415 protein-coding genes, 1 tRNA gene, 5 pseudogenes and 2 riboswitches (1 of these 423 cut by a window edge) are annotated in these 455578 nt (G+C 68.4%); of the genes and pseudogenes, 214 read left to right on the top strand and 207 right to left on the bottom strand.

Going from position 1 to position 455578, the window contains the following annotated elements; genetic code table 11:
- Both ACWCPQ_RS05985 and ACWCPQ_RS05980 read left to right on the top strand, forming a co-directional pair.
- Window positions 1-1325, top strand: the 3' portion of a protein-coding gene (locus ACWCPQ_RS05985; protein WP_449895299.1) for a pyruvate, phosphate dikinase. The gene continues 175 nt to the left of window position 1, outside the view; only the last 1325 of its 1500 coding nucleotides appear in the window; its start codon lies off the left edge, out of view; its stop codon occupies window positions 1323-1325.
- The gene (locus ACWCPQ_RS05980) at window positions 1322-2932 is read left to right on the top strand and encodes a PEP-utilizing enzyme (RefSeq protein WP_449895296.1); all 1611 of its coding nucleotides are present in this window, start codon (window positions 1322-1324) and stop codon (window positions 2930-2932) included. The genes ACWCPQ_RS05985 and ACWCPQ_RS05980 overlap by 4 nt, the downstream gene beginning before the upstream one ends.
- 68 nt (window positions 2933-3000) lie before the next feature.
- Here the strand turns inward: ACWCPQ_RS05980 and ACWCPQ_RS05975 are convergent, their stop codons facing one another.
- Window positions 3001-3633 carry a TetR/AcrR family transcriptional regulator gene (locus tag ACWCPQ_RS05975; protein WP_449895294.1) on the bottom strand — a complete coding sequence of 211 codons (633 nt, stop codon included), beginning with the start codon at window positions 3631-3633 and terminating at the stop codon, window positions 3001-3003.
- Between the two features lie 338 nt (window positions 3634-3971).
- Here ACWCPQ_RS05975 and ACWCPQ_RS05970 point away from each other — a divergent pair, with 338 nt between their 5' ends.
- A complete protein-coding gene (locus tag ACWCPQ_RS05970; protein WP_449895292.1) occupies window positions 3972-5138 on the top strand; it encodes a cytochrome P450 in 1167 nt (388 codons plus the stop codon).
- A 154-nt stretch (window positions 5139-5292) separates the two neighbouring features.
- On the opposite strand, the gene ACWCPQ_RS05965 is transcribed toward ACWCPQ_RS05970, so the two are convergent.
- The gene (locus tag ACWCPQ_RS05965; protein WP_449895289.1) at window positions 5293-5595 is read right to left on the bottom strand and encodes a hypothetical protein; all 303 of its coding nucleotides are present in this window, start codon (window positions 5593-5595) and stop codon (window positions 5293-5295) included.
- Window positions 5596-6074: 479 nt separating this feature from the next.
- Complete coding sequence (locus ACWCPQ_RS05960) at window positions 6075-6815, bottom strand: IclR family transcriptional regulator (RefSeq protein WP_449895286.1); 741 nt, start codon at window positions 6813-6815, stop codon at window positions 6075-6077.
- A gap of 170 nt (window positions 6816-6985) precedes the next feature.
- On the opposite strand from ACWCPQ_RS05960, the gene ACWCPQ_RS05955 reads away from it, so the two are divergent.
- From ACWCPQ_RS05955 to ACWCPQ_RS05940, 4 genes are all read left to right on the top strand, one after another.
- Window positions 6986-7801 carry an SDR family NAD(P)-dependent oxidoreductase gene (locus ACWCPQ_RS05955; protein ID WP_449895284.1) on the top strand — a complete coding sequence of 272 codons (816 nt, stop codon included), beginning with the start codon at window positions 6986-6988 and terminating at the stop codon, window positions 7799-7801.
- 25 nt (window positions 7802-7826) lie between these two features.
- Window positions 7827-8741, top strand: a complete 915-nt coding sequence (locus ACWCPQ_RS05950) for an NAD-dependent epimerase/dehydratase family protein (protein ID WP_449895282.1) — start codon at window positions 7827-7829, stop codon at window positions 8739-8741.
- 84 nt (window positions 8742-8825) lie between these two features.
- Window positions 8826-9089 (top strand): hypothetical protein, encoded by a 264-nt coding sequence (locus tag ACWCPQ_RS05945; protein ID WP_449895280.1) that lies wholly within the window; start codon window positions 8826-8828, stop codon window positions 9087-9089.
- A 121-nt stretch (window positions 9090-9210) separates the two neighbouring features.
- Window positions 9211-9762 (top strand): dihydrofolate reductase family protein, encoded by a 552-nt coding sequence (locus tag ACWCPQ_RS05940; protein ID WP_449895279.1) that lies wholly within the window; start codon window positions 9211-9213, stop codon window positions 9760-9762.
- 270 nt (window positions 9763-10032) lie between these two features.
- Here the strand turns inward: ACWCPQ_RS05940 and ACWCPQ_RS05935 are convergent, their stop codons facing one another.
- Entirely contained in the window at window positions 10033-10461 is a 429-nt protein-coding gene (locus ACWCPQ_RS05935) for an organic hydroperoxide resistance protein (protein ID WP_449895277.1), read from the bottom strand.
- A gap of 172 nt (window positions 10462-10633) precedes the next feature.
- On the bottom strand, window positions 10634-11221 hold the full coding sequence (locus ACWCPQ_RS05930; protein WP_449895275.1) for a hypothetical protein: 588 nt from the start codon (window positions 11219-11221) through the stop codon (window positions 10634-10636).
- 161 nt (window positions 11222-11382) lie between these two features.
- Here ACWCPQ_RS05930 and ACWCPQ_RS05925 point away from each other — a divergent pair, with 161 nt between their 5' ends.
- Window positions 11383-11961: a TetR/AcrR family transcriptional regulator gene (locus ACWCPQ_RS05925; RefSeq protein WP_449895273.1), complete on the top strand. Its 579-nt coding sequence runs from the start codon at window positions 11383-11385 to the stop codon at window positions 11959-11961.
- A 141-nt stretch (window positions 11962-12102) separates the two neighbouring features.
- Here ACWCPQ_RS05925 and ACWCPQ_RS05920 read toward each other — a convergent pair whose 3' ends face one another.
- Window positions 12103-12621, bottom strand: coding sequence for a hypothetical protein (locus ACWCPQ_RS05920; protein ID WP_449895270.1), 519 nt, complete (start codon window positions 12619-12621; stop codon window positions 12103-12105).
- Window positions 12622-12977: 356 nt separating this feature from the next.
- On the opposite strand from ACWCPQ_RS05920, the gene ACWCPQ_RS05915 reads away from it, so the two are divergent.
- Complete coding sequence (locus tag ACWCPQ_RS05915) at window positions 12978-14954, top strand: neutral/alkaline ceramidase (RefSeq protein WP_449895268.1); 1977 nt, start codon at window positions 12978-12980, stop codon at window positions 14952-14954.
- 106 nt (window positions 14955-15060) lie between these two features.
- On the opposite strand, the gene ACWCPQ_RS05910 is transcribed toward ACWCPQ_RS05915, so the two are convergent.
- From ACWCPQ_RS05910 to ACWCPQ_RS05900, 3 genes are all read right to left on the bottom strand, one after another.
- Entirely contained in the window at window positions 15061-16479 is a 1419-nt protein-coding gene (locus ACWCPQ_RS05910) for a lipase family protein (protein WP_449895265.1), read from the bottom strand.
- A gap of 212 nt (window positions 16480-16691) precedes the next feature.
- Window positions 16692-18227: an ATP-dependent DNA ligase gene (locus tag ACWCPQ_RS05905; RefSeq protein ID WP_449895263.1), complete on the bottom strand. Its 1536-nt coding sequence runs from the start codon at window positions 18225-18227 to the stop codon at window positions 16692-16694.
- Window positions 18228-18311: 84 nt separating this feature from the next.
- Entirely contained in the window at window positions 18312-19451 is a 1140-nt protein-coding gene (locus ACWCPQ_RS05900; RefSeq protein WP_449895261.1) for an XdhC family protein, read from the bottom strand.
- A gap of 218 nt (window positions 19452-19669) precedes the next feature.
- On the opposite strand from ACWCPQ_RS05900, the gene ACWCPQ_RS05895 reads away from it, so the two are divergent.
- From ACWCPQ_RS05895 to ACWCPQ_RS05780, 24 genes are all read left to right on the top strand, one after another.
- Window positions 19670-20212, top strand: a complete 543-nt coding sequence (locus ACWCPQ_RS05895; RefSeq protein ID WP_449895259.1) for a MarR family winged helix-turn-helix transcriptional regulator — start codon at window positions 19670-19672, stop codon at window positions 20210-20212.
- 306 nt (window positions 20213-20518) lie between these two features.
- On the top strand, window positions 20519-21490 hold the full coding sequence (locus tag ACWCPQ_RS05890) for an ABC transporter substrate-binding protein (protein ID WP_449895256.1): 972 nt from the start codon (window positions 20519-20521) through the stop codon (window positions 21488-21490).
- On the top strand, window positions 21490-22284 hold the full coding sequence (locus ACWCPQ_RS05885; protein WP_449895253.1) for an ABC transporter permease: 795 nt from the start codon (window positions 21490-21492) through the stop codon (window positions 22282-22284). The genes ACWCPQ_RS05890 and ACWCPQ_RS05885 overlap by 1 nt, the downstream gene beginning before the upstream one ends.
- A complete protein-coding gene (locus ACWCPQ_RS05880; RefSeq protein WP_449895251.1) occupies window positions 22284-23183 on the top strand; it encodes an ABC transporter permease in 900 nt (299 codons plus the stop codon). The genes ACWCPQ_RS05885 and ACWCPQ_RS05880 overlap by 1 nt, the downstream gene beginning before the upstream one ends.
- Window positions 23176-23997 carry an ABC transporter ATP-binding protein gene (locus ACWCPQ_RS05875; RefSeq protein ID WP_449895249.1) on the top strand — a complete coding sequence of 274 codons (822 nt, stop codon included), beginning with the start codon at window positions 23176-23178 and terminating at the stop codon, window positions 23995-23997. Before ACWCPQ_RS05880 ends, ACWCPQ_RS05875 begins: the two co-directional genes overlap by 8 nt.
- Window positions 23997-24869: an FAD binding domain-containing protein gene (locus tag ACWCPQ_RS05870; protein ID WP_449895246.1), complete on the top strand. Its 873-nt coding sequence runs from the start codon at window positions 23997-23999 to the stop codon at window positions 24867-24869. Before ACWCPQ_RS05875 ends, ACWCPQ_RS05870 begins: the two co-directional genes overlap by 1 nt.
- Window positions 24862-25410 carry a (2Fe-2S)-binding protein gene (locus ACWCPQ_RS05865; protein WP_449895244.1) on the top strand — a complete coding sequence of 183 codons (549 nt, stop codon included), beginning with the start codon at window positions 24862-24864 and terminating at the stop codon, window positions 25408-25410. Before ACWCPQ_RS05870 ends, ACWCPQ_RS05865 begins: the two co-directional genes overlap by 8 nt.
- Window positions 25407-27821, top strand: a complete 2415-nt coding sequence (locus ACWCPQ_RS05860) for a xanthine dehydrogenase family protein molybdopterin-binding subunit (RefSeq protein ID WP_449895241.1) — start codon at window positions 25407-25409, stop codon at window positions 27819-27821. Before ACWCPQ_RS05865 ends, ACWCPQ_RS05860 begins: the two co-directional genes overlap by 4 nt.
- Window positions 27818-28726 (top strand): aspartate dehydrogenase domain-containing protein, encoded by a 909-nt coding sequence (locus ACWCPQ_RS05855; protein ID WP_449895238.1) that lies wholly within the window; start codon window positions 27818-27820, stop codon window positions 28724-28726. Before ACWCPQ_RS05860 ends, ACWCPQ_RS05855 begins: the two co-directional genes overlap by 4 nt.
- 179 nt (window positions 28727-28905) lie before the next feature.
- Window positions 28906-30504, top strand: a complete 1599-nt coding sequence (locus tag ACWCPQ_RS05850; RefSeq protein ID WP_449895235.1) for an aldehyde dehydrogenase — start codon at window positions 28906-28908, stop codon at window positions 30502-30504.
- Window positions 30505-30516: 12 nt separating this feature from the next.
- The gene (locus tag ACWCPQ_RS05845; protein WP_449895233.1) at window positions 30517-30858 is read left to right on the top strand and encodes a RidA family protein; all 342 of its coding nucleotides are present in this window, start codon (window positions 30517-30519) and stop codon (window positions 30856-30858) included.
- 44 nt (window positions 30859-30902) lie between these two features.
- On the top strand, window positions 30903-31421 hold the full coding sequence (locus ACWCPQ_RS05840) for a cupin domain-containing protein (protein WP_357047409.1): 519 nt from the start codon (window positions 30903-30905) through the stop codon (window positions 31419-31421).
- 32 nt (window positions 31422-31453) lie between these two features.
- Complete coding sequence (locus ACWCPQ_RS05835; RefSeq protein ID WP_449895230.1) at window positions 31454-32407, top strand: PDR/VanB family oxidoreductase; 954 nt, start codon at window positions 31454-31456, stop codon at window positions 32405-32407.
- A gap of 28 nt (window positions 32408-32435) precedes the next feature.
- Complete coding sequence (locus ACWCPQ_RS05830) at window positions 32436-33398, top strand: VOC family protein (protein WP_449895227.1); 963 nt, start codon at window positions 32436-32438, stop codon at window positions 33396-33398.
- An 18-nt stretch (window positions 33399-33416) separates the two neighbouring features.
- Window positions 33417-34238 (top strand): alpha/beta fold hydrolase, encoded by an 822-nt coding sequence (locus tag ACWCPQ_RS05825; RefSeq protein ID WP_449895225.1) that lies wholly within the window; start codon window positions 33417-33419, stop codon window positions 34236-34238.
- Entirely contained in the window at window positions 34235-34975 is a 741-nt protein-coding gene (locus ACWCPQ_RS05820; protein ID WP_449895223.1) for a 3-oxoacyl-ACP reductase family protein, read from the top strand. Before ACWCPQ_RS05825 ends, ACWCPQ_RS05820 begins: the two co-directional genes overlap by 4 nt.
- A 50-nt stretch (window positions 34976-35025) precedes the next feature.
- Window positions 35026-35814: an SDR family oxidoreductase gene (locus ACWCPQ_RS05815; protein ID WP_449895221.1), complete on the top strand. Its 789-nt coding sequence runs from the start codon at window positions 35026-35028 to the stop codon at window positions 35812-35814.
- 55 nt (window positions 35815-35869) lie between these two features.
- Window positions 35870-37546 carry a thiamine pyrophosphate-binding protein gene (locus tag ACWCPQ_RS05810; protein WP_449895218.1) on the top strand — a complete coding sequence of 559 codons (1677 nt, stop codon included), beginning with the start codon at window positions 35870-35872 and terminating at the stop codon, window positions 37544-37546.
- Window positions 37547-37550: 4 nt separating this feature from the next.
- A complete protein-coding gene (locus ACWCPQ_RS05805) occupies window positions 37551-38141 on the top strand; it encodes an alpha/beta fold hydrolase (protein WP_449895217.1) in 591 nt (196 codons plus the stop codon).
- The gene (locus tag ACWCPQ_RS05800; protein ID WP_449895215.1) at window positions 38134-38361 is read left to right on the top strand and encodes a recombinase-like helix-turn-helix domain-containing protein; all 228 of its coding nucleotides are present in this window, start codon (window positions 38134-38136) and stop codon (window positions 38359-38361) included. Before ACWCPQ_RS05805 ends, ACWCPQ_RS05800 begins: the two co-directional genes overlap by 8 nt.
- 1 nt (window position 38362) lies before the next feature.
- Complete coding sequence (locus ACWCPQ_RS05795) at window positions 38363-39448, top strand: Rieske 2Fe-2S domain-containing protein (RefSeq protein ID WP_449895212.1); 1086 nt, start codon at window positions 38363-38365, stop codon at window positions 39446-39448.
- A complete protein-coding gene (locus ACWCPQ_RS05790) occupies window positions 39445-39786 on the top strand; it encodes a hypothetical protein (protein WP_449895209.1) in 342 nt (113 codons plus the stop codon). The genes ACWCPQ_RS05795 and ACWCPQ_RS05790 overlap by 4 nt, the downstream gene beginning before the upstream one ends.
- Window positions 39783-40181: a RidA family protein gene (locus ACWCPQ_RS05785; protein ID WP_449895206.1), complete on the top strand. Its 399-nt coding sequence runs from the start codon at window positions 39783-39785 to the stop codon at window positions 40179-40181. Before ACWCPQ_RS05790 ends, ACWCPQ_RS05785 begins: the two co-directional genes overlap by 4 nt.
- A 52-nt stretch (window positions 40182-40233) precedes the next feature.
- A complete protein-coding gene (locus tag ACWCPQ_RS05780) occupies window positions 40234-41409 on the top strand; it encodes an FAD-dependent monooxygenase (protein WP_449895204.1) in 1176 nt (391 codons plus the stop codon).
- On the opposite strand, the gene ACWCPQ_RS05775 is transcribed toward ACWCPQ_RS05780, so the two are convergent.
- From ACWCPQ_RS05775 to ACWCPQ_RS05740, 8 genes are all read right to left on the bottom strand, one after another.
- The gene (locus ACWCPQ_RS05775; RefSeq protein ID WP_449895202.1) at window positions 41403-41717 is read right to left on the bottom strand and encodes a hypothetical protein; all 315 of its coding nucleotides are present in this window, start codon (window positions 41715-41717) and stop codon (window positions 41403-41405) included. The genes ACWCPQ_RS05780 and ACWCPQ_RS05775 overlap by 7 nt on opposite strands.
- Before the next feature lie 257 nt (window positions 41718-41974).
- On the bottom strand, window positions 41975-43381 hold the full coding sequence (locus ACWCPQ_RS05770; protein WP_449895200.1) for an amidohydrolase family protein: 1407 nt from the start codon (window positions 43379-43381) through the stop codon (window positions 41975-41977).
- Window positions 43369-44184, bottom strand: a complete 816-nt coding sequence (locus ACWCPQ_RS05765) for an energy-coupling factor transporter transmembrane component T family protein (RefSeq protein ID WP_449895197.1) — start codon at window positions 44182-44184, stop codon at window positions 43369-43371. The genes ACWCPQ_RS05770 and ACWCPQ_RS05765 overlap by 13 nt, the downstream gene beginning before the upstream one ends.
- Window positions 44184-44744 carry an ECF transporter S component gene (locus tag ACWCPQ_RS05760; protein WP_449895195.1) on the bottom strand — a complete coding sequence of 187 codons (561 nt, stop codon included), beginning with the start codon at window positions 44742-44744 and terminating at the stop codon, window positions 44184-44186. Before ACWCPQ_RS05760 ends, ACWCPQ_RS05765 begins: the two co-directional genes overlap by 1 nt.
- The gene (locus ACWCPQ_RS05755; RefSeq protein WP_449895193.1) at window positions 44741-46438 is read right to left on the bottom strand and encodes an ABC transporter ATP-binding protein; all 1698 of its coding nucleotides are present in this window, start codon (window positions 46436-46438) and stop codon (window positions 44741-44743) included. The genes ACWCPQ_RS05760 and ACWCPQ_RS05755 overlap by 4 nt, the downstream gene beginning before the upstream one ends.
- Entirely contained in the window at window positions 46435-47652 is a 1218-nt protein-coding gene (locus tag ACWCPQ_RS05750; RefSeq protein ID WP_449895191.1) for an adenosylhomocysteinase, read from the bottom strand. The genes ACWCPQ_RS05755 and ACWCPQ_RS05750 overlap by 4 nt, the downstream gene beginning before the upstream one ends.
- Window positions 47649-48464: a hypothetical protein gene (locus ACWCPQ_RS05745; protein ID WP_449895188.1), complete on the bottom strand. Its 816-nt coding sequence runs from the start codon at window positions 48462-48464 to the stop codon at window positions 47649-47651. The genes ACWCPQ_RS05750 and ACWCPQ_RS05745 overlap by 4 nt, the downstream gene beginning before the upstream one ends.
- A gap of 76 nt (window positions 48465-48540) precedes the next feature.
- Complete coding sequence (locus ACWCPQ_RS05740) at window positions 48541-49464, bottom strand: hypothetical protein (protein WP_449895185.1); 924 nt, start codon at window positions 49462-49464, stop codon at window positions 48541-48543.
- Between the two features lie 881 nt (window positions 49465-50345).
- Between ACWCPQ_RS05740 and ACWCPQ_RS05735 the strand changes: the two genes are divergently transcribed.
- From ACWCPQ_RS05735 to ACWCPQ_RS05715, 5 genes are read left to right on the top strand one after another with little or no spacing between them, the layout of a single operon-like run.
- On the top strand, window positions 50346-51581 hold the full coding sequence (locus ACWCPQ_RS05735) for an ABC transporter substrate-binding protein (RefSeq protein ID WP_449895183.1): 1236 nt from the start codon (window positions 50346-50348) through the stop codon (window positions 51579-51581).
- Entirely contained in the window at window positions 51578-52375 is a 798-nt protein-coding gene (locus tag ACWCPQ_RS05730; RefSeq protein ID WP_449895181.1) for an ABC transporter ATP-binding protein, read from the top strand. The genes ACWCPQ_RS05735 and ACWCPQ_RS05730 overlap by 4 nt, the downstream gene beginning before the upstream one ends.
- Window positions 52372-53079, top strand: a complete 708-nt coding sequence (locus tag ACWCPQ_RS05725) for an ABC transporter ATP-binding protein (protein ID WP_449895178.1) — start codon at window positions 52372-52374, stop codon at window positions 53077-53079. Before ACWCPQ_RS05730 ends, ACWCPQ_RS05725 begins: the two co-directional genes overlap by 4 nt.
- 17 nt (window positions 53080-53096) lie before the next feature.
- Window positions 53097-53981: a branched-chain amino acid ABC transporter permease gene (locus ACWCPQ_RS05720; RefSeq protein ID WP_449895176.1), complete on the top strand. Its 885-nt coding sequence runs from the start codon at window positions 53097-53099 to the stop codon at window positions 53979-53981.
- Window positions 53978-55012 carry a branched-chain amino acid ABC transporter permease gene (locus ACWCPQ_RS05715; protein WP_449895173.1) on the top strand — a complete coding sequence of 345 codons (1035 nt, stop codon included), beginning with the start codon at window positions 53978-53980 and terminating at the stop codon, window positions 55010-55012. The genes ACWCPQ_RS05720 and ACWCPQ_RS05715 overlap by 4 nt, the downstream gene beginning before the upstream one ends.
- Window positions 55013-55082: 70 nt before the next feature.
- On the opposite strand, the gene ACWCPQ_RS05710 is transcribed toward ACWCPQ_RS05715, so the two are convergent.
- The 4 genes from ACWCPQ_RS05710 to ACWCPQ_RS05695 all read right to left on the bottom strand — a co-directional run bounded on the left by ACWCPQ_RS05710 (window position 55083) and on the right by ACWCPQ_RS05695 (window position 60877).
- Complete coding sequence (locus tag ACWCPQ_RS05710; RefSeq protein ID WP_449895171.1) at window positions 55083-55904, bottom strand: alpha/beta hydrolase; 822 nt, start codon at window positions 55902-55904, stop codon at window positions 55083-55085.
- Window positions 55901-58531 (bottom strand): PEP/pyruvate-binding domain-containing protein, encoded by a 2631-nt coding sequence (locus ACWCPQ_RS05705; protein ID WP_449895170.1) that lies wholly within the window; start codon window positions 58529-58531, stop codon window positions 55901-55903. Before ACWCPQ_RS05705 ends, ACWCPQ_RS05710 begins: the two co-directional genes overlap by 4 nt.
- Window positions 58532-58559: 28 nt before the next feature.
- Window positions 58560-59234 (bottom strand): TetR/AcrR family transcriptional regulator, encoded by a 675-nt coding sequence (locus tag ACWCPQ_RS05700; protein ID WP_449895168.1) that lies wholly within the window; start codon window positions 59232-59234, stop codon window positions 58560-58562.
- 161 nt (window positions 59235-59395) lie between these two features.
- A complete protein-coding gene (locus tag ACWCPQ_RS05695; protein ID WP_449895166.1) occupies window positions 59396-60877 on the bottom strand; it encodes a cryptochrome/photolyase family protein in 1482 nt (493 codons plus the stop codon).
- A gap of 402 nt (window positions 60878-61279) precedes the next feature.
- Here ACWCPQ_RS05695 and ACWCPQ_RS05690 point away from each other — a divergent pair, with 402 nt between their 5' ends.
- The gene (locus ACWCPQ_RS05690; protein WP_449895163.1) at window positions 61280-62266 is read left to right on the top strand and encodes a zeta toxin family protein; all 987 of its coding nucleotides are present in this window, start codon (window positions 61280-61282) and stop codon (window positions 62264-62266) included.
- A 47-nt stretch (window positions 62267-62313) separates the two neighbouring features.
- Window positions 62314-63111: a zeta toxin family protein gene (locus tag ACWCPQ_RS05685; protein WP_449895161.1), complete on the top strand. Its 798-nt coding sequence runs from the start codon at window positions 62314-62316 to the stop codon at window positions 63109-63111.
- A gap of 66 nt (window positions 63112-63177) precedes the next feature.
- On the opposite strand, the gene ACWCPQ_RS05680 is transcribed toward ACWCPQ_RS05685, so the two are convergent.
- Window positions 63178-63744 carry a YceI family protein gene (locus tag ACWCPQ_RS05680; protein WP_449895159.1) on the bottom strand — a complete coding sequence of 189 codons (567 nt, stop codon included), beginning with the start codon at window positions 63742-63744 and terminating at the stop codon, window positions 63178-63180.
- An 88-nt stretch (window positions 63745-63832) separates the two neighbouring features.
- On the opposite strand from ACWCPQ_RS05680, the gene ACWCPQ_RS05675 reads away from it, so the two are divergent.
- The 7 genes from ACWCPQ_RS05675 to ACWCPQ_RS05645 all read left to right on the top strand — a co-directional run bounded on the left by ACWCPQ_RS05675 (window position 63833) and on the right by ACWCPQ_RS05645 (window position 71488).
- Window positions 63833-64306 carry a MarR family winged helix-turn-helix transcriptional regulator gene (locus ACWCPQ_RS05675; RefSeq protein ID WP_449895157.1) on the top strand — a complete coding sequence of 158 codons (474 nt, stop codon included), beginning with the start codon at window positions 63833-63835 and terminating at the stop codon, window positions 64304-64306.
- A 416-nt stretch (window positions 64307-64722) separates the two neighbouring features.
- Entirely contained in the window at window positions 64723-66204 is a 1482-nt protein-coding gene (locus ACWCPQ_RS05670) for an alpha/beta hydrolase (protein WP_449895154.1), read from the top strand.
- Window positions 66205-66609: 405 nt separating this feature from the next.
- Entirely contained in the window at window positions 66610-67074 is a 465-nt protein-coding gene (locus ACWCPQ_RS05665; RefSeq protein WP_449895152.1) for a MarR family winged helix-turn-helix transcriptional regulator, read from the top strand.
- Between the two features lie 151 nt (window positions 67075-67225).
- Window positions 67226-68071, top strand: a complete 846-nt coding sequence (locus ACWCPQ_RS05660) for an ABC transporter permease (RefSeq protein WP_449895150.1) — start codon at window positions 67226-67228, stop codon at window positions 68069-68071.
- On the top strand, window positions 68068-68796 hold the full coding sequence (locus ACWCPQ_RS05655; protein WP_449895147.1) for an ABC transporter ATP-binding protein: 729 nt from the start codon (window positions 68068-68070) through the stop codon (window positions 68794-68796). Before ACWCPQ_RS05660 ends, ACWCPQ_RS05655 begins: the two co-directional genes overlap by 4 nt.
- Window positions 68797-68840: 44 nt before the next feature.
- Window positions 68841-69914, top strand: coding sequence for an ABC transporter substrate-binding protein (locus ACWCPQ_RS05650; RefSeq protein WP_449895145.1), 1074 nt, complete (start codon window positions 68841-68843; stop codon window positions 69912-69914).
- Window positions 69911-71488 carry an MFS transporter gene (locus ACWCPQ_RS05645; protein ID WP_449895142.1) on the top strand — a complete coding sequence of 526 codons (1578 nt, stop codon included), beginning with the start codon at window positions 69911-69913 and terminating at the stop codon, window positions 71486-71488. Before ACWCPQ_RS05650 ends, ACWCPQ_RS05645 begins: the two co-directional genes overlap by 4 nt.
- A gap of 908 nt (window positions 71489-72396) precedes the next feature.
- On the opposite strand, the gene ACWCPQ_RS05640 is transcribed toward ACWCPQ_RS05645, so the two are convergent.
- Window positions 72397-73128 (bottom strand): cache domain-containing protein, encoded by a 732-nt coding sequence (locus ACWCPQ_RS05640; RefSeq protein ID WP_449895140.1) that lies wholly within the window; start codon window positions 73126-73128, stop codon window positions 72397-72399.
- Window positions 73125-73877 (bottom strand): FadR/GntR family transcriptional regulator, encoded by a 753-nt coding sequence (locus tag ACWCPQ_RS05635; RefSeq protein WP_449895137.1) that lies wholly within the window; start codon window positions 73875-73877, stop codon window positions 73125-73127. The genes ACWCPQ_RS05640 and ACWCPQ_RS05635 overlap by 4 nt, the downstream gene beginning before the upstream one ends.
- A 394-nt stretch (window positions 73878-74271) precedes the next feature.
- On the opposite strand from ACWCPQ_RS05635, the gene ACWCPQ_RS05630 reads away from it, so the two are divergent.
- Window positions 74272-74538, top strand: coding sequence for a hypothetical protein (locus tag ACWCPQ_RS05630; protein WP_449895134.1), 267 nt, complete (start codon window positions 74272-74274; stop codon window positions 74536-74538).
- A 34-nt stretch (window positions 74539-74572) separates the two neighbouring features.
- Here the strand turns inward: ACWCPQ_RS05630 and ACWCPQ_RS05625 are convergent, their stop codons facing one another.
- The 3 genes from ACWCPQ_RS05625 to ACWCPQ_RS05615 all read right to left on the bottom strand — a co-directional run bounded on the left by ACWCPQ_RS05625 (window position 74573) and on the right by ACWCPQ_RS05615 (window position 78438).
- Complete coding sequence (locus tag ACWCPQ_RS05625) at window positions 74573-75793, bottom strand: cytochrome P450 (RefSeq protein WP_449895131.1); 1221 nt, start codon at window positions 75791-75793, stop codon at window positions 74573-74575.
- A complete protein-coding gene (locus ACWCPQ_RS05620) occupies window positions 75790-77547 on the bottom strand; it encodes a non-ribosomal peptide synthetase (RefSeq protein WP_449895129.1) in 1758 nt (585 codons plus the stop codon). The genes ACWCPQ_RS05625 and ACWCPQ_RS05620 overlap by 4 nt, the downstream gene beginning before the upstream one ends.
- 84 nt (window positions 77548-77631) lie before the next feature.
- The gene (locus ACWCPQ_RS05615; RefSeq protein ID WP_449895127.1) at window positions 77632-78438 is read right to left on the bottom strand and encodes an alpha/beta fold hydrolase; all 807 of its coding nucleotides are present in this window, start codon (window positions 78436-78438) and stop codon (window positions 77632-77634) included.
- 437 nt (window positions 78439-78875) lie between these two features.
- On the opposite strand from ACWCPQ_RS05615, the gene ACWCPQ_RS05610 reads away from it, so the two are divergent.
- Genes ACWCPQ_RS05610 through ACWCPQ_RS05580 form a run of 7 tightly spaced genes read left to right on the top strand, consistent with a single transcriptional unit; the run spans window position 78876 to window position 90847 of the window.
- Complete coding sequence (locus ACWCPQ_RS05610) at window positions 78876-79694, top strand: hypothetical protein (protein ID WP_449895124.1); 819 nt, start codon at window positions 78876-78878, stop codon at window positions 79692-79694.
- Entirely contained in the window at window positions 79694-81421 is a 1728-nt protein-coding gene (locus ACWCPQ_RS05605) for a non-ribosomal peptide synthetase (RefSeq protein WP_449895122.1), read from the top strand. The genes ACWCPQ_RS05610 and ACWCPQ_RS05605 overlap by 1 nt, the downstream gene beginning before the upstream one ends.
- Before the next feature lie 4 nt (window positions 81422-81425).
- Window positions 81426-82397: a TauD/TfdA family dioxygenase gene (locus tag ACWCPQ_RS05600; protein WP_449895120.1), complete on the top strand. Its 972-nt coding sequence runs from the start codon at window positions 81426-81428 to the stop codon at window positions 82395-82397.
- Window positions 82394-85309 carry a condensation domain-containing protein gene (locus ACWCPQ_RS05595; protein ID WP_449895117.1) on the top strand — a complete coding sequence of 972 codons (2916 nt, stop codon included), beginning with the start codon at window positions 82394-82396 and terminating at the stop codon, window positions 85307-85309. Before ACWCPQ_RS05600 ends, ACWCPQ_RS05595 begins: the two co-directional genes overlap by 4 nt.
- The gene (locus tag ACWCPQ_RS05590; RefSeq protein WP_449895116.1) at window positions 85297-85548 is read left to right on the top strand and encodes a phosphopantetheine-binding protein; all 252 of its coding nucleotides are present in this window, start codon (window positions 85297-85299) and stop codon (window positions 85546-85548) included. The genes ACWCPQ_RS05595 and ACWCPQ_RS05590 overlap by 13 nt, the downstream gene beginning before the upstream one ends.
- Entirely contained in the window at window positions 85545-89609 is a 4065-nt protein-coding gene (locus ACWCPQ_RS05585) for a type I polyketide synthase (RefSeq protein WP_449895114.1), read from the top strand. The genes ACWCPQ_RS05590 and ACWCPQ_RS05585 overlap by 4 nt, the downstream gene beginning before the upstream one ends.
- A 2-nt stretch (window positions 89610-89611) precedes the next feature.
- A complete protein-coding gene (locus ACWCPQ_RS05580; RefSeq protein WP_449895111.1) occupies window positions 89612-90847 on the top strand; it encodes an MFS transporter in 1236 nt (411 codons plus the stop codon).
- Here the strand turns inward: ACWCPQ_RS05580 and ACWCPQ_RS05575 are convergent.
- From ACWCPQ_RS05575 to ACWCPQ_RS05560, 4 genes are all read right to left on the bottom strand, one after another.
- Entirely contained in the window at window positions 90814-91605 is a 792-nt protein-coding gene (locus ACWCPQ_RS05575; protein ID WP_449895109.1) for a class I SAM-dependent methyltransferase, read from the bottom strand. The two genes, ACWCPQ_RS05580 and ACWCPQ_RS05575, sit on opposite strands and share 34 nt — an antisense overlap.
- Window positions 91602-92981 carry a DUF6002 family protein gene (locus ACWCPQ_RS05570; protein WP_449895106.1) on the bottom strand — a complete coding sequence of 460 codons (1380 nt, stop codon included), beginning with the start codon at window positions 92979-92981 and terminating at the stop codon, window positions 91602-91604. The genes ACWCPQ_RS05575 and ACWCPQ_RS05570 overlap by 4 nt, the downstream gene beginning before the upstream one ends.
- A gap of 102 nt (window positions 92982-93083) precedes the next feature.
- On the bottom strand, window positions 93084-93908 hold the full coding sequence (locus ACWCPQ_RS05565) for a pyrroline-5-carboxylate reductase family protein (RefSeq protein WP_449895105.1): 825 nt from the start codon (window positions 93906-93908) through the stop codon (window positions 93084-93086).
- Window positions 93905-96985, bottom strand: a complete 3081-nt coding sequence (locus tag ACWCPQ_RS05560) for an amino acid adenylation domain-containing protein (protein ID WP_449895103.1) — start codon at window positions 96983-96985, stop codon at window positions 93905-93907. Before ACWCPQ_RS05560 ends, ACWCPQ_RS05565 begins: the two co-directional genes overlap by 4 nt.
- Before the next feature lie 116 nt (window positions 96986-97101).
- Between ACWCPQ_RS05560 and ACWCPQ_RS05555 the strand changes: the two genes are divergently transcribed.
- A complete protein-coding gene (locus ACWCPQ_RS05555; protein ID WP_449895099.1) occupies window positions 97102-98832 on the top strand; it encodes an amino acid adenylation domain-containing protein in 1731 nt (576 codons plus the stop codon).
- A gap of 145 nt (window positions 98833-98977) precedes the next feature.
- Here the strand turns inward: ACWCPQ_RS05555 and ACWCPQ_RS05550 are convergent, their stop codons facing one another.
- The gene (locus ACWCPQ_RS05550; protein ID WP_449895097.1) at window positions 98978-100438 is read right to left on the bottom strand and encodes a DHA2 family efflux MFS transporter permease subunit; all 1461 of its coding nucleotides are present in this window, start codon (window positions 100436-100438) and stop codon (window positions 98978-98980) included.
- 251 nt (window positions 100439-100689) lie between these two features.
- Window positions 100690-101736: a LacI family DNA-binding transcriptional regulator gene (locus ACWCPQ_RS05545; RefSeq protein WP_449895095.1), complete on the bottom strand. Its 1047-nt coding sequence runs from the start codon at window positions 101734-101736 to the stop codon at window positions 100690-100692.
- 159 nt (window positions 101737-101895) lie between these two features.
- On the opposite strand from ACWCPQ_RS05545, the gene ACWCPQ_RS05540 reads away from it, so the two are divergent.
- From ACWCPQ_RS05540 to ACWCPQ_RS05525, 4 genes are read left to right on the top strand one after another with little or no spacing between them, the layout of a single operon-like run.
- On the top strand, window positions 101896-103227 hold the full coding sequence (locus tag ACWCPQ_RS05540; protein WP_449895092.1) for an aryl-sulfate sulfotransferase: 1332 nt from the start codon (window positions 101896-101898) through the stop codon (window positions 103225-103227).
- A complete protein-coding gene (locus ACWCPQ_RS05535) occupies window positions 103224-104084 on the top strand; it encodes an ABC transporter permease (protein WP_449895089.1) in 861 nt (286 codons plus the stop codon). Before ACWCPQ_RS05540 ends, ACWCPQ_RS05535 begins: the two co-directional genes overlap by 4 nt.
- A gap of 1 nt (window position 104085) precedes the next feature.
- Window positions 104086-104856 carry an ABC transporter ATP-binding protein gene (locus tag ACWCPQ_RS05530; protein ID WP_449895088.1) on the top strand — a complete coding sequence of 257 codons (771 nt, stop codon included), beginning with the start codon at window positions 104086-104088 and terminating at the stop codon, window positions 104854-104856.
- A gap of 15 nt (window positions 104857-104871) precedes the next feature.
- Window positions 104872-105834, top strand: coding sequence for an ABC transporter substrate-binding protein (locus ACWCPQ_RS05525; protein WP_449895085.1), 963 nt, complete (start codon window positions 104872-104874; stop codon window positions 105832-105834).
- A 130-nt stretch (window positions 105835-105964) separates the two neighbouring features.
- Here ACWCPQ_RS05525 and ACWCPQ_RS05520 read toward each other — a convergent pair whose 3' ends face one another.
- Entirely contained in the window at window positions 105965-106435 is a 471-nt protein-coding gene (locus ACWCPQ_RS05520) for a carboxymuconolactone decarboxylase family protein (protein WP_449895084.1), read from the bottom strand.
- A 392-nt stretch (window positions 106436-106827) separates the two neighbouring features.
- Window positions 106828-107877: a LacI family DNA-binding transcriptional regulator gene (locus tag ACWCPQ_RS05515; RefSeq protein WP_449895081.1), complete on the bottom strand. Its 1050-nt coding sequence runs from the start codon at window positions 107875-107877 to the stop codon at window positions 106828-106830.
- A gap of 211 nt (window positions 107878-108088) precedes the next feature.
- On the opposite strand from ACWCPQ_RS05515, the gene ACWCPQ_RS05510 reads away from it, so the two are divergent.
- From ACWCPQ_RS05510 to ACWCPQ_RS05485, 6 genes are read left to right on the top strand one after another with little or no spacing between them, the layout of a single operon-like run.
- Entirely contained in the window at window positions 108089-109303 is a 1215-nt protein-coding gene (locus ACWCPQ_RS05510) for a CaiB/BaiF CoA transferase family protein (protein ID WP_449895079.1), read from the top strand.
- A gap of 25 nt (window positions 109304-109328) precedes the next feature.
- A complete protein-coding gene (locus tag ACWCPQ_RS05505; RefSeq protein WP_449895077.1) occupies window positions 109329-110672 on the top strand; it encodes an MFS transporter in 1344 nt (447 codons plus the stop codon).
- Complete coding sequence (locus ACWCPQ_RS05500) at window positions 110669-111139, top strand: MaoC family dehydratase (RefSeq protein WP_449895074.1); 471 nt, start codon at window positions 110669-110671, stop codon at window positions 111137-111139. The genes ACWCPQ_RS05505 and ACWCPQ_RS05500 overlap by 4 nt, the downstream gene beginning before the upstream one ends.
- The gene (locus ACWCPQ_RS05495) at window positions 111136-112524 is read left to right on the top strand and encodes an aldehyde dehydrogenase (NADP(+)) (RefSeq protein WP_449895073.1); all 1389 of its coding nucleotides are present in this window, start codon (window positions 111136-111138) and stop codon (window positions 112522-112524) included. Before ACWCPQ_RS05500 ends, ACWCPQ_RS05495 begins: the two co-directional genes overlap by 4 nt.
- Window positions 112521-113648: a hypothetical protein gene (locus tag ACWCPQ_RS05490; RefSeq protein ID WP_449895070.1), complete on the top strand. Its 1128-nt coding sequence runs from the start codon at window positions 112521-112523 to the stop codon at window positions 113646-113648. The genes ACWCPQ_RS05495 and ACWCPQ_RS05490 overlap by 4 nt, the downstream gene beginning before the upstream one ends.
- Entirely contained in the window at window positions 113645-114820 is a 1176-nt protein-coding gene (locus ACWCPQ_RS05485) for a fumarylacetoacetate hydrolase family protein (protein ID WP_449895068.1), read from the top strand. Before ACWCPQ_RS05490 ends, ACWCPQ_RS05485 begins: the two co-directional genes overlap by 4 nt.
- 7 nt (window positions 114821-114827) lie before the next feature.
- On the opposite strand, the gene ACWCPQ_RS05480 is transcribed toward ACWCPQ_RS05485, so the two are convergent.
- On the bottom strand, window positions 114828-115844 hold the full coding sequence (locus ACWCPQ_RS05480) for an SMP-30/gluconolactonase/LRE family protein (RefSeq protein WP_449895065.1): 1017 nt from the start codon (window positions 115842-115844) through the stop codon (window positions 114828-114830).
- Between the two features lie 89 nt (window positions 115845-115933).
- Between ACWCPQ_RS05480 and ACWCPQ_RS05475 the strand changes: the two genes are divergently transcribed.
- The 3 genes from ACWCPQ_RS05475 to ACWCPQ_RS05465 all read left to right on the top strand — a co-directional run bounded on the left by ACWCPQ_RS05475 (window position 115934) and on the right by ACWCPQ_RS05465 (window position 117685).
- A complete protein-coding gene (locus ACWCPQ_RS05475; RefSeq protein ID WP_449895064.1) occupies window positions 115934-116296 on the top strand; it encodes a hypothetical protein in 363 nt (120 codons plus the stop codon).
- Window positions 116297-116409: 113 nt separating this feature from the next.
- The gene (locus ACWCPQ_RS05470) at window positions 116410-116850 is read left to right on the top strand and encodes a hypothetical protein (protein WP_449895062.1); all 441 of its coding nucleotides are present in this window, start codon (window positions 116410-116412) and stop codon (window positions 116848-116850) included.
- A gap of 124 nt (window positions 116851-116974) precedes the next feature.
- A complete protein-coding gene (locus ACWCPQ_RS05465; protein WP_449895060.1) occupies window positions 116975-117685 on the top strand; it encodes a hypothetical protein in 711 nt (236 codons plus the stop codon).
- A gap of 48 nt (window positions 117686-117733) precedes the next feature.
- On the opposite strand, the gene ACWCPQ_RS05460 is transcribed toward ACWCPQ_RS05465, so the two are convergent.
- Window positions 117734-118852 (bottom strand): helix-turn-helix transcriptional regulator, encoded by a 1119-nt coding sequence (locus ACWCPQ_RS05460; protein WP_449895057.1) that lies wholly within the window; start codon window positions 118850-118852, stop codon window positions 117734-117736.
- 47 nt (window positions 118853-118899) lie between these two features.
- The gene (locus tag ACWCPQ_RS05455; RefSeq protein ID WP_449895055.1) at window positions 118900-119607 is read right to left on the bottom strand and encodes an AAA family ATPase; all 708 of its coding nucleotides are present in this window, start codon (window positions 119605-119607) and stop codon (window positions 118900-118902) included.
- Between the two features lie 460 nt (window positions 119608-120067).
- On the opposite strand from ACWCPQ_RS05455, the gene ACWCPQ_RS05450 reads away from it, so the two are divergent.
- A complete protein-coding gene (locus ACWCPQ_RS05450; RefSeq protein ID WP_449895052.1) occupies window positions 120068-120655 on the top strand; it encodes an HdeD family acid-resistance protein in 588 nt (195 codons plus the stop codon).
- 27 nt (window positions 120656-120682) lie between these two features.
- On the opposite strand, the gene ACWCPQ_RS05445 is transcribed toward ACWCPQ_RS05450, so the two are convergent.
- The 3 genes from ACWCPQ_RS05445 to ACWCPQ_RS05435 all read right to left on the bottom strand — a co-directional run bounded on the left by ACWCPQ_RS05445 (window position 120683) and on the right by ACWCPQ_RS05435 (window position 123471).
- Window positions 120683-121015 carry a hypothetical protein gene (locus ACWCPQ_RS05445; RefSeq protein WP_449895049.1) on the bottom strand — a complete coding sequence of 111 codons (333 nt, stop codon included), beginning with the start codon at window positions 121013-121015 and terminating at the stop codon, window positions 120683-120685.
- Window positions 121016-121503: 488 nt separating this feature from the next.
- A complete protein-coding gene (locus ACWCPQ_RS05440; RefSeq protein ID WP_449895046.1) occupies window positions 121504-122181 on the bottom strand; it encodes a class I SAM-dependent methyltransferase in 678 nt (225 codons plus the stop codon).
- A gap of 105 nt (window positions 122182-122286) precedes the next feature.
- Entirely contained in the window at window positions 122287-123471 is a 1185-nt protein-coding gene (locus ACWCPQ_RS05435; RefSeq protein ID WP_449895044.1) for an MFS transporter, read from the bottom strand.
- 134 nt (window positions 123472-123605) lie between these two features.
- On the opposite strand from ACWCPQ_RS05435, the gene ACWCPQ_RS05430 reads away from it, so the two are divergent.
- Both ACWCPQ_RS05430 and ACWCPQ_RS05425 read left to right on the top strand, forming a co-directional pair.
- The gene (locus ACWCPQ_RS05430; RefSeq protein WP_449895042.1) at window positions 123606-124097 is read left to right on the top strand and encodes a MarR family winged helix-turn-helix transcriptional regulator; all 492 of its coding nucleotides are present in this window, start codon (window positions 123606-123608) and stop codon (window positions 124095-124097) included.
- 50 nt (window positions 124098-124147) lie between these two features.
- Complete coding sequence (locus ACWCPQ_RS05425) at window positions 124148-125818, top strand: bifunctional 3'-5' exonuclease/DNA polymerase (protein WP_449895040.1); 1671 nt, start codon at window positions 124148-124150, stop codon at window positions 125816-125818.
- A gap of 79 nt (window positions 125819-125897) precedes the next feature.
- On the opposite strand, the gene poxB is transcribed toward ACWCPQ_RS05425, so the two are convergent.
- Entirely contained in the window at window positions 125898-127634 is a 1737-nt protein-coding gene (poxB, locus tag ACWCPQ_RS05420; protein WP_449895039.1) for a ubiquinone-dependent pyruvate dehydrogenase, read from the bottom strand.
- Between the two features lie 261 nt (window positions 127635-127895).
- On the opposite strand from poxB, the gene mbp1 reads away from it, so the two are divergent.
- Complete coding sequence (mbp1, locus tag ACWCPQ_RS05415; RefSeq protein ID WP_449895037.1) at window positions 127896-128141, top strand: microaggregate-binding protein 1; 246 nt, start codon at window positions 127896-127898, stop codon at window positions 128139-128141.
- Between the two features lie 91 nt (window positions 128142-128232).
- Here the strand turns inward: mbp1 and ACWCPQ_RS05410 are convergent, their stop codons facing one another.
- Window positions 128233-128817 carry a TetR/AcrR family transcriptional regulator gene (locus tag ACWCPQ_RS05410; RefSeq protein WP_449895035.1) on the bottom strand — a complete coding sequence of 195 codons (585 nt, stop codon included), beginning with the start codon at window positions 128815-128817 and terminating at the stop codon, window positions 128233-128235.
- A 121-nt stretch (window positions 128818-128938) separates the two neighbouring features.
- Here ACWCPQ_RS05410 and ACWCPQ_RS05405 point away from each other — a divergent pair, with 121 nt between their 5' ends.
- From ACWCPQ_RS05405 to ACWCPQ_RS05380, 6 genes are all read left to right on the top strand, one after another.
- Entirely contained in the window at window positions 128939-129340 is a 402-nt protein-coding gene (locus tag ACWCPQ_RS05405) for a DUF4345 domain-containing protein (protein ID WP_449895033.1), read from the top strand.
- Window positions 129341-129622: 282 nt separating this feature from the next.
- Window positions 129623-129988: a hypothetical protein gene (locus tag ACWCPQ_RS05400; RefSeq protein ID WP_449895032.1), complete on the top strand. Its 366-nt coding sequence runs from the start codon at window positions 129623-129625 to the stop codon at window positions 129986-129988.
- A gap of 176 nt (window positions 129989-130164) precedes the next feature.
- Window positions 130165-130965, top strand: a complete 801-nt coding sequence (locus tag ACWCPQ_RS05395) for an inositol monophosphatase family protein (protein ID WP_449895029.1) — start codon at window positions 130165-130167, stop codon at window positions 130963-130965.
- Between the two features lie 285 nt (window positions 130966-131250).
- Window positions 131251-131730, top strand: a complete 480-nt coding sequence (locus tag ACWCPQ_RS05390; RefSeq protein ID WP_449895028.1) for a MarR family winged helix-turn-helix transcriptional regulator — start codon at window positions 131251-131253, stop codon at window positions 131728-131730.
- Between the two features lie 81 nt (window positions 131731-131811).
- Window positions 131812-133614 carry an MFS transporter gene (locus ACWCPQ_RS05385; RefSeq protein ID WP_449895024.1) on the top strand — a complete coding sequence of 601 codons (1803 nt, stop codon included), beginning with the start codon at window positions 131812-131814 and terminating at the stop codon, window positions 133612-133614.
- Between the two features lie 143 nt (window positions 133615-133757).
- A complete protein-coding gene (locus ACWCPQ_RS05380; RefSeq protein ID WP_449895022.1) occupies window positions 133758-135002 on the top strand; it encodes a cytochrome P450 in 1245 nt (414 codons plus the stop codon).
- Here ACWCPQ_RS05380 and ACWCPQ_RS05375 read toward each other — a convergent pair.
- The 3 genes from ACWCPQ_RS05375 to ACWCPQ_RS05365 form a co-directional block, all read right to left on the bottom strand.
- Entirely contained in the window at window positions 134999-135550 is a 552-nt protein-coding gene (locus tag ACWCPQ_RS05375) for a TetR/AcrR family transcriptional regulator (protein WP_449895020.1), read from the bottom strand. The two genes, ACWCPQ_RS05380 and ACWCPQ_RS05375, sit on opposite strands and share 4 nt — an antisense overlap.
- A 122-nt stretch (window positions 135551-135672) precedes the next feature.
- Window positions 135673-137280: an AMP-binding protein gene (locus ACWCPQ_RS05370; RefSeq protein ID WP_449895017.1), complete on the bottom strand. Its 1608-nt coding sequence runs from the start codon at window positions 137278-137280 to the stop codon at window positions 135673-135675.
- A complete protein-coding gene (locus ACWCPQ_RS05365) occupies window positions 137277-138197 on the bottom strand; it encodes a crotonase/enoyl-CoA hydratase family protein (protein WP_449895015.1) in 921 nt (306 codons plus the stop codon). The genes ACWCPQ_RS05370 and ACWCPQ_RS05365 overlap by 4 nt, the downstream gene beginning before the upstream one ends.
- Window positions 138198-138492: 295 nt before the next feature.
- Between ACWCPQ_RS05365 and ACWCPQ_RS05360 the strand changes: the two genes are divergently transcribed.
- Window positions 138493-139596 carry a GGDEF domain-containing protein gene (locus tag ACWCPQ_RS05360; RefSeq protein ID WP_449895013.1) on the top strand — a complete coding sequence of 368 codons (1104 nt, stop codon included), beginning with the start codon at window positions 138493-138495 and terminating at the stop codon, window positions 139594-139596.
- A gap of 86 nt (window positions 139597-139682) precedes the next feature.
- Here the strand turns inward: ACWCPQ_RS05360 and ACWCPQ_RS05355 are convergent, their stop codons facing one another.
- Window positions 139683-140150, bottom strand: coding sequence for a nuclear transport factor 2 family protein (locus ACWCPQ_RS05355; protein WP_449895011.1), 468 nt, complete (start codon window positions 140148-140150; stop codon window positions 139683-139685).
- A gap of 50 nt (window positions 140151-140200) precedes the next feature.
- Window positions 140201-140695: a nuclear transport factor 2 family protein gene (locus tag ACWCPQ_RS05350; RefSeq protein ID WP_449895008.1), complete on the bottom strand. Its 495-nt coding sequence runs from the start codon at window positions 140693-140695 to the stop codon at window positions 140201-140203.
- Window positions 140696-140849: 154 nt separating this feature from the next.
- Between ACWCPQ_RS05350 and ACWCPQ_RS05345 the strand changes: the two are divergent.
- A pseudogene (locus ACWCPQ_RS05345) lies at window positions 140850-142530 on the top strand (AMP-binding protein).
- Window positions 142531-142722: 192 nt separating this feature from the next.
- On the opposite strand, the gene ACWCPQ_RS05340 reads toward ACWCPQ_RS05345, so the two are convergent.
- The 4 genes from ACWCPQ_RS05340 to ACWCPQ_RS05325 all read right to left on the bottom strand — a co-directional run bounded on the left by ACWCPQ_RS05340 (window position 142723) and on the right by ACWCPQ_RS05325 (window position 147312).
- The gene (locus ACWCPQ_RS05340; RefSeq protein ID WP_449895006.1) at window positions 142723-143682 is read right to left on the bottom strand and encodes a peptidase; all 960 of its coding nucleotides are present in this window, start codon (window positions 143680-143682) and stop codon (window positions 142723-142725) included.
- Window positions 143683-143794: 112 nt separating this feature from the next.
- Complete coding sequence (gene hrpB / locus ACWCPQ_RS05335; protein ID WP_449895004.1) at window positions 143795-146254, bottom strand: ATP-dependent helicase HrpB; 2460 nt, start codon at window positions 146252-146254, stop codon at window positions 143795-143797.
- Window positions 146255-146411: 157 nt separating this feature from the next.
- On the bottom strand, window positions 146412-146570 hold the full coding sequence (locus ACWCPQ_RS05330; RefSeq protein ID WP_449895002.1) for a hypothetical protein: 159 nt from the start codon (window positions 146568-146570) through the stop codon (window positions 146412-146414).
- 283 nt (window positions 146571-146853) lie between these two features.
- A complete protein-coding gene (locus ACWCPQ_RS05325; protein ID WP_449894999.1) occupies window positions 146854-147312 on the bottom strand; it encodes a hypothetical protein in 459 nt (152 codons plus the stop codon).
- 199 nt (window positions 147313-147511) lie between these two features.
- Between ACWCPQ_RS05325 and ACWCPQ_RS05320 the strand changes: the two genes are divergently transcribed.
- Window positions 147512-148426 carry a D-alanyl-D-alanine carboxypeptidase family protein gene (locus ACWCPQ_RS05320; protein WP_449894997.1) on the top strand — a complete coding sequence of 305 codons (915 nt, stop codon included), beginning with the start codon at window positions 147512-147514 and terminating at the stop codon, window positions 148424-148426.
- Window positions 148427-148539: 113 nt separating this feature from the next.
- Here the strand turns inward: ACWCPQ_RS05320 and ligA are convergent, their stop codons facing one another.
- Window positions 148540-150531: an NAD-dependent DNA ligase LigA gene (ligA, locus tag ACWCPQ_RS05315; protein WP_449894994.1), complete on the bottom strand. Its 1992-nt coding sequence runs from the start codon at window positions 150529-150531 to the stop codon at window positions 148540-148542.
- A gap of 155 nt (window positions 150532-150686) precedes the next feature.
- Entirely contained in the window at window positions 150687-152942 is a 2256-nt protein-coding gene (locus ACWCPQ_RS05310) for an MMPL family transporter (RefSeq protein ID WP_449894992.1), read from the bottom strand.
- 187 nt (window positions 152943-153129) lie between these two features.
- Here ACWCPQ_RS05310 and ACWCPQ_RS05305 point away from each other — a divergent pair, with 187 nt between their 5' ends.
- Entirely contained in the window at window positions 153130-153759 is a 630-nt protein-coding gene (locus ACWCPQ_RS05305) for a TetR/AcrR family transcriptional regulator (RefSeq protein ID WP_449894989.1), read from the top strand.
- Between the two features lie 50 nt (window positions 153760-153809).
- Here ACWCPQ_RS05305 and ACWCPQ_RS05300 read toward each other — a convergent pair whose 3' ends face one another.
- The 5 genes from ACWCPQ_RS05300 to ACWCPQ_RS05280 all read right to left on the bottom strand — a co-directional run bounded on the left by ACWCPQ_RS05300 (window position 153810) and on the right by ACWCPQ_RS05280 (window position 157053).
- Complete coding sequence (locus ACWCPQ_RS05300) at window positions 153810-154772, bottom strand: acyl-ACP desaturase (protein ID WP_449894987.1); 963 nt, start codon at window positions 154770-154772, stop codon at window positions 153810-153812.
- A 190-nt stretch (window positions 154773-154962) separates the two neighbouring features.
- Window positions 154963-155094: a hypothetical protein gene (locus tag ACWCPQ_RS05295; RefSeq protein WP_449894985.1), complete on the bottom strand. Its 132-nt coding sequence runs from the start codon at window positions 155092-155094 to the stop codon at window positions 154963-154965.
- Window positions 155095-155288: 194 nt separating this feature from the next.
- The gene (locus tag ACWCPQ_RS05290) at window positions 155289-155708 is read right to left on the bottom strand and encodes a roadblock/LC7 domain-containing protein (protein WP_449894983.1); all 420 of its coding nucleotides are present in this window, start codon (window positions 155706-155708) and stop codon (window positions 155289-155291) included.
- Window positions 155705-156073 (bottom strand): hypothetical protein, encoded by a 369-nt coding sequence (locus ACWCPQ_RS05285; RefSeq protein WP_449894980.1) that lies wholly within the window; start codon window positions 156071-156073, stop codon window positions 155705-155707. The genes ACWCPQ_RS05290 and ACWCPQ_RS05285 overlap by 4 nt, the downstream gene beginning before the upstream one ends.
- Before the next feature lie 374 nt (window positions 156074-156447).
- Window positions 156448-157053, bottom strand: coding sequence for a TetR family transcriptional regulator (locus tag ACWCPQ_RS05280; protein ID WP_449894978.1), 606 nt, complete (start codon window positions 157051-157053; stop codon window positions 156448-156450).
- 181 nt (window positions 157054-157234) lie between these two features.
- On the opposite strand from ACWCPQ_RS05280, the gene ACWCPQ_RS05275 reads away from it, so the two are divergent.
- Genes ACWCPQ_RS05275 through ACWCPQ_RS05265 form a run of 3 tightly spaced genes read left to right on the top strand, consistent with a single transcriptional unit; the run spans window position 157235 to window position 158824 of the window.
- Entirely contained in the window at window positions 157235-158458 is a 1224-nt protein-coding gene (locus ACWCPQ_RS05275; RefSeq protein WP_449894976.1) for an alkane 1-monooxygenase, read from the top strand.
- Window positions 158458-158637: a rubredoxin gene (locus ACWCPQ_RS05270; RefSeq protein WP_449894974.1), complete on the top strand. Its 180-nt coding sequence runs from the start codon at window positions 158458-158460 to the stop codon at window positions 158635-158637. The genes ACWCPQ_RS05275 and ACWCPQ_RS05270 overlap by 1 nt, the downstream gene beginning before the upstream one ends.
- A gap of 1 nt (window position 158638) precedes the next feature.
- A complete protein-coding gene (locus ACWCPQ_RS05265; protein ID WP_449894973.1) occupies window positions 158639-158824 on the top strand; it encodes a rubredoxin in 186 nt (61 codons plus the stop codon).
- Window positions 158825-158895: 71 nt separating this feature from the next.
- Here ACWCPQ_RS05265 and ACWCPQ_RS05260 read toward each other — a convergent pair whose 3' ends face one another.
- The 3 genes and pseudogenes from ACWCPQ_RS05260 to ACWCPQ_RS05250 form a co-directional block, all read right to left on the bottom strand.
- Window positions 158896-159066 carry a hypothetical protein gene (locus tag ACWCPQ_RS05260; RefSeq protein WP_449894971.1) on the bottom strand — a complete coding sequence of 57 codons (171 nt, stop codon included), beginning with the start codon at window positions 159064-159066 and terminating at the stop codon, window positions 158896-158898.
- Between the two features lie 50 nt (window positions 159067-159116).
- Window positions 159117-159269, bottom strand: a pseudogene (locus tag ACWCPQ_RS05255) (DoxX family membrane protein); the annotation flags it as partial.
- Window positions 159270-159360: 91 nt separating this feature from the next.
- A complete protein-coding gene (locus tag ACWCPQ_RS05250) occupies window positions 159361-160074 on the bottom strand; it encodes a TetR/AcrR family transcriptional regulator (protein WP_449894970.1) in 714 nt (237 codons plus the stop codon).
- A gap of 129 nt (window positions 160075-160203) precedes the next feature.
- On the opposite strand from ACWCPQ_RS05250, the gene ACWCPQ_RS05245 reads away from it, so the two are divergent.
- A complete protein-coding gene (locus ACWCPQ_RS05245; RefSeq protein ID WP_449894968.1) occupies window positions 160204-160896 on the top strand; it encodes an O-methyltransferase in 693 nt (230 codons plus the stop codon).
- Between the two features lie 102 nt (window positions 160897-160998).
- Here ACWCPQ_RS05245 and ACWCPQ_RS05240 read toward each other — a convergent pair whose 3' ends face one another.
- Complete coding sequence (locus ACWCPQ_RS05240; protein WP_449894965.1) at window positions 160999-161880, bottom strand: NAD(P)-dependent oxidoreductase; 882 nt, start codon at window positions 161878-161880, stop codon at window positions 160999-161001.
- Window positions 161881-161962: 82 nt separating this feature from the next.
- Here ACWCPQ_RS05240 and ACWCPQ_RS05235 point away from each other — a divergent pair, with 82 nt between their 5' ends.
- From ACWCPQ_RS05235 to ACWCPQ_RS05215, 5 genes are all read left to right on the top strand, one after another.
- Complete coding sequence (locus ACWCPQ_RS05235) at window positions 161963-162388, top strand: helix-turn-helix domain-containing protein (protein WP_449894963.1); 426 nt, start codon at window positions 161963-161965, stop codon at window positions 162386-162388.
- A gap of 460 nt (window positions 162389-162848) precedes the next feature.
- Window positions 162849-163100: a hypothetical protein gene (locus ACWCPQ_RS05230; RefSeq protein ID WP_449894961.1), complete on the top strand. Its 252-nt coding sequence runs from the start codon at window positions 162849-162851 to the stop codon at window positions 163098-163100.
- Window positions 163101-163131: 31 nt separating this feature from the next.
- Complete coding sequence (locus tag ACWCPQ_RS05225; protein WP_449894960.1) at window positions 163132-164280, top strand: terpene synthase family protein; 1149 nt, start codon at window positions 163132-163134, stop codon at window positions 164278-164280.
- 78 nt (window positions 164281-164358) lie between these two features.
- Entirely contained in the window at window positions 164359-165705 is a 1347-nt protein-coding gene (locus tag ACWCPQ_RS05220) for a diguanylate cyclase domain-containing protein (protein ID WP_449894957.1), read from the top strand.
- 103 nt (window positions 165706-165808) lie between these two features.
- Complete coding sequence (locus tag ACWCPQ_RS05215) at window positions 165809-166606, top strand: DUF1542 domain-containing protein (protein WP_449894954.1); 798 nt, start codon at window positions 165809-165811, stop codon at window positions 166604-166606.
- Window positions 166607-166636: 30 nt separating this feature from the next.
- On the opposite strand, the gene ACWCPQ_RS05210 is transcribed toward ACWCPQ_RS05215, so the two are convergent.
- The 3 genes from ACWCPQ_RS05210 to ACWCPQ_RS05200 all read right to left on the bottom strand — a co-directional run bounded on the left by ACWCPQ_RS05210 (window position 166637) and on the right by ACWCPQ_RS05200 (window position 169452).
- Window positions 166637-167533, bottom strand: a complete 897-nt coding sequence (locus ACWCPQ_RS05210; RefSeq protein ID WP_449894953.1) for a class I SAM-dependent methyltransferase — start codon at window positions 167531-167533, stop codon at window positions 166637-166639.
- A 162-nt stretch (window positions 167534-167695) separates the two neighbouring features.
- On the bottom strand, window positions 167696-168370 hold the full coding sequence (locus tag ACWCPQ_RS05205) for an ABC transporter ATP-binding protein (RefSeq protein ID WP_449894951.1): 675 nt from the start codon (window positions 168368-168370) through the stop codon (window positions 167696-167698).
- On the bottom strand, window positions 168367-169452 hold the full coding sequence (locus tag ACWCPQ_RS05200; RefSeq protein WP_449894949.1) for an FtsX-like permease family protein: 1086 nt from the start codon (window positions 169450-169452) through the stop codon (window positions 168367-168369). The genes ACWCPQ_RS05205 and ACWCPQ_RS05200 overlap by 4 nt, the downstream gene beginning before the upstream one ends.
- Before the next feature lie 170 nt (window positions 169453-169622).
- On the opposite strand from ACWCPQ_RS05200, the gene ACWCPQ_RS05195 reads away from it, so the two are divergent.
- Both ACWCPQ_RS05195 and ACWCPQ_RS05190 read left to right on the top strand, forming a co-directional pair.
- Window positions 169623-170837: a sensor histidine kinase gene (locus ACWCPQ_RS05195; protein WP_449894947.1), complete on the top strand. Its 1215-nt coding sequence runs from the start codon at window positions 169623-169625 to the stop codon at window positions 170835-170837.
- Window positions 170834-171469 (top strand): response regulator, encoded by a 636-nt coding sequence (locus tag ACWCPQ_RS05190; protein WP_449894945.1) that lies wholly within the window; start codon window positions 170834-170836, stop codon window positions 171467-171469. Before ACWCPQ_RS05195 ends, ACWCPQ_RS05190 begins: the two co-directional genes overlap by 4 nt.
- A gap of 20 nt (window positions 171470-171489) precedes the next feature.
- On the opposite strand, the gene ACWCPQ_RS05185 is transcribed toward ACWCPQ_RS05190, so the two are convergent.
- The gene (locus tag ACWCPQ_RS05185) at window positions 171490-172080 is read right to left on the bottom strand and encodes a hypothetical protein (RefSeq protein ID WP_449894943.1); all 591 of its coding nucleotides are present in this window, start codon (window positions 172078-172080) and stop codon (window positions 171490-171492) included.
- 259 nt (window positions 172081-172339) lie between these two features.
- Here ACWCPQ_RS05185 and ACWCPQ_RS05180 point away from each other — a divergent pair, with 259 nt between their 5' ends.
- The 3 genes from ACWCPQ_RS05180 (at window position 172340) to ACWCPQ_RS05170 (ending at window position 175290) form a co-directional block, all read left to right on the top strand.
- Window positions 172340-173560, top strand: a complete 1221-nt coding sequence (locus ACWCPQ_RS05180; protein WP_449894941.1) for a cytochrome P450 family protein — start codon at window positions 172340-172342, stop codon at window positions 173558-173560.
- A gap of 54 nt (window positions 173561-173614) precedes the next feature.
- Window positions 173615-174577 (top strand): AraC family transcriptional regulator, encoded by a 963-nt coding sequence (locus ACWCPQ_RS05175; RefSeq protein ID WP_449894939.1) that lies wholly within the window; start codon window positions 173615-173617, stop codon window positions 174575-174577.
- Between the two features lie 65 nt (window positions 174578-174642).
- The gene (locus tag ACWCPQ_RS05170; RefSeq protein ID WP_449894937.1) at window positions 174643-175290 is read left to right on the top strand and encodes a phosphate signaling complex PhoU family protein; all 648 of its coding nucleotides are present in this window, start codon (window positions 174643-174645) and stop codon (window positions 175288-175290) included.
- A gap of 35 nt (window positions 175291-175325) precedes the next feature.
- On the opposite strand, the gene ACWCPQ_RS05165 is transcribed toward ACWCPQ_RS05170, so the two are convergent.
- From ACWCPQ_RS05165 to ACWCPQ_RS05155, 3 genes are all read right to left on the bottom strand, one after another.
- Window positions 175326-176843 (bottom strand): DHA2 family efflux MFS transporter permease subunit, encoded by a 1518-nt coding sequence (locus ACWCPQ_RS05165; RefSeq protein WP_449894934.1) that lies wholly within the window; start codon window positions 176841-176843, stop codon window positions 175326-175328.
- 218 nt (window positions 176844-177061) lie between these two features.
- The gene (locus tag ACWCPQ_RS05160; RefSeq protein WP_449894932.1) at window positions 177062-177652 is read right to left on the bottom strand and encodes a DUF4126 domain-containing protein; all 591 of its coding nucleotides are present in this window, start codon (window positions 177650-177652) and stop codon (window positions 177062-177064) included.
- Between the two features lie 75 nt (window positions 177653-177727).
- The gene (locus ACWCPQ_RS05155; RefSeq protein WP_449894930.1) at window positions 177728-178891 is read right to left on the bottom strand and encodes a hypothetical protein; all 1164 of its coding nucleotides are present in this window, start codon (window positions 178889-178891) and stop codon (window positions 177728-177730) included.
- 415 nt (window positions 178892-179306) lie between these two features.
- On the opposite strand from ACWCPQ_RS05155, the gene ACWCPQ_RS05150 reads away from it, so the two are divergent.
- On the top strand, window positions 179307-179510 hold the full coding sequence (locus ACWCPQ_RS05150) for a cold-shock protein (protein WP_449894928.1): 204 nt from the start codon (window positions 179307-179309) through the stop codon (window positions 179508-179510).
- 69 nt (window positions 179511-179579) lie between these two features.
- On the opposite strand, the gene ACWCPQ_RS05145 is transcribed toward ACWCPQ_RS05150, so the two are convergent.
- Window positions 179580-180104: a VOC family protein gene (locus ACWCPQ_RS05145; protein ID WP_449894925.1), complete on the bottom strand. Its 525-nt coding sequence runs from the start codon at window positions 180102-180104 to the stop codon at window positions 179580-179582.
- 336 nt (window positions 180105-180440) lie between these two features.
- Here ACWCPQ_RS05145 and ACWCPQ_RS05140 point away from each other — a divergent pair, with 336 nt between their 5' ends.
- Together ACWCPQ_RS05140 and ACWCPQ_RS05135 are read left to right on the top strand one after the other, a co-directional pair.
- Window positions 180441-180641, top strand: coding sequence for a hypothetical protein (locus ACWCPQ_RS05140; protein ID WP_449894923.1), 201 nt, complete (start codon window positions 180441-180443; stop codon window positions 180639-180641).
- 28 nt (window positions 180642-180669) lie between these two features.
- Window positions 180670-181389 (top strand): MBL fold metallo-hydrolase, encoded by a 720-nt coding sequence (locus tag ACWCPQ_RS05135; protein ID WP_449894921.1) that lies wholly within the window; start codon window positions 180670-180672, stop codon window positions 181387-181389.
- Between the two features lie 72 nt (window positions 181390-181461).
- On the opposite strand, the gene ACWCPQ_RS05130 is transcribed toward ACWCPQ_RS05135, so the two are convergent.
- Both ACWCPQ_RS05130 and ACWCPQ_RS05125 read right to left on the bottom strand, forming a co-directional pair.
- Window positions 181462-182400 carry an SAM-dependent methyltransferase gene (locus tag ACWCPQ_RS05130; RefSeq protein WP_449894918.1) on the bottom strand — a complete coding sequence of 313 codons (939 nt, stop codon included), beginning with the start codon at window positions 182398-182400 and terminating at the stop codon, window positions 181462-181464.
- Between the two features lie 192 nt (window positions 182401-182592).
- The gene (locus ACWCPQ_RS05125; protein ID WP_449894916.1) at window positions 182593-183528 is read right to left on the bottom strand and encodes a DUF5996 family protein; all 936 of its coding nucleotides are present in this window, start codon (window positions 183526-183528) and stop codon (window positions 182593-182595) included.
- 139 nt (window positions 183529-183667) lie between these two features.
- Here ACWCPQ_RS05125 and ACWCPQ_RS05120 point away from each other — a divergent pair, with 139 nt between their 5' ends.
- From ACWCPQ_RS05120 to ACWCPQ_RS05110, 3 genes are all read left to right on the top strand, one after another.
- Window positions 183668-184150 carry an NUDIX hydrolase gene (locus ACWCPQ_RS05120; RefSeq protein ID WP_449894913.1) on the top strand — a complete coding sequence of 161 codons (483 nt, stop codon included), beginning with the start codon at window positions 183668-183670 and terminating at the stop codon, window positions 184148-184150.
- A gap of 47 nt (window positions 184151-184197) precedes the next feature.
- Window positions 184198-184929, top strand: a complete 732-nt coding sequence (locus ACWCPQ_RS05115) for a GNAT family N-acetyltransferase (protein ID WP_449894910.1) — start codon at window positions 184198-184200, stop codon at window positions 184927-184929.
- 87 nt (window positions 184930-185016) lie between these two features.
- Window positions 185017-186453: an MFS transporter gene (locus ACWCPQ_RS05110; protein ID WP_449894908.1), complete on the top strand. Its 1437-nt coding sequence runs from the start codon at window positions 185017-185019 to the stop codon at window positions 186451-186453.
- Window positions 186454-186503: 50 nt separating this feature from the next.
- Here ACWCPQ_RS05110 and ACWCPQ_RS05105 read toward each other — a convergent pair.
- From ACWCPQ_RS05105 to ACWCPQ_RS05095, 3 genes and pseudogenes are all read right to left on the bottom strand, one after another.
- A pseudogene (locus ACWCPQ_RS05105) lies at window positions 186504-186656 on the bottom strand (enoyl-CoA hydratase/isomerase family protein); the annotation flags it as partial.
- A 164-nt stretch (window positions 186657-186820) separates the two neighbouring features.
- The gene (locus tag ACWCPQ_RS05100; RefSeq protein WP_449894905.1) at window positions 186821-187702 is read right to left on the bottom strand and encodes a TetR/AcrR family transcriptional regulator C-terminal domain-containing protein; all 882 of its coding nucleotides are present in this window, start codon (window positions 187700-187702) and stop codon (window positions 186821-186823) included.
- A gap of 219 nt (window positions 187703-187921) precedes the next feature.
- Window positions 187922-188278, bottom strand: a complete 357-nt coding sequence (locus tag ACWCPQ_RS05095; RefSeq protein ID WP_449894903.1) for a hypothetical protein — start codon at window positions 188276-188278, stop codon at window positions 187922-187924.
- A gap of 154 nt (window positions 188279-188432) precedes the next feature.
- Between ACWCPQ_RS05095 and ACWCPQ_RS05090 the strand changes: the two genes are divergently transcribed.
- Window positions 188433-189524, top strand: coding sequence for a winged helix DNA-binding domain-containing protein (locus tag ACWCPQ_RS05090; protein WP_449894901.1), 1092 nt, complete (start codon window positions 188433-188435; stop codon window positions 189522-189524).
- A 257-nt stretch (window positions 189525-189781) separates the two neighbouring features.
- On the top strand, window positions 189782-190585 hold the full coding sequence (locus ACWCPQ_RS05085; protein ID WP_449894899.1) for a crotonase/enoyl-CoA hydratase family protein: 804 nt from the start codon (window positions 189782-189784) through the stop codon (window positions 190583-190585).
- 22 nt (window positions 190586-190607) lie between these two features.
- On the opposite strand, the gene ACWCPQ_RS05080 is transcribed toward ACWCPQ_RS05085, so the two are convergent.
- The 4 genes from ACWCPQ_RS05080 to ACWCPQ_RS05065 all read right to left on the bottom strand — a co-directional run bounded on the left by ACWCPQ_RS05080 (window position 190608) and on the right by ACWCPQ_RS05065 (window position 195252).
- Entirely contained in the window at window positions 190608-191441 is an 834-nt protein-coding gene (locus ACWCPQ_RS05080) for a class I SAM-dependent methyltransferase (RefSeq protein WP_449894897.1), read from the bottom strand.
- A gap of 1 nt (window position 191442) precedes the next feature.
- Window positions 191443-192819: an NAD-dependent succinate-semialdehyde dehydrogenase gene (locus ACWCPQ_RS05075; protein ID WP_449894895.1), complete on the bottom strand. Its 1377-nt coding sequence runs from the start codon at window positions 192817-192819 to the stop codon at window positions 191443-191445.
- 218 nt (window positions 192820-193037) lie between these two features.
- The gene (locus tag ACWCPQ_RS05070) at window positions 193038-193415 is read right to left on the bottom strand and encodes a nuclear transport factor 2 family protein (protein ID WP_449894892.1); all 378 of its coding nucleotides are present in this window, start codon (window positions 193413-193415) and stop codon (window positions 193038-193040) included.
- 547 nt (window positions 193416-193962) lie between these two features.
- Window positions 193963-195252, bottom strand: coding sequence for an MFS transporter (locus ACWCPQ_RS05065; protein ID WP_449894890.1), 1290 nt, complete (start codon window positions 195250-195252; stop codon window positions 193963-193965).
- Window positions 195253-195323: 71 nt separating this feature from the next.
- On the opposite strand from ACWCPQ_RS05065, the gene ACWCPQ_RS05060 reads away from it, so the two are divergent.
- The gene (locus ACWCPQ_RS05060) at window positions 195324-196295 is read left to right on the top strand and encodes a LysR family transcriptional regulator (protein ID WP_449894887.1); all 972 of its coding nucleotides are present in this window, start codon (window positions 195324-195326) and stop codon (window positions 196293-196295) included.
- Window positions 196296-196310: 15 nt separating this feature from the next.
- Here ACWCPQ_RS05060 and ACWCPQ_RS05055 read toward each other — a convergent pair whose 3' ends face one another.
- Complete coding sequence (locus tag ACWCPQ_RS05055) at window positions 196311-196793, bottom strand: SRPBCC family protein (RefSeq protein ID WP_449894885.1); 483 nt, start codon at window positions 196791-196793, stop codon at window positions 196311-196313.
- Window positions 196794-196937: 144 nt separating this feature from the next.
- Here ACWCPQ_RS05055 and ACWCPQ_RS05050 point away from each other — a divergent pair, with 144 nt between their 5' ends.
- From ACWCPQ_RS05050 to ACWCPQ_RS05040, 3 genes are all read left to right on the top strand, one after another.
- Window positions 196938-197753 carry a helix-turn-helix domain-containing protein gene (locus ACWCPQ_RS05050; RefSeq protein WP_449894883.1) on the top strand — a complete coding sequence of 272 codons (816 nt, stop codon included), beginning with the start codon at window positions 196938-196940 and terminating at the stop codon, window positions 197751-197753.
- A 4-nt stretch (window positions 197754-197757) separates the two neighbouring features.
- Complete coding sequence (locus ACWCPQ_RS05045; protein WP_449894880.1) at window positions 197758-198225, top strand: DinB family protein; 468 nt, start codon at window positions 197758-197760, stop codon at window positions 198223-198225.
- Between the two features lie 146 nt (window positions 198226-198371).
- A complete protein-coding gene (locus ACWCPQ_RS05040) occupies window positions 198372-199283 on the top strand; it encodes a polysaccharide deacetylase family protein (RefSeq protein WP_449894878.1) in 912 nt (303 codons plus the stop codon).
- Window positions 199284-199401: 118 nt separating this feature from the next.
- On the opposite strand, the gene ACWCPQ_RS05035 is transcribed toward ACWCPQ_RS05040, so the two are convergent.
- The 3 genes from ACWCPQ_RS05035 to ACWCPQ_RS05025 are packed head-to-tail and all read right to left on the bottom strand — an operon-like array spanning window position 199402 to window position 201387.
- Entirely contained in the window at window positions 199402-199686 is a 285-nt protein-coding gene (locus ACWCPQ_RS05035) for a hypothetical protein (RefSeq protein WP_449894876.1), read from the bottom strand.
- Window positions 199683-200132 carry a VOC family protein gene (locus ACWCPQ_RS05030; protein WP_449894874.1) on the bottom strand — a complete coding sequence of 150 codons (450 nt, stop codon included), beginning with the start codon at window positions 200130-200132 and terminating at the stop codon, window positions 199683-199685. Before ACWCPQ_RS05030 ends, ACWCPQ_RS05035 begins: the two co-directional genes overlap by 4 nt.
- A 25-nt stretch (window positions 200133-200157) precedes the next feature.
- Window positions 200158-201387, bottom strand: a complete 1230-nt coding sequence (locus ACWCPQ_RS05025; RefSeq protein ID WP_449894871.1) for an FAD-dependent monooxygenase — start codon at window positions 201385-201387, stop codon at window positions 200158-200160.
- A gap of 234 nt (window positions 201388-201621) precedes the next feature.
- Here ACWCPQ_RS05025 and ACWCPQ_RS05020 point away from each other — a divergent pair, with 234 nt between their 5' ends.
- A complete protein-coding gene (locus tag ACWCPQ_RS05020; protein ID WP_449894869.1) occupies window positions 201622-202611 on the top strand; it encodes a TetR/AcrR family transcriptional regulator C-terminal domain-containing protein in 990 nt (329 codons plus the stop codon).
- Window positions 202612-202655: 44 nt separating this feature from the next.
- On the opposite strand, the gene ACWCPQ_RS05015 is transcribed toward ACWCPQ_RS05020, so the two are convergent.
- Together ACWCPQ_RS05015 and ACWCPQ_RS05010 are read right to left on the bottom strand one after the other, a co-directional pair.
- A complete protein-coding gene (locus ACWCPQ_RS05015) occupies window positions 202656-203882 on the bottom strand; it encodes a cytochrome P450 (RefSeq protein WP_449894866.1) in 1227 nt (408 codons plus the stop codon).
- 39 nt (window positions 203883-203921) lie between these two features.
- Window positions 203922-204596: an EthD domain-containing protein gene (locus ACWCPQ_RS05010; RefSeq protein ID WP_449894864.1), complete on the bottom strand. Its 675-nt coding sequence runs from the start codon at window positions 204594-204596 to the stop codon at window positions 203922-203924.
- Window positions 204597-204708: 112 nt separating this feature from the next.
- Between ACWCPQ_RS05010 and ACWCPQ_RS05005 the strand changes: the two genes are divergently transcribed.
- A complete protein-coding gene (locus ACWCPQ_RS05005) occupies window positions 204709-205581 on the top strand; it encodes a TIGR03619 family F420-dependent LLM class oxidoreductase (RefSeq protein ID WP_449894862.1) in 873 nt (290 codons plus the stop codon).
- A gap of 157 nt (window positions 205582-205738) precedes the next feature.
- On the opposite strand, the gene ACWCPQ_RS05000 is transcribed toward ACWCPQ_RS05005, so the two are convergent.
- On the bottom strand, window positions 205739-206368 hold the full coding sequence (locus tag ACWCPQ_RS05000) for a TetR/AcrR family transcriptional regulator (protein WP_449894859.1): 630 nt from the start codon (window positions 206366-206368) through the stop codon (window positions 205739-205741).
- 94 nt (window positions 206369-206462) lie between these two features.
- On the opposite strand from ACWCPQ_RS05000, the gene ACWCPQ_RS04995 reads away from it, so the two are divergent.
- The 3 genes from ACWCPQ_RS04995 to ACWCPQ_RS04985 all read left to right on the top strand — a co-directional run bounded on the left by ACWCPQ_RS04995 (window position 206463) and on the right by ACWCPQ_RS04985 (window position 209453).
- Window positions 206463-207290: an SDR family oxidoreductase gene (locus ACWCPQ_RS04995; protein ID WP_449894856.1), complete on the top strand. Its 828-nt coding sequence runs from the start codon at window positions 206463-206465 to the stop codon at window positions 207288-207290.
- Between the two features lie 72 nt (window positions 207291-207362).
- Window positions 207363-208388 carry an NAD(P)H-dependent amine dehydrogenase family protein gene (locus ACWCPQ_RS04990; RefSeq protein WP_449895527.1) on the top strand — a complete coding sequence of 342 codons (1026 nt, stop codon included), beginning with the start codon at window positions 207363-207365 and terminating at the stop codon, window positions 208386-208388.
- Window positions 208389-208820: 432 nt separating this feature from the next.
- Complete coding sequence (locus ACWCPQ_RS04985; protein ID WP_449894854.1) at window positions 208821-209453, top strand: hypothetical protein; 633 nt, start codon at window positions 208821-208823, stop codon at window positions 209451-209453.
- 438 nt (window positions 209454-209891) lie between these two features.
- Here ACWCPQ_RS04985 and ACWCPQ_RS04980 read toward each other — a convergent pair whose 3' ends face one another.
- Window positions 209892-210779 (bottom strand): LysR family transcriptional regulator, encoded by an 888-nt coding sequence (locus tag ACWCPQ_RS04980; RefSeq protein WP_449894852.1) that lies wholly within the window; start codon window positions 210777-210779, stop codon window positions 209892-209894.
- 100 nt (window positions 210780-210879) lie between these two features.
- On the opposite strand from ACWCPQ_RS04980, the gene ACWCPQ_RS04975 reads away from it, so the two are divergent.
- The gene (locus ACWCPQ_RS04975; RefSeq protein WP_449894850.1) at window positions 210880-211245 is read left to right on the top strand and encodes a YybH family protein; all 366 of its coding nucleotides are present in this window, start codon (window positions 210880-210882) and stop codon (window positions 211243-211245) included.
- Between the two features lie 140 nt (window positions 211246-211385).
- Here the strand turns inward: ACWCPQ_RS04975 and ACWCPQ_RS04970 are convergent, their stop codons facing one another.
- From ACWCPQ_RS04970 to ACWCPQ_RS04960, 3 genes are all read right to left on the bottom strand, one after another.
- Window positions 211386-213332: an acetoacetate--CoA ligase gene (locus ACWCPQ_RS04970; RefSeq protein ID WP_449895525.1), complete on the bottom strand. Its 1947-nt coding sequence runs from the start codon at window positions 213330-213332 to the stop codon at window positions 211386-211388.
- Between the two features lie 62 nt (window positions 213333-213394).
- Window positions 213395-214141, bottom strand: a complete 747-nt coding sequence (locus ACWCPQ_RS04965) for a 3-hydroxybutyrate dehydrogenase (RefSeq protein ID WP_449894848.1) — start codon at window positions 214139-214141, stop codon at window positions 213395-213397.
- Window positions 214138-215538, bottom strand: coding sequence for an MFS transporter (locus tag ACWCPQ_RS04960; RefSeq protein ID WP_449894845.1), 1401 nt, complete (start codon window positions 215536-215538; stop codon window positions 214138-214140). Before ACWCPQ_RS04960 ends, ACWCPQ_RS04965 begins: the two co-directional genes overlap by 4 nt.
- Window positions 215539-215678: 140 nt before the next feature.
- Between ACWCPQ_RS04960 and ACWCPQ_RS04955 the strand changes: the two genes are divergently transcribed.
- Complete coding sequence (locus ACWCPQ_RS04955) at window positions 215679-216593, top strand: LysR family transcriptional regulator (protein WP_449894842.1); 915 nt, start codon at window positions 215679-215681, stop codon at window positions 216591-216593.
- Between the two features lie 37 nt (window positions 216594-216630).
- Here the strand turns inward: ACWCPQ_RS04955 and ACWCPQ_RS04950 are convergent, their stop codons facing one another.
- Entirely contained in the window at window positions 216631-217479 is an 849-nt protein-coding gene (locus ACWCPQ_RS04950) for an LLM class F420-dependent oxidoreductase (protein WP_449894840.1), read from the bottom strand.
- 280 nt (window positions 217480-217759) lie between these two features.
- On the opposite strand from ACWCPQ_RS04950, the gene car reads away from it, so the two are divergent.
- Together car and ACWCPQ_RS04940 are read left to right on the top strand one after the other, a co-directional pair.
- Window positions 217760-221263, top strand: a complete 3504-nt coding sequence (car, locus tag ACWCPQ_RS04945) for a carboxylic acid reductase (RefSeq protein ID WP_449894838.1) — start codon at window positions 217760-217762, stop codon at window positions 221261-221263.
- 64 nt (window positions 221264-221327) lie between these two features.
- Window positions 221328-221789 (top strand): hypothetical protein, encoded by a 462-nt coding sequence (locus ACWCPQ_RS04940; RefSeq protein ID WP_449894835.1) that lies wholly within the window; start codon window positions 221328-221330, stop codon window positions 221787-221789.
- Window positions 221790-222062: 273 nt separating this feature from the next.
- Here the strand turns inward: ACWCPQ_RS04940 and ACWCPQ_RS04935 are convergent, their stop codons facing one another.
- Together ACWCPQ_RS04935 and ACWCPQ_RS04930 are read right to left on the bottom strand one after the other, a co-directional pair.
- Window positions 222063-223703 carry an ABC-F family ATP-binding cassette domain-containing protein gene (locus ACWCPQ_RS04935; RefSeq protein WP_449894833.1) on the bottom strand — a complete coding sequence of 547 codons (1641 nt, stop codon included), beginning with the start codon at window positions 223701-223703 and terminating at the stop codon, window positions 222063-222065.
- Between the two features lie 91 nt (window positions 223704-223794).
- Window positions 223795-225327 carry a class I adenylate-forming enzyme family protein gene (locus tag ACWCPQ_RS04930; protein WP_449894831.1) on the bottom strand — a complete coding sequence of 511 codons (1533 nt, stop codon included), beginning with the start codon at window positions 225325-225327 and terminating at the stop codon, window positions 223795-223797.
- Window positions 225328-225449: 122 nt separating this feature from the next.
- Here ACWCPQ_RS04930 and ACWCPQ_RS04925 point away from each other — a divergent pair, with 122 nt between their 5' ends.
- Window positions 225450-226136, top strand: coding sequence for a TetR/AcrR family transcriptional regulator (locus ACWCPQ_RS04925; protein WP_449894829.1), 687 nt, complete (start codon window positions 225450-225452; stop codon window positions 226134-226136).
- The gene (locus ACWCPQ_RS04920; protein WP_449894827.1) at window positions 226133-227806 is read left to right on the top strand and encodes an acyl-CoA dehydrogenase family protein; all 1674 of its coding nucleotides are present in this window, start codon (window positions 226133-226135) and stop codon (window positions 227804-227806) included. Before ACWCPQ_RS04925 ends, ACWCPQ_RS04920 begins: the two co-directional genes overlap by 4 nt.
- Window positions 227807-227884: 78 nt before the next feature.
- On the opposite strand, the gene ACWCPQ_RS04915 is transcribed toward ACWCPQ_RS04920, so the two are convergent.
- A tRNA-Arg gene (locus ACWCPQ_RS04915) sits at window positions 227885-227959 on the bottom strand.
- Between the two features lie 277 nt (window positions 227960-228236).
- On the bottom strand, window positions 228237-228971 hold the full coding sequence (locus ACWCPQ_RS04910) for a DUF7873 family protein (protein ID WP_449894825.1): 735 nt from the start codon (window positions 228969-228971) through the stop codon (window positions 228237-228239).
- Between the two features lie 261 nt (window positions 228972-229232).
- On the opposite strand from ACWCPQ_RS04910, the gene ACWCPQ_RS04905 reads away from it, so the two are divergent.
- Window positions 229233-231167 (top strand): S9 family peptidase, encoded by a 1935-nt coding sequence (locus ACWCPQ_RS04905; RefSeq protein WP_449894822.1) that lies wholly within the window; start codon window positions 229233-229235, stop codon window positions 231165-231167.
- Here the strand turns inward: ACWCPQ_RS04905 and ACWCPQ_RS04900 are convergent.
- Window positions 231153-231893: a histidine phosphatase family protein gene (locus ACWCPQ_RS04900; protein ID WP_449894819.1), complete on the bottom strand. Its 741-nt coding sequence runs from the start codon at window positions 231891-231893 to the stop codon at window positions 231153-231155. The two genes, ACWCPQ_RS04905 and ACWCPQ_RS04900, sit on opposite strands and share 15 nt — an antisense overlap.
- A gap of 350 nt (window positions 231894-232243) precedes the next feature.
- On the opposite strand from ACWCPQ_RS04900, the gene ACWCPQ_RS04895 reads away from it, so the two are divergent.
- Window positions 232244-233401 carry a transcription termination factor Rho, short form gene (locus ACWCPQ_RS04895; protein ID WP_449894817.1) on the top strand — a complete coding sequence of 386 codons (1158 nt, stop codon included), beginning with the start codon at window positions 232244-232246 and terminating at the stop codon, window positions 233399-233401.
- Between the two features lie 118 nt (window positions 233402-233519).
- Here the strand turns inward: ACWCPQ_RS04895 and ACWCPQ_RS04890 are convergent, their stop codons facing one another.
- Window positions 233520-234308: an adenylate/guanylate cyclase domain-containing protein gene (locus tag ACWCPQ_RS04890; protein ID WP_449894815.1), complete on the bottom strand. Its 789-nt coding sequence runs from the start codon at window positions 234306-234308 to the stop codon at window positions 233520-233522.
- Window positions 234308-235093: a MerR family transcriptional regulator gene (locus ACWCPQ_RS04885; RefSeq protein WP_449894813.1), complete on the bottom strand. Its 786-nt coding sequence runs from the start codon at window positions 235091-235093 to the stop codon at window positions 234308-234310. The genes ACWCPQ_RS04890 and ACWCPQ_RS04885 overlap by 1 nt, the downstream gene beginning before the upstream one ends.
- A 234-nt stretch (window positions 235094-235327) precedes the next feature.
- Here ACWCPQ_RS04885 and ACWCPQ_RS04880 point away from each other — a divergent pair, with 234 nt between their 5' ends.
- A complete protein-coding gene (locus ACWCPQ_RS04880) occupies window positions 235328-236686 on the top strand; it encodes a PucR family transcriptional regulator (protein WP_449894812.1) in 1359 nt (452 codons plus the stop codon).
- A gap of 22 nt (window positions 236687-236708) precedes the next feature.
- Here the strand turns inward: ACWCPQ_RS04880 and ACWCPQ_RS04875 are convergent, their stop codons facing one another.
- Window positions 236709-237608, bottom strand: a complete 900-nt coding sequence (locus ACWCPQ_RS04875; protein WP_449894810.1) for an alpha/beta fold hydrolase — start codon at window positions 237606-237608, stop codon at window positions 236709-236711.
- Window positions 237609-237661: 53 nt separating this feature from the next.
- Window positions 237662-238174: a MarR family winged helix-turn-helix transcriptional regulator gene (locus ACWCPQ_RS04870; RefSeq protein ID WP_449894807.1), complete on the bottom strand. Its 513-nt coding sequence runs from the start codon at window positions 238172-238174 to the stop codon at window positions 237662-237664.
- A gap of 82 nt (window positions 238175-238256) precedes the next feature.
- Between ACWCPQ_RS04870 and ACWCPQ_RS04865 the strand changes: the two genes are divergently transcribed.
- Window positions 238257-238670: a MarR family winged helix-turn-helix transcriptional regulator gene (locus ACWCPQ_RS04865; protein WP_449894805.1), complete on the top strand. Its 414-nt coding sequence runs from the start codon at window positions 238257-238259 to the stop codon at window positions 238668-238670.
- A gap of 67 nt (window positions 238671-238737) precedes the next feature.
- Here the strand turns inward: ACWCPQ_RS04865 and ACWCPQ_RS04860 are convergent, their stop codons facing one another.
- From ACWCPQ_RS04860 to ACWCPQ_RS04845, 4 genes are read right to left on the bottom strand one after another with little or no spacing between them, the layout of a single operon-like run.
- Entirely contained in the window at window positions 238738-240141 is a 1404-nt protein-coding gene (locus tag ACWCPQ_RS04860; RefSeq protein WP_449894802.1) for an MATE family efflux transporter, read from the bottom strand.
- 3 nt (window positions 240142-240144) lie between these two features.
- Entirely contained in the window at window positions 240145-241215 is a 1071-nt protein-coding gene (locus tag ACWCPQ_RS04855) for a PLP-dependent cysteine synthase family protein (RefSeq protein ID WP_449894800.1), read from the bottom strand.
- On the bottom strand, window positions 241212-242558 hold the full coding sequence (locus ACWCPQ_RS04850) for an alanine racemase (protein WP_449894797.1): 1347 nt from the start codon (window positions 242556-242558) through the stop codon (window positions 241212-241214). Before ACWCPQ_RS04850 ends, ACWCPQ_RS04855 begins: the two co-directional genes overlap by 4 nt.
- On the bottom strand, window positions 242549-243526 hold the full coding sequence (locus ACWCPQ_RS04845; protein WP_449894795.1) for an ornithine cyclodeaminase: 978 nt from the start codon (window positions 243524-243526) through the stop codon (window positions 242549-242551). Before ACWCPQ_RS04845 ends, ACWCPQ_RS04850 begins: the two co-directional genes overlap by 10 nt.
- Before the next feature lie 554 nt (window positions 243527-244080).
- Between ACWCPQ_RS04845 and ACWCPQ_RS04840 the strand changes: the two genes are divergently transcribed.
- The 5 genes from ACWCPQ_RS04840 to ACWCPQ_RS04820 are packed head-to-tail and all read left to right on the top strand — an operon-like array spanning window position 244081 to window position 249831.
- Complete coding sequence (locus tag ACWCPQ_RS04840; protein ID WP_449894793.1) at window positions 244081-245427, top strand: MFS transporter; 1347 nt, start codon at window positions 244081-244083, stop codon at window positions 245425-245427.
- Window positions 245428-245476: 49 nt separating this feature from the next.
- Entirely contained in the window at window positions 245477-246139 is a 663-nt protein-coding gene (locus ACWCPQ_RS04835) for a GntR family transcriptional regulator (RefSeq protein WP_449894791.1), read from the top strand.
- 56 nt (window positions 246140-246195) lie between these two features.
- Window positions 246196-247716: an aldehyde dehydrogenase family protein gene (locus ACWCPQ_RS04830; RefSeq protein WP_449894788.1), complete on the top strand. Its 1521-nt coding sequence runs from the start codon at window positions 246196-246198 to the stop codon at window positions 247714-247716.
- A 40-nt stretch (window positions 247717-247756) separates the two neighbouring features.
- Window positions 247757-249364, top strand: a complete 1608-nt coding sequence (locus tag ACWCPQ_RS04825; protein ID WP_449894785.1) for a GMC family oxidoreductase — start codon at window positions 247757-247759, stop codon at window positions 249362-249364.
- The gene (locus ACWCPQ_RS04820; RefSeq protein WP_449894782.1) at window positions 249361-249831 is read left to right on the top strand and encodes a hypothetical protein; all 471 of its coding nucleotides are present in this window, start codon (window positions 249361-249363) and stop codon (window positions 249829-249831) included. The genes ACWCPQ_RS04825 and ACWCPQ_RS04820 overlap by 4 nt, the downstream gene beginning before the upstream one ends.
- Here ACWCPQ_RS04820 and ACWCPQ_RS04815 read toward each other — a convergent pair.
- From ACWCPQ_RS04815 to ACWCPQ_RS04745, 15 genes are all read right to left on the bottom strand, one after another.
- Complete coding sequence (locus tag ACWCPQ_RS04815) at window positions 249816-249962, bottom strand: hypothetical protein (RefSeq protein WP_449894780.1); 147 nt, start codon at window positions 249960-249962, stop codon at window positions 249816-249818. The two genes, ACWCPQ_RS04820 and ACWCPQ_RS04815, sit on opposite strands and share 16 nt — an antisense overlap.
- A 131-nt stretch (window positions 249963-250093) precedes the next feature.
- Window positions 250094-251530: an amidase gene (locus ACWCPQ_RS04810; RefSeq protein ID WP_449894778.1), complete on the bottom strand. Its 1437-nt coding sequence runs from the start codon at window positions 251528-251530 to the stop codon at window positions 250094-250096.
- 68 nt (window positions 251531-251598) lie between these two features.
- Entirely contained in the window at window positions 251599-252432 is an 834-nt protein-coding gene (locus ACWCPQ_RS04805; protein WP_449894776.1) for a GntR family transcriptional regulator, read from the bottom strand.
- A gap of 305 nt (window positions 252433-252737) precedes the next feature.
- A complete protein-coding gene (locus ACWCPQ_RS04800; protein WP_449895523.1) occupies window positions 252738-253880 on the bottom strand; it encodes a glycosyltransferase in 1143 nt (380 codons plus the stop codon).
- Window positions 253881-253963: 83 nt separating this feature from the next.
- Window positions 253964-255295: a glutamate-1-semialdehyde 2,1-aminomutase gene (locus ACWCPQ_RS04795; RefSeq protein ID WP_449895521.1), complete on the bottom strand. Its 1332-nt coding sequence runs from the start codon at window positions 255293-255295 to the stop codon at window positions 253964-253966.
- Between the two features lie 20 nt (window positions 255296-255315).
- Window positions 255316-255876, bottom strand: coding sequence for a YdcF family protein (locus tag ACWCPQ_RS04790; protein WP_449894774.1), 561 nt, complete (start codon window positions 255874-255876; stop codon window positions 255316-255318).
- Between the two features lies 1 nt (window position 255877).
- Window positions 255878-257260, bottom strand: a complete 1383-nt coding sequence (locus ACWCPQ_RS04785; RefSeq protein ID WP_449894771.1) for a glycosyl hydrolase family 28-related protein — start codon at window positions 257258-257260, stop codon at window positions 255878-255880.
- Complete coding sequence (locus ACWCPQ_RS04780) at window positions 257257-258723, bottom strand: protein tyrosine kinase (RefSeq protein ID WP_449894767.1); 1467 nt, start codon at window positions 258721-258723, stop codon at window positions 257257-257259. The genes ACWCPQ_RS04785 and ACWCPQ_RS04780 overlap by 4 nt, the downstream gene beginning before the upstream one ends.
- Window positions 258720-260132, bottom strand: a complete 1413-nt coding sequence (locus ACWCPQ_RS04775) for a hypothetical protein (protein ID WP_449894764.1) — start codon at window positions 260130-260132, stop codon at window positions 258720-258722. Before ACWCPQ_RS04775 ends, ACWCPQ_RS04780 begins: the two co-directional genes overlap by 4 nt.
- A 24-nt stretch (window positions 260133-260156) precedes the next feature.
- The gene (locus ACWCPQ_RS04770; protein WP_449894762.1) at window positions 260157-261161 is read right to left on the bottom strand and encodes a CgeB family protein; all 1005 of its coding nucleotides are present in this window, start codon (window positions 261159-261161) and stop codon (window positions 260157-260159) included.
- On the bottom strand, window positions 261158-262630 hold the full coding sequence (locus ACWCPQ_RS04765) for a lipopolysaccharide biosynthesis protein (RefSeq protein ID WP_449894759.1): 1473 nt from the start codon (window positions 262628-262630) through the stop codon (window positions 261158-261160). The genes ACWCPQ_RS04770 and ACWCPQ_RS04765 overlap by 4 nt, the downstream gene beginning before the upstream one ends.
- Window positions 262627-263781 (bottom strand): glycosyltransferase family 4 protein, encoded by a 1155-nt coding sequence (locus ACWCPQ_RS04760; protein WP_449894757.1) that lies wholly within the window; start codon window positions 263779-263781, stop codon window positions 262627-262629. The genes ACWCPQ_RS04765 and ACWCPQ_RS04760 overlap by 4 nt, the downstream gene beginning before the upstream one ends.
- Complete coding sequence (locus tag ACWCPQ_RS04755) at window positions 263778-264839, bottom strand: glycosyltransferase family 4 protein (protein WP_449895519.1); 1062 nt, start codon at window positions 264837-264839, stop codon at window positions 263778-263780. The genes ACWCPQ_RS04760 and ACWCPQ_RS04755 overlap by 4 nt, the downstream gene beginning before the upstream one ends.
- Before the next feature lie 29 nt (window positions 264840-264868).
- The gene (locus ACWCPQ_RS04750) at window positions 264869-265705 is read right to left on the bottom strand and encodes a glycosyltransferase family 2 protein (protein ID WP_449894755.1); all 837 of its coding nucleotides are present in this window, start codon (window positions 265703-265705) and stop codon (window positions 264869-264871) included.
- Window positions 265706-265879: 174 nt separating this feature from the next.
- Entirely contained in the window at window positions 265880-267043 is a 1164-nt protein-coding gene (locus ACWCPQ_RS04745) for a class I SAM-dependent methyltransferase (protein ID WP_449894753.1), read from the bottom strand.
- A gap of 14 nt (window positions 267044-267057) precedes the next feature.
- On the opposite strand from ACWCPQ_RS04745, the gene rfbC reads away from it, so the two are divergent.
- A complete protein-coding gene (gene rfbC / locus ACWCPQ_RS04740) occupies window positions 267058-267621 on the top strand; it encodes a dTDP-4-dehydrorhamnose 3,5-epimerase (RefSeq protein ID WP_449894751.1) in 564 nt (187 codons plus the stop codon).
- Here rfbC and ACWCPQ_RS04735 read toward each other — a convergent pair.
- From ACWCPQ_RS04735 to ACWCPQ_RS04720, 4 genes are read right to left on the bottom strand one after another with little or no spacing between them, the layout of a single operon-like run.
- Window positions 267605-268633 carry an NAD-dependent epimerase/dehydratase family protein gene (locus ACWCPQ_RS04735; protein WP_449894749.1) on the bottom strand — a complete coding sequence of 343 codons (1029 nt, stop codon included), beginning with the start codon at window positions 268631-268633 and terminating at the stop codon, window positions 267605-267607. The genes rfbC and ACWCPQ_RS04735 overlap by 17 nt on opposite strands.
- 2 nt (window positions 268634-268635) lie before the next feature.
- Window positions 268636-269283 carry a PIG-L deacetylase family protein gene (locus ACWCPQ_RS04730; RefSeq protein WP_449894747.1) on the bottom strand — a complete coding sequence of 216 codons (648 nt, stop codon included), beginning with the start codon at window positions 269281-269283 and terminating at the stop codon, window positions 268636-268638.
- The gene (locus tag ACWCPQ_RS04725; RefSeq protein WP_449894745.1) at window positions 269283-270065 is read right to left on the bottom strand and encodes a glucose-1-phosphate cytidylyltransferase; all 783 of its coding nucleotides are present in this window, start codon (window positions 270063-270065) and stop codon (window positions 269283-269285) included. The genes ACWCPQ_RS04730 and ACWCPQ_RS04725 overlap by 1 nt, the downstream gene beginning before the upstream one ends.
- Complete coding sequence (locus tag ACWCPQ_RS04720) at window positions 270062-271309, bottom strand: methyltransferase domain-containing protein (RefSeq protein WP_449894743.1); 1248 nt, start codon at window positions 271307-271309, stop codon at window positions 270062-270064. Before ACWCPQ_RS04720 ends, ACWCPQ_RS04725 begins: the two co-directional genes overlap by 4 nt.
- A 427-nt stretch (window positions 271310-271736) precedes the next feature.
- On the opposite strand from ACWCPQ_RS04720, the gene ACWCPQ_RS04715 reads away from it, so the two are divergent.
- Window positions 271737-273227: a sugar transferase gene (locus tag ACWCPQ_RS04715; RefSeq protein ID WP_449894741.1), complete on the top strand. Its 1491-nt coding sequence runs from the start codon at window positions 271737-271739 to the stop codon at window positions 273225-273227.
- 25 nt (window positions 273228-273252) lie between these two features.
- Here the strand turns inward: ACWCPQ_RS04715 and ACWCPQ_RS04710 are convergent, their stop codons facing one another.
- Window positions 273253-273399 carry a hypothetical protein gene (locus tag ACWCPQ_RS04710; RefSeq protein WP_449894739.1) on the bottom strand — a complete coding sequence of 49 codons (147 nt, stop codon included), beginning with the start codon at window positions 273397-273399 and terminating at the stop codon, window positions 273253-273255.
- Between the two features lie 209 nt (window positions 273400-273608).
- Here ACWCPQ_RS04710 and ACWCPQ_RS04705 point away from each other — a divergent pair, with 209 nt between their 5' ends.
- Window positions 273609-274070 (top strand): SRPBCC family protein, encoded by a 462-nt coding sequence (locus ACWCPQ_RS04705; RefSeq protein ID WP_449894737.1) that lies wholly within the window; start codon window positions 273609-273611, stop codon window positions 274068-274070.
- A gap of 128 nt (window positions 274071-274198) precedes the next feature.
- Here the strand turns inward: ACWCPQ_RS04705 and ACWCPQ_RS04700 are convergent, their stop codons facing one another.
- Window positions 274199-275125, bottom strand: coding sequence for a MerR family transcriptional regulator (locus tag ACWCPQ_RS04700; RefSeq protein WP_449894735.1), 927 nt, complete (start codon window positions 275123-275125; stop codon window positions 274199-274201).
- A gap of 71 nt (window positions 275126-275196) precedes the next feature.
- On the opposite strand from ACWCPQ_RS04700, the gene ACWCPQ_RS04695 reads away from it, so the two are divergent.
- Both ACWCPQ_RS04695 and ACWCPQ_RS04690 read left to right on the top strand, forming a co-directional pair.
- A complete protein-coding gene (locus ACWCPQ_RS04695) occupies window positions 275197-275823 on the top strand; it encodes a maleylpyruvate isomerase family mycothiol-dependent enzyme (protein ID WP_449894733.1) in 627 nt (208 codons plus the stop codon).
- Window positions 275824-275918: 95 nt separating this feature from the next.
- Window positions 275919-277496, top strand: coding sequence for a long-chain-fatty-acid--CoA ligase (locus ACWCPQ_RS04690; RefSeq protein ID WP_449894732.1), 1578 nt, complete (start codon window positions 275919-275921; stop codon window positions 277494-277496).
- A 17-nt stretch (window positions 277497-277513) separates the two neighbouring features.
- Here the strand turns inward: ACWCPQ_RS04690 and ACWCPQ_RS04685 are convergent, their stop codons facing one another.
- Complete coding sequence (locus tag ACWCPQ_RS04685) at window positions 277514-278578, bottom strand: hypothetical protein (RefSeq protein ID WP_449894730.1); 1065 nt, start codon at window positions 278576-278578, stop codon at window positions 277514-277516.
- A 432-nt stretch (window positions 278579-279010) separates the two neighbouring features.
- On the opposite strand from ACWCPQ_RS04685, the gene ACWCPQ_RS04680 reads away from it, so the two are divergent.
- Window positions 279011-279511, top strand: coding sequence for a GNAT family N-acetyltransferase (locus tag ACWCPQ_RS04680; protein ID WP_449894728.1), 501 nt, complete (start codon window positions 279011-279013; stop codon window positions 279509-279511).
- Window positions 279512-279558: 47 nt separating this feature from the next.
- On the opposite strand, the gene ACWCPQ_RS04675 is transcribed toward ACWCPQ_RS04680, so the two are convergent.
- Entirely contained in the window at window positions 279559-280095 is a 537-nt protein-coding gene (locus ACWCPQ_RS04675) for a TetR/AcrR family transcriptional regulator (RefSeq protein WP_449894726.1), read from the bottom strand.
- A gap of 36 nt (window positions 280096-280131) precedes the next feature.
- On the opposite strand from ACWCPQ_RS04675, the gene ACWCPQ_RS04670 reads away from it, so the two are divergent.
- Window positions 280132-280824 (top strand): lysophospholipid acyltransferase family protein, encoded by a 693-nt coding sequence (locus ACWCPQ_RS04670; protein ID WP_449894724.1) that lies wholly within the window; start codon window positions 280132-280134, stop codon window positions 280822-280824.
- A gap of 59 nt (window positions 280825-280883) precedes the next feature.
- Here ACWCPQ_RS04670 and ACWCPQ_RS04665 read toward each other — a convergent pair whose 3' ends face one another.
- Window positions 280884-281720: an enoyl-CoA hydratase/isomerase family protein gene (locus ACWCPQ_RS04665; RefSeq protein WP_449894722.1), complete on the bottom strand. Its 837-nt coding sequence runs from the start codon at window positions 281718-281720 to the stop codon at window positions 280884-280886.
- An 80-nt stretch (window positions 281721-281800) separates the two neighbouring features.
- Between ACWCPQ_RS04665 and ACWCPQ_RS04660 the strand changes: the two genes are divergently transcribed.
- On the top strand, window positions 281801-282256 hold the full coding sequence (locus ACWCPQ_RS04660; protein WP_449894719.1) for a winged helix-turn-helix transcriptional regulator: 456 nt from the start codon (window positions 281801-281803) through the stop codon (window positions 282254-282256).
- A 197-nt stretch (window positions 282257-282453) separates the two neighbouring features.
- Here ACWCPQ_RS04660 and ACWCPQ_RS04655 read toward each other — a convergent pair whose 3' ends face one another.
- Complete coding sequence (locus ACWCPQ_RS04655) at window positions 282454-284115, bottom strand: acyl-CoA synthetase (protein ID WP_449894717.1); 1662 nt, start codon at window positions 284113-284115, stop codon at window positions 282454-282456.
- 220 nt (window positions 284116-284335) lie between these two features.
- On the opposite strand from ACWCPQ_RS04655, the gene ACWCPQ_RS04650 reads away from it, so the two are divergent.
- Entirely contained in the window at window positions 284336-285190 is an 855-nt protein-coding gene (locus tag ACWCPQ_RS04650; RefSeq protein WP_449894712.1) for an oxygenase MpaB family protein, read from the top strand.
- A gap of 42 nt (window positions 285191-285232) precedes the next feature.
- Here the strand turns inward: ACWCPQ_RS04650 and ACWCPQ_RS04645 are convergent, their stop codons facing one another.
- Together ACWCPQ_RS04645 and ACWCPQ_RS04640 are read right to left on the bottom strand one after the other, a co-directional pair.
- Window positions 285233-286117: an SAM-dependent methyltransferase gene (locus ACWCPQ_RS04645; protein ID WP_449894710.1), complete on the bottom strand. Its 885-nt coding sequence runs from the start codon at window positions 286115-286117 to the stop codon at window positions 285233-285235.
- A gap of 98 nt (window positions 286118-286215) precedes the next feature.
- Complete coding sequence (locus ACWCPQ_RS04640; protein ID WP_449895517.1) at window positions 286216-287712, bottom strand: aldehyde dehydrogenase family protein; 1497 nt, start codon at window positions 287710-287712, stop codon at window positions 286216-286218.
- Between the two features lie 288 nt (window positions 287713-288000).
- Here ACWCPQ_RS04640 and ACWCPQ_RS04635 point away from each other — a divergent pair, with 288 nt between their 5' ends.
- From ACWCPQ_RS04635 to ACWCPQ_RS04585, 11 genes are all read left to right on the top strand, one after another.
- Window positions 288001-288936 (top strand): TauD/TfdA dioxygenase family protein, encoded by a 936-nt coding sequence (locus ACWCPQ_RS04635; RefSeq protein WP_449894708.1) that lies wholly within the window; start codon window positions 288001-288003, stop codon window positions 288934-288936.
- A 359-nt stretch (window positions 288937-289295) separates the two neighbouring features.
- Complete coding sequence (locus ACWCPQ_RS04630) at window positions 289296-289940, top strand: ABC transporter permease (RefSeq protein WP_449894705.1); 645 nt, start codon at window positions 289296-289298, stop codon at window positions 289938-289940.
- A 138-nt stretch (window positions 289941-290078) separates the two neighbouring features.
- Window positions 290079-291365: an ATP-binding cassette domain-containing protein gene (locus ACWCPQ_RS04625; RefSeq protein WP_449894702.1), complete on the top strand. Its 1287-nt coding sequence runs from the start codon at window positions 290079-290081 to the stop codon at window positions 291363-291365.
- A complete protein-coding gene (locus ACWCPQ_RS04620) occupies window positions 291362-292099 on the top strand; it encodes an ABC transporter permease (protein WP_449894701.1) in 738 nt (245 codons plus the stop codon). The genes ACWCPQ_RS04625 and ACWCPQ_RS04620 overlap by 4 nt, the downstream gene beginning before the upstream one ends.
- Complete coding sequence (locus tag ACWCPQ_RS04615) at window positions 292096-293082, top strand: glycine betaine ABC transporter substrate-binding protein (protein WP_449894698.1); 987 nt, start codon at window positions 292096-292098, stop codon at window positions 293080-293082. The genes ACWCPQ_RS04620 and ACWCPQ_RS04615 overlap by 4 nt, the downstream gene beginning before the upstream one ends.
- A 178-nt stretch (window positions 293083-293260) precedes the next feature.
- Window positions 293261-294304, top strand: a complete 1044-nt coding sequence (locus ACWCPQ_RS04610) for an FAD-dependent oxidoreductase (protein WP_449894696.1) — start codon at window positions 293261-293263, stop codon at window positions 294302-294304.
- 88 nt (window positions 294305-294392) lie between these two features.
- Window positions 294393-295031, top strand: a complete 639-nt coding sequence (locus tag ACWCPQ_RS04605) for a pyridoxamine 5'-phosphate oxidase family protein (protein ID WP_449894695.1) — start codon at window positions 294393-294395, stop codon at window positions 295029-295031.
- Window positions 295032-295148: 117 nt separating this feature from the next.
- A complete protein-coding gene (locus ACWCPQ_RS04600; protein WP_449894694.1) occupies window positions 295149-296900 on the top strand; it encodes a DUF3556 domain-containing protein in 1752 nt (583 codons plus the stop codon).
- 60 nt (window positions 296901-296960) lie between these two features.
- On the top strand, window positions 296961-297410 hold the full coding sequence (locus tag ACWCPQ_RS04595) for a MarR family winged helix-turn-helix transcriptional regulator (RefSeq protein WP_449894692.1): 450 nt from the start codon (window positions 296961-296963) through the stop codon (window positions 297408-297410).
- A gap of 745 nt (window positions 297411-298155) precedes the next feature.
- Complete coding sequence (locus ACWCPQ_RS04590; RefSeq protein WP_449894690.1) at window positions 298156-298659, top strand: CinA family protein; 504 nt, start codon at window positions 298156-298158, stop codon at window positions 298657-298659.
- A 52-nt stretch (window positions 298660-298711) separates the two neighbouring features.
- Window positions 298712-299446, top strand: a complete 735-nt coding sequence (locus ACWCPQ_RS04585; protein ID WP_449895515.1) for a dienelactone hydrolase family protein — start codon at window positions 298712-298714, stop codon at window positions 299444-299446.
- Here the strand turns inward: ACWCPQ_RS04585 and ACWCPQ_RS04580 are convergent.
- Window positions 299443-300036 (bottom strand): GNAT family N-acetyltransferase, encoded by a 594-nt coding sequence (locus tag ACWCPQ_RS04580; protein WP_449894688.1) that lies wholly within the window; start codon window positions 300034-300036, stop codon window positions 299443-299445. The two genes, ACWCPQ_RS04585 and ACWCPQ_RS04580, sit on opposite strands and share 4 nt — an antisense overlap.
- A gap of 147 nt (window positions 300037-300183) precedes the next feature.
- Between ACWCPQ_RS04580 and ACWCPQ_RS04575 the strand changes: the two genes are divergently transcribed.
- Window positions 300184-301935, top strand: coding sequence for a penicillin-binding transpeptidase domain-containing protein (locus ACWCPQ_RS04575; protein ID WP_449894686.1), 1752 nt, complete (start codon window positions 300184-300186; stop codon window positions 301933-301935).
- Window positions 301936-301969: 34 nt separating this feature from the next.
- On the opposite strand, the gene ACWCPQ_RS04570 is transcribed toward ACWCPQ_RS04575, so the two are convergent.
- The 3 genes from ACWCPQ_RS04570 to ACWCPQ_RS04560 all read right to left on the bottom strand — a co-directional run bounded on the left by ACWCPQ_RS04570 (window position 301970) and on the right by ACWCPQ_RS04560 (window position 304326).
- Entirely contained in the window at window positions 301970-303136 is a 1167-nt protein-coding gene (locus ACWCPQ_RS04570) for a pyridoxal phosphate-dependent aminotransferase (protein WP_449894684.1), read from the bottom strand.
- Between the two features lie 61 nt (window positions 303137-303197).
- Window positions 303198-303914, bottom strand: a complete 717-nt coding sequence (locus ACWCPQ_RS04565; RefSeq protein WP_449894681.1) for an HAD family hydrolase — start codon at window positions 303912-303914, stop codon at window positions 303198-303200.
- Complete coding sequence (locus ACWCPQ_RS04560; protein WP_449894679.1) at window positions 303901-304326, bottom strand: DoxX family protein; 426 nt, start codon at window positions 304324-304326, stop codon at window positions 303901-303903. The genes ACWCPQ_RS04565 and ACWCPQ_RS04560 overlap by 14 nt, the downstream gene beginning before the upstream one ends.
- A 234-nt stretch (window positions 304327-304560) precedes the next feature.
- Between ACWCPQ_RS04560 and ACWCPQ_RS04555 the strand changes: the two genes are divergently transcribed.
- The 5 genes from ACWCPQ_RS04555 (at window position 304561) to ACWCPQ_RS04535 (ending at window position 309515) form a co-directional block, all read left to right on the top strand.
- Window positions 304561-305505: an undecaprenyl-diphosphate phosphatase gene (locus ACWCPQ_RS04555; RefSeq protein ID WP_449895513.1), complete on the top strand. Its 945-nt coding sequence runs from the start codon at window positions 304561-304563 to the stop codon at window positions 305503-305505.
- A gap of 335 nt (window positions 305506-305840) precedes the next feature.
- The gene (locus ACWCPQ_RS04550; RefSeq protein ID WP_449895511.1) at window positions 305841-307613 is read left to right on the top strand and encodes a hypothetical protein; all 1773 of its coding nucleotides are present in this window, start codon (window positions 305841-305843) and stop codon (window positions 307611-307613) included.
- Complete coding sequence (locus tag ACWCPQ_RS04545; protein WP_449894676.1) at window positions 307610-307807, top strand: hypothetical protein; 198 nt, start codon at window positions 307610-307612, stop codon at window positions 307805-307807. Before ACWCPQ_RS04550 ends, ACWCPQ_RS04545 begins: the two co-directional genes overlap by 4 nt.
- Entirely contained in the window at window positions 307807-308187 is a 381-nt protein-coding gene (locus ACWCPQ_RS04540; RefSeq protein ID WP_449894674.1) for a hypothetical protein, read from the top strand. Before ACWCPQ_RS04545 ends, ACWCPQ_RS04540 begins: the two co-directional genes overlap by 1 nt.
- Window positions 308184-309515: a hypothetical protein gene (locus ACWCPQ_RS04535; protein WP_449894672.1), complete on the top strand. Its 1332-nt coding sequence runs from the start codon at window positions 308184-308186 to the stop codon at window positions 309513-309515. Before ACWCPQ_RS04540 ends, ACWCPQ_RS04535 begins: the two co-directional genes overlap by 4 nt.
- Before the next feature lie 16 nt (window positions 309516-309531).
- Here ACWCPQ_RS04535 and ACWCPQ_RS04530 read toward each other — a convergent pair whose 3' ends face one another.
- Window positions 309532-310074 carry a PadR family transcriptional regulator gene (locus ACWCPQ_RS04530; RefSeq protein ID WP_449894670.1) on the bottom strand — a complete coding sequence of 181 codons (543 nt, stop codon included), beginning with the start codon at window positions 310072-310074 and terminating at the stop codon, window positions 309532-309534.
- 45 nt (window positions 310075-310119) lie between these two features.
- On the opposite strand from ACWCPQ_RS04530, the gene ACWCPQ_RS04525 reads away from it, so the two are divergent.
- Window positions 310120-310686, top strand: a complete 567-nt coding sequence (locus ACWCPQ_RS04525) for a peptide deformylase (RefSeq protein ID WP_449894668.1) — start codon at window positions 310120-310122, stop codon at window positions 310684-310686.
- Here ACWCPQ_RS04525 and ACWCPQ_RS04520 read toward each other — a convergent pair.
- Both ACWCPQ_RS04520 and ACWCPQ_RS04515 read right to left on the bottom strand, forming a co-directional pair.
- On the bottom strand, window positions 310680-311594 hold the full coding sequence (locus tag ACWCPQ_RS04520; protein WP_449894666.1) for a cutinase family protein: 915 nt from the start codon (window positions 311592-311594) through the stop codon (window positions 310680-310682). The two genes, ACWCPQ_RS04525 and ACWCPQ_RS04520, sit on opposite strands and share 7 nt — an antisense overlap.
- A 199-nt stretch (window positions 311595-311793) precedes the next feature.
- Window positions 311794-313044, bottom strand: coding sequence for an oxygenase MpaB family protein (locus tag ACWCPQ_RS04515; protein WP_449894663.1), 1251 nt, complete (start codon window positions 313042-313044; stop codon window positions 311794-311796).
- A 628-nt stretch (window positions 313045-313672) separates the two neighbouring features.
- Between ACWCPQ_RS04515 and ACWCPQ_RS04510 the strand changes: the two genes are divergently transcribed.
- From ACWCPQ_RS04510 to ACWCPQ_RS04500, 3 genes are all read left to right on the top strand, one after another.
- The gene (locus tag ACWCPQ_RS04510; RefSeq protein WP_449894661.1) at window positions 313673-314869 is read left to right on the top strand and encodes an NAD(P)/FAD-dependent oxidoreductase; all 1197 of its coding nucleotides are present in this window, start codon (window positions 313673-313675) and stop codon (window positions 314867-314869) included.
- Entirely contained in the window at window positions 314866-315771 is a 906-nt protein-coding gene (gene sigJ, locus ACWCPQ_RS04505; RefSeq protein ID WP_449894659.1) for an RNA polymerase sigma factor SigJ, read from the top strand. The genes ACWCPQ_RS04510 and sigJ overlap by 4 nt, the downstream gene beginning before the upstream one ends.
- 72 nt (window positions 315772-315843) lie before the next feature.
- A complete protein-coding gene (locus ACWCPQ_RS04500) occupies window positions 315844-316542 on the top strand; it encodes a class I SAM-dependent methyltransferase (RefSeq protein ID WP_449894657.1) in 699 nt (232 codons plus the stop codon).
- A 78-nt stretch (window positions 316543-316620) separates the two neighbouring features.
- Here ACWCPQ_RS04500 and ACWCPQ_RS04495 read toward each other — a convergent pair whose 3' ends face one another.
- Together ACWCPQ_RS04495 and ACWCPQ_RS04490 are read right to left on the bottom strand one after the other, a co-directional pair.
- The gene (locus ACWCPQ_RS04495) at window positions 316621-317244 is read right to left on the bottom strand and encodes a hypothetical protein (protein WP_449894655.1); all 624 of its coding nucleotides are present in this window, start codon (window positions 317242-317244) and stop codon (window positions 316621-316623) included.
- Between the two features lie 66 nt (window positions 317245-317310).
- A complete protein-coding gene (locus ACWCPQ_RS04490; RefSeq protein ID WP_449894652.1) occupies window positions 317311-318210 on the bottom strand; it encodes an oxidoreductase in 900 nt (299 codons plus the stop codon).
- An 84-nt stretch (window positions 318211-318294) separates the two neighbouring features.
- Here ACWCPQ_RS04490 and ACWCPQ_RS04485 point away from each other — a divergent pair, with 84 nt between their 5' ends.
- The 3 genes from ACWCPQ_RS04485 (at window position 318295) to ACWCPQ_RS04475 (ending at window position 319614) form a co-directional block, all read left to right on the top strand.
- Complete coding sequence (locus ACWCPQ_RS04485) at window positions 318295-318870, top strand: TetR/AcrR family transcriptional regulator (protein WP_449894651.1); 576 nt, start codon at window positions 318295-318297, stop codon at window positions 318868-318870.
- A 102-nt stretch (window positions 318871-318972) separates the two neighbouring features.
- Window positions 318973-319332: a hypothetical protein gene (locus tag ACWCPQ_RS04480; protein WP_449894650.1), complete on the top strand. Its 360-nt coding sequence runs from the start codon at window positions 318973-318975 to the stop codon at window positions 319330-319332.
- 63 nt (window positions 319333-319395) lie between these two features.
- Complete coding sequence (locus tag ACWCPQ_RS04475; protein WP_449894649.1) at window positions 319396-319614, top strand: hypothetical protein; 219 nt, start codon at window positions 319396-319398, stop codon at window positions 319612-319614.
- Between the two features lie 89 nt (window positions 319615-319703).
- Here the strand turns inward: ACWCPQ_RS04475 and ACWCPQ_RS04470 are convergent, their stop codons facing one another.
- Entirely contained in the window at window positions 319704-321419 is a 1716-nt protein-coding gene (locus ACWCPQ_RS04470; protein WP_449894648.1) for an aldehyde dehydrogenase family protein, read from the bottom strand.
- A gap of 168 nt (window positions 321420-321587) precedes the next feature.
- Here ACWCPQ_RS04470 and ACWCPQ_RS04465 point away from each other — a divergent pair, with 168 nt between their 5' ends.
- A complete protein-coding gene (locus ACWCPQ_RS04465; protein WP_449894647.1) occupies window positions 321588-322769 on the top strand; it encodes a PucR family transcriptional regulator in 1182 nt (393 codons plus the stop codon).
- 140 nt (window positions 322770-322909) lie between these two features.
- On the opposite strand, the gene ACWCPQ_RS04460 is transcribed toward ACWCPQ_RS04465, so the two are convergent.
- Window positions 322910-324247, bottom strand: a complete 1338-nt coding sequence (locus ACWCPQ_RS04460; protein WP_449894646.1) for a lipase family protein — start codon at window positions 324245-324247, stop codon at window positions 322910-322912.
- A 512-nt stretch (window positions 324248-324759) separates the two neighbouring features.
- Between ACWCPQ_RS04460 and ACWCPQ_RS04455 the strand changes: the two genes are divergently transcribed.
- Window positions 324760-325620, top strand: coding sequence for a hypothetical protein (locus ACWCPQ_RS04455; protein ID WP_449894645.1), 861 nt, complete (start codon window positions 324760-324762; stop codon window positions 325618-325620).
- Between the two features lie 101 nt (window positions 325621-325721).
- Here the strand turns inward: ACWCPQ_RS04455 and ACWCPQ_RS04450 are convergent, their stop codons facing one another.
- The 4 genes from ACWCPQ_RS04450 to ACWCPQ_RS04435 all read right to left on the bottom strand — a co-directional run bounded on the left by ACWCPQ_RS04450 (window position 325722) and on the right by ACWCPQ_RS04435 (window position 329702).
- On the bottom strand, window positions 325722-326162 hold the full coding sequence (locus ACWCPQ_RS04450; RefSeq protein ID WP_449894642.1) for an SgcJ/EcaC family oxidoreductase: 441 nt from the start codon (window positions 326160-326162) through the stop codon (window positions 325722-325724).
- 122 nt (window positions 326163-326284) lie between these two features.
- Window positions 326285-327349: a fused (3R)-hydroxyacyl-ACP dehydratase subunits HadA/HadB gene (locus ACWCPQ_RS04445; RefSeq protein WP_449894639.1), complete on the bottom strand. Its 1065-nt coding sequence runs from the start codon at window positions 327347-327349 to the stop codon at window positions 326285-326287.
- Between the two features lie 126 nt (window positions 327350-327475).
- Window positions 327476-328549: an alpha/beta hydrolase gene (locus ACWCPQ_RS04440; protein WP_449894637.1), complete on the bottom strand. Its 1074-nt coding sequence runs from the start codon at window positions 328547-328549 to the stop codon at window positions 327476-327478.
- A gap of 820 nt (window positions 328550-329369) precedes the next feature.
- Window positions 329370-329702, bottom strand: coding sequence for a histone-like nucleoid-structuring protein Lsr2 (locus tag ACWCPQ_RS04435; RefSeq protein ID WP_449894635.1), 333 nt, complete (start codon window positions 329700-329702; stop codon window positions 329370-329372).
- Window positions 329703-329833: 131 nt separating this feature from the next.
- On the opposite strand from ACWCPQ_RS04435, the gene ACWCPQ_RS04430 reads away from it, so the two are divergent.
- A complete protein-coding gene (locus ACWCPQ_RS04430) occupies window positions 329834-330808 on the top strand; it encodes an MsnO8 family LLM class oxidoreductase (protein ID WP_449894633.1) in 975 nt (324 codons plus the stop codon).
- 93 nt (window positions 330809-330901) lie between these two features.
- Here the strand turns inward: ACWCPQ_RS04430 and ACWCPQ_RS04425 are convergent, their stop codons facing one another.
- Together ACWCPQ_RS04425 and ACWCPQ_RS04420 are read right to left on the bottom strand one after the other, a co-directional pair.
- Window positions 330902-331792: an alpha/beta fold hydrolase gene (locus tag ACWCPQ_RS04425; protein WP_449894631.1), complete on the bottom strand. Its 891-nt coding sequence runs from the start codon at window positions 331790-331792 to the stop codon at window positions 330902-330904.
- A gap of 208 nt (window positions 331793-332000) precedes the next feature.
- Window positions 332001-332891 (bottom strand): alpha/beta fold hydrolase, encoded by an 891-nt coding sequence (locus ACWCPQ_RS04420; RefSeq protein ID WP_449894629.1) that lies wholly within the window; start codon window positions 332889-332891, stop codon window positions 332001-332003.
- A gap of 157 nt (window positions 332892-333048) precedes the next feature.
- Here ACWCPQ_RS04420 and ACWCPQ_RS04415 point away from each other — a divergent pair, with 157 nt between their 5' ends.
- Window positions 333049-333960, top strand: coding sequence for an LLM class F420-dependent oxidoreductase (locus ACWCPQ_RS04415; protein WP_449894627.1), 912 nt, complete (start codon window positions 333049-333051; stop codon window positions 333958-333960).
- A gap of 9 nt (window positions 333961-333969) precedes the next feature.
- Here the strand turns inward: ACWCPQ_RS04415 and ACWCPQ_RS04410 are convergent, their stop codons facing one another.
- Window positions 333970-334875, bottom strand: a complete 906-nt coding sequence (locus ACWCPQ_RS04410; protein WP_449894625.1) for a universal stress protein — start codon at window positions 334873-334875, stop codon at window positions 333970-333972.
- A gap of 175 nt (window positions 334876-335050) precedes the next feature.
- Between ACWCPQ_RS04410 and ACWCPQ_RS04405 the strand changes: the two genes are divergently transcribed.
- Window positions 335051-335548 carry a GNAT family N-acetyltransferase gene (locus ACWCPQ_RS04405; protein ID WP_449894623.1) on the top strand — a complete coding sequence of 166 codons (498 nt, stop codon included), beginning with the start codon at window positions 335051-335053 and terminating at the stop codon, window positions 335546-335548.
- Between the two features lie 3 nt (window positions 335549-335551).
- Here ACWCPQ_RS04405 and ku read toward each other — a convergent pair whose 3' ends face one another.
- Both ku and ACWCPQ_RS04395 read right to left on the bottom strand, forming a co-directional pair.
- Entirely contained in the window at window positions 335552-336466 is a 915-nt protein-coding gene (ku, locus tag ACWCPQ_RS04400; protein WP_449894621.1) for a non-homologous end joining protein Ku, read from the bottom strand.
- The gene (locus ACWCPQ_RS04395; protein WP_449894619.1) at window positions 336466-337572 is read right to left on the bottom strand and encodes a lycopene cyclase family protein; all 1107 of its coding nucleotides are present in this window, start codon (window positions 337570-337572) and stop codon (window positions 336466-336468) included. The genes ku and ACWCPQ_RS04395 overlap by 1 nt, the downstream gene beginning before the upstream one ends.
- Before the next feature lie 140 nt (window positions 337573-337712).
- Here ACWCPQ_RS04395 and ACWCPQ_RS04390 point away from each other — a divergent pair, with 140 nt between their 5' ends.
- The gene (locus tag ACWCPQ_RS04390; protein ID WP_449894618.1) at window positions 337713-339212 is read left to right on the top strand and encodes an MFS transporter; all 1500 of its coding nucleotides are present in this window, start codon (window positions 337713-337715) and stop codon (window positions 339210-339212) included.
- Window positions 339213-339252: 40 nt separating this feature from the next.
- Here ACWCPQ_RS04390 and ACWCPQ_RS04385 read toward each other — a convergent pair whose 3' ends face one another.
- From ACWCPQ_RS04385 to ACWCPQ_RS04375, 3 genes are all read right to left on the bottom strand, one after another.
- A complete protein-coding gene (locus tag ACWCPQ_RS04385) occupies window positions 339253-340131 on the bottom strand; it encodes a hypothetical protein (protein ID WP_449894616.1) in 879 nt (292 codons plus the stop codon).
- A 281-nt stretch (window positions 340132-340412) separates the two neighbouring features.
- Window positions 340413-341291 carry a hypothetical protein gene (locus tag ACWCPQ_RS04380; protein ID WP_449894614.1) on the bottom strand — a complete coding sequence of 293 codons (879 nt, stop codon included), beginning with the start codon at window positions 341289-341291 and terminating at the stop codon, window positions 340413-340415.
- A 77-nt stretch (window positions 341292-341368) separates the two neighbouring features.
- Window positions 341369-342847 carry an NAD(P)/FAD-dependent oxidoreductase gene (locus tag ACWCPQ_RS04375; protein WP_449894612.1) on the bottom strand — a complete coding sequence of 493 codons (1479 nt, stop codon included), beginning with the start codon at window positions 342845-342847 and terminating at the stop codon, window positions 341369-341371.
- Between the two features lie 248 nt (window positions 342848-343095).
- On the opposite strand from ACWCPQ_RS04375, the gene ACWCPQ_RS04370 reads away from it, so the two are divergent.
- On the top strand, window positions 343096-344580 hold the full coding sequence (locus ACWCPQ_RS04370; RefSeq protein ID WP_449894610.1) for a cytochrome P450: 1485 nt from the start codon (window positions 343096-343098) through the stop codon (window positions 344578-344580).
- A 78-nt stretch (window positions 344581-344658) separates the two neighbouring features.
- Here ACWCPQ_RS04370 and ACWCPQ_RS04365 read toward each other — a convergent pair whose 3' ends face one another.
- Together ACWCPQ_RS04365 and ACWCPQ_RS04360 are read right to left on the bottom strand one after the other, a co-directional pair.
- Window positions 344659-345537: a serine hydrolase gene (locus ACWCPQ_RS04365; protein ID WP_449894608.1), complete on the bottom strand. Its 879-nt coding sequence runs from the start codon at window positions 345535-345537 to the stop codon at window positions 344659-344661.
- A gap of 53 nt (window positions 345538-345590) precedes the next feature.
- On the bottom strand, window positions 345591-345803 hold the full coding sequence (locus ACWCPQ_RS04360; RefSeq protein WP_449894606.1) for a hypothetical protein: 213 nt from the start codon (window positions 345801-345803) through the stop codon (window positions 345591-345593).
- Between the two features lie 324 nt (window positions 345804-346127).
- Here ACWCPQ_RS04360 and recC point away from each other — a divergent pair, with 324 nt between their 5' ends.
- From recC to recD, 3 genes are all read left to right on the top strand, one after another.
- Window positions 346128-349577, top strand: coding sequence for an exodeoxyribonuclease V subunit gamma (recC, locus tag ACWCPQ_RS04355; protein WP_449894604.1), 3450 nt, complete (start codon window positions 346128-346130; stop codon window positions 349575-349577).
- Window positions 349578-349686: 109 nt separating this feature from the next.
- Window positions 349687-352995 (top strand): UvrD-helicase domain-containing protein, encoded by a 3309-nt coding sequence (locus ACWCPQ_RS04350; RefSeq protein WP_449895509.1) that lies wholly within the window; start codon window positions 349687-349689, stop codon window positions 352993-352995.
- Window positions 352992-354917: an exodeoxyribonuclease V subunit alpha gene (gene recD / locus ACWCPQ_RS04345; RefSeq protein WP_449894602.1), complete on the top strand. Its 1926-nt coding sequence runs from the start codon at window positions 352992-352994 to the stop codon at window positions 354915-354917. Before ACWCPQ_RS04350 ends, recD begins: the two co-directional genes overlap by 4 nt.
- Before the next feature lie 527 nt (window positions 354918-355444).
- Here recD and ACWCPQ_RS04340 read toward each other — a convergent pair.
- Window positions 355445-356146: a TetR/AcrR family transcriptional regulator gene (locus ACWCPQ_RS04340; RefSeq protein WP_449894601.1), complete on the bottom strand. Its 702-nt coding sequence runs from the start codon at window positions 356144-356146 to the stop codon at window positions 355445-355447.
- Between the two features lie 180 nt (window positions 356147-356326).
- Between ACWCPQ_RS04340 and ACWCPQ_RS04335 the strand changes: the two genes are divergently transcribed.
- Window positions 356327-357898, top strand: a complete 1572-nt coding sequence (locus ACWCPQ_RS04335; RefSeq protein ID WP_449894600.1) for a succinic semialdehyde dehydrogenase — start codon at window positions 356327-356329, stop codon at window positions 357896-357898.
- A 42-nt stretch (window positions 357899-357940) separates the two neighbouring features.
- Window positions 357941-358768, top strand: coding sequence for an SDR family NAD(P)-dependent oxidoreductase (locus ACWCPQ_RS04330; RefSeq protein WP_449894598.1), 828 nt, complete (start codon window positions 357941-357943; stop codon window positions 358766-358768).
- Here ACWCPQ_RS04330 and ACWCPQ_RS04325 read toward each other — a convergent pair.
- Window positions 358752-359558 carry a putative protein N(5)-glutamine methyltransferase gene (locus ACWCPQ_RS04325; protein WP_449894595.1) on the bottom strand — a complete coding sequence of 269 codons (807 nt, stop codon included), beginning with the start codon at window positions 359556-359558 and terminating at the stop codon, window positions 358752-358754. The two genes, ACWCPQ_RS04330 and ACWCPQ_RS04325, sit on opposite strands and share 17 nt — an antisense overlap.
- A gap of 76 nt (window positions 359559-359634) precedes the next feature.
- The gene (locus ACWCPQ_RS04320; RefSeq protein WP_449895507.1) at window positions 359635-360261 is read right to left on the bottom strand and encodes an NUDIX hydrolase; all 627 of its coding nucleotides are present in this window, start codon (window positions 360259-360261) and stop codon (window positions 359635-359637) included.
- Window positions 360262-360369: 108 nt separating this feature from the next.
- Between ACWCPQ_RS04320 and ACWCPQ_RS04315 the strand changes: the two genes are divergently transcribed.
- Complete coding sequence (locus tag ACWCPQ_RS04315; RefSeq protein ID WP_449894593.1) at window positions 360370-361140, top strand: SDR family NAD(P)-dependent oxidoreductase; 771 nt, start codon at window positions 360370-360372, stop codon at window positions 361138-361140.
- Here ACWCPQ_RS04315 and ACWCPQ_RS04310 read toward each other — a convergent pair.
- On the bottom strand, window positions 361109-362515 hold the full coding sequence (locus tag ACWCPQ_RS04310; RefSeq protein ID WP_449895505.1) for an adenylosuccinate synthetase: 1407 nt from the start codon (window positions 362513-362515) through the stop codon (window positions 361109-361111). The genes ACWCPQ_RS04315 and ACWCPQ_RS04310 overlap by 32 nt on opposite strands.
- A 49-nt stretch (window positions 362516-362564) precedes the next feature.
- Window positions 362565-363506: a hypothetical protein gene (locus ACWCPQ_RS04305; protein ID WP_449894591.1), complete on the bottom strand. Its 942-nt coding sequence runs from the start codon at window positions 363504-363506 to the stop codon at window positions 362565-362567.
- Between the two features lie 161 nt (window positions 363507-363667).
- Here ACWCPQ_RS04305 and galT point away from each other — a divergent pair, with 161 nt between their 5' ends.
- Window positions 363668-364828: a galactose-1-phosphate uridylyltransferase gene (galT, locus tag ACWCPQ_RS04300; protein ID WP_449894589.1), complete on the top strand. Its 1161-nt coding sequence runs from the start codon at window positions 363668-363670 to the stop codon at window positions 364826-364828.
- A 66-nt stretch (window positions 364829-364894) separates the two neighbouring features.
- On the opposite strand, the gene ACWCPQ_RS04295 is transcribed toward galT, so the two are convergent.
- A complete protein-coding gene (locus ACWCPQ_RS04295; protein ID WP_449894587.1) occupies window positions 364895-365773 on the bottom strand; it encodes a YdcF family protein in 879 nt (292 codons plus the stop codon).
- Window positions 365774-366028: 255 nt separating this feature from the next.
- Here ACWCPQ_RS04295 and ACWCPQ_RS04290 point away from each other — a divergent pair, with 255 nt between their 5' ends.
- From ACWCPQ_RS04290 to ACWCPQ_RS04280, 3 genes are all read left to right on the top strand, one after another.
- Window positions 366029-366880 (top strand): bifunctional 5,10-methylenetetrahydrofolate dehydrogenase/5,10-methenyltetrahydrofolate cyclohydrolase, encoded by an 852-nt coding sequence (locus ACWCPQ_RS04290; protein ID WP_449894584.1) that lies wholly within the window; start codon window positions 366029-366031, stop codon window positions 366878-366880.
- 107 nt (window positions 366881-366987) lie between these two features.
- Entirely contained in the window at window positions 366988-367470 is a 483-nt protein-coding gene (locus tag ACWCPQ_RS04285; RefSeq protein WP_449895503.1) for a cation:proton antiporter regulatory subunit, read from the top strand.
- Between the two features lie 10 nt (window positions 367471-367480).
- On the top strand, window positions 367481-368671 hold the full coding sequence (locus tag ACWCPQ_RS04280; protein WP_449894582.1) for a cation:proton antiporter: 1191 nt from the start codon (window positions 367481-367483) through the stop codon (window positions 368669-368671).
- A gap of 11 nt (window positions 368672-368682) precedes the next feature.
- On the opposite strand, the gene ACWCPQ_RS04275 is transcribed toward ACWCPQ_RS04280, so the two are convergent.
- Window positions 368683-369438, bottom strand: a complete 756-nt coding sequence (locus ACWCPQ_RS04275) for an SDR family NAD(P)-dependent oxidoreductase (RefSeq protein ID WP_449894580.1) — start codon at window positions 369436-369438, stop codon at window positions 368683-368685.
- A 612-nt stretch (window positions 369439-370050) separates the two neighbouring features.
- Window positions 370051-370401 carry a hypothetical protein gene (locus tag ACWCPQ_RS04270; RefSeq protein ID WP_449894578.1) on the bottom strand — a complete coding sequence of 117 codons (351 nt, stop codon included), beginning with the start codon at window positions 370399-370401 and terminating at the stop codon, window positions 370051-370053.
- A 322-nt stretch (window positions 370402-370723) separates the two neighbouring features.
- Between ACWCPQ_RS04270 and ACWCPQ_RS04265 the strand changes: the two genes are divergently transcribed.
- The 3 genes from ACWCPQ_RS04265 to ACWCPQ_RS04255 all read left to right on the top strand — a co-directional run bounded on the left by ACWCPQ_RS04265 (window position 370724) and on the right by ACWCPQ_RS04255 (window position 375492).
- Window positions 370724-372262 (top strand): AIM24 family protein, encoded by a 1539-nt coding sequence (locus tag ACWCPQ_RS04265; RefSeq protein WP_449894577.1) that lies wholly within the window; start codon window positions 370724-370726, stop codon window positions 372260-372262.
- Between the two features lie 63 nt (window positions 372263-372325).
- Window positions 372326-373903, top strand: a complete 1578-nt coding sequence (locus tag ACWCPQ_RS04260) for a phytoene desaturase family protein (protein ID WP_449894574.1) — start codon at window positions 372326-372328, stop codon at window positions 373901-373903.
- Window positions 373904-374034: 131 nt separating this feature from the next.
- Window positions 374035-375492 carry a three-helix bundle dimerization domain-containing protein gene (locus tag ACWCPQ_RS04255; RefSeq protein ID WP_449894571.1) on the top strand — a complete coding sequence of 486 codons (1458 nt, stop codon included), beginning with the start codon at window positions 374035-374037 and terminating at the stop codon, window positions 375490-375492.
- Window positions 375493-375534: 42 nt separating this feature from the next.
- Here ACWCPQ_RS04255 and ACWCPQ_RS04250 read toward each other — a convergent pair whose 3' ends face one another.
- The gene (locus ACWCPQ_RS04250; RefSeq protein WP_449894569.1) at window positions 375535-376455 is read right to left on the bottom strand and encodes an LLM class F420-dependent oxidoreductase; all 921 of its coding nucleotides are present in this window, start codon (window positions 376453-376455) and stop codon (window positions 375535-375537) included.
- 56 nt (window positions 376456-376511) lie between these two features.
- A complete protein-coding gene (locus ACWCPQ_RS04245; protein WP_449894567.1) occupies window positions 376512-376730 on the bottom strand; it encodes a hypothetical protein in 219 nt (72 codons plus the stop codon).
- Between the two features lie 303 nt (window positions 376731-377033).
- Between ACWCPQ_RS04245 and ACWCPQ_RS04240 the strand changes: the two genes are divergently transcribed.
- Both ACWCPQ_RS04240 and ACWCPQ_RS04235 read left to right on the top strand, forming a co-directional pair.
- Complete coding sequence (locus tag ACWCPQ_RS04240) at window positions 377034-379133, top strand: AMP-binding protein (protein WP_449895502.1); 2100 nt, start codon at window positions 377034-377036, stop codon at window positions 379131-379133.
- A 234-nt stretch (window positions 379134-379367) separates the two neighbouring features.
- Entirely contained in the window at window positions 379368-380741 is a 1374-nt protein-coding gene (locus ACWCPQ_RS04235; protein ID WP_449894565.1) for a metallophosphoesterase, read from the top strand.
- Window positions 380742-380754: 13 nt separating this feature from the next.
- Here ACWCPQ_RS04235 and ACWCPQ_RS04230 read toward each other — a convergent pair whose 3' ends face one another.
- The gene (locus ACWCPQ_RS04230) at window positions 380755-381996 is read right to left on the bottom strand and encodes a phthiocerol/phthiodiolone dimycocerosyl transferase family protein (protein ID WP_449894562.1); all 1242 of its coding nucleotides are present in this window, start codon (window positions 381994-381996) and stop codon (window positions 380755-380757) included.
- A 150-nt stretch (window positions 381997-382146) separates the two neighbouring features.
- Between ACWCPQ_RS04230 and ACWCPQ_RS04225 the strand changes: the two genes are divergently transcribed.
- On the top strand, window positions 382147-382923 hold the full coding sequence (locus ACWCPQ_RS04225; RefSeq protein ID WP_449894560.1) for a siderophore-interacting protein: 777 nt from the start codon (window positions 382147-382149) through the stop codon (window positions 382921-382923).
- Between the two features lie 15 nt (window positions 382924-382938).
- Here the strand turns inward: ACWCPQ_RS04225 and ACWCPQ_RS04220 are convergent, their stop codons facing one another.
- Window positions 382939-383715: a M50 family metallopeptidase gene (locus ACWCPQ_RS04220; RefSeq protein ID WP_449894559.1), complete on the bottom strand. Its 777-nt coding sequence runs from the start codon at window positions 383713-383715 to the stop codon at window positions 382939-382941.
- A gap of 238 nt (window positions 383716-383953) precedes the next feature.
- On the opposite strand from ACWCPQ_RS04220, the gene ACWCPQ_RS04215 reads away from it, so the two are divergent.
- Complete coding sequence (locus ACWCPQ_RS04215) at window positions 383954-384418, top strand: hypothetical protein (protein ID WP_449894558.1); 465 nt, start codon at window positions 383954-383956, stop codon at window positions 384416-384418.
- 4 nt (window positions 384419-384422) lie between these two features.
- Here ACWCPQ_RS04215 and ACWCPQ_RS04210 read toward each other — a convergent pair whose 3' ends face one another.
- Together ACWCPQ_RS04210 and ACWCPQ_RS04205 are read right to left on the bottom strand one after the other, a co-directional pair.
- A complete protein-coding gene (locus tag ACWCPQ_RS04210) occupies window positions 384423-385640 on the bottom strand; it encodes a PucR family transcriptional regulator (protein WP_449894556.1) in 1218 nt (405 codons plus the stop codon).
- A 165-nt stretch (window positions 385641-385805) separates the two neighbouring features.
- Window positions 385806-386330, bottom strand: coding sequence for a DUF3558 family protein (locus ACWCPQ_RS04205; RefSeq protein ID WP_449894554.1), 525 nt, complete (start codon window positions 386328-386330; stop codon window positions 385806-385808).
- Between the two features lie 274 nt (window positions 386331-386604).
- On the opposite strand from ACWCPQ_RS04205, the gene ACWCPQ_RS04200 reads away from it, so the two are divergent.
- The gene (locus ACWCPQ_RS04200; protein ID WP_449894553.1) at window positions 386605-388044 is read left to right on the top strand and encodes an MDR family MFS transporter; all 1440 of its coding nucleotides are present in this window, start codon (window positions 386605-386607) and stop codon (window positions 388042-388044) included.
- On the opposite strand, the gene ACWCPQ_RS04195 is transcribed toward ACWCPQ_RS04200, so the two are convergent.
- From ACWCPQ_RS04195 to ACWCPQ_RS04180, 4 genes are all read right to left on the bottom strand, one after another.
- Entirely contained in the window at window positions 388028-389011 is a 984-nt protein-coding gene (locus ACWCPQ_RS04195; RefSeq protein WP_449894551.1) for a hypothetical protein, read from the bottom strand. The two genes, ACWCPQ_RS04200 and ACWCPQ_RS04195, sit on opposite strands and share 17 nt — an antisense overlap.
- A 256-nt stretch (window positions 389012-389267) precedes the next feature.
- Entirely contained in the window at window positions 389268-389819 is a 552-nt protein-coding gene (locus tag ACWCPQ_RS04190) for a hypothetical protein (protein WP_449894548.1), read from the bottom strand.
- Between the two features lie 257 nt (window positions 389820-390076).
- Complete coding sequence (locus ACWCPQ_RS04185) at window positions 390077-391876, bottom strand: hydroxysqualene dehydroxylase (protein ID WP_449894546.1); 1800 nt, start codon at window positions 391874-391876, stop codon at window positions 390077-390079.
- 13 nt (window positions 391877-391889) lie between these two features.
- Complete coding sequence (locus tag ACWCPQ_RS04180; RefSeq protein ID WP_449894544.1) at window positions 391890-393290, bottom strand: NAD(P)/FAD-dependent oxidoreductase; 1401 nt, start codon at window positions 393288-393290, stop codon at window positions 391890-391892.
- Window positions 393291-393538: 248 nt separating this feature from the next.
- On the opposite strand from ACWCPQ_RS04180, the gene ACWCPQ_RS04175 reads away from it, so the two are divergent.
- A complete protein-coding gene (locus tag ACWCPQ_RS04175; protein ID WP_449894543.1) occupies window positions 393539-394189 on the top strand; it encodes a TetR/AcrR family transcriptional regulator in 651 nt (216 codons plus the stop codon).
- Here ACWCPQ_RS04175 and ACWCPQ_RS04170 read toward each other — a convergent pair.
- Window positions 394159-394773, bottom strand: a complete 615-nt coding sequence (locus ACWCPQ_RS04170; protein WP_449894541.1) for a TetR family transcriptional regulator — start codon at window positions 394771-394773, stop codon at window positions 394159-394161. The genes ACWCPQ_RS04175 and ACWCPQ_RS04170 overlap by 31 nt on opposite strands.
- Before the next feature lie 91 nt (window positions 394774-394864).
- Here ACWCPQ_RS04170 and ACWCPQ_RS04165 point away from each other — a divergent pair, with 91 nt between their 5' ends.
- Both ACWCPQ_RS04165 and ACWCPQ_RS04160 read left to right on the top strand, forming a co-directional pair.
- Window positions 394865-395332: a DUF4334 domain-containing protein gene (locus ACWCPQ_RS04165; RefSeq protein WP_449894539.1), complete on the top strand. Its 468-nt coding sequence runs from the start codon at window positions 394865-394867 to the stop codon at window positions 395330-395332.
- A gap of 2 nt (window positions 395333-395334) precedes the next feature.
- Window positions 395335-396423, top strand: coding sequence for an NAD(P)-dependent alcohol dehydrogenase (locus ACWCPQ_RS04160; protein ID WP_449895501.1), 1089 nt, complete (start codon window positions 395335-395337; stop codon window positions 396421-396423).
- Between the two features lie 354 nt (window positions 396424-396777).
- Here ACWCPQ_RS04160 and ACWCPQ_RS04155 read toward each other — a convergent pair whose 3' ends face one another.
- The gene (locus tag ACWCPQ_RS04155; RefSeq protein WP_449894537.1) at window positions 396778-397245 is read right to left on the bottom strand and encodes a hypothetical protein; all 468 of its coding nucleotides are present in this window, start codon (window positions 397243-397245) and stop codon (window positions 396778-396780) included.
- Window positions 397246-397616: 371 nt separating this feature from the next.
- Here ACWCPQ_RS04155 and ACWCPQ_RS04150 point away from each other — a divergent pair, with 371 nt between their 5' ends.
- The 4 genes from ACWCPQ_RS04150 (at window position 397617) to ACWCPQ_RS04135 (ending at window position 401569) form a co-directional block, all read left to right on the top strand.
- Window positions 397617-397928 (top strand): hypothetical protein, encoded by a 312-nt coding sequence (locus ACWCPQ_RS04150; RefSeq protein ID WP_449894535.1) that lies wholly within the window; start codon window positions 397617-397619, stop codon window positions 397926-397928.
- 130 nt (window positions 397929-398058) lie between these two features.
- A complete protein-coding gene (locus ACWCPQ_RS04145; RefSeq protein WP_449894533.1) occupies window positions 398059-398514 on the top strand; it encodes a hypothetical protein in 456 nt (151 codons plus the stop codon).
- Window positions 398515-398595: 81 nt separating this feature from the next.
- On the top strand, window positions 398596-399213 hold the full coding sequence (locus ACWCPQ_RS04140; protein WP_449894531.1) for a DUF305 domain-containing protein: 618 nt from the start codon (window positions 398596-398598) through the stop codon (window positions 399211-399213).
- A gap of 433 nt (window positions 399214-399646) precedes the next feature.
- Window positions 399647-401569, top strand: a complete 1923-nt coding sequence (locus ACWCPQ_RS04135) for a copper-translocating P-type ATPase (RefSeq protein ID WP_449895499.1) — start codon at window positions 399647-399649, stop codon at window positions 401567-401569.
- A gap of 14 nt (window positions 401570-401583) precedes the next feature.
- Here ACWCPQ_RS04135 and ACWCPQ_RS04130 read toward each other — a convergent pair whose 3' ends face one another.
- Together ACWCPQ_RS04130 and ACWCPQ_RS04125 are read right to left on the bottom strand one after the other, a co-directional pair.
- On the bottom strand, window positions 401584-402135 hold the full coding sequence (locus ACWCPQ_RS04130; protein ID WP_449894529.1) for a TetR/AcrR family transcriptional regulator: 552 nt from the start codon (window positions 402133-402135) through the stop codon (window positions 401584-401586).
- Window positions 402132-402455, bottom strand: a complete 324-nt coding sequence (locus ACWCPQ_RS04125; protein ID WP_449894527.1) for a DMT family transporter — start codon at window positions 402453-402455, stop codon at window positions 402132-402134. The genes ACWCPQ_RS04130 and ACWCPQ_RS04125 overlap by 4 nt, the downstream gene beginning before the upstream one ends.
- 172 nt (window positions 402456-402627) lie before the next feature.
- Between ACWCPQ_RS04125 and ACWCPQ_RS04120 the strand changes: the two genes are divergently transcribed.
- On the top strand, window positions 402628-403041 hold the full coding sequence (locus ACWCPQ_RS04120) for a hypothetical protein (protein ID WP_449894525.1): 414 nt from the start codon (window positions 402628-402630) through the stop codon (window positions 403039-403041).
- A gap of 135 nt (window positions 403042-403176) precedes the next feature.
- Here the strand turns inward: ACWCPQ_RS04120 and ACWCPQ_RS04115 are convergent, their stop codons facing one another.
- Genes ACWCPQ_RS04115 through ACWCPQ_RS04100 form a run of 4 tightly spaced genes read right to left on the bottom strand, consistent with a single transcriptional unit; the run spans window position 403177 to window position 407567 of the window.
- Window positions 403177-403839: an SRPBCC family protein gene (locus ACWCPQ_RS04115; protein ID WP_449894523.1), complete on the bottom strand. Its 663-nt coding sequence runs from the start codon at window positions 403837-403839 to the stop codon at window positions 403177-403179.
- On the bottom strand, window positions 403836-404366 hold the full coding sequence (locus ACWCPQ_RS04110; protein ID WP_449894521.1) for a (2Fe-2S)-binding protein: 531 nt from the start codon (window positions 404364-404366) through the stop codon (window positions 403836-403838). Before ACWCPQ_RS04110 ends, ACWCPQ_RS04115 begins: the two co-directional genes overlap by 4 nt.
- The gene (locus tag ACWCPQ_RS04105) at window positions 404359-405234 is read right to left on the bottom strand and encodes an FAD binding domain-containing protein (RefSeq protein WP_449894519.1); all 876 of its coding nucleotides are present in this window, start codon (window positions 405232-405234) and stop codon (window positions 404359-404361) included. The genes ACWCPQ_RS04110 and ACWCPQ_RS04105 overlap by 8 nt, the downstream gene beginning before the upstream one ends.
- Entirely contained in the window at window positions 405231-407567 is a 2337-nt protein-coding gene (locus tag ACWCPQ_RS04100) for a xanthine dehydrogenase family protein molybdopterin-binding subunit (RefSeq protein WP_449894517.1), read from the bottom strand. The genes ACWCPQ_RS04105 and ACWCPQ_RS04100 overlap by 4 nt, the downstream gene beginning before the upstream one ends.
- 279 nt (window positions 407568-407846) lie before the next feature.
- Between ACWCPQ_RS04100 and ACWCPQ_RS04095 the strand changes: the two genes are divergently transcribed.
- Complete coding sequence (locus tag ACWCPQ_RS04095; protein WP_449894514.1) at window positions 407847-409022, top strand: XdhC family protein; 1176 nt, start codon at window positions 407847-407849, stop codon at window positions 409020-409022.
- On the opposite strand, the gene ACWCPQ_RS04090 is transcribed toward ACWCPQ_RS04095, so the two are convergent.
- The 4 genes from ACWCPQ_RS04090 to ACWCPQ_RS04075 all read right to left on the bottom strand — a co-directional run bounded on the left by ACWCPQ_RS04090 (window position 408953) and on the right by ACWCPQ_RS04075 (window position 411671).
- Window positions 408953-409513 carry a nucleotidyltransferase family protein gene (locus ACWCPQ_RS04090; RefSeq protein WP_449894513.1) on the bottom strand — a complete coding sequence of 187 codons (561 nt, stop codon included), beginning with the start codon at window positions 409511-409513 and terminating at the stop codon, window positions 408953-408955. The genes ACWCPQ_RS04095 and ACWCPQ_RS04090 overlap by 70 nt on opposite strands.
- 8 nt (window positions 409514-409521) lie before the next feature.
- The gene (locus ACWCPQ_RS04085; protein WP_449894511.1) at window positions 409522-410127 is read right to left on the bottom strand and encodes a QsdR family transcriptional regulator; all 606 of its coding nucleotides are present in this window, start codon (window positions 410125-410127) and stop codon (window positions 409522-409524) included.
- Between the two features lie 78 nt (window positions 410128-410205).
- Complete coding sequence (locus ACWCPQ_RS04080; protein ID WP_449894509.1) at window positions 410206-411003, bottom strand: ABC transporter ATP-binding protein; 798 nt, start codon at window positions 411001-411003, stop codon at window positions 410206-410208.
- Window positions 411000-411671 (bottom strand): FadR/GntR family transcriptional regulator, encoded by a 672-nt coding sequence (locus ACWCPQ_RS04075; protein ID WP_449894507.1) that lies wholly within the window; start codon window positions 411669-411671, stop codon window positions 411000-411002. The genes ACWCPQ_RS04080 and ACWCPQ_RS04075 overlap by 4 nt, the downstream gene beginning before the upstream one ends.
- Window positions 411672-411848: 177 nt before the next feature.
- Here ACWCPQ_RS04075 and ACWCPQ_RS04070 point away from each other — a divergent pair, with 177 nt between their 5' ends.
- The gene (locus ACWCPQ_RS04070; protein ID WP_449894505.1) at window positions 411849-413609 is read left to right on the top strand and encodes a 2-isopropylmalate synthase; all 1761 of its coding nucleotides are present in this window, start codon (window positions 411849-411851) and stop codon (window positions 413607-413609) included.
- 22 nt (window positions 413610-413631) lie between these two features.
- Here the strand turns inward: ACWCPQ_RS04070 and ACWCPQ_RS04065 are convergent.
- The 4 genes and pseudogenes from ACWCPQ_RS04065 to ACWCPQ_RS04050 form a co-directional block, all read right to left on the bottom strand.
- Window positions 413632-413895, bottom strand: a pseudogene (locus tag ACWCPQ_RS04065) (mycothiol transferase); the annotation flags it as partial.
- 33 nt (window positions 413896-413928) lie between these two features.
- On the bottom strand, window positions 413929-415725 hold the full coding sequence (locus ACWCPQ_RS04060) for an acyl-CoA dehydrogenase (RefSeq protein ID WP_449894503.1): 1797 nt from the start codon (window positions 415723-415725) through the stop codon (window positions 413929-413931).
- 34 nt (window positions 415726-415759) lie between these two features.
- A complete protein-coding gene (locus ACWCPQ_RS04055; protein ID WP_449894502.1) occupies window positions 415760-415969 on the bottom strand; it encodes a hypothetical protein in 210 nt (69 codons plus the stop codon).
- A gap of 587 nt (window positions 415970-416556) precedes the next feature.
- Window positions 416557-417438, bottom strand: a complete 882-nt coding sequence (locus ACWCPQ_RS04050) for an alpha/beta hydrolase (RefSeq protein WP_449894500.1) — start codon at window positions 417436-417438, stop codon at window positions 416557-416559.
- A gap of 77 nt (window positions 417439-417515) precedes the next feature.
- On the opposite strand from ACWCPQ_RS04050, the gene ACWCPQ_RS04045 reads away from it, so the two are divergent.
- On the top strand, window positions 417516-418220 hold the full coding sequence (locus ACWCPQ_RS04045; protein WP_449894498.1) for a TetR family transcriptional regulator: 705 nt from the start codon (window positions 417516-417518) through the stop codon (window positions 418218-418220).
- 365 nt (window positions 418221-418585) lie between these two features.
- Here the strand turns inward: ACWCPQ_RS04045 and cysC are convergent, their stop codons facing one another.
- From cysC to ACWCPQ_RS04030, 3 genes are read right to left on the bottom strand one after another with little or no spacing between them, the layout of a single operon-like run.
- Window positions 418586-420424 carry an adenylyl-sulfate kinase gene (gene cysC / locus ACWCPQ_RS04040; RefSeq protein ID WP_449894496.1) on the bottom strand — a complete coding sequence of 613 codons (1839 nt, stop codon included), beginning with the start codon at window positions 420422-420424 and terminating at the stop codon, window positions 418586-418588.
- Window positions 420424-421356, bottom strand: a complete 933-nt coding sequence (cysD, locus tag ACWCPQ_RS04035) for a sulfate adenylyltransferase subunit CysD (RefSeq protein ID WP_449894494.1) — start codon at window positions 421354-421356, stop codon at window positions 420424-420426. Before cysD ends, cysC begins: the two co-directional genes overlap by 1 nt.
- Before the next feature lie 31 nt (window positions 421357-421387).
- Window positions 421388-422299 (bottom strand): helix-turn-helix domain-containing protein, encoded by a 912-nt coding sequence (locus ACWCPQ_RS04030; RefSeq protein ID WP_449894492.1) that lies wholly within the window; start codon window positions 422297-422299, stop codon window positions 421388-421390.
- A gap of 81 nt (window positions 422300-422380) precedes the next feature.
- Between ACWCPQ_RS04030 and ACWCPQ_RS04025 the strand changes: the two genes are divergently transcribed.
- The 3 genes from ACWCPQ_RS04025 to ACWCPQ_RS04015 are packed head-to-tail and all read left to right on the top strand — an operon-like array spanning window position 422381 to window position 425506.
- Entirely contained in the window at window positions 422381-423544 is a 1164-nt protein-coding gene (locus ACWCPQ_RS04025) for a hypothetical protein (protein WP_449894490.1), read from the top strand.
- Entirely contained in the window at window positions 423544-424320 is a 777-nt protein-coding gene (locus ACWCPQ_RS04020; RefSeq protein ID WP_449894488.1) for an SDR family oxidoreductase, read from the top strand. The genes ACWCPQ_RS04025 and ACWCPQ_RS04020 overlap by 1 nt, the downstream gene beginning before the upstream one ends.
- Before the next feature lie 13 nt (window positions 424321-424333).
- Window positions 424334-425506 carry a sulfotransferase family protein gene (locus ACWCPQ_RS04015; RefSeq protein ID WP_449894486.1) on the top strand — a complete coding sequence of 391 codons (1173 nt, stop codon included), beginning with the start codon at window positions 424334-424336 and terminating at the stop codon, window positions 425504-425506.
- Window positions 425507-425605: 99 nt separating this feature from the next.
- Here ACWCPQ_RS04015 and ACWCPQ_RS04010 read toward each other — a convergent pair whose 3' ends face one another.
- Window positions 425606-426274, bottom strand: coding sequence for a PaaI family thioesterase (locus ACWCPQ_RS04010; protein ID WP_449894484.1), 669 nt, complete (start codon window positions 426272-426274; stop codon window positions 425606-425608).
- Between the two features lie 222 nt (window positions 426275-426496).
- On the opposite strand from ACWCPQ_RS04010, the gene ACWCPQ_RS04005 reads away from it, so the two are divergent.
- The 3 genes from ACWCPQ_RS04005 to ACWCPQ_RS03995 all read left to right on the top strand — a co-directional run bounded on the left by ACWCPQ_RS04005 (window position 426497) and on the right by ACWCPQ_RS03995 (window position 429297).
- Window positions 426497-426961: a thioredoxin family protein gene (locus tag ACWCPQ_RS04005; RefSeq protein WP_449894482.1), complete on the top strand. Its 465-nt coding sequence runs from the start codon at window positions 426497-426499 to the stop codon at window positions 426959-426961.
- Window positions 426958-428376, top strand: coding sequence for a serine/threonine-protein kinase (locus ACWCPQ_RS04000; protein ID WP_449894480.1), 1419 nt, complete (start codon window positions 426958-426960; stop codon window positions 428374-428376). Before ACWCPQ_RS04005 ends, ACWCPQ_RS04000 begins: the two co-directional genes overlap by 4 nt.
- A 99-nt stretch (window positions 428377-428475) precedes the next feature.
- Window positions 428476-429297 carry an IclR family transcriptional regulator gene (locus tag ACWCPQ_RS03995; RefSeq protein ID WP_449894478.1) on the top strand — a complete coding sequence of 274 codons (822 nt, stop codon included), beginning with the start codon at window positions 428476-428478 and terminating at the stop codon, window positions 429295-429297.
- A gap of 44 nt (window positions 429298-429341) precedes the next feature.
- On the opposite strand, the gene ACWCPQ_RS03990 is transcribed toward ACWCPQ_RS03995, so the two are convergent.
- The 3 genes and pseudogenes from ACWCPQ_RS03990 to ACWCPQ_RS03980 form a co-directional block, all read right to left on the bottom strand.
- Window positions 429342-431042, bottom strand: a complete 1701-nt coding sequence (locus tag ACWCPQ_RS03990; RefSeq protein WP_449894475.1) for an FAD-binding dehydrogenase — start codon at window positions 431040-431042, stop codon at window positions 429342-429344.
- Between the two features lie 68 nt (window positions 431043-431110).
- Window positions 431111-431797 (bottom strand): biliverdin-producing heme oxygenase, encoded by a 687-nt coding sequence (locus ACWCPQ_RS03985; RefSeq protein ID WP_449894473.1) that lies wholly within the window; start codon window positions 431795-431797, stop codon window positions 431111-431113.
- Between the two features lie 693 nt (window positions 431798-432490).
- Window positions 432491-433894 (bottom strand): annotated as a pseudogene (locus ACWCPQ_RS03980) (threonine/serine ThrE exporter family protein); the annotation flags it as partial.
- Window positions 433895-434239: 345 nt separating this feature from the next.
- Between ACWCPQ_RS03980 and ACWCPQ_RS03975 the strand changes: the two are divergent.
- Window positions 434240-436195 carry an acyl-CoA dehydrogenase family protein gene (locus ACWCPQ_RS03975; RefSeq protein ID WP_449894472.1) on the top strand — a complete coding sequence of 652 codons (1956 nt, stop codon included), beginning with the start codon at window positions 434240-434242 and terminating at the stop codon, window positions 436193-436195.
- Between the two features lie 21 nt (window positions 436196-436216).
- On the opposite strand, the gene ACWCPQ_RS03970 is transcribed toward ACWCPQ_RS03975, so the two are convergent.
- The 4 genes from ACWCPQ_RS03970 to ACWCPQ_RS03955 all read right to left on the bottom strand — a co-directional run bounded on the left by ACWCPQ_RS03970 (window position 436217) and on the right by ACWCPQ_RS03955 (window position 441244).
- A complete protein-coding gene (locus ACWCPQ_RS03970; RefSeq protein WP_449894469.1) occupies window positions 436217-436996 on the bottom strand; it encodes a phosphatase PAP2 family protein in 780 nt (259 codons plus the stop codon).
- A 114-nt stretch (window positions 436997-437110) separates the two neighbouring features.
- A complete protein-coding gene (locus tag ACWCPQ_RS03965) occupies window positions 437111-438001 on the bottom strand; it encodes an NERD domain-containing protein (RefSeq protein ID WP_449894467.1) in 891 nt (296 codons plus the stop codon).
- Between the two features lie 86 nt (window positions 438002-438087).
- Window positions 438088-439491, bottom strand: coding sequence for a DUF2252 domain-containing protein (locus ACWCPQ_RS03960; protein ID WP_449894465.1), 1404 nt, complete (start codon window positions 439489-439491; stop codon window positions 438088-438090).
- A 70-nt stretch (window positions 439492-439561) separates the two neighbouring features.
- Complete coding sequence (locus tag ACWCPQ_RS03955; RefSeq protein ID WP_449894463.1) at window positions 439562-441244, bottom strand: GMC oxidoreductase; 1683 nt, start codon at window positions 441242-441244, stop codon at window positions 439562-439564.
- 188 nt (window positions 441245-441432) lie between these two features.
- On the opposite strand from ACWCPQ_RS03955, the gene ACWCPQ_RS03950 reads away from it, so the two are divergent.
- From ACWCPQ_RS03950 to gcvP, 7 genes are all read left to right on the top strand, one after another.
- Window positions 441433-442065, top strand: a complete 633-nt coding sequence (locus ACWCPQ_RS03950) for a CDP-alcohol phosphatidyltransferase family protein (RefSeq protein ID WP_449895497.1) — start codon at window positions 441433-441435, stop codon at window positions 442063-442065.
- Between the two features lie 43 nt (window positions 442066-442108).
- A complete protein-coding gene (gene gcvH, locus ACWCPQ_RS03945) occupies window positions 442109-442507 on the top strand; it encodes a glycine cleavage system protein GcvH (RefSeq protein WP_449894461.1) in 399 nt (132 codons plus the stop codon).
- A 150-nt stretch (window positions 442508-442657) separates the two neighbouring features.
- Window positions 442658-443143 carry an oxoglutarate dehydrogenase inhibitor Odhl gene (gene odhI / locus ACWCPQ_RS03940; RefSeq protein ID WP_030520553.1) on the top strand — a complete coding sequence of 162 codons (486 nt, stop codon included), beginning with the start codon at window positions 442658-442660 and terminating at the stop codon, window positions 443141-443143.
- Between the two features lie 62 nt (window positions 443144-443205).
- Window positions 443206-444015, top strand: a complete 810-nt coding sequence (gene ftsR / locus ACWCPQ_RS03935) for a transcriptional regulator FtsR (protein ID WP_449894459.1) — start codon at window positions 443206-443208, stop codon at window positions 444013-444015.
- 201 nt (window positions 444016-444216) lie between these two features.
- Entirely contained in the window at window positions 444217-444690 is a 474-nt protein-coding gene (locus ACWCPQ_RS03930; RefSeq protein ID WP_195054004.1) for a bifunctional nuclease family protein, read from the top strand.
- A gap of 175 nt (window positions 444691-444865) precedes the next feature.
- Window positions 444866-445444 (top strand): MerR family transcriptional regulator, encoded by a 579-nt coding sequence (locus tag ACWCPQ_RS03925; protein ID WP_449895495.1) that lies wholly within the window; start codon window positions 444866-444868, stop codon window positions 445442-445444.
- Window positions 445445-445538: 94 nt separating this feature from the next.
- Window positions 445539-445634: riboswitch (glycine riboswitch) on the top strand.
- A 1-nt stretch (window position 445635) separates the two neighbouring features.
- Window positions 445636-445739, top strand: a riboswitch (glycine riboswitch).
- A gap of 46 nt (window positions 445740-445785) precedes the next feature.
- Window positions 445786-448581, top strand: a complete 2796-nt coding sequence (gene gcvP / locus ACWCPQ_RS03920) for an aminomethyl-transferring glycine dehydrogenase (protein WP_449894456.1) — start codon at window positions 445786-445788, stop codon at window positions 448579-448581.
- Window positions 448582-448738: 157 nt separating this feature from the next.
- On the opposite strand, the gene ACWCPQ_RS03915 is transcribed toward gcvP, so the two are convergent.
- The gene (locus tag ACWCPQ_RS03915; protein WP_449894454.1) at window positions 448739-450091 is read right to left on the bottom strand and encodes a cation:dicarboxylate symporter family transporter; all 1353 of its coding nucleotides are present in this window, start codon (window positions 450089-450091) and stop codon (window positions 448739-448741) included.
- A gap of 127 nt (window positions 450092-450218) precedes the next feature.
- Here ACWCPQ_RS03915 and ACWCPQ_RS03910 point away from each other — a divergent pair, with 127 nt between their 5' ends.
- Together ACWCPQ_RS03910 and ACWCPQ_RS03905 are read left to right on the top strand one after the other, a co-directional pair.
- A complete protein-coding gene (locus ACWCPQ_RS03910; protein ID WP_449894452.1) occupies window positions 450219-451772 on the top strand; it encodes an ATP-binding protein in 1554 nt (517 codons plus the stop codon).
- A complete protein-coding gene (locus ACWCPQ_RS03905) occupies window positions 451769-452482 on the top strand; it encodes a response regulator (protein ID WP_449894450.1) in 714 nt (237 codons plus the stop codon). Before ACWCPQ_RS03910 ends, ACWCPQ_RS03905 begins: the two co-directional genes overlap by 4 nt.
- 7 nt (window positions 452483-452489) lie before the next feature.
- Here ACWCPQ_RS03905 and ACWCPQ_RS03900 read toward each other — a convergent pair whose 3' ends face one another.
- The 4 genes from ACWCPQ_RS03900 to ACWCPQ_RS03885 form a co-directional block, all read right to left on the bottom strand.
- Window positions 452490-454052: a VWA domain-containing protein gene (locus tag ACWCPQ_RS03900; RefSeq protein WP_449894448.1), complete on the bottom strand. Its 1563-nt coding sequence runs from the start codon at window positions 454050-454052 to the stop codon at window positions 452490-452492.
- Between the two features lie 215 nt (window positions 454053-454267).
- The gene (locus ACWCPQ_RS03895) at window positions 454268-454516 is read right to left on the bottom strand and encodes a WhiB family transcriptional regulator (RefSeq protein WP_449894446.1); all 249 of its coding nucleotides are present in this window, start codon (window positions 454514-454516) and stop codon (window positions 454268-454270) included.
- Window positions 454513-455091 (bottom strand): HNH endonuclease, encoded by a 579-nt coding sequence (locus ACWCPQ_RS03890; protein WP_449894444.1) that lies wholly within the window; start codon window positions 455089-455091, stop codon window positions 454513-454515. Before ACWCPQ_RS03890 ends, ACWCPQ_RS03895 begins: the two co-directional genes overlap by 4 nt.
- 67 nt (window positions 455092-455158) lie before the next feature.
- Window positions 455159-455323: a hypothetical protein gene (locus ACWCPQ_RS03885; RefSeq protein ID WP_449894442.1), complete on the bottom strand. Its 165-nt coding sequence runs from the start codon at window positions 455321-455323 to the stop codon at window positions 455159-455161.
- Between the last annotated feature and the right edge of the window lie 255 nt (window positions 455324-455578).

Here is a 455578-nt window from a genome sequence, read left to right as displayed (position 1 = left end):
AGCCGCTACCTGCCGAAGTATGGGATGCGGTGCTCGCCGCCGTGGCGGAGTTGGAGACGGCCACCGGCCGTCGCTTCGGAGCCGGGCCGCGGCCGCTTCTCGTCGCGGTCCGCTCGGGCGCGGCGACCAGTATGCCCGGGATGATGGACACGGTGCTCGATCTGGGAATGAACGACGAGGTCGAACAGGCACTGGCCGACGAGTTCGGGGATACCGCGTTCGCCGCCGACACTCACCGCCGGTTCCGCGGCCAATTCGAGAAGGTGGTCGGCCGGTCTGCGGGCACGGACCCCTGGGAGCAGTTGCGTCGCGCGATCGAGGCGGTGATGGATTCCTGGCATTCACCGCGCGCTCTCGGATATCGCGAGAGTCGTGGTCTGTCACACGATGCCGGGACAGCGGTCACCGTGCAGGCAATGGTTTTCGGCAATCTCGACGACCGTTCGGGGACCGGCGTGCTGTTCACCCGCAATCCGCTGTCCGGCGATGCCGAACCCTACGGTGAGTGGCTGCCGCGTGGCCAGGGCGAGGATGTGGTGTCCGGTCGCGCCGACGCGCTCGCACTCGCGGAGCTGGCCGCCACCATGCCGGAGGTCCACACCGACCTGCTCGCCGCTGCGGCCCGGCTGGAAGCCGACGCCCGCGACGTGCAGGATATCGAGTTCACGGTGGAGAGCGGCACGCTGTGGCTTTTGCAGTCACGGGTAGCCAAACGCACCCCGGAGGCCGCGATCCGCCATGCGGTACTGCTCAGGCAGGCCGGTCTGATCACGGAAGGCGAAGCGCTCGACCGGGTGACGCCCGAGCAGGTTCGCGCCGTGTTGCACCCGCGGCTCGACCGCGCCGAACTGGCCACGACCACCGCGGTGGCAACCGGCAAACCGGCGAGTCCCGGTATCGCGACCGGTCGCGTCGTCACCGACTCCGGCGACGCCGAGGAACGCGCGGACCGGGGTGAAGCGGTGATCCTGGCCCGGCCCACCACCGACCCCGATGATGTGATGGCCATGTCGGTGGCCGCGGCGGTGATCACCGAACTCGGTGGGTCGACCTCGCACGCGGCGGTTGTCTGCCGGGAGATGGCCGTACCGTGCGTGGTCGGTTGCGGTACCGGAACAGTCACCGTGCTGGCCGGACAGACCGTCACCGTCGACGCGACGGCCGGAACGGTATATCCCGGCGAGCTCACCGTCGTCTCCGGCACCCCGGCCGACGATCCCGATATCGCGCTGCTCACCCGCTGGGCACGTGCGGAATCCCCCTACGGCGCAACGGGTTCGCTACCCGATCTGCTCCTGCGACGCAAGATGGAGAGAGTTCGATGAGCCCCCGCGAAATCGTCGAGGAAACGCTCGACAACACGACGATCGATCCCGCGGTCACCTGGACCACCGGTAATGTCGCGGAGGCGTTTCCGGGTGTGTTCACCACATTGGGCTTCACCTTCGTCAACGCGTCGGTGGAGTTGGCGACCCGAACCACTTTCCGGAATCTGGGGGTCCTCACCGGGAAACAGGTCTGTGTTCCCGATCAGCCGGAGGACATGTTCTGGACATTGTTCGCCGGGCGGGCCGCGGCCAATATCGACAAATTCCGGGAGATCGCGAACATCACCCCCGGTACCTCGGCGACGGCGGTGGAACAGCAGCTCTTCGGGTATGTGCGGCCGGAGACAGTCGACGCGAACAGTGCCCGGCGCTATCCCGTCATAGTGGTGAAAGCACCGGCGGCGGTACTCCGGTTGCCCAAACGCCACGACGCCGAATTCGCGGGGCTGCGCCGCTGGCGGCTCGCGCATCTGGACGGTATCGACACACTCGATCACGCGGGATGCGTCGCACTGCTCGACGACGCGCGACAGCGTTTCCAGAGTATGCTGACCGCGCATATGCTCGTCGCGTTCGTCAGCTCCGGGCTCGCGGACCGGGTCACCGATATGCTGGCGGGACTCGATCTGGCCCACCTCGCGCCGGCGCTGCTGTCGGGGGTCGGATCGGACGAGAGCGAGATCGCGCACGATCTGTGGGCGCTGGCGCACGACGAGATCGGGCTGCGCGAGTTCACCGACCGGCACGGCTACCACGGCAACAATGAGGGACAGCTGTCCGGTGTCACCTGGCGTGAGGACCCCACCCCGGTGCTCAACCGGCTCGCCGACTACCGGGCCGTCCCCGCGGACAGCCCACGGGCGCCGCGCAATCGGACCCGGGAGCAGATCGAGACCCGGCAGCGTGCCCTGGCCGAGCTCCAGGCGGCCCTGCCCCGGCGCAAGCGCCGCGGCGCGGCGCGGTACGTGCGGTGGGCGGCCCGTTGGATCGCCCTACGCGAACAGGGCAAAGCCGGGTACCTGCTGACCTTCGATATCGCCCGGGCCGCCATGCGGCGGCAGGGCGCCCTGCTGGTGGAAGCGGGCGTGATCGACGATATCGACGACGTCTTCCACCTCTCCTACGACGAGGTGTGCGCGGGGGTCACCGGTGACCGGCGCGCAGTGGTCGCTGCTCGCCGGGCCGAGTACGACCGGCGTTGCGATTACCGGCTGCCGCAAGCTTGGGCCGGTGTACCGCAGCTGATCGAGGCCGGGGAGGCCGAGGCCCCCGCTCTGGATGTCTCCGGCGTCGTGACCGGTGTGGCGGCCAGTGGCGGTGTGGTGGAGGGCCGGGCCCGGGTGGTCCGCGATCCGTCGACCACCGAACTCGACGACGGCGATATTCTCGTCTGCGAGACGACCGACCCGAGCTGGGTGTCGTTGTTCCTCGTGGCCGCCGGAGTCGTCACCGACTACGGCGGCCTGCTCAGCCACGGGCCGATCGTCGCCCGCGAACTCGGAATCCCCTGTGTCTGTGGTACCGAGAACGGCAGCTACCGGATTCGCGACGGCCAGCACATCCGCCTGGACGGCGATGCGGGCACTGTCACCGTTCTCGGATGAGCACGACGGTGCGGTATCGGATCGGCCCCGCCCGCGGGGCGGGCGGGTACGGTGCGCACCGGCCGCGGCTACCAGAGGGTGCCGCGCAGCAGGGCGGTGAGTTGGTCGATCATCGGCTCGAGCCGGTCCTCGGTTCCGACGAACCCGGCGTACATGCTCATTCCCCACACCACGGCGATGAGTACCTCGGTGGCGGTTGCGATATCGACCTCCGGCCCGATCGCCCCGTCGGCCGCGGCGGCCTCGAGCGCCGGCCGGATGAAGCCGCGCACATTGTCGATCTGTCCCTCCGCCCAGTCGCCGAGCTCCGGATTGCGCAGCGCGTCGAACAGCGAGGCCGCGAGAAACCTGACGTAGGTGCGGTTCTCGGAATCGGCCCGCATGGTGATGCGCAAGAATGCGGCCATCCGGTCGGCGAGGTCGGCCGCGGCCCCGGCGTCGGCGATACCGGCGGTGATCACACTGTCCTTATCGGCTTCGAACAAGGTGCGGTACAGCTCGTCCTTGCTCCGGAAGTAATGGTTGATATTGGTTCGGGTCACCCCGGCCCGGGTCGCTATGTCGGTGAATGTCGCACGGTCGTAGCCGACTTCGCTGAACAGTTCACGCGCCGCCCGCAAGATGACGTCGCGCGTATGCGCTCCGTCCGATCCGGGCGGGCGCCCGCGGCCACGACGGGGTTGCGCTCCCGATCCGGTCATCACCGCGCAACCTCTCGTCGGTCGCTTCCCGGGTCTTGTCGCCGCGCGACGCACCGCCGCGGCCGAACTTCCGGAGCGACGGCTCGCGGTGGGTACACCTTCCGCACGGACAGCACCGGACAGAGTGTATCTGCCCGGTTTCCCGTGGTCCGGGAGCCGTCCCCCAGCGTTCGCGACGCCTGGACCCGAGCCCGGGAAAGCCGCCGCAGATCTGATCCCTCGTTCGCTGTCCGCAACCGCTGTCTGGAGTTCTTTTCTTGAGCAACGTCCCACCTGGAACGCCTGCCCCGTCCGGCCCCGCCCGCCCGATCTCCCCGTTCGATTCCGACGATCCACGAATGCCGCTGTTCGCGCCGGAATTCGCCGCCGACCCACACGGCTACTACCGCGAAATGCGGAAGCAATACCAGTCTTTGATGCCGGTGGAACTGGCGCCCGGCATACCCGCGACGTTGGTTATCGATTACCGGACCGCGGTGCGGATCCTGAACGATCCCGAGCATTTCCCGGCCGATCCGCGCACCTGGCAGGAGGGTGTGCCCGCCGACTGTCCCGTCCGGCCGATGATGGAATGGCGTCCGATGGCGACCCGCAGCGCCGGGGCGGAGGCGGCACGCTTCCGTCGGGCCACCACCGAGAGTGTCGACGAGGTCGACCTCTACGCGCTGCACACCACCGTGGAAGAGATCGCCATCTCGCTGCTCAACGCCTTCTGCGAGGACGGCAGCGCCGATCTGATCAGCCAGTACACCTTTCCGCTGATCTTCGGAGTGCTCAATGTGCTGTTCGGCTGCCCGCCGGAGGTGGGCCAGAAGATGGCTGCCGGGATGGCGGCGATCGTCGAGGGTATCGATGCCGATCACGGGAATATGATGATCAGCGAGGCGATGCTGGAGCTGGTGGCTCTGAAGCGGGCCGAACCCGGTGACGACATAACCTCGGCGCTGCTGCGGCATCCGGCCGAACTCGACGATCTGGAAATGGTCCACCAGCTGGCCAGCCAGTACGGCGCGGGGATCGAGTTCCAGCAGAATTTCATCGTCAACACGCTGCTGTTCATCCTCACCGACGACCGGTTGGGTGGCGGTGTGCTGGGCGGCAGCCTCTCCACCCGGGAGGCACTCGACCACGTTCTCTTCAACGACCCGCCCTTGGCGAACTACCTGCTCACCTACCCGCGGCAGCCGATCCTGATCGACGACGCCTGGCTGCCCGCCCACCAACCGATCGTCGTCGGTATCGCGGCCTGCAACAACGACCCGAGGGTCCGCAGCGATGATCGCACCGGCAACCGCTCCCATCTCGCCTGGGGTGTCGGCCCCCGCACCTGTCCCGCCCAGTCCATGGCCTACCTGATCGCGCAGGACGCCATCGACCAGCTGCTCGACGCTCTTCCCGAGATCCGGTTGACCGAGCCCCCGTCCTGGCGGCCCGGGCCGTTTCATCGGTCGTTGACCTCGTTGCGGGTGGAATTCCCGGCGTCGTCGCCGCTGCACATATCCTGATCACGGTCCGGACGCCGTCGACGCGGGCTGCGGTGTCGCACCGGCTACCCAGCATTGTCCATCTCCGAAGACTTCCACCAGGTATCGGGCCCCGGCTCCGAGATCGGGCTGGGCCGAAGCGATATCCCACCCGGGCACCGGGATCGTGCGCTGATCAGTGGCTCAGCCATCCGGCGAAGCATCGGGACAGGAACGGCATGATCACCCACACCATGGACGCCACCGCGACGGGCATGATGCAGGCCAGCCGCAGCGGTGTCGGGAGAGGTTCGAGTACCGGAGCGGTGATCATCACCAAGGCGGTGAGCAACGGGTAGAGCCCGCCCATGGTCAGCACCCAGAACTTCCATTTCGCCGGATGAGCACCCGTATCTTGCGCGCCGACAATATCGTCGAAGTGCGCCGGCAGCTCACCGTGCGCCGATGTGACCGCCGTGATTTCCTTCGTATCGAACATCTTCCGCTCCTACTCCACAACCGTTGGTGTGGATGAGACGAAGCAGACCGTGTACCTGTGACAACGACCGTTCTTCGAAGTGTTCGGGTGCGGCGGCGTACGCGCCGGGCTCGCACCCGCACCTCGGCTCTCGGCGGCATCCGCCACGACCCCTGGGCCGGGTTCCGGAGGTGCAGTCCTGGTGGCGGACTGCCGTCGACGCCGGTTGCCCGGACGCGAGGATCCATCTCGGGGCGCTCTCGGTCGGCGATCCGCCGATGCCACCGGCGCGCAACGCCGCCCATCTCGCCCGGCGCTGCGCGCAGAGCGGTGCCCGGTGGCTGCGTCGAAGGGTGATCGGCGAAGCCCACCATCACATCGACCGGAGCCGGTACCGCCTCGACGGGCCGCGTGCCACCGTCGGCGCCGGCTGCCGTCGCGCACGGACGGCATTGGGCGGTTGTGGTGGCGCGACGAATGGTATCGCCGGACAGCACCATCTAGGCACCCAGCCGGTTGTGCCGACAGCGGGGTGCCGTCCGAGCTCCGGGCCGGTGCATCCGGCGCCCGATCTCGGCTGCTGCGGACTGCACTGCCAGCCGTATCCGCGGATCCGCGCGGATCCTGGTCACCGGGCCGAAGATCGAGACCGCGGCGGCCTCTCCGGGGCTCGGCGCCACGATCGGCACAGCCACACAACTGAACCCCTTCATGCACTTCTCGTGCTCGGAGACCATGCGTATCTCCCGCACGCGGTCGGTGTCCCACGGGTCGGCACGAGAGGATCCGTCCGCCGAGAGCAACGCCCTACCGATCACCGAGGAGTCCGCACGCAAGCGGCTGCCGACCCGCGACCGGATGTCCGCGACGAGTTCCCCGCCGATCTTCTCGAGGTAGACGATATCGTCGCCGTCCAGGACGCCGAGGTGCACGATGCAGCCGGTCACCTGGTGCAACCAGTGCAGGCTGGGCAGCGCGGCCCGGCGCAGTGAATTCTGCTGTGACGCCGCGGAGCCCAGTTCGATGATGCGCATGCCCAGCTGGTATTCCTTGCCGTGGCGGCGGACCCACCGCAGCGCGACCAGCTGCTCCAAGGCTCGATGAACCGAGGACAGCGGCAGTCCGGTGGCGGCGACGATCTGCGACAGATTCAGGCTGTCGACTCCCTCGAGCGCATCGAGGATCAACGCCGCGCGCTGCACGACTCCGGTCGGGATATCACCGGGACTCCGCGATCGCATCCGATCTCCTTCCTCGCCCTCGGCGACGCGACGAGGCGCTCCGGATCGGGCGGGTCGCCCACGACGCCACCTCGTACGATAGGCGGCAATCCGCGCTGTCGGCGACCAGTTCTTCCACCAGCCGGAAACACGACTGTCGGCAACCGGTGGAAATGGTCTGTAATCCGTCGATGACCGATTTCACCTCATTCACCCCGGGGGCGCTGCTGTCGGGCCGCCGCGCTGTGGTCACCGGCGGAGCCGCGGGTATCGGTGCGGCAGTCGCGCGGGCCTTCGCCGCGCACGGCGCCGACGTCCTGGTCGCCGATATCGAACCGGTCGGGTCGCTCGAATTCGATCCCGCCGCGGGGGGTTCGACCACACATATCGACTGGGACGTGCGGACGACGCCGTGCCCGTCCGCGCTCGTCGAACACCGGCCCGATGTGCTGGTCAACAATGTCGGCCACTTTCTGCGGCCGCCGCGCACCTTCGCCGCCGACGCACCGGCGGTGTGGGACGAACTGCACGAAATCAACTTCGCGCACATCCTGCGGTTGACCCACGCGCTGCTCCCGGGCATGACCGAGCGGGGGACCGGTTCGATCGTCAACCTCACGACGGTCGAGGCCCATCGCGCGATTCCGGGCCACGCCGTGTACTCCGGGTACAAGGCGGCGCTGACCGGGTTCACCCGGTCGCTGGCCGCCGAGGTGGGACCCTCCGGGGTCCGGGTCAACGCGATCGCCCCCGACCTCATCGAATCGGTGCAGGTGCCCTACACGACGCTGGTTCCCGAGGAGGACCGGCCGCTGTGGCCGGCCTGGTCGCCGCTCGGTGGCCCCGGCCGACCGGAAGATGTGGCCGGTGTCGCGCTGTTCCTCGCCTCCGATCTGTCCCGTTTCGTCACCGGCGGCACCATTCACGTCGACGGCGGGACCCATGCCGCCGGCGGCTGGGTGCCACGCCGCTCCGGCGGCTGGACCAACCGTCCCCGCAATCCCTGACCGGCCCACCGAGAGGTATCTGTTCATGAAAACGCTGATCATCGGCGGCACCGGCATGATCGGTGCGCACGCGGCGCTGCATCTGCGCGACCACGGCGACGACGTCACCCTCGGGAGCCGTGGCCCGATCCCCGACGACTCTCCGGTCGCCGGCTTCCCGCTGTTGACGGGCGACTACACGGTTCCGTCGTTCACCCGGGAGCAACTGGCGCGATTCGACGCCGTCGTTTTCGCCGCCGGTAACGACGTGCGGCACAAGAAATCCGAGGACGACACCGAGCAGTTCTGGGCGAGCACCCAGAGCGTCGGCGTACCGCGCTTCGCCGCGCTCGCCAGACAGGCCGGTGTGGGCCGCTTCGTGCAGGTGGGCAGCTATTACCACCAGCTGCGACCGGACCTTGCCGAGGACAACCCCTATATCGCGGCCCGGAAGGCGGCCGACGAAGGCGCCCGGGCGCTCGCGGACGGGTCGTTCACCGTGTGCACGCTGAATCCGCCGTCGATCATCGGTGCCGTGCCGGGCGCATCGACCCGGCGCTATCGGCGGCTGGTTTCGTGGGCGGCCGGAAACGAGCCGGAGATTCCCGACTTCGCCCCGGCGGGCGGCACCAACTACATGTCCGCCGAATCGCTCGCGCAGGCGATCCGGGGGGCGTTGCTGCACGGGGAATCCGGTGCGGCATATCTCGTCGGCGATCAGAACCTGACCTACCAGCAGTTCTTCCAGCTGCTCGTCGATGCCGCGGACGGCAACCGGGTGATCGCGGAACGCGACGAACAGCACCGCCTGCAACCGGATGCCTCCATCATCCAGGGGCGCGGCAACACCCTTGCCTACGAACCGGATGCCGACGAGGTGCGCCGTCTCGGATACACCCGCAACGACTGTGCGCGAGCGGTCCGAGCGCTCGTCGACGTCGTCGTCGCGGCCTCGCCCTGAATCCGTCCGACGGCCGACCGCCGCCGGCGGCCGGACAGGCTCGGCCACATCGTGGTAGTCGGGCTCGACGTTCGGCTGGACGTCGTGGAAAGCCCGGTCTTCCGGGAAGCGCTGGACAAGGCGGCCGCTGAGCCGAAGACCGCGACGCCGCTCGGACGACTGCTCCGCCGTCCGCGTCCACTGGTTCCGGCCTGCGCGGCCGGGATCGGCTCGTTCGCACTGCCCGCACTCGCCACTTCGCGCATCATCGCCTACACCACCGGGATCGGGTCCTCGGGTCGGCGTCTCGTAGAACTCGGTGGGCCCCGGGGCGCGGCGCGGATCGCCGCGGACCGGGGCCTGCCATGATGGCGCGACGGTTGTCCGGCACGGGGCGGCCGGACGGTGGGATCACCGGGAAGTCCGGCGGACAAGGCACAACGCCCGGTGGGCTCCGATGAGTTTCGAGCGCGCAGGAGGTCTGACCCTCATGAGAAAACTGATCTACGGGTTCGGTGTGTCCCTGGACGGCTACGTCAACGACCGTCACGGCAGTATCGACTGGTCCGATCCGGACGAGGAGTTGCACCAGTTCCACAACGACAGGTATCGCGCGCTCGAGATCTCGCTGCACGGCCGGCGGCTGTACGAGCTGATGGCCGAGTACTGGCCACATGTGTCCGAGAACGCGCCGCGTATCGAGCGCGAATTCGCCGGGCTCTGGACGGCGAAGCCCAAGGTCGTCTTCTCCCGGACGCTCACCGAGGTCCATTGGAACAGCACCCTGGTCGGTGAGAACGCCGTCGAGGAGGTCCGGCGGCTCAAAGCCGGTGGCGACGGCATCATGGAGGTCGGCGGCGCGAGCCTCGCGGCCTCGCTGATGCCGTACGGGCTGATCGACGAGTACCAGCTGTTCGTTTCGCCCGTGGTGCTCGGCGACGGCACCCCGATGTTCCCGTCGCTGGCCGAGCGGATCCGGCTCCGGCTGGCCGAGACGCGCCGTTTCGACACAGTGGTGATGCTGCGCTACGTCACCGACTGAGGTCCCCGAGTCGCTACGGTCGGCGTTCGAGCGCGATTGTCGGCAGACGCTGTGCCGGGCAGAGCGCGTCCGTATTCAGCGACGATCGACGTCGGGCCCGGATGGTCTCGTCCTCGACCGGTCAGCGGGAGTGCCCCGAATATCGGTGTCGGCAGCGGTTTCCCGTTCTGTCGTAGAGGTGCGGCCCCGGAAGGAGTCGGTCGTTCCCGCGGCGCCGACCCCTCCGCCTGGTGGAGGAGGGGTCGGTCGAGCCTTCGGCGGCGGAACGGCTCAGGCGACGGTGGTGTCGACCGTGACGGGGATATTGCCGCGGGTGGCGTTGGAATAGGGGCACACCGCGTGCGCGGCCGCGACGAGCGAGTCGGCGGTGTCCTGGTCGATTCCGCCCAATTCCACGTGGAGGGCGGCGGAGAGGCCGAAACCGCCCGCTTCGGTGCTGTGCACACCGACCTCGGCGACGACGGCCGAATCGGTGAAAGCGATCTTCCGGGCGGCGGCCACGGCCTTCAGCGCCGAGTGGAAGCAGGACGCCCAGCCGGCGGCGAAAAGCTGCTCGGGGTTCGTCGCGCCACCCGGACCGCCCATTTCCCGTGGGATGGCGAGGGTGACGTCGATAAGGCCGTCGTCACTGACGACGCGGCCTCCGGCGCGACCTTCTCCGGTCGAGGTTGCCAGGGCGGTGTAGAGGGAATCGGACATGGTTGTTTTCTCCTCCGGTGGTGGGGTTCTCGGATGGGCGTGGAACGGGAGTAACGCGGCGGTTGTCGCCCGGCCGTCGGCGAGACGCCTCCGGTTCGGCTGCTGCTGGGTCGGCCGGGTGCGGGGGAGGGCGTGCAGGCCCGGCCGCGGTAAGACGGAGGGGTCGGCAGTCTCATTGCGAATGCCGCTGCGCTGCAAGGAATTGCAGGCGGATCGCCGAGGTCAGGAAGAAGATGCCGCCCAGCGCCGCGTATCCGGCCACGACGGTGAGTGTGGCCTCCGGCGCATCGGCACCTGTGATGAAGCTCGTGCCGGCGAGGGTGGAGATCGCACCGCTGAGAATCATCGGCCACTGACCACCGAGTCGGTAGCGCGATACCGCGACGATCAACTGCACGATCCCGGCGGTGATCGCCCAGATGCCCCACACACGGAGGACGTCGGGAACGCCGGAGGTGCCGGCGACGGCCACACCGAGGGCGGCGAGCAGGCTCGACGCCATATTGAGGTACAGCGCCCCCCGCGGTCGCGCGGCGCCCGAGGTGCGGAAGTCGATCACGGCGGCGGCCACGTCGAACAGTGGATAGATCACCAACAGGGCGATCCCGGCCGGGGCGAGTGGATCGGTGATCAGCGCTACCGAGACACTCCAGACGACAGCGAATCCGAAGCGCGCGTAGTAGAGGTTCCGCAGCCCCTGGGCGCTGCCGGTCGTATCCGCGACAGTGCCGGCCGTGCCGGTGTCGAGCGAGCTGGGCATCAAATTCTCTTTCGATGATTCAGGCGGTCGGTGACTACGACGATGAAAGAAAGAACGATCGGTATACCTGGAGTCTGGTGGCTGATATCGGAGTTTGTCAATACCGATCGTTCTTTCTGCTAGATTCGACTGGAGAATCAGGGAGATCGGAGGAACCCGGAGTGTCGGAAGCGCGGGCGCGCCTGCTCGATACCGCGAGTGGACTGTTCTACGCCGAGGGGCTCCACGCCGTCGGCGTCGAACGCATCGTCGCCGCTGCCCAGGTGACCCGGGCGACCCTCTACCGGCATTTTCCCGGCAAGGACGACCTCGTGGTCGCCTACCTGAGACAGGCCGACGAGGCGATACGGGCCCAGGTCGCCGCCGCGCGCAGCGAGAACCCGACAGCGGTCCAGGTCGTCCGGGCTGTCGGGCAGTCCATCGCCGACGGTATCCGGGGCCCCTGGTTTCGCGGATGCGCGTTCCTCAACGCGGCGGCCGAATACCCCGACCCCGAGCATCCGGTCCATCGGACCGTTCTCGCGCATCGACAGTGGTTCCTGGCCACGGTCACCGAGATCCTCGCCGCTGTCGACGGAATCGACCCGGAACCCGCCGCCCGCCACTTCGTGATGTTGCGGGACGGCGCGATGGCGGCCGGTTGTCTGACCGACCCGATTCCCGTCTGCGAGACCTTCCTGCTCGGCATCGAAGGAATTCTGGAATCACGTAGGCGCACCGGCGGGAATCCGGGCGAATAGTTTCCGGGGATATCCCGGCAAAGCCGGTGGCCGTCCGGAAACGCTGGGATCGGCTACGGGCCCGCAATCCCGCCCGCACCCTCCCGAGGCGCCGTAACCGGCAGCTCACCAGCCGGAGAGCCACCGATCACCGAGCGGATGTCACCGGCCGTCGCGGGGGAGCCGGCCGGCCTCCACCCATTTGTGATGTCGTTTCACCGTGCGGTCGAAAATCCAGGAGATCTCCTGTCCGGTCCGCCGGTCGAAGGCAAGTCCGCTCATATGCGCGGGGTCGTGGAAAGCCGTCCACATCGGTGAGTCGATGACGCACACGTGGTCCGGGCGCTCGGGCGGATTCGGCGGCAACAGGACCCAGATTCCCTCCAGCGCTCGGCGGAAGGTCTCACCGATGAGGTAGACGAATCGCGAGCCGACTTCGAAGTTCTCCTCGGAGAGCATATCGTCGAAGTCGGAAAAGCGACGCAGCATCTCCTGCTCCGCTATTCGCAGCCCTTCGCGGGTCCAGAGGAGTCCGTGGAGTTCGGGGACATCGGTAGCGGCGAACTCGCCCTCGACCGCGTCCTGTTGCAGTTGTAACCAGTCGCCGAATCGCTCGTCGTCCTGGATCTGCCGGAATTCCGGCGCGTCCCGGTCTGTCGTCGGTTCACCTGTCGAGGGCATCGGTTCTCCACTTCCGCATCGTTGCAAGAGTATTTTATGTTCGGCCCGGGGCGAATTCGCACACTTCGGTCTCCACAGTGGAACCGGTTCGAGCAGCGGCGTGACCGGGGCGGTGGTACGCGGTGGTACGCCGCGGGCCCTGCATTCGCCTCGGACTTCGCGGCGCGGAAAGCTCCCGAGGATCCGCGGCCCGGGTGCCGCAGATCGGATCGGCGCACGATCGGCGCACGCCCGCCGGACCGGCGAAACCGTGAGTCACGCAATACGATCCCGGCTTTGTCCTTGCTAGTTTGTCAGTGCACCGCGTCCGAACCTGCTGTCGCGGCTCGATTCCAACAGGACAGAAGAAGAGGTCGATGCCGGAAACGAACTACTCGCCCGACCGCCATCTGGTCGGGCGCGCCATTGCCGACATCACCGGAGAACCGGCCGAGGTCGGCATGCTCGGGTACGGCAGGGCCGATCAGCAGACCACCGGAATACACCTGCGTCTGCGCTCCCGCGCTTTCGTCTTCGCCGACCCGCTCGTCGATCGGCGAGTGCTGTTGATCGTGAACGACCTGCCGCTGATCTTCTCCAGCGTCACGCAGGAGGTGCTGCGTCGGCTGGCGCAGCGCTACGGCGACACCTACACGGCGTCCAATGTGATGCTCACCGCGACCCACACCCATTGCGGACCCGGCGGCTATTCGCACCATCGGCTGTACAACGGCGCGGGCGGGTTCCGCCCCAGAACCTTCGCGGCGATCGTCGACGGCATCATCGAAGCGGTCGAGCGAGCGCACGAGGATCTCGCGCCGGCGACCCTGCGGTTGGCGCACGGTGAGCTGCGCGAGGCCAGTGTCAACCGCTCGCGCGCGGCATTCGACCGGAACCCGCAGGAGGAAAGAGAGTTCTTTCCCGACGCCGTCGATCCGCAGACGACCCTGTTGCGCGTCGACCGTGCGGGCGAACCGTGCGCCGCCGTCAACTGGTTCGCCACCCACGGTACCTCGATGACCAACCGGAACACACTGGTCAGTGGTGACAACAAGGGCTACGCGGCCTACCACTGGGAGCGTGTGGTCGAAGGCGTGAACTATCTGGTGGACCCGGATCCGGACTTCGTCGCCGCCTTCGCGCAGACCAACTCCGGTGATATGTCGCCCAACCTGGACGGCAGCCCCGGTAGCGGCCCGACCGGCGACGAGTTCGAGAACACCAGGATCCTCGGCATGCGCCAGTACGAGGTCGCGGCCAAACTCGCCGCGGGCTATATGCCCCGAATGGCGGGGACCATCGATCACCGCTGCATCCATGTCGATCTGTCCGCGGTGACCGTGTCCGCGGAGTTCACCGGAGACGAGCGCGAGCATCGCACCGGACGCCCGGCCGGGGGCGCGGCCGCTTTCGCCGGCGCCGCATTCGACGGGCCGACCCACTGGAAGACCTTCCGCGAAGGTCGCAATCCGGGCTGGGATCTGCTGTCACGGTTGGCATACCGGTTCGCGCCCTCGCTGCGCGATGCGCAGGCGCCCAAGGCGATCGTCGCTCCGGGCGGGCTGCTCAACCGGTTCGGGCCGTACGTGCAGGAAATCGTTCCGGTACAACTCGTCCAGATCGGCGAGCTGTATCTGCTGGGGATACCCGGCGAGGTGACGATCGCCGCCGGTCTGCGGTTGCGGCGCACGGTGGCGGCGATCCTCGAAGTCGAGCTGACCAATGTCCTGGTCGCGGGATACAGCAACGCCTATATCCATTACGTGACGACTCCCGAGGAGTACGACGAGCAGCGTTACGAGGGCGCGAGCACTCTGTTCGGGCGATGGGAGCTGCCGGCCCTGCAGCAGATCGCGGCGCAGCTCGCGACCGCGTTACGCGACGGCAGCCCGGTACCCGCCACCGCCCCCGCGCCTGACCTGGCGGATTCGCAGAAACCGGCGAAATCGACACCGCCGGTGGATTTTCCGCCGGTGGGATACGACTTCGGCGATGTGCTGAGCGAGCCGGCGGCGACATACCGTGCCGGGGAGCAGGTGAGCGTCGAATTCGCCGGTGCCTATCCCAACCACGACCTACATCGCGGCAGCACGTATCTCATGGTGCAGCGTCGTGATGGGGAGCGCTGGCGGACGATCGCCGACGACGGCGACTGGGAAACCACATTCAGCTGGTCGCGGGGACCCGCGTCGAGTTCACATGTCACCATCGTCTGGCACAGCCCCGCCGACACACCCCCCGGCAGTTATCGGATCCGGTACTTCGGCGACGTCGTGAAGTCCGGCAGCGACCGGGTGCCGATCAGCGGCACCTCACCGGAGTTCCGGATCGACGCCGAGGGTCATGGTGAATGATCACCTCCGCATCCACCCGTATCCAGCGAACCGGGCCGCTACCGGGTCTTCTCGCCACACCACCTGCCTGACACCCGCGCAGGCACGGGGATCGGCGACCGCGTCTTCAACATTCGCTCTGCGCCGGGACCCCGCGCAGACGTTCGTCCAGCCAGATCATCGCCTCGGGATAGCCGAGTCCGGCCGCGACGATGTGTTCGCCGAACACACTGCGGTAGACCGCGGTGACACCGAGCGAGCACTGTTCGCGGTAGAGATTGCGTGCGCCCTCGGCAGGGATCCAGAACTCCTGTTCACCGTTGTAGATGTAGAGCGGTGCCGCGGAGGCGAGTCCCGTCATCCGGGTCACCTCGTAGATATCCCGGGCCAGGACCGACTGCAGTGGGTCGGCGGAATTCGCGGCGATATCGATCGGCAGCAGCAGGACGCCGGGCAGCGCGAAAACGCTCACGCACTGGTCTTTCATCGGCGAGGTGGTCACCCACTGGGCGAGGTGGTTCATCCGGGTCAGGAGCTCGGGCCGTTCGCGGGCGATACCGAAGACGGCTGCCATGAACACGCCCGAGGCAAGATTGCCGTTCATACTGCGGGCCAGGATCTCGTAGTCGGCGGGTACGCCGCCCAGTGCCGCACCGGCCAGCGACGGTACGAGCTCGGGTGCGTAACTCCGGATCAATTTCACCGCACCGTGGGTGGCGATCGCGCCGCCGGAATAGCCGGTCATGGCGAATTCGCTCGCGCCGAATTCGTCGGCCTGCCAGCTGCGCACCGCGCGCATCGCATCCAGGACCGCGTGGCCCGCGACGTAGGGCTCGGCGTAGGCCATCAGCGGGCCTTCGTGGTCCGGAATGAGTACGGCGTAGCCGCGGAGCGCGGCCAGGTGGGTCGTGGGCGGAACGAAGTCGGTGAGTGCGCTGTCGGTGACCGAGAATCCGTGCGCCAGCGTGTAGCTCGGTGTGCAGTGCCGGCCGAGAGCATCGATGGGGAGATTGTTGACCAGCACCGGCCGCGCCCCGGGTACCGGGGAGGCGGTTGCCGGTATCACCAGGGTGGCCGTGGCGAAGGAGGGACGATCGTGTGCGTCGGTGGTCCGGTATTTGAGCAGTACCGCCCGCTGGATCGGAACGACCACCAACGGCGCCGCCGAGCTGGTGATATCGCGGACCTCGAGCACCGCGCCGGGGGCGAAGCCGGCGAGGTTCGCCGGCCAGTGATCGAATATCGGGTCGCCGACCGGCGCGGGCAGCACCGCCTGTCGTAATGCCGCCAGCTCTGGTGACAGATCGTCCGACTGCCCTGCCGGGATCGGCTGGGGCGCCGCGGAAATGGGCGGTGGCGGCAACACCCGGTCTATCCACTGTTGGATATCGGGCAGGAGGGTGCCGTTCGCGGGTGTGGGCGGTGGAAGTACCGGTAGTCCGGGGAGCGGCTGGCCCGGCTGCACGGACGGTTGGGCGGCGGCCTGACCGGTGAGCGATATCACGATGGCGAGCAACGCGACAGCGCCGGCACACAGAGATCTCATGGCACACGTCCTCGGGTGCGATGTCGACAGATCCGGCGCCCGAAGAGATCGTGGAGTTTCCTTTTCCCGAAATATCCTCTGTCCTACCGGGGCCGGGCGCTCAGAGTACGTGATCAGGGGTCGATCGCCGGGTTACGTCATATGATCGAGACGGCCTGCTACCGATTCGAGACAGCACAGCGATCGGGTCGTTGCGATCGAGCACAGCACGCTCAGCCGCCTCGTTCGTACAGTGCGCGAACGGTGTCGACCGTATCGGCCTCGGCGGCGGGTTTGTCGTCGCGGTATCGCACTACGCGGGCGAACCGGAGCGCCAGGCCACCGGGATAGCGGGACGAGCCCTGCACTCCGTCGAAAGCGATCTCGACGACCTGTTCGGGCCGCACGCGTACGACGTACCCGTCGGTCGGGCCTGCGGCGAGTTCGGTGAACCGCCGGGTCTGCCATTTCAGCATCTCGTCGGTCATCCCCTTGAACGTCTTACCCAGCATCACGAATCCGCCGGTGTCCGGATCGCGGGCGCCCAGATGGATATTGGACAGGCTGCCGGTGCGCCGGCCGGAACCCCATTCGACGGCCAGAACCACCAGGTCCAAGGTGTGTACGGGTTTGACCTTGAGCCAACCGGCGCCGCGGCGGCCGGCCTCGTACGGTGCCGACGGCGACTTGGCCATCACGCCCTCGTGGCCGGCGGCCAGGGTTCGTTCCAGGAACCGTTGTGCCGCGGCGGTATCGGCGGTCACGAGCCGATCGACTCGCCGGTCGGCGGGGACGAGCGCGTCGAGCGCGTCGAGCCGGTCGCCGGTGGGCAGATCCAGGAGATCGGTGCCGTCGAGATGGAGCAGGTCGAAGAAGAACACCGACAGCGGTTCGAGTTCCCCCGGCTTCCTGCGGCCGAACCGGGCGGCGGTGACCTGGAAGCGATGCGGCCTTCCATCCGGTCGCAGGGCGATGGCCTCGGCGTCCAGAATCAGATCGGTGGCCGGTAGCTCGAGTGTGGCGGCCACGACCTCGGGGAGCCGCGTGGTGACATCGTCGAGCGTGCGGGTGAAGATCGAGACGGTCGAACCGGCGCGGTGGATCTGTACCCGCGCGCCGTCCAGTTTGGTTTCGAGTACGGCTGTGCCGCCGAGTCGATGCAGCGCATCGGCGACCCCGGTCGCGGTCTGGGCGAGCATCGGCCCGACCGGTCGCCCCGTGCGGAGCCGGAACTCCGCCAGTGCCGCCGGGCCTCCGGTGAGCGCCGCGGCCGCGACGGCGGGCAGGGCACCGGCCAGCATCGCCGCGCGCCGGACATCGGTGGCCGGTATACCGGATGCCTTCGCGACCGCGTCGGACATCACGCCGGCCAGCGCGCCCTGCCGCAACTCGCCGCTGAGGAGTCGACGCAGAAATAGCTGCTCGGCCTCGGACGCCGTCTCGAACAGATCGCGCACCAGCCCGGCGCGCGCGAGCCGCGCACCCTTCCCGGAGACCGCGCCGATACGAGTGAACCGCGCGTCGACATCGGCGACCGTGAGCGTCGGCGTCGCGGCCGGTGCGGGCAGCGACCGCAGCGCCGCCCAGCCCACGCCGATCTGGCGCTGAGGTAGTTCACCGGAAAGCCAGGAGGCGGTCACCGCGATCAGGCGTGCGTCACCATCTGCGGCGATGAGCTTCAGCAGCGCGGCGATACGGTCGGTTTTGGCCAGGCGCGCCGACGCCGACGCGATATCGGCGGATGCGGCGGCGACCTCGGCGAACAGCACGTCGACAGCCTGGCACGCCCGTCGCTTCCGGGCAATCAGCCGCACGGCGTGGTGACTGCCCCACGCCGGGCGGGCCCTGCGTTCCTACGCTGTGTCCAGGAGATTCCGGTCGTCCAGTGGGCCGGGTTGCGGTGGGTGGATCGGTCCGGCGCTGCGCCCGAGCCGCTTTCCGCTGCCGCCGCGGCGCAGCGCGATGATCTCCGCGAGGATGGAGACGGCGGTCTCCTCCGGTGTCGTGGCGCCCAGATCGAGACCGATCGGGGAAGACAGGCGACTCAGTTCGGATTCGGTCAGCCCGGCGGCGCGCAGGCGCGCCATTCGGTCGGTGTGTGTCCGTCGGCTGCCCATGGCACCCACATAACCCGCTTCGGACCGCAGCGCGATCTCGAGTGCCGGAACATCGAAGCGTGGATCATGGGTGAGCACGCAGATAGCGGTGGACGGCGTGATCACCGCCTGTTTCAGGAAGTCCTGGGGCCACATCACGACCACCTCGTCGGCTTCCGGGAAACGTTCGGGTGTCGCGAAAACCGGCCGGGCGTCGCACAGGGTCACCGAGTACCCCAGGAGTTTCGCTGTTCGCACGAGCGCGTGGGCGAAGTCGACCGCGCCGAACACCAGCATGCTCGGTGGCCGGGCGACCGAGGAGATGAGTACCGACAGTGTGTCTTCGGCGCAGTCTCCGGATGGGCCCAGTTGCACGGTCGTCGTGGTCCCGGTGTCGAGCTGACGGCGGGCCCGGGCGACGACCGCGGCGTCCAGGAACGGGCCGCCGCAGGTGCCGGCCCACAAGGTACCGGTCGTGACGATCGTCCGGCCCAGGTGGGCGCCTTCGGAGACGACGGTCGCGGTGGCAACCGGCCGGCCTGCCGCGACAGTGTCCGCGGCGAGCGTGAGGCCGGGGAGGTAGGCGGGGCCGGCCGGCTGGGCGAGGACTTCCATCTCGCCACCGCACATCAGCGCGACGGATCCGGCACCGTCGTCGTCGGCCGCGTATCGGCGGATGATCGCGTTCCCGGTGTGCATCACTTCGGTGGCGAGATGGAAGACGTCGCTTTCGATACAGCCGCCCGAGATGCTGCCGACTACGGTTCCGTCGCGGGAGATCGCCATGACGGTGCCGACCGGCCGGGGAATCGATCCCGCCGATCGGACGATCGTGACCAGGGCACAGTCGATTCCGGCTACCTGCCATCGGGCCACAGTGTTCAGCACCTCGTGCATCCGGACTACCCTCTGCCTAGTCGTACGGTCCGCATACCGGTCGCGGCGTCGCGGTCGGTAACCGGTGGCCGCCGTCGATTTCCGGATCGACCGCGCGGCCGCGCGGTCCCGGCGAGCGGATCGCCGGAGTTCCGCGCTGGTGGGATGATGGAAAAGATCGTACAGTACCTTTGCGCAAAGGTAAGTGGGTCGACGAGAGATGGGTTGGGGCAGAGGCAGTGACGGAACACTCGGACGGCGTCGGCGAGATCATCCGGCAATGGGCTCAGTCGCGGCCCGAACTCGATGTCTCCGCGCTGGAGATCTTCGGGCGGATGCACCGCAGTTTCCTGCTCTATCGGTCACGGATCAACGGGGTGTTCGAGCAGTACGGCACCAACGAGGCGGGCTTCGACGTCCTCGCGTGCCTGCGCCGCGCGGAACCGGATTTCCGGCGTACGGCGGGTGAGCTGGCCAAGCAGACGCTCGTCACGACGGGCGGTCTGACCCTGCGGGTCAATCGGCTGGAGGAGGCCGGGCTGGTGCTCCGGGAGCGCGATGCCGAGGATGCCCGGGTCGTCTACGTGACACTGTCGGATGCGGGGCGTGAGCTCGTGGACCGCGTGGCCGATGCCCACTTCGCCGAACTCGCGCGGATGCTGGTGGGCCTGGACCCCGGACAGAAGGCTCAGCTGGCGGGGTTGCTCACGGTGCTCGAGGGGTCGCTGCGGACCTCGGAGCTCCCGGTGGGGGAGGATGTCGCGGTCGATCGCACCGCCTGATCGCCTGCTTTCCGCGCTCCCGGATCTCACGATCTGGGAGCGTTCGTCGTTTCCGGGGTTTCTTCGCGAAACCTTTTCGAATCGTTCTGTGGGGGCCGTCACACATAAATACGGGGTGTGACCTGCATCTCTCCGCTTCGCGCGGCAGGTTCCGGTGGGGTTAACCGGCTGTTAAGCATCGAATTCTCGCCGATCCGGCGTTGACCTCTTAGCGGTAAGGAAGTAGAAATCTCTTGCAGCCAAGATGTTCGGCAACCGCGGTGGACCTCAGCCCGGTCGCCACCATCGTCCCGACAGGAGACGTTCATGACGACAATCCGCCTCGCGGCCGCGGCCCTGCTGGCCGGCTCCGCACTGGTCCTGAGCTCGTGTAGCGGTTCGGGCGAGCGCGCCGCCGCGGCCACCGACGGCACACTCGAGCAGACCGAGGTGTCGGTGGGCGTGCTTCCGCTGGCCGACTACGCGGCGGTGTACTGGGCGGACGAGAAAGGCTTCTTCGAGAAGGAGGGCCTCACCGTGAAGCTCGAGCCGATCCAGGGCGGGCCCATCGGTATCCAGAAGGCCGCCTCCGGAGAACTCGACTTCAGCATCGCCAACTCGATCTCCTCGGCGATCGCCCAGTCCCGCAAGACACCGATCACCACAGTCGCGCATACCGCCTCGCTCGGCGACAGCAGCGGAATCCTCTATGTGAAACCGGATTCGCCGATCCGATCGCTCGCCGATATCGATGGTAAGACCGTCGGTGTGAACACCACCAACAACATCGGTGATGTCACCATCGCAAACCTGGCGGCCGACCAGGGCGTCGAAATCGAGCCGCGCTACGTCGAGGTGCCGTTCCCCGAGATGCTGCCGGGAGTGCAGGCCGGATCGATCGATGTCGGATACGCGCCCGAGCCGTTCTCCTCGGCCGCGCGCGGTGCCGGGATGCGGGAGATCGCCGACCTCACCACGGGTACCAACAACGCCCTGCCGGCATCGATCTTCGTCGCGGGTGACGATTTCGTGGCCGCGAACCCGGACACCACCGCGGCATTCGCGCGCGCGATCTACGCCGCCGGGGCCGATATCTCCGCCCACGAAACCGAATTCCGCAACTGGCTGCCGGGCGTCGCGAAGGTCCCCGCGGCGGTGGCCCAGCAGATGTCGCTGCCGATCTTCGCGTCGAGTATGGACCCGGCGAAGATGCAGTCCGTCGCCGATATGCTCGGCGCGCAGGGGCGGGTCCCCGCGGGCTTCGACGTCACCTCGCATCTCGTCACGCTCGAGGATTGATGATGAATCTCCTCCGTGAGCCGCTCGGCCGGAACCAGCGCATCGCCTACGGAATCGCAGGTGTGCTCGGGACAGCCGCGCTGACCGAAGTGGTCATCCGGACCGGCCTGATCTCCACACCCGGATTACCCGTTCCGAGCCGGGTGCTGGCCGAGACCGGCGCGCTGTTCGGCGATCAGACCTTCTGGCAGGAGGTCGGTTTCACCCTTCGCGAATGGATGCTCGGCCTGCTGATCGCCACCGTGGCCGGGATGGTGCTCGGTGGCCTGATGGGCGCCTTCGCGAAAGTGTTCCTCGCTTTCGAACTCCCGGTCGAGGTCTTCCGGGTGTTGCCGTCGGTGGCGCTGGGCCCGGTGCTGGTGCTGCTGCTCGGATCGGGAATGTTGCCGCTCTCGATCACGGTGGCTCTCGCCTGCATGTGGCCGATTCTGCTGAATACGCTGTACGGTGTCCGCGCCACCGACGCCACCGCAGTTCAGACGGCCCGGACCTTCGGTTTCTCGGGAATCGCGATCCTGCGCCGGATCAAGATTCCCAGCGCACTTCCGTTTGCGTTCACCGGAATCCGGATCGCGGCCTCGATCGGGCTCATCGTCGCGGTCAGCGCGGAACTGCTGATCGGCAACGGACAGGGGATCGGCGGCTACATCCTGCTCAACAGCGCGAACGCGACCAACCTCGACACGGTGTACGCCGCGACGCTGGTGGCCGGGGTCCTCGGCCTGGCGGTGAGTACGGCCTTCACCGCCCTAGACAACAAAGTGTTCGCATGGAAGAAGGGGCTGGCCCAGTGATGGTCGCATCGACCGACGACACCGGACTCGCCGCACCCGCGGTCCGGACGAGAGCCGAGCCCGCCGCCATCGGTCCGGCCGCGCGCACCCGCGGAGCGCTCGCACGCCTGCTGGGCAACACCGGAATCCGGTCGATCGTTCCGGTGCTGATCTTCGCCGGCTGGTGGGCGCTGTCGCAGTCCGAGGTCGGATCGCTGATCGTCGCGCCGCCGCTCGAGGCCTTCGGACGGGTCTTCACCGATTTCTTCAGCGGTGACGCCGCCCGCCTGTTCCTCGGCGACGCGACCTTCGACCACTTCTTCCCCAGCGTCTACCGGGCGATGGCGGGACTGCTGCTGGCGGTCGTGATCGGGGTGGCGCTGGGGGTGGCGCTGGGTATCGTTCCGGTCCTCACGGCACTGTTCCAGCCGCTGATCCACCTCGGGCGCTCGCTGCCCAGCCCGGCCCTGCTGGGGGTGTTCTTCTTCCTGTTCGGTACCGGGGACAGCCCGAAGATCTTCCTCATCGCGTTCTCCGTGGTCTGGCCGATCCTGTTCAATACGATCGACGGTGTCCAGAGCGTGGGAATCGGCCGGATGCAGGCGGCGGCGGTGTTCAAGATCTCGCCCCGCAATGTGCTGACCCATATCGTCCTGCCCGGTGCGGCGCCGAAGATCTTCGCCGGAGTACGGACCGCGATGTCGCTGTCGCTCATCATCATGATCATCTCCGAACTGCAGAAGGCGGAGAACGGCCTCGGATATCTGCTGATCCGGACCCAGCGCGATTTCGACTACACCGGATTCTGGTCCGTCCTGATCGTGCTGGCCGCACTCGGCGTCGCACTCAACTTCATCTTCGTGTTCGTCGAACGGCGGGCGTTGGCCTGGCACCGAGGAGTGACTCAGCAAAATGACTAGTACAGATGTGCCGACCACATCCGCGGAGCTGGTACTACGCGGTATCTCGAAATCGTACGGAACCAATCTCGCAGTCCGCGATATCACCGCCGACGCCCCGGCCGGAAAGGTCAGCGTGATCGTCGGACCCTCCGGCTGCGGCAAATCGACCCTGCTGCGGATCATCAGCGGACTCGATGTGCCGAGCACCGGCGCGGTCACCTTCGACGGGCGGCAGGTATCCGGTGTCCCCGACGGCCTGGCCATGGTGTTCCAGGACTACGCGCGCTCGCTCTTCCCGTGGATGCGAGTGGACCGCAATATCGCCTTCCCACTGGAGCAGCTGCCGCGAGCGGAGCGCGCCGCGCGGGTGCAGGAGGCCATCGACGCGGTCGGCCTGTCGGGTAAGGAGAAGCTGTATCCCTGGCAGATGTCGGGCGGTATGCAGCAGCGCGTCGCCATTGCCCGGGCGCTGGCCAGCCATCCGAAACTGTTGCTCATGGACGAGCCGTACGCGTCGGTCGACGCCCAGACCCGCGCCGAACTCGAAGATCTGCTGCTCTCGATCCAGGCGCGGCTGGGGATCACCGTCCTGGTCGTCACCCACGATATCGACGAGAGCGTCTACCTCGCCGATCACATCATCGTGCTGTCGAAGCCGCCGAGCGTGGTGGCCGAGACGATCGAGGTCGACCTGCCGCGCCCGCGCGACCACATCACCACCAAAACGGATCCACGCTTCGTCGAGATCCGCTCGCATGTGACGAGACTGCTGCGCGGTGAGGGCGTGGCAGCCGAGGGCGCGCGCGATTCGGTTGCGAGCAAGGCGCACTGATGCGGGCCACGGTCGACGGATCCGGAATCGTCGCGCAGAGCCAATCGGCTCTCGCGCCGTTCCGGCTCTACCGCCCCGAATCGGTCGCCGAGGTCGTGGCCGTGCTCGCGGCGGACCCGGCGGCGGTGATCGGCGCCGGATGCAGCGATCTCGTCGCCGGGATCCGGGAGGGTTGTGCGCCCGCGGCACTGGTGTCGCTGCGGAGAGTGGCGGGCCTGAAAGCGATCACGTACAACGACGGTGTGCTGCGCCTGGGATCGATGGTCACCCATCACGAGGGCGCGACGAGTCCGGCGGTGGCCGAAGCCGTTCCCGGGCTGGCGGCGGCGTGGTCGCGGATCGCCACGGTCCGTATCCGGTACACCGGTACGGTCGGCGGGAATCTGATGGCCCGGCGGTATCGCTACGAGATGCCGCTGCTGCTGGGTGCGCTCGGGGCGCGGTTGTCCTTCTCGGACGGCCGTGACCTCGGCCCCGGTGAGCTGTGGGCCGATGACACCACCGCCCTGCTCACCGAAATCGCGGTACCCACCGCTGATCTGGTGTGGTTCGGGTACGAGCGTTCGATGCGCCCGACCACGACAGTCGCTCTCGCGATCCGTCGTGCCGCCGGCACCACTCTGTCGGTGGTCGCCACTGTGGGATCGGAGTATCGGCAGGTCTGCTCGCTGTACACCGAAACGGAGGCGGTCTCGGCGGCCGATATCGACCCGGCCGCCACCGCCGCGGTGCTCGCCGGGCAACTGCCGGACGATATCGCCGACTACACCGGGTCCGCCGAGTATCGCCGGCATCTCGTCACCGTGCTGACCCGCAGGCTGCTCGGCGAAGCCGGCGCCACCCATCACCGTGAGGACCGATCGTATGCATGACCCCGATACCGATCCGGGCACAGATGACGCGGGCGTGCCCGCGAGCGTGCTGGCCACCTCGATCGAATTCGGTCTGAACGGCGAGAAGCGGCACTGCCGTATCGATTCGAGCTCGGTACTGCTCGATGTCCTGCGTGACGAATTCGGCTGCCGGGGCGTGCGGCGGTCGTGTGAGCGCGGTGTCTGCGGGGCCTGCACGGTACTGGTCGACGGTGTTCCGGTCGCATCCTGTTCGACATTCGCGTTCGCGGTCGAGGGCGCGTCCGTGGAAACCGTCGAGGGCCTGGCGGCCGGGGACGGAACGCTCTCGCCGCAGCAGCGGGCATTCGCAGATTGTGGCGGATACCAGTGTGGTTTCTGCACCTCCGGCATGCTCATGCTGACAACCGGGTTGTTGCGCCGGGAACCGCGGCCGGACCGCGGCACCATCCGCGAATGGATCAGTTCCAACACCTGCCGCTGTACCGGCTACGAGATGATCATGGAATCCGTCGAACGCGCGGCGGAGCTGACGGCCGCGCAGGACGGGGACAGCGAATGACGGCGGTAGCGGACCGGCCGGACAGCCGCGAACCGCGGATCGAAGCCCGCACCCACCTGGTGGACGACCGGGTACTCGGCGGGTACCGGATCCGGGAGTTGCCGACGGCCGCACCGGAACACCGGGTGATCGGCCGGGACGGCCCGCGAGCGGACGCGACGGCCAAGGTCACCGGCAAGGCCGTGTACGGTGCCGATATCGTGCGCCCGGGAATGTTGCACGCGAAAGTGCTGCGTAGCCCGCACCCGCACGCCCGCATCCTTTCCATCGACGCCGCGGCCGCACGGGCGCTTCCGGGTGTCACCGCGGTCGTCACCCAGGACGAGATCGCCGGGCTGCAGTGCTACGGGACGATGGTCAAGGACCAGCCGGTGGTGGCGACCGGCGTCGTCCGATACGTCGGTGACGTGGTGGCCGCGGTCGCCGCCGCCGACGAACGCACCGCGCTCGCGGCACTGGACCTGATCCGGGTCGAATACCAGGTGTTGCCGGCGGTGTTCACCGTCGACGCGGCACTCGCGGAATCGGCGCCGGTCATCCATCCCGACGAGCCGTTCGGGGTGATCCCGAAGTACGGGCAGGGCGCGTCGGCGTCGTTGCGCAGTGCGCCGAATGTGAGTTACGAGTTCCGCTACAGCACCGGTTCACCCCTGGTATGGGACAGTTGTGACCACGTCTTCGAGGACACTTTCCGGTTCTCGCGGATGAACCATATGCATCTCGAACCGTTCGTGACCGTCGCCGAGGCGAGCGCCGACGAGATCGAGCTGTGGACTTCGACGCAGTCGCCGTTCAACCTGCGCAAGGAGCTCTCGCGGGTTTTCGGGCTGCCGGAGAACCGGATCCGCGTCCATGTGCCGTTGCTCGGCGGCGGTTTCGGCGCGAAGAACGGGCCCAAGGCGGATCCGGTCGCGATCCGGCTCTCGCAGCTCAGCGGCGGGCGGCCGGTCCGGTTCTGTATGACCACCGAGGAAGTGTTCCTCACGGTGTCCCAGCACGCGGCGACGCTCGTCGTGAAATCGGGGGTGCGGGCCGACGGTACATTCGTGGCGCGGCAGTCGACGGTACTACTGAACGGCGGTGCCTATGCCGAGCACAGCCCCGCGGTCGCGGAGAAGGCCGGGTACCGGATGCCCGGTGCCTACCGCTGGCAGCACATCGATTCGGTGTGCCGGGTCGTCACCACCAATACCGTCCCGGCCGGGGCCTACCGCGGATTCGGCGGCACCCAGGCGACGTGGGCCAGTGAGCGGCAGGTCGACCTGATCGCGGAGCGGCTCGGACTGGACCCCTACGAACTGCGGGTGCGCAATCTCAAGGCGCTCGGTGAGGAGTTCGTACCGGGTGAGTCCGGCATCGACTCCGATCTGGTGGCGGGAATGCGGGTGGTGGCCGACGCGATCGGCTATCACGGGCGCACCCGGACAGCGAACCGGGGAATGGGCGTATCGGTCGGCGTCAAAGACGGCGGCGGTATCAACAAACCGGCGTCGGCACGCGTGAAGGTCACCACGCGGGGCGATGTCCTGCTGAACTGCGCGCTCACCGAAATGGGCCAGGGCGGGCACTCGGCGATGGCGCAGTTGGTCGCCGAGGTGCTGCGCTGCGATCCGGCCCGGGTGGCCTATGCGCGTATCGACACCGACAACACACCGTTCGACCAGGGCACCAACGCGTCCTCGGGCGTGGCGGTGATGGGGCAGGCGGTGCGTACGGCGGCGGAGAAGCTCCGCGACGAGGTACTGGACTGGGCCGGGACACAACTCGGCGTCGAACCGGCCGGGCTGGAACTGGTGGACTGGCACGTACACACTGTCGACGGGACCGCGCACGACCTGTTCCCGATGATCATGGACGTTTTCGGGAACACCGGATTCGAGTTCTCCGCCGACGGCTTCTACAAGGCCCGTAACGATCACCGTGCGCCGCTGGAGGCACCGTGCGTGTTCTGGGAGATCGGCTGGGCCGCAGCAGAAGTGGAGGTCGATCCCGAGACGGGACGGATCACCGTGTTGCAGCTGGCGGTGAGCGGTGACGCGGGCAAGGTGATCAACAAGATCGCGTGTCGCGGTCAGGACGAGGGAGCGGCGGTGTTCGGATTGGGGCAGGCATTGTTCGAGGAACTCCGGTACGACGCCGGTGGTGAACTGCTCAACGCCGAAGCGCTGCTCTACCGGGTGCCGCTCGCCGAGGATGTCCCGGAACGTTTCGTCTCGATCACCCAGGAGCAGGGCCACGGTGCCGGACCGTTCGGCAGCAAGGGTATGGGGGAGGGCGGAATGCTCCCCGTCGCCAGCGCCATCGCCCAGGCCGTCGCCGACGCGGTGGGCGCGCAGATCACCGAACTCCCGCTGTCTCCGCAGCGGGTCTACGAGGCGATCGCCGCGCGCGGGGCCGAGGTGACGCGATGAGGCGGGAACTCCGCGCGCACAACGGTCTGCGCCGACAGCGTTCCAGTCTCGCTCAGAACGCGACGACCCCGGCGGACAGCGGGACACGTTCCGCGGCCGCGGTGATCGGCAGCCGGGCTCCGGCGCGGGTATGCGTCCTCGGGTACGGGAGTATCGGCGCGGTGGTGGCCGAGCGGCTCCATCGCGGGGCGGTACCCGGTGCCGAACTGGCTGGGATCGTCACCCGCTCGCCGGTCGCCGATCTTCCCGCGCCCGCACTCGTCCTCGCGGACGCGCTCGAGATCGCCGATGTGGTGGTCGAATGCGCGTCGCAGGAGGCGGTCCGGGAGGTCGCCGAGCGGGTGGTCGACGCGGGCTGTGATCTGCTCGTGTCGTCGGTGGGGGCGCTCTCGGATCTCGCGTTCGCGCAACGGATCGCGAGTCGCGGCCCGGGGCGAGTGGTGTGCACGCACGGCGCGGTCGGCGGCCTCGACCTGCTCGCGGCCGCCCGGGACGCGGCGCCCTTCGACCGGGTGCTCGTCCGGTCGACGAAATCGCCCGGGTCGCTGGTGCAGCCGTGGATGGACCCGGCGCAGCGGGACCGGATCGGCACCACCACCACGCGGCTGCGGGTTTTCGCGGGGAGTCCGGCCGAGGCGGCGCGACTGTTCCCGAAATCGCTCAATGTCGCCGCCGCGGTGAGTTTCGCGGTGCGCGACTGGGAGACGGTATCGGTCGAGTTGTACGCCGATCCCGACGCGGCGCTGACCTGTCACGAGATAGAGGCTTCGGGTCCGATCGGCAGGTATTCGATCACGATCGAGAATCTGCCGAGTGCGGATAATCCGCGTACCAGCGCGGTGGTGCCGTACTCGATCCTGCGGACGCTGGCGCAGCTGACCGCCTGTCCGAATCTCATTGCCTGATCGGCCCGCCCGACCTCACGACGAATACTCGAAGGGGCCCGGACCGGGCCGGTTACGACAAGTTAACGCAGACATCTTGACGGTAAGTATCTTTTAGCTCAGACTCTTTTACCGGAGGGATTCGGAGCTCGAACCGCCCCGGACAGCGCTGCGACTACAGGGAACGGATGAAGACTCCGATGGACTCACAGAGCAGCACGAGCACTCGTTCGCCGCAGCCGGCGAACGGGATCGCCGCGCTCGGGCCGCACGCTCCGGGCGTGGCCGCCGACGCCGCGGATCTCGAACGTGCGTGGGCGGCGGTTCCCGATACGGCCGACGAGATCTATGTGGCCGGCCGGTGGACACGCGGCTCGGGCACGGTCATCGAATCCGTCGACCCGGCGACGGGCCGGGTCTTCGCCCGGCTGCACGGCGCTGTCGCCGGTGATGTCGACCTGGCCGTCGACGGTGGTCTCCGCGCTGTCGCGAGTTCCGGCTGGGCCGCGCTGCTACCGCACGAGCGCGCGGCCGTCCTGTACCGGATCGGCAACGCGATCGAAGCACACACCGACCGCATCGCCGCCCTGCAAACCATCGACACCGGAAAAACACTCGGCGAAACCGCCGCCCTCGCCCGCAGCGCCGCCGGGACCTTCCGGTTCATGGCGTCGGCCCTCGAGACGATGGAGGAGACGATCACCCCCAGGCGGGGGCCGTTCCTCACCTTCGCGACCCACGAGCCGATGGGCGTCGTCGGCGCCATCACCCCGTGGAACTCACCGATCGCCTCGGACGCGCAGAAGATCGCCCCGGCCCTCGCGGCGGGTAACGCGGTCGTCGCCAAACCACCGGTATGGGCACCGTGGGTGACCCTGCTGCTGGCCCGGCTGGCGGACGAGGCGGGCCTGCCGGCCGGTCTGCTGTCGGTCCTGCCCGGCCCGGGCCGGACCGTCGGGGACGCGCTGGCCCGGCATCCGGGAATCGGCAAGATCTCGTTCACCGGCGGTACCGGCACCGGTCGCGCGCTGGCTCATGTGGCCGCCGAGAAGCTGATGCCGATCACCCTCGAACTCGGCGGCAAATCGCCCACGATCGTCTACGCCGACGCCGACCTCGATCAGGCACTGGCCGGCGTTCTGTACGGCATCTTCTCCTCGTCGGGGCAGAGCTGTATCGCGGGATCGCGGGTCTTCGTACAGCGCGCGATATACGACGAATTCGTCGACCGCCTGGTGGCGGCCACCACCGCACTGCGGGTGGGCCCGGGCACCGACCCGCGAACCCAGGTGGCGCCCATGGTCACCCATGAGCACCGGGACGGGGTCGCGGCGACAGTCGACGACGCGGTACGCGCGGGTGCGACGGTGTTGTGCGGCGGTGCCGTCCCCGCGGATCCCGCACTGGCCGACGGCGCGTACTACCTGCCCACCGTGCTCACCGGCGTACCGAACAGCGCGACGGTCTGCCAGGAGGAGATCTTCGGTCCCGTGGCCGTCGTCCTCCCGTTCGAGGACGAGGCCGATGTCGTCGCCCAGGCCGACGACACGGTATTCGGTCTGGCCTGCGGGATCTGGACCTCGGACTACCGGCGCGCCTGGCGGACCGCCCGCGCCGTCCAGGCCGGAACGGTGTGGATCAACACCTATAAGCAGTTCAGCATCTCGACTCCCTTCAGCGGGCTGAAGGACAGCGGGATCGGCACCGAGAAGGGCCGCGACGGAATCCGGTCCTACATGAACCAGAAGAGCATCTACCTCGACGTGTCCGGGCAGCCGCTGCCCTGGGCGGGTCGGTGAGAAGGGAGCACCATGAGCGCTCATCCCTACAGCCCGGCCTTCGGTATCGCCGGTTTCGGATTCGTCTCCGGCGCATTGTCGGTGGACGAGCACGGTATCGCGGTCCCCGGCCGCCGGGCGGCTCTCGAAGCGGCGATGGCCCGGCTCGGCGAACGCCTCTCGACCATCGATATGACGCTCGAGAACGTCGTGAAGACCACGTATTTCGTCACCGACGTCGCGCTGCGCGACGAAGCGAACCGGCACTACGAGGCAGTGTTCGCCGAGCCGCGCCCGGCCCGGTCGTTCGTCGAGGTCGCCGCGCTGCCCTATGGCGCGACTGTCGAGATCGAGGCCATCGCCCACCGCGGGTAACGCACCCGCGCCCCACGGATCACCCACAGAGGAAGGCACACATCATGTCCAGCACCGAAAAGACCGGCGTCGACCTCGACGCCCTGATCGACTCCTGCATCGCCGCCGCGGATACCCGCTACGAGGACTGGGACACCCTCGGGTTCCAGGCGGCCAAGGGCGGCGACCGGTTCAAGCGGGCCCAGATCCGCTACATCGGCTCGGGTGCCACCGGTAACCACGACACCGACAACAACATCATCAAGGCCGATCACTTCACCTTCTCCAATATGCGGCTGCCCGCGGGCGCGGTCGGCCCCGAGCACACCCACCACGATGTCGAAGAGGTCTTCTACGTTCTCGAAGGCGAAATCGAGGTCGCCGTCCACGATGTCGAGGACGGGACGAAGAAGGCGGTGCGCACGCTCGGCTACCGCGATCTGATCCGCGTACCCGCCGGGGTACCGCGCAGCCTCGCGAACGTCTCCGATGCCGACGCGCTGTTCTGCGTCATCATCGGCACCCCCAAACCGCAGCTGCCCACCTACCCACCCAGCTCCGAGATGTTCGGCGTCACTCGCTGATCGAGCACCGGAAGAAGTACGAGGAGGGCCCGATGGACGAGCCGATGAGGCGGACGCTGCGCGTCCAGCAGAAGACCTGGGAGGCCGACGGCGTCATCAGCGTGACGCTGGTCGATCCGGGCGGTGCCGAGCTGCCCATCTGGGAGCCCGGCGCCCATCTCGCGCTGCGGCTGCCCAACGGGCTCGTCCGGGAGTATTCGCTGTGCTCCGACCCCGCGGACCGGTCCCGGTGGACCGTGGCGGTACTGCGCAAACCGGATTCGCGGGGTGGCAGCACCCATATCCACGACCTGCTGCCGGTCGGCAGCCTCCTCGAGGTCGAGGGGCCCCGCCAGAACTTCGCGCTCGACACCGCGGCCCGCCACATCCTGGTCGCGGGCGGGATCGGGATCACCCCGATCCTGTCCATGGTGCGCGCGCTGCACCGCGACGGCGCGGACTGGACGCTGCTCTACACCGGACGATCCCGGTCGACGATGGCGTTTCTCGAGGAGATCGGCGCACTGCCCGCCGACCGCGTGACGATCCACGCGGACGACGCGGCAGCGGGCCGGTTTCCCGATATCGCCGGGCTGCTCGGCGATATCGACAGCGATACGGTCGCCTACTGTTGCGGTCCCGAATCGCTGATGACCGCCTGCTCCGACGCGCTGGCCGATCCCGGGCAGTTGCGTATCGAGCGGTTCAAGGCACCCGAACCGGTCACCACCGGAACCGATACCGCCTTCGACGTGGTCCTCGCCGGCAGCGGGCAGCGAATCCCGGTCGCCCCCGACGTTTCGGTCCTGAGCGCACTGCAGAACGCCGGTGTGCCGGTGCAGAGTTCGTGCACGGAAGGAATCTGCGGGACCTGCGAGGTCGGCGTCGTCAAAGGCGATGTCGAGCATCGCGACTTCCTGCTCTCGCCCGAGGAACAGCAGACGGGCGGCACCATGTTCGTCTGCGTTTCCCGCTGCCGCTCCGCCGAACTCGTCCTCGACCTGTAACCGGCCACCCTCGACAGAAAGGTCGATCATGCGTTTCTCCGGAACACCGGTCTGTACTCTGCGGGCCTTGCGGTCGGTATCGGTCACCGTCCCCGATCCGGCCCGATCCCGCGATTTCTATCACGAAGCCTGGGGGCTGAGCACCGTCGACGAAGACGGTGACACCTTCTGGCTGCGTGCCACGGGTACCGAGCACCATGTCCTGCAACTGCGCGCCGGTTCCGGAAACGCACTGGACCGCATCTCGTTCGCGGTCGGGACGCCGCGTGAGGTCGACGACGCCGCCCGGGCACTGCAGAAGCTCGGCGTCCCGCTGCTGCGCGAACCCGGCGCGCTCGACGACGCGGGCGGCGGTTACGGCCTGCAACTCGTCGATCCCGAAGGGCGCTGCCTGGAGCTGTCCGCGGATACCTTCGCGGTCTCGGCACAGGAACCCGCCGGCCGCCGCGCGATCCCCCGCAAACTCGCGCATGTCGTGCTCAACACCAGCGATATCGATCGCACCGCGGACTTCTACACCCAGGTGCTCGGCATGCGGATCTCGGACTGGTCCGAACACCAGATGACCTTCCTACGGTGCAATTCCGACCACCATGTCATCGCCCTGAACCAGGCCGACTTCCCGTCGATCAACCATGTGGCCTACGAGATGGAGAGCCTCGACCATTTCATGCGGGGGCTCGGCAGCCTCAAACGCAGCGGTATCGTCCCGCAGTGGGGCCCCGGCCGGCACGGACCGGGCGACAACACCTTCTCCTATTTCACCGATCCGGCCGGACTGGTCTGCGAGTACACCTCCGAGGTGGCCCAGGTCGACGAGGACCGATGGCTGTGCCGGACCTGGAAGCGCACCCCCGAACTCTCCGACCAGTGGGGTACGGCGGGTCCGCCGACGACCACGGTCCGGGCGGCGATGGCCGGAGTGCCCGACCTCGGGCACCGCGGCCGGGTCACCCCGGGGAACCACGACTACTTCTACGGGGGTCTCTGAGATGCGGAGGACGCAGCCGTGACCGTCCCGGCCGAGTCGGCCGCCGAGGTGAACCGGTGGGTTTCGGCGCGGGGGATCTCGCTCGAGGTCCGCGGCGCCGGCGACCCGGTGCTGCTCCTGCACGGTATCGGCGGAAATGCCGCCACCTGCGGTGCGCTGGCCGAGCGGTTGAGCGCACAGGGATATCGGACATACTGCTGGGACGCACCGGGATACGGGCTGTCCGCCGATCCGGCGCCGGGCGCGGACGAAAACTACGACCATTCGCGAGTGGTCACGGAACTGATCGCCGAGCTCCGGGACGGGCCGGTACATCTTGTCGGCACATCGTGGGGCGGAGTGATAGCGACCGCGGTCGCCGCCGCGGATCCGGGGTCGGTCCGTTCCCTGGTACTGGCCGACAGCACCCGCGGCTCGGGGGTGAACCGGGAACGGGCGCAGGGGATGCGGGCCCGGATCGAGGAACTGCGCGAGCTCGGCGCCCCGGCCTTCGCGGCGGCCCGGGCGGGACGGCTGGTCTCGCCCGGCTGCAGCGCCGAGCTCGCGAGCGCGGTGGAAGCCGAGATGTCCCGCGTCCGCCTGTCCGGCTACACCGCCGCCGCCGAATTCATGGCCCGCACCGATACCGGGCCGAGCCTGGCCGGCCTGGCGGCACCGACGCTGGTGCTGGTCGGGGCGGACGACACCGTCACCGGCGTGGACGAATCCCGGTTGCTCGCCGAGGCGATCCCCGGGGCGCGCTTCGGGATGATCTCGGGCGCGGGTCATGCCGCTGTACAGGAGAAGCCGGCCGAGACGGCCGCGCACATCCTGCGGTTCTGGAAGGAGCTCGACCGATGAGCAGACTGATCGTGGTCACCGGGGCGGGGCGGGGCCTGGGTTTCGCCATCGCCGAGCGACTGGCCGCCGCGGGCGACCGGGTCGTCATCGCGGAGATGCGCGCCGAGCTGGCCGACAGCGCACAGCGATCACTGCGGAACAAGGGTTACGACGTCACCTCGGTGGTCACCGATATCGCCGACCGCGATTCGGTGACCGCCCTGGCGCGCGAGGTGGAAGCCCTGGGCGGTGCCGACGGCCTCGTCAACAACGCGGCCCTCGCCGACGGCGTCGGCGGCGACACCTTCTGGGAACTCGATGAGGGGTTCTTCCAGAAGGTGATCACCGTCAACGCGTACGGGACCTGGCTGGTCAGCAAACACCTGTTCGCCCAACTGACCCGGCGTGGCTCCGGCGCCATCGTGAACATCGCCTCCGACGCCGCCCTCTACGGCTCGCCGCGCCTGGTGCACTATGTCGCCTCCAAGGGGGCGGTGCTGGCGATGACCCGCACCATGGCGCGTGACGGCGGCCCGCACGGGCTACGGGTCAACGCCGTCGCACCCGGCCTCACCCGCGTCGAGGCGACGGCCACGGTGCCGGCGTCGCGCTATCGGCTGTACGCCGACAACCAGGTCCTGGACCGCGAACAGACCCCGGACGATGTCGCGGGCACAGTGCAGTTCCTGCTCTCGGACGCGGCGAGCTATCTGACCGGCCAGACCCTGGTGGTCGACGGCGGCTTCGTCATGCACTGACCGCCACTCCGGCCACCGAAACCTTCCCCGCACAAGGAGACCGACCCCCGATGGATCTGCAACTCACCGACCGCACCGTGGTCGTCACCGGCGCGAGTTCCGGCGTCGGGCTGGCGACGGTCGCGATGCTGCTCGCCGAGGGCGCCCGGATCGCCGCCTGCGCTCGTGATCTGGACCGGTTGCGCGCCGCGATCGACTCGCTCGGCGATATCGATCCTGCCCGGATCCAGCTCGCCGCCTGCGATGTCACCGACCGAGCCGCGGTCGAATCCTTCATCGGCGCCGCCGTGGAACGTTTCGGCGGTATCGAGGGACTGGTGTGCAATGCGGGACGCTCGCTCATGGCGCCACTGTCGGAGACCACCGATGAACAGATCCGCGCGGAATTCGACCTGAAGATCTTCGGCTCCTGGAACCTGGTGCGAGCGGCCCGCGGCCCGCTCGCGGCCGCCGACCGCGGCGCCGTCGTCAACGTCAACGCGATCCTGTCCCGCCAGCCGGAGCCCCGCCTCGCCGTCACCTCGGCGGCGCGGGCCGCATTGCTCAACCTGACCCACTCCATGGCCGAGGATCTCGCCGCCGACGGGACCCGGGTGAATTCGGTACTGCTCGGGCTCGTCGACACCGGCCAATGGCGCCGCCGCTTCGAGGCATCCGGGACCGCGCTCGACTACGACGCGTGGAGCGCGGAGATCGCCGCCGACCGCGGTATCGCGCTGGGCCGCTTCGGTACCGCGGAGGAGGTCGCGTTCCCCATCGTCACCCTGCTCTCGCCGTTGAGCGGCTACACCACCGGTTCCAGCGTCGACGTCGGCGGTGGCGTCGGCCGCTACATCTGACCATCAGCCCGGCCCGGCTATCCGCCGATCCCAGATCTCTTCCGGAGGAACCACCATGACGACCACCGACAGCCCCGGCGCGAAGGAGCCCACCGGGGGCGATGTGCTCGTCGCCGTCATGCGCAGGCACGGTATCGATACCGCCTTCGGCGTGATCAGCATCCACAACCTGCCACTCGTCGAAGCGGTGGCGCGCGACCTGAAGTTCGTGGAGGTGCGTCACGAAGCGGCGGCGGTCAATGCCGCCGACGGATACGCGCGCGCGACCGGGAAGATCGGTGTCGCGATCACCAGTACCGGGACCGGTGCCGGTAATGCCGCGGGTTCGATGCTCGAGGCGCTGACCGCGGGGAGCCGGGTGCTGCATGTGACCGGTCAGATCGAGAGCGAATACCTGGGGTCCGGTGGGTCGACGCGCGGCGTCATCCACGAGGTGCCCAAACAGCTGCAGATGCTCGACGCCGTTTCCCGCTACGCGGCCGCTGTCGAACGCGCGGAAGATGTGGAAGCGGATCTCGAGACCGCCATCGCCCATATCCTGGCCGCCCCGCAGGGTCCGGCCAGCGTCGAATGGCCCTCGGATCTGCAATATCTGGCGCGCCCGGCCGACCAGCGGGCCTACGACCCTCCGGCTTTCGAAGCTCCGGCACCGGACCGCGCCACGATCGCCGAGGCCGTCGCGTTGCTGGCGGCGGCCGAACGTCCCCTGCTCTGGGTGGGTGGCGGCGCGGCCGGGGCGAAGGCGGAACTGACCGCTCTGCTCCACACGCTCGGCGCGGGCCTGCTGACCAGTAATTCGGGCCGGGCGATCGTGCCCGAGGACGACCCGTTGGTGATCGGGAATTTCGCGACGGCACCGGAGGTCGCGCCGCTGCTGGCGGATGCCGATCTGCTGCTGTCGATCGGTACGCATTTCCGCTCCAACGAGACCAAGAGCTACCACCTGCGGTTGCCCGACACCCAGATCCAGATCGATGTGGACCCGGCGGCGATCGGCCGGGTCTATCCGGCGAAGGCCGGCATCGTAGGTGACGCCGCGACCACCCTGGCCGCGATCAACGAAGGTTTGACGAGCACCTCGGTGGACCCTGGATGGTCCGCCCGGGTGACCGACACCAGAACGGCGGTCCGAGCCGCGCTCACAGCGTATATCGGGGGCTACGCCGAGATCTGCGAGGCGATGCGGTCGGTACTGCCGCGCGAATCGGTGGTGGCGCGCGATGTGACGATCCCCTCCAGCCAGTGGGGCAACCGGCTACTGCCTCTCTACGAGCGTGAGACCAATATCTTCCCGCTCGGCGGTGGGATCGGCCAGGGGCTGGCCATGGGGATCGGCGCCGCGCTCGGCCGCCCCGAGGTCCCCACCGCCGTGATCGCCGGTGACGGCGGTCTCGCCGTACATCTCGGCGAACTGGCCTCGCTCGCCGGCAGCGGCGCCTGGTGTGTTGTGGTGGTGTTCAACGACGGCGGTTACGGCGTGCTGCGGAATATGCAGGCGGCCAACGGTTTCGATCGCTCGGGCGTCGACCTCTTCACGCCGCGCTTCGATCTGCTCGCCGCCGCGCTCGATATGCCCTACACCCTGGTCCAGGGTCCGGGGCGTTTCGCGAAGGCGTTCGCGGACGCAGTCGCGACGCGCGGTCCCGCGATCGTCGAGGTCGATGTCGCGGCGGTCGAACCCCCACCCGGCCCGTTCACCCCGCCGGTGCACATCCCGGTTCGGGAGGGCTGATCCGATGACCTCCGACGAACGGTACGACGACACCCCGGCGCATCCGCTGGTCTGCCTGCACGCCGGACCGGACCCGGCCCACTGGTTCGCCGATCAGGTCACGGCGCTCGGCGCGATCGCGTTCCGGTCCCGCGCGCTGGACCCGGCCGACCCGGCGGCCGTCGAGGCGTGGGTGCACGAGGTCGGCGACGCCGTCACGGCCCTCGGCCACAACCGGGTGCATCTGTTGGCCACCGGCGCCACCGCCTACGGGGCCGTCGCGCTCGCCGCCCGGCGCCCCGAGCTCGTCACCAGCCTCGTGCTCGGCGACCCGGAGGTCGCGCCGGACGTGCCCGGGTACCGCGAGCTCCTGGCCCGAGTGGCCGCACCGAGCCTGGTGATCGCCTCGGTACCCGACGGGCACATGGATATCGCTACCGCCCAGAGCATCGCAGGTGGCATCGACAACGGGGTGTTCGTCGTCATCGACGGCGGCACTATCCCGGCCCACCGCGAACGCGCCGCCTCGTTCAACGAATGGGTCACCGCGTTCACCGTCATCGCCGAAGGTCTCGATGCCGTGGCATCGCAGCGACAGGAGAAAACCAATGCCTGAAACACCCGCGCACTACCTCGAACCCAACCAGACACACCCTGAACCGATCAGCCCGTACGAGACCAAGCTGTCCGGTTCGATCATGGAGGTTTTCGGCCGGGGCACCCACGATCTGCCCGGACTGATCGCGGGACTGAACGAGCTGGGATTGCACGCTCCCGACGGGCAGGCCTGGAACGAGGACAATTTCCGCGCCGAGATGCGACGACTGGGAGCCTGAGATGACCACCGCGACCACATCCGTCCCGACCGCGACCGGCGGTCCGAAGAAGCGCGCGGTCGGTGTCCGCAGGGATATGACCGCCGCCGATATCGCCGCCGCGGGGCTGCGCGACCGCTGGTACCCGATCCTGCCGTCGCGCATGGTGAAACCCGGTGAATCCAAGAAGGTCACCCGGTTGTCCGTCGACTGGGTGCTCTTCCGGGATCCGCAGGGGACCGTTCATATGCTCGAGGACCGGTGCCCGCATCGCAGTGCGCCGCTGTCGGTCGGACAGCATCTCGGCGACCGGCTCGCCTGTAAGTACCACGGCGTCCAGGTGGACGGGACCGGCACCGTCGTCTCTGTGCCCGGAATGCCCGGCTGTGCGCTCGAAGGTAAGCGGGCGACGGTGTCGTTGCGGGTGGTCGAGGCCGCCGACACCATCTTCGCGTTCGTCCCGCTCACCCAGGATTCCGAGCCCACACCGTTCGTCCTGCCCGATCGGCTCAGCGATGCGGCCGTCTCCTGGTTCCCGAATTTCGCGGAATGGGCCGGACCCTGGCGCTTCTATATGGACAATGTTCTCGATCCCATGCACGGTGCGTTCCTGCATCGCGATTCGCATTCCATGTTCGGCGGTGACACCTCGGCGCGCTTCCGGATCCGCGAGACCGACCGCGGGTTCTTCTTCGAGAAGACCGATCAGGTCGGCGTGAACTTCGACTGGGTCGAGTACGTGCGCGGATCCATGGACTATGTCGATCTGGAGATCCCGTACGCCCCGAATGCCGGACCCGGCGGCGTGTTCGGGATCGTCGGTATGGCCACACCGATCGACGCGGACAATTCCGCGATCTTCCACTGGCGCACTCGGCGGGTCGAAGGCTGGGAGCGTGAGGTGTGGCGCTTCCTGTACCGCACCCGGCTCGAGGCCCGGCACTGGGAGGTGCTCGAACAGGACCGCGAGGTGCTCGAGGCCCTGGCAGCCGACGCCGATCACGAAGAACATCTGTACCAGCACGACCTGGGTGTGTCGCGAATCCGCCGCATCTACCGGGCGGACGCGAAGAAGCAGGCGGCGATCCTGGCCGGCGAACCGGTATGAGCGCGACCCGGGCGGACCACGCCGACACCATGATGCTGACCGTGTTCCTGCGCCACGATCAGTCGCAGAACCTCGAACAGCTCCAGGGCAAACTCGACGCCGCCGGTTGGTGGCAGCACTTTCCGCCGCCGGGTTGCGAAGTGGTTTCCTGGGTGGTCGCGATGGGGGTGGGCCAGATCGTGACGCTGCGGCTGCCCGTGGCCGAACTCGCCGCGGTCAATGTGGAGCTGGAACGGCGGGCCTGGGGTGTGTTCCACACCGACTTCTACCCGACCTACGACTTCGTACCGGTCCGTGAGCGGTTGACCCGTGAATCCGGCGAGCGGCGCGGCGCATGAGCCGGGTTGCGGCGGAGTCGGTTCCGGAGGCGCCGCGGCCGGGCATGTTCAGCAACGCCAGGGTGCACGGCGATCAGTTCTTCCTGTCCGGAATGCACGCCGGTGGGCCCGGCGGAACAGTGGGCGGTGCGGATCCGTACCTCCAGGCCCGAGAGGCATTCCGGCGGGTGCGGGCGCTCACCGAGGCCTGCGGGGCGGTCGTGGACGACATCGTCGTATTGCGCGTCTATCTGACCGATATCGCCGACCGGGCGCCGGTCGGCAAGGCACGGTCCGAGGTGTTCGCCGGCGATTTCCCGTGTTCGACGCTCGTCGAGGTGTCGGCGCTCGTCGAGCCCGGTCTGAAGGTGGAGATCGAGGCCCAAGGGATTATCGGCGCGCATACGAGCGCCTGATCCGTCGTCGGCCCGGATCGGTTTCACACTCTCGAAAGGTTAGGAAGAGTTCATGAGCAAGGCACCGAGTGTGGCGATCTGCGGGGCGGGTATCGGCGGTCTCACCGCCGCTCTCGCACTGCGGAAGGTCGGCATCGACGCGCAGGTCTTCGAGCGGACCGCCCGGTTCGCCCGGGTGGGGGCCGATATCAATCTCACCCCGAATGCCGTCCGGGCACTGGACGGTCTCGGTCTGGGCCCCGCGCTGCGGGATTCGGCGGCCCGGCCGCAGTTCCGGATCAGCCGGACCTGGGATACGGGCGCGGAGACCTCCCGGCTCGAGATGGGCTCGTCGGCGCAGCGACGCTACGGATCGCCACAGCTCACCCTGCACCGCGGTGATCTCATGTCCGCGCTCGAGGCGGCGCTGCCGAGTGCGAACGTCACGCTGGGCCGGCAGGTCGTCGATATCCGCGACGGGGTGATCCATTTCGCCGACGGCGGCACCCACCGGTCCGATGTGATCATCGGCGCGGACGGTATCCATTCGGCCGTCCGCACGGCGTTGTTCGGCCGGGAACACCCCACGTTCACCGGTGTGGTGGCGTTCCGTGCGGTGGTGCCGGCAGCCGCGGTCGCCGCGGTGCCGAATCTGGACTGCTTCACCAAATGGTGGGGACCGGATGCCGCGACGCAGATCGTGACGTTCCCGCTGAGCCAGGGCAAGGATATTTTCATCTTCGCCACCTGCGCGCAGGCCGAGTGGACCGAGGAGTCGTGGACGACGCCCGGCAGTGCCGACGAACTGCGCGATCTGTACCGGGACTTCCACCCGGAGGCGCGCGCCCTGCTCGACGCCTGCGACGATGTCCTGAAATCTGCCCTGTACGTGCGGGATCCGTTGCCCATATGGACCCGGGGAACGGTCACGCTCCTCGGCGACGCGTGTCATCCGATGATGCCGTTCATGGCGCAGGGCGCAGGCCAGGCGATCGAGGACGCGGTGGTGCTGGCGCGCTGCCTCGGATCGGACGACTACACCGGCGCGGCCGACGCCCTGGCGGGGTACGAGAACACCCGGATGGACCGGACCGCGCGGATCCAGCGCGGCTCCCGGTCCAACGAATGGCTGAAAGCGACGGGCAACGGCGACTGGGTGTACGAGTACGACGCCTGGAACACCCCGCTGGCCGGTGGTGTCGTCCCGGCTCCCGATGCGAACGGATCCGGTTCGGGTAGCGGTCAGTAGGTGCTCGGGGCACACGGATTCGGCAGTGCCGACAGGGTGGCGAGGTCGCAGACGCCGCCGGTCAGCATCTGGAAGGGCGTGAGGGCGAGCAACACGATTATCCCGATGATATCGCCGTTGTGCACGGCACCGACCGCCGATTGCGCGGCCGCCGAGCCCGAATCCACCATTGCCGAGCCGGTCCCGCCTTCGGCGGCCGGCACCGGATCCGGGGCGGCCGGGGGAGCGGCCGTCGCGCCGGCCGCAGTGGCGATCAGGCCGGCCGCCATGATCGAGGCGGCGGCCAGGCGCAGGGGGGAGTTCATCATCGTATTTCCTTCCGTCGGCCGGCGAACGGTTGTGTGCCAACCGTGGAGAATGATGAATAACTTAACAGGCCCGTCCGCCTGTCCGGGCAATTTCGATCTTCGTCGGATAATCTGTTGCAGGTCGAGATCATGCCAGAGGAATCTTGACTTTCGTGGGCATTCCGCCGGAAGAGTTACGTCATATATCGAAAAGGTGGGAGTGCTATTCACTTGGCCTGGTGAGAATGTGCATAAACATGAACCGCCGTCGCGCGCACTCAGCCCCGCTCCCGGACAGCGGCCTCGGCCGAGGGACGGGCGCGACCTCGCCCGGTGTCGATCGGATGCTTCGGATGATGCTCCCGCGTCCGGTCGAACCGGATCTCGCCGGAGATGATCGTGGCGAGAGCCCGGCCCGCACCCGCCTCTACGACGGCGGCCAGCGTATCGGCCGCGGTGGATCCGGCGATATCGACGACGGCCATATCGGCCAGCTTGCCCGGTTCCAGGGTGCCGATGCGATCGGCCAGTCCCATGGCGGCGGCACCGCCGGCGGTCACCGCGTCGAACAGCCGCCGATGCAGATCATCTGCCCGGTAACCCTGACGGCGCGCGATCCGGTACAGCTGCGCCACGTCGGCCAGAACATCCAGTGACGGGCTCGACGACAGCGAATCGGTGCCCACCGCGACGATATTGCCCTCCCGCAGGTAGGCCGCGACCGGCGCTTCGTCGAGACCGAGTACCGCGTTCGATCGGGGACACAGCGCGACGACCGTCCCGGCCTCGCGCAGCGCGGCACGGTCCGCGGCGTCCACGTAGATACCGTGCGCGATATGCGTATGCGGTCCCAGCGCACCGGTCGAGTCGGCATAGGCCACCGGGCGCAGGCCGGCTCCGCCGTCGCGCAGTAGCGCGAATTCGCCGTAGCCCCAGCTCCGCCACCGATCGGCCAGCGGCCCCGCACCCGCCATCACATAGTCGTATTCGGCGCCGGATTCGGCCAGGTGCACATGGCTGCGCAAGCCACGCTCGCGAGCCAGCGCGCTCAGGTCGGCGAGCACCGGGGTATCGAGCGAATACGGCGCGTGCGGCGATATCCCCACCGCACCCGCGGCGGAGCCGCCCGCCTGCTCCAGGATGTCGAGAACCCGTTGCCGTCCGGCGCGGCGCCAGTCGGCGTCGCGCATACTCATCACTTCCCAGTAGGCGATACCGTGCACCCGTCCCGCCCACAGGACGTCGAGCGCCTCGACATGGGTGACCACATCACCGACGGCGGTCGTCCCGCTGCGGATCACCGCGTCCAGGCCACGCTCCGCCGAAGCCCGCCAGTCGTCGCGGCGCCGGTAGTCGGCCGCGAAGATCGTGGACCACGCCTCGAAACTGTCGTAGACCCGGCGGCCCAGTGCCGCCATATCGGTGTACTGGAGATGTGCGTGCGCGTTCACCAGCCCCGGGACCAGTGCACCCGGCCATTCCACGACCGTCGTCCGGTAGCCCGGTTCGCGCCGGAGTTCGTCCGACGGGCCGACGGCGACAACGGTATCGCCGGCCACCGCGACGCCTCCGTGCCGGATGACCCGACCGTCTCCCGCCAGCACCCACGGGGCGGTGTGCACCGTGACCGCCGCATCGTGGCGCACCGCGGCCCCGGCCGGGCCGGGGCCGGTCACCAGAGCCACAACCCGGGCATCCGCCCGCTCACGTTCGCCACGGTGACCGCCGTCGCCACGACGAGGAACACCGCCAGCACGGATCGGTCGGCGATATCGAAACGCAGGGTGCGCAACCAGGTCCGGCGTGCGGTACCGAAGCCGCGCAGGTCGAGTGCGTCGGCGATATCCTCGGCTTCGACGAACGCGCCGACCGTCACCGGCACGATCAGCGGCTGCAACTGCCGTATCCGGCGTACCGGATTGCGGGTGGGGGAGACCTCGTACCCGCGCAGCCGCTGGGCGGCGGTGGTCTCGCGCAGATCGGCGGCGACGGTCGGGAGGAATCGGAAGGTCAGGTCGACGGCGTAGGCGAAGCGAGCGGGAACGCCCAGCCGCGCGAAGGCCACCGAGAGATCGCCGGGCCGGACCGCGAAGGCCAGCGGGAAGCCGGTCAGGACGATCGCCAGGAAGCGCAGCGCCATGTTCACGGTGTAGGACACCGACGCTGTCGAAACCGGAATCTCCACGAGTGGCACCTGGAACAGTTCGGTTGCCGTATCGCCGTAGCGCTGTGCGCCGACGATGACGCCGTTGATACCCGCCAGCAGGAACACGAATATCCCCACGAACAACCAGTTGGCCCGGACGGCATGGAACGGGATCCGGGCCGAGGCGTAGAAACCGAAGGCGATCAGGACGGCGAGCGCCATCAACCGCAGATCCCGGATCTGGGTGACGATGAGCACGGTCAGGCCGGGAACCAGGATCGGGACGCGCGGATCCCGGCGGCCGAGAAACGAGTCACCCGCCAGATAGCGTGGGGTCTCCATCAGCGACCCGCGCGCCGGGCCAGCGGCTGCCAGGCCTTGTCGAGCACCGGTACCAGGATCACCGAGACCAGACCGGTGGTGGCCACCGCGGGGAGATATGCCCCGGTGAACCAGTACACGAAGGTGTGGCCGAAGAGAACTTCGGTGACGGTGAAAGACAAGCCCACGACGACGGCGACCGCGGTCAGCGCCACCAGGCGGATCGTCTTGTGGGACTCTTTCGCCGGTTCGGGCAGATAGTGGTGGAGCAGGCCGGCGAGCAGACCCACGAAACCGTTCGCCAGACTCCAGTTCCAGAAGGTGAGGAAACCGAACCCTTGGACCTGGTCCACGACGGCGGTGCCCACCAGACCGGTGAACAGTCCGGCGACCGGCCCGAATCTGATGCCGACGAAGGGTACGACGGCCAGTGCCGGGCGGATCGCGACATTGGCCGTTCCCGGAATGATGAAACTGAACACCCCGAGGGCACCGTAGAGCGCCGCGCCGACAGCGCCGAACACTACGGTTCGTGAGTTCACGGCCCACGGTCTGCCGAGTGCGGTCCTGCTGGTTGTCATCTGATCTGCTCCACTTCGGATTCGGGGAGGTGCCGGTAGGTGAGGGTGTCGGTCCGCTGCGTCCGGGCGAGTCCGCGCGCGAGTTCGTGCGGCGGCGGGATCGGTCCCTGGGTGGTCGTCGCGGCGCGGGCCGCGACGACGTAGTCGGTTTCACGCAGCACGGCGCGGTCGTCCGGACGGGTTGTCCCGGAATGCCACAGCGATTCGTCTTCGACGATGTCGTGCGGGGTGCCGTCGGCGAGAATCGCGCCGTCCGCGACGACGAGTACACGGTCCGAGCGCCACAGCGCCAGGTCGATATCGTGAGTGATGAGGTAGACGCTGTCGATATCGGGCAGGGCCGAGATCGCATCGAGGAAATGTGCCGCCGAACGCTGATCCTGGCCGGCGGTGGGTTCGTCGAGGATCAGTGTTCGGGGGCGCAGGGTCAGGGCCAGCGCGAGCGCGAGCCGCCGCTGCTGGCCGAACGACAGGGTGCGGGGTGCCCGCTCCATGATGCCCGGCTCGCCCGCCAATCCCACTGCGGTCAGGGCGGCCGTGGAGATCTCCTCGATCTCGTCGGCGCCGGCGCCGAGATTGCGCGGGCCGAATGCCAGCTCGTCGGCGACCGTGGCGGCGAAGAACGCCTGGGCCGGATTCTGGAAGAGATAGCCGCTCAGCGCGGCGATCTCGGCCGCCGGATAATCCGCGACCGGCCGTTCGTCGAGTTCCACGGCACCGGCCAGCACGTCCACCAGGCCCACCGCGGCTCGTAACAGCGTCGATTTACCCGCGCCGTTGCGTCCCAGTATCGCGATGCGCTGGCCGGTCAGCAGATCGGTGGTCACGTCGCGCAGGATCGGCACCGTCCGGTATCCCAGGCGGGCACCGCGATAACGCAACCTGGACCCGCCCACCGGGCGGACGGCCGGAGGTAGCTGCTCGGTCAGGGATTCGGCGCGCGCGACCAGGGTGTCGAACGGCAGCCGCACCGCGTCGGGATCGGCGGTTTGCAGGAATCCGGGCAGATCGCCGGAATAGGTGATCCGCCCGTGTTCGAGATAGACCACCCGGTCCGGAGCGATGGGTACGACTTCGTCGACCCGGTGCTCTATCACGATGCCGGCGCCCCCGTTGTCCACGTGGTCGCGCAGCGCCCGCAGTACGCCGAAGGCGGCGTCGGGGTCGAGATTGGCCAGCGGCTCGTCGACCACGATCACGCTCGGGCGCAGGACCAGGATTCCGGCGAAGGCCACGAGCTGCAATTGACCGCCCGACAATTCGTGGGTGGCCGCAGCCAACAGCTCGTCCGGGATCGCGAGCATCTCGGCCACCTGCCGTACGCGGCCGCGGATCTCCGCCGGGTCGACGCCGCGGTTCTCCAGCCCGAATGCCAGATCCGCGAGCACCGAATGACCGACGACCTGTTTGGCCGGATCCTGCAGGAGGGTGCCCACGGTCTCCGAGATCCGGCGGATGCTCAGTCCCGCGGCGGATACGCCACCCACCGTGACGGTCCCGGTCACCTCCGCGCTATAGGCGTGTGGAACCAGACCGTTCACCACCCGCATCAGCGTGCTCTTCCCGCACCCCGAGGGTCCGGTCACCAGCACCAGTTCACCCGGATCGACCCGGAGGCTGACACCGCTGATCGCGGGCCGGGAACTCGCCGCGTAGGTGACCGTGACATCGTCGAGGGCGATCAGCGCGTTCATCGGGCCGGTCCCGCGATATCGATGCCGATTCCGGCACTGTCGAGTGCGGCACGGGCGACTCGCGCGTCCGCGGTCGCCGGCAGTGGGTGCACGCCGGCAGCGAGATCGGAGCCCGCGGTCGCCAGCAGTTCGACGGCCGATAACTGCACACCGAACGACAGATCCATGATTTCTATCGGATTACCTTCTCCCGCTGTGCAATTGATGCACCCGCCGTTGTCGAGAACGAATATTGTGCGTCCGTTCGGCAGCACGAACTCCGCGGCGCGGTCGGCGACCGGCCGACGGACCGCGCCGGCGGCCAGTACCGCGTCGATGGCGATCTCCTGGGCGACACCGCCGGCCACCGCCACCGCCGCCCCCGCGGGCAGGGCGAGCAGATGTTCGATATCGACGGTGTGCGCGAACCCGGTCGCCGAGATCAGCAGGTCGGCACCCGCGGCGGCCACGGCCAGCGGCGCCACCCGATAGCCGGCGTGCAAGGCCTCCAGCGCTTTCACCGGATCGATCTCGGTGACGGTGACCGTCGCGCCCAGTGCGCTCGCCGACCGCGCGACCCCACGGCCGACATATCCGTACCCGGCGACCACGACCGACATACCGGTCAGCGCGGTACCCAGCAGGTCGGCGATGGTGAAGACGGTCGACTGGCCGGTGCCGTACTCGTTGTCGAACAGAGTTTTGCTGCGGGCATCGTTGGCTGCGATCACCGGGATCCGCAAGAGCCCCTCCCGCTCCATCGCCCGCAACGGCCGCAATCCGCTGGTCGTCTCCTCGGACGCGCCGATCATCGCGTCGAGGATCCTGCTGTGCTCCGTATGCGCCGCGCGGATCACCCGGGAGCCGTCGTCCACGAGGATGTGGTGACGTCGATCCAGGAACGCCCGCCGCAGCTCGTCCTCGAGCTCGGGACCGGCGTCGCTTCGGGCGAATACGCCGATCCCGGCGCGGGCCAATGCGGCCGCCACGTCGTCGCGGGTATTCACCGCGCGGCACACCACCGATACGTCGGCGCCCGCCTGCGCCAGGCTCAGCGCCAGGTTGGCGGTCTTGGGTTCCAGGACCAGTGAAAGCCCGATCCGTAAACCGGTGAGGGTGCCGGCCCCGCGCAGCTCGTCGCCGAGGGCGGCCGTCACGGGCATGAAATGCCGCGCCCAGTCGATCTTCTCCTGGCCGCCGCGCCACAACCCGGGCTCACGTACCCCGGTGGTCATGCCGGCAACACCTGGGCCAGCTCCTCGTCGGCCCGGCCGGGGCCGACGGTTGCCAGCAGCACGGCGTACACCGCGCGCAGGTCCGCGGTCGCCCGGTCCAGGGCGTCCGGTGGTGGCGGTGGTACCGCGAAAACCGCTCGCGGGCCACCGAATTCGGTCAGATTGCGCACGGTACCTCGTGATTCTCCGGCCGGCAGCACGACGCCGGGGTGGTCCGGCGGGGCGGCATCGATCACGACCAGTGGTCGTGCTGCGGCGGCCACCGCGTCGGGTGTGAAGGGGGGATGGTCGTGTCCGGTGGTGATGACGACGTCGAAATCGGCCGGGACGCGCTCGGGCGTCGCGGTGGACCGGACCGGCACCCCGTACCGGTGAGCGAGGTCCACCAGCCCGGCCGGGTCGTGGGCGGCGATTTCGAGCCGGGCGCCGAGCCGGGTCAGGGAACTCGCCAGCGGGTCGGCCACGGGACCGGTACCCAGCAGCAGGAACCGGGTGCTGGGGAGTAGCAGGTTCGTCTCCCGCGCAAGTGCACGCAGGACCAGCTCGGCCCGTGCTCGCGCCTCGAAACCCGCTACTACCGGGGACGCGGCGAAGGTCTCCTGATCGATGACCGGGCCCGTACCCGTATCCGGTGGTAGCGCCGTTTCCGAACGAGCCACCGCGGACCACAGTGCCGCGACGGATTCCGCGGTGGCGGCGCCGACCGACGGATCGACGACCGGCGGCCGGGTATACCGCCCCGCGGCCGCACGAGCCACCGCCCGCACCACCGCCGACTCGGTACTCGGCGCACGAAACCAATGCCTGGACATAAGGATCGGTTATATCCAGCGCCGGATACATGGGACGACAGTTAATCTCATGGTGACCACAACTCGTGGGGAACCGTTACCGGGATGCTTCGCGTGCGGCCGCGACTCCGGCGTCGTAGCTGTCGACGACGCGCCCGCTGCCCGGCTCGTACCGTGAACCGAGAGCGGCGGGGTCATAGGTCATGAAGACCACGTCGGGGCGGCCGCCGTTGAATTTGCCGTAGGTGTCGTAGTCCCAGCCCTCCGGGGCGTAACGATCGTCCCAGGGCAGGCGGGCGGTGGGGGTGAACCCGCAGAAGGAATAGAGGTCCGGCAGGACGGTGTCGAAACAGTTGAGGATCCGCCCGCCCTGGGTTACCCGCACGCCCAGCAGCGCGCTGGAGACGTGTGGGTAGCTGCCGTCCTTGTGTGCCCACAGCGATAGGAGCTCATCGCCCCGGAGGGCGCCGCCGGCCTTGCCGTCGTCGGTCACGAACAACCGCATGTTCCGATATTCGTCGAGGCTGTGGACATTCACCGAGGCCGAGTACCGGCTGCTGTCCTTCAACGCTTGCATCTGCGCCTGGAAATAATCGGCATCGGCCGGATCCAGTTCGTAGACATCCGGTGTGCTCCGCCCGTGCCTGCGCAGGAAATCGGCATATTCCGCCGGCAGCTCGTGCTTCGCAATGGGCTGTATCCGGCGGTCGCCGAAGGTCAGAACCCGAAGGACTTCGCCATGTGAATTGCCTCGTCCGTCCACCTCTCCTCGATCAGGAGACGATCCTGTTCGGGTAATTCGGGGGTCCATCCGAGCGTTTTCCAGAATTCTCTGCGCTCGTTCGGGGTCAATTCGGGTATCGGATCTGTCATTGCGGAACTCCTTGGTCCATCCGTGGTCTTTGTCGGTGAGGGCCTTATTGGCGCTCTTCAGTTTCTCACTGGTTGTCCTGAGGGCCGATCCGGCAGCCGTGGCAGTAGACGGTATGCCGGTGTTCAGCCTTTCGACCAGCATCTTCATGGCGGCTTTCCACCCGCTTAAGGAGCTCCTCCCTCTGCGTCGTTCGAGAACTCCGCCGCTCGCGGCAGAGCGAATCCCTGCTTTTCGGACGGTTCCGGGCACGTCGGGACGGGGCGCGCCGAATCGTCACCGGAATTCGGGGCGCCCGGGTTTCCCGCTCGGTGCGCTCCGTCGATTCATTACCCGGGCCGGCGATCGTGTCGTGCGACCGGCCGCTCGGGTCCCGGATGCGACCGCTTATTCCGCATTTCGGTTCGCCGGAAAGGCGGCAGTTCGGCTCCGGTGCATTACCGAGAATGTGAGTGCGGACGGACATCGGGTGTGCTGAGCGATGCCAGTGAGCTGATCGGACACAGTTTCAACATTTCTTTGTCGGTAGACGGTGAGAGGTCGGCCGACAATGTGTCGCAGCCCCCCGGCGGTGACCTGTTCCGCGAATGCCCGCGGAATACGGCCGGATGCCGTCGATATCGCTCCGGATGCACCGGAGCGCAGAGTCGATGATAGAGAGGCGCCGTCCGGCAATGGTCCGTCCGGATCAGTGTGAGTGTAATTGCGCGGAGCGCAACAGGTTCGGCGTTCGGGCCGGCCCGCCTGCGGTGCGGAGCGCTGCGATCGGTTGACAGGGCTCGTGTTCCCGGTCACACTTCGTCAAGTTGACATGACTGTCACGTCATAAGTTGGGCAGTGCCGAGGAGGCAGCATGACCGCATCCGTGACCGATAGGTGCGAACCGAGCCGGCGACTGGGCGATCGGGGTCGCCGGGGGAGCGAGGACACGCCGGGAACGACGGTGCTCGCCTGACCCGATCCGCCCGCACCCCGCCGCGCGCGAGCCGGCGATCCTGCCTTCCGCATCTCCGCACACTCTGGGAACGACAATGAAACGTACTCTCGCCGTGGGCCTGACAGCCCTGTGCGCCACCGCTGCCCTCACCGCCTGCTCGGGTCGCGACACCGCGACCGCCTCGGGCGACTGCGACCCCGGTATCACCGATACCGAGATCAGGTTCGGCACCAGCCTCATGCAGTCCGTCGCGGGTGCGCAGGCCGCCGCGGCGACAGCCTTGTTCGACGAGATCAACGCCGCGGGGGGAGTGGCGATGGGCGACGGAAAATCCCGCAGGATCGTGTACACCGCGAAAGACGACGGCTACGACCCCGCGCGCACCGTCGGCAATGTGCGGTCGCTGGTCGAGCAGGACCAGGTGTTCGCCGTCCAGAATCTGATCGGCACCGCCTCCACCCTGGCCGTCGTCGACTATCTGACCCAGCAGAACGTGCCGCTGGTGTTCCCGATGACCGGCACCGATGAACTCCTCGCCACCCACGACAAGCGTCCCGTCGTCGCCGGAGCGGTGAATCCGCAGACCGGTTGGGAGGTGTCGAAACGAGCCGAACAGATCCTGCGCGACCATCCTCAGGCGAAGATCGCGGTGCTGTACCCGAACGACAGTCTCGGCGCCGGGAGCCGCGACGCACTGAAATCCGCACTCGAGGGCAGCGGGACCCGAATCGTTGCCGAGCAGTCGTACGAGCAGACGACACCGTCGGTGGACTCGCAGATCGTCAACCTCGCGAACTCCGGCGCCGATGTATTCGTCAATTTCGCGACCGCGAGTTTCGTCACCCAGTCGTTGAAGAAGGCGAACGAGCTGAGCTGGAAGCCCGACACCTACATCTACTCGGGCGCCACCGATACGAACTTCGTGCTCGCGCCGGCCGGCCCCGGTGCCGCCGAAGGGATCCATTCCTTCTACTGGATCTACGACGTCAGCAGCACCGAGCACGACACCCGTCCCGGAGTGCAGAAGTGGCGGGCTTTCGCCGAGCGCAATGCGGGCAAGATCAAGACCACCGACACCATCGCGGCCACCGGCTACAACACCGCGCAGCTGCTCGTGACCGCCCTCGGACAGATGAAGGGTTGCACCCGCGCCGACCTCCTCGACGCCGTCGGGAACATGCGGGGCGTGACCACGGACCTGTCCATCGAGGGCGTCACCTTCGACACCACTGCCGACTACCCGTACGTGATCACCTCCATGGCGCCCATGACATTCCGCGACGGCAGCTGGCACTACGACGCTGTGGTCACCCGCGGCAGCGAGGAATGACCGTGCCGGACACCGCTGCCGCCGGGGCGGCACCCGTACTGCGTGTCGAGGAGGTGCGGCTGCGCTTCGGCGGCGTCGTCGCGCTCGACGGGCCCTCGTTCTCGATCGAACCCGGCCGCATCGTCGGGCTCATCGGCCCCAACGGCGCGGGCAAGACGACCCTGTTCAACTGCATCAGCCGTCTCTATCGACCGGATTCGGGCCGTATCACCTTCGGGGACACCGACCTGCTGGCCCTGCCCGCCGCCGGGATCGCGGGCGCCGGGATCGCGCGTACCTTCCAGAACATCGGGCTGTTCCCCACGATGTCGGTGGTGGAGAACGTGCTCACCGGCGCGTACTCGCGCACCCGGGCCGGGTTCGTCCGCACCGCCCTGGGCCTGTCGCCGACGCGGCGCGAGGAGCGTCGCGAACGCGAACAGGCGTGGTCGCTGCTCGACTCGATGCAGCTCGCGCGTATCGGATCGGAGCCGGCCGGGAATCTGTCCTACGGCACCCGCAAACGGATCGAACTGGCTCGGGCGCTGATGCAGCGACCGCGGTTGCTGATGCTCGACGAACCGGCGAACGGGCTGATCCACGAGGAGGTGCTCGAGCTCGCCGGTACGGTCCGTGCGCTGTGCGACGAACGGGGATTCTCGGTACTGCTCGTCGAGCACCACATGGCCATGGTGATGTCGATCTCGGACCGGGTGGTGGTGCTGAACTTCGGTCGGAAGGTCACCGAGGGCGCACCCGCCGAGGTGGCAGCCCATCCCGAGGTCGTCGAGGCGTATCTGGGAGGTGCGGCGTGAACCTGCTCGACGTCGAGGGGCTGCACGCCCGCTACGGCAGCGCGGAAGTGCTGCACGGCATCGATTTCGCGGTGCCCGCGGGCGAGGTGACGGTGGTACTCGGTGCCAACGGTGCCGGGAAGACCACCATTCTGCGATCGATCTGCGCGATGGTGCACACCACCGGGCGGATCGTGTTCGACGGGCGCGATATCTCCGGACTGCGCACGGATCGGATTGCCCGCCTGGGCGTCGCGCATGTACCGCAGGGCCGGGGCACATTCGGTGACCTGACCGTCGAGGAGAACCTGCGGATCGGCGGTTACCCGACCTCCACCGCGGCCGCGGAGCAGGCGATAGCCCGGTGGTACGACTTCTTCCCGCGGCTGCGGGAGCGGCGGCGCCGGCCCGCGGCCGGGCTCAGCGGCGGCGAACAGCAGATGCTCGCCATCGCCCGGGCCCTGGTGGCCGGACCGCGGTTGCTGCTGCTCGACGAGCCGTCGCTCGGGCTGGCGCCCCGCATCACTCAGGAGGTGTTCCGGGCGCTCGCCCGGATCAACGAGGACACCGGCACCACGATCCTCGTCGTCGAGCAGAATGCCCACCTCGCGCTCGATATCGGATCGTCGGCGGTACTCGTCGACGCCGGGCGCGTCGTCGCCCAGCGTCCCGCGGAGAGCCTCGCCCGCGACGAATCGGTGCGGCGCGCCTACCTCGGTTATTGACCACAGGAGATCTGTTCATGCAAGTGTTCGCGCAGCAAGTGGTGGACGGGCTGACGTGGGGCGCGCTGTATGCCGCGCTCGCGCTCAGTATCGTCCTGGTCTACCGGGCGTCCGGGATCGTCAACTTCGCCCAGGGCGAGATGGCCATATTCTCGGCGTTCTTCGCATGGCAGTTCCACCAGTGGGGTGCACCACTGTACCTCGCGATCGGCGGTGCGATGGTGGTGGCGTTCTGCGTCGGCGCCGCCACCGAGCGGGTGCTGATCCGGCCGCTGGCCGGTTCGTCGGACCATATGCCCCTCGTCATCATCACACTCGGGCTGATGCTCCTGCTCAACAGCGCGGCCGGGTGGATCTGGGGAGTGCAGAGCCGGGAGTTCCCGGCAGTGGTGTCCGGTCCGGTGATCACGCTCGGCCCGGTCGTGATGTCGCGGCAGTCCGTGGTGATCGTCGGTGCGGTCGTCGTGGTCGCCGCGCTGCTGTTCGCCCTGTTCCAGCGGACACGGGTGGGGCTGGCGATGCGGGCGGCCGCCGGTAACCCGGATTCCGCGCAATTGATCGGCATCCCGGTCGGCCGGATGCTGATGATCGGCTGGGGTCTGGCCGCCGCCATCGGCGCGCTCGCCGCGTCCCTGGCGGCGCCGCAACTGTTCCTGCAGCCGAATATGCTCGTGGCGTCGCTCATCTACTCGTTCGCGGCCGCGGTCCTGGGCGGACTCGACAGTCCGGTCGGCGCGATTGTCGGCGGCCTGTGCGTGGGGGTGGCCGAGAACCTGGCCGGGACCTACATCTCCTGGATCGGCCACGATTTCAAGCAGGCGGTCGCGCTCGTTCTCATCCTCGGCGTGCTGTTGCTGAAGCCGGAAGGGCTGTTCGGCGTCGCGAAGGTGGCACGGGTATGAGACTGCTCCAGATCCTGCGCCGGCCACAGGCCGAACTCGACGCGCCGCTGTGGCTCTCCTGTGCCACGGTGATCCTGGTCGTCGGAATCGCGGCGGTGGCGCCGCTGGTGTCCGCGCCGTATGTGAACTTCGATCGCTCGATGGTGTTGGTGTACATCGTCGTCGGGCTCGGGCTGAATCTGTTGACCGGCAACACCGGTCAGATCTCCCTGGGTCACGGCTTCTTCTTCGCGCTCGGCGCCTATCTGAGCGCGGTCCTGGTGGAGAACCACGGGGTGCCGTATCTGCTGCTGATCCCGATCGCGTTCGCGGTCGGCTATCTCGTCGGCTATCTGTTCGGGCTGCCGGCGCTGCGATTGCACGGACTCCAGCTGGCGCTCGCCACCCTGGGGCTGGCGCTGGTGACGCCCGCGGTCATCAAGCGGTTCGAACATGTCACCGAGGGGCAGGCGGGTATCAACATCTTCGGCGCCGAGGCCCCCGAATTCACCGGACTGGCCCGGGACCAGTGGGTCTACTATCTGTGCCTCGTCGTGGCGTTCGTCGCGTACCTGGTGGTGCGCAGGCTCGCCACCGGCCGGATCGGGCGTTCGCTGATCGGCATCCGTGACTACGAAGCGGTAGCGACCACCCTGGGTGTGAACGCGACCCGGACCAAGACGACGATCTTCGCGTTCAGCGCCGCGCTCGCCGGTGTCGGCGGTGTGCTCTACAGCTTCGTGGTGCAGTACGTGGGCCCGGAGGCATTCGGGCTGCCGCTCGCGATCGCCTTCATCACGATGATCGTCGTCGGCGGGCTCGGCACGGTGCCCGGGGTGGTGTTCGGCGCTTTCTTCGTCGTGTACGTACCGCAGTGGACCGCCGATATCGACCAGTCGGCCGCCGGAATCACCTACGGTGCGGCCTTGATCCTGTTCATCTTCGTTCTGCCCTACGGGGTGATCAGCTTCGTGCGGCGGGGGTTCGGTCCGGTCGTGGCGCGCGTCCCCGGCCGTCGGCGGGGCGGCCCCGCCGCGGTAGCGGCCTCGTGACGGTCGGTGCGGGACAGCTCGTCCGGTGCCGGGCGCCACGGTGGGCCGAAGGGCCGTAGCGCTCGACCGGTCAGATCCCGTGCATCCGCATCCATTCCGAGTATCGGTCCAGCCAGCCGTCACAGGGCAGGCCGCGATCCTGCTCGGCGAAGCCGTGGCCGCCGCGTTCGTAGACATGCGCTTCCATCGGGCGACCGGCGCGCAACCAGTTCCGCTGCAACGCGGTACAGCCCTCGACGACACCGTCGCCCTCGTCGTCGGCGGCGAAGGCGAGGAACAGCGGCGGCGCGTCCGGCGGTATCCGGTATTCGTGCCAGACCGGCGGGTAGAGGGCCGCGGCGAAGTCGGGCCGGGATGTGGTGTCGTATCCGGTGGCAGCCTCGACGGTCAGCATCGCCCCCGCCGAGAATCCCATGATGCCCACCCGATTCGGATCGACACTCCAGTCGGCTGATCGCGCACGGACCGTCCGTATCGCGAGCCCCGCATCCGCGGTGGCGACGCGGGAATGCGCCTCGATCCGGCCGAGATCGACGGCGCCCCAATCGCGTAGGAATTCCGCATCGTCGGCTGGAGTGGGCAGCAGACGGTATCGCAAGACGAAAGCGGTGATCCCCTGCGTCGCGAGCTTGCGCGCAATACGAGTGCCCGTATCGGTGAGGACGACGAAGCTGCCACCGGGGCAGACGATTACCGCGGTACCGGTCGCCCGGGTGGGATCGGGCCGGTGCACGGTGAGCGCTGCGCGCGTGACGTTGCGGACCACTCCCAGATCGCGGTGACCCTGGATCTCGGGGATGACCGTGTGCTGCCCGTACGGCTCGGCGGCCGGATCCGGCGGGTGAGCATCCGATACGAGGGGGACGATTTCGTCGCCGAGCAGCATCGTCATTTCTCCGATCCGGTGCATTCTGCGGGCACGGTGACCACGCCGGTGTCGCCGTCGACCGTGACCTGTTCCCCGGTGTGCAGCTTTTCGGTGGCGTTGCCGGTGCCGAGGACAGCCGGAATGTGGTATTCCCGGGCGACGATCGAGCTGTGGCTGAGGGCGCCACCGATATCGGTGACGATCGCCGAGGCGAGTGCGAACAGTGGAGTCCAGGCCGGTGTGGTCATCCGTGCCACCAATACGTCGCCGGGCCGCATCCGGTCGAACTCTTCGGGGCCGCGAATGATCCGGGCCGGACCGGTGGTTCGTCCCGGACTGCCGGGCGTCCCGGCGACGGCCGGGCCGGAGTTGTGATCCCGATCTTCCCCGATTCGGATACCGAGGATCTTCTTGCCGCCACCGACCGGCAGCGTGTGCGGGGCGGCCAGTGCGCGTTGCGCCCGCCACCGGGCACGACGCTGCTCGACTCCGGGCCGCGCATCCGGTGGCGCTGTACCGGCATCCAGGTCGGCCGCCGCCATGGCGAGCTCGTCGAGTTCGAGCCAGTACACATCCTCGGCCGTGGCGAGCGACCCGGCCGCGGCGAGGCGCCGCCCCAGTTCGGCCAGCAGTTGCCGTACCGCCGGCCAGCCCACGCCGACATCGGCGAGGGCGTTCTCGCGCAGCGGCGCGGCGGCCTGAGCCCAGGCCAGTAGCCGGAACGCCAGCGCGCGACGCAGGCCCGGACGTTTCCGTGCGAGCACGCGCACTGCCTCGTCGCGAGTCCTTCTCGCGGCGTCCCGGCGCCGATGTGGATCGGGGGCGTCGTCGCCGAGGAAGTACTCGAGGGTGCGCAACTGGGCCGCAGGATCGTCGGCAGGCAGTGGTTCGGCGAAGTCGAGGTTGTAGACCATGTCGCCGAACTCCGTCAGATGTGCGCGGAACCGCGCGCGGAACTCCTGCCACGCGGAATCGGCCGGTTCATCCGCACCGGGCGTGGTACTCAGCCGGAGACGTGCTTCGGCGGGCAGGCGGGTGATGCGCTCGGTGAGTCCCGGCGCAGTCCGTACCCAGGCCGCCAGGTCGAACAGTGACTGCTCCGCCCGGATCGGTTTGCTGTCGAAACCCAGCAGGAGAGTCGCAGCTGCCGGATCACCGGTCCGGCGAATACTGTTGTAGGCCTTGGTGAACAGTGATTCGCTGGTGTATGCCGCCGGCAGGGCCCCGCTCTGGATGGTGAGGTAGTACGCCGCGGCCTCGTCGACTATCTCGCGGATGCCGGTCAGCAGCCGCGTGGCGGGCAGACCACTACTGTCGAGTTCTTGCCAGTCACGTGACGTTTCGAGATAGCGATTCCGTGACTCGGTCCAACGTGGTGCCGCGGAGCGCAAGTACCGCGGCAGGGTGGTGGTCAGGAATCTGGGTTGCGCCAGCATCATGCGCAGCAGCAACGATCCGGTGTAGTCGACGTTGTAGTAGCCGTATCCGTTGACCACCGCGAGCGGTTCGTCGAAGTACGGCAGCCGGATACGCCGGTAGTGGTCGAGTGTGGCCTGCGCCCACGCCGGAATGCCGAGCGTCGCGAACAACGGCGACAGCGGTTCGGGCAACAGTTCCATCACGCTGCCGCGCACGTACCGCCCGTGCGGATCGGGCGTCGTCCAGGCCGGGTCCGTGAGGGTGGGATCGGGTAGCGCGGTGATCGGGCGAGCCTGGACGATGAACAGGCGCCGATCGTGCAGCGCCCATTCGATATCCATCGGTTGCTCGTAGAGCCGTTCGACGCGGACCGCGAGCCGGGCCAGATCCGATGCCTGCGCGGGCGACAGCGCCGGTCGATTGCGGTGGTCGGTGGGCACTCGGTCCGTACGGGTGCCGTCCGGGGTGCGAACGGTCATAACCTGTTTGTCGCCGATGTCCTGCCGCAGTACGTCACCGTCGGCCTTCGCGACCACGAAGGTGTCGGGGGTGACCAGCCCGCCGACGATCGCCTCACCGAGGCCCCAGGCCGCGTCGATCAGCACCCGGTCGCGGGCGCCGGTGACGGGATCTGCGGTGAAGGCGATCCCGGCCGCTTCGGCGGGAACCAGCTCCTGGACCACGACCGCGAGCGCGACCGCGCCGGATTCGACGCCGTTGCGGGCCCGGTAGCCGATGGCGCGGCCGGTCCACAGCGAGGCCCAGCAGTGTTTCACCGCCGCGAGTACCGCATCCGTGCCCCGGATATCGAGAAAGGTCTCCTGCTGGCCCGCGAACGACATATCGGGTAGATCCTCGGCGGTCGCCGAGGAACGTACCGCGACGGGCTTTTCGCCCAGTGCCCGATATCCGGCGCCGATCTCCTCTGCTATGTCGTCGGGAATTGGTTGTGCTGCAAACGCTTCGGCGATCTCGGCGGCTGCGCTGTCCCAGGAATCGGGCCGATCGGGTACCGCTGTGGCGGCTGCGGCGACGATCCGATCGTGCAGGCCGCCGGTCGCGACGAATCGCCGGTAGGCCGACGTTGTGACGTGAAAGCCCGGCGGCACGGGTAGGCCCGCCTTCGCCAGGCGGGCGAGTGAACTTCCCTTGCCGCCCGCACATTCCAGTGTGGCGCTCGGATCGGCCAGCCCGAGTGTGTAGGGATCCTGCTCGACAGCGGTGCTGTTCATGATGATGTCCGTTCGGATGGCGGTCGGGTCAGGTGGACGGCCGGCTGTGGAGCGTCGAAAGCATGTCCAGGAGGGCGGCTTTGCCCGCTTCGAGGTCGGCGGCCGCGGGTGGGGTGAGGCCGAGTTCGAGTAGCTCGGACAACGCCCCGACGACGGCTTCGGTGGTGGGGAGGTCCGGTTGACCGGATGCGTCACGTCGGTGCGGGAAGGTTTCTCGAAGTGCCGGGGTGAGGGAATCGAGAACGAAGGCCACGGCGTCGCCGTCGATATCCGCGCGGACCGCGCCCGCCTCCTGCATCATGCGCACGAATTCCCGGGTGCCGAAATGCTCGACACGGACCGCCGAGTTGCCGCTCTTGCGCAGGTATTTTCCGAAGACGTCCACGTCGCGGGCGACGATCGCCGCGGCCAGCGGCAGCTCCCGCAATGCTGCGGCCATGGCCCGGTAAACGCTGGCCACGCTCCCGCCGCGTGGATCCGCTCGCAGATGTTCGCTCCACGATTCGGCGTAGCGGTCGAGTTCCCGGCGGGTCACCGCCTCGACGAGCTCGTCCTTGGATTTGAACCGCAGGTAGACCAACCCCCGGTGAAGCCCGACGGTTTCGGCGACATCGCCCATCGTCAGCTTGTTGTACCCGGCTCGCAGCAGCAGCTCCGCCGCGGCGTCGAGGATGGCCTGTTCGCGTTCTCGATCGCCGACCACAGAATTTGACCTTTTGACGAAATTCGATAATTTGTCAAAACCGACTGTACGCGGTGTCTCGAGCTGGCGTCAAGGTCGGCGCATCCGGGAGCCCCGATGCTCTCGAGCCACTGTCGCGCAGTCGTTTCGGTGGGCCGGCCGCCGCCGGGGAACGACGCCGGTCAGGGTGGTGCGTCGCCGAGTTCCCGCTGTTGCACGACGAGATCGTCCAGATCGGTCAGGCGGCGCAATCCGGCCAGCGGCCGGGACATGCGCCGATTACCGGCGAGCGCTTTCTCGTTGCGCCACAGGAAGTACCAGTAGCCGGCGGTGAACGGACAGGCCTGCTCACCGACCCGCCGATCCGGTCGATACCGGCAGTCGCCGCAATAGTCGCTCATGCGGTCGATGTACGCGCCGCCGGAGGTGTAGGGCTTGGTGGCCAGGAGTCCGCCGTCGGCGTGCTGCGACATCCCGAGCACGTTGCCGATCATCACCCATTCGTAACCGTCCACGAAACAGCGGTGGAACCAGTCGGCGACCGCGGCGGGTCGCCAGCCCCGTTGCAGGGCGTAACTCGACAGCACCATCAACCGCGGGATGTGGTGGACCCAGCCGTGCTCACGGACATCGGCCAGAACGTCGCGCAGACACCGAGCCTGCACCGCGTCCGCGTCCAGATCGGTGAACCATCCGGGTAGGGGACGGCGGGCCGCGAACTCGTTGCGATGGCGGTACTGCCGGCCGAAATGCCAGTAGGAATGCCAGATGTAATCCCGCCATCCGATCAGCTGCCGGATATATCCCTCCGCTCCGGCCAGGGGGACGTGCCCGTCGCGGTAGGCATCCTCGGCGGCGTACGCGCACTCCAGTGGGTCCAGCAGACCGAGGTTCATCGGTGCCGAGAGCAGGCTGTGTGCCATCCACGGGTCGCCGGCCAGCATGGCGTCCTCGTACGGTCCGAAATGCGGGAGCCGGTCGTGCAGGAAATGCCGCAGCGCTGTCAGTGCCTCGGCGCGCGTGACCGCGAATTCCCGTGGACCGTCGTTCCCGACGAACGAGACGGTGCCGTCGCGTTCCCAGCGGTCCAGGTCCGCGCGCACCTGTTCGTCGATTTCGTCCTCGGCCGGCCACCACGGCTGTGGGACGCCGAGCCGGATCGACTTCGGTGGCGGCTCGCGGTTCTCGGTGTCGAGGTTCCAGCGTGAACCGGCGGGTTGCGCGCCGTCCATCAGCAGTTCGAACCGGCGCCGCGCGTCGCGGTAGAAATCCTCCAGCAGTAGACCCGATCGTGGGCGCGCCCAGTCTTCGAAGGTGGTCCGGTCGGTGGCGAAACCACGGGCGGGCAGGACCTCGACGTCCGGCAGTGTCCGCACGAATCGGTCGGCTGCCCACGATGTGGGTTGGCATACGGTGAGCCGGTCGCGCACCTGGTCGAGAGCTTCGCGGTAGGTATGGGCCCGGAGAAAGAGCGCCTGCTCGCCGAGTTCGGCGGCACGGTGACGCAGCGCCGACAGCACCAGATGCGCCTTGCGGCGATGGAAACGTCGGCGCCCGAAGACGGCACGGGATTCGATGAGCAGGACCGGCTGGTCGGCGGTATCGAGGAAATGCGGGCCCAATTGGTCGGCGAAACACCATCGCCGCGTTGCCTCACCCGTCATCTGTTGTTCCCCGCTGACTTCCGGTGGCAGTGCGAGTGGGCTGATTCGGGCACGACCGAGGCTAACCGGCTTGCGCGGCGACCCGCGCGCACCACGCCGGGAACGGCCGGCTGTGCACCAGGATCGCCGAACCGAGTGCACCGGCCGTCGGCGATCCCGGGCGGGTTGGTCGGCGCGATCGGGTGAGGTGGCGCAGCTGTATCGGTGAACGACACCTCGGTGGTGGTTCTCGGACCGGAGGGCAACCATGCCGATAGTTCGCATCGCGGGCTCTAGAGTATGACCTATGCCGTATATGATGCCGGGTCGGCAACCGGTGGTCCCGCCGGAGTGTGTTTCCTGGTGGGGCCGATGAGCAGAATCGGACATCTGCTACCCGAAGCCAGGAATCGGCTGCAGGATGTGGTGCTGAACCTGGGTGCACAGGTCATGCGCAAGAACAAGGCTCTTGCGAGCGTCGTCATGCAGGTGCAGAAGATCAAGAAGTCCGATACGTTTCACGGCTCGGTCGTTCCCGAGACTCTCCGATACGCGCCGGACGGGCGTTTGCTGACCTCTATGGAGCGACCTACCCTTGTCTTGGTTTCGGCGCAGCCCGGAGCAGGCAAGACCACGGCGGTGCACGAAATTCTCGAATCCTTCGCTGATCGCGGTGGGGCGGCGCGGGTGGCCGGAGACGCCTACCGGAAGTATCACTCGGATTACGAGAGGGTGCTCGCCGAGAATGCCGTCACCACTGGTCGCCCTTTCCTGCCGGACACTTTCGTGCTCCGCTCGATGGCACTGGATCACGCGATCGGGAACCGGTTCAACATCGCGTACGAGAGCGCCGGAGGGATGAGCGCACGCGGCGAACTGGATATGGCGAAGAAGGCTCTCGCCGAGGACTATCGAGGCGAATTCGTCGGAATCGCGGTGCCCGACGAGGAAAGTGCCCTGTCGAGTATCGTCCGCTGCGTCGACCAATGGCTCGAGGCCGGTTCCGGGCGATACGTGGATCCTGATGTCCAGAAGAGCGCTTCGGTAAAGGTATCGGAATTCATTCGTACACTGGAGTCGGATGCCCCGGTGGTACCGGTGGACCGCATCACGATTCGTTCGCGGACCGATGTGCTGTACGTGAACGAGAGGCTCGCCACCGGAGAGTGGGCTAAGCAGGACCCGGAGGGTGCCTGGACCGCCTACGAGGCAGAGCGTAATCGCCCCCCTTCCGCGGAGGAGAAATTCGCCTTCGTCGAGCGAGCGGAACAAACCCGCCGAACACTCGAATCCGAGATCGAGTCGACCGCTTCGCACTCTCCGGCCAAGGCCGCACAATTGCAGTCGTTGCTGGATGACCTCGACCGAGTCGTCGAGCAAGCGCAACCATGGCTGACACGAACCGAGTGAGCGATCCGGCGCCTGAGACCGGGCACAGGCAGGGAGATGGTGGACGTATGATTCCCGAAGAGGACAAAAGCCTGTATTACGAGTGCGCAGTCGAAATCGCGACGAGTCTCATGGCGCAGTGCAGTGCCGTCCAATCGGTCGCCGAGTACGTCGGTGACAGCGCGGTTCGCCAGCAGATGAAATATTTGCGTCGGGGCTACCTCGCTGAGCTGTCCCGCTTGGAACCGGCGGACACGGCGGCTGTTCGTCGGAAGATCCGCGCCTGGGGTACGACGCTCACTCGTAAGGTGGAGGCGCCTCGGGAACATATTCCTCCGCGTCACAGTCCAGCGGCCTATCGCCTGGAGCGCGAGGATCATTCGAGAATTTTCCGTGAGTCGATCGCGGTGGAAACTCTCGCGACCCTTCCGCGGAGCGCGCAGCCGGTAGCAGTGATCGTGGCAGGTCCGCCGGGCAGCGGTAAGACCACCGTGCGACAGAATCTGCTGGCCGGATGGACAGAAGAGACGCCCGCTGTCATCGACCCGGAACTGTATCTGGCATACCATCCCCATCAGTGGGATCTGATCCTCGCCGATGACGCGGCGATCCGGGAAGTGCTGATGGCCGACGCGTTGGGCTGGGTGGCGATGGCGCTCGATGCCGCACTTTCCGGCCGTCACGCTGTCCTGCTGGAAGTCGATGCGGAATCGCCCGATCCGACCGCCGGATTCGCGAAGATATTCGATGACTGCGGTTATCTGGTTCGCATCGAGTTCGTCACTGCACCCGAAGCGGAGCGGTCCCTACATCTCGGAGCGAGGTACCGAGCCCGTCACGGGAACTGGGGCGCGCTCGCGGTGTAGTGCGGCCGCAGCGGGCGCGATCGACCGCCCCGCCGCGGCCGCCCGCGGCCGCCTGGCCGCGGGCTATCAGTGTGCGGGGTCCTGTTTGATGGCCGAGACCTCGAATTCCAGCACGACCTTGTCGGCGACCAGTACGCCGCCCGTCTCCAGTGCGGCGTTCCAGGTGATCCCGAAATCCTTGCGATTGATGGTGGCCGAACCCTCGAAGCCGACCCGGGTGTTGCCGAACGGGTCGTCGGCCTGGCCCTCGAACGTGAAGGGGACCGTGACCGGCCGGGTGATGCCCTTGATGGTGAGGTCACCGGTGACATCGAAGGTGTCCGGGCCGGTCGGGGTGATCGCGGTCGAGCGGAAGGTGATCTCGGGGTGTTCGTCGAGCCCGAGGAAGTCGAGGCTGCGCAGATGCTTGTCGCGATCGGCGTTGCGGGTGTCGATACTGCCCGCCTGGATGGTCACCTCGCCGGAGGAGTTGGCGGGGTTCTCGGCGTCGAAGTGGGCGCTACCGGTGAAGTCGTTGAACGCTCCGCGCACCTTGGTCACCATCGCGTGCCTGGTGACGAAACCCACCCGGGTGTGTGCCGGGTCGAGTACGTAGGTCCCGCTCAGTTCTTTCACGTTCGTCGCGGTCGTCATCACGTTCCTCCGATGTCGGTAGTTGATGTGTCACCTAGATGGTGCGCCCATGTTGGTGATATGTCAACTAATGCGCTAGCCTGGTGTTATGACCGAGACGCGATGGCTCGACGAGCGGGAGCGACACGCTTGGCGGGGATATCTGCGGATGCACACCCAGCTGGTCGCCCACCTGCACCGGCAACTGCAGAACGACTCCGGGCTTTCGCTGTCCGATTTCGACGTGCTGGTCCAGCTCACCGATCGGCCCGAACCCCGCATGCGGGTGGGCGAGCTGGGGCAGGCGCTGCAGTGGGAGAAGAGCCGGCTGTCCCACCATCTCGGACGAATGCAGCGCCGCGGACTGGTCCTGCGCGAGGACTGCCCCGACGATGCCCGCGGGGCGTTCATCGTGCTGACCGGGCAGGGGCGCGACGCTATCGAGCAGGCGGCACCCCGACATGTCGAAACCGTGCGTGAACTGGTATTCGACGCGCTCACCGAAGATCAGGTCGACGCGCTGGCATCGATTGCCGACCGGATCCTCGAGAAACTGGACGAATCGGACCGCGGATCGGCCTGAGCCGGGGAACGGCTCGGGAGCTCGTGACGACGCGCCGCAACGGGCTGGGTCCCGGGTCTGTGCGTCGGCCGTTCAGCCGAGCAGTGGAGCCGCCGGACCGTCGGCGAGCGCGGCTACCTTCGCCCGAGCCCGAGTCGTTCGTCTCGGGCATCGGCCAGGCCTCGTCGTCGAGGCCGAACTCTCCAGAGAATCCGGCATCGGCGTAGTCGCTTGCCGCCGGCCACTATTCGAATCGCTTCATCCTCCCCGCTGTCGCTCCGGATGGTGATCCTGGACGGTCGGCCACCGCGGAACCGGTGCCGGCGCGGTCCGGGATGCGGCAACCGAGCCCGCGCGTACAGCGCGGAGGGCTTGACTGTGCCGCTGCGGCACGCTGTTGGCTGGTTGTCGGGTCCCGCACGAAGGAGGAGAGCCACATGATCGGAAACTCCGGCGTGGTGCGAAGTCTCGCGGTGACGGCGGTGATCGGCCTCGCCGCTGCGCTCGTCACGGGGTGCGCGGTGGAAGGGGCCGTCCCGCCGCTCGGATGGGGAGCGTGTCCCGAGGAAGTGACGGCCGAGGCCGTACCGTCCCGGCTGGACTGCTCCACCGTGCCGGTGCCGGTGGATTATTCCGATCCCGGAAGCGGCGAGATCGACATCATGATCTCTCGGTTGTCCGCCCCGGACCCGGCGAAGCGGCGCGGGGTCCTGCTGCTCAATCCGGGTGGTCCGGGTGGGTCCGGGCTGGCGTTTCCCGCGTTTCTGGTCGCGCGCGGATTGCCCATCGAAGTGACGGACAGTTACGACGTGATCGGTATGGACACCAGAGGGATAGGGCATTCGGCTCCGGTGAACTGTGGATTCACCGGAGCGGGAGCTTATGTCGGCAATATTCCGCCGTACGCGGTCGACGACGCGGCCGTGACCGAGCGGGCGACTGTCGTGCAAGGGGTGGCGCAGCAGTGCGGGCGCAACGATACCGACGACCGTCTGCGTCACGTGACCACGGCCAATACAGCTCGCGACCTGGACCGGATCCGTGCCGCGCTCGGGGAGGAGAAAGCCAGTTTCCTCGGGTTCTCCTACGGCACCGCGCTGGGCGCCGCCTATGCCTCCCTGTTCCCGGACCGGGCCGACCGGATAGTGCTCGACAGCAATATCGGTGATACCCATCTGGATTCCGACGGAATGCGCCGCTACGCCCTGGGTATGGAGCAGACATTTCCCGATTTCGCGGCCTGGGCAGCGGCGCGACACGTCACGTACGGCCTCGGCCGCACGCCGGAAGAGGTGCGTGCCACATACTTCGAGCTCGCCGGACGGCTCGACGCCCAGCCGGTGGAGGGTATCGACGGTGGTGGCTTCCGGGCGAGCGTGTTCGCGTTCCTGTTCTCCGAGTCGCGGTACGCCGTGCTGGCCGAATTGTGGCGGGCCGTACGCACCGGCGGCCGGCTGCCGGATCTCGGTGCGGAACCGGATCTGTCTTCGTTCGACAATTCGTGGACGGTGTTCCTGGCCGTCACCTGCAACGATGTCCAGTGGCCCGAGGACGTGGGGTATTACCGGCGCGCGGTGGCCGCGGACCGCGAACGGTATCCGCTCTACGGTGCGGCCGCCGCGAACATCACGCCGTGCGCCTTCTGGCCGCACGAACCCGCCGAGGCGCCGGTCGAGATCGACGCCGACGGACCGGCCGATGTCCTGCTCGTCCAGCACAGGCGAGATGTTCCCACCCCGTATCACGGCGGTGAGCTGCTGCGCGAGAAATTCGGCGATCGCGCACGTCTGGTGAGCGTCGACGGGAGCGGTCACGGCGTGTACGTCCTGGGCGGCAATGCCTGCGCGCGCGATATCACCACCGATTATCTGGTCGACGGCGCCATGCCCGAGAACGATATGTCCTGCGGCCCGTCCTGACGACGGCATCGAGACATGCCTGGGGCGGGACGGCGACCCCGACGGGACATCCGGCACATATTGCGGGCATTCGGCCGGGCGCCGGGTTCCGGGCCCCGATCGATCGGCCCGGTCGGTACGTGCCGGATATTCGGATCGCTGCGATCCGAAAGCCGGGCCGGATCGCGGTCTTCCCGGGAGAAGCCGCCGCGAGCTGGCAGAACTCCGCGCTGCGGGTGGCGGTCACCGGGGCGCGGGGAGCAGCGGGCGCGCGTCGGCCGCCCGGATTATTACTTGATAGTTGTTAACCTTTCGTCGTCGGTTCGAGCCGAAGGGCCGGCCACCTGCTAGCGAAGGGAACCTGCACGATGACCACAATGTGTCGGGTCACCCCGTCCGAGATGCCGCTGCCCGAAGGATCCGCCCATGACGCTGCCCGACTCTTCGACTACGACCGAGGAGCAGGTGGCAGCGGTGGAACGGGTGCAGGTCGCGCTCATCCAGGTGGCACGGCAGTTCCGGATGATGGACCGGGCGGGTATCAACCAGTCGGCGCGCAGCGCACTCGCGGCGATCGTGAAATTCGGTCCGCTGTCGATGTCGGAACTCGCGGCACACGAGGGTGTGGATCCGGCCAGCGTATCGCGAACGGTACGCAAGCTCGAGGAGTCCGGGGAGGTGCTGCGCCGCACCTCGGACGCGGACGCCCGCGTCAACCTGATCGAAGTGACCGAATCCGGCCGCGAACTGTTCCTGCGCAGTCGCCGACAGCTCACCGAGATCGTTCTGGACCGGATCTCCACGCTCACACCGGAACAGATCGCCACGATCGTCGCGCTCGGCGACGGGCTGGAACTGCTGGTGTCGGCAACCGGCCCGCGCTCGTCCTGACGACTCGGCGCGGTTGCCGGAGCATTCCGGCGTGCGCAGCCCGCGCACACATCACCGACTGACCTCCGCGCGGCCGGGACCGGCCCCGCACACAATTCACCCTGCTCCGCCGGGCACGCATCCGCGTGGCCGGCCGATCGAACGGATTCTCATGACCGTCCTGAGTGCAGAGCCCGCGGCCGAACGGGCGGGTCGGACACCCGCGATCCGCCGACCGACCACGGCCTCGCGCGCCACCTCGCTGCTCGGGGTGATCGCTCCGCCGCTGACGCTGATCATTCTGCTGGCGGTGGGGTGGAATGTCATGGCCGCGCGGATGAACAGCCCGCTGGTGCCGACGCTCGGCTCGATCGCCGACGAACTGGTCGGGCTGTGGAGCAGTGGCTCGCTGTGGGCGAATCTCCAGGTGACGTTGACCCGGGTACTGCTGGGATTCGCGGCGGCCTTCGTCGTTGCCGTGGTACTCGGAATCGCCATGGGGCGCAACAAGTATGTGCAGCGCTTCTTCGAGCCCGCGGTACTGCTGGGGTTGGTGACGCCCGGACTGGTGAAAGCGCTGCTGTGTGTCATCTGGTTCGGCATCAGCATGGCCAATCCGATCCTGGCCGTGGCCCTGGCGGCCGCGCCCGCCCTCATCGTCAACATCACCCAGGGCGTACGCGATGTGGACCCGCAGCTGCTCGAGATGGCCCATGTGTACCGGTTCGGCGCGTGGACCCGGCTGCGGCGGATCTGGTTGCCCGCGCTGGCGCCCTCGCTGTTCACCGGTGCGCGGCTGGGCATCGCCATGGCGTGGAAGGTGATCGTGCTGGTCGAGATCTTCGGGATGGCCAGCGGGGTCGGATATCAACTCAACCTGGAGTTCTCCAATCACAACGTGGCGGGCGTGCTCGCCTGGACGATCGCCTTCGCACTGGTCATGACGACCATCGAATACGGCGTGCTCCAGACATCGGAACGGCGGGTCGCCCGCTGGCGTAAGGAGTCCACGGTATGAGTACCGGAATCGAACTGCGCGGCATCGCGAAATCCTTTGTGAGCAAGAAGAACGGCACCGTCCAGACGGTTTTCGAGGACTTCTCGCTCGATGTGGCACCGGGTGAGCTCGTAGCACTCGTGGGAGCGTCGGGGACCGGCAAGACGACCCTGCTGCACCTGGTGGCCGGACTCGAGACCGCGGATTCAGGTGTCATCCGGGTCGGCGCGCCCGCGACGCCGGCCCGGGTGGGAATGGTCTTCCAGCAGCCCCGGTTGCTGGACTGGATCAGCGTGGCCGACAACATCGAGATCGCCGCGAAATCGGCCGGGCGCGACGTATCCGCTGTCGCGGAACTCATCGACGCGGTCGGTTTGCGCGAGTACGCCGACGCATATCCTTCGGTGCTGTCCGGCGGGCAGCGCCAGCGCGCGGCGGTGGCACGGGCGTTCGCGGTCGACCCGGACATCGTCCTGTTCGACGAACCGTTCAGCGCTCTGGACGAACTCACCGGCCGCAAGCTGCGGTTGCTGTTGCAGACCCTGCTGGTCGAGCGTTCGGTCACCGGCCTGCTGGTCACCCACAACGCACTCGAAGCGGCCTTCCTGTCCGACCGGGTCGTCGTACTCGCCGACCGCCCGGCCCGGATCGTGCAGGACATCCGCGTCTCGCTCACCCGGCCACGATCCACCGAGGACGCCACCCTGTTCGACCTGCATCGCGACATCATCGCGCATATCGCGTGATACCGAAGCGCCTGATACCGAACCGATCCAGAAACGGAGACCTCGTGTCCGCAACACGTGGCAACATATTCACTCGCGAAGCGGCGCTGGGCCCCGCCGTCTCCCGCCGCCGGGCTCTCCGGGCCGGCGCCGCACTCGTCGGCGGACTGGGCCTCGGTGCGTTGCTCGTCGCCTGTGGCGACAACGACACCGCACCGGCGGTCGACGCGAACGGAAATCCACTGCGGCCGATCAAGGTCGGCGCCGTCCAACCCGGTACCGCGGGGTCGGTGATCGATCCGATCACCGACCAGTTCGGACTCGAAGCGAAACACGGGCTGGACCTGGTCCGCGACGGTGGCGGTGGTGTCGGTACCGGACAGGAGAACCTGCTGACCGGCCTGCTCGACACCTTCGCCTTCGGACCGCTCGGCGCCACCGACGCCAATATCTCCGGACACGATGTGGTGATCGTGGGACCGCAGCTGTGGAACCACGGACGGTGGCTCGTTCCCGCGGACAGCGATATCACCTCGGTGCAGGACCTACGGGGCAAGCGGATCGGTGTCCAACCGGCGAGTTCGGATACCTACAAGGCGGCCGCACTGGGCCTGGCGGTCAACGGAATCGACTTCGAACGCGAGTTCCAGATCTTCCCCGGCCAGCCGATCGCCAACCTCGCACTGTACGAGCGCGGTGACCTCGACGCGATCATCGCTATCGAGCCCAACGCCACCCGCCTGGTCGCGCAGGGCAACCGGCAGGTCGCGACCGTTTCGCAGCTGTGGCAGCAGGGGACCGGCGACCCGAATCCGTTGTTCCTCAACGGGGCGGCGTTCAACCGCCCGTGGTTGGAACGTCACCGTGATACCGCGGCCCGGTTCGTCGCACTGCGCTCGGAAGCCAACGCGCTCATCACCGCGGACCCCGCCCTGCTCGGCACGCATTACGAAGCATTCGGGATACCGGCCGACGAGGAGGCCGCCATCGATCTGCTGCCGGAGCGGCTGCGCGATATCTATCCCTCGGCGTGGGACAAGAGCCTGTTCGCGAATATGGACAAGCAGATCCGGGTCGCCCTCGATATCGGCCTGCTGTCGCGTACCGCGGAGCGGCCGGTCTACGAAAGCCTGAGTTGAACGGTCCGGCGGCCGCGCAGCCGCCGCGATACCCACGAACGGCCCTGCTGGCCTGCTGTGCGAGCCTGTTCCTGTCCTCGCTCGACACCTCCGCGCTGGTGGTCGCGCTGCCCGCACTCCAGGCGGATCTCGGGCTGGATGTGGCCGGATTGCAGTGGGTCGTGGTGGCCAATGCGCTGGCGCGCGGCAGCACCTTGTTCCTCGCGGGTTCCCTCGCCGACCGCTTCGGCCCGCGGCGGGTCTTCCGGACCGGGGTCGTTCTCTTCGGCGCCGCCTCGCTGTTGTGCTTCGTCTCGTCCGGTTTCGCAGAGCTGATCGTCTGGCGGGTCGCGCAGGGGATCGGCGGATCGTTGATGACCCCCGCCTCGATCTCGCTGCTCACCGGGGTATTCCAGAATCCGGTCACGCGCAGCCGGGCACTGGGCACCTGGAGCGCTACCGCCGGAGTATCGACAGCGCTCGGGCCGGTGATCGGCGGGCTGCTCGTCGCAGTGGTCGGCTGGCGCAGCGTCTTTCTCATCTGCCTGCCGTTCGCGGCGCTCGTCGTGATCGCCCTGCGGTGGGTGCCGGAATCCCCGGTGCCGCGGCTCCGGCGGCGGATCGACCCGGCCGGTCATCTCTCCATCGCCGCCACATTGTTCCTGCTCACCTTCGCCCTGTCCGGCGGGGCGCGCGAAGGTTGGCTCTCGGCGACGACATTGCTCGCGCTCTGCGCGGCCGCGGTGTCGGTGGCGATCGTGGTCCGGGTGGAGGGGCGGGCTGTCGATCCGGTCCTGGATCTGCGGGTATTCCGCCGGCCGCAGCTGCGCGGGGCCGTGCTGACGGCCGGGTTCTCCTATTTCTGCCTCACCGGAATGAACTTCGTCAATACCCTCTATCTCCAGCAGGTGCGCGGATACTCGCCGTGGGAGGCGGGGCTCATGGCCTTACCGCTCACCGCCGGCACTCTCGTCGCCGCGCAGGTCTCCGGGCGGTTGCTCGGCCGGTACGGTCCGCGAAAACCCGTTCTGCTCGCTTTCCTCTTCCTGATCACCGCTATGGCGGCGCTCGCGTCCATGGCGTCGACGACCTCGCCGATCGGCTGGATATTGGTGGCCTTCGCGCTCCTCGGTATCGGGATGGGCATGGCCAATCCACCGGCGACCTCCTCGGCCGTGGCGGCGCTACCTCGCGAACGTGCCGGTTCGGCCAGCGCTATCACCAGTACCTCGCGGCAGGTCGGGATGAATCTGGGGACCGCCGTGCTCGGCGCGATCACCGTCTCCGTCGCGGGATTCCTGGCGCGGCCGGGCCAGGTCTCCGCCCACGATTTCACCTCCGGAATGCGAATCGCGTACGCGGCCACCGCAGCCGCGGCCGTCCTCGCGCTCCTTGCCGCGAATCGCTGGTTCCCGGCGGCCCCCGACTCGACCCCGTCCGAGGTCGACGACACCCTAGGAAAGGAACGCTCCGATGAGCACCGACGAAACGAAAACGCCCCTGCCGAAGATCACCAGCGTCCGGACCGGAGCGATCTTCACGCTCCCGTACCTGGTCGGGCTGGAGAAGGGCTACTTTCTCGACGAGGGCGTTGATCTCGAGCTCGTGGCGCCCGGCGCCTACAACGTCAGCGTGAAACCGATCGAGGACCACCACCTGGTGAGCTCGTTCGGCGGGATCTCCCGCGGTTTCGAGGACGGTGAGGTGTCGATGTATCGCGCGTGCGAATGGGGACAGGTTCGGCGGGCACAGGATTCGGGTCGCGGCGGCCGGATCGTGACCCAGCGCGCCGCGATCGCCAGCCAGGCGATCTTCGTCCGCCCAGACTCCGATGTGTTGCACCCGCAGGGCCTGCGCAACAAGCAGGTGGCGGTCAACTTCCACCACGGCTCGCACTACCTCGCGATCCAGACCCTCGAGGGGTTCGTCGAGCCCGACGAACTGAAAGTCGTGCACGTCGGGGGTCCGGCGGACCGGTTCGCGGCGCTGCGCGACGGTACCGTCGAAGCGGTGGCGCTGATGGAGCCCTACATCAGCCTCGCGCTGAAGCAGGGGTACCGGTTGATCGCGGAGGCGTTCTACACCGGAGCCGAGATCGCCGACGAGAAGGTCGATCCCGAGGTCTACGCGGCAATCGACCGCGGGGTGCGCCGGGCGGTCGCCGATATCAACGCCGATGTCACGCCGTACCTGCACTACTTCACCGAGGAGATCCCGGCGGAGCTGGGCACCCTGGACGAGTCGGATATCAGCCCCTGGCGACTGCGTTTCGCGGATCCGCAGCCCTACGCCCCTGAACAGTTCGACCAGACCTATCGCTGGCTGCTCAAGTGGGGACTGATCGAATCGGGATCCGATTTCAAGAAACTGGTCGACAACCGGGCACTGTCGCTCTGAGTGGTTGTCCGGGGTGGTGTACCGCCCGGTGCACCGCCCCGGGGCGGACCGATCACATCGGCCGCCGTACCGCGAAGAGAGAGCGCCCGGTGTGGTGGCCGTCGAATCAGCCGGCTGTCGCGGAGCCGAGTCGCTGGAGCGACCACGGTGTCGCGTCGACCGGGGTGCCCGCGACCGCTCGCTGGGCCCGGTCGGTCTTGGCGCCGGGCGGGAGTAGGGGATCGGTGGCGAGAATGACGCGGCCCTCGTCGTTGACGAGGACCACGGCCGGGCCCGATTCCCGGAACCAGGGGAGCAGGATCTCCTGCATGGCGCCTACCGGGACATCGGCACCCGCGATTCCGAGGAACTGTCCCGGCGCGGTCCGTACCGGGACAGCGAAGGTGCATACGTATTGGTCGGTGCAGGCGAAATCGATATAGGGACCGTGTGCCCAGCGCTGTCCCCGGTCGCGCGGGATCACATACCAATCCATTTGGGTGTAGTCGTAGAAGTACTCGCTCTGCGGATTGAGTTCCGGGGTGAGGCGCTGGAGACCGCGTACGGGGTCGGTGTGCCACCATTCCAGGAACCGGGCCCGGTCGGCGAGAACACCGTCGGCCATCACGACGCCCGCTCCGTCGAACAGTGCTCCGCGCCGTTCGAGCTCGTGGACGATGGGCTCACGCAACGCTGCGAGATCGGTGGATCGCGGGGGTGGCGGCGATTTCCTGCGGTCCTCCCACAGGGCGAGCAGCGCCGCGCTGATGGTTGTCAGCGATAGATAGACCTGGTCGGCCAGCTCGGTGACGACGGCGGCGAGCGATTCGATGGTCGAAGGTGTGTTGTTGTCCGTCATCGGTCAGTGAGCTCCAAGCGTAGGACGACGAGCCGACGGAAACGCGATTCACTGTGCGATTCTGCCAGCTCCCGCGCCCGTCCATCATCCTCCTGTTCGATGGCGTCCACGAGAGCGCGGTGGGCGGATGCCTCGGCCACCGGGTCCAGTTCCAGTCGCGGTAGCCAGAACAGGCCGGAGAGTTCGGCCTGCAACTGGACCTGGGCGCGGGTCAATCTGGTGGACTGGGCGCAGACCGCCAACTCGATATTGAACCGGCTGTCGGCCCGCCGGGCGGCCACCGGTTCGTCACCGGCCATCAGCCGGTCGGTCAAGGTGCGGAGCCGGGCGATATCGGCCCGGCCGGCCCGGCGCGCGGCGAATACTGCCGTCGCCCCGGTGACGGCGAACTGCTCGTCCCCGAGATCGCGGAGTTCGGCGAGGCTGAGCTGCTGTAGCCGGGTGAGCGAGGTGTGTTCCAGGGCGGTCGCGGAGGAGCAGATGAAGCTTCCACCGCCGCGCCCGCGGGTGGTGCGGACGATTCCCTGTTGCCGCAGCACCGCCAGCGCTTCCCGCAACGTTATCGTCGATACCCCCAGCTGGGCGGCCAGGTCGGACTCGCTCGGCAGCTGCTGGCCGTCGACCATTACGCCGAGGCTTATCGCGGCGGACAGCCGGGTGACCACGGCCTCGGTTTTGGGACCGCTGCCCGCCAGCGGTGACAGCACGGCGCTCAGTGCGGTCAAGCCGGCGCTTTCCTGCTGGGACAACAAGGCTCCTCGAGTGGCCGGTATCCGGTCCGATTCTAGGTCGGGAACCTTGAAATATGAACTTTGGAGATAAAGGCGCGCGCCGTGGCAGGCCCTCCGCGCCGCGTCCCGTTGACGGGATATTAACGCAGTAGTCCCACGAAGCCATTGAACTATGAAATCAAAGGTATTATCTTCGATGGCGGATGTCACTCCGGCACCTTCGCGGGAAGTCACGATCGGGAAGGAACGCGTCCTATGCAGGACAAGTCGGTTCACGAGGGCACACGGCTCGTGCGCGTTCGCCGCACCGTTTCGGCGCCCCCTATGGCCATGGCCCCACCCGGCCGAGCTCGTCCGATCGAGCACGATGCCCGGTCGAGGGCGGTGGAGCCGCGGCGACAAGGTCTCGACGATGGCTGATCTGTGCCAGACGGAAGTCGACGGCCTGCGGGCCAGATGGCGCATGCTCCGCAATCACGTGATCGCCATCGTCGTCGTCGAAAACGCCGTCGACTCCTCCGCGGTGCTCTGCTTCGAAACCGGCGGCTATCCCGACCTCGTGCGGGCACGAGAGCTCCATCCGGAGCTGGCGAGTCTCTGGGATGCGGTGCGGCACGAATTCTGGGAACAGCTCATTCCGCCGCGGCCGTCGTTCGCGGACGCGCCGGCCCTGGCCTGACCGGGCTGCGCGGTGGCGGCGCACGGGCGCCGGGCTATGCGAGCGCGACCGGCAAGGTGGCGTACCCGTGCAGGAAATTCGAATACAACGGCCGCGGGGCCGCGGTCGCCTCGAGGGTCCGGGTGGTCCGACGCAGTTCGTCGAGCACCACGGCGATCTCCAAACGTGCCAGCGGAGCGCCGATACAGAAATGCGGACCGTAGCCGAAGGCCAGATGCGGGTTGGGCCGGCGATCGAAGCGCACCACATCCGGATCGTCGAACCGTTTCCCGTCCCGGTTCGCGGAGATGTTCCACATCGTGACGATGTCTCCCGCAGCCATGTGCACACCGTCGATATCGACGTCGGTGTTCGCGACTCGGCCGAAGTGCATGGTGGGAGCGAAACACCGGATGATCTCTTCGACGGCGGTACCGAGATCCTCGGCCGCACCGAATCGCTGCCACAGAGCCGGGTCCTGCGCGAACGCGTGGACCGCGTTGATCATGGTCAGCCGGGCCGTCTCGTCACCGCCCAGAATGATGCTGTAGCAGTTGGTGACGATCTGATCGTCGGTCAGCGGCGCATCCTCGAATTCCGCCTCGATCAAACGGGTGATCAGTCCGTCGGCCGGATATCGCCGCTGGACCTGGACCTGGTCGAGCAGACACAGCAGTATCTCCTGGCGCGCGGCCGTCGCCGCGACAGTGGACTGCTCGGCATCGTCGGAGCTGAGCGCCTCCTTCGCCGACGAGACCAGCAGATCGTGTTCACTGTCCGGAATCCCCAGCAGATCGCAGATCGTCCAGATGGGGATACAGGATGCGATCTCCGCCGCGAAGTCGAACTCACCCGAACCCACCCGCCCGGCCAGTAGCCGCGCGGTGCGTTCGCGAATTCGAGTTGTCAGCGAATGCACCGCTTCCCGGGTGAGCGCCGGAGTCATCAGCCGGCGCATTCTGTCGTGCCGGGGCGGGTCGGTCACTGCCAGCATTCTGCCCGCGGCATTGTCGCGGCCGGCGAGCAGCGTGAGCAGGACATTGCCGCGTTGCGAGGTGAACCGTTTGCTGTCGCGATAGATCCGCACAGCCGGCTCGTGCGCGCAGACGACCCAGAACCCGGGACGGTCGGTGGAGCCCTCGTGCCGGAAAATGGGCGTCCGCTGCCGGCGGTCGCGCCAGAATTCCGGCATATCTGCCCGCATATGCGTCGCCGGCTCGGTGAGATCCCAGGACCGGGTATCGGCCGGACGCCCCGGCGGGAGAGTGATGGTCATCTACCGCTCACCGGTTCCGGGTCCGGAAGCGACAGCAGCGCGGCCAACTGTGCGGGCGACGGCGCGTCGAGCAGCATTCGCATCGTCATCTCCACACCGAGTGTCTGGCGAATGCTCCGGGTGAGTCTCGCCGCTTCCATGGATTCGCCGCCGAGATCGAAGAAACTGTCTGCCGGGTGGTATTCGGGCAGGGCCAGGATTTCGGCGAAGAGCGCACAGAGCGCTCGTTCGCCCGGAGTCGCCGGCTCCGGCGCCGGGCCGGTCGGCCTAGGGCTGCGGACCGACTCCGCTACGGCGGCGAAGTCGGTCTTCCCGTGCGGTGTCCGCGGCATCTCGCCGACGAGTTCGACCCGGTCCGGCACGAGATAACCGGGTAGCTGTTCGACGAGGAATCCGCGCACCTCGCCCGCGGTGATCCCGCCGTCGACCACGACAGCGCAGACGAGCTGGGTATCGGTCGAAACGACCGCTGACTGCCGGACGCCGGGCAGGCGCAATGCGGTGGTCTCGATATCGGCCGGCTCGATGCGGCGGCCACGCAGTTTGATACGCCGGTCCAGCCGCCCGAGGAATTCGAGCTGGCCGTCGGGCATTTCCCGGACCAGATCCCCGGAGCGGTAGAACCGCTCGCCGGTCGCCGGATCCGCGACGAACGCTTCGGCGGTCTCCTGCGGCATTCCGAGGTAGCCACGCGCCACGCCGAGTCCGCCGATCCACAGTTCCCCCGCCGTGCCGGGTGCTACCGGGGCACCGTCCTCGCCGACGATCCGCACTGTGGTGCCCGCAATGGCGTGCCCGATCGGAATTGCCGGTCCGCCGAGCGGCTCGCTGATGGTGGCGCATACGGTGGTTTCGGTGGGCCCGTACGAGTTGACGAGGCGGTGCCGGACCGTCCATTCGTCGACCACCGCGGGATTGGCCGCTTCCCCCGCAACGATCAGGCTGAGCCCCGCGGGCATCCGATGCTCGGGAATCGCCGCGAGCACCGACGGCACCATGATGGCGTGGGTGATCCGCTGCGCGACGATCGTCTCGGCGATCGCGATACCGTCGGTGAGCTGGTCGTGCCCCGCGAAGACCGCTGTGGCGCCCGCGCCGAGCGCCGAGGTGATCTCGGCGATCGAGGCATCGAAGGACGCGGGCGCGAACTGCAGCATGCGAGAGCCCGGCCCCAGTTCCAGGGCCGCGGCGGTGGCATCGGCCATGGCCGGAATGCCGCGATGCGGGACCGCCACACCTTTCGGCGTGCCGGAGGAACCGGAAGTGAAGATGACATAGGCCAGACTGTCCGGTTCGACGGCCGGATACGCCGGACGGTTCGGTACCGCGTCTCCCGGCGACGGAATGGTGATCGTGACGACGCCGTCGGGAAACTCGGGTTTCGTGACGTCCGGGTCCAGCAGGGCCACCCGGACCGGGCAGACTCCGAGGACGGCCGCAGTCCGTTCGCGAGGCTGGTCCGCCGCCAGTGGCACGTATACCGCGCCGAGCCGCCAGATCGCCAGCATTGCCGCGGTGGTGTGGGGAGTGCGCCGCGGTGGTGTCACCACGACGATCGAATCCGATTCGGCGACACCGGATTCGATCAATTCCAGACATATCCGGTCGATCCAGATATCGAGTTGTCCGTAAGTCGATATCGATCGGCTATCTTTCAGCGCGACTTCGTTCGCAATACCGGGAATTCGTTCTTCCAACCGTTGCAACCAGGCCCGATTCGGCGGTTGGAGCGGCACCTCATCAGGCGTTTGCACGACGGTGACTGTAATTGAGCGGATCGACGGGCGTGTTACATGATCACCAACAATGGGAACAGTCCGAGGTTGCTCTTTCGGATTTCATCCCCCGGTCAGGAAGTCGACGATCACCCGATTGACCTCCTCCGGTCGCTCCAGATGGCCCAGATGTCCGCACTCGTCGATTTCGACGTAGCGGGCCCCGGGAATCGCCGCCGCAACTTCACGGCAATACGCCGGTGGTGCCAGCTGATCGTCGGAGAATCCGATCACAAGACCGGGCCGGGTAATTCGTGCGTAATCGGCGAGCCGGTCGGGGGAGTGGTCGATGCCGAGCTGCGCCCGGACACCGGGAGGCATGGCTGTGGACGCGGCGAACTCGAACATGTCGAGCCATTGCCGAGCCCGCTCGGGGTCGGCCAAGGTGCGCGGCGACAGATGCAGTGCCGCCTCGGCGGCCGCGCTGTACTGGGCCGGGAGCCGAATGCCCTCGTCGTGGAGCGCGGCCCGGCCGGCCGTGATCGCGAGCAACATCGGATGCGGCCGGCCGGCCGTCGCCAGCAGCACCGCTCGGTCGACGAGGTCCGGATGGGCGAGGGTCAGTTCCTGCGCTACCAGTGCGCCCAGTGAGGTGCCGACGACGTGTGCGGGCGCGCCCAGGTGCTCGATCAACCCGGCGGTATCGGCCACCAGATCCGTGAGCGTGATCCCCTCGGGGCTCTGCGTCGACGGAGCGATTCCTCGATTGTCGAATGTCGCGACACGGAAACCGGCGCCTACCAGGGCGGGTACCTGATAGGTCCGCCAAACCCGGCCCGGATTGCCGCTGCCCATGATCAGCAGCACCAGCGGCCCGTCTCCGGCCTCCTGGTAATTCAACTGGATACCGTTGATCAGCGCTGTCGACATCGTGTTCAGGTCTTCCGCCCGGTTCGTACCCTCGACCTGCCGCCGAGCCGTTCACGCAGAAGTTAGCAGTGGCCGCACCGCGAGGCCACACCGCGTCCCCGCAGTGGTGGCGACGTAGTCGGCCGATAGCGCCGGCTGTGGCCCGTGGTTGTCGATGCCGTACCCCGGGCCCGGCGGGCGGGCGTGGTCGGCGGTTCCCGGCTTCGACAGCCGCCGCGAAGCGTACGACCGCCGCTGCGGTGGCGTCCGCCGAGGACGACCCCGGCCAGGTCCGTCTCGCGATACGCGCGCTAATCCTGCTGCGCACCAACTCAATTCACGAGTCAGGTTCCCATGATCGGGAAGATCGGCGGTGCTTCGGGGGACGTGGCGTCGGGTTTACTTGCAGAGCCCGGTCCTCGCTGCATTGGAGCATCTACGTGGGGTCAGATTCTTCGGTGACCACCCGATACGGTGGCATTCGGCCGGGTTTCACCGAGCTCACGCGCGGTACCGGTGAATTGCTGGTGGTCGCGGTCGATTTCGACCTCACCTCCCGTGACGAAGCCGGGTTTCGCGATCTCGCGCAGTTGCTGCCGGCGGCGGTGACGGTCTGGCTCACCGCGCAGCCCCCCGCGACCGTGACAGCGACAGTGTCGGGTGAAGCGTATGCGGTGTGGTGGGCGGACCGGCTCGCGGCGGCGGGTGCGGATGTCGGTGCGATACTCGGCTACTGCGCCGGCGGTGTGTTCGCCTCCGCCCTGGCCGATGAGGTGGCCCGCCGGCAGGGCCACCGACCCGCCACCGTGCTGCTGAACCCCGGTCGTCCCACCAGCGGGTCGGTGCTCCGCGATATCCGGAACTCGCTGTCCGCGCTCACCTCGCTCACGGTGGCCGAGCGAGACGACCTCATCGACCAGGCGGACGTCCTGCTGCGGCAGTGGCCACAGGATGTCGCGGGCACTCTCGATCGCGTCCTGACCCTCTACCGGGAGGCCGCGTACACAGCCTTCGAACGAGTGGGTATCGCACCGGATGTCGGTGCCGAGCTGATCGATGTGTTCGCCTCGTACACCGCCTACCTACGGGCGGCGTCGGCTCTGGCCGCCCGCCCGCAGTGGTCGGCGGCGACCACCCTGAGTTCCGTGGACGACGACGCAGACCCGGACTTCACGGCGCATCGGGTGCCCACCGCGGTCCCCCGTCGTGATCTGCTGCGGTCACCGGAGATCGCACACCTGGTCACGACCGCGATACGGCCGGGAAGGAAGAGCTGATGACCACCGGTACGGCCACTCTCGCGGAGATGTTCAGCGCACAGGTGCGCCGTATCGGTACAGCCGCGGCGGTGGTCCACCCCCGAGGCCGACTCAGTTATCGGCAGCTCGACGCCGCCGCCACCCGGCAGGCCGCGGCGCTGCACCGCCGCGGTGTGCGCCGCGGTCACCTCGTCGCGGTATACCTGGACAACTCGGTCGATCTCGTCGTTGCCCTGCTCGCCGTCCTCAAGAGCGGGGCGTGTTATCTGCCGTTGGCGGTTACCGACCCGGCGGCGCGTACCGAGATGCTCGTGCGGGCAGCCGAACCGGAACTCGTCCTGGCGCCGGCGGACAGTGCGCAGTGGCTGACCGGACTGGCTCCCGTCGTGACACCGGGCGCACTGGCGCGGGACGAATTCTTCGGCATCCGTGGCCCGGGCCCGGGGCCCCACGATGCCGCTTATGTCATCCACACGTCCGGGTCCACCGGAAGCCCCAAGGGGGTCGTCGTCGAGCACGGTGCTCTCGCGGCGTATCTCCGCTGGGCGGTGCGGTGGTACCCGGGGCTCGCGGGATCGGTGCGTGTGCACGCGTCGCCGGCGTTCGATATGGCGGTGACCGGTCTGTTCGGCCCGTTGGCCGCGGGCGGAACGCTGGACCTCGGGCCGCTCGACGACCCGGCACGATCCCATGACAGGCCGACACTGCTCAAAGTCACTCCCGCGCATCTGCCGCTGCTCCGCTCCGCCTTCTCGCATTGCGCGCCCACCGTGGACCTCGTCGTGGGCGGCGAAGCCCTCAACGGCGCCATGCTCACCGACTGGCGCCGCGACAATCCGGACATCGCTGTCGTCAACGAATACGGCCCCACCGAGGCAACGGTGGGCTGCTGCGCCCATCGAGTGGCGCCGGGCGCGACGCTCGGTCCGGGACCCGTACCCATCGGCCGGGCCACACCGGGGACCCGGCTGTACGTCCTCGACTCCGGGCTCGGGCAAACTGCGGCGGGCGAGCTGTACATCGCCGGGCGGCAACTCGCGCGTGGTTACCTGAACAAGCCGGGACTCACGGCCGCCGCCTTCGTGGCCGACCCGTTCGGACCGCCCGGTGCCCGGATGTATCGCACCGGGGATCGTGTCCGGCACCGCGACGAGGATCTGCTCGAGTTCGCCGGCCGGGCCGACGACCAGTTGTCCGTCAACGGATTCCGGGTCGAACCCGCGGAAGTCGCCGATTTGCTGACGCAAGCACCCGGGGTCGATCGAGCCGCGGTGGTGGCTCTCGGATCACCGGGTGTCGGGCTCGCCGCCTATGTGACACCCGCGCCGGACACCGCGCCGGCGCCCGCGGCACTGCGGGAGTATCTCGCCGAGCGGCTGCCGGGATACCTCGTTCCGAAGACCATTGTGCTGCTGGAGACATTTCCACTCACCTCGAACGGCAAGCTCGACCTCGCCGCGCTGCCCGAGCCGCGGGAAGGTCCCGTGGCGGAACCGCGTCGGCCGGTCGGGCCGCGGACGCCGACCGAGCGTGTGGTCTGTGAGCTGATGGCCGAGCTGCTCGAACTCGAACAGGTCGGTATCGATGACGATTTCTTCGCCCTCGGCGGGTCCAGTCTGGCCGCCGCGCGCCTGGTGACCCGGGCCCGTCGTAACGGTGTGGATTTCACCCTCACCGAAGTGCTCGGCCACCGCACGGTGCGCAGACTGCTGGCTCCCGCCCGGCCGGATACTGACGAGGAGTGACGGTATGGCGCCGATACTGCCCGCGGAACTCGCGCACCTGGGTCCGGTCGTGGGCACAGTCGAAAGCAACGGGATCACTTCGGCCGCGGTCTATCCGATGCCCGCCGATCTCGTCGACATCCCCGGCTGGGCAGTGCGGCACCGCGCGGAACTCCGGGCGGCGCTGGCCCGGTTCGGAGTGGTGCTGCTGCGCGAGGCGACCGTGGATGTCGGGGTCTTCGGACGGATCGTCGCCGCGGTCGGCGGCGATCCGCTGCCCTACCGGGACCGCTCGACACCCCGTTCGCATATCGAGGGAAATATCTACACTTCCACCGAATACCCTGCCGATCAGCGTATCCCGATGCACAACGAGAACTCCTACGCCGATTCCTGGCCCGCGACGCTGTGCTTTCTCTGCGTCGAACCCGCCGACGAGGGTGGCGAGACGCCCGTCGCGGACAGTCGGGCGGTGTACGGGCGGATCGACACCGGAATTCGGGATCGGTTCGGTGACGGCATCGTCTACACCCGGACCTACCGTGACGATCTCGGGCTCGGTTGGCGACAGGCGTTCCAGACCGACGCCCGGTCGGAGGTCGAACGCTACTGCGCCCGGCACGGCCAGCATTGGGAGTGGGACGGGCCGGTCCTGCGCACCCGGTTCCATCGGCCGGCCTGGCGTACCCATATCGGATCGGGTGGTCCGGTGTGGTTCAACCAGGCCCACCTGTTCCACGTATCGGCGTTGGACGAGGAGATCCGCGAGGCATTGCTGCTCAGCTATCCGGAGCGCGATCTGCCGCGCAACGCCTATCACGCCGACGGCACTCCGCTGTCCGTGGACGATCTCGGCCGGATCGACGCGGTCTACCGGGAATGCGCGCTGACCATTCCCTGGCGGCGGGGCGATCTGATGATGGTGGACAATACGATCGCGGCACACGGCCGGATGCCGTACGGCGGTACGCGTCGCGTTCTGGTGGCCATGGCATGACCGGCGACATCACCGAGCAGAGCGCGACGGTCTATGCGGCGTCCTCGGGCCAGCGCCGACTGTGGTACGCGCAACGTCTGGCCCCGGGAACGCCGATCGTCAACGTGCCCTTGGCAATACGATTACGAGGTCCGTTCGACCACGCGGCCTGGCAGCATGCGGTCGACGCGGTGGTGGCCCGGCATGATTCGCTGCGGACCTGTTTCGCCGATCGGGGCGGGATACCGGAGCAGGTGGTTCTCGACGCGTGCCCGGTCCGAGTCGAACTGGCGGAGATACCGGCATCCGGCGTCTCGGACTTCGTGGACCGGATCGCGACCGCCCCGTTCGATCCGGCCGTTGCGCCGCTGTGGCGCGTCGCGGTGGCCCGCATCGCCGCCGACGACCATCTGATGGCGATCTGTATGCACCACGCCGTCACCGACGGCAGATCGTACGAAGTCCTGTTGCACGAGCTTTCGGTGAGTTATACGGCGTTCCGGGCCCATACGGGTCCGGTTCTGCCCGAATTGCCGGTGCAGTACGGTGACTTCGCCGAATGGCAGCTGGATGCCGTCGCCGGGGGCCGGTGGACCGATCAGGCGAAATTCTGGCGGACCGAACTCGCGAATGTGCCGCTGCTGCTGGAGTTGCCGGCCGCCCGGCCGCGCCCGGCCGTGCGGTCTTCGGCCGGCGAGTCGATTCCGTTCGTGGTGCCCGAGCCGACGACGGCGGGTATCCGGGATGCGGCCCGGCGGCTGGGCGGAACCGTGCACATGGTGCTGATGGCCGCGTTCCAGGCGTTGCTCGCCGATATCGCGGGGCAGGACCGATTCGTCGTCGGCACGGCGGTATCCGGGCGCGGCCCCGAGGCGGTGGCCGATCTGATCGGGTTCTTCGTCAATACCGTTCCGGTCGGTGCGGATTGCTCGGGCACGCCCGACTTCCCGGAGCTGTTCGGCAGGGTCCGGGAACGGCTGTTGCGGGCATACGCCCATCAGGACCTGCCGTTGAACGATATCGTGGAGGCCGTCGGCCCGCCGCGGGATCCGGCTCGCACGCCGCTCTTCCAGGCTGTCCTGACCTACGGTCCGCACCCGATCGCCGAACTGCGGCTGCCCGATATCGAGCCGGAGTACGTGCCCGTGGCGCCCTCCGGCGGCTGCCATTCCGACCTCGACCTCATCGTCTACGACATGGGGAACCGGTTGCAGGGCTATCTGATCAGCCCTGCCGCGCTCGTCGAGCGCGAATGCGCCGCCGGATGGGTCACCTCGATGCTCGCGCTGCTGGACGATATCGCGGCCGGATCGGATCGCAGGCTGTGCACCGCCGCTCGTCCGGTGCCGTCGGTGACGAGACGCGGAGCCACTCCTGCCGCCCCTGCCGCCGAGCTACCGCGCACCGATCAGCAGCAGTCGGTCGCCGAGATCTGGGGCCGGGTGCTCGGCCTGGACTCGGTCGGCGTACGGGACGACCTGTTCGCGTGCGGGGGCGATTCCCTGCAGGCGATGCGGCTGCTGAGCCGGATCGAAACCGCGACCGGGCACAGCATCGCGCTGGCGGATTTCCTGTGCGAGCCCACCGTGGCCGGGCTCGCCGCATTGCTGGTGGATGCGGCGGACCCCGCCGCGAACGAGAAGGCCACACCGGCGATCGGCCCGTCCGTACGCGATCCCGCACGTGTGTCCTATGGTCAGCAACGCCTCTGGTTCATGCAACGACTGGAACCCGGCAGCACCACCTACACCGTGCCGGTGGCCGCCAGAGTGCGGGGCGAGCTGGACCTCACGGTTCTGCAGCGGGCGCTCGACCTGGTCGTGGAACGTCACGATGGGCTGCGGACCCGATTCGCCGACACCGGAGGTATTCCGGAACAGATCGTGGCGGACGAGTTCCGGGTGGAACTCCGAATCGAGAAGATCACGGCCTCGGCCGTGGCGGATTTCGTCGACCGGGTGGCTGCCGTTCCGTTCGACCTGACCACCCTGCCGCTGTGCCGCGTATTCGTCGCCGGAATCGGTGCCGCCGACCACCTGATCGTGCTCACGGCACACCACGCCGTCACCGACGGCCGATCGATCGACCTGCTGTTCCGGGACCTGTCGCTGTGCTACAACGCGCTGCGGGAAGGCACGGTACCCGACCTACCGGACATTCCGGTTCGCTACGGCGACTACGCCGAATGGCAGCGCGCCGTGGTCGAGGCGGGACACTGGGACGACCAGGCGTCGTTCTGGCGAGCCGAACTCGCCGACTGGCCCCCGGTCCTGGAAATCCCGACCGACCGGCCGCGGCCGGCGGTGCGGTCAGCGCGCGGGCGATCGCTGCATTTCACGGTGCCGCCCGACATCTCGGCGGGGGTCCGGGCCGCGGCCCGGCGATACGGCGGGACAGTGCACATGGTGCTGATGGCAGCGTTGCAGGCGGTGCTCGCCGATATCAGCGGACAGGACCGGTTCGTGGTCGGAACGGCGGTAGCGGGCCGAAATACCGGCACCGTCGACAACGTCCTCGGATTCTTCGTCAACACCGTTCCGGTCAGAGCGGACTGTTCCGGCGCACCGGGCCGTCCGGAGCTCTTCGATCGCGTCCGAGGCAGTCTGCTGCGTGCGTATTCGAATCAAGACCTGCCCCTGGACCTCATCGTCGAGGCCGTCCGACCGCCCCGCGATCTCGCCCGCACCCCGCTCTTCCAGGCAGTCCTCACCTTCGCGACCGATCCCTGCGCGGAACTGCGGCTCGGCACCGCGCGGATCGAATCGTATCCCGTACTGCAGAAGGTGGCCCGGACCGATCTGACGGTGGAGATCCACGACATCGCACCGGCTCTGGACGGCATCGTGGAATTCGCCACCGACCTGTTCGATCCGGCCACCGCGACCTCGTTCGTCGACCGCTTTCTGGAGGAGCTCGCGCAGTGGAACCACTGACCGAAATGACCGGTCCCGATATTGCCGCATACCTCACCCGCGTGTGGTGCGCGATCCTCGATATCGCCGCCGTCGGCCCGGATGACAACTTCTTCGACCTGGGCGGAACGTCCTTCCAGCTGCTCATGGTGAAGGACCGCCTCGACGCCGAGCTGGGTATCGGTATCGAGCTGCTCAGCTTCTTCCGCTATCCCACCGTGACGGAACTGGCCGACCACATCTACGGGAAGACACGATGACGGTGGACGATGCGATCGCAGTGGTAGGTATGGCAGGCCGCTTTCCGGGCGCCGCCGACGTCGCCGGACTCTGGCACAACCTGGTGGCGGGCCGGGAGTCGCTGATCCGCCCGGCGAGCGGCGAATCGGGCTCCGGTGCCTACGGGGTGCTGGCCGATATCGACCTGTTCGACGCCGAGTTCTTCGCGGTCGCGCCCGCCGAGGCCGAACTGCTCGATCCACAACATCGGCTGTTCCTCGAATGCGCCTGGCACGCTCTGGAAAACGCCGCGTGCCCGCCGCACCGCTACGGGATGCAGACCGCGGTCTTCGCCTCGGCCAGCCCGAGTACCTATCTGCTGCGGACCCTGCTCGACCGCTTCCGGCACGCGGATCCCACCGAGCAGCACCGTATCCTGCTGGCCACCGACAAGGATTACCTGGCCACTCGCACCTCCTACAAGCTCGACCTGGGCGGCCCCAGCATCGGTGTGCAGACGGCCTGCTCGTCCTCGCTGGTCGCGGTGCACCTCGCCGCCCGCGCGCTGGCCGCGGGCGACTGCGGTGTCGCGGTGGTGGGCGGGGCGACCGTATCCCTGCCGCAGATGACGCTGCAGGAGCACGTCGACGGTGCCATCGTCTCGGCGGACGGGTACTGCCGTCCGTTCGACGCCGCCGCCACCGGCGCGGTAGGCGGTAACGGTGTGGCCGCTGTGGTGTTGCGCCGAGTCTGCGACGCGGTCCGGGACGGAAATCCGATACGTGCGGTGATCCTCGGATCCGCGGTGGAGAACGACGGCCGACGCAAGGTCGGCTATGCCGCGCCCGGCTGGGAGGGCCAGGTGCGGACCGTATCCCGAGCGCTCGAGCGGGCCGGAATCGCGAGTACCGAGATCGGGTATGTGGAGGCCCACGGTACCGGCACGCCGATCGGAGATCCGCTGGAAGTATCCGCCCTGGCGGAGGCGTTCGGGCGCCACCGTGCCGGAACGGCCGCCCCCGGCGATTGCCTGCTCGGCTCCGTCAAATCGAATATCGGACATCTGGACGCCACCGCGGGGGTGACCGGCTTGATCAAGGCGGTCCTCGCGCTGGAGCACGGAATCATCCCCGGCACAGTGAATTTCCGGGAGCCGAACCCGAATTTCGAATGGGATCGGTCGCCGTTCGCGGTCAACCCGGCGACCGTGGACTGGCCGCAGGCCCGCGCGGACCGCCGCTGCGGGGTGAGCAGCCTCGGAATCGGCGGCACGAACGCGCATATCGTACTGGCGGGCTGGGCCGAGCCGAAACGCCCGACCGCTCGGCGCTCGTGCCATGTGGTCACGCTCTCGGCGCACTCCGATTCGGCGCTCGCCGCTCGGGCGCGGAACCTGCGCGCCCATCTGGAAGCCGACCCGGGCACCGATGCGGCCGATATCGCCCGCAGCGCCCAAGCGGGCCAAGGCGCGCTGCCGTATCGCCGCGTCGTCGTCGCGCGCAGTCGGTCCGAGCTGATGGCAGGGCTCACCGATACCGCACCGGGGGGTGCGCGCGCGGCATCCAAGGCAGCGGCGGTGTTCCTCTTCCCGGGGCACGGCGGGCAGTACCCGGACGTGGGTGCCCGGCTGCGGTCGGACTTCGCGGTCTTCCGGAACGCGTATCGGGAATGCCTGGAACTGCTGGACGCCGCCTCCGATCGAGACCTGAGAGCGCTGCTTTCCGAACCGGACCGGGTCGAGGACACGGTGGTCGCCCAACCGGCACTCTTCGCGGTCGAGTACGCGCTCGCCCGAACCTGGCTCCATCTCGGTGTGCGGCCGGCGGGAATGATCGGCCACAGCTTCGGCGAATACACAGCGGCGGTGATCGCCGGCGTACTGACCGTCGAGGACGCGGCACGACTGGTGGTGACCCGCAGCGAGCTGATGCACGGGCTCGCACCCGGTGCCATGCTCGCCGCGGCGGTGCGTGCGGAGGACACGGCTCGATTCCTCGCCGCGGGTGCGGATCTGGCCGCCGTCAACGCCACCGAATCCTGTGTGCTGTCGGGGTCGGTCGAAGTCATCGATGCGGTCTGCGCGGATATGACCGGGGCGGGCATCCCCTACCGGCGCCTGGCGGTGGCGCGGGCCTTCCACAGCCGGATGACCGATTCCTGCCTCGACGACCTCCGCGCCGCGTTCGCGCAGATATCGCTGGCCGAACCCGGAATCCCGTTCGTCTCCAATCTCACGGGCACCTGGATCACCGGCGAACAGGCGACCAGTCCGGACTATTGGGTCGAACAGACCCGGGGCACGGTCCGGTTCGCCGACGGTCTGGCCACGATATTCGCATCGTCTCCGGCGGTGGCCGTGGAACTGGGACCCGGTCGTGCACTGAGCAGGCTGGCCCGGCGGGATCCAGTACGGCCGGCGGGTACGCGGGTCCTCGCGGCGCTGCCCGCGTCCGACGACGCGGAAGCCGAATCCGAATGCTTGTCCACGGCCCTGGGGGCGGCGTGGTCGGCGGGCATCCCGGTCGACTGGCCGGCGGGGTGGGAGCCCGCACAGTCGTCGGCCGTCGTGGACCTGCCCGCCTACCCGTTTCAGCGCACCCGTTACTGGCCTTCGGACACCCCCGAGGTGAGCGTGGATTCCATCCCACCGGCCGAGCCGGCCCCGCGACCGGAAGCGCGTCCGGCCCGGTCCGGCCCGGAAACCGGAGATCTGCTCGGGGCGGTGCGCACCACTTACACGGCGGTGATCGGGTGTCCACTCGACGACGACGCGAATTTCTTCGACGCCGGCGGCGACTCACTGGTCGCGGTGCAGGCGGTACTGGCCCTGCGCACCGAACTCGGCCGGGAGCTGTCTTTGCGCGAATTCGTCGACAATCCCAGTATCGAGCAGCTCGCGTCCCTGCTCGCCGCGCGAGAGATCGCCGGCGCCGTCCCCGGCACGACACCGGCCGCACCGGCTCCGCCGACCGTCGTCCGCACCTGCCCGGCGACACCCGCTGTGCGCACGCCCGACAGCGCCACCGGCGCGAGCGGCGACCGGTCCGGGCCGGACCTCAGCGTATTCTTCTTCTCCGCCGAATCCGTCGGAGGCGACCGTTACGGGCTGATCCTCGACTGCGCCCAGCGCGCCGACGAGCTCGGATACACCGCGATCTGGACTCCGGAACGCCATTTCCACCAGTTCGGCGATCTGTTCCCCAATCCGTCGGTGCTCGCCGCCGGAATCGCCACCCGCACCAATCGCATCCAGCTGCGTGCGGGCAGCGTGGTCGCGCCGCTTCATCATCCGGCGCGTATCGCCGAGGAGTGGGCGATCGTGGACAATCTCTCGGGCGGACGCGTCGGACTCGGGTTCGCGCCGGGTTTCCTGCCGCTCGACTTCGTCTTCGGCCAGGCGTCCTATCAGCGCAGGCAGCAGGTATTGCTGGACCGCATCGAAAAAGTGCGCACCCTCTGGCGCGGCGAATCGATCGAGGACATCGACGGTTCGGGCGAGCGGGTGCGTCTGCGTACCTTCCCCCGGCCGGTGCAGCCCGAACTCCCGGTCTGGCTCACCGCCGCCACCAATCCGGCCACCTTCGCCGCCGCGGGCCGGTCGGGTTACCACGTGCTGACCGCACTGATCAACCTGGACGTGGCCGAGCTGGAAGAACGGATCGCCGCCTATCGGGCCGGGCGCGCGGAGGTGGGTCTCGATCCGGCTGCGGGCGTTGTCACCGTGATGGTGCACGCGTATCTGGGCGCGGGTGACGACGCCGCGGTACGCGCGGTGGTGGAGCGGCCCTTCCGGGAATACCTCTGGGCGAATTCGGAGATCATCAGATCCGCGGCCAAGGCGGTGCTGGGTGATCTCGACCTGGACCGGCTCACGCCCGCCGACCGGGAGACCCTGATGGACTTCGCGTTCGCCCGGTACTGGGGGTCGAGCGCGTTGCTCGGCGGCGCGGAAACCTTCCGGACCCGGGCCCGGCGTCTGGCGGATATGGGTGTCGACGAGATCGCCTGCCTGGTGGACTTCGGTCTCGACCGTGACACCGTGGTGGCCGGGCTGGAACGTATCGCCGACACGATGGCGTTGCGAGCCGCACCACCGGTATGATCATGCCCCCCGGTGTGCGCGTCGGCCACCTCCGGATCTTCCTGGGTGGCCAGGCGGTATCGCTGCTGGGTGACGGGCTCGCACTGCTGGTGGTGCCGTTACTTGCGCTCGAGCTGACCAGCAGTCCGATCGTGTCCGGACTGTCGGCGGCCACCGTGGCGATCGGTCATCTCTGTGTCGGGGTGCCCGCCGGCGTCATCGTCGACCGGTTCGGCCCGTGGCGGCTGCTCATCGCCACGGATGCACTGCGCGCCGGTCTCTTCGCCGCGCTGTTCGTCCTGGCCGTCACCGATCTGCTGACCGTGCCACTGCTGCTCGCGCTGGGCGTGCTGGCGGGTGCGTGCCATGTTTTCGCCGAGACCGCGGTGACCGTGATCGTGCGGGACCTGTGCGCCGATCGCGATCTGCTGCGGGCCAACTCGGTACTCGAGACGAGCAACCAGTTCGCGCTGGTGTTCGGCCCGGTCACCGTCGGCGTGCTGGCCGCTACGGTCGGCCTGGACATCGTGCTCCTCGCCGACGCGCTCACCTTCCTGGTATCGCTGGTCTGCGTGCTGGCGGTCTGGTCGCTCCGATCGCCGCGGTCGTCGGTGGCGCAGCCCGGAGGATTCCGTCACCTCTGGCGGGAATTCCGTGACGGGTTGCGATACCTGCTGTCGCTTCGGCTCCTGGTGGTGCTGACGGCGCTGCAGATGGTCGTGAACTTCGGTCTGGCCGTCGAGAAATTGCTGTTCTTCTACGCCAAGGACACCCTGGGCCTGACCACTTCCCTGGTGAGTGTGATCGTGGCCGCCGGTGGCGTGGGTGGGCTCGCGGGTGCGCTCACGGCGCCGCGGCTCGGTTACCGGCTCGGGCATATCCAGGTCTTCACCGGCGGTGTCGTACTCTCCGGAATCGCCACGGCCGCGATGAGCTTCGCGCATTCCTGGCAGGTTCTCGCGGCGGCGAACGCGGTGTACCTCTGGGCCCTGGTCACCGCGAGCCTGGTGAATCGCACCCAGCGGCAGTTGATGGTGCGTGCCGATATGCTCGGGCGGGTCACCAGCACCGTGAAACTGTTGTTCCTGGCCGTGGATCCGATCGGTGTCGCGGTCGCGGGAGGTCTCACGCTCGTGCTCGGTGGTGATCCGCGGCTCGTGTTCCTGGGTGCGGGGATGCTGGTGGTGGGCGCGGCGACAGCGGCGTGGTACTGGGGTCTGCGCGACTATCGCCGGGCCGCGATGAGCAGCCTGCGGTAATCACGCAGTGTCGGCGTCATGGTTCGTGCTTCCGAGACCAGTACCCCGGCGGCCGCGGTACCCAGTTCCGCGATGAGATCCGATTCGGCGGCGATTATCCGGTCGTATACGGCGGTCTGACGTTCATACCAGCCCGCGGACTCGCGGCAGGAGAGCACTTCCCATCCCGCCGCTGTCAGCAGCGTCGAATACGACAGATAGCTCGGTTCCCAGGTCGACAGGACCCAGCGTGCCCCCGGCTCCAGCAATCGCGCGACCTCGCGGACGGCCGCGGGTTTGTCGATCACCATCCACAGCGCGTCGATGCTCACCGCGCCCTGGAACGAACCCGACGGTAGTCCGGTATCGAGGAAATCGCCGACGACGAACGTCGCCGGACCGCCGGGGTACAGATCCGGGGCGCGCTCGCGCGCCGCCGCGACCGCTTCCGGGAGCAGATCCACCCCGACCAGTTCGACTCCGGCCTGCCGGGCGATCCACAGACCCGGTCCGCCGCGGCCACAGCCGACGTCGACGATGCGGTCGCCCGGGCCCACGTCCAGCCAGCGCCGCAGCGACCCCAGTTCACCGGCCGAACTGAAGCCGAGCGGTTCCAGTCCGTCCGGGAGGTCCGCGCCGTAGCAGTCCTGCCAGATCGTGGTGAGTGTCGGGCTCCAGTCGCCGACGGCGTACACGGGCCGGTACCGGGCTTCATCGGCGAGCAGCGTCGGCTCGGCTGCTCGGACGGGGTCCGCGGCCGGCAGCGGCTCCGCGCTCACAGCGCCGCTTTCGTCAGTGGTGCCTCGAGGTCGGCGACCGTACGCACCGGGGTAGTAGCGGCGCGCGGCAGCGGCACATAGTCGTCGGTGGAATAACTGCCCGAGCCGTGCACCACCACCTCCGTACCGGGTGGTACCAGATCCCGTTCGACGGCATTCATGACACCGGTCAACGCCATCACCAACGACCATTCCCGGAGCGCGGCCGCGTCGGCGGGCAACGCGATATCGACGGCGGCCAGCCGGGCGCGCAGCTCGTCGTACCGGGCCAGGCATTCGCGTCGCGACACGACGATGCCGTCCCCGCCGTGCCGTTCGATGATGGTGTTCATCGTCGGCGAGGTGGCCGGTCGGCGGGTGTAGAAGGTGCTGTCCAGCTCCTCGGCGGGATCATCGGTGACCGCCGGGAAATGCGGATCGGCGTGCTGTACGAATACCTGCGCGGATTCGTCGCGCGCATAGTGCGGCGCGATCTCGCCGCCTGTTCTCACGCGGAGCAGATCGGTCACCATATCGGGCGTGCGCAGATGCTGTACCAGCAGGAATTGGGGATGTTCCGGGTCGGTTCCGGGGTAGCGCACCCGGCGGCCGAGGTGGTATCCGAGCAGCCCGAACGCACTGGAGACCGCGTGGGCGTGCGTCCTGCCCTGCGGCGGTGCCGTGCCTGATTCGTCTGCCTCGAAGAAAGCTCTGGCCGTATCGGCGACGATATAGTTGGCGAGGTCCATCGTGTACCAGAGCCGGACTCCGCGGTCCTGCTCGAAGGAGTCCGCCGCGCAGCGTACGAACTCCGATGCCAGCGCCTTCACCCCATCGGGCTGCGCGCCGTCGAAGAGCAGGATCGGATTGCGCCGCAGCAGTTCCGAATCCTCGGACAACTCCGAAGCCCACAACTTGGGCAGCGACTCCGCGGGCGCGATCACCGCAATACTCAGTTCGGTGGCCGACACCAGTCCGAGCCGGATCGCGCGCAGTACCGCGTCGCGCAGGGCGGTCCCCTTGTTCGCGGAGGTCGGTGTCACGATCATCACCCGCTCGCCCGTCCGCCGGATATGGGCCACCGCCCTGGCCACGATGAGCACCGAGGCGAACGTTTTCGTGGTCCGGGTGGACTCGGTACCGCGCAGGTCCAGCAGCTGCAGCTCCCGGCCCGCATGCGAGCCCAGCCCGACCATGCGCATTCGAGCCGCTCCCAGCAAATTCGCGAGCTGTCCGGTCAGTTCGGGTAGCTCCGGATCCATGGCCAGGCCCGGGGTGTTCGGATCTCCGTTCTCCGCCCGGTGGAGCCGGGCGGCAGTCCGTAGGTCCGCGTAGTAGCGGACCAGCACACTGTCCTGGCCGGCGTCGAACGGAAGTGCGTTCTGTGCATGCACCATCGGATCTCCAATGCGAGCTACGACACTGTAATGCGTTCTCCGGCAAGGGTATAGACGTGCGATGGCATGCGCCCGCGCACGCGTTTCCCGGTAGTGGAAAGCTCAGTGGGTATCGCTGCGCGGCCGGCTACCGGTCGCTGTGGGCAGTGCCGCCCGAGCCGCCGCGCGGACCGCCGCGGGCAGACCCCGTTCGCGCGCCGTCGCCAGTGATCGCTCGGTCGGGCCACCGGGTGAGGCCACTGCACGCCGTAGGGCGCTCGTATCGTGCCCGAATTCGCTCAAGAGGGCGGCCGTGCCGCGCAGGGTCTCGGTGGCCAGTGCTCCCGCCAGATCCGCCGGGAGTCCGGCGTCGACGGCCGCATCGGCCTGTGCCTGCGCGAACATCGCCACCAGCGCCGGCCCCACACCGGCGAGCGGAATCAACGCGGCCACCTGCTGTTCCGGGATCCGGACGACCGTACCCACTTCGGCGAAGAGTTCCGCCACAGCGTTCTCCACCTTGGCGTCCACACCCTGCCCGGTCGGCAGCGACACGATGCCCGCGCGGACCCGGACCGGGAGATTGACCGTCACTCGCACCACTGTCGAACGGCGGTAGCTCGCCTGCAGCTGTCCGGACGACACCCCGGACAGCACCGAGACGACGACGGCCCGGGTGCCGTCGATCTCCCGGGCCACCGGGGTCAGCTGGCCCGGTTTGTGGCACAGGACGATCAGGTCCGCGCGAGCGGCGAGCTGGACATTCGTCACCGCCTCGCCGCCGGTATCGGCGGCGAGCTCGATCGCGCGTCCCGATCCGCCGTCGGTGCACAGGATCGGTACGCCCCATCCGGTCGACAAGGCGCGTGCCATATCTCCCGCGCCGACGATCCCTATCGTTTCGAAGCTGCGGCGCCCGCCCGGAAGGCGGTTCCGGTCACCGGTCATCGAGGGGCACCGTTCTCGGCGAATCCGGTCAGCAGATCGCGCACCCGTATCGCGACGATCGCCGCCGCATCCGGATCCGCACTACGCAGATGCACCCCGCCGGCCAGACCACCCGCCTGCTCGCTGATCTCCAGCAGTCGTATCGTGTGCTCGCCGAGAACGGGCAATTCGATCGGATCCGCTTCGATACCCGCGAGCTGTAGCGGCTCCGCGGCGACCGGATGCAGGTGTAGACGATTGGCCGATACGGTCGGGGACAAGGCCGCCTCCCCGCAGAGGAATTCGACGGGTATCCCGGCGAACGCGGCGTCCCGGAGGTCACCGGGCGCCGTGAGCGACTTCCGCAGTGAATCCCCGGGCGACAACTCGACCACCGCGGGCTCGGTCCAGGAGAACGGTCCGATCACCGATTCCCAGTCCGGTGTGGGGCGGTACGACACCGTGGTGCACACCGGAATTCGCTCTCGGGTCGATGCGCCGGTGACGAGGGCGGCCGCGAACGCGGTGCGCAGCACGGCGGGCAGGTCGAGATCCAGCGAGCGCATCCGGGCCCGCAGCGGGCGTATCACGCGCGCGGGCAGTGACAGCCGGGCCGACGACACCGTGTCCGGCCGCTGCGCCGGGTCGGGTGTGGTGATACCGGCCAGTCTGTCCTGCCAGTGCCGCGCCGCTTGCACACCGTCCGCGATCGGCTGCTCCGTGCGGGCGAATTCCGGGAACCCCGTCGTGGGCTGTGCGGGGCCGGCGGTACCCCACACTCCCGAGTACAGTTCGCCGAGTTCACGGATCAGGATGTCGAGCGCGGGTTCGTCGGCGACGAGACGATGGCAGCGCACCAGCAACGTGCACGGCGGGTGCGGCACCGAGTCCGTCCGCGCCGGGTGCTCGTACAGGGTCACCTCGACGGTCTGCCCACGGGCGATATCCATCGTTTCGGCACATGCCCGCCCGAGTTCGGGGACGGTGATCTCGGCAGGTACCGGCACCGTCCGGACCGCTGCGTCGGCCCGGTGTCGTACGGTCTGGCCCGCCGGCCGCCCCGGGGACGAGTCGAAAGCACAGCGCAGCACCGGATGTCTGCGCAGCACCGCCGCCAGCGCCGCGGCCAGCCGGTCCGGGTCGGGGCGGCTGTTCAGACGGAAGGCCCGCGCCACGATCGGCGGCGGTGTATCCGGGGACATGAGATTCCACAGACCTCGTTGCACTGTGGACAGCGGATACCGGGTGCCGGTCCGGCGCCGCAATTCACCGGCCGGCCGTTCGGCCGGGGTGGCGGACCGCTCCGGCAGGTCCGCGGCGAGCAGTGCGACGGTGGGGTTACCCAGGATACGTTCCGTGGTGACGTCCCGATCCAGATCCGAGGAGAGTCGGATCGCGATCCGCGCTGCCAGCAACGAATGCCCGCCGAGGTCGAAGAAATTGTCGTCGCGCCCGACTTCCGGCACGTTGAGCACTTCCGACCAGGCCCGGGCGATGGTGTGCTCCACCGCCGTACTCGGGGCGGAGTCCGCCGGAATATGGCCGTCGGTGCCGGCCCGGCCCGCGCCGAACATCGGTTCCGGCAGCGCGGACCGATCCACCTTGCCCGTGGCCCCCAGCGGCAACCGGTCCAGGAAGATATAGGTCGCCGGAATCATATGGGCAGGCAGCAGCGCCGACAGATATGCCCGCAATCCAGCGCGATCGAGCGCCGCGCCCGCGGGGCCCGCCCGGCGCACGATATAGCCCACGAGGACGATCCCGTGTGCCGGGCGGCGGCAACCGAGGACGACTGCGGAACCGACGTCGGGGTGCCCGGTCAGGGCCAGCTCGACCTCCGCAGGTTCGACTCGGTGACCGCGCAGGTTGATCTGCCGGTCGCGGCGGCCGAGGTACTCCAGAGTTCCGTCCTCGAGCAGCCGTCCCAGGTCGCCGGTGCGGTAGAGCCTCGCTCCGCCCGTAGCCGCATCCGCCGCGAACGGGTCGGCGACAAATCGTGCCGCGGTGTGCCCGGGCGCCCCGACATACCCTCTGCTCACCCCGGTCCCCCCGATGTAGATCTCACCCATTTCGCCTCGGCGCACCCGGTGCAGCATGCTGTCGAGCAGATGGACCGAGATTCCCGGAAGCGGTGTGCCGATGACGTCGGTGCTGTCGGCCGATGTCTCGGTGTATGGGTGCTGGGTGGCGATGAGTGTCGTCTCGGTGAGACCGAAATGATTGACCACGCGCCCGAATCGGGCCAGGGCCCGTCCGTGCGCGCGCAGCGGCAGAAAGCTCTCGCCGCTGACGAGCGTGGTGTGCAACCCGGTCCGGGCCGCGACGAAGTCCGGTGCGGTGATCAGGCCGGTCAGCAGAGCCGGGGTGGCACTCAACAAGTGGGTGACGCCGTGGTCGCGGATAGCCGCCGACAGTTTCTCCGGATTGCGGCGCAACGATTTCGATGTGCACACCACCGTGGCCCCCACGGTGAGCGGCATCAGCGCATCCCGTAACCACGGATCGAAGGTGAACGCGGCGACCTGCAGCACCACCTGGCTCCGTTCGAGCGGCACGTAGGACGAGAGCGCGGAATGGTAGGCCGCCAGGTTGTGCTGCTCCACCGCCACCCCCTTGGGTTCGCCGGTGGATCCGGAGGTGAACATCACGTAGGCCGTGCTGCGCGGATGAACAGGGCCGTCGAACGGTATCGCGTCGGTGATCGTCGATCCGGATCCGGAGGGTTCGGCGATCACCGCCGGAGTTCCGGCGATCGCGGACAGTCGCGGCGCCTGCCCGGGTTCGGTGAGGACCAGGCGCGCGCCGGCGGCGGTCAGCCACCGCCGCAGTGTGTCGTCCGGAAAGTCCGCATCCAGCGGAAGGTACGCGCCGCCGGCGGCCCACACCGCGAGAACGGCCACAATCGCCGCCGCGGGTTCCCGGACACAGATCGCGGTCACCGATTCCGGCCGGATCCCGTTGTGCCGCAGCCGTATCGCGAGATCATCGATGCGACGGCCCAGTTCGCCGTATGTCAGCGCCCGGCCGTTGTCGACAAGTGCGACCGCCTCGGCGTAGTTCTCGATCCCACGCCGGATCCGGTGGTACAGACTGTCCATCTTCCGAGAGTCGCCCATACCCACCCGACCGCTATTCCCTTGGTTGGATAGATGCGCGAAATGTCCTGGGTAATAACATCATCGGACTCGATCACCGCAGAGGGCAGGCGGATCACATGCACCCTGACAGCAGCTACGGCGAGGTCGCGGATACCGTGATACACGGCCGGTTCCTGCGATGGTCGGCCCGCACGCCGGAGGCGGTGGCGCTCGAGTTCGGCGAAGACCGGATCCGCTACGGCGATCTGGCCGCCACGGTATGCCGCGTCGCGGCCGGGCTGCGGCGCCGTGGTGTCGGACCGGATGTACCGGTCGGGGTTCATCTCGCCCGCAGCGAGCGGCTGGTCATCGCGCATCTGGCCGTTCTCGCGGCCGGTGGTGCCTACCTGACACTGGACCCCGCCCAGCCCGACCGTGCCTCGGCCGACCAGATCGCCATCGCCGCGGTGCCCATCGTTATCACCGACCGCGACCTGTGCGATCGGCTGCCCGGCACGGTCCGCAAGCTCTTGTTCGACGATCTGCTCGGCCATCCGGCCGAACCGCTGCTCGACACCGTCGGCCCGGATCATCTGGCGTGTGTCATGTTCACCTCCGGATCCACCGGAAGACCCAAAGCGGTCGCGATTCCACACCGTGCCGTGGTCAATCTCTTGACCGCGCAGAACTATATGACGGTGGGGCCGCACCAGCGCTACCTGCTGCACACCGCGCCCACATTCGATCCGTCGATATTCGAGACCTGGGGTGCGCTGCTCAACGGCGGCACTCTGGTGATCGCGCCACCCGGCCCGCTCTCGGTGGGCGAGATATCCCGCCTGATCCACCGGCACGGCGCGACCGCCACCTTTCTCACGCCCACCGTCTTCCGGCTCATCCTGGAGGAGCAGCCGGATGCGTTGCGGCCGCTGCGTGATCTGCTCCTGGGTGGCGAGGCCATCTTTCCGGCCCATCTCGAACTGGCGGCGCGGCACCTTCCGGACACCTCGGTCATCGTCGGCTACGGCCCTACCGAATCGACCGTCCTGGTCACCGCCCACGTCCAGACCGGCGCCGATCCACTGCCCTCGGTCGTGGTCATCGGTCACGACATCACCGGTGTCCGCACCTACATCCTGGACGCGGACCTGAATCCGGTGCCCGAGGGCGAGCCGGGCGAATTGTGTATTGCCGGAGCCGGGCTCGCCGGTGGATATCTCGGTGCCCCCGACCTCACCGCGGAACGGTTCCTGCCGGATCCGCAGGCCGACCGGCCCGGTGACCGGCTCTATCGGACCGGCGACCGGGTGCGGGCGATCGGTTACGGCGGGATGGAGTTCCTCGGTCGTCTCGACAACCAGCTCAAGATCCGGGGGCGCCGCATCGAACCCGGTGAGGTCGAGCAGGCGCTGCTGGACCATCCCGATGTCGTCACCGTCTATGCGACCGCGGAACAGAACGAACGCCGCGGTAAATATCTCGTCGCCTATGTGACGCTGCGCCACGACTCCGCCTCCGGCGAATCGGACCTGCGCGGTCATATGGCGTCGATGGTGCCCGAACATCTTCGGCCCGAAGCGTATGTGTTGCGCGCCGACGCATCTGTGACGGCCAACGGCAAACTCGTCCGCCGCCGCATTCTCGACGGCGACCCGGTACCGCCGGCGCCGAGCGCGGATCCGGCACTGCGTACGGTCGTGGTCAATTCGGACGATCAATACGCTGTCTGGCCGGCCCACCGGTCTGCTCCCGCCGGTTGGACGGTTGTCGGCGGCCCCGCGACCCTGGACGAGTGCCGGACACTCGTCCGGCGACTCTGGTCCGATATCCGCCCGGCCCGTCGGCGCCGGGCCGCGCAATCCGGATGAACGCCCGGACCGCGTCGGCACGCTACTGCCGGGCCAGGTGCCTCTTCATCTCACTGCCGGTATCGGTGATCGGCGCGCCGGACAGGTCCACCCCGACGGTGTGCAGGGTGCCGGTGAACCGGAACGGCGGGAGGCGGGCCGGTGCTCACCGGCCGAGTGTTCGCCGGCGGGGCAGCAGCAGAGCCGGGATCAAGGCGAGTGCGATCATGACCGGGGCGATCAGATAGGTGTGCTGAAATGCTTCGGCCAATGCCGGGGTCAGCGCGGATCGCCGCGCCGGGTCCATGGCGTGCACGGCCTGCAGGCCGCCGTCCGCCGGTAGCAGCGCGGCCAGGGTGACCGACGTCGCCGCGGTGCCCAGGGCGAGAGCGGTGGTGCTGATCATGTTCAGCACCGTCGATCCCGCGGGCTGCTGGTCCCGGTTCAGCGGCCGGGTCGCGGTCGTCAGCACCGGCATCATCGTGCCGCCGCCGCCCGCGCCCATCAGCAGCATGGTGGCGCAGAGCGCCCAGTACGGGGCGTCCGCATCGAGCTGGATCATGAACAGCACGAAACCGGTGAGCGCCACGATGATCGAGGCGGGCAGATAGCGACCGGGTGGGATACGGTCGATCAGCCGGCCCGCCACCTGCATCGTCGCGCCGGACGCCAGTGCGAACGGGATGCCGAGCGCACCGGCCACCAGTGCCGATTCGCCGCGCACCACCTGGAAATACAGGGGCAGCAGCAACATCGACCCGAAGTAGCCACTTGCGAACAGTGCCAGCAGCGCGGCCGCGGTGCCGGTCGTCCGATGGGCGAGCACCCGCAGATCCAGCAGCGGCGCCGGTGTGGACAGCGAATGCCGGACGAACGCGGCGACGAGTCCGGCGCCTGCCAGGATCGGTAGCCACACCGCGGGCGTGGCGAAACCGGCGTGTTCGCCCGCGGCGGTCACTCCGTAGATCACCAGCGCCAGTCCGGGCGACATCAGCAGCAGGCCGACCACATCCAGGCTGCGCGGCGGTTCCGGCGTATCGGCGGGCAGCACGGCGGCCGCCAGCAGCAGAACCAGCACACCCAGTGGCAGATTGACGAAGAACATCCACCGCCACGACACCTGGTCGATGAGGTAGCCGCCGATCATCGGACCGAGTAGTGGCCCGACCAGGACGGCCAGTCCCAGCGTGCTCATCGATCGGCCGAGCTTTTCCGGGCCGGACGCACGCAACAGGATCGTCATCGCCACCGGCATCAACAACCCACCGCTTGCCCCCTGCACCACGCGGAAGGCGATCAGCGACTGGATGTTCCAGGCCAACCCGGCCAGTATCGAGCCGACCGCGAATGCGGTGACCGCGGCCATGTACAGCCGTTTCGCGCCGAATCGGCCGACCAGCCACGCCGAGGCCGGTACCACCGCACCGAGCGCGAGCGAATAGCCGGTGGCGACCCATTGGATCGTGCTGAGGCCGGCCTGGAACTGGACGGACAATTCGGCGAGGGCGACATTCACGACGGTCTGGTCGAGCGTTGCCATGATCGCACCGACCACGAGAACCAGCGCGACGGTCATCGGGTTGCGGGCGTCCGGCGGCGGTGCCGGCGTCGTCTCGGTGGTGATCATGGCCCTGCTTTCGGTGCGGGTGGGTGGAACCGGTATCGCCGGGTCGGCCCGGGCCGACTCCGAGGAACAGCCTGTAACCTCAATCAATATTGAGGTCAAGTGCTGTGGGGGCGGCCACACTCATAGCTGTGCGTGCATGGCTCGGCCGGCGGACGTGATCGTGCCGGGTGATCGATCCGGCGCCCGGCGGACCAGACCATCCGGCAGTTCGAGCCGTTCCGCAGTACGCCTGCGGCGCAGCGGAGTTCGGGTCAGCCGTCGCCGGAGCGGCGCAACTCGCATCCGCAGGATTCGCCGACGCCGAGCGTGACATCCATCGCTACCGAGCGCCCGGTGTCCGGATCGTCGTGCGGTGAGTCGAGCAGCCGGGCCAGCGCCCGGCGGGTGATGGTGTCGATCGGTTGCCGGACCGAAGCGAGGGTGATCTGTCCGAAGCGGTCGGCGGTATCGCCGTCGAACCCGACGATCCGAACATCGCGCGGGATCTGCAGTCCCGCATCGGTGACGGCGCGCATCGCGGCGGCGGATTGGGCGTTGGTTCCGACGACCATGCCGTGCGGGGGCTCAGGGCATGTTCGCAGATGGGCGCTCACTGCGGCATAGGCTCCCGCGGCCGTCAGATCGGTGCGGATCGCGGTACCGCGATCGCCGGTGACCTCGGCGAAGCCCGCGAACCGCTGCGCGACGGTTTCGCGGTCGCCGTGGCGTACGTCCGCGGCGCGGTAACCGCCCACGAAGACGAGATTCGCGCAGTGGTGCGCCTCGACGAGATGGCGGGCGGCCAGCCGGCCGGCATCGATATGGTCGCCGCCGACGATCGGCGCCTCCAACTGCCCCCGGATGTTGTGCACCCACACGACCGGGATCCGGGCCCGGGCGCAGATCTCGCTGGTCGCGACGGCGTCGACGGCGCCGACGACGATGAGGCCGTCGATTCCGACATCGGTGAACGCGGCGGCGAATCCGAGTTCGCGCTCCGCATCGAACCCGGTGTTGCCCATCATCGTGAGGTGATCGCGTGCCCGCGCCTCGATCTCGATCCGGCCCGCGAACGCGCCGTACAACGGCATCGTCATATCCGGTACCAGCAGCCCGATCTGCTGCCATCGCCGCGGGCGCCGCAGTGCCCGGGCATTGCGATCTGGCCGGTAGTCCAGTTCGTCCGCCGCGGCGAGAACTCGGGCCCGCAGCCGGTCCGAAACCGGCCGGGGCCCGTTGTTCATCACATAACTGACCACCGCGGTGGAGGTACCGGCGCGCTCGGCGACATCGGTGAGAGTAGGTCGTTTGGCACTCACGATCGGTCCAGTCTCGTCGCCGCGCACGCCTGTGCCGGAGGGTTTCGTTCTCCCCGATTCTTACACTGTGCCGGCTTTCCCGGCGAACCTACGCTAAACGATTAGAACAGTTACGAGCAGGACCCTCGGACGTAACGAGCGATAGGTGAACTGGACGACATGGCATACACACGACCGACGGGCGTGACCTACTGCGACCCCGAGAACGCCTACGACGGCTACGTTCTCTTCACCGGCGCGGATTCGGTCACCCGGCTCATCGACCTCACCGGCGCCGTGGTGCACGAATGGCCGTTCGCCGGTGTTCCACCCCGGCTCCTCGACCCCGCCCTCAACGGCGGCCGGATCGGCGAGGTCGGAGTCCAGCTGTCGGACAGCGGCGACGCGCGCGGCGGTATCTACGCCAACGGAACCGTCGGCCAGCTCGACTGGTCCGGAAACCGCGTCTGGGAGTGGGGGACACAGGCACCCGGCGGGGCCGCGCGCCAGAATCACGACTGGGAACTGCTGCCGAACGGAAACCGGCTCCTCCTCGTCACAGTGCCCCGGGTGGTGCCCGATCTCGGTGAATCGACGGTGGGCGACCAGGGGCTGGTCGAGGTGGACGGGCACGGCGACATCGTCTGGCAGTGGCTGGCCGGTGATCACCTGGGCGAACTGGGCTTCTCCGAACAGGGCTGGAAGACGCTGCGGGAAAACGCGTCCCGGGACCCCGAGGATCCCTGGGGATACCTCGAAATGAACAGCGCGAAATCACTCGGCCCGAACCGGTGGTACGACGCGGACCCGGGCACGGTCTTCCATCCGGACGATGTCCTGGTCAGCTTCCGCAAGGCCAATATCGTCGCCTTGATCGACAAGACCTCCGGGGCCGTGGTCTGGAAACTCGGACCGTACTTCGGCGAATCCTCCGGTGCCCAGCATCAGCGCATCAACGCGCACAAGGTACCGCGCGCGCTCGACCAGATCTCCGGCCAGCACAATCCGCATATGATCGCCGGCGACCTGCCCGGCGCCGGCAATATCCTGATCTTCGACAATCAGGGCGGTGCCGGGTATCCGCCGGCCGCGCTCGGTATCTACGCGGGTTCACGGGTGCTCGAGGTCGATCCGGCGACCGAGCAGATCGTCTGGCAGTACACCGCCGAGGATTCCGGCCTGCCGTCGTGGACCTTCTTCAGCTCCTTCGTCAGCAACGCGCAGCGGCTGCCGGGCGGCAACACTCTCGTCACCGAGGGAATGCAGGGCCGGCTGTTCCAGGTGACCCCGGCCGGCGATGTGGCCTGGGAGTACCACAGCCCGTACGAAGGATACGGTGTCGCGGGCGAACCCGAAGTGCGCACGCCCCGGGTGCCCGGGGTCGACCGCCTCACCCGGACACCGCTGGTCTATCGAGCGCAGTGGGTGCCCGCCGAATGGGTTCCGGCCGGTACACCGCACACTCCGGCCCGCGCCGTCGGCGCACCGGGCCGGGACGGCACGCCGGCATGACCGCGGGCCTGCGGACGGCCCCGGCGGGTGACGCGGAGCGTACGACCCCGGATGGGCCGTCGCGCACGGGGCGCGGGCGGAAGGCTCCCACCTGGTTCGGGCGTTTCGGATCGCTCGGGTGGGCCGTCGCCGGGCTCGGGTCGGCCGCGATCGTCTGGAGTCTGATCGTGGCGAGCGGCCGGTTCCCGCCGGAGCTCTTCCCGGGTGTCCCCGAGATCCTGCGGGCCGCGCGGACGCTGTGGACCGACGGGTTGCTGGCCGAGGACATCGGCGCGAGCCTGCGACGGGCCTTCGCCGGATTCGTCCTCGGCGCGACGGCCGGGATCGCGGCCGCCGTGTGCACCGCGACCACCGCGGTCGGCCGCAATCTGCTGCAGCCCGTGCTGCGTCTGCTGTCACCGATCCCGACCATCGGCCTGGTTCCACTGGCGATTCTCTGGTTCGGTCTGGGGGAGAGCAGTAAGACTCTCGTGATCGCGCTGGGCGTCTTCGTCCCGGTCTGGATCAACAGCCATGCGGGACTGGCCACGACACCCGCGGACTACCTGCGAGCCGCGCGCTGCCTCGGCGCCGGCCGGGCTCAGATCCTCGCCCGGATCGTACTTCCCGAAGCAGCGCCCGATATCGCCTCGGGGCTGCGGGTGGGTGCGGCCATGGCCTTCGTCCTCATCGTGGTGGCCGAGATGACCGGTACCACCGCGGGTATCGGTTACCGGATCTACCAGGCGCAACTGTTCTCTCAGGCGGACCGGCTGATCGCCTGCCTGATCATCCTGGGGATCATCGGCGCCCTGTGCGATCTCGCGATCGCCGCCCTGACGGCGCCGATCACTCGCTGGGCCGCCGAGGAGCACTGATATGACGATAGAAACCCGGAATCTGGTGGTGCGTTTCCCCGGTCGCACCCAGCCCACACTGGACCGGATCGACCTGACCGTCCCGAACGGCTCCTTCGCCGTTCTCGTCGGTGCCTCGGGAAGTGGGAAGTCCACTCTGCTGCACTGTCTCGCCGGATTGATCACCCCGACCTCGGGCACGGTCACCCACGACGGCGCATCGGTTGTCTCCCCGGATCCGCGCCGCGGTATGGCCTTTCAGCGCGATGTCCTCTTCCCGTGGATGAGCGTCGGCGACAATATCGACTTCGCGCTACGGGCGGGTGCGGTCCCGGCCCGCCGGCGCCGCACCCGCATTCCCGAACTCCTCGAACTCGTCGAGCTCACACCGGATGTGGCGCGCCGCCGCCCGAACGAGCTCTCCGGCGGTATGCGGCAGCGGGTCAGTATCGCGCGGACGCTCGCCGGCGAACCGGAGGTCGTGCTGATGGACGAGCCGTTCGCCGCACTCGACGCGCTGACCCGCCTGAAAATGCAGGATCTGCTCATCGACCTGTGGACCCGCCTGCACCGGACCGTCGTTTTCGTCACCCACGATATCGATGAGGCGATCCGGCTGGCCGATACCGTCAGCGTGCTGCGCGACGGCCGCATCGCCGAGTCGCTCATCAACCCGCTCACCCGGCCGCGCCCCGCGGACGCACTCGCCGATCAGCCCGGGTACAGCGAAATCCGCAGATCACTGCACCACGAACTGGGCATCGACCACGGTGCCTCGTCGAACCACCAGTAGAAAGCCACAATCATCGTGAAGATCCGTCTCGGCCGCCTGCTGGCCGCCTCGCTCACGGCCGTCGCACTCGCAGTGTCCGTCGTCGCATGCGGCGATTCCGGCGGCGACGCCGGCACTCTCACCGTCGGCTTCGTCGTCGACCCGTCCTGGGCTCAGGTTCCCGTCGCCGTGGACGGCGGCTACTTCGACAAGCACGGCGTGCGGGTCCAGGTCGTGAATTTCCCCTCCGGTATCGAGGCCCTGCAGGCCGTCGCCGCCGGCCAGGTCGATATCGCCACCGCCGCCGATGTGCCGACTTCGGCTGTGCTGACCCGGTCCCCGTCGTTGCGGGTGATCGGTGACGGATCGCGCTGGGAGGGCTCCCGGATCATCGCCCGGCGCAGCGCGGGAATCGGCAGCGTGCAGGATCTCGCCGGCAAATCGATCGGTACCCCGATCGGCACCAGCGCCGCGTATTTCGCGGCCGATACGCTGTCGCGGAACGCGATATCGGCGAATCTGGTGCAGGTATCGCCTTCGGCGACGGTCACCGCCGCCACCCAGGGGAATGTCGACGCCGTCTCGATCTTCCAGCCCTATCAGGCGCAAGTACTCCAGGCCCTGGGTCCCGACGCCGTCGAACTCGGCGGCGGCGGATACAGCCAGCACAGCCTGTATCTGGCCACCCAGAACGCGCTGGCGGCGAAAGGCCCCGCCGTCACGTCCTTCTTCGCCGCACTCACCGACGCGGGGGCAGATCTGGAGAATCTCTCCGACGGCGCTGTCGCGGCGGTGGCCGGGGCGACGCAGCTGGACCCGGAACTGCTGCGTGATGTGCTGCCGCAGTTCGATTTCGCACTGCGCCTGGATCCCGACCTGGCCGCGAAACTCACCGAACTCGGCACCTGGGCGAAGACGCAGGGGTCCGTCGACGCGGCGACCGAGCTGCCCGCCTACACGACCTTTCTGAACACCCAGTTCTTGCCCCGGAGGGGGTAGGCCCGAACGGGTGGTCGGCCGTAGGAGGCAACTGTCGTCGGCGATCACCACTGCGCGTTCGGAACGGAACCGCGATCTCGGGTGTTGCGCCGTTGCGAGCTCGCGCGGCCGCTCGGGCCCGCTTGGATGGTTACCGAGCGGGCTGGTAAGCGCCGCCGCGCTGCCGGTTGATGACAGCGAACCGGTTGGTGGCGTTGATGAGCGCGATGAAGGCGACCAGGGTGGCGAGCTGGTCCTCGTCGTAGTGCTCGGCGGCGTAGGCCCAGGCTTCGTCGGTGACACCGCCCGCGCCGTCGGCGATGCGGGTGCCCTGCTCGGTCAGTTCCAGGGCGGCGCGCTCGGCGTCGGTGAACACCGTGGCCTCCCGCCAGGCGGCGACCAGGTTGAGTCGCGTGGCGGTCTCACCGGCGTGCGCGGCGTTCTTGCCGTGGACGTCGGTGGCGTAGCTGTCGCCGTTGATCTGGCTCGCGCGCAGCATCACCAGGTTCTGCGTCGTGCCCGGCAGTGTCGACTCCTCGATGAGTACCGGGGCCGCCGCTCCGTAGTGGCCGAGGGCCTTGGCGACGATCGGGCTACCGAAGAGGTTCAGACGGGTTTCCATGATGTGTTCTCCTTGCTGTTGTAGTGCTCGAACACAAGACGTCGACCAACCCGCTCCGATAACAGGCGGCAGCGTGACGTGTGACACATCGACGGTCCGCGGTGTTCGTGGTTCGGGGTGGATTCGCGAGAGCGGTGGTTTGTGGTGGCCGGTGCGGCCCCCGGGCGGCGCGGGTCTTCGTATGTCACGGCAGCGCTCGTCCCGACGTCCGTGGTCACCCGGCTGGGTGGTGACGGAGTGGCGCGACTTCTGCTGCGCGGTCTACAGCGTCTGCTCGCCGCACGAGCCCGTCGTGGACGGGTGTGCTTCCTTCCTCGTGCGGCGACTGCCGGGAAAGTCGTGTTACGGCCGGATCGGCGGTGGCGGGGCTTCCGTCCGGTATATCCGAACTTTCAAGCGCTTTCGCGCGTGACGATCCGGTATCCCACGTCCACGGTGGCCGATTCGATCGAGGTCCCGGCGAGCCGAGCCAGCAACAGATCCGCGGCTGTCGTGCCGATGGCGTCGATATCCACGCTCACCGTGGTCAGTGCCGGATTGATGTGGCGCGACATCTCGAAATCGCCGAAACCGGTGATGGCCAGCTGTTCCGGGACCGCGATACCGCGGCGTCCGGCGGCGAGTACGGCCGCGACGGCCAGCACGTCGGTGGCGAACACGATGGCGGTCGCTTCCGGGAAGCGTTCCAGTGCGGCGTCCAGCAGCGCGACACCGGTGTCCATGGAGATTTCGCGGCCGGGTAGATCGACGATGCGGACCGGCTCGCCGGGCAGCAGTTCGCCGACGGTGCGGGTGAATCCGTCGCGGCGCCGGATGGCGCGAGCGTCACCGGAACCGATGGTGCCGGCGAAGACCAGTTTCCGGTGGCCGCGGGATACCAGGTGGCGGACCAGATCGCCGGTGGCCGATTCGTTGGAGAAGCCGACGAGAGTGTCCAGCGGGTCGTCGATCCAGTCCCAGGTCTCGACCACGGGTGCGCCGTAGGCACGCAGCAGTCGCAGCGTGTCGGGTGTGTGCAGGGTGCCGACGATGAAGAATCCGTCGGGGCGGCGCTGGATGAATCCGCGCACCAGGTCCTCTTCGCGTTCCGGGTGGTAGTCGGTGTAGCCGACGATCAACTGGTACCCGGCGGGGGTGAGGCGGGAGGCCGCGGCGCGCAGGGTGTCGGAGAAGATCGATGTGGAGATGACCGGCAGGATCGCGGCGATCGTGCGGCTGCGGTTGGAGGCGAGGCTGCTCGCGGCCAGGTTCGGCAGGTATCCGGTATCGGCGATGGCGCGTTCGACCCGTCGCCGGGTCTGCTCCGACACCTGATCCGGGAAGCTCAGCGCCCGCGAGACGGTCTGCGCGGAAACGCCTGCCGCGCGGCCGACATCCTGCATGGTGACCGATTTCGTGGACGACTTGGCGCGCACGCGCCGCCGCCGCTCCACTTCGGCCACGCCACCTCCCGAAAAAAACCCTGCTTTCGCTGTGTGCGGAGCATACCCGGCCGGCTCGATCCGCTCCGGAACGGCGCATTCGCCGCACTGTAGCCAGGGCAATCGCCGACGATGGGCAGCCTCTTGCGTTACCGCTAACGTTACCGCTAACATTCGTGGCGCAGAACACTATGTGACTACTCGTACAGTGGTCCGGGACAGGGAGAGCAGGATGAATGTGCTGGACGGTATCCGGGTTCTGGATCTGTCGATCGCTATGGCCGGGCCGTTCGCCGCGCAGAAGCTGGCTGATCTCGGCGCCGATGTGATCAAGGTCGAGCCGGTGGGCGGCGAATGGCAGCGGCACGTATCGGCGGGCGGCGCCCGCGGTAACGAGGTGAACGCGTCGTTCCTCTCGCTCAACCGCAATAAGCGTTCGCTATCGATGAACCTCAAGGACGGGAAGGGACGCGAGCTCCTCTACGAGCTGGTGCGCACCGCGGATGTGTTCCTGCAGAACTACCGGCCGGGTGTCGCGGGAAGGCTCGGTGTGGACTACGAGACCTTGCGCGCCATCAAACCGGACCTGGTCTACGTCTCGATGTCGGGCTACGGAACGACCGGTCCCTATGCGGACCGGCCGGGCCAGGACGTCCTGTTGCAGGCGATGAGCGGCGGCCTGGCCAGCGCACAGCGCCACGGTGAACCGTTGCGCCCGGCGCCGTTCTTCCTGGCGGACGCCATCACCGCCTATTCGGCTTTCGAAGGGGCGATGGCGGCCCTGTTCCACCGGGAACGCACCGGTGAGGGCCAGTTGGTGGAGGTCAATATGCTCGACTCGATCATCGCGGCGCAGATGCAGGAGATCAGCGTCGCGACAGTCGGCGGCGTCCGGCAGGAACCGACCGATCAGATCCACGCGCACTCCTACATCCGCGCGCCCTACGGTGTGTTTCCCACCGCGGACGGTCAGCTCGCGCTCTCCTTCGCTGAGATGGATGCCCTGGCGAGGGTATTCGGCGACGATCGTTTCCTGCGGTACGACGCCGAACGCGACGGTTTCACCCATCGCGACGACATCTCCGCCCTGGTCACCGAAAACCTCGCGAAGAACACCACCGAGCACTGGCTGGACGCGCTCGGCGCCGCGGGCGTGTGGGTCGGCCCGGTCTATGACTACAGCCAGCTGCGCGCCGACCCCCAGGTCCGGCACAACCGGTCCTTCGTCGAATACGACCACCCCACCGAGGGCACTGTGGTGACCCCCGGATTCGCGTTCCGGCTGAGCAAACAGACCCAGAAGGTCTACCGGCCGGCCCCGCGCAACGGCGAGCACACCGCGGAAGTCCTGATGGAACTCGGCGTGAGTGCCGACCGGATCGAGGAACTCGAATCCGGCGGCACCGTGCACCGCCACCGGTCTCCGGCCGGCTCCCGGATCTCTTGACCACGTATCACCGAAAGATCTCTCCATGACTACTACCGCCCCACCGGTTCAGCAGGCGCGCCGCGCGGCAGCGGCTGCCGCGGTCGGCAGCCTCGTCGAGTGGTACGACTTCGCGCTCTACGGCGCGGCCGCGGCCCTCGTCTTCAACACCTACTTCTTCGTCGACGCCAGCCCCACCACCGGACTGCTGGCTTCGTTCGCCACCTTCGCGGTGGGGTACTTCGCCCGGCCGTTCGGTGGTGTGGTGTTCGGGCATCTCGGTGACAAGATCGGACGCAAACCGGTCATGGTCGTGACGCTCGGCATCATGGGTGTCTCGACTGCGCTCATCGGCCTGCTACCCAGCTATCACACGATCGGGATGGCCGCGCCGATCCTGCTGGTCCTGCTCCGGATCGTCCAGGGGCTCGGGGCCGGCGCGGAATACGCCGGGGCCGTCGTGTTGTCGTCGGAGGCGGCGCCGCGAGGTCACCGCGGCTTCTACGCGTCCTGGTCCGGCGGGGGTGTATGGCTCGGATCGGCGCTGGGACTGGGCACTTTCCAGATCGTGTTGTGGCTGACCGGGGACAATTTCGACCAGTGGGGCTGGCGCCTCCCGTTCCTGCTCAGCCTGGTGATGCTGGTGATCAGCCTCTATATCCGGCGGCGAGTGACCGAGACCGAGAGCTTCGAACAGGCGAAGACCGAGGACACGAAGATCCCGCTGCTGGAGTTGTTCCGGACGGCGAAGGGGCGCCTGGCGCTGAGCCTCGGATCGAATTTCATGCTCTCGGGCTTCTCCTACATTCCGCAGGTCTGGGCGTTGAGCTACTTGACCAACGATATCGGCCTGGCGGCCATGGCCGGATTGGGTATCAATGCCGTGGTCCTGGTCGCGGGCGCGGCGTTCATGCCGGTGTTCGGCAGAATCGGTGACCGCTTCGGCCGCCGCCGGCTCTTCCTGTTCGGTTCCGGTTTCGGAATCGTCTGGGCTTTCCCGATGTTCGCTCTCATCGACACCCGGGTACCTGCCCTGATCATTCTCGCGCTGGTGGTGTGTTTCGTCGGTGCGGTGGCCACCTGCTATGCGGCCCAGGCCGCGTTCCTGGCCGAGATGTTCCCGCCCGCCATGCGGTATTCCGGCGTCGCCTTCGCTCGCGAGGTCAGCGGCGCCCTGCTCGGTGGCACTACCCCGCTGATCGCCACCGCGCTGTTCGCCGGTTTCGGGCACTGGTGGCCGATCGCGGTGTGGATGGTGGTCATGGCGACCGTCGCGTTCGTCTCGGTTCATCTGTCCGCGCGCTACCGCAGCGACGCCGATCAGAGCAGTGACGACCATTTCAACCATGTGACGGACCGCCGCGCCGTCCCGGCAGGAGGGCCTCGATGACGGACGCGCCCCTATTCCACGACCGTTGGTTCGAGGAGTACACACTCGGGGAGGTCGCCGCCGGCGGGACCAGGGTGATCGAAGCCGCCGATATCGCGCGGTTCGCCGATCTCACCGGCGACCACCATCCGGCCCATACCGACCCCGCGTTCGCCGAGCCCCGATTCGGCAGTGTGATAGCGCACGGCGTGCTCACTTTCGGAGTGGTCGTCGGCCTCACCGTGGAATACAACGGCCGCGCTGTCGCCTACGGCTACGACCGGATCCGCTTTCCCCGGCCGATCCGGCCCGGCGACACCATCCGCGCGACCGCCGAGGTGGTCGATCTCGCCGCGCACCGAAATCCGGGTATCGGGCTGGTCACCAAGCAGTACACCGGGACCGATCAACGCGGCGACACGGTGCTCGTCTGTAGGCATGTGCTCGCCGTCGACCGCACACCCCACCCCGAGGAGTCGAACCAGTGACCGGCACTGTCGATATCGAAACCGTACTCGCCGCAGCGCATCGCGCTCGCCGACCGGCCCGGAACGCGTCGGCCGGCACCCGCGCCGCGTGGCTGCGCGCGCTCGCCGCCGGCCTCGATTCCGCCACCGACGAGCTGGTCGAGATCGCGCATCGGGAAACCGCTCTTCCGTTGCCCCGCTTACGCAACGAACTGGTGCGCACCACCTTTCAAGCTCGGCTGTTCGCCGACCGGCTGGAGCAGGGTCAGCTGTTCCAGACCCGGATCGACCCCGCCGACCCGGACTGGCCGATGGGCCCGCGACCGGATATCCGGCGCACCCATGTGGCGATCGGACCGGTGCTGGTCTTCGCGGCCAGTAATTTCCCGTTCGCTTTCTCCGTCGCCGGCGGTGACAGCGTGAGCGCGCTGGCGGCGGGCTGCCCGGTGGTGGTGAAGGCACACGAAGGGCATCCGGAACTGTCCCGGGCGTCCACGCGCATCGTCACCGAACGCCTGCGCGGAGCCGGCGCGCCGGACGGCCTCTTCGGGCTGCTCGAAGGCCGGGACGCGGGAATCGCCGCGGTGCGCGATCGGCGTATCCGCGCGGTCGGGTTCACCGGTTCGGAGGCCGGTGGACGCGCCCTGTTCGACCTGGCGGTATCGCGGCCGGACCCGATCCCGTTCTACGGCGAACTCGGCAGCACCAATCCGGTCCTGGTGACCGAAGCCGGATGGCAATATCGCGCGGACGACATCGTCTCCGGATTCGCCGAGTCCAGCACGCTGGGATCGGGACAGTTCTGTACCCAGCCGGGGGTGGTCCTGGTTCCGGACCTGGCCGGGTTCCTGGACCGGCTCACGCTGCCCGCGATCGGTCCCCTGCTGAACCAGCGCATCGCCGACGGCTACCATCACGCGCTGGAGGTGGTCACGCAACATCCGGGTGTCGAGGTCGCCATGAGCGGGCCCCCATCTCCGGATGCGCCGAGCGCGCGCATCCTGACCAGCACCGCCCGCGCGGTGCTGGCCGACCCGGCCATAGTGAACACAGAGATCTTCGGCCCCGCCTCGGTGCTGGTGGAATACGACGATCCGGACCAGGCGCTGGCCGTACTGGAACTGATCGAGGGCACCCTCACCGCGACCGTGCAGGGAGCCGCCGAATCCGACGATCAGGCCGCCGCCGCTGTCGACCTGCTGGCCGAGTATGCGGGCCGGATCATCTGGAATCAGTGGCCGACCGGCGTCACGGTGAGCGATGCTCAGCAGCACGGCGGACCCTGGCCCGCCACCACCGCACCCGTCGCCACCTCGGTCGGCACCGCGGCCGCACTGCGGTTCGCGCGTCCCGTCGCGTACCAGAACCTCCCTGTCGCGGTGCTTCCCGAGGAGTTGCGCCGATGACGGGATGGACGGGCCTCACCTGGGATCATCCGCGCGGCTACCGGGCACTGCGTGCCGCGACCTCGCATCCGGACGCCCCGGTCTGCGATATCCGCTGGGACATCCAGCCGCTCGAGGGGTTCGAATCGGCGCCCATCGAGGAAACCGCCCGCCGTTACGACCTGGTGGTCCTGGATCATCCGCATATCGGTGCGGCGATCGAGACCGGGGCGTTGCGGCCGCTCGACGAACTGTTCGCCCCGGCCGAACTGGCCGCCTGGCGAGCCGAGAGCGTCGGGCCGTCGGTGCGGTCCTACGAGATGGCGGGCCGCCTGTGGGCGGTGCCGCTGGACGCCGCGACCCAGGTGTCGGTGCGCAGCGATATCGGCATACCGGTCCCCGACACCTGGGCGCAGGCAGTCGAATTGTCCGGCGAAGTCGCGTCCGCTGTGCCGACCTCGGGGCCGCATCTGTTCCTCACGCTGTGCGGTATCGCCGTGGCCGACGGAGCATCTCCCGGCGAGGGTGATCATTTCCTCGGAGAGGCGGAATTCGGTGCGGCCGTCGAGACCCTCCGGCATTTCGTTCCGGACCGGCAACACACCGGTAACGACAATCCGATCGCTCTGCTGGAACGGATGACCGCGGCGGCCGGGCCGCAGTACTGCCCGCACGTCTACGGCTACGTGAACTACACCCGTCGACCACGCCCACTGCTGTTCGGAAACGCCCCGCGCGGGCAGGCGGGGCGGCGCGGTTCGGTACTGGGCGGCACCGGCATCGCGTTCAGCGGTCGCCGAAAACCGGACGCCGCACTGCTCGACCATATTCGCTGGCTCATGTCCACCGACGCCCAATGTCGGTTCGTCACCGCCGAGGACGGACAGCCGGGGCTGCGCACCGCGTGGGAAGACGACACTGTGAACGCCGGCAGCCGTGACTTCTACCGAGCCACCCGGGCCACCATCGAGGATGCCTGGATCCGGCCCCGGCACGCGGGCGCCGTCGCCTTCCAGAACGCGGCTGCCGCGGCGCTGCGGGCCTGCCTGTTCGTCCACCACGACATCCGCCGGCTCACCCGCGAGGTGAACGAGAGCTTCGAGATCGGCCTCCGGCCGGCCATGACCACGAGGACCGTATCGTGACCATCCCCTGGCCCCCGACCACCGAGACCTTGCTCCCGGCCGACCACGACCGCGCCGTGCTGGTCGGCCGGGTGATGGGCCCGCACGGACCCAGCGTGGTCACCGTGCGCGACAACCACCTTGTCGATATCACCGACCGGGTCCCGACCGTGCGGGATCTGGCCGAACACGACGACCCCGCCGCCTTCGTCCGCGGCTGCGCGGGCACTGATCTCGGTCCGGTCGCGGAAGCGATCGCGCACACCCCACCGGAGCTCCGGCGGCCCGGGACCCCCAGGCTGCTCAGCCCGATCGATCTGCAACCGGTCAAGGCGGCGGGTGTCACTTTCGTCGTCTCCCTGATGGAACGCGTCATCGAGGAACGCTGCCGCGGCGACGCCTCGCTGGCCGACAAGGTGCGCGAGCAGATCACCGAACATGTGGGCACCGATCTGTCCGCGCTGGAACCCGGTTCGGCCGAGACCGCCCGGCTCAAGGAGCTACTCGTCGCCGAGGGCTGGTGGAGTCAGTACCTGGAGGTCGGACTCGGTCCCGATGCCGAGATCTTCACCAAGTGTGCGCCGATGGCCAGTGTCGGGACCGGTACCGATATCGGGGTGCATCCCCGATCCACCTGGAACAACCCGGAACCCGAAGTGGTGCTGCTGATCTCGTCGGCCGGCCGGGCAGTCGGCGCCTGCCTCGGAAACGATGTCAACCTCCGTGATTTCGAGGGCCGTTCGGCGCTGCTGCTGACCGCGGCCAAGGACAACAACGCCTCCGCGGCCGTCGGTCCGTTCGTCCGGCTCTTCGACGACACGTTCGATCTGGACACCGTACGCGCACTGACCGTGACACTGCGGATCCACGGTGTCGACGATTTCACCTTGCGCGCCGAATCGTCGATGGCCGAAATCAGCCGCGATCCGGCGGATCTCATCCGCCAGCTCATGGGCCGGCATCACCAGTACCCCGACGGGGTGGTGCTCTTCCTCGGCACCATGTTCGCTCCGGTTCAGGACCGAGCCGAACCGGGACACGGATTCACCCACCGCCCGGACGATCTGGTCGCTATCGGTACGCCCACACTGGGCGGCCTGATCAACCGGGTGCGGACCAGCGACGAATGTGAACCGTGGCGATTCGGCACCGCGGACCTGTTCCGCAGCCTCTCCGCCCGGGGGGTGCTGTAGGACGGTTTCAGGACGATCGGCCCGGAACCCGCGTCACCGCGATCGCGGACTCCTGCAGGCTGCCCAGCACCAGAGTCCCCGCCTGCTCGGCGACACCGGTGACCATCGAATAGGTATCGCCGCGACGTTGCAGATCGTGCACGATCGTTCCGTCGGCGTGCACGCCGAGGACCCACGTCGTGGATTCGCCGGCGGGCTGGATCCGATCGGGAATTCGCCACAGCAGGCTGCGTAACCGGCCGGGACGGGCCAGCAGCGCGTCGAGCAGCCCGTTGCGTGGTGAGACCATGCCGACCCAGATCAGGCCATCGGTGCCCAGGCTCAGGTTGTCGGGAAACCCGGGCAGATTGTCCATCAGCACTTCCCGCGATCCCGTGTGCGGGCCGCGCAACCGGTAGCGGGTCAACCGGTAGGCGGCTGTCTCGGCGATGATCAGCGATTCGCCGCCGGGAGTGAGGACCACACCGTTGGCGAACTGCAGGTCCGTCAGCAACGTGGTCACCGTCCCGTCGGGATCCAACGCGAAGAGCCCGCCGGTCCCGGTGTGTTCGAACAAGTCGCCGCGCCACTGCTCGAGGGGCCAGCGGCGCGACGATTCGGTGAAATAGATCGTGCCGTCCCGCGGGTCGCGCACCACATTGCTGGCGAAGTTCAGTGCGCGCCCGTTCACTGTGTCGACCAGGACCTCGACCGTGGGGGAGACGCCGTCCCAGCGCAGCAGACCTCGATGGGCGTCGCAGATGAGCAACGATCCGTCCGCGTCGGCATGCAGGCCCAGTGGGCGGCCACCGGTCACCGCGACGATGCGTGTCTGCCCGGTACCGAGATCGACCCGCACGATCTCACCACCGGCGGTACCCGCGTACACCGTGTCGGGGCCACCGAAAACGACGTCCTCGGGACCGCGACCGGTCAACTCGATCCGGCGCACCGGCGGCATCGGGGGAGTACTGGTCTTCTGCCGGGCCCGCTGTGGCGCTGCCGGGGCGGTCCACCGGATCGGCTGCATTCGTTTCGCGTTCACCGGACCACTGTCGCCGGTCGGCGCCGGTTCATCACAGGTAACGTTGCGCGGGTCCCCGCCGAAGTCCACTTCGAACAGGAGGATTTCTGGTGAAGAAGAAGATGATCGCTGCCGCGCGCGTCGCTGCTGCCGGTGTTTCGGGTCTGGCCTTCGTCGCGATCGTGGGATCCGGCGCCGCCGGAGCCGCGCCACAGGACTGCGTCGTGACGAAGGATCTCTTCGGCGCCGCGGCGACCTGTGGGCCCGACGGTGGCACCGGCTATGTCCTGCACGTGGACTGTGTCGGCCTGTACGCCGCGGGCCCGTTCCCGCTGTACGGTATCGGCCCCTACTACGCACTCAGCTACCCCTTCACGCCGAGCGGTCAGCGCATCACGACGGGTTGTACGGGTATGGGGCCCGGGGTCGTCGCCGTCGCGACCAACGCCTATGTCGAGGTGTATCGGGGCTGACCGCCCCGAAGACGAATCAATCGAACGCCGTCACCGTCCGGCCGGCCCGGCACGGGCGGCTCGGGTTCGTCGTTCTGCTCGCCGGTCTCGGCAACGAGTCGCTCGAGTCGTATGTGCTGTCGCTGCCGGTCACTACCGATATCGCCCAGGTTCGCGGCCATGACGGCTACGGTTTCCCCAAGTGGGTGACCGATATCGACGTCGACACCGGCCACACCAGTGCTCGGGTGGCCGGCGGAAACGGCGCCACGGACCTGGCGCTGTCGGTCGCCACACCGCACCAGACCGCCTACCGCAGCGGCGATCGAGTGTCGACGCTCACCTCCTGTACCCGGCTCGGCGGTGCCTGGCGCTCGACGGTGCGCCAGACCGATATGTTGTCCTCCGGCAGCGCGCTCCTGCCGCGCGGTATCGACCTCGAGATCGGGCACGGCCGGATGGCCGAGGACCTGCGCTCACTGGAGCCGATCAAGACCGTCCGGCTCGATGTCACCACCGAAGGTCAGCTCGCACTGCAGGTGCCGGTGCCCATCGCGGTCCCCGGCCGGAACTGATCCCGCGCCGAAGCCCGGCCCGAATCCGGCCGGGATCGGTTGCGCGAGGGAGGATCCCGTTTCCGCGACGGCGAAGAGCCCGTACGCTGGTCCGGCAAGCATGGGTCAGTGTGGGAGGAATGCGTTGGGCCGCAGAGATTCGCGGGAAGAACGAGACGTTTCGCCGGAGAACCGCGAAGCCATCCGTAACAACATCAAGAAGGAACTCGGCATCCCGCACACCTTCGAGGGCGCCACCCCGGACGACTTCTCGGCCTGGTTGTCCCGGGTCGAGAACATGATGGAGATCGTCCCCCGGCAGAACCGACGGCCCTTCGACATCACCGACAGCAACGGCGTGACCGATGTGGTGGGTGAGGGGTACATGCTGCGCCGGGTCGCCGATATCCGCAAGGAACTGCAAGCCGGGCTGCGCAATGCCACGGCGCGCCGGGAACTGGCCGAGATACAGCATGTCGCCGATTCCGCGATCCACGACTCGGTGGCGAGACAGATGGTCGCGGATCAGATCCAGCGGGCGCAGGAAGTGGTGGCGAGGTCGGCGGTGACCGAGGACGCCCGGGATACTGCTCTGGAGGTCGAATTGCAGAATGTGGTCCGGGATCTCCGGGAGCGCCGCTCGAAGATGCGCTGGTCACCACTCCAACGGGAGCCGATCGCAGTGCTTCTGGGAGCCTTTCTGCTGGTCGGGTTCAGTCTCGTGCTGGTGATCGCGATGTTCACCGATACGGCGGTTCCCGATGTGGTGATGAACATGATCCTGCTGATCCTCGGGTTCTTCTTCGGGCAGTCGGCCGCGGCCGGACGTGGCGGCCAGCGGGAGAACAGACACTGATAAGTGGCGGTCATCGGTGTCTGCGGATGGGCTGCGAGCTACCGGGTATCACTCCGGCGGTAGCCGTAGCCGGCCACGGGTGTGGATGCCGGGTTCGGCGAATATCCGACGCAGATGCCATTCGACCGTGCGCGGGCTGAGCAGGAGTCTGGCCGCGATCTCCGGTTCGGTGAGCCCGTCCCGGACCAACTGGAGGATCTGGTTCTCCTGGGCGGTGAGACCGCTCGCGGTCGATGTGCCGGACGGACGGATGCGTTCACCGATGGCGGTCAGTTCGCGTGCTGTCCGGAAGGTGAAGCCGCGCATACCCATTCCGGTGAAGAGGTCGTAGGCGGTACGCAGCTGCGTACGAGCCGCGGGCACGTTCCCACCGCGATGCAGCCATTCGCCGTACAGGAGATGGGCGCGCGCCAGTTCGCCGCGCAGACCGGTGCGGCCGAGACGCGATATCGCCTCCTGGTAGCGGCTTTCGGCTTCGGCGCCGTCGCTCAACAGTGCGTGGGAGCGGGCCTCGATACCGGCCGCCCAGTCGGTGCCGCTGGGCCGGGTGATCTCGGTGAGGCGGACCAGCGCGTCGAAAGCGCGATCGGTCGCTCCGGTGCGCGCGGCGGCCTCGATGAATTCGACGAGCGCCCAGACCGGGATGCCGACCTCGAGCTGGACGTACTCCTCGTTCGCCGACCGGGCCGCCGCGGCCGCCTCCTCGTACCGGCACAGGCTGTTGTAGAGCAGGGCCCGCGCCCAGCCCGCGACAACCGGACCGATGCCTTCGCCGCGGTCGAGGGCGCCCTCGTCCACTCGGCGGGACAGGTCCAGGCATTCGGTTTCCCGGCCGCGCCAAGCGGCCACGACCAAGGCGGCATGCAGCGGAGCCGCGGTGCCGACAGCTTCGGAGACGGTCAGGATCTCGGCGGCCGACGATTCGGCCTCGCGCAGGTCACCGTCGAGAACCTGCACGATACAGCGCCGCATGAGGGCGACGGGGAGGGCTGATGCCCGGCCGCTCGTCCGCACCAGTGCGAGGTTGCGGACGCTCAGTTCGGACAGGGCATCGTGATCCCAGAGGCCGACGGCCGTCACACAGGTCAGCCACAACCAGCGCAGTGCTTCATTGGGTGATATCGCGGGATTGCCGAATGCGTGCAGCGCGTCGCGCAGGGCCGGCACGGCGGCGGTGTGGAGCAGTAGCTGTTGGGTATCGGCGGGTAGCTCGGCTATTCGCCGCAGATACGCGGTACGGATCTGCGTATCGATCGGCCGCGTGATCGGTAGCCCGAAGCCACCGGCCTCGAGATCTTCGGCAGTTCCAGCAGAGCGAGCGGGTTGCCCCCCGTTTCCGCGACGATCCGGCCGAGGACGTGCTCGTCCCAGGGGCCCGGAATGGTGGCCCGCAACAGGGCGCGCGCATCCGCGTCGGGTAGGCCCCGCAGCGGGAGTTCCGGCAGTCCGACGGGTTCGGCCGGGGCCGCATCGAGCTCGTCGGGTGCCCGTACCGCGAAAACGAGGGCGACCGATTCGGCGACGAGGCGGCGCGCGGTGAAGGTGAGTGCCTGTACCGATGCCCGGTCGAGCCATTGGGCGTCGTCGACGATGCACAGCAGCGGGCGTTCCCGGGCTGCCTCGGACAGCAGGCCGAGGATGCCGAGTGCGACGAGGAATCCGTCCGGCGCGGGGTCGCCGCCTTCACCGACCGCCGCGTTCACCGCGGCACGCTGCGGCGCGGGTAGGGCGGCCAGTTCACCCATCAGGGGCGCACAGAGTTGATGCACACCGGCGAACGCGAGTTCCATTTCCGATTGCACCCCCGCGACCCGGGCGACCCGGAAATCCTGAGCGCTGCCGGCCAGATATTCGAGGAGCCGCGTTTTTCCCACGCCCGGCTCACCCCGGATGACCAGCGTCCGGCTCTGTCCACCGCGCACGGTGTGCAGCAGTCGATCCAGTTGTTCGCATTCGTGGTGCCGTCCCGGGACCGGCGCTGGTGCGGGCGAGCCGGGCGCGGAATCGAACGAAAGTGTGCTTTCTTCTCCGGCGGTTCGGCCCGGCGCCCTGCGGCTACGGGGCGAACCGCCGGAAAAGCCCGGCGGGCCGGAGCCGTCACCGGCCGAACCGAGGATCTCGCCCGGCGACCAGCACTGTCGTCATGGACTCAGGGTAACGAGCGCCGTCTCGTCCCGCTCGGGACGGAGTCGCCGATATCGTGCCGCCCCGGGCGTGGTCCCGGGGCGGTCGGATTGCCGACAACACCCATACAGGTCTCGAGCGGCTGTCCCCGCCCGAAAACGACTACCGGCCGACACTGGTCGATGCATTTCGGTACCGTACCGGTCTCGATATCGGCTAATTCTCGGCAATCGGCAATCGGCGTCATATTATGCCGCCATGACTTCCAGCGAAACACAGTATGTGGGGCCGCTGCATCAACTGGCCCGCGGCGCGTGGCAGGCGATGCTGATCATCGGCTCGGCATCGGTGGTCGTCGGTATTCTGGTGCTGCTGTGGCCCGGGCCGACGATCGTGGTCCTGGCGGTCCTGTTCGGTATCTATCTGCTGATCTCGGGCATCTTCCAGTTGGTCGCGGCATTCGGTGGCCATATATCGAGCGGCTGGCGGGTCATGCTGATCGTCAGCGCCGTACTGTCGTTCATCCTGGCCTTTTTCGCATTGCGCCACCTCGGCGACGCTGTTCTGCTGATGGCGCTGTGGATCGGTATCGGCTGGATGTTCCGCGGCGTGGCGGTCCTGATCGCCGGTATCGATGCGCCCTCGGGGGCGCCCGGGCGCGGCTGGAACATCTTCTTCGGCATAGTGCTGCTGATCGGCGGCGGTATGTTGATCGTCTGGCCGTTCCATTCCGTCGCGGTGCTGACGCTGGTGGCCGGTTGGTGGTTGATCTTCATGGGAATCGTGGAGATCGTCGGTGCTTTCCAGGTGCGCAGCGGCGCGAAGAATACACCGAGCGCTCTCTGATCGGGGCTCTTGGTAATTCCTCGGCAATCAGGGCAGAACCTGCGGTATCACCTCGGGATGGAAGAAACCGACCAGGGCGCCGATCACGGAGCCGAGGAGTGAGCCGCCGGATCCGGTGGCCGATCCCACGGCGGAGCCGACCGACCCGCCCACCGACGAGCCGTTCAGTACCGGATCGGGAATGAGTGCGTGCGGGTCGGTCGCGATGTCCTCGCTCTTCTCCAGCGGGATACCGGCCACCGGTACGGCGTGACCGACAGTGGCATCCGCGGCGGACGGACCCGCGAGAACAACCGCCGCGACCATGGGCAGCGCACCGAACGCCAGCATGCCGACCGATTTGCCCAGGCGATTTTCCATGATGATCTCCCAGCCTCCTGCACCCCCGGGACAGGTGAGTGCCCGATGAACCGGCCGGATCCACTCCGGCTGCCTGAATGATAGGCACCTCGCGGGCAGGATCGATCGAAGTTGTGATCGATAACAGTGCAAGGCAGTGCAATTCGTGAACTCTGCTCCGGGGATACCGGCGCGGGGCCCGGGCGGGAGTTCCGTGCTCCACTCGCGGAGAGCTGTTGTGCGGGTCTACTCCCGCCCGGGTCGGTGATCACGTGCTGTCCGGCAATTTCGGTGAGCACTCGGCGGTCGCCGCGGGTGCGGGCCGCAGGTCGGATCGAACGCACGAGGCCGAACTGTGCGAACCCGCCGTCCGCCGATGGCCGGCCCAGAGCAGGGTGCGCGGCCGGTGGCGATCGGTGCCCGCGCGACGACCCGGATCCAGGTGGATGGCAAGTGTGAGGATCTCCGGTGCTGCCCGCACAGGCATGATTCGGCGGAGCCGGTGCGGTTCAGCTCGGGCCGGAATTCGTTCTGGTGGCCGCACCCGTGATCAGCGGCCGGACGATCGGGGGCATTCCTCGCCACGACGTCTCCTGCACATCGTCGAGTTCCAGCCCCCGCGCCCGGATCAGCTCGAGCGTGGCACGGTTGCAGTGGCAGCCCTCCGCGAACCGGCGCCACGGTTCCTCGAGACGGTCCTGCCACCGGGCAAGTCGCGGAGACCGGGAACGCACATGCTCGAGAAAAAGCAGCCGGCCGCCGGGGCGCAGGACGCGTTCGATCTCCCGCAATGCCGGATCCGGGTCGTCGACAGTGCACAGTACGAGCGTCGACACGACGGTGTCGACGCTGCCGTCCGCGAACGGCAGTCGTTCCGCCGATGCGTCGAGGACCTGCGCTCCGGCTCGGTCGTCGCGGCGCAGTTTCCGCGACAGGCGCGTGCGCATCGCGGCTTCCGGTTCGGTCAGGGTCAGCTCGTCGAGGCCGTCGGGGTAGTACTTCAGGTTGAGGCCGGTGCCGCTGCCGAGTTCGACGGTGCGCCCCCTCGCCCGGCCGAGCAGATCCCGGCGACGGGCTCCCATACCTCGGCGCTCGCCCGACCACAGCAGCGGGTCGTACAGCATTGCGAACACTCGTGCCCACAGGCCCGAGCCCTCCGGCGTTGCCGACGGTGCGCCGCTGCTCACCAAGTCGACGGTACGCCGACGGCCGTCATCGCGCACGGTCGCTCGTCGAGCGGACGACCGTGCGGGGGAGGCCCGGCGGTGGTGGACGCGGCCGGGCTCGCGCACTCAGACGCCGAGCAGTTCGCGTTCCGGCACGTCCACCCGCTTCGCGCGACGTTCCAGCAGGTCCGATATGACCGCGAGGCCGACCGCGGCGATCACCAGGGCCACGCCGACCCAGTTGGGTGCGGTGTATCCGAACCCGGCCGCGATCACGGCGCCGCCCAGCCAGGCCGCGATCGCGTTGCCCAGGTTGAAGGCGCCGATATTGACGGCCGAGGCCAGGGTGGGCGCACCGGCGGCGTGGTCGAGGACGCGTTTCTGCAGGGGCGGCACGGTCGCGAAGCCGAGTGCGCCGATCAGCACCACCGTGATCGCGGCGGCGATCTTGTTGTGGGCGGTGACGGTGAACAGGGCCAGTACCACCGCGAGCCCGCTCAGTGAGAGGTAGAGCATCGGCATCAGATGCCGGTCGGCGAACTTGCCACCGATCAGATTCCCGGCGAAGAAACCCAGGCCGAACAGCACCAGAAGCCACGTGACCGAATTCTCGGCGTAACCGGTGACCTCGGTCATCATCGGTGCCAGATAGGTGATCGCGGCGAAGACGCCGCCGAAGCCGAGCACTGTCATGGCCATGGCCAGCAGAACCTGTGGGTTCCGGAAGACGGCGAGTTCGCTCCGGAGCCGGGCATGGCGTGGTGCGGGTGCCTCGGGTATCAGTGCGGCGACCCCGAGGAGTCCGACCAGTCCGATCAGGGCCACGAACACGAATGTGAGCCGCCAGCCGAAGTGCTGGCCGAGCAGGGTGCCCAGCGGCACTCCGAGTACGGTCGCGACGGTCAATCCGGTGAACATGATCGCGATGGCGCTCGCCCGGCGTGCCGGGGCGACCAGGGTGCCCGCCACCACCGCGCCGATGCCGAAGAACGCGCCGTGGGCGAGCGAGGCGATGACCCGGCCCGTCACCAGAACCGCGAAGGTCGGTGCGGCAGCCGACATCACGTTGCCGACGACGAGTAGCAGCAGCATGGCGAGCAGCATGCGTTTGCGGGCGATCCGGGTGCCGAAGCCGGTCATCAGCGGTGCGCCGGCGACCACGCCCAAGGCGTAGCCGGTGACCAGGAGGCCGGCCGTCGGTATCGATACACCGTAGGTGCCGGCGATATCGGGGAGCAGTCCCACGACGACGAACTCGGTGGTGCCTATCCCGAAGGCCCCGAGGGTGAGGGCGAGCAGGGCGAGCGGCATGAGCGGTGCCTCCACATCGGATTGCGCATGAGCATTACGAGCGCCGACAATAATTGCATGCGCATTTAATTGCAAGCGCGGACTATTTCGGAAGTCATCTATCCTGGAGCTTCGACGCCGACAGAAGGAACACCATGACCGCGGATCCCGCGCTGACCGGCTTGGCCGACGGGTGGCACGCCCTGTCCCTGCTGCACGACCGGATCGAGGCGTGTATCGAGCGGGCCCTGCAGACCGGGCACCGGTTGAGCGTGCGCGAATACTCGCTGCTGGTGGTGCTGAGCCGGCAGCACGACGGTCCGGGCGGGCATCTACGGATGAATCAGGTCGCCGACGCGGTCGTGTTGAGCCAGAGCGCCACCACCCGCCTGGTCGCGCGGCTGGAGGATCGCGGATTGCTGGAGCGGTACCTGTGCCAGGACGACCGACGCGGGATCTACACCGATGTGACCCCCGCGGGCCTGGACCTGCTGGCGCATGCCCGGCCCACCCACGACACGGCGCTGTCGGGTGCGCTGGGACAAGCGGCCGCCGATCCGGAACTCGCGCCGCTGGTCGCCGCGGTCGAAGCGCTGAACACCTCGTCCGCCCGCAGCGCGGGAAGCCGGGCCTATCGCACGGTGTGAACACCGTGGCCGACCGTCGCGGTGTCGGACCCTGCTGACAGACTCGCAGCGTGCGATGGGCGGTGGCGGAATCGGGTGACGGAGGCGCTCGCCTGTGCCCCCTCGATCCGGACGGCCGTCCCGGCCCGGTCGTGCACGAGCCCTCGCTCGCCGAGGCCGTCCGCTCACGCCCGGAGGTCGAGCGGTGGGTGTGGCGCTCGACCCCCGAGATCTACCGATCCTTGCTGGCGGCGGGAGTACGCGTCGAGCGCTGCTATGACGTCCAGGCCGCGGAGGCACTGCTGATCGGTTACGAGCAGGGACAGTCGGGTCAGCCCCGCTCGCTGGCGGCCGCCTGGGCGCGCCGGCACGATCTACCCGTGCCGCCGGACGCCCCCGCGCGGGCCGCCGAGCTCCAGCCGTCGCTGTTCGAGTCGGGTCCGGTGCCGCTGCCGCCCGGAACGGATGAATTCACCGCCCTGCTGGAGGTCTACGCGGGGCAGATCGCCCGGACCGCGGCCACCGAGCATCCGGACCGGATGCGACTGCTGCTGGCCGCCGAATCCGCGGGCATGCTGGTCGCCGCGGAGATGTCGCGATCCGGTATCCCGTGGCGCGCGGACGTGCATCGCGAGTTGCTGGACACGATGCTGGGCGAGCGCTTCGCGGGCGGATCGGAACCGCGCCGGATGGCGGAATTGGCCGATGAGGTGTCGCGGGCGTTCGGGGACGGAGTGCGGGTCCGTCCGGATCTGCCCAACGACATCATCAGAGCGTTCGCTCGCGCCGGGATCTTCCTGTCCTCCACGCGAAAATGGGAGCTCCAGCAGATCGATCACCCCGCGGTCGCACCGCTGCTGGCCTACAAGTCGCTGTACCGCTTGTATACCGCGCACGGCTGGTCCTGGCTCGAACAGTGGGTACACGGGGGTCGCTTCCGCCCCGAATATCTGCCCGGCGGAACGGTTTCCGGTCGCTGGACCACCAATGGCGGCGGTGCTCTGCAGATCCCGAAAGTGATCCGCCGGGCGATCCGCGCCGACCCCGGCTGGTCGCTGGTGGTCGCCGACGCCGACCAGCTGGAGCCGCGGATACTTGCCGCCGTCTCCCGCGATCCGGGGTTGATGGAGGTGGCCGGGCGGGGTGCGGATATGTACGCGGATCTGGCGACCCGCGGCTTCGGCGGCGACCGCGCGCAAGCCAAACTCGCTCTGTTGGGCGCCATCTACGGACAGACCTCCGGTGACGCCCTGGCCCATATGGCCGGCCTCCGCCGCCGCTATCCGGTGGCGGTGGCCTATGTCGACGATGCGGCGCGGGCCGGAGAAGAGGGCCGTCTGGTCCGTACCTGGCTGGGGCGGACGTGCCCGCCGGTATCGGTGGCCGCACCGGGCCAGGAGGAGCTGTCCGGGGAGGATCCCGGTGCGGCCGGCAGTACCTCGGCGGCGCGGGCCCGCGGACGTTTCACCCGTAATTTCGTGGTGCAGGGCAGTGCCGCCGATTGGGCTCTGCTGGTCCTGGCGGGCTTGCGGAATGCGATATCCCGGGCCGGATTCCGTGCGGAGCTGGTTTTCTTCCAGCACGACGAGGTGATCGTGCACTGCCCGGCCGAGGAAGCCGCGACCGTCGCCGAAATGATCACCGCCGCGGCCGATACCGCCGGCCGGTCGGTTTTCGGGCCGACGCCGGTACGGTTTCCGTTCACGACGGCCGTGGTGGAGTGCTATGGAGATGCCGAGTAGCACGTGTCGGTCGTGCTCGATACGAATCACCCCGGTGCCGGTTATGCGGTGAACGTCTGGTGGATCGAGAACGGTCGCCCTAGTCGAGGATCCGCCGGGCGACATTGGTGGTGACCAGATCGAGCAACTCGTCCGCGCGTCCGGCGAGGATCGTGCGGATGGCGTAAAGGGTGAAACCCTTGGCCTGTTCCGCCGTGACGGCCGGTGGAATAGTCAGTTCCTGCCGTGCCACCGCGACATCGACGAGCGCCGGCCCGTCGTGTGCGAGCGCCTCCCTGATGGCCTGCTCCAGGTCGCCGGGCTGTTCCACCCGGCGTCCCCAGATCCCCATCGCGCGGGCGACGGCACCGAAGTCCGGGTTGTCCAGGCCGGTCCCGAAGGTCACCACGCCGGCCGCTTTCATCTCCAGTTCCACGAAATTGAGCGATGAGTTGTCGAAGACGATCACCTTGACCGGTAAACCGTTCTGTATCAGCGTGATCAGCTCGCCGAACAGCATCGTCAAGCCGCCGTCTCCGGCGAGAGCGATCACCTGGCGTCCCGGACAGGCGGTCTGCGCGCCGATCGCATGAGGTACGGCACAGGCCATCGTGCCGTGCGTGAACGAGCCGGTCAGCCGCCGCCGGCCGTTCATGGTCAGATAACGCGCGGCCCAGATCGTCGGTGAGCCCACGTCGAAGGTGAACACCGCGTCGTCGTCGGCCAGTCGATTCACTACGCCGGCAACGTATTCCGGCCGGATGGGGGTGCGGTCGCGGTCGTTGACCGCCAGCGTGTCCAGCGAGCCACGGGTGCGCCGGTAGTGCCGGAGCGACCTGTCCAGGTGGGTCCGGTCGGTCTTCTGCGTCAGCAGCGGCAGCAGCGCATCGATCGTGTCCCGCACGCTACCGACCATGCCCACCTCGATCGGCGTGCGGCGGCCGAGGTGGCTGCCCCGGATATCGACCTGGACGACCGCGGCGTCGTCGGGATAGAACTGCGGGTACGGAAAATCGGTACCCAGCATCAGCAACACATCGGCTTCTTTGATCGCCTTGTATCCGGACGCGTACCCGAGGAGCCCGGTCATACCGACGTCGTACGGGTTGTCGTATTCGAGATGCTCCTTGCCGCGGAACGCGTGCACGATCGGCGATTGCAGCGTGGCGGCCAAGGCCATGACCCGGCTGTGGGCGCCGGCGGTCCCGGCTCCACCCAGAACCGTCACCCGCGATCCGGCGTTCAGGATATCCGCCGCACGGCGCAGCGTGGCGTCGTCCGGGCGCAGCACCGACCGGGTGGGCAGGACGGGCCGGCTGCTCCACCGCTCGTCGGACAGGCGGCTCTGGAAGACCTCACCGGGGATCACCACCACGGCGACGCCGTTCTCCTCGACTGCCGCCCGCATCGCCATCTCGACCACCCGCGGGGCCGATTCCGGACTGCTGACCAGTTCGCAGTACACGCTGCATTCGCGGAACAATGTTTCGGGGTGGGTCTCCTGGAAGTAGCCGGAGCCGATTTCGCCGATCGGGATGTGCGCGGCGACGGCCAGTACCGGAACCCTCGTCCGCTGCGCGTCGTAGAGACCGTTGATCAGGTGGAGGTTGCCGGGGCCACAGCTTCCGGCGCATACGGCGAGCCGGCCCGTCAACGCCGCGTCCGCGGTCGCCGCGAACGCGGCGGCTTCCTCGTGTCGCACATGTTCCCACGTGATGCCGTCCGCCCGCCGGATCGCGTCGGTGAATCCGTTCAGACTGTCACCGGGCAGACCGTACACCCGGCTGACGCCGCTGACCTGCAACGCGGAGATCATGTGTTGAGCAACAGTCGCCATGGCGCGACCCTACGCGCGCTGCGGGCGATCTCCGGTGAGGCCGGTCGGCATCGGGATTCCGGCGATGACGGATCGGTCGCCGGCGGAGCGGCCGGGCGGACTGTGGTCGCTGAGCTGGTCGTTTCCGGTGCGGATCGGCCCGCGGTCGTGGCGATGTTCACAGCCGGTCCGGGCATTGTGCGGCGGGGGCGCTGATTGAACCCGGGTATGCGGGGTAGGCGTCCGGTGTCCACCACAACCGATGGTTCGGAGGTAGCTATCGTGGCCGAAAAGCAGAGTGGCCCCCGCGAAGGCCTGGAGGGCGTCGCCGAAGGCGTGAAGGGCAAGGCGAAGGAGGTCGGCGGCACCCTTCTGGGCAACGACGAACTGCGTGATGAAGGCATCGCCCAGCAGGACAAGGGCGAGTCGAAGCGGGAAGTCGCGCAGAAGGAGGCCGAAGCCGAGAAGGCGCGGTCGGAAGCCGAGGTGAACGAAGCGCGGCAGCGCTCCCATCAGGGTCGGCCGTAGCAACTCCGCCCGGCCTGTGCCGGGCCGGGGGCAGACGACGGCGGTCGCTCCGGGGACGGGGCGGCCGCCGAGTCGGGCACCGACGCGATGATCACCGGAATTCGCTGATCGGTCCCATCGCGCCGGTGAGGGCGCCGATACAGATGTCCCGGAGCTGTTCGCGGCTGCAGGAGCGCTGCTCCAACCAGTCGACGGTGAGCACTCGGACGAAGGTCAGCCAGCCGATGATCACCGAGGACGCGAGTTCACGCGGGCGCCCGGTGAGTGCCATGGCGTCGAGTATCCGGTAACGCAATTCGCCCAGTTCGCTCCAGATGAGCGCTTGCACGGTGGGATCGCCCGCGAGCTGCCGATTGGCCGCGATCACCGAGTGGGCATTGGCTTCGAAATAGTCGAAATGAATGTCCAGCGCGGCGATCAGCTGGTCGAGGAGCGGCCGGGACGGATCCAGGACGGTGTTCCCGAGCAGCTGCTCGGTGGCTCGACGGTAGATCTCGGCGAAGAGCTCTCGTTTGTTGGGAAAGTGGCGGTACAGCAGCGCCCGCGAGACTCCGGCGGCGGCTGCCACATCCTCCATCAGGACATCGTCGTAGGCCCGTTCGGCGAACAGGCGTTCACCCGCGTCCACCAGCAGGCTGCGGCGTTCTTCGGGAGCGAGTCGGCGACGGGTACCCATCCACCCAGATTAGTTGACGTGTGTCTACCAATGCCCATATGGTCTTGGTAGACACACGTCAACTAATCGGAGCGGCGCGAATCGCGCAGTGCGTGATCATGCGTCGGACAGGGGTGTTCGCATGGGGAAATCGTTGTGGTGGCTGTGCTGGGCGATGGGGATCGCCTGTCTGCTGATCGGAATCGCACATATCGTCATCGGTCCGGCGGCGGTTCCCGATACCGGAACCCTCACCGCCACCGACGACAACCAGAATCGTTTCTTCGGCGCGGTTTTCGCCGGTTACGGTCTCGCCTGGATCTGGGCGGTACGGCAGTCGCCGATTCACCTGGATGCGGTCCGCTGGCTCACCGGAATCATGTTCGTGGGTGGTCTCGCTCGCTTCGTCTCGGTGGCTGTGCACGGATGGCCGCACGGGTTCGTCATCGCGCTGACCGTTCTCGAGCTGACGCTGCCGCCGATCTATTTCTGGTCGGCCCGCGGTACCGCGAGCCGAGCGGGCTCGGCGACGGTCACCTCCTGAGGTGTGCTGCCCGCAATATTGCAGGAAAGCCGAGTTCACTCGAATAGTGCACGCCTCGAGCAGATTTCGGTCGGAATCCCGCTCCGGACCGGGCGGCCCGGCCGCGCGGGGGTGCGCGGCGAACCGAAGACAGGCCGTCGTGACGGTCCGCGCCGACGCCCGGCGGACGCCGGGATATGCTGCGGTGGCCGCGAGTTGGTTCTTCGGAACGGGCGGCAGATGTCGCAGGGTCGTCACGAGCGGCACTGCCATGCGATCAACCGAGAGGATGTGGCCGGTAGCGTGAGTAGCTATCTGGTGGTCCAGCTGTACTGCACACCCGCGCAGGCCGAGTCCGTCCGCGCAGCCGCGGTCGGCGAACTGGCGAAATTCCCCGAATTCGCGCAGTCGAGAACGGAACTGGCGCCGAAGGTCGACGGTGAACAACGGCTACACCTGGACTGGGCCGAGGAGCACCCCGGCCAGCTCGCGGGGGAGCGGACCTATTTCTCCCTCGAGACGCTCTCGCCGATCGATGTGCCGGAATCGGTTCTGCGCCGAGCCGAGGACGAGATCATCGAGTGGATCGACCGGACCTTCAACGACCAGCCCGACGATATCGCCGAGGTGCAATGGGCGAGTTTCGCGGAGATCAGGCAGGACGCCTGAGGTTGTGCCCGTTGGGTGCGGTGGTCCGTGCCCACGGGGTCGGGGGCGGCCGCACCGCGCGAAGATGCGGTTCGATCCGATGACCCCCACCGCCGGCTCGTATCCGTAGCCGGGCCTGCCGTAGCGCTGCGACCGCCCACTGGCGCGGTCGCAGTGCTGCGGATAGCTTCCAGGTCATGCGGGACCACTTAGACGACCTTCGCTTCGCTCATGTCCTCGCCGATTCCGCCGACGCGGCAACGATGGACCGCTTCAAGGCTCATGGTCTCGCTGTCGAGTCGAGACCGGATATGGATTTGTTGAGCGATACCGAGACCGCGGTGGAAAAGCTCATCCGTGGTCAGCTCCAGCGGTCCCGTCCCCGCGACGCGGTGCTCAGCGAGGGAGAGGGTTTGGAGGGGACCGGTCCACGCTGCTGGGTGGTCGACGCGATCGACGGCCTCGAGAACTACGGGCGTGGTGTGCCGGTATGGGCGACCCAGCTCTCCCTGCTCGAGGCGTCGGAAGGTGGGTACCGGCCTGTGGTCGGTGTCGTCTCGGCACCCGCGATCGGTCGCCGGTGGTGGGCCGCGATGGATCACGGCGCCTTCACCGGTCGTAGCCTCTCCTCGGCGTCACGCCTGCGGGTCTCCCGCGTCGCGAAGTTGCACGATGCCTCTTTCGCGTACTCCTCGCTCACCGATTGGGAAGAGCGGGGCCGCCTGGGTGGTTTCCTGGCGCTGTCCCGCGAGGTATGGCGTTCGCGCGGCTACGGCGATTTCTGGCCCTACATGATGGTTGCCGAGGGCGCGGTCGATATCTGCGCCGACCCGCTGATCTCGCCGGGAGATATGGCTGCCAACGTGGTGATCGTGACCGAGGCGGGTGGCGCCTTCACCGGTCTGGACGGTGACCGCGGTCTGCTGGGCGGCACCGCGGCCGCGTCGAACGGCCTGCTGCACAACGAGTTGCTCCGGTATCTGGACGAGCGCTACTGACCTTGGGGGGCGGCCCGGGCCGGGCGACCCGTCGGGATGGGCCGGTCCCTGTCGCGGCGAGCGGATTCGTGCCGAGTACGCCGGTGGGATCGTGCGCGGCGGCGTGGCGCCGCTGTGCTGCTACCGGGATCGCCGGGTCGGCCTACGTGATACTCCGCCGGTCCGGCAGGTGATGCGATACCTCCGCGTTCGGCGAGACATCCAGCCGGTGTGGTCTCGCGTGTCCGGACACGCTACGGTGTAGTTACTTAGTAGAAGCAAGTAAATTACGAAAGACGACAACCGGTGATCGACTCGACGAAAGACGGCGTGATGGAGGGTGTGTCCGCGACGGACGCTCTCGGCACGCCCGCCCAGGTCGCGACCCTGTATCACCTGCTCACCAGGATCAACCGAACGCTGCGGACCCGCGGACAGAGCCAGAACCTCAGCGCCGGTGTGGCCTCGGCGCTGTGGACGATCATCAACCACGCGCCGATCCGGCTGTCCGCCCTGGCCGAGCGGGAATCCGTCTCCGCGCCGACGATGTCGCGGATCGCGGCCGTCCTGGAGGACCGAGGGTATGTCGAACGCACCCCCGACCCCGACGACGGACGCGCTCGTCTGCTGAATCCGACACCGGCCGGGATCGAATTGATCGCCGATTCCCGCACCCGGAGAGCGCAATTGCTCGCGGAGGCCGTCGACAGCCTCGACCCGGCGGACCGGATGGCGGTCGGCCGGGGCGTCGCGATCCTCGCCGGCGCGCTCGGTATGACCGGATGACCCGGATGCCGCGCTACCCGTCGGCGACCCGCCGCGCACGGTAGCCATTCCTTAGGAACACCTGCTCAGAGGAACTACTTCATGACCACGTCCACCACCCGAGCGTCCACCGCCGACCCAACGGCACCCGGACCGCACTACAAGTGGATCGCGCTGTCCAACACCACTCTCGGTATGCTGATCGCCACGATCAACTCGTCCATCGTGCTGATCGCACTGCCCGATATCTTCAAGGGCATCGGCCTGAATCCGCTGGAGTCCGGCAACACCAGCTATCTGCTGTGGATGATGATGGGTTTCCTCGTCGTGACCGCGGTGCTCGTGGTCAGCTTCGGCCGCCTCGGTGACATGTTCGGCCGAGCCCGCATGTACAACCTGGGCTTCGCCATCTTCACCGTCTCCTCGATCTTCCTGGCGATCACCTGGTTCGACGGCGCCGAAGCGGCGATCTGGCTGATCGCCTGGCGGGTCGTCCAGGGCGTCGGCGGCGCCTTCCTGATGGCGAACAGCTCTGCCATTCTGACCGACGCGTTTCCCGCCGACCAGCGCGGACTCGCCATGGGTATCAACGGTGTCGCCGCCATCGCCGGTTCGTTCCTGGGCCTGCTGGTCGGCGGAATCCTGGCGCCGATCCAGTGGCATTACATCTTCCTGGTATCCGTCCCGTTCGGCGTGATCGGTACGGTGTGGGCCTATCTGAAACTGCGCGACACCGGGGTTCGTACGAAAGCGAAGATGGACTGGTGGGGGAATGTGACCTTCGCGGTCGGTCTCGTCTCCATCCTGGTCGGCATCACCTACGGTATCCAGCCCTACGGCAGCTCCGATATGGGGTGGGCCAACCCCTGGGTTCTGGCCGCGATCATCGGTGGTTTCGTCGTACTGGGTGTGTTCGTCTACATCGAAACGAAGGTCGAGAGCCCACTGTTCGATCTGTCGCTGTTCGAGAACCGCTCGTTCGCCTTCGGTAACGCGGCCAATCTGATGGGGTCGATCGGTCGCGGCGGCCTGCAGTTCATCCTGATCATCTGGCTTCAGGGCATCTGGTTGCCGCAGCACGGCTACGATTACTCGCGCACTCCGCTGTGGGCCGGTATCTACATGCTGCCCATGACGGTCGGCTTCCTGCTCAGCGCCCCGCTCTCCGGCGCGCTGTCGGACCGGTTCGGCGCGAAGGGATTCACGACCACCGGCATGGTCATCACCGCGGGAACGTTCGGTGCGCTGATCGCGCTACCGGTCGACTTCCACTACTGGGTATTCGCATTGATCCTGGTGATCAACGGTATCGGGATGGGTCTGTTCTCCTCACCGAACCGCGCCCAGGTGATGAACTCGCTGCCGATCACCTCCCGCGGCTCGGGTGCCGGCATGATGACGACCTTCCAGAACGCGGCGATGGTGCTCTCGATCGGGTTGTTCTTCTCGCTGATGATCGCCGGACTGAGCGCGCACCTGCCGACCGCGATGTACGACGGGTTGACCGCGGGCGGTATGCCGGAAGGGTCCGCGCAGGGGATCGCTGGGCTGCCGACAGTCGGCATCCTGTTCGCGGCCTTCCTCGGCTACAACCCCATCCAGCAGGTCGGCGGCGACGCGGTGTCCGGGTTGTCGCAGTCCAGTATCGACCATCTGACCGGTCTGGAGTTCTTCCCCCATCTGATCAGTGCCCCGTTCTCCGACGGTCTCAGCGCTGCGTTCACCTTCGCGCTCGTCTGCTGTGTGCTCGGGGCGGTCTTCTCGTTCTTCACCGACGGCCGCCGGAAGACGGAGGCCGACGGAGCGGAGGTCCACGAATCGGTCGGCGACGAACTGGCGGCGGTGGCCGCATTCGCTTCGGGGGAGGCCCCTTCCGAACTGATCGACGAACCCGTACGACGCTGAGGAAGCGGCGGACCGCTCGGCGTATACGGCATCGCGGCTGTTTCGCGGGGCCTTCTCCCGGATGCTCCCGGTAGCCGGGATCGGTGACGGGACCGCCCCGTAACGGGAACTACGGCTGCGGTTCTGCGCCTAGGATACGTTCGATGACGCTCTCCGACCATCCACCGGTCCGGGCACCGCACGGTTCGCCGATCGATACCGACGGTCCGCGGATTCCCCTGTACGTACCGGAGTTCGCGGTCGATCCGCACCGCATGTATCGGGCGATGCGCGAACAGTACGGCTCCCTGGTTCCGGTGGATGTGGCGCCGGGTGTGCCCGCGACACTGGTGATCGGCTACTACACCGCGTTGAGTATCTTCAACGACCCGGAGCGTTTCCCGGCCGATCCGCGTACCTGGCAGCGTGATATTCCGCCGGAGTGCCCGGTACTTCCGCTCATGCAGTGGCGGCCGAACGCGCGGCGAAACGACGGCCACGCCCATACGCGCTATCGGCAGGCGATCGTGGCGGGGCTCGCCGAGATCGATCCGTACAGCCTGCACGAAACCGTCGCCCAGATCGCTGTTCCGTTGATCAACTCGTTCTGTGGCGACGGTCGCGCGGATCTGATCCGCCAGTATGCTTTTCCGCTCACCTTCGCGGTGCTGAACGCCGTGCTGGGCTGCCCGACCGAGATCGCGCAGCGGGCCGCTGCCGGGATGGCCGCCATGTTCGAAGGCGTCGGTGCAGAGGACGGGGCCAAAGCGCTCATGGCGTCGCTGCTGGAGTTGATCGAGCTCAAACGAACCGCGCCCGGCGATGATGTGACGACCCGGATCATGGGGCACCCGAGCGCGCTGACCGAGCCGGAGATCGTGAATCAGGTGGCCACGCTGTACGGGGCGGGTATCGAACCGCTCCAGAATCTGATCGTCAACTCGCTACGCCTGATGCTCACCGACGAGCAGTTCGGGGACAGTGCGCTGGGTGGCAGCCTGTCCACCCGGGACGCTCTGGACGAGGTGCTGTTCAACGATCCGCCGATGGCAAATTTCTGTTTCACCTTCCCGAAGCAGCCCATCCTCGTGGACGGTGTCTGGTTGCCTGCCCATCAGCCCGTGGTCATCAGTATGGCCGCGTGCAATACCGATCCGGTGATCGGCACGGATCGGCTGGCGGGCAATCGCGCGCACCTGGCCTTCGGCGGTGGGCCGCATGTCTGCCCGGCCAGTTCGCTGGCCTACCTGATCGCGCAGGACGCCATCGACCAGTTGCTCGACGGTCTACCCGAGATCCGGCTGGGTGTGCCGGCCGCCGAGCTGACCTGGCGGACAGGCGCGTTCCATCGTGCGTTGACGACGTTGCCCGTCGTCTTCCCGGCTTCGCCGCCGCTGCCGACGGTCTAGGTGCCGGTTTCCCGCAGCCGGGCAACATTGTCCAGCCAGTCGGCGACGACGCGGTCGGCCAGGGTCCGGTCCTCCCGCATGATGCGGGTCAGTTCGAGCCCGCGAATCAAGGCCATGAGCGATTCGAATGCGGTTCGCGCCGCGTCGGGATCGTCGATGCCGGCGTATCGCTGGAAGTACACCCGGAGTGCGGATCCCAGCCGCTTTTCGGCCGGCAGCAGCGCCGCGCGCAGTTGCCGATCGGTCCGGGAGGCTGCCCAGAGTTCGATGGCGGCCTGAAAAGGGGGCCCGGTCATCGCCGACCTGATCGCGTGGACCAGGCGCGGCAGGGCCTCCGGTCCGTCGCCGAGGTCGGTGACGAGTTCGTCGAGGTCGTGTAGCCGCCGGTCGGCGATATGGTGGATCGCGGCGACCAGCAGCTCCGATTTCGAACCGAAATGATGCAGGAGCGCACCCCGCGAGACTCCGGCCGCGTCCTGGATCCGCTGGGTTGTCGTACCGGCGTAGCCGTGGTCCACCAGACAGCGGATTGTGGCATCGAGAAGCACCTCGTGCGTTTTCGCGTGCTGCTCTCTGCGTGTCGTGCGTCCGGTTCGCCGCGCCGGCGCCGGTGTGGAGCGCTGCCGCTCCTCGCGTGCCCCGCGACCGCCGGTGCGTATCGGTTCCGCGTTCACAATGATCCGAGCTCGCCGGCGGCGATCTGGTCGCGGAGCCGGAATTTCTGGAGCTTGCCCATGGCGTTCACCGGAAACCCCTGAGTGGCGTACCAGGATTTGGGGGTCTTGTGCGGCGCGAGATGTTGCCGCAGGTATTCGTGCAGTTCCGCCGGCGCGGGGCTCGGAAGCTCCGGGTCCGGCCGGATCACGGCGGTGACGCTCTCGCCCCACACCTCGTCGGGGAGGCCGAGTACCGCCGCGCCGGCGACCGCGGGATGGGCGATCAGGAGCTCCTCGATCTCACGCGGATAGATGTTCTCCCCGCCGCGGATGATCATGTCCTTGAGCCGTCCGGTGACCCGGAGGTAACCGCGCGCGTCCATCGTGCCGAGGTCGCCGGTGTGCAGCCGGCCGTCGGCGTCGACCGTTTGGGCGGTCTCGGCCGGCATATCGAGGTAGCCGATCATCTGCTGATAGCCGCGGGCGCAGATCTCGCCTTCGACCCCGATCGGTTGCACCGCACCGGTAGCGGGATCGCGGATGGAGACCTCGACTCCGGGCAGCGGCCGCCCCGCCGTGTACAGGTTGTCGTCGCGGCTGTCGGCCGGATCGGTCTGGCAGACGATGGGAGCGAGCTCGGTCTGCCCGTAGACCGCGCTCGTCGCCGCGCCGCAGGCAGCCGCCCAGCCGTCGGCCAGCGCCGGCGGCACGGCGTCGCCGCCGGACATCACCACCCGCAGCGCACCGAGGTCGAACTCCGCCAGCCGCGGCTGGGCGAGCAGAGCGTGCAGCATCGCGGGTACGCCGCCGAAGATCTCGGCGCGGTGCTCCTGTATCGCCGACAGCATCGTCAGGGGATCGAAGATCTCGGCGAGGACCAGGGTGGCGCGTTCGTGTGCCGACCCGAGCGTGGCCAGACCGCAACCGGCAGTGTGGAACAGCGGCAGTGCGGTGGCGAATGTCGCGCCCGGAGGCGCGCCGCAGCGGGCGCGCACGAAAGCCGCATTGGTGACCATCGCCCGGTGGGCGAGTACCGCGGGCTTCGCCCGGCCGGTGGTCCCGGAGGTGAACTGGATCTGGGTGGCGGAGCGGGGGTCGACCTCGGGAAACCGTATCGGCTTCGCGGTGCGGCGCACCTCGTCGAGCCAGCCCTCGAGGGCTACTGCCTGCCGGACCGCGGGCACCGCGGGCAGCACTGTCCGGACCAGTGCGGCCATATCGGTGCCGCGGAAGCTTTCGACGAAGAAGACGCCCGCCGCATGCGACCTGTCCAGCGCGTATTCGAGCTCGGGTCCGCGCAGGGCGGGGTTGGTCGTCACCAGGACGAGCCCGGCGAGCGCCGCGCCGTACTGGAGTACGAGCCATTCGGGAACGTTCGGTGCCCACACCGCGATGTGCTCACCCGGCCGGAAACGATCGAGCAACCAGCCCGCCGCCCGCTCGGCATCCGTACACAACTCCGCGTAGGTCCAGGTACGGGCTCGGCGTTCCGGCGCGACCGATACCAGTGCGAGCCGGTCCGGTGCTTCGGCGGCCGCCTGCCGCAACAACTCGCCGACGGTGGTTTCGAGCACTGGCCGGCCGGTATCGGCCGGCCAGAGAGATTCGGTGAGCGCGGTCATCGGCCGGCCTCCGGGGCAGCCGCCTTCGCGTCGAGTTCGCTTTTCATCCGCGCGATCTCGTCGTCGGCCGGGATCTCGCCGCCGCCGTCGGGGATGAAACGGCCGGTGTCTCGCCACTGGACGGCTGCCTCGAAACCGTGTTGCTGCGCGAAGTCGACGAACCAGCGGCCCTCGGGGGAGTGGCGGGTGATGCCGTCGAAGAGGACGGCGAGGTTCTGGGTGGTCTGCAGACCCATGTTGTCGTACGCCTGGTTGATCATCATCTTCTGCATGACCAGCTGGTTGGTCGGGATCCCCGCCATCCGGTCGACGAGTTCCTCGACAGCGGTGTCGAGGCGGTCTTCGGGTACCGCGTCGATGACGAGCCCCCATTCCCGGGCCCGGACACCGTCGATGGTGTCGCCCGTGAGCAGCATGCGTTTGGCGCGTTCGGCGCCGAGACGGTAGACCCACATCGCGGTCGTCGGACAGCCCCACACCCGGGCCGGCATGTATCCGATCCGGGCATCCTCGGCCATCACGACCAGGTCGCAGGACAGGGCGATATCGCTGCCGCCGGCGACGGCGTACCCGTGGACCTTCGCGACGGTCGGTTTGTCCGAGCGCCACAGCGAGAAGAAGTGGTCGGTATTGGCCTTCATCATCCGGAAGTCCTTGATCGGATCCCAGACCACGCCCTGGTGCTCCGCACCGCCCTCGGCGTAGAGCTTCAGATCGTAGCCCGCGCAGAACGCCCGGCCAGCGCCCTGGACGACGATGACGCGGACCGAATCGTCGGCATTTGCCGCGGCCACGGCGTCGCCGATCTCGTGGGCCATCTCGCCGGTGATCGCGTTCAGCCTCTCGGGGCGGTTCAGGGTGAGGTACGCGCGATGATCACGCACTTCGTAGTCGACCGTGTTGCCGCTGAAAGTCATGTGGGCGTCCCAATCTCGGTGGCGATGGTGCCGAGGAGATTTTCACAGTCCGTTTGGACTGTCAATGGGTGCGGGACCCGCCGCGCGCGGCGTCGCCGGGCGGGCAGCGTATGCCGTGCGCCGGATCCGGCCCGGCTCATCCGACACATCGAGAGTGGGGTGGGACACATACTCGCACGTCGGGTATAAATAGGTCCGGTCCGGACTGCTCCGGATCAGCTGGTGAGAATTCCTGGAACTCTCGCACTCGGTACGAGCGACGGTGGGCAACGCGGTCGGGGCCAAGGGTGAGCCGATGAACGACAGCAAGACACTGCGGGGCTGGTGGAACGATCCGGTCGACTACCGCTGGCTGATCCGTACGCTGGCGGCGCGATCGGCGTTGGGACCGCTGAAGGTGCTGATCGGTGTCGCGGGCTCGGCGATCGCGGTGATGGGCGCGGTGATCGCGGGTACCCCGGTGGGGCCGCCCGGCGACCCCGGCATACCTTCGACCATCGGGGTGCTGTGCGGCACGCTGTGGGCACTGCGCTGGTGGATGCTGCCCTGGCCGAGCAAAACGGAATCGCTGGTGCTGATCGGTGGCGCCGATGTGCTGTTCACGATCGAATTCCTCCAGCTCCCCGATCGGCTGTTCGGCGCGATGGGCGCGGTGCTGCTCGTGGTCACCGGCAGTTATCTGGGTTTCTTCCACAGCGCGCGGGCGTTGGCGGCGCATTCGGTGTGGTCGTTGCTGTCGGTGATCGTGTTCTCCGTCCGGATCGCCACCGGCGGCGGCGATATCCGGTTGGCCGTCGCGGTCGCGCTGCTGCTGTTCGTCTCGGTGGTCAGCGCGCTACCTGCGTTGCAACTCCTCTACTGGATGCTGCGCACCGAATCGCTGTCGGATCCGCTGACCGAACTACTGAACCGCCGGGGCCTGGAGATCCGGCTCCCGCTGCTGGTGGACCGGCATCCCGAGATCAGCGTCATGACCTTCGATCTCGACCGGTTCAAGAGCGTGAACGACACCTGGGGTCATCGTGTCGGCGACAGTGTCCTGGTACGGACCGCCCGGCGACTGCACGATGCCGCGGGAGAGACGGCCGTGGTGGCGCGTACGGGCGGGGAGGAATTCGTGGTGGCCGCGCCGATACCCACCGCCGACGCGTACACCGAGGCGGAACGCCTGCGTCGCGCGGTGGCCGAACCGCCGGAGACCGCGGTGGAGGTCACCGCGAGTGTCGGTGTCGCGGTCTTCGATGCGACGACATGTCCCCGGTGCCCACGGCCGACTCCGGAACGTTTGCTCCAAACCTCCGACTCCGCCATGTATCGGGCCAAACAGTCCGGTGGAAATCTGGTGGTGGTCGACGAGCTCACCCCGTCCCGGGATCACCGTCACCCGGTCTCCGGATAGCGGCGACGACGCCGTCTCCGGTCCGCGGAACGCGCGGAGAGAGGTCGGCCGCGGCGGGCCTGCCGGGAGCGGCTCCACGGTGTGGGTCATCGCGGGGTCGCGGGTCGCGCGGACCGGGTCACCGGCACATCCTCGGCGAAGTCGATCAGGAGTGCGCGGCGGGCGAACAACCAGCTGCCTTCGCGGTACGCGAACGTGTCCTGATACCGGAGCGCGATTCGGTGGTCCCGGTGCCCGTCACCGCGGGAATAGATGTGGTGGGCTGTGCAGTACGTTTCCCCGTGCGCACCGTCGGCGGTCTCGATATCGAGTATCTGTTGTCCGACGACGTGGCGGGTGGCCACCAGATGCGATATCGATTCCACCACCGAGCGGGCCACGGTCTCCCGGCCGCGTAGTTCGGTCGCTGTGCCCGTCCCGCTCAGTTCCGGCGGTAGCGCCAACTCCACCTGCGGGGTGAACAGGGACGCGAGCGTCCCGGTATCGCGGCGGTCGACCGCTCGCGCGTACCGCGCCGCGAGCGTGCCCAACGCGATACGGTCGGCGGGTTCCATATCTTTCCTCGTTCCCGGTTCGCGATGGTCGGCTCGGGCGGTGGTCGCGGTCAATGGCGGGGCGGCGATTGCCGGGCGTGCTCGCTGAGGTCGCCGACGTGATCGATGCACACCAGTCGCCGGGTGAACCGCCAGCTTCCGTCGGCGACAGCGAATTCGTCGAAGTAGCGGCCGGTGAGGATGGGCTGCAGCGGTAGGTCACCGGCCGCCTGCAGAACAGTGACATACGACAGCGCGGTCGCCTCGGTGCCGTTGTCCGCGACCTGGATTCGTATGTTGGTGGTGAGGTGCTTCGTGCCCGGGGTGCCCGGGGTGCCGTGTATTTTGACGAATCCCTGGTTGGCGCTGAGCACGGCCCGGGCGTCTTCGACGATGAGCGGGCCGACCGGGGTGCCGTCGGTATCGCACTGCCCGTACACCGCGTGCGCGAAGAGTTCGGCCACCTCGCCGAATGCGCCGCGGTCGATCAGATGTGAATAGGACACGATCAGATCCCGGATCGTCTCGATCGCGGCGAGCCGGGTGATCGTGTGTTCGAGATCCATTCGGAAAAGATCTCACGGATCCCCGGCCGTGCGGCGCACCTTTCCACTGGCCGAGACCGGACCGGTGAGCGCGGTGCCGAGGTGGATACCGTCGGATCGAAGCATCGGGAGCCGCCGTGACCGCGGGGCGTTCGAGACGAGGGCAGGAGCCGGGGTGGAACGGGTGACCACAGCGCAGCTGCTGCTCGATCGTATCGGTGACGACCGTCCGGGCGTACGAACCCGGGAAAGTAGCTGGACCTGGGACGAGACGGTCCGCGAAAGCGCCGCCCGCGGTGCCTTGGCGACCTCGCTACGCCGCGACGGTCCTTTCCATATCGGTGTGCTGCTCGACAACACCCCCGAGTTCCTGTTCTGGCTCGGCGGCGCGGCGTTGAGCGGTGCCGTGATCGTCGGTATCAACCCGACCCGGCGTGGCGCGGAGCTCGCGGCCGAGATCCGATACGTCGATTGTCAGCTGATCGTCACCGATTCGGCAGGCATGGCGAAGATCAGCGATCTCGATCTCGGACTGAGCGCGGATCGCTTCGTTCTCGTCGACGCACCCTCCTACCTCGATCGGGTACGGCAACACCGGGCCGACGAACCCGTCGCCGACCCGGCCGTGGCCGAGTCCGCGCTGTTCCTGCTGTTGTTCACCTCCGGCACCACCGGTACGTCGAAGGCCGTGCGTTGCAGCCAGGGCCGGTTGGCGCGGCTGGCCTACGCGAACACCGCGAAATACGGTCACGTGCGCGAAGATGTCGACTACTGCTGTATGCCGCTGTTCCACGGAAACGCGCTGATGGCGTTGTGGGCACCGGCGCTGGCCAACGGTGCGACCGTCTGCCTGACACCGAAATTCTCCGCGTCCGGGTTCCTGCCGGATGTGCGATTCTTCGGCGCCACCTTTCTTCACCTATGTCGGTAAGGCGCTGGGTTACCTCATGGCCACACCGGAGCGGCCCGACGACCACGACAACACCCTGGTCCGTGGGTTCGGCACCGAGGCGTCGCCCGAGGACAGGGCAGAGTTCGCGCGCCGCTTCGGCGCCGAACTGTTCGAGGGCTACGGTTCGTCCGAGGGAGCCGGGTCGGTGCGGCCGGATCCGGACGCGCCCGAGGGTGCGCTGGGACGGCCCGCGAACCCGGATATCGTCGTCGTGGATCCGGCGACCCGGCGCGAATGCGCGCGGGCACGGCTCGACCGGTACGGACGGGTTCTCAACCCGGACAGTGCCATCGGGGAAATGGTCGACAAGGGCGGCGCGCGGCGTTTCGAGGGGTACTACAAGAACGAGGCCGCGGTGGCCGAGCGGATCCGGCACGGCTGGTACTGGACCGGTGATCTCGGCTATGTCGACGAGGCCGGGTACATCTATTTCGCCGGCCGCAAAGGCGATTGGATCCGGGTGGACGGGGAGAACATATCGGCGCTGATGGTCGAACGGATCCTGCGGCGGCATCCGGAGATCGTCGCGACCGGGGTGTACTCGGTGCCCGATCCGCGGTCGGGTGATCAGGTGATGGCCGCGATCGAGGTCGCCGATATCGCGGCCTTCGACCCGGTCGAATTCGCCGTTTTCCTCGACGGCCAGGACGATCTCGGCACCAAATCCGCGCCCCGATTCGTTCGGGTGTCGACGAGGTTGCCGGTCACGGGGTCGAACAAGGTACTCAAACGTGAACTGCAGGCGCAGGCCTGGCACACCGGCGATCCGGTGTTCCATCGGGTGGGGCGCGGCAACCCGGAGTACGTCCCGTTCACCGAAGCGGACCGGCAGGGACTCGACCGCGAGTTCCACACCTACGGCCGGGCGAGATTCCTGCCCGGGCCCGATGCTCAGCGATCATGACACGAGCGGTTTCCGCGGGGCCGCCGGTGCGCCGGAGGATCCGGCGGGCGGCTGATGGTCATCGGGCTGTTCGGCTCATCTGATCCGAGCGCCGGGTCGGTGCCGCGAGGATGCTCGCGGAACTCTCCGCGCCGGCCGCCGTCACCAACCACGTTCTCCACTCGGTGCGGCACGACCGACCACCGGGACTTCTCACTGCGGGAAGAGGGTCAACACCTGAGACATGACCTGCCGGGCGACATCATCGGTGGCCGAAGTGACCGCCACGACCGGAACGCGTGTGGCGAAAGCGGTACTTCCGGCGGGCAATTCCGGCCCGACGGCAGCCGAATAGATCGGGATACTGCTGTCGTAGAGCGAGGTCGAACGGAACACGCTGCGATCGTCGATCTTCTCCTCGGTGCTGCGGGCCGCCACCTGATCTGGGACGCGGTACTCGTAGCTCACCGTGACGGTTTCGTCCCGGTACCGGAACAGGCACTGGGTCAGCCGGAGTTCATCGGTATCGGTGGTGCCGGTCAGTTTCGCGCGTACCGCGCACGGGTCGGCGCCGAGCAGCACCGTGTCGACGGTATCGGGTGATGTGCCCTGGCCCGGCGACTGCCGCCAGCGATCGATCATACCGGGCAGCAAACTATCGGCGACCGTGCAGGAGTCACGGTCCGGAACCGCGAGGCCGAGGTAGAACGCGGCACCGGACGGAAAACGGGCGGTGGCGCCACAAGCTCGCGGATCGTTGTCGCGGCCGGGCACCAACAGGACACTCACATCGCCCACCTGCTTGCCGATACCGCGGCTCGGGGTGAGTGTGGGCAGCAGGGTGGTATGCCAGGTGAGTGTGCCGGCTTCGCCCGCGTCCGTCTCGCCGAGCGCGGCCCGGCACGAGTCCAGGCCGACGGTAATGCTCTGGATATCGCCGAGCCCCAGGTCGTCGAGGGTATCGCGGGGGAGCAGCGCGCAGACGTCGATATCCCGGGTCGCCTGCGCGACGGCTGCCTGCTGCTGCGGGGTGTCGGCAGCCGCCGACCAGAATTCCGGTGGCGGGCCGGGAGTCACCGCCGGTCGTGGCTTCTCGGTCCCGGGGTCGTCACTGCAGCCCGTCAGGGCGAGCAACACGGCTGCGACGAGCGTGAACGTGCGGTATTTCGTCAACCCTGACCTCCCGGTGCGAGCCGATCCGGATCGTGCCCGGCATCGAGTCTGCGCGCACTGGCAACCACAGCGCAATCATCCCGATGTATTTGGCCGGTCGGCGCGTCCCGGCTCACGGACCGGGTGCACGTCCCGGGCGGTGGGCGTTGCGGGCAGTGCCACGGTGGGCGGGCACGGCGGCCGGGTCCTCGGGCCAGGCATGTTTCGGGTAGCGGCCGCGGAGGTCGGCCCGGACTCCGGACCAACCGGTCTGCCAGAACGAGGCGAGATCCGCGGTGATCGCGATCGGTCGCCGGGCCGGGGAGAGCAGATGCAGTACGACCGGGACGCGGCCGTCCGCGAGGCGCGGTGTCGCTGTCCAGCCGAACACCTCCTGCACTTTGACCGCGAGCACCGGTGGATCGGTCGAATAGTCGAGGCGGAGCCGGCTGCCGGAGGGGACCTCGGTGCTCTCGGGTGCCAGTTCGTCCAGGCGCGCGGCGTCCGGCCAGGGCAGCAGGCGGCGCAGTGCCTGTCCGGTATCGATGCGCTCCAGGTCGGCGCGGCGACGAGCGGTGGCGAGTTCGGGACCGAGCCAGGTATCGGCGGTGGCGAGCAGCGACTCGTCGTCGACCGGCGGCCAGGGGTCACCCAGGGTGCGGTGCAGAAAGTCCAGGCGCCGGCGGAACGCGATCGCTTCGGTACTCCAGCGCAACAGGCCGAGACCGGCCGACCGCAGGCCGTGCCGCACCGCTGCGTCGAGCAGCCGGCGGTCGGGGTCCGGGATCTGCCTCTCGGACAGGGTGATCGCGCCGAGCCGTTCGATCCGCCGAGCGACCACATCGCCATCGACCCAGTCTGTTTCGTCGGCAACGGTCAGCAGCCCGGCGCCGGCGCGCCGGGCCAGTTGTTCATCGGCTACCGCGGCCAGCCGGATGACCCCTTCCGAGCGACCCGGATCGCGCGTAGCGACGCCGACCGCCAACCACTCCGCATCACCCGTCCCGGCGCCGGGCGGCAACGTCACGGCGGTACCGCCTGCCATGAGATAGCTGGTCGAACCGGGACCGCGTCGTCGCGCCAGCCGTTCCGGATGGGCCAGCGCGACCACGAACGCCGGATCGTCGACCCCGTCCGGCCCCTCGACCAGCCGCGACAGCCGCTCGACCTCCCGCACCCAGCGCGGTGGTCGCTCGCGCCGCAGCATTCGCAGACCGGCGGTCAGATCGACGCCCGAGGTGTAGGTGTCGTCGTCGAGGGCGGTGACGACTTCCGCGGCCGCCTGCGGCCCGACCACGGCGGCCCCGTCGAGCAGTGCGCGTGCCAGCCGCGGATGCAGTCCGATACGGGCCATGCGCCGCCCACGCTCGGTGACCGCACCGTCTCCGTCCACGGCCCCCAGTACGCGTAGTACGTCCCGGCCGGCGGCCAGTCCACCGGCCGGTGGATCGTCCCACCAGGCGAGGCCGTGCCCATCGGCCGTGCCCCAGCACGCGAGTTCCAATGCCAGCCTGGTCAGGTCCGCTGTCCGGATCTCCGGCTCGGGATAGGCAGGTAGCGTGGCGTGCTCGAAATCGGGCCAGCATCGCCATACCCGCCCAGGACCCTCACGCCCCGCCCGCCCGGCCCGCTGCTCGGCCACTGCCGCCGACACCCGAACGGTGGCGAGACCGGACAGGCCCCGCGCCCGATCGATCCGGGGCACTCGGGCCGCTCCGGAATCCACCACTGCCCGCACCCCCGGCACGGTCAGGCTGGATTCCGCCACCGCCGTGGACAACACCACGCGGCGCCGCGCTCCCGGCCGCAATGCTCTGTCCTGTGCAGCCGCCGAGAGCCTGCCGTGCAGCGGAACGATATCCACACTGTCCAGGCCGCCCAGCAGCGCCGTCGTCCGCCGGATCTCGGCGGCCCCGGGCAGGAACACCAGGACATCGCCGTCGGATCCGGCGAGCGCGGCCCGGGTGGCGCGAGCGACCTGCGCTTCGGCCCGCTCCCGCGGCAGCGCCGCGACGTATGTCGTATCCACCGGAAAGGTGCGACCCCGGACCTGCACCACCGGCGCCGCGTGATCCGCACCGATAAGCGTCGCCAGGCGGTCTGCCGCCACGGTCGCCGAGGTGGCGAGCACCCGCAGATCGGGCCGCAATCCGGCTCGGGCGTCCAGCAGCAATGTCAACAGCAGATCCGCGTCGAGATGTCGCTCGTGACACTCGTCGAGCATCACCACATCGGCCCCGGCCAATTCGGGGTCGTCCTGCAACCGCCGCACCAGCAGACCGGAGGTCACGACCTCGATCCGGGTCCGCCGCCCGACCCGGCGATCGCCGCGGACGGAGTAGCCGACGGTTTCGCCGACCGGTTCGCCCAGCAGCGCGGCCATCCGCCCGGCCGCCGCCCGGGCCGCCAACCGCCGGGGCTCGGCCACCAGCACCCGCCCGGTGACCGACGCCGCCAGCGCCAATGGCACGAGGGTGGTCTTCCCGGTGCCCGGCGGCGCGATCAGCACGGCCGCGCGGTGTTCGGTCAACGTCGCGACGACCCGATCGAGCGCGCCACGGATGGGCAGGTCGGGAAGTTCAGGGAGTTTCATTACCGATCAGTCTGAAGCCTGGCCGATCATGCCGGGACACGGGCGCCCCGACTCGGTGCCACCGGGGATGGGTGGCACGACTGTGCACCACTCGCGCGTGATCGGCGCCGGGTCCGGCGAACCGGCTATCCGGACCGGCGCGCGTGCGGCCGGTGGTTCAGCACTGGGGCCGCAGGATGGTGAGAACAGCCGCGATACCGGCCACCATGCACGCGGTGGCGATCATTGCCGCGGCCGCCGAATGCGAAATAGCGCTGACACAGACGACGAACAGCAGACACGTCGCGGCGGCGAGCAGTGCGGTGCCGCGGTCCACCGCGGCGATTCGCGTTCGCAGGTCGTTCGCGAGGTTACGATGCCGCCCGGGTGGCGGCTCGTCGGTTCGTTCGCCCGCAGGTACCCGATGCGGTGACTGTGGGTGTTGATTCCGGTGCGCGACTCGATGGCTCACGGCCAACTCCTCCGACACACAACTGATGGTGGATGTCGTCACTCTGCACTCATAATAGGGTTTCTCGCCTGCGTGCACGCCGTTTTTCCGGACTTCTGGATCCGGCCGGGGCCTCGCTCGAATCGCCGGGCGCAGGCCTGCGGTGGCTTCAGTTCTGATCCGCTCCGCTGTTGCGAGCCTCGACAGCCGCCACCGTCTTGCGGAACGCGCTGCTCAGGACACCGCGGCCGACGGTCCCCACAATGGCTCCCAGCGCCCGGCCCTTGAGGTTCTTGCCCTCGCGGATCACGACCACATCCACATCGGTCCGTCCGTCGGGGCGGGCCGTGAACCGGTAGGTGTGACCCGAGCGGCCACCCCACAGATTGGAATCGGTGGTCGTCATCACGACCTGCCCGGGATCGGACCAGTCGTAGTGCAGACGTTCCCAGATTCCGCGCGACCCCTCGGTGACGTCGGCTTCGCTGGGGCCCCGGCTGTGCACCTCGAGGTATTCGTCCGTGCTGTTCCCGAACAATTGCTCGCGGTCGGGGCCGAAATCGGTGAGTGCCGCGACGAATTGCTCGGGCGTCGCAGTCGTTGTCGCCGTGAAGTGGAGAGTGGCCATGGGTCGGGGCTCCTCGGTGTGCGGTGGTCTCGTCTCGTCGAGCAGGAACTACGCGCTACCGGATGGTATGTGCAATTCCCGATCGAGTCGCTCGGAACCACCGGTCTCGGCCGAAACCGGCTCCCGGCTGCCTCGCGACTCTGCGACGCCGACTGCGTAAATCCCACTGTTCGCCGAGGTCGGCCGACAGAATATGGCGATGCGAACCCATGTCCGTGTACTGCTGGCGGCCGCCGCCGGAATACTCGTCGTATTCGCTCCCACCGCCGTGGCCGCCCCGGCCCCGGACGTCTCGCACACGCAACTCCCGTTCCCGCTCAGCCTGCAACCGGACGGTGTGCGGGCACCCGCTGCCGCACTGGCGGAGGCGAATACCGGGATGATCCTGTGGTCCCGGCAACCGGATTCCCGTGTCCCGATCGCCAGTATCACCAAGGTCATGACGGCTGTGGTGGTGCTCGAATCGGGCGATCTCGACCGCCCGATCACGGTGTCGCGCAGTGCTGTCGACTATGCCGCCGCCTACGGCGGCAGTACCGCCGGCCTCGCTCCCGGCGAGGTCCTCACCGCACGTCAACTGCTCTACGCGATGATGCTCCCGTCCGGTTGCGATGCCGCCTACGCTCTCGCCGAGGCCTACGGACCCGGTCAGGAGGCGTTCCTCGGCCGGATGAACGCCACCGCGCAGCGGCTCGGAATGCCGAACACCTTTTTCAGCGATCCCAGCGGTCTGCCCGCTCCCGACGATTTCTCGACCTACTCCACCCCTGCGGAACTGGTGCGGCTCGGCCGGCACGCGATGAACAACCCGGTTTTCCGGGAAATCGTCGGATCGCATATCTACCACCAGCCCGCCGGGCCCGCGAACCGGGACCACGTCTGGGAGACCACCAACGGTCTACTCCGGGAGTACGCGGGTACCACCGGGATCAAGACCGGATCCACGGATGCGGCCGGGACCTGCCTGCTGTTCGAGGCCGCCCGGGGCGGGCAGCGGTTGGTCGGCGTGGTCCTGAACAGTTCACCCGACGATCTGGCCGCCGCGACGGCCGACGCTCGACTCATTTTGAACTGGGGTTTCGTCCCGATCCTCAGCTCGCTGTCGGGCGGCTGACCCGGCGCCGGGGCGAGTGACCCGGGCAGCCGCTCCGGTGCTACCCGCTGCGCGGGCCCGGCGCTGTCCGGCCGGGCCCACCCAGCGTGCGACCCGACCGGCTGTATCGGACCCTAGACCACCTTGGCGGCGATCAGCAGGTTCCAGATATCGCCCTGATCGACGATTTCGACGCCGAGCTTCTCGGCCTTGGCGAGTTTGCTGTCGCCGACGCCTGCTCCGGTGATCAGCAGGTCGGTATTCGCCGAGACCGACGACGCCGCCGTCGCGCCCGCCTTCTCGCACAGGCGTTGGAATGTCGGGCGGGCGACTTTCTCGCCGGAGCGCGGATCGCTGATGGCGCCGGTGATCACCACCGTTTTGCCTTCCAGCGGGGCGCCGGCCGCGACGACCGGGGCGAGGTCTTCCGCGCGTACATCCAGACTGACGCCCGCCTCTCTGAGCCGGCGCAGTTCCGGGCGCAACCGAGTGAGATGCTCCACCAGGGAAGCGGCGACCTTCGGGCCGATGTCCTCGACCGCTACGAGTCGTTCCACGCCCGCGTCGGCGACCTCTTCCAGCGACCGGAATCCCGCCCGGGCCAGCCGGGCCGCGGTACCGTCGGAGGCCATCGGGATCGCCAGGCCGATCAGCGCGCGGCGCAGGCCCACCCCGCGGCTGGTGTCGATCGAATCGATCATGCGTGCGGCCGAGACCTCACCCATACGGTCGAATTCGAGCAGCCGCTGTTGGGTCAGGGTGTAGAAGTCGGAGGGGCGTTCCAGGATGCCCGCCTCCGCCAGGCGTTCGATCCATACCTGTCCGACGGCGTCGATATCGGCGCCCGCGCGCGACGCCCAGTGGATCAGCCTGCGCACCGTCTGGGCGGGGCAGGAGACATTGGTGCAGAACAGTTCCCGGCTGTTGCCCTGCTCGGTCACCGGCTGTTCGCAGGAGGGGCAGGCGGTGGGCGGTACGATCTCGCGTTCCGCGCCCGTGCGCTCGGACGCGTCGAGTACGCCCGCCACGAACGGAATCACATCACCGGCGCGCCGCACCAGCACGGTATCGCCGATCTTGATATCGCGCGCGCGGATCACCTGCTGGTTGGCCAGCGTCGCCTTCGTGACCGTGGTGCCGCCCACGAATACCGGCTCCAGCCACGCCACCGGAACGATCTTCCCTGTTTTTCCCACATCCCAGACCACATCGTTGAGGAGGGTGGTCTTCTCTTCGGCGGCGAATTTGAACGCCAACGCGCCGCGTGGGGAGTTCGACCGGGTTCCGGCGGCGGCGTAGGCATCCCGGTCGGCCAGCCGCAGTACGGCGCCGTCGATATCGTAGTCCAGGTCGCTGCGGCCCTGCTCGATCGCGGTGATCGCGGCCTGTGCCTCTTCGGCGTCGGCGCAGAGCCGCATCTGCGCGCCCGCGATCCCCAGTGCCCGCAGGCCTTCCTCGAGATCGACGGCAGCGCCCCCGGCGGCGGCGTCCAGGTCGAAGCCGAAGAACTGTAGGCGCCGCTCGGCGACCGTGGCGGGATCTTTCGCCCGTAAGGTGCCCGCGGCGGCATTGCGAGGGTTGATCAACGGTTTGTCCGGATGCGCGGTGTTGTACGTCAGGAAAGTGGACCGCAACATCACCGCCTCGCCGCGTACCTCCACCCGACCCGGGAGGTCGATCCGCTCGGGTACCCCGTCGACCAGCGCGCGGACCAGTACGGTCACATCGTCACCCGTGGTGCCGTCACCGCGGGTGACGGCCCGAACAAGCCGCCCGTCCTCGAAAACCACTGCCAGGGAGAGCCCGTCGAGTTTGGGCATCACCACCACCGGCTGGCCGGGGAAGCGGTCGAAGAACGCCGCGACCTGTTCGGGTGTGGTCGCCTTCTCCAGCGACAGCATGGGACGTGAATGCCGGATCGGGGCGTGCAGTACCGCGGGCGCGCCCACCTGATCCAGTGGATTCGGGTCGGGCGCGAGGTCGGGACGGGCCCGGATCAGGGCGCGCAGCTCGTCCTCGATCACGTCGTACTCGGCGTCCGCGACCAGCGGCGAGCCTCGATAGTAGGCATCGCGCAGCGTCACGATACGGTCCGCGAGCTCCTGAATGTGTTCCCCAGCTTCCACGGCACCAGACGTTACCGAGCCCCACCGACACCGGATACGACCACATGCGGCGGCACCCGGTGTCGGCTCTCCGTTGTTCGGAGTTCCGCGGCACCGGGACCGGTGGGAGATCGGCGACAGCCGGGGCAGCGGGTGGTGACCCCGCTGCCCCCGGGTCACCGGGAAGCCAGTACGCGATCCTCGCCGGTGCGCCGATCCGCATGATCCAGTCGTTCGGTGAGTTTCTCGCCCTCGATATCGAGGGCGGGGACCAGCGGAACGAGCCAGGTGGGCATCCACCAGATCCGCTCGCCCACGATCAGCATGAAGGCGGGCACGATGAGCATGCGGACCAGGAAGGCGTCGGCCAGCACCCCGATGGCGAGCGCGAAACCGATGGTCTTGAGGATGACATCGTCGGTGAGCGCGAACCCGGCGAAGACACCGATCATGATGATCGCGGCAGCGACCACCACCCGGGCGCTGTGGGCGAAACCGTCGATCACCGCCCGGCGTGCCGGCGTGCCGTGGACATAGGCCTCACGCATCCGGCTGACGAGGAATACCTCGTAGTCCATGGCGAGGCCGAACAGGATGCCGGTCAGCAGGATCGGCAGGATGAACAGCACCGGGCCGGTCGTATCCACGCCGACGAGCTGGTTCAGCCAGCCCCACTGGAACACCGCGACGGTGGCACCGAGCGAGACGCCGACCGAGAGCAGGAAGCCCAGCGCCGCCTTGATCGGTACCCAGACCGAGCGGAACACCGCGATCAGCAGGAAGATCGCCAGGCCCACCACCACGGCGAGGTAGACCGGGAACACCTCGGACAGTTTGTCGGCGATATCCACTCCGACGGCGGTCTGGCCGGTGACCAGTGCGCGGGCGCCGGTTTCGGCGGGCAGATCGGCCACGGCGGTGCGGATCTCGGCGACGAGATCCTTGGTGGCCTGATCCGACGGGCCCGAGGCGGGGATCACCGTGAGAGTGGCGAACCGGACCGTCTCGAGTTGCTGGGCGAAGGCCTGCTGCGCCTGCGGGGCCGGACCGGTCACCGCCGGAACGACGGTGGCGATATCCGAGCCCGCCCGCGCGGCCAGTGTCTGCAGGTGGTCGGTGGCCGTCTGTACGGCACCGGCCGGGTCGGCGGCGTTCGCGGTATCGACGACGACCACGAGTGGGCCGTTCGCGCCGGGGCCGAAATTGTCGGAGATCAGATCGTAGGCGGTGCGGGCGTCGCTGCCGGCGGATTTGCTGGAATCGTCGGGCAGCGCGAGTTGCATGGAAGCCATCGGAAGGGCGGCGACCGCGGCGACGGCGATACCGGCGAGCAGGGCGCTCCACTTACGCCGGGAGATGCCCTCCACCCAGCGGCGGCCGTGTGTGCGGAACTCCGAGTCGTCGGTCTGCTTGGCGAGATAGCGCGGTTTACCCTTCATCACCTTGTCGCCGGCGAAGCCGAGGATCGCCGGGAGCAGGGTGAGCGAGATGAGAACCGCGATCGCGACGGTGAACGCGCCGCCGAGACCCATCTGGGTGAGGAATCCGATATTGCACACGGCCAGCCCGACCAGGGCGATGATGACGGTCAGCCCGGCGAAGACGACTGCGGATCCGGCCGTGCCGACCGCGCGCCCGGCGGCTTCCTCCAGCGAACGGCCCGCGCGCACCTCGCTCTGGTATCGCGACATGATGAACAGCGCGTAGTCGATTCCGACCGCCAGACCGAGCATCGTGCCGAGGGCGGGGGTCACCGAGCTGAGTTCGACGAACCCGGTGAGGGCGGTGATGGCGAGCATCCCGATGCCGACGCCGATGAGGGCGGTCAGCAGCGGCATGCCCGCGGCCACCAGCGATCCGAAGGTGATGGCCAGGACCACCACCGCGACGGCGATACCGATCACCTCGGCGAGCGGCATCTCCACCTCGCTCATGGCGTCGCCGCCGACGGCGACGTGCAAACCCGCTGCTTCGGCGGTGTGTGCGGCGTTCTCGAGCGCGGCGCGGTCCGATTCGGCCAGTTCGGTGGCTGTCTTGCTGTAGCTCACCGAGGCATAGCCGACCCGGCCGTCGTCGGAGACCGTGCCCCCGGTGAAGGGATCGCTCACCGATTGCACATTCTCGGTCGAGAGTTCCCGCAGGGCGGCGGCGACCGCGGAGTTGTAGGAGGGCTCGGTGAGCGAGCGGCCCGCCGGGGCCTCGAACACCACCCGTGCCGTGGCGCCGTCGGGCGCGGCCTGGGGGCTGCGTTCCTCGATCAGGTCGAACGCCTGCGTGGATTCGATACCGGACAGCTCGAACTTGTCGCTCGTCTTCCCCGACAGCGTGGCCGCTCCTACCGCCAGCAGGGCCAGCAGCACCACCCAGATCGCTGCCACCGCCTTGCGGTGGGCGAACGACCATCGGCCGAGCCGGAACAACTGCCACGCCATGTGATTGCCCTCCAAAGCAGCTAGTGGACCCAGTGGTCCGGTTATGCTCGAGGATAGGAGCAAGTGGACTGGAGGGTCCACTTCAGGAAGGCGGATGTGGAGCAACTCACCCGGGGCCCGGAATGAGACGTGGATCGCAGACCGGCCGGTCCTTCACGGAGATCGCGGATACGGCACCATGACCGGCATGGCGGCATCGAAGCCGGATACGACCCGCGCCGACCCCGAGAACTGGGAGGGGCGACGGGCCGATGCCCGGCAGAACCACGAGAGAGTCCTCGCCGCGGCGATCGAGGTGTTCACCGAGCACGGTATCGGAGCGACCATCCCGCAGGTCGCGGCACGCGCGGGCGTCGGCAAGGCCACGGTCTACCGCAGCTACCCGACCAAGTCCGATCTGGTGCAGGCGCTCGCCCGCATACATATCGAGTGGTTCCATCAGCTCGTCGATATCGCCGTCGAGGCAGCCCGGGCCGACGCGTATCACGCGCTGGAGGCATTGCTGGAACAGGTCACCACCCGGCTGGCCGAGGATCGGCTGATGATCGAGGTCCTCAGCGGCGTCGAAGGGCTCGGCGACGAACACCTCGAACAGCAACTGGAACGGATTCTGGCCCTGGGCCGTGCCCAGGGCGGGCTGCGTGCCGACGCTTCCGGAATGGATGTCCAGGTCCTGGTATCCGGTGCGGCGCGTGCCCTGATCGAGCTCGATATCCGAGATCCCGCTGTGTGGCGCCGCTACGCCCGCCTCATTTCGGCCGCGCTACGAGCCGAGCCGGGCGCCACTGCGCCGCGACCGGGAAATCTGCCGATATGAGGGTCGAGACGGGCTCGGGGTAGGAGAGCCGGGAGGCCGGAGTGCGGGGTTCAGCCCGCTGCGCTGTCCGCCTTCTCGGCTCGGGCGGCTTCCCGCGCGAGCAGCCGAGCACGCTGCTCCTCGAAACGCGCGACGTCGCGGCCCAGTTTCTCGAGATAGGCGCCGAGTTCCTCGCGGCTGCGTTCGCCGCGCGCACCGAAATCGTCGCGGTCGAAGACGTTCCAGATCCGCAATACCGGCTGCAGGACCTCGTCGAGATGCTGGCGGAGATCGTAGATGCCGTGCTTCACCATCAGGACACCGTTGCGGCGCCAATCGGGCATTCCGCGGCCGGGCATACCGAAGTCCGTCACGATCTTGGTGACCGATTCCATGGCCTGATCGGGCGCGATATCGAACGCCGCGCCGGCCACATTGCGATAGAAGAGCATATGGAGGTTCTCGTCGGCGGCGATCCGCTTGAGCATCCGGTCGGCCACGGGGTCCTCGCATACTCGGCCGGTGCATCGGTGGCTGATCCTGGTGGCCAGCTCCTGGAAGGTGACATAGGCGACCTGGTCGAGTACGCCGTGGAAATACTCCGGTGCCTGTACACCGCGACTCATATGCACCATCCGCTGGTTCTCCAGTGCCACCGGGTCGACGCCGCGGGTGACGACCAGATAGTCGCGCATGGCGATGGCGTGCCGGTTCTCCTCGGCGGTCCACCGGTGCACCCAGGTACCCCACGCGCCGTCCGCCGCGAAATGCTCACTGATGGTCCGGTGATACGAGGGCAGGTTGTCCTCGGTGAGCAGGTTGGTCACCATCGCGACCTTGGCGACCTCCGACAGTCGCGACTGCTCCGGGTCCCAATCGGTCCCGCCCATCGCGGCGAAGTTGCGGCCTTCGTCCCAGGGCACGTAATCGTGCGGATTCCATGCTTGGGCTGTCGCCAGGTGCCGGTCGAGATTCTCGGCCACCACCGGCTCCAGCTCCACCAGCAATTCCATTTGCGTCAGATCCCGGACCATGCAGTCCTTCCCGGTTCCTGCCCCCACGGCGGAACGCGTCGGCTGTCTCTGTGGCGTGGATGTCCGCGTGAACGCGTTCCGGTCCCGAACGATGTGTTCACGGCGGTACTGCGGTTTCCTGTGCGCGATCGTGGTGCGGTGCACGAAGTTCGGGCAGCGGCGAACTCCTGCCCGAACTCGCGCGGACATGCTAGCCCTTGGGTTCGAGGGTGTGTTCGATCTCGGATTTCTTACCGGCTTTGGCCTTCTTGTCGGCTCGTTTTTCCTTCAGGGTTTTTCCGGACTTCTTCGAGTTGGAACTGCGCGGAGACTTATCGGACATCAGCGCGTCCTTCTGCCGGGGGACCCCAGTGGCCCCGTTGCCCCGACCGTACTCGACATCTGCGGGTATTCCGCGGAAGTGGGCCCGGAGATCCGTGACTCGGAGCCGGACGAGCGCATCGACCGGTGCGCAGGACCGGTCGATGCGGTGGCGAGCGGGTTACGGGTGCGCCCCCGGATTCCGGGCCGGGCCGATCACGTTCCGGGGGATTGCAGCAACTGCAGTGTCCGCTTGGCCGCGACACTGAACCGGCCCATGTTCACCGAAGGCCGGCTGGTCACGATGAGCAGCAGCGTGGTGCTGATCGGGAAGACACCGACGCAGCCGTGCTCCGCTTCGAAGATGGACCCCTGGAGCCGGCCGTGGGAGACGAGCTGCGTGAAATGATCGCCGATTCCGGCCCCCGCCGCGGCCATGGCCGAGGCGCGGACCGCGATGGTATCGGCGGTGTCCGGTCCGCTCGATTCCTTGTCGGCGGCGATGAGGAGGCCGTCGCGGCTGGTCATGATGGCATGTTGGACTCCGTCGATCTCATCGCAAGCCTGCTGCAGCAGGCGGCTCACGACGGTGGGATCGCTGAGTAGCACCTCTTGCCGTCCGGTGCCGCCGCTCATAGTCTGATCGCTTGTTCTACGCGCCGGAGTTGGTGACGGGCGAGGGCGAGATTGGCGCGCGACCGGTCCAACGCCAGGTAGAGAAAGAGTTGCTCATCGGCGTTTCGGGCCAGCGGCATGATGATGTGGTACTGCCCCTCGAGGGAGACAAGAATGTCCTGCACCGAATCGTTCAGCTGCAGGGCCTCGATCGCACGCAGTTTCGCACGCAGGACCTCGGTGTTCACGGCGCCGGCGACCTCGAGGTCGAATACCGAACTGCCGCCCTGCTTCGCCAGCAGCATCCCGCTTCCCGCGTCGACGAGCGCTATCCCGATAGCGCCGTCCACGCTCATACCCTCGTGTAGGGCGTCGTCCAGATTCATGTGAAAACTCCTGCGGCCACGAGGCGGTCGATCGACGCATCGCGGCCGGCTTGTCGACAGGTCGTCTTCCGATCACGTTGCCGATTGCCGAGTTACGGCTCGTCAGGACGGCCGGAGTGGGTGAAAGACGTCTGGTATCAATTGGGTTCGTGCCGTCGAGTGTTCGTGCCCCGACCTCGTCGACAGCAACAGCCTAGCAACGAAGCCGGACGCAATCTAGATCAACTTCCGGGCTCCTGCCCGCCGCCGAGATCAGTTGTACGGCAGTGGATCGGCGGTGCCGGCGCCGGTTTCGCCCGGCCCGGCGACCACGGCGCCGGGCCGGGATACGTGACGAGCTCTCCCGCGCAACGCCGGGATGCCCGGTGCCCTTTCTAAGGGGCGGGGGTGAACAGGGGACCGGCGACGAGGGCTATCTGGACGACCGCGCGGTCGATGGTCCCGGTGGGTTGGAAGAGGTGGCTCAGTACGAGCCGGACCACGGCTTCGACCCGGGTGCCGAGTTCGGCCTCGTCGAACGAATCCAGGCGGTATCGCGCGCAGAGAATGGCGGTGAAGGCCGCGGTGGCGCGCCCGAGAACCGGTTCGGGCTCGGTCATCAGGGCGGGTAGCAGTGTGGTGTCGGCGCCGGAGCGGCCGGCCAGTACAACCTTGAGAAGGGTGTTGTCGGCGGCCGCGCGCAGCGTGTATTCGGCCGCGGCGGTGATTCCGGTGAGCAGGTCGCCGGGTTCGGTGGCGACGGTTTCGGTGACGCCGGCGAGGAACGACTCGAGTTCGCCGGCGATGACGACCTCGGCCAGGTCCTGTTTGGTGCCGATCTCCTTGTACAGCACGGGACGGCTCACCCCGACTTCGCGGGCTACCCGGGACATATTGACCGCCCCCCAGCCCTCCGTGCAGACCAGCCGGCGCGCCGTCTCGATCACGCGTTCGCGCAGTAGTCGGCGCATCTCGTTCTGGAAATTCGGCGCGTCTGCCACGTCGACCACCATACATCACCGAGGTCAGTGTTCCATCATTGACATAGTTGGCGCGAGTGTCTGTAATGGATACACATTCGGAAAAAGTGTAAACGGCTGTGGCCGGGCGGGACCGCCGGCACCGGCCGATGCGACGGCCGCGCCGCGGCGGTCGCATTCGGGAAAGGCGAGGAGGGCGACGATGACGACGTCCGAGACGGATTCGCGCGGCGAGGTCGCACCGCAGTGGCGCGACCGCAAGCGGTACCTGTGGTTGTTCGGGCTGGTGGCCCCGACCGCACTCGGCCTGGCCGCCGCGCTGGTGTGGATCTTTCACCGGCTCGGCTGGCATCAGCCGGCCCCGGTGTGGTGGTGGATCGGGCCGTTGCTGGTCTACGTCCTGCTGCCGACCCTGGACCGCTTCTTCGGTCCGGACGGGCAGAACCCGCCGGCGGAGGTGATGTCGAAGCTGGAGCGTGACCCGTACTACCGCTTCTGCGTGTACGCCTTCATCCCGTTCCAATTGATCAGCCTGGTGTTCGCCGCCTATCTGTGGACCGCGACCGATCTGTCCTGGCTGGGTATCGAGGGCGGGCTCGGACTCTGGTCGAAGATCGGTGTGGCATTGACCGTCGGCGTCATGGGCGGCGTCGGAATCAATACCGCGCACGAACTGGGGCACAAGAAGGACGATCTCGAACGCCGGCTGTCGAAGATCTCACTGGCCCAAACTGGATACGGGCATTTCTACATCGAACACAACCGCGGTCATCACGTGCGGGTCGCCACACCGGAGGATCCCGCCAGCGCGCGTTTCGCCGAGTCCTTCTGGGCCTTTCTGCCGCGCAGTGTCCGGGGCGGCGTGGTGTCGGCCTGGGCGTTGGAGCGAACCCGGTTGCGGCGCACGGGCTCCGGGCCCTGGACGTGGCGCAACGACGTCCTGAACGCCTGGGCGATGACCGTAGTGCTGTGGGGTGCGCTGGCGGCGGTATTCGGGCCCGCGGTACTACCGTTCCTGCTGATCCAGGCCGTGTACGGGTTCTCGCTGCTGGAAACGGTGAACTACCTCGAGCACTACGGTCTGCTCCGGCGGCGCACGGAATCCGGGCGGTACGAGCGCTGCACTCCGGAGCACAGCTGGAACTCCGACCATATCGTCACCAATATCTTTCTCTACCATCTGCAGCGGCACAGCGACCATCACGCCAATCCGACCCGTCGCTATCAGACGCTGCGCAGTATGGACGGTGCGCCCGAACTGCCCGGTGGTTACGCCAGCATGATCACTCTGGCCTATCTGCCGCCGCTGTGGCGCGCGGTGATGGACCATCGGGTCCTGGCCCACTATCAGGGCGACATCACCCGCGTGAACATTCAGCCCGGCAAACGGGAACGTGTCCTGGCCCGGTACGCGGAGGCGCAGTGATGGCCGCCTACCGCTGTCCGGTCTGTGAGTACCGCTACGACGAATCCACCGGCGCGCCCCGCGAAGGATTTCCCGCGGGGACGGCGTGGTCGGCCGTTCCCGACGACTGGTGCTGCCCCGACTGCGGGGTGCGCGAAAAGCTCGACTTCGAACCGATCACGACGACGAGAGGGCAGTGATATGACCACCGGCTACCGGTTGTTCCAATGCGTGCAATGCGGCTTCGAATACGACGAAGAGCTGGGCTGGCCCGAGGACGGTATCGCGCCCGGTACCCGCTGGGACGATATCCCGGACGACTGGTCGTGCCCGGACTGCGGCGCGGCCAAGGCCGATTTCTTCATGGTCGAGGTCACCCGCACCTGAGCCCGCGCGCGCATTCGACGATCCCCGGTGCGTCCGTATCGGCCGGACCGACCGGTCGCGCGCGGCCGGAGTTACAGCACTGCCTCGAGCAGGAGAGTGACCGCCGCCGCGACCGCGAGCACCACAGAGATCAGGCCCCAGGCCGGGCCGATGCGGGCCCAGGGGCGGCCCGCGTCGACGGACAGCCGGCCGGGTCCGGTGAACGCGGTTGCCGCCGCGGCCACCGCGAAGAGCAAGCCCATCTCGTAGCCGCCGAAAGTCCCTTGCCGAAACCGGTGTCGACGATGACGATCGCGGTACCCAGCATCATCGCTGCGCCGAGTGGGGTGAACGAGCCGGCGGCCGGCAGCAGTCCGCCCACGAGTTCGCTGACCCCGGCGGCGGTGCCGAACAGGCTGCCGGGTTCGAAACCCATCTTCTCGAAACCGGCGTTGTCGGCTGCCAGGCTCTGTCCGCCGAACCAGCCGAGGAGTTTCCGGTGCCGTGGGCCGCGAACAGGAGTCCGACGGCCAGCCGCAGGATTTGTTTCGGTCCCACTATTCGTGCCGGGGGCGGTCCGCGAGATGCGCTACGGTCCGTACCAGTTCGTCGAGGATGCGCTCGAACATCGCGTCGGCGTCGAAGGTCTCGGCGCGTGCCCGGCGCAACTGCGGTAGTTCGAGGTCGGCGTGGGCGTCGAGCCACGCGCTCGGTACCGGGTACTGCTGCGCCGCCGGAGCGCCGGTATCGGTCCGATGATCGACGAAGAGCACGAATCCGTACAGGCGCACCAGTAGGTCGCTGTGGACGAACAGGGCATCGGCCGGCGCGAGCCCGAGCAGGTCGAGGAATCGTAGGAACGATTCCGGCGCGGTGAGACGGCGGGCCGGTATGCGCGCGTCGCCGACCTGCTCGTCCAATGAGACCAACAGTGCTCTGGGGTGGCGCCGGACCGTTGTCCGGAGCAGCCGGCAGTAGTCGCGCAGGCTCGCTTGCCAGTCGGCGGGGTCGAGCTCGGGGACCGGCCACTCGGAGAGCCACAGTTCGACCGCCCGTTCCACGGCTTCCTGACGGTCGCGGACATGCCGGTAGAGGGCGCGAACGGTGACCTCCAGGTGCGCGGCGAGGTCTTGCATGGTCACCGCCCCGAATCCGCGCCGGCCCGCCAGTTCGAGCATTGCGGCGGCGATCGAGTCGGCGGTCAGGGTGGCGCGACCGGCCCGGGTGGCCGGACTGCGTCGGCTCCGGCCGGGAGGAAGCGGTTGAGGCACGAACCGCACGATACGACATCCATCGTTGACGTTCACACCATATTGACATCAAACCTTTCTCTACGCACACTGAGGACGCCTCGAACACATGCCGACCGCGGGAATCTCCCCGCACGAAAGGGTTTCGCGATGAACACCAGTCCGCTGCAGAATCCCGGCCTGGATAGGCTGGTCGCCGAACTGCAGCGCCGCAGTGCCGACCAGATCCCCTCGATCACCGGCTATTTCGCGGACCGGGCCGAACGGGGGGATGCCGCGGACCTCGCCGATCTCGACGCCGCGGCGGATACCTTCCTGGCCGATAAGCTGGTCGCCCTCGAACACGACAAGGCGATGCTGTGCCACCGGCTGTGCCTGGCGCTGCGCGCCCGCCGGGTCGTCGAGGTCGGCACCTCCCACGGTGTGTCCACGCTCTACCTCGCGCAGGCCGTGCGGCTGGTCGCCGCCGCGGACGGCGGCGCCGGTACGGTGATCGCCACCGAACAGGAACCTGCCAAGATCGCGGCGGCCCGCGCAAATTTCCGTGCGGCCGGGCTCGAGTCGTGGATCGACCTGCGGGCGGGGGATCTCCGGGACACACTGCGCGACCTGGATGGGCCGGTCGATCTCGCGCTCATCGATATCTGGCCGGCTGTGGCACGGCCCGCCGTGGAATCGATCGCGCCGAAGCTGCGCCCGGGCGGCGTGCTGCTCATCGACAACACCGAGGGCCGGCCGGATATCTATCGCGACGTATTCGAATATGTCGACGATCCGGCCAACGGCCTGTTCGCCCAGACTCTCCCTTTCCGTGGCGGTCTGGAACTGGTTGTGAAGGCGTGACCCGGGTTCACGGCCCCGTGACGAAGGCTCGTCCGTGCTCATCGGGACGGATTCGCGTGCGGCCGGTGTCGGCCGGGCGGCGTCGCCGGTGGTCCGGAGCCGTCACCGGTCCCCGGCGATTACTGTGACCAGGCGGGCGAGCCCCTCGGCGCCGTGGCCGGAATCCATTGCGCGCCGGAATATCTCGCCCGAGGCATCGAGGACGCCGGTATCGATGCCGTGGCGTGCGATCACCGCGCGGAGGGTGCTGAATGCTTCGTAGGCCGACGAGATGGAAGTGTCGTCGGCCGGGTAGTGGCCGGCTTCGACCTGTGCGGCGGTCTGCGCCAGCATTCCGGGTAGCAGCCCGGCCAAGGCGGGTGTGAACGGAACGAGCTCGCTGCCGGGGATACCCTCGGCCTCGGCGAGCGCGATACCGAGTGTCACCCCGAAGAGCGAGAGCCAGAACACCGATACGAGCGCGGCGTCGAACGCGGCGGCGCGTCCGTGGTCCGCACCCAGATAGGTGCTCTGTTCGGCGAGGACTCGCAGCGTCGGTTCGGCCGTCCGGTAGGCGCTTTCGGAACCCGAGTACAGCACGAGCGCATCCGCTGTGCCGATGCCCTGTGGTACCGCCATGACGGCGCCGTCCACGTAGGAGGCGCCGTGCCGGCCGGCCCACTCGGCACGTGTTCTCGACTGTTCGGGGGTCGAGGATGTGAGGTTCACCAGTACCCGTCCGGGCAGCGCCGAATCCGCGGCACCCAGGGTGCTCGCCACCGCGCCGTCGTCGAGCAGGGAGACGACGACGAGGGGGGCGGCTGCGACCGCCTCGGCCACCGATGACGCGCGCCGCGCGCCGAGGTCGGTCAGTGGCTCGGCTTTCGCCGCCGTTCGGTTCCATACGGTCGTCGGATACCCGGCTGCCAAGAACGCCCGCGCGATCGCCGAACCCATGAGTCCCAGGCCCAGAACCGTGACGGGCGTGCGTGTTCCATCGGACATCTGCGCTCCTAATTGTTTGAGGAATGTCCAACAATAATTGTTGTATGATCGTCAAACTGTCAAGCGTGGGAGAGGTGAGCGCATGCCCGCCGAGTTATCGCATCCGGAGACCGCCGATCTGGATTTCGCGGCGGTCATGCATGCCCTGTCCGATCCGTTCCGCCTGCAGCTGGTGGCCTGCCTGGCCTGTGACGAGGGCGAGAACTGCGGCGATCTCAGCCAGAACATCGCACTGCACAAGTCCACGCTCTCGCATCACTACCGGGTGCTCCGGGAAGCGGGTATCACGCGGACTGCGGTTGTCGGCCGTACTCGCGTGATGAGCCTGCGCTACGCGGATCTGGAGGCCAGGTTCCCGGGCCTGCTCGCGGTGGTCTTCCGTGCGCTGGCCGATATCGTCGAGGACGACGAGAAGTGGGACGGGTCGCCCGCGGACCGCTCGAAACTGCTCGGCGCGCTGAAACGGTCCGTCCGGTCGCATCCGGCGAGCGGCGCTTCCGGGGAGTAGGGGTCGTCACTCGGGTCTGTCGGTCGGCGTGCCGGGGGCGACCGCGCGTCGGCGGCGGGCACCGGGTATCGCTCGGATGCCGGTTCGCCGGTCCGATGGTGGTCGAATGGGTACCGGGAGCCGTAGGCCCGGTGGCAGCCCGGTGATCAGGGGAAAGTTATTGTCTTCTGCTATCACGGACCGACAGTGAGTCGAGGCCATGGCCACTCCGAGTATGCGGAGTGGCCCGGACGTGTCGCTTCGTACCTGCATCTGTTCGGGGACCGGACGTGACGGTCGGTGCCGAACATCGTGCAGTCGCCGAGGGTGGTAAACGGTTGCTGGCGCTGCCGGCATTGCGCCGGAGCCGGATGGACCGCTGCCGTGCGGCCGGATTTCTCTCGCCCGGCGTCCGGGATCGACGGGCCTGCGGAAATCTGCGTTCGGTGCGGTGGCGGCTGCGGGCCGCGGGGACAACCCGATGGACCTGGTCGATGCTCCGAAGAAGTTCTCCTTGTTCGCCGACTACTGGATCTACCCGATCGCCGAGCTCGCCGGCGTGGTGCAGGCGATCCAGGAGGGGTGGCCGTCAGGGAGGCGATCGCCTGGGGAGAATCGAAGCCGGCCGCCGGCAGCGTGCCCGGCCGGAGTGGGCCCGACCTCGGTGTTCAGCGGCGCTCCGGCCGGTGAAATCTGCCGGGATGACACGATCGCCCGCGTCGACCAAGCTTGAAGGGTTTGGATCATGCGGGAGGAGAGTCGTCGTGGCTTCTCGGTATACATCGGCGCTCGAGCGAAATATCGCGGATATGCGCGCTCAACACGAAACCTGGGTTCGCGCGGACCGGCCCTGGTCGTTGCGGGAACTCTTCAGTACCACCGACTGCGATATCGCAGACTACAGCAGGGAGTTCAGGCCGAGCGAATTCGGCGAACAAGTATGCGGGGAGGTGGAGAAATACTGCCGCGCCCGGGGGATCTGGCTGGAGCCGGGCGGCGCGCACTACAACAGTATGACCCCCTATCTGCACCCCGGCCCGATCAGCGCGGAGCGGCTGACCACCATCGGGCTGTTCAACGCGATTCTCTTCTGGCTCAACGACACTGTGGGCCGGGAGAAGTTCGGTCACCTCCCCGGAGCCGAACAACGCCGGGCCCGTAGCGAGCTCGACCGGCTGTGCCGGCTGCTCGAATCGCGTACCGCGCCGGCGGAGCCCTCGCCGATCGAGGCCGCGACGGCCGATTTCCTCTCCCGGTTGCGTACCCAGCAGGCGGATCCGCAGTGGCTCGACGGGTTCCTGGAATCGACGGTCGAGCATCTGCGCACCGCGATCCGGGACCAGAACGCCCGGTCCCGTCGTGACCTGCTGACCACTGCCGAGTACATCGATCTCCGCGCGCAGGTATCGGGTATGTACCCGGCCATCGCCCTCTGCGAATTCGGGCGGGACAGCTATCTGGACTGGGAGCGGCTGGCCGCCGCGGGACTGCTGGACGATATGCGCCGATTACGACGGACGACCGCCGAGATCGGCGCACTGATGAACGATATGTTCTCCTTCGAGAAGGAGTGCATCGTCGACCGCTCCGATTTCAACCTGATACCGGTCTGTCTGCTCAATACGCCGGGCGCGACACTCGCCGACGCCGTGCAACTCGCGGCCGGTCTGGTCCGGGAGCGGCTCACCGAATTCCGTCGGTCGCACGCCGCACTGACCGCGCGGTGTGCCGATCCGGACATCCTGGACAGCGCCGCGGCGGCGCCGATCCGGACCCATCTCGACGATCTCCGGGGTTGCGTCCAGGCGACCTGGGTATGGCAATTGATGACTACCCGTTACAAGGGCAGCGGTATTTTCGCCGAGAACAACCCCGGCCGACTGGAAAAGGCCCGGTCCGATGAGGAAGGATGATCATTCGTCGAGGCGGTGACGCTCGACCGGGGTGATGCGGAGCTGCGGTGGAGTCGAGGCAGCGGATGAAGGGGCGTGATGGACGGGTCGGAGCACGATGAACTGGTCCGCTGGTGGTCACGAGCACTACTAGCGACCGGTGAACCCGCACCGCCCGGTTCGGATATCGACAAGCTCCTGCACTGGCTGGTAGGCGATTTTGCCGAAGCTCTCGTCGCGACACCCTTCGACCCCACCGCGGGCGCCCGGATCGGCGCGGCGCTGGCCACCGTGGCCGCCGGAACACACGATGTTCCGGCGGCCTCCGCGCCGATCCTGTGGAATCTCGTCGGGCCGGACGCCGATCCCGCAGCCGTGACGCGGATGGCGATACTCCTGACCAAACTCGGCGAGGGTTTCGGTGCGCACCGGCAGCAGCGATTCGCTGCCGACGCCGAAGACCGTGTCCGGCCCAGCCAACAGTCGGACGAGCGTTACCGGGTGGTTTTCGAGAACGCGGCGGTGGCCATCGCCATCGGCGACACCAACGGTGTCCTACTCGACGCCAATCAGAAACTCGCCGATATGATCGGCGTCCCGATCGACGAATTACGCGGTATCTCGGTCTACGAATTCGCTCATCCCGAGGATCGGGAACGGATACGCAACCTGGTCTATCAGAAGCTGGTCCCCAACCGTCAGGGGACGGTGAAGCTGGAGCAGCAGATCGGCCGGGTGGACGGCAGTTACGGGTGGGCGACTTTCTCCATCACGTTCGTCCAGGGCGGCCCGGGCCTCCCGAACTATCTGCTGGCGGTGGGTGAAGACGTCACCGAACAGCACCGGATGCGCCAGGAACTGCACCGGCAGGCCAGGCACGATCCGCTGACCGGCCTGGCCAACCGGCGTCAGCTGCTGGAGCGCTTGGACGTCGTGATGAAAGAAGCGGGCGGTCATGAGCAGATCGGCCTGTGCTTCGTGGACCTCGATCGTTTCAAACACATCAACGACCGCTACGGCCACGGCACCGGCGACCGGGTGCTCGCCGCCGTCGCCGAACGTCTCAACGCGAGCGTGCAGAACCTGGACTGCCTGGTGGCGCGGATCGGTGGCGACGAATTCGTGGCGTTGGTGCCGCCGCCGGTCGACGTCTGGAAGATCGGCCGGGTGGCGGACAATCTGCTGGGTGCGCTCACCGAGCCGGTGACGACGAACAGCCATCAGGTGCAGGTTTCGGCCAGTATCGGCGCCGTGCTGACCACGGTGCAGAGCGGACAGGCCGAAACGCTGATCGACGCCGCCGATACCGGTCTGTATCGCGCGAAGAACAACGGCAAATCGCAGTGGGTACTGCATATGCTCGCCGACGGTGAGGACGTCGATCCCGAGCAACTGAACCGGTACATCCCGACCGCGGACGCCACGGAGGACCCGCCGCAGCGGTGACTCCGAGCACCGGCCGGTGGCTCCGGTCCGCTGCGCGGTGACTCCACCACCCGGCGAGTAGGCTTGGCGCACGGTACTCCGGCGAGCGAAGGAGTGCGTGACCATGGAATGGTTTCTGATCGCTGTGGTGGTCGTGCTGGTGGCGGTGGCCCTGGTATTGCGGTCCCGGCAGCGCACGGAACGGGCGGCGACCGAACTGGCCGACTCGGTGGCCGAGGCTCGCCGGGTCAACGAACGGCTCGGCGGCCAGATCTACAATCTGACCGGTAGCAATGCCGCAGCCCAGCAGGCCCTCGCCGACGCCGCGGAACGGCACAACGCGGCCGGTGCGCAGATCGATCAGGCGCGAACTCCGGTCCAGGCCCGGCTCGCGAAACAGACCGCGGTCGAAGGGTTGTACTACATCCGTGCCGCCCGTACCGCGATGGAGATGGACCCGGGTCCGGCCGTGCCGGAGCTGGAGGGCCGGTCCACCGCGGGCGAAGTCAGCGAAGATCGCGTGATCGATTTCGACAACCGGCGGATCGCCGCGTCGCCCCGGCCGTCGTCGGAGACGCCGAACTACTATCCGGGCGGGCGGGTCGCCGGACGTCCTGTCCCGGCCGGTTGGTACTCCGAACCCTGGTGGCGGCCAGCCCTGGTCGCGGGTGCCTGGGGAGTCGGCTCGGCCCTGCTGTTCAGTTCACTGTTCTCCGGTATGGCCGGTGTCGGCTACGGCGCAGAGGGGTTCGAGTCCGGCTATGGCGAGGGGTACGCGGACGGGTTGTCCGCCGGAGATCAGGACTACGGCGGCGCCGGGGGCGATACCGGCGGCCAGGACGATCACGGCGGCGGTGACTGGGGTGGCGATGGGGGCGGTTTCGACGGCGGTGGTTTCGACAGTGGCGGATTCGACTTCTGAGGCCGGCGCAACTCGACCGGCTCGGTGCGCTCAGAGCGGTTGCCGGTGTGCGGTGAGGTATCGCGGTTGTTGCCACTGCTGTTCGAGCTCGTCGGGCAGGTCGGGGATGGTCACCCCGTAGGCGGCGGCCAGATCGGCCGACGCGGTGGACGAGACCGACCATCCGTGCTTGCCGAGCCACTGCTGCGGGTCGGATTTCTCGTCGGAATAGAACAGTTCGGCCAGGTCGATATCGCCGAACGGATTCCGGTCGAGATATTTCTTTTCCAGACTGGCGAAACCGCTCGCCGCGGCCCCGGTCGGAGCGCTCTCCACGGCGAGCCGGCTCCCCGGCGGGCTGAGCTCGGTGATGTGCTCGAACAGCGCGTCCTGGGCCGTCCCGGGCAGATACGGCAGCAGGCCTTCGGCCGACCAGGCCGTGGCCACGGCCCGGTCGTAGCCTGCCGCGGCCAGCGCGGCCGGCCAGTCGGAACGGAGGTCGACCGCGACGGTTCGGCGCTCGGCCCGCGGTTTCGCTCCGTGCGTGGTCAGTACCCGGTCCTTGAAGGCGAGCACTTCGGGTCGATCGATCTCGAAGACGATGGTTCCCGGCGGCCAGTCGAGGCGGAAGGCCCGCGCGTCCAGCCCGGCGGCGAGGATCACGGCCTGTCCGGTTCCGCGCGCGGCGGCCGCCCGGAAGAAATCGTCGAAGAACGCGGTCCGCAAACCCATGAATCCGGGGACCAGTGGCGCGCCGGCGAGCGTCGGCGGATCGGCAAGTACCTCGAGGACATGCGGTTCGCCGGCGGCACGCACGAACAGTTCCGCGTACTCGTCGCGGATGAGCGGCTCGGGCCGAGCGGATTCGAGTGCTCGGAATGCCGCCACTCCCAGCGCGGTGAGCCCGACGCTGGTGACGATATCCCAGTCGTCGTCATCGGTTCGCACGACCGAACACCTCCGATCGAATCGGCTGACAGAAGACAGGGGCGATCGCGAATCCGGATGATTTGTCCCACCGAACGCGCCACGCAGCGGTACGACGACAACCACCCGAAATTCTACGACCGCCGACCCGCTCGGTGGTGCGACCGGGGTGGTCACGATCCGCTACCGGGACGGGTGCAGGCGTCCGTCGTGGACTTCGACGACCCGGTCGGCGGCGCCCAGATGAGTGCGGTCGTGGGTGACCAGGACAGTGGCGGTGGCCCGGTCGCGGGTGAGCCGGGCGATCGCCTCGATGACAGCCGCGCCGCGTTCGTGGTCCAGCGCGCTGGTCGGCTCGTCGATCAGCAGGACGGTCGGCTCGTTCATCAACGCGCGGGCGATATCGACGCGTTGTCGCTGACCGCCCGACAGCTGATGTGGGTGGCGGTCGGCGTGTTCGGCCAAGCCGACGTCCGCGAGCAGTCGCCGGGCGCGGGGCCGGGCCGCGGCCGCGGCCCGGCCGTCGATTCGGGCCATGACCTCGAGTTGTTCGGCCGCGGTGAGAGACGCGATCAGATTGGGCTGTTGGAAGACGATGCCGATCCGGCGGCGGCGCAATACGCTCAGTTCGCTGCGTGACATCCCGGTCGTGTCGGTTCCGTCGACGGTGACGGTGCCGGAATCCGGTGTGATGAGGGTGGCAGCCACGGCCAGGAGGCTGGACTTTCCGGAGCCGGAGGGCCCGATGACGGCGGTGAGGCTGCCCGCGGGCACTGTCAGCGATACGTGCTGGAGGGCGGTGAGCCGGTCGCGGCCGTCGGGGTAGGTGAGGGTGACGTCGTGTAGTTCGAGAGTCATCGGGTGCTCCCCAGCGCTATCAGCGGGTCGACGGAGGTGATGCGGCGGACGGATATGGCGGCACCCAGCGCGCCGAGAACCACCAGCACGGTCGCGGGAACCAGGACAGTGGCCGGAGTCAGTACGAACGGGACCGCCCCGCCGGACAGGGCCGCGCCGATCGCGGCGGCGAGTGCTGTCCCGATCGCGACGCCGCCGACCAGCAGCACGACGGCTTGGCCGAGCGCATCGAGCAGTAACCCGGCGGTGGACGCTCCCAAGGCTTTCAACACCGCGATATCACCGCTGCGCTGGACCGTCCACACGGTGAAGAAGGCGCCGATCACCAGCGCCGATATCGCGAACAGGAATCCTCGCATCAACTGCAGCGAGCCGTTCTCGGCGGCATAGGACCCGATCGCGGACAGCGAATCGTCCCGGGCCACGCTCGCAGTGCCCGCCGCCCGGTCGGTGTTCGCGATATCGGCGTCCGAGGTGGCGAGAGCGATAACGGTCGCGAAGGTTCCGGCGCTGTCGTTCGCCGGAGGCGCGGTGTGCTGCCAGGCGCCGAGGCCGATCCAGATGACCGGGGTGTGACCGAACGAGTCGTCACCGCTCACCGCCGCGACTGTGAGATGCTGCCCGGCGATATCGACGGTGTCCCCGGGTGCGGCGCCGAGGTCGGCGGCCGCGGCGCCGGACAGCACCGCCGTTCTGTCGTCGATCGCGCCGCTCTCGGGGGCGAGCGGTGCACCGGGCCGGACACCGAATGCCGAGACCACGCTGCTCCGCCCGGCGTGCGTGGCGCGGGTGGTGGTGATGCCGAGCGGCTCGGCGTAGTCGACTCCGGGCGCTTCGGCCCAGATCCGCCACTGTGTCTCGGTGACGGTGGAGTTCGAATAGGAGAGCTCGGCATCCGGACCGGTCGCGCCGAAGGCGATCCGGTCGGCGGGGAGGCCGGTGACGGCGGAGGTGTTCTGGCGGCCGAGCCCGGCGGTGAGACCGGACAACAATCCGACCAGCAGAGCGATCAGCACGACGACGCTGCCCATCAGGGCGAAGCGACCCTTGGCGAACTTCAGGTCCCTCCAGGCTACGAACACGGTTCGGTCCTGACCTTTCACGAGTGGAATACGGAACATCTCCAGCGTCGTCGCGAACCAAGGTCCGGGCATCCGGCGCCGGACAGGATTTGCCGCACCGAAAGGCGAGCCGGGGGTTGTAACTTTCGATGGAGGCCGGGCCGGCCACGGATCCCTAGGCTGGAACCACTGTGAACACCACTGCTCCTGCCCCGGTCGCCAGTGTCAGAGCGCTGGCCTGGTGCCTGCACCTGCTGGTCTTCGGCTTACTGGTGCTGACCGTCGGCCGGGCGGTCGCCGACCGCGACCCGCGGGCCGGGGCGATCACCGCTGTGGCGGTGATCTTCGGCATCGTCTACGCGGCCGGTCTCGCACTGCCCCGGGCAGGTGGCTCCCGCCGTGCCGCCGCCGGATGGCTGGCCGCGGTGGGGGCAGTCTGGCTGGTACTGCTGGCGTTCTCCGCGGACGGGGTGTGGCTGGCGTTTCCGCTGTACTTCCTCGAGCTGCACCTGCTCGCGCGCCGGACCGGACCGATCGCGGTGGTGGGGACGGCCGTGGTGGCGATCGCCGGATTCGCCGCTCAGCGGGGAACGTTCGGTGTGGCGATGGTGATCGGGCCGGCGCTCGGTGCCGCGGTCGCCATGGTGGTCGTCTGGGGGTACCGGGCCCTGTATCGGGAGAACCAGCGTCGCAGCCGCCTGATCGAGGAACTGACCGCCACCCGGGCCGACCTCGCCGAAGCGCAGCACACCGCCGGTGTACTGGCCGAACGCGAACGTCTCGCCCGCGAGATCCACGACACGCTCGCCCAGGGACTCTCGAGTATCCAGTTGCTGCTGCGCGCTGCCGAACGCGCCCTGCCCGACGACCCCGGGAGCGCATCGGGTTATGTGGAACGGGCCCGCCGGGCGGCCGTCGACAATCTGGCCGAGGCCCGCCGATTCGTCGCCGCGCTCGCCCCGCCCGCACTGGACACCGGCACGCTGGCCGACGCCCTGGCGCGGCTCTGCGCCACCGCGGCCACGCGCGATCGGCTCACCGCCCGGTTCCATGTCACCGGTGATCCGGTGCCGCTGCCGACCACCCATGAGGTCGCCCTGCTGCGGATCGCCCAATCCGCCCTCGCCAATACCGTCCGCCACGCCGATGCCGGGTCGGCCGACATCACGCTCAGCTATCTCGGGGACCAGGTCGCCCTCGACGTGACCGACGACGGCCGCGGGTTCGATCCGGACCGGGTTCCCGCACCCGATTCGGACGGCGGCGGATTCGGTCTGGCAGCCATGCGCGCTCGCGTACACGCGCTGGGCGGAACCCTGACCGTCGAATCCGGTCCGGGCCGGGGTACCGCATTGGGTGTCCAACTGCCCGCCGGCCCCCCGACCGGAACCGGGGCCCTGTCGTGACCGACGGCCGTATCCGTCTCCTCCTGGCCGATGACCATCCGGTCGTCCGGGCCGGTCTGCGCGCCGTACTGGCGACCGAGCCCGGCTTCGATATCGTGGCCGAGGCCGCGACCGCTGAGGCCGCCGTGGCCCGGAGCGCGCTGGGCGATATCGACGTGGTGCTGATGGACCTGCAGTTCGGGCGGGGAATGAACGGTGCCGAGGCCACGGCGCTGATCAGCGCGCGGCCGGCGGCGCCGCGGGTACTGATCGTCACGACCTACGACTCGGACGCCGATACGCTGCCCGCCATCGAAGCCGGGGCGACCGGATACCTCCTGAAGGACGCCCCGCCCGACGACCTGGCTGCCGCGGTGCGGGCCGCCGCGGCCGGTCGGACCACCCTCGCTCCCGCGGTCGCGCATCGGCTGATGAACCGGCTGCGCGCCCCCGGGGCGGCCCTGACCCGCCGCGAGACCGAGGTTCTCGCCCTGGTCGCCGACGGCCTGTCCAATCACGACATCGGCGGGCGGCTCCACCTCACCGAGGGCACCGTGAAATCACATCTGGTCCGCATCTACACCAAACTCGGCGTCAATTCGCGCACCGGCGCTGTCGCGGTGGCCACCGAAATGGGTCTCATCCGTCGCTAGCGGTGCGCACCCGGTCCGGCTCAGCGTGATCCGGCGTTGAACGGCCGCAGCGAGGCCAGCAATCCCAGTTCGGGTGCGAGGGCACCGTCCTGTCCGAGCGCACGGAAGTCGGCGGCGATCGGCTCCGGGTCGAGCCGGCCGACCCGGACCGCGTGGTAGCGGACCAGCGACCACAGGAAGGTTTCCAGATCGTCGAAGCGGGTGCCGCCCTCGAGGACCTCTTCCTCGTGGAACCAGATGGCGACCTGTCCGTCGGTGAGTACGGTGTACAGGTTGCCGCCGCCGTCGGCGCCGATCGTGTAGACATCGTCGTCGGTGAGCTCGGTGCGGTAATCGCTGTCCAGCAGTCCGCAGTCGTTGGCGGCGAAGCCGAATCCATAGGACCAGTCGTAGATATCGAGGAACTGCGGCATGGTCCCCGACCGCACCCGGCGATCGAATCCGGCGAGTGCGGAGGCGGTCGCGGGATCGAGTCGTTCCAGGAACGGTTCGACCGGGCGGACTTCGGCGGCAGAGATCTCGACCCGCGGCCGGTCCGCGAACCAGCGCGCGAGATCCGCGTCGAGGCCGCTCTCGACGTAACCGCTCAGTTCTGCTCGGGTAATCGGCACCGCCGGATGGTATGCGGCCGGCCGGTCCGGCGCCACTCGCGAACTGTCCCGCGACCGGGGCGTGCCGGTGGCGCGGCGGCTCGGCTCCCCCGGAAACCGTGAGCCGGGATCCATCTCGGCCGCTGCGTATTTCGGGTTCCCGCCCACTCTTTTCGGGTTCAGGGCACAGTCGGGCAGCGCAGCCGTCGGCCGGGGCGCCGCAGCGCGATACTCCTCGGCGGGTGTCCGGGACGGCCGGACCAGTCGAAAGGTATGTCCCGTGTCGACCACACTTCCCGCTTTCCCCGCCGCGAACGAGAACCCGCTCGACACCTGCGTCCGGCTGCGCGCGACCGCACCCGTCGTCGAGGTGGAGTTCCCGGGCGGGGTGCCCGGCTACCTCGCACTGACCTACGAAGCCGTCCGCGAGATCCTCGCCGGTGACAACACCACATTCGCCCGGGACCCCCGGCACTGGCCCGATCTGCACAACGGGACCATCCCCCCGGATTGGCCGTTGCGCGCGGTGGTCCAGGGCGACCACCTGTCGACCAAGGACGGCGCCGATCATCGGCGGTTGCGTGGCCTGATCGGCAAGGCGTTCACGCCGGGCCGGGTCCTGGCGCTGGAGTCACGCATCCAGGCGATCGTCGACGAACTGCTCGACGCGGTGGTGGCCGCCGGTGACGGGGTCGATCTGGTGCCGACGTTCACCGAAGCGGTACCGATGGCGGTGATCTGCGAATTGTTCGGTGTACCGGAAGCCGACCGGGGCCGGTTGCGCGGCTGGACGGCGACCCTGTTGGCGCACAACAGTTCTCCCGAACAGGCCTTCGCGGCGCAGAACGGACTCCAGCAGTACCTGTTCGACCTGGTCGAGCAGAAGGAGCGGGAGCCGGGGGAAGATCTCACCTCCGGTCTGGTGCAGGCGCGGGATGCCGACGACAAACTGACCACCGAGGAGTTGGTGGCCGTACTGTGGATCATGCTCGTCGCCGGTCACGAGACCACGGTCCATATGCTCGGTTATGCGATCCTCGCCCTGGCCCGGCATCCCGACCAGCTCCGAGCGGCGCAGACCGGCGATCTGTGGGCCGATGTCGTCGAAGAGACCGTGCGGTATCGCCATTCGGTGATGATGACCAGCTGGCGGTTCACTCTGACAGATGTGACCATTGCGGGTGTGGCGATTCCGAAGGGCAAAGCGGTGGGCGTGGTCTACCAGGCGTGCGGAATCGACCCGGCCGAGTACGGACGGACAGCAGATCTGTTCGATATCACCCGGGAGAAGCGGACCGGTCATCTGGGCTTCGGGCACGGCCCGCGGTACTGCATCGGTGCCGGGCTCGCCCGGCTCGAGGGCCGGCTGGCGCTGGCGTCGCTGTATCGGCGGCTGCCGGATCTGCGACTCGCCGTCGACCCGGACGAGATCCCCTACACGCCCTCGTTCTTCACCATCGGACCGTTGTCCATACCGATCTCGCTCGGCGAGGCTCGATGACGACGGCCGGGCGGCCGAGCGGTGCCGCCGGAGTCATCTCATAGGACGGGCACTGTGGAGTTCTACAGCGTGACCGCGCGGAGTTCGGCGTCGTGGACCACGATCGCCGACAGCTTGATGCCGATGGATCACGACTACCACGAGTCCGACCGGTGGAGCGCGACCATGTCGGTGCAGGAGAGCGCCGACTACCGCTTGCTGCGCTGGGATCAACGCGGCGGACGGACCTCGAGCCGGACCCGGCCGCATATCCGCCGCGTCGCGGGTGACGATTTCTACTGGGTCGTCGTCCCCGAACAGGGGTCCTACACGGTGACCTACCGGGACGGCGGTGTCACCAGCGCCGGCCCCGGCCGGGGGGCCGTCACCGTGCTCGATACGGTGTGCCACCTCCACATTCCACGTTCGTCGGCCTACGCGTTCCAGGTGCCGCGCACGGAAATGGAGAGCCGGACAGGACCTTTCGGGAGACACACCGCGGAGCTGGACCTGTCGTCCGGGCTCGGCCGGATCGCCCGGACGCTCATCCGGAGCACCCATGCCGAACAGGGGACGCTGTCGGGGCGCGAGTTCGACGCGGTGTGCCAGCGGATCGGGGAGCTGTTGTGCATGCTGTCGATCGGTGAAGTGAGCCCGCAGCGGGACCAGCACGCCGAGGTGACCGACCAGGTCCGCCGCTATCTGCGTACCCATATCGGCCACCGGGATGTCCGGCTACCCGCGGTGGCCGCCGCGCTGGGCTGGTCGCCGCGGCAGGTGCGGGCGATCCTGCACCGGAGCGGGACCACTTTCCGCGATCTACGACGGGCGGAGGCGTTGCGTGCTGCGTGTGCGTTCCTCGGCGATCCCGCCTACGCCGGCCTGCCGATCGGGGAGTTGGCCGCCCGGTGCGGATTGAACGCGTCGTGGTTCTCCACCGCGTTCAAGGACGCCATGGGGGAGACGCCGCGGGAGTTCCGGCAGCGTCGGCACGGTGAACTCGCCGCCCGGGCCGCCGCCGCGGACCGGCCGCGTTGATCGTCGCGGACCGTGATCGTCTCGCCCGGCCGCATCCACGCCGCCCCGAGGTGCTTCGATGGGGTATGCGGACTCGCTTCCACGAGGAACTCGAACAGCTCACCGGGATGCTCGAGCAGATGTGCCTACGCGATGAGACCGCGATCGCCGCCGCCACCCGGGCGCTGCTCGACTCCGATATCGAGGAGGCCGAACAGGCGATCGACCTGTGTGCCCATGTCGAGATGATGGGCCGCGACGCCGAGGAAGCGGCGGTACTGTTGCTGGCTCTCCAGGCCCCGGTCGCCACCGAACTGCGCCGGGTGGTCACCGCGTTGCAGCTGTCGGCCAATCTCGCCCGGATGGGCGGATTGTGCGCTCATATCGCCGGGCTTGTCCGCCGCCGTCACCCCGAACCGGTCATGCCCGATCCGCTACGGGACACGGTCGCCCGGATGGGCGCGGCCGCGGTACACATGGCCGGTTCGGCCGCACGAGTCCTGGCCACCGGCGATACCGGCGCCGCCGCTGCGCTCGAGGGTCACGACGATGTGATGGATCAACTGCACCGTGACCTGCTCAACCACCTTCTCGGCCCCGAGTACACCGGCGGTACCACCACCGCGGTGGATCTCGCACTGCTGGGGCGCTATTACGAACGCTTCGCCGACCACACCGTCGAAGTGGGCCGCCGCACACTGTTCCTGACCACCGGTACCAGCGAACCCGAATGACGGTTCCCGGCACCAGGTGGCCGCGGGCGCGAGCGTCAGACCCCGGGCGCCACCGGTGCCTCCGTGCGGTCACGGTCCGCGTGCCGGGGCAGGAAAAACGCGGGAACGATGATCGCCGCGGTGAGTACGAACGCGACCCAGAACGCGTAACCGAACGAATCGGCCAGCAGCGGCCCCACGATCTCCATCGCCTCGGGCGGTACCGAACTGATCTGGTCGGTGCCGCCACCCGGCGCCTGGATACCCCGGGCGCCGAGCTGGTCGCCCAGTCGCTGTGTCAGTGCGGTCACCAGCAGCGCGCTCCCCAGGGACGCGCCGACCTGCTGGATGGCCGACAGTGTCGGTGCGGCCCGCGAGACGACGTCCCGGCCGAGTTCGGTGTAGGCGGCCGATATCGTCGGCATCATCACCGCACCGAGCCCCATCCCACGCACGAAAAGGGCGACGCTGAGCCAGACATAGGAGGTGTCGACGCCCACCCGGGTGAACGGGAAGGTACCGATCAGCGCGAGCACGATGCCGACAGGCACCACATAACCGGCACCGATACGGTCGGTGAGCCGGCCGCCGATCACCATTGCGACGATCGCGCCGAGACCCTGTGGGGCGAGTAGCAGACCGGCGCCGAGGGCCCCTTGGCCACGGACGGTCTGATAGTAGAGCGGGAGCAGCAGCATACCGCCGAACATGCCGATGGCGACGAGGAAGACGGCCACGGTGCTGCTCGCGAACAGCCGGTTGGTGAGCAGACGTACGTCGATGATCGAATCGGTGCCCTTGCGCAGGCTGTGCCAGGTGTAGAGAGCCAGGCCCACCGCGCCGACGATCAGCCAGCCCAGCACGCTCCATCCGGTGAAGCCGCCGTGGGCACTGGCGCGGGAGAGCCCGTAGAGCAGGCAGACGAGGCTGCCGGAGAGCAGGACGAGTCCACGCACGTCGAGCCGGCCGGGGTCCGGGAGCACATCGACGTGGGGCAGCTTCCACACTGCGAGCGCGACGGCGAGGATGCCGACCGGCACATTGACGAGGAAGATCCAGTGCCAGCTCGTGTACTCGACGAGCAGGCCGCCGATCACGGGCCCGAACACCGGTCCCAGCAGCATGGGGACACCGAGGATGCTCATCGCGCGACCCAGGCGGTTCGGACCGGCGGCCCTGGTGATGATGGCCTGCCCGGCGGGCAGCAGCATGCCGCCCCCCAGCCCCTGGAGCACGCGGAACGCGATCAGGCTCTCGATCGACCACGCTGCCGCGCAGAGCGCCGAACCGGCTACGAACAGGCTCACGGCGGTGAGCCAGGTCGGTTTCGGCCCGAACCGGTCCATGGCCCAACCGGTGAGCGGAATGACGAGGGCCACCGCGAGCAGGTAGCCGGTGACCACCCATTGGGTGGTGGACAGCGGTGCGTCGAGCTCGGTGCTCAGCGAGTCCAGGGCGACGTTCACGATCGTGGTGTCCAGAACCACCATGATCATGCCGGACACCACGACGAGCCCGGTGACGATGACACTGCGGTCGAGCTTGTCCGAGCTTCGGTCGGTGGAATTGTCCATACCGGCTCCTGTCGGTGCGAGATGCGGAGTGTACGAGGACCGCTGCTGTCCGCCGACCGGTGCGGCCGGGACCGCGCTATCGTCCCAGAGATCATCGCGGACCCCGCGCTACCGGGCGCGTTCGGAGAGTGGGGCGGCGGTTTCCGCCCGTGCACCGGCCCGCCAGGAGTGCGCGCACTGTGGCGAAGCGGTCCGCGCCGGGTCGGCGAGGTTTTCGGTCAGCGTGCCGGTGCCGCTGCGGCCCGGGTGCCGCGGCGCACTCTGTGCACTACCCGCCAGGCGACGAACAGCAGTACCCCGAGCACGATCGGAATCAGCAGCGGCAGCACGATCGCCAGCGCGACCAGAGCGAAGGCCAGCACATCCTCGACGATCGAGACCACGGGGTTCGCGAAGCCGCCCGTGGTGGCCGTACTGGCCGCGCGGACACCGGTCTGGGTCGCGCTGAAGGCGAGCGCGGTGGGGGCACCGACGATGATTCCCGCGATCGCCGCCGTGGCCGGATCGGCTGCCTCGAAAACGGATCCGGCCGCTATCGCCCCGGCGATCGGACCGCTGACATTGCCGATGACCGACAGCGCATTGTCGATGAACGGGATCAGGTCGCCCAGCAGTTCGGCGGTGGCGGCGATCGACAACGCGAGCAGCGCGCCGGTCGAACCGATCCACGCGAAGGAGTCGTTGAGATCCAGGCCGAGCACTCCGAAATGCGTGGCGGCGCTGAGGATCAGCAATGGCAGGAAAGCCCGGAATCCGCACGCGGCCGCGAGCCCCAGTCCCAAAAACACGGGGAGCACCCAGCTACTCATGAACGCGAGTGTAAGTGCCCGCGCCGACACCGATCGCCGCGTGGAATCCGTTCGGCAGCCCGGCCGGGTGGGGCCTCAGAATTCCACCGCGAGCTCCGCCAGTCGCTCGAACACGGCCGGGGCGGGCCAGCTGCCGGTCCGGTATCGGGGCGGGTGCAGGCCGGGTATCGGCGTGATTCCGGTGATGTCCACGGCGGCGCCGAACGGTACCTGGATGGTCCGGTCATCGTCTTCGGTGGCGAAGGCGAGGAAATCCGCCACCGGCAGCGCGGCGTCGACACCCTCGCCCCAGACCGCAACGGTATGGATTCCGTCCTCGCGTTCGGCCACCAGCAGGCTGCCCACGTGGATCGCCTCGAGTTCCGCCCGGTAGCGCTCTTCCAGCCATTGCTGCTGGGCGTGGTACTCGACGCCGGCCAGTACAGCTCGGGCGCGGGCCACTTCGGTGTCGTTCGCGGTGGCCATCAGGTCCAGGGGAACCACCAGCCCGGCTTCGTCGAGGGTGTACCCCTGGGGCGACAGCGGGCGCGCCGCCTCCCGGTACTCCTGCTCCACCGCCGCGAAGGCCTCGGACAGCAGCTCCGGGTCACCGGGCACGATGATCAAGCTCTGCTGGTCGGGTATGAACGCGACCGGCGGATGCTCGAAGCTCACCGTGGAGACGAGCAGCCAATCCTGGACCAGGATCCAGGACGACAGGTAGTCGGTCTCGTCGACCGCTATCCGCACGATCCCGTCGTTCGGTAGCTCCGCCACCGGTACCACCGCGGCCAGATTCTCCCGGGCGACCGTCAACGCCTCCGCCGCCGTCACCCCCCATTCGGCGAGTTTCGACTCGTCGGGAAAATTGATGACATCGGGGTAGTCGACGGCCAGCAGTTCGTCCACGAACGGGAAGAGCGGTCGCCGGATGCGCGAACCGCCGTCGTCCAAGGCGTAGGTCGAGGACCGCAGGACCGGCCGCAACAGTGGCCGGACGTCCTCCCAGCTGTCGAGTGGTGCCGGGGGAGTGACCAGCGCCGGCACGATCCGCGCCAGCCATTCCCGGGTCTCCTCCGGTGATCGGTCACGTGTTTCCGAGTAGAGGTTCGTGAGGTGGAGAACCGCGTCTGCGCCGTCGTAGCGAACGGCGAACTCCTCGGCATCGTAGGAGACATCGGTCACGCCCGCGGTGCGCATATGCGCGAAGATCTGCAAGGCGAACGCTCGCCGTTCCCGGTCGTCGTCGGTGTTCGTCATTCGAAGGAGCAACCTCACAGTGCGCAGTGTGGTCCGGTCGACCGCGGGAAGCGCGGACACTACCGGAAGCGCGCTCGGCGGCAACAATGAGTGTTCCCAATATCGGTGTGCCGGAGGCGAACCCGCGTATCCGGCGGTGGCCGGTCATCGGGCATCGGGCGCAACCGCCGGAGCCCCCTGGGCCCCCGGGCAGCGGGGTCGATCTGGTGGGCGCCGGCCGGCACCGCATCGCGTGCGGGCATATCGGTGATCTCCCACGGTCCGGTGGCCGGAACACGACCGGACATCGTCGCCGTGGGTACCGGCGACCGCGCCGGTGACGAACGCAGTCCCGGGAGTGTGGCACACTGGTTACCGAGAACGGGCTAATCGAAGTGATCTGCACGGCTCACCTACAGAAATGAAGTATTAAAGCATGGCGCAAGGCAGTGTGAAGTGGTTCAACGGCGAGAAGGGCTTCGGCTTCATCGCTCAAGACGGAGGCGGCCCCGACGTCTTCGTGCACTACTCCGCGATCAGCGGTTCGGGGTTCAAGTCCCTCGAAGAGGGTCAGCGTGTGGAGTTCGAGATCGGCCAGGGCCAGAAGGGTCCGCAGGCTCAGGACGTTCGCACGATCTGATTTCCGCGTGAGCTTCGGGCTCCGCACCGTCGAGGTGCGGAGCCTTTCTCGTGTCCGGACCCCGGCGCGTCATCGCCGGTTCATGAGCCGGGCGTAGAGATGCCGGTCGGTTCGGGGGCCGCCCTGCGTATGCGCCCCGTATCGGGAGATCTCCGCCGCCAGGTCGAGCGGCCGAGTGGGTGGGACTCCCGGGCCGATTTCCTCGGCGACCAGCTGGTCGGGGACCAGCCAGGTGACCTCGAATTCGATACCGTCCGGATCGCGTCCGTAGAGCGCTTTCGTCGCGGCGTGGTTCGCCGCGCCGGTCAGCGCGTGTGCTTCGAGCAGACGAGTCCGGGTTTCGGCCAGGCCGGTCAGCGTCTCCACCTCCCAGGCCAGATGGTAGAGGCCGACCGACCCGTCGGGAGCCCGGTCCCCCCGCGCGCGGAACAGCCCGAGGTCGTGGTCGTTCGCGGAGGCGGATCCGCGGAGAAACGCCGCGTCCGGGAAGTCCGCCGGGATCCGCTCGAATCCCAGCACCCGAGTATAGAAGTCGACACTGGCCTCGACGTCGGAGACGAAGAGAACGGCGTGGTTGAGGCTACGGATGGACATCGGCACTCCTGCTGATCGAGCCCGGTGGCGGGTGACTGACGACTCTACGCACCACGGCAGTGACGGTGACCACTTCCGTCCGGCCCGCGGGATCGAACGAATTCGACCCGGGCGATAACCGATGTGCCGCACTGCAGACGTCGATCGTCGACCGACCCGCCTGTCGTTCCGGTCCGATCGCTACCCTCGTCGCCCCGGATCGTTGTTGCCGCCCGGCAGGTGTGCGTGCCGATCGATCGTCCGCTGTGTGTAGCCGTGGATTGCGGGTATGTGCAACACAGGAACTCGATGAACCGCTCAGGTGTCATCGTTCCGGTGGAACATCAGGAGGTTCTCATGTTTGCCATCGCCGCTGCCGTCGTGTTCGCACTCGGACTCATTCTCGATCTGGCGGATGCCACTCTCGGAGACGAGATCAACGGTGGCACGCTCATCATCCTCGGACTCTTGTTGGTCGCCCTGCACCTGGCGGGATTCGGGAGCTCGCGGGTGGGCTCCGGCGGGCGGTCCTGGAATCGGTGGCGCGCCGGCCGCTGAGCCGGTCCGGGGGCGTTAGCGTTTCGGTATGACCGTGACGTGGGAAGAGCTGGGGTGGGAGCGGCTTGCCGAGGGGGTGGGCCGGTGCCGGCTGCCGGTGTGGGATTGTACGGTCGGACTGATCGTCGGCCCCGATCTCGCGCTGGTGGTCGACGCCGGGTCGAGTCTCGCAGAGGGGGCGCGGGTGCGCGACCGGGCGCGGCGGCTGGCGGGCCGGGACATCACCGGAGTCGTGCTGACCCACGCGCATTTCGACCATGTCTTCGGTGCCCCGGCCTTCGCCCCGGCGCCGGTTTTCGTGGCCGACGGCGCTCAGGCGGTGTACCGCGACGGGCGCGACGAATTGCGTGCGGACGCGGTGGCCGACGGGCTCGATCCGGTCGCGGCGCGGCAGGCCGCGGACAATCTGGTGCGGCCGCGGGAATACGTCCGGGGTATGACCACCTTGGCGCGCGGCTCCGGTCGAGAGGTGTTGCTGGCCGACGCCGGTCCGGGACATACCGCGCACGATCTCGTGGTCGTCGTACCCGGTGAACCCACGGTCGTGTTCTGCGGTGACCTCGTCGAGGAGTCCGGGGAGCCGCAGGCCGGGCCGGACGCGGTGCCCGCTCACTGGCCCGCGGCGCTCGATCGGCTGCTTGCCCTGGGCGGGGAAGCGGCACTGTACGTGCCCGGCCACGGTGCGGTGGTGGACGCGGATTTCGTGCGCACGCAGCGGGACGCGCTGGCGGTTCGTTTCGGTGTATGAGCGCCGGGTCCGGCGCGGCGCCGGGATCCGGGCGGCTCGGAAGAGGTTCTCGGGAGCGGGGATCGGTCCCGGTCAAGGGTGGTTGCGAGCGGCCGGGCCGGACCGCCGCTGGTTCGTGGGCGCGCCGGCAGAGGACACGCGTTTCGATCCGACGGCGTGGAGGGTGCCGCGTGCCGGCTTGCGGCCGAGACCGCCGAGGACGAGTTGTTCCTCGGGTGCTTTCGCCCGGGTGGGAGGCCCTTGCGGCCACCATTCGTCGAGTGGAGTGAGCCCGGGTTCCACCAGGTCCAGTGCGCCGAAGAGATCGCGGATCTGCTGTGGGCTCCGGTACCGTCCCGATCCGAATTCCTCGTCCACATGCGCCCGTTCGAGTCGGCGTGCCAGATCATGGAGTTCCGGATCGCCGGGACCGGGATCGCAGTAGTGGGTGATCGCCACACAGGATCCGGCCGGCAGCAGGTCGACGTAACGGGATACGACCCCGGCCGGATCGTCTTCGTCGCCGAGATGGTGCAGGACTGCGCCCAGCAGGACCGCGATCGGTTGCCGCATGTTCAGATGGCGGGCGGCATTCTCGAGCACTGCCGCGGCGTCGGTGAGATCGCCGGGGAGGTAGCGGGTGTTCTCGTTCCGCTCCAGCATGACCCGGCCGTGCGCGACGCAGAGCGGGTCGTTGTCCACATAGACGAACTTCACCTCGCCGCGCCCGCATTCCTGCGCGACGATGTGCAAGGGGTCGCGGGTGGGCAGGCCGGCGCCGAGATCCAGGAACTGCTCGATACCGGCGCCCTCGGCCAGCGAGCGCACGGCGCGGGTGAGCCAGCGCCGGTTCATCAGGTGAACGCCGCCCTGCCGCGGCGCGATTCGCCGGATCCGTTCGAATGCGGACCGATCCACCTCGTAGTTGTCCTTGCCGCCCAGGCTGTAGTCGTAGACACGGGGAATGCTGGGCCGGTCGGTGTCCGCACCGACGGGCTGGACACCGAGCGAGGGGGCGGTGTCGATAGTCATCGCGCCTCCATCACATACCGGGCGGTCACCTTGCGGCGCGCCGCTTTCGAATGTAACACGGCAACATAATCTATGGTGATGTTGCGCGACGTTCGCCGGGGTCCCGGTACGGCGGCAGCGAGGAGTACGGAGCCACAGTGGATTTCGCTGCTGCCGATCGGCCGGGCAGCAGCCGAATTCGTTACCGTGCCCTCAGCTGGACCTGCCGTGGACGGGGTGGACCTCCAGGTGTTCGCGGTCCCAGTCCGCGGCGTCGGCGGCGGCTTCGTAGGTGGTCTGCAGGAATTCCAGCACGGTGGCCTCGGGTTCGCCGGATGTGCGCACCGTCTCGTAGGGCAACAGGAATTCGTGGACCCCGTGGTCGTAGTGCGCCGCACCGGGCCGTACGACCGCGTCGGAATACCCGGCGGGCTCCGGATAGGCGTAGGCATAGAAACTGCCCTCGGCGGAGCCTCCGGGCCAGAAACCGGCGCTGGCCAGTTCATGGGAATAGCCTTCGACCATGACCCAGTCCGCGCAATTGGGCGCACCACCCGGATGCGGCGGGGCGGTACGGCCGGAGAACCTGGTACAGGCCAGATCCATGGCGCCCCAGAAGAAATGCACCGGGCTGGTCTTACCGACGAATCGTGCGCGAAACCGGTTCAGGACGGTATCGGCGGCCACCAACTGCCGCCAGAAGGTGTGGGCGTGGGCGGGGTCGTAGGTGGCGTGCTCGGTGTCCTCGGCGAACGGGATCGCGCGTTCCACCTCGACCGGCCTGGCCAGGATCTCGACGTCCACACCCAGGGCTGTCAACCCGTCCCGGACCTCGGCGTAGAACGCGGCCACGGCCTTGGGTTCGAGAACGATCTCGCGCCGTCCGCCCGCGCTGGTCCGCATCCGCAGGTGATGGTCCACGAAGTCGAACTCGATATCGAGCATCCCGCCGTCGTAGGGCATCGCCGAGGTGGTCAGCCCGCGTGCCGATACGTAGAAGGGCACCTGCCACCAATGGTTCACCATCGGCGCGAGAGCCAGCCGGATCTTGCCGACGATCTGTGTCCACATATGCAGTGTTTCGCGTGTCCCGGTCCATTCGTCCACGCGCAGAGCCGGCCATCGTTCGTACTGCGAAGTCGCGCGCATGGTTGCCTCCGTCGTCGGGTCGCCGATGCTTCTCGCCGGAGTCGAGCGTTCACGACCCGCCCCGGCCCGTGGTGTCGGCATCCCGATCGGTGACCGAACCGTTGTGAGCGGTCTCCGGCCGGTGGCTATGGTCGGTGGCATGCCCACTCCGGACTTCATCAGCCGTATCCGGGCCACCGTCGGTCATCATCTGCTCTGGCTTCCCGGTGTCAGCGTCGTCGTATTCGACGATGCGGGCCGGGTGCTGCTGCAGCGTCGCGCGGACGACGGCAGATGGGCGCTGATCTCCGGTATTCCGGATCCGGGCGAACAGCCCGCCGCCGCGGCCGTGCGCGAGGTTGTCGAGGAGACGGGCGTCGACTGCGTGGTCGAACGCCTGGTGTCGGTGCAGTCGGAAGCGGCGATGACCTACGCGAACGGCGATATCTGCCAGTTCATGAACATCTGCTTCCGTGCCCGCGCCGTACGCGGCGAGGCCCGGGTGAACGATGACGAGTCGCTGGCCGTGGGCTGGTTCGCGCCGGATGCGCTACCCGAGGGACTGAGCCCGGACCAGAGTTTCCGTATCGGACGAGCCCGGGCCGACGAACCTGCCTGGTTCGAGCCCGTGGGTTCCGGCTGACACGGGGCCGTCGAACGTACCGGAATCTCGCCCGCCATACTCGCGAGGTGGCGAACAACGAGACATCCGGCGCGGCACTCGACCGGGCCCTCACCGTGCTCGACGATCCGGTGGGCGAATCGCTGCGCGGCCGGCACGCGCAGCTGGCGCGGCGGCTCGGTGGCGCCGCCACATATCTGCCGGAGGTCGCGACCTTCGCCAGCGTGGGGGTCGATCCCGGCCCGGCCGAATGGGACAGCCTGGCGCAGCTGCTCGGGCGGGGTGAATTCGCCGATATGTTCAGTTCCGCGGCACCGCCACCGGCGAACTGGACGCAGGTTTTCGCGCTGGACGGCCGTCAGATGATCTGGACGGGTGACGGCGGCACCGAGCCGCCGTCCGGTGCGGGCGGCGGCGATCCGGTCGAACTGGGCGGCGGCAGCGTGCCCGAGATGCTCGATCTCGTGGCGCGGACCCGGCCCGGGCCGTTCTGGTCACGTACCCACGAACTGGGCACCTATCTCGGCATCCGCGAGCAGGGCCGGCTGGTGGCGATGGCCGGTGAGCGGCTCCGGCCCCCGGGATGGACCGAGATCAGCGCCGTCTGCACCGCCGCCGAGGCGCGTGGACGCGGCCACGCGGCCCGCCTGATCCGGGCGCTCATCGCACGTATCGTCGCGCGCGGCGACCGTCCGTTTCTGCATGTGGCGGAGTCGAACACCGGTGCCGTCGCGCTCTACGAGCGGCTGGGTTTCGAGACCCGGACACACGTGACCTTCCGGGGATACCGCATCCCGTAACACTTCCGCTTCATCGCATAGCCTGAGCTGATCGATCCGGGAAGGAGCGGGCCGGGCAGTAGTCGTGAACTCGAGGAGGTCTTGTTTGTGGCTGTGCTGTCCCCGCGGGAGGGTCCGCGCCGCTGGTCGCTCGACGATATCGTGGTCACCGATCCGCCGGTGATCCGCCGGGCGATCGGTGCGGCGAGCATCGGCAATATCACCGAGTGGTACGACTTCGGCGTCTACGCGTATTTCGAGCCGACCATCAAAGAAGTGTTCTTCACCGATCTGGGTGATCCCGCGGGCACGATCGCCACCTTCGGCCTGTTCGCGGTCGCGTTTCTGGTGCGGCCCTTCGGTGGCATGTTCTTCGGTCCGCTGGCCGACCGAATCGGCCGGAACAAGGTGCTCGCCACCACGATGATGCTGATGGCCGTCGGCACTTTCGCGGTCGGCTGTATCCCGGACCACGACTCGATCGGCATCTGGGCGCCCATGTTGCTGCTGTGCGCGCGGTTGGTGCAGGGCTTCTCCACCGGCGGCGAATACGGCAACGCCATGACCTTCATCGCGGAGTACGCGCCGGACCGGCGCCGGGGGTTCCTCGGCAGCTGGCTGGAATTCGGGACCTTCACCGGTTATCTGCTCGGTGCGCTGGTCGTCACGCTCGCCGACGCCGCGCTGACCGAGGAACAGTTGCTGGCGTGGGGCTGGCGGCTGCCTTTCTTCGTCGCGCTGCCGCTCGGCGTCGTCGGCGTGTATCTCCGGTTGCGCCTGGCCGATACACCGGCCTTCGCCGCGCTACAACAGGAATCCGAGCAGCGGGAGAAGGCGAACAAAACCGGCGACGAGGCGAAGATCCTGGCGAAACTGTGGCCCTACGTCCTGGTCTGTATGGGTCTGGTGGTGGTCTGGAATGTGACGAACTACATGCTGACCTCGTATATGCCGACCTATGTCACCGCCACCGTGCCGGATGCGGGCAGCGGCGGGGTGTCCACCTCGGCTTCGCAATGGTTACAGATCGCGGTGATGGGGATCGCGTTGCTGACCATCCCCATGATCGGCCTGGCTTCCGACCGGATCGGCCGGAAGCCGATCATCTGGACCGGTGTCGTGGCGCTGATCGTGCTCGCGTTCCCGATGGTGTTGCTGGTGCGGGTGGACCATTGGTTCGCGGTCTTCCTCGGCCTGTTGATGATGGGGCTGACATTGATCTGTTTCAGCGCGACGATGCCGTCCACCCTGCCGTCACTCTTCCCGACACAGGTGCGCGGCGCCGGGCTGTCGGTGTCGTTCAATGTCGCGGTTTCCCTGTTCGCGGGTACCACCTCGGTGGTCGTCGGGGCGCTGGTGGGCGCCACCGGCGATCTGAACTGGCCCGCCTACTACCTGATCATCGCGGGTGTGGTGGGCGCGGTATCGGTCTACTTCCTGCAGGAACCCAACGGCCGACACATGTGGGGTTCGGCGCCGGCGGCGCAGTCGGAGGAGGAGGCCGAGAAGTTCGTGGCCGCGCAGGCCGCCGTGTCGGAGCCGTAGGAGGGCGGAGTCGGCGCATCGGTGGCCGGCCGGAACCCCTGCGGTTCGGCGGCGGCGATCTCGTGGGCCCGGGCCCACAACTGCTCGGCCGATACCACCTCCGAGACCGGCCCGATCCGTAATGCGGTTGTGGCGCCGACGCGTTCGTCGTTGCCCAGCAGCGCTATTCGCAGAGTTTCACCGAGCCCGATCCTGCGCACGATGACCGCCGCGAGCGCTGCCCAGGGGAAGGTCCGGTACGAGGTCGACGACGACCGCCGGATCGCTACCATCACCCTCGACAATCCGGAGCGCCGGAACTCCTACAACGCCGAAATGCGTGACGGTTCGGCGCGATTGCTGTCCGAGGGGAACGGCCGCGGCGTGGTCAGGAAGCGCGGCGCGAGCGTGCGGTCGTCGACCTCGCCGTGGTGCCGGTGGCGCGTTTCGTGGCAGCCTTCGCGGGTGTCTTGCTCACGGTCCCGGCGGCTTTCTTCGCGGGAGCCTTCTTCGCCGCGCTCTTCTTCGCCGCGCTCTTCTTCGCGGCGGGCGCGGACTTCGCCGGGGTACCGCCCGCACCGATCAACCGGCTCGCGTGATCGAGGATGCATTCGAGGCCGTACTCGAAGTTGCGTTCGTCGGGCACACCGCTGCGCCGGCCCTTCGCCATCGCCTCGGCGAGCAGGGGGGTGGTATGGGGTTCGATGGCGATATCTTCGTAGTATGCGGTGGCTTTCGCGTCGAGTTCTTTGTTCTTGTCGTAGAGCCGTTGCAGCACAACCGATCCACGCACATGCAGATTGATGGTGGAATAGAGGTCGACGGCGTCGTCGACGGAGAATCCCGCATTCACCAGAGAGGCGGTAGCGCGTTCGATTCCCTGGGCGCCCAGACGCGCGGCGTCGCGGCTCAGTGCCGAGCGGATCAGGATCAGATCGCAGAGAATCGGATTACCGAGAAATGTTTCCCGCATCGTTCGGGCGTGATTACCCAATGTTTCGCGCCAATCATCGGCCTCGACGAAAAACGCTGCGGAGGCATATTGATTCAGCGCGCGGTCGGTCATCGCATCGAGGAGATCGTCCTTCTTGCGGAAGTACCAGTAGATGCTGGTGACACCGACATCGAGGTGTTTGCCCAGCAGGGGCATGCTCAGTCCGTCGATCGAAACCTCTTCGGCGAGTTCGACCGCGCCCGCGATGATGTCCTCGGGATTGAGGGAACCACGTTCGCGGCGCTGCCGCTTCGCCGGCGTTGCCCGCTTCGCCATTTCTGAGCTCGCTTCCTGTGCGGGACCGGACTTTCCGTCGGCGATGACCGCCGGAGAAGTGTGGACGCGCGGATGACCGAAATCCGCACGGTGGAGCGTGCCACGATGATTACCGTCGACCATTCGGCCGAAGTACGTGCGGGATCGGAGAGTTACGCGTCCGGCGGTGAAATTATTGTCCGGGTCACATTACCCGCCGCTGTGGTGGATCACGTCGGCTCATGGGAATGCTTCTTCTCCGAGGCCTCGGGAAATACCGGTTCGCGTTTTTCCGGGAATGCGGCTCAGCCGCCAGCACATCGGACCGGCGAGATTCACCGCCTGCGAACGGGTTTCCGCGGCGAGTGCGTGGTCGAGCGACCGCTCGCCACTATCGGCGAGCAACGCCGTGGTCTGCGCCGGAGCGGTCGGTGAACCGGTTGCCGGCCGCTGTGCGACACCGGCCACGAACTCGTCGATCTCGCTGTCCGGCCGAACCCAGGTGACCGGCCCGAGCGCCCGGGCTTCGTCGGCACCGATCGTATCGGCCAGCAGTAGCCGGATGCAGGCCGGGCTGTCGGCGCCCGGCCGCGTCACTACCCCGGCTGGTGGGTTTACAGCAGACCGAACGCCATACCGGGGGTGCGGTTTTCGGCGAATTGTCCGCGAATAGCGGACATGATCCGGCCGCTGCTCATGCGACCGTTGATCTCGTCAGCATCGAGCCGAGCCGGGAGCGACCTTGTCCGTATTGTCCACACGTGCACTCAATCGGGCGGCGCTGGCCCGGCAGCTGCTGCTCGATCGCGCCGATCTGCCGGTGCTCGACGCGGTCACCCACCTGTGTGGTTTGCAGGCCCAGGAACCGCAGGCACCGTTCACCGGGTTGTGGTCGCGGCTGCGTTCTTTCGAACCGGCAGCCCTCGACGAGCTGCTGACCACGCGGCGGGTGGTGCGGACCCATCTGATGCGCCGCACGGTGCATCTCGTCACCACCGACGACGTACTCGCCTGGCGGGCCCGGCATGCCACGCTGCTGCGCCAACGGGTACTGGGGGTCTACCGTCGCGAATTGGACGGGGTGGATCTCGACGAACTCACGGCGGCGGCCCGCACCGAGCTGGCGGACGGAAAAGCCCATACGATGCCCGAACTCGGCCGCGTCCTCGCCGTCCGCTGGCCCGCCGCGGGATCGCGGGCGCTGGGCGAGGCCGCTGTCGCGGCCCTCGTGCCGACAGTGCAGCTACCGCCGCGGGGGCTGTGGCGCCGGACTGGAGGCGCGCGCACCGTATCGATGGCCTGGTGGGTGGGTCGCGAGGTCGATCCGCCCGCTCCCGGCGGTTCCGATCCGGTCGGTGAAGCGCTGGTGTTGCGGTATCTCGCCGCGTACGGTCCGGCCACGGTGGCCGACCTCCGGGCCTGGTCCGGTCTCGCCGGACTCCCCGCCGCGGTGGCCGCGATCCGCGAGAGGCTCGTCGCCTTCCGGGACGAGCAGGGCCGGGAGCTGCTGGACCTCCCGGACGCACCGCGCCCCGACCCGGACACACCGGCGCCGGTGCGGTTCCTGCCGGCGTTCGACAACGCGATCCTCGGCTATCACGATCGCGGCCGGATCATCGATCATGCCCATCGCGGCCTGTCGGTCGCCGGTGCGCGCGTCGTGCTCGTGGACGGCCGGGTGGCCGCCACCTGGACCGTCGAGGCGACCGCGTTGACGGTCACACCGTTGCGCGGTCTCGCCCGGGCCGAGCGCACCGCCGTCGCGGATCACGGGCGCGAACTCGCGGCGTTTCTCAGCGACGACGAGAACTGCTCCGTGCGGGTGGATGCGGGTACCTCGTAGGGACGGTCGCGGTACCACGGCGACAGTGGTCTGCGGGCTCCGGAGTCCGTGCGGTCTCGGCGGATGCCGAGGGTGTGGCATGTCGAGGTGTCGAGGTGTCGAGGTGTCGAGGTGTCGAGGTGTCGAGGTGTCGAGGAGGACAGGGGCGCAGAGGTGCGCTTTCCACGTCGGCCCGGTCTCCGGTCCGCGCCGCCGGGGCTACGGTGGGGAAGGCGGCGCCGCATGCCGCGGGTCCGTCCGGAAAGGAATCAGCCACTGTGAGCGTGCGAATCGAGAAAGACGATGCTGTCTGGACGGTCGTTCTGGACCGCGCGCAGGCGCGCAACGCCGTGGATACCGAGCACGCCCAGGCGCTGTTGGCGGCGTTCGAGGAATTCGACGCCGACCCGGACGCGGCGGTGGCGGTGCTGTGGGGCGCCGGCGGGAACTTCTGCGCAGGAGCGGATCTGAAAGCGGTGGCCGCGGGGACGATGCAGGCGTTGCCGCCCGGGGAAGGCGCACCCGGGATGGGGCCGACGCGGTTGCGGCTGAGCAAACCGGTTATCGCCGCTGTCGACGGATATGCGGTGGCCGGGGGGCTCGAGCTGGCCCTGTGGTGCGATCTGCGGGTCGCCGATCCCGGTGCGGTATTCGGTGTGTTCTGCCGCCGCTGGGGTGTGCCGTTGATCGACGGGGGCACGGTGCGGCTGCCCCGGTTGATCGGGCTCAGTGCGGCCCTGGACATGATCCTCACCGGCCGCCCGGTCGAGGCGGCCGAAGCGGCCCGGATCAACCTCGCGAACCGGGTGAGCGCGCCGGGGCACGCGCTGGCGGAAGCCCGGGAACTGGCACGCACGCTGGCGGGTTTCCCGCAGGTGTGTCTACGGGCGGACCGTGCCTCGGCGCACGAGCAGTTCGCCTACGGCCTCGACGACGCGATCGCCAACGAATGGCGTCACGGGCTGCGGGCGCTCGAACACGACGCCGGCCCGGGTGCCGGGCGGTTCGCCGCCGGTGCCGGCCGGCACGGGACGTTCACCGGCGACAGCGCCGGTGGTGCCGAACCGGGCCGGGCCGGGTAGGTGCCGCCGCGGTCGTTGCCGGCTACCTGTCGGCCCCGAACGCGAAGCGATCCACTACGTCGTAGCGCCCGGCCGGTGTCGCGCAGAGGAGCCGGTACAGCAGCCGCAGCGGCGTGGTGGGGATCCGTTCGAACCCCGCCAGAGCGGCGGCGTCTTCGAGGAATCGGAGCCGCGGGTTCCAGCGTTCCAGTTCCCGGATATCGCCGATACCCCAGGTGACGATGCCCTTGGTGAAGATCTTCGACAGGCGCGGGGCCAGTGGAGACAAACTGTCGAACAGGATTTCACCACCGGAGAAACGATCCGTGAGCCGTTGCAGCAGCATACGTACCTCTGGTTCGCGCAGGTACATGAGCAGGCCTTCGGCAATGACCAGGACGGGCCGATCGGCGGGGATCTCGGCCGACCAGGCGGTCTCGGTCACCGACGCGCCGATCATCCGGTAGCCGTCGCCCTCGTCGTACAGTGTGCGCCGCAACGCGATGACCTCCGGCTGATCGACGTCGAACCACCGCGACCCGGACGGTGGACGCAGCCGGAACGCCCGCGTGTCCATTCCGCACCCGAGATGCAGCACAGTGGCGTCCGGACAGTCGCGCAGGAAGTTCGCGGACCATTCGTCGAGCCGGGCGGCCCGCAGCGCGACCAGCCACTGGTTCAGCCCGGGCCGGACGGAGCGGTGGATTCGGGGCCAGTCGTAGTTGATCCGTTCCACCGCTTCCGACGCCGCGCCGTCGCCGAGTATCGGATGCGGTGCCCGGCTGTCGCAGGCTCGCAGATACAGAGTGACGAGGTTGGTCCACTCCACCGAACCCCATCGCACGGTGCTGAAATCGACCTTTTCCGCCTGGGTCACGCTATATCCGGGTAGTTCGACGAAGCCGGGTGTTGACGAACTCGCCCAGCCCCCAGCGGCCGAGCTCACGGCCGTAACCGGACCGGTTGACGCCGCCGAACGGCAGGCCGGGGAGCGTGGTCCCGTGCTCGTTGACGTAGGCCATACCGACATCGAGACGATCGGCGACCTCCGCGGCTCGCCCGGTATCGGCGCTCCACACCGACCCGCTCAGGCCGAAGTCGACATCGTTGGCGAGCCGCACCGCTTCCTCGGCCGAGGAGACCTTGTAGACCATCGCGGCCGGGCCGAAGATCTCCTCGGAATACGCGTCCATCTCCGGGGTGATCCCGGTCAGGACGGCGGGCCGGAGGAACGCGCCGTCACCGTCCAGCGGTGAGCCACCGGTGTGCAGGGTCGCGCCCTGGGATACGGCGGTGCGGATCTGCTCGGCGACGGTATCGCGGGCCGAAACCGACGACAGCGGCCCCACCTGGGTTCCGGGATCCGCGGGGTCACCGACCACCGCATTGTCGAACTCGCCCACCAGCCCCTCGACGAAATCGTCGTAGAGATCATCGAGGACGATGAAGCGTTTCGGGGAATTGCACGCCTGCCCGGCATTGGACAATCGGGCCTGCGCGGCGGTCCGGACCGTTTCCGCCATATCGTCGGTATCGAGCAGAATGAACGGATCGGAACCGCCGAGTTCGAGCACCGACTTCTTCAGGTGCTTCGCGGCCTCCTCCGCGACCGCGGCACCCGCTCGCTCACTTCCGGTCAGCGAGACGCCGCGGATCTCCGGACGCGCGAGGAGTGCGGCGATCTGACCGGAGCTCGCGTAGACGTTGATATAGGCGTTCTCGGGAACCGACGCCTCATGGAACACGTCCGCCATGAGTTTCGACGAGGCGGCGCAGATGGAGGCGTGTTTGAGAATGATGGTATTTCCCAGCAACAGGTTCGGTGCGGCGAAACGAGCCACCTGATAGTAGGGATAGTTCCACGGCATCACCCCGATGAGCGGTCCTATCGGTAATTTCTGTACGACCGATTCGTCGGCGCCCTGGGGGTCGAGCCGTTCGGTTTTCAGCAGGTCGGGTCCGTGTTCGGCGTACCAGCGGTAGATATCCGCGGCGAGCTGCACCTCCCCGGCCGCCTCTTGTGCGGGTTTGCCCATTTCCCGGGTGATGGCGGCGGCGAGTTCGGCCGACCGTTCCTCGTACAGATCCGCGGTGCGCGCCAGCGCGGCGGCGCGTTCGGCCACCGAGGTGAGCCGCCATGCTTCGAATCCTTCGGCGGCCTGTTCGGCGAGCTCGGAAATCCGATCGTCGGGCAGCCCCGGGAATTCGTGTTCGGTAGTACCTGTGGTCGGGTTCGTCGTCACATAAGTACTCATGTCACGATGCTACGGACCGGCGGACCGCCGGGCAGGAAACTGTTCGTCGGATTCGTTCATCCCGGCGATCGCGCTGCACGGCCCGGTTGTGCGGACATGTATTCGTCGCGGACTCATTTCCGTGGTGATATCAGATTCTGATCCGCACAATTCGCGTCATTCTCTCGACGGTCTCCTCGGCTGTCCGTCCATCGACAATTGTTCTCTACGAACGGGAGTCAGGTCAGCGCCGCCTGCATGGCCACTCCGTCGACATAGGAATGCTTCTCCACGACCGCGCCGTCCGCCACCAGGACATAATCCGCGAGATCCACGCTGACGGGTTTGCCGGTAGCGGAGGTCCCGGTCAGCTGCCACTGCACCACCCAGAAGTCCGCCCCGAACCGTGCGGAGACGAGACCGAACGCCAGATCCGGAACGAGGGCGAAGGTGCCCGCCGCGGCCGCCCAGATTGCGTCTCGGCCGCGTGCGGGTTCCTGTCCCGAATGCAGGTGGAATATCGAATCGGGAGAGTGCAGTTCGACGATCCGGTCCGGGTCGCGATCGACCCAGCAGGCGTGATAGCGCTCGAAGAGTTCACGAGTTGTCGTGGTCACGGGTTACCTCCGGGGTGCGTATTTCGGGAAACGGTCCGATCGGGGAAACCCAGTATCGGAGCGGGGGATCCGCCCTGGCGATGGGCGCCCGCCACCACTTCGGACGGTGCGTTGTGCCGGTGCACAATCGGCGCTGGGGTCGGCGGCAGTCAGCCGGGCCACATCCGCCGATCGTTCGGGGCACCCGCCGATGCGGATGAGCTGTATCCGGCCCTGCAAACACGATCACTCCGGGCCCCGGATCCGCGTCGGCCCGCACGGCCGGGCCGGTCCACCGTGTCCGCGTGCGGTCCCGGACCGCGACCACCAGGAATCCGATGCCGAACACCGAGATCGTGCGGGCCGCGAACAAGGTCCGGAACGCGGGGCTGGTGCGCAGCGGTGTCAGGTCGACAGCGATCCGGGGTGACGGGGCCGGTGTGGTTCGACGGCGCGGGCGGCGTCCGCCCCGGCCATGGGCGCTCCTCTCTTCGTCCGGCGGAACACCACGGGCGACGGCCGGTCGAGGGTAACGGGCGCGGGGCGGGCCGGCGCGACGCGGTGCTGTTCAGGCCGCGGCGGACCGGGCGGGACCGGCCGGTCGCAGGAGGACCCAGGAGAGGCAGGCCGCTGCCGTGCAGCCGCCCAGTACGGTGAGGACGAAGACGGTCCAGCCGCAACGCTCGTAGGGGAAACCGAACAGCCAGCCGAGAACGGCCGAGCCCGCATAGTAGAAGAGCGAGTACAGCGCGGAGGCGGTGGCGCGGCGCGCCGGCGTGGCGAGCTGCCCGACCCAGCCGGATGCCACCGCGTGGACGGCGAAGAAGGCGGTGGTGAAGAGGAGGAGTCCGGCGGCCAGCGCGCCGAGCCGGCCCAGCAGGGTCAGCGCGGCACCCGCGAGCATGAGCGCGACGGCCACGGCGAGAGTGGTGCCGCGTCCGAAACGTCCGGCCGCCGAACCGGCCACCCGGGCGCCCACGGTCCCACCGAGATAGGCGAAATAGAACAGGCCCACTCCGGCGGCGGACAGACCGTAGGGCGGGTCCGCGAGGTGGAAGCCGAAGTAGTTGTACAGCGCGACGAGGCTGCCCATGAGAACGAAGATCAGCAGGTAGAGCCCGAGCACGGGCCGGTGTGTCAGGCAGGCGCCGAGATCCCCGGCCGTGGTGGTCACCGCCGTCGGATCGGTCGCGGGGGCGGACGCCCCGGGCACCTCGGGTCGTGGCCGGGACTTCCAGCCCGCGACGACGAACAGGCCCGCGAAGAGCAGCGATATCAGCGCCACGCCCAGCAGCGCGCCCCGCCAGTCCGCGATCTCCGCGAGCGTCGCTCCGGCCACCCGGCCGGCGAGCCCGCCGATCGTGGTGCCGGAGACGTATATTCCCGCGACGACCGGGACCTCGTGCGGGCTGACCCGTTCGACGATATAGGCCACCGCCAGCGCCGCCATGCCGGCCGCGCCGATCCCCTGGAGGACGCGGATCGTCAGCAGGATCCCGAAATCGGGTGCCGCGGCGGCGGCGAAGCTCATGACCGTGGTGATGATCAACGATGAGCAGATGACCGGGAACGCCCCGAACCGCTTGGCGAGTACCGCCCACACCAGCACGGAGGCGGCGAGACCGAACGTGGCGGCGGAGATCGTGAGCGACGCCTGCGCGGCCGACAGATCCCAGCCGGGTTCGGCTTCGATGAGGGGCAGCACACTCTGTGGCGCGTACAGCTGGGCGAAGGTGACGACGCCGGCCGAGAACAGGGCCAGCAGCAGCATCCGGTAACGCGGCTCGCCCCGGTGGAGCTGCGTATCGACGACAGCGGCGCTTCGCGGTGGTTCGAGCGTGCGGGTCGATGTGCTCACGGCGGTCAAGGTAGACCGCGGCGCGATCACTGCACAATTGCATGATCGAAGGGTCGGATATGCTTTTCCGCATGAAACCGGGTGATGCTCCGGATCTCGACGAGCTCCTCGACCACGGGGTGCGGTCACTGATGCCCGAACTGGCCGTCTTCGTCGGGCTCGCGGACTGGTCGACCTTGACCGGTGCGGCGGACCGGGTCCGGATCGGCCAGCCGACCGCCAGCCGCATGCTGGCCCGGCTCCAGCGCGAACTGGGCCTGGATCTGGTCCGCCGCGAAGGCCGCAATATCGTTCTCACACCCGCCGGCCTGCGACTTCTGCCCTTCGCCAGGCGCAGCCTTGAAGAGTTGCAGCACGGCATTCTGGAAGCCCACGAGGAGGGCACCAGATCGCGCGGCACGGTGACCCTGTCGTTCCTGCACACTCTCGGGGCTCGATTCGTTCCCGAACTCATCGCCGAGTTCCGCGTCGACCACCCCGGTGTGGACTTCGTTCTCATGCAGGACAATCGGGAGAACTGCCTGCGCTCACTGGGCCGGCGGGAAGTCGATCTCGCCTTCGTCTCACCCGCGCCCGCGGAATCGATGTACATCTCCAAAACGATCCAGGCGCAGGAACTCCTGCTCACCGTGCCCGCCGGGCACTGGGCGGCGAGCAGGAGTTCGGTGGACCTGTCGGAGGTGCAAAACGAGGATTTCATCGTCTTCACACCCGGTGTGGGTCTGCGTTCACTGAGCGACACCCTGTGCCGGCAGGCCGGGTTCACCCCCAGAGCGCGGTTCCAGGTCCAGGACACGACGACCGCCCGCGGGGTCGTGGCCGCCGGTCTGGGCGTCGCGATACTTCCGCATTCCGACCAGAAGGTGGCGGTGGGCCGGGGATGCCGCGAGATCCCGATATCCGGAGCGCTGGCGGAGCGGCAGCTCGTGCTGACCTGGCTGACCGAACCGCGGATCACCAAGGCGTCCGGCGCTTTCCGGCGCTTCGTGCTGGACAGGTTCGCCCCGGTGGGGGAGCGGGAGCGAACAGCGGTGGCCGAATAGCGGCGCGGGCTCGGCTCACCCGGTGGCCGCCCGGTCGGCGTGCGGCCGGCTCGGCGGTATCGGCCGGTCGAGTCCGCTGCCGCCCGGCGGGCGGGTCGCCGCCGCGCTCAGCGCCCGGCTCATGACCACCGATCCGTGTTCGACGAACGCACTCATCGGTTCGGCGAGCGCGTCGGGTAGGACGTCGGTGTGCCAGATGAACCGGGTCCGGCCGCCGTTCTCGGGGAGCGCCTGCATGGTGGCGTGGTGGTGGGACGGATGCAGGCTCCCGCCGACCACTGTGTAGGCGACCTGCCTGCGTACCGGATCGAGATCGACGAGCCGTTCGGCGACTGTCGTCCCGTCGGCGAAGGTGACGGTGCGGGTGTCGGCATCGAGCCGGGTATCGGTGACGAACCCGGGTGCGAGGCGCTCGTGGACGGCGCCGAAATCGCTCAGCACCTCCCAGACCGCGTCGGGTGTCGCTTCGACGACGAATTCTCGATGAATGGATGCCATGTGGTTTCCTCTCGGGGGTGCGCGCGAGCAGATGTTCGCGCCGCTGTGGTCGCTTGCCCGCTCAGCATTGCGGCCGGACCGCCCGCTGGTCTTGAAGATTTTTGCGGGGCTCTTCTCGTCGTACCCGCGGCGTACGGTCCGCAGATGCTGTCCGCTTCGATCCTCGCCGCCCGGCCGGAATACACCGTGACCACCGTGGCCTGCCGTTCCGATCACACCCGCTGGTCGGAGCCGGAGGCACGCGACGATCACCGTCTCGTGCTGGTCCGGCACGGGCGGTTCCGGCGCCGGGCCGACGGGAGCTGCGCCGAGCTGGACACGACTGTCGGTTATCTGGGCACACCGGGGGAGGAAGAGCGGTTCGCCCATCCCGCCGGCGGTGACGCCTGTACTGCGGTGACCGTCGCACCGGAATGCTGGGAGGGGCGGGTGAACCCCGGGACGGTGTATGTCGACGCGCGTATCGAACTGGCACATCGCCGACTGCTGGCTGCCGCCGGCGGCGGCGATATCGACTACGCACTGACCGAGGAACTGCTCCGGCTCGTCGCGCTCGCCGCCGGCGGGCCGAGCCCGCTGCCCCGGCCCGCCGACGCGGCGCTGGTCGCGGCGGCTCGCGCGGCGGTCATCGCCGACGTGCCCGCGGCGGCGGGGTTGTATTCGCTGGCCGGGCTGTTGGAGGTCTCGCCGTATCGGCTGAGCCGGATATTCTCCCGGCATATGGGCCTGTCGCTGACCCGCTACCGGAATCGGGTCCGCGTCGGCCGGGTCGTCGACAGATTGGCCGGCGGCGAAACCGGCCTCGCCGATCTCGCCGCCGCACTGGGCTTCGCCGATCAGGCGCATCTCACCCGCACGGTTCGCGAACATCTCGGCTGTACACCGGTCGCGCTGCGCCGACTGCTCGACCGGCCGGATCCGGGCTCCGCTACCGGCGGAATCACGCGCCCCCTAGCCTGATCGGGTGATACGCAGGGAGTGGAACACAGTCCTCGAATCCAACCGGGCGGCACTGATCGGCGCCGTGCGACCGCTCACCGACGAACAGAGCCGCCGTCGGCTGGTCCCTTCGCTGACCACCCCGATCGGACTGATCAAACACTGTGCCGCCGCCGAACGCGTATGGTTCCAGCGCACGGTCGGTGGGCTCGCGGAGTCCGCCTGCGACGGCTACGCCCGCGGCGACGACGCCGGTTGGAAAGTCCCGCCCGGACAGACCCTGGCACAGGTGATCGCCGAGTACGAAGCCGCCGCCGACCGGTCCCGCGCCATCGCGCGGACCGCGGCCGACGACGACATCTTCGTCCACTACCGGCGTGGTGCTGTCAGTTTCGCCTGGATCTGCGCGCATATGATCGAGGAGCTCGCCCGGCACGCCGGACATGCCGACATCCTGGTCGAACAGATCCTCACCGCGGATTCCGTGCGCTGAGCACGCGGCCCCCGGGTGAGTGCTCCGCCCGGAAGGGACGGTGGCGGCATCCGGTCCGGCCGTCGTACCGCCGCGGGCCGTGACCCACGATCGCAGCGGCCCGCGTTGTGTTGTGCTCGCCCGCCGACCAGCAGAGGACGTGGTGCATGACGAAGAAGAAGATCCAGGTGGCGCTCGGAATCGATGTCGATTCCTGCGCGGGATGGCTCGGTTCCTACGGCGGCCAGGATTCGCCCAACGATATGCAGCGCGGGGTGTTCGCCGGTGAGGTCGGTGTACCGCGGTTGCTGCGACTGCTCGAACGGCGCGAGATCCGGAGTACCTGGTTCTGGCCCGGGCATTCCCTCGAAACCTTTCCCGCCCAGGCGCGGATGTGTGTCGAGGCGGGACACGAGATCGGCGCCCACGGATACAGCCACGAGAACCCTCGCTCGCTCACCGTCGAGCAGGAACGCGATGTCATGGCGAAATGCGTGGAACTGATCGAGGAACTGTGCGGCCGCCCGCCGCGGGGCTATGTGGCGCCGTGGTGGGAGATGAGTGCGCATACGGCGTCGATCCTCGCCGACTACGGATTCTCGTACGGGCATTCCCAGAACTACAACGATTTCGTCCCGTTCTATGCCCGGGTCGGCGACAGTTGGACACCCGTCGACACTTCCGGCCCGGCCGCGCGATGGATGAAACCGCTGGTGCACGGCCGGGAGATCGACCTGGTCGAGTTCTGCGGTAACTGGTACGTCGACGATCTGCCGCCGATGATGTTCATCAAGGCACATCCCAACTCACACGGATTCGTCAATCCGCGCGATATCGAACAGATGTGGAACGACCAGTTCGACTGGGTGTATCGGGAACTGGACTATGCGGTGATACCGGTGACCCTGCATCCGGATGTCTCCGGGCGGCCACAGGTACTGCTCGCGCTCGAACGCCTGCTGGATCGCTGGGCGGCCGCCGAGGGCGTCGAGTTCGTCACGATGGCCGCGGCCGCCGACGAGTTCCGGTCCCGCTACCCGTTCGACCGGCCGGACCGGCCGGAATGTATCGGTCGCTGACCCGTCCGGTCGATCCGCCGCGCCGCCACGGCGAGCAGGGTCACCTCCAGCGCGACGATGATCGCTGCGGTGAGTGCCGCCACCGGTGAAGCGGGCATCATGAAGGCGGTGTGACCGGTCAGGATCCCGCCGACGGCCGGCGCGGCCACCCGCCACCGGCCCGGCCGGCGGCTTCGCGGACGAGGAGGACACCGGCGCCGTACATCACCATCAGCAGTGGCAGCAGCAGCCAGGTGAACGGAACCGCGACCGCGGTGAAGGTCAGTTCCGCGCACAGGGTCGTCAGCAGCACCAGCGTCCACGCGGCGCGTAGCCGTCCCCGTTCCGGCGGGTCGTCGCCGGGTGCGGTGACGGTAGCGCGCGGGCGGGGCAAGGGACCGGCGGTGTCGTAGTGGTCCGTCATCGGTCGCGCGCGTCGATCAGGCCCCCGATATCGATCCGTGTCATCGCGTGCACAGCGTCGAGAATCCGTTCGGCACCGTCGCGATCGGCGGCCGCCAGCATTTCGGCCATCGCCTTCGGGACGACCTGCCAGGTCACGCCGAAACGGTCGGTGAGCGAGCCACCCGGCCCCTCCTTCCCGCCCTCGGTGAGGGCGGCCCACGCGATATCGACGTCCGCCTGGGTGTCACATTCGAGATACAGCGATATCGCGGCGCTGAAGGTGAACAGCGGTCCGCCGTTGTGGGCGATGTAGCGCTGCCCGGCCAGGTCGAAGACGACGGTGGCGACCCGGCCGTCCGTGTCCCGCCGCCGGTCGAGGATCGTCGATCCGGGGACGATCCGGGTGTAGTGTTCGGCGGCCTCTTCGGCACAGCCGTCGAACCACAGGAATGTGCTCGTTCGCATGGTGGTCTCCTTCGTATCGGTTGGGTCAGTGCGGTGCGGGGATCGGGTAGTCGTCGAGTTCGACGGTGTGGGCGACCTTCTCCATACCTCGGCCGACGAGGCGTTTCGGCAGGTATCGCATGGTGCGGACGATCTGGTTGCGTACCACGATCCGGCGGTACGAATCCGGCATCAGACCGCCGTCCCCGGCGTTGCGGGCGAATTCCTGTGCGTTGCCGACGAATCGGCGCATCTTGCGTTCGTAGCCCGGATAAGCGAGCGTGTGGTCGCCGCCGGCGGCCGCGAGTTCGCCGGCCAGGATGTAGGCGCCGACGAGCGCGAGGCTGGTGCCGATTCCGGACATCGGTGAGGCGCAATAACCGGAGTCGCCGAGCAGTACCGTCCGGTTGCGCGACCAGGTGTCCATTTCGACCTGGACGGTCCGGTCGAAATAGAAATCGGTGGCGTCGGCTATCCCGCAGAGCATTCGGGGGACCTCCCACCCGTCCCCTTCGAAGGCGCGGATCACGATCTGTTTCTGCGCGTCGATATCGCGGCGGTCGTAGTCCAGCGGTTCCGAGCGCAGGAAGAACCCGGCCAGCGCGGTGCCGGGTTCGGTCTTCGAATAGATGGCGGAGGTGCGGGCGGGCCGGCCGTTGCCCGCGGGGACGGTGTACATCAGCCGCCACCCGTCGTGGTCCAGTTCGGTCGCGGTGGTGAACAGCGATAGATACGAGCCGAGGTCGCGGAGGTAGCGCTCCTCCGGCCCGAATACGAGCCGCCGGATATCGGAATGCACACCGTCCGCGCCGATCAGGAGATCGAACCGCCGGGCCGCACCGTGTTCGAAACCGATATCGACGCCGTCGCGGTCCTGGTCGACCGCGCGGACCGAATCATCGAACACGTACTCGATATCGGTGCGGGTCACCTCGTGCAGAATCCGGGCGAGATCGGTGCGCAGAAGCGACATCTCGGCGACCGGGCCGCCCGAATCGCCGAAGACATCGGCACCCATGGTCGCGACTCGTTTTCCGGTGGCGTCGACGAACGCCATACCCCGGGCCCCGGTGTTCGCGGCCCGGATCTGTTCGACGATTCCCATCCGTTCGGCCACCTGCCGGGCGGTACCGCGGATATCGACCGGGTGGCCACCGCTGCGCAGCTCCGGGGCACGTTCCACGACGGTCGGGCGGAAGCCGTATCGGTGCAGCCAGAATGCCAGGGCCGGGCCCGCGATCCCGGCCCCGGAGATCAGGACGTTCCGGTTCTTCATCACTTCTCCTGTCTCTGGTCGAGGTCGCCCGGCCGGACGGTACCGGGGGACGGGGCGACGACTTTCGGATGTTCGGAACGCTGTATTGGTTACATCGTTCCCACCGGGCTCAGATTAGGCATATAGCGCTGTGGTTAGCCATCTTTGACGCGAGATTGTGTACTGGTTCGGAGCGTTGGTGAACTAGTACACTGAACGGGAATGTCAGAGCTGTACCGGAGCCTCGGAGGACCTATGTCGTCGCAGTCGCAGCAACCGGAGCCGCCCTACCGGGCGATCGCCGCCGCGATCCGCGCCCGGATCGCGAGCGGTGACCTCCGCCCCGGCGACCGGGTGCCCTCGATCAGGCAGATCGCCCAGCGCTGGGGGGTCGCGGTCGCGACCGCGACCAAGGTGACAGCGGTACTGCGCGCGGAAGGTCTGGTCGAATCGCGGGTCGGCTCGGGAACCGTGGTCAGCGCATCCGCGGCTCCGGGCAGGCCGGCGGTGCCCGCACCGGCCGTCGGGAAGCGGCCCGGGAATTCCGCCGACCGGCAGCCGCACCTCGCGCGTTTGCTGCGCGCCGCCGTCGCGATCGCCGATACAGAAGGACTGGACGCGGTGTCGATGCGACGTCTCGCGGTCGAGCTCGGCGTCGGGCCGATGTCGCTGTACCGGCAGGTGGCGAACAAGGACGAACTGCTCACTCTGATGGCCGGAGCGGTCTTCGGTGAACTGGATCTGCCGCAGCCGGGTTCACGCGGGTGGCGCGCCGACCTCGAGGAGATCGCCCGCCTGCAATGGCGGCTGTGCCGGCGGCATCTGTGGTTGCCCCGGGTCGTCTCGTTCACTCGCCCGCTGCTCGCACCCGACATGATGGCGCAGACCGAATGGGTACTCCGGGCGCTCGACGGGCTCGGACTGTCCGCGCAGACCCGGATGCGTGAGGCTCTCACCCTGCATTCTCTCGTCGTCACCGTCGCACTGTCGGCGGCGGCGGAAGCGGAGGCGGAGCAGAACACCGGTGTCACGCTCGACCGATGGCGGTCGGCGGCGCGCGTCCGCGCGGACGAGCTGCTCGGTTCCGGCCGTTTCCCGCGGCTCGCCGGAACCCCCGAGGAAACGACGGCCGATCTCGACGGACTGTTCGAATACGGATTGGCCCGCCATCTGGACGGTGTGGCTGTGATGCTCGCGGAACAGGCCCGCGCTCGCACGACGGGCTACGGGGCTCCCGCACCGTAGGCGGATCGTCCCGGGATCGCCGGACGCCGAATCCGGCGGCGCTGTCAGCGTGGCGTGATCACCACCGGCATATGGCGGACCCCGGTGTGTTTGTTGCTGCGGACATATTCCATCGGTCCGGTGGTGTCGATTCGTTCGACCCGGTCGAGCAGTACATCGAACATGACCCGCATCTCCAGCCGGGCCAGTGCCGCGCCGAGGCAGAAGTGCGCGCCGCGGCCGAAGGCCAGATGCGGATTACGGGCTCGCCCGATATCGAAGGTATCCGGGTGGTCGAACACTGCCTCGTCGCGATTGGCCGAGGCCCACCACAGCGTGACCTTGTCCCCGGCGGCGATGCGCCGGCCGCCGATCTCCAGATCGCGCGTCGCGGTACGCCGATTGTAGGGCGTGGAGGAGGCCCAGCGCAGCACCTCCTCGACCGCGGCCGGGACGAGACCGCGGTCCCGGTGGAGGGCCTGCCAGGCGCGGTGATCCGCGGCGAGCGCCGACATTCCGAGCGCGATCGAGTTGCGGGTGGTCTCGCTACCGGCCGCGATGATCAGACTCAGGAACATGCGTTGTTCGTTGCCGGTGAGCGGTTCGCCGTCGATGCGGGCGTGGGTCACCACCGACAGCAGATCCGCCCCGGGCCGTGCGCGTTTGCGTTCGAGGAGTTCGGTGCCGTAGGTGAACATACGGGCCTGTGCCCGTGCGAGGCGGTCGTCGACCTGGCCGACTTCCCGGTCGTCGTAATCGAGGGTGGTGTTCGCCCAGTCCATCAGTTCGTGACGGTCGTCCTGCGGTACTCCCGCGAGTTCGGCGACGGCCTGCAGGGGCAGTTCGGCGGCGATATCGACCAGGAAGTCGCATTCACGTGCGGCCACCGCCGTATCGACGATCGCGGTGGCCCGCCGGCGTAGGTCGTCCTCGAGGCGGCGCAACGCGCGTGGCGTGACGGCGGGCGCGAGCAACCGCCGCACCTGCGCGTGCCGCGGGTCGTCGGTCATGTTCAGCAGCGAACCGACCGCGGATCCGATCGGCATATCCTCCAGTGTGGTTCCGCCGCCCGCCCGGTCACCGCCGGTCTCGGAGGAGAAGGTGGCGCTGTCGGTGGCCGCGGCCGCGATATCGGCATATCTGCTGAGTACCCAGAAACCCTCGCCGCCGGGCGTATGCGGGGTGGGCGGGTGGAACCAGACCGGTGCCGCACGGCGGAGCCGGGCGAACACGGCGTGCGGGAATCCGGAGGCGAACCGGTCCAGGTCGGTGAGGTCTATATCGTCGTACACCGGCGGGTACCCTCCTTTTCGGCACGGCGGGCAGGGACGTCAGAGATTCCAGTGGTATCGGCTGGTCGGCACCAGGTCCAGTCCGGTGCCCGCACCGAATCGGGCGACGCTGGCCATCAATTCGGTGACCCGCCGGTCGAGTTCGCGGTCGTCGCCGCGGCTGCCGTAGAACGCGTGCGGATCGGTCATCGCCGCCATCGGGAAGTGTTCCTCGACAACGGCCGCGACCTCCGGTGTCGCCGGGGTCAGGGTTTCCTCGACGGCGTTCTGGATGTAGGCGACGGTGTTCTGGGTGCGGATGGCGACGGGGGTGTGCCGGACCCGCCAGTACCGCAGGTATTCCTCCCGGGTCATCGAGTCGGGTCTGCGCAGGAGCGCGATATTGACCAGGGCGTCGCTGCGGACCCCGTCGGGTACCGGCATCGGATCGAGCCGCACCTGTTCGTGGACGCGGTAGGCGTGCGGGGCGGGCTCCCGCGCGGCGCCGGCCACCGTGTGCACGACGGCGGCCGGGTCGCCACCGGTCCATACCGATACGAGCGCGGTGATCGGTTCGCCCGGGCCGAATCGCATCGCCGCGGGTGCTACGTCGGCATCGTCGAGGTTGAGCTGGACCGCGGTCGCGCCGTCGGCGGCCAGTGCCTCGCGCAACGCCGGTGTCGCCAGCCGCGCACCCGGATCGGTGACGTGCAGTGCGAGGATCACCTTCGTCATGGCGGAAAACTAGCACGTGTTTCAGTTCTTGATCCCATAATCGGGGTGGGAGGGCCGATCCGAGAGCCCATCCCGCCAGACCCGCGGGACCGCACCGCAGAAAGGCCGGCTCATGAGGTTCACCTACGCAGAGACCATGACCGACCCGTCCTGTTACGTACCGCTGGCGCAGGCCGCCGAGGCCGCCGGGTACACGTCGATGGCGCTGGCCGACAGTATCGCCTACCCTCGTGATTCCGACGCCACCTATCCCTATACCCCGGACGGCAGCCGGGAGTTCCTGGAGGACAAACCGTTCGTCGAAACCTTCGTGCTCGCCGCCGCGCTGGCCGCGGTCACCACGACGCTGCGGTTCACGCCGTTCGTCCTGAAGCTGCCGATCCGGCCGCCGGTGCTGACGGCGAAGCAGGCGGCGTCGGTGGCGGCGCTCAGCGGTAACCGGCTCGGGCTGGGCGTCGGGATCAGTCCATGGCCCGATGATTTCGAGATCTTCGACGTACCGTTCGACGGGCGCGGCAAGCGAATGGACGAATGTCTCGATATCCTGCGGGGTCTCACCGCGGGCGGATACTTCGAATTCCACGGCGAGTTCTACGATCTGCCGCCGATCAAGATCTCGCCGGTGCCCACCGAACCGATTCCCCTGCTCATCGGCGGGCACAGCCGGCCCGCACTGCGCCGGGCCGCCCAGCGCGGTGACGGCTGGATGCACGCCGGAGGCGACCCGGCGGAACTGGACCGGCTGCTCGCCGAACTCGACGCGCTGCGTGCGGAATACGACACCCGGAAGGATTTCGAGGTCCACGTGATCTCGGTCGACGGCTTCACCGTGGACGGGATCAAGCGATTGGAGGACAAAGGCGTCACCGACGTCATCGTCGGCTTCCGCAATCCCTACACCCGGGAGCAGGACGCCGAGAGTCTCGACACCAAGATCGCGAACCTCTCCCGTTTCGCTGAACACGTCATCGCCCGGACCGGGTGAGGTCCGCCGCGTTCCCGCGCGGCGGGCCCAGCGCCCCTCAGGTGGAAGCACACCTCATGCCGGGATCGCTCGACTGGGAAGGTGGGATGAGCGTTGGTGGCGAGCAGCAGATCGTGGCCACTCGGGAGGATCGGACCGGATCGCCGCCGAGACACGATTACGGCGCTGCCGGGTCGTCTCCGGGATCGCGATCTCCGGACCGCCCCGTCGCGCCGTTTCGTCCGGCGATACCGTGCAGCAGCAGATCCTCGAGCGATGCGGCGAACCCGTCCAGGTCGTCGATATCGCGGATACACATGGCGAACAGCGCGGCGCCCGCGATCGTGTCCAGCAGCGTATTCGAATCGAGTGCGGGCTCCGCCGCGGTACGACCCGAAGCCAGGTAATCCGACAATTCCTTGCGAGTCGGGGAATCGAGCCGTGCCGAAAGCTTCTGGTAGAGGCTCGGATCCGCGCGCATATCGGCCATCAGACCGGGCATCGCCGCGCGGGCCTCGGCCGAACCGAACAGTTGGATCGTCCCCCGGATCACCGTGCGTACTTCGCTCACCAGGTCCGGCGCGACCTCGTCGGTGCGCACATCCGGGAACACGGCCTTGGCGATCAGATGCGCCTTGGACGGCCAGCGCCGGTAGATCGCCGGCCGGCTGACGCCGGCGCGGGTGGCGATCGCGTCGATCGACGTCGCGGCGTAACCCCGTTCGACGAGGAGTTCACGGGCGGCGTCGAGCACCGCCCGGTCCACCGCGGGGTCGCGGTGCGGGCCCAGACGATGGCGAGCGGTCACGAAATCCGTCCTTGTCCGGATGAGCAGGAGTCGTTACAGTCTGTCACAACAAAGTCGTTACACCGTGTAACCGCTGTGCTCGGAGGAGGAGATTGTGCCCGCTGATCCCGCAGTCGTCACAGCCGATCGGACCTATCGGCCGGTGCCCCTGTTGCAGGACAAGGTCGTCGTGATCTCCGGTGTCGGCCCGGGCCTGGGTACGGCACTGGCGGTGGAGGCCGCCGGAATGGGCGCCGATCTGGTGCTGGTGAGTCGCACCGAGCGTAAACTCGAGCGGCTCGCCGAGAAGATCCGCGGCGGAGGTACCACGGTGGTGCCGGTACCGGCCGATATCACCGACGAGGAACAGCGTGCCGGGCTGGTCGATCGGGTGCAGGCCGAATACGGCCGGGTCGACTGCCTGATCAACAACGCCTTCGCCATACCGCCCATGGATCCCATCACCGGAATCGATCTCGCCGCGCTGCGCACGGCCAACGAGACGAATGTTTTCGCGCCCTTGCGTCTTTCGGCACTGTTCGCCGACGCGCTCGCCGCGTCACAGGGCTCGATCATCATGCTCAACTCGTGCGTGTCCTACAGCTCGCAACCCGAATACTCCGGCTACAAACTGTCGAAAGGCGCACTGGCGCACCTGGCCTCGTCGCTGGCGACGGAACTGGGTCCGCGCGGTATCCGGGTGAACAGCGTCGCGCCCTCGTATGTGTACGAGGACATCAACAAGGCGTACTTCGATTGGCTGGCCGCGCAGGCCGGCGTGACACACGACGATATCTATCGGGAGAAGGCCGCCCCCACCGATCTGCGACGGCTGGCCGGACCCGAAGAAGTCGCGCGCGCGACGCTCTTCCTGGCCAGCGATCTGGCCACCGCGGTCACCGGGCAGATGCTGACCGTCGACTGCGGTGAATTCCACCGCTGACCGCGCAAGGAGCGAACCGTGACGGATGTGAAGAAGCGAATCGTACTGTGGGGCACCGGCACCGTCGGGTCGATGGTGCTGGCCGAGATCCTGCGCCATCCGCTTTTCGAACTGGTCGGGGTCGGGGTGAGCAACCCGGAAAAGGTCGGACGCGACGCCGGGGACCTCTGCGGCGCCCCGGAAACCGGCATATCGGCGACCGATTCGATCGCCGACCTGATCGCCCTGCGTCCCGACGCGGTGGTGCACTACGGGCCCACCGCCCAGTTCGCCGACGAGAACATCAGGGTCATCGAGGCGTTCCTGCGCGCCGGGATCGATGTGTGCTCCACCGCCATGACGCCCTGGGTGTGGCCGGCGATGGACAAGATCCCCAGTGTCTGGCGTGATCCGATCACCGAGGCCTGTGCCGTGGGCGAGGCGTCCTGCTTCACCACCGGTATCGATCCGGGTTTCGCCAACGACCTCTTTCCGATGACCCTGATGGGTCTGTGCGGCGAAGTCCGGTCGGTGCGTGCCTCGGAGCTGCTGGACTACACCGACTACGAGGGCGACTACGAAGTCGAGATGGGTATCGGCCGGCCCCCGGAATACACCGCCCTGCTGGAGCATCCCGATCTGCTGGTCATGGCGTGGGGCCCGACCGTGCCCATGATCGCCGACGCCGCCGGGATCGGCCTCGATCGCATCACCACCACCTGGGACAAGTGGGTCACCCGGGTGGACCGGCCGTCGGCGAAGGGGACGGTCCGGGCGGGAACGGTCGCGGCGATCCGGTTCACCGTGAACGGCATCTACCGCGACCGCGAGGTGATCACCCTCGAACATGTCAACCGGATCGGTCTCGACGCCGCCCCGGATTGGCCGTCGGGTAGCCGCGACGATGTGTACCGCGTGGATATCGTCGGTACGCCGTCGATTTCGCAGGAGACCTCGTTCCGTTTCACCGACGGTTCGGGACGCACCCCGGCGATCGCGGGCTGCCTGGCGACCGGGATGCGGGCCCTCAATGCCGTACCGGCCGTCAACGATCTGCCGCCCGGCTGGGTGACGGCGCTCGATCTGCCGCTGATCGCGGGGGCGGGCACGATCCGCTGACGCGTTCCACCGCCGGGGCCGGTCTCGTCGAGGCCGGCCCTGTGGTTCTTCCTGGGTTGCCACGCCGCTTTTCGTGCACCGTTCGGATGTCGGTATGCCGTTCGCACTCGTGCGAGGCGGGTCGCCGTCACTTCGAAATGGCGGGAATCCATGCGCTCCGCAACCGGCTCGGTCCGGTGACCGCAATAACGAATGTCACACCGGAACGTCGTGGACGGATTTTTCCGGTCTCCTAGCGGGGCATCTGCAATCGTATTTGCTTGCCGGTAACTACAAATAGGTCGCGCTGTAATCCAAATTGTAAATTGGGTTACAGAACCGTAATAAACGGTGGCGAATCTACTGGAAGGTTCTCGTCGAACCCGCGCACCAGAGGTTGGTGGCGCACCTGCTGGAGAAAGTTTCAAGGCTATGAATCTCAGGAAGTTCGCCGTGACATCTGCGCTGGTAGCAGCAGCTATCGGCATCGGCACCGGTACCTCTTACGCGGCGCCGTCGGCAGTCGAGAACCCTGATATCCACTACACGGCCGATATTGTGGACCGGTCCGTGGTGGTGCGGACGGACGCCGGATCGCTGACGACAGAAAACGGTCAACTACAGGTTCGCGACAGTTTCGGAAATGTGGTTGCCGGAATGCCGTTGAGTTATCTGCGTGAAGGTCTCGAATATCCGATCGCTGCCGCGGCGGACGGGGCCAACCAGATCACGCTGACCCCGAGTGCCGATCCGGCCACCGCGCGCCCGGCGCCCATGCTGCACGATATCGCCTCGCGGGAGGAGACGGACGACGCGATGTCGGCCGCCTCCACTCAGTTCGGCTTGGCGACCGGTGTCGGAACCCTGATCGGGACCGTTATCGGTATCGGGGGCGGCTGCCTCCTGGGCGCGATCGCGGGGACGCCTTTCCTCGTGATCCCGGGTTGGATCGGTGGCTGCCTGAGCGGTGCGGCCATCGGCGCTCCGCTGGGTGCCGCGGCAGGCCTGGTCACCGTCGGCGGTGTCGCGGGTATCGCGGTCGCCATCGAATACTTCAACCGGATCAACGCCCCGGCCCCGGCCTGATCGCCACCGGATCGAGGCAAGCCGCCGGTCGGTGACCGGTGGATCGAGTGAAGTGAGTCGGCCCTCGGTACGCGAGACAACCCGAAGCGCATACCGTCCCCTGCCGGGCGCGGTATGCGCTTCGTCGTTGTTCTCGAAGCATGTACTGTCCGGCTGTCGGCTGCCGGCCTGGTGGCGGGCGCGCGAACGGCGGAGGAGACGACTCCGCGGAGTTGTTCGGGCGGGTGGTCGGGACCGAGGATCATGCGGCGCAGCTGTGGCTGCGAGGCTCCATCCGACGAGGCCGAGGGCGAGGAACAACAGGGCCCGCGGATCATCGCCTGCTCCCGCCGCGGTTTCGGCGGCGCTGATCTTGCCGAGATAGAGCCCGTGCCTACTTCGACCGGGCCGTCTTCCGAGCCCAGCTCGACCGATGACCGCCGGCGCTGCCGCGAATTTCTACGACAACTGCCCGCCGAAGGCGCGGCGGCTGTGCGCGAGAAATTCGCGTACCGCGGGATCGGAGGTGTTCTGCCAGATCAGGGCGAGCAGCGCGGGTATGTCGATATCGGCGATCGGCCGGACGATGAGCCGGTCGCGGTAGTGCGCCGCCATCGAGTCGCTGAGCACGGCCACCGCGAGACCGCGGGTGGCGAGATCCGCGATCGCGTCCGCCGCGCCCGCCTGTAACGCGATCGTGGGCCGGAGGTTCTGCGCGGCGCAAGCCTGGTCGAGTACTGCGCGCAAGCCGGTGCCGGTGGGCATGCAGACGATGGGATGGGCGCACAGTTCGCGCAGCGTCACCTCGGCCTGTGCTGCCAAGAGGTGGCCGGTGGGTACTGCCGCGACGAGCCGGTCGGTGGTGAGGGTCAGCGCGGGTAGTCCCGCCGGTGTGGCGGTGGCCGTGCCGACCAGGGCGAAGTCGAGGGCGCCGGCGCGGACCGCGTCGACGAGCCGGTCGGAGTTGTCCTCCGACAACGAGATCTCGACCCCGGGGTGGGCGCGGTGGAAGGTGGACAGTGCGTCGAACAGTGGGGTGACGGTGCAGCCCACGACCATGCCGACGGTGAGCGTGCCCCGGACCAGATCGGTGACCTCGCCGACCGCCCGCGATACCGCTCGGGCGGCGGTGAGTGCCGTGCGGGCGTGTTCGAGCGCGGCCTTTCCCGCGACGGTGAGCGTCGCGATACGTGTCGTTCGGTCGAAGAGTTCGGCGCCGAGTTCCCGTTCCAGCTGCCGGATCTGAGCACTCACTCCGGATTGGCTGATGTGCACCCGGTCGGCCGCCCGGGTGAAGTTCTGTTCTTCGGCGACCGCGACGAAGTATTCGAGCTGTCTCAGTTCCACAAGTTCTGATCATACTTTCTATCAGAACCAGCTGTTGGACTTCTGGAATCCCCGCGCGCAGGCTGGGGAGGTACGCAGGCAACACGATCAGGAGGAAAACGTGTCGGAATACGAGAAGGCCATGCGCCCCGAAGATCTCACCCGCTTCTTCGTCGAGCGATCCAACGCGGGCGACGCGGCCGGGGTCGCCGAGCTGTACGAAGAAGACGCCGTACTGGCCTATCCGCCCGGGAGCCCGACCGTGGGCCGGGCGGCGATCCGCGAACTATGGGCGAAGGTATTGGCCGGCGGCCCCCGGTTCGAGCCGGAATCGCCCCTTCCGACGCTGATCAGCGGTGATATCGCGCTCACCTCGACGCCACCGAAAGATGGGACGGGCGCCCGGGCCCAGGTCGTCCGGCGGCAGCCCGACGGAAGCTGGCTGCGCCTGCTCGATCAGCCCGAGTTCGTCCCGCCCGCGGGGTGAACGGGTTCGCGAGGGAGCCGCTCGACGACTGAGGCCGCCCCGGATTCCCGGGTGGCGGTCGGTGGCGCACGCGGGACCCTTCCGGTCACCGCCCCGGTCGAGGAGAGAACCGACGCGGCCGGGGCGGCCGGGCCGGAGAGTCAGCTGTTCGCGGCCGGGCGGACCGTGCTGTACCAGTCGAGCAGATCCGGATCGTCCACCGCACTGCGGTCGACGACCTGTGCCGGGTCGGCGCCCTGGAACAGCCGTTTGATCGGTACTTCCAGCTTCTTGCCGGTGCGGGTGTGCGGGATACCGGGGGCCGGGATCACCTCGTCGGGGACGTGGCGGGGTGACACCTCGGTGCGGATGGTGGCGGCGATGAGCGCCTTCAGTTCGGCGGTGAGTTCGATACCGGGGGCGAGAACCACGAACAACGGCATCCAGTATCCGCCGTCGGGTTGTTCGACACCGATCACGAGTGCCTCGGCGATCTCGGGCAACTGTTCCACGCACTGATGGATATCGGCGCTGCCCATCCGGATTCCGTGCCGGTTGAGCGTGGAATCCGAGCGGCCGTGCACAATCACGCTGTGCCGATCGGTGCGGGTGATCCAGTCACCGTGCCGCCAGACTCCGGGATAGGTGTCGAAATACGCTTCGCGATAGCGCTTCCCGTTCTCGTCGCGCCAGAATCGGAGCGGCATCGACGGCATCGGCGCGGTGATCACCAGCTCACCCACCCCGTCGTGGACCGGCTGCCCGGCCGCATCGTAGACATCGAGTGCGACACCGAGGTAGGGCGCCGACAGTTCGCCCGGCCGGACCGGAACCGTCCGCACACCACCGGCGAACGCCGACACCACATCGGTACCGCCACTGATCGAGCAGACCTGGACGTGCTCACCGCTGTGCTCGCCCAGCCACAGCGCCGAGGCGGCCGGTAGCGCGGAGCCGGTGACCCCGACGGTGCGCAGCGCGGACAGATCGTGATCGGCACGGGGTACGCATCCGGCTGCGGCGCAGGCGAGTACGTAGCCGGGGCTGATTCCCAGGACGGTGGCGCCCACCTCGGCGGCGATACGCCAGAGTGCGTCCGGGGCCGGTGCGGTGGGGCTGCCCTCGTAGGTGACGACGGTTGCCCCGGCCAGCAGGCCCGCCACCTTGAAGTTCCACATCATCCAGCTGGGGCTGGTGTACCAGAAGAACGTATCCGCCGGGCCGATATCGAACTGCAGGGCAACCGCTTTGAGGTGCTCCAGCACCACTCCGCCGTGTCCGTGCACGATACCCTTGGGCAGTCCGGTGCTCCCGGAAGAGAACACGACCCACAACGGGTGGTCGAACTCCACCGGTTCGGTGGTGAGCACCGGCGGATCGGCACCGGGGTGGACCGCGTCGTCCCACAGCATCGCGTCCGGTACCTCGAGCCCGAGTCGTGGTATCGCGACGGTGGCCCGGAGCGAGTCGAGGCCCGCGCGCAATGCGGCGATATCGGCGCGTTTGTCGTGCGTCCGGCTGCCGAAGCGGTAGCCGTCGGCGGTGATCAGAACGGCGGGTTCGAGCTGTCCGAGCCGGTCCAGTGCGGCCTTCGCCGAATAGTCCTGCCCGCACGCACTCCAGACCGCGCCGATACTCGCGGTGGCCAGGAATGCGACCACCGCCTCCGGGATATCGGGCAGATACCCCGCCACCCGGTCTCCGCATCGGACGCCGAGAGCGCGCAATGTCCGGGCGAGGGCAGCCGACCGGCCGATCAGTTCCGTCCAGGAGATATCGCGGATCCCGCCCTCTTCGCCGACGGCTCTGATCGCGGGCCGATCGGTACGCATCCGGCGGACAACCTGATCGACATAATTGATCCGGGTGCCGGGAAACCAGATCGCGCCCGGCATCTCCGGCCGCGCCAGTACCGCCCCCGCGACCTCGCCGAGAGCGAAATAGTCCCACAGTGCGTGCCAGAACCCGGCGAGGTCCTCGACCGACCACTGCCACAGCTCGTGATAGCCGGCGGCCCGGCGCCCGGTGCGTTCGGCGACGAACTCGGCGAAATCGGTGATCCTGGCGTCGGCGAGGTCCTGCGCGGTCGGTACCCATTGTGGTCGCATCGGGTCTGTCGGATTGCCGGCGAACAGCGCGTCGGAACCGCCCGAGCGGGTGGAACGCGCCCTCATCGCGCGCTCCACCCGCCGTCCATCGTGTAGGCCGCCCCGGTGACCATCGCGGCCCCGGGTGAGGCGAGCCAGCTCACCAGGCCGGCGACCTCGTTCGGTTCGACGAGACGTTTGATCGCGCTCTCGGTGAGCAGGATCTTCGCCAGCACCTCCTGCTCGGGTACCCCGTGCGCGGCTGCCTGATCCGCGATCTGCTCGTCGACCAGCGGCGTGCGCACATAGCCCGGATTGACGCAGTTGCTCGTCACGCCGTGCGGGCCGCCCTCGAGCGCGGTCACCTTCGACAGTCCCTCCAGCCCGTGCTTGGCCGTCACATAGGCGACCTTGTACGCGGAGGCACGCAGACCGTGCACCGAGGAGATGTTGACGATCCGTCCCCAGCCCTGCCGGTACATATGCGGCAGGGCCGCCCGAACCAGGAGGAACGGTGCCTCCACCATCAGCGTCTGCAACTCGCGGAACCGTCGCGGCGCGAACTGCTCGATCGGACCGATGTGCTGTACCCCGGCATTGTTCACCAGGATGTCGGCGCCGAGTTCGAGATCCTCCAGTGCCGCGACGTCGAGCAGGTCCACCGCCCACGAGTCGCCACCGATCTCCCGGGCCACCGCGGCGGCGCCGGCCGCGTCCACATCGGCCACCGTGACAGTGGCGCCCCGGGCCGCGAGGGCCCGGGCGCACGCCGCGCCGATACCGCTCGCGCCGCCGGTGACCAGGGCGCTGCGTCCCGCCAGCTCGCTCATCGTGCGAGCACCTCGCCGGGGCGGGCGGTGAGGTTCGCGGCGTCGGCGCGGTCGACACTCTCCAGGGCAAGCCCTTTCGTTTCGCGGGCGGCGAGTACCGCGACCGCGCTGACCGCCGCCGCGCCGGCCAGATACCAGGCGATCGGCACCGCGGACCCGTAGGTGTCGAGCAGACGCACGGCGATGATCGGCGCGAGCGATCCGGCCAAGATCGATGTCACCTGGTAGCCCAGGGACACACCGGAATAGCGCATCCGGGTCGGGAACATCTCGGCCATGATCGCGGGCTGCCCGGCATACATGAAGGCATGGAAGACCAATCCGATGACGATGGCGGAGAGGATGATCGCGTTGTTACCGCTGTCCATCATCGGGAAGGCGAAGAATCCCCAGGTGCCGGCGGTCAGCGCCCCGACCAGATAGACCGGCCGGCGGCCGAACCGATCGGACAGGTTGCCCACCAGCGGAATCACCACGAAGTGCACGGCGTGCGCGGCGAGCAGCCACCAGAGGATCTCGGTGGTATCGGCGTGCACCTCGACCTTCAGGTAGGTGATGGTGAAGGTGACCACCAGGTAGTACATGATGTTCTCGCCGAAGCGCAGTCCCATGGCGGTGAGTACGCCGCGCGGATACCGGCGCAACACCTCCACCACGCTGAGCGAGGTGGCTTTCATCTCTTCGGCTTCCTGTTGCGCGGCGACGAAGATGGGAGCGTCGGTGATCTTGGTGCGGATGTAGTAGCCGACCAGTACCACCACCGCCGACAGCCAGAACGCGACCCGCCAGCCCCAGCCGAGGAACGCCTCGTCGGACAGCGTCGAGGTGAGCACGAGCAGGACCACCGTGGCGAGCAGATTGCCCGCGGGCACTCCCGCCTGCGGCCAGCTCGCCCAGAAACCGCGGCTGCGGCTCGGGCTGTGCTCGGCGACGAGCAGCACCGCACCACCCCATTCGCCGCCCACCGCGAAACCCTGGATGAAACGCAGGGCCACCAGCAGGGCCGGAGCCCAGTAGCCGATCTGGCCGAAGGTCGGCAGGCAGCCCATCAGGAAGGTCGCGGCGCCCACCAGTACGAGACTCAACTGCAGGAGTTTCTTCCGGCCGTACTTGTCGCCGTAATGGCCGAATACGACGCCGCCCAGCGGGCGGGCCGCGAAACCTACCGCGTAGGTGACGAATGCGGCGAGGATGGCGTCGAGATCGCTGGTCCCCGCGGCGAAGAACACCTTGCTGAACACCAGTGTGGCGGCGGTGCCGTAGAGGAAGAACTCGTACCATTCCACGACGGTGCCCGCCATCGAGGCGGCCACCACGCGCCGCAGGCCCCGGGGTGTTCCACCGGGACCGGGGTCCGCTGGTACGGCCGGGACGGATCCGGCGCTGTGCTCCCTCATCGCACTACTCCTTCGTGCCCGGGGCCACACGTCGGACTCGATGTGACGGCCCCCACAATATTCGGCTTTCCCGAGTATTCGTGCAGAAGTTGGGCGCCGCAATGACCACTTGTGCAGCGCCGATGTGCAAATATGCAGATATGAGCGCGGCCCATCCGGGACGTCCCAGCGCGGACGACCTCCTGATCCTCTTGGCCGTCGGCCGGTCCGGCAGATTCGTGACAGCGGCCGACGAACTGGGCATGAACCACACCACCATCTCGCGGCGGATCGCGGCTCTGGAGCAGACCCTCGGCGGCCGGGTCCTCACCCGGATGACCGGCGGCTGGGAACTGACCGAACTGGGCCGGGAGGCGCTGGCCGCGGCCGAGGCCGTGGAGTCGGCGGTGAAATCGCTCGCGGCCGACGCCGACGGAAACCGGCTACTGGAGGGCGTGGTCCGGATCTCGGCCACCGACGGCTTCAGTGCCTATATCGCGGCACCGGCGGCGGCGCGGGTGCGGCGGCACCACCCGAACATCGCGGTCGAGATCGTCGCGATCACCAGACGGGCGTCGCAACAGCGCTCCGGGCTCGATCTCGAGATCGTCGTCGGCGAGCCGCAGGTGCGCCGGGCCACGGCGAGCCATCTGGCGGACTACCGGCTCGGCCTCTACGGGTCGCGCGAATATCTGCGGGAACACGGCACCCCCGGGGCGGTCGAAGATCTGGCCCGATACCCGCTGGTGTACTTCATCGATTCCATGTTGCGGGTCGACGACCTCGACCTGGCCTCCGGATTCGTTCCCGGAATGCGCGAATCCGTCACCTCCACAAATGTTTTCGTGCACGTCGAGGCCACCCGGGCCGCCGCCGGGCTGGGCCTGCTGCCATGCTTCATGGCCGACCGGCACCCCGATCTGGTCCGGGTGCTGCCGGATTCGGTGGCGGTACGACTCGGCTACTGGCTCGTGGCCCGCGCCGAGACCCTCCGCCGCCCGGAAGTCGCCGCCGTCGTCGCCTCGATCCGGTCCGTGCTCGACGAGCAGCGCGCCACCCTGCTCGGCCGCGGGTGAGTGCACGGCGAAGGGACGAGGATCCGCCGCACCCGGTTCAGGAGGCGAGCCCGGAATCCCGGATGGCTTCGGCCAGCGGTTCCAGCACCGCCGGGTCGTGCGGCGGCGGCAGGTAGACGATCGCGAGTTCCAAGCCTTCGGCCCCCAGTGCGGCCGCCCAATCGATCAGCTCGCTGTAGCCGAGTCCGGGGTCCAGCCGCCGCTGCGCCGAGAGCAAGATCTCTTTCGGGTCGCGTCCTATATCGGCGCAGTGACCCGCCAGCACATCGCGTTTGCGGGCGAACTCCTCGGTCGTCCCGGCGACGAAATTCCAGTGCTGGGCATAGCGGGCGGTGATGCGGAGCGTGCGCTTCTCGCCGTTGCCACCGATACAGATCGGAGGGTGCGGGCGCTGTGGGCCCTTGGGTTCGTTTCGGGCCTCGGTCAATCGGTAGAACTTGCCCTCGAAATCGGTGGTCGCCCGGCTCAGCAGACCGATGAGGACCTGGCACGCTTCCTCGAACCGGTCGAGACGTTCGGTGACGGTACCGAGCTCGATACCGTACGCGCCGGATTCCTCCTCGTTCCAGCCCGCGCCGATCCCGAGTTCCAGCCGGCCACCGGAGATGATGTCGAGGGTCGAGGCCATATTGGCCAGCACCGCCGGATGCCGGTAGTGCACGCCGGTCACCATCGTGCCGAGTCGCAGGCGTTCGGTGGCCTGCGCGAGCGCGGTCAGCGTGGTCCAGCCCTCGAGGCAGGGGCCGGTCGGGTCGGAGAAGATCGGATAGAAGTGGTCGAAGGTCCATCCGGATTCGTAGATCTCGATATCGTCGGCGGCCCGCCAGACGGCCAGCATATCGGCCCAGGTGGTTTCCTGCGGTGAGGTCTTGAACGCGAATCGCATGACCCCAGGCTAGAAGTTGGAGTGTGCTCCAGGTCAAGCCGAAACCCGGCCCGATGCCGAGCCGCAACCCGGTGCTGGAGCAGCGTGCCGACGCTGGGCGGCCCGGCGGATTCCGGGGGCGATTCCGTGCCCGACGCCGCCGCCGGACCTGCCCACCGGTGGGCAGGTCCGGCGGCTTGTCGCCGAATCCGGGCATGATTAGCATTCCCGTTCCGGGACTTACGTTTTCGGATGAATCCGACGGCTGCCCGCGCCCGCCGCAGACCCGAAAGAGGATATCGTGACCACCGAGCAGACGCCGCAGTTGCGAACCCGCCAGGAACGACGGATCGCGGAATTGTACGACCGCGACCCGCAGTTCCGGGCGGCCGCGCCACTGGACCGGGTCACCGCGGTGCTGGAACGACCGGGTATGCCCCTGGCCGAAGTGGTGGCCGCCGTGATGGACGGCTATGCCGACCGGCCGGCGCTCGCTCAGTGCACTCGGGAACTGATCACCGACGAACGGACCGGGCGCACCGGGCTACGCGCCCTGAACGGATTCGAGACGGTGTCCTACCGCCGGTTGTGGGCCCGGGCGGGTGCCGTCGCGACCGGTTGGGCCATCGACGACATCCCCCTGCGCCCCGGCGATTTCCTCGGCCTGCTCGGGTTCACCAGTATCGACTACGCGACGCTGGTGCTGTCGTGCGTGTACTCCGGGGTGGTGGCCGTACCGCTGCAATGCGGTGCGCCGCCCGCGCAACTTCGACCCGTGTTGGCCGAAACCGGGATGACGGTGCTGGCCACCAGTACCGAGTACCTGCCGATCGCCGCCGAGGTCGCGGCGGTCTCGCCGACGCTGCGCCGGATCATCGTCTTCGATCACCGGCCGGACCACGACGCCGATCGCGAGACCCTCGCCCGGGCTAGGGGCCGGCTGGAGCAGTCATCGCATCCGGTGGTGGTGGAGACCCTGGCCGAGGTTTTCGAGCGGGCCGCGCCGCACACCCCGATCCCGTACCACACCGGTACCGGCGACGCGCTGACGATGCTGATCTACACCTCGGGCAGTACGGGCACGCCCAAAGGCGCGATGTATCCGCAGCGGCTGGTCGCGGCGCTGTGGCGAGGGTTCCAGTCGAGTGTGAACCGGATCCCGGTCATCGGGTTCAACTATCTGCCGATGAGCCATCTGGCCGGGCACGTTTCCCTCATCGGCACCCTCGCACGCGGGGGCACCGGCTACTTCGCTACCGCGAGCGACCTGTCCACGCTCTTCGACGATCTGGCACTGGCTCGGCCCACCGAACTGAACCTGGTACCCCGGATATGCGAGATGCTCCACCAGCTCTACCAGAGCGAGGTGGGTGGATCCGCCGGCACGGCGGCCGAGCAGGACCGGATACGGACCCGTCTGCGCGAGGACGTCCTGGGCGGCCGCGTCGTCCGCGCGGTATGCGGAACGGCGCCGCTGGCGGCCGAAACGGCCGCGTTCATGGAAGCCTGTCTGGACCTCGAACTGCACGACGGCTACGCCTCCACGGAAGCGGGCGGCATCATGATCGACACCCACCTGCTGCCGCCGGTCGCCGGCTACAAACTCGTCGATGTACCCGAGCTGGGCTATTTCGGGACCGACCTGCCGCACCCGCGCGGCGAACTGCTACTGCGCACCGCGAATATCATTCCCGGTTACTACAAGCGCCCGGAACTGAACGCGAACATGTTCGATGCGGACGGCTATTTCCGGACCGGCGATATCGTGGCCGAGCTGGGGCCACGGCAGATCTCCTATCTCGATCGCCGCTCGAACGTGCGCAAACTGGCCAACGGTGAATTCGTCGCGGTGGCACAGCTGGAGTCGATTTTCACCGGATGCCCGGCTGTCCATCAGATCTTCGTGCACGGTGATTCGGCCCGGTCCTCGCTGCTCGCCGTGATCGTGCCGACCCCGGAAGCCCGGCAGGGGGCAGCGGACGAGGCCGCGTTGCGTGGGCGGCTGGCCGGTGAGCTCCGGGCGGCCGCCGAACGGGCCGGCCTGCGGAACTACGAGATACCCGGGGACTTCGTGGTGGAGCCGGAGCCGTTCAGCCCGGCCAACGGGCTGCTGTCGGATTCGCGGAAAGTATTGCGGCCCAATCTGGAACGGCGTTACGCGGATCGGTTCGCGCGACTGTACGAGGCGGCGGCGGCCCGGCGTACCGGACAATTGCGCGAACTCCGCGAAGCGCAGGGCCCGACGCTGGATATCGTGCTGCGGGCGGTGCGATTGCAGTTCGACCGGGCGGATCTGCCGGTGCGGCCCGACGCCGGGTTCACCGAACTCGGCGGTGATTCGCTGTCGGCCGTACTGTTCGCCGAACTCCTGCAGGAGATCTTCGGCGTCCCGGTGCCGGTGCATGTCATCGTATCGCCCGAGACCGACCTGCGTGCACTGGCCGCGTACCTCGATACCCGGCGGGCCGCCCGGCAGTCGCGTCCCGGCTTCGCCGCCGTGCACGGCGCGGACGCCGTCGAGATCCACGCCGCCGATATCACCGTCGCCCGGGTACTCGGTGACGATCCGCGCGCGGCCGCGCAGAGCACGCTCACCGAGCGGCCGCGCACGGTATTGCTCACCGGTGCGACGGGGTATCTCGGCCGGTACGTCCTCCTGGAACTGCTCGCCCAGCTTCCCCGGGACAGCAGGGTGGTCTGCCTCGTGCGCGCAGCCGACGATGCCGCCGCCCGGCGCAGAGTGGACGAAGCGCTGGGCGGCACCACCGAATCGGCGACGCGTTACCGGGAATTCGCCGGCCGTACGGAAGTAGTCGCCGCCGATATCACCACGCCGTGGCTGGGGCTCGGGGAAGCGCGGTGGCAGCGGTTCGCCGCCGAGGTGGACGCGATCGTGCACGCCGGTGCACTGGTCAACCATGTCCTGCCCTACCGCGAACTGTTCGAACCGAACGTGGTGGGAACCGCCGAGCTGATCCGGTTCGCGGCTGCGCAGCGGCTGAAGCGGTTCACCTACATCTCCACAGTCGCCGCCGCCGATCCGGTCGCGCTGGCCGACGAGGGCGCCGATGTGCGGTCGAGCGGACCGGTGCGGCCGCTCGGCGGTGGATATGCCGCGGGATACGCGACGAGCAAATGGGCCGGAGAGGTGCTGCTGCGCGATGCGCACGACAGATACGGAATTCCGGTGACCGTGCTGCGGCCCAGCATGATCCTGGCGCACCGCACCGATCCCGGCCGGCACAATTCCGCCGATATGTTCACCCGGCTGCTGCGCAGCCTCGCCGTGACAGGATTGGCACCGCGTTCGTTCTACAGCGGCGACACCGGCGATGCCGTCGCCCACTACGACGGCCTACCGGTCGATTTCGTCGCGGCGGCGATCGCCGGGCTCGGCGGCCGGGCCGCCGGGTTCACCACCTATCACGTGGTGAACTCGAACGACGACGGAATCTCGCTCGACACCGTCGTCGACTGGCTCATCGAAGCGGGTTGCCCGATCCGCCGGATCGACGACTACGGCGACTGGCTGACCCGCTTCGGTTCCGCACTGCACGCCCTACCGCCGCGGCAACGGCAGCTGACCTCGTACGCGTTGCTCGACGCCTACCGGACGCCGGCTCCGCCGGTCGCCGGATCACCGGCGGCGACGGTCGTGACCGCGGCGGCTGTCCGGGCGGCCGGGCTCGGCGGCGCCGGCGAGATCCCGCAACTCACCCGTGCGCTCATCGGCGGGTATCTCGACGATATCCGCGAACCCGGCGCGGTTTCGGCGTATCGACGTGGAACCGGTCGGTCCGGGTGATCCGGCCGGTGCCGGACCGGAGCTCGATTTCCCGGTTCGACCGTCGCTCGGCGAAGATCTTGCGGTGACCTCAGCTGTGGTGTCGACATTGGTGACGAGTCTGGTCCCCCTGCTGGGCGCGGCCCTGGGTGCCTCGGCGACACTGCTGGTGCAACGGAATTCGACACGACAATCCAGGCACGAGTTCCTGGCCGAGAGCCGGCTCGCCCATCGCGAGGAACTCAAATCGGCGATCCTTGCCTATCTCGAGGCGGCGCAGCGACTGCAGACCGAGTTCGATATCCGCGAGCGGGGCGGTACTCCGGCGGATCCGAGGCGACTTATCGAAGGTGTCTGGCTGGCGGAGAAACAGGTCGAGCTCCTGTGCTCCGAAGAATTGCGCGGCCGGATACTCGCCCATGCCGCGGCGTTACAGGACGTCGTCCGTGATCCGGTGACCCACCCGGATTGGTGGGCGTATTGCGAACCACGGCAACACGACCTGCTGGCGCAGGCGAAAACGGAGCTCGCGCGCGATCGCGCGTAGCGAGACGCCGCACGGCACCACTCGCGGGTGGTGTCGGTCACCGCGCGGATGGATCGCCGGACGGGGATGAGTCGGCGCAGCGCGCTGTCTGCGACGGGCGCAGGGATCGCACTCACCGCGCCGGCCCGGCCGATGCAGGCGGGCCCCATCACGCGGCGTGCCCCGATACTGCCGAGCCGCGATCGCTCGGTCCGGTTGAGCGCCTCGATGCTGCTCGAGGCCGAGTGCCGGTTGACCGCCGCCGGGCCGCTGAAGCCGCCCCGCGGCGTCGTTCTACTCTTCGGTGAGCTGCCCACCTGCCATCTCCCAGCGGCGGGTCGCCCGCACCGAATCCAGCATGCGGCGGTCGTGGGTCACCAGCAGGAGCGTGCCGGTGAACGAGTCGACGGCCTGTTCGAGCTGTTCGATGGCGGGTAGGTCCAGATGGTTGGTCGGCTCGTCCAGGACGAGCAGGTTCACGCCGCGGGCCTGGAGCAGCGCCAGCGCGGCGCGGGTGCGCTCGCCGGGCGAGAGCGTGTCGCAGGCACGGTTGACGTGCGGGCCGCGCAGGCCGAATTTCGCGAGCAGGGTCCGCGTCTCGGCGTCGGGCCAGTCGGGCATCGCCGCGCCGAAGGTGGCGGCCAGGGTCGCGGTACCGCGGAACAGGCCGCGCGCCTGGTCGACCTCGCCTATCTGTACTCCCGAACCGAGTGTGGCAGTGCCGGTGTCGGGAGTGAATTTGCCGAGCAGCAGGCCGAGCAGTGTGGATTTCCCGGAACCGTTCGGACCGGCCAGCACGATCCGATCGGATCGGTCGATCCGGGTGGTCACCGGGCCGAGGGTGAAGTCACCACGGGTGAGGGTGGCGTTCGTCGCGGTCGCGACGACGGAACCGCTGCGTGGCGCGGACGCGATCGCCATCCGCAGCTCCCATTCCTTGCGCGGCTCCTCGACCACATCCAGTCGTTCGATTCGCCGCTGGGTCTGCCGGGCTTTGGCGGCCTGTTTCTCGGTGGACTCGGCGCGCATCTTGCGGCCCGCCTTGTCCGAATCGGTCTTGCTCTTGCGGCGGGCATTGCGGACACCGTGTTCGAGCCAGTTGCGCTGCATCTGCGCCCGGGCTTCCAGACCGGCCCGGGTATCGGCGTATTCGTCGTAGGCCGCGCGGGCGTGCCGCCGCGCGATCTCGCGTTCGGCGAGATAGGAGTCGTAGCTCCCGTCGTAGAAACCGACCTGCTGCTGGGCGAGGTCGAGTTCGAGGACCCCGTTGACGGTGCGGGCCAGGAACTCCCGGTCATGGCTGATGATCATCAGCGGGGTCCGCACCCCGGTGACGAAGCGTTCGAGACGTTCGAGCCCGTCGAGATCGAGGTCGTTGGTGGGTTCGTCGAGCAGCAGGATATCGAAACGCGACAGCAGCACCGAGGCGAGACCGGCGCGGGCGGCCTGACCACCCGACAGGCCGGTCATCGGCGTATCCAGGCCGCCGGCGAGGCTGCCGGTGAGGCCGAGGTCGGCGGCGGTCTCCGCGGCCCGCTGCTCCAGATCGGCGCCGCCGAGTGCCAGCCAGCGTTCGAGGGCGGGGGAGTAGGTGTCGGCTCCGCCGTCCGCGAGGTGTTCGGCAGCCGCGTCCATGACCTGCTGGGCGTGCGCGACACCGGTACGCCGGGCGAGGAACCCGAGCACCGTCTCACCGTCGACACGTTCGGGTTCCTGGGCGAGATAGCCGACCGTGGCGTCGGGCGGGCTCAGCGTGATCGCGCCCTCGTCCGGCAGGCCGTCGGCGAGCATCCGCAACAGAGTCGACTTGCCCGCGCCGTTGACGCCCACCAGCCCGATCACATCGCCCGGGGCGAGGGTGAGATCGAGGTCGGCGAACAGGATGCGTTCGGCGTGCCCGGCCGAGAGGCCGCTGGCCTGCAATGTTGCGCTCACCGGGCATATTCTGCCCGGATCGGGGGCGGCGTCCGGATCTGGCCCCGCTCGGATCGGGGTGCGTTCCGCCGGGGCCGGGCTCGCGGTGCGGTCAGCCGGCGACGAGAGCCCGGCGGAGAACGTGTTTGGTGAGCTTGCCCGACGGGTTCCGGGGCAGTTCGTCCACCAGTACCAGTTCGCGGGGAATCTTGTAGCGCGCCAGTGTGCCCGCGAGGTATTCGCGCAGCTCGTCGAGTTCGAGCCGGGCCCCGGCGGCGGGGACGGCGACCGCGACCACGGTCTCGCCCCACTCGGGATGCGGGCGGCCGATCACCGCGACGTCCAGCACGTCGTCGTGCCGCGCGATCGCCTCCTCGACCTCTTGGGAGTACACGTTCTCCCCGCCCGTGATGATGACGTCCTTCGTGCGGTCGACGATGGAGATGTACCCGTCGTCGTCGAGTCGTGCGACATCGCCGCTGCGGTACCAGCGGCCTTCGAACACCTCCGCGGTCGCCGCCGCGTCGTTCAGATATCCGACCATGCGGGTGTCACCGGCGAGCCAGATCTCACCCGTCTCGCCCGGTCCGGCATCGCTGCCGTCCGGGCGCACCACCCGCAGATCGACCCCGGGCATCCCGCAGCGGCCGATCGAACCGGCCTTGGCGATCTGCTCGTGCGGGTAGAGCGCGGTGCCGGTGGGTCCCATCTCGCTCATGCCGTACACCTGGTAGAAGTCCTCGGATCGATATTCGCGCTGGAGCCGGCGCGCGACTTCGGCGCCGATCGGCGCACCGCCGTAGGTCCATCGGCGCACCGACGAGAGATCGAAATCGGCGAGCCGCTTTCCCGCGGCGCCCACGGCCTGCAACGGTGCCAGGTAGGCGATCGGCGCGCCGAAGAAGGCGGTGATCCGCTGTTCCTGGACGGTCTCCAGGAACTTCAGCGGGTGGTATTCGCGCATCAGGACGACGGTGCCGCCCAGGAACACGGTCGTCACGAACCAGACGTTGAGCGGGGCGGCATGCCAGATGGGCATGGCGATGAGAACTCGCTCGTCGCGGTCGAGACCGAGTGTGGTCGCGATATAGGGCGCGACCGTCGTGATCGAGCGATGCGTGTGCAGGCAGCCCTTGGGCGCGCTGGTGGTGCCCGAGGTGTAGAGCACCTGCGCGATATCGGATTCCGCGGCCGGTTCACCGTCCCATTCGTCGGCCGCCGCGGTCAGCCCGTCGAAATCGCGTTCGGTGGCGGTCGTGTCGGTGCCGAGCTCGGTCAGCAGCCAATCGACCTGCGGTGCTCCGGCTTCCGCGTTCGCGCGGAGGTCGGCCGAGACCACCCCGACCGCCGCGCCGCAGTGCCGCAGGGTGTATTCGATCTCCGGGGGCGCGAGCTTGTGATTGACCGGTACCAGCGCCGCGCCGGCCCGCCAGGCGCCGAAGGCCGCGACAGCGAACCCCGGACTGTTGTAGGTCATCACCGCGACCCGGTCGCCGGGCCGGACTCCGCGCTCGCGCAGCACCCGTGCCGCACGTTTGGAGGCGGCGAGCAGTTCGGCGTAGGTGATTCGCTCGTCGCCGTAGACGATGGCGTCCTTGCCGGGGTATCTGCGAGCCGAGCTCTCCAGCATCGTGGTCAGGTTCATTCGGCTGCTCCTCGTGCTCGCCGTCGGTCCGCCGGGCATTGCCGTGGTCCGGGTTTCGGTCTACAGTTCGTGTGCGAAGAATTGAATCACGATTCAAAACTTATCGGAAGGGGTGCGGGCAGGTGGTCTACCGGCCGACGGAGAAGACGCGCGCCGCCCGGGCGCAGCGCCGGGCGGCATTGCTGAACGAAGCCACCGCACTCGTCGCGACCGGCGGATTCGCCGCCGCCACTGTCAAGGCGATCGCCGAGCGCAGCGAGCTCAGCGTGGGCACGGTCTACTCCTATTTCGACGGCAACACCGACCTGCTCGCCGCGGTCTTCCGCGCCGGTGCAGATCAGGAGCTGGCCGTCGTGCGCGCCGCGGTCGACCGGGCCGACGGTGCGCCCGCGCAGCTGCGCGCCCTGGTCGAGACGTTCGCGATGCGCGCGATCCGGGGCAGGCAGCTGGCCTGGTCGCTGCTGTTCGAGCCGGTCGATCCGCGGATCGAGGCCGAGCGCCTGACCTACCGCGCCGCCTATCACGAACTGACCACCGAGATCCTGCGGGCGGGCATCCGGGCCGGGGTGTTCCCCGACCAGCATCTCGGCGTCACCGCCGCCGCGTTGATCGGTGCGATCAGCGAAGCACTCACCGGCCGCCTCTCCCCGAGCCACGCCGTCACCGGGGACGAGGACGCCGGCGACCGCCACATCGTCGAGTCGATCCTGCGGTTCTGTTTCCACGGCATCGACTACAGCGGCGCCACGGCCCGCCGGTTGCCGGATTCCCGGCAACCGGCCCGAGATATCGAAGGGACACCCTCGTGACAACCATCGCCCCCGCGGGATTCCGCACCCATGAGGTCTTCAACCAGGCGCCGCCCCGTACCGAGGTGAACGAGTACACCTCGAACATCCCGCTGCTCGAGGGAGTGACCCGGCACGAGGCCGGATGGGCGAACGGGGCGCTGGCCGACGTCGGCGATCTGGTGGGTACCGAATCCTTCCGGTCCGACGCCGAACTGGCCAATACGGTCACCCCCGTGTTCCACTCCCACGACAGGTACGGCAACCGGATCGACGAGGTCGAGTTCCATCCGGCCTATCACCGGATCATCGGCGCCGCCGTGGCGCACGGTGCGCATACCGCGGCCTGGGCCGACCCCCGGCCCGGCGCGAATGTCGCCCGGGCCGCGACATTCATGTTGTTCGCGCAGGTCGAGGCGGGCCACGCGTGCCCGATCTCGATGACCCACTCGGTGGTCCCGGCGCTCGAGTTCACCCCCGAGATCGCACACACCTGGTTGCCGCGGCTCTACAGTCGCGGCTACGACGGCCGGCTGCGGGCCCCCGGTGACAAACCCGGTGTGCTCTTCGGGATGGCGATGACCGAGAAGCAGGGCGGTTCCGATGTGCGGGCCAACACCACCCGCGCGGTCGCGAACCCGGACGGCAGCTGGTCGCTCACCGGACACAAATGGTTCTGTTCGGCGCCGATGTCCGACGCCTTCCTGATCCTGGCGCAGGCCCGGGACACGGCGCTCGCCGGCGGCTCCGCTCTGTCGTGCTTCCTGGTTCCGCGGGTGCTCGAGGACGGCACCCGTAATGTGTTCCGGATCCAGCGGCTCAAGGACAAACTCGGCAACAAGTCCAACGCGTCCTCGGAGATCGAACTCGACGGCACCGTGGGTTATCTCGTCGGTGAACCGGGGCGCGGTGTGCGCACCATCATCGAAATGGTCTCGCGCACCCGCCTGGACTGTGTGTACGGTTCGGCCGCCGGTATGCGGCAATCCGTCGCCGAGGCGCTGTGGCATGTCCGGCACCGCTCCGCCTTCGGCGCGACACTGATCGACCAGCCCGCCATGACCGCGGTCGCCGCCGATCTCGCGCTGGAATCCGAGGCCGCCACGGTCACCGCGCTGCGTCTGGCCCGCGCCCACGACGCCGATGCCGGGGCCGGCGAGAAGGCATTTCGCCGACTGGCCACCGCCGTCTCGAAATACTGGATCTGCAAACGCGGTCCGCAGCACGCCTACGAGGCCCTCGAATGTCTGGGCGGGAACGGCTACACCGAGGCGTTCCCGCTGGCCCGCCGGTACCGGGAGCAGCCGGTGATGGCGGTATGGGAGGGGTCGGGCAATGTGATCGCCTTGGACGTCCTGCGCGCGATGACCCGCGAACCGGAATCGGTCCAGGCCTTCGACGCTGAACTCGCCACGGCCCGTGGCGCTTGCGCGCTCTTCGACCGCCATCACGACCGGATGCGTGCCGCGCTCACCGAACTCGCGGTGCTCCCGCCGGACCGGGCGCAGTTGCGAGCCCGGGCGGTGGCATCGTCGATGGCGCTGGGCCTGCAGGCCTCATTGTTGCTGCGCTATTCGCCGACCGCGGTCGCGGAGGCGTTCCTCGCGGCGCGGCTGGGCGACGATCGTGATCTGCACTACGGATCTCTGCCCGACGGTACCGATTTCGCCGCGATCCTCGACCGGCACTGAATCGGCTGTCCATCGGAGTTCGCTCGGACGGGGCCGCGGACAGGCGGAGGGGCCGGGAATACCCTTCCCGGCCCCTCCTGGTCAACGAGTGGGATTCGAACCCACCACATTCGGATCCGAAGTCCGACGCTCTACCGGATGAGCTATCGTCTGCCCCACCTGTGATCGCCGAGCCGCGGCTACGAGTCATCATGAGTAACCCCGCGCGTTGCCTTTACGCTACAGCGGCAGGGAGAGCCGCCACCGGGAATCGAACCCGGATCTCGGGGGTGCGTAGCAGCGTATCCGCACGTCGAGCGATCGATGGAGTTGTAGAACTTGGAGCGAGAAGCTGAGTTTTTCGGCAGGCCCTGGCAGCACCTGCACGGGTGAGTCTCATATTCAGTTTCAGATTGTGCTCCATCCCCCAGCGGGGGAGTCTGTGTCCCGGCTAACCGAACAGGTAGCCGAGGATGGCGTCACCGGGCTCGATATCGGTCACCGGCGTCGCGTTCGCGGTCTCCCGCGCGATACGTACCGCGTCGAGCAGTTTGCCGAGCCGATCCGCGAGGTCACCGACTTCCTTGGCGGGCAGCGCGCCGGAGAACTTGGTGGTGGTCCAGCGGCCCACCACCACATCCTCGTGGTACACCTCCACCTGCGCCGGGTGCTTGTCGGTGGCTGCGGCCAGGACGTGGTTGCGCGGCACCTTCTTGGTCCGCACGGTCTGTGACGGCTGGGTCGCGTAGCAGTCGGTGACCTCGTCGAACGACCACGATTCCGCCGGGTCCAGCGTCGGCAGCTTGGCGACGAACTTCTTCAGCTCGCTCAGCTGCTTCTCCAGGAACAGCAGGTAGGTGACCGGCAGCTCGCGGGCGATGGTGACGCCGTCGACCGTGATATCGGCTTTCGCCGAGCAGTTCGCGGTGTCCTTGGTAGCTGTCACATCGAACAACCGGGTCAGCGTGCGCTTCACATCGGCGATCACCTCGCCGGCCCGCACCTGGACCCGCTTGGACTCCGACGGCAGCTCTTCGCCCATATCGTCCAGCGGCCGGTAGGTGCGTGAGATACCGGCCAGCAGATCGACCTTGCCCACGCGCTGGTAGGCCGCGGTCACGTCGGCGGTCGCCTGCGCTTTCGCGCCCTTCTCGATGGCGATGAGCTGATTCAGCTTGGTGGACACGGGTTTTCCCTCCTTCGGCCACCTCGTCGCGACCGGGATCACCGTAACCGCGCCGGGCCGCGCCGCGCCACCGAAATATCGGCTGCCGCCGTCCGGCGCCCGGCTCCGTGGTGGTGGCGACCACCACGGATTGACCCTGCCGCTACGGCATAGTGTTACCTCGGTTTCCAGTGGCAGGGTTCGCGTCCGGAACACCGGCCACCGTGCGCCCCCGCGGGCGCATCGCCTGTACTCAGTGCTGCCGACCCCGAGCGGAGTTCGATGACCGTGGTACCGAACCGACAGACGCCACCCGAGCTGTTCGATGTGGCGGAATTCTTCGCCGATCCGGTGTTCTCGGGTGCGTCGATCTCCCCGGACGGCACCCGGATCGCCTATCTGGCCCCGCGATACGGGCGAACGAACGTCTGGGTCCGCGGGATCGCCGAAGAACACGAGGACGCGGTGTGCGTCACCCATGACGATCGCCGCGGGATCAAGACCTATTACTGGACCGACGATTCGCGTCGGCTGCTCTACCTGCAGGACACCGACGGCAACGAGGACTGGCACCTGTACCGGGTGGACCCGGACGCTCCCGACGAACCGGCGGTGGACCTGACACCGATGCCACCGGGATCGCGGGTGTTCGCGGTCGAGCCGGCGAAATCGTTCCCCGGTAGCGTTTTCGCCTGGATGAATCGTCGGCCGCTGTTCGTCGATCTGTTCCGGATCGATGTGGCCACCGGCGAGACGACCCCGCATCTCGAGCGGCCGCAGCCGACGGATACTTTCCTGGTGGATCGGGCCGGCGAGGCGGCGTTCTACATCGCGCAGGCCGACGACGGCACCCACGAGTTCTACGCGGTCGATCGAGATACCGGCGACAAGCGGCTGGTCCATCGGCTGGGCGGCCCCGAACATCCCATGGGAGTCCTGCCGGCCCTGGTGACACCCGACGGCACAGGTCTGCTGCTCGGTTCCTATCAGGACAGCGACGATCTGCGCCTGGTCCGCATCGATCGGGACACCGGCGCCGAGACCGTCGTCGCGGCCGTGGACGGGCACAGCCTGTGCACGATGGGTATGACCCCGGGCCTGCCGCCGTCGTTGTTCCTCAGCGAGCGGACCGGTGCGGTGATCGCGGCCCGGTTCGTCGGCGACCGGCCCCGGATCGAAGTCCTGGATCCCCATTTCGCCGAGGTCCACGCGGCGCTCGCCACGCTGTCGGACGGTGTGTTGCACACGGTCTCCTCCGACACGACCGAGCAGCGCTGGGTCGTATCGTTCATCCACGACCGTGATCCGGGGGCGACCTGGTTCTACGACCACAGCACCGGGGAGAGCCGGTTGTTGTTCCGCCCGTACCCCCACCTCGTTCCGGACGCGCTCGCCCCGATGACACCGGTCGAGTTCCCGGCCCGCGACGGGCTCGGGCTGCACGCATTCCTGACACTGCCCGTCGGCGTCGCACCCGAGAAGCTACCGCTGGTACTACTGGTACACGGCGGACCGTGGTTGCACGACACCTGGGGCTACGGTCCGGCGGTGCAGTTCCTGGCCAACCGCGGTTACGCCGTGTTGCAGGTCAATTTCCGCGGCTCCTCCGGGTACGGGAGACGGCATCTCACCGCCGCCGTCGGTGAATTCGCCGGCAAGATGCACGACGATCTGATCGATGCCGCGGACTGGGCGGTGGCGCGCGGCTACGCCGATCCGGACCGCATCGCGATCGCCGGCGGCTCCTACGGTGGATACGCGGCGCTGGTCGGCGTCACCGTCACCCCGGAATACTTCGCCGCCGCGGTCGACTATGTGGGCATCTCCGATCTGGCGAACTTCATGCGTACGCTTCCCCCGTTCGTGCGGGCCGCCATGGCCAACAACTGGTATCGCTACGTCGGTGATCCGGCCGACCCCGCCCAGGAGGCCGATATCCTGGCCCGTTCGCCGATCACCATGGTCGACCGGATCCGCACCCCGCTGCTGGTCGCCCAGGGCGCCAACGATGTTCGGGTCGTCCAGCAGGAGTCCGACAATATCGTCGCTCCCCTGCGGGAGCGCGGTGTCCCGGTCGAATATCTCGTCGCCGACGACGAAGGGCACGGATTCGAGAACCCGGAGAACCAGGTCCGGCTGTTCCGGGCCATCGAGCGGCATTTCGCCGAATACCTCGGTGGTCGCCGGGACGCCGGGAGCCCGTCACAGGCCGAGTAGGTGGTCGCGCCGGTCGTAGTAGAGCAGCCGGTAGGCGTCCCCTTCGCGGGCCCACGCGGTGACCGAGGCGTTTCCGGCGAGGCCACCCGCCGCGACGGCGAGAGTCGCGGCGTCGTCGTGATGTTCGAGCAACCGGCGTAGCAGCAGGATCACCGCGTCATGGGCGACGATCAGCACTCGGCGGTGTCGCGTGTCGGCGGCGAGGCGATCGACGACCCCGGTCAGGCGGTCGGCGACATCGAGGAAGGATTCGCCGCCGGGCGGCCGGTAACCGAGCGGATCGGCGCGTTCGGCCGCGTACTGCTCCGGGTAGCGTCGCCGCACCTCCTCGGCGGGAATATGCGCCAGGGCACCCCGGAACCGGTCGTACAGATTCTGCTCGGTCGTCAGGCAGGGCACCGCGACTCCCGCGGCACGCAATTCGGCCTCGGCGAGCTGCCAGGTGGTCGCCGCCCGCCGGTACGGTGAGCAGAGCACGAGATCCGGGAGTTGCTCGGGGGGAAGCGCGGCGAACCAGCGTCCGAGGGCGACGGCCTGGCGTGCGCCGAGTTCGGTGAGTTCGATGACCATATCGTCGGCTTCGGCGGGGGTCGCGGGGCGTAGACCGGCGTTGACCGTGCTCTGGCCGTGCCGGGCAGCATAGAGCAGGCGCGGTCCTGTGTCTTCGCCGTGTGGACAGGGTTGCGCGGATACGACCGGTAGTTCTCCGGGTGGATGTGTACTCATATCCTCAGGACGTCTCGCGCGGCGTCCGGGTTCCCGGACAGTCGGCGCGGCCCGTCGTGCTGTCCCGCGCCGGCTCGCGGATCGGCCGGTGACGGGTGGAACAATCGGGCACTGTTGCGTGTTGTCCGTAGTGGCGCTACCGTTGGTGCCATCTTCATCTTGTGGATGTAGGTGTCGACTCCCTCCCACAAGGCTCACCGTTCACACCGGCAGTTTCCGACTGCCCGCGAACTTTGTGCTCGTCCCGGAGTTGTTCTCCGGCCGTACCGCGCTTCGGCGGGTACGGCGAGCGTCACCCCCGCGGCGGCCATCGGCCCCGCCTCACCCACGATCTCCTCCGAGGAGGACCCATGCAGAACAACACTGTCCGGATACCGGATACCGCGACCGAGACCGCCTCGGCAGCATCGGTTACCGGAATCCTCGACGTCGACGGTAACCGTGCGGCGTTGCGCGTCGACGGCTATCTGCCCGGACCACGCGATGCCCGCGTGCTGTCACGGCTGATCCACCGGTACGGGCTCCGGCGCGGCGATATCCTCACCGGCACAGCCGGACCCGGCCGCGACGGCGGACCGCCCACGCTGACGGGAGTGGACACGGTCAACGGCATTCCGGCCGGAAACAACACCGCACGAACACATTTCGCCGATCTGATCCCGCTCTACCCGCAGGACCGCCTGGTTCTGGAAACCGAACCGCACGAAATGACCACGCGGGTCACCGACCTGGTCATGCCGATCGGCAAAGGGCAGCGAGCTCTGGTGGTCGCACCCCCCAAAGCGGGCAAGACCTCGGTGCTGGGGTCCATCGCCCACGGTATCGCCAAGAACCATCCCGAATGTCAGCTGATGCTCGTCCTGGTCGGCGAACGCCCGGAAGAGGTGACCGACCTGTCCCGCTCGGTGCCCGCCGAGATCGCCGCCGCGACCTTCGACCGACCCGCCCGCGACCATATCGCACTCGCGGAATTGGCCATCGAACGTGCCAAACGGCTCGTCGAGTCCGGCCGCGACGTGGTCGTGCTGCTGGATTCGCTCACGCGGCTGGCCCGCGCCTACAACTCGGCCGCCGCCGGTTCCGGCCGAATCCTCTCCGGGGGCGTGGACGCGACGGCCCTCGCACCGCCCAAGAAGTTCCTCGGCGCCGCCCGCAATATCGAGAACGGTGGTTCGCTCACCATTATCGCGACAGCCCTGGTCGAGACCGGTTCGCTCGCCGACACCGTCATCTTCGAGGAGTACAAGGGCACCGGAAACGCCGAACTCAAACTCGACCGTCACCTCGCCGACCGGCGGCTGTTCCCCGCGATCGATATCGATCGGTCGAGCACCCGCAAAGAGGAGTTGCTGCTGTCCGCGGACGAGCTCGCAGCGACCGGGTCGCTGCGGGCCACCCTCGCCGGCCGCGATCCGCAACAGGCCCTCGAACTGCTGCTGACCGGCCTGCGCCGGACCCGGACCAACACCGAGTTCCTGACCCAGATCCGCACCGCAGGACAGAAATAGAAACAGGGAATGTAGACGAAATCGCCCGCTGCACTGTGGGCGGCGGGGACCCGATCGGCCGTGCGATCGAATGGTGCCGTTACGACACCGGTGGAGTCCGCCGCGGAACCGGACGGGCTCACCCCGTCGACGCGACCGAGTAGAGCAGATGGGTGCCACGGAAACCCTTCAGTTCGGCTTCGCGGGTGGCAGTGACGGCGATATCGGGCCGACCGGATACAGCATCGCGTACCTCCTCGCTGACGAGGACCTCGCCACCGTGGGCCTGGGCGGCCACCCGGGCCGCCATGGCCACGTTCCGGCCGAAGAGATCGTCGCCGCGGCGTACCGAACTGCCCATATGGATTCCGATCCGAATCCGGACGCTCGCCACCGGTGCGGCCACGGAGCCGATGGCGCCCTGCACCTCCAGGCCGCAGCGCACCGCCTGCTCGGCGTCACCGAAGGCGATCATGAAACCGTCCCCCTGGCTCTTCACGATATGCCCGCCGTATCCGGCGACGCGTCGGCGGATCAAGCGGTCGTGGCGGCCGAGGAGGGCGACCCACGCGCGGTCGCCGAGCCGCTCGTTGAGCGCGGTGGAACCTTCGATATCGGAGAACACGATCACGACGTCGCCCCCGGCGGTGAGCCGCGCCAGATCGGGCCTTTCGACCTGGGCCCAACCGGCCAGGTCTTCGATCGAACTGAGTACTGCCGCGCGTAAACCCTTGCGCCGCACGAGGCTCGCGGTCTGCCAGACCGTCTTCACTGCTTCGCGGCCGCCGTTCATCAGTAGTTGCCGAGTATCTGGCCGGCGCTGCTGCAGCGCCACGAGCTCGCGCCGGCTCCGTACCAGCAACTGCCACAGCACGATCAGGCCGACCGCCTCGGCCACGGCAACGGCCGCGAGTACATAGGCGATCATCACCGGTTCCCCGATGGTGCAGTGTCGTCGTGGGGTGCCGAGTCCGCGCCGGCGGCCTGGCTCAACTGCTGGGAGACCTCCGGCAGGTCCGCGTGGATGCGGCGGTCCATGGCCCGGGCGAGCAATTCGTCGGCGACCAGGCGCACCGCCGGGCGGAGTTCGGCGAGCGTACCCGCCAGGCTCAGTAATCGTTCGGGGGAGGGATCTTCCAGGACCTGGTTGACCAGATTGACCCGGAATTCCCGGACGAAAGCGAAGGCCATCCGATCGAAGGCCGCTTCCAGTTCCCAGCTCAACGCGAGAATCGAGCGAAGCGGTAGGCCTACGGCGACGAACGCGGTGGCGGCTTCGAGCAGCCGTCCGCTGGAGTAGACGAAGCGGTCGTCCTCGATACGCAGGTATCCCAGGGCGATTGCCTCGGCGATCGCTTCCGGAGTCGCCTCTTCGCCGAAGCGGTCGAACATCTCGGCGAAATCGATATCGACTTCGCCGTCACCCCACGCCACCGCGGCCGCCGATTCGAATCCGAGCAGTTCCGAGACACCGCCGCCGTGTTCGGCGCTGGTCAACAGGTCGGCGATGCCCTCCAGGCTGTGGCCGCGGGCGAGCAGGTCGGCGATGAGTTTCAGCCGCTCGAGGTGGGTGTGGTTGTAGAAGGCGTGCCGACCTTGGCGCCGGGGGGCGTCGAGCAGACCGCGCTCCTGGTAATAGCGCACGGTTCGCACCGCGACGCCGGCGGCCTCGGCCAGTTCGGCAACTCGGTATTCCTGTGTTCGTGGCGTCATCGTCGTCCTTCCGCTCACCGGTCCGCGAGCCGAATGACGGCAAGCTTAACTGCAACTGTCTCAGCAGATACTGATTCGAACACGAGAAGCTATCTGTGCGTCGTCCACTGACCGGGGATTCTGGCACCTCCGTTGTGGTGCAACTCACCATCAGTTACAGTTTTTACTGATATGGATGGCGGCCCAGCAGATATCGGGGATGCCGTGCATATGGCGGCAAGGAGGTCGAGGTCAGTGCTGACGAGCAGCTCTCACGCTATTCCGGAACTGGAGATCGCCGGGATGCCCGCGGTGACGCATCTGCGTCGCACCCACCGATTGTCCCAGCAGTTACTGGACCATCTGGCCGGTGCCGACAGCGACCGGCCGGGCGTCACGATGCCGTGCGGTGTGGTGCGCTGCGAAGCCGCCGAGGTGGTGGCCGGCTGTCTGGAGCTGGTGGCCGCGGCGCTACAGGGCCGGGCGGTGAGCGATGTGCCCGAGCCGCTGTACCGCAAGATCGAGGACTGGGCAGCAGAAGGTGTGGCGCTGGAGGCGGTGCAGCATGCCACCCATCTCGGGTTCCGTTTCGTGCTCGACCTGCTGGCCGGGCGGGCCCGCAGTGCCGACGGCCCGGTGATGGTAGCTGCGGGGCAGCGGCTGGCCGAGGTCCTGGATCAGGTCATCACCGGCTTCACCCGGGTCTACCTCCGTGAGTTGCGAGCCCATACCGCCGCGCGGCATGCCGGCGCCGAAGCGCTGGCCGCCGCGCTGATCTCGGGAACGGGCACCGCGGAAACGGCCCGCGAGAACGGTTTCCGGGATGTGGATTCCTACGCGGTACTGGCCCTCGCTCTCCACGAGCCGGTGGACGACGCCGACACCGGCGATGATCGCACCGAGGCCCGCCGCCGCCTGCGCCGAGTGCGCGCCGAGCTCTGCCGCGGCGGCGATATGTCCCCCGCCCGGCTCAGCGAAGCCGGCGGCACCGTTCTCGTACCCGGCCACCGATCCGACGATTCCGTAGTGGTTCGGTTGTTCGATCGCCTGCGGGACGCGGCCCGCGTGCCACTGGTGGCCACCGTCGTCCACGCACGCCGCGACGAGGTTCCCGAAGCCACCCGGCGCGCCCACGAACTACTCGACCTCGCGCAGCGTCTGCACCGGCCGGCCGGGTTGTACCGGTTGGCCGACCTGGCGGTGGAGTACCAGATCACCCGGCCCGGGCCGGCCCGGCAGCGGTTGGCGACCGCGTTGGATCCGTTGCTCTCCCAGCCCGAGTTGCTGCACACCCTGGCTACGCATCTGGCCAACGATCGCAACCGGCAGACCACCGCCCGCGCGCTGTATATCCATGCCAACACGCTCGACTACCGATTGCGCCGCATCGCTCATCACACCGGCCTCGATCCGGCGCACGCCGATGATCTGTGGCATCTGCGGGCCGCCCTCGTCGCCAACGCTTATGAAACGGGCCCGGGGGCCGACGCGATTCCGGTGCCGGCGGACCGGGGGAATGCCGAGGCGGCCGAATCCGCCGCGGCGCAGTCGCCCACCACGATCCGGCGGATACCGGGAGGGCTCGCGGAGGCCGCCGGGGCGGCGATCGGATAACGGCCGTGCCCGGCCGGATCCGTTATCCGGTCGCGCGGATGCGCGCGAGGATGATCGCGGCCAACTCGGCCGGGCATTCCTCCGGGACCCAATGGGTGGCGTCGAGGATTTCGTGGCCGAACGGGCCGGTCACGTATTCGGCGGTCAGTTCGGCACCGCGCGGGGCTAGGAAAAGATCCCGAGTGCTCGATACATGCGTGGTCGGGGCGCTGACCTTCTGCCCGGCCCGCCGCCGATCGACGATCGGCATCGCTCGGTACCAGTTCAGGGCGTAGTGCAGCGCGCCGCCGTCGACGATATCGCGGCGCACCCGCTCGAACTGCTCGTCGTCGAAACCGGACAGGGCGGCCGCTCGCCCGCGCAGGCCGGTACCGCCGGCCGGGCCCGCCGCCCGAAAAGCGGCCGACAGCACCGCCTCCGGGAGCCACGGCACCTGGAACAGTGCCATATAGCAGGTGCGCAGAGCCTGCGTACTGCTCACCAGGGACCGTACGAAGGCCATCGGATGCGGTACCGAGACCGAGGTGAGTGTCCGAACCAGATCCGGCCGGCGCGCGGCGGTCGCCCAGGCGACGGTCGACCCCCAATCGTGCCCGACGAGATGGACGGGGCCGCCGCCGAGTGCGGTGATCAATGCCGCGGTATCACCGACCAATGCGCTGATCCGATAGGCGAATCGCCCACGGGGCCGCGCGCCGGGTGAGTACCCGCGCTGGTCCGGGGCGATTGTGCGATAGCCGTGTTCGTGCAGGAACGGGGTGAGCCGCGCCCATTGCGCCGCCGTCTGCGGAAATCCGTGCAACAGCACGATCGGGCTGCCGTCGAGCGGACCTTCGTCGATCACATCGAAGGTGAATCCGTCATTGGTGAACGACGTCAACCGGCTCCCCGGTGAACGCTCGGACGGTGGTTCGGCCTGCATGGTGAAACGCTACGTCACTTCGCGGTGTGCCGCTGGTCCGGTGCGCGGTCGGGTCACGTTGCCGCGCGCTCCAGATTGCCGATGATGCGGGCCATGACATCCATCATCTGCGCGAACTCCTGTTCGCTCACTCCCTCGGCGGCCAGTTCGCGGATCCGGCCCACCGAGTCGGCGGCTGTGGTGTGCACTGTCCGGCCCATCTCGGTGAGGGCGTATCGCCCGTCCGCGCCTCGCGTGATCCATCCCCGGGCGGTGAGGTCGGTGGCAACCTCGCCGAGGTTCTCGGCGTCGACCTCCCAGAACGGGCGCAGTGCGTCGGTCAGTTCGGCGTCGCCGGCCGGCCCGGTGGCAAGGGTGTTGAGGGTCTGCCATTGGCGCCGGGTGAGCCCGGCGTCGGTGACCAGCCTGTCGAAGGTGAGTTCGATGAGCTGGTCGAGCCGTTTGACCTGGTAGCCGATGAGGCGGTGTTCGCCGCCCGGTGCCGGCTCGGCAGCGGGTTCGCCGCAGGCCGTCAGCGGGATGAGCAGCGCGATGGCGGTGCCGAGGAGCAGGGTGCGTGCCTTCATGAGGAGAGGAGCCCTTCAGGTGAATGTGCGAATACATATACATGCTAAATGACATGTACATGTACGTTGATATCATGGCTCCGTGGATGATGTCGAGCGCGTCGAACGAGCAATGGTCGCGATCCGCCGCCGGCAGACCCGGCGGGCACTGGCGCGGGAAGGCGAACTCGCCCGGCAGTCCTTCGATGTCCTTGATGTGGTCGAGAGTTCGCCGGAACCCACGGTGTCCGCGATCGCGGCCGCGCTGGCCGTGGATCAGCCGCGGGCGAGCAAATTGGTCGCGGTCGCGGTCGCCGACGGGCTGGTACGCCGGATGGCGGACCAGGCCGACGGCAGGCGATCGGTCCTGATCCTCACCGAGCAGGGTCGCGATGTCCTCAGTCAGTCCCATCAGCGACGCCGGGCGGCCTTCGACAAGGCGATGACGGGCTGGACCGAGGGTGAACGTGCCGAATTCGCCCGGCTGTTGGACCGTTTCGTCCAGGCGATGCCCTAGCCCGGGCGCCGCCGGGACCGAAGCACGCGGTACCGGCCCCGGCCGCGGCGGATGGGCCGGCGTCCTGTCAGGACCGGGCCGCCAGCCGCTCGTCGGCGAGACCGTCGCGGAGCCCGCGCAGGAATTTGCGCTGCACGAGCAGTGCCGTCGCCCCGAAACCGAGGCAGAGGCCGAGCCAGATGCCCGGCCCGTGCCAGCCGACCCCGAGGCCGAACAGCAGCATCGCGGGAACCCCGACCGCGAAATACCCGATGAGGGTGCTGTGCATCCCGGCCCGGGTGTTCCCGATCCCGCGCAGCAGGCCGATGCACAGGTTCTGTGCACCCTTGCAGTACTGCTGGACGACGGCGAACCACAGCAGGGTGCCGGCCGCCGCTATCACCGCGGTGTCGTGCCGGTGTGCGCCGAGGAAGGGGGTGAGGACGAGTCGCGGAACCAGCACGTACAACAATCCGATCGCGGTCATGAAGGTGAAAGCGATCGTGAAGGTGCGGCGTGCGATGGCCGGGACGGCCTCCGGGGCGCCCTGGCCTATGGTCCGGCTGACCAGGATCGACGACCCCTGGGACAGCCCGATATTGATCTGGTAGACGATGTAGGCGAGCTGGTTGACGATATTGCTCGCGGCCAGCGCGACGGGCCCGAACCCACCCATCAGCACGGTGGCGATCGAGGTGACGGCGGCCTCCGCGCCGTAGGTCAGTGAAATGGGTGTCCCCATCCGCACGATACGTGCGACAGTGGCTCGATCGGCCTGCCAGGCGCGTAGTGACAACAGGTCACCGAGAACCGGATCACGCCGGACGCTGCGCAGGTAGGTGCCGAAGATCCAGCACTGGACCAGGGTGGTGGCCAGCCCGATTCCCGCGAGCCCCAGCTTCGGCATCCCGAACCAGCCGAAGACGAGCAGCGCGTCGAGCAGCGCGTTGACCCCCACCGACCACAGCGTGACCCGCAACAGTGATCCGGCGCGGCCCATACCGACGGCGAACTGCCGCAACACGTTCGACCAGAGCATCGGTACCAGGCCGGGTGCGAGCGTCCAGATGATCGGTCGGGCCAGGTCGAGCACGACCTCGTCCTGGCCCATCCACTGCAGGGCGTAGCCGAGCGCCACCAGCGCCAGCGCGCCGGCTGCCGAGGTCAGCGTCGCGACCGCCAGTGCGGCGCGCAGGCAACGGTGGATCTCGGCGCGCGCACCGGCATCGAGTTGCCCGCTTCCGGTGCGCTTCTCGCCCCGCCCGGCGGCTGCGGCGATCAGATTCCCGGCGCCGGTGACCATACCGACGCACATGGTGCGGAGCTGGTTGTACAGCAGCAGGGCCAGCCCGCCCGCGGCCAGGGCCGTCACGCCGAGGAAACCCATCATGGCCAGATCGACGGTCGTCAGCGCCACCTGGGCGAGCTGGAGTCCGGCGATCGGTGTCGCGAGCGCGAGAATCGCCCGGTAGTCGCGCCACTGGAAGGTCATGGGTCACGCTCCCTGTCGCTGCGGATCGCGGGCCGCGAGCCGCAACGATTCGTCATAGGCCCGGAAGAGTCGCACGATGCGCTGCTCGGCCGCCCGGTCGTAGAGACCGTGGGCGGTCAACCAGTCCTCGTCGTACACCGAGTCCAGGTACTTCTCGCCCGCGTCGCACACCAGCACCACCACGGTGCTGGCCGCCGGGAGCCGCACCAGTCTGCGCAGCGCCACATGGACGGCCGCGCCCGCGGTGCCACCGATCAGGATGCCGGTGCGGCGCGCGACCGCCCGTGCCGTGGCGAAGGCTTCGATATCGCCGACCCGGCAGTGCGCATCGATGATGTCGTATTGCACATTGCCGCCCACCGGGAACCCGGCCGGACTGCCCGCACCGGTCTGCCGGTAGGGGCCCGCGGTTCCGCCGAAGATGATGGAGCCCATCGGTTCCACCGCGACGGCACGGACCCCGGAACCGAGCCGCCGCAGCTCCTCGACGGTGCCGCACAGTGATCCGCCGGTGCCCACCGCGCCGACGAGGTAGTCGATATCGGTGGCCAGATCCTTGCGCAGTTCCCCGGCCAGTTCTCGGTAGCCTGCGCTGTTGTGCGGATTGTTGTGCTGGTCGGGCCGATAGGCGCCGATCGCCGCGGCGATCTCGGCGGCGACAGCGCGGCGTCGCACGCTACTGGGGCCGCCGCTCCCGTCACCCGCCACCATGACCAGCCGTGCGCCCATCGCCTGCATGGCGCGCAGTTTGTCCGGCGCGGCATGATCGTCGACGACCGCGGTGAAGGTGTAGCCGCGTTCGAGGGCGATGAGGGCCAACCCGGTACCGGTATTACCGGAGGTCGGTTCCACGATATGGCCTCCGGGCGCGAGGTCGCCGCTGCGTTCGGCCTGCACCACCATTTCCCGGGCCATCCGCACCTTGGCCGACCCGGTCGGATTGAACTGTTCGAGTTTGAGCAGCAGTCTGCTTCCGGACCCGGTGCGTACCAGTTCGAGCAACGGTGTGGCGCCGATCAATTCGGAGGCGCGGCGTACGACGTTCTCCCCGCTCGACGGCAGTGTCGCGGTCATCGGTCGAGTCTCCACTGCCATCGATCCTCCACGCTGGTCACCACGACTTTCGGCGGGAGCGGAAGCTGATGGAACTCGCTCTCGTTCTTGTCCATCTGGTAACCGGCGGTATTCGGGTAGAGCAGCAGATCACCGGGGCGGGGGCGTTGCGGCAGGACAACTTTCCGCCAGGTGAGGATGTCGTATTCCATACAGCTGGCACCGCCCACGCAGGAGGCGACCGGCCGGGGATCCGGATCGGTGGTCCGCGGGATCAGGATCGGATCGGGGAGGAATTCACTACCCTTCCACTGCTCTGAGACGCTCATGCTCAGTCCGTGCGCGGTGGTGATGCCGTACTCGGCGTTCTGTTTGAATCCGAGTACCGGGAACACCGTGAACCCGGAATCGATGAGCAGCGCCCGGCCCGGCTCCAGGAACAGGTCGATTGCGGCGGCGCGCAGTCGATCGGCCAGCGTTCGTCCCCGGCGCCGCACGTTCAGGACGGCTTCCAGCATGGCCGCGCCGGTCGGCTGCTGGGCATAGGGGTAGAACTTCTCGAACCGCCTGCCCGTGTGGAACCAGGCGTCGTGGTGGTCGCGGGTGAACGCGGTCCAGTCCTCGTCCCGGACGTACCTGCAGGCGAAACCGCCCCCGATCGAGAGCGCCGAGACCGGAAGTCCCCGTTCCCGGGTCCGCGTGCACAGTTCGATCAGATCGTGCGCGAGTTCGCCCCGGGGCCCGGCCTCGTACCCGTCCAGATGAAAGGAGAACCCGGTCAGTTCGAGGTGTTCGCGCAGTTCGGCGCAACGGTCGACGGCGCGCGCCAGATCGGATGCCGCCGAGCCGAAGCGGCTGTGCGGTGCGGCGGGCGGTAGCACGCGCAACAGGATGCGCAGCCGGCCGGCCGATCGGGCGATCTCACCGGCGCGTTCCAATTCGTCGAGCGCGTCGACGGCGACCACACAATCGTGGCGAGCCGCCAATCGCAGCAGCGCATCGGTTTTCGCCGCGCCCGTGACGCCGATATCGCGGCCGCGCACACCGTGTGCGAGTGCGTGTACCAGCTCGGGTTCGGAGGCCACGTCCACCCCGGCGTCGAGATCGGCCGCCACCGTCAGCCAGCATCCCGCCTTGTTCGCCTTCTTTCCGTAGTAGACCCGGCCGCGTATTCCGGACCGCGTCAGCACGTCCTGGAACGCGGCCAGATTGGCGGCGAACTGAGGGGGATGGACCACATGGAACGGTCCGCCGACCGCATGGTGGATATCGGAAAGCAAGCGGCGGTCGGCGCGCACCGCTCGTTGCCACTCGGGTTCGAGCGCGGGCAGGGTGGGCAGTTCGTGTGGTGTGGTCAGGTCCACAGTCGCACCTGCTGTCCGCGACCGGCCGCGACGGCCCGGGTCGCCAGGGCGTGGGCCACCGGGATATCGGTGATCACCATCCCGCTGGAGAAAGCGAAGACGCGGTCGGCCGGATCCCGCCGGCCCGGAGCCCGGCCTGCGACGATATCGGGGAGTTCGGCGTCGATGACGAGTTCACCGTCGCTGCCCGCCAGCCGTGTTCCGGTGACGCCGAGTTGCCCGGTACTGGTCGCGATCGTGTAGTCCGCGGCCCGCAGCGCGCCGCTCTCGACCCCTTTGCTCGCGACCGAGATCAGCAGTCCGCCCGGGCGCAGCCATTCGGTGCGCACTTTCGGATGCGCCGCGCGACCAGAGGCCACGACGACGATATCGGATTCGGCGACCGCCGCCGGAACGTCGTCGACGAGTTCGAGTTCGCGGTCGGGGAACCAGCGCCGCAATGCCGCCCGGCTTTCGGTGATTCCCTCGGGATGGGTGCCGAAGAGACGGAGCCGGCGCAGCCCGGGCAGTGCGGTGAGCAGGTAGGGGAGGGTATTGCGCCCCTGGATTCCGGTCCCGATCATCAGGGCGCTCGCTGCCCCCTCGGGCGCGGCGTATTTCGCGGTGATCGCGGTGGTGGCCGGGGTCCGGGCGGCGCCGACGCGTTGGCAGTCCATCAGCGCGAACGGTGACCCGGTTGTGTCGTCGTAGAGGCTGATGGTGGTGTAGTACTTCGCCGCGCTGGTACTGCCCTGGCGGTAGGAGGTCTTGAATCCGAGGTGTTCGAGCGAACCGTCGTAGCCGAGCATCGAGTAGGAGACGGCGTCGCGTTCGGTATCGGGCAGCGGCAGCATGAGTTTCACCGGACACCGGGATTCGCCGCGGGCGAAGGCCAGGTATCCCTCCTCGACGAGCTCGATGACCTCCTCCGGGGTGATATCGATATCGGCCAGATCGGTGCGGGTGAGGATGTGCAGGGCGTGGCTCATGGAACTCCGATGTCGTGCGGTCCGAACGTGGTTCGTGGTGGATCGGATGTAAAGCGTTGGGGCAGAAGGGTGTCGGCTCCTCTCGAATCGGTACGCCGAGAATGGTAAATCATCGATAACGATAATCGTTATCATTTACGCAGTGATGTGGAACACGTGAGGTGCGCCGGGTTGTGGTTCGCGCGCCGCGGGTTCGCCGAACCCGGCCGGCTCCCGCGGCCCGTCGTGCGGCCGATCCGTCGGCGGGGTGGGTGAGTCGAGAGCGGTGAGTTTCCTGTGCGGGTGTGGCCGGGCTGCCCCGGAGGTTGCGGGCTGACTGCAAAATGTATGCATAATGTTCTGCTTGGCTGCCTTGAACAGGTAATTAATAGAAAATCTTGCGGATCAGAACTAGTTCTGCGTACATTATGGCCGGTCGATGTGGACTGAGTCACACGCTCGTGGCGGTTTGTCCCGCGTCACATCGTCCTCAATCCACGGGTGCGCCGGGTGCGGTGCGCCGCGGGTCCGGGTGTCCACGGGGGCGTCCCACGGCCCGACAGGTCAGGAGCGACATGAGTACACAGTTGCGGCCCCGCGCCCGCGGGAACGTTCGCGCCATCGTCGGCGCGACGGTGGGGCATACGATCGAATTCTTCGACTTCACCGTCTACGGATTCCTCGCCGTCCACATCGGCGCGACCTTCTTCCCCTCCGCGGACCCGACCGCGGAGTTGCTGAGCAGCTTCGCCGTATTCGGGCTGGCGTTCTTCGCCCGGCCGATCGGCGGGATGGTCTTCGGTCCGCTGGCGGACCGGATCGGCCGCAAACGGGTGCTGGTGCTGGTGCTGACCGTGATGGCAGCCTGCTCCGTGGGTATCGGGGTACTACCCGGTTACGACAGCTGGGGTATCGCCGCGCCGATCGTGCTGGTCGTCCTGCGGACACTGCAGGGGTTCTCGGCCGGCGGTGAGTACGGCAGCGGTAGCGCTTTCCTGCTCGAATACGCGGGCAAGGGCCGTCGCGCGTTCGGAATCAGCTGGCTGACCTTCGGCACCACCGCCGGACTGATGCTCGGGATCACGGTGGTCACCGCGCTGACCGCGGTCCTCGGCGACGACGCCATGGCCGCGTGGGGCTGGCGGATCCCGTTCCTGCTCGCCGCGCCGCTCGCCGGTATCGCGCTGTATATCCGCGCGAAGCTGGAGGAGACCCCCGACTTCCAGGAAATGAGCGAACGCGACCAGCTCAGCACCTCACCCGCGCGCGATGTACTCTCCGGCGGCCGCCGGCTGGCGCTGATCGTCGGCATCGGTGCCATGCACGCCACCTGCTTCTACGCGGTGTTCACCTATATGCCCACCTATATCGGCACGGTCAACCACTTCGGTTCGACCTTCTCGCTGATCTCGACCATGATCGCCGGGGCCGCCACCATGGTCGCCCTGCCGCTGGTGGCCCGTATGTCCGACCGGGTCGGCCGCCGCCCGGTGCTGCTGTGCGGTTCGATCGGCTTCGCGATCGTGGTCTTCCCGGTCTTCTACGGGGTGACCCTCGGCAACGCGGCGCTCGCCCTGTTCGCGCAACTCGTGCTCGGTCTGCTGACCGCGACGTATCTGTCGGCCTCGGCCGCAGCCATGCCCGAGCTGTTCCCGACGGCCATCCGGTCGACCGGGGTCTCGATCGGGTTCAACATTCCCGCCGCCGTCTTCGGCGGCAGCGCCCCCTTCGTGGCGACCTTCCTCATCGCGCAGACGGACTGGATCCCGGCACCGTCGATGTATCTGCTGCTGACCGCGGTCTGCGGTGCGATCGCGGCGACGGTGTTGCGTCGTGACGATCTGCACGGCGAAGAGCCGGTTGCCGCAACGGATTCCGGCATCGGCGCTGCTCCGGGGCCGCATACCGCTCTGGTTCGATAACGGTCTGTCACTGTCCGGGGAACCGGGCACCACCACTGGAAGGTCAGCGATGAACACATCCCGGTCGAGCGAACTGACCCGTAACGCTGTCGCCGAGGTACGCACCTGGATCCTCAACGGAGAGATCGAACCGGGGGAGCGATTGCGCGAGGTCGATGTCGCGGCCCGGCTCGGGATGAGTCGTACTCCGGTACGGCAGGCGTTCCAGCTGCTCAGCGCCGAGGGGCTGCTCGACGCCCGGCCGGCCGGCGGATTCGAGGTGCCCCGCTGGTCCCAGGAGGAGATCGACGAGATCTACCAGCTGCGAGCGCTGCTGGAGTCGTTCGCGGCGCGACGGGCGGCGATGCGTTCGGAACAGTTGCCGATCGGGCAGCTCGCCGACCTCGCCGCCCGGATGACGCGGCTCGCCGCCGAGGACGAACCGGACCGGCATCTGCTCGGGGAGCTGAACTTCGAGTTCCACCAGCTGGTCTTCCACTCCTGCGGAAGCCCGCGGCTGGTCGCGGCGCTCACCGGGGTCACCCATGTACCGCTCATGCACCGGATCTTCTTCATCTACACCCGGGCCGAGATGGACAAGACACTGCAGGAACATCACCTACTCGTCGACGCGCTGAACGCGGGCGACCCGGACTGGGCGGCGAGCGTGCAGCACGCCCATATCCTCGCGGCCCGGTCGGTGCTGATGAACCGGCTCGCCCGCGCCGACTGACGCGATCCCCCGTTCCGAATCCGAACCGACCGTCCCGAACCCATTCGAGGAGAGCCATGACCATCGGCGCCGATATCGTTGCCGGACCCGGCGCGACGACCGAACCGGCCGGAGCCGCAGCACTCGGTCCGCAGCGGTTCCTCGCCGGGGCGGCGGCCCTCCCGGCTCCGCTCGTGGTCGGCGGCATGCTCCGCCACAGTGCCACGGTGACCACACTCGTCTCCCCGGCGAACCGGGCCGACCGTTACACCGTCGCGGTGGCCGACCGAAGTCTGGTCGCCGAGGCCGCCTCCTGCGCGGAGAACGCGCGATCGGAATGCGCACAGCTCGATCGGCATGCGCGGGCCGCTGTTCTCGAAACGATGGCCCACGCGGTCGCGGCCGACCGCGCGATACTCGCCCAGGTGATCACCCGGGAGGTCGGCAAGGCCGTCCGGGACTCGATCGGCGAGGTCGATCGCGCGGTCGCGACACTGCGTGCGGCCGCGCACGCCGCCGCCGGACTGACCGGTCGTGAGATACCGGTCGACGCGGTGCCCTCGGGACGCGGCCGCCGGGCCTACACCCGCTGGGAGCCGGTCGGAACGGTCACCGCGATCTGTGGTTTCAATTTCCCGTTCCTGCTCGCCGTGCACAAATTGTCCGCCGCGATCGCGGCCGGCTGCCCGGTACTGCTCAAACCCAGTGATGTCACACCGTTGTCGGCTCTGTCCCTGGCCGGATACGCTGTCGACGCGGGCTGGCCGCCGGCGGCGATCAGTGTGCTCAACGGGGACGCCGAGGTCGGGAAACTCCTGGTCGAACATCCCGACGTCCGGCTGGTTTCCTTCACCGGCAGTACCGCGGTCGGCCGGCAGATCGCCGCGGTGGCGGGTGCGCTGCTCAAACGGACCGTGCTCGAACTCGGCTCCAACACCGCGACCATCGTCGCCGCCGACGCCGATCTCGAACAGGCCGCGGCGCGCTGTGCGCAGGGTGCGATGGTGTCGTCCGGGCAATCCTGTATCTCGGTGCAGCGGGTGTTCGCCGACCGCTCCGTGGCCGCGGCTCTCGCCGACCGGATCGCCACCGCCGCAGCCGCTCTCACGGTCGGCGATCCCTACGACCCGGCGACCGAGGTGGGCACCGTGATCTCCGAACAGGCGGTCCGGCGGCTCGACGCGCTGATCCGCGATGCTCGCGACCGGGGCGCGGCCGTGCTGACCGGCGGGGTCCGCGACGGCATCGTGCACCCCACAGTGTTGCTCGACCCGTCGGCGGATGCCGAGATCAGCCGGGCGGAGGCATTCGGTCCGGTGGTCGCCGTGTACCCGGTCGACACGCTGGCCGAGGCGGTGGCGGCGGCGAATTCGCTGGACTTCGGCTTGATGACCGGACTGTTCACCGCTTCGCTGGATACCGCCGAATACCTCGCCGGTGCCCTGGAAGCCGGAGGTGTCCATGTGAACGATTGCGCCAATTATCGCGCCGACAACATGCCCTACGGAGGTATCAAGGGCAGCGGTTACGGAAAGGAGGGCCCGGAATCGGCCGTCCGGGAGATGTCGGTCGAGAAGGTCGTCACCTGGCATCGGTGACGGCCGCCAATGCTCGAGTTGTGAAAGTGGAAGTGTTGCAATGAATCGACAGAACCCCGTCGACGTCGTCCTGGTCGGTGCCGGTCTCGCCGGCGGGATCACCGCCGCCGAACTCGCCGCGGCCGGCCTGTCGGTGGTGTGCCTGGAGCAGGGCGACTGGCCCGACTACAGCAGAGCACGCGCCGATTTCGCCGATTTCGAGGTCACCGCGGATCGGCACTGGGCCCGGAACCCGAACACTCGCCGGGCCGAGGCCGACTATCCGGTCGACGACACCGATTCCGATATCAGCCCGCTGATGTGGAACGGCGTCGGCGGCGGGACAGTGCTGTATTCCGCCAAATGGCATCGGTTGACCCCCGGCGATTTCCGGGTCCGGTCACTCGACGGTGTCGCCGCCGACTGGCCGATCTCCTACGAGGAACTGGCGCCCTTCTACGTCGAAGCCGAACGGCAACTGGGCGTATCGGGGCTCGCCGGTGATCCCGCCTATCCGGCCGGGGAGGGGCCGCCCAATCCGCCGGTGCCGATCCGGGCCGCCGGCCGGCTCATGGCCGATACGCTCAACGACCTCGGCTGGCACTGGTGGCCCGGATCGAACGCGATCTCGACCACCGTCTATCGCGATCTGAAACCGTGCCGTCAGCACGGAACGTGTATGGCGGGCTGCCCAGAGGGCGCGAAGGCCTCCACCGATCTCACCCATTGGCCCGCGGCCCTGAGCCGCGGCGCGCAGCTGGTCACCGGCGCCCGCGCATCCCGCATCCTCACCGAGAACGGCCGCGCGACCGGTGTGGAGTACATCGACCGCGAGGGTCGTATCGACGCCGTGTTCGGGCACGCGGTGGTGTTGTGCGCCAACGGTCTCGGTACGCCCCGGCTCCTGCTCATGTCCGCCGACGCCGATCACCCCGACGGACTCGCGAACTCCTCCGGTCTGGTCGGCACCCATCTCATGATGCATCCGTTCGGCGCGGTGGCCGGGGTGTTCGAACAGGATCTCGGCACCACGGCCGGATCCTGGGGCCAGCAGATCTCGTCGATGCAGTTCTACGAGACCGACGAATCCCGCGGGTTCGTCCGCGGCGCCAAATGGGGTCTGCAACCCACCGGCGGGCCGCTCGGGATCACTCGCTCCTACCCGTGGTCGCAATCCGATGCCCCGATGTGGTTCGAGGATTTCCATACGACCCTGCGCAGCCGGCTCGGGCATACGCCGATGTGGAGCATTGTCGCCGAGGACCTGCCGATGGAATCCAACCGGGTCACTCTGTCCGCCACCATGTCCGATTCGGACGGATTGCCGGCACCGCGAATCGAATACCGCACCGACGACAATTCGCGGGCCATGCTCGAATGGCATGCGCAGCGGGCCGTCGAATCCTTCGAGGCGGCGGGCGCGGTGGAGACCATCGTCGGCCCGATGGTGAAGGAGAGCGGCTGGCATCTGATGGGAACCACTCGGATGGGTGATGATCCACGCACCTCGGTCACCGACCGGTACGGGCGCACCCACGATATCGACAACCTGTTCGTCTTCGATTCGAGCACCTGGGTGACCAGCGGCGGAGTGAACCCGGCCGCCACCCAGGCCGCGCTGGCCCTGTGGAGCAGCAGGCATCTCATCGAGACCAAGGGGCAGAAATGACGGTCACACCATCGGCCGCCGAACTCACCGACGACGATCGCGAAGCCGCCTATCTCCTGGGTGAGGAACTGATCCCGGCGCAGGACGGAGAACTGTCCGCCGACGAAGCGGGGGTCGCCGCGCGGTTCCTCGACGAGGTGCTCGCGCTGCGCCCGGATCTCGTCCCGGGATTCCGGGCGATCCTGCGGGAGTCCAGGGATCGCGATCCGCGCGAATTCTGCGAATCCCTCGCCGTCGCCGAACCCGGCCGGTTCCAGCTGCTGACTTTCGTGATCGCCGGCGCTTATCTGATGAGCCCACGGGTGCGCGCACGATTGGGGTATCACGGTCAGATCGGTGAACCCCAGGCGGGAGAACAGCAACGGGAGTACACCGAGGACGGACCGTTGCAGGTGGTCCGCGACCGCGGCCCCGTCTACCGGCCCACTCCGGCTGTGCGCCGGGATCCGGCTCAGCCGACGCGGTAGCCGCCGCTCGGGTCGGTGAAGCGTGCGCCGTCGAATCCGTTCAGCACCGCGGTCATCTCGGCCACCATGCGGTACATCGCCTCGACCGCGGTGTTCTCTTCGGCATCGTCGGACCAGGTATCAGTGTTCATTCGAAGTCGCAGCGCGCACGTTCTGCCCGGTTGGCGAAACGTAGCCGTCGAGCCGACTGCCGACCGCGCTGCTTCCTCCTTTCCGGTGATCGAATCGAGTTCCCGGCCCCTGGGGGCCGGGCGGGCGGATGTCAGCGAGTGGTGGCTGTCGGAGCCGGTGCGGCGGAGCGCTGGAGGTGGTGGCCGGTCCGGCGCTGGAAAGCATCGCCGGCGCGCAGGACCGCGGCCTCCGCGAAAAGGGCGCCGGAGATCGACATCGACAGCGGCGTGCCGTCGTCGGACAATCCGATCGGTACGGCGAGCGTCGGATTACCCAGCGGATTCCAGTACGGCGTGTGCAGTGAGGGCAGGACGCCGAGCGGGTCGAGCGGATCGAGGGCGGCCAGCGCGGGCGCGCCCAGGTGCCCGGTCGGGGTGACCACCAGATCCACGGTGCCGAGCAGTTCGGCCATCCGCTGCGCGGCGATCCGCCGGACCCGCTGGGCCTGAACGTAGTCCGGGCCACTGGTGGCCGCGCCACCGGCGAGGATGATGCGGGTCGCCCGGCCGTAATCGTTCCACCGAGTGCGCAGGGTGTCCCGATGGTAGGCGTGTGCCTCCGCGAGCATGACGACGATATCGACGGCGGTGAGTTCCGGATACATGGGCACCTCGACCGGTACGACGGTGGCGCCGGATTCCCGCAGGGCTTCGATCGCGGCCCGGAACAGCTCCGGTTGGGCGCGATCGATACCACCGGCCGCGTAGCGATCCAGATCGTCGACGCCGACGGTGACACCGCGCAGGTCACCGGTCAACGCCCCGGTGTAATCGGCGACGGGTGCGGGGGAGCTGTAGGGATCGGAGGTGTCGTGGCCCGCGATCGCGGCGAGGACCGCGGCACAATCGGCGGCACTGCGCGCCATCGGGCCGATATGGTCGAGGGTGTAACCCAGCGGCACCACACCGGATTTCGGGACCCGTCCGAAGGTCGGCTTCAGCCCGGTGATCCCGTTGTAGGCCGCCGGGATCCGGATACTGCCCGCGGTATCCGTGCCGATCGCGGCGCAGAACATCCCGGCGGCGACACCGCTACCCGAACCCGAACTCGAACCGCCGGCCCAGCGGGCCGGATCCCAGGCATTGCGCGGCACGGGGAACGGTTTGTCCGGGTCGGGGGCGCCGATGGCGAATTCCATGGTGGTCGTCTTACCGGTCACCACGGCACCCGCCTGTTCGAGCCGCCGCACGACCGTGCAGTCACCGACGGTGGCTGCCCACGCCGGGTCCAGCACCAGGCTCTGCGCTGTGGTGGGCCCGTGGGAACAGGCGAGAATATCCTTGACCCCCAGCGGAATTCCTTCGAGCGGGCCGATCGGCAGCCCCGCCTCGATCTTCGCGTCGGTGCGGGCCGCGGCCGCGCGGGCACGGTCGTCGAAACGTGTCAGATAGACCCCGAGCTCGGCATCGGCGGTGTCGGCGGCGGCGAGCGCCGACTCGACGAGTTCGGTCGCGGTGGTCTCACGGCGGCGCAGCGCGGCGGCCGCCTCGGTCAGCGTGGGCAATGCGGCCGGGACTGTGGTTGTCATCGGGTCCTCGTTCTGCGGTGGCGCGTTTTCCGGTGGTGCGAATTCGCGGGAACCGGCGGGTGGGTGATTCAACGCGGCAGTGAGCGGGTCATATCGATCCGTGGAATGCCGCCGATCTCGAGTTGGATCTCGCCCCGGCAGACCCCGAGTGCGTAATCCACGGCAGTGCCCGCGCTGTCGCGGATGGTCTGCTCGACCAGGAGCACGGGTTCGCCGGGCAGTACATGCAGGAGCGCGGCCGCGCAGTCGTCGGCCCGGGCGGCCTGCGCCCCCACATCACATCCGGTGATGTGGACACCTCCGGAATGCAGCAGCGCGTAGAAATCGTCACGGAAGGTCGCCTGATCGATACCGGCTGCCTCGGTGGCCCGCAGATAGTTGGTGAAGACGGCGAGCGGCCGGTCGTCGACCAGCAGGACGTATTCGATACACAGGCAGTCCGCGCCGACGTCCACATCGCCGAGGTGCGCGGCGATGACCGGCGGCGCCGGTGTCCACGCCCAGTGCAGCAGTCGTGGCGAGATCCGGCCCAGCGCCAGATGCTCCTCCAGCGACCGGCCCGCCGGCGGAATCGAGCCCGCCACCACATATTCCTCCCGGATGGGCACCGTCCCCAGCCCGCGCCGGCGTTCGATCAGACCGTCGCGGCGCAGCAGATCCAGCGCCGCCCGGACCACGTCACGGGAGACCCGGTGCCGGGTCATCAGTTCCGATTCGCCGGGCAACCGGCCCGCGCCGAACGCACCCGACCGCAGTTCGGCGCGCAGTAGGTCGCGCAGGCGCCGGGCGGTGAGCTGGGCCGAGGTGGGCAGCAGGCGCCGGACCTGTTCATCGAAGACCGACCGGCCGGGTGCCGAGTCACCGGGGGAGAGGCGTTCGGAATGTTCCGCGGTGGGATGCATGGTCGTAGCGTGCGACGAGAGCCGGTTACGCGACAAGGACCGGAGGTAAACCTGTGGTTACGCCCCGGCGGACGGGGCCGGCGCGCCTTCTACCTGCTGTTTCGTTCGGGGATCGGTGGGTTGTGCGGTGGTGGAGGAGCGAGTGTGCCGGGTGGCGCGGGGCGCGGGGCGCAGTTACGCGGACCTGCGGCACCCGGCCGAGTCCGATCGCGAGCAGACCGGACCTAAAGAACTGGCGATACGTAGATATGCGCATCAAACAATGTTCGCGACGACTCCTGCCGGAGCGCGGCGGCGCAGTCACGTCAAACGATCTCGGGAGAGGGGTGGACGGACGGGAGGTCCGCGAGTACGCGGGTCACGGTCTCGGCCATGCGGGCACGGAACATCTCGGGGCCGAACGATTCCGCGTGGGCGCGGATCCGGAGCGGATCGAGGTCGGTGGTGGAGTGGTCGCGCAGCGCCGCCGCGAAACCGTCGACGACCTCGTCGTCGACGCCGACCGCGATATGGGCGCCGCTGAGACCGGGTACCACGGTGTCCAGCGATCCGCCCGCACCGACAGCCAGGACCGGTGTTCCACAGGCCATCGCTTCCACCGGAACGATCCCGAAATCCTCCACTCCGGGCATCAGCAGGGCCCGGCAGCGCCGGTACATCTCGACCAGCACCTCATCCGGCGCGGCGCCCAGGAACGTGGTCTCCGGACCCGCGAGCGCTTCGAGCCGGCGCCGGTACCGCCCGTCACCGACCACCACCAGGCGCGCCCCGGCGCGTTGCGCGGCGCGGATGGCAAGGTCGGGGCGCTTGTAGGGGACCAGGCGGCCGGCGAACAGCAGAAAATCCTCGCGCGGCACCGTCGGATCGGTGGCGAAGCGATCCAGGCGAACCGGGGGATTGACGACGGTGGCGGGCAGGCCCCACCAGCTCCGGACCCGGTCGGCCACCGCGTGCGAATTCGCGATCACCGCCGTGAGGTGCGGTGCCGCGGCGGTTTCGGTGCGGCGGGCCAGACCGCCGAGAGCGGCCAGGGCCGCGCGTCCGGCGCGGCTGTCCGCTTCCTGCGCCCGGAAGGCGGGATCCCAGGCCCAGCGGGCGGGACTGTGCACGTATGCGATCACCGGGGCATCGGTGGCGAAGACCGCCTGCGTGGCGAAAGCGTGATGGCTGACCACCACCGCGTCGAATTCACCGCGCAGCGGCAGGCGGCGCAGCGCCCGGGGGACCAGCGGCAGCAGCGGCGCGTGCGAACGCCGGCCGGTCGCGGCGTAAGCGCGGGACAGCCAGGTGCCGGATACGGTGTCCCAGGGTGGGTGGGCGATCGCCGGCGCGGCGGCGGCATCGACGATCGGCGCGAAAACCCGCGCCTGCGGCCAGGTGCGGGCCAATTCCCCGACAACCGCTTCCGACCCGCCGTATTCGGTGAATCGCTCGTGCACGATGGCCACCCGCGGGCGCCGCGCCGTGGATCCGCCGCCTGCCGTCGGCGGGACCTCGGTGGTCCGGGGTCCGGGGTCGTGAGCCGGTGCGGTCACCGCACTACCTCCTCGGTGAGACGCCGGGGCGCCGCGCGGGCGCGCAGAGCGGGAGCCACGGGCCGTCCGTCGAGCAGACCCGCGACCGATCCCTGTTCGAGGGCGCGCCGGTAGACCACCGCGGCATCGCGGCAGGCCTCGACGGTGTGGTCGATATCCCGGTCGGTATGGGCGGCCGAGGTGACGAACGACTGTCCGAGAACCCCGCGGCGCAGGAGTTCTTGAAGGAACAAGGTGCGGAACTCCTGGGAGGGGTTGCCGTCCGGGTCCAGCGTGTGGAACATCAGGCACGACGGGCGACCCGCGACGCGGAGGTGTTCGCCGATACCGAGCTCGGCGGTGATCCGTTCGATCCCGGCCCGCAGCCGCCGACCGGCGTGTTCCATCCGGCCCACCGGATCGGTGGTGGCATAGGCGCGCACCACGGCCCGGAAGGCCGCCAGCGCACCGGTTTCCGGGCCGTGCGTGGTGGACAGCAGGAAGACTCGGGCAGCATCGGTCCGCAGGCCTCCCAGTTCGAGGTATTCGCGGCGCCCGGCCAGGGCGGCGATCGGGAAACCGTTGCCCATGGCCTTGCCCCAGCACGACAGGTCGGGGACCACACCGTATACCTGCTGCGCGCCGCCGGCCGCCCACCGGAATCCGGTGATCATCTCATCGAACACCAGCAGGGTCCCGTAGCGGTCGCACAGGGCGCGGACGCCCGCCAGGTAGCCGGGCGGGGGTTCGTGCAGGGCGGTCGCGGCTTCCATGACCACGCAGGCGATCTCCCGTCCGGCCAGCAGGTGCTCCAGGGCCGGAAGATCGCCGTAGGGGAAGGAGACGGTCGGCTGCCGGGGGATACCGGCCGACATCGCGGTCGTCCCGATGAACCAGTCGTCGACCGAGAAGAACGGCTGCGCGCAGACGGCTGTCGTGACCCGCCCGGTCACCGCGCGCGCCAGGCGTACGGCGGCGGTGGTGGTATCGGAACCGTTCTTCGCGAATTTCACCATCTCCGCGCCCGGTACCAGGTCCAGGAAATCCTCGGCGGCCGCGAGCTCGAGCACGGTGGGCCGGGAGAAGTTCACCCCGTCGGCGATGGCCGCCGCGACCGCGTCGACGACCGGACGGTACCCGTGCCCGAGGGTGACCGATCGCAGGCCCATCCCGTATTCGACGAATTCGTTGCCGTCGCAATCGGTGACCCGGCAGCCGTGACCGCGGACCAGGACCGGGGCCATCCGCTCCGGGTACTGGTCGGACCCGCGGGCGTAGGTGTGCGCGCCGCCGGGCACCAGCTCGTGCAACCGAGCCTGGGCGCGGTCGCTGCGGCCGAAATCGGTGATCACACTCGCTCCTTCCCGGCTCAGCAGCCGGACTCGGTGAAGGCCTTCAGATATCCGGCGCTCTGCCGCACATACATCCAGGCCCGGAACACCGGATCGGTTCGGCTCGGGCTGGCGACCATGGTGATCTCGCCGTCGAAGCAGCGGCCGACGATATAGCGGGCCCGGGAGACGTGCGGGGTGAAGGTGACGACGATGATGTGCCGCCAGCCCTCGGCCGCCGCCAACCGGCGTATCTCCTGTGCCTCACCACGGGTGGTCCACGGGCGGGGTTCGAAACAGGTCACGCGGAACGGGAACGGGCTGTGGCAGTAGCGGTCCATCCGTGGATCGTCGAGCCCGGTCGACGCCGAGATCAGCAGCTCCGGTGCCCAGTGCCGCCGGGCCAGTTCCAGTCCGATATCGAACCGTTCGTACGGCGTGCCGCCGAGCACCACGATGGCGTCCGCCGGCCGCAACGGATCCACCTGGGGCCGGACGAACACCGGCCATCCGGCCACGGCCGCGAGAACGAGCAGGACGAGCGCGGCACCGGCGGCCTGCCACGGCCGCCGATGCGCGGCGGCGGAATACGTGGTCATCTCACCGGTCCGGACGGTCCCGGCCCAGCGGCGCGGTGCGCAGGGCGCCGTCGGGGGAGACGACGAGCCGCCAGTACCCGCCCTCCGGATCCCGCAGCACGACTCCGGCATCGGCACGGTCGGATACCCATGCACCGCTGGCCAGCACCGAGGCCAGCCCGGCGCCGTCGGGTGCCACGGCCCGCAGGATCTCCTCCGCACCGTCGGCCCGGGCAGTGACCGGACCGGTGAAGGTCGGCCGGTGGGTCTGACCGCGACCGAGGACCTGCCAGTTGCTGGGGAACACTCGGGGTGCGATCTCGGTGCCCGCACCGGAGACCAGATTGACGGCGATACCCTCCGGGCAGCCGGCCTCGGCGATCCGCAGCTCGGTGGGGCTGCCGCCGGGATCGGCGTCGAAGGCGATATTCGCCAGATACGGCTGGCGGCAGTAGACCAGGTCGATATCGCACGACCGGGCCGCGACCTTGCAGTTCACCATCCCGAACTGCGACGGTCCGCCCTGACCGGCCACCCCCACCTGCACGGCGATATCGGCACCCTCGAACCAGATGTTGGTGAGCCACCAGTTGTTGGCGGCGCCGTCGACGAACAGATGACGGTCGGTCGTCGCCGGGTCGTTGTCGGAGACGAATTCGCTGTTGGTGAGGGCCAATCCGGCATTGTGATCGTTGCCGGTGCCCAGGACGCCGATGCGGTTACCGGAGAACTTCGACGAGGTGACGTAGTTCTGGATACACGAGGTGCTCAGCCCGACCCCGAAATTGTTGATATCGCAATCGATGAACGAGGTGCCGCCGGTATTCGCCTCCAGTACCACGCCTTTCTGTCCCGCGTAGCGCGGCCAGTTGTCGGCGAGGTGGTTACCGCGGATGAGGACCGTGTCGAAACTGCAGCGGAAACATTCCGCGAGACGGATCGCTGTCGCGTTGGGACCCGACAGGTAGAAACCCATGCGGGCGAAACGGATCCGCTGTTTACCCGCCAGATCGACCAGAGTGGTGTCGCGATCGCAGAACACCGTGGTGACATCCGCCCCGTCGCCGTACACGACGGAGTGGTCCGGGAGGTCCGGCCAGGCGGTGATCCGGTACTCGCCGGCCGGGAGGTACACCACCGGCGGGGTGCCGTCGGTACGGCACGCGGTGGCCAATGCCTCGGTATCGTCGGCCTTTCCGTCGCCGACGGCTCCGAAGTCCCGGATATCGCGGACGGTCGGCGACGCAGTCCCGGAGGCCATCACGATCGGCGCGGGTGGGCGGCCCGAGGCGGCCAGGGGTACGGTGACCGCGCCGATTCCGGCCGCACCCAGCCCGGCCGCGAGCAGATCCCGCCGCTGGATCCGGGCCCGGTCGGCCGGCTTCGCCCGATGTGTTTCGCTCACGACCGCCGCCACCAGGTCCGCCGCGGCGCCACCGCCACCACACCCGATACCGTCGCGCCGGCCGCGATCAACCCGGACACTGCCGACTCGACCCGGTCGCGGCGTCCACCGAGCCGGACCACACCGACCGTCCCCGCCGGGTCGGCGGCCACGGCCGCGGCATCGGTGGGCGCGATATCGACGACCACGCGATCGAAGCGTTTGCCGACCTCGCCCAGCAGTGCTTCGAATCGCGCGGAGGCCAGCAGATCCGGCGTGCGCTCGTCGGCCCTGCCGAGTGCGAGCACGACCACCGACCGCTCCGGCCACGGAACGAACGCCTCGTCGACGTGGATATCGTCACGCAGGACGGCGGCCAGACCTTCGGCTGCGCGCGCACCGGTCTCGGTGGGGACGGCCGGGGTGCGCGCCTGGAGATCGTCGAGCGGAAGGGCCGGTGTCTTGCGCACATCCAGTTTGACCGTGGGCGGATCGAAGATCTCGCCGCGGACCACTGCCGAGGTACGGCCGGACGCGGCGGTCACCAGTTCCCGGGACGGATGCGGATCGCGGACCGGCCAATCGCTGTTGGGCGCCGCCGGCTGGACCACGGACTCGGGCAGCAGGGTGGAAACACCGTCGCCGGCCGTGTTCGCGTCGATCACCAGAACCTTGGCGCCGGTGGCACCGAGCACCGATCCGGCACCGAGCACCAGCGCGGGTTCCGAGCGCCCGTCCAGTGCGGTGATCACCAGACGCCCGGCCTCGGGCAGCCGGGCCCGCAGCGCCCGCAGGTCGGCGGACTCCCGCTGGGTGCCGAGCGCGACCGTGCCCAGGACGGGCTGTCCGAGCGCGGTCAGTTCCGCGCCGTCGCGTATCCGTCTGTTCAGCCGGTCCAGTAGATACGCCACGGCCGCGCCGAGCAGCAGCCCGGCGATCGCGCCGACCGCGTATTGCCGGGAGCCGCCCGGACCGCTCGCCTCGGCGGGGGCCTGCGCCGCGTCGACCACCGCGACCCGCGCGGCCGGGGCGGCGGTGACCTCGATGGTCTCCAGTTCGTCGACGAGGGCGCGGAACTGGGCGACCACCTGGTCGGTGAGGACCCGGCTGGTCTCGGCGTCCTCATCGGTCACCGATACCCGGATCAGCGAAGTCGCCGGTGGAGTGTCGGCGGCGATCGCGGCGCGCAGTTCCTCGCGGTCCAGATTCAGGCCGAGCTGGCCGATGACCCGGTCCACCACATGGTCGCTGCTGATCAGCTCCAGATAGGACCGCACCCGCTGCTGGGCGGCCAGACCGCCCTGGTAGGAGTCGGCGACCGAGGTGCCGGTCGCCATCGATATGTAGAGGGTGCTGGTGGCCGTGTACGTCGCCGGTGTCGATTCGACCTGGTATGCGGCCAGGCCCACACCGAGTGCGGTACCCGCCAGCAGCGCCGCCCAGTAGCGGCGCAGCAGGCGCAGGTAGTCGGGCAGTTCCATCATTGTCTTCCTTCACTTCCCACGCTCGCGCCGACCGGTGCCACGGCGGGGCCGGCCGGTAGTTCTCGATCAGGTGTGCCGGGCGGTCCGTGTGCGCGCCGCCAGTGCCCCACCACCAGCCGCACCAGCCACGCCAGGATCACGACCTGCAGATATTTGCCGAGTGTTTCGGCGCTGCCGAGCATGCCGCGCTCGAACACCACCGGGACCTCGATCAACGCGATACCGAACAGCACCGGCACCAGATGGCGCGTGTACAGCGACCGCGCCCACCCCACCAGGACGACCGCGGTGAACGCGACGCCGACCACGACCCCCGGCAGGCCGCCGATCACGTACCCCTCACTGATATTGCCCTCGGCCAGCGATACCGATACCTGGCTCATATCGACCGAGGCGCCGCGTACCTCGGTCGCCCAGGCGGTTCCGGCGTGCAGTTTCTCCTCTGCCAGCAGCTGGGCGGGCACCATACTGCGGGCCAGATGCCCCATCACCTCGCCGGGGCTCAGCCACGAGTACGGTCCGATGTAGTAGGCGTCGGTCGCGGCTTCGAGCAGGTCGAACCGGCGGAGCAGGCTGAGGAACGGCCGCACCCCCGCGGGGTAGGCGCCGTCGACAGCGGCTGCCTCGGCGCGGAGATACGGTGAGGTCTTCAGCGACTGCAGTGTGTCGAATCCGGCGATACCGGTCACCGACACCGCACCGATCCCGAGTACTTTCGCCCGGGTCCACCCGGTGAGCGCGAATCGCACCGCCACCGCCAGCGCCGCCCCGAGGATCGGTGTCTTCGATTCCGTGGCCGTGGTCCACCACAGCTCACCCACCATGAGCACACCCAGAACGGCGATCGTCGCGGATTCCCGCGGCGGGCGGGCGAAGACGATCAGCCCGACCGCACCGAGGGTAGCGGGCATGGTGAGCAGGGACAGGACCGGCGACGAACTCTGCACGTCACCGGCTTGTCCGGCCGCGCCGGAGGCGACGCTGAGCAGGCGGGCGAATGTACCCAGCACGTACAGCACCCAGAGGGTCGCGATCAGATCCGGATCACCGGCCAGCGGGGCGCGGGTGGGCCGTGGCCGGCGCCGCGTCCACAGCACGAAACCGAGGACGATCAGCGCGTACCCGGTGAGCCCGAACGCAACCGGTCGCAGTGCCGCTTCGATACCCACGTCGTAACCGATATCGGCCAGGCGCGGGTCGGCCACATTGTCGCCGAAATGCGGTTCGGGACGCACGATCAGCAGCACCACCGGGCGCGCGACATAGGACATCGCCCAGTACAGTGCCTGCGCGATCAGCAGGACTCGCAGCACCCCGTGGGTGAGCAGGGCGGCGATCACCATCGTCGCCAGCGCCGCGACGACCACCAGCAGCGGTCCGTTCGAGGTGACGAGGTGCGGGATCAGCATCGGCACCGTCCCACGGCCGGTGAATCATTCGAGCGCACGCAGGATCTCCTTCGCCCGATCGGTGTAGGTGTGCCCGCCCTCGACGATCCGCCGGAACCCGGCTTCGGCGGTTTTGGCCGCCTGATCGGGGTAGGACGCGCAGCGTTCGAGTATCTCGTCGAGTTCGTCCCGGCTGGAGAAGAGGAACGCCTCGGTTCCGTCGTCGAGCAGTTCGGCGTGTTCGTCGGTGCGTTCGCCGACGAAGAGCCCACCGGAGGCCGGTACCTCGAAAGTGCGGCAGGTGTGCGTATCGCGGTTCTCGGAGTTGAGCAGCACCAGATTCGCTGTCACCGAGGCGACCGCGATCGCGAAATCCTCGCCGTACACCGGACCCGCGACGGCGGCGCGGGTCGTCTGCAACTGCCGCACCCGGCGCCACCCGGGGCCCCGCACCAGCAGTTGCGACCCGTAGGTGCGTGCCAGCGAGACGATGCCGGGCCGCCGGTCCGGGCGGCAGGCCCCGATGAAGCCGACCAGGAACTGGCGGGTGCCGCGCCGGGCCGCCGGATGATGCCAGGCCGGGTCGTAGGCACTGCGCACGAACAGCGTCCGGGAAACTCCGCGGCCGGCGAGTTCGGGCAGGTTGTGCCGTTTGGTGGTGACCACCATGTCCCATTCCGATTCGTGTGCCAGGTAATCCGCGGTGGTGTTCGCCGGATTCGAGACGTCGTCGGGGCTGTAGTGCACATGCATCGCGGCGGGGATCTCCAGCAGCCGGCGCTGGTCCAGGAATACCGATTTGAAACCGAACACCAGGTCGGGATGCAGTTCGGCGGCCGCCCGCTCCAGCCGGGTGTGCACCCGGTCCACCGTCCACGGCGCGCGCCGCTCACCGGTTTTCGCGTACGACCACGACGGTGACAGCCGCGGCGGCAGCGTCACCGGGGTGGAGTCGACCACGATCACCTCGTGGCCGAGCCGGCGGAACCCCTCGGCGAGCGAGCGGGCGTTGCTGCCGAGCCAGTCGTCGCCGACGAACAGAATCCTCATCGCGTCCTTCTCCTCTGCGCGTCGGCGGGCAGGGGGCTGCCCGCGGCGCGTTCCCGCACGATCAGTGCGCGCATGCGCGCGAGATACCAGATGGCCACCGCGAATTCCGCGGCCACGATCCCGGCGGCCAGCGTCCACACCGAATGTGTACGCAGGGTGAGCAGCAGGGCGCACGCGGCGACGACCGTGCCGGTGGCCGATCCGATCAGCACCCCGACGGTGTCCTGGCGAACCGGCAGGATCGCGGTGGTGACGAACGAGGTGACCGTGGTGGCCGGCAGGATGAGCGCTTCCAGGCGCAACACCCCGGCCGCCCCGCCGAATTCGTCGCCGAACACCAGTCCGATCACCAGCGGGGCCGCCACCCACAGCGCGGCACTCGCCACGCACGCCGCCGCCACGCAGACAGCCAGTGCGCGCAATGCGGCCGGCCAGAACCGCTCGTCGCCGCCGCGTGCGGCCATGCGGGGCAGCAGGGCGAAACCGATCGGATCCAGTAGCGACTGCACCGCCCGCACCAATCGGTCCGCGGCGGAATAGAGGCCGAGGGAGGCCGCGTTGAGCACCGCGCCGTACACCGCGGCCGCGCCCTGCCCGTAGCTGGTGACCAGCAGGCGCCCCGTCACCACCGGTAGCGCCGCGCGGACGAGTTTCCATGCCCCGCGCGGCCGCCCGGGGGCGCCGAACCCGCGCCAGGTATCCCACCAGGTGAGCGCGAGGCTGATCACCGAGGAACCGAGCAGACACAACATCGCCATCGGTGCGGTGGGGAACCGGGGCAGCAGCGTGAGGAGCAGGACGAGGTAGCCGACCCGGGCGATCGACTGGTACAGCGTGGACGCGCCGAACCGGCCCTGGCCGATCAGCACCCAGTCCTCCGACATCGACCAGAAACCACCGACGAACAACCCCAGCAACACCATGCCCAGGTACTCCGGCGCGCCCGCGGATACCGCCGTCACCAGCGCCACCGCGAGCACTCCGAGGATGCCGCCCCGGATGGCCAGGTAGGTACCCCGGGTGTGGTTCACCACGTCCCGGTCGGTACCCGACTCCTGGACGCGTGCGGCCAGATAGGAGGTGATCCCCAGATCCACGATCAGCGAGCCCAGGAAGTACGCCGACATCCCGATGGCCAGCAGACCCATCCCGGACGCGCCGAGCAGGCGGGCGATCAGCGGCAGTGTCGCCACGGTGACCAGGTACTGGCCGTACTTCCCGAAACTGACGTAGGCGATATCGCGCAGCACCGTGGCGAGTTCGCGGATCCGCGCCGATCCGGTCCGCGGGCCCGGATCGACGGGTGGGACGACCGTGATCACCGGAAGTTTCTCGGTCGGCCAGTCGGCGAAGGCCGGAATTATCTCGGTCGGCAGATCGTAGTCGGGGACGCGCAGGCCGTCCATCGACACGGGATAGTGCCGGTGGACGATCCGGATCGGGATGGTGTGCTGGTCGGGCGGATTCATCGGGCGCGTACCGCCCGCCGTGCCGTGACCTCGCCGAGCAGTCCGGCGACCGCCTGTGCGGTGGCCGCGATACCGAACTCGGCGCTGCGCTCGCGGGCGGCCGCGCCGAGCCTGCTGCGCAGCGCCGGATCGGCCACGAGCCGGTCCAGTGCGGCGGCGAGCGCGACCGGGTCACCGGGTGGGACGAGCAGGCCGTCGATCTCCGGCCGGACGATCTCGGTGGGGCCGCCCGCGTCGGCCGCCACGACCGCGCATCCGGCGGTCATGGCCTCGACCACGACCTGGCCGAACGGTTCGGTGATCACCGAGCAGTGCACCGCGATATCGGCCCGCGCGAAGTAGGGGCCGGGATCGTCCACATGGCCGGTGAATTCGACCGGCGAGTCCAGCCGGGCGGCAGTATGTTCCAGCGCCGCCCGGTAGTCCTGTTCGCCGAAGAAGGTACCGCCCACCAGCTGGACCGCGGCGGGCCGGTGGCGCAGCAGGGGCAGCGCGCGCAGCAGGACGTCCTGACCCTTCCACGGGGTGAGTCGTCCGACCAGGGCGATCCGTACCGCCTCGGGTTCGCGCTGCGGCACCCGGGACGGGTTCGCGATGGGCTCGACGCCCGGATAGGCGATCACCGCGACCCGGCCCCGGGTGTAGAGGGTGCGCAGGGTGGACCGGCTGTTGGCGATCATGCCGCGCGCGGTGGTCCAGCCGAGCAGCCGCAGGGCGAAGGCCAGTATCGGGCCGAAGTATTCACCGCTGACCCGGTCGTGGACCTGCCAGACCAGCGGCACCCCCGCGCGGCGTGCGGCCACCGCGCCCATGAGGAGAGCCTTCGTGCTCTGCGCGACCACCACGTCGGCGCCGTCGGACCGGACGATCGTCCCGAGCCGGATCCCCAGCCGGATCAGACCGGCCGCTCCGGTGAGCAACCGCAGCGGTCCGGACCCGGCGACGCGCAGCGCGGTGCTGTCGAAGGCGTTACCGCAGACCGTGACCGGTATCCGTCGCGCGCGCAGGTGGTCCACCAGCGGCCCCGGTGCGGTGAGCAGCACCGAGGGATCCACCGCGCCGCCCGCGCGGAGTGCGGTCAGCAGTCGCAGTGTCGCGAGTTCGGCACCGGAGGGCGCGGCGGTATGGGAGAGGAATACGGCGCGGATCATCCGGTGAGCTCCCGGTACAGAGCGATATGCCGGTCGGCGGCGGCAGCCCAGGAGAAGGTCTCGGCATGGGCCCGGCAGCGGTCGGGGCCGGGTACCGCGCCGTCGAGGGCGGCGGCGAGCCGGGCGGCCAACGCGTCGGCGTCGCCCGGGGGGACGATCAGCGAGGAATCCAGGTCGCGGACGGAATCGGGCAGACCGCCGCATTCGGTGACGACCGGTGCGCGGCCCGCCGCCAGCGATTCCAGCGCGATCAGCCCGAATCCCTCCAGCGCCACCGAGGGCACCACGGTGACCGCCGCTCGCGCGTACCAGCCGGTGAGCTCGGTATCGGTGACCCGGCCGGTGAACGCGACACTCGCACCCAGACCATGGGCCTGTTCCCGCAGCCCGGCCTCGGCGCTCCCGGTGCCGACCAGTACCAACCGGGCCGTGGGGTGGGCGGAACGCACCGCGGGCCACGCACGCAACAGGACGTCGATACCCATGCGGTGTTCGAGTCGGCGCACGCACAGGACCACCGGCGCGTCGGGCTCGGGCACCGGTGCCGGGCGGAAACGGTCCAGATCGACACCCGGCGCGATCACCGCCACCGCCTCCGGTCGCACCTGGTAGTCGTGTACCAGCAGATCCCGGAAATACGCGGACAGCACCACGAACCGGTCGGCGGGCCGGGCCCGCAGGCGTTCCAGCGTGTATTTCGCACCGGCGGCCAGCGCACCGCCGCCGGCCGCGCGGCTCTCCGCGGCCCACGGCCCGTGGAAATGCACCACCAGGTGGCGGGCGCGGCTGTCGCGTGCTGGCGGCCCGTACAGCGCGAAATGCCGGTCCAGGACTGCGGGTCGACCGGGCGCCGGGACCGGCCGGTCGCGGAACGCGGCACGTGCCCGGTGCCAGGTGGAGCCGTCGGCGGGTCCCCACGACCGGCCGCCCGCCGGTGCGGTGCCGAACGCGGCGGCCGATACCTCGATCCCGGGGCGAGTGCGCAGGGCTCCGAAGAGGTCGGTGAAATAGCGGTTCAGGCCGCCCGGTGTGGTACCGAACCATTCCGAGCCGGTCATATGGACGCGCGGCGGCACGCTCGTCGCTGTCATCGGCGCGACCCGATGCGGTCGCCGAGGAACTGTCCCGCCCGCACCCGCAACCGTTCCAGTGCGGTCCGGGCCAGTCGCAGATCACCGATCGTCACATCCAGTGGCGAGAGCAGCAGCGGACAGTCCCGGGCCAGCCGGTGATGGAAGCGCAGTGTTTCGCTGAGCTTGCTCACCGTCGAGGTGCGCGCGCACAGATTGAACGACGAGGCCCGCCACGCCGCCGCGACGTCGGGCAGACCGAAGAACAAGCCGAACTGCCCCACCCGCGCGAACAGATCCACGTCCATGGGGAACACCAGGTCCCCGCGCAACCCGCCGACCCGGTCGAAATGTTCGCGCCGGAACATCGCCGCGGCGGTCGGCCCGAAATCGGCGGGACCCCGCCGCACGATGGTGCGGGCCAGGGTGCGGGACGTGTGGACTCCGTCGAGACCCGGCAGGCCGAGCCCGGTCTCCACCAGCGCACCCTGCTCGTCGATCACCTGGAACCGGCTGGAGCTGATGGCGAACGCCGGATCTTTCATCACCTCGAGCTGCGCCGCGAGCGACCCGGGCAGCAGGATGTCGTCGGCGCACACCACTTTCACCAGGTCGCCGGTGGACAACGCGATCGCACGATTCCAGTTGTCTCCGATCGCCAGCGTGGTGGCGTTGCGTTCGATCCGGATCCGCGGGTCGTCGAACGACGCGGCGATCTCACCGGTGGCGTCGGCGCTCGCGTTGTCGAGCACCACCAGTTCGAAGTCGAGGTCCTGGCTCAGAATCGAACGCAGCGTCTGTTCGAGCGTCCGCGCGGCCTCGTAGGCCGGGACACAGACCGACACGCTGACCACTGGGGATCCTTTCGATGGAATGGGCGGGATACGCCGAGAGGTCTCGGCGTATCGGCGGGGAACTGTTCGGCAACCGGGGACCGGAGATTTCCGGTAGCCGGAGCGGGTGGTTTTCGAGGAACGGCCGGCGTGCGAAGGGGCAGTGGTCCGCACACCCGGCGGTATTCGCGAGCGTTACCGGATGGGCCGCTCCCGCGTGCCGTGACCGGGTTCGTCCAGTACCCAGCGTCCGGCCAGCTCCGGGAAGCGTTCGGATACTTCGGCGAACAGGTCCGGCACCGTCAGCAGCACCCGGTCCGGCCGGGCGGCGAGCAGGTCCGCCGGAGCGATGATCGGTATGTCGGTGCCCGGCATCCGCCGGCCCTGTTTGCCCGGTGCGGCGTCGGCGACACCCGCCAGCAGTTCGCGTCGGATGCCGGCCCGGCAGAAGAGGGCCACTGCCCGCGAGGCCGCCCCGTAGGCGTATACCCGCTCGCCGCGCGCGGCCGCCGTTTCCAGGATCGCCCGCAGACTCTCGGTGTGGTCGTCGGCCGCGCGTTGCAACCCGTTCAGTGCGTCCGGGTCGTCGGTCTCGGATTCCCGGTCCAGGACCCGCCGCACCGAGTCGTCGGGTGCGGTCTCGCCGTGTACCGCGGCGAGCAGTACCGTGCCCCCGTACAGCTCGAAATCCCAGACGGTGACCACCGACATCCCGGCGGTCGCGAGCATGTCACGCAGCACCCGCAGCGAGTAGTACGCGAAATGTCCGTGCCGCAGCGCGTTCCACTGGCCCTGAGTCACGATCGTGTGCAGCGGGTGGTACTGCAACAGCAGCACCCCGCCCGGCGCCACGGCCGCGGTCCGCCCGGCGACCGCCGCCGCCTGATCGCGTTCGTGCATGAGACCGAACGAGTCCAGCACTACATCGGCGGGTCCTCCGGTGACCGTGAAACCACGGTCGGCCAGCAGTTCCAGCCAGCTGCCGCCGTGCGGGCTGGCGAATTCGCGCACGGTGCGGCCGCGCAGCAGTGCGGCACCGGACACTCGGCGCACCGCGTCGGCGGCCTGTTCGCGCAGCGCGCGCGGCTCCACCCCGCGCGGTTCGGCGGTAACCGTATCGTCGTGGGCGAGTTGCGCCAGCCCGCAGGAGTGACACATCACCATGGCCAGCGGATGCGCGGCCTCGCCGGGGTGCGGATCGGAATCGGCCGACGGGAAGTGATCCGCGGCCGGCATCGCACCGAGATCCAGCACCGGCACCAGCCGTTCGGCACGGCACACCCGGCAGCCCGCGGGATCGGCCGAGGGCACGTCCAGTACGGCCGCCCGTCCACCGTGCGCTGCCCCGGGCCCGCTCATGGCACCATCACCCGGTGCGAATCGAACAGGCGGAACTCGCCGATGTGCTGATCCTGGTGCCCGAACCGTTCCGCGACGACCGCGGCCTGTTCACCCGCACCTTCGACGCCGAGATCTTCGACGCCCACGTGGGTCCGGGCGTCGCCGCCGCGTTCGTCCAGGATTCGCAGTCGCGCTCGGCGCGCGGTGTGGTCCGGGGAATGCACGGCCGCGGCGGCCGCGGCGAAGCCAAACTGGTGCGCTGCGCGCACGGTGCGGTGCACGACATCCTCGTCGATATCCGTCCCGGATCGCCCACTTTCGGGCGCAGCCAGGCCTTCCTGCTCGACGACGCCGACTTCCGCCACCTCTATGTGCCGGCCGGTTTCCTGCACGGTTTCCAGGCGCTCACCCACACCGCCGACGTCTGCTACCGCATCGACCGGCCGCACGATCCGGCCGAGGACCTCGCCGTCGCCTACGACGATCCCGACCTGAACCTGAACTGGCCGCAGGAAGTGACGCTGGTCTCCGCGCGCGATCGAGCCGCGGGCAGCTGGCGGGCACTGCTGGAAACCCATCTCACACACCCGTCCTGACCCGTCGCAGCGTCGCGTCGACCGCACCCGAATCACCGAGCTCCCGCAGTCGCGCCAGGCGGACGAAGCGTCCCGTGAAATCCGCCGCTGTCAATCCGCCGGCGGTGTACTCCGTGTACAGCTCCGCGGCACCCGCGGCGATCGACCAGCGCGCCTCGAAGCCCAGATCGCGCCGCGCCGCACCGAAATCGACCCGGTAGGACCGCGGATCGGCACCGGATTCCCCGGTGATCAGAACTTCGGATCCGGGTACCGCCTCCGCCACCGCAGCCGCGATCTCGGCGACGGTGCGGTTGTTGGCCTCGGTACCGATGTTGTAGGCGCGCGAGCGGATCGCCTCGACCGGAGCCTCCAGGCACACCGCGAACGCTTCGGCGATATCGGCGGCGTGCACCAGTGGCCGCCACGGTGTGCCGTCCGACAGCACCTTCACCACTCCGTCGAGTACGGCATGGCCGACCAGATTGTTGAGCACGATATCGGCGCGCAGTCGCGGCGAGAACCCGAACGCCGTCGCGTTGCGCAGGAACACCGGGGCGAAATCGGTGTCCGCCATGGCCGCGAGATCGTCCTCCACCCGTACCTTGCTCTCGGCGTACGGGGTGAGCGGACGCAGCGGCGCGTCCTCGTCGACCAGGCCGTCTCCGGCCGCGCCGTACACCGAACAGGTGGACGCGTACAGGAAGCGGCGTGTCCCGGCCTCCTTGGCCAGCCGGGCCAGCCGCACCGACGCGTGATGGTTGATGTCGTGGGTGATCTCGGGGACCAGGGCACCCAGCGGATCGTTGGACAGCGCCGCGAGATGTACGACGGCGTCGAAACCGGTGAGCTGCCCGATCGTCACGTCCCGCAGGTCCACCGCCAGTCTGGGCGGCTCCTTCGGGGCGGTACCCAGCACGCAGTCGGCGAACCAGCCGGTGTCGAGGCCGACGACCTCGTGGCCCCGGGCCCGCAGTACCGGGACCATGACGGTGCCGAGATATCCCTGATGACCGGTGACGAGAACCCGCACCGCTACACACCTCCCAGATCGAGCACGGCCTTGGTCAGTTCGAATCCTTCGGCGTATCCGGTGTGGCACTGCACGCCCCGGATCCGCGCCAAACCCAGGAACGCCGCGTCGTCGAACCAGTCGCGCGGTGCTTGTGAGGGATAGCATTCGGCCAGCAGCCGGGCCTTCTCCGCCGCGATCTCCGGTGCCACCGGATGCAGCACCGCCGGCCGCGGCGTATCGGTCTCCCATTTGAGGATCTCGTAACCGAGCACCAGATGGTCGCGGAATTCGGTGGTCACGAGTTCGGCCAGCAACCGGTGGTCCTGATGGGCGTCGCCGCGCTGCGGGGCGAAGACGATATCGGGCTCGGTGCCGCGCCGGAATTCCGCGAGGGCGGTCTTCACCCGATCCCAGTGCGCCGGTGCGCGCCCGTCCGGTATGTCCAGCACCGTCAGTTCGAGTTCGGCGTCCGCGCAGAACCGGCCGAGCGCGGTGCTCTCCTCCTGTGCCCGGGCGGTGCCGCCGCCGGAGAGCACCAGTGCGCGTACCCGCAGACCCGGATTTCCGCGGGTCAGGGTGAGCAGGGTCGCGCCCATGCCGATGGCGATATCGTCGCAGTGCGCGCCGAGCAGCGCGACCTCGGTGAGTCGCGCGGGGGTCAGGGGCATCACGAAGCGGCCCGCTCCCAGACCATCCACGGGCGGTCGCCCCGGTGATATCCGGCGTCGAGTTCGGCGCGTTCCTTGAACGTGTCGGCGGGTTTCCAGAACCCGTCGTGCTGATATCCATGGAGTCGGCCCAGCGCGGCCAACGCTCCGCAGCTGTCTTCGACCAGATCGCCGCCCTCGGGCAGATGGTCGAAGATCTCCTGGGTGAGTACGAAATAGCCGCCGTTCTCCCAGATCGGGAGTTTGCCGACTGCGGTGATCTGCTTTACCTCGCCACTGGGCAGCACGTCCACGCAATGGAACGACGACTGCGGCGGCACGATCATCATGGACGCCGCCGCTCCCGAGGCGGTGAACCGCTCGATCATGCGGTCGAGCGGTGCGTCGGTGAGCACATCGGAATAATTGGCCAGGAACATATCGTCGCCGTCGAGGTGGGGGCGGACCCGGCGGAGCCTTTCCCCGATGGCCGATTCCAGGCCGGTATCGACGAAGGTGATCGTCCAGTCGGCGATATCGGAGTGCAGCAATTCGACCCGGCCGCCGCGGATGACGAAATCGTTGGACATCGTCTCCTGGTAGTTCAGGAAGAAATTCTTGATGTGGTGGGCGCCGTACCCGAGGCACAGAATGAACTCGGTATGCCCGAAATGCGCGTAGTAGCGCATCACATGCCAGATCAGCGGACGTGGGCCCACCATCTGCATCGGCTTGGGCGGACTGTCGTTCTCGCCACTGCGCATCCGCATTCCGTATCCGCCACAGAACAACACGACCTTCATCGCGCGGCGACCTCCACCGGACGAGGTGTGACGACCCGGACGGTCGGCAGCGGGAACACCAGCTGTCCACCCCATTCGCCGATATGACGTAACTGCGCGGTCAGTTCGGTCTCCAGATTCCACGGCAGTACCAGTACGAAGTCCGGCCGGTCCGCCTCGATCCGCTCCGGCGGATGGATCGGTATCCGGGTACCGGGGGTACGGCGGCCGTGTTTGTAGGGGTTGCGGTCCACCGTGTACTCGAGCAGATCGGGACGGATTCCGCAGTAGTTCAGCAGGGTGTTGCCTTTACCCGGCGCTCCGTAGCCGACCACGCGCCGTCCGGCGGCTTTCTGGTCGAGCAGGAAACGCAGTAGTTCCTGACGCACCCGTTCGGCCTGTTCGCCCAGTGACCGGTAGCCCGCCACCGAGTGCAGGCCCGCATCCGCCTCGGCCGCCAGCAGTTCCGCCACCCGGACGGTGGGTTCGGCGACGGCCGCGGGCCGTGCCCAGATACGTAGTGACCCGCCGTGGGTCGTGAGTGTTTCCACATCCGCGACCGCCAGGCCGGCCGTGGCCAGTGCCCGCTGTGCCGAGCCGAGTGTGTAGTACTGGAAATGCTCGTGGTAGATCGTGTCGAACTGCCCGTACCGCACGAGATCGCGCGCGTAGTGCACTTCGATGGAGATCCATCCGTCGTCGGCGACCAGAGTCCGCAGCGCCCGGGTGAATCCGCGCAGATCGGGAATATGGGCGTACACATTGTTCGCGACCACCAGATCGGCGGCGCCGTATTCGGCGCGCACCCGGCACGCTGAATCCTCGGTCAGGAATTCGGTCAGCGTCGGTACCCCGGCCGTCCGGGCGGCGGCGCCGACGTTCGCCGAGGGTTCGATACCGAGGCAGGGGATTCCGGCCGCCACCACGTGCCGCAACAGGTAGCCGTCGTTGCTGGCGACCTCCACGACGAACGAGTCCGGGCCCAATCCCAGCCGGGCGGCGGCGGTGCCGGTGAATTCCCGCGCGTGCTCGACCCAGGTGTCGGAGTACGAGGAGAAGTAGGCGTATTCGGTGAACGTCTCCTCCGGCGTGATGAGCGCCGGGATCTGCAGCAGCAGACAGTCCGCGCACACGCGCAGGTGTAGCGGATAGGTGGATTCCGGCAGGTTTAGGTCTTCCTCGGAGAGGAAACTCTCACAAGGAGGTGTCGCTCCCAGGTCGACCACACTGGTCAGCCGGGACGACTCACACAAACGACAATGCACTCGGGCTCCACTCGAACGGTCACGTACATCGGCGGCGCCCCGCAGCCCCGAGAAGTAGCTTCTCTGTGCCGATCGACCGAAAAAATAGCACCTATCCGGCGCATCTGCGACACGGTCCGGGAAGACTTTCCCGCGGAAGTGACCTATGGCATATGTTCAGCAAACCCCGTAACGAACAGGCCCCGTATGACGATGGCGGCCAATCGAAAAGGGTGATTCCACCGTATTCGATGCCGCTCCGGACCGGTCTCCGGCCGACGCTGCCATTCCACCACTTGTGCGCGGCGGCATTGGGGGCAATACTTCTGCAACAAGATCGGCCGGTATGCGCCTTTTCGAGGCGGATCTTGCTGGAAAAAGCGTGTGATCTGCTGTCGCGGACGACAGTCGAGGGCACGGACGTTCGAAGTTCAAGCGGGTACGTTTCATGGTTCTGGATCTCCGTGCGGTCGGGGGCGTTGTCGATCTGCACCTGCCGAATCCCGGTGACCGGGACTCGTGGCGGGCCGGATATGTACGCCGGATCGCCCGGACCGATGTCGCGGTGGTCACCGCGGCGGCCCTGGGCGCGCAACTGGCCGGCATCGCCGCGAATCATCCCCTCGGCTGGGAACTCGAACCACGAACCACCGCCCTCACGCTCGGTATCGCCCTCGGCTGGTCGGTTCTGCTGAGCTGGAACGGATCCCGCTCGCCGCATACCGTCGGCTCGGGTGGCGACGAATACCGCCGGTTGATCTCGGCGACCCTGCAGTTGTTCGGCACGGTCGCGATCGTCTCGCTGATCCTGCGCGCAGACCTCGCACACGATCATCTGGTGGTCGCGCTACCGCTGGGCCTGCTGGGTCTGGTGACGACCCGGACGTTGTGGCGTGGGCACGCTGCCCGGCACCGGGCACTCGGGCGCTACCGCCGCTCGGTACTCGTCGTCGGCAGCCCCGATGCGGTCCGCGCCATCGCGGCCGCGCTCTCCGAACAGGACATGCACGGCTATCACGTCGTCGGTGCCTGTACACCCACCGGCGACGCGCTCGCCGAACCCACCTCGTTGCGGGTCGGCCTCCGTGATGTCCCGATCGTCGGCAACGACCGCTCGGTGCGCAGTGCGGTACGGCGCACCGGCGCCGATACCGTGGTCGTGATGGCGACCGATCGCCTGGGCCCGCGCGATATCCGCCGCCTGGCCTGGGATCTGGACGCCTTCGGTACCGAACTCATCGTCGCGCCCGGCATCATGGACATCTCCGGGACGCGGATGTCGAACCAGGTGCTGGCCGGAATCCCGATGCTGCACATCGAACGCCCCCAGTACGATCGCGCGCTCTCGTTCGGCAAGGCCGTGTTCGACCTCTGCTTCTCGGTCCTGGTCCTCACCGCCATCGCGCCGGTGCTGCTCGGCCTGGCGGCCGCGGTGAAGTTCACCAGTACCGGACCGGTGTTCTATCTCTCGGAACGGATCGGGATGGACGGCAAACCGTTCCGGATGATCAAGTTCCGCAGTATGTACGTGCGGGCCGACCGGGAAGCCGCCTCGTTGATCAGCGCGAACGGTGGTAATCCGCTGTTCTTCAAACTGAAGGACGATCCGCGGGTGACACCGGTGGGCCGGTTCCTGCGCAAATACAGCCTCGACGAACTCCCGCAGTTCTTCAATGTGCTGTTCCGCGAGATGAGTGTCGTCGGGCCACGTCCGCAGGTGCGCCGGGAGGTCCACTCCTACGACGGTGTGATGCGCCGCCGCTTGCTGGTGCGGCCCGGAATCACCGGGCTGTGGCAGGTCAGCGGCCGCTCCGACCTGTCCCCGGAGGAATCGGTCGAACTCGATATCTCCTATGTGGAGAACTGGTCCATGCTGCTCGATCTGCGGATAATCGCCCGCACCCTGCGGACGGTCGCCAGAGGCGACGGAGCCTACTGACCCGGCCGCGGGTGCGGGCGATCGGTCAGAGCAGAACCAGCGCCAGGCTGGCGAGTGCGATAACGAGCACCCAGGCGATCAACAGTGAGTGCGTGGACCCCGGACTCGGGAAGCCGGGGTTCGGTACAGCGGCCGGGCGACGATCCTTGTGTGTCGTGGCGACGGTGCTCACGGTCCACCTCCTCGAAAGAGTTTGTGTACCCAACGGATAACGGCTTCCCCGATTTCGCGTGCTCAATCCTGCGGCGCGATTTCCGCACCCGGTGTTTGTGCCGCCGGGTCCCGGGTAGCCGCCCCGTGTACCGAAACCGACAGTCCGGGAGCCGCGGCCGTCCAGACCTGCGGCGGGAGCGGCGATCCGGACCCGAGGGAGGTTGTTCCATGAGCACTGTCACCGCGTCGACCGAGGTCGGGGTACCGATTCGCACCGCTTACGACCAGTGGACGCAGTTCGAATCGTTCCCCCACTTCATGGCGGGGGTCGAACGGGTGGATCAGATCGACAACACCCACACGCACTGGAAGATCAAGATCGGACCGGCGGATCGCGAATTCGACGCGACGATCACCGAGCAGCATCCGGAAGAGCGGATCGCCTGGCGCTCGGACAGCGGTCCCGAGCACGCCGGAGTGGTGACCTTCCACCGTATAGATGATTCGACCACCCGGGTGATCACTCAGATGGATATCGATCCGGAGGGTTTCGTCGAGAACGCGGCCGACAAGCTCGGCATCCTGGATCGGCGGGTGAAGGGCGACCTGGCGCGATTCAAGGAGTTCATCGAATCCCGGCCCGGGGCGAGCGGAGCCTGGCGCGGAGATGTGCCGCGTCCGGGCGGCTGACCGCGTCCCCGCGTACCCAGGCCGCGCCGACCGAATTCGGTCGGCGCGGCCTTTGTGCCGGTACTGGCGAAAGCTCGGTTCCCCTGCGGCGGTCCGCCGGAATCGACCGGACCGTGCTCCGGATCGACTCAGCCGGGTATCGGCTCGATGGAGAGAACCAGGGCTGTGTTCAGCCAATTCTGCGTGGCCCCGGTGGTGTGCGGGCTGCCGAGCGCGTCGGCGGTGAGCGCCCAGTACCGGGTGATCGCGGGATGCCCGGCCGCGGCCCGGGCAAGCCGCCGGCGGAATTCCGCGGTGTCCCGGTCGCCGCGTGCCACCGCGTGCGCCTGGACGAACAGGTCCAGTTCCGGGCCGGGTGCCGGATCGTCCCCGGCGTGCACCCGCTGGGCCGCAAGGGTGTGCGCTGCCGCGACCTCGGTGACGAGTGTGCGCCGGTCGCGGATCGGGCGGCTGTCGGACAACCACAGCTGACGGCTGATCGCCCGGGTCAGGTCCGGCGTACCCGCCAACTCGGCCAGCTCCGCGATCGCGAGCACATACGCCGGCGTCGGTGCCACCGGGATCGACGGGATATCCATGGCGACGAAGTCGTCGAACAGCCCGGGTGGCATGGCGGCCAGGATATTGCGCCAGAACGCGATGAGTTGATCGCGTGCCGTACCGGGTTCGGCGACTCCGGCGAGCCGGCGCAGAGCTGTCGCGCGTTCGCCGGGCGGTGCCTCACCGAGAGCGCACAGCACCGCGTGGCGCCACGACAGCGTCCGCAATTCGGCTGCCACCGTTGCCCGTGCGGCCGCCACCGCCGTATCCACGGCATTCTCGTCCGCCAACACTCCGGCGATGGCGGTGAGTCCCAGCCCCACGGCCCGCAATCGCCGGATCGACGACAGCCGGGCGAGTGTATCCGCCGTGAACACACGATGGCCGCCGGTGGTGCGACCGGTGACCAGAAGTCCCTCGTCGCAGTAGAACCGGATGGTCCGCACCGGCACTCCGGTGCGGCGCGCCGCCTCGCCGATACTCACCGCGCCGCGAACATCTGTGACGTATGTCACTTCTACTGGAACCTCCACCCGGGTGGAGCTCCTACCGTACCGGAAGTGACCGAGCACAGGAGGTACGGAGAATGAGCACCGAGATCGTCGCCGAGGAACTGGTCTGGCAGGCGGTGGCCACCGAGCGGGCGACTCTGGCCGATATGTTGTCCGGGCTGAGCGAACAGCAGTGGGACCGGCAGTCGTGGTGTGCGGGCTGGCGGATCCGCGATGTCGTCGGGCATATCCTGCTCACCTCGCGAGCCGGACTCGGGCAGGTGCTGTGGGAATTGATCCGGGCCCGAGGGAGTCTCGACCGGATGAGTTTCGCGACCGCCGTCGAGTACGCGGACCGCCGGGCGTCCGCGGCGCTCGTCGCCGAACTCCGCGTCGTCACCGACCTGCGGCACACCCCGGTCGGAACCACGGCTCTGGACCGTTTGACCGACCTGCTGGTGCACGGCCAGGACATCGCGGTCCCACTCGGTCTGCGACGGGAGATGCCGGTCGATGCCGCGCGGTGGTCCGCCGAACGGGTCCGGCGGATGGGCCGCCCGTTCCACGCCCGGCGGATGATCGCCGGGCACCGCCTGATCGCCACCGATACGGCCTGGTCGGCCGGGACCGGCACGCCGGTCCGGGCGCCGATCGCCGAATTGCTGCTGGTGGTCACCGGACGGATACCGGTCACGGCGGCGGGCCGGGCGGAAACGTCCTGACCGGCGGCATCGCCGCGGGATCGCGAATGCGGTCCGCGGGACCGGGTGTGCGACGTACGCTTCGCATCTGATCGACCCGAGATGTGGAGCCCGCCATGGCCAGTAGTGCACACCCGATATCTCGAGGAATGACCGCCGGCGATCAGCTCGCGCGTCATGCCCGCAAGATCCCCGATACCGCGGCTCTGCGGTTCGCGGGTACCGCCCGTCGCTATCGAGAACTGAACGAGCGGGTATCCCGGCTGGCCAACGCCCTGCGGACGCGCGGTGTGGGCGCCGGAGACCGGGTCGCGGTGCTGGGCCTGAACTCGATGGAGGTCGTGGAGACCTTGCTGGCCACCAACCGCCTCGGCGCGATCGGGGTCCCGATCAATTTCCGGCTGGTGGCCGGGGAGATCGCGTACCTGCTCGCGGACTCCGGGGCGACGGCGGCGATCGTGGACGCGGGATTCGCGAGCGGACTGGCACAGGCCCGCCGCGACGCACCGGACCTGCGTTTCTGTCTGGTGATCGGTGGTGGGGACGGCGAATACGGCGAGGACTACGAGACGGCGCTGCAGGCGGGGGATCCCGAATGCGCGGACTCGGCCGTGGACGATCGTGAGCCGGCCTACATCATGTACACCTCGGGGACCACCGGCCGGCCCAAGGGCGCGGTGCTCACGCACGAAAACCTGATGCTGCACGCGTTCAGCGTCGCCGTACACCAGGGCGTATCCGGCGACGACCGGGTCGCGTTGAACGGTGCGCCGCTGTTCCATATCGCCGGTCTGTCGAGTTATCTGATGTGCCTGCTGCCCGGCGGGACGTTCGTGATCACCCCTTCCGGGGGGTTCGATCCGGCCGCCTCGGTCGAACTGCTGACCCGTGAACGCGTATCGAGTTGCTTCTTCGTACCGGCGCAATGGCAGGCCATCTGCGCGCTTCCGAATATCGCGGACTACGACCTCTCCGCGCTCCGGCAGATCTCCTGGGGAGCGGCACCGGCGTCGACGACCCTGCTGCGCACGATGATCGAGACCTTCCCGCAGGCCTCGGTGGCCACCGCCTTCGGCCAGTCCGAATGCAGCCCGGTCACCTGCACGCTGCGCGGTGAGGATGCCCTCCGCAAGATCGGTTCGGTGGGTACCCCGATATTGAACGTCGAGGTCAGAATCGTCGACGACGAGATGAACGATGTCGCGCCGGGTGCGGTCGGCGAGATCGTCTATCGAGGACCGACGGTGATGCGGGAGTACTGGAACAAACCGGAAGCGACGGCGGCTGCCTTCGCGGGCGGCTGGTTCCACTCCGGTGATCTGGTGCGCGCGGACGAGGACGGATATCTGTACGTCGTCGACCGCAAGAAGGACATGATCATCTCGGGTGGGGAGAACATCTACTGCGCGGAGGTGGAGAACGTGCTGGCCGCGCATCCCGGAATCGCCGATATCGCCCTGATCGGGGTCCCGCACCCCAAATGGGGCGAGACCCCGCTCGCCGTGATCGTGCCGGCCGATCCCGCCGACCCGCCCACCGCGGCGGGGGTCGAGGCCTTCGCGCGGACCCGGCTGGCCGGTTACAAATGTCCGAGGGAGACCGTGGTGGTGGCCGAACTGCCGCGCAATGCCAGCGGTAAGGTGCTCAAAACCGAGCTGCGGGAGAAATATTCATCGCCGGCCGCGGCGGGGTAGTCGTTGGGCGCGCATCCTCAGGTGGTGGTGCCGGTGCCGAGCCGTACCGTGATCCGATAGGAGAACACGGCCATCGCGAAGAGACCGGCCGCCACCGCCACCAGGGCACCGAAGCCCTCGGTCGCGAAATCGGCGAATGCGTTCAGGACGGTGAAGATCAGGGCCGCGATACGCAGGGTCTGGAGTGGCCACAGCGCCTTCGTCCGGCGGTAACCGATCACGGCCGGCGCGGCGAGGAGCAAGGTGAGACAGGCGCTGACGAACAGTATCGCGCCGGCGATTCCCATCCGGTCGATATCGAGGCCGGTATCGGCGCGGTCCAGGTGCAGCCCACCCGCGATCAACTGGACCACGCCCGTGACGACACCGGCCGCCGAAGCGGCGACCAGTGACCAGCCGACCACCGGTACCCACCGCGGACTGCGGAAGAAGCCGGGCACCAGACGGGGCAGGAACCGCCGGACCGAATACAGCCCGTCGCCGCGGTGCCCGGCCGCGTCGAGCAGGAGCCGGATTCCCTGTACCGCTCCCGGATCGGCACCCCCGGCTTCGGCCCTGGCGAGCATGGTTCGGGCCGCGGCCCGGCGGTGCCCGGGTAGGCCGGTGGCGGTGCCGTTCGCCGCGATCGCGGCCGCATTGGCCAGGTACTCGGCCACCGTGGGGGCCCGCACCACCCGGATCAGCCGGTTGGCGACGAGGATCACCAGCACGAGGACATACATGATCTCGGCCGAGGGGCCGTAGAAGTAGTCGTTGTCGGCGGTGACGAATTTGCCGACCTCGTCGAGGAACAGGCCGAACCCGATCCCACCGAGCACGACCGCGCAAGTGCGGGCGGCGGTACCGAGTGCCAGCCAGCCGAGCAGGAGGGCGATCATCATGGCCGCACCGCCGTAGAGGGCGTGTGCGATATGTAGTGAGCCGCCACCCACCTGGGGATAGTCGGTGATCGCGAGGTAGGCCCGCGTCAGCAGGATGGTGGCGATCGCGATGACCAGGAAGGTCTCGGCGGCCGCGTTACCGTAGGCGTTGCGGACGAATCTGGTGCGATGCCGGGTCGTCCGGGCCGCGGGCGCGGTCATCGCCCGGTGCTCCGGCACGGCGCCGCGTGGTGGCCGGCGCGCTGATATCGGCCGGCGCCCGCCGGGGGAGCCGATGATCCGATCGGTCCGGCTCCGGCGCACCCGGCCACTGATACCACCTCACCTGTCGATGTCGCTGGGCGCGTGGTCCGGCTCCGCGGACAACGCGGCGGGCCACGGGACGCCCGCTGTCGGCAAGCTACCGGCCCGCGCGGTGTGGTGGGCGGATGCGCCGCCGGAGCGGGACCGTGTCCCATTCGGAAATCGTGTTGCCGGGCGGTGTGCGCGCGGCTAGTCTCGGCAGCCGATCGTGCGCGACAGCGGAGGAGGTCGATGAATATGGCCCGCCATGGCTGGTTCTCGCCTGCCCGCATCCGGTTCGCGCGCGGTTGATTCGCGCGTCCGGATCTTTCCTCACGATCTGGAGTTGTCGTGTCCACTTCTTTCACCATCGACCCCACCGAGATCCACACCCGGCGCCTGGTGCTCCGCGCCTGGACATCGGCCGATCTCACCGCTGTGCGAACCGGTGCCCGCCGGCCGGGCTGGGCCGCGGATTTCCCCGCCGCCGGTGATCGGGAGATAGCGGAGGTCCTCGTCGAGGCGTCCGCCGGACCGGATCGGTCCGGCCATCGCATCGTCACGGAACGCTCGAGCGGTTCGGCCATCGGTTCCATCGGCCTGTTCCGGCGACCGAACGACGGTGTCCTCGAACTCGGTTACGGAATCGTGCCGTCGTATCGCGGCCGGGGCTACGCGACCGAGGCGGCGACGGCGCTGGCCGCCCACGCCTTCACCGCACCCGGGGTCCATACCGTCTCCGCATCGGTGGACCTCGCCAATCCGGCGTCGGTGCGGGTGCTGGAGAAAGCGGGTTTCGCCCGGTTCCGTATCGCCGGTGCGCAGGCGGAATTCCGGCTGACCCGCCGGTGACGGTCATCGCCGCGGCGGGCTCTCGGAGAGCCCGCCGCGGCGAGGGTTCAGCCGCGCAGTACCCTGCGGATCAGTTCGTCGATATCCACTCCGGGCGCGGCCAGGGTCAGGGCGCCGGTGGTGGACAGCACCGCGATACCGTGCACGCCGGCCCACAGGGCGGTCGCGGTCGTGAGCGGATCGGAATTCGCGCCGGTGGTGCGCACCCGGCCGACCAGCCGGTCGAACAGCGGTTTGGAGATCGCACGCAGGCCGGCGCCGGAGCCTTCGAGCAGATCGTGCCGGAAGATCAGGGTGAACATCGCCGGCCGGGCCCGAGCGAATTCGATATAGGCCCGGGCCCAGCCGGCGATATCCGGAGTATCGCCGTCCGCCTCGGCCAATGTCCGGGCCAGATCACGCAGTCCCACCTCCGCAATGGCTCCGAGCAGTGCCCTGTGCGTCGGGAACCAGCGACGGGGCGCACCGTGGGAAACGCCTGCCCGGCGGGCGATCTCCCGCAGCCCGATATCGGTCGAGCCGGTCTCCTCCAGCAGGTCGACACCGGCCTGCACCAGAGCTTCTCGCGTTCCGCCCACACTCATGTAGACATTGTCTACCCGATCGGGTAGACAATGTCTATGTCGCTGTGGAGTGCATTCTGCTATCGCTTGTGCCGGTATGTCCTCATCGGTCCCGTGCTCTGGCTGATCGGCCGTCCGGTGGTACGGGGACGCGCGCATCTGCCCCGGCGTGGGCCCTATATCGTCGCAGCCAATCACCTGGCGGTACTGGATTCCTTCTACCTCACCCGGGCACTGCGCAGGCAGGTGTTCTTTCTCGCCAAATCCGATTACTTCGACCGGCCGGGCCCGGCCGGTCTGGCCCAGCGATGGTTCTTCCGGGGTGTCGGGCAGATCCGCGTCGATCGCCGTGGTGGCCCCGGTGCCACGCCCGCACTCGCCGCGGCGACCGGAATCCTCGATCGAGGCGGCGTGTGGGGAATCCATCCGGAGGGGACGAGGTCACCCGACGGGCGGCTCTACCGCGGGCATACCGGGGTGGTCCGGGTCGCGATGGACACCGGTGTCCCACTGGTTCCGGTGGCCATCACCGGCACCGGTCCCGGCTCGGCGCGGCGGTGGTGGCGGCGTCGCCGGGTCGTGCTGGAGATCCTCCCGCCGCTCGATCTGAGCGCATACCGGGCCGCCGGACCGGCCGGGACCCGTCGGGCCACCGACGCGTTGATGCGGACCATCGCGGACCGGACCGGGCAGCAGTACATCGACGAATACGCGAATCGGGGTCGCCGCGAACGGGATCTCGCCGCCTGACCGGGTCGGGTGGCCGCAGCGGCGGGGAATGCGATGAGCCGGTGCGCCTGTCGTCCGAGCTACCGCGCGGCCGTGCGCGGGGTCGATATCCGATCGATCAAACCCTCCAGGTCCAGCTCGCCCGCCCGCTCCTGCGCTCCCGCCTGCAACGCATCGGAAAAGCGCTGCCGGGCAGCCTCTCCGGTGAACAGCGGCATGAGCAGTTCGGCTTCGCGTTGTGCGCCTTCGGCCGGTGGGCGGCCCGCGGCGTCGACCGCTGCCATCGCTGCCGCTACCGCCGCGGGTGGCTGCGCGGCGATCCGGAACGCGAGTTCGTCGACGAACGAATCGAGTTCGGCGGCCGGGAGCGCGCGATCGATCCAGCCGTATCGTTCGGCAGTCGCCGCATCGTGGAGTTGCCCGCCGAGAATCACCTCGAGCGCTCGGGACCGGCCGATCAGCCGCGGAAGCAGCTGGGTACCACCTCCGCCGGGGATGATGCCGAGAGCGACCTCCGGCTGGCCGAACCAGGCATTGTCCAGTGCGGCGTAGCGTAGGTCGAGGAACAGCAGGAATTCGGCACCGCCGCCGCGGACCCGGCCGGTGATCTTGGCGATCGTCACCTGCGGCAGTTCGCGGTACCTGCGGGTGAGGCCTGGGCCCGGGCCCTGGAGATAGGCGGCGAGCGCATCCGGTTCGGTGACCAGCCGCATATCGCCGTGGGCGAGGAAGAAGTCGGGTAGCGCGCTGTCGAAGACGATGACGCGGATCTCCGGATCGTCGTGCACATCGGTGTGGAACCGGTCGAGATCGGCGACCAGCGCGCCGTCGAGAAGGTTCACCGGGGGATGGTCGAACGAAACGAAGGCGACCCCACGGTCTCGGCGGACACGTATCGCGGTGTATCCCTGGCTCATTCCGGTTCTCCTGACTTCTGTTGTGGAAGCCGGACTGTAGCTGAGTTCTCTAATAGAACTCAATGGTTAGAATCGAACCCATGGAATGGACCGAGATCGGGCTGGAGAACTGCCCGGTGGTGCGGGCACTGGATATCGTCGGCAGCCGCTGGACGCTGATCGTGCTCCGTGAACTGTTCAACGGTGTCCACCGTTTCGAAGACATCCAGCAGCATCTCGGCATGTCGACCTCGGTACTGAGCCGGCGCCTCGCCGAAATGGACGCGCACGGGCTGATCCGCCGGACGCCCTATCAGTCGGTTGGGCAACGTGAACGATACGAGTACCGGCCGACCGACAAGGCATGGGAGCTCTACCCGGTGATCGTCGGCCTGATGCAGTGGGGCGAACGCCATCTCGCCGACCCGGCCGGTCCGGCGGTCCGGCTGGTGGACGGCCGGACCGGAACTCCGGTGGTCGCCGCCGTCGTACCGGCGGGCTCTCGGACCTGTGAGCCCAAAGAGATCACGGTGGTGCCGCTCGACCGGCAGCGGTGATGCCGCCCGGTCCGCGAATCGGCGATCCGCAGGTAGCCCCGACCGGGACAATCCGTGGCGGTCGCGGCGAACGGGTGCCGGGCGATATCGAGTGCGGTCTTCGCGTGTCCGATGCCCTGCTGTCCGAGGACGCCTGTGCGCCGCGACCGCTGCGGTGGCCGGTCGCGCCGATTCGGGAGGTTGCGCCGGAAAGGGCTTCAGCCCGGCATTCCCGGCGGCGGGGTTTCGCCGGCCTCGTCCAGCAGCCGCCGCATCAGCTTGCCGGTCGCATTGCGTGGGAGTTCGTCGAGGAAGATCACCTCGCGGGGTACCTTGTGCCGGGCGAGATTCGCCTTGACGTAGTCCCGGATCTCGCTCTCGCTCAGGGTGGTGTCCGCCGCGGGCACGACGAAGGCCCGTAGCCGGGTGCCGAAATCGCGGTCGGGGATACCGACCACCGCCGCTTCCAGGACATCGGGTCGTTCGACCAGCAGATTCTCCACCTCCAGCGGGAAGACATTCTCGCCGCCGGAGACGATCATGTCGTCGTCGCGGCCGTCGATGAACAGTCGGCCCTCGGCATCGAAATGCCCGACGTCCCCGCTGGACAGCAGGCCGTCGACGATCTCCTTGTGCCGGCCGTCGGTATAACCGGCGAAACTCAATCCACTGGAGACGAAGATCGTGCCCACGGCTCCGGGTTCGGTGATCCGATTGCGTTGTTCGTCGTAGAGCGCTACATGGCAGCCGACCGGGGGTTTACCGACCGTGCCGGGGGCGTCGCGCATATCCTGCGGAGTGGCGACGGCCGCGACGGCCACTTCGGTCGAGGCGTACAGGTTGTAGAGCACATCGCCGAACGCCTCCGCTGTGCGGCGGCTCAGATCCGGCGGAACCGGCGAACCCGCCGAGAAGACGACTCGTAGTGACGAGGTGTCGTAGCGGGCGAGCACCTCGGGTCCGAGGTCGATCATGCGCTGCAGCATCGTCGGGACCACCACCAGGCTCGCGGCGCGATGGGCGGCGATCCCGGCGAGCGTCGCCTCCGGGTCGAATCGGCCCTGCCGGAACACGATCGTATTGCCGAGCGCCCAGCCCAGCGTGAACTGGGACAGGCCGGTGCCGTGGAAGATGGGCGCGGCCATCACCATCGTGTCGTCGCGGGGGATCGGGATCCGGTCCAGGAACTGTGCCGACTGCAATGGGGAAACCTTGTCGCGTGGCGCGCCTTTCGGGGTTCCGGTGGTGCCGCTGGTCAGGATGACCGTGCCACCGGGCTGCGGCGGTGGCGTGAGTTTCGCGGTGGAGTTCGCCGCGATCAGCGAATCGATGGTGGTATCGCCCGAGCCGCCCCAGGTGAGAAAGCGCGGCGTGGTCGCCGGGATCGCCGCCAGCAGGCCGGTGAACTCCGCGTCGGCCAGGATTGCCCCGATATTCTCGCGCCGGGCGACATCGGCGAGCTGCGGTCCGGCGAAACCGGTGTTCATCAGGACGACCCGGGCACCCAGTTTGCCGGCGGCCAGCAGGGTCAGCACCATGCCGCGATGATCGCGGCACAGTGCCGCCACCACGGTTGTGGCCCCGACCCCGTGGGTGGCGAGGCCGCGGGCCAGCGCGTTCGATTGCGCGTCGAGCTGATCGAAGGTGAGTGCGCCGCGCTCGTCGACGATCGCGTCGGCGGCGCCGTCGCGGCGGGTGGCGTGGCGCAGCACAGTGACGAACGGTCCGTACACCCGTGAATCCCGGATGGTCCGGATCAGCTCGTCGGGACGCTTGGGGTCGAGCATTCCCCGGCGGCGCAGAACGGCCACCGCGGCCAGTGGTTCGGTCACCGAGCGCAGCGCCGCGCGGGGGTGGGCAGGTTCGTCGGCATGGGGCACCTCCAGGAGTTCGAACAGTTCTGCCCCGGCGCGATGCTGCGCGGCGCCTCGGGCGGCCGATGATCCGGTCAGGTTAGCCCAATAAAAGAATTATCGTTCACTTATCTGCTGATCTTCTGTTGTGGAGGTACTGGGGAGCATGTAACCGGGATTCACATACAGGAATTCGCGAGCGTGAGAGACTGGAGTAGAAGATCTATCACTCTGTCATGGAGGTCCTATGTCGCGCCCAGTGTCACCGGCCTCGAGCGCCGGTCTGCCCGAGGAGGTGGGGCGCCGCAAATACCTGGCGGGTCCCGCAGCCCTGCTCGGTGGTCCGGCCAATGTGGTGATGCAGCTCAGCCAGGCTCCCGTCGGTCGCGGCGTCGTGGAGAGCACCGTGCACAGCGGCCGGTTCGACCTGCACCCGCGCAAACGCGGCCGGACGACGCTGACCTATCTCGCAGTGGCCATGCTGGGGACCGACGAAGAGCGCGTCGCCTACCGCGAGGCGACGAACACCTCGCACCGCCACGTCCGCTCCCGGCCGGGCAGCACGGTGAAATACAACGCATTCGATCCGGAGCTGCAACTATGGGTGGCCGCCTGTATCTACCGCGGCGTCGTCGACTCGCTCGAATATCTGTACGGTCCGCTCGACGACGACTATGCCGACGAGCTGTACCGCGAATCGAGCAGATTCGGTACCACGCTGCAGGTACGCCCGGAGATGTGGCCGGCCGACCGCGCCGCGTTCCGTGCGTACTGGGAGACGAAGTCCGCGCAGATCTCGATCGACGACGAGGTGAAACGGTATCTGCTGGACCAGGTCGTCGACCTCGGGCCGTACGGACGCGTCGAGCGGGCGCTGGGGCGGCCGGTGAACCGGTTCTTCACCACCGGCTTCCTGCCCCAGCGGTACCGCGACGAACTGGGGCTGGCGTGGGGGCCGTGGCGGCAGCGCGCCTTCGTGGTGATCATGCGCGCGATCGGGACGGTGATGCGGCTGGGCCCCGAACGATGGCGGCTCTACCCGCTCGACAAGCATCTGGCCGATATGCGGCGGCGTCGCGCGCTGGGCAAACCGCTGGTCTGATCCGAGACCCGGCGCGGCCCGGGTCCAGGCGTGGCGGACGAGTCAGCGGCGCAGCGCGACGACCAGACCGTTGCGGGCCGCGTCGGAGAAACGGTCCATGAGAGAGTCGCCGAGGGGCGGCAGTTCCCGGCCGTAGGCGGCCGCACGTTCATAGGTGTCGAACACTTCGGCGTCCCAGCCGTGCCGGTCCAGCCAGGTCCGCGCCGGCTCGGCCACCCCGCCGCCCTGCCACATCGCTTTCATCGCGGTATCCGATCCGCCGGTGATCGCCGCGCCCATCAGCGCGACTGCGTCCACATGGAGGTATTCGATCGAAAGGCGGCTCCCGCTGACCGACCGGCCGCTGATTCCGGCCAGTAGCCGGTCATTGTCGTCAGGGCTCAGATAACTGACCAGGCCCTCGACGAGCCAGGCGGCCGGGGCCGCCGAGTCGAATCCGGCCGCGTCCAGTGCGCTGCCCCAATCCGCCCGGAGATCGACGGGTACCGCTACCCGGCGCCCGGCCGGCCGCGCGCCCCGCGCATCGAGGACTTGTTGTTTGAAGGTCAACATCTCCGGGGTGTCGAGTTCGTAGACGGTGACCTCCGGTGCTGCCGGAAGCCGGAAGGCCCGGGTGTCCAGCCCGGCCGCGACGATCACTACCTGCTGGATGGTGTCGGTGGCGGCGCGAATGTAGTCGTCGAAGAATCGGGTGCGGATGGGCAGGTAGCTGCTGAACGAATCCCACATCGTCGATGCTTCGTCGGTCTCGTCCCCGACACCGGCGGCGGCCAGGAAATCGGCCGCACAGGGATCGGTGAACAGCCGATCCTCGCGTGCCGATTCGGCGGCACGTGCGGCGGCGACCATCAGCGCTGTACGGCCGACGCCCGTCGGAGCGGGTGCGCCCGGGGTATCGGGGGAGGGAGAGCCGGGGGTGGTGGTCACCCGTCGAGTTTAGATCCGGCGTACGCTCCGGCCCGGGAGCGCCGGGCCCATCGTTGTCTCCGAGTCGGCCTCGACGGCCTGCTGCGGTGCGTCCGCAGTCAGCCGAACCAGCCGCCCACCGAAGGGGCCGTGTTGTGCCAGATGTGCTTGGTCTCCTGATATTCGGCCAGCCCGCTGGGACCGAGTTCGCGGCCGATTCCGGAACGCCCGAAACCACCCCATTCGGCGGCCGGAGTGTAGGGGCCGAAATCGTTGAGCCAGACCGTGCCGTGCCGCAGTGCGCGCACCATGCGTTCGCCCCGGGCGGGGTCGGCGGTGCGGACGCCCGCGGCGAGACCGTAGGACGTGTCGTTACCCAGTTCGACGGCTTCGGCTTCGGTCGCGAACCGCTCCACGGTGAGCACCGGACCGAAGGTCTCCTCCCGCACGATCCGCATATCGCGCCGGCAACGGTCCAGGATGGTCGGCAGGTAGAAGCTGCCGGTCGCCGTCCGGGGATCTTCGGGCCGCCGCCCACCCGCGATCAGTACGGCGCCCTCGTGAACAGCGTGTGCCACATGAGCTTCCACGCGGTCCCGGTGCTCGGGCGAAATCAGTGGTCCGGTCTGCGAGGCCGGGTCGGTACCCGGGCCGACCCGGATCCGTCCCGCGCGCCGGGCCAGTTCCGCGACGAATCCGTCGGCGATCGAATTCTGCACGACCAACCGGGTGCCGGCCGAGCACACCTGCCCCGAGTGCAGGAAGGCGCCGGTCAGCACGGCATCGATCGCGCTGTCGGGTTCGGCGTCGGCGAAGACGATATGGGGATTCTTCCCGCCCAGTTCGAGGGCGACCCGGGTGAGGTGCGTGGCGGCCCGACCGGCGATCGCCGCACCGGTGGTGGCACCACCGGTGAAGGAGATCAGATCGACCTCCGGCGTATCGGTGAGCGCCGTCCCCACCGTCGGTCCGGCGCCCGGCACGAGGTTCACGGCTCCCGGCGGCACTCCGGCCTGTTCGAGCAGGTGGACCAGGGCGATCGTGCTCAGCGGGGTGACCTCGCTGGGTTTGGCGACCACCGTGCATCCGGCCGCGAGTGCGGGGGCGATCTTCCACGACATCTGCAACAGCGGATAGTTCCACGGCGCGATGAGCGCGCACACTCCCACGGGTTCCCGCACGATTCGGCTGATCACCGCCGGATCTCCGGTATCGACGACACGGTCGGCGCCGGTGGCGATCAGATGCGCGTAGTAGCGGAACACCGCGACGACGTCGTCGATATCGATTTGGCTCTCCCGCAGCGTTTTCCCCGTGTCCAGGGTCTCGATCCGGGCGATGGCGTCACGGTGTTCGCCGAGCAGTTCCGCGGTACGGACGAGTAGTGCGGCCCGCTCCGCCACGGGCATATGGGCGCGGCTGCCGGCGGAGAACGCGGTACGGGCCGCGGTGATCGCGTTCGATACGTCGCGCTCGTCCGCCTCTCCGACGACAGCGATGACCGTGCCGTCGGCCGGATCGTGTATCTCCCGGCTTCCACCCGCGACCGGTTCGACCCAGTTTCCGTCGATGAAGAGGTGGGGCGCGCGTAGCAGCGGCTCCTCGGCGAGGATCATCTGGATATCTTCCTCTCGTTCGGGCGCGCGGCGTTCGCCGGCGGGGTGCTCGCCGGCGAAGACCGCCGCACCCGCGGCCCGCATTCTATGTTCCGTGGTCACGGCCGGACGCTGCGTTCGATGCCGGTTACCACGTTCCGGGCGGGGGCACTGCCGTCCGGAGCGGGCGAAACGGCGGATTCGCTGGGCAGTTGCCGGTTACGATCCCGGTGACCGAAACCCTGGGCGGGCCCCGCGGACGGTGGTTTCATCCGACGGAGAGTCAGGTTCGAGCGAAAGGCCCCGGATATGTCCGTCGACACCCTTGACACCGCCACCACCGTGCAGGTGACCAAGCTCGGCACCCATATCGGTGCGCGGATCGACGGCGTCCGGCTGGGTGGTGACCTCGCTCCGGCGGCGGTCGCCGCCATCCGCGCGGCCCTCGCCGAGCACAAGGTGGTCTTCTTCCGCGGTCAGGACCATCTCACCGAGGACGGGCAGTACGAGTTCGCGGAACTGCTCGGCAGCCCGACCACCCCGCATCCGACGGTCCGGTCGGCGGGGAAGAAGAGCCTGGCCATCGACTCGCGCCTCGGCCGGTCCAACAGCTGGCACACCGATGTCACCTTCGTCGACCGGGTTCCGAAGGCCTCGATCCTGCGCGCGGTCGTATTGCCCAGCTACGGCGGCTCGACCACCTGGGCCTCGACGGTCGCGGCCTACGACTCGCTCCCGGAACCGCTCAAGCGGCTGGCCGAGGGCCTCCGGGCCCGCCACACCAATCTCTACGATTACGCCGCCACCGCCGAGGACAACCCGGACGAGGGCGCCACCGCGTATCGGCGCGAATTCGAGTCCACCTATTTCGAAACCGAGCACCCGGTGGTGGAGGTCCACCCGGAGACCGGGGAACGCGCGCTACTGCTCGGTGGTTTCGTGAAGCAGTTCGTGGGCCTGTCCGGAAGCGAATCGCAGGCGCTGTTCCGGCTGTTCCAGGACCGCGTCACCCGGCTCGAGAACACCACCCGCTGGAACTGGGAGCTGGGCGATGTCGCGATCTGGGACAACCGCGCGACCCAGCACTACGCGATCGACGACTACGACGGCAGCGAGCATCGCCGGCTCACCCGGATCACCCTTGCCGGGGGGATCCCGGTCGGGGTGGACGGTGTGCCGAGCTCCGTGATCGCCGGGGACGCCGAGTACTACTCGGCTGTCGACCGGCTGACCCGCGCGGCGTGAACTTCCCGGCGACCGGTACCGGGCCGTCGCGCAAGCATCTGTCCTACAGCGGATTCGGTGAAATCGCGGGATCGATTCAAGAGCGGGACAGCCGGTGTCGCCGGTTCGGGCGGAAGGCCTCCGTGGCCCTCCCCCCGAACAGATTTCGGACTCCCGGTGAGCGGAACTCTGGACAGTGTCGCGCGGCTTTCGGATCCGCGCCGGTAGCGAGCCCGCCGACGGACCGGCGGAGCGGCCCGGTACACCGCCCGCCGCGCGCCGTTCCGAATCGACCGCCCGGTTTCGATTAGTCTTTGACAGCTTGCGTGTCCGATGACCGCACGGGCGCCGAACGATCTCCGGCCGACGAGGGGAACCCCGTGAATCTGTGGAGCTATATCCGAGGGCGTGGCGAGCTGCTCACCTTCCTCACCTATCAGCATGCTTCGCTGGCATTCCAGACGGTTCTGGTCGGCACCGTGGTCGCCGTGCTCATCGCCGTCGCGGTCTACCGGATGCCGCTGCTGTCCGCGCTGTCGCTGACCTCCAGCCGGGTCGCGCTCACCATTCCCTCGCTGGCGCTGCTGGCGCTGCTGCTGGTCCCGTTCGGGCTCGGTGTAGTGCCGTCGTTCATCATGCTGGCGTTCTTCGCGGCCCTGCCGGTGATCGGTAACGCCATCGTCGGATTGCGTTCGGTACCGGCGTCGGTCGTCGAATCCGCCCGGGGGATCGGTTTTTCCCGGCTGCGCATTCTGCTGACCGTGGAACTGCCCATCGCCTGGCCGGTGATCCTCACCGGGATCAGAGTCTCCACTCAGATGATCGTCGGCGTCGCGGCCATCGTCGCCTATGTTCTCGGACCCGGCCTCGGATCCCTGATCTTCAACGGGCTGTCCCGGCTCGGCGGCGCGAACGCCCTCGAGATGGCGCTCACCGGAACCGTTCTCATCGTCGTCATCGCGTTGGTGTTCGACGCGCTACTCGTCCTGCTCGGCCGCCTCACAATCGCAAAGGGACTCTCATGATGCGATACTGCGATACCTCCGCCTTCACTGCGTCCTCCGCAGGCCGCGTGGAACCGTCGGTGGAGGGGTTGTGATGCGTTCTGCCGGTGGGCGTTCGGGCCTGTGTGGATCGAGTGGAGCTGCTTCGAAGGAGTCGTTGTGACCGAGGATGTGGCCGGCCGGGGCACGGCGACGACAACGGCCGAGCGCACGGTCACCGGCGCGTCGATCACGCTGGACTCGGTCGTCAAACGGTTCAAGGGCCAGCAGAAACCGGCTGTGGAACGTCTGGACCTGGAGATCCCCGCCGGTGAGATCGTCGCCTTCGTGGGTCCGTCCGGCTGTGGGAAGACGACCACGCTCAAGATGATCAACCGGTTGATCGAACCCACCGAGGGCCGGATCTCGATCGACGGCCGGGATGTCACCAGGGAGGACCCCGACAAACTGCGGCAGTCGATCGGATACGTCATCCAGTCGGGCGGGCTGTTCCCGCACTGGTCGGTCGCCAAGAATGTCGGGGCGATCCCACGGGTGCTCGGCTGGGACAAGAAGCGGATCGCCGAGCGCACCGAATACCTGCTCGATCTGGTCGGACTGGACCCCGCCGTCTTCGCCGACCGGCTCCCCAAGGATATGTCGGGCGGTCAGCAGCAGCGGGTCGGCGTGGCCCGCGCCCTGGCCGCCGACCCACCGGTCCTGCTCATGGACGAACCGTTCGGCGCTGTCGACCCGATCACCCGGGCCCGTCTGCAGGACAGCCTGATCGCGATCCAGCACGAACTGGGCAAGACGATCGTGATCGTCACCCACGATTTCGAAGAGGCCACCAAACTCGGTGACAAGGTGCTCATCCTCTCCGAGGGCGGACATGTGGAGCAGTACGCCAGCCCGGAGGACATCCTCACCGATCCGGCTTCGCCCTTCGTGGAGGAATTCGTCGGGTCCGGCGCGAAACTCGCGTATCTGACCGTTTCCCGGGTCCGGGATGTCACCTCCGACAAAGTGGTCACCGCCCGGATCGGCGAATCGGCCCCGGCGGTGATCGAACGTGCGAAGGCCGCCGGGCACAGCTGGGTGGTCGTGGTGGACAGCGCCGGGCGGCCCCGATCGTGGCCGACGCTGACCGAACTCGCGACAAAACCCGAGGTCTCCGACTTCCTCGATCGGCGGCTGCCGGTCGTCGCCCGGTCCTCGACACTCAACGACGCACTCGACGCCATGCTCGCCACCAGTCAGGGCGCCGCGCTGGTCACCGACGGTCGCGGCGCGGTGGTCGGCTCGTTGAGCATCGATTCGGTCACCGAAGTGATCCGCGACAAACTCGCCGACGCGCGTGCCGACGAAGAGGACCCGTCCTATGTGACCTACGTCGACGGCACCGACCCGGCACCCACCCCGGTGGTCGCCGCCGACGACGAACCCGGATCGGCGGGGCCGTCGTGAACCGGTTCGGCCGCCTGCCCATCGATGTGTGGTTCGAGCCGCTCATCATCGCCGTCATCGGTATCGGATATCTGCTGTGGTATCGGTCCACCACGTTCACCGAGACCGAGAGCGCCTCACTGGGCTGGGCGAACCTGCAGAACACCATCCTTCAGCACATCAAACTGACCGTCGTGGCCACCGTGATCGTCGTGGTGATCGCGATCCCGCTGGGTATCGCGCTGACCCGGCCCGCGTTGAAACGGTTCGAACCGATCGCGGTGAATATCGCCAATATCGGCCAGGCCGCGCCCGCGGTGGGCCTGCTGGTGCTGTTCACCTTCTGGCTGGGTACCGGATTCCGCACCGCGATCGTCGGGCTCGTCGTCTACGCGATCCTGCCGATCCTGCAGAACACCATCGTCGGGTTGCGGCAGGTGGATCAGCGCACCATCGAAGCCTCCCGCGGGATCGGCTTCTCCGGTACCCGCACTCTGTTCCAGGTGGAACTGCCGCTGGCGGTGCCGGTGATCCTCAACGGTGTCCGGACAGCTCTGGTCATCCTGGTGGGCACCGCGACGCTGAGCACATTCATCGGCGCCACCAGCCTGGGCACGCTGATCACCACCGGAGTCACCCTGTTCCTGCCGAAACTGCTGATCTCCGGCGCGATCCTGGTCGGGCTGCTGGCATTGACCATCGACTGGCTGGGCCGACTCGTCGAACTGGCCGCGACCCCGCGAGGTGTGGCATGAGCCGGGCACCGGCACGACTGGTCATCGCTGTTTCGGCGCTGCTCGCGGCGATCTCGCTGCTGGCCGGATGCGGGTTGGTGAGCTCCTCGGGTACTTTCCACGAGGCGCGGCTACCGGACGGGCAGCGTCCGCTGGACGGTGCGAAGCTCGTGGTGACCTCGAAGAGCTTCACCGAGGGTGTCCTGCTGGGCAAGATCACGGCGACCTATCTGGCGGCGGCGGGCGCCGGAGTCACCGATCTCACCGGCGCGCCGGGATCGGCCTCCTCGCGGCAGGCCCAGCTCAACGGTGACGCCGATATCCTTTGGGAATACACCGGCACCGGGTGGGTGAACTACCACAACCAGACCGAGACGATCTCCGATCCACAGGAGCTCTGGCAGCGCGTCCACGATATCGAGAAGCGCGACTACGACCTGGAATGGTTGCCTCCGGCCAATTTCAACGACACCTACGCGTTCGGCGCGTCCGCCCCGGCCGCCGAACGACTGGGCGTGAAATCGCTCTCCGATGTCGCGGGGCTGCCCGTCCGTGACCGGACGTTCTGCGTCGACGACGAATTCTTCAGCCGCTCGGACGGTTTCATTCCGATGCTGCAGAAATACGGGATCCCCTACAACGATCCGGCCGGTGTTCCGGCGGCGAATGTGACACGGATGGACGCCGGGGTCGTCTATACAGCGACCGCGAAGAGCCAGCCGTGTAATTTCGGCATGATCTACACCACCGACGGCCGGGTGAAGAATCTGGATCTGGTCGTGCTCGAGGACGACCGGAAATTCTTCCTGCCCTACAGCGGCACGGCCGTGGTGCGTGGCGAGATCATCGACCGTTATCCGGAGCTGGCGCCATTGCTCGCGACGATCTCCGAACGGCTCACCGATGATCTGATGCAGGAGCTCAACGGCCGCGTCGATATCGACGGCGAGGACCCCGCCGATGTCGCCTACGACTGGCTGAAGAGCGAGGAACTGATCGAATAGGCGCGGAATCCGGCGATGTGTGCCGGCCGGGATGCGTTGCCGGTCTTGTATGTCGGCCTTCGTGGCCCGGATCGGTACGCGCGGACCGTAGGCTCGCGGCGGTATCGCGGGCGCCACTGTGGCCGCGGTTCGGGCGGCCGTGGGTCAGGTGCACCTCCACGTCGCTGAAGGAGATCCGATGATCACCATCCTGGGAAGCGGTATCGCCGGAACCGCGCTGGCCGGCGCCCTGTCGAGGTCCGGGCGGCCGGTTATCGTCTACGAACAGCGCAACGGCGGGGGAAGCGGGGCGTTCCTGATCCTCGACGGCCGCGGCCATCGCAGTCTCGTCTCGCTCGGCGTGCCGGAGGCGGATCTGCACGCGGCCTCGTACCCGCTGAGCGAACTGCGGTACACCCCCGACGACGGAGTCACGCGGCGGCGTCCCAGCGAAGGACATCGGTTCTGGCTGCGCAGCGATCTGATCGCGGTGCTGAAACGGTTCGCCCTCGACGCGGGTGCCGAGATCGGCTACGGCAGCCCGATCGACGCGGTCGCGGTGGATCCGTCGACCGGGCACACCACCCTGCGGATCGGCAGCCGCACGGTGACCGCACGGGACCTCGTCATCGGTGCCGACGGCATCGACTCGGTCGCCCGCGCGGGCACCGAACCGCACCGCACCCCGGAGTACGCGGGCGATGTCGTGATCTATGGCATGACCGCGGAACCGGTGGAATGCCCCACCGATCCCTTCGTCCTGCATTTCCACGCCGAATCCGCCTCGGGCGCCCGCCCTGCCACCACCTTCGGGCATATCTGGCGGCCCGGTGCCGACGCGGCACTCTGGTTCCTGCGCATCGAGCGGGAACCGCTGCCGGTCACCGAGACCGGGATAGTTCCGGCCGAACGCTGGGCGGCGGAGGTGGTCGACCGGGCGCCGGGCTCGGTCCGTGAGGTGACCCGGTCGTTGGTGGCGGCGACAACGCAGGTCCATGTGTCGAACGCGCGTAATGTTGCGTTGGCGACCGCCGCGGAGCCGGCGGGCCCGGTGATCCTGGTCGGCGACGCCGACCACGCCATCACGCCCGCGGCCGGTGTGGGGGCGCGGGAAGGCATCGAGGATGTCGAAGCGGTCCACCACGCGATCGTCACCGGCGGCTCCCCGGCCGAAGCCATGATCGCCCGCCGCCGCGCGATATCCGACGAGCGGGAGCGGGTGGCTCGGCGGATGCGAGCCTGAGCGGAGCGCTGATCGAGAGCGTCGTCACCCGGTGACGGGCAGTTCCAGGGCTACGCTGACCGGGTGGCCCGCCGACGTGAGGGGATCCATGGCCAAGGAATTCGCACAGCTCGACGCCGCCCTGCGGCAGTTCATCGGGGCGCAGGCGATGTTCTTCGTCGCCACGGCGCCGTCGGTGGGCGGCCGCGTCAACGTATCGCCGAAGGGGTATCAGGACACCTTTGCGATCCTCGACGAGCACACCGTCGCGTACCTGGATCTGTTCGGCAGCGGCGTGGAGACGATCTCGCATCTGCGGGAGAACGGCCGGATCACGGTCATGTTCTGTTCGTTCACCCGCAACTCCCGCATCCTGCGGCTGTTCGGGACGGGCCGTGTCGTTCGCCCCGACGACGACGAATTCGACACTCTGCGAGGTAATTTCGGCGTCGAACACCCCGGAGTGCGTGCCGTGGTGGTGATCGAGGTCGAACGTATCGCCGATTCGTGCGGGTATGCCGTTCCCTATTACGAATTCGTCGGCGAACGACCCGTGCTGGACAAACATCACGCCGGCCAGCCGGACGAGAAGTTCGCGCGCCGGATCACCGGCGACAACGGGCACAGTATCGACGGCCTGCCGGCACTGGAACCCGACCATCCACTCCCGTCCCGGGGTCGGGCGCTGAACCGATCGTCTTGCCCGTACGGCCCGTTCCGCGTCGATCGAGGGCCGCTGTCACGGTAGCGGCGACCCGCGCGGGGCCCGCTTCCATCGGAGATCGATCGATTCCGGGACACCGCGAACCGGGACCGTAGTATTTTCAATCAGTTGATTGAACGGCAATACGGGAACGAGAACGCAGTGAGCGGAACAGATCGGTTGTTCGGCATTCTCCGGCCGAACCTGCCGGTGGTCGATTTCGACGAATGGAACCGGGGCACCCGGGCGGAGAAGATCCGCCCGATGGCGCGGCACTGGGCCGAGGTCGGATTCGGTACGCCGGTCCTCCTGCACCTGTGCTACGTCGGCAAGATCGGGCTCTACATCCTCGGCGGATGGTTGTTCGCGCTGACCACGGCGGGTATCGACGGATTCACCTCGGTCGGTACCTGGTGGTCGGAGCCGATCGTGTTCCAGAAGGTCGTCCTGTTCACCATGCTGTTCGAGGTGCTCGGCCTGGGCTGTGGATTCGGACCGTTGAACAACCGGTTCTTCCCGCCCATGGGGTCGGTCCTGTACTGGTTGCGGCCCGGTACGATCCGCCTGCCCCCGTGGCCGGACCGGGTGCCGGGCACCCGGGGCGATCGCCGCACCCTGTTCGAAGTGGTGCTGTACGCGGCGCTGCTGGTCATGTTGCCGGTCGCGCTGGTCTCGGACGGGACCGGACCGGACGACGCGCTCGGCACCTCCGTCGGTGTCCTGCCCGTCTGGCAGATCGCGGCGGTGCTCGGCCTGCTCGCGGTACTGGGGCTGCGGGACAAGACGATCTTCCTGGCCGCGCGCGGTGAGGTGTACGGGGCCCTCGCGGTCACCTTCCTCTTCGGCGGTGCGGGGCTGATCGTCGGGGCGAAGGTCGTTTTCGTCGTCATCTGGGTCGGCGCGGCGGTATCGAAGCTGAACAAGCATTTTCCGTTCGTGGTGTCGACCATGATGTCGAACAGTCCGGTGGTGCGGCCCCGGGCACTCAAACGGCTGTTCTTCGAACGGTTCCCCGACGATCTGCGGCCCGGGCGGCTGTCGCGGTGGTTCGCGCACGGCGGTACCGCGGTGGAGATGTGCGCGCCGCTGGTGCTGTTCTTCTCGAACGGCGGCCGGCCGACCGCGCTCGCCGCGACCGCGCTGATCTGCTTCCATCTGGTGATCCTTACGGCGATCCCGATGGGAGTGCCGCTCGAGTGGAACGTCTTCATGATCTTCGGTGTGCTGTCTCTGTTCGTCGCGCACGCCGATATGGGCCTCGCCGAGGTGGGCAACCCGCTGCCCATCGTGCTGCTGCTGCTCGTACTGGCGGGCGTGGTCGCCCTCGGCAACCTGTTCCCCCGGAAGGTGTCGTTCCTACCGGGGATGCGGTACTACGCCGGAAACTGGGACACCACACTGTGGTGTATCCGCCCGTCTGCCGACGCCAAGATCCGTGCGGGCCTGGTGGCCGTCGCCGCCATGCCGGCCGCGCAGTTGCAGCGGTTCTACGGAAGCCCGGAGGCCGCGCAGATCCCGCTGTACCTGGGGTATGCGTTCCGCGCCTTCAATACGCACGGCAAGGCGCTGTTCACTCTGGCGCACCGCGCCGTGGCCGATCACGACGAGGCGGATTACGTCCTCACCGACGGTGAGCGGATCTGTTCCACGGCACTGGGCTGGAACTTCGGGGACGGTCACCTGCACGGCGAACAATTGATCGCCGCTTTGCAGCAGCGGTGCGGATTCGAACCGGGCGAGGTGCGGGTCGTCCTGCTGGACGCGCAGCCGATCCATCGGCAGACCCAGCGCTATCGCCTCGTGGATGCCGCGACCGGGGAGTTCGAGAGCGGCTCGGTGCGGGTCGCCGATATGGTCGTCCGGCAGCCCTGGGACGACGATGTGCCGGTGTTCCCGGACCGTCGTCCCGGATAATTCGACAGCCAGCTGTGTAGCTAACTGTACAGCTGGCTGAATGAGTTGTACGGTGGGGTCATGGCCGATCAGCACACCCGGACGGCGGAGATAGCCGGTGACCTCCGTGTCGTGCTCGGCCGGCTGCTGCGGCGCCTGCGCGCGCAGACCGAGGGCAGCGATCTCACGAAGTCCCAGTCCGCGGTACTGGTCCGGCTCGAACAGTCCGGCCCGGCGACCGCTACCGCACTGGCCGATGCCGAAGGTATGCGCCCACAGTCCATGGCCAAGATCGTGCGGGCACTGGCGGAGGCCGGGCTGATCACCGGCTCGCCCGATCCGGGCGACGGCCGCAAAACACTGCTCGCGCTGAGCGAGGCCGCTCGTGCGGAATTCCGCACCGGCCGCCGGGCCAAACAGGACTGGCTCACCCGGACCATCGACGCCGAACTGACCGCCGCCGAGATCGATCGGCTCGCCGACAGCATCGAATTACTCGCCCGGATCGCGAAGTCGGCCGAATCGACCTGACCGGCCGTCGCGCCGGCAACACGGGAAACAGTCCGGTCACCCGAACCCATCCCGCCACTCGCTCCCGAAACCGATCCGTCGTTCGGGCAGTCCACGAAAGGAATTCGTCATGCCCATCACCGCCGTGGACCCGATCACCGCACTCGTCGTCATCGACCTCCAGCGCGGCATCGCCGGTCGGCCGCCGCGCCGAGCGATTCCGGGTCGACCAGGTCACCGAACGGCAGGTCCGTGACAGCGGCCCCGATCAGCTGTGCTGCCCCACTGCTCGGAGCGGTCACTATCGTCGGCTTCCCGAGTACGATCAGGCCCGCTCACCCCGGCGGGCAGAGCATCGATCGCGGTGACACCACCGGTATCAGGCCGGGCGGTGACGCGAACGAAACAGGTACCGCGGCCAGTTCTTTCCCACAGTGCACGCGCCCGGACCGGAACCGGCTCTGTCGACATGGTCGTATTCTGGCGGACCGGACGGTGGCGATCCCGGAGTTCGTTCGCCGCCCCGACGGATCCGGAGGCCCGCGCCGCCTGCCGGATCCCGGCCGAGGAGTCGCCCGGCATCCGGGACAGCCGGGTGCCCTGCGACGAACCCGATCGTGGAATATTCCCGCGGTAGCGTTACCGGATATGCAGTAGGACGTGGACCCGACGGTCGCATCGAGGTGAGCGCTGCCGCCTCGATCTGCCGGCCGGACGGACTGTGGCACCGGGATATCGACAGGGAATCGAGTCGGAAGGAGCGCTTGTGCCGTCTGTACCAGAGCGAGCCCGGCATCATGCCGAGGAATTGGCCGCAGTGGCCGACTGCACCGGGATCCGGGTGGCGGTCGCGGAATCGCTGACCTCCGGCCAGATCGCGGCGACATTGGGTGCGGCGAGCAACTCCGGTGTGTGGTTCCGTGGTGCGGTGGTGGCCTACAGCCGCGCCGTGAAACACGATGTTCTCGGCGTTCCCGAAGGCCCGGTGGTCAGTGCGGCTGCCGCGCGGGCGATGGCCGAGGGGGTCCGCACTTTGTTCGACGCGACCCTGGCGGTGGGGGTGACCGGCGCGGGTGGCCCCGATCCGCAGGACGGCCGGGCACCGGGTTCGGTGTGGTTCGCGGTCGCCGCCGACGATGCGGTGACAACGGAGTTCCGGGCGTTCGAGGGCGACCCGGCCGAGATCCTCGATCAGGTCATCGAATACGCGGTGTGGTTGTTGCTCGGGGCGGCGCGGGAACAGCGGGATCATCCGCGGTCTTCGGGGTGACCGCCGCCCATACCCCGAGCGCAAGGTGTTGGGTAGGGTCACGATCGTGACCATGATCGAGATCGCGATGCCGGGTGGCTCCGCGGAAGCGTATGTGGTGGGCGACGCCGGCTCGGGTGTCCTGCTCTACCAGGATGCGATCGGTCTGCGACCCCAGATCGAACGCATCGCGGATCGGATCGCGTCCTGGGGTCATGTGGTGCTGGCGCCCAATGTTTTCTGGCGCGACGGGCGGGCCGCCGATCTGGCACCCGCCGGTGATCTGAACGATCCGGACAGCCGGAAGGCCTTCTTCGCCTCCGGGGTCATGGATCGAGTCGACCGGTTGACACCGGAGGTCGTGCGCGCGGACGGCGAGATATGGCTGGCGACGCTGCACGGTCTGCCCGGCGTCGTCGGGCAGACCGTGGGGGTGACCGGCTACTGCTTCGGTGGCCGTGCCGCGTTGCGGATCGCCGCGCACCGGCCCGGCGAGGTCGCCGCGATCGGCCTGTTCCACACCGGTGGGATCGTCCTCGATGCTCCCGACAGTCCCCACCTCGAGGTACCCGGGATCCGGGCGGCGGTGCTGGCGGGCCACGCAGACAACGACGCGTCCAACACCCCGGAACAGATCGCCGCGTTCGATTCCGCCCTCCGGGCCGCCGGGATCGATTACCGCACCGCCGTGTATCCGGATGCGGCGCACGGTTACACGATGGCGGATACGGCCGCGTACCAGGAGGCGGGCGCGGAACGTCACTATCGCGAACTGCGTGACCTCTTCGCCCGCATTCCGCCCGTCTAGTCGCCCGCCCGCGGGGATCGGCGTCTCGTGACGAACACCAGCCCGTGCCCGGACTCGCCCGGTGTGCTCGGCTCGCGCGCCACGATTCGTTCCAGCCGGTAGCCCAGGCGACGGGCGACCGCGGCACTACGTTCGTTGGCCACGTCGCAGCGGATCCGGACCTGCTCGATACCCGGAAGTCGCAGCGCCACCTCGGTGAGCGCGGCAGCGGCACGGGTGATCACACCGCGGCCGGTATGGGCGATATGGCACCAGTATCCGATTTCGAGGGTCGCCGGGCCCACCCCATCGTGCAATCCGGCGGCACCGAGCAGCACACCGTCGGAATCGAAGATCCCGTAGCCGAAATGCCCGTCCGGCGGCGGCCAGTTCGTACTCGCGACATCGTTGGAGGCGCGCTGTTCGTCGGCCGTACGCGGCGCGGGTAGCCATGCCATCCAGGGGTGCAGATGTTCGAACGAGGCATTGATCGCCTCGAGCTGGGCTGTGACATCCCCGGTTTCCCAGCGCCGCACGACCAGATCGCCGAGATCGAACCGCTGCGGTGGAACGATCCCGGGAGCCAGGGCCGGCGGGTGTGCGGTATTCACCCGGAAAATCATGTCGATACCGGACATCCGGGGCAACCGAATAGTCCGAGTGCGGGTATCCGCCGGTACCGGTCCGCCGGCCGCGGTGCGACACGAGAACCGCGGGTGTCCACCCCCGCAGGCGTCGCGGTCGATACAGTCGAGGCGGTGCGCACCGATCGGAAACTCGTCGTCCTCTTGACCGCCCTCGGTCTGACGCTGGCCGGTTGCTCCGCCGAGCCGCCCGAGCCGGATACTGTCGCCGACCATTTCGCCGAAGCCCTGAACAACGACGATATCGGCGCTGCCGCCGCGGTCACCGACGACCCGGCAGCGGCAGGCGACACTCTCACCACGCTCTACGACGGCCTCGGCAAGGAAGTGCACTACGAGGTGGCCGGGGTAGGAGACGAGACCTTCACCCTCGAGGTGACCTGGAAATTCGGCCCCGAGGGGCGCGCGGAATGGAAGTACACCACCACCGGAACCGCCGGGGAGACCGACGAAGGCTGGAAGGTGCACTGGAATCCGGCCACGGTCGCACCGGGCCTCGACAAAGGGCCGTTGACCTACACGCCGGTCTATCCGCAACCGGCCCGGGTGCTCGACGCCGCGGGCGGCGAACTCATGACCGAACAGGTGGTGACGCTGGTGCAATTGGCGCCGGGCGCCGACACCGTCGGCGCGGCGGGTCTGCTCGGCCCGCTCGCGTCCGGGATCACCGGGCCCTCGCTGGATGCCGAACTGATCGCCGCACAGGGCAAACCGGTGACGGCGATCAGTCTGCGCGAAGCCGATATCGCGCCGATCCGGGACGCGCTGGCCGCGATCCGCGGAGTGACCCTGGCCCCCCAGACGCGGCTGCTGACCACCGACAAAACGATGTCCGCCCCGACCCTGTCCGGGTTGAGCGAACTCTGGCAGCAGCAGGCCGACGATGCGGCGGGCTGGGCGGTGAGCGCCCGGACAGCCGACAGCACCACGCGGATCGCCGGCGCGGACCCGCATCCCACCGCCGATATCCGGTCCACCATCGATATCGGATTACAGCGCGCGGCCCAGGCCGCTCTGGATCCGATCGGCACGGCCGCGGCGATCGTCGCCGTGCGGCCCTCCACCGGCGAGGTCCTCGCGGTCGGGCAGAATGCCGCGGCCGATTCCGCCGGGCCGATCGCCCTCACCGGTCTGTATCCGCCGGGTTCGACATTCAAGACGGTCACCGCCGCGGCCGTGCTGGACGCGGGGCGTGCCACACCCGATACCGTGCTGCCCTGTCCGGGCGTAGCCGATATCGAGGGTCGTCGCATTCCCAACGACGACAGTTTCGATCTCGGGCAGGTACCGCTGCACACCGCCTTCGCCCACTCCTGCAACACCACCATGGCCGGGCTCGCGGTCCAACTGCCCCCGGCCGCTCTGCGCGACACCGCCGAACGGCTGGGGCTCGGCGTGGACTACGTGACGCCGGGACTGACCACCGTGACGGGAAGTGTGCCGGTGGCACAGACCCCCGCCGAGCGGGTGGAAGCCAGTATCGGCCAGGGACAGGTCACGGCCTCGCCGTTCGGGATGGCGCTGGTCGCCGCGTCTGTCGCGCACGGGTCCACGCCGGCGCCGCTGATGGTGGCCGGTTCTCCGGGGGAGCCCGATCGGACACCGGCGCCCCTGCCCGCCGCGGTCACCGACGATCTGCGAACCATGATGCGGGAAACCGTCACCGCGGGGACCGCCACCCAGCTGGCCGGCCTCCCCGGTCTGCTGGGCAAGACCGGCACCGCCGAATACGGCGACAACAGCACAGCGCACGGCTGGTTCATCGGGATCCAGGACGATCTGGCGTTTGCGGTGTTCGTCGCCGACGCGGGTAGTTCGGGCCCCGCAGTCGACGCGGCCGGGCGGATGTTGCAGGCGCCGCGCTGAGCGGTCGCGGTGCGGGTGCCGGCCGACAGTCCGGCTAGACCGATCGCAGTCGGCGCACGCCCTCGTCCAGCGTTTGCCGTCGTTTGCAGAAGGTGAACCGGACGAGATGGCGCCACGGTTGCGGGTCGTCGGTGAACACGCTCACCGGGACGGCGGCGACGCCGAGGCGCCCGGGCAGTTCGCGGCAGAACCGCATCCCGTCCTGTTCGCCCAGCGGCCGGATATCGGCGCAGACGAAATAGCTACCCGCGCTCGGATGCACCCGGAAACCGGCATCGGTGAGCGCGGTGGACAAACGCAACCGTTGTCCGGACAGGGTGTCGCGGAGCCCGGCCACCCAGTCGAGTTCATGAGTCAGCGCATGCGCGACCGCGGGCTGGAACGGGCCGCCGCCGACGAAGGTCAAGAACTGTTTGGCGGCGAGGACCGCCTCGATCAGGGGCGCGGCGCCACAGATCCAGCCGATCTTCCAGCCGGTGACACTGAATGTCTTCGCGGCGCTCGACACCACGAGGGTCCGCTCGGCCATTCCGGGGAAGGTGGCGACGCTCAGATGTTCGGCGTCGTCGTAGACGAGATGCTCGTATACCTCGTCGGTCAGCACCAGGAGATCGTGTTCGCACGCGATCTCGGCGATCGACGCCAGATCGGCGCGATCCAGTACGGTCCCGGTCGGGTTGTGCGGGGAGTTCAGGATCAGCATCCGGGTGGCCGGAGTGATCGCGGCGCGCAGACTGTCGTGGTCGAGAACGAAACGATCGCCGTCGGCGACCAGCCGCGCGGTGCGCCGCCTCGCCCCGGCCAGCGCAACCGCCGCGGGATAGGAGTCGTAGTAGGGCTCGATCAGGACGACCTCCGCGCCCGGTTCCACCAGCCCGAGCACCGCCGCGCTGACGGCCTCGGTGGCCCCGACCGTCACCAGAACCTCGGTATCCGGATCGTAATCGGTGCCGTAGCGGCGGGCGCGGTCCGCGGCGATCGCGGCGCGCAGCACCGGCATACCGCGGCCGGGCGGGTACTGGTTGAGGCCGTCGGCGATGGCGTTACGCGCCACCTCCAGCATGCCCGCGGGGCCGTCGCTGTCCGGAAAACCCTGTCCCAGATTGACGGCTTCGTACCGGACCGCGAGTTCGGTCATCTCGGCGAAGATCGTGGCGGTGAAGGGGCGCAGCCGGTCGACGGTGGGGGCTCGGGAAGGCATGGGTCGAGCCTAGACGGCTCCTGCCCTGGGTGACCCGGCTCCGGTCGCTGCTCCGCGCTGCTCAGCGCCTATCGGGTGGCGCATCCGATCCGGCGATCGGGCTGCTGTCGAATCGCGAGAGCAGATCGGCCGGATCGTCGTACACCGCGACCGCCCCCGCGTCGTACAGCGGCGCGGCGGCGATCCCGCCGGACCGGACACCGATGAAACGGACTCCGGCCCGCCGGGCGGCTGCGGCGTCCCAGACCGTGTCACCGACGAATACCGCCGCGCCGGGCTTTGTGCCCGCCCGGTCGAGTGCCACGCGCACGATATCGGGCCGGGGTTTCGCGGTTTCCACATCCGAGCTGGATGTCTGCGCCGACACCACGTCCGCGGCGTCGAGGACCTCCCGCAGTACCGCGAGTTCGTCCTCCGGCGCCGAGGTCGCAAGAACCACGGTCGGGCCCGCGGCCGCGATCCGGTCGAGAAGTTCCCGCGCCCCGGTGATCGGCCGCAGGAGATCGCGTGCATCCAGGTAGTAGCGGAGGTGCAGATCCTTCGCGTGCTCGCGCGAATCGTCGTCGGTATCGGGTAACAGCGTGTGGACGAGCAGCGCACCGTCCATTCCGATACTCCGGTGCACGCGCCAGGAATCCACCTCCGCACCGATATCCCGAAAGGCCCGCACCCAGGCGTGGACGTGCAGATAATTCGAATCGACCAGGGTGCCGTCGATATCGAACAGCACCGCGTCGACAGGACCGTGTTCCGGCACGGCGGGGCTATTTCTTCGCACCGCGCGGAATCCCGGTGGACCACAGGGCCCACAGAATCAGCACCGGCTGGAAGAGCAGGCGTATGAAACGTTTCCGATCGGTATCGAGCCGGAAAGCCGTGCGGTGGCCCTGCCACTGGGCGATATTGCCGGGGAACACCGCGAGGAAGAAGAGCGCGGCTATCCGGCCCATCCGGACGCGATCGCGCTCGAACACCGCCAGACCCGCGCCGAGCATGATCTCCACCCCGCCGGAGGCCATCACCACGCCGTCCTTGTCCATCGGCACCCAATCGGGCACCTGGGCCCGGAACTCGTGCCGAGCCCAGAACAGATGGCTGAGACCCGCGAACACCAGGGCCGCCGCCAAGAGATAGCGAGCGGTCCGACGAGCCGGTGTGGTGGGCACACTCTCCGATTCGCGACTGGCCATTCCCGGAGCCTACTCGCGGAGCCGGCGCGGGTGGCGTTGCGAACGAGCGTGTCCCGGTCGGGTCGTAGGCCGTGATCGATACGGGTGCCGATGTGACCTTCGCCGCGATCGCGTCCGTCCGCGTGTTCGGACCTCGGTGCGGTGATATCGAAAAATATTGCGAACGGGGGCTTTCGGGCGTTACGGGCATGCGCCGGACCCCGCCGGGGAGGTGGTCGGAGCCGTGTAAGAATCATCGCGATGCTCACCTATGTTCAGGCCACGGTCATCGGTGCGGTGCAGGGTGTCACCGAACTCTTCCCGGTTTCGAGTCTCGGTCACTCCGTACTGTTCGCCGCCTGGCTCGGGGGTGACTGGCAGACGCTGGTCGGTCCGGACGAATCCGATTCCGGGACACCGTATCTGGCCTTTGTGGTCGCGCTGCACGTGGCGACCGCGGTCGCACTGCTCTGCCACTATCGCCGAGATTGGTACGAGATCGTCTCCGGTTTTCTCACGACTCTGCGGACGCGGCGACCGGCCACCGTGGCGCAGCGGCTGGCGTGGCTGATCGTGATCGCCTCGGTGCCGGTCGCGGTCCTGGGTCCGCTGCTCGTACATCCGTTGCACGCCCTGTTCGCCGCGCCGGTCTGCGCCGGGTTCTTTCTGACGCTCAACGGTGTCGTACTGCTGGTGGGTGAGGGGTTGCGACGCCGCAACGAGCCCACGTTGGCCGAATACGGGCGGCGTTTCGCGCTGCAGGGGTCGGGCCGCCGGGCGGCCACCAGCCGGGAGAGCGCCCGCCGCCAGGCCGACCGGCGGCTGGCCGCCCTCGACGTGCGCGATGCGCTCGGTATCGGTGCCGCTCAGCTCGGCGCCCTGCTGACCGGGTTCAGCAGGGCGGGCCTGACCATGGTCGGCGGGTTGTGGCGCGGTCTGGAACACGCACATGCGGCGAAGTTCGCGTTCCTGCTCGCCACTCCGGCGATCCTGGGTGCGGGCCTGGTGGAGATTCCCGAACTGATCGGGCCTGCGACCGAGGGGATCCATGGACCGATCCTGGCCGGTGCGCTGGTTTCGGGGATCTCGTCGTGGCTGGCGGTCCGCTTCCTCGAACAGTATTTCCGGACCCGCACGCTGCTGCCCTTCGCCACCTATTCGCTCATCGTCGGGATCGCGTCGATGATTCGTTTCTGCTGACGGCCCGGACACGGATAGCACCGCGTTCCGGGGCGTACGCTCTGGGCACCCGGCAGTGCTCGGCCATCGGTTCGCCTCCGGCCACCGTCCGGCGTGCAACCGGCTCGGCATGCGTGCCCACTGTGGTCGATCACGAGCGGAACCGGCGTGTCGCAGTGAGATCGTGACACGTGCGGGAACCGTCCCTGCCCGGCGGATATTCATGCTACTTTTCGTCACACACAAATCGCTCGGGGTGTGGAGGTTCTGTGCCGGACGGTGCGTACGAGGTGCACGGGTGGTCGGCGGCGCCGGCCGGTGCGGGTGGTGGTGCGGCGCTGGACCAGGTCGCGATCATGACCGGTTCCGCCGGGGTGATCGCGCTGCTCCTGCTCTGGATCGGCTACCTGCACCGGACCCGCCGGATCACCTGGCTGCAACGGATCGCCGACCGGCTCGGCCGGGTTTTCAACCGGCCCGGCTGGGTGGCGCTGCCGCTGGCGATGTTCCTCGCCACCATCCTGACCGCCCTGCTCGGTTTCATCTGGGACGTGAGCCTGCACATCGGCAACGGCCGCGACGAGGGCCCGCTGGCCAACCCGGCCCACTACTTCATCCTCGCGGGTCTGTTCTTCCTGTTCACCGCCGGTATGTCGGCCATCGTGCTGCCGTTGGACGAGAAACCCGGTCCGGCGGCAGTGCGGATCACCCGGACCTGGTACGCACCGGTCGGCGGGATCCTCGTGGCCGGTGCCGGGCTGTACGCCCTCATCGGATTTCCGCTCGACGATGTCTGGCACCGGATCTTCGGCCAGGACGTCACGCTCTGGGGCCCCACCCATCTGATGTTGATCGGCGGGGCCGGCTTCTCACTGGTCGGTGTGCTGTTGCTCGAATTCGAGGGGATGCGCAACCGGCCACGCCCGGACGAACCGGATACCCGGCGGATGTGGCTGCTGCGGGCCTTCGCGTTCGGGGGCCTGCTCATCGGGCTGTCGGTGTTCCAGGTGGAATACGATTTCGGAGTCGAGCAGTTCCGGCTGGTGATGCAGCCGATGCTGATCGTCGCCGCCGCCACGATCGCCCTCGTCGCCGCGCGGTCGACCCTCGGCGCGGGCAGCACCCTGATAGTGGTCGGCTTCGCGGCGGCGGTCCGCGCCGTCGTCGCCGTGCTGGTCGGCGGTCCGATAATCGACGCGCCGCGCAATGTGTTCCCGCTGTATCTGGGTGTGGCCGTCGTCGTGGAGTTGCTGGCCCTGCTGCCGCCTGCGCGGCACCGCATCCTCTGGGGTGCGCTGTGTGGTCTGGCGGCGGCCACCCTGGGCATCTGGCTCGAATCACTCTGGGTCGCCGCGATGTTCGCCGATCCCTGGCCGTCGTCGATGTGGCCGGAGCTGCTGGTGACGGCGATCCCGACCGGTATCGCCGGCGGCGTCGTCGGGGCGATGCTGGCCGTCGTGCTCCGCGGCGAGGCACTGCCGCGGCCCGCGATACGCCGGACGCTGGTGGTCGCGGCGGTGGCCGTGGTGGCCGCGGTGACCGCCAACGGGTTGATGATCGAGGTCCCGGCGGGTGCGCGAGCCGCCGTGGAACTGCGTGACGCGCCCGCACAGGGCGGCCGGATGGTGTACGCCGATATCCGGCTCAGCCCGGCGGATCTGGTCGGTACCGACCCCGAATGGATCCAGATCCTGGCCTGGCAGGGCGGGGTCGGCAGCGACAGCCCGGGACGCGGCCTGGTGGTCGACCACCTCCACCGCGAAGGTGCCGGGCACTACGTCTCGACGAAACCCGTTCCGGTGTACGGAAGCTGGAAGACGCTGCTGCGGATCCAGGACGGGCGCACGATGACCGCGCTGCCGATCTTCATGGCCGCCGACCCGGGGATCGGCGCTGCGGAGGTCCCCGCGCTCGACTCGTTCACCCGGCCCTTCGTCGCCGAGATCACGGTGCTGCAGCGCGAGCGGTCCTTCGATCACCCGGCCTGGTTGTTCGCCGCGGCCGCACTGGTCGTCCTGGCGTGCACCCTCGTGCTGATCGCGGCACTGTCCTGGGGTGCCGCCCGGATCAACGATCGATACCTGCACGGATCGCATGCCGGGGAGAAGGAACAGGCGCCCGTGCCATGACCGATCGATACGACGGCGTGGATCTGCTCGCCGACCATTCGATCCTGTTGGCGGTGCCTGCTTTTCTCCCGGCGTTCCTCATTGCCGGTGTGGTCGTGGTGATCGCGGTGCGCGACCGCCGGGGCGGAGACGACGAGGAGCCGCCGGACGATCCGGAGACCGGCCGCGATACCGAACCCCACAAGGAGGACTGATGCCGTCCGTCTCCCGTCTGTGCATCCCGGTGCTGGCCCTGGGTCTGCTGGTGGCCGGTTGTGCGAGCAGTGAACCGGAACCGTCCGGCGCGAGTGCCGCGCAGAGCCCGGAATCGGTGATCGTTGCCGTGCGTATCGCCGAGGGCACGGTGACGCCCGCCGATGCGCGGCTCGAGGCCCGGGTCGGTCAGCCGATCGAGCTGGTCGTCGACAGCGATACCGACGACGAACTGCATGTCCACGCCGAACCCGACCACACCTTCACCGTCACCCCCGGAACCGGCGAGCGGTTCCGCTTCACCGTGGCGGTACCGGGCCGGGTCGAGATCGAACTGCACCACGCCGGGCGTACGGTGGCCACCCTGCTCGTTCGCGAATGACACTGCTCGCACACGGCCTCGGCGGCGCGGCGGATCTGCCGATTCCGCTGACCTACGCTCTGATCGGCGCGGCGTGGGCGCTGACCTTCTCGTTCGCCGTGATCGCCTTCGCCTGGCGGCAGCCGCGGCTGGATCCGGAGTCACCCGGTATCGCGCTGCCCGCGGGACTGCGTTCCGTCGTCGACGCCGCGCAGGCGCGGACGGTGATCGCGGCGTCGAGCACCGTGGCGTTCGGCGCGGTGCTCGTGATCGGCGTCGCCGGTGCCGCCGACCCGGCCCGCAACCCGGTCCCGGGTGTCGTCTACGTTTTCATATGGGTCGGGGTGCCGGTCGTATCACTGCTGGCCGGGCCGGTGTGGAAGGTGCTCTCCCCGGCGAGAGCCGTGCACCGGGTGCTCTGCGCGGCGGCTCGGCGACCGGCCGGTGCGGGTCTGCTGCCGTATCCGGATTCGTGGGGGCGATGGCCGGCCGCATTCGGTTTGTTCACCTTCGTCTGGCTGGAACTGGCTGCCCCCGATCCGGGTGCGGTGACGACGGTGACCTGCTGGCTCATCGGGTATCTGGTCGTCACGGTGGCCGGGCTCGTGGTCTTCGGTACCATCTGGGCCGAGCGGGCGGATCCGCTGGAGGTGTACAGCAGTCTGCTCGGCCGACTGAGCCCGCTCGGCCGGGGTGCGCACGGGGCGCTCGTGCTCCGGTCGCCGCTCGCGAATCTTGCCGGGACGCCCGTGGGGGCGGGTTCGGTGGCGGTGGCGGCGACGCTGCTGGGTTCCACGGCGTTCGACAGTTTCTCGTTGTTCCCGTGGTGGCGGAGCCTGGTCGCGGATGCGGCCGCCGCCGGACTTCCGCCGACGCTGGTGTCGACCGTCGGGTTGCTCGTGTTCATCGGTGTGGTCGGGGTGAGTTTCCGGTTCGCCGCGGCGGCCACGGGCGGTCTCACACCCGTCGAGCGCAGAAAGCTGCCCGCGCGCCTGTCCTACACGTTGACCCCTATCGTCGCCGGGTACGTGATCGCGCACTATCTGACCTTCCTGGTGGAGAAGGGGCAGGCGACGGTGATCCTGTTCGCCGACCCCGCCGGCACCGGCCGGAATCTGCTGGGCCTGGCCGATCGCGATGTCGCCTATGTTCTCTCCGCGCATCCGGCGCTGCTCGGAACGATCAAGGTACTCGCAGTGGTCACCGGACATATCCTGGCTGTCGCGGCTGCCCACGACCGGTGCCTGCGGTTGCTCCCACCGGCGCATCGGCTCACCGGCCAGCTGACCCTGATGCTGCTCATGGTCGGTTTCACCTTCACCGGGCTCTATCTGCTCTTCGACGCGTGACGGCCGGCGAAGCGGCCTACGCCCCGGACAACTTGTCGATATCGGCCAGAACCTTTTCGTGCCAGTCGATCTCGGTCCGGATCCGCATCCGGGCGTGCTCGGCGATGAGATCGTCGGCGGTGCGCTGGTCGGGCCAGCGCCGGTCGAGTCGGTGTTCCAACCGCGAACCGAGCGCACGGAGCGCGGCGATACGGTCCTCGAGATAGCCCCGCAGCAACTCGGTATCCAGATCGTCGCCGACGGCGAGCGCCAGATCGACCGGGTCGGGCCGGACGTCGACCTCGGTGAAGGCTTCGTCGCGTAGCGCCCGCAGTTCCCGCAGACCCTCGTCGGTGATCTGGTAGATGGTGCGGGCGGGCAGGGCGCCTTGTTGTTCGGTACGGACCGGCCGGACCAGCCCCTCGCTCTCCATGCGGTGCAGGGCACCGTACAGCGATCCGGGTTTGACCCGCGACCACAGATCCGCGCGATCCAGGCGGGCATCGCGGCGCAGTTGGTGGCCGTGCATGGGCCCGCGCCGGGCCAGCGCGGCCAAGACGAACAACCGGGTTTCGTTCACCGAGGCAGTCTTACACGACTACTCGTATTTGAGTAGTCTGCCCCTATGACTGTGCGACCGATCCTCATCGCAGGCGATCCGCGACTCACGACCCCCGCGACTCCGGTAACGGTTTTCGACGACGAACTCGCCACACTCGTCGGTGATCTGTTCGATACCAATACGGCGGCGCCCGGTGCGGGACTTGCCGCGAACCAGATCGGCGATCCGCGTGCGGTATTCGTCTACGACCTCACCGACAGCGGATCCCGGTACCGCGGCCATATAGTCAACCCGGTAATGCGCACGTCCGAACGTCCGGAGACGATGCCCGACCCCGACGACGATCTCGAAGGGTGTCTTTCCGTACCGGGTGAATGGTTTCCGACCGGCCGCGCATACCGGGCCGAAGTGACAGGTGTGGATATGGCGGGACAGCCCGTCGTCGTCGAGGCGACCGGATACCTGGCCCGCTGCCTGCAGCACGAGACCGACCATCTCGCCGGAACGCTCTACCTCGATCGGCTGATCGGCCGGCACCGGCGAGCGGCCCGGCGGATGATCAAGCAACGATGCTGGACCGTGCCCGGCCACAGCTGGCTACCGGAGCAACCGGGCGGCGCCGGTCAGTGACCGGTCGCCTCGATCAGGCGGCCGCGCAGCCAGGCGAGCGCGGTGGAACCGGCGGGATCGACCGGATAGGAGGTGTAGCTCTGGTGCGCACCGGATTTCAGGAAGTCGTCGATCTGGTCGCGGCGCCGCTGATAGGCCGAGGTATCGAGTTGTCCGGCCAGCAGACCGAGCCCGCCGGCCGCCAGCGCGTCACCGAGCAGCGCGGCCGCCTGCCGCTGGTAGCTGCCGATATCGGCGGGATCGGGATTCGACATCGCGACGATCAGACCGGCCATCCGTCCGGCTATATCGCCCTCGGGCATCGCGCAGTACAGGTCGCCGAGTGCGCAGAACGTATAGGTGCGTGGACCGAGCACGCCGAAACCGGCCGGCCGCGGCCCGACTGCTCCGGCACCGGGTACCGGCGGGCCGACGAGGGTGTCGGAGGGGGAGCGGCGAGGGTCGGCGATCAGGCCCACCAGGGCGATCCGGTCGGCGGGTACCGGGCCCGATCCGGTGCCGATCTCGGCCGCGAGATCGCCGGCCGCGTGCGCGCCCTGGCTGTAGCCGAGTATCGCGATACGGGTCGCCGGGCAGGCTCGTGCCACCGCCGAGACCCGATCCCGTGCGCGGTCGGCGGCCTGCTGCTCCGAGCGGCCGTACACCTCCCCTTCCCAGGGGAACGCTGTTGCGGCGTAGGCGATGTAATCGACCGCGACATCGCCGGGTAACTGCTCCACGCTCGCCGCGAGCATGCCCCGGCCGGGGGCGGCATCGGATGTTTCCCATGTTCCGGGGACGGCCACGATGTACAGATCGGGGCACGAGGCCGGTGCGCTCACCGCCGCGGGCGCTACGCACACCGGGACAACTGCGGCAGCGAGCGCGAGGACGCAGGCGACGATGCCGGATTTCCATCGAGTGGGCACGACTGCTCCATCTGGTCACGCCGTGTCGCCGAGCGGGTGATCCGGGCGGCCGCGGCCGGGGTTGTTCGGGAGACAGCGGCCGAGTGATCCGGGCGGCCGCAGGCCTCGCGGGTGTGGACGGCCGGACACCGGGCGGTTGTCGCGTACACCTGCTCGCCCGCACGGAATTCGTCCGTGCGGGCTCGATCGGTCCGCCGGATCAGCGCGGTGGCTGACTCATATCCCGGTTCATCGTCGGGAGCTCGATACTGATGGGCATGCGGAGTTCGGCCAGATACCACAGGGCGAACTGACGCAGGAATTCGTCGAAGAGCCAGTACGCTTCCTGCGCCGGCGGCGCCACGGTCAGCACACCTTCGCGAACCGCGATGAACGGGCCCCAGCTGAACCGCAGCAGCGGATCCCAGACCGGCTCACGGGCGATCGCCAGTCCGTCGGCGATCCGGTCGCCGAGCAGGAAGCGGGTGAAGGCACCGAGCACGCCCTTGCTGAGGATGGCCAGGTCGAGGTTGGTGCCCAGCCGCAGCAGGCGGTCGGCCAGTTTGGCGCCCTCCGGGGTGGGGGCGATGATCGGATCCAGCACCTGGGCCGCCTGGGAATTCGCCTGGTCCCACGAATTCGGGATGTATTCGTCGCGGACGCCGAGCATATGGGCGGCGACCTGCCAGGAATGCAGGAACGCATCCGATTCGTGGACGGGGATCGGTACCTTCCACGCCGTCAGATGACGCATCACGGTGGTGGGCAGGCTGTGCCAGGTGACCATGATGTCGTTCTGGCTGATCGGGATGTCCTCGTCGGCCGAGTTCACCCAGTGCGGCGACTGGGGCAGCAGATGCCGTACGGCGGCATGAGTCAGCCGGGTCTTGACGCAGGTGACGACCATCTGCCCGTCCGGACCGTACGCGTTGCCGCTACCGATGTCGTAGCCGAGTTTCGCGGTCTTGGAGATGCGGTCCTTCAGATCGTGGCCGCCCTTGGAGTAGTAGACCGCCCGCGCCTCCTTGGGGATGACCGTGCTCATCATCCCGCTGGCCAGGCCGTACAGCACGCCGAGGTAGAGGCCGCGTTTCTTGTTGAAATCGACGGCGGTGGCCAGTTTGCCCGGATCGGTCCACTGGGGCAGCTGCCGGGCGTATTCCATGAAATCCCGCAGATCGGGCGGTAGACCCGCCGGTAACGGCTGGCCGTTGCGGGTCCAGGTCCGCAGCAGCCCGTTGACCGCGGGTACCTCGCCGCGGTCGAGCAGCCCGGCGACCAGTTCGTCGGCCTCCGGATCCCATACTCCGAGCGGATCGATGCCGGCACCGCTACCCGCCACCGATCCCTGTGGCGACCATGTCCACGGTTGCGCCCGCGCCGCTGAGGTCGCACCTACCAGTGCCAGCGCACCGGCGGCGCCGGCCACCCCGCCGGCTTTCAACGCTTCGCGCCTGCTGAGTCGGTCCATGTCGCCACTCCTCGTCGAGTTGGAACATCGCGGTGGTCCAGTGCGCCATCCGCATCGATATGGGAAGAATACTCAGTAACTTAACAGCTGTACAGGTGTCCCGCTCGCCGATTCGCCGAAATTGCGAGCTCGGCGATGTCTACCGGCATTGCCGCGGTATCTCTTCAGTAGAAGCGCTACTGCCTGCGCGTATTCAAGGCTCGGAAGCCGATGTGGCTCCGTGGTGCTGAGCCTCGGCGGCGGTGTGCCCGGCCGAACCGTTATTGATCCATGGTCAGAATATGGAATAACCGCAGGTAGCTGACTCAGACGGGTGATCTGCCGCCGCTGCCCGGAGGTCTGTGATCATCGGATTTCCGGTCTCGTAGCCCTGTCGGAATCGCGGACCGACTGGTAGGAGCGTGTGTCATCGGTGATGTGATCCGACCCAGTCGGTGCAACGCTGCCGTTCGGCGCACAGCTCGCCAGGGACTGCCGGGTGTGGGCCTTGCGGTCCGGGGTGTCTGTGCTCGGGGATCTGCCCCCGCTCCGAAAAAGTGATGTGCCCCACTTTCGGATCCAGTTCTGTCACGAACGGCGCGGCACCGGGCTCATGAGGGCAACACACCCGAGTCAAGAGGAGATCGATATGACCAGCCAGCGCATTCGCGTCGTCGTCGTCGGCGGCGGTTATGCCGGAACCGTGGCGGCCAACCGGCTGCAGCGTGACCCCGAGATCGACATCACCCTGATCAACCCGCGCCCCGAATTCGTCCAGCGGCTGCGACTGCACCAGTTCGCGGCAGGCTCTGGCGAGGCCACCGCCGACTACGGCACGCTGCTCGGCAACCGCGTCCGGCTCGTGGTCGACTCCGTCACCCGCATCGATACCGGGCAGCGCAAGGTACGGATGACCGCCGGCGACGACCTGGACTACGACTATGTCGTCTATGCGGTGGGCAGTACCGCGGCGGTGCCCGGCTCGGTACCCGGAGCGACGGAATTCGCCTATCCCATCGCCGAACTGGAACACGCCCGCACCCTCCGGAACGCTCTCGCGGCAGTGACCGCCCCGGCGCCGGTCACCGTGGTCGGTGGCGGTCTCACCGGGGTTGAGACCGCGGCGGAACTCGCCGAACAGGGGTGGACCGTTACGCTCGTCTGCGGTGGCTGCCCGGTGCCCTCGTTCTCCGAACCTGCCCGGCGGTCCGTCGTGAAATGGCTGACCGAGAACGGGGTCGCGGTGCTCGAGACGGAACTGGTGACCGAAGTGCGGTCGGACGCGGTGGTTCTCGGCGGTGGCGTCGTGCGCCCGAGCGCAGTGACGGTATGGACCGCCGGCTTCGGTGTCCCGGCCCTCGCCGCGGCCAGTGGGCTGCGCACCGACGCACTCGGCAGGATGCTCACCGACGAGACGCTGACCAGTGTCGACGACGACCGTGTCGTGGCGGCCGGGGACGCGGTCGTGCCGTCGGGCCGGCCGCTGCGGATGAGTTGCTATACCGCCGGCCCCACCGGGGCCACGGCGGCGGATACGGTGCTGAGCCGGATCGCCGGGGATCGGCCCGCGCCGCTCGAACTGGCCTACCTCGCATCCAATGTCGGGCTCGGCCGACGGGCCGCGCGATTCCAGCTGACCCGCAAGGACGACAGTCCCGTGCACATCTATCTCGGCGGCCGGATCGGCGGTCGCCTCGCCGGGGCGATCAAAGAAGCCGTCACCAAGGGCACGCTGTGGGGTATCCGCCGCGAAGCCCGCAAACCCGGTTGCTCGGTGTGGTTCACCGGCGGGAACACCCGGTCGCGGCAGCTCGCGTCCGAACCCGCGGCGGTCGTGCGGTCGTGACACCCGACGCCGACGACCACGCGCAACGTTTCACGCTGCTGCGGCCGCTGCTGTTCACCATCGTCTACGAGATCCTGGGTTCGGCCGCCGAATCCGACGATGTCCTGCAGGACAGCTATCTGCGCTGGGCGGGTGTGGACCTGGCTACGGTCCGGGACACGAAATCGTATCTGGCGCAGCTGGTGACCCGGCAGGCCCTGAAATCATTGCGCGCCGGGGCCCGGCGCCGGGAAACCTATATCGGGCCGTGGCTGCCCGAACCGCTACTGCTCGACGAGCGCGACGCCTCCGCCGACGTGGTGCTGGCCGAATCGGTGTCCATGGCCATGCTCGTGCTGCTGGAATCCCTCACGCCCGACGAGCGGGCGGTATTCGTGCTGCGGGAGGTATTCGGTTTCGACTATCCGGAGATCGCCGCGGCGGTGGACAAATCGATGGTGTCGGTGCGCCAGGTGGCGCACCGCGCCCGGGAACACGTGCGGGCGCGGCGGAAGAAATTCGAGGCCGTGGACACCGCACAGACCGCCGAACTCACCGAGCGGTTCATGACGGCCGCGGCCGGCGGGGATATGGAGGGCCTGCTCGCCGTGCTCGCCCCGGACGCGACCTGGACCACCGATCACGGCGGTAAGGCGAGCGCGATACGTCCGGTGGTGATCAACGGCGCCGATCGGATCGCCAGAACTCTCATCGGTGTGTTCCGGGCGGTGCGACGCCGGCCGGATCTCCGCATCGAGGTGGTGACCTGCAACAGCGAGCCCGCTCTGATGTTCTCTGTCGGCGACAGACTGGAAGCCGTCGTCGTGCTCGAAATCGCCGGTGGGCGGATCTGTCACGCCTACGGCATCCGGAATCCGGACAAGCTGGCGACCGTCACGGTCCCGCGCGTCATCGGACGGTAGCCCGCAGCGGCCCAGCCCCGCCACCGGTCCGTCACATGTACATGCACCGGACGGGCTGCTACTCGTTGGAGTATGAGCACACCGGGTGATTTCGAATTCGAATCCGTGTATCGCGGCGACGGCCCGTTCGGGCCGGATGTGGCGCCGCCGTGGAGTATCGGGGAGCCGCAGCCGGAACTCGCCGCATTGATCGAGCAGGGCAGGTTTCACGGGGAGGTGCTGGACGCCGGATGTGGGGAGGGCGCCATCTCGCTGTTTCTGGCCGAGCGCGGGTTCACGACCGTGGGCCTCGATCTCGCGCCGACCGCGATCGAATCCGCCCGGGCCGAGGCCCAGCGGCGCGGGCTGGACAACGCCACCTTCGAGGTCGCCGATATCACCGCTTTCACCGGCTACGACGGCCGGTTCGGGACCGTGGTGGACAGTACGTTGTTCCACTCGATCCCGGCGGAATCACGTGCCGGCTATCTGGCATCGATCGCCCGCGCGGCCGCCCCGGGCGCGGTGTATTTCGCGCTGGTGTTCGACCGTGCCGGATTTCCCGCGCTGCCCGGTCCCGCACCCGCTCCGGTCACTGCGGACGAACTGCGCGACGCGGTCTCGCAATACTGGGTGATCGACGACATCGTCCCGGCGCGGATCCACGCGAACCTGCCGGACCGCGCCGAGTCGCCGGCCGGTGAACCGTTGCTGCGCTTCGAGGGCCTGCGTGATGAACCCGGCGGCCGCAAATCGATTCCGGCCTGGCTGCTCTCGGCGCATCTGGGCTGACCGGATAGCCGCGTCCGGTGGTCCGCTGCGGCACCACCGGACGCGGGCCGAGGTCGTCCCGGAGTGCGGTAGGGGCGGTCAGAGTCCCTGTGGGCCTTCGGAACGGAGGTCTTCGACTTTGCTCATCGCCGCGCGCAGCTCCTCGAGCCAGGCCTCCGCATGCTGGCCGGCCAGCTTCACCGTCCAGGCCAGCGCGTCCGCTCGCGAGCGCGCGACGCCCGCGTCGACCAGGGTATCGAGCACTTTGCGCTCCGGCTGGCGCAGCCGGGTCATCACCGGTACCGCCAGATGGGTGAACAGAATGCGCTCACCGTCCACCGAAACGCCCCATGCCACACTGCGGCCGTAGCGCTGCTGGGCTTCGTCGGCGATCTGCATCCGGGCGCCGCGGGTGGTTTCCCGGAACCGCGCCACCGCACCCTGTTTTGTCGCATCGGGAACCGCGCGGGTGCCTGTTTCCCCGCTGGCGGCGGACTCGGCGGCCGCGGCCTTCTCGTCCGCCACGGAGTCTGCCCGGGGGATCGGCAGCTCGCCGACCACCACTATTTCGTCCCGATCGATCTCGATGGCGGGGCTTCCGGTGAACCATTCGCCGGGCAGGCGCCCCGCGAACCAATCCACCGCATCCGCCGCGTCCGGCAGGTCGGCCTGCTGCCAGCCTCCCGGGCGGCCGAATCCGCGTCCTCGATGTCCATGCCTCATGGTGTACCTTCTTCACTGGCGGCGATTACTTGATTACAAGATTACGCCGTTTCGGCAGCCGGAGGTTCAGCCCACAGCGAACCGCACCCCGGTGAGCTCCTCGGATATCGCCCATAGGCTCTCCTGCCTGCGTCGGTCCCGGGCGTGGGCACTGGATTTCACGCGATCCGGGTAGCCGCCGATCTCGAAGAGCCCGGTCGGTCCGTAGTAATCGCCGCCGACAGCGCCCGGATCGGTGGCGGCGCGCAGCGTGGGCAGCGCGCCCATCGCCGGGGTGCGGCCGAAGATCCGGGCGACGGCCAGATTCGGCAACCGGAACGCCGCGGGGGAATAGCGGAAGACCTCGGTGCTCGCACCGCCGGGGTGGGCGGCCAGGGCGATGGCCGCCGTACCGGCGAGGTGGCGGTCGAGTTCGTAGGTGAACAGGAGATTCGCCAATTTCGATTTGCCGTAGGCATTTCCGTGGCGCGCGGCCGGGTCGGCGGGATCGATTCGGCCGAACCGGTGGCCGAGGCTGCTGACGGTGACCACGCGGGCGGCCGGGGCCGCGATGAGGCGCTCGAGCAGCCGGCCGGTCAGCGCGAAGTGGCCCAGGTGGTTGATACCGAACTGTGCCTCGAAGCCGTCCGCGGTGGCGCCGCGGAGACCGGTCACGCCCGCATTGTTGATCAGCAGGTCTATCCGGTCGTAGCGGTCGCGGATCCGCTGTGCCGCGCTGTGCACGGAGGCGAGCGAGGCCAGGTCGAGGGGCACTGTTTCGATCGCGGCGCGAACGGCGGGATCACCGTGGGCGATCCGGTCGGCGGCATGCGCCGCCCGGTCCGGGTCGCGGCAGGCCAGGACGACCCGGGCGCCGTGCTCGGCGAGTGCTCGTGCAGTTTCGAATCCGAGTCCGGTGTTGGCGCCGGTGACCACCGCGGTGCGGCCACGCAAATCGGGAATATCGGCTTCGGTCCAGCCGGTCATTGCCATCTCCTAAGGTGAACGAGTGGTTCATATTAAAGTGAACCACTCGTTCATGTTGTGCGCAAGGAGAGAGGAGGGTGGCGGATGGCCGGAAGGCCCAGGCGTGCGGATGCGGTACGCAACCGGGAGGCGATCGTGAGTGCGGCGCGGGAATTGGTGGTCGAGCGCGGTCCCGGGGTCGGAATGGACGAGATAGCCGGTGCGGCGGGTATGGCGGTGGGTACGCTCTATCGGCATTTCCCGACCAAGAAAGACCTGATCGAGGGAGTGGTCGCCGACCTCACGGCGGAGATCGGCGGTGCGCTGGACGCGGCGGTGGACCGGGTCGACCGCGGTACGGCCGCGGCGCTCGACGAACTGCTGGCATTGCTGCACGGGGTGCTGCTCGATATGCGGCAGGAGCGGTTGTTCCGGTTCGCGGTAGCCGAGGTCGCGGCGGACGCGCTCCGCGATGTTCAGGAGCGGGGCCGGGTCGCGGTCGATCGGCTCGTCGCCGCGGCGCATCGTGACGGTTCGCTCTATCCCGATATCACCACCGATGATGTGATCCTGTTGCTGGGCGGCGCGCCGGCGGATACGGCACCGGAGTCGCAGCAACTCCGGTGGCTGACGCTGGCCCGCCGGGCGCTCACCCCGGGGCCGGTATCGCGGACCGGCTGACCGGCGGCCGGGCGGCGCGGACCGGGTCGCTCACCGTTCCGCCACCGCGTACCGGAGCGGAACCCGGTGTGTCAGGTGGCGCGAACCAGCCGGTTCGCCAGAGTGGACATCGTGTACGTGCCGATACCGAGGACGATCTCGAGTGCATTGCGTTCGGTGAATCCGTGGACCGACCGGGACACGACGGATGCGTCGTCGACGCCGCCGGCGGTCGCGATCAGCTCGAAGGTGAAGGTCGCGGATCGCTCGTGCGTCGGATATCGATCCGCCGTCGCGGAGCGCGGTGCGCAGTTCCGGTACTGCGCCGAGTGCGTGGAGTTTTCCGGTGTGCATCGCGATGCAGATATGGCACCGGTTGCGGGGCGCGACGGTCATGATGACGACCTCGCGCGCCACCGGGTCCAATGCGCAGCGTTCGAAATCGGCGCTCATGGCAAGGAATCCGTTGAGAGCCTCCGGTGATTCCGCCGACCGGCCGACAGCGTCGGGTACGGCGCCGGTGGCTTTCCGGCTGGATGCCGCCGGGTGGCTGGGCCGGTTGACCTGAACGGTCCTCCGGCGCAACACCCGGCCGCCGGATGCTGCTCGCCGCGGGGGATACCGCAGCTGCCCACGCTCTACGGCGGCTACCTCCATCCCGGCTCGTCGTCGCCGTCGAACCTGACAATGCTGATCAGCCGCTGGAACGGCCGCCCCGGCGGTCATCCCTACCCGGTCACCCAGTGGACCGGCCTGTACGCCTGACCGGGGGTCCCGGCCGGGCGGCCTGTACGGGTTCGGACCTGCCGGACCTGTCGGCGGACCGGCAGGTCCGGGAGCGACGCAGGCCGGGTTCAGCCGCGCAGAGCGGAGGCGAAGATGGCGGGCAGACGGAACCAGCGGGGATCCGCTGCGAAGGCGGCGAGCAACCGGCCCGTCCGCGCCGCGGTCCGGTTGGTGACGAACCACGGCGGTTTGGGGGTCAGCGCCCATTCCCGGTTCAGCACCGAGCGCGGCGCCGGGCGGAACGGGCCGCGGACGACCGTACGTTCGATCCCGTCGATCAGCCAGGCATTGTGCACCACGCCGATCCCGCTGCTCACATTGTCGAGCGTATGCCCGGGGTAGGCGCCCCAGCTCGCGGTCGGTGTCAGGTAGCCGACCGCGGTCCATGCGTTCACCGCGACAGTGCCGTAGCGCAGTTGCTCGATCATGGTGTCGAAATGGTCGCCGAGAGCCGCGACGCTGCCGGGATGGGCGACGATGTTCACACCGAGGGTGCCGGTGAACTTCTCGTTGGCCGTATCCACCGCGATGCGGACGAAATCCGGCCCGGTTCCGGGGAGTTCGACGACACCCAGCACGGGTGCGAAGTACTCGGCGGACAGCAGCGCTTCGTCCGATTCCGGGTCGAGACCGGTCACCAGCAGCCGGCCGCCGCCGGGACCGAGCTGCCGGGCGTCCGGATAGGAGGCGCGGGCACCGGCGACCCGCCCGTCGCTGCCGGGATAGTAGGCCGGCCGGGCGGGCGCGCGTTCGACAGCGGCGGTGAGCGCGGTCAGGAACGCGTCCTTCTGCGGCCAGTCCGCGGAAACGATCACCGCCTGGGTTGCCACGCAGTTGTAGCCTCCGTTGTGCAGCCGCTGGGTCGCGATGTGCTCGGCCTGGAATTCCAGATCGGCCGTACTCCATTCGCCGGGGAGCACGATCGTCGGCGAGACACCGCCGAGTTCGCTGGTGATCGGTTTGTCCAGTAGCGGTGTCCCGGCGGCCTTGCGTTCGGCGGCCGCCGGGCCGGTGCCCCAGACGATGGCATCGTGGGTCACGGCGCTGCCCGTCATATGGACGTGGGCTACACGTTCGTGCGCGACCAGGCGGCCGCCGATCTCGGCGCCGCCGGTGAGTATCCGCACCGCGCCCAGCTCGATCAGCGGCGCGAAGATCCTCTCGAACACCAGGAGCAGCGGATCGGTGATCGGGTTGAGTTTGAGCGCCACCACCCGGTTGTGCGCGATGAGCTCGTAGATCGTGTCCAACGGTGCGATCGAGGTGATGTTCCCGGCGCCGAGGACCGCGCCGATCCCGTGCGTGTGGGCCGGGTCGAGCTGGGCGAGTCCGGCGTTCGCGCGTGCGGCTTCCGAGCCGACGCCCCGCTGTAGCCACACCTCGGCACGGAAGCCGCTGAGCAGCAGTTCGTCGTAGAGATCGGTCGGCAGGGCCTGTACGGTGGCCCGATCGCCGGCCGTGCCGAACTTCGCGTTCGCGAGCGGGCTGACACCGCGTTCCAGCGATTCGAGGGTCCGGGATATCGCGGTGAGGCTCGTGGCGAATACGTAGGGTCCGGACAGCCATTCCTCGCCGACGAGCGGGGACGCGGGATCCAGCCCCTTCACCCGGACGGCCGCGTCGACCCATTCCTGCGCGTACCGGCCGGTCAGCGTGCGCATCCGGGCGAGGATGGCACGTCTTCCGGACAGCGGTAGCCCGGACCATCGCCGTTCACCTTCGGCCAGATCGGCGAGGGCGCTGTCGATGACGCTGTCGGCCGCGGCGGCCTGTTCTGTCTGCACGTGGAGCTCCGTTGCTGGAAATCGCGCGATGATCCGGACATTGCCCAGTGTGACTGTGCCCATGCCTGAAAGAAATGTGTCACTGTCGCGCAAATCCCCGGTCTCGTTTGTGCACGGGCACAATTTTGCCGTGGCGTGGGTCACCAGCGGGCTACTAGACTGCCCGGTATGAGTACGCCCGCGCCCTCTGTCGCACCGTTGGCCGCCGCGCTCGCCGATTCCGTCGAGGCGATGACCGACGTTCTGGTCGATCGGATCGCCGCGGCCGATATCTCTTATTCGGAACCCGGGCTGCTGACCCACGATCAGCTACACCGCACGTGTCTGGAGAACCTCACCACGGTGATCGGGGCGCTCGCGGGCGCGGGCCCGCTGCGGTTGCAGCCGGCCCGCGACGCCGGGCGGCTCAAGGCCGAGCAGGGGATTCCGGTCGCGAGCCTGCTGCACGCCTATCGGCTGGGTGGCCGGCTCATCTGGGAGGAGCTGACGAAATGGTCGGCCGGGCCGGGCGATGCCCGGCTGCACGATCTGGCGACGCGACTGTGGGAGCTCGTCGATCTGTACTCCGACGCGGCCGTCGAGGCCTACCGGGAAACCGAGATCCTGCTGGCGCATTCCGATGCGCAGGTGCAGAGCCGGCTCGTGCGCACGCTGTTCGACGATCATTCCGGTAATCCGGCCCGGGTGCTCGAGGTGCTGCGCACGCTCGGCTTTCCCGAGCGCGGCGCATTCGCGGTGGCCGCTATCGATACCGAACCCACCGCGCCGCTGCCGGCGAAACTCATCGCGGCGCTCCGGGATGCCGGGGTCCGCTCGGTCTGGGACGCCCAGATCGACGCGTATCTCGGGCTTCTCTCGGCAGCGTCGGAGGCGGGGATCGAGCGGGCCGCGGCCACGCTTTCGACATTCGTCGACGATCGGATAGGTCTCAGCGCCGTCGTCACGACACCGCTGTCCATTACCGCGGCGGTGACCGAGGCCCGGCTCGCGTCCCGGTCGGTGCGGCCGGGATCGCCCGCCGTCGTCCGGTTCGGTGACGAGCCGGCCGCCCATCTGCTCATCGCCGTGCCCGAGGCCGGACGCCGCGCCGCCGCGCAGATCCTGGGGCCGTTGCTGGATCTGCCCGCGGGCGAGCGCGATGATCTGATCGAAGTGCTCGAGGCATGGTTCCGGTGCGGCGGATCGGCCGCGGTGGTCGCCGAAACGATTCACTGCCATCGCAATACGGTGCGCTATCGGCTGCGGAAGATTCGTGATCTCACCGGCCGCGATACCACCGATCCACGTCAGTCCGCGGAGTTGTTCCTCGCGCTGCAGGCGATCACCCTGCTCGGTCCCGGTGACCGGTAGCGCGGCCCGGGCCGGTGACCTGATATTCGTTCTGGACGGTTTCTTCGGCGAAACGACCCGGCCGCCGCCGGAACGCGGCTCTCGAGGCGCTCGGCGTCCACCCGGGCGCCGGACCCGCGGGTTCCGACCGTTCACGGATATCAGTTCATCGTGCACCCGGAAAGGGGCTTGCCGGCCAAGCGATCGAGCAGATAGGTGATCGCGTTGTCGGGGCCGAAACCGTCGATCATCTCCGGACCGAAATGGCCTGGGATGGTGGTGCCGGGCAGCAGCGGCGGCAGTTCGTTGGTGCGGAAGGTGACCGTCGCACCCTTGGCGCACCACTGGTCGGCGAGTTCCCGGGCCTGACCGTACGGGACGGTGTCGTCGTTGCGGCCGCTGGTGATCAACACCGGCGAGGCGGGAGTGAGGGTGCCCACCCGCAGATCGGCCAGGGCGGGCGCGGCTTCCGGAATGGCCTGCAGATGCGTGCTGAGCGGCCGGCCGTCGCTGGTGAGCGAACTCGTCTTCAGGAACGGATAGTGGGTGATGGCATCACCGATACAGGCATCGCTCAGCGCCGCGAGCGTATCGCGTCCGTGCTGGTTGGTCACCCGGTCGACCGCTTTCCCCAACTCGGGATAACGCGCCAGCAATCCGTTGATGGCGAAACCGATCGCGCCGCCGATGAGCGCACCGTCGATCCGCTCCAGGATGGCGGCCAGATCGGCCACCGGCCCACCGGCCCAGGTGCCCTTCAGATTCAGTTCCGGTGCGTAATCCGGCGCCATCTCCGCCGCCGCCGCGACCGCGCCGCCGCCCTGGGAGTAGCCCCAGAACACCAGCGGGGTATCGGGTCCGGCGCCGGTCAGGTTGTTGGCGGCCCGAGCGCCGTCGAGGACGGCGTGCGCCTCTTCGATCCGGTTGGCGTAGGTGTGGATACCCGGGGTGCCCAATCCGACGTAGTCGGTCACCAGGACCCGCGCGCCGAGGCGGCTCCACACCGCGGACGAGGGCAACTCCTGGTTCGCCGACAGCGACGGTGAGGGATCGGTGGTGATCGTGATACCTGTCGAGAACGCCTTCGACATGGCGCATCGATCGCCCTGGCCCGAGGTGCCGGGGCCGATCACCACCGTGGGGCGGGGCCCCGCGCCGAGCCACGGGCCCGCGGCGTCGATGAAGGTTCCGGTGACCGCGACCGGGGACCCGTCCTGCAGCCGGGTCGTGTACATGATGTGGTCGGCCTTACCCGGCCAGCCCTGATCGGAGGGCAGGGTGGCGAGCAGCGACATCGGCCGAGTGCGGATCACGGTGCCCGGTTCGGCCGGGATCTGTTGGGGCGGGGTGTAGAAGTTCTCGGGTGTGGCCGCGGCCTCGGGTCGATCGGTCACCACCACTGCCACCGCGGTCGCACAGGCCACGGCCACCGCGGCTGCCGTGATCCGGCCGGCCCATCGGCGTGCTCCGGGCCGGAAACGCCGTCGTTCTCCGAACATCGATAACTCTCCATGCTGTCCACCCCGGAACCCTTCGCCGGGTGCCGGGTCACATTCGGCGGGGTCTATGACCTACGTCATCCAGTGACCTACTGGACAGTAACATGTCGACGATAACGCGGATACTGAACGGTTGCCGAACTGCTGCCGCCCCGGCCGTCTCCGGCGATTGGTAAATGAATCATGATGTCGCACAACATTTTCGAAATCTGTGCGGAACGACCGGGCCGGGAGTCGTATCGTCACGAGCCGACCGGGCGCCCGGTGACCGAAAACTCGCCGCGCGCGTGATGGTTCCTGCTCCGTTCGCGGCGATGTGCTCTATCGCGTCGGCGGGCGGCCGTCGGCACCGGTGGCGGCAGAGGTTTCCGGGCCGATCGCCGAACGCGGACCCATCCGAATCGATGCGCGGATCCGAATGTGAAAAGACAGCATCTCTTTCAGATGAAAGGTGATAGATGGGCACCGGCAAGCACAGAACAGTCAGCCCGCGTCGAACCAAGATGGGGTCCATGGTTGTGGCGGGTGCTGTGCCCGTCGTTCTCACCCTGGTGGGGACCGGCGGCGCGAATGCCGAGCCGGACCGCTACATCCCGGTGAACCGCACCGAGCACGTCGTCCCGGCCGCGGACGAGGCGGGACCGGCCGTACCCGTCGACGCCGGGGAAGCCGGGCGGGCGGCCGACGACTCCGCGCAGTGGCCTACGGCCGAGGCGCCGAATGTACGCCCGTATCACGGGGTCCGGATCCCGGACGACATCCTGTCCTCGCTGCAGTGGGCACGGACCGCGCCGAAGAACGAATACCTGGCGCCGGTCGAGTCCTTGCACGTGCCGGTCCCGGTCGCGCCCGTTCCGCCGATCGCGCCGCCACCGGGCGCCCTGCGGTTCGGCGACGTCCAGGTCGAGTCGCCCGAGTGGCTGCCCCGCGAGCAGGCCGTTCAGATCAACGACGCGTCCGCGACAACCGAGGCGAATCTCGCGACCTTCCTCGACTCCGTCGGTATGGAACGCACTCGGTCCGACCGGGTCGCCGGTCAGACGCTGGGCGCCGCGGCACTCGGCGCGGCCGCCGGGGCCGCGGTGGCCGCCCCGTTCGCAGTCATCGGGGCAGGCGTGGGCGGTGCGATGGGATTGGCGATCGGGATGCCGTTCGCGCCGATCGGCCTGGCCGCGGCGCCGCTGGGCGCCGCCTACGGCTTCGCCTTGATGGCGGCCCCGCTCGCCGGAATCGGCGCGGGTATCGGTGCCGGAATCGGCGCGGCTGCGGCTCTCGGCGCTCCGCCCCGCGCCGTCGGGCCCGCTCCCGAGGCCTTCGCGCCGGCCGGGCCGGACGCGACCGTCGCCGGTTACCCCGCCGGAAGCGGCGAGTAGACAACCGGATTCGGATTCCGGTTCGTTCGCGGCCCCGGGTCGCGGCCCCCTTGCGGCGGCGGCCGGGCGATCGACGGGAACCGAGGCCGCGGCACCGATCGTCAGCCCGCGGGAACGGGCGTATTGTGCCGGGCCGCCACCCACCAGCGTCCGTTCTCGGCGATCAGGACGTACAGCGCGACCATCGCCGGATCCCGGTCGATGAGAACGCCATCGGCGGTGGTGGCCCGGGCCGCCTTGTGGGCGATGGCGATATCCGGGCGGAGGAAGACGATATCGGTCACCTGGTAGGCGACGTACTCGTCCTTCAGAAACCCCGCCAGTCCGCGGCGCGCTGCCTCGAGCAGTGCGTCGCGGCCGGTGATCACCGTACCGACGGCATTGCCGGCGGTCGCGTTCGCGGCGAAACCGCTGACCATCAGTTCGGCGTCGTTGGTGTTGTAGCCGGTTTCGACATCCCGGATCAGCTGCTCGATCGCGGCGATATCCGCGGTGTGGTCGGTGCCGGGATCACCGAGGGCCGGTGCTTCGTTCGTGCTCATGAGATCATCTTCGAACCTCGAGTGAACTCGAGGTCAACTCGTCGGTTCCGGCGCTGTTCGTACTCTGTGCGCGGAAGTTCCGGAGAAGCTGCCCGGCGACGTGATCGGTCGCGTGTTCCCGGTCAGCGGAGCTGGACCACCGCGGTCGCGCGGCCGAAGATCCGCCGACCCGCGTGCCGGGCGGTGAGCGCGACGGTAGCCGTCCGGCGCACCGGATCCACCGATTTCACCTTGCCGGAGTATTCGATATCCGCACCCTCCCCGGTGACGTGGACGGGACTGGTGAGGCGGACCGCGTACTCGCGGACCGCACCCGGATCGCCGAGCCAGGAGGTGACGAAACCGGCCCCGATACCGATGGTGAGCATGCCGTGCGCGACGGGGGAGTCCAGTTCTGCCAGCCCGGCGACCTCTCCGCTCCAGTGGATCGGATTGGGGTCGCCGGATACGCCGGCGTAGTTCACCAGGTCGCCCGCGGTCAGCCGGACGGTCCGGGGCGGGAGGTTGTCGCCGACTGCGACGCTCTCGAAGGTGCGGGCCCAGCGGCTCACCGGCGCCGTCGGTATCGAATCGACGACGATCTCCTCCCAGAGAGCGTTGTCCACCGGCGGCGGCGCCGGCCGTGGATCCTGCTCGGTGCCCGGGCGGAAGCTGTGCATGAGGATGCCGGCCCCGACCTCGGTTAGGCCGGACTCGACGCCCGTCCGGCCCACGATGCTGGTGTGCGAGACGAGGACCGGCCGGTCGCCGCGGTCGGTGACCAGCGTGCGGAAACCCATGAGGTCGCCACCGAACGCCCGGCGGAACGATTCGAGCCGGACTTCGAAGAACAGTGCGTCGCCGCGGCGGATCGGCCGGTGATAACGGATCACCTGATCGGTCTGCATGATCTGGCTGAGGTCGTAGCCGGTCATGACGGACGCGAACATCTCCGACTGGGCGAGGAAACCCGGCACCGAGAAGAAGGTCAGTGGTGCGATGAGCCCGCCGTACCCGTGGTCCGCACCGGCATCCTCGGACCAGTGCACCGGATGATGATCCTGCACCGCGCGCGCGAATTCCCGGATCTTCTCCCGGCCGACGACATAGTGGTCGCGGGCACGGTATCGATACCCCACCGGCAGGCCCGGACCCTCCGCGGAAGCCGCTTCTCCAGTTTCGGAAACGGCCGTATCTTCAGAACTCACGTCGGCTCACTTTACCGATGTTTCCGGGTTCTGCCGGATGGGCGGACATATGCGACCGTAGCCGGTGTGGAACGGATTCCTCGGTCGGCGTGGCGAATTCGGTAACCGCGGCGGGCGTCATCGCGATCAGCCGATATTCGCAGAGAGATCGGGGAGCATGCGCAATGCCTGATCCGCCCAGTTGTTCCAGGCGTGGATCCCGGCGGCCGGGAAGTCGTAGTGCACGTTCTGTGCACCCAGGGTCGCCATCCTGATCTGGAAGGCGCGGGTGTTCACCAGGGCCAGCGCCTCGAGCCCCATTCCGTTGACGGTATTGATGCTCGCGCTGTCGGTCGCGGTGGGCAGGCCGCTGGCGGCCGAGACCCAGAGCCGGGTGTTGTTCGCGACCAGTCGGGGTGCTGCGACAAACGGGTCGATCCGCAGCCATTTCGGATCCCAGGGTGCCGCCATCGAGTCCACGTTGTAGCCGCCGGCATCGACCATGGCCACCCGGATCGCCTCCCGCATCCCGGGCGCGGAGATGTTCAGATATCCCGAGTAGGACCCGGCGAAGCTGAACTGGTCGGGATGATCGCCCGCCAGCGTCAGGGCGGCGCTACCGCCCATCGACAGCCCGAAGACACCGTTGCGCTGGGTGGCGAAACCGAGCCGGTCCCGCAGGGCGGCCGGTAGTTCGCGGGTGAGGAACGTCTCCCATTTGTAGGTGTAGGACTTGCCGGGTCCCGCCGAGAGGGCCTGGAGTCCGCCGGAGCCCGATGCGGACCCGGAGGACGAACCCGCGGTCGAGCCCGATCCGGGCGGTACGCCGAGGAAGGAACTCGGCGCGTTCCAGTCGGTATAGAAACTGGACTGCCCACCGACCGGCATCACCACATTGATATTCCATTCGGTGAATTTCCGGGCGATATCGGTATCGATCTCCCAGCCGCTGAGATCCTCCCGCGCCCGCATTCCGTCCAGCGCGTAGACCACGCGTGAGGTGTTGCCGTCGGCGGCGCGGAATACTCGCGATTTGATCGGACCCATGCTCGAGTCGACCCAGAAATCCGCTCCGGCGGGGTCGAACGCGGCGCGCGCGGGGGCGATATTGCCGCTGATCAGCGAGACTGCCTGGATCAGCACGGCGAGCGCGGCGGTGGCGAGCCAGAGAACACGGCGGTTCAGGGCGTCCACCGGCGCCGGAGACAATCGGTTTCGCATCGCGGAGCAGGGCCTTTCGTCCGGGTGAGCACAAGGTCGGGGCGGCCGGTCGACGCCGGGTACGCAAGTGCCGACCGGTGCCGAACAGCGCGCGGCCCCCGCCAGGGTCTCGGCATACCGACCGGTTCGTCGTGGATGGACCGGTCGACGTTACCGAACTGTGATCTGATTCGCCCCGGGGTGCGCCCGGGTATGACAGCGGCCGGCTCGTTCCGGCATCCGCGACCGGCGCGGCAGTTCTCGAGCAGACCCGGCTCTCATCCCGTCCGCTCGCGGCAGGAGACGGCCCGCGCGGACCGGCGGACGCGTTTTCTGTTCACCGGGCCGAGCGGAGAGTGCGGCGGCCGCCGGTGGGCGCTACGGGAGGGCGCCGGACCGATCGCGGGAAACGCACCCTGCAGCTCGCTGCGTTCGGCGCACCGGGCGAGTAGCTCCGGTCGGCCCGCTCGCGCCGGCGCTCGACTCGGGAAGGACCAGAGCTGTGGTCACGGCGTCTCGCGTGGTCACAGCGACCCGGAGCGGATCGCCGCGGAGACAGATCAGGGGCAGCCGGAATCCGGGTCGGAGCCCGCCGTCGGATCCGGTTCCGTGGGACCGCCGGGGATGTTTCGGATTTTCCGCCGGAAGTCGTATCGATCGGCCCGGTCGTGCGCGAAAGGACGATCCGCGAACACACATGTCGGCGTAACGAATCGTCCGGTTTCCTCCCGCCCATCACCTTCCGGGCAGGCGCGCGATCGAGCACCCGTTATCGGTACGGCGACTTCGACGCGACCGTGAAAGACTCTCGGGCGAAGGGGTATTCGCCGGATCCGGTGTACTAGGCGTGTGCCTTCTGATACGCCTCGGCGATTTCCGCCGAGATCCGGCCCCGGTTCGACACTTCCAGGCCGTTCTTACGTGCCCATTCGCGAACGGTCTGGGTGCGGGCATTGTTGTTCGCCGCCTGCGGCCGCTGTTTACCCTTCACGCGGCCACCCACCCGGCGCGCATGCTCGATCCAGAATCCGACTGTGCCGCGCAATGTTTCGGCATTATCGGCCGAGAGATCGATCTCGTAGGTGACACCGTCCAGAGCGATCGTGACAGTTTCCTCGGCGATGGAAGTTCCGTCGTAGTCGTCGACCAGCTCGACGATGACCTTACGCGCCATGCAGTCCTCCGAACGGTGGGCAAACTATCCGGACAATGGTAGCCAAAGATCGGCGCCGACCCGGAATCCGGCGGGGGCATTCGGGCGCGGACAGGGTGGAAGACCCGGGACGTGCACGGTGTTCTACAAGCGTGGAACTGTCATTGCTGGACCGGTCGCGGACCCGGGCCGGGGAACCCGAAGCGGCCGCGCTGACACATACCGTCGAACGGGCGGTGGCGGCCGAGAAATCCGGGTACCGGCGCTTCTGGGTGGCCGAACACCATGCGGTACCCGGGATCGCGTCCGGTTCGCCGCCGGTGCTGCTGGGAGTGCTGGGCGCGCGGACCTCGACGATCCGGATCGGGTCCGGCGGGGTGATGTTGCCCCATCATCAACCGCTGGTGGTGGCCGAGCAGTTCCTCATGCTGGAAGCCCTTTTCCCGGGGCGTATCGACGTGGGGCTGGGGCGCTCACCGGCTTTCACGGCGCCGGTCCGCCGGGCGATGCGGCAGCAGGAAGACGCGCCCGACCGGTTCGCGGACGAGCTGGCCGAACTCCGTGACTACCTGGACGGAACCGGCTCGGTCACCGCACACCCGGTGAGCGACCGGACGGTACCCATGTTCGTCCTGGCGACCGGGCGCGGACTCGCGGTGGCCGCGCGGCTGGGTCTTCCGGCGGTACTCGGTGGGCCGCTGCTGGACAGCCCGGAGCTGGCGGCCGCACTCGCCGGTTACCGTCGCGATTTCCGGCCGAGCCCGCGGGCGCAGCACCCTGCCGTCACCCTCGCGCTGGACATCACCGTCGCCGAAACCGACGAGCAGGCCCGCGCGCTCGTCCTCCCCGAGGCATGGGCGATGGCACGTTCCCGAGTCACCGGCGAATTCCCGCCGCTGGAGCCGGTCGCGGTGATCGAGGACCAGCCGTGGACCGAGCAGACCCGCCGCCGCGTCGAGGCCACCGTGCGCCACGCGGTCGCGGGTACGACGCATACGGTGCGCCGCCGGATCGAAGAGCTCACCGATCGAACGGGAGCCGGTGAGCTACTGGTCACCACCTCGACCTACGACCGGGAGGCACTGGCCGACTCGGATACCGCGCTGGCGCGGATCATCGCGGGCTGATCGGGGCGCGAGCGTCGAGTCCTGTTATCGACGCCGGCACCGATACGCTGAGGTCCCGGCCGGGCCGGTGTGGACAGGACGGAACCATCTCGGTCACCGATGGGTCAGGCGGTGGATCTCCTCGATCACCAGACCGGGTTCGGTGAACGGGACATAGTGACCGGACCCGGGCGCGAGCACGTGGCGACCGTAGGGCGATACCGCGGCGCGATGGGCATGAGCGGCGTTCGAGGCGGCACGGATCCGGGTGTTCATACCGTCTCCGGTACGGCCGCCCGAGATCACGGTGGTCGGGATCGCGGCGAGATCGGGCGGGTTGTCGCGCCAGGTGGCGAGTTCGTCGAGAAAGGTCCGGGCCTGGACCGCCTGGGTGCGCACGATTCCCGGGGCGAACGCTTCCCGTTCCATATCGCGCCGGACATCGGCCGGAACCGCGTTCAGCATCGGCCGGAACATCCGCCTCAGCAATCCGAGCCGAGCAAGCGCGCCGTGTGCTGTCAGGCTGAGACGTTCCATCCGCCGGAACGACGGGCCGAACAGCAGATCGGCCGCCTCGTCGGTGGGATCCACCAGGACGAGACCGGCGATCCGATCCGGGACACGGGATGCCGTGAGCCGGGCGATGACTCCACCTGCGCTGTGCCCGGCGAGAACGAAGGGACCGGATCCGAAATGGTCGAGGACATCCAGCAGATCGCCGGCCAATCGGTCCAGTGTCCGGCCCGCCGGATCGGCGGGGCTCCGGCCGAGTCCCGCCCGGTCGTAGACCACCGCCCGGGCGAAGCGCCCGACGCCGGGTTGGACCAGGCCCCACGAGGAGCGGGTCGCCGCGGCGCCTGCTTCGAATACGACGGTGGGGGCGGTCGAATCCGCCGGGCCGGACAGGACCATGGCGTGCAGCGGCCGACCCGCGCGTGTGACGATCTGCTCCGGTGCTCCCTGAGTGTGCTGATCGGGTTCGGAAACGGATTCCGTCTCAACCAATTCGGAAGCACCTCATCTTTTTCGCACCGACCGATGGCGGTGGAGAGTGGCATTCGGGAGGAGCGCCGGTGCGGCGCCGTGGCGACGCTATCACTCCTGCACCGTCTTTCGACCGCCTGCCCGGTGGTACGGCCGCCGACGGCGCGAGCGACATCGCTCCTCGCCGATGCCGCTCGCGCTGTATCGGATTCGGCTTCGCGCCGCGACGTCATCCGACCCGGGTGGTATGGAACTCGCGGAACGCACGCAGGGTATCGGCCGGGGCTTCGAGCTGCGGATAATGCCCGGCCTCGGGCAGTTCGACCACATCGGGTTCGGCGACCGTCTGGCGGTAGCGGCGTACCATCCGCGCGCCCGACACCGGGTCGCGTAGCCCGTCGATCAACCGGACCGGCACCTGCGGTCGCGTCAATGCACCGACCCAGCGCTGCCGGTGGGTACGCCGCTCGGCCATGTACCCCATGAGTTTGTGGCCGTTGCGCTTCCCGTGCTTACTGCACCACAGCATCCAGAACTGGTGCATCTGTTCCTCGTCGGGCCGGGAATCGGCGGCGAACACCGCGTTCAGACTGTGCGCGAAGGTTTTCTCGCTGCCGAACCGGCCGACCAGCGGACCCAGCGGGCTCGCCAGCAGCCGCTGGATCGGGCGCGGCCGGTGTGCCTCCGGGAAGAGCCCACCGTTGAGCAGACAGACCGATTCGATCATCAGCGACCGGTCGCCGGCGGCCCGGCGTTCGGCATCCCGGGCCAGCAGTTCCTGGGCCACGGTATCGCCGTAGTCGTGGGCCAGGATGTGGAAGTTCTCCACCCCCTGCTCGCGCAGCAGCTGTTCGGTCAGATCGGCCTGATCGACGATGGTGTAGTCGTAATGCTGGGGTTTGGCCGACCAGCCGAACCCGATCAGATCCGGAGCCAGCACCTTCTCGAACTGTTCGCACAGCTCCGGCCACAGGACGTGCCAGTCCCAGGACGCGGTGGGGAACCCGTGTAGGCACAGTAGGGTCCCGGAGGTTCCGGTACCGCCCGCGCGCCAGAAGATCTGGTGTCCGCGATGGGTGAAACGCGCTCCGCTCGACCGCCAGCTCGCAAACTCGTCCATGGTTCCAGCATGCCCCCCGGCCGAGCCGGGGTCGAGGATGTCGTGGGCGCGTCGGCGCGACGTGGCGGCGACCGGAATTCTTCCGGCCCAGGGGTAGGCTCGACGCCCGGAAGACCGGCGACGATCCCACCCCGACCACGGCACGAGGAGGCAAACCGTGCGTATCGGCATTCTGCTCGGTGAACGGTCCGGAGCCGACGCGTTGCGCCTGCTCACCGATGATCTCCAGCGGACCGCGGACGAGGGTTTCACCTCGGCCTGGCTCTCGCATATCTTCGGCGTCGACGCGCTCACCGCGCTGGCGGTCGCGGGTAGCCGGGTTCCCGATATCGAACTCGGCACCGCGGTGGTGCCCACCTACCCGCGGCACCCCGGTGCGCTGGCCCAGCAGGCGCGTACGACCGCGCTCGCGGTGGGTCCGGATCGCCTCACCCTCGGTATCGGACTGTCCCATCAGGTGGTCATCGAGAGCATGTACGGCTACGGGTTCGAACGACCCGCCCGCCATATGCGCGAATATCTCATGGTGCTGGATCCGCTGCTGGAACGACGGCCGGTGTCGTTCACCGGCGAAACCCTGAGCGGGAATCTCGAGCTCGGCATCCCGGACGAGGGACGCATTCCGGTGTTGCTGGCGGCGCTCGGTACCCAGATGCTGCGGCTGGCCGGGCGGCGTGCCGACGGCACCGTCCTCTGGATGACCGGACCGGCCACGATTCGCGACCATATCGCGCCGACCATCGCTGCCGCCGCCACCGAGGCGGGACGGCCCCCCGCCCGTATCGTGTGCTCGCTGCCCGTCCTGGTGACCGATGATGTGGACGGAGCTCGGGCCCGGGCGGCCGAGACCTTCGCGACCTACGGGACGCTGCCGTCGTACCGGGCCATGATGGATCGCGAGGGTGCCGCGGGACCCGCGGATCTCGCCGTCATCGGCTCCGAGGACCAGGTCGCGGCACGTATCGGCGATATCTTCGACGCCGGAGCCACCGAATTCGTCGCCTCGATCTTCGCCGGCGGTACCGAGGCGCGGCGCACCCGCGAACTGCTCGCCGGGCTGGTGGGCTGACCGGCTCGCTCAGGCGGGCCGGGTGATCATGACCGGGCAGGCCGAATGCTGGACGAGCGACTGACTGGTCGAACCGAGCAGCAACCCCTTGAATCCGCCGCGCCCCCGGCTGCCGACCACGATCAGCTGTGCCCGTTCCGACCATTCACGCAGATGCTGGGCCGGGGTCGACGGATACACCTCACGCTGCACGGTGACCTCGGGGTAGCGCTGCTGCCAGCCGGCCAGCCGCTCGGCCAGCACCGCCTGTTCGGCGGTCTGCAGATCCTCGGCCGGGATCTCGATCAACCCGGTGCTCGCGAACTCGGTGAAGGTCAGATCGCTCCAGGTGTGCACCGCGACCAGATCGGTTTCGCGTTCGGCGGCCTCGGCGAATGCGGCGGCGACGGCGGTATCGCTGACCGGACTGCCGTCGACGCCGACGACCACGGGTCCCTCGGTGATGTCCTCACCGTTCTCGCGGACGGCGACGATCGTGCCCCGGCCGTGTGAGGCGACCGCCAGAATCGTGGATCCCAGATGCGCGACCGCGCCGCCGCGCCGCGATCCGAGCACCACCATATGAGCCGATTTCGAGAGTTCGATCAGCATTTTCGCGCCGCTCTGCTCGGAGAGCAGCGTATCGACCGTGACGTCCGGAGCAGCTTCGCGAGCGACCTGTGTTCCGGTCACCAATGCCTGCTCACCATGGGTTTTCAGGGTTTGCACGGCCTCGTCGACCATCGGCTGATAGGCGACCAGCCAGGTTTTCGCGGGGGTGGCGTTCATTCCGTAGGCGATGACGAGGCGCCGCCCGCGCCGGGCGGCTGCCGCGGCTCCCCAGCGGATGGCCGAATGCGCGGCGGGCGTACCGTCTGCACCGACTACGACGGCAGCGGATACGAGCCGGTGCGGATCGTCTTCGTGTTCGGTCATAGGCCGAGTATCCCTCCGGGAAACGGCCGCGGCGGTAGCCGCCGGGCGTGTCCCACCACCGAATGTGCACGGCTTCGTTTCTCGTCACCGCAATGTCTGTCACCTGCGATTTTCGTCAGCGGCGCGCCGTAGCCGACGCTTGTCGAACAGCGCGGAATATGCCGATCATGATCGCGTGCTGATTTCGGACGGGGTAATCGGGTTACGACCGATCGAGGTGGCGGACGCCGCCGCGCATCTGGCTGCCCGGGAACGGGAATCGGTGCGCCGTACCGGGGGACTCGGAAGCCCGAATGTCGTCGCCGATTTCGAGCGCTGCGCCGAGGAATGGGCCCAGGACAGTCCGTGCAAGACATTCGGCGTGGTGGATCTGATGTCCCATCGGTTGGCCGGGACGCTGGACCTCGCGCTCGAACAGGAATTCCTGGCGAAACGACAGGCCGATATCGCCTACGGAATCTACGCGCCGTGGCGGGGGCGCGGAGTCGCTGCCCGGAGCGTGGTCCTGGCCTGCCGATATCTGGCCCGCCACGATCTGGCCGACGAAGCGGTTCTGCGCATCGATCCGGACAATACGGCGGCCATGGCACTGGCACATCGGCTCGGATTCTACTACCACCACACCGGTGCGGGTCCGGAGGGCCGACTCGACTGGTTCCTTCAGGCGATCTGAGGATCAGGCGCCTTTCCGGGTTCGTTTCTGCGCTGTTTTCCGTGTTTTCGGTTCGGCTGCTTTTCGCGCATTTGCCTTCCGCGGCGCTGATTTCCGCGTCGTCTTCTTCGCCGATCCGGATTCGTCACCGCCGCCGGCACCGCTGGCCGCCAGACTGCGCTGTAGCGCGGCCACGAGATCGACGACTTCGGCATCGGATTCCGCCGCGGCCGCTTCGGGGCGTTCCGGAGCTTTTCCGTCCCCACTGGCTACGGCCTCGTCGAGCAGGCGCTGGAGTTCGACCTGGTATTCGTCGGTGTACTGGTCGGGATCGAAATCCTCCGACATCGATTCGACGAGCGTTTCCGCCATCTTGATCTCCTGGGGCCGCGGCGCGGTGGCGTCCTCCAAGGATTCGAAGGAGACCGAGCGTACCTCGTCGGGCCACAGCAGGGTCTGCAGTACCAGCATCCCGTCCCGCACCCGCATGGCCGCCAGCCTGGTCTTCTGGCGGAGCGTGAAATGTACGAGCGCGGTCCGGTCGATACGTTCGAGCGTCGCGGCCAGCAGGACATACGCCTTCGGCGTGTTCGAATCCGGCTCGAGGTAGTAGGTCTTGTCGTAGAGGATGGGGTCGATCTGATCCGACGGTACGAATTGCAGAACCGGGATCTCGTGTTTCTCGGCCACCGGTAGTTTGGCGAAATCGTCGTCGTTGAGGACGACTTTGTCCCCGTCCGGTGATTCGTATTGTTTATCGATATCGGCGAATGCGACCGATTGTCCGCAAACGGTGCACACGCGGTCGTATTTGATCCGGCCGCCGTCTTTGGCGTGGACCTGGTGGAATTTGATGTCGTGGTCCTCTGTGGCGGTGTAGACCTTCACCGGGACGTTCACCAGCCCGAACGCGATCGAGCCTTTCCAGATTGACCGCATCACTCCATGATGACCGAACCGGACCGCCGGGGCGAGAGCGGTCGCAGACCGAGTGTCGCCGTCGCGAGCCGGGCCCGGGCCCCGGCCGGGAGTGCGAAAAACAGTCCGGACATGGCGCGCAGCGTGCCGACCGGGTCGTCGCGCCGGGAAAGATAGGCGCGTTGCAGTTCGATATCGAGGTCGAAGAAGGCATCGAAGAAACGCGGAATATCGGCGGACGGCAGCGCGAGCAGCGCACGCAGTCCGGTCTGCCGGAGCCGGTGGACCGTGCGGGCAGCCGGTGACCAGCCCGAGCCGCCGACCGCGACGGTATCGGCGGCCGACAGCGCGGCCGCGACGCTGTATCCGGTCGCCGGATGCAGGTATCCGCCCGCCGCGCCGAAGCGCCCGGCGCCGGGCCTCCCGCCGGTGACCGGAAAACGGACCCGCTCGATCGGCTCGTCGCCGGCCGGTGCGATACCGCGCGAGCGCAACCGGTGGTGCAGGCGCCGGGCGAGCTCCGCGGGTGCGAGAGCGGGCGCACCCACCAGGCAGGTCTCCTCGTACAGCACAGTGTCACCGCCGAGCGGTACCACGTAGAGAAACGACGGGGGCGCACCCGGATCCGCGCCGTTGTCCGGGCGCCAATCCATGAACAACGCCGGTTCCGGTCCTGCCGCGCCGGGCAGGACGATTCCGTATGCGGTCTGTTCGGCCCGGCGCGGCAGGCGGCGCAGTCCGCGTGCGTCGACGACGCGGTCCGCTCGGAGCGTCCGTCCGCTGTCGACGGTCACCGCGTGCCGGGACAGGGATACGGCCCGGCCCGGCACCAGGGTGGCGTCGGTGAGGTCGAGCGACAGCTGGAGCCGGGCGGTGTCCAGCACGGAGTAGGCGCGCGAGATGACGTGGTCGCGCAGGCCGTGCGCGCGCGGTTCGGCGACGGTGGCCGCGACGACGGATGGTTCCAGCCAGGTGGGCAGTTCATCGGACCACGCGGCGTAGGTCGCACGCCAGCGGCGGCGCGGATTCGGATCCACGGCGAGGACGGTCATACCGCGAGCCAGGCAGCGATGGGCGAGCGCGCGCCCGGCCGGCCCGAGCCCGCAGATGGCGATATCGGCGCTCACCGACGGATCGAAACACGGCGTCGACCCGGCGCCGGCGCCGGGGTGGCTGTGATCATCCCCGTTCGGGGCGAGCACCCGGAACAGTCGCGCGGGGCACGCGTGTTACGACTGGGTGAACCGACGAATGGGAAGGACCATCGATGACGAACGTGGAGGCGGCACGGGCCGCACCGGAGACGAGCGCCGGGCGGCGGGCCTGGTTCGGGCTGGCCGTTCTCCTGTTGCCCGTGCTGCTGGTGTCCATGGATATGTCGGTGCTCTTCCTGGCGTTGCCCACTCTCACCGACGACCTCGATCCCTCCGCCGCTCAGCAACTGTGGATCCTCGACATCTACGGCTTCCTGATCGCCGGTCTGCTGATCACCATGGGCAATCTGGGTGACCGGTTCGGGCGGCGCACCATCCTGCTCGCGGGTGCGACCGTTTTCGGTATCGCGTCGGCGCTCGCGGCGTTCGCACCCAGCGCGGCGGTGCTGATCGCGGCCCGCGCCCTCATGGGTATCGGCGGGGCCACGCTGCTGCCGTCGAGTCTGGCACTGATCTCCAACCTCTTCCCGGATCAGCGGCAGCGCTCGACGGCGATCGGGGTCTGGACGGCGTTCTTCGCCGGTGGGTCGGCGGTGGGGCCGATCATCGGTGGTGTCCTGCTGCACCATTTCTGGTGGGGTTCGGTGTTCTTGATCAATGTGCCGGTCCTGCTGATCCTGCTCGTATTCGCGCCCCTGCTGCTGCCCGAGCACCGGACCACCGCGCTGGGCCCGCTGGATCTGCCCAGTGTGGCATTGTCGATCGGCGGCATTCTGCCCGCGGTGTACGCGGTGAAGCACATCGCCGAATCCGGACCCGATATCGAGGCGCTCGGCAGTGCGCTCGTCGGCGTGGTCGTGCTCGTTCTGTTCGTGCGCCGGCAGCGACGGCTGGCCGAGCCCCTGGTCGATCTCGCGCTCTTCGCCCGCGCCCGCTTCTCGGTGGCCATCGGATCCAGCACTGCGGCCATGATGTCGCTGGCCGGGCTCAGCTATCTGAGCAGTATCTGGCTGCAATCGGTGACCGGGCGTGACCCGTTGCAGGCGGCCGTCCTCGGGATACCGATGGCCGTCACCGTGTTCATCTTCTCGGTGAACGGTGCCGCGGTGGGGCGAGTGCTCGGTGTGCGGTGGGCCTTCGTGGTCGCCTTGTTGCTGGCCGCGGCCGGCAATCTGCTGGTGCTCGGAATCGGTGCCGACGGGGGCGCGGGCTGGTATGTCACCGGATCGGCGATCGCCGGTATCGGCTACGGCATCGTGTTCACCCTGGTTTCGGAGGTCGCCGTCTCCTCGGTGCCACCGGAACGGGCCGGTTCGGCCGTCGGGATCTCCGAGACCAGCTTCGAACTGGGCAACGCTCTGGGACTGGCGTTGCTCGGCTCGCTCGCGGCACTCGTGTTCCGGTCCGGTGGCGAGTTCGCGCCGACTCTGGGCGAAACGATCCACGACTACGCGGCCGATTCCGAATTGCTGGCCGCGGCCCGGGAATCCTTCGTGACCGGCGCGCACGTATCCATCGCGGCCGGTGCCGCGGTGTTGCTGCTGATGGGGATCGTCGCCTTCGTGGCCGACGGCCGGAAGCGGCCGGCGGATACGGTCTCGGCCGACCGCTGAGGGTGGCCGGCCGGCCGCGAACCGGCCGGCCACCCGCGGATCACAGTGCCGGTGGGGTGCCGTACGGGGCGGCGGCGAAACCGTCCGCCGCGCCGATCGCGCCACCGATGGCCGCGCCCGCGGCGGCCGCCGGGGCGGCGATCACCGCGTAACCGATCGCCGCCCCGAGCACGGGGCCGATGACCAGGCCGATCGGCAGGAACGGTATGCCGGAGATGAGCCCGGCGACCGCGCCGACCATCGCCGAGGTACCGGCGATCGGCGAGGCCAGCGTATTGGCGACCGAGGCGCCGATGGCGGCCGAGCCCAGGGTCTGGGCGGCGATCCGGTCGGACCGGCTGCGTTCGACGCCCACCGAATCCAGGAAGGTCGCCAGCTGGGCTTCGGTCTGGGCGGCGCCCGTGTTGATCTCCCGAACGTCGAAGGGCGCATCCATCTCGACATTCCCGATCCGCAGTTTGCCCGGCGGCGCTTCGATCGGCGCCACCGGTGCGACCGGTTCGGGTGCGTGCAGCTCACCCTGGGGCGCGAGATAGGTGTATGTCGGCACCGGTCGGGTGGCGGGTCCGGGTACGGGATCGGCGATGACGGCGGGCCGCGGTACCGCCGGCGCCGCGGGTGCCGCGTGAGTGAAGGGCGCGGTCGCCGCGGTGATCGAATCGGTGGCGGACTGCACGGCGACGCGGGCCGCCTCCTGCACGGTGCCGGCAGCGGCGCCGAGCGGGTCCTCCGCGACGATCCGAGCCGGAGTCGGCGCCGGTAGGGCGGCGGGAATCGGGGATGACGCGGGTGGAGCGGGGAGTACCTCGGCATTGGCGGTGCCGGCGCCGATCAGTGTCGCGATGAGCGGGATTGCGCCCGCCGCGACGACCGATCCGGCAGCACGCCGGGACGGGCCGGTTGCCCTGTGCTTACCCATGGTCGCCTTTCTCCGGAAATTGTCGGTTTGCCAGACATTCGTTCCAGAAGGCAAAGCGGATGGGTCGGGCCTGTCCAGTCGTCTTACAACAGCAGGTGATCTGATATTCGAGATGCTTGTCCGAGAGTTGTCCGGTCGTTCGCCGGGCCGGTTCGTGGTGCCCGGCCCGGGACGACCGCGCCGGGTCACCGTATCGCGGCCGCCAACCTCGGTTCTCGCTCGAGTGCGCACCGGATCGGTATACGCGTCTTGCGCGTCACCTGTGGTGGGCCGACCGGTGATCACAGCGGTGGCAGCGGGCCGAACGGCTGCGTGGTGAAACCGTCGGTGGCGCCGAACGCGGCACCGATCGCCGCGCCGGCGATCGCTGCCGGCACCGTGACCACTGTGTAGGCGATGGCCGCGCCGAGTACCGGGCCGATGACGAGTCCGGTGGGGAGGAAGGGGAGCCCGACCACGAAACCCGCGGCGGCGCCGAGCATCGCGAACGGGATGGCTACCGGTGCCGCGACGGCCGTCCCGATCCCGGCGCCGATCAGGCCCGAGCTCATGGCCTGGGCGGCGACCCGGTCGGCCCGGCCGCGCTCGATACCGGCCGAGTCCAGGAATGCCGTCAGCTGCTGCTGGGTCCCGTCGGCGGCGGCATTGAGATCGCGTGCGTCGAACGGCACCGGCACCTCGAGGTCGCCGACCCGCAGCGTGCCGGGAGGTGCCTCGATCGGTGCGACGGGCGAGGCAGCGGATGGTGCCTCGCCGAGCGCCGGGTACACCGGCGCGGGCCAGGGGCCGGTTCCGGGCGTCACCGCCGGGATCGGTGCCGCGGGCGCCGGTACTCCGGGGACCGGGTAGGTGAACTGCGCGGTGGCCGCGGTGACGGTATCGGTCACCGAGCGTATTGCGGTCCCGGTGGCTGCTTGTATCGCGCCGAACGGATCGGCAGCCGGATCCGGTGCAGCCGGGAGCAGTCCGGTGGGCAGCGCGGGCATTGTGGTCAGCGCCGGAAGCGCGGCGGGAACGGCGGGTGGTGCGGAGGGAGCGGGGACCACCTCGGCATGGGCGGTGGCGGCGCCGATCAGTGTCGCGATGAGCGGGACGGCTCCCGCCGCGACGACCGATCCGGCAGCGCGCCGGGACCGGACGGTTGTCCTGTGCTTGCCCATGGTCGCCCCTCTCCGGAGAATATCTGATTGCCAGATATTAGCTCCGGGGTGGCGCCGGATCGGGGAGGTCGGCCGGTTCAGCCGACTTTGCGATCGCCGGCCGGTTTCTCGGGCGCGCCGGTTTCCACGTTTTCGGCCGTGACGGCCGGGGTTCCGGGGGAGGGGGCGGGCGGGCGCCGACCCGCCGCGCCGCGCACGATCTCCTCGCCCTCCTCGCTGTCGCTGTAGACCGCCTCGAGCGCGAGCCGGGCGAAGATCCACTGCTCGGTCGCCGCCATCTGACCGCGAGTGCGGCCGAGGAAGGTGACGAACCATTGGAAGATGGTGGTGATCCGGCTCCGATAACCGACCAGGTAGTACAGGTGCAGGGCCAACCAGGCGAGCCAGGCGATGAAGCCGCCGAACTCCAGCTTGCCGACCTGGCAGACCGCGCTGAACCGCGAGATCGTCGCCATACTGCCCTTGTTGAAATAGCTGAACGGCTTGCGATCCTGTGCGGACTGTTTACCCGCGAGCTCCGATTTGATCTGCTTCGCGGCATAGGTCGCGCCCTGGATGGCGCCCTGGGCCTGCCCCGGTACGCCGGGCACCGACATCAGGTCACCGACGACGAAGACGTTCGGATGCCCCTTCACGGTGAGATCGGGTTCCACGACCACTCGCCCGGCCCGGTCGACCTCGGTGCCGTCGGACTGGTCGGCGAGCATCTTGCCCAGGGGGCTGGCCTGGACACCGGCCGACCAGACCTTGCACGCCGATTCGATCCGGCGGCTGGTGCCGTCGGCGTCCTTCACAGTGACCCCGTGTGCGTCCACATCGGTGACCAGTGCGTTCAGCTGGATCTCGACACCCATGGACTCCAGGCGCCGCTGCGCCTTACCGCCCAATTTCGGGCCCATCGGTCCCAGGACAGCTCCCGCGCCCTCGACCAGGATGACCCGGGCGTCGCGTGGATCGATGTTGTGGAAGGTCCCCTCCAGGGTGCGGTCGGACAATTCGGCGATCTGCCCGGCCAGTTCGACTCCGGTGGGACCGGCGCCGACCACCACGAAGCTGAGCAGACGGTCGCGTTCCTCCTGGGTCTGCGCGACCTCGGCCTGTTCGAAGGACCCGAGGATACGGCCGCGTAGTTCGAGAGCGTCGTCGATGGTCTTCATGCCCGGCGCAAAAGTGGCGAACTGATCGTTGCCGAAATACGACTGCTGTGCGCCGGTGGCGACGATGAGGCTGTCGTAGGGGGTCTCCGTCGACTCACCGAGGAGTACCGAGGTGACGGTACGTTTCGCGAGGTCGATTTCGGTGACCTCGCCCAGCAGCACCCGGGCGTTCTTCTGTTTGCGCAGCACCAGCCGGGTCGCCGGGGCGATTTCGCCGACGGACAGGATGCCGGTGGCGACCTGGTAGAGCAGCGGCTGGAAGAGGTGGGTGGTGGTCTTGGAGATGAGGGTGACGTCCACATCGGCACGTTTGAGGTGTTTGGTGCCGAACAGGCCGCCGAAACCCGATCCGATCACCACGACGCGGTGCCGGTCGTTCCCAACTGGTTGCGTGCTCATGGTCGCTCCTCGCCGGCGGGGCGCCGGTGCCGTGGTGATCATTTCCTGACAACGCACACGGTAGTAGCAGAAGCCGTGAACGACACAGTCCGATGTCCGTTGTTCACCGGCGGTGGTGCGGCAACTCACCACGATAGCCATTGCGTTGCGGTCACGGAGGGAGGCGGGATGATACCGATTCGGCGGAAACAGCTGAGCTGATGCAACAAAGACAATACGATGGATGCTGTCTCTCAGGAGGTTTCGCCATGGTCACCGTCGACCGTGCCGCCACGCCCCGAGCGCGTGCGCGCACCGATACCGAGAATTCGGCGCTCATCGAGATTCCGCACCGAACCGTGGTCGACCGGTTGCTGTCGAAAGTGCCCAGCCGGCCGCGGACACTGGCCACACCGCCCAACGGTAGCGATGCCGTCGCGGTTCGTGGCGACGCGGGCCTTCCCTATATGGGGCGCACCTTTCACTACATGCGCTGGGGTCCGGCGGAGATGCTGGACAAATACCGCCGCTTCGGGCCGGTCAGCATCAACAGTTCGCTGGGGATGGACCGGGTGTTCGCGGCCGGACCCGAGGCGTTGGACGAGGTGGTGGGCCGCCGCCGCCGCGATTTCGGCCAGGGCTGGGACTACTTCATCGGGCCGTTCTTCCGTCGCGGACTGCTCCTGCTCGAATTCGACGAGCACATGTTCCACCGCCGGATCATGCAGCAGGCATTCACCCGGGAACGTCTGGAGGCCCACCTCGCCGAGCTGACCCCGGTGGTCCGGTCGAGCATCGGCCGCTGGGTGCCGCCGGGGCAGGGCTCGACCCGCACCGTGCAACTGTTCCCCGCGATCAAGGAACTCGCCCTCGATATCGCAGGCGAGACCTTCATGGCCGTCGAGGTCGGTGACCAGCGCAAAGAACTCACCGATGCGTTCGTCTCCTGCACCCATGCCGGGCTGGCGATCGTCCGTCACAATGTGCCCGGGGGCAAATGGCGGGCCGGGTTGCGCGGCCGCCGGGTGCTCGAGGACTACTTCACCGCGATGCTGCCGGAGAAGCGACGCAGCGACGCACCCGATTTCTTCTCCGGTCTCTGTCACGCGCGTGCCGAGGACGGTTCGGTGTTCAGCGACGCCGACGTGGTGAACCATATGATCTTCCTGATCATGGCCGCGCACGACACCACCACGACCACCGCCACCGCCGTCGCCTACTACCTGGGTAAACACCCGGAGTGGCAGCAGAAGGTACGGGAAGAGGTGCTGGCACTGGACCTGGACAATCAGTCTCCGGCCATCGCCGACCTGGATTCGCTACGCAATCTCGACCTGGTCGTGAAGGAGAGCCTGCGGCTGATGCCGCCGGTCCCCGGGATGGTACGCCGGGCGGTCCGCGATACCGAGATCCTCGGTCACTACATTCCGGCCGGGACGCCCGTGGACCTCGGCTATCAGGTCAACCATCTGCTCGAGGAACTGTGGACCGACCCCGAGGTCTTCGACCCACTGCGGTTCTCCGAAGAGCGGCGCGAGGACAAATCGCACCGGCTGGCCTGGATGCCGTTCGGTGCCGGTTCGCACAAATGTATCGGCATGCACTTCGGTACCTTCGAGGTCAAGACGATCATCTCGGCACTGGTGCGCGATTACGAGTGGAGTTTCCCGGAGAACTACCGCATGCCGTGGGGTTTCACCACGATCCCGTTCCCCCGCGACGACGCTCCGATGCGGTTGCGCCGGCTCGCCTGAGGGCATCCGGCGCACCCGGGCCCGAAACGGGTCCGGGCCCCGTGTCGCCACGGGGCCCGGACGCTGCGGTCGCATGGTTCAGCGGCCGGCCAGCAATTTCTCGGCGATCGTCGTATCGGTTTCGGCGCCGTCCTGGTAGCCGCCCTCGTTGTTCATCGCCGTCATGATCGCCAGCGTGTAGCGCTCACCCGGCCCGGCGAAACCGACCGAGTTCACCACCCAGCCGCCCTGCTCCTCGGACCAGCCGTTCTTCAGGCCCGGCCGCATGGCCGAGCCGGCTCCCCAGACACCCCAGTGCTGGTTGGAGTCGACCCGCCGCATCAGATCCAGCAGGTAGCCGCGGTCGTCGGGGTGCATCCGGTCCAGCACATTCGACATGAGCCGATCCAGGTCGGCGGCGGTCGTCTTCTGGAAGCCCCAGTTCGGGCGGCCGTTGGGTGAGGGCTCGGGCCGGAGGCTGGTCATACCGTTCGCGCGGAACGCGTTGTTGAACGCCAGGCCGTCGAAGCCGGAGTACTTGTTCCACAGGATGTCGGTGGCCTGGTCGTTGGAGGTCGACATCATCTGCTCCATCAGCGCCCGATCATCCGGTGACAGCGCGATCGCGCCGACGCGGGCACGATTGAGCAGATCGGATGCGATGGCGAGCTTGATGGTGGACGCGGTGAACACCATGTCCTCGGCGTGCGGGCTCGCGTACACCGCGCCGGTCTGCCGGTCTCTCAGGACATAACCGGTCACCCCGGGGCGGGAATCCAGGTACGAGTTCACCGACTCGACGCGGGCGGCCAGATCGCAGTCGAGCCCGTTCGCGCAGCCCTGGGTGTGGGCGTGCGGCACGGCGTCGGCCGACGGCAGGCCGGAGGGCACACCGGCGAACAGGATCGCGGCGGCGGCAAGGACAGTGGCGGGTGCGGCCACGCGGGGAGCCGCACCGGTGAGCTGGGGGGAACGCACGAGGAAACACCTTGTCATATCGGCGCTCTGCGCGCACGTTTTCCCCTGGACTGCTAGCGGACGCGCGCGGTGGCCCGCAGCGCGGCGGCGGCGCGGCCGTTGAGGCGATAGCAGTGTTCGAACGCCTCGGTGTGTTGATCGCGAGGCCACGAGTGCAGAACGACGGTGCGTCCGTAGTGCCGGGAGTTGACGAGCTCCCATCTGTCACCGGACCGGCGGACGGTGAACCCGTCTTTCGGTATCAAGGGCACAACCAGCGCTTTCATCGACGCGAACCAGCCTTTCGTGCGGTAACCGTTCCTCCCGGAGTTGCACTGTGACACAGCGCGTGCGCGAGATCCCGGCCATACGACCGCGTGTCGGCGACTCATGTGTGCTAAATCACTGTGCGCTGCGGCTTGTTATCCGGTAGAAGCCGTTGGCGCTAGGGACATTCGGGTGATGATCGGCTGTCCTCGGCTTGTCCGGTCCGTCGTGGGGGCTTGGCGAGCGCTGTCGGGCAGCGGGCGTATAAAGGGGCGACGATGCGCCCGTGCGAGCTGTGCGGACGCGGCCGAGGACGGTGATCGGAACCGAGCGAAAGGGCGGAGATGCCGCTGCACATCCACCGCGCCGAACGCGCGGACACGCTGGTCGCCGCGCTGGCCGGGATACTCGCCGATCCGCTGCCCGATCCCTTTGCCGCCGAGGTGGTCGCGGTTCCGGCCAAAGGCGTGGAACGCTGGCTGGCACAGCAACTCTCGGGCGTGCTGGGAGCCGACGGCGCCACCGGTGACGGTATCGCGGCGAATATCCGGTTCCCGGCGCCGGCCGCGTTGATCGAGGAGATATCCACGCGGATCGGAGGTTCGGCCGCGCCCGACGACCCGTGGTCGCCCGACCGAACGGTATGGACGTTGCTGCGGGTGATCGACGAATCGGTGCACGAACCGTGGTGCGCCGTCCTCGCCCGGCACCTCGGGCTGGACCCGGACGAGCCCGCCGGCGACCCGGAACCCATCGGAGCGGAGGCCGGGCCGGCCACCTCGGCCGAGCACCGGCGTGGCCGCCGTTACGCGACCGCCGCCCGGCTGGCCGCACTGTTCGACGGTTACGCCGTCGCGCGCCCGAACCTGATCACCGAGTGGTCGGCGGGCGCCGATACCGACGGCACCGGTCGCCCGCTACCCGACGATCTGGTCTGGCAGCCGGCACTGTGGCGGCGGTTGCGCGACGCCGTGGGCGCCCCCGATCCCACCGAACGATTCCGGGCGACCTGCGCGCGGTTGCGGGCCGAACCGGGGGCGGTGGATCTGCCGTCGCGGCTGTCTCTCTTCGGCGCGACCCGGCTGCCCGACGCTCACCTGGCAGTGTTCACCGCGCTGGCCGAACACCGGGATCTGCATCTGTGGCTGGCCCACCCGAGCCCGGTCATGTGGGACTCGCTGGCCGGTTCGCCACCGAAATCGCGGCGCGCGGAAGACGATTCGGCGTCCCTGGTGCGGCATCCGCTGCTCGCGGGTTTGAGTCGCGATATCCGGGAACTCCAACTGCGCCTGCCCACCGCCACCACCGATATGCGGTATCCGGCGCCGGCCGCTCCCGGCGATGCCCCGGCGGACCACGTGTCCGACCGCGACGTGAGCCGGGCGACCCTACCGGGCCCTGCACCCGGGACCCTGCTGCAACGATTGCAGCGCAGTATCCGCGACGACCACTGGCCGCCCGAGGCGGGGGAGTGCGGGGCGGACGGCAGTGTGCAGGTGCATTCGTGCCACGGTCCGGTCCGGCAGGTGGAGGTGCTGCGGGAATGCCTGCTCGGGCTCTTCGCGGCTGATCCTTCCCTCGAACCACGCGATGTGCTCGTCATGTGTCCGGAGGTGGAGACCTTCGCGCCGCTGCTCCGTGCCGCGTTCGGGCACCCCGCGACAGCAGGCGCCGAATCCCGCGTCACCGCGGCGCATCCGGGCCGTCTGTTGCGGGTGCGCCTGGCCGACCGCGGCCGGGCGGTGACCAATCCGCTGCTCGGTGTGATCGTGACACTGCTGGAACTGGCGCGCAGCCGGGTCACCGTCACCGAGGTGCTGGATCTCGCGGCCTGCGAACCGGTACGCCGCGCCTGCGGATTCGACGACGACGATATCGAGCGGATGCGGGAGTGGGCGGTCGAGGCCGGCGCCCGGTGGGGGATCGGCCGCCGGCAGCGTCACGCGTTCGGTCTCGGCGACTTCGAGCAGAACACGGTGAACGCGGCGGTGGACCGGATCCTGCTCGGAGTGACCGCCGACGAGAGTTCACAGGGCTGGCTGGATCGGGTGCTACCGCTCGACGACGTGGACAGTAACGATATCGACCTGGCGGGCCGGTTCGCCGAATACATCGACCGGCTGGCCTCGGTGCTGCGGGATCTGCAAGGGCCCGGGCCCGCCGCGCAGTGGTCGGCGGTACTGGACCGGGCCCTCGATCTGCTGACCGATGTGCCCGAGTCGCAGGCGTGGATCCGGACCGGGGCCCGTCGTGAACTGGCCGCGGCCACCGCCCATGCCGGCGAGGTGGAACTGCGGCTCGCCGATATCACCGGCCTGCTGCAGAGCCGGATCGCGGCCGCGCCCACCCGCGCCAATTTCCGCACCGGGGAACTCACCGTGTGCACGATGACCCCGATGCGGTCGGTCCCACACCGGGTGGTGGTACTGCTCGGGGTGGACGACGAGGTCTTCCCACGCGGTGCCGGTATCGACGGTGACGAGGTGCCGGCCCGCGAACCCCTGCTGGGCGAACGCGATCCGCGCTCCGAGGACCGCCAGTTGCTGTTGGACGCGATCACGGCCGCCCGCGACACCCTGGTGATCGTCCACACCGGCGCAGATCCCGTCACCGGCGCCTATCGGCCCCCCGCGGTGCCGATAGCCGAACTACTGGACGTGCTGCGGGTCCATGCCGGTGCCGCGGGGGCGGCCGCGGTGGTCACCCGGCATCCGTTGCAGGCACACGACCCGCGCAACTTCGCCGCGGACCGGCCTTTCGGCTTCGACACCGTCGCCTTCGCGGGCGCCGGGGCCATCGCCGGAACACCGGTCGCGCCGCCGCGATTGCTCACCCGGAACCTGCCCGGCGCCGAGATCACCGAAGTCGGGCTGGCCGAACTCGTCGCCTTCCTGGAACATCCGGTACGCGGCTTCCTGTGGCAGCGGCTGGGCGTGCGGGTCCCAGATCAGGAGGACGAGATCGCCGACCGGTTGCCCATCGAGTTCGGCGGACTCGACACCTGGGCGCTCGGTGAACGCATGCTCGCTGCCCGGCTGGCCGGTGCCGACCCGGCCGAACTGCGGGCCGCCGAATGGCGGCGCGGGATCCTGCCCCCGGCCGAACTCGGGCGGGCCGTCCTGGAACAGGTCGAACGCACCGTCGAAACCCTCGTCCGCGCGGCCGGTCCCGATTACGCGCAGCCGCCGCGTGATATCGATATCGCGCTCGATCTGGGCGAGGGTCGGCGCCTCACCGGGACGGTCGCCGATGTACACGGGGAACTGCTCGTGCGCACCACCTATTCGCGAGTCGCGCCGAAACACCGGATCGCGGCCTGGGTTTCGCTGCTGGCGCTGGCCGGCACCGAGGACCGGGCGTGGCGAGCCGCGGTGACCGGCCGGGGCCGGTTCCCCACGCCGGCCTGGCGCGCCGAACTGACCGCGCCCGGTGCGGCCGATGCGACGACGATCCTGCGCACCCTGGTCGCGCTCCGCGATACCGGTCTCACCGAACCGCTGCCCATCTCCACCGCTACCACGGCGGCCTACGCCGAAGCGCGATACCGGCGGCTCACACCGGAGGAAGCGATCGCGGCCGCCGACCGGGAGTTCGGCGGCGGCGACAAGACCAGGGATTTCGCCGAGCACACCGACCGTAATCTGCGCTACGTCTGGGGTCCCGCACCGGATCTGCGTGATCTCACCGCCGCACCCGCGCCCGCCGGCGAACCGGTCGAGAACACCCGTTTCGGATCGATCGCCCGCCGGCTGTGGGTGCCGTTGCTGCGCGCCGAACAGCAGGGGGCGCCGTGACCGGCGGATACGCGCGTGACCTCGGGAGGGAGCAGCGGTGACGACCACGACCACGACCACGACCACGACTACGGCGGCGGCACCGGAAGCGCCGGAAAATGCCTTCGAACTGTGCGGCCCGCTGCCGGCGGGCACCACGGTGCTGGAGGCGAGCGCGGGGACCGGGAAGACCTATGCCATCGTCGGTCTCGCGGTTCGCTATATCGCCGAGGCGGAGGTGGATATTTCCCGGCTGCTGCTGGTGACCTTCAGCCGCGCCGCGACCCAGGAGTTGCGCGAGCGCACCCGGGACCGGTTCGTCGCGGTCGCCGCCGCACTCGCCGATCCCGCTGCCGCCCGGGTTTCCGCCGACGAACTCGTTCGTCATCTCGCGGATGCCGATCCGGCGGAGGTCGGCCTGCGCCGGACCCGGTTGCGTACCGCTCTCTCGGATTTCGACGCCGGGGTCATCGCCACCACCCACAGTTTCTGCCAGCGGATGCTGGCCGAACTCGGGCTGGCCGGTGATCACGAGCCCGGGGCGCGGCTGGTGGAAGAGGCCGACGATCTGATCCGCACCGTCGTCGACGATCTGTACCTGAGCCGCTATGCCCGCACCCCGGCACCGTTCTCGGTGAAACAGGCCCAGCGGTTCGCGCTGGCGGCGGTCCGGGACCGGCAGGCCCGCCTCGCCCCCGATACCGACGATGCCTCGGCGCAGCGGGTCGCATTCGCTGCCGCGGTCCGGGCCGAAACCGAACGCCGGAAACGTCTCGCGGGCCTGCGCGATTTCGACGATCTGCTGGTTCTGCTCCGCGATATCCTCGCCGATCCGGCGCGTGGCCCGGCCGCCTGCCGGCGGATCCGCGACCGCTACCGAGTGGTGCTGGTCGACGAATTCCAGGACACCGATCCGCTGCAGTGGGAGATCCTGCGCCGGGCCTTCCACGGCCACAATCCGCTGGTGCTGGTGGGTGATCCCAAACAGGCGATCTACGCGTTCCGGGGCGCCGAGGTGCTGAGTTATCTCGACGCGGTCGGGCATGCCACCGCGCGCCGCGAACTGACCACCAACCGTCGCAGCGATGCCGGGCTGCTCGCCGCGCTCGAACATCTGCTGGGCGGTGCGGCACTGGGCCACGACGAGATCGTGGTGCCCACCGTGACACCGACCCAGCCACCGTCGCGATTGCGCGGCCCGGCCGAACTGATCACTCCGCTGCGGTTGCGCTGTCTCCCGCGCACCGGCGCCGGCCACCGGGGCGTGTCCGGATTCCCCAATATCCATCGGCAGCGGGCGCGGGTCGCGGCCGATCTGGCGGCCGATATCGTCGCACTGCTGGAATCCGGGACCGTCGTGACGGATTCGCCGCGCGCCCGCGCCGGCGCGCAGCTCACGGAAACCGCACCGCCCGCGGCGGGAGAGCGGACGATCGGGCCCGGCGATATCGCCGTCCTGGTCCGTACCCATACCCAGATCGAAGTGGTGCGATCCGCACTCGAGCGCGCCGGGGTCCCGGTGGTCCTGGCGAGTGGCAGCAGTATCTTCGCGACCGCTAGCGCCACCGATTGGCTGTGGGTGCTGCGGGCGCTGGAGCAGCCGCATCGCGCGGACCGGGTGCGGCTGGCCGCGCTCACTGCGCTGTTCGGGTACACCGGCGCCGAACTCGATACCGGGGGAGCGGATCTGGTGGGGCGGGTCAGCGCCGAACTGCGCGACGCGGCACGGTTGTTCGCCCGCGCCGGATTCGCCGCCGTTTTCGACGAACTCGCCACCGGAACCCGGCTGGCACCCCGGCTGCTCGCGGCCGAGCACGGCGAACGCCGGCTCACCGATATCCGCCATCTCGCCCAACTGCTCGACGAGGTCTCGGTCACCGAGGGGCTGGGCCTCACCGCGCTGACCCGGTGGCTGGCCGACCGGGTGCGCGAACCCACATCGGGATCGGTGCCCGGCCGGGGCCGGCGGCTGGACCGCGATATCGCGGCCGTGCAGATCGCCACCGTACACGCCAGCAAGGGCCTCGAATTCCCGGTCGTCTATCTGCCGTTCGCCTGGGACAGCTCCGCGGATCCCAAACCCGCCACCCTGCTCATGCACGACGGCGACGCCCGGGTGCTCGATATCGGCGGCCCCGACGCCCCGGGATACAACTCGCGCAAGGAACGTGCCGACAACGAATCCGCGGGTGAGGAACTGCGCCTGTGTTATGTTGCGCTGACCCGGGCATGCTGTCAGGTGGTGGCCTGGTGGGCGCCCTCGTTCGGGACCGCGACCGCCCCGCTGCACCGCCTGCTCTTCGGCCGGGTACCGGACACGGCCCAGCCGAGCGCGCGGGCCGCGGTCGCCGAGGACGGCGCCGCGGTCGACCGGCTCCGGGCCTGGGCGGCTGCTGCGGGCGAAGCGATTTCGGTGACCGCCGCCGACCCCGCCGCCGAGCCCCCCGTGTACCGCCCCTGGACCGATACCGGAGTGGGGGCCCTCGCCGTGGCCACCTTCGACCGCGATATCGACGAGCACTGGCGGCGCACCTCGTATTCGGCGCTCACCGCCGCGGCTCATCAGGTGGTGCCGGAGTCCGAACCGGAGGATGCTCCCGGCCCCGACGACGAGCCCGCCGTCCCCGCACCGCTCGCCGAACCCGGACCCGGGGCGCCGTCGCTGATGAACGACCTTCCCTATGGCGCCGAATTCGGCACTCTGGTGCACGGGGTGCTGGAACGAGTGGATACCGAGGCCGCCGATCTGGTGGCCGAGGTGCGCGCGCGGTGTACCGAAGCGATCGGTGAGATGCTCTCCGCCGCCGATCCGGAACTGCTGACGACAGCTCTGGTGGAGGTACTGCGTACGCCGATCGGGTTCGGAGCCCTGGCCGATATCCCGGGACGGGACCGGTTGTGCGAACTCGAATTCGAACTTCCGCTCGCCGGCGGCGACACCCCGGCCGGTTCGGCGGCCACCTTGCGCGATATCGCCGCCGCGGTGCGGGCCCACCTGGATCCAGGCGACGATTTCCATGCCTACGCCGATGAACTCGACACCCTCGACGAGCTCCCGCTGCGCGGATATCTGACCGGCAGTATCGACGCGGTACTGCGTACCCCCGATCAGCGCTGCGTGGTCGTGGACTACAAGACGAACCGCCTGGGTACGGGTGATCTCACGGTCGCCCATTACACCCGGGAGCGGATGGTGGCGGAGATGATCCGTTCGCACTATCCGCTGCAGGCGCTGCTCTACTCGGTCGCGCTGCACCGGTATCTGCGCTGGCGACTGCCCGGTTACGACCCCGCGATCCAGCTGGGCGGGATCCGCTACCTGTTCGTTCGTGGGATGATCGGACCGCAAACCCCTGCGGGGACAGGCGTTTTCGACTGGACTCCACCGGCCGCCCTGATCGTCACGCTGTCGGATCTGCTCGCCGGAGGTGCTTCGTGATACCTATCCGGGTGGCGCAGCGCGGGACCGGCATCCTGCGTGAATTCAACGAGGCGGGCGTGCTGTCGGCCGCCGATGTGCATGTGGCCGAACGGCTCGGCAGGCTCGGCGGCGAAGACCGGGAACTGGTGCTCTTCGCCGCCGCCCTGGCCGTCCGCGCGGTGCGGTCGGGATCGGTCTGCCTGGATCTCACCCGGATGCGCGATATCGGTGTGGACGCCGACGAGGAACGCCCCGAGCTGCTGCTGGACCCCGCGGAATTGCCGTGGCCCGAGGAAGCCGGAGTTGTCGAGGCATTGCGGGAGAGCCCCCTGGTGCTCGGCGGCCCGCGGGGCCCGTTGCGGCCGCTGCGGCTCACCGATCCGTCTCGTCCGGGGACCGGCCCACTGCTCTACCTGGATCGCTATTACCAGCAGGAGCAGATCATCCGGCGGGTGCTCACCGCGCGCGCCGCCGGCCATCCGCGAACCGATCCCGCCGTGGTGCGTCGCGAACTCGACCGGTTGTTCGGCCCGCCGGAGCATTGCGTGGACCGGCAGCGCATCGCCGCGGCACTCGCCGCCACGCACTGGACCACGGTTGTCGCCGGTGGCCCCGGAACAGGGAAGACCCACACCATCGCCCGGATCCTCGCGCTGCTCGTCGCCCAGCACGACGCCGATCCCGAAGGCGGCGCGCCGCCGCGTATCGCCTTGGCCGCGCCGACCGGAAAGGCGGCCGCGCGGCTACAGGAGGCGGTGCGGGATCAGGCGCCCGCACTGGGCCTGCCGGAATTGTCCGCCGCCACATTGCACCGGCTACTGGGCTGGCAGCGCGGCCGCACCACCCGATTCCGCTATCACGAACACAATCGGCTGCCCTATGACGTCGTCGTGGTCGACGAGACATCCATGGTCTCGCTGACCATGATGAGCCGGTTGCTGGCGGCGCTGCGGCCCGATACCCGGCTCGTGCTGGCCGGCGATCCGGATCAGCTCGCCTCGGTGGACGCCGGTGCGGTGCTCGCCGATCTGGTGGCCGCGCCGTTCCCCGGGACTGCAGACCCTTCTTTCGAGGAGGTCCTCGGTGCCGAACTCGCGGTGGCCGCGTCCGCCGATCCGGGGGAGTCCGAAACGCTCACCGAACTGGAACTCGGCCGGTTGCGCGGCGGAATCGTCCGGCTGACCCGCGGCCGCCGGTTCGGCGGCCGGATAGCCGAACTCGCCGTCGCCGTCCGGGCGGGCGATACCGAGGCCGCGCTGGAACTGCTGCGGGCCGGCGGGGAAATGCTCGAGCTGCTCGGCCCGGACGAGAACGCCGCTGTCCGAGCCGATATCGTCGCCACCGCGCAGCGGGTCGGCACCGCCGCACGTGCCGGTGACGCAGCCGCCGCTCTGGCCGCGTTCGAATCGCATCGTCTGCTGTGCGCCCACCGGCGTGGTCCGTTCGGGGTCGAACAGTGGGACCACGCGGCCGCCGAATGGGCCGCGACGGCGGGCTCGGGGCCGGACCCTCGGCACGGCACCTGGTATCCCGGACAACCACTGCTGGTGACCGCGAACGATCACGAGGCCCGGATCTACAACGGCGACACCGGGGTGGTGGTGACCCGCCCGGACGGATCGCTGCGAGTCGCGCTGCAACGCGGCGACGAACCGTATCTGGTGCACCCCACCCAGTTCCCGGCGGTCGTCACGGTTTTCGCCATGACGATCCATCGCAGCCAGGGCAGTCAGTACGACGCGGTGACGATCGTGCTGCCGGAGCCGGGCTCGAGCCTGCTCACCCGTGAACTCCTCTATACCGCGATCACTCGTGCCCGTCGGCATGTGCGGATCATCGGGACCGAGGAGGCCATCCGGGCGGCGATCGACCGGCATGTTCTGCGTGCCAGCGGCCTGAGCCTCGACGATATGAGCCCGGCGGCGGCCGTCGGGAACTAGTGCCGCGTCCGCACAGGGCGATCGAGCTTTCATCCCGCTGCCGGTCGGTGTGGCGCTCGATGCTGCTGCGGAGCCGGCGAACGCCCTCGAAGTCCGCTTCGAGCCGGAAGTCGGTCCGGAGATGCACGCGCAGTTGACCGAGCAGGTCCGCCTGATCTGCACTGCACTGCGCGCCGCGACCGGGCCGGCCACAGTGATCAACGAGCAGGGCCGGCGAATCACCGGGTTCAGGATCTGTGCCGCTGCACGGGAATCGGTCACAGAATCCGGTCTTCCGCTCACGCGGGGCGGTTGGGCCCGGCTCCGACTCACATGACGACGCCGCAGCAGCCTGTTCGGTTCGAGCAGCAGGGGGAATGTATTTCGGGAGCCGGCGGCGCAGTCGCGGACGGATCCGGTGTGCTGGTCACGCCGTCGGATGTAGCCGCCGATGGTGTGGTCCTGTTCTTCGGGGGTGGCGGTGGCCGGTGCCGTCGAGTGCGAGGACCACAGTCTCGGCGGAGGTATCGGGTCCACGGCCGGCGAGATCAGTCGCGGGCGGGTTCCGCGGCCGGGAAGATCCCGGGCAGGCTCATCGCGTAGTGCACGTCGTCGGTGTTCCCGAGGGTCGCCAGTACGACGCGGATCATGGTAAGCCGGGCTGCGGCGACGGTTTCGGGATCGGGTTCGCGGCCCGGTTCGGCCGCGGCCGAGACCCGGTAGACGACGTACTCGCATACGTGCAACGCTGCGTCGAGGTCCAGCGGTGCCGGTACCGGCCGCCCCAGTTCGGCGAATTTCGTGCGGACGATCGCGCGGATCCCGTCGAGGGCGGTATTGCGGTAGCCCGACACCGGTGATCCGGGGTCGTGGAGTTCGGCGAACAGCGGTCGCAGCATCGGGCCGTGGCCGCGCGCCCAGTCGAGGTAGGCGTCGATGAGCCGGATGCCGAGGTCCACGCCTGCACCGGAGGCCTCGAGCGCCGCCCCGATACCACCCACGAGTTCGGCATTGGAGACGTCGAGTACCGCGTTGAGCGGTTCGGTGGCATTGGCGAAATAGCGGTAGAAGGTGGGTCGGGACAGTCCCGCCTCATCGATGATCTGCGCGACGCTCGACCCTCGCGAGCCGTTGCGGGTGAACACCGCGGCGGTGGCCCGCACGATCCGGGCGCGCACCTGTTCCGCTTGTTCCCGGGTCTGTGGCGGCCGGCCGCGGCGCGCGGGCCGGTCACCGTTCGCCGCGATCACGATCGGTTCTCCGGGCGGGCTGTGAGATCCCACAGCCCGCGGCGGTTCCGGACTGTTGCGTGGAACGGAGCCCTTGACACGGCGTACGGCACGGGGATTACCCTAACACCACTGTTCAATTAATCATTTCGCTGTGGTTCTGCGGCCGCGGCGCGAGAACCCCCCAGGAGAACGCCGACGATGACGACCGCCCAGCGTCCCGCCGCCACCGGCGCGCTCACCCCCGATCTGCTGAAACCGCTGCTCGCCCGGGCCGCGGCCGGCGGAGCGGCGGCCGTCACGGTGTCCGCGCCGGCCACCGGGGAACAGATCGTCGAACTGCCGCAATCCTCGGTCGCCGATATCGAGGCCGCGTTCGAACGCGCCCGCGCCGCTCAGCGCCGGTGGGCTCAGGTTCCGGTGCGGGAGCGGGCCGCGGTACTGCGCCGTTTCCACGATCTGGTGCTCGCCGAACAGGACACCATCCTCGATATCGTCCAGACCGAGACCGGCAAATCCCGGGCGCACGCCTTCGACGAAGTCGGCGATGTGGCGGTCAACTCCCGGTACTACGCGGCCACCGCACCCAAACTCCTCGCCCGCCGCAATCCGCGCGGCGTACTCCCGGTGCTCACCGACGTACAGGTGCGTCCGCGGCCCAAGGGCGTGGTCGCGGTGATCTCGCCGTGGAACTATCCGCTCGCGCTGGCCGTCTCCGACGCGCTGCCCGCGCTGGTCGCCGGTAACGCGGTCGTGGGCCGCCCCGACAACCAGACCGCGCTCACCGCTTTGTGGGCCGTCGACGCCGCCGTCCGGGCCGGGCTCCCGGAGGATCTGTGGCAGATCGTGCTGGGCCGCGGTTCGGTGATCGGCGGCGAGGTGATCGATCGCGCCGACTATGTCGACTACACCGGCTCCAGCGCCACCGGTCGTACCATCGGCCGCCAGGCCGGTGAGCGTCTGATCGGCTGCTCGCTCGAACTGGGTGGGAAGAACCCGCTGCTGGTGCTGTCGGACGCCGATCCGGCTGCCGCCGCCCGCACCGCGGTCCGGGCCAGTTTCGCCTCGGCCGGTCAGTTGTGTGAATCCATGGAACGTATCTATGTGCACGAGAAGGTCTACGACCGGTTCGTGGCAGAGTTCGTCCCGGCGGTGCGGGCGCTGAAGCTGGGCTCGCCGCTGGACTACTCGACGGATATGGGTTCGCTGACCTTCCCGCGGCAACTCGAGACCGTCCGTGCCCATGTCGACGACGCGGTCGCCAAGGGCGCGACCGTGCTGGCCGGCGGCGTCCACCGCCCCGATCTCGGCCCGTACTTCTACGAACCGACGGTGCTCACCGAGGTGACCGCCGAGATGACGGTGTACCGCGAGGAGACCTTCGGCCCGGTCGTCTCGGTGTACAAGGTCGCCACCGACGACGAGGCCGTGACCCAGGCCAACGACACCCCCTACGGACTCAACGCCAGCGTCTGGACCCGTAGTGCCGCGCGCGGCCGCGAATTCGCCGCGCGGATCAACGCCGGGTCGGTGAACGTGAACGAGGGTTTCATCGCCGCGTGGGGTAGCGCCGACGCGCCGTCGGGCGGTGTCGGGATCTCGGGAACGGGTCGCCGGCACGGTCCGGAGGGACTGCTCAAATACGTCGACACCCAGACCATCGCTGTACAGCGCATGCTCCCGATCGCGCCACTGCCGGGGATGTCGGAGGCGATGTGGGCGAAGACCATGACACTCTACTTCCGGGTCATGAAAACGCTGCGCCAGAAGTAGGCCACTGTTTCCGTTCTCTTCGACGACAAGGATTCGACACCGATGAAATTGGATACGGTGGCCGGTAAGAAGGTACTGATCACCGGGGCCGCCATGGGTCTGGGCAAGCTGTTCGCCACCCGGGCGGTGCGTGAAGGTGCCGCCGCCGTGGTGCTGTGGGATATCAACGAGACGGCGCTGCGCGAGACAGCGGCCGAGCTCAACGCCGTCGGCGGCGCGGTGCACACCTACGTGGTGGACGTCTCCGACGGGGACGCGGTCGCGGCCGCCGCGGAATCGGTGCGCGCGGAGATCGGCGATATCGATGTACTGGTGAACAACGCCGGTATCGTCCGGGGCAACACGTACTTCTGGGAGACCGCGGACCGCGCCGATATCGACAAGACCATGGCGATCAACTCGCTGGCGCCGATGTACGTGACCCGGGAATTCCTGGCGGCCATGGTCGCCGGAACCACCGAGGCCCGGGTGCTCACCATCGCGTCGTCGGCCGGGCTGGTGCACAATCCGCGGATGAGCGTGTACGCAGCGTCGAAATGGGCGGCGCTGGGCTGGTCGGATTCGGTCCGGATCGAGCTCGAGCAGGCCGGTCACGAGCATGTGAAAGTCACGACGGTGTGCCCGACCTATATCGATACCGGAATGTTCGACGGCGCCAAGGGTTTCTGGCTCACGCCGATCCTGGATCAGCACAAGGTCGTCGACACATCCTGGACCGAGATGAAGAAGGGCACGCCGGTCGTGATCCTGCCGTGGACCTCGCGGCTCAACAAGGCGCTGTCCGGGGTCCTGCCGATCAAACTGCGCGATCTGTTCCTGAACACGGTCGGGGTCTACCACTCGATGGACGAGTTCACCGGCCGGAAGTAGTCGCCGGCCGCCGCCCGACCGCCACGGTGGCGTCGAGGTCCGGGGACCGGACGATCCGGGCGACGAGCCCGCTGCCGGTGAGCAGTTCGGTGGCGGCGGGTATCTGATCGACGCCTATCTCGATCAGTACACTGCCGCCCGGCGCCAGCCATTCGGTGGCGTCCGCCGCGGTGCGCCGGGCCAGATCCAGGCCGTCGGGCCCGCCGTCGAGGGCGACCGGGGGTTCGTGATCGCGTGCCTCCGGCGGAAGTCGCGCGATCAGACCGGAGGGGACGTAGGGCGTATTGGCGAGCAGGATATCGATCCGGCCGCGCAGGTCGCCCGGTAGTGCCTCGTACAGATCGCCCTGATGGACCCGCCCGCCGACCGCGGCCAGGTTCGCACGTGCACACGCCACCGCGACCGGGTCGATATCGGCGGCCGTCAATTCCGCCGCGGTGGCGCCGAGTTCGGTGAGCAGGGCCAGGCCGAGTGCGCCCGAGCCGCAGCACAGGTCGACCACGGTATGCACCGGGTGGCCGGCGGCCAGGGCGTGCGCCTCGTCCACCATCAGGGCCGACCGTTGCCGTGGGACGAAAACACCGTCCCGGACACCGACCTCGATGCCGCGGAACTGCACCCAGCCCAGGAGATGTTCCAACGGGGTACCCGCGACGCGACGGGCCAACAGCCCCGCCAGTTCGGTGTCGGAACTCGCCGCGTCGATCAGTAACCGTGCCTCGTCCTCGGCGAATACGCATCCGGCCGCGCGCAACTGCCGGATGATCTCGACGGTGTCGAATGCGGTCATGGGCACAGTCTGTCGATTGCGGGCGTTGTGCGCACCGGAAATACCGGCAGTGGCGACGGAGGCCGGGTCGGCCGGGCTATCGCGCGGTGTCGAATGCCCAGACGGCCGCGGGCCGGCCGGTGGCCTTGGTACGGCGGCGTTCGTCGGTCTTGGACAACCCCGGTATACCCGCGAGGGTCCGGTTGAGGTTCGCGGCGTCGGGTCGGGCACCCAGTAACGAGGTGGCGAGATCGACCGCGCGGGTCGCCGGGAATTCGTCGCCGAGCAGTGCCCGGGTCAGCGCGAGATCTTTCCAGAGCAGGCCCGACAGCAGGCCGCGGGCGGCGTGCACGATGCTGTTGTGATCGAAGGCCAGCGCCGGTGGTTCGTCGAAGGACATCCACTGCGCGGGCCCGTCGTGTGGTCCGGTCACCGCCCACATGACGATCGACAGGGTCGGTCCACGCGGGTCGCGATTCGGCTCGTCGAAGGTCACCAGTTGCCCGACCGGGCCGATGGCGCCGATCGGGACACCGAGTTTGGTGTGCACGGCCCGGCGCGCGGCCTCCACGAGGCGCTCGCCGCGACCCAGCAGCACGCCGGGTAGGGCCACGGCCCCGGTGAAGGGCTCGTGCGGGCGTGCCGCTGTTCCGAATGTGGCCGCGGCGTCCTCGGCCCAGAACCGCAACGCCACGACATCCACCGATACCGCCGATTGGTCCACAGCACCCATACTGCCGTATCCGGCGTCGGGCCGGACCCGTGGGGTATTGTCGTTCTTGAAATAGAGAATTACATTCTTGCCAGAGTTCCGGGAAGAAGGTGCGTGGGTATGGGGTCATCCCGGTCCGACGGGAAAGTGGCGGTTGTGGCGGGGGGCGCGACCGGGCTCGGGGCCGCGACCGCCGTCCGGCTCGGTGCGCAGGGATACCGGGTCGTGGTCGGTGATCTGCGCGAATCCGCGGCGGCGGGCACCGTCGAAACGATCGTCGCGGGCGGCGGCGAGGCCCTGGCGGTTGCCTTCGATCTCGCCGATCCCGGATCGATCGCGGAGTTGTTCGCGACGGCCGGCCGCCGGTTCGGCGGGGTGGATGCACTGTTCAATGTCGGGGCCGATATGCGAACTCTGCGCCACGACACCGATGTCGTCGATATCGATCTCGACATCTGGGACCGGGTGATGACCGTGAGCCTGCGCGGCTACCTGAGTGCCATGAAGAACGCGATACCGTCGATGCTGGCGCGCGGCGGCGGGGCGATCGTCAACATGTCCTCGGCGGCGGCCTTCCAGGGCGAACCGACCCGGCCCGCCTACGCGGCCAGCAAAGCCGGTATCGGCGCGCTGACCCGGCATGTGGCGACCCGGTGGGGCCGCGAGGGTATCCGGTGCAATGCCGTGGCGCCGGGATTCACCGCGACCGACGCGATCCGCTCCGCACCGCAGTGGCCGGATCTGGAAAAGGCGGCACTCGGCCGGATGCACAGTCCGCGGGTCGGTGAACCGGAGGATGTCGCCGCGCTGGTCGCCTTCCTGCTCTCCGATGCGGGCGCCTGGATAAACGGCCAGATCGTCAATATCGACGGCGGGACGATCCTGCGCTGATCGGCGGTGTTCGCGGCCCTTTCCCGTGCGCGGACAGCGCGGGGAACAGGGGCGGTGGCGTATCGGCGATATCGGCCGGTGCGGCCGGGCCCTGCGCGCGGCCCGCCGGCGGCCCGGCTGACGGCAGTCCCGCGCCCGAGAGCAGCGCGAGGGATTCGCCGGGCTGCCGGTCGCGCCGATCGGGGCCGGTCGCGGTCAGCGCCACCGGGAGGCCGAGGTGGTGCTGGAGCCAGCCGGGCAGATCGGCCGGGGACTCGCGATAGACCGGTGCGGCGGTGGCGAGGATCTCGGTCAGCGCCGTCTGATGTGCGAGATCGCGCCAGGTGCCGGGTTCGAGTGTGCGAAGGATCCCGTCCCGGGTCGTGTAACCCGTCGCCACTCGCCCGCCGGCCGCTGTGTCCAGATGGTTGACCACCAGCCCGTCGACACTCCCGCACACCGCGACGGCGTATCGCAGCAGTACCGCGTCGAGATGCCCCTGCCGGAACGCGCCCTGGTATCGACCGAAGTCGTTGTGCGGTTCCGGATATCGCAGGGCCGGGTCCTCGGTGGGGAACGGACCGGCGCCGTGCCGGGTCGTATAGGCGCGGGTGACCCCGAGGGTCACCGCGCGGCCGCCGATCGCGGCCAGTTGCGCGCGGGCATTGCGCGGCTCGACTGTCGACCAGGTGGTGTGCGGATGGAACCCGCGCCATTCGTCGAGCAGTACGCCCTGCGCACCCTCGAACACCAGCCGCCCCCGCCGCGCGAACCGCCGCAGTTCGTCCGCGCCGGTGATCCGCACCGCCGCGCCGAATTCCCGGTAGGCGTCCACCAGCGCGGCGACCGGTTCGTGGTCGTGCCCGCTCGGTACGAGCAGCGGGCGGTAGTGCGCGGCGAGCGCGCGCAGTTTGTGCCGGAGCACTGCGGGCCGGCGGCAGTCCGCGACCCGCGGTGCGTCGTGGTGCAGGGCGTAGGCGGCGGTTTCCCCGATTCCCATCCCGCACGACCCGTGCCGCCCGATTCCCCGAGCGTCCTCGCGGGCCCGGTTGGCCGCGATATGGATCGGGGTGGTGAGCAGAGCCCGCCCGTCCACCGACAACAGTGACAACGGGTCCGCGACACCGAGCCGGGTGAGCCGCTCGGCCTCCGCGGCCAAGGCCAGCGGTTCCACCAGCACATGCTCGGAGAGCAGGGTGGGCACCCCGGCGAAGGTGCCGGACCCGAACTGGGCGAAGGTGTGATGCCGGCCGTCCGCGACCACATTGTGCGCGGCCTGCGCTCCGCCGTTGAACCGCACCACCGCCGCGACGTTCAGATCCGCTTCGGGGGAGCACAGCCAGTCGACGGTCGCACCCTTGCCCGCATCACCGAACCCGAGATCCACCACGATCAGATGGGGTCCGTTCGTATTCTCCGGTACTCCGGAACCGGGTCGTCGCCGCTCAGTGGGTGCCACCGGGCAGCGCCTTCGGCTCCTGCGTGCGCAGCGCCCGCCCGACGGTCTCGGCTTCGGCGGCCGAGCCGATATCGCGGAGGTCGGCCAGGCCCGTGTGCACATCGACCCGGTTCTCCGACAATCCGATCGTGAGTGCGATCAGTTCGCAGACCGCGCCCGGGTCGTCGAGGCGCAGGAAGTTCTGCCCCAGCAGGGTGTGCCAGTGCTGCGCGATCTCCGGATCGTCGTAGTAGGACGACTGGTTCGGCAGGATGTAGTGCACCTGCCAGCGCTGCGCGAGTTCCCGGTAGATCGAGTCGACCGCGATATCGGTGCGGACGTGATCGCCGATCACGGCGCGGATATGACGCGATACCAGGCGTGGTTTGTTGAGCTCGTCGCCGATCAGGAACAGGTATCCCTTCTTACCGCGCTTGTCCCAGGCGTCGGTCACCACGTGTTCGGCCATGAAATAGGTGGCCAGCTCGTAGCTCTCGGACTTCTGGCCGCCGCCACCACCTTCGAGGAGGATATTGCGCAGCTGTTCGTCCATGCGGTTGTCGGATTCGAACTGGCCCACCTGTAGCGGTGCCCGATCGGTATCGGCGTCGCCGATACCGCCGAACATGATCTGCGGATCGTCGGCGTATCCCTTGTCCTTCAGCAGGCCGTGCAGTTTTCCGAGTTTGCCCTGCATGATCATCGGCACCTGCCGCATGGACCCGGTGACGTCGAAGAGTACGGCGATCGGCAGTGAGTTCTCGTGATCGGCCGAATCCCGGCACTCCCGCGCGGATACGCCGAAGGGGTCGAGGTCCGGGTGGACCTTCCAGGTGTCGTGGGGCTGATCGCGCAGGTGCGCGGTGTAGCCGAAATCGTCCATGCCCCGGCTCGCCCGGTAGGCCTTCGCGGCGCGGTAGGCGCTGTGATCCCAGTTTCCGTAGCCCATCTCGGACCTCCTCGATTTCTTTTGGTCATATCGACTATAACGCAGCGGCGGGCGATCGGTCCACCGATCCGGCGCGGGATCCGGTACGCCGCCGCACCCAGCGCCCGGTCGGCCGGGGCGCCGGAACGACCACAGCCACCGCTGACCCGCCCGGGCCGCGGATGGGTGATGGGCGCGCGCGGGCTGGTTATCGTGATCGGGTGGCCGACCGCATTGTGAAGCGCACCGCGAAACTGGCCGACGGCCGGGATCTCATCTATTACGACGACGCCGACACCCGGCTCGGCCCCGAACGCCGGATCGATACCCGGCTGCTGGAGCCCCGGCCGCCGACCGCGGTGATGCGCCAGGATGTGCTCACCGGCGAATGGGTATCGATCGCGGCCGCCCGGCAGACCCGGGTCGTGCTACCGCCGGCCGATCGTGACCCGCTCGCACCGCAGACCCCGGACAATCCCTCCGAGATACCCGACCAGTACGACGTCGCGGTCTTCGAGAACCGGTCGCCGTCCTTCGGACCGGCCCTGCCGGGGGAGGTGACCGGCGACCCACCGGCGCCGACCGGACCGGACGATGTGGCCGCGATCGGATTCGGCCGGGAACGTGTGGCGGTCGGACGATGCGAAGTGGTGTGTTTCAGCCCGGCACACGAAGGGGCGTTCGGTGATCTCGGCACCGGCCGAGCTCGCACTGTGATCGAGGCTTGGGCCGATCGCACGGCGGAATTGTCCGCCCTGCCCGGGGTGCAGCAGGTGTTCCCGTTCGAGAACCGTGGAAAGGCCATCGGCGTCACGCTGCCGCATCCACACGGCCAGATCTACGCCTACCCGTACGTGACACCGCGAACGGCCCGGCTGCTCGATTCGGTCGACCGGCTCGGACCGGACCTCTTCCAGCGAGTGCTGGACAGTGAACGCGCGGGCGGCCGGGTCGTCCTGGCCGGGGAGCGATGGACGGCGTTCGTTCCGTTCGCGGCGCGCTGGCCGATCGAGGTGCATCTGCTCCCGCATCGGCAGATCCCGGATCTCGCGGCCACCGACGAGGCCGAGCGAGATGAGCTGGCGACCCTCTATCCGCGGCTCCTGCGCGGGATCGACGCCCTTTACGACGATCCGACCCCCTATATCGCCGCCTGGCATCAGGCGCCGGTCCGTACCGGCCGCGACACTGTCCGCCTGCATCTGCAACTGACCTCGATCAGGCGGGGTAAGGACAAGATCAAATATCTGGCGGGGTCCGAATCGGCGATGGGGGCGTTCATCGCCGATATCCCACCCGATGCGGCCGCCGCCCGGATCCGGGCGGCCGTGGCTTCGGTCTGAGCGGCTACTCGGATACGCCGATCACCGCGCCCGGCGAACGGCCGGGCGCGGTGATCGCGATATGGGTCAGCGGCTGACGCTGAGCTGGAACGTCCGCGTCGCATCCAGATAGATGCTGTACTGGGCCTGTTTGCTCGGTGGGGGCAACTGGGAGACCAGCTGGTTGAGCGAGGTGGTGGCACCCACCACCGGGATCCCGGCGACGTACAGATCCGCCACCGCCCGCCGGATATGGTTCGGTGAGGTCACCGCCACCGCGCTGTTGGCGCCCACGTTGTGCAGGATATCGGCGCTGAACAGCGCGTTCTGCACCGTCGAACCAGCCCGGTCCTCCACATGGATCCGCTCGGCGGGGATACCCCGGCCGATCAGCCAGCCGGCCATGGCCTGGGCCTCGGTGATCCCGTTGCTGGGATTGTTACCGCTCACCACGATCGGCGAGAGCGGTGAGGCGATGGCCTGCAGCCACGCCGCTTGCAGTCGTTCGACGAGCTCGGGACGCGGCGTCCCGTCGGGCAGCAGCCCGAAGCCGAAGACCACGATGCCGGTCTGTGGCCCGACCAGTGCCGGAATCGGGTTGGGGAGAGTGGCGACGCCCGCGCTGACCGCGTGCAGGACGCCGTCGGTGCCGGCGGCCATCCCGCCGTCGACGGCGCGCAACCGGCCCATCGCATCGTTGAGGGCCGGGAGATCGCCCGCGTAATGGGACCAGATCGCCTGCAGGGACAGCGCCTCGGCATCGGTCGGGTCGCGACCGATGAGATCCTGCAGCGCGGCTCGGCCGGCGGCGGAATCGCCGTCGGTGAAATGACGCTGTGCGGTGTTGTAGAGAGAGTCCGTTTCGGGACTGGCCTGGGCCGGCGCGCCGGTGAAACCGGCGAGCGTGATACTTGTCGCGGCGGCGGTAACCGCCACCAGATACTGCAGAGCTCTTCGACTGTGCACTTCGGCGACACCTTTCCACGGGTGGAGGCGGGTGATCGTTTGTGTGAACTTGCGGGGGTGCGGTATGTGGCAACCCACCATAGGTCCGGTCTCGGCCGGAACCCGGTATTTACAGCTGTCCGATTGGGGACATGTCCCGTGAACCCGCTGGCTACGGCACAGCGGGGCGTATCGGTGCCACCGACACACTAGTGCCCGGCGATGCGCGGGCCGCGGGTGGGGTCCGCCCGGACGGGACCGTTAGGGTGGACATCCGTGGATACCGCATCGTTGACCGGGAAAGACCTCGCCGCCGCCATCAACGCGGATACGACCGCGCGGGCGAAGACGCTGACCGAGCGGGCGGGCCGGGCCCCGCGGCTGGCACTGGTGGTCGCCAACGACGATCCGGCCAGCGCCTGGTACGTGAACTCGCTGAAGAAATCGGCCGCCAACCGCGGAATCGATTGCGATACTGTGGATCTCGGTGCCGATGCCTCCGCCGACACCCTGCGCACCGAACTGTCGGTGCGCAGCGCCGACCCCGATACCGACGCCATCATGCTGCAGACCCCGCTGCCGACGGGGGTGACCCTCGACGATGTGTCCCCGGCGATCGCCGCCACCAAAGACGTCGACGGTGTCAGCCCGTTGTCGCTCGGACTGCTCGCCGCGGGATCGGCCGGTTTCGCTCCGGCCACCGCCGAAGCGGTGGTGGAGTTGCTCGAGCATCACGGAGTCGCGTTGGAGGGCCGGCATGTGGCCGTCGTCGGGCGGTCGAATGTCGTCGGCAAACCGCTGGCGCATCTGTTGCTCGCGAAGAACGCGACGGTCACCGTCTGCCATTCCCGCACCACGAATCTGCCGGCGATCACCGCGGCGGCCGATATCGTCGTCGCCGCCGCGGGCCGAATCGGACTGGTGACCGGCGCCAACGTGCACGCGGGGGCCGTGGTGATCGATGTGGGTACCAATGAATCGGCCGACGGGAAGATCGTCGGTGACGTCGACGCCGAGTCGGTCCGGGGCATCGCGGGCGGGCTGAGCCCGGTCCCGGGCGGGGTCGGGCCCGTCACCACGGCGCTGCTCATGCGCCATGTCGTGATCGCTGCCGAACGGGCGCGCTGATCGGCGCCGATCCGCTGGGTCATCGAGGTTCGAGGCCGGGCGCACGGGGTAGCGCTAGGGTGTGTGCGGCCGTCGGCCCACACTCGCAGTCGAGTTAAGGTGACATGGTGAACGTCGAAGTGACACCCTTGCCGGGAATAGGCGTACGCAAGGATTTTCCGCTTACCGCTGTACGCCGGCGGATCGGGGTCGTCGACCACAAGGACGGGACGATCGATCTGATCTTCACCAGGATCGGCGACCCCGACGCCACCACGCAGATCCCGATGACCGAGGCGGAGGCCGGTACCCTCGCCAATCTGCTGGGCGCGCCGCAGCTGGTGGGCCAGCTGCGCAACGAACACCGGGATATGGACGGCGTGAACACCCGGCAGTTGCCGGTGAGCGAGAACTCGCCCTACGACGGCCGGACGCTGGGCGAGACCCGGATGCGTACCCGGACCAAGACCTCCATCGTGGCCGTGATGCGAGCCGGTCAGGCGATGCCGGCCCCCGGTCCGGATTTCGTTTTCACCGGTGGCGACGTATTGATCGTCGTGGGGACCTCGGACGGTCTGGACAGTGCCGCGGATATCCTGAAAGACGGCTGAACCTGTAGCGATGAATGCAACCACGCTGGCGATGATCCAGCTGGGGGCGGTGTTCTTCGGGCTAGGAGTGCTCGGACGCATCGCGGCCCGGATCGGCATGTCCCCTATCCCGTTGTATCTGGTGGGTGGACTGGTATTCGGGGAAGGGGGTTTCTTCGGATTACACGAGGCCGACGAGTTCATCCATCTCGCCAGCGAGATCGGTGTGGTCCTGCTGCTGTTGCTGCTGGGGTTGGAATACAGTGCGGCCGAACTGTTCACCGGGATGCGAAGATCCTGGATGGCCGGTCTGCTCGACCTGGTCCTGAACACCACACCCGGTGTGGTGGTCGCGTTGTTGCTGGGCCTCGGCCCCACCGGTGCGCTGGCCATGGCCGGGGTCACCTATATCTCCTCGTCCGGAATCATCGCGAAGGTCCTCAACGACCTGGGCCGGCTCGGTAACCGGGAAACCCCGGTGATCTTGTCGATCCTGGTCTTCGAGGATCTCGCGATGGCCGCATATCTGCCGGTCCTGACCGCGGTGCTGGCCGGCCTCGGGTTCGTAGCGGGTCTGCAATCGCTGGGGATCGCCCTGCTCGCGGTGACGGTCGTGCTCGTCGTCGCCTTCCGCTACGGCAAGTACGTCTCCGCGATCGTGGCCAGCGACGACAACGAGATCTTCCTGCTGAAACTGCTCGGCTCGGCACTGCTGATCGCGGGAGTGGCCTCCGCACTGCAGGTTTCGGCCGCGGTCGGCGCGTTCCTGCTGGGCATCGCGATCTCCGATACCACCGCGCACAATGCGACCAAGATCCTGGAACCGCTGCGGGATCTGTTCGCCGCCATGTTCTTCGTCCTGTTCGGCCTGACCACCGATCCGCGCAGTATCCCGCCGGTCCTGGGCTGGGCGATTCTGCTCGCGGTGATCACCACCGTCACCAAGATCGCCACCGGCTGGTGGGCCGCCGCACATGCCGGATCATCGCGGCTGGGTCGCGCCCGGGCCGGCGCCGCACTGGTGGCGCGCGGCGAATTCTCCATCGTCATTGCCGGTCTGGCAGTGGCGGCGGGAGCGGTTCCCGACGAATTCGCCGCCCTGGCAACGACCTATGTGCTGTTGATGGCATCGGTGGGCCCGATCGTGGCGCGTGTGGTGGAGCCGGTGTTGCGTATCGTCACCCGCCAACCCAAACCCGAACCCGATACCGCCGACGAATAACCGGTTGCTGCTCAGAGGGCGGTGTACCCGCCGTCGACGAGATAGCCGGATCCGGTGACGAACGAGGCGTCCTCGGAGAGCAGGAACGCGATCACCGCGGCGACCTCTTCGGCCCGGCCGAACCGTTTCAACGGATGTTTGTTCTCCAGGAATTGCCGGGCCTCGGCAGGCATTTCGGTGAGTGGGGTGGCGATCACACCCGGCTGCACCGCGTTGATCCGCAATCCGGTCGCGCCGTATTCCACCGCGGCGGCCTTCGTCATACCGAGTACCGCGTGTTTCGAGGCGGTGTACGCGGATCCGGGTGCGTCGGTGGCGACAGTGCCGTGCACCGAGGACATATTGACGATCGCGCACCGGTGCGGACCGGCGGCCAGCATGGCCGGGATCTGGTATTTCATCCCGTACACCACCCCGTCGCAGTTGATGGACATGAGCAGCCGCCATTTCTCGGCATCCAGTTCCCCGATGGGCCCCGGACTCACCCCGATCCCGGCATTGTTCACGGCCAGATGCAGCGCGCCGAAGGTTCCGATCGCGAAATTCACCGCCGCTTCGTGGTCGGCGAGTTTCGAGGTGTCCTGGGCGATGGCCGCCGCCGTACCACCGGCTTCCGTGATCTCCCCGGCGACCCGCTCGACCGCCGCGAGATCCACGTCGCCGAGTACGACCTGCGCGCCCGCCCCCGCCAACCGCAGCGCCGTCGCCTTCCCGATACCGGAACCCGCGCCGGTGACCAGAGCGACTTTCCCGGTGAACTCCGCCATATCTCCTCCGCGATGTCGGTGACAGCAGGGGACTGCAGGTGCGGGCTCGGGAGCCCGTCGCGCCGGGCCCGCAGGGTGTTCGGTCTCGCGTCGTACTCATCGCGCGGTATCAGGAATCGACCGGCCGCGTCGCCGTACGCTACCGGCCGATTTCCCGCGCGCCGAGTCACGATGTTCGGCGGCGAGTCGGTCCACTCCGCCGGTGGACCGATTACGCGACCCGTAGATGCGGAATTCGCCCGCCGTTCTCGACGGCCGAGGCCGGGGCCGTGCCGACAGCTCGCGTTCCCCGAGCGGGCACAGGATACCGAAACGTTGCGTGGTCGGTGGTCCGGCACTGGGCCACCGACAGAGCCGGGACCCCACTCGGACCGCCGAGGCGCATTCCCGCGCACATCGTCGGCGGACGCAGAACCGGACTGCCCGGGGCACGTCGGTGGCCGACCGGTTCGGATCGCACGACCGGCACCGGTTCGCGCCGGGACCGCTACCGCGCCGGCGAGCACTCCCGATTCCCCCGACCCCGCGGCGCCGGAGGCGACGCCGAAAATCCGGATCCGCCGATCGGCCCCGCGGCGAGGAGGTCGATCGGCGGATCGGGGGTGCCGCCGCTCAGGCCGCGGCGGCGTGGCGCAGTGATCCGATCGCGACGTCGACATCGTCGACGTCGACGACCAGCCGGGTGTAGTCGGTTCCGCGGAGGTCGATGCGGACGGCGTTGCCGCCGAAGAGGGTGTCCCAGAACTCTTTCCGGCCTTTACCGCGGAATGTGCCCGCGGCGATGGCGCCCGGGAAGAAGGTTCCGGGTGCGCGCACCCAGGGCGGGCGGCGATCGATCTCGGCCGGTTCGACGGCTGTGATGTTCGCGAGGTCGAAGGTGATGTGGTCGGTCAGCGAGAGCACTCGATGTGCGCCGCGGACGTGAACAGTGACGGTGGTGCCGGTGATCTCGAAGTCCACCATGGGTTCCTCCCTGATGCCGAGTTCCGCTCGTCCGATTCCAGGATGCCGCCGTGGTCTGGCCATTGGCTGTGCTGCGGCTGTGAAAATTCTCAGGTTCCGTCGGCGGTCAACCCATTGATCGGTGGCGGCCGGTCGGGTGTTTCGCCGGAGTCGGTGTATTTGTCGGAGATCACGTCGAACGCTGAGGTGGCGCGGTGTGGGCGGTATCGGTCAGACTCGTCGGTGTGGATCAGAAGTCATGCGGATGGAAGGCCGGGGGCCGGATCATTCGGGGGCCCGGTGAAGACCCGGCCCGGTATGTGTGGATCCGGGGTGGGATGCGATGACTGCGCTCGCTCCGGGGGAGAACCGGCCCGCGCCGGGTGATCGGCTGACAGTGACGGTGACCTGCTCCGCGCCGGTAGACGTTTCGGCGCTGTTGCTCGCCGCTGGTGGAAAGGTGAGATCCGACGGCGATTTCGTCTTCTTCAATCAGCCGGTCGGTCCGGGGGTGACCTACCGGCACGGGCAGGGCGGCGGTGATGCGGTCGATGTGCAGACTCCCGCGCTACCCCCCGATATCGACAAGGTCGTGGTGACCGCGAGCTTGGACGGTAGCGGCCCGCCGACGTTCGGTTCGGTGGGGTCGCTGACCGCGACGATCGCCGGACCGCAGGGCACGCTCACCTTCCCGGTGTCGAAGCTGAGCACCGAGACGGCTGTGGTGTGTGTGGAGATCTATCGCCGGGCGGGTGCGTGGAAGGTGCGGGCCGTCGGGCAGGGGTACGACAACGGGCTGGCGGGTATCGCCACCGATTTCGGGGTGAATGTCGACGACGAGCCCGTGCCGCCCGCGCCGCCGTCGTCGCGCACCGATCCCACAATGGTCGCGAATCCGATTGCCGGACAGCAGTATTCGCCTCCACCACAGCAGGGGTTCCCGGCGCAGCAGGGCGTTCGGCCGCAGATGCCGGATGGTCGGGCGCAACCCGGTTATCCCGCCGCACCGCCGGCTGCCGGATATCCGCCGGCGCCGGGACCGGGCTACCCGGTTCCGCAGCCGGCGTATCCATCGCCGGCTGCCCCGCCTCCCGTTCCCGTCCCGCAGATTCCCGCTCATTCTTCTCAACAAGGAGCTCAGCCGATGCACAGCGAGCTGTTCGACCCGCGTCATGCCGAAGTGTCCGGAATGGGCATCCAGAAGCAGGGCAGCAAGATGATCAAGGTCGGCGTGAACGGGGAAACGCTGGTCCGGTCCGGGTCCATGGTCGCGTATCAGGGTGAGCTGCATTTCCAGGCGCTCGGGTCCGGTGGTATCGGCCGCGCGATCCAGCAGCGGCTCACCGGCGAGGGCGTGCCCTTGATGAAGGTTTCCGGACGCGGCGATCTCTTCGTCGCCAACGGTGCGGCCGATGTGCACATCATCGATCTGGACGGTACCGACGGACTCACCATCAACGGGTCCAATGTGCTCGCTTTCGATCCGACACTGGGTTACGACATCCGGATGGTGCAGGGCGCGGCCGGATTCGCCAGTAATGCCGGTCTGTTCAACTGTGTGTTCAGTGGCCGGGGCCGGATCGCCATCACCAGTCACGGCAGTCCGGTCGTGCTCAATGTCGATCAGCCCACCTACGCCGATCCGCAGGCGGCCATCGCCTGGTCCTCCAGTCTGCAGACCGGGGTGAAGCGCAACGATTCCTTCGGGCTGGGCCGGTTCATCGGACGCAGTACCGGCGAAGGGATCACGCTGGCCTTCTCCGGCCGGGGGTTCGTCATCGTGCAACCTTCGGAGCTGCCACCCGGGGGGATGCTCGCCGGAACCGGCGGTGGACAGGAGGCCGGGCAGAGCGGCGGGTTGCTGGGCGGTCTGCTCGGGTAGTCTGCGACGCTCCCGGGGCGCGGTGGCGGTGCCGCCGGGGCCTGGGTGTGGTATCGACGTCCTATGGTGATGCGGTCCCGGTACGACGTGGTGATCGTGGGCGGCGGGCACAACGGCCTCGTCGCGGCGGCGTATCTGGCCCGCGCCGGACAATCGGTACTGGTTCTGGAGCAGGCCGGGACGGTCGGCGGCGCGGCGGTTTCGGCGCGGGTGTTCGACGGGGTGGATGTGCGCCTGTCGCGGTACTCGTACCTGGTGAGTCTGTTACCGGACCGGATCGTGCGCGATCTGGGGTTGCGGTTCCGCACCCGGAAGCGGCGGATCTCCTCTTATACCCCGGCCGGGTCGTCGGGGCTGCTGATCGACAATCGGTCGCCCGCGGCCACCCGGGCCGGTTTCGCGCGGGTCACCGGATCGGATCGTGAGTTCGAGGCATGGCAGCGCTTCTACGAGATGACCGGCGAGGTGGCCCGGGCAGTTTTCCCGACGCTCACCGAACCGTTGCCGACGCGCGCGCAGTTGCGGCAGCGAGTGAGCGACCGGGCGTGGGAGGAGTTGTTCGAGCGGCCGCTCGGCGAGGCCGTCGAACAGTACTTCGCCGACGATCTCGTCCGCGGTGTGGTGTTCACCGATGCGCTGATCGGCACATTCACCCACGCGCACGATCCGTCGCTGCTGCAGAACCGGTGTTTCCTGTACCACGTGATCGGCGGCGGCACCGGTGACTGGAATGTGCCGGTGGGCGGAATGGGTGCGCTGACCGACGCGTTGGCCGACGCGGCCCGTTCGGCGGGCGCGGAGTTGGTGACCGCTACCGAAGTCACCGAGATGTCGACCGACGGGCATATCGCGGAGATCACCTTCGCGGGGGCGGCCGACGGTACGGTGGCGGCGCGGTACGTGCTGATGAATGCTTCGCCCACCGAGGCGGCCCGGCTGCTGGGCGAGTCCGCCGGCCGGGAACCCGAAGGCGCGCAGCTGAAGATCAATATGGTGCTGGAGCGGTTGCCGCGGCTGCGTGATACCGGCGTGGCCGCCCGGGATGCGTTCGCCGGGACGTTCCATATCGCCGAATCCTATGAACAGCTCGAACTGGCCTATCGCGAGGCGGCGGCCGGCCGGTTGCCCACGACCCCGCCCGCGGAGATCTACTGTCATACGCTGACCGATCCGGGAATCGCCGCCCCCGATGCGGGCGGATCGCCGCGGCACACCCTCACCCTGTTCGGCTTGCACACTCCGGCAAGACTTTTCACCGAACGTCCGGAAGCGGCGAAGGACGCCGCGGTGACCGCGACGCTCGCCGCGCTCGATGCCGTACTGGCCGAACCTCTGCAGGACTGCCTGGCCCGCGATTCCCGCGGCGACCTGTGCTGCGACGTCGCCACACCGGTCGATCTGCAACGCTCGCTCCGGCTTCCCGGCGGGCATATCTTCCACGGTGACCTGTCCTTCCCCTATCTCACCGGGGCGGCGGATACGCCCGCCCAGCGCTGGGGTGTGGATACCGGTCACGCGAATGTGCTGCGGTGCGGTGCGGGCGCGGTGCGCGGAGGCGGAGTGAGCGGAATCGGCGGGCACAACGCGGCGATGGCCGTCCTCGAGGAAACCACCGGCCAGCGTCCGGGAAATGCCGGGTGAATTCTGACCGGAGAATCGGCGGTGCCGCTCACCGGTGGGAGTATCCGAATACTTTGTGGCGGTAGCGTTGTCGGCTGTGGATCGGCCCGGCGGGTCGTTTCGATGTCATGCCGGCGCCGAGGGAGAAATACGTGGCACTCGATACCGTTCCGAAGCACAGGGCCCCCGAGGACAAGGCGGCCCGCGAGCAGAAAGCGATCCGTGAACTCGCGGGCCGGCTGGCGGCCGCCTATTCCGAGAATCGTTCCGCCGACGAGGTGGACATCGCGATCAGATCCGCGCACGAGAGTTTCGCCGGAAGTTCCGTGCGCGATTTCGTCCCCATTCTCGTGGAGCGGATGGTGCGCCGGGACCTCGAAACTCCGGCGGCTACGGAGACCGCCACCACCGCGCCGCCGACCGTCGCGCCGGTGTCGGCGGGGAAGGCGACCGATGCGCAGACCCACGGGGAACATCCCGAGACCGCGCGTCCGCGCGGCCTGACCACCGATCGACGCCGGTTGTTCGCACTTGCGGGAGCCGCGGGTGTGGTGGCGGTGGGCGCGACCGCCTGGGCTGTATCCCGTCCGGATTCGGCGCCCGCACCGGCGGCGCCGGTGGCCGGAGCGCCGCTGAAGAAGATCACCGGGGTGGTCGGATCGGAGAAGACGGCGTTCTTCGGCGACCCGCGGGTCGCCGATGTCTTCGCCGCGCACGGATACGACGTGCGGGTGGAGGCGGCCGGCTCGCGGGAGATCTCGACGTCGGTCGATCTGGCGGGCCGCGCGTTCGCGTTCCCGTCCAGTCTGCCCGCGGCCGAACGGTTGAAACGCGAGGTCGGGGTGAGCACCCAGTTCGTGCCGTTCTACTCGCCGATGGCGATCGCCACGTTCACCCCCATCGTGCAATTGCTGGACGCGGCCGGAGTCGTGAAATTCGACGGCCCCGCGCCCACCCTGGATTTCTCGGCCTATATCGATCTGGTGCAACGCGGTGTGCAATGGGACGAGCTGGCCGGTAACACCTCCTACCCGGTGGGTAAGAATATCCTGGTCAGCACCACCGATGCCCGCACTTCCAATTCGGCGGCCATGTATCTGGCGGTGGCCAGCTATGTCGTCAACGATCACGCTGTGGTGCGCGGTGCGACGGCCGAACAGCATGTGCTGCCGACACTGCAGCGCCTGTTCCTCGCGCAGGGCTACACCGAGGGGTCCAGTGCGGGCCCGTTCGAGGAGTACCTCACTGCGGGCATGGGGCCCACGCCGATGACCTGGATCTACGAGGCGCAGTACGTGGCGGCAGCGGTCGAGAAGCGGTTGCGCCCGGATATGGTCCTGCTGTATCCGTCGCCGACCGTGCTGTCCCGGCATGCGGTCGTACCGTTGACGCCCGAGGGGGAGGAGGTGGGTGCGCTGCTGCACAACGATACGGAGCTGCAGTCGCTGGCCGCCGAGCACGGTTTCCGGACCGGGGATGTGGCTCGCTTCGACGAAGTGGTGAGCGAACACGATGTGGCGGTTTCCCCGGATCTGGTCGATATCGTCGATGTTCCGGCCTACGAGACCCTCCAGCATCTGGTCGACGGGGTCGCCGCGGCCTACCGGTGACCGGGCGGACGGCGTCGCGCGGCAGCCGTCCGCCACCGGACTTCACAGTTGTGCGGCGACCTCGTCGGCGATGAGCGCGAGGTGATCCAGATCGGCCAGGTCCAGGATCTGCAGGTAGATCCGCTCAGTGCCGATCTCGCGATACCGGCCGATCTTGTCGGCGACCTCGGCGGGGGAGCCGGCCAGCCCGTTGGTACGCAGTTCGGCCACCTCGCGGCCGATCGCGTCGGCCCGGCGCGCGATCTCGGCCTCGCTCGACCCCACACAGGCTACGAGTGCGTTGGAGTACACCATGCTGTCGGCCGCGCGGCCCTGCGCTGCCACCGCCGCGCGCACCCGGTCGAACTGGGCGGCGCTCTCGTCCACCGACACGAAGGGGATATTGAACTCGGTCGCGTACTGCGCGGCGATCCGCGGCGTACGTTTCGGGCCCTGCCCGCCGACGATGACCGGTACGGGCTGCTGGACCGGCTTCGGCAGGGCGGGTGATTTCACCAGCTCGTAGTACTTACCGGTGAAATCGAAGGTTTCCCCGAGCCGGGTCTCCCAGAGCCCGGTGATCACGGCCAGCTGCTCTTCGAAACGGCCGAACTTGTCTTCTGGGAAAGGTATCCCGTACGCGGTGTGCTCGTCGGCGAACCAGCCGGTCCCGAGTCCGAGCTCCACCCGGCCGCCCGACATCTGGTCGACCTGCGCGACCTGGATCGCCAGCGGACCCGGTAGCCGGAAGGTGGCGGCCGTGACGAGGGTGCCGAGACGGATGCGGCTGGTCTCCCGGGCCAAGCCGGCCAGTGTGATCCAGGCGTCGGTGGGGCCGGGCAGACCGTCCACCGAGCCCATGTGCAGATAGTGGTCGGAACGGAAGAATGCCCCGAAGCCGAGGTCCTCGGCGGCGCGGGCCACGTGCAGTAGCGTCGGGTAGTCGGCGCCCTGCTGTGGTTCGGTGAATATTCGCAGTTCCATAGGTCTCATCGTGCCGCACCGTCCGCCGGCCACGTCGGGTGGCGCCCGGGTGGGGCTCAGGCGGCGGGACCGGTCATCCTGGTGGGCAGGACCCGGTCGGACCAGCCGCAGGGGAGTGCGCAGCTGGCGATGACGACGGTTTCGACCTCGCCGTTGTCGAAGACGCGCCGGGTGGATTCGGCGCGGGCGGGATATCCGCAGGCGGCGCATTTGCCGAAATAGTCGAGGATCTCGTCGATCCGGGTGATGGCCACCCGGCGTCGGGTCTCGTGCATCAGGGGTCCTCCGCGGTCGGAGCGAGTGATATGTGGCCGAATGTAGTTCGCGCACAACGGGCGTGCGGGTGGAGTGCGTGGGCGCTGGGAGTTCTCACACCTGGATCGGCGGCCGGGTTGGACAACCTCCAACAGTGGTTCGCGCCGGCCGGGCGAACGCTCGGCAACCGGCTTCGTGACCTGTCACAGAGCGCTGCTACTCGCTGGTAACAACTGTGCCGCCGCGCTAGTGTGAGAGACGTTACAGATGGGTTACCCCGCCGGCCCAGTTGTTCGTTGCGGGCCGACGAGAAGTTGCGGGAGTTGGTTACCGACGTCATCGATCTGGTCGCGGAGATCCCCGCTGCACGCGCCGCCGTCTGGGATCTGCTCCTCGACCCGCAGACCTATCCGCGCGTGTTCACCGGTATCGGCGCATGTGCGCGACTGGACGTTCCCGGCGAGCAACCCGAACTCGAATTCCGTATCGGTACAACGGAATCCGGTATCCGGGTGCTGCGCGTCCGGATGGTGACCGGCCGGTGGTACGAGAGCCTGGAACTGCATACGCCGGAGATCGGGAGTTTCGCGGCGCTGCGGATGTACGGAGAAGGTGACCGTTGCACGGTATCGATCACCTACTTCGCCCCGGGCCGGGTGCACCGCGATATCACCGGTCTGTCGAACTCGGCTGTCCAGGACTGGACCGCCAAGGGTCTGCGCCGGATCGCCGATATCCTGCGGGGCGCGCGCACATCGACGGTGGTGAACGGGGAAGGGTCACTGGTGCGGCTGCAGCTCGAGGTGCTGCGCCAGGTCACTGTCAGCGGGGTGGTGCGGACCCGACCCAACGCGGTGATGAAACAGCTGCTCTCGCTGAACAAATGGGGCTTCAACCTGGCCGGCGGGTACGCGGCCGGGGCCGCGCATTCTCCCGGCCGGGCTGCCGTGATCGACGATCGGGGCATTCGGACTTTCGCCGATATGGACCGGCGCAGCGATGCTCTGGCCGGGGCGATGGCGGCCGTGGGACTCGGCGCGGGCGACGCGATCGGCCTGCTCTCGCGCAACCACGCGGGCATGGTCGAAACCATGGTCGCTGCCGGCAAACTCGGTGTGGACGCCGCGCTGCTCAACGCCGGCCTGTCCGCGCGGACCATCGAGCAGATCGTGCAGCGGCACCGGCTCTCGGCACTATTCGTCGACGGCGACCTCGAAGAGCTGGTGCAGTATCTGCACGACGATATCCCCCGGTACAACACCGATCTGCGGCCGCCGTTCCCCGAGCGGTACACCCTCGAGGATCTCGTCGAATCCGGGGCGGACGATTTCCGCCGGCCCACCCGGCCCGGCCGGCTGATCGTGCTCACCTCGGGCACCAGCGGGATCCCGAAAGGTGCCCGCCGGCCACATCCCAAGGGATTCGGCACCATCGCCGCGCTGCTGTCCCGGATCCCGATGGAGATGGAATCGACCATGCTCATCCCGGCTCCGCTCTTCCACACCTGGGGGCTGGCCGGATTACAGCTGAGCACCGCGCTGCGATGCACGGTGGTATTACCGGAACGTTTCGACGCCGAGGACTGTCTGCGGGCGGTCGCCGAACACGGGGTGACCACCATGATCGTGGTGCCCACGATGGTGAACCGGATCCTCGATCTGCCCCCGGCGGTACGCGCCCGTTACGACACCTCCAGCCTGCGTCATGTCATCAGTTGCGGGGCGCCGCTGGCGGGAGTCACCGTACTGCGGTTCATGGACGCCTACGGCGATATCCTCTACAACGTCTACGGATCCACCGAGGTCTCCTGGGCGACCATCGCCACCCCCGAGGACCTCCGCTTCGCACCCACCACCGCCGGCCGGCCGCCGCTGGGCACCCGGGTCTCGGTGCTGGGGCCCGATCACAAACCGGTGCCGATCGGTGCGACCGGGCATATCTTCGTCGGCAATCACATGCTCTTCGACGGTTACGTCAACTCCGCGCCGCCGGATGAGGCGCACGGCATGCTCGATACCGGCGATCTCGGATATTTCGATGTCAACGGACGACTGTTCATCGCCGGGCGGGACGACGAGATGATCATCTCCGGCGGCGAGAACGTCTTCCCGAGGCCGGTGGAAGAAGCACTCGCGCATCTGCCGCAGGTGAGCGAGGTCGCGGTGGTCGGCGTCCCGGATCCCGAGTTCGGCCAGCGGTTGGCGGCCTTCGTGGTGAAACATGAAGGAGCCGGACTGGACTCGGATATGGTGCGCACCTATATCCGGCATCGGTTGAGCCGGTTCTCGGTGCCGCGCGATGTGACCTTCCTGCCGGCGTTGCCGCGTGGGGAGACCGGGAAGATCCTGAAATGGCTACTGGCCGGACGGCCGGACGGGGAACTCCCGCCGTCGGGTCTGGGCGGACCGGTCGTCACCGGGTAGCACGACACCGGGCGCCGCTGCGCGCGGAGACGATATCGGACGCGTGAATGCCGGTGTGATGCCGGGTTACCCGATGATCACCGCGACATGGAGTTATCCATGGTTGCCGGTGGCCGTCCGCGCGGCGGGATGCGGTCGCGGGACGGGACAACGGGTGCGGGGGCCACGGTGGGTCGGGCGGCGAGGGGTAGATTCAGCAGCCGCACAATCAATCGGTCGGGAGAGGCATCCTCCGTGGTAGTAGTTTCCGTGCTCACCGGACTGGCTGTGGCGTGGGCGATCGCCGGGCTGCACTGGTACGTGTGGCGGCGGCTGGTGCGCGACACCACCCGGGACGGATCCCGCTGGCGGATACCCGGCGCCGGGGTGGCGGCGATCGGTGCGTGCGCGATGTGCGGTGCGTTCGCGGTGATGTTCACCGGAGTGGACCGGGCATCCTGGCGATGGCTGACCTGGCCCGGATTCCTGTGGGCCGCACTGTTTCTCTATCTGCTGCTCGGTGTACTGGCCGGTGAGGTCGTACGCCCGCTGCTGTTGCGGGCGCTGGTGCGCCGGGACGCCGGCACCGCCGCACCCGCCACCATCGCACCGGCGGAAAGCGCGGTCGCTCCCGCATCCGTCGCGGCGGACGCGCCGCCGCAACCGGTCGGCGCCGCCGTCGGGGAGATATCGGGCCCGGTTGTGCCACCCGGCGATATCGGGGCTTCGGCGGCGCCCGGGGTCGCCGGACCGGCGCCGGTGCCATCGGATGACGCGTCGGTGCCGTCGGGGCGCCGGCCGCTCTCGCGGCGGATGCTCGTCTCCCGGCTGGCGGCCGGGGCGACTGTCGTGGCGGCCGGTGCGATTGTCGGTACCGGCACCTACGGGGTGGTCGACGGACCGTCGGTGCGCCGGGTGACCGTGCCGCTGGCGAAACTGCCCGCCCGGGCACACGGTCTGCGGATCGCGCTGGTCAGCGATCTGCATCTGGGTCCCGCGCTGGGCCGGGCATTCTGCGAGCGGGTCGTGCGCACGGTGAACGACACCCGGCCGGACCTGATCGCGGTCGCCGGTGATCTCGCCGACGGCACGGTCGCGGATCTGCGGGCCGAAACCGAACCGCTGGCCGGCCTCGTCGCGCCCCTGGGCGTCTACTTCGTCCCGGGAAATCACGAGTACTTCTCCGACGCCGACGATTGGCTCGCCCGGGTGGGGGAGCTCGGGATGAAGGTGCTTCTCAACGATCGGGTGTCGCTGCCGGATTTCGATCTCGCCGGTGTCGACGACCCCCGGGGGACCGCGGTCGGCCGGGGGCCGGATTTCGCCGCGGCCCTGGACGGCCGGGATACCGGCCGGGCCTGTGTCCTACTGGCCCACCAACCGGTGGTGGTGCACGAATCGGTGGCCCACGGGGTGGATCTGCAATTGTCCGGACATACCCACGGCGGTCAGCTGTGGCCGGGCAATCTGATCGCGCGGCTGGCCAATCCGACGGTCGCGGGCTTGGAACTGTACGGGGGAACGGCGCTGTACGTGACCCGCGGCGCCGGTGCCTGGGGGCCGCCGGTGCGGGTGGCTGCTCCGTCGGACATCACAGTGCTCGAACTGGCGTCGCTCCAGGGGGTCTGAACCGCCGCCGGAGTCAGAGGTGGGTGAGCAGTTTCTCCAGCCGTTCGATCCGGGGTGTCTGCACCGGGGTGAACTCGGGGGGATGGTGGATCTCGACGCTGAGCCGGTCGTCGTAGGTGCTGATGATGCTGGTGCCGCCGCCCGCCTGTGGGGGGCGGCGTCCGGTCGGGTCGGGTTTGGCGATCATGGTGGTGCGGAAATCGTGGATCCGCAGGGTCGGCACCGAGATCCGGGGTAATCGGCCCCAGTTGGTGGTCATCACGGTGTCGAACGGGTTCGCCGGTGGGGCCGCCAGGGTATCGGGGAGCTGCAGCGGCGTCTGCTGGATATAGCCGGAGGCCAATCCGGCGCGTAACGCGTGGAAGACGCCGTGCGCCAGCGTGGTGAGCGTGCCTTCGGTGCCGAGTCGTGGCCGGTAGCCGGCGAAACCCAGCACATTCGTTCCTTCGGTGGGGCCGATCCGCGGCCGGACCCGGCGGCGCAGGTCCACCGAATACGAACACAGCAGTTCGTGCACCGGCAGCTGCCGGGCCTCGGATTCGGTGAGCAGCAGTGCCGCGGCGACCAGGCTGTGCACCGTCACGCCCGCACGGTGACCGTAGGCGACCAGCTCGGCGGTTTCTGCCCGGCCGAGCCGGCAGCGCGTGGTGAGCAGCGGCGGGTATCGGTTCTCGTTCGCGGCGAGTGCGTCCGCCGGCGGCAGGGGTGGGGCGATGCGCGGCGGTGCGGCGCCCCCCGGGACCGGGCGCCGCACGACACCCCGCGCGGTGAGCAGATCCTCCACCGGCATCGGTTGCCCGGTCGGCGGGAGTGTGGGTATCCGCCCGGCCGTGGCGGCCACATAGCAGTGCCACAGGCGTTCGAACAGTTCCAGCGCGTGGGTGGCGTCGGCGATGCTGTGATGGACCAGCAGGGTGACACTCGCCGTATCGCCGGACCGGACCACGTGCAAGGTGCCGAGGGCTCGGCGCTGATCCGGTTCGGCGCCGGTGAGCAGCTGCTCCGGATCCCCGTCGGCGACGGTCAGCACGATCTCGGGGGGACCGGAGGTCACCAGGGTGTGCCCGACGGGCTCGGTCGGTGCGAGCTGAGCGCCGAGGATGGGATGGGTCCTGACCAGGGCTTCGAAGGCAGCGGTCAGGGCGCTGAGGTCGAGCTTTCCGGACATTCGGGCGCAGTATCCGACGAAAACTTCGCTGAATGCGAAGATCTGTTCGCTGGGCGCGAGCGGGCGGATGACAGTTGCCGCGGTCATGGTTGGTGCCTTCGTCCGGAAGTTTGTGTGAGATTAACCCAAAAACGGTTCCTTGCCGGATATTTCGGTCAGTACGAGACGGACGCTACACAACGGCTCCGAGGCGGCTGGTACGTTGCTTAGGTAAGCCTAACTAATTAAGGAGGCCGGATGGCCAGGAAGCGCACGACCATGACCGTCGCCCGGACGGAGTGGCTCGCCCCGCATATGGTCCGGGTGTATCTCGGCGACCCCGGATTCGACGATTTCGATACGAGCGCGTTCACCGATGCCTACGTGAAACTGCTGTTCGATCGTCCGGACGGCGAGGTCATGCGCACATATACGGTCCGCTCCGTGGACAGCGCGGCCCGAGAGATCGCCATCGATTTCGTGGTGCACGGTGACGAGGGGGTCGCGGGTCCCTGGGCCGCGGCGGTCCGGCCCGGGGAACAGGTCACCTTCTTCGGCCCCGGTGGTGCCTATGCGCCCCGCGCGGACGCCGACTGGCATCTGCTCGCCGGTGACGAGGCCGCGCTACCGGCCATCTCCGCGGCGGTCGAGGCGCTGCCCGAGGGAGCACCGGCAAAGGTTTTCGTCGAGGTCGCCGATTCCGCCGACGAGATCGTGCTCACCTCCAAAGCGCTGGTCGACGTCACCTGGGTGCATCGCGGCGGCGCGGCCCACGAGGTGGGTGACGACCGCGCGGGCGACAATGCCCCGCTGATCGGCGCGGTCCGCTCGGCGCCGTGGCTGCCGGGCCGGGCGCAGGTCTTCATTCACGGTGAGGCGCAGGCCGTGATGCACAATCTGCGCTCCTATATCCGCAAGGAACGCGGCGTCTCCGCGGAATTCGCGTCCATCTCCGGATATTGGCGCCGCGGCCGCACCGAGGAGAGCTTCCGGGTCTGGAAGCGGGAACTCGCCGAGGCCGAGACCGCGGGGTAGCCGGCCCCGGCGCGCTCAGCTCGCCGGGCAGTCCGCACCGTTGGGGATCGGCAGGCAGATCCCCTGCGTCGCCGACAGCAGTAGTCCGGCTCCGAGCACGAGCGCGCCCAGGGCGACGGCCAGGAACACGACCACCCAGAACAGCCCGGGCAACCGGGTCAGCCGGGCGAGCTGGTCGGCATCGGTGGTGCCGTCCCGCATCCGGGAACGGGTGCGCTGCAATTCCAGTACCGGCCGGCTTCCGGCGAGCAGCAGCAGCCAGGTCGCCAGATAGGCGAACCCGGCCTGCAGGGCGTCGGACCCGAACCAGGACACCGCGAAAACCAGTGCGCCGGTACTCACCACCGAGACCACGCCGTACACATTGCGGATCATCACCAGCATGACGGCCAGGGCGGCGATCGCGATCCACAGCATGAGCGTTATCCGCCCGGCACCCAGCAGCGCCGCGAAACCGAGACCGACCAGGGGCGGCGCGGGGTAACCGGCCAGCGCTGTCAGGATCATGCCGAGCCCGTACGGTTTTCCACTGGAGACCGTGAGTCCCGATGTATCCGAGTGCAATGTGATGGCATTGAGGCGACGTCCGCTCAGCAACGCGACCAGTGCGTGCCCGCCTTCGTGCGCGATGGTGACCACATTGCGGGTGATCCGCCACAGGGGCCCGTACCCGACCAGTACCAGCGCGACCACCGCGGTGGCGAGTACCAGCCAGGGCGGCGGTGCCGCCTGGGTCGTCGTGAGCCGCTCCGCGATGGAACTGCTGCGGTCTATCAGATCACCGGTATCCACCGCCGCACCTTAACCGGGGGGAGCGGCGGGGCGCTCGTCGTAGGGCCGGGTGCAACGAGCGGGCCGTGTCGGTGGGGGACTGCACGAAGTCGAAGTATGTGTTGATGGGACGTCTCACTATCTTTGCCGACCCGCGTTCCGAGGTGGACCGAAGTCCGGTCGATGTGTCGTCCCGCACCGGGTGGGTAACTATACGTTTGTCCATATCGGTTGCCGGTCGCTGGTGGAGGGAGCACGTATGTGCACGAGTGGGCAGTCCGACCGTGGACCCGAGGATCCTCGGGAACTGTTCGACGTGCCGGAACCGGCCGAGTTGATGCGTATCTGGTCGGCGAACAGTGTGGACCCCGAAACGACCGAGCGGCCGGGAGCGGATTTCGAGACGGTATTCCGGGTGGGGCTGGGTCTGGCGCTGGCGCTGCTGGACGATTCGGACCCCTCGGGGCGTCAGGTGCTGGCGCGGCTGGAAGTGGCCGCCGCCCGCTGGGCGCGGGAGGAAGTTCCCCTCGAGATCATCCAGCACGCACTGCACGAGGGTGTGAAAAGTGGTCTGGGGCTGCGTGGTCCGGCGGCACCGCGGACACCGGCCGTCCCGGCCGACAATGTGGACGGCTGTTTCGTGGTCGATGTTCTCGACACCCTGACCACCGCGGTGTCCCGGGCCTATGTGGCGCAGGTGCGCAGTGGACGGAAGCGGGCGTGACCGGTCAGCTCGTCCGGTAGCTCCGCGCCACGAGCGCGGACCGGAGATACCACAATCCCGACGGCTGCGTGGGGTCGAAACCGGTGAGCTGGGCGACCCGCTTCAGCCGGTAGTCGATGGTGTTGGTGTGGATGTGCATGAGACGCGCCGTGCGCTGCCGGTTCAGGTTGTTGCTGATATGACGCTGCAGGGTCTCCAGCAACTCCGGGTGGTCGTCGAGCGGATCCAGCAGCGAACCCAGATACTCCCGCCCGGGCCCGGGCCGGGTGAGCTGGTATTCCAGCGCCATATCGTCGAAGCGGTACAGGCCGGGCACACAGTCGAGCCGCTGCACCATATCCAGCAGCTCATGGGCCTGATCCGCCGCCGAGGGCACCTCCGCGGTGGGTGCCTCCACCACCGCGGCACTGATCGGGACCTGCGCCGCCCGCGACACCTGAGCGACCAGATCGTCGAGGGCCTCGCCGGTCAGGATCTCCGACGGCAGCAGCACGGTGCCGCCGTCCACACTCAGCAGTGAGAGCGCCGAATCCTCGCAGCGGGTCGCCAGCTCGGCCTGGACCCGGCGTAGTTTGCGCCGGGCCACGACCTTGCCGTCGAGGGCCGGTACCGCCTCGTCGGGATGTGCCGGAATGGCCATCGCGAGGACGGTGTAGGCGGGCGCGATCTCGATCCCGCATTCCCGGGCCATGGTGGAGGTACTGTGCCCGCCCAGCAGCGCGGAGGTCAGTGTGTGTACGGCGGTGTGGTGTTCGCTGACCACCGAGCGCAGTTCGCGGACATAGGCCATGGAGATGCAGACGGTCATCTTGTCCAGCATCTCGACCACCAGCTTGGCCCCGTCGACCAGAGCCGAATAGTCGGTGACCGTGGCATTGGATACGACCAGGTCCAGGCCGAGCCGGAAACCCTCGTGCACGGCGTGGTGGATGGTGTCGATCGGCACCCCCTCACGTGCCCAGCCGGCCGCGGCGTTCTCCAGCCGCCGCGTCTTCTCCGGGATGTCCTTGCCGTCGAGCATGCTGACCGCGAGTTCGAGACAGGTGCGGGTGATGGTGGTGACATCACCGTGGATGGCATCGCCGGGCAGCGTGCCGCAGGGAACCACGTTCTCCACGAAATGGCCGACCATCCGCCGGGACAGTTTGCGCACATCCTGGAGCGGGGCCGACATGGGCTGGCCGGATAGCGTCAGCTTCGTTCTGGTCGAATCGACGGTCATGCTGCTGACTCCTTCTACCCCTCGGTGGCGAGACTGGGGCTCAACAGTAATGATCATGTGTCGGATCGTGGGTACGTTTACCGGCGCCACTGGACGACCGTGCACGGTCGAACCATCTGCCTTGTGACCGTTCACAGTGGTCCGGGTTATGGTCGAACAGCCTGCTCAGACAGGAAACGCGGGTGCAAGGGTGCTTGCCGCATGTTCGGCCGCGGCGCAGGCGCTCGCGGTATCGCCGGGGGCGCTGTCCACCCGGACCCGGATCACGCCGCCGCCAGCGGTCGGCAGGGCGATCGTGCAGGTGGTCGCGGTATCGGCGGATCCGGTGTGCAATCGCCGGCCGGTCCGGTCCCCGACGATGACCTCCGTGCTGGTATCCCCGGTCCCCGCCACCTCCTCCGGCGACCCCGTCGTGGTGAACAGGACGCGCAGCGCGGCCCGGTCGCTGCTCCACCCGCAGCCGGCCCAGCCGGGTTCGGTGGCGACATCGCGCCGGATCGAACCGGCGGCGAAACCCGATTCGGCGAGCAGATCGACAGGCAGTCCGCAGGGGTCCCAGACGGCCGCCGGATCCACGGGTTCCGCGGCCTCGCCGCATCCTGCGAGGAGGATCCCGGCCGCGGCGAGCGCTCCGCCGAGCAGAATCCGCGGGCGGACCCGGCGGTCGAGATGAGGTACCGGTGCTCTCATGCCGCGGATGGTAACCACCGATTCCGCTGTGTCACAGCCACTCTGTGCGGGCTCACAGCGGCCCCGCGTACGGCGTTGCTCCACCGCACAACGCGGTCCCGGCCGGTCCTGACGAGCTGTGGTGGCGCCGGGAGCGGGGAGTGCTGCCTCGCCGGACGCACGTGCGAAGCGTCCCACCATATGGAAAATCGGCGGCGGCTCCAGCGGCGCGGGGAATACGGTGAGGCGGCGATCGGGTTGATCTTTCCGGTCCTGCGGAGAACGAGGTGTGGTAATGGTGGCGGAGACGGTGCGAACCGATGTGGGGCTCCGCTCCGAGCGTGGCGCGATCCTGTGGTCGCTCATGCTGGCCACCGGGCTGATCGCCCTCGACTCCACGATCATCGCGACCGCGGTCCTGACCATCACCGAGAGCCTGGGCGGGTTCGCCCAGTTCCCCTGGTTGTTCTCCATCTATCTGCTCGCCCAGGCCGTGACCGTACCCGTGTACGGCAAGATCGCCGACACGGTGGGCCGTAAACCGGTGATCCTCTTCGGTATCGCGGTCTTCGCACTCGGCTCGCTGCTGTGCGGGCTCGCGGGCAGCATGCTGTGGCTGATCGTGTTCCGGGCCGTGCAGGGTATCGGCGCGGGCGCCATCCAGCCGATGACCATGACCATCGCCGGCGATCTCTACAGCCTGGCCGAGCGCGCGAAGGTGCAGGGTTATCTGGCCGGTGTCTGGGCCTTCTCCTCGGTGCTCGGGCCGCTACTGGGCGGGGTGTTCGCCGAATATGTCGGGTGGCGGTGGATCTTCCTGGTCAACCTGCCGTTGTCGGCGTGGGCCGGATGGATGTTGTTGCGCCACTTCACCGAAACACCTTCGCGTGCGCGCCGCCGGGTGGACTATACGGGCGCGGTTCTGCTGACCTCGGGCGCCGGGGCGATCATCCTCGGCCTGCTCGAAGGCGGACACGCCTGGGCATGGGACGCGCCGGTGAGTATCGCGATCTTCGCCGGCGGTGCCGCTGTACTGGTGGCGTTCGTCCTGGTGGAACGCCGGGCGGCGGATCCCGTGCTACCGCTGTGGTTGTTCACCCGGCGGATGGTGGTCGCCAGTTCCGCGATCTCCGCGCTGGTGGGCGCGCTGCTGCTCGGTCTCACTTCCTATGTGCCGACTTTCACCCAGGGCGTGCTGGGCGCCGGGGCGGTGATCGGTGGTCTGACCGTCGGGGCGCTCACTCTCGGCTGGCCGGTCTCGGCCTCCCAGTCCGGCCGGGTGTATCTGCGGATCGGTTTCCGGCGCACCGCCCTGATCGGCGGCGCCACCGCCACTCTCGGCGCTGCCGGCACCCTGTTCATCGGCCCGGGAACGAGTATCGCGCAGGTGGCGGTCACCTGTTTCGTCATCGGACTCGGAATGGGGCTGGTGGCGAGCCCGACGCTGATCGCGGCGCAGACCAGCGCCACCTGGGGCGAACGCGGCGTGGTGACCTCGGCGAACATGTTCGCGCGGTCCATCGGCAGTGCGGTGGGAGTCGCCGTATTCGGTGCCCTGGTGAATTCGCGGGTGGGCGATACCGGCACCCCCTCGCCCGCGGTGCTGGCCGAGGGGGTGCATCTGGTGTTCGTGGCGGTCGCGGTAATGGCCGTGGCCATCGTGATCGCCTCCGCGTTCATGCCCGGTGGCCGCGGCGAACCCGGCCACCGGGAGCCCGTCACTCCTGCGGCGTGAGCACCTCGACTCGTTCCCCGGCATCGAATTCGATGACCTGGTGGACGCGGGAATCACCTACCGGTCCCAGATCGGCGACCACCACCTCGCCCCGCTGGGCGACCGACTCCACCAGGGCTTCCTGCGGGTGTCCGTCCGATCCGGCGATGAGGATGCGGTCGCCGACCTCCAGCGCGTCCGCCCGGACGCCGCTGTCGATCAGGCGCGGCGTGAACACGCCGCAGTAGGTGCGGCCGGCGATGTCACCGACGCCGCGCTGGGCGATCGTCCACCAGACGGGGCTGGTGCTGTCGCCCGCGGATCGGCGATGCCAGCGCAGCACCCGGTCGCGGTCCGCTTCGGCGGCGGCCCGGCTCATATGTACCGAAACATGACGGCGCACAGGCGCACTCCGCGGTTTGACGGTGCCCGCGGCACCGTCGACCACCAGGATCCAGTTCGCCGACTGTTCCTGATCGCGTGCCGCGTTCACCCGTTTGGCCAGTGCCTGGCCCGGAGTGGCACCGAGCCGGTCGGCCACTTCGGCCATGTTCTCCGCGAGACCGAGAGCCCGCAGGAAGCCGGCCACCTCGATTTCGGCGGTATCGAGCCGCTGGGCCAGCACCGGCATCGGGGTGCGATCGCGCCACGCGCCGCGGGCGATGTGCTCGTGTTCGGTGAGCCAGAGCGCGGAGGGGCCGTGCCGATGGTGGTCCATCACCACCGACCACCAGTCCCATTCGGGTTCGGCCGCCATCCGATCGCGGATCCAGCGGGCCCGATCACCCGCTCGTACCTTCTCCTCCGGCGGAACGAAATTCCGCAGGGCCGCCTGGACGGCGGAGGAGGTGCGACCGAGTTCGGCGGCGATCTCGGGCAACCCCTTACCCGCCCGCAGTTCCACCGCGATGGCCCGGTATTCGGATTCACGCCACGACGTCCCGTGCTGACGCGGCGGCAGCAGTCGTTCCTGTCCGATTTCACTCATCACAGAACCCCCGGTTCCGAAGCGCCGGAAGGGTGTGTCACGCGGCCGGTTCGGCGACCGCCCATAACCCCTCCGACTGTGTCCTACCTGCATGATTCTACGTGGGGGGTCCGACAGAAAACGGCCCGCCGGCACCGCTGCGGGCCGGGACGGTGGAGAGAATATCCGTTCGGGCGCAATGGGTTCGGTGCGTCCAGGGTGGCGAGTCGACCCGGCTCGGCCCACCGGTCACAGTGGACCGAGCCGGGTTCGTCGGTTACGGGGTGGAGTAGCCGATGAGCGCGCCGACGCCGGCGCCGATCGGAATGGTGATCAGCGCACCAACGCCGCCCAGGAAGAAGCCGAGCACGGCACCGATTCCGCCGCCGATCAGGGCGCCGATCCCGGCATTGTGCAGTTTGCGTGCCTCGGTGTCCGGATCGGCCACGAGCTGCGCGATGTGCTGTCCGGCCGGGGTGGACGCATCCGGTGTCAAAGTGAGTGTCCGGCCGTCGGCGGAGATCGCGGACGCCACGGCTGCGGTCTGCCCCGCGGCGGCGACGCCGAGCGGCAGGGTGGTGACCACGCGGCCCGACGGATCCGCCAGGGTGACGGCCGCGCCGTCGGCGGTGAGCGCGAAGCTGCCGGCGTCGAGAGTCGTGACGATCGCGGTGCCCGCTTCATTCGGTGCAACGACATAGCCGACCCCCTGCTCGGCTCCACGTACGGCGACCTCGGTAGCGACCGGTTGTGCCTGCGCCGTTCCCGCGGCGACGCCGAGGGCGCCGATCGAGAGCAGCGCGGTGGCGGCGAGTTGCTTGATTCTCATGGTGTTCCCCACTTGTTCTGCCGACGCGACCGCGCCGACGGTCCCCAGGAAGCCGGATCTCGGCTCGGAACCCATTCTCACGGAACAAGATCGGGCGGACAATGCTTTCGTGGAATTACCACTCCAGTGAATTCCGGTTCACCGTGGGAGTTTTCGGCAGCGCCCGTACGTCGCGCGCGCGAGCTGCGGTGTAGGTGATTTCGGCGGATCACGCGCGTATGCGGCGGGACGTCGCACCGCCGCATACGCGCCTGCCGCTACACGTCCAGGATATGGGGAAGCCCGGCCCGGAACCGATCCGCGTCGAGCCGCTTCGCCGGCTCGAAAGCGGGTAGCGCGACCAGCGGGAACACTGCCGCGTGCGGCGCCGGATCGTCGGCGGCGTCGATGATCGCGTTGGCCGCCGACCGGCCGGATTCGTTGGCGCTCTCCATGGTCGCGAGATCGATATTGCTGCGTACATGATCCCCGCCGAAGAAGAGATTGGGAACGGCGCAGTGCGCGGTCGGCCGATGATCATAGGAACCCACGGTATTGACCAGCAGCGGAGTTTCGTTGTGGGTGGTGCCGCCGGACCAGCTGACTCCGGGATCGAGATGCCAGGAATGGATATCCTCGTCGCGCAGCCAACCGGTGCCGGTGTTCAGCCACATCTTCAACTGTGCCCACACCTCGGTCGCGATTTCCTGGGCGCTGCACTGCTTGGCGGGGCGTCGATGGAGAATTCCCGGAGTATCCCAATCGGAAATATCGACAGAAAAGCATTCGGCGACCGACCCGTCACCGTACTGGGTGGAGAAATCACCGACCCACATGGGCGCCTGGCGCAATGCGGTCAGCGCCCACGGCGACCCGAGCGCCGCGATATGACCTTCCGAAAGATCGGTGGGACGGCGCAGATAGAACTGGATTCCCACCATCCAATCGGTGAGCAGTTCACGCATACCGGCCAGCTGCGGATCGGCGGCGAGGATCCGGTCGTCGAGCAGCGGCACGGTTTTGTCCACCGGCATGGCGCAGATGTAATGGTCGGCGACGACCGATGAGACGGCACTGCCGTCGGTGACGGTCACCGACTCGATCCTGCCGTTCGCGTAGTCGAGCCGGCTCGCGCCCTGACCCATCACGAACTGCACACCGCGCGACCGCAGATAGGCCACCCATGGGTCGATCCAGGCCGTATTGGTCGGTCGGTTCAGGATCCGGTCCACTCCGCCGGAGAATTCGGGAACCAGCCCGGTGCCCGCGAGCACCAACGCTTCGCCGATGGTGCCTATCGTGCGCGCCGAACTGAGATGAGGTTTCGCCGCGACGGTGATGCGGGTCAGCGCGTTGACCAGATATTCGCGGTAGGCCCGGGATTTCCCGTCGGCGCGCATGATCTGTTCCCAGGTGAGGTATTCCCACTGCCCGAAGCGGCGTTCGGGACTGGAGGTGAACCACATCAGCATCTGTTTGGCGAAGAAGGCCAATTCGTGCGGGGGCAGCTCCGGGATGAAACCGAACGCGCCGATGATGCTGTTCTGCAGGCGTTCCGGTGTGAGCTGATCGAGGGCGCCGATCTCCACCGGGGCGAAGATCGGCGGTTTGTCGCGGAACCCCGCCACGGTTCCCTCGACCCGGATCAGATTGTCGAGCACTCCGTTCGGGTTGCCCGGAAACGGAATACGGCGCATGGTGTCGGGAATGTTCTGATAGCAGCCGGGGAAGAAACGGAATCCGTGCTCACCGGGCAGATCCGCGCGCCCCCCGGCGCCGGTGCCGGGGACGGGCATGCTCCGGGCCTTTCCGCCGAGGTAGGCGGGTTCGTAGACGGTCACCCGGAAGCCGCGTTCGATGAGTTCGTGGGCGGCCGAGAGACCGGCCATACCACCGCCGAAGACGGCGACCTCCTTCCCGCCGGTGCGTAGGCCCGGGGTGCGGCGGCGGGGTGCGGCCGCGGCCGCGGTACCGCCCATCGCCGATCCGGCCGCGAGGACCGCGGCCCCGGCGAAAGCGCCGCGCAATGCGGTGCGCCGGTCGATCGAGGCTGACTTCTTCGGCAGCTGATCCGACATCGTGTACTCCTGGTCAAGCGGTGGCGGTACCGGTGGAGGATGGGGGGACGGCGTGCGGAGCGCCGCGCAGTGTGGTGCACGAGGTGTGGAATTCGTGTGCGGTGGTGACGATCTCGCGGGCCAGATCGGCGAGTACCGGCCGCGGGTCACCGCGGTGGTGCCACAGGGCACCGGCGGTGAGCCGGGCCATGCGGGCCGGGGTGTAGAGCTCGGCGGGGCGCCGGGTGCGGGAGAAGATGCCGGTCGTGATCGCGGCGAGATCCCGGTCTCCGGTCGCGGTCCGGTACAGCTCCACTTCCAGTGGGCTCATCTCGGTGCCACGGGCGAGTCGGTTGGTCCAGTGGTAGATCTCGCGGCATTCGCGGACCCGGCGGCGTTCCCACGCGGCGACGGCGCGGTCCAGCCGGACCGGATCGTCGAGCGTCGGTGCGACCACCTCGGCCAGCAGGCGGCCGTAGTGGAGTGCGTCGCGGATGCCCTGGGCGGTGACCGGATCCTTGAAATGGCCGGCGTCACCGGGCAGTGCCCAGCCGGGGCCGCCGGCCGGTCGGAAGTAGGAGACGATATCGGTGGCCGACCGCACCCGGCCGATCTGCTCGCAACCGCGGAGGCGTTCGCGTAACGGTGGGATCCGATCGAGGGCAGCGTGATAGCGGCGTTCGGCATCGCCGGGGCGTAACTTGCCCGCTTCGGCGGGTGGCTGCACCAGACTCAGCAGCAGGCCGTCGTCGCACGGGAACGCAGTGCCCAGATCGGTGCCCACCCGCCATTGGGCGGCGGTACCGCGCCATTCGCTGGACGCGTCGCGCCAGTAGGCGAAGTAGCAGTCGCGGCCGCTGGGCTCGGATTCGTACGGGTCGAGAGCACCGGCGAGTTTCGCGACGGTGCTGCGGCGGCCGTCCGCGCCGATCACCAGCGCCGCACGGATCTCGGCCGGGCGGCCGTCGGCATCGGTGTAGCGCACCCCGGCGCAGCGCGCACCGTCCCAGACGAGCTCGGTGACCCGGCATCTCTCGCGAATATCGGCACCGGCTCCGCGTGCGGCGCGCACCAGGGCGTGATCGAGTCCGGACCGGCGCACACAGAGGGTGTAGTCGATCCCGTCGACCTGCGGGAATTCGCTGGCGATCGCATATCCGGAACCGGCCGCGTAGGCCTCGGTGAGCCGGGGCGCGCCCAGTTCCGTGACGGCCTCGAGCGCGCCCAGCCGGAACAGTTCCGCGACACCGGCCGGCCACAGCAGGTGGGTGGAGAGGGTGTCGGAGGGGAACCGGGCGCTGTCCAGCGCGATGACCCGGCGGCCCGCGCGGGCGAGGGTGGCCGCTGCGGCGGAACCGGCGCACCGGGCGCCGACGACCACGGCATCGGCTTGCTCGACCACGGTGGGGGAGTCCATGGGTACCGCCTCGGTCATCGAGTCTCGGACACTATGTCCGATTGATGGTGCGGTCCGCGGGCGGGATTGTCAACTGGCTGAGCGGCACTGTCCCGCACAGTTTTCCGTGCACCGTACCGGACCTGCCGATCGACACCGGATCGGCGGAGCGGACCCGGTTCCGGTGCCGGGGCGAGCGGCGGAAGGCGTCGCGGCGGGCACAATGGCCCCATGCACCTCCAGAGCCGATATCCACTGCACCGCACGAGCGATCCGGCGGGTGCGGGATGCCCTCGCTGACCCGGACCCCGCGGTCCGCCCGGAAACCGGACGAGGACCGCCGGGCCGAATTCGAACAGCGGGTTCTGCGCGCGGTCGAGGAGCTGCTGGCCGACGGAACACCGTTCACCGAGATCGCGGTACAGAAAATCGCTACCACAGCGCAGATGGCCCGGTCCACCTTCTACCGGTACTTCCCGGACAAGAGTCAGCTGTTGATCCGGACGGCGGATCTGGCCACCGCGGATATGTTCGAGGCCGCCGAGCGGTGGTGGGGCGCTGAGCACGCCGATCGGGAGGCCGGGGTCCGGCGCGCGATGAGCGCGATGATCGCCGGGTTCCGGCGGCATCGCTACCTACTGCTGGCGTTGAGCGAGGTCGCCGCCTACGACCGGGATGTGGGCGCCTACTGGCGGGCTCGGGTGGCGACCTTCGTCGATCTGGTGCGGATCCGCCTGGAAGCGGACCGGGCGGCCGGCCGCGTCGCACCGGAACTGGAGCCCGCGGCGACCGCGCTGGTCCTGGCGGCCATGGTCGAGCGCTCCATCACGACCGCCTTCGCGGTCCGGACCGGGATCAGCGATGCGGAATTGGCGGCTGCGCTCGGCCGGTCGATCTGGCTGGTCGTCTACGGCGACGCCCCGGCCGCCCCGGCGTGAGTTTCCGCGCCGCCCGGATCGGGCGACGCCGCGGATATACCGGCCAGGCGGCGCGCGGCGAGGACCACGGCGCAACGCCGCTGCTCGATCCGCTCGGCCGGGCCCGGACCCGCGTGCACGGCTGTGGTGCGGGCCAGTTCGGTGAGCATGCGCAGCAGCATCGGCGCTGCGATATCGGCGGTGATCACGCCCTCCCGTTGCCCCCGGCGGATCTCCGCCAGTTTGGGGTCGACAGTACGGCGCAGGACCTGTTCGATCCGGTCGTCGGCGGGCTCGAGATCGGCCCATGCCTGTAGCCGGGCGTTCTCCGGATGCGTCAGGAAATGGTCGAAGAGCCTGCCGACGTAGCCGGGTAGGTCGTCCGCGCGTAATGCGGTCTCGGCGGTGGTCTGCCGCGTCCACTGTTCGGTGACCGCCGCGTAGAGCTCCGACTTCCCAGGGAAGTACGCATAGAGACGGTCCTTGCTGGCCTGTGCGGCCGCGGCGATGCGGTTGATCCGGGCGCCCGCGACACCGTACTCGGCGAATTCCGCTTTGGCGGCCGCGAGGATCCGGTCCCGGGTTGCCTGGCCTGCCGCGCGCATACCGCGAATCCTATCTTGCCGAACCGGATGGTTCGGAACTATGGTCGTTGCCGAACCAGATGGTTCGCCGAATTCAGTCGATGGGACAACTATGAGCGCGGACAAACCACGGTGGCAGCAGCTGCGGGAACATACCCAGGGCGTATCGGTGACCGAGCTCGACGATCTGTGGGCCCGGCTGCGACCCGCCCGCGCCGAGGAGATCCTGGGCCAGTGGCGGGGTGATGCGTTCCAGACCGGTCATCCGCTCTGCCGGGCCCTGCCCAAGAGTCGCTGGTACGGCAAGACCTTCCATTCGCTCGGCGACGCGAAACCCCTCATCTGCCGGGCCGAGGACGGCACCCTGTTCTCGAATGTCGAACTGGGACAGGGCGAGGCGACCCTGTGGAACATCGAGTTCCGCGGAGAGGTCACCGCCACCATGGTCTACGACGGCCGGGCCGTGTTCGACCACTTCAAATGGCTCGACGACACCACCCTGATGGGCATCATGAACGGCCGTCGGGAGCTGGTGCTCGCCGACGGCGAGTACTTCTACTTCCTGCTGGAACGGGTATGACGGTGCAGACGACGGCGGTGCTGTCCCGCGACCCGGCGGCGCCGTTCTCGTTGGAGACGGTGGACCTCGACGAACCACGGGACGGCGAGATCCTGGTCCGCATCCTCGCGGCCGGTATCTGCCACACCGACCTGGTCAACCGTGCGCTGGGCAAACCGGACCGGCCGGTGTTGCTGGGTCACGAGGGCGCGGGGATCGTGGAAGCGGTCGGCGCGGCGGTGACCTCGGTCGCGCCGGGCGACCAGGTGGTGCTGACCTTCCGGCACTGCGGCGCCTGCCCGAACTGCGTGTCCGGGCGACCGGCCTATTGCCGGAACTCGACCGCTCTGAACCATTTCGGCCGGCGACCGGACCGGTCGGCCCGTGTCACGATCGACGGACTGCCGGTGCGTGACGGGTTCTTCGGGCAGTCCAGTTTCGCCGGATACGCACTGACCACCCCGGACAACACGATCGTCGTCGACCCGGCGGCTGATCCGGCCGTGGCTGCCTCGTTCGGCTGTGGATTCCAGACCGGCGCGGGTGCGGTACTGAACGCGTTGCGGCCGGAATCCGGGTCCTGGCTGGCGATCTACGGCGCCGGTGCGGTGGGATCGGCGGCGCTGCTGGCCGCCCGCACCCTCCCCGGGGTCCGGACGATCGTGGTGGAAACCGCCGCGCCGCGCCGCAGATCGGCCCGAGACCTGGGTGCCGACGAGGTGCTCGACCCGGCCGCGACCGATACGATCGCCGCGATCGGCGAGATCACCGGTGGCGGCGCGACGCACGCGCTGGACACCACGGGTTCGCCGAAAGTGCTCGCCGACGCCTTCGCGGCACTGGGCACCGGTGCCACGGTGGTCGCGGTCGGGCTCGGCGCGGGTGTCCCGCAGATCGATGTACGCGATCTGGTGTTGAGCGGCAAAACGGTGCGCGGTTGCCTGGAGGGCGATGCCGTACCGGCCACGTTCATTCCGCGGCTGCTCGATCTGCACACCCGCGGATTGTTACCGGTGGACCGGCTGGTCACGCGCTTTCCGTACACCGAGATCGAGAAGGCGCTCGCCGAGCAGCATGCCGGATCGGTGATCAAACCGGTACTCACCTGGTAGCCGCCGCCCCGGTTCAGTGGCCGGATACCTCGGCGACGAAATCCGTTCGGACGCCGAATATCCCGAGGTCGTATCGGAGGTTCATTCTGCACAGGGCCGGGTGGGCAGCGTCGTTCGCCCGGTGTGGGTTCCCCGGCAGTGCAGGAAGGCCGATCGCCGTGCCCGATTCCGTGCCGATCCGGGACTGTGTCGCCGAATTCCTGCGCACCCATTGCGATCTGGAACTCGGTGATATCCCGCCCGCCGCCACCTCCTGAACCGGCCGCTACGCCCGCCCGCCCGGTCGTTTCGCCGGTCGGGATGCGGTTCCGGCCTGTCGTATCGGATGCCATGGTCCGGACCGATCGTTCCGGCTCACCCGGTCGGTCCGGCCTCGCCTTCCGGGCTGTTCGCGGAATCGCCGGTTCGCGAGGAATTGTCCGCGGCGGGGGAATCACCCGGCGGGGCTGCCTCGGCCGCCGGCGGTGCCGTTGCGGGTTCGTTCGCTTCGGGCGGGGTGGATTCGCCGGGTGCGGTTTCGTCACCGCGAGCGCCGGGTCCCGCGCTGCTGCCGGCCGCGCCGGGGGTGGCGGTATCGCCCTCCAGTGTTTGCGCGTGCTCGGAGCCGGGAGTGCCGGCGCCGGTGCCATGCTGGTCCGCCTGCGGGACTGCGCCCGGTTCCGGGGCGTTCCGGTACGGCCCGAAGTGCAGGAAGAGTCCGAAGGGTGATTGCATCCCCGGGCCGGCGGCCGCCGGTGCGGGAGCCAGGGCGATGGCGGGCGCCGCGAGGCCGGCGAGACCGGCTATCGCGACCGAGATGCGCCGTGCTGTTCGTGTTCCCACGTAAAACCTCCCAGGTGAGTGATCGGTTTTCGTTGGTGCTGAAACAGTCGAGCAGCCCGACGCTAGCGCGGGCGCGGCGCCGGAGCACGCCGCACGGCGGGCGTGTCGAAGCCGTGTTGTGACGGATCGGTGACCCTGCGGGACGGCGGCCGGTCGATGGGGCCAAATGGATGCTGATCGAGTGCTGGGCACCGCGTGCAGCGCGTGTCGCGTACACGACACGCCGCTCCTCACCGGCCCGACCAGAAGAATTCGGTGAGTCTGCTCCCATTGTGCGCCGATTTGCGCTTCAATAACCGGTCGGGTTCGGCTTTACGGAATCGGCATTCGTCGCCACCGCATATACCGGCATCCGAGAGGGGCACGACCAGATGAGCACGATTCTCACTGCACTGCACGACGGCCTTCCGGCATTGCACGACCACTACGCCGTACTCGCCCAGCTGGGCAATCCCAGCCCGGAAGCGCCCCCGCTGTCGGACAAGATCATCCAGATGACCAGGTACCTGACCTGGTTCGTCCTGTTGTCCGGGGTCACCTCGATCGTCTTCGGCGGCGGCAAGTTCGCCTGGGAGAAGTGGAACGGTGGTGCGCTGACGGCTCCCAAGCAGATCGCGGGAGCCATGGCCGGCGGCGCGGTGGCGACCAGCGCCGGGACGATCATGAACGCCATCATGAGCTGATTCCGGCGGATTCTCCGTATCGGCCGCCCGGGCGGGATCGAGGACCCGCGGTCCACTCCACCGTCGGTAGTGCGCACGGCACCGGTGAGCGGTGGAGGTTCGCCCGGCGGCCCGATGCTAGATTCGGGGCGTGTACTCCGGTCTCGCGGGCACGTTGGTGCGCTGGTTGTTGCCGGTCGTGCTGGCGGTGGCCGTTTCGGGGATGCACCACCTGCCCGCCCGGGCCGGCGGTGCTACGCACCATCCGGTGTCCGCCTCGTCTTCGCTCGTATCGGCGCCCGTTCCGGACCTGGAACGGGCGCACGACGAGACGGCGGCGTGCTGTGCGCGGTCGCTGGAAGCTGTCCCGGCGGTTTCGCGGGACGATGCTCCGGCCGGTCACGACACCGGTCACGATCTGTTGCACCTGTGCCTGGCCATCCTGATCGCGGCACTGGCCTCGGTACTGATCTTCGCGGCGCTGCGCCGGTACCTGTTCGCCACCGAACCTCGGTGCGCGGGAGTGTTCCGGCCCGGAGCCCTGGCTCGGCCGCCGCCTGTTCCGATCTCGCGGCGCCTGGCAGTTCTGGGCGTGTTGCGGCTGTGATCGACGCCCGCCGGACCCGTATTCGCGGGTCGCGGCGCTGCTTCGTCGTACGCAACACATCCGAACTTCCAGGAGTAGACCATGATCAGCAAATCCATCACCGGGACGGCGCTCGCGATTCTGACCGCCGCCGTCGTCGTGACCGGCTGTACCGACAGCGGTGATACATCCCCCGCGGCCGATACGGCCGCCACCTCGGCTGTCGGCGGTACGGCCACCACCTCGGTGGCCGGTGACCACAACCAGGCCGATATCCGTTTCGCCGAGGAGATGATCCCGCACCACCGCCAGGCGGTGGAGATGGCCGCGATGGTCCCGTCGCATACCGAGAATCCGGAGGTGATCGATCTGGCCGCGCGCATCCAGCAGGCGCAGGACCCGGAGATCGCCACGATGGCCGGCTGGTTGCAGGCCTGGGGTGTCGCCGAGCCCGAAACCGGCGGGCATTCCGGGATGGACCACGGGTCCATGCCCGGAATGATGACCGACGAGCAGATGTCGCAGCTCGAGGCGGCCCGGGGTCCGGAGTTCGACCGGATGTGGCTCACCATGATGATCGCCCACCACGAAGGCGCGGTGCGGATGGCCGAAACCGAACTGGCCGAGGGCGTGAACCCTGATGCCCAGGCGCTGGCGCGGCAGGTCATCGACGCTCAGCAGGCCGAGATCGATCGGATGCGAGCCTTGCTGAACGGCTGATAACCGGTGGTCCGGCGCTTGTGGCGACATATGCGCCGGACCTCGGGAGCGTCCGCGGTGGTGTCGTACCCGCGAGGCGTCACCCTATCGTGAAATACCCCCGAGGGGTATGGTTCGGGGTATGGCGAGCGAACGTGGATCCGAATACACCCGGCACGGTGGTGTCCCCGGGGCGCCGGAGACGCCCGGCGGCGCCGGAACGGAGTTCGCCGGCTCCGTGCCCGTGAGCGGGTATGTGGAGGACTCCGCCGGTACTCACGGTGCACCCGGCGAACACGGTGGGCCGGCTGTGCACACGGGCCACGGTGGGCACGCCGGGCACGATCGGCATGCCGCTCAGGGTGGGCGCGGCGGTCACAGTCGGCACGGCGGTCAGGGTGAGCACGGCGGTCACGGGGACCACGCGGCGATGTTCGGCCGATTGTTCCGGTGGATGCTGCTGCTGGCCGTACCCGTCGTGGCCGCCGACGCGATGTTCGCCGATCTGGTCGGTTATTCGGTTCCCGCGGCACTGGTGTGGGTGTCGCCGGCACTCGGCACCGTGATGTATCTCTGGGGCGGGCAGCCGTTCCTCACCGGTGCCGTATCGGAGATCCGGACCCGGCGCCCCGGCATGATGCTGCTCATCGCCCTCGCCATCACGGTGGCCTTCCTGGCCTCATGGGGCGCGGTGCTCGGGCTGGTCTCGCACGAACTCGACTTCTGGTGGGAACTCGCGCTGCTCATCGTGATCATGCTGCTCGGGCACTGGCTCGAGATGCGATCGCTCGGGCAGGCGTCCAGCGCCCTGGAATCACTGGCGGCGCTGCTGCCCGACGAGGCCGAACGGGTGGACGAGAACGGTACCGTCGTCGTACCCGCCGGTGACCTGGTCCCGGGAGATCTGGTGGTCGTCCGGCCGGGTGGGCGCGTTCCCGCGGACGGCACGGTCGAATCCGGCACGGCCGCGGTGGACGAGTCCATGATCACCGGTGAATCCCGCGCCGTCCGGCGGGAGCCGGGAGACCGAGTGGTCGCGGGCACGGTCAGTACCGATTCCGCGCTGCGGGTCCGGATCACCGCGGTCGGTGCCGATACCGCCCTGGCCGGGATCCAGCGGTTGGTGGCGGAGGCGCAGAACTCTTCCTCGCGTGCCCAGGCACTCGCCGACCGGGCCGCGGGGTGGCTCTTCTGGTTCGCCTCCGGTGCTGCCGTGCTGACCGCGCTCACCTGGTTGCTGCTGGGGCAGCCGGAATCGGCCGTCACCCGGACCATCACCGTGCTGGTCATCGCCTGCCCGCACGCCCTCGGGCTCGCGATCCCGCTCGTGATCGCCCTGGCCACCGAGCGCGCCGCGCGCGCCGGTGTCCTGATCACCGATCGGCGCGCGCTCGAGGCGATGCGTACTGTCGACGCGGTCCTCTTCGACAAGACCGGCACGCTGACCGAGGGCGCCCCCGCGGTGGTGGCGGTCACCGGGACACCGGCATTCGACGAGAACGCGGTTCTGGCGCTGGCCGCTGCCGTCGAAGGCGACAGCGAACATCCGCTCGGCCGCGCCGTGGTCGCCGCTGCCGCGGACCGGACCCTGGATGTTCCGGCCGCCACCGGTTTCACCGCTCGCAACGGGATCGGCGTGACCGCGACCGTGTCCGGCGCAACCGTCGGTGTGGGTGGGCCGGGTCTGCTCGCCGAATACGGGCTCACGCCCCTCGCCGGAACCGGTGAACGGTCGGCGGCGGGATCGACCGTGCTGCACGTAGTCCGGGACGGTGCGGTGATCGGCGCGCTGGCCGCGGCCGATGCGGTGCGGCCCGAATCGGCGCAGGCGGTGGCCGCGCTGCACGCCCGAGGCATCCATGTCGCGATGATCACCGGCGATGCCGAGGCCGTCGCCCGGTCGGTCGCCGGCGAACTCGGTATCGACGAGGTGTTCGCCGGGGTGCTGCCCGCGGACAAGGGCGAGAAGGTGCGGCAACTGCAGGCGGCGGGCCGTACCGTCGCGATGGTCGGCGACGGTGTGAACGACGCTCCGGCGCTGGCCCGGGCCGATGTGGGTATCGCGATCGGCGCCGGTACCGATGTGGCCATCGCGTCCGCGGGTGTGGTCCTGGCCGGTGACGATCCGCGGGCGGTGCTCTCGGTGATCGAGCTGTCCCGCGCGACCTATCGGAAGATGATCCAGAACCTGATCTGGGCGGCCGGATACAACATCGTGGCCGTTCCGCTGGCCGCCGGTGTCCTGGCACCCTGGCATATCACGCTTCCCATGGAGGTCGGGGCGATCCTGATGTCGGTATCCACTGTGGTCGTCGCGCTCAACGCCCAGCTGCTCCGGCGTCTGGATCTACGCCCCGAGGCCGTGTCGGCCGGCTGAGATCTGTTCGCGGGTCAGTCGGCGTCGTCGGAGGTGATTCCGGTGAGGGCGGCGATCGGCGCGACGAGTGTGGCGCTGTCCAGCCCCGATCCGGTCGTCAGCGCGTGCAGCAGGGTGCCGTCCAGGAATATCGTGACCGCCCGGGCGGCGGTGGCGCCGATATGCGGCGTGAGGATATCGACGAGCCCGTCGAACCAGACCCGAGCCAGCGGACGGAGTTCCGGTAGCCGGGTCGCGGCCAGGTACAGCTCGTTGACGGTGAGCAACTGGCCGGGGTGCGCGAGATATTCGGCGGTGAGCCCGGCGAGTGTCACGGGGAGGTCGGTACTGCCGTCCAGTTCCGTGGACCATTGAGCCAGCGCCTCCCGGGTGGCGGTCGCGGTATCGGCGAGGGCGGCCTCGGTGAGGTCGGCGAGATCGGCGAAGTAGTAGGTCGTGGAGCCGACCGGAACCCCCGCCTCGGCGGCGACCAGGCGGTGGGTGAGACCGGCGATCCCGTGCGCCGGGATCAGGGCCCGTGCGGCGTCGACGATGCGTTGGCGGCGATGCGGGTCGCGGGGGGTCAATGCGCCCCCGCGAGATTGAGGGTGACCACCCCGGCGACCACCAGGGCCACCCCCGCGATCTTGGTGGCGGTGAGCGATTCGCCGAGGAAGAGCGCCCCGATGATGACGATGAGGGTGGTGCCGAGCCCGGACCAGACCGCGTACGCGAAGCCCACGTTCATCCCGCGTGCGATGGCCTGGGCGAGCAGGACGAACGCCAGCGCGTAGGCGGTCAGCGACGCGACCGTGGGCCAGAGCCGGGTGAACCCCTCGGTCGCCTTGAGCAGGCTGGTGCCCACGATCTCGGCCACGATGGCCGCCCCGAGCAGTGCCAGCGACATTACCGATCCTCCATGTGTGTACGTTTGTCCATGGACGACAGTACACAAATCTCGGGCATCGACCGGCCCGTCCGTCGCACCACCGAGGTTTCGAGACTCGCCGCACCCCGGGGAGAATGCCGGTCATTCGATCTCTTCCGGGAAGCTGCCAGGCAGAAACTATTATGGCGCAATGGAATCGGGGTGGACGGGAACTCTCACGGTCCTGGCCGCGGTGGGGCTCTTCGCTTTTCTCTGCATCGGGTACGTCAACTACACGGTCAACCGTGACGGCGTGGGTGCGCACGTCTCGTGCCCCGACGACGGCCGCACTTGTACGGTGCGGTTCAGCCGGACGGTGGAGCGACCGACTGCCCTGGTGCAGGGGACCGAGGTGCGGCTGAAATCGGTGGCGGAGCCCGATTTCATCGAGATAGAGGCGGCCCGTCTGTGGGGATGGCTGCCTACGACCACCACTCGCGTCCCCCTCGACGACCGGATCGCATTCGGTGGGTTGGGGGCCCCGTATCTGATCGAGATCGTGGACCTCACGGTCGGCGATATCACTGTCGAGGTCACGATGGCCAACGCCGACGTAGCCGCGTAGCCGCCGGTATATCGAGCGCACCCCGACGCCACTGCCCGTCTGTTCAGCGCACGGGTTCCGTGGGCCGGTTCGCTGAGCTCTCGGGTGATGCAGAGCTCTCGGGTGATGCAACCGGTGCCGGTCGTCCTTCCGGCGTCACTGCTCGGGGCGACGCCGCCGGATGAGCAACAGCAGCAGTACCACGACCGCGGCGCCCAGGCCGAGCAGCACCTGACGTTCGGCGCTGATCCCGGCCGCCGCCATGAGATCGATGGGCTCGGCGGCCGGGCGGGGCTCGAGCCGGGTCACTGTCGCGGGTCCGGTCTGCGCCGCGGCCGGTCCGGCGGCCGCCTCGGGTGCGGTGCCACCGGGCGCGGCAGCGGTGATCTCGGCCGCGAGATTGTCGGCGAATGTGCCGATGAGACTGCCCGCCACATCGGCGAGGGCGCCGCGGCCGAACTGGGCCGGTTTGCCGGTGATCGACAGATCCGTATCGACGAAAACATCGGTGAAACCGCCGGATTCGACCAGCCGGCAGGTGATCACGGCTTTGGCGGTGCCGTTGCCGCGAGCTTCCCGGCCCCCGCCCTCGAGCACCGCCACCTTCGCGGCTGCGTCCTGGGAGACGACCTTGATGATGCCGCTGTAGGTGAGTCCCACCGGACCCAGTTTGACCTTGATCTTGCCGTGGAAATCGTCACCCTCCCGGGAGGTGAGGACAGCGCCGGGGACACAGGGGGCGATGCGCTCCAGATCCAGCAGTACGGGCCAGGCGTCCTCGGCGGGGACGGGGATCTGGAAGGTGTTCTCCAGTTTCATACGCGGTCCTCGGCGTCGGCTTCGGCGGTGGCCTGCGGGTTCGGGGGTATTTCGGAACGGAGCGTGGTGGCGGCGTCGCGGACGGCGCGGATGATGCCCTGGTAGCCGGTGCAGCGGCAGATATTGCCGGACAGGGCTTCCCGGATCTCGTCGTCGCCGGGGTCCGGGGTCTCCCGGAGGAAAGCTGTCGCGGAGACGACGAAACCCGGTGTGCAGAAACCGCACTGCAGGCCGTGGTGATCGCGGAAGGCCTGCTGGACAGGGGAAAGGGTGCCGTCGGGGTCGGCCAGGCCCTCCACCGTCGTCACCTCGGTACCGTCGGCCTGCACGGCGAAGACCAGGCAGGCGCGGACCGCGTCGCCGTCCAGCAGTACCGAGCAGGCACCGCAGACACCGTGTTCGCAGCCCAGATGGGTGCCGGTGAGACCGCAGGTCTCCCGGAGATAGTCGGCCAGTGTGCGGCGGGGCGGTATCCGGTCCCGGCGCCGCACACCGTTGACGACCACCGAGATCTCGATATCAGTCATTGCTCGCCTCCTCTACCGCGCGGCGCCAGGCCCGCGCGACCATGACCGCCCCGATCCGGCGCCGGTAGTCGGCCGAGCCGTGGATATCGGCCGGTACCGAATTCAGTCCCGCTGTCACCGATCGCCCGATTTCCGCGGCATCGATCCCGGTGGCCGGGCGGCCGACCAGTTCGGCTTCGATCGCCCCGGCCCGCAGCGGGGTGGGCGCCAGGCCGATGAGGCCCACTGCGACGTGTTCGATCCGGGAGCCGGCGTCCAGCCGTATCGCGACCACCGCTCCGGCCATGGCGAAATCGCCTGCGCGGCGAGCGAATTCCTCGATGGCGAAACCGGTCCGCCCGCGCCACACCGGAAAAGTGATCCCGGTGAGGAGCTCATCGGACTCCATGGCGGTGCTCCACATCCCGGTGAAGTACTCCGCGGCCGGTATCGTCCGCGGTCCGCGCGGGGACAGGGTGTGCAGCTGCGCGTCGAGGGTGAGTGCCACGGCCGGGTACTCACCGGCGGCGTCGGCATGAGCTATCGCGCCGCCGATGGTGCCGCGGTTGCGGATCTGGAAATGGCCGATCAGCGGGGTCGCGCGATGCAACAGCGGGATATCGCGGCGGATACCCGGGTCCCGGCCGACCGTGGCGTGCGTGGTACCGGCGCCGACCCATACCGTATCGCCGCGGTTCTCGATTCCGCGCAGTTGCCCGAGTCTGCCCAGATCGACCAGATGGTCGAAGACGGCCAGTCGCAGGGCCAGCATCGGCACCAGGCTCTGACCGCCCGCGATGATCTTGGCTTCGTCACCCAGGTCGGCGAGCAGGGTGACGGCCTCCTCCGCCGTGGCGGGCGCGTGATATTCGAAAGCGGCGGGTTTCATGCGGTGACCTCCGGTTTGCCGCTCGCTTCGATCATCGAGACGATGCGGGCGGGGGACAGGGGAAGCCGGTCTATTTCGACGCCGAACGGCGCGAGCGCGTCGGCGACGGCATTGAGAACCGCGGGCGTCGCACCGATGGCGCCGCCCTCGCCGACGCCCTTGAACCCGCCGGGCCCGGTGCTCGGCGTCTCGATATGGCCGAGTTCGATGGCGGGTACCTCGGTCGCGGTGGGCAGCAGATAGTCCAGGAATGTGGTGGCCACCGGGTTGCCGTCGTCGTCGTAGGCGAGGTGTTCGTAGAGTGCGCCGCCGATTCCCTGGACGGTGCCACCGTAGATCTGGCCCTCCACGACATTCGGATTGATCATCGGCCCGACGTCCTCGCTGACGACGAAACGCAGCAGGGTGACGTGCCCGGTTTCGATATCGACCTCGCAGGTACACACATGGGTGGCGTTGGCCCAGATCATCAGTTGATCGGCGCGATGCCGGCCGGTGGCCTCGAGTCCCGGTGGTACGCCGGGCGGGAGCAATTCGGTCTGGTAGTACGCGATCTGGGCGATCTCGGCCAGCGACAGGGATTTCTCCGAATCCGGTACCCCGGCGCGACCGGCCGCGAACTCCACGTCCTCGACGGCGACACCGAGTTGTTTCGCCGCGATGGCGATGATGCGTTCGCGCAGCACACCCGCCGTCTGCCGGATGGCGCCGGCCGCCATCGAACCGGAGCGGCTGCCGTTGGTGCCGCCGCCCTGCGGGGCGACGGCGGTATCGCCCTGGATGGTCTGCACATCGGCGATATCGATACCCAGTGCGTCGGCGGTGAGCTGAACCGCTGTGGTCTCCAGGCTGTTACCGGCCGAACCGCCCGAGAGGTAGACATTGACCTTGCCGGTCGCGGCGATCCGGATGGTCGCGCCCTCGGTGCTCAGAAAGGGGGTGGCGCCGGTGGTCGGCTCCACGTAGGTGCAGGTTCCGACACCGAGATAGCGGCCCTCGGCACGCGCGGCGGCCTGTTCGGCTCGGAAGGCGTCGTAGTCGAGGATCTGCAGCGCCTGTTCGAAGGTTTCGCGCGGCGAACAGTCGGAGTAGGGCATCCCGTTGGGATTGGCGACCGGCATCTCGCCGTGCCCGAGCATGTTCCGTCGGCGCAATTCCACCGGGTCCAGGCTCAGTTGCCGGGCGGCGTTGTCCAGCAGCAGTTCCCGGGACACCGATTCGAACTGCCAGGGGCCGCGATAGGCGACGCGGCCCACCGTGTTCGAGTAATAGGACGCCGTACTGAATCCGGCCTCCGGTACCCGGTAGGGCCCGGGAAAGAGCATGCCGACCGCGATCGAGGAGGTGAGCGGCGAGGGCACCGGATAGGCCCCGACGTTCTGGACATGGTCGATGGTCGCGGCGAGGATATGCCCTTCTTCGTCGAAGGCCATGGCGACCTCGCCGTGTTCGTGACGGGCCATCCCGGCCGCCATCAGGCTCTCCTGGCGGTCCTCGATCCATTTCACCGCGTGCCGGACCGTGCGCGCGGCCAGCATTACGCAGGTCTCCTCGCGCTGCGGTGCCACCTTCTGCCCGAAGCCGCCGCCGGTATCGCGCACGATCACCCGGACCCGGTGTTCATCGATGCCGAGCAATCGCGAACAGAAACCGCGCACCTCGTGTGGCGACTGGGTGGAGATCCAGATCGTCATCTCGCCGGTGGGGGCGGTCCATTCGGCGACCACGCCGCGGGTTTCCAACGGCACCGGCGCGTAGGCCTGCTGATGGATGGTCTGGCGGACGACATGCGGGGCCGCGTCCATGACCGGCGCCAGATCGGCGGGGGCCCGGCCGGCCATACCGCCGGCCGAATTACCCGCGTGCCCGGCGTGGACGAGTTCGTTCGCGGCGGCGGCGGTCTCGTAGTCGACGACCGGTTCGAGGGGGTCGTAGTCGACGATGACCAGTTCGGCGGCATCCTCGGCGAGATAGCGATCGGTCGCCAGCACCAGGACGACCGGATCGCCGACGAAGCGCACTTCGTCTTCGGCCAGTGGTGGCCGGGGCACCTCCGGGAAGCCGGGAGTGTCCAGGGCGTAGGAGATCTCGCTGACCCGGGGATTGAGATCGGCCGCGGTGTACACCGCGATCACACCCTCGAGCGCGGACGCCTCTGCGGTATCGATCGCGGTGATCCGGGCGCGGGGCAGCGGACTGCGGACGAAGCAGGCGTGCACCATCGCGGGGCGGGTGATGTCGTCGACGAATGTTCCGGCGCCGGTCAGCAGGCGCAGATCCTCGATCCGGGGTACCCGGGCACCGACGGCCGCCGGTTTTTCGGTGGTGCTCATCGTCGGCTCCGTCGCGTCGGGATGTGGTGTGGGGCGCTGCGCGCCGGCCTGATTCGACCCATCCGGCCGTTCCTCCGTTCGCGGGATGTCACGGGCACCGGCCAACTCGGGCGCCCGGGGTTGCGGCACGCCGATGCTGAGCACTTGTTTAGCATCGGCGTGCGGACAGTGTCAATACAGGATATGCCGTCTTCAAGAATTGAAATGTCGTTTTGCGGAAGTGGTATTCTCGCATGTTGAACCCTGGTTTTACGGCAACGCTGCGGTGCGGAGGTGGATATGCGCGACCTGGCCACGCATCTGATCCGATGGCATACCGAAGGCATCGCCTATGCCCTGGCGACCGTCGTCGCGGTCCGGGGGAGCGCACCGCTGCCGCCGGGGACGGCAATGGCGGTCGACGGGGCGGGCACGGTATGCGGGAGTCTGTCGGGTGGATGTGTCGAAGGCGCGGTCTACGAGTTGTGCACGGAGGTACTGGCTTCGGGAGTGCCTGCCCGGCAGACCTTCGGGTACAGCGATTCCGATGCCTTCGCGGTCGGGCTGACCTGCGGGGGTGAACTCGAGGTCGTGGTGGAGCGGATCGAAGCTCGGCAATATCCGGTGATCGAGGCCGCGCTGGATCCCGCCGAACCGGTGGCGCTGGTGCGCGATCTCGGCACCGGCGCGATGGCGGCCGTGACACTCCGGCGGGTGGTCACGGCCGACGGGGACTGGCCGGATCCGGTGGTGGAGCAGGCACGGGTGCTGCTCCACCAGGGTCTCGGTGCGCTGCGGGTGATCGGCTGCGGCGATTCGGCCCGCGAGATCTTCGTCGCCGTATTCACCGCACCGCCACGCATGATCGTGTTCGGGGCGAATGTCTTCGCGGCGGCGCTCTGCCGCGTCGGCACCTTGCTGGGGTACCGCGTCACCGTCTGCGAGGCCCGGCCGGCGTTCGCGGACCGGGCTCGGCTGCCGGCGGCCGACGAGGTGGTCACCGACTGGCCGGACCGCTATCTCCGCGATACCGCGTTGGATTCGCGGACCGTGCTGTGCGTTCTCACTCACGACCCGAAATTCGATATACCGGTGCTGGTGGAGGCGCTGCGCCGGCCGGTCGCCTATATCGGCGCCATGGGTTCACGCCGCGCGGATGCCGAACGGCGGGCCCGGCTGCGCGAAGCCGGTATCGGCGAAGATCAACTGGCCCGGTTGCGTTCGCCGATCGGTTTGCAGCTCGGCGGCCGGACGCCGGAGGAGACGGCACTGGCCATCGGCGCGGAGATCGTGGCCTTGCGGCACGGTGGTACGGCGCATTCGCTCTCGGCCACCCAGCGGCCGATCCATGCCGCCGCGCCGGGACTCCGCGAACCCGGTGACCCCGGCGCCGGTCGGGCCGGTGATCACCGCAGCAGATCCTGCGGGGTGTCGACATCCTCGGGTGAGCCGGTCCCGTCGCACGGGACCCGCTGAACCAGTTCGGGGTTCGCGGCCAGGAATTTCCGGGCGCCGATATCGCCGATCGCCGTGGCGGCCACCGCGGGGAAGTGTTCGGCGCCGAGCAGTACCGGATGCCCGGGACGGCCGTCATAGGTGGCGATCGCGAGGCGAGCACCGCAACCGCGGAGCCGGCGGACCGCCTCGGCGCCGAGCCACGGCATATCGACCGGGACGACCACGGCCGCGCTCTCGTGCACCGCCGCCAGCCCGGTGGTCAACGACGATCCCATCCCGGTCGCCCATCGCCGATTGTGCACCACCGTCGCGCCGGGTACCCGTAGTTCCACCGCGCCGTACACCACGATCACCCGGGCGCATCCGCCGTCACGTAACATCCGCACCGCCCGGTCGACCAGCCGCTCACCCTCGAACAGCACGTCTGCCTTGGGTTTTCCGAAACGCCTGCCGGCGCCCGCGGCCAGTACCAGCCCCGCGGTCGCCGCCGGTGTGGTTCCGGGATCCATCGCGCCGCTCAGTCCTCGGGCAGATCGATACCCAGCAGCGCTGCCTGGACCTGGTGCAGCCGGTCCACATCGCCGCGCAGGCCGGTCACGTTGTCCTGATACAGGAAGGCCTCACCCAGCCGCACCATGGAATAGGCGAGCAGGGAGCGTTCCAGCTGGGGTGCGTAGCCGTCCTGTTCCTCGGCTCGGGTGATGAGCCGTTCCACCGCCACGAGGATGCGCGGCTGGACCGGGCCGTCGCTCGAGGTGAGTATGCGCAGGCCGGCCAGTGGTTCGTTCTCGAAGTACTGGCGGAACGGCTCGTTGCCGGCCATCCAGCGGTTGACCCGGTCGAGAACGCTGAGGATGCGCCGGGCGCCGGCATCGCGGCGGCGGGCGTCCGCTCGTTCGATGAGGGATTCGAATTCCCCGGCCAGTACGGCGCCCAGGACGCCGTCGCGGGAGCCGAACCAGCGATAGATGGAGGCCCGGCTCAGTTTGAGCTGGGCGGCGATCGCCTGGACGTCGACCCGCTCGCCGGCCAGAAAGGCCTGTCGGGCCAGGGCGACAACTTCTTCACGAGTGGCCGAGGCCGGGCGGCCGGGCGGTCTGGAGGTGCGGCTGACGGTGGTCACCACGTTATGGTACACACAATGATTCGTGTATCTAAAACGGCGGAGTGCCAGGTCGCGGGCTGTTGATTCTAGTGTGGATCAGGCCGGTTGGGCCAGCGGGGACCGGGCCGACCAGCGACCGGCCTCCCGGGTGACGTGTACCGGATGATCGAACGCCGCGGAAATGTATGCGGTGGTGATGGTTTCGGCGGCGGGGCCCACGGCGACCGTACGGCCGTTCGCGATCAGTAACGCGTGGCCGGTCGTGGTGGGCAGCTCCTCCAGGTGATGGGTCACCAAGACCGAGGCGAGCTCGGGATGGGTCCGGTCCAGCGAATCGATCGTCTGCAGCAACTGTTCGCGAGCGGCCACATCCAGGCCGGTGGTCGGTTCGTCGAGCAACAGCAGGCGGGGGGCGGTGATCAGTGCGCGGGCGATCAGGGTCCGCCCGCGTTCGCCCTGGGAGAGCGAGAACCAGCTCCGGTCCGCCTTCGTGGCCATACCCACCGCGTCGAGCGCGGCCGTCGCGGCATCGATCTGATCCGGGGCCGGGGTCCAGCGCATCGGAGTGTCCACCGTGCCGGTGAGCCCCGTCAGCACGACCTCGTGTACGCGCAGCGGCGAACGCAGGGGATGACGGGGGTCGACATGCCCGATCGACCGCCGCAGCTTCTGTAACTCGACGCGGCCCAACTGTTCGCCCAGTACCCGGACGGTACCGGTGGTCGGATGCGTGACGGCGCCGCAGAAACCCAGCAGGGTGCTCTTGCCGGCGCCGTTCGGGCCGAGCAGGGCCCAGTGTTCACCGGCCCGGACCGTCAGCGAGATGCCGTCGATGATCTGGTTGCCGTCGCGACGGAAGGTGACGTCGGTCAGTTCCAGAACGGGGGCGTTCACGAGAAGGACTCCTTGATGGTGTGCAGATGGTCGCGGCTGAGTGCGGCCGCGGCGTCGGGATCACGCGCGGCAATGGCGGCGGCGAGCCGCTCGTGTGCCGCGTGGTCGGCGGGGGCGGAGGGTAGCGGGCGGATATGCAACATATCGATCATGGCCAGCCGCAGCCGGGGCAGGAATGTATCGAAGAGCTGGATGAGGATGTCGTTGTGCGCGGCCACGATCACCGCCCGGTGGAAGGCCATATCGGCGTCGACGTGCTCGGGCACCGAAAGTCCCGGTACCGCGCGGCCCGCCAGGGTGCGGCGGATGGTGCGCAGATCGGCGGGCGTCCGGCGGTGGGCCGCCAGGGCGGCGGCCTCGGTCTCGATGGCCATCCGGGCCTCGATCACCGTGGCGATACTCGCGCGCCGGACGACGATATCCCAGTCCTCGGTGATGTCCAGGGCGATGACGAACACCCCGGCGCCCTGCCGGCTGCTCAGCACCCCGCGGCCCGCGAGTTCGCGAATCGCCTCCCGCAGAGTCGAACGTCCCACACCGAGCTGGGCCGCGAGCGTGGTCTCGCCGGGGAGCCGGTGGCCGAGCGGCCACTCGCCGCCGCGGATCCGTGCCAGCAACAGCTCGGCCGTCTGCTCGGCCAGCGGAGACCTTCTCACCTGGGAAACCAATTCCGAACCTCACTACTTGTCTGAGGAGTCGTGTACAGTCTGCCATATGTCGCACCCGGAGCTTCTCCTCGACCGCCACGGCGGGGCCTGAACGATCGGCCGCCCCGCCGTGGGGTTGTCGTCGGCCGATCACCGTCGCGGAGACGGCCGCACGCACAGGAAGTCCGGGAAACCCCCATGACCACGCAGACCCATCCCACCATCGATACCCCCGCCGGGCCGGTTCCCGGTGATGCGCCGCGCTGGTACCGGCAGCGGTATTCGCAGCTGCCCTCACACCGGTATCGCGCCATCCACGACCGGGTGGAGGTGCCCGTCACCGAACGTCACTGGCCGCAGGCCCGGATCGACCGGGCGCCGCTGTGGGTCCCGGTGGACCTGCGCGACGGTAACCAGGCCCTCGCCGAACCCATGGACCCCGACCGCAAGATGCGGTTCTTCACCATGCTCGTGGCCATGGGTTACAAGGAGATCGAGGTCGGCTACCCGTCGGCGTCCAAGGCCGATTTCGATTTCGTCCGGAAGCTGGCCGATACCGGTTCGGTCCCACCGGATGTGACTCCGGTCGTGTTCACGCCCGCCCGCCGCGATCTGATCGCCCGCACGGTCGATTCGGTACGCGGGATGGACAACGAGGTGGTGATCCACCTCTACACCGCGACCGCTCCCATGTGGCGCGACACTGTCCTGGGCAAGGACGCCGCGGCCGTTCGGGAACTGATCCTCGCCGGTGCCCGCGATGTCCTCGAATTCACCGCCGACCTGCCCCGGGCGCGATTCCAGTTCTCCCCGGAGGTGTTCAACCAGACCGAGCCCGGGTACGTGCTCGATATCTGCGACAGTGTCACCGAGCTGTGGCAGGCCACACCGCAACGGCCGGTGACCCTGAACCTGCCGGCCACGGTGGAGATAGCGACCCCCAATGTGTACGCCGACCAGATCGAGTACATGCACCGCAATCTCGCCCGCCGCGACAGCGTGATCCTGTCGGTGCATCCACACAACGATCGCGGGACCGGTGTCGCGTGTGCCGAACTGGCGGTGCTGGCCGGGGCACAGCGGGTGGAGGGCTGTGTCTTCGGTAACGGCGAACGCACCGGAAACGTCGATATCGCGACCCTCGCCCTGAATCTGCACGCCCAGGGTGTGGATCCGATGATCGATTTCTCCGATATCGACGAGATCCGCCGCACGGTCGAGTACTGCACCCGGCTGCCGGTCCATCCCCGTCACCCCTACGTGGGCGATCTGGTGCACACCGCGTTCTCCGGTACTCATCAGGACGCGATCAAGAAGGGGTTCGCCGAACACCGCGCCCGGGCCGCCGCGACCGCCCGGGCCGAGGACGAGATCGAATGGCGGGTACCGTATCTGCCCATCGATCCCGCCGATATCGGCCGCAGCTACGATGCGGTGGTCCGGGTCAACTCACAGTCCGGTAAGGGCGGCATCGCCTATCTGCTGGCCACCGAACACGGCCTGGACCTGCCGCGCCGACTCCAGATCGATTTCGCCGGACGGGTACAGAGTCACGCCGACGGTACCGGCGGCGAGGTGAGCGCCACCGAATTGCGCACGCTGTTCGACGCGGCCTATGTCGATGTGGTCGAACCGCCGGATGTCGTGCTGAAGGATGTGCGGGTGACCGGCTCCGAGAATACTCCGGCCCTCGCTGTCGGGCTGGTGGTGGACGGCCGGGAATACCGGAGCGAGCACACGGGCGCCGACCCGGTGGCCGCGGTGGTCTCCGCGCTGGCGGCGGCCGGTCGCGAACTCGAGGTCCTGGGCGTGACCGGCCATCCGGTGGCCGGCCACGCGATCGCCTACCTCGAGTACCGGCGCGATGGACGGACCGGATGGTCTTGTGCGCGTGCCGATTCGGTGGAATCGGCAGAGATGGCGGCAGCGGTGCGCGCAGCGGGAACTTCCCGGGCTTGATCGGCAGTTCGCCCCACCCGGCTCAGTCGCCGGTACGTCCGTCGATCCGTTCGCGCAACAGATCGGCATGGCCGTTGTGTCGGGCGTACTCTTCGACGAGATGCAGATATACCCAGCGCAGGCTGTATTCGGTTCCGTTGGGAGGCCGGCAGCGGTGGTCGAGCGCCGGCTCGGCCACCGCTGCGTCGGCGAGCCGGATCTCCCGTCGGTACTCGGCGAGATCCGCAGCGGGATCGGCAGAATCGACATTGTCGAAATCGCCGTCGGGATCGGTGGTCGAGCAGTTGTTCTCCGGGCCGGAGCTGCCGAGACCGTAGGCTCAGAACCAGTTCTCTCGCATATCCAGGGTGGTGGTATCGAGATCGGCGAGCAGATCGAGTTGCGGGCCGGTCCGGGGGAGTTCGTGGCGGAAGAAGTAGCGGGCGGCGTGCCGCTTGCCGTCGTAGAAATCGCCGTCGCGGCCGTCGGCGGCGACCACCTGTGCCAGCCAGATCCAGGCCACCACATGGTGGCCGAAAGCCTCCAGATAGACCGAGCTGTTGGCCAGTGCCACCTCGATATCGCCGGCCGCGAACAGGCCGCCGGTGACCGCGACCAGCCGAGTCCAGGACCGGTCCAGCCGGTCGGCCAGTTCCGCGGCCGCACCGCCGAGTTCCTGTGCGGCCGCCATTGTCGCCCGGATGCGGGTATCGAGTTCACGCAGACTCGCGCCGGACTGCTGGGTCACCTTGCGGCCCAGCAGATCCAGCCCCTGGATTCCGTGGGTGCCCTCGTGGATCGGGTTGAGCCGGTTGTCGCGGTAGTGCTGCTCGACGTTGTACTCGCGGGTGTAGCCGTAGCCGCCGAGCACCTGGATGGCGAGATCGTTGGCGGTCAGGCACCACTGGGAGGGCCAGCTCTTGGCGATCGGGGTGAGGATATCGAGCAGCAGGGTCAGCGCGCGCCGCTCGTCGTCGGATTCGGCGGTGCGCTGTTCGTCGATGAGGCGAGCGCAGTACAGGACCAGGGCCAGGCCGCCTTCGGCGTAGCTCTTCTGCGCGAGCAGCATTCGCTTGACATCGGCGTGCTCGATGATCGGGCGCTGCGGTGCGGCCGGGTCGGCGGCGCCTTTGGTGCGCCCCTGCGGACGGTCGCGCGCGTAGTCGAGTGATTCGAGGAATCCGGTGTAGCCGAGCGCGGCGGCGACCAGCCCGACGCCGCTGCGGGCCTCGTTCATCATGTGGAACATGTATTTCAGGCCCTGATGCGGTTCGCCGACCAGGTAGCCGATCGCCCCGGGCGAGCCGTCCGGTGTCCAGCGGCCCTCGCCGAAATTGAGCACCGTGTTCACCGTGCCGCGGAAGCCCATCTTGTGGTTGAGTCCGGCCAGTGCCACATCGTTGCGTTCGCCGCGGACACCGTCCGCGCCCACCAGATAGCGCGGCACCACGAACAGCGAGATCCCCCGGGTGCCCGCCGGGCCGCCGGGGATCTTGGCGAGCACCAGGTGCACGATGTTCTCGCCGAGTTCGTGATCGCCACCGGAGATCCACATCTTGGTACCGAAGACCCGGTAGGTGCCGTCGTCGCGGGGTTCGGCCCGGGTGACGATATCGGCGAGTGAGGAACCGGCCTGGGGTTCGGACAGGCACATGGTGCCGAAATAGCGACCCTCGAGCATGGGCGGGACGAAACGCTGTACCACCTCGGCATCGGCGTGCGCGATGAGCAGATTGGCGTTGCCGATGGTGAGTAGCGGGTAGGCGCTGGTCCCGGGATTGGCGGCATGGAACCAGGCGAAGGCCGCCTGGGCGACCGCGGCCGGGAGTTGCGCGCCGCCGAGATCGGCGTCCATGGTCGCGCCGACCATGCCGGCCTCGGCGAACGCGGCCAGGGCCGCGCGGACCTCCGGGATGATGGTGACCGTTTCGCCGTCGAAAGTGGGTTCGTGGGCGTCGTTGAGCTTGTTGTGGGTGGCGAAGTACTTGGTGGCCAGCTGTTCGCTCAGTTCGAGTATCGCGTCGAAGGTTTCGCGTGAATGGTCGGCGAAGCGCGGTCGCCGGGTCAGTTCTTCGACGTCCAGCCATTCGTAGAGCAGGAATTCGAGGTCGCGCCGGGACAGCAGAGTAGACCGCATAACCACCCTTTCGGTACAAGTTATCGTCAGAGTATCAAATACCGGTGGTGGTGGAGGTCTCGGATCCACGGCTTCTCACCGCTTGTTCGCGGGTGGCGCGCAGGGGGAAGCCGTGATCTGTGCCCGGTCGTCCGCGCTGGTCCCAGAACCATTTCATATCGTCCCAGGTGAGGAAGTCACCCTGGGCGAACCGCCGGTACGAACCGGTATCGAAGGCGGCATCGGTGACGGGATGGAACAGCACCTACTGTACGAAGGAGATATCGCCGCGTTCTTTCGCCGTCGAGGTCACCGCGATCGCCATGTCACCGCCGACCGAATCGCCTGCGATCGCATCCGCGCCGGGTCCATACCTTTCTCCGCACCGCGTGTGCTCACCCACGGGGCGATCCGGTAGGACTGTTCGTCGGCGACGGGGTAGCGCCCATCGGGAGAGCGACCGTACTCCGGGGGAAAACGACAGCCGCGCCGACCCGACGGCGAGACGAAGTCGAGGGCCGTCACCCCGTCGAAGTTCGGGACGCCGATACGCCCTCGGAGTGAGTCGATCGCGTCGGAAACCATGCCGCGGAGCATGCGTGGAGTCACGGCTCCAGAACAAGCTGTGTGGGGCATATCGCAGCAGATCGGGACGGTCAGCGCATGGGACGGCCACGACAGTGCGGCGAGTCGCGCTCACTGGACACGGTGGCCGAACTGTTCTGGCCGCACCGGTTCGACGAGACGTCGGTAGGCGATGGGTCGGCGGCGACCGGGTCGGCAATTCTCGCGGCCACGACCCGTCGTCCGAGTACCGGCCGGGGCTGTCGACCGGGCCGAGTCCGGACAGCGTCAGGCCGACACTCGCCGGTAGAAGTCGATCTGATCGGCGACGACGATCTCCCGGAGTCCCGGGTCGGTATAGAAGCCGAAATGCGTACCGGGGTAGACCCGCAACGCGCCCTCTCGGGCAACGTCGGCAAGTTGGCGGCTCGCGGAAACGGGTGTCTCGCGGTCATCGGCGGCGGCGCAGACCAGTAGCGGGCAGTGCAGTCGCGCGGCCGAATCAGCCGGCCGATAGCGCATCATCGCCAGCAGCGCACGCGGTGCAACGATATTGCGCCACAGACTTTCCCGGCCTCCGGTGAGTGTCCGGATGTGGTGGTCTGCCTCGGCAGTCGCGGCCACCGCGAGTTCCCCGGGTTGCCCGACCATCGGTATGTAATAGGGCGTCGCACCGGCCAGGCCGCGCAGCCGATCGAACAGGACAGCGCCCAGCAGCCTCGCGGTGTCGCGGGTGCGCCGCCCTTCGACTCGTTTCGGGAATCCGTTGAACGGGATCTGCGCGACCACCGCCCTGATCCGCCGGTCACCTGCTGCGGCGACGATCATATGGGCTCCGCCCAGCGAATTGCCCCACAGTAGAATACGGTCTGCGTCGATTCGCTCATGGGCGCGGGCGAACGCGATAGCGGCGCGTATATCTCCGAGTTGACCGGCCAGATCGGGTACCTGCCGTGGCTCCCCGGCGCTTTCGCCGAAGGTTCGGTAGTCGAATACCAGGGCGGCGAAGCCCGCCGCGGCGAACCGTTCCGCGTATTCGAACAGTCGATCCATAGTTCCGCTGAATCCGTGACACAGGACGACGCACGCCAGAGACTCGGTCCCGCCGGGCAGATAGAGATTTCCGGCGCACCGGATACCGTCGGCATCGAACGAAACCCTGGTGCGCATATGAACCATCCCTACGGCAATAGACTGACTGGCGGTAAGCACTGTAGCGAAAATACTGACCATGGGTAAGTGGTGAAATGACTTTCGAGCGAATCCTGGACGCGGCACGGATCCTGTTCGCCGCCCGCGGCTACCGGGCGACTTCCATGCAGGCGATCGCCGACGAGGTCGGTATCACCAAGGCGGGCCTCTACTACTACTTCGACTCCAAGGACGCGATTCTGCACCAGCTCACGGCGCCGCTGCTGGACGAACTCGACGCGGCACTGGCCGCAGCCGAGGCGGCGCCGGAGCCCGAGGCGGTGCGCTGGCGGGCCATCGAGGGGTATGTGGATGTTCACCTGCGCCACAGGCACACCCTCACCATGCTCGTCCGGGATATGACCCTGCTGGTACAGGCGCCGGTCGGTGACCGGTTCCGGGCTGCGATCGCGCTCGCGAACGAGCTCGTGGCGGGCCCCGGAGCCGGAATCGAACAGCGAGTGCGGGCCTCCCAGGTGGTGGCAGGTCTCGCCGACCCGGTGGTGCTGTTCCGCGATGAACCGGTTGGCCGACTTCGCCGGTTGATCTTGGAAGGAGCCCGAGCGCTGCTGGGGGCGCCGACCGTGTCCCGCCCGCGTGGGCCCGCCGGGCGCGGTGGAGGGCGTCCGGCGAAGCTCACCGCCGCACAGGTCGAACAGGTGCGGTCGCTGTACGCCGCGGGCAACGATGCCGATGAGATCGCCACGCGGTTCGACGTGTCCCGAGCGACTCTGTACCGCTATCTCAAAACCAAGAAGTAACGAGATTTGATTATGAGATTACGAGAAATCGCGCCTGCGGTGCCCGTGTGCCCGGCCGCGTCAGCGGAGAAACGCAGTGATCAGTGGATTGGTTCGGTCCGGGCAGTCCTCGTGGACGGTGTGCCCGCAGCCGGCAATGTCGTCGTGTCGGCATTCGGGATCCGTGTCGCCAGTTCGTGGGACCGGGCGGCGGGCAGCCAGGTGTCCTCGGCGCCCCCACAGGATGAGGGAACCGGCTGACCGACCGGGGCTCGGCGCGCCAGGAGTATCCCCACAGGTCGCCGCCCGCGATCAGTACGACGGGCGGCCCCGTTCCGGTCCGGGTGTAGCGGAACTCGGCGCTCGCCCCACCCGCGAAGCCCGTGTCAGGCGCTTTCCTCCCGGGCCAGCAGTGCCAGGATCGTGGCGGCCATCGCAGCCGGATCGCCGTCCTCCGGGCGCAGTGCCAGCGCCGGGGCCGTCGGCGCCTCATATGGGTCGTCGATGCCGGTGAAACCCCGGACCTCCCCGGCCCGGGCCTTCGCGTACAGGCCCTTGGGATCCCGGGCCTCGCACACCGCGAGGGGGGTGTCCACGAAGACCTCGACGAAAGGGATCCCGGCGGTGGCGTGGGCGGTGCGCGCCCGCTCGCGATCGGCCCGGTAGGGACTGATCAGCGAGACGATGGCGACGGTACCGGCCTCGGCGAACAGCCGGGCGACCTCGCCCACCCGGCGGATGTTCTCGGTGCGATCGGCCGCACTGAATCCCAGATCGGAATTGAGCCCGTGACGCAGATTGTCACCGTCGAGGAGGAAAGCCGGGCGGCCGGCGGCGACCAGGCGTCGCTCGAGCTCCACCGCCACCGACGATTTCCCGGACCCCGACAGTCCGGTGAGCCAGACAGTCAGTCCACGGGTCGCGCGCTCGGACCGTTCGACGGCGCTGGCATGCCAGACCACCCGCGACGATGGCAGGCTGGGCCCGGTGATCATCCCGGCGCCCACGGTATCGCCGGTGACATCGTCCACCAGCAGGAAGCTGCCGGTGGTGCGATTGCGGCGATAGGGGTCGAACTGCAGCGGCTGCCGGGTCCGCAGCTGTACCCGGCCGATCTCGTTGAGCGACAGCGCGGTCGCGTTCTCGTCCCGGTGCAGGGTGTTCACATCGAGCCGGTAGTCCAGGGAACGGATCTGCGCGGGAACGCTGCGAGTGGTGTGGCGGACCGTGTAGGACCCGCCCGGGCGCAGCTGCGCCTCGTCGCTGAACCAGCACACCATGGTGTCCAGGTCACGGCTGACCTGGGGGCGGTTGGCGGGCCGGCAGAGCATATCGCCGCGGCCGATATCGAGCTGGTCGGCGAGTGCGACGGTGACCGCCTGCGGCGGGAACGCCTGGTCGAGCGGCACCCCGCCCGGTCCCCAGATACCGGTCACCGTGCTGGTGAGACCCGAGGGCAGCACGGTGATCTCGTCGCCGGGAGACCAGACGCCGCTGGCGACCGTACCGGCGTAGCCGCGGAAATCCGGGGTGTGACTGCGGATCACGTACTGCACCGGAAGCCGGGCGTCGATGAGATTGCGGTCCGAGGCGATATGCACCTCTTCGAGGTGGTGCAGCAGCGGGGTGCCCTCGTACCAGTCCATGGTGGCGCTGCGGTGCACGATATTGTCGCCGTGCAGCGCCGACATCGGGATGAAGGTCAGGTCCGCGATCTGCAGCCGCGACGCGAAACCGGCGAATTCCTCCCGGATCTCGGCGAAGCGCCGGGCGGAGTAGTCCACCAGATCCATCTTGTTGACGCACAGCACCAGGTGCGGCACACCCAGCAGTGATGCCAGGAACGCGTGCCGCCGGGTCTGTTCGACCACCCCGTGCCGGGCGTCGACCAGGATGAGCGCCAGATCCGCGGTGGAGGCACCGGTCACCATGTTCCGGGTGTACTGCACATGCCCCGGAGTATCGGCGATGATGAATTTGCGCCGGGGCGTGGCGAAGTAACGGTGTGCGACATCGATCGTGATGCCCTGTTCGCGTTCCGCGCGCAGACCGTCGGTGAGCAGGGCGAGATCGGGATAGTCCTGGCCACGCTCGCGACTGGTGCGCTCCACCGCGTCGAGTTGATCGGTGAACAGGGTCTTGGAATCGAAGAGGAGCCGACCGATCAGCGTGGATTTACCGTCGTCGACGCTGCCCGCGGTCGCAAGGCGCAGCAGGGTGCTCATCAGAAGTAGCCCTCTCGTTTACGGTCTTCCATCCCGGCCTCGGAGATCCGGTCGTCGGCGCGGGTCGCCCCGCGTTCGGTGACCCGTGCGGCCGCCACTTCGTCGACGACCTCGGCCGGGGTGGCGGCGGTGGATTCCACGCAGCCGGTGCAGGTGGCATCGCCCACGGTGCGGAACCGCACCAGGGCCTCGTGCGGTTCTTCGCCGTCGAGCAGGGTCAGGAACCTGGTGTGCGCCAGCAGCATGCCGTCGCGGTGCACCACCGGGCGGTGGTGCGCGTAGTACAGCGACGGCAGTTCGATGCCTTCGCTCGCGATATAGGTCCAGATATCGAGTTCGGTCCAGTTCGACAGCGGGAAGACCCGGATATGTTCTCCGGGCCGGTGTTTGCCGTTGTAGAGGTTCCACAGTTCCGGGCGTTGCCGGCGGGGGTCCCACTGGCCGTATTCGTCGCGGAAGCTGAAGACGCGCTCCTTGGCGCGCGCCTTCTCCTCGTCGCGCCGGGCGCCGCCGAAGACCGCGTCGAACCGGCCCTCGCGCAGCGAGCGCAGCAGGGTCGCGGTCTGCAACCGGTTGCGGCTGGCCCGGGGTCCGGTGTCCTCGGTGACGCGGCCGGCGTCGATATCGTCCTGTACCCGGCCGACGAGCAGGCGTAGGCCGCACTTCGCGACGGCCGCGTCGCGATACTCGATCACCTCGTCGAAATTGTGGCCGGTATCGATGTGCAGGATCGGGAACGGGACCGGGGCCGGCCAGAACGCCTTGGTGGCCAGATGCAGCATCACCACGGAGTCCTTACCGCCGGAGAAGAGCAGGACCGGACGTTCGAAAGTTGCGGCCACCTCCCGGAGGATGTGGACGGATTCGGCCTCGAGCGCGGCCTGATGCGAGAGTTCGTAGGTACTCGCCGCCGACTTCGTGTGCTGGCTCACGCCTAAAAACTAGAACACGTTTCATGTTCGGTCAACGGTTTCCCGGTGGACAACCGCCCGCCGCGGCGGTCACCGCGTCGGCGGCGGCCACCAGGGCGGTGCCCCGGCGGCCGATCTCAGCCCCGGTGATCGGTTTCCCGACGTACATGGTGAGCACGAGTTGCTGGCGGCCGTCCGCGTCGTAGGTCGGAGCGGCCAGCAGGCTCACCGGATGCTCTTTGCGGGGCCGCAGGTCGGAGCCCAGATAGACCCGTTCACCCAGAGTTGTCACCAGTTCGGCGACGGCGGTGCGCAACTGGTCGGGTAGGTCGGCCCCGGATACCCCGGCCAGCAGCGAGTACAGCCGCCGGCCCGCGCCGGTCATGCTCTCCACCAGGTAGCCGCGCTCCCGGCATTCGGCCACGATCCGGCGCAGCAAGGTCTCGTCCTGGTGCAGCGGGACCGTCGGCGCGGTACCCAGCCAGGCGTCGAAGGCGGCCTCGGTATCCCAGAGCACGTACATCAGCCCGACCGGCGGCGCGAACCGGTAGGTCGCCCCGACCTGCACCATCGCCGGGCCCGCGCTGTCCAGCACGCTGATCCGCTCGCCGACGACGGCCGAGGCCGTGCAGGTGGTGCCGTACGCCGCGCTCAGCCGTTCCAGTTCGGGGTGGGCGAGTGCCGCGATGGAGAAACTCTCCTGGGCCACCCGGCCCGCGGCGATCAGTGCCGGGCCGGGTCCGTACTCGCGGGTGCGCGGATCCCGGGTCAGATACCCCGCCGCCGTGAGCTCGGTGAGGATGCCCAGGCAGGTGGGTTTGGCGATGCCCAGGTCGCGGGCCATTTCGGAGAGTCCGGTGCGGCTGCCGCGGCGGGCGACGATGTAATCGAGCACCTGGACCACGCGCTGGGTGGGAGCGGAGCGCCGGCCGACCTCGCGAACCTCCGATATTCCTGCTGACATTGACCGCTCCTAGAACAGGTTCTAATCTTCTCGGTATCGCAATGTACCAGGGCGGTACATATATGGAACACCGGGAGTATCGTGCTGACCCAGCCGTTCGCGGACTCGATCGCCGCCGCCGAGGAAATCATCAAAAGCGCCCCGCATATCCGCACCGAACAGGATCTCGCCGAGGGCTACGACTACCTCGCGGGCAGCATCCGCGCCGCTGTCCAGATGTCGTGGGCCTTCGAGCGGGACTTTCCGTTCTTCGTCCAGTCCACCGGGCCCTACACCAAGATGGGCCTGGACAATCCGGACACCCTGTACTGGCACGCCAACCTGCGGCCCGATGCCGAATACGTAGTCACCGGGACCCGCGGCACCACCCGTGACCTGAGCTTTCAGGTACTCAACGGCAATTATTCGCCGACCGAGGTCCCCGGCGGGGAAACCGCCTTCGACGACCGGTCCATCGATATCGCCGCCGACGGCAGTTACGAACTGACCCTGGGCCCGGGCCCGGGCGGGCGCAACCACATCCAGCTCGCCGCCGACTCCACCATGCTCGCGGTCCGCGAGGTCTACGGCGACTGGGCCGGTGAGAAAGCGGGCACGGTCCGCATCCACCGGGTGGACACGGTGGGCTCGGCCCCGCCCGCGATCACCTCCGGCCTGATGGCCAAACGCTACGAAGTCGCGGGCAAGATGCTGGTGTCGCGGCTGAAGACCTTCCTGGCCTTCCCCGAATGGTTCTATCTGAACCTGCCGGTCAACACCATGACCGAACCGCGGCGCACCCCCGGCGGGCTGTCCACGCAGTTCTCCTCGGTCGGTCACTACGATCTCACCGACGACCAGGTGATGATCCTGACCGTGCCGAAATCCGATGCGCCCTACCAGGGCTTCCAGCTCGGCAGCATGTGGTATCTGTCGCTGGACTACATCAACCACCAGACCAGCCTCAACGCCGATCAGGCGAACGTCGATCCGGACGGGATGATCCGGCTGGTCGTCAGCGAACGGGATCCGGGTCTGGTCAACTGGATCGAACGCACCGGGCACGATCGCGCCTACCTGCAGTTCCGCTGGCAGCGGCTGTCCCGTGAGATGACGCCCGAGGACGGCCCGACGGTCGAACTGGTGTCCTTCGACGAACTCCCGGATCGGCTGCCCTATTACAAGGAATCGCGGATCACACCGCAGGACTGGCAGACCCGGATCGCCGGGCGCCAGGCCGCGGTGGCGGAGAGGATGCTCGGCTGATGCTGTTGCAGGACAAGGTCGTCGTGGTCTCGGGCATCGGCCCCGGACTCGGGCAGGCGATCGCGGTGCAGAGCGCGAAGGCCGGCGCCGACGTGGTGCTGGCCTCGCGGACCGAGAAGCGGCTGCGCACAGTCGCGGCCCGGATCGAGGAGATGGGCCGCCGGGCGCTGGTGGTGCCGACCGATATCACCGACGAGGCGGCCGCCCGACATCTCGTCGAAGTCGCCCGCGCGGAGTTCGGCCGGGTCGACGCGCTGGTCAACAATGCCTTCGCCATGCCGCCGATGGTCGACCTCGCCGAGGTGGACTTCGACGATCTGCGGTCCAACCTGGAAACGAATGTATTCGCCGCCCTGCGGTTGACCCGCCTGTTCGCTCCGGCCCTGGCCGAGAGCAAAGGGTCGGTGGTGATGATCAACTCGGCCGTCCTGCGGCACTCCCGGCAGCCGTACGGCCCGTACAAGATGGCCAAGACCACCCTGCTCGCGCTCGCGCAGAGCCTGGCCACCGAACTGGGCCCGCGCGGTATCCGGGTCAATTCCGTGGCGCCGGGCTGGATCTGGGCCGACACCCTGAAATGGTATTTCGACCACCTGGCGAACGAGCGCGGGGTGAGTGCCGACGATATCTACACCGAGACGGCCGCCGATATCGACCTGCGCCGGCTGCCCGAGCCCGACGAGATCGCCGACGCCGTCGTCTTCTTCGCCTCCGAGATGTCGCGGGCGATCACCGGAACCTGTCTCGACGTGAACTGCGGCGAATTCCATCACTGAGGAGTAACGAGAAATGATCGGCAGGGATGATGTCGGCACCATCGACGATCTGCATGCCTCCGCCACCAAGGTGGTCGGACTCGACGATTTCGGGGACGACGACTATCGCACCGGGCTGTCGGTGCTGCTCGATTCCTACGAGCACGACGCGGAACTCACCCCGTTCGGAAACAAGGTCACTCGCGCCCTGCTGCGCGGTGCCCTGATCGCCCGCGCTCTGAGCGAGGCCGGGTGGAAGCAATACCCGCAGCACGCCGATATCGCGGTCGACCGCCCGATCTTCGTCACCGGGCTACCGCGGTCGGGTACGACGGCAGTGCACCGCCTGCTCACCGCCGACCCCGGCCACCAGGGTCTGGAGATGTGGCTGACCGAGATGCCGCAGCCCCGTCCGCCACGGGAGACCTGGGAGCAGAACCCGGTGTTCGCGCGCCTGCAGGCCGGTTACGAGAAGCATCATGTGGAGCACCCAGAATTCATGGGTGTGCACCACATCTCCGCCGACCAGGTCGAGGAGTGCTGGCAACTGCTGCGACAGTCGGCGATGTCGGTCTCCTACGAATGCCTGGGCCATCTGCCCGGATATTCCGAATGGCTGCGGGATCAGGACTGGACACCGGCCTACGAACGGCATCGCCGGAACCTGCAACTGATCGGGCTCAACGATCCCGGCCGCCGGTGGGTGCTGAAGAACCCGAGCCATCTGTTCGCCCTCGACGCGCTGCTCGCGGTGTATCCGGATGCGCTGGTGATCCAGATGCACCGGCTGCCGCGCACCATCGTCGCCTCGGTGTGCAGCCTGAACGAACAGGCGACGGCGGGTTGGTCGGAGAAGTTCCGCGGGCCGGTGGTCGGTGCCGCACAGCTCGAACTGTGGTCACGTGGCGCGAAGACCTTCCTGGCCGACCGCGAGAAGCATCCGGCTGCGCAGTTCTGCGATGTGTACTACGAGGATTTCGTCATCGATCCGATCGGCACGGTCGAAAAGATCTACACACAGTTCGGAATCGAATTCACCGACGTGGCTCGGGAGCAGATGACCACGCTGCACGGTGAGTCCACCTCCGGCGCCGCGCGGCCGGCGCACAAGTATTCGCTGGCCGATTTCGGACTGGACCCGGACGAGGTGGACGCCGCGTTCGCGCCCTACCTCGAGGAGCACTACCCCGGCGGCAACCGGGAGTGATCACCGCCCGCGCGGTGGTGTGGGGTGTAGGCGCCCGGCATCACCGCGCAGGATGGTGCCGGCCCCGGGGCCACGAGGCAGGTTGTCCGGTCGCCGCGATCAGGGCTGGCCGGGTTTCAATACGATGAACAGGCCGTTGGCCTCGGCGCAGAGCCGGTCCCCGTCGTGCAGGGTCGCCTTGATCCACACCTTGCGGCCGTCCCGGCGTTCGGCCCAGGCGCGCAGCTGCAATTCCTTGTTCAACGGTGTGATCGACCGGTAGTCCACGGTGAGCGAAGCCGTCCGGGTCACCGCGCCGGAGTGCGCCGACCCCGCCAGACCCATCAGATCGTCGAAACCGAGCGAGATGTAACCGCCGTGCGCGGCCGCGTTCCCGCCGAGGTGGAAGGTCCGGTAGGTGATCCGGGCGTCCACGCCGTCACGGTCCACCTTGTCCACCCGATACGGCGGTAGCGTCACATTGCCGCGGGAGGGCAGATCGAATCGGGTCCAGCCCGGTGCGTCCCACTCCTCGCCGACGTAAGCGGCCAGCCGGTCGTTCAGCTTCTCCAGGATCCCGGCCGCCTCCTGCACCAATTCGTCCGGTGGCACGGTCAGCCGGGCGCGGTCCATGAGCGTGCGCACCTGTTCCACGAAGTCGCCGTAGTGCGGACCGCCGCGGCTGGTGTCGACGGTGCGGACCGCGTCCATCAACTCCGACATCGGCCGGAATCCGCCCTCGTGATGTTCGGCGTCGGGGAGGATGTTCCCGGCCTCGTTTTCGCTCATGAGAACACGTTATCGTCTCGACTGCGCTGGTGCGGTGACCGGGGCCGTCGCACGAGGTGCGCGACCGGGCTGCCGGCCCCGGCACGCGCCGCGTAGGCTACCGGATATCGGCGGCCGGGAGTACGCTTTTCGCCCGGTGGCCGAAGCTCGTTCGTGCGACGATTTCCGGACGGGAGTGAGTACGCACGCGGGCGGTCCGGGTCGGGCCGCGGGAGGACGACCATGCCGACGACACCACTGACGCACCAGAACTTCCAGACGGTGGTGGCCACCGATCACATAGTGCTGGTCGAGTTCTGGGCGAACCGGTGCGTCCGGTGCACCCGGTTCGCACCGGTTTTCGAGGAATCCGCACGGCTGCACCGCGATATCGTGCACGCCACCGTGGAAGCCGAAGCCGGACCCGCGCTCGCGGCGGCCGGGCAGGTGGACCGGTACCCATGGCTCATGGCGTTCCGGGAAGGGACGCTGGTGTACTCGAAGTCCGGGTTCCTGCCCGATAATCGACTCGAGGAGCTCGTTGCGCAGGTCCGCTGGATGGATATCGAGGAGTTCCGGCGCGAGAACGGTCTCCGGAAGCCCGCGGACGCCGGGCCCGTGGTGCCGCAACCGCAGTCCACGATCGGCCGCGCCCGGCCCGCACCCGGGCCGCAGGCCTACGGCCGGCCCGGACTACGCAGCGCGTGAAGAACGGACTCGAACCAGGACAGATCTTCGCCGGCTATCACATCGACCGGCTTCTGGGCGCCGGCGGTATGGGCGAGGTCTACCTCGCGCGCGACCGTGATCTGCCGCGACCGGTCGCGCTGAAGTTGCTGACGCCGATCGTCGGCGACGACCGTGATGTCCGGGCCCGGTTCCTGCGCGAGGCCGATACCGCGGCGCGGCTGTCGCATCCGAATATCGTCGCCGTGTACGCCCGCGGCGAGGAGCAGGGCCGGCTGTGGATGGCGATCCAGTACATCGAGGGCACCGATGTGGCGGCCGTGCTGCGGGACGGTCCGGTGCGGCCCGATCACGCGGTACGGATCCTCGAGGAGACGGCCCGGGCGCTCGATCACGCGCACGCCGCGGGTGTCCTGCACCGTGACGTGAAACCGGCCAATATCCTGCTCGCCTGGGGCGAGCAGCGACAGGTGTATCTCTCCGATTTCGGTATCGCCAAAGCGCTGGACCGCACCGACGGGCTCACCCGTACCGGAGAGCTGTACGCGAGTTTCCACTATGCGGCGCCGGAGCAGTTCGAGATGCGTCCCGATATCGACCGCCGAGCCGATGTGTACTCGCTGGGCTGCACCCTCTACTACATGCTGACCGCCCGATTGCCCTATCCGGCCACGACCACCGGCGCGCTCATCAACGCCCACCTCAACGCTCCGGTGCCGCGTCCCTCGGCCGTGGATCCACGGTTACCGTCCGGATTCGACGGGGTCGTCGCCCGGGCCATGGCGAAGAACCCCCACGAACGGTTCGGCAGCTGCGGTGAATTGGCGCTGGCCGCGCGTCGCGCGCTCACCGAACCCGCGGTGACGATGCCCGCCGCGCTCGTCGTTCCCGCCCCTGTGCCGACCGTTGCGGCGTCTTCTCCGGTTCGGCCGCGGCGGCTGCTGCCGGCCGCCCTCGCTGCCGTGGTCGTGGTCGCGGTCTTCGGCGCGGCCGCCTGGCTCACTGTCGTCCTGCGCGGGGGCGACGGCGCGGGGGCCGTCTCGCCGCCGGCCGGTGCGCAGGCGGCGGCCGAACAGGCCGCCTGCGAATACACCGCACTCGTCGCCAGCTACGACTACGACGATCCGGCCGACTGGGAACAGAAAGTGCAAGCCGGTGCCACCGGGCAGTGGAAGAGCCAGGCCGCGACTGTGCTGCCGATGGTGCGAGTACTGATCTCCTCGGATTCCGAGCGCTCCCGGGCCGGGGACACCAGCTGCGCGGCGACCATGGGCGAAGGTGACACCCGGGCCGATGTGCAGGTGCAGCTCACCACCCTGAATCAGGTACCGGGACAGGCGGAGACCACCCGGGAGCTCTCGGTGTCCGCCGTGATGGAACTCGTCGACGGGAAGTGGCTGTGCAGTGTCTTCAACGCACCCTTCATGCCGAGCTGAGCACCCTGTGATGGTTTGCACAGGGATGGAAAGGGGCATGGTCGATACCGTTCGGTTCGCTGCGCATATGCTGGCCGAGCTGCACGATGGAGGTAAGTCTTGACGGTCGAGGTGCTGGCCGACCCGGAGCCGGGCGGGTCGTGGCAGGTTACGCAATCCCCGGCCCGGCCTACGCCACCGGTGTCGATGATCGAGCGGATGACATTGATCCTGGACGCGTTCGAGCCGGCGACGCCGGTACTCACGCTCCAGGACCTGGTGGAACGCACCGGGTTGCCGCGTTCCACGGTCCACCGGATCCTGGACCAGATGATCAGATTGCGCTGGCTGGCCCACTATCCGGGCGGATATCGGCTGGGTCTGCGCACACTGGAACTGGGCGGGCTGGCCGCGGGTCACAACGAACTCCGCGCCGTGATCGGCCCCCTGCTGCACGAACTGTGCCAGCGGACCCTGTCGGTCGGGCATCTGGGCGTGCTGGACGGCCGTGACGTGGTCTATCTGGACAAGACCGGCGGCCGGCAGAGCGCGGCGGTGCCGACCCGGATCGGTGGCCGGCTCCCGGCGCACAGCACCGCGCTCGGTAAGGCGCTGCTCGCGAGCCTGGACCCCGGCGTGGTGGAAACCTCGCTGCGTGAACAACTTCCCCGGCTGACACCGCGCACCATCGGTGATCGGCTGGAACTGCACCGGGAGTTGGCGCGGATCCGCAGCAGACAGGGGATCGCCGTCGACAACGAGGAAGCGGTCGCCGGTATCGGGTGTGTGGCGGTTCCGGTACGTCGCCGTGGGGTCACGGTGGCGGCACTGTCGCTGTCCACTCGGATCGGCTCCGGCCGCCCGGCGATCGATACCGGCCGGCAGGCCCGGCAACTGGCGGCCCTGGCCGCGGAAGCCGGTCGCCTGCTCTCCCAGGACTGATGAAACGGGCCGGGCACCCACGGTGGGCGCCCGGCCCGAGTATCTCAGGCGCCGCCGAGGGATGCGGCCAGCGCGCGACCGGCGGTACGGCCGGAGAAGATGCAGCCGCCCAGGAACGTGCCCTCCAGGGCGTTGTACCCGTGAACGCCGCCACCACCGAAACCCGCCACCTCACCGGCCGCATACAGTCCGGGCAGCGGCGTCCCGTCGGGACGGATCACTCGCGAATCGAGATCGGTCTGCAGTCCACCCAGGGTTTTGCGAGTGAGGATATTGAGCCGGACGGCGATGAGCGGTCCGGCGGCCGGATCCAGGATCCGATGCGGTTTGGCGACCCGTGCGGTCCGGTCCCCGAAGAAGGTGCGCGCGTTGTGGATCGCCGAAACCTGTGCGTCCTTGGTGAACTTGTTGGTGATCTCGCGATCGCGGGCCACGATCTGCTCCTCCAGTGCGGCGCAGTCCAGTTGCGGGCCGCGGGCGAGCGCGTTCATCCCGTCGACGAGTTCGCGCAGCGTATCGGCCACCACGAAATCGACGCCGTGCTCCTTGAAGGCCTCCACCGGCTGCGGCGCACCCTTGGTGAACCGGCTGCGCACCGTGGTGAGCCGGTCCTTGCTGGTGATATCGGGGTTCTGCTCGGACCCCGAGAGCGCGAACTCCTTCTCGATGATCGACTGGGTGAGCACGAACCACGAATAGTCGTGACCGGTCGCCAAAATCGCCTTCATGGTCGCGTTGGTATCGAAACCGGGAAAGCACGGCGCCGGGAGCCGGCGGCCGTTCGCGTCGAACCACAGGGACGACGGCCCCGGAATGATGCGGATGGCATGGTCGGGCCAGATCGGATCCCAGTTGTTGACACCCTCGGTGTAGTGCCACATCCGATCGCGATTGACCAGCGCGGCACCTGCCGACTCGGCGATACCCAGCATTCGACCGTCCACATGGGCGGGTACCCCGGAGATCATGGTGCGCGGTGCGGGGCCGAGCCGTTCCACGGGCCAGTTCGCCCGGATGAGGTCGTGGTTGTGGCCGATACCGCCGGAAGTGACCAGCACCGCCGGCGCGCGGAACTCGAAATCGTCCACCACGGTGCGTGAGGTGGCCACCCCGCGGGCGAGTTCGGTCGGTTCGAGCACGCTGCCGCGCACCCCGGTCACCGCGCCGTCCTCGACGATCAGTTCGTCGACCCGATGGCGGAACGCGAACCGCACCAGGCCCTTGCGCTCGGCCTCCAGCACGGGGTTCAGGAACACTTCGAGCACACCCGGGCCGGTGCCCCAGGAAATATGGAAGCGCGGCACCGAGTTCCCATGACCGTCGGCGAGGGCGCCGCCGCGTTCGGCCCAGCCGACCAGCGGGGTCACCCGGAGTCCGAGGCCGTAGAGATAGTCGCGTTTCTCGGTGGCGGCGAACCGGACATAGGCCTCGGCCCACTGCCGGGCCCAGTGGTCCTCGTCGTCGCGGTCGAATCCGGCCGAACCCAGCCAGTCCTGAAGCGCCAGCTCGTAGGAGTCCTTGATACCGAGGCGCCGTTGCTCGGGGCTGTCCACGAAGAACAGCCCACCCAGCGACCAGAACGCCTGCCCGCCCAGGTTGTTGCGGTTCTCCTGATCGAGGACGAGCACCCGGTGCCCGGCCGCGGCCAGTTCATAGGTGGCGACCAGACCGGCCAGCCCGGCCCCGACGACGATGATGGGGTTCTCGTCGGCCGATACCGGGCCGGCAGCAGAGGTTTCGGACACGGTTCACCCTTCGCTCACGGTGGCTACGGGCCGGAATGTATCAGACGACCAGATCGGCCGGCCGACGATCAGGAAGGGCGTCGAGTCGGAAACTCGGCGGCCAGTTCGGTGAAGACGGCGCGGTTGAGTACGAAGGCGCGTTTGCCCTCGTCGAGGATGCGGCGCTGTTCGAGTTCGTCCACGCCGATACGGTCGAGCAGCGCCCGGTACTCGCGTTTGAACGCCGCGGGATTGCCGATGTCCTCGAAGACGTAGAACCGTACTCCGTCCCCGCGGTGGGGCAGATCCCACAGTTTCTCGGCACTGCCGCGGATCACCTGACCGCCCGAGAGGTCACCCAGATAGCGGGTGTAGTGGTGGGCGATATAGCCGCCCGGCCAGGTCCGAGCGCATTCCTCGATCCGCGCAGCGTAGGCGGCCGTGGCCGGTAGCGGTATCAGCCCGTCGCGCCAGCCCGACCCGGCCAGATGCGCGAGGTCCCGTTCCAGTTCCGCGGTGCGCGCCAGCTCCGGTTTGATGAACGGGCCGGCCACCGGGTCGGCGGCGAGCGCTTCGGCATGCGCCTCCAACGCCCGGTAGATGAACCACAGCTGACCGGTGTAGCGACGGTAGGAGTCGATACCGAGCGATCCGTCCAGCATCTCGGTGATGAAGGTCGAGTTCTCCGCCTCCTCGTGCTCGCGGGCGGTGGCCTCCCGGATACGAGTGGAGAACGAGGACACGGCCGGCTCGGTGGTTTCGAAAGTGTCCGGCATCGAGTGAACCTTCCTGCGGATGCGGTCCGGGCACCTCACCCGGTCCGATTGCACCGGTCGCGCGGTGTGGGGGCACACCACGCGACCGGGCGGTAGACAACCTGACGATACCGGTTCGAGAGCCCGGTCAGGGTTTCTCCGTCAGTGGCCGTCGGGGCGCAGCGCGGCCGGTAGCGGTTCGGTCGGCGCGAGCCGCGACTCCGCCGCACCCACACTCACGGGATCGCCCGGGCCGGGCCCCGCCGGGTGCCCCGAAACGATGATCGGCATCGCCAGGGTGGGCGCGATGTCCTCGGGGACCCCCGGGCCCTCGGCCGGCAGCAGCAGCGGATTCGCCGAGACCACCGGCAGTTCCAGCATGTCGGCCGGCAATGCCGCCGGCGTTGCCTCGGGCAGTGCCACGGGCGGAACCAGCGGCGCCGGTTCCAGATCGTGGCTCCAGCCCCCGTGATCGAACCCGGGGACCGGGGCGCTGCCCCGTTCGGCGAGTTTGGGCACCTGGGGCAGCTGCCCGGCCGCGGGCAGGCTGAGGGACAGATCCCGCGATGCTTCCGTGGTGGGCGTGGAATGCTGTACGGGGACCCGCACCGGATGGCGTCCCGGCACCGTGCCCACTCGTTTGCCGAGGTTCACCGTCGGCCGCCGCTTGCCCAGGTTCACCGTCGGCCGCCGTTTGCCGAGGTTCACCGTGGGCCGCCGCTTGCGCTTGACCACCGGACGACGCAGCGTGCCGAACTTGCGCAGCACCGTCGGGCGGTTCACCGTCCGGTCGAACCACTCACCGAGCGTGACACCGCCGGCCAGTGCGCAGCCGATACCGAAGGCCGCCAGCAGTTGGTTCGCACCGCGCGCCAGTTCGTCGTTCAGCAGCCCGTACAGCCCCCGGTAGATGCTCAGGCCGGGCAGTAGCGGGGTGATCCCGGCGAGTGCGACGACCAGCGGCGGGGTGAGCGCCCGGCGGGCGAACAGACCACCGACGAGACCGATCACGATGGCGGCCGCACCGGCGGCGACCACCGGACCGAAACCTGCCGTGATCACCAGCAGATAGCAGATGGTGCCCATTGCGCCGCTACCCGCCGCGGCGGCCAGTGCGCGCCGCTCGGCGTAGCAGGCCAGCGCGAACGCCGCCGCGGCGGCGGCACCGGCCACCACCTGCACCGGCAGATTCGTCAGCCCGTGTCCGGGGCTGAGGTCCAACGGCACGGTGGCGTCGAACATTTCGCCGATACGCAGGGTGAGGGCGATACCGGCGATGATCCCGCCGGTCATCATCAGCAGTTCGAGCATGCGCGCGGCCGCCGTGATCGGCGCACCCGTGATGGCGTCCTGCACCGAGCCGACCAGGCTCAGCCCACTGAGCAGCACGGTGATCCCGGCCGCGATGATCAGCGTCGGGCTGACCGAGATCCCCAGCGGCCCGGCGAAGGCGGCGAGCACCACCGCCGGTGCCGCGGCGATGGCACCACCCACCAGATGCTGGAAGAAGAACGGCAGGCCGTGCCGGTTGAGCATGCGGTTGGTCCGGTCGATCACCGCCGTGGTGACGAAACTGAGTGCCGCGACCAGGAACCCGCCGCCCAGCAGCAGCGAGATCGCGGCCGCCATGAACGACCAGCCGAAGGTGGCGGTCCACCGCTTGTAGGGGTGCGGCGCCGTGGTGATGGCGTCGAGCGCCCGGCGCGCCTCGTCGGGCGGGAGGATATCGCGCCGGATCCGCCGGGTGAGCCGGTCCACGGCGGCGAGCCGGGTGAAATCGAGCGAGCGGTACTGCACGACCCGCATCGAACTGGCCGACGGCAGCCGCGCACCGCGATGCGCGTAGATACGGATGGAGTTGTAGGTGACCTCGACATCACAGGCCGACAGACCGTAGGTGGCGGCGATGAACCGCACCGTGGTCTCGGTATCGGTCACCGCCGAACCGGATGCCAGCACGACCTCACCCATCCGGACCGCCAGATCGAGCACTTCGGCCACCGCGGCGTCATCGGAGAGATCGATGGGCTGCAACGGCGCCGGCGCGGACACGATCGTGTCCGCGGTGGCGGGGCGATCGGCGACCAACTTGTTGATGGCACCGGTGAGGACGGGCAGGCGCAGGGGGTTACGCCGCGAGTCGGCGTAGCCGGACGGGTCCGGGGTGATCGGTGGTTCGGAGGTTGCTCCTTCCAGGATTCCTTGCGCAGCCATAGCCGCGAAGGTAGTGGCCGAAGGGGTCTCTTGCCCACCGCAAAAGCCACTTGGAAATTGTGACGTTTGTTACGTACCGGTTTATTTGACATGTCGAATGGAGAAAACGTCTCGATCACATCGCTGACCTGGGCCGTCTCCGAAGGCGCCTTACCCGGTTCCGGGGGCGTTACACAGTGCGTGTTCTGCGTAACACCCCCGCGTGTTCATCGACCCCGACCCGCCCACCGCCCGGTTATGGTCGGAAGTATGAGCACCGGCAGCACTTCGACAGCGCAACGTTTACGTCAGGCACTGGACGGGCCGTGGGGCGAGGTCCGGGAGCAGGCTCGCACCCAGCTCGCGGGGCAGGAGTACACCGGCGACCCCGATCTCGATCTGCCCGAGGCGCGGGCCCGGGTTCTGGAGCAGATGCGCTCGCTGGCGAAACTCGGTTATGCCGAGCGTGGGTTCCGGCGGGAGAACGGCGGCACCGGCGAGCCCGGCGCCGCCGTTGTGGGACTCGAGATGCTCGCCTACGCCGATCTGTCGCTCTGGGTGAAATCCGGCGTGCAGTGGGGCCTGTTCGGTGGCGCGGTGGAGAACCTCGGCAGTGAACGGCACAGCGAGTACATCCGGCGGCTGATCTCGCTCGATCTGCTGGGTTGTTTCGCGATGACCGAGTCCGGGCACGGAAGCGATGTCGCCAATCTGGAAACCACCGCGACCTACGATCCGGTCACCGAGGAATTCGTGATCCATACGCCGACACCTTCGGCCCGGAAGGACTACATCGGCGGTGCCGCCGAACACGCTCGGATGGCCGCGGTGTTCGCTCAACTGCGGACCCCTTCGGGCGAACACGGGGTGCACTGCCTGCTGGTCCCGATCCGGGACGAGGAGGGCAACGATCTCCCGGGTGTCACCACCTCCGATTGCGGCCGTAAGGGCGGCCTGCCCGGGGTGGACAACGGCCGGATCGTCTTCGATCAGGTGCGGGTGCCACGGGAGAACCTGCTCAATCGCTATGCCGATGTCGCGCCGGACGGCACCTACAGCTCCGAGATCGAGAACCCCAGCCGCCGTTTCTTCACCACCCTCGGCACGCTGGTACGCGGCCGGGTGAGTGTCGGCGGTGCGGCGGCGGCGGGCGCGCGGGTCGGCTTGAGTATCGCGCTGCGGTACTCGCTGAAACGCCGCCAGTTCGGGGATCCCGACAACGGCGCCGAGACCCTGCTGCTGGACTACCGGATGCATCAGCGCCGGCTGCTGCCGCTGCTCGCCCATTCCTACGCGCTGTCGTTCGCACAGAACGATCTGGTCCGCCGTATGCATCTGGTACAGACCGGCCAGGATCTGGCCGCCGGCGCGCAGCGGGCGCTGGAGAAGCGGGCGGCCGGCCTGAAGGTGGCACAGACCCGGCACGCCACCCGGGCGATCCAGGAATGCCGTGAGGCCTGCGGCGGTGCCGGGTATCTGACGGAGAACCGCCTGGTCACCCTGAAGGCGGATACGGACGTGTTCACCACCTTCGAGGGTGACAATGTGGTGCTCACCCAGCTCGTCGCCAAGGAGATCCTGACTTCCTATGCCGACGAGGTCCGGGACCTGGACGCGCTGGGCTGGGTCCGGTTCGCCGCGACCATGGCCGGGGACGTGGTGCGTAAAAGGTCCGGGGTGCGTCAGCTCATCCAGACACTGCGTGACCGCGGCGGTGAAACCGTCGACGAGGGCGATCTGGGCCGGCGCGATACCCAGCTCGCGCTTTTCGCCGACCGCGAGGACTACCTCATCCGCACGGCCGCGCACCGGCTGCGGGCGCGTGCCGAGGAGACCGAACCGTTCGAAGCGTTCAACAACGCCCAGGACCATATCCTCGCTGCCGGTGCCGCCCATATCGACCGGTTGATCCTCGAGACGTTCATCGAGGGCATCGCCGATATCGAGGACGCCGAGGCCCGCCGGCTCGCCGAAACCGTCTGCGATCTGTACGTGTACTCGATCCTCGAAGAGAATTCGGCCTGGTACATCATGCACCGGTTCATCTCCGTGGAACGGGCCAAGGCCATCCGGCGCGGAGTGAACGAACTCGTCGACCGGTTGCGCCCGGACGCGCTCACGCTCGTCGAAGGACTGGGCGTTCCGGAGTCGATGCTCGGTGCCACCATGCTGGACGACGCGAGCGTCTACGAGCGGCACCAGGCGGTGCCCGAGGCCCGGGCGTAACACTGCCGGGGCCCGGGCCGGTCAGCCGGGCCGGGCCCACCGACGGCGGAACGCACACACGGCGACCCAGTACAGCGCGATCGCCAGTGCGATACCGGTTGCCGCGCCGCCGACGACATCGGTGGCCATGTGGTAGTCGAGCGCGATCATCCCGATACCGCCGCCGCACAGGGCGGCGGCCCCGAGCACGATGGTCACTGCGCGGGCGCGGACGGAACGCAGCAGCAGTACGAGCGTGGTCACCAGCGCGACCAGGTGCACCGTATGGCCACTCGGGAACGCGAGATAGTCGTGCAGGGGCCGCGACCAGAGCGGTTTGAGTGCCCAGGCATTGACCGCGACCGCCGCCTCGGGCACCAGTGCCATCGTCGCGGTCTCCCACCAGCGGCGTTGCCAGGCGAACCAGACGGCACCACCGCACAGGATCGCCAGCACCACCCCGGTGTTCGTGGCCAGCGCCAGCACCTCGGCGATCCACGGTCGGGGGTCCAGCCGTGGATCGACCCGGGCGTTCACCGCGAGATCGAGGGTCGTCGGTCCGCCGCCCGGTGGAAACGACAGGGGGATCGTGGCGGCGACGGTGGCCCCGGCCGCGGCGGTGATCGCGGTGGTGACGGGATCCGCGGTGTGCGGGGGACGCCGGGCGCCCGGGCCGGCCGGGTCGGGCGCCCGGCCGTCGACGCCGGGCGGGTACACGCCGGAATCGGCCGGTTTCTCCGGACGGCCGGTATTCGTTCGGGGGTCAGGGCCGGTGGCCCGGTCCGCGCCGAACGGATCCGGCACCCCGGATGCTGTGCTCACGAGCCGACCCTAGTGGCCCGAGCCCGGCGCTGCTCATCGGCAACCGGCGCACGGTCGCGGCGGAAGCGGAGGCACGTGAAGCGGGGACGGCCGGCGGGCAGGTGGACAGACCCCTCACCCCGGGCCGTAGGTGAGGAAGGCGGTGATCACGAACCAGAGGATCCAGGCGATGGCGATGAACATTCCCAGCGCGAAACCCGCGCGCATCACCGCGCGGCCGAAATCGATATCGCCGACCTCGCGCGGGTACAGCCGCCACGGGCTGTACCAGGGTGAGCGGAACCGCCGGCTGCCGAGCGAGCGCTCGTATTCGGCGAGATCCTCCGCATACTGCTCGGCCTCGGCCTGGGCCGGCCCGCCGTGCCACAGGGTGACGTCGACCGGGCCGATGAAACCTTCTTCGAGCAGGTACTGCGGCGCCGGGAGATACGGCAGCATCCCCATGCCGCGGAACGACACCGCGACATCGTTGACGGTCCAGCGGTGCGACTCGCGTTCGGCGAGGACGCCGAAATAGTTCCGGAGCCGGTCACCGTCGTCGCCGAGGATCACATCGAAACTCGGATCGTGCACCTTCTGCTCGATCTGCACCGGGGCGTTCTGCAGCGGCACGATCAGCGCGACCCCGTGCACCGCGCGCTGTCCCAGTCCCCGGGCGGCGAGCCAGTTCTGCAGGGCGAAGGTGTTCTCGCGGGACCGTTCCAGCGGTGCTCGGTTATCGCTGGTCTCCAGTTCGGCGCGGACGCCGTTGAGGGTCCAGTCACCGGTCAGCGGGACCTGCAGGGTGCCGCCGTGGGTGGAACGCAGCCCGGCGACGTCGATGACCACACAACTGGTCGGTGTCCAGACGATGGCGTCGAAACGATAGGAGACACCCTGATGGAGCAGCCCGCAGTTCACCGTCGCGATACCCTGCGGGCTGCCTGCGCTGTCCCAGCCGCTGAGCCAATCGACCAGGGCCCGTTCGGCAACGCTGTCGGTGCTGTTCTGAACCTGCACGAGCATGGTGACCGCCCTTCGCGTCCGAGCCGAGGCAACGTGTCCGAGCCGAGGCTGTGGCGGCGCCGGCCGTGCGGCGCACGTGTTCGAAACTACCGGTCCGGCTCCTGCGCCGGAAGTTTACCGGCGCGAACCGCCGCGAGCAGTTCCTCGTGGTCCGCTTCGGCGCGGTCGGCGTAGCGCATGGCGAAATCGGCCACCGCCTCGTCGAAATCCTCGTCTTCGCCCAGATAACCGCTGATCAGGCGCGGGTCGAGGGATCGGGCGTGGGCGCGGGCGAGCAGCGCTCCGGCCAGCCGGCCGTAGTCGTCGAGATCGTGCGGTTCGAGTTCCTCGGGGGCGATTCCGCCCTTGAGATTACGAAACTGACGGACGATGAACGGCAGGTCCCGGGTGCCTTTTCCGGTCGGCACCGACATTGTCGTCCAGCCGAGGAGGATATCGGTTTCGGTCTGAACCAGCCTGGCGCCCTGCACGATTCGCTTTCCCTCGTGTTTCGGCGCGGCGATGCCGAGGACGGGCGCCAGCGCCGACGGCGCCGCCTGTTTGAGCTGCAGTACCAGTACTTCACCCGAATTACCGTGCAGCAGTGCGACATAACTGTGCAAGCCGACACTGCCGGTGCCGACGATCCGGAAGGCGATATCGGCCACCGCGAACCGGGCCAGCAGCCCCTGCCGGGATTCCCGCAACGTCGTACCGTAGCGCTCGAGCGCGTCGACGGCGGCGTCCTCGACGTCCTGGGTGACGGTGGTGAGGATCGGCGGATCGGCCACGAAACGATGGCTCTCGATCCCGGTTTCGTGATCGTCGATATGGGTCCATTTCCGTACGACTTTGTCGCTGTTGTTCTTCCGGGCCTTCTTGGCAGCCTTCTTGAAGTTGTCCAGCAGATCGTCGGCCTCGACCCGGTCGAGAATCGACTCGTCGGCGAGGGCGGACCAGGTCGTGAGGAAGGGGCGTTCGGCCAGGGCGGCGGCGACGCGCCGGTAGCTGCGGGCGGCGTCGGCGGCCGCGGTCCGGCATTCGTCCTCGTCGGCGCCGCCGACGCGCCCGGCCAGGACCAGCCCGGCGGCCAGCCGTTCCAGATCCCATTCCCACGGCCCCGGCACGGTTTCGTCGAAATCGTTGATATCCATCACGATTTCACCGCGCGAGGTGCCGTACAGACCGAAATTGCCGGGGTGGGCGTCGCCGCAGAGCTGGGCGGTGAAACCGGTATCCGGGCTACCGGCCAGATCGGTCGCCATCAGTCCGGCGGCGCCTCGGTAGAACGCGAACGGCGAGGCGATCATCCGGCCGATGCGCAGCGGGATCAACTCCTCGATGCGCCCTCTGTTCGACGCTTCGACGAACTCCACCACCGACGGCCGCCCGTCGGCACGGACCGCGCGGTCGCGGGCCGTACGCGGTATCCGGTCGCGCGCGGCCCGGCCGCGGGCGAGCACCTCTTCGGCGGGCGTATAGGAGCGCAACGGGATACGACTGTCGGACACCTGGCAACGGTACCGAGCGCTGATCTCGGCCGGCTTCCGCGTGTGCGGGCCGGGGTGAGCCGGGTCCGGCTCAGCTCGCCCGCAGCGGAGTGATGGGCAGGCGCAGTGCCCCGGGAGCCGCCGCGGGGACCGCCGGCCGTACCGGTGCCACGGGGGTGAGCCGTTGGTACGGGGTGCCCAGCCCCGGCCGGGTGTCCTCCTGGTTCTTGTTCGGCCAGAATGCCATCGCGCGTTCTGCCTGAGCGGTGATGGTGAGCGACGGATTCACGCCGAGGTTGGCCGTGACGGCCGATCCGTCGGCGATATGCAGCCCGGGATGTCCGTAAACCCGCTGATAGGGGTCGACCACGCCGGTCTCCGGTCGGTCGCCGATCACGCAGCCGCCGATGTAGTGCGCGGTGGCGGGGATATCGAGGACGTCGGTGTAGAGCCCGTGGGTGTCTCCGTCGATCTTCGCCGCGAATCGCCGGCCGACGTCGTGGGCCAGCGGTATCCAGGTCGGATTCGGCTCGCCCGTACCCTGCTTCGTCGCCAGTTCGCCACGTCGCAGGAACGAGGTGAGCGAATTGTCCAGCGACTGCATCACCAGCAGGATCACCGATCGTTCCGACGCGTGGCGGGCGTTGAAGCTGCGCAGGAAGACCACCGGATGCCGGACCGCGGCGAGGAGGAAGCGCAGGAACCGGAACGCGCCGCCGTCGATCACCGGCGCCGAGAGTGGGAACAGTGCGTTCTGTCCCTTGCCGTAGTGGCACACCTCTATGTGGGTGTTCGTCTCCGGATGTATCGATGAGGTGATGGCGACACCTGCCGCGAAATCGCGGCGTGACCGGCTGACGACCGCCAGGATCGCCTCGGAGTTGCTGCGGGTGAGCTCGCCCAGACGCGGCGAGATCCGCGGCAGGATGCCCTTGTCCCGCATCCGGTGCAGCAGCCGCTGGGTGCCCAGCGCTGCCCCCGCGAACACCACCTGTTCGGCGGTGAAGGTGCGTTTGCGTTTGCGGATCCACCGGTCGGGGCGTTCGGTATCGATGGCGTAGCCACCGTCGGGCAGCGGCCGGACCGTGGTGGCGGCGGTGAGCGGATGCACGGTGGCGCCCGCCTGCTCGGCCAGGAAGAGATAGTTCGTGGTAGTCGTGTTCTTGGCGTTGTGCGGGCAGCCGGTCAGGCAACGGGCGCAGTGCACACAACCGCTGCGGCGCGGGCCCGCGCCACCGAAGTAAGGGTCGTCGACCTCGGTGCCGGGATCGTTCTCGTTGAAGAACACCCCCACGTCCGTGGGGTGGAAGGTTCCACCCACACCCATATCGGCGGCGACGTCCCGGATCACCTCGTCGGCCGGGGTGGTGCGAGGGTTGGTCGCTACACCGAGCATGCGTCGCGCCTGGTCGTAGTAGGGCGCGAGTTCGGTCTGCCAGTCGGTGATATGCGCCCACTGCCGATCGGTGAAGAAATCGGTGAGCGGTTCGTAGAGGGTGTTGCCGTAGATGAGGGAGCCGCCGCCCACCCCGGTCCCGGAGAAGACCGCGCATTTGCCGAGCAGGCTGATCCGCTGCGGCCCGGTGAACCCGAGTTTGGGCGCCCAGATGGATTTGCGCAGGTTCCAATTGCTGCGGGGGAGCGACTCCGCGTCCCAGCGCCGGCCGGCCTCGAGGACACCGACCCGATAGCCTTTCTCGGTGAGCCGCAGGGCGCTCACGCTGCCGCCGAACCCCGATCCGACGACCACCACGTCGTAGTCGAACTCTGACATGATCTTCCTCTCACCCGACTCGATGGTGAGATGGTTTCATACTCATTCTTTCATCGAATGACGCGGCGGGGGTGTGCTGGCGTCGCCGCACGCCATACGGTAAGCACTGGCATGTGAAGAGCGATTCGGGAACCGGCGGATCCGAGACCTCGGCCACGGACCGCGATCCCGGCAGTGCGTTCGGCGCGGTGCTGTCGGACCGCCTGCTCACCGTGCCCAATGTCCTGAGCGTGCTGCGGTTGATCGGGGTGCCGCTGTTCCTGTGGCTGCTGCTGGTGCAGCACGCCGACGGCTGGGCGTTCGCACTGCTCATCCTGAGCGGGTTCACGGATTTCCTCGACGGCAAGCTCGCGAGGTTGCTGGACCAGTCCTCGCGACTGGGCGCCCTGCTGGACCCCTTCGTCGACCGCCTCTACCTGGTCACCACCTTGATCGCGTTCGTCGTGCGCGGGCTCATCCCCTGGTGGGTGGCCGCACTGCTGATCGGACGCGATGTGGTGCTGACCCTGAGTCTGACGGTCTACCGCCGCCGCGACCTGGACCCGCCCGAGGTCATCTACCTCGGCAAGGCGGCGACCTTCGCGCTCATGTCCGCGTTGCCCTGGCTGCTGGCCGGGGAGATGGACTGGGCCGGAGACGGTTTCGGTGCGGCGTTCGGCGGGGCACTACTGATCTGGGGTACGGCCGTCTATGTGTGGACCGGTCTGCTCTACCTGGGCCGGGCCGTCGCGGTGGCCCGCCGGATCCCCCCGGCCCCGGCCGGAGGCCGTGTCACACGCGGCGGGGATACCGGCGCGGCAGATGACGGTGGGCTCGCATAGAGTTGCGGGCATCGTGCACGACGACACGAGGAAAGGACACCACGTGAACCGGGCTCCGGAGGATCTGCGATACACCGCGGAACATGAATGGGTGCGTCGGATCGAGCCCACCCGGGTCCGGGTCGGGATCACCGATTACGCCCAGTCGCAACTCGGTGACGTCGTGTTCGTGCAGTTGCCGGAATCCGGCGCCGAGGTCGCCGCCGGGGACAGCATCGCCGAGGTCGAATCGACGAAGAGCGTTTCCGATATCTACGCTCCACTGAGCGCGAAAGTCGTTGCGGTGAACCAGGAATTGGAGGCGAAGCCGGAAACGCTGAATACCGATCCCTACGGTGACGGGTGGTTGTTCGAACTCGAGGTGGGCGATGCGTCCGCACTGGACTCGAGTGTCGCCGAACTGCTCGATGCCGCGGGTTATCAAGGAGTTATCGGGGGCTGATCCAGCCTTCCCGGTTCTACCTGCACGGGTGCGGCCCGGCAGGGTACGGTCAAAGCCAACGGATGTGCCGCCCGGAGTCGGGGCCGCCCAGCCACGTCTTATCGCGGCATCTGCCTGCATGGTTTATGAGGTTCGAGGAGGAGAGAAACGGTGAGCGAGAACAAAGACCCGGGTTACGGGGAGACCGCGGCCGAGACGACGTCGGTCTTCCGCGCGGATTTCCTGAACGAGGTCGACGCATCGCGCTCCGGCGAGCCGACCGGCGAGCAGCCGGTGCAGGGTGTCGAAGGTCTTCCGGTCGGGGCGGCGCTGCTGGTCGTCAAACGTGGTCCGAATGCGGGATCGCGGTTTCTGCTGGACCAGCCCACCACGTCCGCCGGTCGTCATCCCGACAGCGATATCTTTCTCGACGATGTCACCGTCAGTCGTCGCCATGCCGAATTCCGGCAGGACGAGGATTCCTTCCAGGTCGTCGATGTGGGCAGCCTGAACGGCACCTACGTCAATCGCGAGCCGGTGGATTCCTCGGAGCTGCAGAACGGTGACGAAGTACAGATCGGTAAGTTCCGGCTGGTGTTCCTCACCGGTCCGCGGACGCAGGAGGCCGGTTCGGCCGCCGGTGCGGGAAGTTTGTGAACAGCTGACGATCGGTGCGCCGGTCCGGGTGATCGGCGCTTCGGCATGAAAGACTCGAGATCATGACAGGCGCGGCGCAGCAGTGGGCGCACGGAGGGATGTCGATCGGCTCCGTGCTCGATCTGCTGCGACCGGATTTTCCGGATATCACCATTTCCAAGATCCGCTTCCTGGAAGCGGAGGGTCTGATCCGGCCGGAGCGGACGCCGTCGGGTTACCGGCGGTTCTCGGTCGCGGACTGCGAGCGGCTGCGTTTCGTATTGACGGCGCAGCGCGACCAGTACCTTCCGTTGAAGGTGATCAAGGAACAGCTCGAGGCGATCGACAGCGGTGCGGCGACGCTCGGGGTGCGGGAAGCTCGCGCCCGGGCGCGCACCGCCCGTCCGGATGCGGGGCAGCCGGAGCCGGACGACCGGACCGAGGAGCCGGCACCACGGCCGCCCCGGCGGCTCGGCGTGCCACCGGGGCGGATCACCCCGGACGATTTCGAATTCGATCACCAGATCCGGGTCACCCGTGAAGACCTGCTGGACCGGGCCGGGATCGACGAGAAATTCCTCAACGACCTGATCCGGGCCAACCTGATCGCTCCGGGACCCGCCGGGTTCTTCGATACCGATGCGGTCACCTTGGCCGCGACCGCCAAGGCCATGGCCGAATTCGGTTTGGAGGCGCGCCATCTGCGCGCGTTCAAACTGGCCGCGGATCGGGAGGCGGCACTGGTGGCGCAGATTGCGGCGCCCATCGCCAAGAGCCGCGACGCGGGCGCCCGGGCGCGGGCGGAGGAGACGGTGCGCGAACTTGCCGCGCTGTCGCTGTCGCTGCACGCGAGCCTGGTGAAGGCCTCGGTGCGCAACTCATTGGGCGGATGATCCGTCCGTCCGATTTCCGCGGTCATCGGCCGGATCCGGCCTGACCTGCGGACGAGCCGTCGGCGGCTACGCCGGTGGCAACACACCGATTCCGGTGTTCGCCAGCGATCGCGGCGCCGCGCGAAATTCGCCTAGACTCGTGAGTACGGCGAGCCCTGCATCGGCGAGGGCGGGCGGCCGGGGAGTATGGGAGGCAGTGCGATGAGCGAAATGCGCGTGATCGGCATCCGGGTCGAGCAGCCACAGAATCAGCCCGTCCTGCTGCTGCGGGAGGCGGAAGGTGAGCGGTATCTGCCCATCTGGATCGGGCAGGCGGAGGCTACGGCCATCGTGCTCGAACAGGAGGGTGTCACGCCGGTCCGGCCGCTCACCCACGATCTGATCAAGATCCTGATCGCCGATCTCGGGCACACCCTCGAGGAGGTTCATATCGTGGACCTGAAGGAAGGCACGTTCTACGCCGATCTGGTCTTCGAGAACGAAGTGCGGATCTCGGCGCGGCCGTCGGATTCGGTGGCGATCGCCCTGCGCGTGGGCTGCCCGATCTATGCGGCGGAATCGGTGCTCGAGGAAGCCGGTCTGGTGATGCCCGACGAACGCGAGGACGAGGTCGAAAAGTTCAAGGAGTTCCTCGAGTCGGTATCGCCCGACGATTTCAAAGCGACCGACAGTTGAGAAATCGCATTTTTTTCTAGACCTCAACTACAGGTCGAGACTGTTACTGCGCGTCGCATTTGGTTCGGCACTGCTGTGGCCGAGAGAATGGGAAGAGTAGCCTCATAGTCGACGCCGGGCCGTCGGCTGTGGGCACTGATCGGCGGAGCAAGGGAGTAGTTCAGTGGCAGAGAATATGCGGGAAATGCGATCGGAAGTGGGCCCGCCTCGGCGCTACGAAATACAACCTGGATTGTTCCCCGACGATTCGGTTCCCGACGACCTGGTGGGATACCGGGTACCGACGGCCTGTCAGGTCGCCGGGATCAGCTACCGGCAGCTGGACTACTGGGCACGGACCGGCCTCGTGGTGCCGTCCATCCGCGGGGCGGCGGGTTCGGGTAGCCAGCGGCTGTACTCCTTCAAGGACATCCTGGTCCTGAAAATCGTCAAACGACTCCTCGATGCCGGTATTTCGCTGCAGAACATCCGGATCGCCGTCGATCATCTGCGCAGTCGCGGGGTTCAGGATCTGGCGAATATCACGCTGTTCTCCGACGGAACCTCGGTTTACGAGTGCACGTCACCGGAAGAAGTCGTCGATTTACTGCAGGGCGGCCAAGGTGTATTCGGGATCGCCGTGAACAGTGCCATGCGGGAGCTCACCGGAGCCATCGCCGCATTCCCCGCCGAACGCGCCTCGGAAACCAGCGAACGTCCCGAAGACGAACTCTCCTACCGGCGCAAGGCCCGGCTGACCCGCAAAACCGGCTGATCGTCCACCGGTAGCGGACGGATGAGGGCAAGGACACACACCGCCCGGGTGGGTGCCCTGCGGTACCGCTCACCGGGCTAGGATGAGCGGGCGTCGTAGCCGTGCGGGAGAGTCCCGGATCCTGGATCCGGGCGCCGAAGGAGCAGCACCTCCCCGTCAATCTCTCAGGCACCAGGACCGTGCGGGAACCGGCGCCTCTGGAAAGTGGTGGCTGCGGGCCACCCGCCCAAGGTGAAAGGCGACCGGACCGCATCCGGACACCGAAGCTCTCAGGCGCCGCGACAGAGGGGGAGGGCCGTCAGCCGACCGTGCCGGTCGGCCGCCCCACCCAGGGAGCCGTGGTGACCCAGACCTTCGCAGATCGTCATATCGGACCGGACGACGACGAATTCGCGCGGATCCTCGCCGCGATCGGTGTCGCCTCGGCCGATGAACTGGCGGCCGCCGTATTGCCGGCCGGGATCCGCGATACCGATCCGCTCGCCGGGCTGCCCGCACCGGGGACCGAACACGAGGTCTTGGCCGAACTCGCCACATTCGCCGAATCGAACCGCATCGCCACCTCGATGATCGGACTCGGCTACTACGACACTCTGACCCCGCCGGTGTTGGTGCGCAATCTGCTCGAGGATCCGGCCTGGTACACCGCCTATACGCCCTATCAGCCCGAGATCAGTCAGGGCCGGCTCGAGGCGCTGCTCAATTTCCAGACCATGGTGACCGACCTGACCGGCACGGACGTGGCCAATGCGTCGATGCTCGACGAGGCCACCGCGGCCGCGGAGGCGATGACGCTGTTGCGCCGGGTCAATCGCCGGGCCCCCGCTCGTCTGGTGGTCGACCGGGATCTGTTCCCGCAGACCCGGACCGTATTGGAGACTCGCGCCGAACCCCTGGGTATCGAGATAGTGGAGGCCGATCTGGCCCGGGACGGCCTGCCCGAGGGTGAGTTCTTCGGAGTGATCCTGCAGGTGCCCGGTGCCTCCGGCCGGATCGTGGACTGGTCGGCGACGATCGCCACCGCACACGATCGCGGGGCACTGGTGGCCGCCGGTGCGGATCTGCTCGCGCTCACGCTGATCACTCCACCGGGGGAGCAGGGCGCGGATGTCTGTTTCGGGACAACCCAACGCTTCGGTGTGCCGATGGGCTTCGGCGGACCGCACGCCGGATATCTGGCGGTGCGCGCCGACTACGCCCGGCAGCTGCCCGGCCGGCTGGTCGGCGTGTCCAAGGACGCCGACGGTGCCCCGGCCTACCGGCTCGCGCTGCAGACGCGCGAACAGCATATTCGCCGGGAGAAGGCCACCTCGAATATCTGCACGGCCCAGGTGCTGCTGGCCATCGTCGCCGGTATGTACGCCTGCTACCACGGTGCGAACGGGTTGCGTGCCATCGCCCGCCGGGTGCACGGCCATGCCGCGGAACTGGCGGCGGCTCTCGGCGACGCGCTGGTGCACGACAACTATTTCGATACCGTGCTGGCCCGGGTGCCGGCACAAGCGGAAACGGTGGTCGCCAAGGCGGCCGCGCGCGGTGTGAATCTGCGCCGGGTGGACGACGACCACGTCGCCGTCGCCTGCGACGAGGCCACCACCGCGGACCATATCGCGCTGGTGCTGGACGCGTTCGGTATCGCTGCGGCCGAGCCTGCCGCGGCGGCGATCGAGAATCGCACCTCGGAATTCCTGACCCACCCCGCATTCACCCGGTACCACACCGAAACGGCGATGCTGCGGTATCTGCGTGCCCTCTCGGACAAGGACATCGCCCTGGACCGGAGCATGATCCCGCTCGGTTCGTGCACGATGAAACTCAATGCCACCGCGGAGATGGAGCCGATCACCTGGCCCGGCTTCGCGCGGCTGCACCCCTACGCCCCCGAATCCGATACCCCTGGTCTGCGGCGAGTGATCCACGACCTGGAGCGCTGGCTGGCCGAGATCACCGGATACGACTCGGTGAGCCTGCAGCCCAACGCGGGCAGCCAGGGCGAGTACGCGGGCCTGCTGGCCATCCGCCGCTATCACCTGGACCGCGGTGACACCCGCCGCGACACCTGCCTCATCCCCTCCAGCGCGCACGGCACCAACGCCGCGTCCGCCGCGATGGCCGGCCTGCGGGTCGAAGTGGTGAAATGCCGGGCCAACGGCGATGTGGACCTCGACGATCTGCGGGCCAAGATCGCCGACCACGCCGAGCGGCTGGCCTGCATCATGATCACCTACCCCTCGACGCACGGCGTGTTCGAGCAGGAGGTCGCCGAGCTGTGCGCCCTCGTGCACGATGCGGGCGGTCAGGTCTATGTGGACGGCGCGAACCTGAACGCACTCGTCGGCATTGCCCGGCCGGGGCGGTTCGGCGGTGACGTCAGCCATCTGAACCTGCACAAGACGTTCTGCATCCCGCACGGCGGCGGGGGGCCCGGGGTGGGCCCGGTGGCGGTCCGGTCCCATCTGACGCCGTACCTCCCGGGCGACCCCCTGGTCCGCGGTTCGCACGCGGTTTCGGCGGCCGAATACGGATCGGCGTCGATTCTGCCGATCACCTGGGCCTATATCCGGATGATGGGTGCTCAGGGGCTGCGCCGGGCGACCTCGACCGCGATCGCGTCGGCCAACTATCTGGCCCGCCGCCTCGGCGAGCACTATCCCGTGCTCTACACCGGCGACAACGATATGGTCGCCCACGAATGCATCCTGGATCTGCGCGAGATCACGAAGAGCACCGGGGTGACCGTCGACGATGTGGCCAAACGGCTCGCCGACTACGGATTCCACGCGCCGACCATGAGTTTCCCGGTGGCGGGCACACTGATGGTGGAACCCACCGAAAGCGAGAACCTGGCGGAGCTCGACGCGTTCGCCGAGGCGATGATCGCCATCCGGCGCGAGATCGACCGGGTGGGTGCGGGCGAGTGGCCGGCCGAGGACAATCCGCTGCGCAATGCGCCGCACACCGCGGCGAGCCTGGTTCGGGAATGGGACCACCCGTACAGCCGGGAGGTCGCGGTGTATCCGCTCGGTCTCACACACGAACGGCCGAAGGTGTGGCCGGCGGTGCGTCGTATCGACGGAGCATTCGGCGATCGCAATCTGGTCTGCACCTGTCCGCCCCTCGAGGCCTACACCGACTGACCCGGTGCTCCCGGCGCGGTGGCCGGATCTTCTGGGCCGATCGTCCGGGCTGCTGGGCTGTCGATTCCGGGACCCGCCGCAGCGGTACCTCGGCCGGGTCCGTTCCGGAGGACGGGCCCCGGCCGAGGCCGGTGGGAGCCGGATTCGCCGCGCGGAATCAGGCCGGGACCAGGGCCTTTGTGCCGTCCTCCGCGGCGGGGCGTGGTCCGTGGTCGTCCACCATCGTCTCCTCGTCGAACGGCAGTTTCCGATCCAGGACATCGCGTACCTGCTCGGTATCGACCGTCTTGGTCCAGGTTCCGATCAGCAGGGTGGCGACCGCGTTACCGGAGAAGTTGGTGAGCGCGCGAGCCTCGGACATGAACCGGTCGATACCCACGATCAACCCGACACCGTCGAGCAGTTCGGGCCGGTGGCTCTGCAACCCACCGGCCAGCGTGGCCAGTCCGGCACCGGTGACCCCGGCCGCGCCCTTGGACGCCACGATCATGAACACCAGCAGGCCGAACTGTTCGCCCAGATTCAACGGCTGCCCCATCGCGTCGGCGATGAAGATCGAGGCCATGGTCAGATAGATGGCGGTGCCGTCGAGATTGAACGAATAGCCGGTCGGCACGACGACGCCGACGGTGGTGCGCTCGACCCCCATATGCTCCATCTTCGCGATCAGTCGCGGCAGCGCCGATTCCGACGACGAGGTGGCCACGATGAGCAGGTACTCGCGGGCGAGGTAGCGGCACAGTTTGAAGATCGACGCCTTCGCCACCAGCCGGACCAGTACGCCGAGCACACCGAAGACGAACAGCAGACAGGTGAGATAGAAGGCGATCATGAGGGTCGCCAGCTGGACCACGGCCTCGAGCCCGGTCCGGCCGACCACATTGGCCATCGCGCCGAAGGCGCCGATCGGGGCCAGCCAGAGGATCATCGCCAGGATCCGGAAAACCAGTTTCTGGATCAGCGCCACACCGCGCAGGATCGGCTCCCCGGCCGAGCCCATCGCCTGCACCGCGAAACCCACCAGGAGCGCGACGAACAACGCTTGCAGCACACTGCCCGCGGTCAGCGCGGAGACCAGCGTCGTGGGGACGATACTGTGCAGGAATTCGACGGTGCCCCCGGCTCCGTGCGCTTGCTCGGCGTACTGTGCGCCCTGTCCCGCCGACTCGGTGATGTTCAGCCCGGTGCCGGGGTCGAGCAGATTACCGACCAGCAGGCCGATCCCCAGCGCCACGGTCGACATGGCGAGGAAGTATCCGATGGCCAGACCGCCGACCTTTCCCACGGTCGCGGCGGCACGTACCGAACCGATACCGAGGACAATGGTGCAGAAGATGACCGGGGCGATCATCATCTTGATCAGATCGACGAACATGGTGCCCAGCGGCGCCAGTGCCCGGCCGGTGCCCGGCGCGAGCCAGCCGACCAGAATGCCCGCCAGGACGGCGACGATCACCGCCAGATAGAGCCAGTGGGTGCGATCCCGCCGTGTTCGAGTCCGGTCCTCCATGACCTGGTCTCCTCCCGAGTCGTAGTGCGCGGGCGAGGTGAACCCGGCCACCACGCCCTGTGCAGAATGATGGACTGATACGTGACATCCGTCACGCTTTCGTGCATTTCGTTCAGTGGAGGAGTTCGTGCGAACCGGTCGCGGGTCTCTGGCGGGACAGGTCTTCGTCCTGCAATTGGTGCTGCTGGCACTGGTCACCGCCCTCTGGGCGGGTTACGCGGTGGTCGACGCCCGCCGCGACAGCGATCGGACCGCCACACGTGAGGTCACCGATATCGCGGTGAGTGTCGCGGCCGCGCCGTCCACCGCCGCCGCGGCGCTGTCCCCGGACCCGACGCGGTCGCTGCAACCGGTGACCGAACAGATCCGGCTCGCGACCGGAGTGGATTTCATCGTGGTGATGGCCCCGGACCGGACCCGGTTCACCCATACCGACACCGCCCGGATCGGCCTGCCGTTCTCCGGGAACATCGATCGAGCGCTGGCCGGTGCCACGTTCACCGAGACCTACACGGGAAGCCTCGGCCCCTCTATCCGCGCGGTCACGCCGGTCTACGCCGGGGGAAGGGTGATCGCGCTGGTCTCTGCCGGGGTCACCCGGTCCGCGATCGGTGACCGCTTCGCCGCGCAACTACCGGTGATCATCGGGGTGACGGGGGTGGGGCTGCTGGTCGCCGCGGCCGGCTCGCTGCTGCTGAACCGCAGATTGCGCAGGCAGACCCGCGGTCTCGCGCCCGCGCAGCTGTGGGCGATGTACGAACACCACGACGCGGTACTGCACTCGATCCACGAGGGGCTGCTGGTGTTCGGGCCCACCGGTGATCGGGCCGAAGTGGTGAACGACGAGGCCCGCAGATTGCTCGAGCTGCCCGACGGGCCGGTCTCCCGTGCCGACCTCCCCGCCTCGCTGCGCGACCCGGATCGCCGGTCCGTCCGCGACGAGACACATGTGACCGCCGACCGTGTCCTACTGGTCAACCAGGACGTCGTGCGGTTGGGGCGGCGCGCGGAAGGGACGGTGACCACCATCCGCGACCACACCGAGCTGCGCACGGTCCTGGGCGAACTCGATACCGTCCGGGGGTTCGCCGAATCACTGCGGTCCCAGGCCCACGAATCGGCCAACCGGCTGCACACCGTGATCACCATGGTGGAGCTGGGCCGCTACCGGGAGGCGGTGGAATTCGCGACCGCGGAACTGGAGCTGTCCCAGGCCCTCATCGACCGGTTGATGGCCGAAGTCGGTGACCCGGTATTGGCGGCGCTGCTGCTCGGCAAGGTGAACCAGGCCGCCGAGCGCGATATCGAACTGACCGTTACCGCCGATACCTCCCTGGACACTGTGGCCCCACTGTCCAGCCGGGAGGCCGTGACGCTGGTGGGGAATCTGATCGACAACGCGATCGACGCCGCGGGCGGGGGTGCCGGCGCCTGGGTCGAGGTGACCGTCCGCGCGGACGCGGCGGCGCTCACGGTACGAGTGGCCGACAGCGGGCCCGGCCTGGCGCCGGAGAGTTTCGCGCGCGCCGCCGAACGCGGATACTCCACCAAAGCGGGGCATCACGGTCTCGGCCTGGCGCTGGTCAGCGGGCTCGTCACCCGCCACGGCGGCACCGTCGGTATCGAAACCGCACCGGAGAGCGCGGTCACGGTGCGAATTCCACGGGAGGAGCGCGGATGATCCGGGTTCTGATCGTCGAGGACGAACCACTGATCGCCGAAGCGCACGAGGCCTACCTCGCGCGGATCGCCGGGTTCCGCATGGTGGGAGTCGCCCGTACCGGCCGTGACGCATTGCGATCCGTGGCGGCCGCCGCGGCCGCCGGGGCACCGATCGATTTGGTCCTGCTGGATATCGGACTGCCCGATATGAGCGGTCTGGAGGTGGCGGCGACACTCGTGGGCCAGCGGCCACGCCCGGACGTCATCGCGATCACCTCGGCCCGGGACCTGGCCATGGTCCGGGCCGCCGTCGCCCACGGTGTGGTGCTCTATCTCCTGAAACCCTTCACCTTTGCGGCATTCCGGGACAAGCTCGAACGCTACCGCGAGTTCCACGGCGCGCTGCCGACCGGCGAGTCCGCAGCCACGCAGGACGATATCGATCAGGCCCTGGCGGTACTGCGCACCCCCGCGCGGCAGGCCGGCACCCCGAAAGGAGTCGCACCGCACACCCTCGCCGAGATCAGCCGCGTGCTCCGCGGCGCACCGGACGGGCTCACCGCCGCCGATGCGGCGACGGCGATCGGCGTCTCCCGGATCACCGCCTGGCGCTACCTGGAACGCCTCGCGGAAGACGGTGTGGTGGCCAGGCGTTCCGACTACGGCCGGACCGGTCGGCCCCGCACCCGCTACCGCTGGCGCGAAGCCCCGGGACGGGAGCCGGGCTGACGCCGGTTCAGGGTGTGGTGAGCGCGCCGACCACGGCCGTGCCGAATTCGAGATCGTTGCTGCTCGGCAACACGGTGTAGCCGCCGCCGGTGCGCTGGCTGAGCGTACGCAGCGTATCGGCGCCCTGGCCGCCGCCGACGACGATGACGTCCACCCGGACCGGTGTCGCCGGGTCGCTCGTGTCGGCGATGGCGGCCAGCAGTTCTTCGCCGCTCAGCGCGGACTCGTCGTCCGGCCCGTCGGTGACCAGCAGGATCGAGTTGGTGCGCTCGGCCGCGTAGCTCGCGACCGCCTTCCGGTATGCCGCGAGCAGTGCCGGGTAGCACTCGTCGGAGTCGGTGGAGGTCGCTTCGATCGACCCGAGCGAGCCCATCAGCGTGCCGCGGTGCGCGTCGTCGAGGCGGGCGGTTTCGGCGATGATCCGATAGGGGTTGGCGCCGTCGACGTTCTTGCCGAAGGTCCAGATGCCCAGGCCGAAATCGGGCGGCATCACATTCATGGTGGAGGCCAGCGCGCCCACGGTGTTGGCCAGCCGGGTCAGATCTCCCTCGGTGGTGCTCATCGAGGACGAGACGTCCAGCAGGGCGGTGGCCTGTACCCCCAGTACCGGGTTGGCGAGTGCTTTGCGGAGTCGGTCGAGCGCGGCGCGTGGCGGTGCGGCGACCTGCTGGGCCGGGGGAGCGGCGAACCCGGCCGCGATCAGTTCCCGCTGCTGATCGGGTCTGCGCAGATAGTCGGCGAACAAACCGGCGATGAGGTTCTGCGTTTCGTCGACCCAGGGACCGGACATGATCGCGGCGGGATAGTCGGCTACCGGTGCCGCCCCGGCGGGGACATAGGCGGTGGCGCTGCCGTTGGCCGCCAGTTGACGCTGGGTCACCGGTACGGCGTGTACCGCGGCCTCGGCCGGCGCGGCGGCCGACAGCGTCGTCATCGCGGCGGAGATATCGGCGGCCTCGGGCGCCGCGGTGGCCAGTCCCGAAACGGCCGAGATCGCCTGTCCGGATTTCGCGGCCTCCTCGGTCAGCGGCTCGGTGCCAGAGATCGCACCCGCGACGGCGGTGGCGACGGCGACAGTGCTGTCACCCGGGGGTAGCGCCAGCTTCAACCCCGCCCAGCCCGGAAGCCCGATCTGATCGAGCGAACCCTGTTGCAGCCGCGGCAGATCCGCCCACGAAGTCTGGGTGGCGGCCAGCGCATGCCGCAGGATCTCCGGAACGGCCAGCACGATCGGGCTGGACGCGATCGACTGCGGTGTGCCCTCGATCAGGCCCGGCACCCGCATGGATTCGATATCGCGGCCGGAGACCGGGATCCACAGACCCGGCCGCGGGCCGAGCACGGGGTTCCAAGTGGCATTCGAGGTGAAAGCGGCGACCATATCCGCAGCGGGCCGTTCGGTGACGGCGACCTTCGCGCAGTGGTCCCGCACGATCGGGCCCGTCTCGTTGTAGCGGTCCGCGATGGTGCGGACCGGATCGGCGATATCCGGATCGACGGTGACGTCGAGGACGGCCTCGCCTTCCATACACGTGCCGGTGGACGCTCGGTCGGCCGGATCCGTGCCCATTCGTGAACAGCCGAAAACGACTGCGACCAGGACCACTACGATAACCGCCGCGATCACCGGTCCCTTGCTCGATCTCCGGGAAGAACCGGTGCTGCGATGGGTACCCACGGGCAGTCAGTCTATGGTCCTGAACCGCTCGGTGACGCACCACGGTCACGACTGTGGGGCCGTGCTCACCGCACGGCCCCACAGCGCCGGGACCAGCTTCGATCCGGCTATTCCCGGATCATCGTGCCCCGGTCGAATTCCTGCCCGCCCCACACGCCGGATTGTCCGGTGCGCTCGGCGAACCTCCGGCAGTCCTGCCGGATCGGGCAGCGCCCGCACACTTCCCGCGCATAGGCGAAATCCTGGGACGGATAGGGAAACCACGCCTCGTGGTTCGGGTCACCGCGACAGGCGGCCCGGTGCCAGCCGCGGCTGTCGGAGACGGGCAGCAGATCTGCCAGAACTTCGACGGTCATCTCGATCCCCTCCTTTCGTGGATCGCCTCGGTTGTCGTCGCGAGTTGCCGCCAGACCCGCCGCTGCGCACGGGCCAGCGGGTCCGGCGGCCGGGGCTGCCAGAGCAGCCGCATTCCGGCCTCCTCCGGGGTGCGGTCGGCTTTTCCGGTATTGCAGGTCCCGCAGCAGGCGATGAGGTTCTCCCACGTGTTGGGCCCGCCCCGGCTACGCGGCCGGATGTGGTCGACGGTGTGGGCCCCGGCGCCGCAGTACCCGCACCTGTTCCCGTCGCGTCGCAGGATCGCGGCGTGCGTGGCACGGCCCTCGGGCCGGTGGACGGAGACGTGCGCCAGGTAGCGGTAGCGGATCAGCCGGACGGTCTCGGGCAACATGATCTCGGTGTGCTGGGACCGGATCGGGAAATGCGGCTGCCGCACCACCACGGATTCGGCGATTCCGCTGGTCAGCAGTACCACCGCGCGGTCGGCGGGAATCCGGGCCAATGCCTCGTAGCTGGCGTTGAGCACCAGTACCCGGGTGTGTATCCAGTTGTCCGGAGTGAGTGTCGCGGGTTCGGCGACAGCGGATATCGGCATGGGTATCACCAGGTTTCGACGGCCCGGCGCAGCCGGGTCTGCAAAAGGAATCGGAGAACGCGGGCGGTCAGCGCCGCTGCGGGAGGAGCCGGTCGATCATCAGGTCGCCGGTTACGGTTTTCGGCTGCCGCAACGGTTCGCCGCGAACGCTCGTCGGCCGGTTGGGTGCGCCGGCGCACAGCGCCGATTCGGCGTTCGACCGGGTGTCACCGGCCGGTGCGACTGGATACAAGACCACTCCTCCCTTCTCTGTTCGTAGCCCTGCGGGCTCTGGTGTCGTCGTAGCCCTGCGGGCTCTGGTGTCGTAGCCCTGGGCGGGCCGGATGGAATACATGGTGGCACAGGGCAGTAGCGGTTGTCGGCTGATTTTTCTCCCACCGGATCGCGGCGGCGGCCGCCCCCCCCCCCCCCCCCCCCCCACCCCCCCCACCAGCTGAACGACCCTCAACACATCGGAAAAAAACACTTCTGACGTCGAGTGTCAAAA

It is taken from the genome of Nocardia sp. NPDC001965, assembly GCF_053594175.1.
The sequence above is the reverse complement of the archived record's forward strand: the minus strand, read 5'-3'. Positions and strand labels throughout refer to the sequence as shown.

What these genes read in the sequence shown, in the direction of transcription:
- ACWCPQ_RS05695 (WP_449895166.1), bottom strand. Translation starts at nt 60,877, where the DNA reads ATGACGGGTGAGGCAACGCGGCGATGGTGTTTCGCCGACCAATTGGGC.
- ACWCPQ_RS04170 (WP_449894541.1), bottom strand. Translation starts at nt 394,773, where the DNA reads ATGCGCGCGGCAGGCCAGGCAACCCGGGACCGGATCCTCGCGGCCGCC.
- ACWCPQ_RS05530 (WP_449895088.1), top strand. Translation starts at nt 104,086, where the DNA reads ATGACGATAGAAACCCGGAATCTGGTGGTGCGTTTCCCCGGTCGCACC.
- ACWCPQ_RS05950 (WP_449895282.1), top strand. Translation starts at nt 7,827, where the DNA reads ATGAAAACGCTGATCATCGGCGGCACCGGCATGATCGGTGCGCACGCG.
- ACWCPQ_RS05275 (WP_449894976.1), top strand. Translation starts at nt 157,235, where the DNA reads ATGACGACGTCCGAGACGGATTCGCGCGGCGAGGTCGCACCGCAGTGG.
- ACWCPQ_RS05560 (WP_449895103.1), bottom strand. Translation starts at nt 96,985, where the DNA reads ATGGACAGTCTGTACCACCGGATCCGGCGTGGGATCGAGAACTACGCC.
- ACWCPQ_RS04845 (WP_449894795.1), bottom strand. Translation starts at nt 243,526, where the DNA reads ATGAGCCACGCCCTGCACATCCTCACCCGCACCGATCTGGCCGATATC.
- ACWCPQ_RS04525 (WP_449894668.1), top strand. Translation starts at nt 310,120, where the DNA reads ATGACTGTGCGACCGATCCTCATCGCAGGCGATCCGCGACTCACGACC.
- ACWCPQ_RS04635 (WP_449894708.1), top strand. Translation starts at nt 288,001, where the DNA reads ATGTCCGTCGACACCCTTGACACCGCCACCACCGTGCAGGTGACCAAG.
- ACWCPQ_RS05245 (WP_449894968.1), top strand. Translation starts at nt 160,204, where the DNA reads ATGAACACCAGTCCGCTGCAGAATCCCGGCCTGGATAGGCTGGTCGCC.
- ACWCPQ_RS05705 (WP_449895170.1), bottom strand. Translation starts at nt 58,531, where the DNA reads ATGAACAGCACCGCTGTCGAGCAGGATCCCTACACACTCGGGCTGGCC.
- ACWCPQ_RS04665 (WP_449894722.1), bottom strand. Translation starts at nt 281,720, where the DNA reads ATGAGCCAGGGATACACCGCGATACGTGTCCGCCGAGACCGTGGGGTC.
- ACWCPQ_RS05800 (WP_449895215.1), top strand. Translation starts at nt 38,134, where the DNA reads ATGCCTGAAACACCCGCGCACTACCTCGAACCCAACCAGACACACCCT.
- ACWCPQ_RS04305 (WP_449894591.1), bottom strand. Translation starts at nt 363,506, where the DNA reads ATGGGCTACGGAAACTGGGATCACAGCGCCTACCGCGCCGCGAAGGCC.
- ACWCPQ_RS04670 (WP_449894724.1), top strand. Translation starts at nt 280,132, where the DNA reads ATGTCGCTGTGGAGTGCATTCTGCTATCGCTTGTGCCGGTATGTCCTC.
- ACWCPQ_RS05430 (WP_449895042.1), top strand. Translation starts at nt 123,606, where the DNA reads ATGACCGCGGATCCCGCGCTGACCGGCTTGGCCGACGGGTGGCACGCC.
- ACWCPQ_RS04965 (WP_449894848.1), bottom strand. Translation starts at nt 214,141, where the DNA reads ATGAGCGAGCTGGCGGGACGCAGCGCCCTGGTCACCGGCGGCGCGAGC.
- ACWCPQ_RS04245 (WP_449894567.1), bottom strand. Translation starts at nt 376,730, where the DNA reads ATGCACGAGACCCGACGCCGGGTGGCCATCACCCGGATCGACGAGATC.
- ACWCPQ_RS03900 (WP_449894448.1), bottom strand. Translation starts at nt 454,052, where the DNA reads ATGGGCACGGATCCGGCCGACCGAGCGTCCACCGGCACGTGTATGGAA.
- ACWCPQ_RS04265 (WP_449894577.1), top strand. Translation starts at nt 370,724, where the DNA reads ATGACTGCGCTCGCTCCGGGGGAGAACCGGCCCGCGCCGGGTGATCGG.
- ACWCPQ_RS04775 (WP_449894764.1), bottom strand. Translation starts at nt 260,132, where the DNA reads ATGCTGATCCCGCACCTCGTCACCTCGAACGGACCGCTGCTGGTGGTC.
- ACWCPQ_RS05405 (WP_449895033.1), top strand. Translation starts at nt 128,939, where the DNA reads ATGGGGAAATCGTTGTGGTGGCTGTGCTGGGCGATGGGGATCGCCTGT.
- ACWCPQ_RS04045 (WP_449894498.1), top strand. Translation starts at nt 417,516, where the DNA reads ATGACTTTCGAGCGAATCCTGGACGCGGCACGGATCCTGTTCGCCGCC.
- ACWCPQ_RS05580 (WP_449895111.1), top strand. Translation starts at nt 89,612, where the DNA reads ATGCCCCCCGGTGTGCGCGTCGGCCACCTCCGGATCTTCCTGGGTGGC.
- ACWCPQ_RS05565 (WP_449895105.1), bottom strand. Translation starts at nt 93,908, where the DNA reads ATGACCGGTGACCGGAACCGCCTTCCGGGCGGGCGCCGCAGCTTCGAA.
- galT (WP_449894589.1), top strand. Translation starts at nt 363,668, where the DNA reads ATGGGTGATGGGCGCGCGCGGGCTGGTTATCGTGATCGGGTGGCCGAC.
- ACWCPQ_RS04420 (WP_449894629.1), bottom strand. Translation starts at nt 332,891, where the DNA reads ATGGACGAGTTTGCGAGCTGGCGGTCGAGCGGAGCGCGTTTCACCCAT.
- ACWCPQ_RS04015 (WP_449894486.1), top strand. Translation starts at nt 424,334, where the DNA reads ATGATCGGCAGGGATGATGTCGGCACCATCGACGATCTGCATGCCTCC.
- ACWCPQ_RS04535 (WP_449894672.1), top strand. Translation starts at nt 308,184, where the DNA reads ATGACACTGCTCGCACACGGCCTCGGCGGCGCGGCGGATCTGCCGATT.
- ACWCPQ_RS05570 (WP_449895106.1), bottom strand. Translation starts at nt 92,981, where the DNA reads ATGGTGCATGCACAGAACGCACTTCCGTTCGACGCCGGCCAGGACAGT.
- ACWCPQ_RS05205 (WP_449894951.1), bottom strand. Translation starts at nt 168,370, where the DNA reads ATGACTCTCGAACTACACGACGTCACCCTCACCTACCCCGACGGCCGC.
- ACWCPQ_RS04560 (WP_449894679.1), bottom strand. Translation starts at nt 304,326, where the DNA reads ATGGCCAGTCGCGAATCGGAGAGTGTGCCCACCACACCGGCTCGTCGG.
- ACWCPQ_RS04070 (WP_449894505.1), top strand. Translation starts at nt 411,849, where the DNA reads ATGACCACGCAGACCCATCCCACCATCGATACCCCCGCCGGGCCGGTT.
- ACWCPQ_RS04640 (WP_449895517.1), bottom strand. Translation starts at nt 287,712, where the DNA reads ATGATCCTCGCCGAGGAGCCGCTGCTACGCGCGCCCCACCTCTTCATC.
- ACWCPQ_RS05270 (WP_449894974.1), top strand. Translation starts at nt 158,458, where the DNA reads ATGGCCGCCTACCGCTGTCCGGTCTGTGAGTACCGCTACGACGAATCC.
- ACWCPQ_RS04895 (WP_449894817.1), top strand. Translation starts at nt 232,244, where the DNA reads ATGCAGAACAACACTGTCCGGATACCGGATACCGCGACCGAGACCGCC.
- ACWCPQ_RS05940 (WP_449895279.1), top strand. Translation starts at nt 9,211, where the DNA reads ATGAGAAAACTGATCTACGGGTTCGGTGTGTCCCTGGACGGCTACGTC.
- ACWCPQ_RS05930 (WP_449895275.1), bottom strand. Translation starts at nt 11,221, where the DNA reads ATGCCCAGCTCGCTCGACACCGGCACGGCCGGCACTGTCGCGGATACG.
- ACWCPQ_RS05840 (WP_357047409.1), top strand. Translation starts at nt 30,903, where the DNA reads ATGTCCAGCACCGAAAAGACCGGCGTCGACCTCGACGCCCTGATCGAC.
- ACWCPQ_RS03890 (WP_449894444.1), bottom strand. Translation starts at nt 455,091, where the DNA reads ATGCCGATATCCGCTGTCGCCGAACCCGCGACACTCACTCCGGACAAC.
- ACWCPQ_RS05845 (WP_449895233.1), top strand. Translation starts at nt 30,517, where the DNA reads ATGAGCGCTCATCCCTACAGCCCGGCCTTCGGTATCGCCGGTTTCGGA.
- ACWCPQ_RS04595 (WP_449894692.1), top strand. Translation starts at nt 296,961, where the DNA reads ATGGCCGATCAGCACACCCGGACGGCGGAGATAGCCGGTGACCTCCGT.
- ACWCPQ_RS04100 (WP_449894517.1), bottom strand. Translation starts at nt 407,567, where the DNA reads ATGAGCACCACCGAAAAACCGGCGGCCGTCGGTGCCCGGGTACCCCGG.
- ACWCPQ_RS05830 (WP_449895227.1), top strand. Translation starts at nt 32,436, where the DNA reads ATGCGTTTCTCCGGAACACCGGTCTGTACTCTGCGGGCCTTGCGGTCG.
- ACWCPQ_RS03925 (WP_449895495.1), top strand. Translation starts at nt 444,866, where the DNA reads ATGCGGGAAATGCGATCGGAAGTGGGCCCGCCTCGGCGCTACGAAATA.
- ACWCPQ_RS04570 (WP_449894684.1), bottom strand. Translation starts at nt 303,136, where the DNA reads ATGCCTTCCCGAGCCCCCACCGTCGACCGGCTGCGCCCCTTCACCGCC.
- ACWCPQ_RS05740 (WP_449895185.1), bottom strand. Translation starts at nt 49,464, where the DNA reads ATGAAGATGCTGGTCGAAAGGCTGAACACCGGCATACCGTCTACTGCC.
- ACWCPQ_RS04870 (WP_449894807.1), bottom strand. Translation starts at nt 238,174, where the DNA reads ATGAAGGCACGCACCCTGCTCCTCGGCACCGCCATCGCGCTGCTCATC.
- ACWCPQ_RS05240 (WP_449894965.1), bottom strand. Translation starts at nt 161,880, where the DNA reads ATGTCCGATGGAACACGCACGCCCGTCACGGTTCTGGGCCTGGGACTC.
- ACWCPQ_RS05410 (WP_449895035.1), bottom strand. Translation starts at nt 128,817, where the DNA reads ATGGGTACCCGTCGCCGACTCGCTCCCGAAGAACGCCGCAGCCTGCTG.
- ACWCPQ_RS05615 (WP_449895127.1), bottom strand. Translation starts at nt 78,438, where the DNA reads ATGTCGACAGCGCTGATCAACGGTATCCAGTTGAATTACCAGGAGGCC.
- ACWCPQ_RS03965 (WP_449894467.1), bottom strand. Translation starts at nt 438,001, where the DNA reads ATGCTCGTGCAGGTTCAGAACAGCACCGACAGCGTTGCCGAACGGGCC.
- ACWCPQ_RS04715 (WP_449894741.1), top strand. Translation starts at nt 271,737, where the DNA reads ATGGTTCTGGATCTCCGTGCGGTCGGGGGCGTTGTCGATCTGCACCTG.
- ACWCPQ_RS04515 (WP_449894663.1), bottom strand. Translation starts at nt 313,044, where the DNA reads ATGGACCGACTCAGCAGGCGCGAAGCGTTGAAAGCCGGCGGGGTGGCC.
- ACWCPQ_RS04360 (WP_449894606.1), bottom strand. Translation starts at nt 345,803, where the DNA reads ATGAAAGCGCTGGTTGTGCCCTTGATACCGAAAGACGGGTTCACCGTC.
- ACWCPQ_RS05805 (WP_449895217.1), top strand. Translation starts at nt 37,551, where the DNA reads ATGACCTCCGACGAACGGTACGACGACACCCCGGCGCATCCGCTGGTC.
- ACWCPQ_RS04280 (WP_449894582.1), top strand. Translation starts at nt 367,481, where the DNA reads ATGAATGCAACCACGCTGGCGATGATCCAGCTGGGGGCGGTGTTCTTC.
- ACWCPQ_RS05750 (WP_449895191.1), bottom strand. Translation starts at nt 47,652, where the DNA reads ATGACCACCGGGGTACGTGAGCCCGGGTTGTGGCGCGGCGGCCAGGAG.
- ACWCPQ_RS05100 (WP_449894905.1), bottom strand. Translation starts at nt 187,702, where the DNA reads ATGGCGAAGCGGGCAACGCCGGCGAAGCGGCAGCGCCGCGAACGTGGT.
- ACWCPQ_RS04020 (WP_449894488.1), top strand. Translation starts at nt 423,544, where the DNA reads ATGCTGTTGCAGGACAAGGTCGTCGTGGTCTCGGGCATCGGCCCCGGA.
- ACWCPQ_RS04195 (WP_449894551.1), bottom strand. Translation starts at nt 389,011, where the DNA reads ATGAGTGAAATCGGACAGGAACGACTGCTGCCGCCGCGTCAGCACGGG.
- ACWCPQ_RS04755 (WP_449895519.1), bottom strand. Translation starts at nt 264,839, where the DNA reads ATGACCGGCTCGGAATGGTTCGGTACCACACCGGGCGGCCTGAACCGC.
- ACWCPQ_RS04705 (WP_449894737.1), top strand. Translation starts at nt 273,609, where the DNA reads ATGAGCACTGTCACCGCGTCGACCGAGGTCGGGGTACCGATTCGCACC.
- ACWCPQ_RS05450 (WP_449895052.1), top strand. Translation starts at nt 120,068, where the DNA reads ATGACTTCCAGCGAAACACAGTATGTGGGGCCGCTGCATCAACTGGCC.
- ACWCPQ_RS04490 (WP_449894652.1), bottom strand. Translation starts at nt 318,210, where the DNA reads ATGACCGGCTGGACCGAAGCCGATATTCCCGATTTGCGTGGCCGCACC.
- ACWCPQ_RS05285 (WP_449894980.1), bottom strand. Translation starts at nt 156,073, where the DNA reads ATGAATCTGGACGACGCCCTACACGAGGGTATGAGCGTGGACGGCGCT.
- ACWCPQ_RS05745 (WP_449895188.1), bottom strand. Translation starts at nt 48,464, where the DNA reads ATGTCCAGGCATTGGTTTCGTGCGCCGAGTACCGAGTCGGCGGTGGTG.
- ACWCPQ_RS04500 (WP_449894657.1), top strand. Translation starts at nt 315,844, where the DNA reads ATGAGCACACCGGGTGATTTCGAATTCGAATCCGTGTATCGCGGCGAC.
- ACWCPQ_RS04605 (WP_449894695.1), top strand. Translation starts at nt 294,393, where the DNA reads ATGGCCAAGGAATTCGCACAGCTCGACGCCGCCCTGCGGCAGTTCATC.
- ACWCPQ_RS05510 (WP_449895079.1), top strand. Translation starts at nt 108,089, where the DNA reads ATGAATGTGCTGGACGGTATCCGGGTTCTGGATCTGTCGATCGCTATG.
- ACWCPQ_RS05795 (WP_449895212.1), top strand. Translation starts at nt 38,363, where the DNA reads ATGACCACCGCGACCACATCCGTCCCGACCGCGACCGGCGGTCCGAAG.
- ACWCPQ_RS05850 (WP_449895235.1), top strand. Translation starts at nt 28,906, where the DNA reads ATGGACTCACAGAGCAGCACGAGCACTCGTTCGCCGCAGCCGGCGAAC.
- ACWCPQ_RS05655 (WP_449895147.1), top strand. Translation starts at nt 68,068, where the DNA reads ATGAGTACCGGAATCGAACTGCGCGGCATCGCGAAATCCTTTGTGAGC.
- ACWCPQ_RS05765 (WP_449895197.1), bottom strand. Translation starts at nt 44,184, where the DNA reads ATGGAGACCCCACGCTATCTGGCGGGTGACTCGTTTCTCGGCCGCCGG.
- ACWCPQ_RS05380 (WP_449895022.1), top strand. Translation starts at nt 133,758, where the DNA reads ATGACGCTCTCCGACCATCCACCGGTCCGGGCACCGCACGGTTCGCCG.
- ACWCPQ_RS05910 (WP_449895265.1), bottom strand. Translation starts at nt 16,479, where the DNA reads ATGAGATCTCTGTGTGCCGGCGCTGTCGCGTTGCTCGCCATCGTGATA.
- ACWCPQ_RS03895 (WP_449894446.1), bottom strand. Translation starts at nt 454,516, where the DNA reads ATGACCGTCGAAGTTCTGGCAGATCTGCTGCCCGTCTCCGACAGCCGC.
- ACWCPQ_RS05235 (WP_449894963.1), top strand. Translation starts at nt 161,963, where the DNA reads ATGCCCGCCGAGTTATCGCATCCGGAGACCGCCGATCTGGATTTCGCG.
- ACWCPQ_RS05980 (WP_449895296.1), top strand. Translation starts at nt 1,322, where the DNA reads ATGAGCCCCCGCGAAATCGTCGAGGAAACGCTCGACAACACGACGATC.
- ACWCPQ_RS04770 (WP_449894762.1), bottom strand. Translation starts at nt 261,161, where the DNA reads ATGAGGATTCTGTTCGTCGGCGACGACTGGCTCGGCAGCAACGCCCGC.
- recC (WP_449894604.1), top strand. Translation starts at nt 346,128, where the DNA reads ATGCCGCTGCACATCCACCGCGCCGAACGCGCGGACACGCTGGTCGCC.
- ACWCPQ_RS04150 (WP_449894535.1), top strand. Translation starts at nt 397,617, where the DNA reads ATGAGCACGATTCTCACTGCACTGCACGACGGCCTTCCGGCATTGCAC.
- ACWCPQ_RS05955 (WP_449895284.1), top strand. Translation starts at nt 6,986, where the DNA reads ATGACCGATTTCACCTCATTCACCCCGGGGGCGCTGCTGTCGGGCCGC.
- ACWCPQ_RS05755 (WP_449895193.1), bottom strand. Translation starts at nt 46,438, where the DNA reads ATGAACGCGCTGATCGCCCTCGACGATGTCACGGTCACCTACGCGGCG.
- ACWCPQ_RS04260 (WP_449894574.1), top strand. Translation starts at nt 372,326, where the DNA reads ATGGTGATGCGGTCCCGGTACGACGTGGTGATCGTGGGCGGCGGGCAC.
- ACWCPQ_RS05820 (WP_449895223.1), top strand. Translation starts at nt 34,235, where the DNA reads ATGAGCAGACTGATCGTGGTCACCGGGGCGGGGCGGGGCCTGGGTTTC.
- ACWCPQ_RS04370 (WP_449894610.1), top strand. Translation starts at nt 343,096, where the DNA reads ATGGTCACCGTCGACCGTGCCGCCACGCCCCGAGCGCGTGCGCGCACC.
- ACWCPQ_RS05550 (WP_449895097.1), bottom strand. Translation starts at nt 100,438, where the DNA reads ATGATCACCACCGAGACGACGCCGGCACCGCCGCCGGACGCCCGCAAC.
- ACWCPQ_RS04180 (WP_449894544.1), bottom strand. Translation starts at nt 393,290, where the DNA reads ATGACCGAGGCGGTACCCATGGACTCCCCCACCGTGGTCGAGCAAGCC.
- ACWCPQ_RS04820 (WP_449894782.1), top strand. Translation starts at nt 249,361, where the DNA reads ATGACGGTCACACCATCGGCCGCCGAACTCACCGACGACGATCGCGAA.
- ACWCPQ_RS04330 (WP_449894598.1), top strand. Translation starts at nt 357,941, where the DNA reads ATGAAATTGGATACGGTGGCCGGTAAGAAGGTACTGATCACCGGGGCC.
- ACWCPQ_RS05060 (WP_449894887.1), top strand. Translation starts at nt 195,324, where the DNA reads ATGAAACCGGGTGATGCTCCGGATCTCGACGAGCTCCTCGACCACGGG.
- ACWCPQ_RS05040 (WP_449894878.1), top strand. Translation starts at nt 198,372, where the DNA reads ATGACGAAGAAGAAGATCCAGGTGGCGCTCGGAATCGATGTCGATTCC.
- ACWCPQ_RS05875 (WP_449895249.1), top strand. Translation starts at nt 23,176, where the DNA reads ATGACTAGTACAGATGTGCCGACCACATCCGCGGAGCTGGTACTACGC.
- ACWCPQ_RS03955 (WP_449894463.1), bottom strand. Translation starts at nt 441,244, where the DNA reads ATGTCAGAGTTCGACTACGACGTGGTGGTCGTCGGATCGGGGTTCGGC.
- poxB (WP_449895039.1), bottom strand. Translation starts at nt 127,634, where the DNA reads ATGGCGACTGTTGCTCAACACATGATCTCCGCGTTGCAGGTCAGCGGC.
- ACWCPQ_RS05290 (WP_449894983.1), bottom strand. Translation starts at nt 155,708, where the DNA reads ATGAGCGGCGGCACCGGACGGCAAGAGGTGCTACTCAGCGATCCCACC.
- ACWCPQ_RS04390 (WP_449894618.1), top strand. Translation starts at nt 337,713, where the DNA reads ATGACGAACGTGGAGGCGGCACGGGCCGCACCGGAGACGAGCGCCGGG.
- ACWCPQ_RS05320 (WP_449894997.1), top strand. Translation starts at nt 147,512, where the DNA reads ATGCGAACCCATGTCCGTGTACTGCTGGCGGCCGCCGCCGGAATACTC.
- ACWCPQ_RS04495 (WP_449894655.1), bottom strand. Translation starts at nt 317,244, where the DNA reads ATGAGGCATGGACATCGAGGACGCGGATTCGGCCGCCCGGGAGGCTGG.
- ACWCPQ_RS05130 (WP_449894918.1), bottom strand. Translation starts at nt 182,400, where the DNA reads ATGACTATCGACACCGCCCCCTCGCTCGGTGTCCAGCCCGTCGGTGCG.
- ACWCPQ_RS04250 (WP_449894569.1), bottom strand. Translation starts at nt 376,455, where the DNA reads ATGGAACTGCGAATATTCACCGAACCACAGCAGGGCGCCGACTACCCG.
- ACWCPQ_RS04890 (WP_449894815.1), bottom strand. Translation starts at nt 234,308, where the DNA reads ATGATCGCCTATGTACTCGCGGCCGTTGCCGTGGCCGAGGCGGTCGGC.
- ACWCPQ_RS04725 (WP_449894745.1), bottom strand. Translation starts at nt 270,065, where the DNA reads ATGAAGGTCGTGTTGTTCTGTGGCGGATACGGAATGCGGATGCGCAGT.
- ACWCPQ_RS05540 (WP_449895092.1), top strand. Translation starts at nt 101,896, where the DNA reads ATGGCATACACACGACCGACGGGCGTGACCTACTGCGACCCCGAGAAC.
- ACWCPQ_RS05215 (WP_449894954.1), top strand. Translation starts at nt 165,809, where the DNA reads ATGGAATGGTTTCTGATCGCTGTGGTGGTCGTGCTGGTGGCGGTGGCC.
- ACWCPQ_RS04695 (WP_449894733.1), top strand. Translation starts at nt 275,197, where the DNA reads ATGAGCACCGAGATCGTCGCCGAGGAACTGGTCTGGCAGGCGGTGGCC.
- ACWCPQ_RS05350 (WP_449895008.1), bottom strand. Translation starts at nt 140,695, where the DNA reads ATGGATCTCGAACACACGATCACCCGGCTCGCCGCGATCGAGACGATC.
- ACWCPQ_RS04110 (WP_449894521.1), bottom strand. Translation starts at nt 404,366, where the DNA reads ATGACTGATATCGAGATCTCGGTGGTCGTCAACGGTGTGCGGCGCCGG.
- ACWCPQ_RS05160 (WP_449894932.1), bottom strand. Translation starts at nt 177,652, where the DNA reads ATGAGTAGCTGGGTGCTCCCCGTGTTTTTGGGACTGGGGCTCGCGGCC.
- ACWCPQ_RS04780 (WP_449894767.1), bottom strand. Translation starts at nt 258,723, where the DNA reads ATGATGGAACTGCCCGACTACCTGCGCCTGCTGCGCCGCTACTGGGCG.
- ACWCPQ_RS04825 (WP_449894785.1), top strand. Translation starts at nt 247,757, where the DNA reads ATGAATCGACAGAACCCCGTCGACGTCGTCCTGGTCGGTGCCGGTCTC.
- ACWCPQ_RS04540 (WP_449894674.1), top strand. Translation starts at nt 307,807, where the DNA reads ATGCCGTCCGTCTCCCGTCTGTGCATCCCGGTGCTGGCCCTGGGTCTG.
- ACWCPQ_RS05055 (WP_449894885.1), bottom strand. Translation starts at nt 196,793, where the DNA reads ATGGCATCCATTCATCGAGAATTCGTCGTCGAAGCGACACCCGACGCG.
- ACWCPQ_RS04410 (WP_449894625.1), bottom strand. Translation starts at nt 334,875, where the DNA reads ATGACCGAACACGAAGACGATCCGCACCGGCTCGTATCCGCTGCCGTC.
- ACWCPQ_RS05120 (WP_449894913.1), top strand. Translation starts at nt 183,668, where the DNA reads ATGCCCACTCCGGACTTCATCAGCCGTATCCGGGCCACCGTCGGTCAT.
- ACWCPQ_RS04840 (WP_449894793.1), top strand. Translation starts at nt 244,081, where the DNA reads ATGAGTACACAGTTGCGGCCCCGCGCCCGCGGGAACGTTCGCGCCATC.
- ACWCPQ_RS05900 (WP_449895261.1), bottom strand. Translation starts at nt 19,451, where the DNA reads ATGCACGAGGTGCTGAACACTGTGGCCCGATGGCAGGTAGCCGGAATC.
- ACWCPQ_RS04730 (WP_449894747.1), bottom strand. Translation starts at nt 269,283, where the DNA reads ATGCCCCTGACCCCCGCGCGACTCACCGAGGTCGCGCTGCTCGGCGCG.
- ACWCPQ_RS04960 (WP_449894845.1), bottom strand. Translation starts at nt 215,538, where the DNA reads ATGAGGGAGCACAGCGCCGGATCCGTCCCGGCCGTACCAGCGGACCCC.
- ACWCPQ_RS04610 (WP_449894696.1), top strand. Translation starts at nt 293,261, where the DNA reads ATGATCACCATCCTGGGAAGCGGTATCGCCGGAACCGCGCTGGCCGGC.
- ACWCPQ_RS04675 (WP_449894726.1), bottom strand. Translation starts at nt 280,095, where the DNA reads ATGAGTGTGGGCGGAACGCGAGAAGCTCTGGTGCAGGCCGGTGTCGAC.
- ACWCPQ_RS04460 (WP_449894646.1), bottom strand. Translation starts at nt 324,247, where the DNA reads ATGTTCGGAGAACGACGGCGTTTCCGGCCCGGAGCACGCCGATGGGCC.
- ACWCPQ_RS05625 (WP_449895131.1), bottom strand. Translation starts at nt 75,793, where the DNA reads ATGACCATCACTCTCCCGCCGGGGCGTCCGGCCGATACCCGGTCCTGG.
- ACWCPQ_RS05325 (WP_449894999.1), bottom strand. Translation starts at nt 147,312, where the DNA reads ATGGCCACTCTCCACTTCACGGCGACAACGACTGCGACGCCCGAGCAA.
- ACWCPQ_RS04010 (WP_449894484.1), bottom strand. Translation starts at nt 426,274, where the DNA reads ATGAGCGAAAACGAGGCCGGGAACATCCTCCCCGACGCCGAACATCAC.
- ACWCPQ_RS05050 (WP_449894883.1), top strand. Translation starts at nt 196,938, where the DNA reads ATGCTGTCCGCTTCGATCCTCGCCGCCCGGCCGGAATACACCGTGACC.
- ACWCPQ_RS04745 (WP_449894753.1), bottom strand. Translation starts at nt 267,043, where the DNA reads ATGAGCGGGCCCGGGGCAGCGCACGGTGGACGGGCGGCCGTACTGGAC.
- ACWCPQ_RS03975 (WP_449894472.1), top strand. Translation starts at nt 434,240, where the DNA reads ATGAGCACCGGCAGCACTTCGACAGCGCAACGTTTACGTCAGGCACTG.
- ACWCPQ_RS05890 (WP_449895256.1), top strand. Translation starts at nt 20,519, where the DNA reads ATGACGACAATCCGCCTCGCGGCCGCGGCCCTGCTGGCCGGCTCCGCA.
- ACWCPQ_RS04950 (WP_449894840.1), bottom strand. Translation starts at nt 217,479, where the DNA reads ATGCGATTCGCGTTCAAGACCTCACCGCAGGAAACCACCTGGGCCGAT.
- ACWCPQ_RS03930 (WP_195054004.1), top strand. Translation starts at nt 444,217, where the DNA reads ATGAGCGAAATGCGCGTGATCGGCATCCGGGTCGAGCAGCCACAGAAT.
- ACWCPQ_RS04270 (WP_449894578.1), bottom strand. Translation starts at nt 370,401, where the DNA reads ATGGTGGACTTCGAGATCACCGGCACCACCGTCACTGTTCACGTCCGC.
- ACWCPQ_RS05300 (WP_449894987.1), bottom strand. Translation starts at nt 154,772, where the DNA reads ATGGTCCGGGATCTGACGCAAATGGAATTGCTGGTGGAGCTGGAGCCG.
- ACWCPQ_RS05680 (WP_449895159.1), bottom strand. Translation starts at nt 63,744, where the DNA reads ATGACGACCGCGACGAACGTGAAAGAACTGAGCGGGACCTACGTACTC.
- ACWCPQ_RS04435 (WP_449894635.1), bottom strand. Translation starts at nt 329,702, where the DNA reads ATGGCGCGTAAGGTCATCGTCGAGCTGGTCGACGACTACGACGGAACT.
- ACWCPQ_RS05360 (WP_449895013.1), top strand. Translation starts at nt 138,493, where the DNA reads ATGAACGACAGCAAGACACTGCGGGGCTGGTGGAACGATCCGGTCGAC.
- ACWCPQ_RS05365 (WP_449895015.1), bottom strand. Translation starts at nt 138,197, where the DNA reads ATGACTTTCAGCGGCAACACGGTCGACTACGAAGTGCGTGATCATCGC.
- ACWCPQ_RS05915 (WP_449895268.1), top strand. Translation starts at nt 12,978, where the DNA reads ATGCCGGAAACGAACTACTCGCCCGACCGCCATCTGGTCGGGCGCGCC.
- ACWCPQ_RS05960 (WP_449895286.1), bottom strand. Translation starts at nt 6,815, where the DNA reads ATGCGATCGCGGAGTCCCGGTGATATCCCGACCGGAGTCGTGCAGCGC.
- ACWCPQ_RS05035 (WP_449894876.1), bottom strand. Translation starts at nt 199,686, where the DNA reads ATGACGGACCACTACGACACCGCCGGTCCCTTGCCCCGCCCGCGCGCT.
- ACWCPQ_RS04225 (WP_449894560.1), top strand. Translation starts at nt 382,147, where the DNA reads ATGGCCAGGAAGCGCACGACCATGACCGTCGCCCGGACGGAGTGGCTC.
- ACWCPQ_RS04900 (WP_449894819.1), bottom strand. Translation starts at nt 231,893, where the DNA reads ATGAGTACACATCCACCCGGAGAACTACCGGTCGTATCCGCGCAACCC.
- ACWCPQ_RS05030 (WP_449894874.1), bottom strand. Translation starts at nt 200,132, where the DNA reads ATGCGAACGAGCACATTCCTGTGGTTCGACGGCTGTGCCGAAGAGGCC.
- ACWCPQ_RS04115 (WP_449894523.1), bottom strand. Translation starts at nt 403,839, where the DNA reads ATGAAACTGGAGAACACCTTCCAGATCCCCGTCCCCGCCGAGGACGCC.
- ACWCPQ_RS05260 (WP_449894971.1), bottom strand. Translation starts at nt 159,066, where the DNA reads ATGGGCTTGCTCTTCGCGGTGGCCGCGGCGGCAACCGCGTTCACCGGA.
- ACWCPQ_RS05010 (WP_449894864.1), bottom strand. Translation starts at nt 204,596, where the DNA reads ATGACGAAGGTGATCCTCGCACTGCACGTCACCGATCCGGGTGCGCGG.
- ACWCPQ_RS04660 (WP_449894719.1), top strand. Translation starts at nt 281,801, where the DNA reads ATGGAATGGACCGAGATCGGGCTGGAGAACTGCCCGGTGGTGCGGGCA.
- ACWCPQ_RS04030 (WP_449894492.1), bottom strand. Translation starts at nt 422,299, where the DNA reads ATGTCAGCAGGAATATCGGAGGTTCGCGAGGTCGGCCGGCGCTCCGCT.
- ACWCPQ_RS05975 (WP_449895294.1), bottom strand. Translation starts at nt 3,633, where the DNA reads ATGACCGGATCGGGAGCGCAACCCCGTCGTGGCCGCGGGCGCCCGCCC.
- ACWCPQ_RS04125 (WP_449894527.1), bottom strand. Translation starts at nt 402,455, where the DNA reads ATGTCGCTGGCACTGCTCGGGGCGGCCATCGTGGCCGAGATCGTGGGC.
- ACWCPQ_RS05145 (WP_449894925.1), bottom strand. Translation starts at nt 180,104, where the DNA reads ATGTCCATCCGTAGCCTCAACCACGCCGTTCTCTTCGTCTCCGACGTC.
- ACWCPQ_RS04815 (WP_449894780.1), bottom strand. Translation starts at nt 249,962, where the DNA reads ATGAACACTGATACCTGGTCCGACGATGCCGAAGAGAACACCGCGGTC.
- ACWCPQ_RS04095 (WP_449894514.1), top strand. Translation starts at nt 407,847, where the DNA reads ATGCGCGACCTGGCCACGCATCTGATCCGATGGCATACCGAAGGCATC.
- ACWCPQ_RS04175 (WP_449894543.1), top strand. Translation starts at nt 393,539, where the DNA reads ATGCCCTCGCTGACCCGGACCCCGCGGTCCGCCCGGAAACCGGACGAG.
- ACWCPQ_RS04830 (WP_449894788.1), top strand. Translation starts at nt 246,196, where the DNA reads ATGACCATCGGCGCCGATATCGTTGCCGGACCCGGCGCGACGACCGAA.
- ftsR (WP_449894459.1), top strand. Translation starts at nt 443,206, where the DNA reads ATGACAGGCGCGGCGCAGCAGTGGGCGCACGGAGGGATGTCGATCGGC.
- ACWCPQ_RS04550 (WP_449895511.1), top strand. Translation starts at nt 305,841, where the DNA reads ATGACCGGTTCCGCCGGGGTGATCGCGCTGCTCCTGCTCTGGATCGGC.
- ACWCPQ_RS05135 (WP_449894921.1), top strand. Translation starts at nt 180,670, where the DNA reads ATGACCGTGACGTGGGAAGAGCTGGGGTGGGAGCGGCTTGCCGAGGGG.
- ACWCPQ_RS05125 (WP_449894916.1), bottom strand. Translation starts at nt 183,528, where the DNA reads ATGCGCGCGACTTCGCAGTACGAACGATGGCCGGCTCTGCGCGTGGAC.
- ACWCPQ_RS04060 (WP_449894503.1), bottom strand. Translation starts at nt 415,725, where the DNA reads ATGCGGTCTACTCTGCTGTCCCGGCGCGACCTCGAATTCCTGCTCTAC.
- ACWCPQ_RS05720 (WP_449895176.1), top strand. Translation starts at nt 53,097, where the DNA reads ATGCAAGTGTTCGCGCAGCAAGTGGTGGACGGGCTGACGTGGGGCGCG.
- ACWCPQ_RS04005 (WP_449894482.1), top strand. Translation starts at nt 426,497, where the DNA reads ATGCCGACGACACCACTGACGCACCAGAACTTCCAGACGGTGGTGGCC.
- ACWCPQ_RS04385 (WP_449894616.1), bottom strand. Translation starts at nt 340,131, where the DNA reads ATGGGTAAGCACAGGGCAACCGGCCCGTCCCGGCGTGCTGCCGGATCG.
- ACWCPQ_RS05735 (WP_449895183.1), top strand. Translation starts at nt 50,346, where the DNA reads ATGAAACGTACTCTCGCCGTGGGCCTGACAGCCCTGTGCGCCACCGCT.
- ACWCPQ_RS04185 (WP_449894546.1), bottom strand. Translation starts at nt 391,876, where the DNA reads ATGTCGGATCAGCTGCCGAAGAAGTCAGCCTCGATCGACCGGCGCACC.
- ACWCPQ_RS04615 (WP_449894698.1), top strand. Translation starts at nt 292,096, where the DNA reads ATGAGCCGGGCACCGGCACGACTGGTCATCGCTGTTTCGGCGCTGCTC.
- ACWCPQ_RS04440 (WP_449894637.1), bottom strand. Translation starts at nt 328,549, where the DNA reads ATGCGAAACCGATTGTCTCCGGCGCCGGTGGACGCCCTGAACCGCCGT.
- ACWCPQ_RS04970 (WP_449895525.1), bottom strand. Translation starts at nt 213,332, where the DNA reads ATGCGACCACAATGGGTACCGACCGCGCAGGACCTCGCCGACGCCAGG.
- ACWCPQ_RS05810 (WP_449895218.1), top strand. Translation starts at nt 35,870, where the DNA reads ATGACGACCACCGACAGCCCCGGCGCGAAGGAGCCCACCGGGGGCGAT.
- ACWCPQ_RS05665 (WP_449895152.1), top strand. Translation starts at nt 66,610, where the DNA reads ATGACGCTGCCCGACTCTTCGACTACGACCGAGGAGCAGGTGGCAGCG.
- ACWCPQ_RS04210 (WP_449894556.1), bottom strand. Translation starts at nt 385,640, where the DNA reads ATGACCGTCGATTCGACCAGAACGAAGCTGACGCTATCCGGCCAGCCC.
- ACWCPQ_RS05520 (WP_449895084.1), bottom strand. Translation starts at nt 106,435, where the DNA reads ATGGAAACCCGTCTGAACCTCTTCGGTAGCCCGATCGTCGCCAAGGCC.
- ACWCPQ_RS05885 (WP_449895253.1), top strand. Translation starts at nt 21,490, where the DNA reads ATGATGAATCTCCTCCGTGAGCCGCTCGGCCGGAACCAGCGCATCGCC.
- ACWCPQ_RS05230 (WP_449894961.1), top strand. Translation starts at nt 162,849, where the DNA reads ATGGACCTGGTCGATGCTCCGAAGAAGTTCTCCTTGTTCGCCGACTAC.
- ACWCPQ_RS04140 (WP_449894531.1), top strand. Translation starts at nt 398,596, where the DNA reads ATGATCAGCAAATCCATCACCGGGACGGCGCTCGCGATTCTGACCGCC.
- ACWCPQ_RS05780 (WP_449895204.1), top strand. Translation starts at nt 40,234, where the DNA reads ATGAGCAAGGCACCGAGTGTGGCGATCTGCGGGGCGGGTATCGGCGGT.
- ACWCPQ_RS05265 (WP_449894973.1), top strand. Translation starts at nt 158,639, where the DNA reads ATGACCACCGGCTACCGGTTGTTCCAATGCGTGCAATGCGGCTTCGAA.
- ACWCPQ_RS04165 (WP_449894539.1), top strand. Translation starts at nt 394,865, where the DNA reads ATGAGCGCGGACAAACCACGGTGGCAGCAGCTGCGGGAACATACCCAG.
- ACWCPQ_RS04380 (WP_449894614.1), bottom strand. Translation starts at nt 341,291, where the DNA reads ATGGGCAAGCACAGGACAACCGTCCGGTCCCGGCGCGCTGCCGGATCG.
- ACWCPQ_RS04905 (WP_449894822.1), top strand. Translation starts at nt 229,233, where the DNA reads ATGACCGTGGTACCGAACCGACAGACGCCACCCGAGCTGTTCGATGTG.
- ACWCPQ_RS05500 (WP_449895074.1), top strand. Translation starts at nt 110,669, where the DNA reads ATGACGGACGCGCCCCTATTCCACGACCGTTGGTTCGAGGAGTACACA.
- ACWCPQ_RS05835 (WP_449895230.1), top strand. Translation starts at nt 31,454, where the DNA reads ATGGACGAGCCGATGAGGCGGACGCTGCGCGTCCAGCAGAAGACCTGG.
- ACWCPQ_RS05685 (WP_449895161.1), top strand. Translation starts at nt 62,314, where the DNA reads ATGATTCCCGAAGAGGACAAAAGCCTGTATTACGAGTGCGCAGTCGAA.
- ACWCPQ_RS05775 (WP_449895202.1), bottom strand. Translation starts at nt 41,717, where the DNA reads ATGATGAACTCCCCCCTGCGCCTGGCCGCCGCCTCGATCATGGCGGCC.
- ACWCPQ_RS05355 (WP_449895011.1), bottom strand. Translation starts at nt 140,150, where the DNA reads ATGGAACCCGCCGACCGTATCGCGTTGGGCACGCTCGCGGCGCGGTAC.
- ACWCPQ_RS04510 (WP_449894661.1), top strand. Translation starts at nt 313,673, where the DNA reads ATGACCAGCCAGCGCATTCGCGTCGTCGTCGTCGGCGGCGGTTATGCC.
- ACWCPQ_RS05855 (WP_449895238.1), top strand. Translation starts at nt 27,818, where the DNA reads ATGAGGCGGGAACTCCGCGCGCACAACGGTCTGCGCCGACAGCGTTCC.
- ACWCPQ_RS04855 (WP_449894800.1), bottom strand. Translation starts at nt 241,215, where the DNA reads ATGACCGCGACACTGCCGTCGAGCGGGGAGAACGTCGTACGCCGCGCC.
- ACWCPQ_RS04860 (WP_449894802.1), bottom strand. Translation starts at nt 240,141, where the DNA reads ATGACCTTCCAGTGGCGCGACTACCGGGCGATTCTCGCGCTCGCGACA.
- ACWCPQ_RS04810 (WP_449894778.1), bottom strand. Translation starts at nt 251,530, where the DNA reads ATGACAACCACAGTCCCGGCCGCATTGCCCACGCTGACCGAGGCGGCC.
- ACWCPQ_RS05935 (WP_449895277.1), bottom strand. Translation starts at nt 10,461, where the DNA reads ATGTCCGATTCCCTCTACACCGCCCTGGCAACCTCGACCGGAGAAGGT.
- ACWCPQ_RS04465 (WP_449894647.1), top strand. Translation starts at nt 321,588, where the DNA reads ATGAGTACGCCCGCGCCCTCTGTCGCACCGTTGGCCGCCGCGCTCGCC.
- ACWCPQ_RS04050 (WP_449894500.1), bottom strand. Translation starts at nt 417,438, where the DNA reads ATGCGCACCAGGGTTTCGTTCGATGCCGACGGTATCCGGTGCGCCGGA.
- ACWCPQ_RS05490 (WP_449895070.1), top strand. Translation starts at nt 112,521, where the DNA reads ATGACGGGATGGACGGGCCTCACCTGGGATCATCCGCGCGGCTACCGG.
- ACWCPQ_RS04230 (WP_449894562.1), bottom strand. Translation starts at nt 381,996, where the DNA reads ATGACCGCGGCAACTGTCATCCGCCCGCTCGCGCCCAGCGAACAGATC.
- ACWCPQ_RS05005 (WP_449894862.1), top strand. Translation starts at nt 204,709, where the DNA reads ATGAGGTTCACCTACGCAGAGACCATGACCGACCCGTCCTGTTACGTA.
- ACWCPQ_RS04790 (WP_449894774.1), bottom strand. Translation starts at nt 255,876, where the DNA reads ATGACCACGTATTCCGCCGCCGCGCATCGGCGGCCGTGGCAGGCCGCC.
- ACWCPQ_RS05860 (WP_449895241.1), top strand. Translation starts at nt 25,407, where the DNA reads ATGACGGCGGTAGCGGACCGGCCGGACAGCCGCGAACCGCGGATCGAA.
- ACWCPQ_RS05165 (WP_449894934.1), bottom strand. Translation starts at nt 176,843, where the DNA reads ATGGACAATTCCACCGACCGAAGCTCGGACAAGCTCGACCGCAGTGTC.
- ACWCPQ_RS05150 (WP_449894928.1), top strand. Translation starts at nt 179,307, where the DNA reads ATGGCGCAAGGCAGTGTGAAGTGGTTCAACGGCGAGAAGGGCTTCGGC.
- ACWCPQ_RS05310 (WP_449894992.1), bottom strand. Translation starts at nt 152,942, where the DNA reads ATGGCGTGGCAGTTGTTCCGGCTCGGCCGATGGTCGTTCGCCCACCGC.
- ACWCPQ_RS04135 (WP_449895499.1), top strand. Translation starts at nt 399,647, where the DNA reads ATGCTGCTGCTGGCCGTACCCGTCGTGGCCGCCGACGCGATGTTCGCC.
- ACWCPQ_RS04765 (WP_449894759.1), bottom strand. Translation starts at nt 262,630, where the DNA reads ATGAATCCGCCCGACCAGCACACCATCCCGATCCGGATCGTCCACCGG.
- ACWCPQ_RS05140 (WP_449894923.1), top strand. Translation starts at nt 180,441, where the DNA reads ATGTTTGCCATCGCCGCTGCCGTCGTGTTCGCACTCGGACTCATTCTC.
- ACWCPQ_RS05535 (WP_449895089.1), top strand. Translation starts at nt 103,224, where the DNA reads ATGACCGCGGGCCTGCGGACGGCCCCGGCGGGTGACGCGGAGCGTACG.
- ACWCPQ_RS04325 (WP_449894595.1), bottom strand. Translation starts at nt 359,558, where the DNA reads ATGACCGCATTCGACACCGTCGAGATCATCCGGCAGTTGCGCGCGGCC.
- ACWCPQ_RS05965 (WP_449895289.1), bottom strand. Translation starts at nt 5,595, where the DNA reads ATGTTCGATACGAAGGAAATCACGGCGGTCACATCGGCGCACGGTGAG.
- ACWCPQ_RS05970 (WP_449895292.1), top strand. Translation starts at nt 3,972, where the DNA reads ATGCCGCTGTTCGCGCCGGAATTCGCCGCCGACCCACACGGCTACTAC.
- ACWCPQ_RS05385 (WP_449895024.1), top strand. Translation starts at nt 131,812, where the DNA reads ATGACCACGTCCACCACCCGAGCGTCCACCGCCGACCCAACGGCACCC.
- ACWCPQ_RS05305 (WP_449894989.1), top strand. Translation starts at nt 153,130, where the DNA reads ATGGCGGCATCGAAGCCGGATACGACCCGCGCCGACCCCGAGAACTGG.
- ACWCPQ_RS03985 (WP_449894473.1), bottom strand. Translation starts at nt 431,797, where the DNA reads ATGCCGGACACTTTCGAAACCACCGAGCCGGCCGTGTCCTCGTTCTCC.
- ACWCPQ_RS05630 (WP_449895134.1), top strand. Translation starts at nt 74,272, where the DNA reads ATGGCTGATCTGTGCCAGACGGAAGTCGACGGCCTGCGGGCCAGATGG.
- ACWCPQ_RS04955 (WP_449894842.1), top strand. Translation starts at nt 215,679, where the DNA reads ATGAGCGCGGCCCATCCGGGACGTCCCAGCGCGGACGACCTCCTGATC.
- ACWCPQ_RS05790 (WP_449895209.1), top strand. Translation starts at nt 39,445, where the DNA reads ATGAGCGCGACCCGGGCGGACCACGCCGACACCATGATGCTGACCGTG.
- ACWCPQ_RS04200 (WP_449894553.1), top strand. Translation starts at nt 386,605, where the DNA reads ATGGTGGCGGAGACGGTGCGAACCGATGTGGGGCTCCGCTCCGAGCGT.
- ACWCPQ_RS04930 (WP_449894831.1), bottom strand. Translation starts at nt 225,327, where the DNA reads ATGAACCTGACCACGATGCTGGAGAGCTCGGCTCGCAGATACCCCGGC.
- ACWCPQ_RS05555 (WP_449895099.1), top strand. Translation starts at nt 97,102, where the DNA reads ATGCACCCTGACAGCAGCTACGGCGAGGTCGCGGATACCGTGATACAC.
- ACWCPQ_RS04805 (WP_449894776.1), bottom strand. Translation starts at nt 252,432, where the DNA reads ATGCATCCCACCGCGGAACATTCCGAACGCCTCTCCCCCGGTGACTCG.
- ACWCPQ_RS04545 (WP_449894676.1), top strand. Translation starts at nt 307,610, where the DNA reads ATGACCGATCGATACGACGGCGTGGATCTGCTCGCCGACCATTCGATC.
- ACWCPQ_RS05295 (WP_449894985.1), bottom strand. Translation starts at nt 155,094, where the DNA reads ATGTCCGATAAGTCTCCGCGCAGTTCCAACTCGAAGAAGTCCGGAAAA.
- ACWCPQ_RS05170 (WP_449894937.1), top strand. Translation starts at nt 174,643, where the DNA reads ATGCGGACTCGCTTCCACGAGGAACTCGAACAGCTCACCGGGATGCTC.
- hrpB (WP_449895004.1), bottom strand. Translation starts at nt 146,254, where the DNA reads ATGAAACTCCCTGAACTTCCCGACCTGCCCATCCGTGGCGCGCTCGAT.
- ACWCPQ_RS05075 (WP_449894895.1), bottom strand. Translation starts at nt 192,819, where the DNA reads ATGAGTACTTATGTGACGACGAACCCGACCACAGGTACTACCGAACAC.
- ACWCPQ_RS04650 (WP_449894712.1), top strand. Translation starts at nt 284,336, where the DNA reads ATGTCGCGCCCAGTGTCACCGGCCTCGAGCGCCGGTCTGCCCGAGGAG.
- ACWCPQ_RS04275 (WP_449894580.1), bottom strand. Translation starts at nt 369,438, where the DNA reads ATGGCGGAGTTCACCGGGAAAGTCGCTCTGGTCACCGGCGCGGGTTCC.
- ACWCPQ_RS05675 (WP_449895157.1), top strand. Translation starts at nt 63,833, where the DNA reads ATGACCGAGACGCGATGGCTCGACGAGCGGGAGCGACACGCTTGGCGG.
- ACWCPQ_RS04455 (WP_449894645.1), top strand. Translation starts at nt 324,760, where the DNA reads ATGGTTGTGGCGGGTGCTGTGCCCGTCGTTCTCACCCTGGTGGGGACC.
- ACWCPQ_RS05865 (WP_449895244.1), top strand. Translation starts at nt 24,862, where the DNA reads ATGCATGACCCCGATACCGATCCGGGCACAGATGACGCGGGCGTGCCC.
- ACWCPQ_RS05505 (WP_449895077.1), top strand. Translation starts at nt 109,329, where the DNA reads ATGACTACTACCGCCCCACCGGTTCAGCAGGCGCGCCGCGCGGCAGCG.
- ACWCPQ_RS04375 (WP_449894612.1), bottom strand. Translation starts at nt 342,847, where the DNA reads ATGAGCACGCAACCAGTTGGGAACGACCGGCACCGCGTCGTGGTGATC.
- ACWCPQ_RS04450 (WP_449894642.1), bottom strand. Translation starts at nt 326,162, where the DNA reads ATGAGCACGAACGAAGCACCGGCCCTCGGTGATCCCGGCACCGACCAC.
- ACWCPQ_RS04090 (WP_449894513.1), bottom strand. Translation starts at nt 409,513, where the DNA reads ATGGATCCCGGAACCACACCGGCGGCGACCGCGGGGCTGGTACTGGCC.
- ACWCPQ_RS04335 (WP_449894600.1), top strand. Translation starts at nt 356,327, where the DNA reads ATGACGACCGCCCAGCGTCCCGCCGCCACCGGCGCGCTCACCCCCGAT.
- ACWCPQ_RS05640 (WP_449895140.1), bottom strand. Translation starts at nt 73,128, where the DNA reads ATGACGGACAACAACACACCTTCGACCATCGAATCGCTCGCCGCCGTC.
- ACWCPQ_RS04120 (WP_449894525.1), top strand. Translation starts at nt 402,628, where the DNA reads ATGGAATCGGGGTGGACGGGAACTCTCACGGTCCTGGCCGCGGTGGGG.
- ACWCPQ_RS05600 (WP_449895120.1), top strand. Translation starts at nt 81,426, where the DNA reads ATGGCGCCGATACTGCCCGCGGAACTCGCGCACCTGGGTCCGGTCGTG.
- ACWCPQ_RS05220 (WP_449894957.1), top strand. Translation starts at nt 164,359, where the DNA reads ATGGACGGGTCGGAGCACGATGAACTGGTCCGCTGGTGGTCACGAGCA.
- ACWCPQ_RS04190 (WP_449894548.1), bottom strand. Translation starts at nt 389,819, where the DNA reads ATGAGAATCAAGCAACTCGCCGCCACCGCGCTGCTCTCGATCGGCGCC.
- ACWCPQ_RS05370 (WP_449895017.1), bottom strand. Translation starts at nt 137,280, where the DNA reads ATGACCGCGCTCACCGAATCTCTCTGGCCGGCCGATACCGGCCGGCCA.
- ACWCPQ_RS04690 (WP_449894732.1), top strand. Translation starts at nt 275,919, where the DNA reads ATGGCCAGTAGTGCACACCCGATATCTCGAGGAATGACCGCCGGCGAT.
- ACWCPQ_RS04315 (WP_449894593.1), top strand. Translation starts at nt 360,370, where the DNA reads ATGGGGTCATCCCGGTCCGACGGGAAAGTGGCGGTTGTGGCGGGGGGC.
- ACWCPQ_RS04990 (WP_449895527.1), top strand. Translation starts at nt 207,363, where the DNA reads ATGGTGCTGGCCGAGATCCTGCGCCATCCGCTTTTCGAACTGGTCGGG.
- ACWCPQ_RS05585 (WP_449895114.1), top strand. Translation starts at nt 85,545, where the DNA reads ATGACGGTGGACGATGCGATCGCAGTGGTAGGTATGGCAGGCCGCTTT.
- ACWCPQ_RS04875 (WP_449894810.1), bottom strand. Translation starts at nt 237,608, where the DNA reads ATGCAGGCCGAACCACCGTCCGAGCGTTCACCGGGGAGCCGGTTGACG.
- ACWCPQ_RS04215 (WP_449894558.1), top strand. Translation starts at nt 383,954, where the DNA reads ATGTGCACGAGTGGGCAGTCCGACCGTGGACCCGAGGATCCTCGGGAA.
- ACWCPQ_RS04760 (WP_449894757.1), bottom strand. Translation starts at nt 263,781, where the DNA reads ATGATCCGCGCCGTATTCCTCTCCCATACCGCCGCGCCCTCCGGTGCC.
- ACWCPQ_RS05155 (WP_449894930.1), bottom strand. Translation starts at nt 178,891, where the DNA reads ATGACGAACACCGACGACGACCGGGAACGGCGAGCGTTCGCCTTGCAG.
- ACWCPQ_RS05020 (WP_449894869.1), top strand. Translation starts at nt 201,622, where the DNA reads ATGTCGTCGCAGTCGCAGCAACCGGAGCCGCCCTACCGGGCGATCGCC.
- ACWCPQ_RS05595 (WP_449895117.1), top strand. Translation starts at nt 82,394, where the DNA reads ATGACCGGCGACATCACCGAGCAGAGCGCGACGGTCTATGCGGCGTCC.
- cysC (WP_449894496.1), bottom strand. Translation starts at nt 420,424, where the DNA reads ATGAGCACCCTGCTGCGCCTTGCGACCGCGGGCAGCGTCGACGACGGT.
- ACWCPQ_RS04885 (WP_449894813.1), bottom strand. Translation starts at nt 235,093, where the DNA reads ATGACGCCACGAACACAGGAATACCGAGTTGCCGAACTGGCCGAGGCC.
- ACWCPQ_RS05670 (WP_449895154.1), top strand. Translation starts at nt 64,723, where the DNA reads ATGATCGGAAACTCCGGCGTGGTGCGAAGTCTCGCGGTGACGGCGGTG.
- ACWCPQ_RS03915 (WP_449894454.1), bottom strand. Translation starts at nt 450,091, where the DNA reads ATGGAGGACCGGACTCGAACACGGCGGGATCGCACCCACTGGCTCTAT.
- ACWCPQ_RS05730 (WP_449895181.1), top strand. Translation starts at nt 51,578, where the DNA reads ATGACCGTGCCGGACACCGCTGCCGCCGGGGCGGCACCCGTACTGCGT.
- ku (WP_449894621.1), bottom strand. Translation starts at nt 336,466, where the DNA reads ATGCGGTCAATCTGGAAAGGCTCGATCGCGTTCGGGCTGGTGAACGTC.
- ACWCPQ_RS05920 (WP_449895270.1), bottom strand. Translation starts at nt 12,621, where the DNA reads ATGCCCTCGACAGGTGAACCGACGACAGACCGGGACGCGCCGGAATTC.
- ACWCPQ_RS05395 (WP_449895029.1), top strand. Translation starts at nt 130,165, where the DNA reads ATGCGGGACCACTTAGACGACCTTCGCTTCGCTCATGTCCTCGCCGAT.
- ACWCPQ_RS05760 (WP_449895195.1), bottom strand. Translation starts at nt 44,744, where the DNA reads ATGACAACCAGCAGGACCGCACTCGGCAGACCGTGGGCCGTGAACTCA.
- ACWCPQ_RS04685 (WP_449894730.1), bottom strand. Translation starts at nt 278,578, where the DNA reads ATGACCGCGCCCGCGGCCCGGACGACCCGGCATCGCACCAGATTCGTC.
- ACWCPQ_RS04205 (WP_449894554.1), bottom strand. Translation starts at nt 386,330, where the DNA reads ATGAGAGCACCGGTACCTCATCTCGACCGCCGGGTCCGCCCGCGGATT.
- ACWCPQ_RS05710 (WP_449895171.1), bottom strand. Translation starts at nt 55,904, where the DNA reads ATGACGATGCTGCTCGGCGACGAAATCGTCCCCCTCGTATCGGATGCT.
- ACWCPQ_RS05870 (WP_449895246.1), top strand. Translation starts at nt 23,997, where the DNA reads ATGCGGGCCACGGTCGACGGATCCGGAATCGTCGCGCAGAGCCAATCG.
- ACWCPQ_RS05435 (WP_449895044.1), bottom strand. Translation starts at nt 123,471, where the DNA reads ATGCCGCTCGCCCTGCTCGCCCTCACCCTCGGGGCCTTCGGGATAGGC.
- ACWCPQ_RS05880 (WP_449895251.1), top strand. Translation starts at nt 22,284, where the DNA reads ATGGTCGCATCGACCGACGACACCGGACTCGCCGCACCCGCGGTCCGG.
- ACWCPQ_RS03905 (WP_449894450.1), top strand. Translation starts at nt 451,769, where the DNA reads ATGATCCGGGTTCTGATCGTCGAGGACGAACCACTGATCGCCGAAGCG.
- ACWCPQ_RS04105 (WP_449894519.1), bottom strand. Translation starts at nt 405,234, where the DNA reads ATGAAACCCGCCGCTTTCGAATATCACGCGCCCGCCACGGCGGAGGAG.
- ACWCPQ_RS04485 (WP_449894651.1), top strand. Translation starts at nt 318,295, where the DNA reads ATGGCCGGAAGGCCCAGGCGTGCGGATGCGGTACGCAACCGGGAGGCG.
- ACWCPQ_RS05605 (WP_449895122.1), top strand. Translation starts at nt 79,694, where the DNA reads ATGACCACCGGTACGGCCACTCTCGCGGAGATGTTCAGCGCACAGGTG.
- ACWCPQ_RS04585 (WP_449895515.1), top strand. Translation starts at nt 298,712, where the DNA reads ATGATCGAGATCGCGATGCCGGGTGGCTCCGCGGAAGCGTATGTGGTG.
- ACWCPQ_RS04835 (WP_449894791.1), top strand. Translation starts at nt 245,477, where the DNA reads ATGAACACATCCCGGTCGAGCGAACTGACCCGTAACGCTGTCGCCGAG.
- ACWCPQ_RS05815 (WP_449895221.1), top strand. Translation starts at nt 35,026, where the DNA reads ATGGATCTGCAACTCACCGACCGCACCGTGGTCGTCACCGGCGCGAGT.
- ACWCPQ_RS05445 (WP_449895049.1), bottom strand. Translation starts at nt 121,015, where the DNA reads ATGGAAAATCGCCTGGGCAAATCGGTCGGCATGCTGGCGTTCGGTGCG.
- ACWCPQ_RS05785 (WP_449895206.1), top strand. Translation starts at nt 39,783, where the DNA reads ATGAGCCGGGTTGCGGCGGAGTCGGTTCCGGAGGCGCCGCGGCCGGGC.
- ACWCPQ_RS05025 (WP_449894871.1), bottom strand. Translation starts at nt 201,387, where the DNA reads ATGAAGAACCGGAACGTCCTGATCTCCGGGGCCGGGATCGCGGGCCCG.
- ACWCPQ_RS05715 (WP_449895173.1), top strand. Translation starts at nt 53,978, where the DNA reads ATGAGACTGCTCCAGATCCTGCGCCGGCCACAGGCCGAACTCGACGCG.
- ACWCPQ_RS05660 (WP_449895150.1), top strand. Translation starts at nt 67,226, where the DNA reads ATGACCGTCCTGAGTGCAGAGCCCGCGGCCGAACGGGCGGGTCGGACA.